Genomic DNA, 449596 nt, shown 5'->3' on the forward strand with positions numbered 1-449596 from the left:
GCCAGCGCCCCGCCGGCGGGCACCTGGTTGGCGTCGGCCGAGCGCATGATCAGGGAGCCCAGCCGCCGCATCTCGGCGTGCAGCAGCCCGACCGCGTTGTTGGCGGCATCGTCGGAGCGGAAGGAGTTCGAGCAGACCAGTTCGGCGCAGCCTTCGGTCCGATGCGCCTCGGTCATCCGGTGCGGGCGCATTTCGTGCAGCACGGCGCGGACGCCGGCATTGGCGACCTGCCAGGCGGCTTCCGAGCCGGCGAGCCCCGCGCCCACGATGTGCACGGGTTGGGAAGGGGATTGATGCGGTGTCATCGCGCAGCGTTAGCGCGTTTTGATCTCATATGCATCTGAAACCGCACCACAAACGACAACGCCCGCTGTGGAGGCGGGCGTTATCCGTTTAGCAGATGGCTTGCGGCCGATTAGCCGTTGTAGGTGCCGGCGGCAACGCGCGGAATGTCCGAGCGGTCGAGGCCGATATCGGCGAGTTCGCGATCGCTGAGCTGGGACAGTTCGCTGACATTGCGCTGATAATCCCGGAAAGCCTGGATCATGCGGATGAGCGAGAGCAACATGGTAGTCTCCTAGTAATTCAGATTCAGCTTTTCAAAAGCCTCATCGTTGAAGTGAATATAGATGATATAGTGCAGTGCGGTAGTTCCGATGTTGCGATGCAGCTAAGCTCAAAACGCATAGCGGCGGTAAGTTCCGGTTAACCGTTTGGCGCATCGAGCCAGGTCCAGTGGACCAAAGTTCCGCAGAGCCGGGCGACGGCGTCAAAATCTTCTTGAGATCAGTGAGTTAGAAGAATGGTAGTGACTTGAACTACGCCGATCATATGGTAATTACAGACCGTTCGGTCAAGGGATGGCGCGCGTCTGACGCCAGATCACGGCGGCGTGTTCCATGCGTGATTCGCATGCGAAATATTGCCGTATGAATGATTTAATATTCATAGCATGATGGGGTTGGCACCTAGGCGGACGCAGCGTCAATCAGTCGCATTGACCTCGGAGGTAGTTCGGCCCCTCCCGCCCGCTCAGATTTTCGCCTGCCGCGCGAACGCGCTGCTGATTATCGGAAGTGCAGCTCGATTGAAGTGAACACGTCGAGCAAAGCTATTGCGGCGCCGCTTCCTTACCGACATGTAATCAAAACACTATGCAACGCATGCGCGATGCGCGCGCAGCGCTCATCACGTTTGTATCGCGCGAAGTTCATTCTGAACGGTGTCGGGAACAGCGAATAATCGTTCCGCAGATTCCGCAATCACGCTGGGATCTGTCCAAGAACAACAGATGGATCATCCCATGATTAAGACATTGATCGCAGCAGCCACCGTGGCTGCCGTTGCCTACGCTGTCGCTCCCGCTCAGGCCGCGCATCGTCATCACGCGGGCCTCGGCTGCAGCGGTGCCAATCTCGGCAAGACCGAAGCTGCAGTCGAAGCTATGGCTGACAATGAGGTCAAATTCGCGGCGGAGAAGGAAGTCTCGCTCGCTCAGGACGCGATGCTGAACAACCAGTGGGGTGCTTGCGGCGCGCATCTCAGCAAGGCTGCCGAAGCCAGCATGGCGAAGTAGGTTTTGATCATGGCGATAGGGGCCGATTGCCTGGGGCAGTCGGCCCTTTTTGATTCATCCGTAGCTGGACCGGCTTTGATCTAGTCAGAGCAGAAGGGTGGCCTCGTCCTTGGCTCGCTGCGCCACGCAAGCTGGTGTGAAAGCGCTACGGAGCCTTGGCGAGCTGGGTGGCGAAGTAGCCGATCGTCTTGGCGTAGACCTCGCTCTTGTTCCACTGCTGGATCACCGCAAAATTCTCGCTGCCGGGCTCCCAGCCCTTGCCCTTCTTCCAGCCATAGCTCTTCAGGTAGTTCGCCGTCGACGCCAGCACGTCGGGCACGTTGTGCAGGAGGTCGCGCTTGCCGTTGCCGTCAAAGTCGACCGCGAACTTGATGTAGGACGACGGCATGAATTGAGTCTGGCCGATCTCGCCGGCCCAGGCGCCGCGCATCTCCTGCGGCGGCAGATCGCCGCGCTCGACGATGCGCAAGGCATCCATCAACTCGGCCTTGAACATGTCGGAGCGGCGGCAATCATAGGCGAGCGTCGCCAGTGAACGTATGGTCGGAAACTTTCCGGTGTTGACGCCGAAATCGGTCTCCAGTCCCCAGATCGCGACCAGGATTTCGCCCGGTACGCCGTAGGCCTCCTCGATTCGCGACAGCACCGAGCCGTAGCGCTTCATCATGTCGGAGCCGCGATTGAGCCGCGGCGGCACCATGCGGCTCGAGAATTGCTCGAAGGTCTGGCTGAACACCTGCTGCGAATGGTCGCGGGCGAGGATCGCCTTGTCCTGCGTGACGCCAGCCAGCCCGGCCTGGATCGCGTTCTGCGAAATGCCCTTCGTCGCAGCCTCTTTCTTGAAATCGTCGAGCCAGGATTCGAACGTGCCCGTGCCGCATTGAGCGGCCAGCGCCGATGCCGTCGAGGTCAGGAGCCACGCGCCGATGGCGAGCGTGCGAAAGCAAGAGCGAGAGGTCATAAGCAATTCACTCCGGAGTCTGCGATGTCATCGATTGGTCGCGCAAGGCGGCGGGTATGTTCGCGGCAACAGCGGCCAAAACAAGGCTCGTGACCGAGCCGCTTTTTCTCAGGCCGCGCTGCAAATGCCACGCCAGTTTCACACCCATTTGACGATCCTGAACGACAAACCGCCGGCCGAACATATCGGCCGGCGGTTGCTTTGACGTTTACGAATCCGGGTTAGCGGCGCTTAGCCGCGATCGCTGCGCCGCCACGGAAACAGATTGGCCGGGAAGTCCGCGGCAGGCTTGCGCTCGCGCGGTTCGGGGATCACCGGCCGCGCATTCGGATCCTTGACGATGACCTCGCGATAGAGATGCCAGGTGGCGTGACCGAGCAGCGGGATCACCACGGCAAGCCCGAGGAAGAACGGGATCGTGCCCAGCACCAGCAGCACCGCGACGATCAGGCCCCAGGCCGCCATCGGCACCGGGTTCTGTGCGACGGCGCGCATCGACGTCACCATGGCTTCGCCGGCGGTCGCCTGGCGGTCGAGCATCATGGGGAAGGCGATCACGCTGATGCAAAGCGCGACGAGCGCGAACAGGAAGCCGACGCCGCAGCCGACCACGATGAGCCACCAGCCTTGCTGGGTGGTCAGCACGCGCGCGGCAAAATCGGGAATGTTGGCCGCGGTCTCATAGCCGAACACCGCCGTGTAGATGGCCTGGGCGGTGGCGATCCAGGTCACGAACAGTGCGAAAAGCAGCGTTCCGACCCCAAGCATCGCGCCGAATGACGGTGAGCGGAATACCTCCATGGCATCCCAGGCAGATGCTTCCCCGCCGTCCTCGCGGCGGCGGCTCATTTCGTAGAGGCCGATGGCGGCAAACGGGCCGAGCAGGGCAAAGCCCGCGGCCAGCGGAAACAGCAGGGGCAGCACGGAATAGCCGTGCACGGTGCGCGCAAGCACGAGGCCGAGCACCGGATAGATCAGGCAGAGGACGATGGCGTGACTTGGCACCGCCTTGAAGTCTTCCCAGCCGAGACGCAGCGCATGATGCAAATCGGACAGGCCGATGGTGCGGATGACCGGCGCAGACGCGGCGCCTTGTCCGCTCTGCGTCATCGAACTGACATTGCCTTGGTATGACGTGGCCATGGTCGTTGTCTCCCTCTGGGCGGTCGCATCTGGCGCCCGGCACGCGGGCACAAACCTGCCGCCTCTCGAAGCGATCACGATCAAGCCAGACGCGAAAGACAGAGCAGGGAACTGGCCGTGTCGCGAACTGTTCGGCAAGGCTACTCCCAAACCGTGGCAAAAGCACTCACGCTTAAGTGAATGTCGCATTGGCAAGCTATGGAGGGGGCTATAGACTTCAACTGCGACCGCGGTCAGGCGTCCCAGCGCCGTCTGGCTTTCACATCTCAACAGTCTTGGGAGCGAACGATGAGCATTTTCGGAAAAATCATGGGCGCGATCTTCGGTAGCAGCGCCAGCGCCGCGCCCGCAGGCGGATCGGCCACAAGCGCAGCTCCCGCCGGTGGATCCGGCAGTGCATCGTCGTCTCCTGCAGCGGTGCCGGCCGGCGCAGCGCCCGCGCAGTCCGTTGACGTCGCCCCCATTCTCGACAAGGCGGTGGCCGCGAAGGGCGAGAAGCTCGAATGGCGCACCTCGATCGTCGACCTGATGAAGGCGCTCGACATCGACTCCAGCCTGTCGGCGCGCAAGGAGCTCGCCAAGGAGCTCGGCTACTCCGGCGACACCAGCGATTCCGCCAGCATGAACATCTGGCTGCACAAGCAGGTGATGACGAAGCTCGCGGCCAATGGCGGCAAGCTGCCCCCGGACATCAAGCACTGAGCGGATCATCATCCCGCACACGGCCAGGGCCCGCGCCAGCGCGGGCCTTTTTTATGGATCGGCGAGCATCTATAGATCGGCGAACAAGAAGGAGAACGCTCATGACTGATCTCGATCGCCGGACGATGCTTGCGACCGGCGCCCTCGCACTGGCCGGCGCCGCCGCGCAATCCGCGCCGGCCCATGCCGAGACCGCGTCGAAGGCGATGTTTCCGGTACCGGCGGTGACGATCCCGATCGTTGGCGCCAGCGAAGTGTTCCAGGTCCGCCGCATCTACTGCATCGGCCGCAACTACGCGGCGCATGCGATCGAGCGCGGCTCCGATCCGACCCGCGAGCCGCCGTTCTTCTTCCAGAAACCGACCGACGCGATCCAGAATGTCGCGATCGGCACGGTCGCCGATCATCCCTATCCGTCGCTGACCAAGAACTATCACCACGAGGTCGAGCTGGTCGCCGCGCTGAAATCCGGCGGCACCAATATTCCGGCCGACAAGGCGCTCGATCACGTCTATGGCTACGCGCTCGGCCTCGACATGACGCGGCGCGATTTGCAGAACGGCATGGCGGCGGAAAAGAAGCCGTGGGAGATCGGCAAGAGCTTTGATCATGCCGCAGTGCTGGGGCCGATCCATCCGGCTGATAAGACCGGCCACTTCACGCAAGGTGCGATATCGCTCGCGGTCAACGGCACGGTGCGGCAGAGCTCGGATCTGAAGAACATGATCTGGAGCGTCGCCGAGCAGATCGCGAAGCTTTCCGAGGCCTTCGAGCTGAAGGCCGGCGACATCATCTATTCCGGTACGCCGGAGAACGTCGGCCCGGTCGTCAAGGGCGACGTGTTGCTGTGCAAGCTCGAGGGCCTGCCCGACATGTCGATCAAGATCGTCTGAGGGGCAGGGCTCTAACCTGCAAGATCCGCGTATTCCGGATGCTTGTTGAGGTAATCCACCACGAAACCGCAGCTGGCGATCACCTTGTGGCCGTCGGCGCGGATCAGATCCAGCGCACCCTTGACCAGCTCCGATGCGATGCCGCGGCCGCGCAGGGCGCGCGGTGTCTCGGTATGGGTGATGATAACGGCCGCGGGCGTCCGCCGGTAATTCGCGAAAGCGAGGCCGCCCTCGGTGTCGAGTTCGAAGCGGTTTTGGTCCCTGTTGTCGCGGACGGCGGCCATCGCAAAATCCCGGTTGATTCGCAGGCCCTGATGTAAGCGTGTGAACCCGCCGATGCAAAGCCGCGACCAACCCGCAAATTGGCATTTGTGGATTGACGATATGCGCATTTTGGCCTGCCTGACCGCCGTGTTGCTCGGCGCCGCGTTGACGCTTCCAGACCCGCCGCAAGCCGCCGCCGGCGACGATCCGAGCTGGCAGACCTGCGTCGGCCTGACGACGGCGCCCGGCGACCGCGTGGCCGCCTGCACCACGGTGATCGACGGCAAGACCGAGACCGGCAAGCGGCTGGCCGGGGCCTATTGCAATCGCGGCCATGGGCTGACCGAGAAGCGCGAGCTCGATGCAGCGCTCGCCGACCTCAACGAGGCCATCAAGCTCGATCCCGCCTACGCCTGCGCCTATACCAATCGCGGCCGCGTCTACGCCTTCAAGCGCGATCTCGATCATGCGATTGCCGATTACGAAGAGGCGATCCGCATCGATCCGGCATTTGCGCTGGCCTACAACAATCGCGGCGATGCCTGGCTCAACAAGGGCGATCTCGACCGCGCGCTGGCCGATCTCAGCCTCGCCATCAAATACAATCCGCAGCTCGCCACCGCCTATGGCAATCGCGGGTTCGTCTACTACCGCAAGCGCGACGCGGCGCATGCGATCGCCGACTTCACCACCGAGATCAAGCTCGAGCCCAACGTGCTCGCCTACATCAACCGCGGCAATGTCTATCGCGATACCGAGCAGCTCGATCGCGCCGCCGCCGACTATGGCGAGGCTGCGAGGATCGCGCCGACCGATGCGCGCGGCTGGCGCAACCGCGGCATGATCCGTCTCTTTCAAGGGGACAACAAGGGCGGGCTCGCCGATTACGACAAGGCGCTGCAATACGATCCGAACGACGTCTATTCCTGGAATAATCGCGGCCAGGCCAAGCTGCGGCTCGGCGACAAGAAGGGCGCGGCGGCCGATTTCCGCAAGGCGCTCGAGCTGCAGCCCGATTTGCAGAGCGCCAAGGGAGCGCTGGCGCGGCTCGGCGGAGCGCGGTGACATCTTGCCGGCAACGATCGCTCCTGCCGTGTCGCACATACGCGGGACGGGCCTTGCGGATGGATGCAGTTCGATTACGTTTGATGACAGACATACGCCCCTGATGCGGCTGGATGGTCGTCTGGTACGGAGTGGCGGAGCCGGCCGCCGACGTATGCCTCTTGTCGGAGGAGGTTCGTCATGTCGGACAATCGTTTCTTCAACACACACCGTCCCTGGGAGGACTGGCTCGGCATGCTGCTCGGCGTGCTGATCATGGTCTCGCCCTGGTTTCCGATGCAGGTGAGCGGCGCTGTCGATATCGAGCGCAGCCACCTCGTCCTCAACAGCTTCATCGTCGGCATGCTGGTGCTCGGCATCGCCCAGCTCGAATATGTCGCGCTGCACCGCTGGGAGGAGGTGGCCAGCATCCTGCTCGGTCTCTGGCTGATGGCATCGCCCATGGTCTTTGGTTACGCCGAGGACCACGCGCTGCAGTTCTGGCACATCCTGCTCGGCGCGCTGGTCGCCTTTATAGGCGCGTTGCAGCTGTGGCAGGACTGGAACCTGAGCGAGCAGGAACTCGCCAAGCACCCGCAGTAGCGGGCTGGGCAGAAAACAACGGGTTGACCGCCGCCGGCGCGCGGTATCATCGGGCCGCGCCCGTCGGGCCTTGCCGAAGGCGGCGGCTTGGCGATAAACCGGGCGGTACCAATCCCTTGCGGCGCTTGAAGACGCCCGGTTCTGACCGAGGAAACACCCGATGATCGTCCTGACCTTGCCCTGTCTGTTGTGCGTATCGGCGGGGCGGCAATGAGCGGGACGGCTGCTGCCGCGCCGCGCGGCGGGATCGCGCGGGTATCGCGCCGGGTCATGAACCTCGCCTACATCCTGACCCAGAACGCCCGCCGCCACGGCGATCGCCCCGGCTTCATCTGGAACGAGAAGGCCTGGTCCTGGCGCCATATCGACCAGAACGTCTCGGCGCTGGCGGCGGCATTGGCCGCGCGCGGCATCGTCAAGGGCGACCACATCCTGGTGCATTCCAAGAACTGCGACGAGATGTTCTGGTCGATGTTCGCCGCCTTCCGGCTCGGCGCGGTCTGGGTGCCGACCAATTTCCGCCTGATGCCGGACGAGGTCGCCTATCTCGCGGCGGCCTCCGGCGCCAAGGCGTTTCTGTGCCACGCCGACTTCCCCGAACATGCCAAGGCGGCCGCCAATCCCGCGCTCGAATTCGTCTGGCAGATCGGGGAGGAGGGCACGTTCGGCGAGGCGACGCTCGGCGATGTCATCGCCAAGCACGCCGGCGCTGTGGTCGAGAACGTTGCCGTCGACTATGACGATCCCTGCTGGTTCTTCTTCACCTCCGGCACCACCGGCCGCTCCAAGGCCGCGGTCTTGACCCATGGCCAGATGGCCTTCGTCATCACCAACCATCTCGCTGACCTGATGCCCGGCACCACGGAAGAGGACGCCTCGCTGGTGGTGGCGCCGCTATCGCATGGCGCCGGCGTACATCAATTGGTGCAGACCGCGCGCGGCGTGCCGACCATCCTGCTGCCGTCGGAGAAGTTCGACATCGCCGAAGCCTTCCGGCTGATCGCCAAGCATCGCGTCAGCAACATGTTCACGGTGCCGACCATCCTGAAGATGATGGTCGAGCATCCCGCCGCCGACCAGCACGACCATTCCTCGCTGCGCTACATCATCTACGCCGGCGCGCCGATGTATCGCGAGGACCAGAAGGCGGCGCTGAACAAGCTCGGCGGCGTGCTGGTGCAGTATTTCGGCCTCGGCGAGGTCACCGGCAACATCACGGTGCTGCCGCCCGGACTTCACGATCCCGAGGACGGGCCGCATGCGCGGATCGGCACCTGCGGCTTCGAGCGCACCGGGATGCAGGTCTCGATCCAGGGCGACGATGGCAGCGAGCTGAAGGCGCACGAGACCGGCGAGATCTGCGTGATCGGTCCCGGCGTGTTCGCGGGCTACTACGACAACCCCGAGGCCAATGCGAAGGCGTTTCGCGACGGCTGGTTCCGCACCGGCGACCTCGGCCACATGGACGAGGAGGGCTTCGTCTACATCACCGGCCGTGCCTCCGACATGTACATCTCGGGCGGCTCCAACATCTATCCGCGCGAGATCGAGGAGAAGCTCTTGACCCATCCCGCGGTCGGCGAGGTCGCGGTGCTCGGCGTGCCCGATCCCTTCTGGGGCGAGGTCGGCGTCGCCGTCTGCGTCGCGCGCGAGGGCACCGAGGCGGTCGCGGAGGCGGAGCTTGCCGCCCATCTCGCGCCAAAAGTGCCGCGCTACAAGATGCCGAAACGCTTCTTCTTCTGGGAGGCGCTGCCGAAGTCCGGCTACGGCAAGGTGCCGAAGCGGCTGATCCGCGACGAGCTCGAGGCGCGCGGGCTGCTCGAAGTGATCGCCAAATCGACGGGCGCGTGAGGCGATGCGCAGCATCGCCCAGCCTGGCGCTCCGCATCCAGAGCGCATCCAATGGGTCAGGGCGCGCGGCCGCGCCTTTTCATTCGTGCTCGAGGCCGGCATTCCCTTGCTCGAAGCCGTGCGCCGCGGCTTTGCGGCGGAGGGCTTTTGCAGCGGCGTCCTGAGCGCGAAAAGCGGCGCGCTCGGGCCGTTCGCCTATGTGATGCCGGCGCTGTCGAAGGATGGCGTCAACGCTGCGTTCTACAGCGACACGTTCCGTCCCGACGGCGTGACCCGGCTCAAGCTGGCGGCGTTGACCTTCGGCGAACGCGACGGCGCGCCGTTCTTTCATTGCCACGGCCTGTGGACTGAGGCCGACGGCCGTTTCAATGGCGGCCACATGCTGCCGGAAGAAACCATTGTCGCCGAGCCGTTCGAGGTGAACGCGTTCGGGATTGACGGCGCGACGTTCCTGGCCGAGGCGGACAGCGAAACCAATTTCAAGCTGTTCGGTCCGGTCGCAGCCGAGCCGCGTGGGGCCAGGACCACGAGCCATGCCTTCGCGCTGCGGCTGCGGCCGAACCAGGATTTTGCCTGCGCGCTGGAAGCCTTCTGCCGCCAGCACGGCATCCTGCGCGCGCGGCTGCATGGCGGCGTCGGCTCGACCATCGGCGCCGTCTTCACCGACGGCCACAGCGTGGTGCCGTTCGCGACCGAGCTCGCGGTGACCGCGGGCGAGATCGCACCGGACGCGGATGGCCGGCTGCATGCCGAGCTCGACATCGCGCTGGTCGACTATCTCGGCGGCATCGCCGAGGGACGCCTGGTGCGCGGCGACAATCCGGTGCTGATGACGATGGAGCTGGCGCTGGAGGTGCTGGCGGAGGCGGAGCAGCCGTAGGGGCGGGCGCTTTCTCCCGGCGGTCGTCCTGGCGTTCGCCGGAGCCGATATCGCGCCGCGGCCTCCGCTGTCCCATAACCACAGACATTCGTTGTCGAAGCGAGCTGTGGCTCAAGCGTTATGCAACAATGACCTTCGGTGGTTATGGGTCCCGGGTCGCGCTTCGCTTGCCCGGGACGACACCTAATTTGTTGCGCGATCTGCGAGTCACATATCCGCATTCTCGCGACATGAATTGTCCGAGGCTTGCCGCCTTCGCCGCCCTCTCTTGACCAGGGGGCGCAGGGGCCGCTCACCTCCGCTTGCGGACATGGATGTTGATGTCGAGGTCGATCTCGCTGACGCAGGTCTGCTCGGTGCGATGCGATCCGCCCTCGTGCCAAGGGCCGTTGCGCAGGCTGATGTCGCTGACGTGAGCGAGCCGCAGGCAGCGCCATTGCGGCAGTTGGCCCGAGCTCGAGCCGCCGAACTGCCAGGCCAGCACGACCTCTTCACCGCTCTTGTTGTGGCCGATGATGTGCGGGCAGAGTTCGCGCGGCCGGCCGTCATAGATGCAGACCGCTTGCTGTTCGTTGAGGATCGCCTTGCGGAAGAGTGCGTAAGACTTGCTGGGCATGGGGCATCCGGCCATCTAGGATTGTTGCGGGCTCTTATCATAAACTGGGCCGCCCGCCATTGTTTCCCCGGATCCGCGCACATGGCCAGACGAAACCGCCCGATCAACATGCCTGCGCCGTATCTGAAGCGGGTCTGGCTCGATCCTGCGCGAATTCCGAACCGCGATGCCTATCCGTTCGTACTGCCGCTGCTGCGCGACGATTTCGAGCTGAGCTTCGACAAGGCGATCACGATCATCGTCGGCGAGAACGGCACCGGCAAATCGACGCTGCTCGAAGGCATCGCCGTGATGGCCGGCTATGACGACGCCGGCGGCGGCAAGGGCTATCGCGCGGTCGACCATGGCAATGCCGTTGAGAAGATGGGCGGCTCGCTTGCGTCGGCGCTGCGTGCCAGCTGGCTACCTAAGATCACGAATGGCTGGTTCTTCCGCGCCGAGAGTTTTTTCTCGGTGGCGCGCTACGTCGACGAGGCCGCGCTGGATGTCGGAGACGTGCCGCCGAACTTCCTGTCCTATTCCCACGGCGAGGGCTTCCTGCGCTTCTTCAACGAGCGTTGCCAGCGGCAGGGCATCTTCATCTTCGACGAGCCGGAATCCGCGCTGTCGCCGTCGCGGCAGATCGAATTCCTCAAATTGTTGCACCGGATGAACGGCACCGGCCACTGCCAGGTGATCATGGCGACGCATTCGCCGGTGCTGATGGCCTATCCGAATGCGACGCTGCTGCGGCTGAGCAAATACGCGCTGGAGCCGGTGGGCCTGAGGGACACCGATCACTACCGGCTGATGCGCGAGTTCTGCGACGACCCCAAGGGGTTCGTCGAGGCGGCGATCGAGGACTGACGCCGCTGCCCGGCAGGCTTGCCTCCCGGGGAAGCCGGCGGGTGCGAGTTCGCTCTGGTGCAAGAAGCAGGTTGCCGGTCTAGTCTAGAACCTCCAATCATAAACTGCGGCATGCGCCAGGCGGCGCAGGGCCGACAGACATCGGGAGAGGACCAAGGATGAGGCGGACGATCGCACGGACTTTCGTGGTGGTGGCGGCATTGGCCGTGTTGGGGGCCGTTTGGGCTCATGGGCCGACCCGCCAGAAGGTGCGGGAATCCATCGAGATCGATGCGCCGCAGGCCAAGGTGTGGGCGGTGATCGGCAATTTCCAGGACATGAGCTGGCTTGCCGGTGTCGCCAAGACCGAGGGCGAGAAGGGCAACGAGATCGGCGCCACACGGCGGCTGACACTGGCGCCCGGCATTACCATCGACGAGGAGCTCTACAAATACGAACCAGAGATGATGAGCTATTCGTACCGGATCACGGCGGTCGACGTGAAGGTGCTGCCGGTCACCAACTATTCCTCGACGCTGACGGTGTCGCCGGCGCCGGACGGCAAGTCGAAGCTGGAATGGGCCGGCGCGTTCTATCGCGGCTTTCCCAACAACGACCCGCCGCCGGAGCTGAGCGACGAGGCCGCGGTGAAGGCGGTGAGCGGGCTCTACAAGACCGGGCTCGAAGCGCTGAAGAAGAAGATCGAGAGCGGGACCTGAGCATGATCCGGAAAAGTGCGAAGCGGTTTTCCGACAAGATCATGCTCAAGACGAGGAGCTAAAGCGCGATGATGGTTTGTCCCAATCTCGTCGGGCTTTAGCCGTGCGCGCGATTGCGCTCGTCGCGCTGCTTGCCAGCCTCGGCGCCGCGCGCGCCGAGGAGGCGTTCGTCACCAACCAGCTCAGCGACGATCTCACGGTGGTCGATCTCGCGACCTCGAAGCCGGTCGCGACCATCGCGATCGGCGGCAAGCCGGCGGGCGTTGCCGTCAGCAATGACGGCCGCTTCGCCTATGTGACCAGCCCGGATGCCAAGGCGGTCACGGTGGTCGACGCGCCGGCGCGAAAGGTCGTGGGGCGGGTCGATGTCGGCGGCGGGCCGCTCGGCATCGCGGTCGCGCCCGATGGCGCGATGGTCTATGTCGCCGACTGGTACGCCGCCGCGGTGCGGGTGATCGATGCCAGAGAGCAGCGTGTCGTCGCAAGTATCGCGGTCGGTGCATCGCCGTCCGGGCTGGCGGTGACACCGGATGGGCTGCTGCTGCTGTCGGCGGATCGCGACGATGACAGCGTCTCCATCATCGATACCGCCTCGCGCGAGCTGAGGGGGATCGTGAAGGTCGGGAGTCGGCCGTTTGGTGTCACCATCGATGCCGATGGCAAGCGTGCCTACACCGCCAATGTCGGCACCAACGACGTCTCGGTGATCGACGTCGCGACCGCGCGCGAGATCGGCCGCGTGCATGTCGGCCTGCGCCCCTACGCGGTGGCGCTGGCGCAGGGCCGCGGCTTCGTCACCGACCAGTATGACGGCAAGGTCAGCGTGTTCGACCTCGCGACGTTGCAGCCCGTGAAGCGGATCACGGTCGGCGATTACCCCGAAGGCATCGAGGCGACCGCCGACGGCAAGCGCATCCTGGTCGCGAACTGGGAAAGCAACACGCTGAGCATGATCGACGCCGCCGAGCTGAAGGTGATTGGCGAGGTCAAGGTCGGCGACGGCCCGCGCGCGTTCGGGGCGTTCCTCAGACGGACGGAGTAGGGGGAAGGTGCGTGGGGTGTCCCAAAATATCGAAAACAACCCCATGCAAAGGAGCAGGCTGCCGTCGAGACTCGGAAAAGCGACTTGACGCGTCGGGCAAATCAGCGGTACGTTTTTATTATTCCGAAATTGTGCAAGCGTCCGCCGCCGCAGGATAGAGCCAACCGGCCCCTGCGGCCGGTCGCCGAGCCGCGCCCCATTGGCTCACCAGCGCGGCAGGCATATATTATCGGGCAAATAAGCGGAACACAGGGAGGATGCCATGCATCATACCTTGGTGCCCAGTGACCGGGTCGAGCATGTCTGCGTCTTCGGGCGCGATGGCGCCAAGCTCGGGTCGATCGAGCGGCTGATGCTCGACAAGGTGAGCGGAACGGTGGCCTATGCCATCATCAAGACCGGAGGCGTGCTGAGTACCCACCACCACTATCCCGTCAGATGGACCGCGCTGCGATTCGATCCTGTGCGGCAGGCCTTCGAGGCCGAGGTGACGCTGGATGATCTGCGGTCAGGACCCTCCGAATTCGACGGCGACGAATTCGACTGGGGCGACCGCTCGCGATCGTACACGCACCCGAACTATTGGGCGGTGTAGCAGAGCGGTTGAGAGACCGTAGCCCGCATGAGCGAAGCGACATGCGGGAGCGGTCAACTTGTTCGGCTGATAGACCCCGCATATCGCTCCGGTCATGCGGGCTACTAAGTCAGGCACATGCCCCAATTCAAGCCCGCCGGCTGGCCTTCCGTCATACCGCGAATTGTCACCCGCGACCTCACTGGCTTGGCCAGATTTCTTCGAGACGTTTTCGATGCGCAGGGCAAAGTGCGCTCCGGCGCGCCAACGGAAATCCGGATCGGAGACTCGATCATCCTGATCAGCGACGGCGGAGGCGTCCGCGAGGCGATGTCGGCCTTTCTCTACGTCTATGTTCGAGACGCGGACGAGACCTATCGGCGGGCGATCGCGGCAGGCGCTGAATCGATCGAGCCGCCTGCGGATACGCCCTATGGCGACAGACGCGCGATGGTGCGGGATGCCTGGGCCAACGTCTGGCAGATCGCCACCTGCCGTGGGAGCTAAGTGTGTAGCCCGCATGAGCGAAGCGATATGCGGGACCGGTCATTGTTGGCCGCGAGAGGCCCCGGATATCGCTTCGCTCATCCAGGCTACTTGCTACGGGCCTGGTCTGCTCGAAGCAGCCACATGACCTGGTCGCGATATCTGAGGGGAAATGCAACCGAAAGCGGATGGTCTTTCGATCCTGACATTTTGCGAGCAGCGTCATTCAGTATCGCAACGTAGGTCATCGCGTTCGGCAGGTCGCCAACCAGCCGCACATCAGCATGCATTACAAGCACGGGACCGTGCGGCAACCACGAGAGATCGCGGATTCATTCCTCGAACCCATCCCAATTGCTCCCAAAGTAACCGGGAAATTCGAGCTGTGCAGCGAGCGTGGCCAAGAGCGCCGCTTTGCTCGTCACATTCTCAAGGATGCTGGCGCGCACCGCTGCAGGGGACGACGCGCCCTCATCTTCGAACGAGATGAATGTTTGCGGCTCGCTCACCCGGCCTGTGTCACTCCGCCGCCTCGCTCGCTGAGCTCTTCCTCGGCTTGCTGTTCGCCTTCTTCAGCACCGGAGCCAGGAACTTGCCGGTGTAGCTGCGCGGGGCCTTGACGATGTCCTCGGGCGGGCCCCAGGCGACGATCTCGCCGCCGCCGTCGCCGCCTTCGGGGCCGAGGTCGATGACCCAGTCGGCGGTCTTGATGACCTCGAGATTGTGCTCGATCACCACCACCGTGTTGCCCTGGGCGACCAACTCGTGCAGCACCTCGAGCAGCTTGGCGACGTCGTGGAAGTGCAGGCCGGTGGTCGGCTCGTCCAGGATGTAGAGCGTGCGCCCGGTGGCGCGCTTTGACAGCTCCTTCGCCAGCTTGACGCGCTGGGCTTCGCCGCCCGACAGCGTCGTCGCCTGCTGGCCGACATGGATGTAGTCGAGGCCGACGCGGTGCAGGGTCTGGAAGGTCTCGCGCACGCGCGGCACCGCCTTGAAGAATTCGGCGGCTTCCTCGACCGTCATGTCGAGCACGTCGGCGATGCTCTTGCCCTTGAACAGCACCTCCAGCGTCTCGCGGTTGTAGCGCTTGCCCTTGCAGGTGTCGCAGGTGACGTAGACGTCGGGCAGGAAGTGCATCTCGATCTTGATGACGCCGTCGCCCTGGCAGGCCTCGCAGCGGCCGCCCTTGACGTTGAAGGAGAAGCGCCCGGGCTCGTAGCCGCGCGCCTTCGCCTCCGGCAGGCCGGCGAACCATTCGCGGATCGGCGTGAAGGCACCGGTATAGGTCGCGGGGTTGGAACGCGGCGTGCGGCCGATCGGCGACTGGTCGATGTCGATGATCTTGTCGATGTGCTCGAGGCCCTCGATGCGGTCGTGCGGCGCCGCGCCCTCGCTGGCGTTGTTCAGCTTGCGGGCGATGGCGCGGTACAGCGTGTCGATCAACAGCGTCGACTTGCCGCCGCCGGAGACGCCGGTCACGCAGGTGAACAGGCCGAGCGGGATTTCGGCCGAGACGTTCTTGAGGTTGTTGCCGCGGGCGTTGACGACCTTGATGGTGCGCCGGTGGTTCGGCGGCCGCCGGTCGGGCACAGGCACCGACAACTCGCCGGTGAGATACTTGCCGGTCAGCGATTTCGGATTGCGCATGATCTGGTCGGGCGTGCCTTCGGCGACGATGTGGCCGCCATGCATGCCGGCGCCGGGCCCGATATCGAGCACATAATCGGCGAGGCGGATGGCGTCCTCGTCATGCTCGACCACGACCACGGTGTTACCGAGGTCGCGCAGCCGCTTCAGGGTGTCGAGCAGGCGGGCATTGTCGCGCTGGTGCAGGCCGATCGACGGCTCGTCCAGCACGTAGAGCACGCCGGTGAGGCCCGAGCCGATCTGCGAGGCGAGGCGGATGCGCTGGCTCTCGCCGCCGGACAGCGTGCCGGAGGAGCGCGACAGCGTCAGGTAGTTCAGGCCGACGTCGAGCAGGAAGGTCAGGCGCTCGCGGATCTCTTTCAGGATGCGCGTTGCGATCTCGTTCTGCTGCGCGTTCAGCGCCTCCGGCACCGTCTCGAACCATTCGCCGGCGCGCTTGACCGAGAGCTCGGAGATCTCGCCGATGTGCTTGCCGCCGATCTTGACGCACAGCGCCTCCGGCTTCAGGCGGTGGCCGTTGCAGCCTTCGCAGGGCACGTCGGAGAAATACTTGCCGAGTTCCTCGCGCGCCCACTCGCTCTCGGTCTCGCGGTAGCGGCGGTTGATGTTGGTGATGACGCCCTCGAACGGCTTCTTGGTGTCGTAGGAGCGGACGCCGTCCTCATAGGAGAACTTGATCTCGTCGTCGCCGGAGCCGTGCAGCAGCGCGTTCTGGACCTTCTTGGTGAGGTCCTTCCACTTGGTGTCGAGCGTGAACTTGTAGTGCTTGCCGAGCGCGGTCAGGGTCTGGATGTAGTAGGGCGAGGATGATTTCGCCCAGGGCGCGATCGCGCCCTTGCGCAAGGTCAGCTCCTTGTCGGGGATGACCAGGTCCGCGTCGATATGCTGCTCGACGCCGAGGCCGCCGCAGGCCGGACAGGCGCCATAGGGGTTGTTGAACGAGAACAGGCGCGGCTCGATCTCGGGGATCGTGAACCCGGAGACCGGGCAGGCGAACTTCTCCGAGAACAGGATGCGCTCGGGCCCGCTCTTGTCGTGGATTTTGGCGGTTTTCTTCTTGTCCTCTTTCTTGTCGTCCTGGGCGGCCGCCGCCGGCGCGTCGGCATATTCAATCACGGCGAGGCCCTCGGCGAGCTTCAGCGCGGTCTCAAAGCTTTCCGCGAGGCGCTGGGCGAGGTCGGGACGCACCACGATGCGGTCGACCACGACGTCGATGTCGTGCGGGAATTTCTTGTCGAGCGCCGGCGCCTCGGACAGTTCGTAAAAGGTGCCGTCGATCTTGACGCGCTGAAAGCCCTTCTTGAGGTACTCGGCGAGCTCCTTCTTGTACTCGCCCTTGCGACCGCGCACGACCGGCGCCAGCAGATAGAGGCGGGTGCCTTCCGGCAGCGCTAGCACGCGATCGACCATCTGCGAGACGATCTGGCTCTCGATCGGCAGGCCGGTGGCCGGCGAATAGGGCACGCCGACGCGCGCCCAGAGCAGGCGCATGTAGTCGTAGATCTCGGTGACGGTGCCGACGGTGGAGCGCGGGTTCTTCGACGTGGTCTTCTGCTCGATCGAGATCGCCGGCGACAGGCCGTCGATCTGGTCGACATCCGGCTTCTGCATCATCTCGAGGAACTGGCGCGCATAGGCCGACAGCGATTCGACGTAGCGGCGCTGGCCCTCGGCATAGATGGTGTCGAACGCGAGCGACGATTTGCCGGAGCCGGACAGGCCGGTGAACACCACGAGCTTGTCGCGGGGAATCTCGACGTCGATGTTCTTCAGATTGTGTTCGCGCGCGCCACGGATCGTGATGGCGCGCGATGAGGAGCCGGCGTTCTGTTGGCGCTTCGCCTTGAGCACTTCATCCATAGCGACAGTTCCGGGCGCATGCTTGGCGCCTTTTGGGCGCGCATCGCCGGTGATGCCGGGACCTTGCGCCGATGGGGTGTGAAGACTGGAACGTAGGAAGAACGGTCGACAATTTCCAGTGCTGAGTCGCGTCCATCAACGGATAGTTTGCCTGATGGCAGCAGCCGTCAGCAGCGCCGGTTCCGCTAGAGCCTTTTCCCGCTTCGATGGGATCGGAACGGGAGCTCTGGATTCCTGCTGTGACGCGTTTTCTTGACGCGAACCGCAATTCACTTCGCTCGAAAACGCGCTTACGCAAAAAGGCCGGCGCTAGGCCGGCCAGTGCGATCTGACCGCCGATGGCGGTCAGGCAATTCGCTCAGGCTTAGTACTTGGCGACGATCGGGCCGCCGAAGTGATAGTTGACGCCGAACTGGGCGCTGTGCAGCTCGAGCGTACCGGACGGCACGCCGAAATAGTTCTCGCTGTCGAGGCTGCGATACAGGTATTCGCCCTTGATCGACCACTGCGGCGCGATGAACGCCTCGACGCCGGCGCCGACGGTCCAGCCGGAGTGAAAGTTGCTCTGCGAGGCGGTCACGCCGAGCGCGGTGACGCTGACCTCGTTGTTGGCCCAGGCGTAACCGCCGGTGCCATAGAACAGCACCTTGTCGACGGCGAAGCCGAGGCGGCCGCGCACGGTGCCGAGCGAGTCGATCTTGCTGCGGGCGGTGACGCCGAGCGCGGAGACCGATGCGTCGATGTCAGCGCCTGCGGCGTCGACCTCGAGGCCGTACACGATGTTGCCGGCTTGCCAGTTGTAGCCGATGGTGCCGCCGCCGAAGCCGCCTTCCATGCTCGGGGTGCCGGAGTTCTCGCTGGCGTAGCCGCCGAAGCCACCGACGTAGAAGCCGGTCCAGTTGTAGATCGCGGCTGGCGGCGGAGCCTTCACGTAAGGCGCGCGTGCCGCCATGTCGGCGGCCATTGCCGGTGCAAAAGCGCTCAGTGCAAACATGCCGGCCGAGGCCAGCAAAACAGTCCTCATTTTCAAAGTCCCAGTCCCATTTTCTTGTTGTCCCTTCAGATATCTTGAAGAGAGCGTCACAGCAGTGTCGCGTGACGTGCTGGTGCTTCTACAGAGAAATGCCGGAACGTGTGTATCCGCGAAACCACAACGCACCGAAAACGGCCCCGGTGAGGTGCGCGTGCACACGCAACGAAAAAGCCGGCGCACAAACAGGCGCAAACAAAAAGGCCGGCGCGAGGCCGGCCTTTCGTCTGGATCAATCGGCCTGGCGCGATCAATAGCGCGCGACGACCGGACCACCCCACTTGTAGTTCACGCGGACGGTAACGAGGTCGACGTCCTGGCGATCGCGGATGGTGCTGTTCAGCGTGCCGTTGGGGGCGATCAGGTTATAGGTCTTGTCCTGCATGAACAGGTGGTCGTATTCGATGCCCGCGGTCCAGTTCGGCGCGAAGCCGACTTCGATGCCGGCGCCGACGGTGCCGCCCCAGCGGGTGTCGCTGGCGCTGCCGACCAGCACGCCGGTTGGGGTGAAGTAGGTGTTGAAGCGGTTGTCGGTCAGCGCCGCGCCGCCCTTGGCGTAGAGCAGCACGTTGTTGACGGCGTAACCGATCTGGCCGGTGAACAGGCCGAACGCGTCGATCTTGGACTGGTTGGTGAACAGGCCCGGGAAGATCGCGCTGTTGTTGCTGCCCTTCAGGTCAGCCCAGTCGCCCTGCGCTTCGAGGCCGAACACCCAGGCGCCAGCCTGCCAGCGATAACCGATCTGGCCACCGGCGACGCCGCCGGTTGCATCATGGCAACCATCTGATGCGAGGAAGATGCCGGCCGGGAGCTGGTCCCAGCAATTGTGGCTCGAGCCCCAGCCGCCGTTGGCGCCGATGTAGAAGCCGGTCCAGTCATAGATCGGGGCAACCACGGGCGGCGGCGCCTTGGTGTACGGGCGCGCAGCGAGATCGGCAGCCGCGGCAGGCGCAGCAAACGCAATCAGAGCAACCGTACCGAGCAAAAACTTCTTCATTATCAATCCCCCAGCACCCCGATCGGCTTCCAAACGGTCCCGAAGCACGATCCCAGACGCGAGCGCCCGCGCCATGGTTGGAGCTATACGCTGATTCAACCGAAAACGCAGTCTCCCAAATGCAACACTCGCGGGAGAAGTATCGATAAGGCAAGCTGCTGATTTGTTTGTTGTTTTTCTAAATCTTGCTGCCGAGCGTCGGCCTGCACCGAGATCGACTGCCGCTCTGACGGCACTCGCCGCTTCTACGGATGGTTGTGGCGAACAAAACTGGAACGATGCCGGATCCGGTGCTATATCCCGATATCCGTGGATAACCGCGAGACGGCAAAGGCGACGAGCCGGCACCGGCGTATAGGGTCATCCACGACGCCTGCGGCGTAAGTGGCGAAGGTTGAGAGTGGCGGCCGAATGTCCGGACGCCCGGTTTTTGAGTGGAGATGATGCGATGGCAGGAAGCGTGAACAAGGTGATCCTGGTGGGAAACCTCGGCAAGGATCCGGAAATCCGGCGGACGCAGGACGGCCGTCCGATCGCAAACCTTTCCATCGCCACCTCGGAAACCTGGCGCGACAAGGGCACCGGCGAGCGCAAGGAAAAGACCGAGTGGCACCGCGTCGTGATCTTCAACGAGGGCCTCTGCAAGGTCGCCGAGCAGTATCTGAAGAAGGGCGCCAAGGTGTACATCGAGGGGCAGTTGCAGACCCGCAAATGGACCGACCAGAGCGGCGTCGAGAAGTACTCGACCGAAGTCGTGCTGCAGGGCTTCAACTCCAACCTCACCATGCTCGACGGGCGTGGCGGTGGGGGCAGCAGCTTCTCCGATGATGGCGGCAGCGATTTCGGTTCGGCCGGACCAGTCAGCTCGGCGCCGCGCCGCGCCGTCGCCGCGGGTGGTGGCAGCAGCCGCAACAGCGACATGGACGACGACATCCCGTTCTGAGCAGCGGTCGCGCTTCCGTCGATTCCGTCAGGCGCCGTTCCGTGAAGATCATTTCCCGGAACGGTCGTTGCGATCGGCACCAGCAATTTCCTCGTGTGGAATATGAGGATAACCCGGTAACTCTCTGTCAGAACGTCGGTGGTTCGACGTAAGGGGATGCGGGTTCCCTGGACTTTGACACAGCCTGATGTAAATGATATTTACATTGGCCTGCGGCATTTGATGCCTGGCCGCGAGCTTCACCCGAGGGCCGGCCATCATGAGCCTCGCGCCATTGCTCGACGCCGCGCCTGCGATCCCGCTCCACGCCTTTGCCGCGATGGCCGCCTTCGTGCTCGGCTCCATCCAGCTCGCCGCCCCCAAGGGCACGCTGCCGCACCGGACCCTGGGCTGGATCTGGGTGATCCTGATGCTGGTGGTCGCCGGAAGCTCGTTCTGGATCCATCAGATCCAGCTGGTCGGTCCCTGGAGCCCGATCCACCTGCTGTCGATCTTCTCGCTCGCCATGCTGGCGCTCGGCGTCACGGCCGCACGGAGCCACAATGTCCGCCGCCACAGGTTCACGATGATCGGCATCTTCTTCGGCGCGCTGCTCATCGCCGGACTGTTCACCTTGATGCCCGGGCGGATCATGCACGCAGTGGTTTTCGGCCACTGACTGGCGAGGCGAACTGCCACTGGCGAGTGGCGAATAGGGATTTTTCCATCCGCTATTCGCCATTCGCCACGCGCTTCCCGACCAGGCAGCCGGAACCTCGGTGCTCCACCCGTAAGTGCATGAAAAAACGAACGGAAAAACGGCTTGCCGGAGCCGCGCAAGGGTGGTTATCAGGCCCCTGATGGGCTATATGATTCCCCAGCAGAACCGACCGGATTTCCCCTTTGTCCGATAACGACGACCACAAGCCCGGCGAGCCGCCGGGACCCTCAGATATTCGTCCCGTTTCCATCCTCGACGAGATGAAGAAGTCCTATCTCGATTACGCGATGAGCGTGATCGTGTCGCGTGCGCTGCCCGATGCGCGCGACGGGCTCAAGCCGGTGCACCGGCGCATCCTCTATTCGATGCATGAGCAGGGACATACGCCGGACAAGAAATACGTCAAATCCGCCCGCGTCGTCGGCGACGTGATCGGTAAATATCACCCGCATGGCGACCAGTCGATTTACGACGCGATGGTCCGCATGGCGCAGGATTTCTCACTGCGCGTGCCGCTGATCGACGGCCAGGGCAATTTCGGTTCGGTCGACGGCGATCCGCCGGCCGCCTATCGATATACCGAAGCGCGGCTGACCCGGGCGGCGCTCGCCGTGCTGGCCGACATCGACATGGAAACGGTCGATTTCCAGCCGAACTACGACAACTCCGAGCAAGAGCCGTCGGTTCTGCCGGCCCGGTTCCCGAACCTTCTGGTCAATGGCGCGGGCGGCATCGCCGTCGGCATGGCGACCAATATCCCGCCGCACAATCTCGGTGAGGTCGTCGATGCCTGCGTGGCGCTGATCGACAATCCGGCGCTCACGATCGACGAACTGATCGACATCATTCCCGGACCGGACTTCCCGACCGGCGGCGTCATCCTCGGCCGTCAGGGCATTCGCAGCGCCTACCACCTCGGCCGCGGCTCGATCGTGATGCGCGGCAAGGTGACGATCGACACCATCCGCAAGGATCGCGAAGCGATCATCATCACCGAGATTCCCTATCAGGTGAACAAGGCGACGATGGTCGAGCGTATCGCCGATCTCGTCAAAGAGAAGAAGATCGAGGGCATCGGGGACCTGCGCGACGAGTCCGATCGTGACGGCTATCGCGTCGTCATCGAGCTGAAGCGCGAAGCGGTGCCCGACGTGGTGCTGAACCAGCTCTACCGATTCACACCGCTGCAGACCAATTTCCCGGCCAACATGCTGGCGCTGGATTCCGGCCGTCCGCAGACGATGAATCTGAAGGACCTGCTCACCATCTTCGTCGCGTTCCGCGAGCAGGTGGTGACCCGGCGGACCAAGTTCCTGCTCGGCAAGGCGCGCGACCGCGCCCACATCCTGGTCGGCCTCGCGATCGCGGTCGCCAACATCGATGAGATCATCCGCGTCATCCGGACCTCGCCCGATCCGAACACCGCGCGCGAGGCCCTGATGTCACGCGACTGGCCGGCACGCGACGTCGAGGCGATGATCACGCTGATCGACGATCCCCGGCATCGCATCAACGAGGACGGCACGCTGCGGCTGTCGATGGAGCAGGCCAGGGCCATCCTCGACCTTCGCCTGCAGCGCTTGACCGCGCTGGGCCGCGACGAGATTTCCGAAGAGCTCGACAAGCTCGCGGCCGAGATCGCCGACTATCTCGACATCCTGCGCTCGCGCGCCCGCGTGCAGGGCATCGTCAAGACCGAACTGGCCGAGGTGAAGCAGCAGTTCGCCACCCCGCGCAAGACCGTGATCATCGAGCAGGAAGGCGAGGTCGAGGACGAGGACCTGATCCAGCGCGAGGACATGGTCGTCACCGTGTCGCATGCGGGTTACGTCAAGCGCGTGCCGCTGTCGACCTACCGGGCGCAGCGCCGCGGCGGCAAGGGCCGCGCCGGGATGCAGACCCGCGACGAGGATTTCGTCTCGCGCCTGTTCGTGGCGTCCACGCACACGCCGGTGCTGTTCTTCTCGTCGCGCGGCCAGGTCTACAAGGAGAAGGTCTGGCGGCTGCCGATGGCCGCGCCGAACGCGCGCGGCAAGGCGCTGATCAACATCCTGCCGCTGGAGCAGGGCGAACGCATCACGACGATCATGCCGCTGCCGGAGGATGAATCCTCCTGGGCCAATCTCGACGTGATGTTCGCGACGACCGGCGGCACCGTTCGCCGCAACAAGCTGTCCGACTTCGTCGACGTGCGCCGTTCCGGCATCATCGCCATGAAGCTCGGGGAAGGCGAGGCGATCGTCGACGTCCAGATCTGCACCGAGCATGACGACGTGCTGCTGACCGCCGCCGGCGGCCAGTGCATCCGTTTCCCGGTCACCGATGTGCGCGTCTTCACCGGCCGCACCTCGATGGGCGTGCGCGGCATTGCGCTGCCCGAGGCCGACAAGCTGATCTCGCTGGCGATCCTGCGCCATGTCGAGACCACGTCGGACGAGCGCTCGGCCTATTTGAAGATGCGCCGCGCCGTGGCCGGCGAGGCCGCGACCGAGGAGCCGGTCGAGGCCGAGGGCGAGGAGACAGCGAATGCGATCCAGCTGTCGCAGGAGCGCTATGCCGAACTGTCGGCGGCCGAGCAGGTGGTGCTGACCGTCTCCGTCAACGGCTATGGCAAGCGGACCTCGTCCTACGAGTACCGCACCACCGGCCGCGGCGGCAAAGGCATCGTCGCGATGAGCGTCAACAACCGGAACGGCAACCTGGTGGCGTCGTTCCCGGTCGAGGACGCCGACCAGATCATGCTGGTCACCGACAAGGGTCAGCTGATCCGCTGCCCGGTGGCCGATATCCGCGTCGCCGGCCGCTCGACCCAGGGCGTGATCGTGTTCGACACCGCCGAGGACGAGCACGTGGTCTCGGTCGAGCACATTCCTGAAGAGGAAAACGGCGAGAACGGCAACGGCGGCTAGCGCCGCCGTTTCGGAGAACCCCCAGCCCGAATGCAGCCAACGGGGCGCGCACAACATGCGCGCCCCGTTGACAGGCTCCGCGAAATCCGGCGGCCTGCCTTACGCCCCTAGCCCAAGGGCAACGCCCTATGCTTTGATGGGGTCCGGCGGATCTACCGATTTCGGGAGGCCGTTGTGACCGATCATCGCGTTGAGCGGCGGCTTGCAGCTATCCTGGCGGCTGATGTGGCCGGATATAGTCGGTTGACCGGCCTGGACGAGGAAGGGACACACGTCCGGCTGAGGGAGTGTCTGCGTGGACTCGCTGATCCCAAGATCAGCGAACACCGTGGCAAGGTCGTCAAGCACACGGGCGACGGCATGCTCGCCGAGTTCGGCAGTGTCGTGGATGCGGTGCGTTGCGCCATTGAGGTCCAGCGCGGAATGGCCGAGCGAAATGCCACGGTGCCGCAACTCAAGCGGATCGAATTCCGCATTGGCATCCACGTCGGCGACATCATCGTCGATGAAAACGATATCTTTGGAGACGGCGTCAATATCGCCGCCCGCCTTGAAGGGATCGCGGAGCCCGGCGGGATCTGCATCTCGGACGATGCGCAACGTCAAATCCGCGGCAAGGTCGATGCCGTGTTCGAGGACATGGGCTCGCAGAACCTGAAGAACATTGCTGAGCCGATGCGCGCGTGGCGATTGAGGATAAACGCGGGCCATCCCGCTAGCGCCCCGACCGAGCCGCCGGTCGACAGCGCGCAAGCTCTGGCGCTCCCTGACAAGCCGTCGATCGCCGTGCTGCCGTTCGAGAATATGAGCGGCGACCCCGAGCAGGAATACTTCGCGGACGGAATGGTCGAGGAAATCATCACGGCGCTGTCGCGCTTCAAATGGCTGTTCGTGATCGCCCGAAATTCGAGTTTTACCTTCAAGGGCCGGGCGGTCGATATCAAGGAGGTCGGCCGCAGGCTCGGCGTCCGCTATGTCCTTGAGGGGTCTGTGCGCAAGGCCGCGGGGAAGGTTCGCATCACCGGGCAGTTGATCGATGCGGTTACCGGAACGCACATCTGGGCAGACAGGTTCGAGCGTGACCTGACGGACATATTCGCTCTCCAGGACGAGGTGACCGTCGCCGTCGTCTCGGCCATTCAACCAAAATTGCTGCAGATCGAAATCGGCCTGTCGGCACGGCGACCAGAGAACCTCACCGCCTATGATTTCTATCTCCGCGCCATGCAGCAGCATTACCTGATGACCCGCCGACGGGTTGGCCGAGGCGATCAGGCTGGCGCATCGTGCTTTGGAGCTTGATCCCCGGTTCGGCTTTGTCGCCGCTCTGGCAGGTCTCGCTCACATGCAGAACATCCTTTGGGGGCATGCCGTCGATCCTCAATTTGACCGCAAGGAAGCGGTCCGGCTGCTTCGCCTGGCATTGAGCATCGACGATGGTGATGCGGAAACATTAGCCTGGGTTTCCCTCACCTCGGCGTACATGGTCGGCGATTGTGAGAGTGAGATCGAATTGGCCGACCGGGCGGTCGCTCTCAATCCGAATTCATATCGCGCATGGACCGCCAGAGGCAGCGTCTACAGAGTTGCCGGGCTTCCCGATGAAGCGGTCCGGAGTTTTGAACGCGCCATCCGCCTGAGCCCGTTAGACCCGCGGCTACCCATCACGTTTGTTGGGATGGGGATGGCCTTCATCGAGCTTCGCCGCTTTGACGAGGCCATTGCCGCAGCGAATAAATGCCGGCGCCAGAATGCCTCCTATTCGCTGGCCTACCGTTGTCTCGCGTCCGCGTTCGCTCATCTCGGACGCGACGCGGAGGCGCGCGAGGCGGCGGCGCTCCTGCTTCAGCTCGATCCCGCCTTTACAATTTCCGCAATGATCGCCAGGGGCGGGTACCCAAACGCGCAGCTGTTGATCGAGGGGCTTCGGAGGGCGGGATTGCCCGAATGAATTATGCCCGCGGGCGCCGACGAGGCGGCCATCGGGAGCCCGCGCGAACTGCGCGGACATGTAGGCGCGGTTGGTCGGGTACGACGTCCAGACGCCGTGCGGGCCGATATAGCCGAAGCTGTCGAGCGTGATGCCATTGATACGGCGGAGTGCCCTGCCCATGGCGGCGTAGATCGAAAACAGCTCCTGATCCGTCGGCGCCGCCTCGCGGTTGCCGAGCACGACGCCGTCGAGCTTGCTCATCAGCACAAAATTGAAGTCGATCAGCGCGCGGCTGTCGTCGGCTATGAGGATGCGGGGAATGGCAATGCCGGCGTCGCGCAGAAGACCGAGGACATAGACCTCCTTCGCCATCTTCCATTGCAGCTGGGCGGGGTAGACCTTGAGGATGCAGCTTGGCGCGTCAGCCCGCGTGATCTGGAGGATCGTGCTGATCTCGCCGCCGCGTAGCTCGGTGATGCCTGCCACGCGCGCGCCTGGCGCAATCCGATCGATGATCGCCTGAGCCTGATCGATCGGAATCGCCAGCCGCGGCTTCAGCTGAAGAGGCGGATCGTCTGACATGTCCGCATCCGGGCTGTGGGACTAGATCTCGATCTCCGTCCCGAATTCCACGACCTGTCCGGTCGGCACGCCGAAGAACGCCGCCGACCGTTCGGCGTTGCGCTGCAGGAACGCGAACAGCGATTCCCGCCACACCCACATGCCCGGAATGTCTTCCCGCGGGATGATGGTCTCGCGGCCGATGTAGTAGGTCACATCGGTCAGACGGAGACCGGGCAGTTTGCCCTGACGACAGGCGAGCTTTAGCCCTTCGTAAACGGTCGGATATTGCATGAAGCCGTAACGCAGGATGACGCGGATGATGCCCGGGGTGACGTCGTGAACCACAACGCGATCCTCGTCCGGGATGCGGGGGGATTCCTCGATCTGTACGGTGACCAGCAGCACGCGCTGGTGCAGCACGTGGTTGTGCTTAACGAACTGGGTCAAGGCAAGCGGCACGCCGTTAGGGGCGGAGGCGAGGAATATGGCGGTGCCCGGCAGCCGGCTGTGGCACTTGTTGACCGCGGTCTCGATCAGATCTTCTTCCGGCTGACGCAGCTTGCTGCGCGCCGTCTCGACCAGTTTCACGCCACCGCGCCAGGTCAGCATCAGGAAGGCCACCGCAGCGGCGAGCAGCAGCGGGAACCAGCCGCCTTCGAACAGCTTGGTCGAGTTCGCCGCAAAGAAGATCGCGTCGATGATGAAGAAAAAGCCGTTCACGGCGATCACGATGATGGGCGAATAGCCCCACTGGATCGCGACCAGCGCTGCAAGCAGCGTGGTGATCGCCATCAACAGCGACACTGCGATGCCGTAGGCGCCGGCGAGCGCGTCCGAGGTGCCGAAGGCGAGCACCGCGCCGAGTGTCCCCGCGGCGAGCAGCCAGTTCACCAGCGGCACGTAGATCTGCCCGATGGCATCGCTCGTGGTGTGCTCGATGTGCATGCGCGGCAGGAAGCCGAGCTGGATCGATTGCTGGGTCAGCGAGAACACACCCGAGATGATGGCCTGCGAGGCGATCACGGTGGCAATGGTCGCGAGCAGGACGAGCGGGTAATGCGACCAGTCCGGCGACAGCTGGAAGAACGGGTTTTCGATCGCGGTCGGGTCGGTGATCAACAGCGCGGCCTGGCCGAAATAGTTCAGCACCAGAGCGGGCAGGCAGACGGCGAACCAGGCGAGCCGGATCGGAAAGCGGCCGAAATGCCCCATGTCGGCATACATCGCCTCACCGCCGGTCACCGCGAGGAAGGCGGCGCCGAGGATGGCGAAGCTGACGTGAAAATCCTGATGGATCAGAAAATCGAATGCATAGAGTGGGCTCAGCGCAACCAGCACGCCGGGCGCCTTGACGATGCCGTGAATGCCGAGCGCTGCCAGCACGGCGAACCAGAACAGCATCACCGGGCCGAAGATCCTCCCGATGAAGCCGGTGCCCTGCTTCTGCATCATGAACAGGCCGATCAGGATCACGACGGTGATTGGCACCACCGCAGGGGTCAGCGAGGGCGCGTCGACCTTGAGGCCCTCGATCGCCGACAGCACCGAGATGGCCGGCGTGATCGCGCCGTCGCCATAGAGCAGGGCGGCGCCGATCAGGCCGACCACCAGAAGATGGGCGCGCCAGGTGCCGGGCGCCGCGTTGCGCGCCGAGAGTAGCGCCAAGAGCGCGACGATGCCGCCTTCGCCGCGGTTGTCGGCGCGCAGGATCAGCATCGCGTATTTGATCGAGATGATCAGGATCAGCGCCCACAGGATCAGCGAGACCACGCCGAGCACCGCGCTCTCGGTGAGCGGACCGCCATGGGTGGCGGCCTTGGCGGCTTCCTTCAGGGCATAGAGGGGGCTGGTGCCGATGTCGCCATAGACGACGCCCAGGGCACCGAGCGTGACGGCAACCGGGATCGGACTGGACGGGGGGTGGCCAGAAGAAACGATGGCGGGCGTACTCGTCACGGCAATCCCCCGGTGTCTTGCGCGCGCCGGGTCATCCGGCCGGGCGCCTTAGACGATAGTCTGCGACGGGACGTCGCAAATTACCATTGGGTTTTGTGTGACGGCCTGACCTTACGCCGGGCTGACGAGGGACGTCGCTCGACTACGGGCTACGGGGTACGGTCGGCGGTGACCAGGCGAGCTTCGCGAACCACTGTCTTGTTGCCGGCGCTGCGCAGGCACGCGGCCTCGAAATTCGGCCAGGCCTGCTGCGAGCAGTCCTTGCCGACCGGGTGGACGTCGAGACGGTCGCTCTTGGCCAGCGGCTGCGGGGTGGAGGCTTCGACCTGCGGCGCAAAGCCCGGCAGCACGGTGAGCGCGGCGGCAATGAACGCGGCAACAGCGATGGCGGAAAGTGCCTTGATCATGACGGTCCCCAGTTGATCGGGCCGCCCGGGCCCGTCGTTTCGTTGTCCAATGTCTACCGGCCGCAAGTTTCCTGGTGTCTTCGCCACCGCGGGAAATGGTTTCGTCGCGGGCCGGTTTTGTTTCGTCCGCCAACGGCCGACGAAACATTCACCCCGTAGACGCTGGCATCCCAGGACTCGTTCACTGGACGACTGGAAATTTGTTCCGAGCGAGCAATGGAACCCGGGCGGCTTGCCGGGGAGAGCCGGGCGGGTTAGGAGGGACCATGTCCCGTATCGCGATCTATCCCGGCTCCTTCGATCCCGTCACCAACGGCCATCTGGACGTGGTGAAACAGGCCGTCTTCCTTTGCGACCGCCTGATCGTCGCCATTGGCGTCCATCCCGGCAAGAAGCCGCTGTTTTCCACCGAGGAACGGCTGGCCATGGTCCATGAGGTGTTCGGCCCCATCGCCCAGCAGGCAGGCTGCGCCTTCGAGAGCGCGACCTATGACAATCTCACGGTCGCAGCGGCGCGCGCGGCCAAGGCCACGCTGATGATTCGCGGCCTGCGCGACGGCACCGATCTCGATTACGAGATGCAGCTTGCCGGCATGAACGAGGCCATGGCGCCCGAGGTGCATACCGTGTTCGTTCCGGCGTCGGTTGCGGTCCGCCCGATCACCGCCACACTGGTGCGCCAAATCGCCCAGATGGGCGGCGACTTCTCTTCATTCGTGCCGTCATCAGTCGCAGCTAGCCTGAAGGCCAAGTTCGCCGGCTGATCCCGGCGGCCTGCCACACCCCAACGTTAAAGCTCCGGAGTTGCCATGATCCGCATTCTTGCATTCGTTGCTGCGCTGCTCTGCGTCGTGCCCGCGGTCGCACAGCCGCTGCCGGCCAATCTCGACAAGGCCGATGCGATCGTGATCGACACCACCAAGGGCCGCATCGTCATCAAGCTGCGCACCGATATCGCGCCCAAGCATGCCGAGCGCATCAAGCAGCTGGCGCGCGAGGGCTTCTACAACAACGTGCCGTTCCATCGCGTAATGGACGGCTTCATGGCGCAGACCGGCGACGGCCAGAACTTCAACGGCACCGGCGGCTCGAAATATCCGAACCTGAAGCAGGAATTCTCCCAGGTCCCGTTCAAGCGCGGCATCGTCGGCATGGCCCGGCGCGGCGACAGCGTCGACAGCGCCAATTCGCAGTTCTTCATCATGTTCGCCGACGGGCCGAGCCTGAATGGCCAGTACACCGTGATCGGCGAGGTGGTGCAGGGCATGGACGTGGTCGACAAGCTGAAGAAGGCGTCTGCGGGCTCTCCTGGTGGAGCCGTCACCGATCCCGACAAGATGGTGAAGGTGCAGGTCGCATCCGACATCAAGTGATCCGCATGGCGGCGCGCTGCAAACCACTCGCCTGGTTCGCCGCGCCGCTGGTTTGCCTGACGCTGACCGCACCGGTGCAGGCCGAGCCGGAGCAACTCAATACGATCAAGGACGTTGTTCTTGCCATCCACCGCTGCTGGCGGCCGCCGCCGGCAGACAAGGCCGGCCCAATCGACATCACCGTCATTGTCAGCTTCAACCGCGAGGGCGCGATCCTCGGGCATCCCAGGATCAGCTATGAATCGCAGGAGGCGACCGACAACGACCGGATTGCATACCGGATCGCGGTGATGGAGACGTTGCAACGCTGCACGCCGTTGCCATTTACCGAGAGCCTGGGCGGCGCAGTCGCCGGCCGCCCATTCGCGATCCCGTTCAGGAATAAGAAGTATCCACCCCGAAGCCAGGAGAAGCGAGCATGGCTGCTACCGAAAATACTCTGATCCTCGAAACCACCCAGGGCCCGGTCACGATCGAGATGCGCCCGGATCTCGCGCCCGGCCACGTCGCGCGGATCAAGGAGCTGGTGCGCGAGGGCTTCTACGACGGCATCGTATTCCACCGCGTGATCGACGGCTTCATGGCGCAGACCGGCTGCCCGCAGGGCACCGGCATGGGCGGCTCCGGCAAGAAGCTGAAGGCCGAATTCAACAAGGAGCCGCATGTCCGCGGCACCGCCTCGATGGCCCGCGCCGCCAATCCGGATTCCGGCGACAGCCAGTTCTTCATCTGCTTCGACGACGCCTCGTTCCTCAACGGCCAGTACACCGTCTGGGGCAAGGTCACCGAGGGCATGGAGAACGTCGACAAGATCAAGCGCGGCGAGCCGGTGAAGGATCCGGACAAGATCGTCAAGGCGCGCATGGCCGCCGACGCGGCGTAAGTCAAACACTCCGTCATTCCGGGGCGATGCGCAGCATCGAACCCGGAATCTCGAGATTCCGGGTTCACGCTTCGCGTGCCCCGGAATGACGGCGCTGAAGTATTAGTCACCGCCATGCGCACCGACCTCTTCGACTTCGAACTGCCCCCGGAAAGCATCGCGCTTCGCCCCGCGAGCCCGCGCGATGCCGCGCGGATGCTGGTGGTGCATCCGGGCGGCGTGCTGCGCGACGCCGCGATCGCCGACCTGCCGCGGTGGCTGGAGCCGGGTGATCAGATCGTCGTCAACGACACCAAGGTGATCGCGGCGCAACTCAAGGGCCGCCGCATCGGGCGCGACACCGAACCGAAGATCGAGGCGACCTTGATCAAGCGGCTCGACGGCTCACGCTGGCAGGCGCTGGTGAAGCCGGCGAAGAAGCTCAGCCCCGGCGACACCATCCGCTTCGGCAATGAGGGCAGGGTGTGCCTGCTCGGCAATCTCGATGCAGAGGTCGAGGCCAAGGGGCAGGAGGGCGAGGTGACGCTGTCATTCTCGTTCCATGGTCCGATGCTCGACCAGGCGATCGCCGATGTCGGCGCCACGCCGCTGCCACCCTACATCGCTTCCAAGCGCAAGCCTGACGAGAAGGACGTCAGCGACTACCAGACCATGTTCGCCGCCAATGAGGGCGCGGTCGCAGCGCCCACGGCGGGGCTGCATTTCACGCCGGCCTTGGAGGCCGCGCTGAAGAGCCGCGGTGTCGAGCTGCACCGCCTGACGCTGCATGTCGGGGCAGGGACCTTCCTGCCGGTGAAGACCGAGGAGACCTCGGAGCACAAGATGCATGCCGAGTGGGGCTGCATCACCGCCGAGACCGCTTCCGCCTTGAATGCCGCGCGCGCAAAAGGCGGCCGGATCGTCGCGATCGGCACCACGTCGCTGCGCCTGCTGGAAAGTGCCGCCAGTGCCGACGGCACTATCGAGCCGTTTGCGGCGGAAACCTCGATCTTCATCACGCCGGGCTACCGCTTCCGCGCGGTCGATATTTTGCTGACCAACTTCCATCTGCCGCGCTCGACGCTGTTCATGCTGGTCTCGGCCTTCTCCGGCCTCGAGACGATGCAGGGCGCCTACGCGCATGCGATCAGGGACGGCTACCGGTTCTATTCGTATGGCGATGCGTGTTTGCTGTTTCGCGCGCGAGGCTAGCTCCGCAAGCACGGTTGCTTCACCGTCACCCTGAGGCGGCCGCTTCTTCAGCGGCCCTCGAAGGGCGACGGCCCGACTGGGGCCGATGCATCCTTCGAGACGCCCGCCGCGCGGGCTCCTCCAGCGACAATGGCTGCGCCATTGCGCGGGGATGACGGTTCTTGCATTCACGCCATCGCGCGTTCGGGCAGCAGCTCGGCGATCTGCACCGCGTTGAGGGCGGCGCCCTTGAGCAGCTGATCGGCCGCGACGAACATCGAGATCGAGTGACCGCTGGGGTCGCTGAGATCCTTGCGGATGCGGCCGACCAGCACGTCGTCCTGGCCGGAGGCATCGATCGGCATCGGGAAGTAGTTCTTGGCGCGATCGTCGACGACCTTGACGCCCGGCGCCTGCGCCATCATCGCGCGCACCTGGTCCTCGGTGATCGGCTTCTCGCATTCGAAGGTGATCGACTCGCAATGCGCGCGCAGCACAGGCACCCGCACGCAGGTAACGCCGACCGCGATCTTCTCGTCCTCGAAGATCTTGTGGGTCTCCTTGATGACCTTGGTCTCCTCGTCGTTGTAGCCGGTCTCCGGATCGATCGCCGTGTTGTGGTTGAACAGGTTGAAGGCGTAGGGGTGCGGCATCACCTTCGGGGTGTAGACCTGTCCGTTGAGATTGGCGCGGGTGGACTCGACGAGCTCCTCCATCGCAGCTGCGCCGGCGCCGCTCGCGGCCTGGTAGGTCGAGATGATCACGCGCTTGATGCGGTTCTTCTGGTGGATCGGCCACAGCGGCACCAGCGCGGTGATGGCGGCGCAGTTCGGGTTGGCGATAATGCCCTTGTGGTCGCGGATGCGGTTGGCGTTGATCTCGGGGATCACCAGCGGCACGTTCGGATCCATCCGGAACGCCGAGGAATTGTCGACCACGACGGCGCCGGACTTCACCGCAAGCGGCGCGAACTTCCTGGAGATGCCGCTGCCGGCCGAGAACAGCGCGATGTCGACGCCCTCGAAGGCGCGCTCGGTCAGTTCCTCGATCACGATCGGCTTGCCGCGGAAGCTGATGGTCTTGCCGGCCGAGCGGGCGCTCGCCAGCGCCTTCAGCTTGCCGACGCGGAAGCCGCGCTTGTCCATGGTGGCGATGAATTCGGCGCCGACGGCACCGGTGACGCCGACAATCGCGACGACGGGATCGTTACTCACATTGTCCTCCATTCGAGTTGTATTTCAGGCAACAAAAAAGCCCCGGACCTTCATCAGGCGGGGCTTCGGGTAGAGATGATGCGGTTCGACCGACTACGCGCGCACGCCTCCCGAGGCCCCGGAGGGCTTGGTGGTTTTGCTGGTGCGTTTGGTCGCGGTGATCATGGAGCGGACTTATGCGGGACAGATCGGCGTCCGTCAACGGCTTTTGGGCGAAAACTTGGCGAGAGAAAACTTGGCGAGTGCCGCGCCGGCCTCAGCGCCTGCGCGCGCCGGGCGGTTCGAGGATCACCTCTTTCAGGTCGCTGCCGGCGAGCACGACGATAACGAAATTGAGCTTGCCGCGTTCGCGCATCAGGCCACCGCTGATCGCCTTTCCGGAGGTCGTGCGCTCGGCCACCCGCACGGCGTCGGCGAGGCGATGCCGGAGCGCCCTCAGCACGGCGAGGTTGTCACGGTCTTCGGTGCCGAGCGACTTCAGCGGCGCGGCGGCCTCGCCACCCACCACTTCGCCGGTCGCCGCGTCAATGGCGTGCCGCCAGATGCGGTCCTGCTGCATGGTCTTGACCCGGTAGACCGCAGGCTCCGACGCGCCGTCGAAGCTGATGTCGGCGGTTATCGAACCGGAATGCAGCGCCTCCGCAATCGCCATCGCCTTGCGCAGCGAGATCTGGGCCGCCTGGAAGCTGTCGAGCTCGCGGCGAACCGTGTGCGCATCGAGCGCGGTGTCGTTATCCTGCGGGGTAAGTGCTGCAGCCGTTGAGCTCGTGATCGCGTGCGCCGGCGTCGCGAAGGGCAGGGCAATGAGCGCGGTTGCCAGCAGCCGCGTGCCGAATACCCAATGCCGCAGTGCGTGTAATCGTCCCGTCGTCATGGTCGCATCCGTCGCGTCGAACCGCCGCCCGGGCAGAGAAAGTGCGGCCGACCTTTGTTAGTCAGAGGTCGGCCGCCGAACGTTCAGACGGAGCGATGGCGGCAGCTCCGTCCTGACGATCGAAGTGACAAGGCGACACGAAACCGTTGGGGGGCTGAACTTGGGTTTCGCGTCTCATTGCAACTAAACAATACGGTTTCGTTCTGTTTCCTTCAAGGCTCATCACGACAACGTGTGAGGCGATGCAACGATCCTAAAACTGTCAGCGGGCCGGGCGGCGGCGCGCCTTCGTCGCTTCCTTGATCGCCTCTTTGGCCGCATCGCGAAGCCGGTCCTGCGGCCCGACGGCGCCGGCGAGAAACAGCCGGATCGAGACTTCCATCCGGGTCTCGGCGGTCTTCATGTCGATCGGAATTCCGAATGTTGCCATCCGGTGGGTGTGGCCGACCACCATGTTGAGAAATGTCTCGGCGGCGATTGTGGTGTCCTCGAGATCGAGAACGCCTTTATCGACCAGATGGTCGAAGAAATCCGCCGTGGTGGACACCGCTTTCGACCAGCCCTCGTCGACGGCAAGCTTGGCGACCTCGGGGAAATTAATTGCCTGCGCGGTCAGGATCCGGCTGAAAGCGATGGAGTCGGCGCTGCAATTCAGCACCAATAGCTGGCGTCCGAGCTCGGTCAGCCGTTCCTCGACCGAACCGTCGCAGTTGCCGCCGGCCTGCGCTTCGGCTGCCGCGGCGGCGAGCGGGGCAAGCCAGCGGGCGATCTCGCGGCGGAGCACCGCGGCGAACAGGCCGCGCTTGTCGCCATACTGACCGTAGACGGTGGGCTTGCTGACGCGGGCGGCCTCGGCCACCGCGTCGATCGACGTCGCATCGAAGCCGCGCTCGAGGAACAGGCGGGTGGCGACCTCGATCAGCCGCTGGTCGCGCTCGATCGCAGCGTCCCGCGTCGGCCGGCCGCCGCGTGACTTGATCACGCCGCGCTTGGCCACCTTGGCCTTGGTTGCCGTCAATCCCATTTGCCCATTCATCTCGTTGTGCATCGGACGGGTCTGTCCGGTCTATAACCCGCGCCGTGCGGATTCGTCCATTCGCGCGGTACCGGGAGCAGGCCGCTTAAGGGGGCGTTGCAGTCCAGGCCTGCCCGGCGGCGGCCTTGTCGTATCCGTACTGGTACAGCGCGCGCATATAGGCGGTGTCGAAGCCCTGCGTTTCCGGCGCCGGATAGCCGCGCTCGATGTAGGACAGATGGAAACCCAGCCGGTTGCGCCGGGCGAAGTCATAGGTCGAGAGGATCACGGAGCGTGTCTGCGCCTGCGTGATCGCGGAAATGCTGCGGGAGGCGACCTCGATCGTCGAGTTCGAGACCAGCTCGAAGTTGCCCTCGAGCTTCTTGTTGACGAGGATGTAGATGTTCATGCGGCTGTTGGGGGCCAGCCGCGCTCGCGGAACAGCAGCGCATCCGGCAATGTCAGCACCGGCGCGGTCACGCCGCCGTCGACATGCATCTCCTGGAACCGGCGGCCCTGGCCTTCGGCGTCGATCATGATCGGCGGAAACACCAGCGGGATGCTGGCGGAGGCGGCCATCACGTCGCGAAACAGCTGCAGCGCCTCGGGCGTTCCGACAGCGGCGATTCGCCCCATGTCCCAGATCACCGTGCGCTGGGTGTCGAGATCGGTGGTGACGATCAGGAGCTTTCGGCCCTTGGCGTTTTCGCGCGCCACCTCGCTCAGGATGTCCTGACCGACGTAACGCGCCACCAGTTCGCGCAGCCGCTTGTTGCCGAACAGCCCGGAGCCGAACAGCACCCGCATCAGGCTCGGATCCTGCAGCAGGCTTTCCGCGATGCCCGAGGTGTAGACCTCCTTCAGCGTGTCGTCGTAGCGCGGGCCAAGGAAGGCAAAGGGCGCAATCAGTCCGCCGGTGCTGACGCCGGAGACAACCGAAAAGGCCGGGCGGTTGCCGGCCGCGGTCCAGCCGTTGAGGACGCCCACGCCATAAGCCCCGTCGGCGCCGCCGCCGGAGAGGGCGAGGTAGGTCTTGATCGGGGCGAGGTCGCTCTTCTCGAGCTTGAATTTTGACGCCGGCTCGTCGGCATAGCGGCGCAGCCCGTCGAGGTCGAGCACCCGCGAATTGGCGGCGTCGGCGGCCGTGTAGGGCATCCGCGGCAGCGAGCTGCAGGCCGAAAGCGCCAAGGCGAGGCCGCACAGCAGGATCGCTTGCCGGATCGCGCGGGCGGCCGTTATCCAAAGGCCGGCGCCGGCGGGCCGGGCGCTAGGGGGTAAGACCATGTCTGCCAGTCACGTTCGCGGATCGACGTCGCTGCGGGAAGCCGGTTGCTCTATTGTCGTCATAAAACGACACTGTTTCGTTTTGTTTAACGGGGCTGATGATGCAAGGCCGGCATCCGGCCGGTCGTCCGTGTTCACGAAGTCGCGCGAGGGCCGCAATCCGACGGGTTGATCGGGCACCGGCGACACGCAATAAGCAGCCGCATGACTCTTCCCAATCATTTCGAACTGCTGGCGACCGACGGCGCCGCCCGCACCGGGCGCCTGACCACGCCACACGGCCTCGTGCGGACGCCCGCCTTCATGCCGGTCGGCACCGCGGGCGCGATGAAGGGCATGCATTGGCGCGAGGTGCGCGATGCGGGCGCCGATATCGTGCTCGGCAACACCTATCACCTGATGCTGCGCCCGGGCGCCGAGCGCATTGCCGGGCTTGGCGGCCTGCAGCGCTTCACCGGCTGGGGCGGCCCGATGTTGACGGATTCCGGCGGCTTCCAGGTGATGTCGCTTTCGGAGCTGCGCAAGGTGACCGAGAAGGCCGTGACCTTCCGCTCGCATATCGACGGCACTAAGGTCGAGCTGTCGCCGGAGCGCTCGATCGAGGTGCAGCGGCTGCTCGGCTCTGACATCGCCATGCAGATGGACGAATGCGTCCGGTTGCCGGCGGAGCGCGCCGACATCGAGCGCGCGATGCAGCTGTCGCTGCGCTGGGCAGAGCGCTCCAAGCGCGCCTTCGAGGCGGCGCCGGACGGCTACATGCTGTTCGCCATCGTACAGGGCGGCGACGTCCCGGATTTGCGGCACGCCAGCGCACGCGGGCTGACCGACATCGGCTTTCACGGTTACGCGATCGGAGGGCTCGCGGTCGGCGAGCCGCAGGCGGTGATGCTGGCGATGATCGAGGAGACCGCGCCGGCGCTCCCGGTCGATCGGCCGCGTTATCTGATGGGCGTCGGCACGCCGGAGGACATCCTCGAGGCGGTAGCGCGCGGCGTCGACATGTTCGACTGTGTGATGCCGACACGGAACGGACGCCACGGCATGGCGTTCACCCGCTTCGGGCAGATCAATTTGCGCAACGCCCGGCACGTCGACGATCCGCGCCCGCTCGATGAAGAGAGCCCGTGGCCGGCGGCGAGCGGCTATTCGCGTGCCTATCTGCATCACCTGGTTCGATCAGGCGAAACACTTGGGGCAATGCTGCTGTCCGAAATCAACGTCGCCTACTACCAGCAGCTGATGCAGGGCATCCGCGATGCGGTGGCGAACGGCACGTTCGAGGACTTCAGAACGAAAACGCGCGCCGGTTGGGCGCGCGGTGACATCGCTCCAAGATGAGCTGTGTGATCAGTTGCACACGATCGGTTTCACCGCGTGTTTGGTAACGAACCCGTAACCGCAGTTGTCGCAGGTCCAGAGATAGCTGATCAAATTGTCGAACAGGTACGCGGAGGCTTCCGCCGCCACCATGGAGTCCGCACACACCGGACAGGTCGGCAAATCGCAGCCGCGCGGATCGGGCCTGGACGCTGTGGTCGACAGAACTTCAGCGAGAGCTGGCATGTGACCTCCTTTGCGTTCTGAGCTGCACCTGACGAAAGTATATAAACCCATTTGTTTGACCTTGTCGCAACACAAATGCGTAGGTTTTACGTTATTTGCGTAGGTTCTATTTTGCGATGCAACGAATTCGCGTTGCGGCGGTTTCTCACTTGCGTGCCATGGTGCGCTGCTTCTAATGAGACAAGACCGCATATTCCCAGCACATCCGCTACAGGAGCCGCTTGATGGACGCGCCGTCGACAACGAGTGCAGTGCAACCCGGACGCGGCCGCGTCTTTGACTCCATCGTCGATGCGATCGGCTCTACGCCGATCGTGCGGCTGCGCAGATTGCCGCAGGCGGCTGGCGTCAACGCGACGATCCTCGCCAAGCTGGAATACTTCAATCCGGCAGCCAGCGTGAAAGACCGCATCGGCGCGGCGATGATCGTGGCGATGGAGAAGGCCGGCATCATCAACGCCGACACCGTGCTGATCGAGCCGACCTCGGGCAACACCGGGATTGCGCTTGCCTATGTCGCGGCCTCGCGCGGCTATCGGCTCAAGCTCGTCATGCCGGAATCGATGTCGATCGAGCGGCGGCGGATGCTGGCCTTTCTCGGCGCGGAGATTGTGCTGACCCCGGCCGCGCAGGGCATGAAGGGCTCGATCGCGACCGCGGAGGAATTGGTGCGCACGACGCCCAACGCTGTCATGCCGCAGCAATTCAAGAACCTCGCCAATCCCGAGATCCATCGCCGCACCACCGCCGAGGAGATCTGGAACGACACCGGCGGCAACATCGATTACTTCGTTGCCGGCGTTGGCACCGGCGGCACCATCACGGGCGTTGGCCAGGTGCTGAAGCCGCGCAAGCCATCATTGCGTGTCGTCGCGGTGGAGCCGGAAGAGAGCCCGGTGCTGTCGGGTGGCCAGCATACGCCGCACAAGATCCAGGGCATCGGCGCGGGCTTCATCCCTGACATCCTCGACCGCTCGGTGATCGACGAGATCGTCAAGATCAACAGTGCGACCGCGATCGAGACCGCGCGCGAGCTGGCGCGCAACGAAGGCATCCCCGGCGGTATCTCGTCGGGTGCCGCGATCGCTGCCGCCTTGCAGATCGGCAAGCGGCCGGAAGCCGCCGGCAAAACCATTCTGGCGATTGTGCCGTCATTCTCGGAGCGCTATCTCTCTACGGTACTGTTTGAAGGAATCTGAGACACAGGAATCCAGCATATGGCTGACCAGCCGAGGCGACCGCGAACCCTGAACGATGCGCGCAGCGAAGCCGAGGCGGCGTTCAAGCGCGCCACCACCAAGGTCGCGGACGCGGTGCCAAAGACCGTCGCTGTCCCCGGCGTCCGTGAGCAGGTCACGCTGCGGATCGATCAGGACGTGCTGGAGTATTTCCAGGAGGGCGGCCCCGGCTGGCAGGATCGCATCAACGCGGCGCTGCGCAAGGCCGCCGGAAAGTAACACGCTTTCGAAACCAGGAGGCCTGGGACGATCCCCGGGCTTTGGCTGGCGGGGCGCGGCGACGCTGCGCGCGCATGGCGCGAGCGTCACCTCGCGCGCGCCGGCTTCCTTGCGGTCGGTTTCAGGTTCATGAGGTTGCCGGCCAGGATCATGGCCGCGCCGAGCACCGTGTAGACATCGAGCCTTTCGGCATAGATCAGCCAGCCGGCGATCGCCGTCAGCGGCACGCGGACGAAATCCATCGGGATCACGACAGTGGCGTCGGCGTGGAGCAGGGCGCGTGCCATGCAATAGTGCGAGAACGTGCCGCAGAACGCGATCACGGCGAGCCAGCCCCAGGTCGAGAGCGGCGGCCAGGTCCAGACATAGACCGCAGGCCCGATGCTCGCGAGCGATTGCACCACCAGCATCCAGAACATGATCGTCAGCGTCTGCTCGGTCCGCGTCAGCGACTTGACCACGGCGACCGAGATGCCGAAGCCGACCGCCGCGGCGAGCGCGATCAGCTGGCCCGGATTGATCGCGCCGGCCGCCGGCCGCACGATCACGAACACGCCGACCAGCCCAAGCACCATCGCGACGATCTTCCACAGCGTCATCCGCTCGCCGAGAAAGCTCGCCGCAAGGATCGCGGTCCAGATCGGCATCGTGAACTCGATCGCGACCACCTGGCCGATCGGGATCAATGTCAGCGCAAAGAACCAGCCGAGCTGCGCGCAGAAATGGATCAGGTTGCGCACGATATGGACGTGCACCCGTGCCGTCTTCACGATCGCAAACCCGCCATTCATGTGGATCAGCGGATAGAGCATCGCGAAGCCGAGCACGCCGCGCACGGCCATCAGCTGGAAGACGTTGACCTCGCGCGTCGCCTCGCGGCCGGCCACCGCCACGATCAGCATCAGCGCGAGCCAGCCGGACATCCACAATGCTGCGCGGGTCTTTGAGGGCGTGCGATCCATGACGGGGAACGGCGGAGGAGGGGTGCCCGGTATCGGCGAGCTGCCATGAATTTGCAACGCGCAATTCCGTCTGCGCGGTGATGCGTCACCCACGCGATCTCTGCTAAGCAGCATCGACTACGCTGTCATCCCGGGGCGCACGTGAAACGGGCGAACCCGGGATCTCGAGATTCCGGGTCTGGCTCTGCGAGCCATCCCGGAATGACGAACGCCAAAAAGGAGGATCTGCTCATGCGCGTCTTGCAACCGGCCGAATGGTCGAAACCCCGCGGCTTCTCGCACGGTGTCGCGTTCGACGCGCCCGGCAAGTGGATCGTGCTGGCGGGGCAGACCGGCGGCGACGAGAAGGGCGACTACGCCCCCGAGATGGCCGCCCAGGTCGGCACCGCGTTGAAGCGCATCATCAAGCTGTTGAATGAGGCCGGTGCTGGCCCCGAGCACATCGTCCGCCTGACCTGGTACCTGACCAGCCGCAGCGAATATGAGGCCGCGGGCGCCGGTATCGGCGCGGCGTGGAAGGAGACGCTCGGGCGCAATTTCCCGCCGTCCACCTTGCTCTATATCGACGGGCTGGTCGATCAGCGCGCCAAGGTCGAGATCGAGGTCACCGCATTCGTGCCTGCGGCATAGCACCGCTGGGGCGTAAACAAAAAGCCCTCGGGGATGACTCGAGGGCTTTCCAGGTTGGAGTTCGGATCGATTACTTCGACAGCGTGATGCTGGCGCCGCGGAACTGGCTGTCAGCCCTGATGGTAACGGCCTGCTTGTTGCCGGTGGTGCGCATCGAGATATCGGCGTTGAAGCCGGGAGCGCTGGCAACGACCTGGAAGTTGCCGCCGCCGCCGCGACCCTGCAACGAGCCGCTGACATTGCGGCTGGACTCGCTCCAATTGCCGCTGACCACGCTGCCTTCGGCCTGCACATCGGCCGCTAGGTTGAACTTGTAAGCGTCGCTGGCGCAGGTGAGGCTCATGGTCATCCGGGGCCCGCCGACGTGATACGTCGCCCGGCAGCGGATGCGCTCGCTGGAGCCGTCGTCCAGCGTGACCGAGCCGGCGCCCGACCAGGTGCCCGCCATGCCGGCGAACGGGCCGGACTGGGCATGGCCCGTGGTACTTGCGAGTGCGGTCACGAAAAACGCGGCGGCTGCAAATGCTGGCCGCCGCGCGATGGCAAAGAAACTTGATAGGCTGGTGATCTTACTGACGGGATGCTTCCCATCGGCCGCTGCATGGTACGCCAGCTGATGCCCCATTCCACTTCCCCGATCCGGAGTTGCCACTGAGTTGTCCGTTCGCATATGCACCATTGATCGAGACTCGCACAAGTCCCCCGCTGCCGACGGTGCCGGAGATCGCCGCGCCCTGTGCCGAGATCTTTCCTTCAGCGACGGTCACGGTCGAGCTCTGCGACGGTTCGCAGCTGCCGGTCTTGGTGACGACGGTGACGTTCCAAAGCCCGTCATAAGGCTGCTGAGCGGACACGGGAGCAGCGGTGAGGGCAGCAGCCGAAGCGACCGAAGTGACCAAAATCAGGTCGCGAATGCGGATCGAACGCATGAATCAAATCCCTGTAATTTCGTGTGATGACGCGGCTTATCCTGTCACAATGTGTTCAAAATTTGCTGCGTCGCGGGAGTCCCCAAATGTTCCTGTGAACTCAAACACATCATGGTGAATTCGGTTCCGGATCAGGAACGGAAAATCCGAGCATGGCTTTTCCGAACGAGGTATTGTTGTACTCTGGCTCGGTTAGTGTTTGCCAGGGCTCAGATTCGGCGCCTTGGTCGCGAACTGCTCATCCTGGACCTTGGCCGGCAGCGAGCCGTTGACCTTGCCATAGTCGATGACCTGGGCGAGCAGACGCAAACCGAGCGGCGCCAGCGCGCGCTCCCAGAGCTCGCGGGCGGTCTCGCCTTTCTTGACGAACACCCAGTCCTGCGCGGCGATCGCGCCGGCGTCCATGCGGTCGGCGAGGTGATAGATGCTGCCGCCGGCGATCGGATCGCCTTCCTTGATGGTCCACTCCACCGCGGCGATGCCACGGTGGCGCGGCAGCAGCGACGGGTGGTATCCGATGCCGCCGAGCCGGGACGCGGCAAGCGCCTCCCTGCTGACCCGGGCATGGCTGTGGGCGGTCACGATCAGGTCGGTGTCCGGCGCGATCTCGGCGGCCGTCACCAGCTTGGGATCAGCCTGGACAACGACTTCGATGCCGGCCGCCCTGGCCGCTGCCGCCAGCCGGTCCTCGCCGTCATGGACGACCACCCTGACCAGCGTGACGTGGTGTTCGCGCAGCATGTTCAGGGTCGTCACGCCGAAATGGCGGGAACCGACAAGGGTAATGCGCATCGGGATCTATTCCGTGGGGTTTACTCGGGGATTGCTCGGGCCGCCGCTATGCCGATAGCATACCGCGGCGGCCTGTTTCGCTGTCTTGCCCCTTATCAACAGGACGGCCGGGTGGCAAATGTCAGGCCGCCGGCTGCTTGCTGGCCAAAACCTTGTCGATGCGCCGGCCGTCGAGGTCGACGATCTCGAATTCCCAGCCCTGCGCGGCGGTTTTCGCGCCGACATCGGGGATCGCGCCGAATTCATGCAGCAGGAAGCCGGCCGCGGTCTGGTAGGGCCGCGGCGATGGCAGCGTGATGCCGAGCAGCTCGCTGAATTCCAGCGCCGGCATCCAACCGGAGATCAGGTAGGAGCCGTCGGCGCGCCGGACATAGGCCGGCTCGGCCGGTCCTTCCTCGGTGTGGAAGGCACCGACGATGGCCTCGAGGATGTCGGCGCTGGTGACGACGCCCTGGAAGGTGCCGTACTCGTCGTGGACGAGGCCGATATGCACTCTGGAGTCGCGCAGGATCGCGACCACGTCGCGGGCGTCGACGGTCTCCGGAATGATCGGCGCATCGCGCGTCAGCGCGCGGATGTCGGGCGTCTGGCCCGCGAGGTAGACGTCGAGCACGTCCTTGGCCTGCACGATGCCGAGCGCATGGTCGCGGTTGCCGTCGAACACCACGCAGCGCGAGTGACTGCTCTTTTGCAGCGTCGCCAGGATCTCGGCCGCGGGAGCGGCGAGGTCGATCAGGCTGACCTCGTGGCGCGGCGTCATCACGGCGCCGACCGGCAGATCGCCGAGCCGCATCACGCCGGCGATCATCTCCTTTTCGCCGGGCTCGAGCACACCGGCGTTCTCGGCCTCCACCACCAGCGTCTTGATCTCGTCCTCGCTGACGCGGTCCTGTGCATCCTCGCGATGGCCGAGCACCCACAGCAGCAACTTGCCGGAACGGTCGAGCAGCCACACCAGCGGCAGCGACAGCCGCGCCATCATGGTCATGGCCGGAGCGACCTTGACCGCGATCGACTCGGGATCGCGCAATGCGATCTGCTTCGGCACCAGCTCGCCGACGATCAGCGAGGCATAGGTGATCACGCCGACGACGAGGCCGACGCCGACCGCGTCGGCGACACTTGGGGACACGCCGAGCTCAAACAGCCATTGCGTCAAACGCTGGCCGAGCGTTGCGCCCGAGAAGGCGCCCGACAGCACGCCGATCAGCGTGATGCCGATCTGCACCGTAGAGAGGAACTTGCCGGGATCGGAGGCCAGTGCAAGGGCGCGGCGCGAACCGCTGACGCCTCGTTCGACCAGCGCCGCGAGACGCCCCGGACGCGAGGAAACGATCGCGAGCTCCGACATCGACAACAGACCGTTGACGACGATCAAGACCGCCACGATCGCAAGTTCCAGATATAGCACGGGAGTACCTAAACATTGGCGGCGTTGGCCGCTACACGACCCAATATAGGCATACCGGAGCGGTTTTGCTGTGCCTTGTCGGACGTCCCTGCACAAGCAGAGGGTGCGTATGGCCAGCATGCAGCAGGAGATCGCGGCATTTTGGCGCGCTGGCATCATGCCTAGGCGAGGATCCGCAGCGGCGGCTTGGCGAACCTCCTGCCCGATGAGGCGGGCTGCATCAGCATTCGTTTGGAGGCGGCTTGCAGTTGCACGCGCAAATCGGCGTTGCATTGCTTCATCTGGTTGCGCAATTCGCGGCGGGAGAAGGCGGTGAGCGAGGGGTCCGCGAGTTGCTGCCAGGCCTTGCGCAGCCATTCCTGCAGTTCGCGAATGTTCTGATCCAGAACCTTCTGATCAAACACGTCGGGCTGGGTCATGCCGCCAAATCCCACGAAGCGATCAGTTGCAAAGTAACGCTGATTCGCGTCGCTTCACCTAGCGCTATGTTGCGCGGGCGCGTTTGCGGCAGGGCAGATCGGAGGCGGCAGGCTTGTTCGTGCCCGCGTCAGCGAGCGTCGCCGGGCCCGGTGCGCAGCAAATCCAGCGCGACCGGCAGCGCGAGGGACAGCGCCGCGAGCATCGAGAGATGGCGCGTCTGCGCGGCGGTCAGGCCGAGATCGTATTGGGCGAGATAAGCCAGCATGATCGCGATGTAGGCGGCGACGCAGATTGCGACGGCGATGCTTCCGAAATCGGTCTTGCTGTCGGTCTTATCGTCCACGGCGGCACCACGTCGTTGCGGGAGCGGTGTAGTATGAGCTGGATCACGAGCGGAGGAGCCGCTCCGGCCAAATGGCTTCGTGCGTCACGACGGGCCAACTGGCGGAGGCAAACGTCGCGATCAGCATTCCGCAGCAACGTGGCCGCGGCGACTCCAGATCGGCCTTGGCGACCACCTGCCGCCAGCAAGCGGCCTAGCGGGGGCTGCGTTTCGGCTGGCCTTCGCGCGGAAGCTCGACCGGGATGTGGGGCGCGGTGCTCACCACGCGGGGGCTTCCGTCGGAATGGGTCTGGCCGTTGAGCAATGTCTCGAGCACCAAAAAGAATTTTTCAGCAAGCATGGGCGTAGCCCTCGTCGTCTAATGTCCTTGTGTCGCGGCGCGCCGCGGAAAATTCGATCAACAAAATGCGAGTCGCACCGGCATGGCGATGCTGCGGCGCAATGTCTCTCGCACGCAATCCGGGAGATTACGGCGCCCACGCCGTCAACCGAGGCTTGCGCGAAATAGTTGCCAGCTTCCTAACGATTGCCGGCGCGGCACGTGATGGCGCTCACCGTTCCTTCAAGGATGCACGTTATTGATAGGGGTATGGATCGTGACCAGGACATCGACGAGGGATTTGGATCGGCGCTGCGCCGCAGCTACGGGCGGCTGGCCTGGTGGATCGTCCGATTTAACCGCGTGCTCGAACCGTCGCGCGCGGCCGAACCGCCGCGCACCCTATCGCCGCCGCGGCCCGCTGTTCCGCCACGGCGGCCTGTCCCGCCGCGCCCCGAATAGACCTCACCGGAATACCAGCCTCCGCTGTATCGGCCGTGCGGCCGGACTGCTATTCATGCGCCATCCGCGGACCCCTCCGGTCCGCCGTTTTTGACGATGCGGCCGCGCGGCCACGCAAGCGACGAGGGACGAACGCAATGATTGAGACGGTTGGCATTATCGGCGCCGGGACCATGGGCAACGGCATCGCGCAGATCTGCGCGGCGGCAGGCCTCGGCGTGACCATGGTGGATATCTCCGACGCGGCGGTCCAGCGCGGCCTGAAGACGGTCGGGAGCAGTCTCGATCGGCTGGTCGCCAAGGAGAAGATGACCGCGGCCGATCGCGACGCGACGCTCGGGCGCATCAATGCGACCACCGACAAGGCCAAGCTCGCCGCCTGCGATCTGGTGATCGAAGCCGCGACTGAGAACGAGGAGCTGAAGGTCAAGATCCTGAAGGATCTCTGTGCGGGGCTGAAGCCGAGCGCACTGGTCGCAACCAACACCTCGTCGATCTCGATCACCCGCCTTGCAGCCTCGACCGATCGTCCCGACCGCTTCATCGGGATGCATTTCTTCAATCCGGTGCCGGTGATGGCGCTGCTCGAATTGATCCGGGGCCTGCAGACCTCGGACGACACCGTCGCCAAGGCCGAAGCGTTCGCCAAGCGAGTCGGCAAGGTGGCGATCACGGCGAAGAACAGCCCCGGCTTTGCGGTGAACCGCATCCTGTGCCCGATGATCAACGAGGCGATCTTCGCGCTGCAGGAAGGCATTGCCACCGCCGAGGAGATCGATGCCGGCATGAAGCTCGGCTGCAACCATCCGATCGGCCCGCTCGCGCTCGCCGATCTGATCGGGCTCGACACGATGCTGTCGGTGATGGAGGTGTTCTACACCGGCTTCAACGACCCCAAGTACCGGCCGGCGCCGCTGCTGAGGGAGATGGTCGACGCCGGCCATCTCGGCCGCAAGACCGGGCAGGGGTTCTACAGCTACAGCAAGTGAGGCCGGCGCGCGCCCGACCCCGTAATCATCCGGGATGGATCGCGCGGACAAGGTCGCGTAACGACAAGACCTGATCCGCCACGAGGCGGGGGACATCAGAAACGAGGCCCGGTCTCCTAGGCACACCGGGCCTCGTTTTTTTGTGGGATACCGGGCTCAGTTGGCCGATGCGACCGGCGTGACGCCGGTTTCATCGGGATCGGCGCCGAACAGGCCGACGAGGAACTTGTAGTAGTCCGGCATCTTCTCCTTCAGCGTGGCGCGCGTATAGGGTTCGTGCTCGGAATCCTTGCCGGCCAGGAAGATGCTCGCCGTCACCGCGAAGAACTCCTGCTGGTTCTTCAGCGCATAGGCCTCCTTGGCGAACAGCTCCTTCGATTTGGCCTGGCTGAGGAAGCCCTTGATGCCCTTGTTCTCAAAGCCGTTCGGCATCAGCCGCGCGTGATAGGCGTGAAGGAATTCGTGCAGCAGCACCGGGTCCTTCGCGTAACGCATCATGTTCGGACGCATCCTGATGATGCCGATGCCGGAATCGAGCGCAAGCGCGAGCGGATCCGAATTGGTCCATTGCTGCTTGTCGTGATCCCAGATGGTGACGTCGCGGGTCGTGCCGCGGTCCCATTCCGGCGGCGTCAAGCCATAGCAGGCCGCTGCCGCGCCTTCGTCGAGACACGCCATCTCGCTCGCAACGATCGGCACGCGATGGAAGAACTGCAACACCTTCGGGCTGAAGCCCGCGGTTTCCACGACGTCGAGCTGGCGGCGGACCATGTCGGCGATGCTGGTGACGTCCTTGCGGTCGGCGTTCTCGGAGAGATCGAAGACGTAGCCGCGATATTTCTCGACGCTGCTTGGTGCCGCCTCGGACGCCCCCGACATTCGTGGTCCGGCAACGGCCGCTCCGGCCGCAAGTGACAGGATCATTGAAGCAATGAGCGTGCTGCGCATGATTATCCCCCGTGCGACGAGCCCTCTCCGGGTGTCGTCGTCCATTGAGCCGCGCGGGAGACTAGGGCAGCCGCCTTGCGGCGCGCTTAAGTCGTACATTTCAACCGGGCATCTGCGATTAGGCGCCGGTTAACTACATGCGCTGGGATGGCCCGGCGGGCAGCGGGTCTGGAGGCCGCGGGGGCCGATGACCGGTCAGCCGGTCCTCACCGTGGCGCGACCGGGCTTTGAGCCATCGTCACAGCTTCTTGAGGCGGTGCCCGGAAACCTCGCAGATCCTGCCGCCGTACCTAGATCAGCGGCTGGGAGCCGGATTGAGCAAGGAAACACGATCATGCGCAGGACGAATTGGGCAATTCTGGCGTTCGCGGCGCTCGGAACGAGCTGGATTGTCGGTTCCGCGTCGCCTGCGGCGGCCGATCCCTACGAGTATCCCTGGTGCATCCAGGGCCGGCAGGAGGGATATCCCGGCTATTGCGGCTACCAGACCTATCAGCAGTGCCAGGCATCCGCGTCGGGCCGCGACGCCTATTGCGGCATCAATCCGCGCGTTGCCTTCAGCCAGCAGCGGTTGGCGCCGCGGGCGTTCCGCTGAGCGGTGCAAGGAGGTCGGGCCAAGCGACCGTCGGGCACGATGGTTGCATAGCTGACGGTCGGATCATTTTTTCTGCCTTGGAGCGAATATGGGCGAGATCATCAGGTTCATCTCGAAGTCCGAACGCGAGCGTGCGCGTCTGATCCGCGAGGCGCGTGCGAATTATGAGCGCATCTTTCCATCGGCCGACCCGGCTGATGCGCAGGGCGCCGCAGACGAGGGCAGCGGCAGCGAGGCGTCGTCGAAGCCGTAGCGCGCCGGTATTGCGCGCAAGGGGAGGCGGAGCGGCGATGTGGCAGCGTTTGTGGCAAACTTGGACGATCGACAAGCCGGCCGCGCTTGGCGATTGGCTGTGGCAGATCCTGGTCGTTGAGCTCGCCGCCTTGCTCGATCGGCTGACGTTGCGGAAGCTGATCGCGCTGATCCCGGTTGCGATCGTGATCGGCGCCTATTGGCACCGGATTCCGCTTCCTCCCGAGCTGATGCTGGTCGGCGATGTGCTGGCCTATATCGACATTTTCTCGATGATCTTCCTGATCGGCTTCTTTACCCGGGTTGCGACGGTTGTGGCGGTCGTCAGACAGGCTATCGGTCTCGTCCGCGGCGTGATGCAGCATGTGCCGATGGCGCTGCACAGGTTTGGCGTTCGTCACCGTCGCGCCAAGGACAGCACGCGCCGCAGGCGGCTCACGCATGCGAAGACAGATGACGATGGCGCCGCCGGCATGGCAGGCCTGGCTTGGGCCTAGTCCGACGCGATGTGGCGGTGACGAACGCGATCGTGGCGTCTATCGCGGCTGCCCGGCCTGATCGCCATCATCCGCCTTCGGCCGGGCCGGGCTGTGCGCGGACGCGCCGTCCTGGCTCCGCCGGTGCGAACTGGAGAGGTCGGTCGCGCCGTGCTGGGATCGATGATACGCGATACCCATCTGGAAACTCCAGACGCCGAACAGCAGCGCGCCTGCCACACAGGCCGCCACGAAAGCCCAATCGCGTTTCCTCATCGGTCCAACAAAGCCAATTCGATACCGCACCAACCGCGTGTGTTCCGAGGCTCGCCAAGCGAGCCCGCCGCATTGTGAGACGATTGCACGCGCTTGTCGATCCGCGCGGCTCACCCTCGCATCGGTCACGGAGCGGTGGTCATCAAATCATGCGTCCAGAAACACTCCGACCAGATTGCGCGTCCCCCGCAACAAACTTGCCAAACTTTCACTAGGGCGCTGGCGCACTGAGTTCGAAAATGTAAGGACCCGATCGGACGATTCGCGAATGACCGAACTTGAGGAGCTCAGATATTTCGAGCATCAGTGCCTGGAGATGGCGGAGCAATCCACGCTGCCGGATGCCCGCCGCGCGCTCCAGATCCTGGCGCGCAACTACGCCGCCGCGGCCGAAATCGTCGAACGGCGCGCGCAATCCGCCAACACCGCGCTCGCGCAGCTGTTTCGATGCTTGAGGCTGTGACCGGTTGAGGGCGTGACGAGGGCGCCGGTCACGACGACCGATCCCGATGGCGCGGATGCGGTCTGCGCCTAAAGCCGCCGGCTTCAGGACCTTTCGGTCCACCGTCGTCGGCATCGAGATGCTTGAACACATCGGGCGACGCTGCCATCAGATTGCGCGATCTCGGCGGCGTGGCGCCGTCGGCAGTCGGAAGGCGAGGTGCTGCGATGTTCTCGCTGACTTTTCTGGGAACGTCGGCAAGCGTGCCGTCTCCCGAGCGCAATCACCCGGGCATTCTCGTCGAGGCAGCCGGCAGTCGTATTCTGGTCGATTGCGGCGAGGGAACGCAGCGCCAGCTGCTGCGGAGCGGCGCCGGCTTTCGACGGCTTGATCACCTGCTGCTGACCCACGGGCATTTCGATCATGTGCTCGGCATCCCCGGGCTGTTTTCGACCCTCCGGTTGCGGCAAAGTTCGGATGCGATGACGATTCATGCCGGGCCAGGCACGCTCGATGTCGTCGTCCGGATGCTGGCAGGCCTGTGGGGCGAGGGCAGAGCGCCGATCCCGCTTGATCTGGTGCCGTTAAGCGAGGGGCGAGTCCTCGACGCCGGCGAATTCACCGTCGATTGCTTTCCCGTCCGCCACCGGGATACGGACAGCTTCGCCTTCACCTTTCAGAGCGCGATACGCCGGCATCTCCTCCCGGACCGGCTTCTGGCGCTGCGCGTGCCTGATGGGCCGGTTCGCCGGGAGCTGGCGGAGGGGCGGCAGGCGAAGCTGGACGATGGTCGCACCATCGATCCGGAGCAGGTGCTTGGCCCGGCCCAGGGGCGAAAGAAGCTCGTCATTGTCGGTGATGCTGAAACAACCGAGGGGCTGGCTGAACACGTCAGGGACGCCGACGTGCTGGTGATCGAAGCGACGTTTCTCGAGCGCGACGCGGCCATCGCGCGCGACTACGGGCATTTGACGGCCAGCGAAGCCGCCGCGCTCGCAGCGCGGAGCGGGGTCAAGCAGCTCGTCCTCACGCACATCTCCGGCCGCTATCCGGACGAGGACATTCTGGCGGAGGCGACGAGGACTTTCCCGAACAGCAGGATAGCCATCGACTTCGACCGCATCGCTATCTGAGTGCGCGCCGCACGAACAACGTTTCATTAACCCGACTCACGCAACGTCGTTTCAGGCCATCTGGATGGGCCGCTAGCAGAAGGCCGCCACGAGTGACTACGTGGCGGCCTTTTGCGTCCCACAGTGTCAAGGGAGACGACCGATGGACTACGGCGCCTTCACCGACGCCAGCCTGAAGATGATGTACGAAGCCGTCCGCGGTGCGCTCAGAGCCGACGACGAATTCGAGGCAGCCGGCGAAGAGCCAAAATTCCGCGTCCGCGCGACGCCCGAGTGGAAACGGCATGCCGGCAGCCTCGAGGCCGAGATGCTGAAGCGAGGGATGCAGCTCGATATCATCGACTGGACAGGCGGTCAGGGCGAACTGCCGTTATCTTGACGGCCGAACTCCAGCAGCGTTCCGAATGTTCGCTCCGAATTGTGCGCTGAACGGCGCGCTTGCGCCGTCATGCGTCGCGCTCCCCCTCGGCGCGGGGGTAAACTTTGTGAGGGGGGCGGTTTTCGTTGTGCCTTGAGCTGTTCCCCGATCGTTCCCTTCCAACGGCGACGTGGCCCGCTCAGAACGTCCCGTGGCCAAAGCTGAATTTCGCAAGGGCCTAATTGCTCCACCGATGCGCCGCCATTTCGCCGCGCCTCGTTCGCTTTGCCCAACTCTGTTCATATACCTTACGAGGTAACACAGATGTCATCTGTTCGCGGTTTGTGTCGCCACCGATCGGGGTATTCGATCCAGCTCTGCCTACGGCTCGGGCTCAAGGGCGTCCGTCAAGGCCTGCTTTATGTGTTCGGCCTGTTCCTTCGTCAGCTTCTCGGCGAAGTGGCCGTCTTTCTTCAACTGCGCTGGTCCCTTGAGCTCTCGATCATAAACCATCCAGTCGGTGCTTCCTCTCCGAACGACAAACCTTGACTGTAGGGGCGCTGCGTATCTCAACGATACCTCCCAATGAATCCAGCTGCTCGTCTCCAAAAGACACATCCGGCGACAGCTTGTTCCTGAACCGGGACACTGAAATTTCCTGCGCCACCTAAAGAGCAAGGCTCATGCCGGAATACACGCGCCTCCGACCGGTCCGGAGAACCGCAGGCAGGCTCGACGCAAGCGACGCCGAACGTGATGACTGCGACAGGGAGAGCAACGAGCCGTTGGCGTCCGAATGCGTCTGGTCCGAGCATTGGGATTGCAGTTCTGACCGTCCCGAAAAATTACGCCGCCGGGCCCGAAATGAGTTGTCCCGGCGGCGCCCTGTTCTTCCAGCCTCTGGGCCCTGAAATCCCCAGCGCCGAAAACCTACTAAAGATCACGCCGAACAACTGTGGCTTGGTTCACACAAAATTAAGAACAAGAGCCGGCGCCAGGGCCCGGGCCGGCTTCCAAACACCACGAGAGCGATGTCACTGCCACACGGAAATTTCGCGAATGTTTGGGAGGGGGACTACTTGGCTCAAATGGTTTCAGCGGCCCGAGACATCGGTGACATCTCGTACCGGACACATGGGTACACTTTCCGCTGTTGTTCTGCGGGAGGTGTGGATGCCGTGGAAAGCGAGTTCGGTGATGGAAGAGCGCCGTCGCTTTGTCGCCTGTCTTCTGGACGAGGAGGCCATGGCGGACGTCTGCCGGGAGTGATGCCGTGTTCCGCGTGTCCTACGATATTCCAGCAGGTGGCCCGTAGGCATCGTGATCAGCGATTACGCTGCAACTTCCGTCCTCTCGAAAAAACAGGCCATTGCCTGCGACTTCCTTCCACCAACCCCGGCCAATCCGCGATCGACGCATACTCACCACGCCAAAGCGCCACGCGCTCATATCACCTTGGAATGGCTGCTCGGAGAACAAATCTTGATATCCCGGCACAGGCCAGGTGTGATCCAGCACATCCCACTCCGTGAGATTGCCTTCAAGCCAAGCATCGAAATGATCCCTGATTTTCGTTCCCGGAGGATTCGGAAACAGAGCATTGATGTAGGCTGTTCCGTCCGCATCCAACCTCGTGGGAAGAGCCTCGACGACCCTCCGCAGAAGCTCTGAGCGGCCCGAGACATAGGTGACATTTCGTACCGGACACATGGGTTACACTTTCCGCTTTTGTTCTGCGGGAGGTGTGGATGCCGTGGAAAGCGAGTTCGGTGATGGAAGAGCGCCTTCGCTTTGTCGCCCGTCTGCTGGACGGGGAGGCCATGACGGACGTCTGCCGGGAGTTCGGCGTGTCCCGCAAGACCGGCTACAAGATTTTCGATCGCTACAGGGAACAGGGCGCGGCGGCGCTATGCGATCGGTCGCGGCGACCGGTGCGCTATGCCAATCAGCTCCCCGAGCCAATCGAGGGCCTGATTGTTCGTCTCAAAGCCGAGAAACCGCACTGGGGCGCGCGCAAGATCCGTGAGCTCTTGGTCCGGCGGCTCGACGGCGATATCCGGGTTCCGGCCAAGAGCACCATCCATGCGGTTCTCGATCGCCATGGCCTGGTCAAGCGCGCAGGCGTGCCGCGCCACCGCGCGCGCGGCACGCCTCTGTCCGCGGGGGCCGGACCCAATGATCTGTGGTGCGCCGACTTCAAGGGCGAGTTCAAGCTCGGCAATGGCCGTTATTGCTACCCGCTGACCGTCACCGACCATGCCTCGCGCTTCCTGCTGTTGTGCGAAGCGCTCGATTCCACCCGCGAGGAGCCGGCCATTGCGGCCTTCGAGCGGTTGTTCCGTGAGCGCGGCATGCCGCGCGCCATTCGCTCCGACAATGGCGTGCCGTTTGCCAGTCCCAACGCCTTGTTCAATCTCTCAAAGCTCTCGGTGTGGTGGCTGCGGCTTGGCATTGCCATCGAACGCATCAAGCCCGGCCATCCGCAGCAGAACGGCCGTCACGAGCGCATGCACCTCACGCTCAAGCAGGAGACCACTCCACGATCGCGAGGTGCTCGTCACCGCCTGTGGACGGCTCTGCCTGCATCGCAAGCGCATCAACCTCTCCACCGTGCTGGCTGGACTAAAACTCGGCATCAAGGAGGTCGACGACGGCATTTGGCTCGTCAGCTTCATGCACTATGATTTGGGATACTTCGACCTGGAGCAGAAAACCCTGCAACCCCGCGACAACCCGTTCGGCACGAGGCTGTCACCCATGTCTTAGGTACGACCTGTTACCCATGTCTCCGGGCTGGACAGAATTTGTTTGGTGAGCGCGGAGGGACTCGAACCCTCGACCCCATGATTAAAAGTCACGTGCTCTACCGCCTGAGCTACGCGCTCACTCACCTGAACATTAGATCCGGACGCCAGCGGTGAACCGCTCCGGATCGTGCTCCAGCCCGCGCTGTGTAGGGGGCAGGGCCCATCGGGTCAATAGCCGACGGGCGCTCAATTGTGCACCGACGCGCCGGATTTGCTGTTCCGGCGCCTGTGCTTAGGGCCGCTTCTTGAAGTTGGCTCAGTTGTCGCGGCGGATTTCCGAGCCGACCGGCTGCGACGGGGCGGCGACCGAGGGCAGGCTGACCGGGCGCAACCCGATCAGTTCCGCGGTGCGGATCGCGCTGTTGCGCCAGAATGCGAACTCGTTGATCCGCGAATTCTCCAGGATTGCGATGGAGACCGCCGCCAGGAATGGCAGGCTCTGCAACACCAGGACGCCGGCGAAGATGTAGATCTCGCGCACCTGCTTGTAGCCGTTGGTGACGACAAGCACGACGGCGCCGATCAGCAGCAACACGCCGATCACGGCTTCCCAGAACGCCTGGAACTCGATCGACATCCGCGACAGGCCGCCCTTGGAGGTGCGGGCGAACGCAAGATGCTCGGTGATCAGGCCCTGCGCCACCGCGCGCGACACCGTCCACTGCACGCTCATCGCCGCGATCATGGCCCCTAACATCTGACCGGCCTTGATGTTCACGCGCAGCCGGTAGAGCGCGACGAAATGCACCAGCGAGACGATGAAGGAGGCGATGATCGGCAGCGTCAGAATCTTGTCGGGGATCGCGATGTCGGCGAAGGCAACGATCGGCACCCAGATCAGATTGAGGATCGCAACCACGACGCCGAGGCTTTCGGCGCCGAGCCAGTTCAGCCAGCCCAGCGAGAACTCGCGGCGCTGATCCGGCGTCAGCCGGCTGGCGCCGGGCAGGAAGCGCCGCCAGTGCTTCTTGACGATCTGGAAGCCGCCATAGGCCCAGCGATGGCGCTGCTTCTTGAAGGCCTCGTAGGTGTCGGGCAGCAGGCCTTCGCCGTAACGCACATTGGTGTAGTGCGTGAGCCAGCCCTGCTGCTGGATCGAGAGGCCGAGATCGGTGTCCTCGCAGATCGTGTCAGAGGACCAGCCGCCGGCCTTGTCCATCGCGGCGCGGCGGATCAGGCACATCGTGCCGTGCACGATGATGGCGTTGAACTCGTTGCGCTGGACCATGCCGATGTCGAAGAACCCGGCATATTCGCCGTTCATGATGTAGTGCATCAGCGAGCGATCGCCGTCGCGATGCTCCTGCGGCGCCTGCACGAGGCCGACGCGCGGATCGGCGAATGCCGGCACGAGATCCTTCAGCCAGTCCGGATGCACGACGTAGTCGGCATCGATGATGCCGATGATCTCGGCATCCGCCGCGGTGCGGTCCATCGCGATGCGCAGCGCACCGGCCTTGAAGCCCTGCACCTTCTCGGCATTGATGAACTTGAAGCGCTCGCCGAGCAGCCGGCAGTGATCCTGGATCGGCCGCCAGAAGTCGGGATCGGGCGTGTTGTTGATGATGCAGACGCACTCGAAGTTCGGATAGTCGAGCCGCGACACCGCATCGAGCGTCTGCTTCAGCATCTCGACCGGCTCGAAATAGGCCGGGATGTGGATCGAGACCTTCGGAAACTTGACGTTCTCGCCGATCGTGGCGGGCGCGAGCGGCGCGCTCTTGCCGATCAGCCGGCGCGGGCCGCGGCCGAACGCCACCGCCGCGATCTCCTCGATCCGCGCCATCGCGATCAGCACCAGCGGAACCAGCAGCACCAGGCCGAGGCTGAGCGCGAAGGCCGAGCCCCAGACGAAGTAGTGCGTCGTCCAGTACGAGAACACGGTCGCGACCCAGGCGCCGACGCCGTTGGCGGCCGCCGACAAGAGCAGCGCCTGCATCACGGTCGGCTGGTCCAGCCGCAGGATCGGTAGCGACATGAACAGGCCGACCAGGACGGCGACCAGCGCGATCTTCCAGTAGTTCGGATCGGTGACCGGACCGGTCCAGGCGAACTTTGGCTCGCGGTCGGCATTGAGGATGCCCCAGTAGGGTCCGACGCCGCCTTCGAAGAACTTCCAGGGCTGATCGATCGCCTCGACGATGTTGTAGTCCATGCCGATGGCTTCGGCGCGGGTGACGAAGTTGCGCAGCACGGTGGCCTGCTGGAACGGGCCGGGAACGGCGCTGCGCAGATTGTAGCCCTGGCTCGGCCAGCCGAATTCGGCAATCAGGATGCGTTTGCCGGGGAAGGAGTCGCGCGACAAATTGTAGCGGTCGACCGCCTGGTCCACCGCCTGCTTGTCGGTGAAGTTTTCCCAGTAGGGCAGCACGTGCGCGGCGACGAAGTCGGACGAGTTGGCGAGCTGCGGATGGTCGCGCCAGATGTTCCAGATTTCACCGGTCGTGACGGGGACGTTGACCGACTTCTTGACCCGCTGGATCACCTTGATCAGCCGGTGCACGTTGTTTTCGGCGACTGCCCACTTGATCGCTTCAGCGCGCTTGCTCAAGCCGCTGCTGCCGTTTTCATCCGGCTGCATTTCCGCGTCGTGAAGACGCTGCGCTTCCTCGCGAAGAATCCTCTCGGACTCCTCGGGCGGCACGCCGATCTCCGGAACCGAGCCGAGGTTTTCCAGCGGCACCTGCTCGCCGCGGAACACGGTTTCGTTGCCGACTACAATGCCGATGACGTTGCTGTTGCGCTTGGCCAGGTTGATCGCGGCTTCGATCTCACGGTTGTTGCGGTTGGCGTCCTTGTCGATCCACGCGCCAACCGTGACCTTCATGCCGAACTCGGCGGCGACCGGCGGCACCAGCTCGTTGCCTTCCGTCGACGAATAGAGGCGGACCGCTTTGGTGAGCGTGGACAGTTTTCGCAGGTCGGTGCGCACCTTCTCGGTGTCGGCGGCAACGTCTGCGACGGTGTGGCCTGACTCGAACGGAGCGTAGGACAGACTCGGCAGCGTGCCACGGAAATCGGGCGCCGACTGCTTCTCCTGGAAGAGACCCCACAGGGCGGCGTGGGCGGCGGTGACAAGCAACAGGACGGCGACGACGGCGCGCATCGCGGTTAAACCATACGGGGCCTGAGATTGAGGACTAAGCGAACCCGTCCCCTGGGTTCGACCAACACGACAGCGGAGGGAAAGATATCTCCGCCATCCGATTTAACAACTGGTGTGCCGCGATGGCGTTTTAAGGGCGCAAGCCGTTCCAGCCGCGAAAAAATCGCGGCCGGACCCCGGTCGCGGGATATGGCTATTTCGACGCCGGCGCAGGTGACGCCGACGGGGTCGGTGCAGGCGAGGGCGAGGCTGCCGGTGCCGGTGCGGCGGTGCCGGCCGTCGCCGGCGCCGGGGTGGGAGCAGCGGCGGCGGCCGCGGCCTGGGGCTGCGCGCCCGGATTGATCCAGCAGGCGTGGATGCGGCCGTCGAGGCTGCCGCGGACCTTGTCGTCGATCTGGGCGCCGAACCGGGTCAGGCAGCGGAACGCCGCCTGGACGTGGCCGCCGGGGCAGCCGAACCGGTCGTAGAGGTCGAGATGGCGGAACGCGGTATCGAGGTCGTCGTTCCACATCAAGCGGACGACGCGGCGGCCGAGCCAGACGCATTCCGGGTTGCCGGCCGGGCCGTTGATGGCCTGCTGGGCCTCGACGAACTCCTCGACCTTGCGCTGGTTGGCTTCCCGTGCGGCATTTGCGTTGGCGTCGGGCTGTCCAGGCTGCTGTTTCGCCTGATCCGGCGGATTCGGCGTGCCGCTCTGGGCGAACGCGCCGCCGGCCCCAATGAGGAGCGCAAGGCCCGTGACAAGGCCCGTTACGGCAAGATGGCGCAAAGTAGTGTTCTTCAACTCAAGCAGCCGTCGACGCATGTATTCCCCGATAATGTTCCTGCCCCCGCGGGATCATCCTAACGGCTCGCGTGATGCCGTCCAAATAGGTCTCCAGTGCGGCGGAGACTCTGGCGAAATCTGATGACTGGAATTTGGTATTTTGTCCAGCAAACTCACAACTTTATCGACCCAGCGCAAAACTGTCGCAGGACAACCATGGTATTGACCTAATCCCGCTCTTGGCAGATGGGCTGTGACCGGCTAATTCGACGGTCCCCCGGAGGATGGAACCGATTTCGCTTCGTACGCCGCTGGCGCTTCTCCTGATCTCGCTCGCCGTGATTGCATCCGTGTGGTGGTGGCTCGCCACGCCGATTACGCTCGTGCGCGCGCCGATCGATCCCGCTGCAAAGCTGCAATGCGTGTCCTATACGCCGTTCCGCGGCGCGCAGACGCCGCTTGATCCCACCACGCAGATTCCAGTCGAGCAGATCGAGCAGGATCTGACCGATCTCGCCAAGGTCACCGACTGCGTGCGCACCTATTCGATCGAGAACGGCCTCGACCAGGTCCCCGGCGTTGCGGCCAAGGTCGGGCTGAAGGTGATGCAAGGCATCTGGCTCAGCAGCAACCGCTTCAAGAATTTGCAGCAGATCGCGATCGCGGTGCGGCTCGCCAAGGAGTATCCCGGCGTCGTCACCTCGCTGATCGTCGGCAACGAGGTGCTGCTGCGCGGCGAGATGACCGCCACCGATCTTGCCGGCAACATCCGCGCAGTGAAGGCGGCGGCGGGCAATCTTCCCGTCACCTATGCCGACGTCTGGGAATACTGGGTGAAGAACCGCGAGATTTATGACGCGGTCGATTTCGTCACCATTCACATCCTGCCGTATTGGGAGGACATCCCGGTCAAGGCGAAGTACGCCGCGGCGCATGTCGACGATATCCGCAAGCGGATCGCGGTGACATTCCCGGGCAAGGAGATCCTGATCGGCGAGACCGGCTGGCCGAGCCAGGGGCGGATGCGGGAGGGCGCATTGCCGTCGCGCACCAACCAGGCGCGGGTGGTGTCCGAGATCCTCGACCTCGCCAAGCGCGAGGGCTTTCGGGTCAACCTGATCGAGGCCTACGACCAGCCCTGGAAGCGCAAGCTCGAGGGCACCGTCGGCGGCAATTGGGGCCTGTTCGATTCGGTCAAGCGGCAGGTGAAATATCCGCCCGGCGTTGCTATCACGAACTATCCGGACTGGAAGCTGCAGATGGCGGGCGGCATGGCGCTGTCCGTCGCCACATTCCTCGCGGCCTGGCTGACGCTGCGCCGCCGGCCCTGGACGCCGCGGCCGTCGGCCTGGATCGCGGTCGCCATTTCGGCCACGACGGCGGGGGCGCTGCTCGGGATTGCCGGCGACAAGATGTATTACGAGAGCTACGGCGTCGGCGGCTGGCTGCATTGGGGCGTGCTGCTCGCAGCGGGCATTGCCGCGCCGCTGCTGACGGCTCACGCGCTGATCGCCGGGCGGTCGCTGCCGACCTTCCTGGAGCTGGTCGGGCCGCGCGACTATCGCGGCAAGGGCGTGATCGGCGCGGCGCTGGCAATTGTGCTGATCATCACCACGGTGATTGCTGCCGAAACCGCGCTCGGCTTTACCTTCGATCCGCGCTACCGCGATTTCCCGTATGCCTCGCTGACCATGGCGGTGGTGCCATTCGCGCTCCTGACCATGCTCAACCGTCCGAAGGAAGGCATCCGGCCGCTCGCGGAATCCGTATTCGCCGGCCTGCTGGTGATCGCCGCCGGCTACACGATCTACAACGAGGGCACGATCAACTGGCAGTCGGACTGGACCTGCGTGATGTACCTCTTGCTCGCCGCTACGCTGTGGCGGGCGCGGGCCGCGCAAAACCCAGGATGAACAGCCCGATCGCGAGCCCCGACAGCACGACATTGTAGAGCACGATCCCGAGCCCCGCAGCGATCAAGCCGACGGTGAGCAGCACGATCGACGGCCGCGTCAGGTTGAGCACCGCGATTACCAGCGCGGTGATCCCGAACACCGAGTTCTTGAACAGTACGGTCGACAGCGCGCGAGCCTTGCAGAGCATGGTCTGCGCGCCGGCGTCGCAGGCCAGCGCAACGGGAGAGAACTCGATTGCCAGATAGCGCACGTAGAGCGCGTAGCCGACGGTGACGAAGCCCACGACCATCAGGAACTGGACCTGATAGGGGGAGAGGCGGAACGGAGGTTTTGTCATCGCGGCACTATGGTCGGGATCGGGTTGCGGGACAAGTTCGGTCGGAGCATCGAAATCGGTTGAAAATCCGGCCACAATCCCTTGGCTCACATGATTATTGGCTGTTCCGCCGGAATATCGAGGAGATCGTGGTCGGCTCCGGCTTCTTGTCCTCGGCGACCGGCTGCTGCTGCTGCTGCGGCGGCGGCGCGACGGCGCGCTTCGGCACGGCCCGGCGATGCGACGGCGCCGGCTTGGCTCCGGCGGCCGGCTCGTTGAGGGCCAGTCGCTGGCCGTCATAGATCGCCGTCTCGCAGGTCCGCTGCACCAGGCTGAGGCCCGCGCAGATCCTGGCTGCGGTGCCGGCGTCGTTCAGCGGTCCGGCCACCAGGCGCAACTGTATGCCGAGCCCGTTGCTGCTCTCCTTGATCACGATGATCGGCCGCAGCGCCGCCAGCGGCGCGTTGGCCTTCGACTTCAACAGGCCGCGCCACAGCGCGCGCAGTCCATTGACCGAGTTGGCCGTGCCGAGATCGACGCCGAACTCGGTGCGGTGGATCTGTGCCTGCGGCGCATCGTCCTCGGCGTCCGGATCCGCTGTGATCACCAGCGGAGGGATCGGTGCGACGGTGACATCGTTGGCGGTCGGCGGCTTGACGGTTTCGGTTGCCTTGTTCGCCGCAGGATCGAGCGATGCCAGGACCGGCTTGTCGACAAGCGGCTTGTCCGCGACCGGCACCGGCGCAGCGGGTGCATCCTCGGCGCCGGCCGCGGCGGCGCTCATTGGACTTGCGATCGATGCGGCCGTGGCGGAATTCGGCGGCGAATTGTCGGAGGCTGGCGGCTTCTCCGCGGCGGCCTGCGGCTTGGCGGGCGCGGACGCGGGTTTCTTGTCGGCCGTTGCCGGCTTTTCGGCCGCCGCAACCGGCTTCTCGATCGGCCCAGTCGCCTTGCTGTCGCCGGCTGTGGGCAGCTTGTCGATCGCCGCCGGCTTGTCCAATGCGACCGTCGGCATCGTTGCGACGGCGGCAACGGTTGGCGCGGAGGCGGCGGGCGACGAACTGGCGGTTGCGGGCGAGGTACCGGGCGCTGCCAAGGGCGATGGTGCCGGCGGCTGCCTGGCGATCGCGCCGGTCACGGAGTCGAGGCCCTGCTCCAGCGTGGTGACGCGCGAATACAGCCGGTCGCGGTCGCCGTTGAGCGTATCGATCGCAGACGCCAGCCGGCGCGTCTCGTTGTGGCTCTCCTTCGCCAGCGTCTGCAACTGCTGGGCCTGTCGCGCGAGGTCCGCTGCGGCAACTTGGTCGCGCCGCAGCGTCAACGCCGACTGGTTGGCCATCACCGCGACGGTGACGGCGCCGACCGCGGCAACGCCCCACGAGCCGAGCCGCCACAGCATGCGGCGATCCAGAGCATCCTCCTCGGCCAAAAAGCCGGTGGTGCTCTCGGTGTCGAATTCCGCCGCCAGATTGTCGCGATCTTTGGCCAAAGCCCGCTTGGCCCTCCTCAAGGCCCGCCGAATCACGAGGCAAAGATTAACAGGAAATGGACCGGGAACTTGAATCCGGAGCGCCACGGAGGCGAATCGGTTTCTTCTGCCGGGGAAAACAATTAAAGACGGCCTCGAAGACAGCTTTGCGCAGCGAACTGCGCGCGACATCGAGGATTGCGAATGACTGCGCGAACGAGCCTGACAGTGGTTCTTGCGGCCGGTGAGGGCACGCGGATGCGCTCGTCGCTGCCGAAGGTGCTGCACCCCGTGGCCGGGCAGCCGCTGCTGGCGCACGTGCTCAACGCCGCGGCCTCCGGCGAGGGGTCGCAGCTGGCGGTCGTGATCGGCCCGGACCACGAGGCGGTCGCCAACGAGGTGCGTCGGGTGCGGCCCGACGCACAGACCTTCGTGCAGCGCGAGCGGCTCGGCACCGCGCATGCGGTGCTGGCGGCGCGCGAGGCGATCGCCCGCAGCGCCGACGACCTCTTGATCGCATTCGGCGACACGCCGCTGATCTCGGCCGAGACCTTCGCCCGCATGCGCGCGCCGCTGCGCGACGGCGCGGCGCTTGCGGTGCTCGGCTTCCATGCCGCAGACCCGACCGGCTACGGCCGCCTGGTGGTCGAGAACGGCAAGCTGGTTGCGATCCGCGAGCAGGCCGATGCCAGTGCCGAAGAGCGCAAGATCACGCTGTGCAATGCCGGCGTGATGGCGTTCGACGGCAGGAAGGCGCTCGCGATCATCGAGAAGATCGGCAATGCCAATGCCAAGGGCGAATATTATCTGACCGATGCCGTCGGCATTGTCAGGGAACTCGGACTGGAGGCCGTCGTGATCGAGACCAGCGAAGACGAAGTGCGCGGCATCAACACCAAGGCGCAGCTCGCCGAGGCCGAGGCCGTGATGCAGGCGCGGCTGCGCAACCAGGCGCTCGAGGCCGGCGTGACCCTGATCGCGCCGGAGACGGTCTATCTCGCCGCTGACACCAAATTCGGCAAGGACGTCACGATCGAGCCGTTCGTGGTGATCGGACCCGGCGTTTCGATCGACGACGGCGCCGTGATCCATTCCTTCTCGCACATCACCCAAGCCACGATCGGCAAGAAGGTGGAGCTCGGACCCTACGCGCGGCTGCGGCCCGGCACCTCGCTCGGCGACGGCGTGAAGATCGGCAATTTCGTCGAGACCAAGGGTTCGAGGCTGGAGGCCGGCGTCAAGGTCAACCATCTCTCCTACGTCGGCGACGCCCATGTCGGTGCCAATTCCAACCTCGGTGCCGGCACCATCACCTGCAACTATGACGGCTTCCTCAAGCACAAGACGCTGATCGGCGAGGGCGCCTTCATCGGCACCAATACGTCGCTGGTCGCGCCGGTCACGATCGGCAAGGGCGCCTATATCGGCTCGGGCTCCGTGATCACCAGGGATGTTCCCGACGATGCGATGGCGCTCGAGCGCAGCGAGCAGTCCATCCGCGAAGGCGGCGCCGCGCGCTACCGAACGGCGAAGCTGAAGGAGAAGGCGGCGAAGGGGAAGTGATCTTCTCGCGACATATTTGCGAGCCTGTCTCGACCATAAAATGTCATCCCGGCGAAAGCCGGGATCCATATTCCGCGGCGGAAGTTGGGGACAGGACTCGTCGTTCCAGCATCGTGAAGCAATGACCGTCGGTGGTTATGGGTCCCGGCTTTCGCCGGGACGACACTGTATGTGTTGCGCGATCTGTGAGTCACATATGCGCATCGGGTGACGGGGTTCGCAACGGGCTGATCGCAACGTCGATCGGTTGACCCGGTTCATGCCGCATTCTTCGCCTGGCGCGGCTCGTCGGTGTTCGGCTCTACCGGTCCGAGCAGGATGCGCCGCTGCATCTCGTCGAAGGCGAGGTTTGCGTTCTTCTCCCGTGTCACCAGCGACAGCAGGATCGCGACCGCAAAGGATAGCGGCATGCTGATGATCGCGGGATTGCGCAGCGACACGAACCACCATTGATGCTCGACCGCGGCGAGCGGCTTGCCGAGAATGTCGACCTGGATGGTCGGGGACAGATAGATCAGCACCAGCGAGCTCAGTGTGCCGACGAGGATGCTCGCCACGGCAGCAGGCGTCGTGAAGCGGCGCCAGGTGATGGCGAGCACGAGCGAAGGGAAGTTGGCGGCGCAGGCGATCGAGAACGCAAGTCCCGCCATGAACGCGACGTTCTGGCCTTCGAACGCGATGCCCAGGCCGATGGCGAGGATGGAAATCAGAACCGTCGCGACCCGCGCGACCTTGAGCTGCTCGGCTTCCGAAGCGGTGCCGCTCCTGATCACATTGGTCCAGACGTCGTGGCAGAGCGTGGCGACGCCCGACAGCGTCAGCCCCGCGACGACGGCAAGCATGGTCGCGAACGCGACCGCGCAGATGAAGCCGAAGAACGCGTTGCCGCCGACGGTGAGTGCGAGCAGGGGCGCTGCCATGTTGCCGCCGCCGCCGGCCTTGGCCACCGCCTCGGCGCCGACCAGCACCATGGCGCCGAAGCCGATGATGAAGACCATGAGATGAAAGACGCCGATCAGGCCGGTGGCATAGAGGATCGACAGCCGTGCGGCTTTGGAATCCTTCACCGTGTAGGCCCGCATCAGCACATGCGGCATCGCGGCGGTTCCGAACATCAGGCCGAGCCCGAGCGAGATGGCATCCCATTGACCCGAGACCACCTTCGATCCCGGCTGCAGCACCTTGGTGCCGTATTTCTCGGATGCCGCGGCGAACAGCTTCAGCGGGTTCATGTCGAAATGGGTCAACACGAGGAGGGCGAGCAGGATGCCGCCGCCCATCAGCAGCACAGCCTTGACCACCTGCACCCAGGTCGTCGCCAACATGCCGCCGAACAGCACATAGACCAGCATGACGCTGCCGACGACGACGACCGACCAGGTGTAGGGCAGGCCGAACAGCAGCTTGATCAGCGATCCCGTCGCGACCATCTGGGCGATCAGGTAGAACAGGATCACGGCAAGTGTACCGATGGCGCCGGCGAGGCGCACCGGGCGCTGGCGCAGGCGATAGGCCACGACGTCGGCGAAGGTGAAACGGCCGACATTGCGCAATGGCTCGACGATCAGGAACAGAATGATCGGCCAGCCGACCAGCCACCCGATCGAATAGATCATGCCGTCGAAGCCGTTCGAGGTGACGATGCCGGCAATTCCGAGCAGGGCCGCGGCGCTCAGGAAGTCTCCCGCGAGTGCCCAGCCGTTCTGCCACGGCGTGACCTGGCCGCCGGCGGCAAAGAAGTGCTCGGTGGTGCGCGTGCGCCGCGCAGCCCAATAGGTGATCGCCAGCGTCAACGCCATGAAGGCGAAGAAGAACCCGATCGAAAGCGTGCTGCTGCCCATTTGCCTGTCCCCTTAGCGAAGCTCGCGAACGCCTGCGTCGAACACCCGGTTCGCCCACAGCACGTAGACCAGGCAGAGCACGAAGGAAGAGATGATGACGAGCGGGCCGAGCACAATGCAAAGCGACAGGCCGGGCATCAGAATGGTGCCGAGCAGCGGCTTGTCGAACGCGAAAAGCCCCATGAAGCCGAAATAGATCACGATCATCGCAACGCTCAGAACGAGCGCGACTGTCAGCCGCTTCTTGGCCAGTTTCTCGGCCTGCTTCTTGGCCAATGCGCCGCCGTTCGGCGCCGGATCGGCATTGCCGGGAATAACCACGTTCATATCGGCTCCCTCAAAAACTCAGCGCGCTCTGCTTGCGCCAATCGAACGAGCTTCAGCCGGGGGCTGACGGAAGGGAATTATGGATTTTTGCAATCTGCTGTGCGCGGCTGCGGCACGACATCGGCCAGCGTGACCTGCATGTCGGGATCCTGCTTCAGGGTATTTTTCAGGAAGGCGCGGACGGCGCGGATGCGCGGGGCGAATTGCAGGTCGCTGTGGACGTTGAGCCAGACCTCGCGAACGGTGCCGGCGAGAGCGGGCAGCACCGGTATCAGGTCGGGCCGGTCCCTTGTGGCAAAGCTCGGCAGCATCACGATGCCGAGGCCGCCCGCCGCGGCGTTCATCTGCGCGATCATGCTGTTGGAGTGGAAGGCGATTTTCGGCTCTTCGATGACATCGGCGAGCCAGCGCACCGAGTCGACCTGGATCAGGTCCTCGATATAGGACACGAACCAATGATCCTGCAGGTCGCGCAGGCTTGCGGGCATCCCGTGGTGGTCGAGATAGTCCTGGCTCGCGAATAGCCCGAGCCGAAACTTGCCGATGCGCTCCGAGATCAGGCCCGGACCGGGCGGCCGGAAGAAGGACACGAACAGATCGGCCTCGCGCTTATGAACGTAGACCGTCTGGGCGGACGTGACGAGTTCGACGGTGAGCTGTGGCGCGGTGCGTCGCAGCTTGGCAAAGCGTTGCGCCAGATAGAGCGAGGCGATCCCCTCCATGGTGGCGAGCCGCACGGTCCCGACGAGCTCCTGGGTGTCGCTGGCGCTGGCCTCCTCGCGGATCGCGATCACCGCGCTCTCGACCCGCTCGGCATGGCGCAACAGCCGCTCGCCGACTTCGTTCAGCTTGAGCCCGGTGCGGTGGCGTTCGAACACCGCAACCCCGAGCGAAGCTTCCATCTGGGCGATGCGCCGGCTGACGGTGGAATGGTCGAGCCGCAGCCGCTTTGCCGTTTGGCTCAAATTCCCGGCGCGGGCGGCGCAGAGAAACACCCGCAGATCGTCCCAGTTGATCGTGTCGAACATCACCTGCCTCCCGGTTGCGGCCGTTGAAATTGCGGCCCTTGTCAGCAAAGCAATTCCCGTTCCAGCGCGTGGCGGTTCCGATCCTTCGCAACCGACCTTGCGACAATTCCCATGCACGCCGGCAAGCCAGGGATGATACCGCTTCGCTCCCCTAGTCCTAGCCGGGATTTTCGACATGCTTCCTCGTTTCAAGGCTGCTGCCGTCCACGCCGCGCCCGTCTTCCTCGACAGCTGGGCGACCACCGAAAAGGCGATCGCCATCATTCGCGAGGCGGCCAGGGCCGGCGCCGCGCTGATCGCGTTTCCCGAAACCTATATTCCCGCCTTTCCGGTCTGGGCTGCGCTGTGGCCTCCAATCGACAACCACGATCTGTTCGTGCGCATGGCGGAGCAATCCGTGCTGGCGGACGGACCGGAAGTGGCGCGGCTTTGCGCCGAGGCGCGCGCCCTCGGCGTCACGGTCTCGATCGGCATCAGCGAGCGCTCGGCCGTCAGCGTCGGGGGGCTGTGGAACTCGAACCTGCTGATCGGCGAGACCGGAGAAATTCTCATCCATCACCGCAAGCTGGTTCCGACCTTCTATGAGAAGCTAGTGTGGTCGTCAGGGGATGGTGCGGGCCTCAAGGTCGCGGAGACGCGGCAGGGCCGGATCGGCGGGTTGATTTGCGGCGAGAATACCAACCCATTGGCCCGCTTCGCGCTGATGGCGCAGGGCGAGCAGGTGCACATTTCGAGCTGGCCGCCGATGTGGCCCACCCGGCGCCCGGCAGGCGGCGGCAATTTCGACAACGTGGCCGCCAACCGCATCCGGGCCAGCGCCCATTGCTTCGAAGCCAAGGTATTCGGGATCGTCACCGCCGGCTACATGGACCAGGCACTGCGCGCCTTCCTCATTGAACGCGATCGAACGATCGCCGACGTGATCGACCAGACACCACGTGCGGCGAGCTTCTTCGTCGATCCGACCGGCAGCGTCTTCGGCGATGGATTGCAGGACGAGGAGGGGATCGCCTACGCGGAGATCGATCTCAATCGCTGCGTCGAGCCGAAACAGTTTCACGACGTGGTCGGTTACTACAACCGCTTCGACATCTTCGGCGTGACGGTCGACCGCAGCCGGTTGACCCCGGCTCGATTCCGCGATCCAGAGCAGCCGATAGCGGACGTGCAAGACGCGGCAATTCTGTCGGTCGATGCCGACGCTGCATCGAATGGGCAGGGCCGCGACCTCCGGAGCTGACGAAGCCTTGGTGCTGCCTCACACGATCCTTCGTCCGCGTGCGGGACCCGACGCGGACATCGCGGTCCGGCATTCTCGATAGTCCGCAAACCTGCAACGTGTCCGTAGCGGGTGAAGATGTCGTGTTTTTGTAGCTCGTGATCTGTCGCCTTCGTGTCTGATTTGCAGGGGAGCCGGAAGGCGGGGACGGCTTTCCCTGATTGATCATGCCACGGCTGTTGTGGCGGTTTTAGCCCTGTGGGTGAGTTTCTTTGTTCGACTTGAAGCCCGTTTCTCCGCCCCGACCCGCACTTTCTCGACGGCGGCGCGCGCAGGAGCGGTCAAGGACGCGCGCTTGCGCGCCCGCCAGGGCTTGTCCTTGACGGCTCCGAGCACGCCGCCAGGCTGAAGCGCGTCGGGGCTGATCTGCTGTCCGTCAGGCGCAAACCTCGCCAATCGATGCGGTCCAAGGAACACGCTGACGGTGCCATCGGGATACTCATGGAGCCGCACCAAGGCCTTGACGAAGTGAGGTCTGAGCCGGCTCTGCGGCAACTGCAGCCGCCGACCGTTCCATGCAACGGTATTGTCGTTGGCGACGGTTCGCTCCTCGATCACGCACAGCGCCTCGCGCCAGGCCTCATGCCGGTCGGCCACGAATGCCGTGCCTTCCTGTTCGGGCTTGATCGCAAACGCGGCGTTGTGCCCGGGGATGTAATGCGCCTTCAGCCACGCGTTGGCAGCCTCAACCGTCGTGATCCCGGCAAGCCGCAGCTCCTTCGGCAGCCGGTCCTGCAAGGTGCCGAACACCCGCTCGGAGCGCCCGCGCGCCTGCGGCGAATAGGCTGCGATATGCTCGATCCCAAGATGCGACAAAGCCCGTCCCACCTGGGTTTGTTGCGTCTTCGAGACCTTCTCGCCAGCTTTTGGGGTCAGGAAATAATGGCTGCCGCGGTCGGTGTAGAGCGCGCAGAACAGGCCATGCTCGCCAATCACTTCGCGCAAGGCCTGGAAGGTCGAGGCCGTTCCTTCTTCCTCGACCAGCACCATCGAGTAGATCTCGCTGGTCGCATCGTCCATCGTGACGATCAGGTCCCTCGCGGGCAGGCCTTCGATCCAAACGTGGCGCGATCCGTCCTGGTGCAGCAGCATGCCCCGAAGCGGCCGCCGCGGCCGCTTCTTGCGGTGCGCCGAACGCTTCGGAGCCTTCCGCACCAGCCCCGCCGCGTGCAGCGCCAGCTTCGTCACCGTATAGCCCAGCACATAGTCGTGCCGCTTTTGCATCTGCTCGTGGAAGTGCTTCACCGTGAAGTCCGCGTACTTGTCCCGGTACAGCGCAAGCATCCGTTCCAGCTCCTCCTCCGGCGCCCGCCGTGGCGAACGACGCCCCAGCCGGCGGTCGACAAGCCCGTCGTCGCCCTCCGCCTCATAGCGCTCCGCCCAGCGTTGAAACGTCCGAACACTGATCCCAAGAACCTCCGAAGCTGCCTCCTGCGTCAGTTCCTTCGCCTCCGTCCGATCCAGCAAATCTGAAAACCGCATCCGTCGTACACCCTCGTGAATGGATGCCGTGCCCATCGCGCCCCCCTTGTTCCGGAGCACCGAAAACACGACACTTCACGAGCTACAAACAGGCGACAGATCACGAGCTACTGACACCGCAAACCTGCAACGTTGCCAACGCGGGAATGTATGGCTACGCTTTACCCTGGGTAGGCTGCCAAACGACCTTCGATCGGCCGGACGCTCATGCCAAAATTCCTTCGCATCGGAGTCCATCAGTCGAACGTTTCCGGATACACGTCGAAGGCATGGTGCATTCGACGGGCCGGCTCGACGGTTTTCCTGAAATGGGGCGCCGTGCAGGTTGATGGCGCGGGCGACAGGCGAAAGGTCCACTGGACGTTTCCACCGCAGGAAAAAACCATTCGCTGCCGCACGGTGCAGCGCGCCCAGGACTACACCAAGGCCGCCATCGCGCGGCGACGCAGCCATCGCTATGAACCGCTGGCTGGGAATATCGCTAACCGGCGGCGAACCACCGACCGGGACTCGCAGCTCAAGCAGGCGCTCGCCACGATCCTCTATGTCGATATCGTCCGATCCACCGAAAAGGCCGCGCGGCTCGGCGACACGCGCTGGGCGACGGTGATGAACCACTACTATGTCGCTGTGCGCAGGGAGCTGAAGGCCTTGCGGGGGAAGGAAGTCGTGACCACGGGCGACGGGTTGCTGGCGACGTTCCGCGCGCCGGCAGCCGGGATCCGTTGCGCGACCGCGATCCGCGAGTCCGTGCGCACGCTGGGGCTGGAGATCAGGGTCGGACTGCACGCGGGCGAATACAAGGTGAGTGGCGCGGAGGTGATCGGGCTTGCGTTTCACATCGGCGCGCGCGTCGCGGCGAAAGCGCGGGCCGGCGAAGTGCTGGTCTCGAGCGCGGTCAAGGACCTGATGTCAAAGTCCGAAATCCGCTTCAAGGACCGCGGCGCGCACCAGCTCAAAGGCGTGCCGGAGCGATGGCGGCTCTACCGGGTGGAGCATTAGGGCGTCCCGGGAGCGTCGACTACCGCCAGCGTCGGCTGGCCTCGCCGAAAGGCGTTAATGACATATTGATGCGGTTAACGACGTTTGCCGTCTGCGGTTTCATCGCTCTTAGGAGGCGACAAGGCAAAACACGGCATGCGCAAACATGCCGCGACCGTTCTGATTGGCGTCTTTTGCAGCCTGGTGACGTACTTCAGCGCCGCACGACTCTACCAATGGGCCGAGACCGGACAGTTGGCGGTGCTGTCCCGGAAGACACACGACCAACCTGAGTTCGTTTCCTGGGGCGACGATCGGCCCAGCTTCGTGCTGCTGTTCGCGCTCTATCTGTTTTTCCTCAAGAACGGACTGCTCGGCATGCTGGTTACGTGCCGCGAGGTCTGGCTGCGTGGCCGGGGATGGGAACCGTGAGCGCGCGGCTGATCGCTGGATTGATCAAGGTGCTGCTCGGAGGTCTTCTCACGGCCGGTCCGCCGCTCGTGTCGGTCGCGCGCGGCGACGAAACTGCGAGCATCAATGCACGACGCGAGGCGCTTCGCGAATGGAGCAGCCTTGCCAATGGACGCACGGACTTTGAAATTTCCGATCCGGCCTTGGTGCCAAGGATGCTCGCGCTTGCGGCCGAGCAATCCGGCTGCAAATACAGTGATGACATCGAAAAGTTGCCGGTTCGCTTCATGAAAGTGGCCGGGCACCGTCTCGCGCTGATGTTCTGTCGGCTTTCCGTGACCGGATCGCATCGCGCGTTCGATCTTTCCGACGTCAGCAGACCAAAGCCGATGGAATTTCCGTACGTCGCGCTGAACGGCTTCGGTACGACGGACACTCCGGGTTTCATCACATGGAGGGAGGAGGCCGGCTTGTTTCAGGCCGAAACCGGATCGGACCTGTGTCCCAGCCCACACCTGCGGCATGTCTATCGGCTAGACGTGACCAATCGCGAAAGCTTTGTCGTGGTTCGCGTCGAGGTCAGCGCGCCTGCGTGCGGCGCGGGTCAGGAATGGACCACGATCTGGGAGGCGAAACCGTGGCCCGCGCCGGCGGATCCGCGCTGACGCGCTCTTGCCAAAATGGTTAGCCCCGATTAACCAGCCTTTCGCATCAACCTTGCCGTTTAAGACTGTCGCAATCGGCAATAATTATTGAGTATCTTGCGGCCGGCGATTCCCGTTAAGGGACCGTGTCGCCGCTTTGGCAAATTTTCGGCGATTTTTGGGGACATTGAACCGCATGTGCGGCATCGTCGGCATTCTTGGACGCGCTCCGGTCGCGGAGCAATTGGTGGATTCGCTCAAGCGGCTCGAATATCGCGGCTATGATTCCGCGGGTGTCGCCACGCTGGAGAATGGCGGCCTGGCGCGGCGCCGCGCCGAAGGCAAGCTGAAGAATCTCGAGGCCCGGCTCGAGGCCAAGCCGCTCGGCGGCCATACCGGCATCGGCCACACCCGCTGGGCCACGCACGGGCGGCCGACCGAGAACAACGCGCACCCGCACGCCACCGAGCGCGTCGCCGTGGTGCATAACGGCATCATAGAGAATTTCCGCGAGCTGCGCGAGGAACTCGAGGCCAAGGGCGCGGCGTTCTCGACCGAGACCGACACCGAGGTCGTGGTGCATCTGGTCGACAATCTGCTGAAGGGCGGCGTCAAGCCGATCGATGCGGTGAGGGCGGTGCTGTCGCAGCTGCGCGGCGCGTTCGCGCTCGGCTTCATCTTCGCCGGCGAGGATGACCTGATGATCGGCGCCCGCAACGGCCCGCCGCTCGCGGTCGGCCATGGCGAAGGCGAGATGTTTCTCGGGTCCGACGCGATCGCGCTCGGGCCGTTCACCGATACGATCAGCTATCTCGAGGACGGCGATTGGGTGGTGCTGAATCGCAAGGGCGCCACGATCTTCGACAAGGACAACGCCATCGTCCACCGCGAGGCGATCAAGCACACGACGGCAACGGCGCTGGTCGACAAGGCGAACTACCGTCACTTCATGGCGAAGGAGATCCACGAGCAGCCCGAAGTGGTCGGGCACACGCTGGCGCGCTATGTCGACATGGCGACCGAGCGCGTCACCATGCCGGTGAAGCTGCCGTTCGACTTCAAGGATATCCAGCGCGTCTCGGTCACCGCCTGCGGCACCGCGAGCTATGCCGGCTTCGTCGCGAAATACTGGCTGGAGCGGCTGGCGCGGCTACCGGTCGAGCTCGATGTCGCCTCCGAATTCCGCTACCGCGAGGCACCGCTGCGCAAGGGCGATCTTGCGATCTTCATCTCGCAATCGGGCGAGACCGCCGACACGCTGGCGGCGCTGCGCTACGCCAAGGCGCAGGGTGCGCACACGCTCTCGGTCGTCAACGTGCCGACCTCGACGATCGCGCGCGAGAGCGAGACCGTGCTGCAGACGCTCGCCGGTCCCGAGATCGGGGTCGCTTCGACCAAGGCGTTCACCTGCCAGCTGATGGTGCTGGCCTCGCTCGCGGTCGCCGCCGGCAAGGCGCGCGGCGAGCTGTCCGATGCCGACGAGGCCAAGCTGGTGCATGGCCTTGTCGAGATTCCGCGCCTGATGTCGGAAGCGCTGACCACTGAAGTGCAGATCGAGAAGCTGGCGCGCGAGATCTCGAAGTCTCGCGACGTGCTCTATCTCGGCCGCGGCACCAGCTATCCGCTGGCGCTGGAGGGCGCACTGAAGCTGAAGGAAATCTCCTACATCCATGCCGAGGGCTACGCCGCCGGCGAGCTCAAGCACGGGCCGATCGCGCTGATCGACGAGCACATGCCGGTCGTGGTGATCGCGCCCTACGACAAGGTGTTCGAGAAGACCGTCTCCAACATGCAGGAGGTCGCCGCCCGCGGCGGCAAGATCATCCTGATGACCGACGCCAAGGGCGCGGCGGAGGCGACCATCCAGTCGCTGGTGACGATCGTGATGCCGGACATGGGGGCGACCTTCGCGCCGATGGTCTACGCCGTTCCGGTGCAGCTGCTCGCCTATCATACCGCTGTCGTGATGGGCACCGATGTCGACCAGCCGCGGAATCTGGCCAAATCGGTCACGGTCGAATAGTCGCAAGCCGCGGCTTCACGCGGCCCTTCAAAAATGCGACAGAATGGCTTAGCTGGGTGGTGGACTACGGCCGCTTCGACGACCCTGGAACCGCAATGACCTCCAACCAAGTGCCTCCCGCCTCGACCGGTGAATTGCCCCCGGATGCCCCGCGCGGGCTGATGGCGCGGTTTCGCAACTATTTCCTGACCGGCCTCGTGGTGGCCGGACCGGTTGCGATCACCCTGTATCTGACCTGGTGGTTCGTGAACTGGGTCGACAATCTGGTCCGGCCGTTCGTGCCCACGGCCTACCGGCCGGAAACCTATCTGCCATTCGGGCTGCCGGGTTCCGGCCTGATCGTCGCGGTCATCGCGCTTACGCTGCTCGGCTTCCTCACCGCCAATCTGATCGGGCGAACCCTGGTCGATCTCGGCGAACGGCTGCTTGGCCGCATCCCTGCGGTGCGCGCGATCTATCGTGGCCTCAAGCAGGTGTTCGAAACGCTGTTCTCCGGCAACGGCTCGAGCTTTCGCCGCGTCGGCCTCGTCGAGTTTCCCTCGCCCGGCATGTGGTCGATCGTGCTGATCTCGCAGGCGCCGAGCGCCGAACTTGCCGCTAGCCTGCCCGGAGCGGAAGAGCACATCTCGGTGTTCCTGCCGTGCGCGCCGAACCCGACCACCGGCTTCTTCTTTTACGTGCCGAAGAGCAAGATCATCGAGATCGAAATGAGCACCGAGGATGCCGCGACGCTGATCATGTCCGCCGGCGTGGTGCAGCCCGGCGGCACCGCCGATCAGAAGCGCGCCGCGGCGCTCGCCGGCATGGCCAATGCTGCGCGCATTGCGAGCCAGGCTTCGACCAACCAGGCCTCGCTGCAGCCGGCAACTCAGCCCGCGCCGGCCAAGGTCGAATAAGAGGCCCAACTCCATCCTCGTCATTGCGAGGAGCGAAGCGACGAAGCAATCCATGATTCCACATATGCGGACCGATGGATTGCTTCGCTACGCTCGCAATGACGGCGGGAAGGGGCGATGAGCACACCTAGATCAGCGTCTCGTAGAGGTCGTTCCAATCTGGATTCAGCGCCTCGATCAGCGCAATCTTCTTCGCGCGGCTGCCGGCCTTGATCTGCTTCTCACGAGTGATCGCGTTGTACATGGTTTTGTGCAATTCGTACCAGACCAGAATCTTGCAGCCATATTTGGCCGAGAAGCCCTTCACCAATCCCTCGCGATGCTCAAACGCACGCTTGGGCGTTGCGGTAACGCCCATGTAAACGGTGCCGTGACGCTTGTTGGCGAAGATGTAGACGCATGGTTGTTTCATGATGTCCCCCAGCCGCAAGTATATACCGTCATTGCGAGGAGCGGAGCGACGAAGCAATCCACGCTTCCGCATATGCGGAACGATGGATTGCTTCGCTGCGCTCGCAATGACGCTGGGTAGAGCGCTCGCAATGACGGGGCTGGCCGCTACCCCGCGCCGATCAGCGGCACGGCTTCGTCGCGTTCGTAGAGGTAGAGCAGGACGCGCAGCGCTTCGCCGCGTTCGCCCTTCAGCTTCGGGTTGTCCTTCATGATCCGCAGCGCCTCGTCGCGGGCCTGGGTGATGAGCTGGCCGTGCACTTCGGAGCGCGCGATGCGGTAGCCGGGCAGGCCGCTCTGGCGGATGCCGAGCACATCGCCTTCGCCGCGCAGCTTCAGATCCTCCTCGGCGATCCGGAATCCATCCGTCGTCTCGCGGATCACTTTCAACCGCGCCTTCGACATCTCGCCGAGCGGCTCCTTGTAGAGCAGCAGGCAGGTCGAGGCCTCCGAGCCGCGGCCAATGCGCCCGCGCAATTGATGCAGCTGCGCAAGCCCGAAACGTTCGGCGTTCTCGATCACCATGATGGTCGCCGCGGGCACGTCGACGCCGACCTCGACCACCGTGGTCGCGACCAGGAGGCCGATCTCGTGCGCGGCGAATTGCGTCATCACGCGGTCCTTCTCGGTGCCCTTCATCTGGCCGTGCACGAGACCGACGCGATCGCCGAACCGCTTCTGCAGGCTCTCGAAACGTTCGGTCGCGTTGGTGAGATGCTCGGTGCCCTCGGCCTCGGATTCATCGACCAGCGGGCAGATCCAGTAGACCAGCTTGCCGGCGCCGAGCGCGCGGCCGACGCCGTCCATGACGTCCTCGATCCGGCTCATCGGCACCGCGCGGGTGTCGATCGGCTGGCGGCCGGCGGGCTTTTCGCGCAGCTCCGAGACGTCCATGTCGCCAAAGTATGTGAGCACCAGCGTGCGCGGGATCGGGGTGGCGCTCAGCACCAGCACGTCGACGGCCTCGCCCTTGGAGGTCAGCGCGAGCCGTTCGCGGACGCCGAAGCGATGCTGCTCGTCGACCACGGCAAGCGCCAGCGCCTTGTAGATCACGTCGTCCTGGATCAGTGCGTGGGTGCCGACCAACAGATCGATCTCGCCGGCCTCGAGCTGTGCCAGCAGCTCGCGGCGCTCTTTGCCTTTCTCGCGGCCGGTGAGGATCGCAACCCGTAGGCCAGCGCTCTCGGCGAGCGGTGCGATGGTCTTGATGTGCTGGCGCGCCAGGATTTCGGTCGGCGCCATCAGCGCGGCCTGCTTGCCGGCTTCCGCAACCGCGGCGGCAGCCAGCAGCGCCACCACGGTTTTGCCGGAACCGACATCGCCCTGCACGAGGCGCAGCATCCGCACCGGCTGCTGCAGGTCCGCGATGATTGCCGCGACCGCCTCTTGCTGCGACCTGGTCAGCGCATAGGGCAGGGCATCGATGATCTTCCGGCGCAGATGACCATCGCCGGCGTTGCGCACACCGCTGGGGCGTCGCAGCGTGGCGCGGATCAGGGCGAGCGCGAGCTGGCCGGCCAGCAGCTCGTCGAATGCGAGACGTGACCAGAACGGACCGTCGGGCAGGATATCGGTCAGCTCGACCGGCACATGCACGCGGGTCAGCGCCTCCCTGATCGGCGGGAAGTTGCAGCGGCGCAGCACCTCGGGGCTGATCCACTCCGGCAGCTCGGGCAGCCTGGTCAGCGCCTGCGCGATGGCGCGGCGGAGCGAGCCGATCGCAAGCCCCTCGGTCAGCGGATAGACCGGATCGATGCCGGACAGTTTTGCAAAGCCCGCTTCATCGACGACGCGATCGGGATGCACGATCTGCGGGATGCCGTCATACATCGCCAGCGTGCCGGAGACGTAGCGCTTCTCGCCGACCGGCAGCAGCTTCTCGACATAGCCGGGCTGGGCACGGAAGAAGGTCAGCACGACGTCGCCGGTGTCGTCGCTGGCATAGACAAGGTAGGGCGCGCGCGAATTGCGCGGCGGCGGCGGGCGATGGCGGTCGACGGTGACCTCGAGCGTCACCATGGTTCCGACCGCGGCGTCGCGGATCTTCGGCCGGGCGCGGCGGTCGATCACGCTCGCCGGCAGATGCAGCAGCAGGTCAACCAGCCGCGGCGTCTCGCTGCGGTCGAGCAGATAGCGCAGCAGCTTGTCCTGCTTCGGGCCGACCCCTTGCAGGGTCGTGACCTGGGCAAACAGCGGATTGAGCAGGGCTGGGCGCATCGACGAATCCAAGACCGTTTCACACCGTCATGCCCGGCCTTGTGCCGGGCATCCACGTCTTTTTTTGGAGCTGATGTCGGCCGGTCCCGTCTACGCCAAGACTTCGACGGGCGCGCAAGCCCGGCAATGACGGCATGCGCCCAGGGAAACCCCAAAACGCGGCGAATGAGGGCTGACATCGGCCATCGCCATGGCTATATCAAGCCCGCCCGGCACGTCCGGGCTTTTGGCGTTGGATGGATTTTGGGACATGACGGGATCGACACGATCGAGCAGCGGGCTCGATGACCGCCGCAAGCGGCTTTTGTTTCGCTGCTGGCACCGCGGCACCCGGGAGATGGACCTGATCCTCGGCCGCTTCGCCGACGCGACCATTGGCGAGCTGTCCGATCACGAGCTCAGCGAGCTCGAGCATTTGATCGAGGTCCCGGATCCCGACCTCTATGCGGCGCTGACCGGCGACAAGGTGCTGCCGTCCGAATATGCCACCGCGCTGTTTGCCCGCATCAAGTCGTTCCGGGTCGCGGATCCCAGCGCATGAAACAGCCGATGAAATCACCGGCCGCGATGCTCGCGCCCGGCCGGGTGCTGACCATCGCCAACGTCGCCGAGGGCGCCGAAGGGCTCGTCATCTCCGACCTGGCGCGCGCGATCGCGGCGCAGCCGAAGCGGCCGGCGGTCAGCCTTGCCGTGGTGTGCCGTGACGGCACGCGGATGCAGCAGCTCGCCCGCGCGCTGGAGTTCTTTGCGCCCGATATCGCCGTGATGCAGGTTCCGGCCTGGGACTGCCAGCCCTACGACCGCGTCTCGCCGCATTCCGGCATTTTGGCGCAACGGCTCACCGCTTTGGCCAAGTTGTCGCGGCTGGTCGGCAGCGACAAGCCGCTGATTGTGCTCACCACGGTGAATGCGGCCGTGCAGCGGGTCCCGGCGCGCGATCAGGTCGCAGCGCAAGCGCTGTCGGTTGCGCCCGGCAATGTGGTGCCGATGGATTCGGTCGTGGCCTGGCTCGAGCACAATGGCTACACCCGCTCGTCCACGGTGCGCGAGCCCGGCGAATATGCCGTGCGCGGCGGCATCCTCGATCTGTTTCCGGCCGGCCTCGACCAGCCGGTGCGCTTCGACTTCTTCGGCGACAGCCTGGAATCGATCCGCACCTTCGATGCCGAGACCCAGCGCACGCTACTCGACATGCGCGGGCTCGATCTCGTGCCGGTGTCGGAATTCCAGCTCACCACCGAAACCATCCGGCGTTTCCGCATGGGCTATGTCGCCGCGTTCGGCGCGCCGGGGCGCGACGATCAGCTCTATGAAGCCGTCTCCGAGGGACGGCGTCACCCCGGCATGGAGCATTGGCTGCCGCTGTTCCAGGAGCGGATGGACACGCTGTTCGATTATCTCGACGGGGCGACGGTTGCGATCGAGCCGCAGGGCGAGGACGCAGCGCGCGAACGCTTCTCGCAGATCGTTGATTACTATGACGCACGGCGCGAGGCGCTGGAGCATCCGGGCAGCGGCGCGGTCTACAAGCCGCTGCCGCCGGACCAGCTCTATCTGACCGAGGCCGAATGGACCAAGCTGCTCGGCGATGCGCCGCTGGCGCGGCTGACGCCGTTCGCGGTGCCCGAAGGCACGCCCGACGTGTTCGACGCCGGCGCGCGGCAGGGCCGCAACTTCGCCCCCGAACGCGCCGACAGCAATGTCAACGTGTTCGAGGCCGTGGTCGGCCATGTCGGCGCGCTGCAGTCACAGCGCAAGAAGGTGGTGATCGCGTTGTGGAGCGAGGGCTCGCGCGACCGCATGGGCGCGATGCTGCGCGACCACAAGCTCCTGAACACGACCAGCGTCAACACCTGGCGGATCGTGCAGGCGACGCCGCGCAACGAAACCATGCTGGCGGTGCTCGGCATGGAATCCGGCTTCGAGACCGACGAGTTCGCCGTCATCAGCGAGCAGGACATTCTCGGCGACCGCCTGGTGCGGCCGCGCAAGGCGAGCCGCAAGCTCGACAATTTCATCTCGGAGGTGACGAGCCTTGCAACCGGCGATCTCGTGGTCCATGTCGAGCACGGCATCGGCCGCTTCGTCGGGCTGCAGACGCTGGAAGTCTCCGGCGCGCCGCATGACTGTCTCGAGTTGCATTATGCCGCCGAAACAAAACTGTTCCTGCCGGTCGAGAACATCGAGCTGTTGTCGCGCTATGGCTCCGACAGCGCCAATGTCGAGCTCGACCGTCTCGGCGGCGGCGGCTGGCAGGCACGCAAGGCCAAGCTGAAGAACCGGATCCGCGAGATCGCGGGCGAATTGATCAAGATCGCGGCCGAGCGGCAGCTGCACGAGGCGCCGAAATTCCCGCTGCAGCCGCATGTCTATGACGAGTTCTGTGCGCGCTTCCCCTATGAGGAGACCGAGGATCAGCTCGGGGCCATCACCTCGACCTTGAAGGACCTCGAGATCGGCCGCCCGATGGACCGGCTGATCTGCGGCGATGTCGGCTTCGGCAAGACCGAGGTGGCTCTGCGCGCGGCGTTCGCCGTGGCGCTGGAGGGCAGGCAGGTCGCGGTGGTGGTGCCGACCACGCTGCTGGCGCGTCAGCACTCGCGTACTTTCACCGAGCGCTTCCGCGGCTTCCCGGTCAATGTCGCGCAGGCCTCGCGGCTGGTGTCGACCAAGGAGCTCAACCAGGTCAAGAAGGGGCTCACCGACGGCAACGTCGACATCGTCGTTGGCACCCATGCGCTGCTCGGCAAGACCATCAAGTTCAAGGACCTCGGCCTGTTGATCGTGGACGAGGAGCAGCATTTCGGCGTCAGCCACAAGGAGCGGCTGAAGCAGTTGCGCGCCCAGGTCCATGTGCTGACGCTGTCGGCGACCCCGATCCCGCGCACGCTTCAGCTTGCATTGACCGGCGTCCGCGAGCTCTCGATCATTGCTTCGCCGCCGGTCGATCGCCTTGCGGTGCGCACCTTCGTCGCGCCCCACGATCCCCTGATGATCCGCGAGGCGCTGCTGCGCGAACGCTACCGCGGCGGGCAGGCGTTCTATGTCGTGCCGCGGATCGAAGACCTCGCCGGCGTCAAGGATTTCCTCGACAAGAACGTGCCGGAGATGAAGGTCGCGGTCGCCCACGGCCAGATGCCGCCGACCGTGATCGAGGACATCATGTCCGCGTTCTACGACGGCAAGTACGACATCCTGCTCTCGACCACGATCGTCGAGTCCGGTCTCGACATCCCGAACGCCAATACGTTGATCGTGCACCGCGCCGACATGTTCGGCCTCGCCCAGCTCTACCAGCTGCGTGGCCGCGTCGGCCGCTCCAAGCTGCGCGCCTATGCGCTGTTCACGCTGCCGGCACAGCAGAAGATCACGGCGCAGGCGGAGCGGCGGCTCAAGGTGCTGCAGTCGCTGGAGACGCTGGGCGCCGGCTTCCAGCTCGCCTCGCACGACCTCGACATCCGCGGCGCCGGCAATCTGCTCGGCGAAGAGCAATCCGGCCACATCAAGGAAGTCGGCTTCGAGCTGTACCAGTCGATGTTGGAGGAGGCGATCGTCAACCTCAAGGCCGGCGTCGCCGAGCCGGCCGCCGACCGCTGGTCGCCGCAGATCACGATCGGCATGCCGGTCCTGATCCCCGATGACTATGTCAACGACCTCAGCGTGCGGCTGTCGCTGTATCGCCGGCTCGCCGATCTCGACACCGACGAGGACATCGACGCCTTCGCCGCCGAAATGCGCGACCGCTTCGGCGTGCTGCCGGACGAGGTGCGCTATCTGTTCAAGGTCGCGGCGATCAAGGCCTATTGCCGAAGGGCCAATGTCGGGAAGGTCGACGCCGGCCCGAAGGGCGCCGTGATCGCATTCCGCGACAACAGCTTTGCCCATCCGGAGCGGCTGGTGAGCTTCATCCGCCAGCACGGCCAGGCCGCCAAGGTGCGGCCCGACATGAAGGTGGTGTTCTTCCAGGAATGGGATACTCCGGAAGAGCGGCTCGCCGGCACCACCGAGATCCTGCGCCAGCTCGCCAACCTCGCCGAGAGCAAGAAGGCGGCTTAACACGCGGTCCGACGCAGGCCTCGGCTCAGGATCGGATCAAATAGGGCGCAACGTGGTCGTCGAGCAGTTTCAGGAACTGCTCGGCGAGAACGCTGAGTTCGCCGATCGTCGGCTTCAGGACTCCGACCTCGTAGTGGATCGCCGGCGCGAAGGGGCGGACGACAAGCTTGCTCGCTCCGCTGGTTCGCCTGAGCGTTTCGGACGCGCTGAGCGCGTCGACGAGGCAGACACCCGCGCCATCGATGACGAGGTTGAGCGCGACGGCAAAGAATTCACACTCGATCGCCGGATGAAACGGCGTACCGCTGGCTTCGAAGGCGCGAGATACCGCGGCATAGGTCGATCGGCTCTGCGAGGTAATGATCAGATCATGTCGCTCGAGAAGATCGGGAGTGACGACTTTCCGGTCAGCCAGTGCATGCGTTGCAGGCATCACGCAGTCCAGGGACATTCGGTAGCGCCGCAATACGACATTGGTGCGGTCGAACGGCGGCTCGGCGACTCCGAAGTCGAATGCACGTGCCGACACCAGGCTCCGGACATTCTCGGAGCTTCGGGTCAGGAGCCTGATCGTTGTTGACGGGCGCTCGCGCTGGAAGCGGCTGACGACGCCTGGAAGCCAGACTATCCCAGGTCCCGGACTCGCGATCGTCAGAACGCCGCGCTTGCCTGCGGAGATTCCGGCAGCGGCGTCCTCCAGTTCGGCAAACCCGGCGAGCGCCCGGATCGCTTCATTGTGCAACAGATGCGCCTCCGGCGTAGGCACGATATGGCGGCTCTCCCGGCGAAACAGCGCAAACCCGACATCTGCCTCCAGCCGTTTCAAGGCCGCACTCACAGCCGGCTGCGATACCCCGAGTGCACGCGCGGCCTCGGTTGCCGATCGATGCTGCATAACAGCATGAAAAATCTCAACAAGACGCCGATCCATAACCAATATCTATATATCGTTTCGATGTCGCTCGTGGTATGAGCATGAAGGGAAACGCCAATAATACAAGGAATTTTCGCACACCACGCCGGCGAAATTCCAGATAATGTTACCGCAATCTGAGCGTGACGAGCATTGGCATTATATTTGCTTATGTTTCGAGATGAAGTCGTCTGGAGGGTCTGCGGGGATGAACACAAGCCACGCATCGTGCGCCGCGTCGGTCCTGGCCGCCGAAGCGGTGGTCAAACGCTTCGGCGCCCACACCGTTCTGAACGGCGTGGATCTTGCGCTGGGCACCGGGCAGTCGACCTGCATCATCGGTCCAAGCGGCTCAGGCAAGACGACCCTTCTGCGATGCATGGCGCTGCTGGAGGCTCCTTCCGACGGGCGCGTCGTGATGGAGGGGGCGACGGTCTCGCAGGCCCGGCCATCGTCCGATGTGCGGCTCGCTGCCCGCAAGGTGCGGCCGGAAATCGGAATGGTGTTCCAGCAGTTCAATCTGTGGCCGCACATGACGGTGCTGGGAAACATCATCGAGGCCCCGATGCGCGTGCGCGGGGTCAGCCGGGATGAGGCGGTCGTCACGGCCGAACGGCTGCTTCAGAAGGTCGGCATGGAGGCGAAGCGCGATGCCTATCCGGCCAGGCTGTCCGGAGGCCAGCAACAACGCGTCGCGATCGCCCGGGCGCTTGCCATGCAGCCGAAGATACTCCTGTTCGACGAGCCGACGTCGGCTCTCGATCCCGAACTTCGCCGCGAGGTGCTGCAGGTCATGCGCACGCTCGCGCTCGAAGGCATGACGATGCTCGTGGTGACGCACGAGATGGGCTTCGCCCGCCGCGTGGCGAGCCATGTCGTGTTCATGGACGAGGGGATGATCGTTGAGCACGGCACGCCGGCCGCCTTTTTCGAACGGCCGACAACCGAGCGCGCCAAGCGCTTTCTCAATCAGTTTGACGAGTGATCACTGCACGACAGGAGATTGAAGCTCATGCCAAATCTGCGCCGACTTGCCTTCGTTTGCGCGCTCTTTCTCTCGATGACGCCGGCGGCTGCCCAGCAGACGCAGTCGCGCCTCTACGAGATCACCAAGAGCGGGGTACTCAGGGTCTGCATCTGGCCGATGTACTATTCAATTTCGTTCCGCAATCCAGATAGCGGACAGCTCGAGGGGATCGACATCGATCTCTCCAAGGAACTCGCCAAGGACATGGGCGTGAAGCTGGACTATGTGGAGACCAGCTTTGGCAGTTTCATCGCCGACCTGCAGGCCAACAAATGCGATCTCGGCATGTTCGGCGTCGGGGCGACGATGAAGCGTGCGCAGGCCGTCGCGTTCTCGGACCCGTATCTGACGAGCGGCGTCTATGCCGTTGTGCGCAAAGGCGGCCCGATCACATCCTGGGCGGATATCGACAAGCCGGGCGTCAACGCCGGCGTCTCGCTCGGCAGCTATGTCGAGAACTTCATGCGGTCCTACTTCAAGAACGCCAAGACCGTCGCGGTCGCACCTCCCGCCACGACCCAGGCTGAGCTGATGGCGCAACGCGTCGACGTCGTCATGACCGATTATCCGGCCTCGATCAAAATGAATGCCCAGTTCGACTGGACTACGACGGTGGCGCCGCCGGAAAACCTGTCCGTGACGCCTTACGCGTACGTCATGAACCAGGGTGACCAGATCTGGCTGAACTACGTGAACCTGTTCGTACGCACCATCAAGCTCGACGGCCGGCTCAAGGCCGCCGCCGAGAAGAACAAGCTCGGACCGATCGTCGCGCCCTGAGACATCAGATGCAAAGCTACAGCTTTCGCTGGGACGTCATCCCGAACAATCTGGGCTTTCTTGCCTCCGGCATGGAAATGACCCTTTTCATTTCAATTGTCACGCTCGTGGTGGCGACCCTGTTGGGGCTCGTCATCGCGATCATGCAGATGTCCCGCTTCTGCATCGCGCGCATCATCGCGCTTTCGGTCGGCGAAATCGTCCGCAATACGCCAATCCTCGTGCAGCTGCTATGGGTCTATTACGTGCTGCCGATCGTCTTCAATGTGAGGATCGATGCGCTGGCCGCGTCGATCCTCGGTCTCTCGCTCTATTCGGCGGTGTTCATCTCCGAGGTCTTCAGGGCGGGCATCCAGACCGTTCCGGTCGGGCACCGCGAGGCGGCGCAGGTGCTCGGCCTGACGCCCGCGCAGAGCTTTGTGCGGATCGTTGGCCCGCAGGCGATTCGCAGCGTGCTGCCGCCGCTGGCCGCCAATTTCGTCCAGCTCATCAAATATTCCTCGCTTGCGTCCGTGGTGTCGGTCGGCGAGGTCACGCGGCGCGGCATGGAGTTGTCGTCGTCAACGTTCAGGCCGCTGGAAATATTCACCTTCATCGCGGTGGTGTATTTCGCGATCTGCTGGCCGCTCACCCACTCAATCCGCATATGGGAAGCGCGCCTTGCACAACGTTGATCGAGTTCGCCGCGCGGTTTCGAGCGATCGGACCAGCCAGGTCGTCGAGCTGGCGATGCGGCTGATCGGAGTGGCGTCGCCAAATCCGGACGGCGACACACGCGCCGTCGCGGCGCTGGCGGCCGATCTCCTCAGGGCGCATGTGCCGGGCGTTGCGGTTGAGCTGCATCCGGGGACAGCCGAGATCGTCAACGTCGTCGCGCGGATCAAAGGCCATGCCCCCGGCCGCCGCATCGTGTTCAACGGCCATCTCGACACCTATCCGTTGGGGGAGCGGATGAGTTGGTCGGTCAATCCCGACGGAGAGGTCGTGGGCGGCCGCCTTTACGGCCGCGGCGCGGCTGACATGAAGGGCGGCATTGCGGCATCAATGGCCGCGATGGCCGCACTGGCCGAGCAGCGCGAGGCATGGGCGGGAGAGGTGGTGCTGACGCTCGCCGGCGACGAGGAAAGCATGGGTCCGTATGGCACCAAATACCTGCTCGACCAGGTCTCCCATGCCAGCGGAGACGCCGTGATCATTGGCGACGCCGGTTCGCCGATGGTGCTGCGCTTCGGCGAGAAGGGATTCCTCTGGATCGAGATCGAGGCGGAGGGCTACGCGGCGCACGGCGCGCATGTCCATCTCGGCATCAATGCGATCGATCGCTTGCGCGAAGCGCTGGACAGAGTGAGTAAGCTGCGCAGCCTGGCGGTTGTGATGCCGGTCAATGTGGCGGATGCCATCCGCCGCGCAAGGCCTGTCTCCGAACCGTTGTGCGGCGCCGGCGAAGCCGACGTCCTGTCGAGCGTCACAGTCAACATCGGAACGGTGAGTGGCGGTTCGTCACCGAACCTGGTGCCGAGCCAGGCGCGAGCGGCCATCGACCTGCGTCTGCCGGTCGGCGTCACGTCGGAAGCTGTTTTAGCGCTGTTGCGAGAGGTGCTCGATCTGCCCGGGATCACATGGCGCGTGTTGCGCTGTTTCGAACCCAATCACACCGGCCCCGGTGACGAGATCGTCACGCGCTGCGCAACTGCGGCGACGGACATCATCGGCAGGGCGCCGGCGATCAACATGCGCGTCGGCGGCTCCGATGCGCGCTGGTTTCGCATGTCCGGAATCCCGACGGTCGTCTATGGACCGACACCTCACAACATGGGCGCGCCGGACGAGTACGCTGACATCGCCGAACTGGCGACGGTGTCGCGCGTGCACGCGCTGACCGCCTTCGACATGCTAACAAGAGAGAACAGAGAATGAGCGACGTGGCGGGTTTCGTGGGTCCGGAAACATTCATGGGATTGCCGGCGGGGTTACCGCGGCCGGGCAGCCGCGCTGCCGTGCTCGGCGTGCCGTTCGATTGCGGCACGCATCCGTTCCGCGTCGGCGCCCGGCAAGGTCCCCTGGAGGTCCGGCGGGAGTCGCGGCTCATTCGCCGCTATCATCCGTCGCTCGCCGACGTCGATGTGCTGTCATTGCTGGGTGCAGTCGATGCCGGCGATGTTGCCTTGGTGCCGGGACGCATCGAAGACGCCTTTGTCAAGATCGAGGCTGCCGCTGGCCGGATTCTCGAGCTTGGCGCGGTGCCGGTCGGGATCGGCGGCGACGGTTCGGTCTCGCTTCCGCTGATGCGCGCCGCCGCCCGGTATCACAAGGATCTCGTCGCACTGCATATCGACAGCCATACCGATGCATATCCGTATACGCCGGACGATCGGTACAATGCGGCCACGCAGTTCACCAACGCGGCGCAGGAAGGCGTGGTGAACGCCGGCCGATCCTGGCACATCGGCGTGCGCGGTTTCACCTATTGCCCGGGTGTGCTCGAACATACGCGGTCGCTCGGATTTCGCGTCGTCACGATCGAGGAGCTGATGCGGCGCGGTTTCGCGCAGACCGTCGCGGAATTCAGCCAGGTCGTCGGCGCGCGGCCGGTCTATCTGTGCTGGGACATGGATGTGTTCGATCCATCGGTTGCTCCCGGCGTCTGCACGCCCGCCTGGGGAGGCCTGTCGGCCCGCGAGGGGATCGAATTGCTGCGCAGCCTTTCAGGCTTGAATATCGTCGCGATGGATTTCAACACGGTCAGCCCGCCACAGGACGTTCAGGGGATGGCCGCCCAGCTCTGCGCCCATATGATCATGGAGGCTCTCGTGCTGCTTGCCGCGGGCATGGGGCTGTTGCCGGACTGAAATCGCAGCGGCTTGATCGGTCATGCTACGCCGGCGATGACCGTGCCCTAAAATCCGCGGGCCTTACGACGCCGCGCGCTCCGGCGCTCCGAACAGCCGCCCCAGCAGCGAGAGTGCGGAATCGCCCGGCATCAGCGTTGCGACGCTGACGGCGGGCTCGGCGCGGGCGTCGCGGCGGCCGTTCTGGGTGTGGCGCATGACGCTCGCCAATCGCCGCGTGATCGCCTGCGCGTTGCGCAGGTCGGTGCCAGCGAATGCCACGACCAGCGAGCGCTCGTCATGCACGGCACCGAAATCGGCTCGGCGCATCAGCCGGCTGATGATCCGCGCGCCGTCGAACTGCGCGCGCGGCTGCGTGTTGTCGAAGGTGAAGCGTGCCACCGAGAGCGCGCCGCCGCGCTCGGCGGTCTGGTAGACCGCGGTCGCGAAGTCGCGCTCGAACGCGGCCTTGGTGAGCAGGCCGGTGCGGGCATCGATCAGGCCCTTGGCGTCGATCGCCTTCAGCATGCGGCCGAGCCGCGCCTCGAAGGCGTGCTGGCGGATCATCGGCAGCGCCATGTCGGCGATGCGGGTCGGCCCGGCCGTGACGATCTCGAGATTGGGCAGCTCGTATCGCGGCGTCAGCTCGCCCGAGGCGACGATCACCGGCAACGGGCGGAAGCGGACATCCTCGGTCAGCACGGTCAGGAACGCATCCATCACCCGCGGCGTGAAGCCTTCCGCCAGCACGATGCCGTCGATGTCGCGGCTCGAGAGATGCTTGGCGGCGGCCTCGATGCTCAGTGCGCCGACCACACCGGCGCGTTCGCCGAGCGCGACCGACAGCGTCGGGTAGGCGCCGCCGCGGCCGATCAACAGCGCGGTGGCCTCTCCGATCGGATCGATGTCAGACAGGGCGATCGGTGCCGGCGGCACCAGGCGGCGCATCACGGTAGAATGCAGCGCGCGAACGCGTAAGGACGCGTTGAGCCGGGCGACCAGCCGATCCGGCAGACCCTTGCTCTGGAAGAATGCGATCACGGTGTCGGGCAGGGTGGTCGCGGGATCGACCGCGATCAGCGGCAGATACGGCGCACGGGCGGCGGCGCGCTTGGCGAGGCCCGACAGGGTGACGAAGTCGACCCCCTCGGCGGCCGCGATGATCGCGGCCGGCTTGACCTGCTCGATGGCCCGTCCGACCTCGTTCCAGTCGGTGACCACGACCGGGAAGAGTTTCGTCTCATCGAGGGCTGCGGCAAACGACGGCTTTGTCGACGCCGATACGATGAGGACCGGACCTTGCTGGGACATTCGAACGCTCGAAAACCAATGCTTAAGATCAGCAACGGCTGCGATGCTAGTTCGCATGGCTTAATGCGGCGTCAACACAATGATAAGACTAACACAATGATAAGATTTTAACTCAACCCGGCGCCGCCACGGTCGCGAAATGCTTCGACCATCAAAGGGTTAAGCCCAAGTTCTGTGAGAGCGTCGCGGGCGCGCGCATTGTCCTGTGCCCGTCCGGCCAGCCGGTGGCCGCTGAGACGGTCCGGCAATGCGGTGAGCAGCGCGCCCTGGCCGAGGCGGCGCGACCATTCCTGCAGCTCCTGGGCGAGGAAGCGGTAGCCGCCGACCGTCATCACCCCCGACGGCGGCGCGGTGATGTTGACGGCCCCGGTTGCGCGATCGACCCGCGCGGCATATTCGGTGTCGACGAAATCGCGCGGCGGCGGCGCGATCAGGCTGTCGCCGGGCGGAGGCGGCGGCGCATAGGCGGCGACCGGCACCATCGGGCCGCGCAGGCCGAGCGTGCCCTTCGGCGTCAGCAGGATCTCGCCGGCGACCGATGCGCCGGGCGCTTCGCGCGGCGCACTGTGCGGCCCCGGCTTGATCACGGCCGGCGATCCGTCCTCGGCGGTGCGGCGGGCGCCGAACAGCCCGGCCTCGCCGAACAGATAGACGTCGGTCATGGTCACCCGCCGCGAGCTCCAGTGCGCGCTGGAGGCAACCTGCTCGGGCGTACGCCAGAGGCCAATCACGGTGCGCAGGCTGGGCAGGCGCTCCGACAGGCCGCGCTCGTCGAGCCGCAGTACGAGCTGCGCCGGCGCGATCAGCGTGTTGCAGGTGTGATCGTTGAACTGGGTCTCGAACGCTTCCTCGTCGAACGGGTGGTGCAGCACCAGCGTTCCGCCCGACAGCAGCCAGGTCACCAGCGACGCGCAGATGCCGGCGAACGACATCGGCGCGAATGCCGACATGATGGTGGCGCCTTGCGGCAGATCGCTCTCCAGCGACATCGCGAGCCCGCCGGCTATCAGGCCGAAATGCGCCCGCGGCACCGGACGAAGACCTTCGCTGGTGACGTCGAAGGAGATCAGCGCCGGCTTGCGGCCGTCCTGGATCATCGGGCGCGAGGCCCGGGAGTCCTCCAGGATCGCCTGGTCGAGCGACGCCATGCCTTCGGGCAGATCGGTCCCGAAGCCGCAGACATGGCGGATCGAGAACGCTTCGGCCGCGGCGTTCATGGCGATGTCGGCATAGGAGACGCCGTCGATCCGGCCGCAGCTGACGATCGCCCGCGCCGCGGTGCGGTTGAGCACGGACGTCAGCTCGGCCTGCCGCCACAGCAGCGGCAGCGGCACCACCACCAGGCCGACCCGATGCGCGGCAAGGACGGTCAAGGCGAATTCGACCGTGCCGGGCAGCTGCACGGCGATCACCGTGTTGGCCGGCAATCCGCTCTGCACGAAGTGGGCGGCGATCGCCGAGATCGCGCGGTCGGCCTGGGCATAGGTCAGGCGCTTGCGGGTCTGTCCGGTGATGCGCTGCTTGTTGAGCGGGTCGACCAGCGCCAGCGCCTCGGGTTGCCGCGCCAAAATGCGCTTGAACAAGGTATCGAGCGTTGGCGAGGTGATCGACTGGTTCACAGGTTCAACGTCGGTTGCATCGCTTCGATCGGACCAGGTCATGCCGCATCGGGTCGCAAATCACTTGGAAATCACTTGGACTGCGCGGCGGGCTTCTGCCACCAGGTTTCCGGCAGGTAGCCCGTCAACGCCGTGGTCGAAGGCCGTTCTATCCGATTCCAGCGCGCGATCCATTGCTCTCCCAAGTTAAATAGGGGGATAGCGTAGAAGCCCGACATCAGGGCCCGGTCCAGCGCCCGCACCGCCGAGACGAAGGCCGGCCGCTCGCGCGCCGCGAGCAGCGCCGCGATCATGGCGTCGATGGCGGGATCCTTGGCGCCCATGTAATTCCTTGTGCCCGGCACATCGGCGGCCTGGCTGCTCCAGTAGAACCACTGCTCGTTGCCCGGCGACAGCGACTGGTCCCAGCGGATGGGGATCATGTCGAAGTCATAGCCGACCCGGCGCTGCTCGAACTGCACCGCGTCGACCACCCGCACCGCGGCTTCGATGCCGGCCCGCTTCAGGTCGCGCTGATAGGCGAGGGCGATCCGCTCATGCTCGCGCGTCGTCACCAGGATCTCGATGCGCAGCGGCGTCCCTGTCGAGCGCTGCTTCAAGACCGTGCCGTCGAGCGCGTAGCCCGCCTCGGCGAGCAGCGCGAGCGCAGTGCGCAGGAGGCCGCGGTCGCGCCCCGACCCGTCGGTGACCGGCAGACGATAGCGGCCGTCGAGGATATCGGGCTGGATGTGCGACAGATATGGCTTGAGCAGCTCGAGCTCGCGATCGTCGGCGGGGCGGCCATAGGCGGACAGATCCGATCCGGCGAAAAAACCGCCGGCGCGTGAGAACAGTCCGAAATAATAGTTGCGGTTGACCCATTCGAAATCGAACAGCATCGCCAGTGCCTGACGCACCCGCAGGTCGGCGAATTTCGGCCGCCGGCTGTTGAAAACCAGGAATTCGGACGGCCGCGGCGTGCCGATCTTGATGGTGTCGCGGATCACCTCGCCGTTGCGCGCCGCCGGGAAGTCATAGCCGTCGTGCCAGCGCAACGGCTCGGTCTCGGTCCGGAAATCATACAGGCCGCGCTTGAAGGCCTCGAACATGCCGTTGGCCTCGCGGTAGTAATCGAGCCTGATCTCGTCGAAGTTCCAGAGGCCGCGGTTGATGGGCAGGTCGCGGCCCCAATAATTGGGGTCGCGCGTGAAGGTGACGCTGGCGCCGGGCTTGACCGCCGTCACGCGGTAGGGGCCGGACCCGATCGGTGGGGCCAAGGTGGTTTCCTCGAATTTTTCGGGGTCGATGGCGTGCCGCGGCAGGATCGGCATCAGGCCGAGGATCAGCGGCAATTCGTGGTCCGCCACGCCGCCGAAATCGAACCGGACCGTGAGCGAGTCGAGCGCCTCGGCCTTTGCGACTTTCGAATAATACTGGCGGTGCATCGGACGGCCATGGTCGCGCAGCAGCGCCAGCGAGAACAGCACGTCGTCGGCCAGTACCGGCCGGCCATCCGAGAAGCGGGCGCGTGGATCGATGTGGAATGTCACATAGCTTCTGGCGTCGTCGGTCTCGACGCTGCGCGCGAGCAGGCCGTACAGCGTGAACGGCTCGTTATTGCCCCGCGCCATCAGGCTTTCGTAGACATAACCGCGCTCATAGCCGTAGCCCCTGACCTGCTGCACGGCGATGCCCCTGATGATCAGGGGATTGAGGCTGTCGAAGGTGCCGATCACGCCCTGGACCAGGCGGCCGCCCTTGGGAGCGTCGGGATTGGCATAGGGCAGGTGGGTAAAGTCGGGTGGCAGCGCGGGGGCACCATGCATCGCGATGGCGTGGCTCTCGGCGGCGGCCGCAGGGACCAGCCCGCTCGTCAGGACTCCCAAGCCCAGGAATCCCAACACCAGCCAGATGGCGGCCCATGCGGCGCGCCAAGTGTGCCCGGGAACACGTGCGTGAGGCGCCGGATTTGATTCGCGAAACGTCACGTCCGGAGGTTTATCACAGGCCGCTGAAACTCGCCGCGAGATGGGCGCAAATCCGCTTGTCGGCATTGATCTTTCCGCGCGCCGCTGTATTGAAGGCGTGCAATTCGAAGGCGGGAACGCCTGTCACGTATCCGCCTCAATTGACTAGGAGACAGCCGCCCAAACGGCTATGTGTCGGCGCCTGCAGCGGTTTCGGGCTTCCGTTCAGAAAGGGTTTTCCGCAATGAATTTCCGTATCTTGGCCGCCCCGGTCCGGCCGCATGGGCGAATTGTTGCCCTGATGGCGGCGACGGCATTCTCTGCAGCGCTCCTGGTTCCTGCCGCTCGGGCCCAGCAGCCGGCAGCGCCGGCGCCTGCGGCACCGAAGGCTGCGCCCAAGGCGGCACCCAAGGCAGCTCCGAAGGCTCCGGCAGCCCAGGCGCCCGCCCAAGCACCGGCCGCCGGCCAGCCGCCCAATGCGGCCGCCCAGCCGCCGGCGCAGGATCAGCAGATCCAGCTGATCTACGCCCCCTGGACCAAGTTCTGCCTGAAGGGCCAGGAAGCCAACGCCAAGCAGGTCTGCTTCACCGGCAAGGACGGCCGCATCGAGTCCGGCCAGCCGGTGATCGCCGCCGTGATCATCGAGCCGGAAGGCGAGCCGAAGAAGATCCTGCGCGTCACGCTGCCGCTCGGCATGCAGCTCGTGCACGGCACCCGCATCATCGTCGACGGCAACCCGCCGCAGCAGGCGCCCTATGTGATCTGCTTCCAGAACGGCTGCATGTCCGACTATGAAGCAACGCCCGAGCTGATCGCCAACATGAAGAAGGGCCAGAACCTCGTGGTCCAGGCGATCAATTCCAACGGCGCGCCGCTGACGCTGCCGCTGCCGCTCAACACCGAATTCGCCAAGGCCTATGACGGCCCGCCGACCGATCCGAAGGTGTTCGAGGAAAACTCGAAGAAGCTGCAGGAAGAGTTGCAGAAGCGCGCCGAAGAGCAGCGCAAGAAGCTGGAAGGCGCCGGCGGTGGCTCTGCGCAGGCTCCGGCGCCGGCCAACCCGGCGGCCAAGTAAGCACTTCAATCACGCGTTCGAGAAAACGCGAGATCATCGCGATTAAAAGGCGCCCGGAAGGGCGCCTTTTTTGTCATGCGAAACAGACTGGCTGCTGGCAGCCTGCTGCGCTGGTGATTGCGCAGATCGTGTGCGATGGTCGTCGAAGGGTGCTTCGATTGCGTCGCGCGATGAGCGCGCATCGTTGGTGCCTTGTCCGGACCAATCCGGCGTCGAAGCACAATCATAAATCCGATACGGGAGGCCAGACGAAAGCGCGAACGGCGCCTTCGATGCGCGAATGCGCGCGTGGTTCTTCCGCGAATCCTGGCCGCCGCTCGCAGTCATGGAAGTCGCGCAATGTCCCAGCAAGCCGGCACGCAGCGGCGGGAACTGCGCTCCCGGCCTCGGGAGCAGCCGGCCGGCGGTGCTTCGGTCGATGCTGGCGTTCGCGTCAGCCAGGACAACGTCCCCGGAACGTTTCATCCCGGCATCGTCCATCTCGCGCTGGCGATGGGCGGCTTCGCAATCGGCATCGCCGAATTCGCGACCATGAGCCTGTTGCCGTTCTTCGCCCACGACCTGCACGTCAGCGAGCCCCAGGCCGGCCACGCGATCAGCGCCTACGCGCTCGGCGTCGTCGTCGGTGCGCCGGTCATCGCGGTGTTGTCGGCGCGCATGACGCGGCGGACGCTGCTGATCGCGCTGATGGGTTTCTTCGCGCTGATGAACGGCCTTTCGGGGCTCGCACCCGATTATCACGCCATGCTGGCGCTGCGCTTCCTGGCGGGGCTGCCGCACGGCGCCTATTTCGGCATCGCCATGCTGGTCGCGGCCTCGCTGGTCCCGACAGACAAGCGCACGGCGGCTGTCGGCCGCGTGCTGCTGGGGCTCACCATCGCGACCACGATCGGCGTTCCGCTCGCCAACGGGGTCGGGCAGGCGATCGGCTGGCGCTGGGCCTTCGCGATCGTCGCCGGCCTCGCGCTCTTGACCGCGGTCCTGGTCCTGATCTTCGCCCCGCGTGATGCCGCCAACAGCAAGGCGAGCCCACTGCGCGAACTGTCGGCACTCGGGCGCAAGCATGTCTGGCTGACGCTGGCGATCGGCGCCATCGGTTTCGGCGGGCTGTTCTCGGTCTACACCTACCTGGCCTCGACCATGCTGGCGGTGACCCACACCTCGCCCGCGCTGGTGCCGGTCACGCTATGCGTGTTCGGCGCCGGCCTCACCGCCGGCAACATCATCGTGCCGCGCTTCGCCGACCGCGCGCTGATGGCAACCGCGGGCGGGCTCCTGCTGTGGTCGGCGGCGACGCTCGCGCTCTATCCGTTGGCGGCCGGAAATTTCTGGACGCTGACCGCCGACGTGTTCCTGATCGGGCTGGGCGGGGCGCTCGCCACCGTGTTGCAGACCCGCCTGATGGACGTCGCGGGCGAGGCACAGAGCCTCGCCGCGGCGCTCAACCACTCCGCCTTCAACGTCGCCAATGCGCTGGGTCCGTGGCTCGGCGGAATGGCGGTCGCAGCCGGCTATGGCTGGACGTCGACCGGCCTCGTCGGCGCGGGGCTGGCGCTGGCGGGATTTGTTGTCTGGGCGATCGCGGTTGTCTTGGCCAGGCGCGAGGGGGTGTGAGCGTGGCAGCGCGAACGCCGTGGCATTCGCCGGAGCGCCGCCGGACCTCAGTTCAGCGAGGGATTGCGCGGACGGTAGCCGCCCGATTTATCCTTGATGAAGATCTCCGCCACCTGCGAATGCCGGATCGGCTCGCCGGACTCGTCGGGCAAGAGGTTCTGCTCCGAGACATAGGCGACGTACTCGGTCTCCGAGTTTTCCGCGAGCAAATGGTAGAACGGCTGGTCCTTGTGGGGCCGCATGTCCTCGGGGATCGACAGCCACCATTCCTCGGTGTTGTTGAACTCCGGGTCGATATCAAAAATCACGCCCCGGAAGGAGAACACCCGGTGACGGACGATCTGCCCGATCTGAAACTTGGCGGTGCGCGCTTTGATCATGGCTCGTCGATAGACCAACATTGTGGCCGATGCTAGGGGCTAAGGTCCGAATTAACCCGCGCTTTACCGATTCCAGCCCTGCAAAAACGACCCGAAATCCGGCCGAGAAACTACTTTCAGAATGATCGATATCCTCAATCTGGCGTTGCCGTATTTCGGCTTGATCTTCATCGGTTATGCGTGCGGCAAGGCCAAGGATTTGCCAGAGAGCGGGCTCGCCTGGATGAATTTCTTCCTGCTTTACGTTTCGTTGCCGGCGCTGCTGTTCGGGATCATGTCCAAGACGCCGTTTGCGCAGCTGAACAACCCGCCATTTCTGATCGCCACCACGCTCGGAACCGTGCTCGCATTCTTCCTGGCGATGGTCGCGGGCAAGCTGATCGGCGGGCTCACGCTGCGCGAGGCGACGCTGGCCGGCCTGTCGGGCGCCTACGGCAATATCGGCTATATGGGGCCTGGCCTCGCGCTCGCCGTGCTCGGTGCCAAGGCGGCGGCGCCGACGGCGCTGATCTTCTGCTGCGACAGCATCTTCCTGTTCTCGATCGTGCCGCTGCTGATCGAGCTCACCGACCGCGACCATCCCTCGCTGCTGCACGCACTCGGCGTGGTGCTGCGACAGATCGTGCAGAACCCGCTGATCATGTCGGCGGTGTTCGGGGCGCTGGTCGCCGCGTTTCACATCCCGATCCCGGTCGCGCTCGATCGCACCATCCAGTTCCTGGAAAACGCCGCCGCGCCGACAGCGCTGTTCGTGCTCGGCATCACGGTGGCGCTGCGGCCGTTCGAGCGGGTGCCGTGGGAGGTCCCGGGCGTGGTCGCGATCAAGCTTTTGATCCATCCGCTGCTGGCGTTCGGCCTGATGCTGCTGTTCGGCCCGTTCGCGCAGCCTTGGGCCGCGACAGCGGTGCTGATGGCTTCGCTGCCGCCGGCGCTCAATGTGTTCGTGATCGCGCGGCAGAACGACACCTGGATCGAGCCGGCGTCGGTCGCGGTGCTGATCGGCACCTTCGCCTCGGTGGTCACGCTGACCAGCGTGATGTGGTTCATCCAGAGCGGACGGCTGGTGTTTCCCTGATCGGCGCGCTTCTTATTTGACGCATTTTCTTAACGCGAACCGGTACCCACTTCGCTCGAAAACGCTTTGCTCACCGCCGCCACGACGGCGCGAGGCCTTCGCGCATCGCCAGGCGCCGCAACGGGCCGAATGCGCCGAGCAGATGCAGGCCGGCAGCACGCGCCGTCTGCATGCCGAGGAAATCGCTCAGCAGCGACCGGTTGGCGATGTCGATCGCCCAGGTCCGGCTGGCGACATCGGGGCGCCGCGCCGCCTGGTAGCGCGACAGCACATTGGGCGCGCCGGGATCTTCGCCACGACCGATCGCCTGGCCGGTGATCTCGGCGATATCGGCGGCATCGCGCAGTCCCATATTGAGGCCCTGCGCGCCGATCGGCGGCAGCACATGGGCGGATTCCCCGACCAGCGCGATCCGGTCCTTGGCGAATTGCCGCGGCCGCTCGATCGCGAGCGGAAACACGTGACGGCCGCCCTGGACCTCGATGCGGCCGAGGATCGAATGCGATTGCCGCTCGGCGGCGAGCGACAATTCGTCGTCGCCGAGTGCCATCAGCCGCTCGGCCTCCTTGGGCGCCGAGACCCAGACCACGCTGCTTCTGACGCCGCTGAGCGGCACGAACACGCAGGGGCCGTGCTCGGTGTGGAACTCGGTCGAGATGTTGTGGTGCGGCCGGGTGTGGGTGACGTTGAAGGTGAGGGCGGACTGCCCGAGCTCGCGGCTTGTCACCTCGATGCCGGCGGCCTCGCGGGACAATGAATTGCGCCCGTCGGCACCGACCACGAGCCGGGCCTGAAGCGACTGGCCCTGCCGCGTCACCACGGTAACCGCGGCATCGTCCGGCCGCACCGAGGCGGCTTCATCGTCGAACCGCGTCAGCGCGGACATTTCGCCGGCGCGGTCCTCGAGCGCCGCGACCAGCGAGCGGTTGTCGATGTTGAAGCCGAATTGCTCGCGGCCGATCTCATCGGACGAAAAGCGCACCTCGGGCGCACGGATCAGGCGGCCGGTGTCGTCGACGAGGCGCATGGTCTTGAGCGCCGCCGCTCGGTCGCTGCAGCGCCGCCAGACGTCGAGCCGATCCAGGATATCGGTCGAGGCACCGAGCAGCGCGGTGGTCCGGTTGTCGGCATAGGGCGCGCGGCGCGCCAGCAGCGCAGTCCGCGCACCTGCGTCGGCAAGGGCAATCGCAGCCGTTAATCCGGCCGGACCGCCGCCTATTACGATAACGTCATAATCCAGCGAGCTGTCGGTCATATCAGGACATTTGACATGCTTGGCCCGATTTTCAAGCCATCGGTAACCACCAAGAGTCTCCAACGCTTTGCGCGGCGGAACGCCGCAAGACCGCATATGCAAACCGGTCCGATTCCTGATAGCACTCGGCCGATGGAGCATTCGAGCCAGCCCGATGCGTTGCCAGAACGGATGCGGACCGCCGCATTCACCGTTCATATTTTCACGGCGCTCGGCGCCGGGGTCGCGCTGCTGGCGATGCTGGAGGCGGTGCGCGAGCACTGGGCCAACATGTTCGCCTGGCTCGGGGTCGCGCTCATCATCGACGGGATCGACGGCCCGCTGGCGCGCCGGCTCGACGTGGTGCGGCTGCAGCCGAACTGGTCGGGCGAGGTGCTCGACCTGGTGGTTGATTTCGTCACCTATGTGTTCGTGCCGGCCTATGCGATCACCGCGAGCGGCATGCTGCTGCCGCTGGCGGCGCCGATCCTCGGCATCGGCATCGTGGTCTCCAGCGCGCTGTATTTCGCCGACCGCCGCATGAAGGCCGATGACAACCATTTCCGCGGCTTCCCGGCGCTGTGGAATGCGGCGGCGTTCTACCTGTTCCTGCTGCATCTGCCGCCCGTGCTGTCGACGATCGTGGTCGCGCTCCTGATCGTGCTGACCTTCGCGCCGTTCCACGTGCTGCATCCGCTGCGTGTGGTGCGGCTGCGCTGGCTGACGCTGTGGCTGCTCGGCGCATGGGCGCTGCTCGGCATGTACACGCTCGCCAACGATTTCGTGGTCGGAGCCCCGATCACCTTCGGTCTCTGCGCCATCGCCGTCTACATCATCGGCAGCGATACCGTGATCCGCCGGATGAAAGCCTTCAGAGCATGATGCAACTGATCACCAGCCCGGAAGCCTGGGCGGCGCTGTTGACCCTGACTGCGCTCGAGATCGTGCTCGGCATCGACAACGTGATTTTCCTGTCGGTGATCGTGTCGCGGATCCCGCCGGCGCAGGCCAAGCGCGCGCGGCAGATCGGCCTGCTGCTGGCGCTGGTGTTCCGCATTCTGCTGCTCTCGATCCTGGTCTGGCTGATCGGGCTGACCCAACCGGTGATATCAGTCAGCGACGTCGCGCTGTCGTGGCGCGACATCATCCTGATCGGCGGCGGCCTGTTCCTGATCGCGAAAGCGACCCATGAGATCCACGGCGAGGTCGAGGCGCGCGAGGCGGAAGCCGGCGACAGGCCGAGCGCCAGCGCGTTCTTCTGGGTGATCGTGCAGATCATCATTATCGACCTGGTGTTCTCGCTGGATTCGATCATCACCGCGATCGGCATGGCGCAGGACATCGAGATCATGATCGCGGCGGTCGTGATCGCCTGCGTCATCATGTACATCTCGTCGGGACCGGTGGCGCGGTTTGTCGCGGAGCATCCGACCACCAAGATGCTGGCGCTGGCCTTCCTGGTGCTGATCGGCGTGGCGCTGGTGGCCGACGGCTTCAAATTCCACATTCCGCGCGGCTACATCTATTTCGCGATTGCCTTCTCGGCCGCGGTCGAGGCGTTCAACGTCATGGCCAAGCGCAACCGCAGGAAGCCGGCGCGCTGATGGGCATGATCTCCGCGCAAACGCAGCGCGTTTGTCGCGAGGGAAAGCCGCTTCCCACTTTTCCGGAACGTGGCGTAGCCGGTTCCGGCCCGCTTGGTTGACAAGCCGGCCGCGATGGCATTCGCTCGCTTGACGCTGATATTGAGGGGAGCGACGACATGACCAAGGCTGTGCGCGTGCACCAGGTGGGAGGCCCGGAAGTCCTGACCTACGAGGACGTCGAGGTGGGCGCGCCGGGGACGGGCGAGGTCCGGATCCGCCAGCATGCGGTCGGTCTGAACTTCATCGACGTCTATTTCCGCACCGGCCTCTACAAGGCGCCCGGCCTGCCGTTCATTGCCGGCAATGAGGCTGCAGGCGAGGTGTTGGCCGTGGGTCCGGGCGTGACCAATTTCCACCCCGGCGATCGCGTCGCCTACTACTACAATCTCGGCGGCTACGCGTCCGAGCGCGTCATCCCGGCCGACAAGCTCGTCAAGCTGCCCGACCATATCACCTACGAGCAGGGCGCCGTGCTGATGCTGAAGGGCCTCACGGTCTGGTATCTCCTGCACAAGACCTTCAAGGTCGAGCACGGCCATCGCGTGCTGATCCACGCCGCGGCGGGCGGCATCGGGCTGCTGGCCTGCCAATGGGCGCGGGCGCTCGGCGCGCATGTCATCGGTACCGTCGGCTCGAAGGCGAAGGCCGATCTCGCGCTCGCCAATGGCTGCGATCACGTCATCCTCTATAACGAGGAGAACTTCGTCGAACGCGTCAAGCAGATCAGCCGCGGCGAGCTCTGCGACGTCGTCTATGACGGCGTCGGCAAGACCACGTTCCCGGGATCGCTGTCCTGCCTCAGGCCACGCGGTCTGTTCGTCTCCTTCGGCAACGCGTCGGGCCCGGTACCGCCGTTCCCGCTCGCCGAGCTCAACAACCACGGCTCGCTGTTCGCGACGCGGCCCAAGCTCAACGACTATGTCGGCACCCGCAAGGAATTGCTCGAAGGCGCCGACACGCTGTTCGCCGCCGTGATCAACGGCAAGCTGCATGTGCCGATCAACCACGCCTATGCGCTGAAGGATGCGGCCAAGGCGCATATCGACCTGGAGAGCCGGGCGACGACGGGCGCAGCGATCCTGCGGCCGTAATTCTCGCCGTCATTGCGAGCCACACGGTCGGCGCAAAGCGCCGCCGGATGACAGGCTCCGCGAAGCAATCCACCTCTCCACCCGGGAAGGTGGATTGCTTCGTCGCTTCGCTTCTCGCAATGACGAGCGGGGAGGATCCTACGCCACCCGCCGCGCCGCGCCGACCTTGGTCAGCACCGTATCCAGGCAGTCGATGACAAGGGAAATCTCCTCCCGCGTCACGTTCAGCGCCGGCATGAAGCGCAGCGTGTCCGGCTGCGGCGAGTTGATCAGCACGCCGGCCGCGAACGCCTCGGCAACCACGGCGGCACCGATCGGCATCTTGAGGTCGAGCGCCAGCAGGAGGCCGCGGCCCCTGATCTCGCCGAGACCGTGCCGCGACGACAGCCGCTGCAATTCGCGCTCGAGCAAAAGGCCGGCATCGACGACCGATTTCAGGAAATCGGGCTTTCCGATCTGATCGAGCACGACAAGCCCCGCGGCGCACATCAGCGGATTGCCGTTGAAGGTGCCGCCCTGATCGCCGTGATCGAAGCACGAGGCATGCTCGGTCGCGAGCAGGGCCGCGAGCGGCACGCCGCCGCCGATGCCCTTGCCGAGCGTCATGATGTCGGGCTCGATCCCGGCGTGCTGATAGCCGAACAGCTTTCCGGTCCGGCCGATGCCGGTCTGGATCTCGTCGACAATGAGCAGCAGGCCGCGCTGCTGGGTCAGCGCCCGCAACTCCTGCAAGAACTCATCCGTCGCGGGCCAGACGCCGGCCTCGCCCTGGATCGGCTCCAGCATGACCGCGACCGTCGACGACGTGATCAGCTTTCGCACCGACTCGATGTCGTTCAGTCTGGCTTTGCGGAAGCCCGAGACCTTCGGCTCGAACAGGGGCTCGAACGCCTTCTTGCCCGAGGCCGACATGGTCGCGAGCGTGCGGCCGTGGAAGCCGCCTTCGAAGGTGATGATCTCATGCGCGCCGTTCTTGTACTTCGTGCCATATTTGCGCGCGAGCTTGATCGCACCCTCATTGGCCTCCGCGCCTGAGTTCGCAAAGAACACCTGGTCGAAGCAGCTGTTGTCGACCAGCAGCTTTGCCAGTTTCAGGCTCTGCTCGTTGTAGAACGCCGGGCTCGGCGTCAGCAGCCGTCTCGCCTGCGCCGCCAGCGCGTCGGCCACGATGACCGGGGAGTGGCCGAGGGGATTGACGGCCCAGCCCTGCACGAAATCGAGATAGCGGTTGCGGTTGCTGTCCCACAAATACGAGCCGGCGCCGCGTACGAACACGACCTCGGGGCGAGCGGTGATGTCCATCAGCGCATCGAACGGATGGGTAGCGTTGGTCATGTCGATCTCCTCTGGGGTCGGTGTTGGGAAAGGTCAGGCCGAAAAGCGAGAAGGCCGCGCTTGGGGGCGCGGCCTTCTCGAAAACCTCGGCTGATTTATAGGATCAGCGATGGCGTCGGACACGGCGCAGCCCAGCATCGTCGCGGGTGCGACGACGGCAGATGGCGCGGCGGTGGGTCCGGTTCAGCTTCATGGCGCAGGCCCATACAGCGAGAGGGGCGGTGGTGTCAAGCGCGGACAGCGCCTCATTCGACGGGCATAGCGCGGAAGCAGACCGCGCGCGGTCGCAAGCAGGACCGTGCGCGCGTCGCCGGCGGGCAGGATTACGAGGTGAGCTATGAGGCGAGGAAAACCCGGAAGTCGGCAGCATCGGTGAAGAAGGCCGTCAAGAAGGTCGGCAATAGCCGCAAGCGAGTTGAGCGCCGGCTCGGGTCGGCGATAAGGAAGACGTTAGGAACGGTACCTTCGACGCGTCGTTAGCAATGCGCCGCTCCTCGGCAGAGCGGCATTAGACGAATGAACGTGCCCCGGGTCTTGCCCCCGAAGACCCGGGGCACATTCGCGACCATCTCTATTGGGACCGTCGCTTGGGACAGGAAAAAGCGGCAATTTGTCTCGCCGAGATTCACACGAGTTATTTCCGGAACTGGATGTCGTTGGGATGATCCGGGCAAGAGGGCGCGTGATTTTCATTTCGTGTTTTTTCTGCCCTAGGACGACGACCGTTGCTTCTCGGTGAACAGCGGTGCGGCGATCCAGCTTGGCCCCTGCATGATCCGGATGCAGGGGCCTTTTTTATGAGTAGGAACGAAGCGCTTGCGGCCGCATTGTTCGCCCTGTTCGGTGCCGCACCGCTACCGGCACTGAGACGCCCAGCTGAACACTGGCCTCAGCTTTCGCAGCTGGGGCCCTTTCTACTGCGCGAATAGGGGTAATACGTCAGCCTCGCTGCAGACCGGCCAACTGAGAGGCCCTATTACATAAGAATGCTCGTCATCGGTGCAGCGAGCATCGTGGCGCTAAAGACCGCAACTCCTAGACAGACGCGCGCAGCCGTCGAATAGGAATCGAATTGGGGCTGGTTGATCATGGCGCGGCCTAGATCGGCGCTCGTGAACCTGGGGTCGTCAGCCACTCCGTCAGATTGGCTGGGGTCTCGCCTTGCCGGGCTCTCCTGAGCAGGGCTTCTTTTTTGCAGACGGAGAGAGTGCCTTGGCCTGCGAGCGCACGGCCTCGTCGGCTAGGCGTTCTTGCAGTGATTGGGTTTGCTTGAAACGACGCCGCTTGCTGGTCATGGCGTTGCTCCCTGCTGGTGTTGGGCCGGAGCGCTAAACCGGGCGATCTCATCACCGATAGTTGCCACTAGCCGTGCGGTGATGTTCCGTTAACGAACGGAAAGAAGCGGCGTTCCTACGGAGCGGAAACCCCGCGCAGTTGCTACCGGCCCGCGTGCTGTTCTAGCCTTGTTCGCAGAAGCTCGAAGGTTTCGACCTGAATGTCTCAAAATGCGCAAGCCCGTCCTCGGGTGCCCGACGAGTTGGCCGGTGTCCTTCGGCAACTCATGAAGCGCACGGCAATCATCAATGCATTGCTTGCCTTCGTGGGTATAAGCGTGACCTTGTACATCTACCTCAAGTTTCCAATTCCCTCGGAAATCATCCGTCATGGGCTCGATAGGTTCGGTAAGCCGCTTGAGCCTGAGAACGCTATATCCTACCTCTTCGTTTGCCCGATTTTCCTAGTTTGGCTTGTCTTGATGCCATTGTGGGGAGCCAGGCAGGCAATGAGCATGACTGATGAAGCTGTCGCTAGGGGGCGAGAGACCTTTGCTTGGGTGCGTTGGGCAAAGCCGATCGAACCGTCCGTTCCATTTTATCAGTTGCTTTGCATTCTCGTCGTGATCTTCCAGATCCTCGTACTCAGCACAACTATCTTCCGTGATGTTTCAGCCGCGCTCGGCAGCTTCTGACGCGATTGTCGCGATAGCAGTCTCCTGCGCGGCCTCGCGCCGATAATCATCGGCGGCCTTCTTTAGCGCGCTCTTGATTTCCTCATCGGTGGCTTGGTCAGCGTGGCGCTCCGCGTTCTCGGCCTGCCTCAAAAGATCTGCTCGGCTCATCGTATTCCTCCTGGACCAACAATTTGTCGGCGACGCTTGAGTTCCGTCTAGCAACGGACGCCGTTTGGTATCCGGGGTGGTCTCGAAGGAGCGGACTGGAGCTAGAATCCGGCGACGCTGCCGTGCAGGTCGTACTGGTCGGAGCGCTCGATCTTGGCGGTCACGATCTCGCCGACCTTCAGCGGGCGGCGGCTGGTGAGGTAGACGGCGCCGTCGATCTCGGGCGCATCGGCCTTTGACCGGCCCTTCGCCACCGTGGGGCCAACCTCGTCGATGATGACCTGCTGGCGGGTGCCGACCTTGCGCTTGAGGCGCCTCGCGGAGATCTTCTGCTGCCGCGCCATCAGCGCATTCCAGCGCTCCTGCTTGATCTCGTCGGGTACGGCATTGCCAATCGCGTTCGACGCGGCACCGGCAACCGGCTCGTATTTGAAGCAGCCGAGGCGATCGATTTCCGCTTCATCGAGCCAGTCGAGCAGATAGGCGAAATCGGAATCGGTCTCGCCGGGGAAACCGACGATGAAGGTCGAGCGCAGCGTCAGCTCGGGGCTCTGCTCGCGCCACTTCTGGATCCGCGCCAACGTCTTCTCCTGCGCAGCCGGGCGCTTCATCGCGCGCAGCACGTCAGGGCTCGCATGCTGGAACGGGATGTCGAGATAGGGCAGCACCTTGCCCTCGGTCATCAGGCCGATGACCTCGTCGACATGCGGGTAGGGGTAGACATATTGCAGCCGCACCCAGGCGCCGAGCTCACCGAGCTCCTTGGCGAGATCGAAGAATTTTGCGCGGACGCTGCGGTCCTGCCACGGGCTCTCGGCGTATTTCAGGTCGACGCCATAAGCCGAGGTGTCCTGCGAGATGACGAGCAATTCCTTGACGCCGGCCTTCACCAGCTTCTCGGCCTCGCGCAGCACGTCATTGGCCGGCCGCGACACCAGATCGCCGCGCAGCTTCGGGATGATGCAGAAGCTGCAGCGGTTGTTGCAGCCTTCGGATATCTTCAAATACGCGTAGTGCCGCGGCGTCAGCTTGACGCCCTGAGGCGGCACCAGGTCGATATGCGGGTTGTGCGCCGGCGGCAGCGCCCGATGCACGGCGTCCAGCACGCTCTCATATTGCTGCGGCCCCGTGATCGAGAGCACGCCGGGATAGGCGCTCTCGATCTGCTCCGGTTCGGCACCCATGCAGCCGGTGACGATGACCTTGCCGTTCTCGGCCATGGCCTCGCCGATCGCGGCGAGCGATTCCTGCTTGGCGCTGTCGAGGAAGCCGCAGGTGTTGACGATGACGATGTCGGCGCCGTCATGCTTGCGCGCCAGCTCATAGCCTTCCGCGCGCAGCCGGGTGATGATGCGCTCGGAATCGACCAGCGCCTTGGGGCACCCCAAGGACACAAAGCTCACTTTCGGCGCGGCGGCCTCTTGCATATCTCTGATCTGCCTGATGAATGGGCAGGAGCTAGTCCCAATTGCCGAGAATTACAACCCTTTCCCGGCGCTTCCGGCATGATATGGATGCATCTGCCGGGCCTTAAGAGTTGTCGATGAGCGCTGAATCGTCTCCCAAGATCGTCATAGTCGACGAGAGCCCGATCCGAGCGGCCATCCTGGAAGAGGGACTGCGGGAGGCCGGGTATACGGATGTCGTGCATATCAGCGAGATGCAGAGCCTGCTCTCGCGAATCTATGCGCTCGACCCCGAGATCATCGTCATCGACCTCGAGAACCCCAGTCGCGACGTGCTGGAACAAATGTTCCAGGTCAGCCGCGCCGTCCGCCGGCCGATCGCGATGTTCGTCGACCAGAGCGACGCCGCCTCGATCCAGGCCTCGGTCGAGGCGGGCGTCTCCGCCTACATCGTCGACGGTCTCAAGAAGGAGCGGATGAAGCCGATCCTCGATCTGTGCGTCTCCCGCTTCAATGCCTTCGCCAAATTGCAGGACGAGCTCGACCGCACCAAGCACGCGCTGGAGGAGCGCAAGGTGATCGATCGCGCCAAGGGCATCCTGATGAAGGTGAAGGGACTGACCGAGGAGGAGGCCTACGTGCTGATGCGCTCGACCGCGATGCGCGAGAAAAAGAAAATCGGAGAGATCGCGCAATCGATCCTGACGGCGTCGGAGCTGTTGAAATGACCACACCATTGCGCATCGGGTTCATTCCGCTGGTCGACGCTGCCGCGCTGATCGTTGCGGTCGACAAGGGATTCGCGGCGGCCGAAGGCCTCGACGTCACGCTGGTGCGGGAAGTGTCGTGGTCGAACGTCCGCGACAAGCTCAATATCGGCCTGTTCGATGCCGCTCATCTGTTGGCGCCGGTGGCGATCGCTTCGAGCCTCGGGCTCGGTCACGTCAAGGTGCCGATCGCGGCGCCCTTCAACCTCGGGCTCAACGGCAATGCCATCACCGTATCGCCGGCGCTGCACGCCGCGCTGATGGAAGAGATCGACGGCGACCGCTTCGATCCGATGGCAACCGCACAGGCGCTCGCCCGCGTGGTGGCCAAGCGGCGGAAGAGCGGGGCGGAGCCGCTGACCTTCGGCATGACCTTCCCGTTCTCGACCCACAATTACCAGTTGCGGTTCTGGATGGCCGCCGGCGGCGTCGATCCCGACGAGGATGTCCAGCTCGTGGTGCTGCCGCCGCCTTACATGGTCGACAGTCTCGCCAACGGTCATGTCGACGCGTTCTGCGTCGGCGCACCCTGGAATTCGATCGCGGTCGATCTCGGCATCGGCCACATCCTGCACTTCGTCTCCGACATCCTGCTCAGCGCGGTGGAAAAGGTGCTGGCGGTGCGGCAGAGCTGGTCGGAGAAGCATCCCGACATCGTGGCGGCGCTGGTGCGTGCACATCTGCGCGCCGTGGAGTTCATCGAGCGGCCCGAGAACCGGTCCGAGGTCGCGCGCATCCTGGCGCAGCCCGAGCGGATCGGCGTCGATGCCAGCGTCATCCAGCGCACGCTCGATGGCCACCTGAAGATTTCGCCCGACGGCACCATGCGCGAGAGCAATCGCTATTTGCTGGTCGGGCGCGAGGCGGCGGCGCGGCCTGATCCGGGGCAGGCGGCCTGGCTCTATGCGCAGATGGTTCGCTGGGGCCAGGCGCCATACCGGCCGGAAGCGCTGAAGACCGCCATGGCCGTGTTCAGGCCCGATCTCTACGACGCGGCATCGGGTCGCCCGGCCGGCGCCTCCAGCGCCATCGGGGCGTTCGCCGGCCCGCCTTTCGACCCGAGCGACGTTCCGGGCCATCTGGCGGCGTTCAAGATCGGGCGCTGGAAGGCCTGAGCGCGCCGCAGCGGCCGCTTCCGGCGGCACGTGCACGACCGGTGCGTCGTGTTGCTGGGACAGACAGGGATGGGCAACAGGCGCGGCGGCGGCAGCGCCTCGGCTATCGACCTCCGGCTACTTTGCATGGGGTTGTTTTCGAGATTTTCGGTTATCGCGGGACTGGCGCGGGTTCCCGACGCCTCGAATTGCGGCGAATAGGATTCTCGGCCGAGCGCGCGGGAAGGAATATTCCTCTCGGAACCGAGTTCCCGAAGGCGGCGGCGTCGCTATTTTTGCCGCCCGCTTGAATCCGGGCGCGAACGATATTCCATATGTCCGACAATGGGGCGTTGGAGATCGACCATGCGCGAGCTATCGGCGGAGGCCCGCCTGCACCTTTACGCGCGTAACATTTCACGGAAGTCCGGGACCGGAATTCACACGGCGGCGCTGTACAGCGCCTTTGCGGTGATCGCGGCCATCGTGTTCGGCACGCTGTCCGTCCACCCGTTCTGAGTCCTTCGGAAAATTCAAAAGCCGCCGTCTGATGTCCTCAGGCGGCGGCTTTGTGTTGGCTGGATGCTGACAGCTCAGTAGCCGTAACCGCGACCATATCCGTAGCCGTAGCCGCCACCGCAGGTGCTGCAGGTCTGCTGAACCGGCGCGTAGTAGGAATAGCCCGGCGAGACCATCTGCACGCGCTCCTGGGTGGCGTATTGCGGCGGAATGCGCTCATAGGCGACGCCTTCGGGCGCGACCATCACCGTCCTCGGCACCATCACGGTGCGATACTGTGCCGGCGTGCGATGCGCGACGACGCGGCCCGGCGCCACCATGACGGTCTCCTGCACCGTGCGATACTGCGGCGGCACGCTCTGCACCTGATAGCAGGTCGTGCACGGCTGCGGCGGCGGCGTATAGCAGCTGTAGCAGCCGGCGGATGCCGCGCTGGTGAAGGCGGCGGTGGCAACCGCGGCAATGGTGAGGGAGAGGCTGGTGCGGAACATGCTTTCGTACCCAATTTCCTAAGAGGACAATCAAAGGCTCGGAAGCTGCACCTAACAATCAAACGGCAAGTTTGGGTTTAAGAAGACTCTTAACGGAATCGAAAGGGCCGGCACGGCGGCCGGCCCTTTTTTGATCGATGTTCGCGGCTTAGTGCGCGGTCTTGAACGGCGCAACGGTGATGCCCGCCTGCTTCAGCGCCTCGCGCAGGCCGCGCGCAATCTCGACGGCGCCACGCGTGTCGCCATGGATGCAGACGGTATCGGTCTGCATCTTGATCACCTTGCCGGTGACCGAGACGACCGCGCCGTCCTGCACCATCCGCACCACACGATCGGCAATCGCCTTGGGATCGTGCAGCACCGCGCCGGGCTTCTTGCGCGACACCAGGTTGCCGTCGTCCTCATAGGCGCGGTCGGCGAACACCTCATGCGCCATCCGCAGATTCGCCGCTTCACCTGCGCGCACCAGCTTCGAGTTGGCGAGCACCACGAAGATGAGATTGGGATCGACTGCCTTGATCGCATTGGCGATCGCTCGTGCCGTCATGTCGTCCTCGCAAGCGACGTTGGAAATCGCGCCATGCGCCTTCACGTGGGTGACCTTGTGGCCGGCCGCGGTCGCGATCGCCTGCAGGGCGCCGATCTGATAGGCGATCAGGTTCTCGATCTCCGAGGACGTCAGTCCCGGCATCGGGCGGCGGCCGAAGCCGTGCAGGTCGCGATAGCCGGGATGGGCGCCGACGCTGACGCCGCGCGCTTTCGCCAGCTCGACCGTCTTGCGCATGATGTCGGCGTCGCCGGCATGAAAGCCGCAGGCGACGTTGACCGAGGTCGCAAGCTCGATCATCGCGGCATCATTGCCCATTTCCCAGGGGCCAAAGCTTTCGCCGAGATCGCAATTGAGGTCGATAGTTGAAGTCATGACGATCGATCCGTCTGTTGTTGTACAGATTCAGGGTAGCGCAACTTGCCAGGTCGACACATCGACGGCGTTGACGGCCTGACCCGCGACATTCGCATCCCGCAGCGCTTCGATGTTGAGACCAAAATCCTCAATGCCGCGGAGGCGGTCGGGCAGGGAACGCAGCAGCTCGTGGAACTTGATCGCCTCGGCCTGCGCTTCAGCCATCGTCACCGCCTTGAAGCGGAACGGCCGGCCGGCCGAGATCTGCGCGAAGCGGCCGAAATCGGCCGTGATCACGGTTGCGATCTTCGGATAGCCGCCGCTGGTGCCGCGGTCCGGCATCAGCACGATCGGCTGCCCGTTGCCGGGCACCTGGATGCTGCCGTTCACGGTGCCGTCGGAGACGATGTTGTGGCCGTCGAGATGCTTGATGGCGGGACCTTCGAGGCGATAGCCCATGCGGTCGCTGGTCGCCGAGATCTTCCACTCGCTGTCGACCAACAGCTCCTTGTGGTCCTCGGCGAACTCGTCGTCCTGCGGGCCGAACAGGATGCGGATCGGCGCATCGGTCGCGGCCGGCAATTCGATGCGGCGCTCGGGCGCGCCGCTTGCAGCCTGCGTCGTCAACTCGTCGCCGCTTTGCAGCGGCCGCGGGTAGGGGCTGCCGAGCCCGGCGCGGGCGTTGACGGCGAGGCTGCCGAACATCGGCTCGCCTTCGATGCCGTGCTCGATCGCGAGATAGCTGAACGAGCCGCCGCGCGCGAAGCCGAGAGTGAGCGTCTCACCTTCGGCAAGCGTCGCCGAGCTGTCGAACGCGACCGGCCGGCCGCCGATATCCGCATTGCGCGACGCGCCGGCGAGGGCGACGCGCACCGCGCCCCCGCGCGCGGTGAAGCTGGCGCCGAACGGGCCGATCTCGACCGCGGCGGCGAACAGGTCGTTGCCGACCAGCGTGTTGGCGGCCGCCAGCGAAAGCCGGTCCATCGCGCCGCTCGGCACGAGACCGTAGCGCTGCGAGCCCGGACGACCAGCGTCCTGCACCGAGCTCGCCGGGCCGATCGAGCTGACGACGAGCTTGCTCATGGCGTCACCAGTTCGGCGACGAACTCGCCGGCCTCGGCGGCGCGGTCCTGTTCGGCAAAGGTCTTGGCGTCCACCGCCGTGAAGGTGATGGCGTCGCCCGGCTCCAGCAGGAAGGTCGGATCGCGATGCAACTGGTAGGTTCGCACCGGGGTGCGGCCGAGCAGGTGCCAGCCGCTCGGGCCGGCCAGGCACTGCACGCCGGTCTGGATGCCGCCGATCGAAATGGTGCCGGCCGGGGTCAGGAGCCGCGGATCTTTGCGCCGGGGCATGTGCAGGAACTTCTCCAGTCCGCTGAGATAGGACCAGCCCGGCGTGAAGCCGATCATGGCGACGCGATAGTCGCCGGCGACATGGCGCGCCACGATCTGGTCGGGCGTGGTTTTGAGCGCCTTCGCGACGTCCTCGAGATCGATGCCGTGCTCGCCGCCATAGGTCACCGGGATGCGCCAGCGCCGCGTTCCGGTCTCGGTCGGCGGCGCCTTGGCGGCGCGTGCCAGCAGCTGCTCGCCCAGCGCATCGAAAGTAATCTGCACGGGGTCGTAATGCACCAGCAGCGACCGGTAGGTCGGCACGGTCTCGGTGATGCCGGCAATCGGCTCGGCAGCGATGACGCGGTCGAGCGCCAGCACCCGCCGGTTGGCGGCGTCGTCGATGGTGCGGCTGAATTCCACCGTGATGGCGCTGTCGCCACTCGGCAAAAGGCGGGGAGGACTTAAGGGGTCGGCCATTGGGTGAAGCGCTGTTCGTCAACCATCAAGCTAGCGTGTTTCGAGATAAAACGGAATTCGCTTCGTGCAAAATGATGCAGCAACTTCAATAAATTAATCGGCATGCCAGTGATAAATCTGGATGATCGCAGCTTTTTCGCGCAGCCCTTGACGCAAGGCCTTTGCCCGGCAACATGCGCCGGTCTTTTCCTCCCATCGGAGCAAGCTTTCCAGATGTCACTGTCCGCCGAAGCGATCGCGACGCTGTCGCACGTGTCCACCGCCACCATCACCACCGTCCTGCTCAAGAAGGGCCTGCGCAACATCTGGATGCGCGGCACCAAGCCGCTGAAGCCAGGGCAGAAGCGGCTGGTCGGACCGGCCTTCACGCTGCGTTTCGTGCCGGCCCGTGAGGATCTGGCGACGCCGGAATCCTGGTCGTCGCCGATCTCGACCCGCACCGCGATCGAGGCGATGCCGGCGGGCTGCATTGCCGTGGTCGATGCCATGGGCATCACCGATGCCGGCATTTTCGGCGACATCCTCTGCGCCCGCATGGCCAAGCGCGGGGTGACGGCGCTGATCACCGATGGCGTGGTGCGCGACGTCGAGGGCGTGCTCGGCACCGGCCTGCCGGTGTGGTGCGACGGCTACGCGGCTCCGCCGTCGGTTGCAGGTCTGACCTTCGTCGGCTGGGGCGAACCGATCGGCTGTGGCGGCGTTGCCGTATTCCCGAACGACGTGGTGGTGGCCGACCAGGATGGCGCGGTGCTGATCCCGCAGGCGTTCCTCGATCACGTGCTGGCCGAGGGGCCGGAGCAGGAACGGATGGAAGCGTGGATCGTCAACGAGGTGAACAATGGCGCCCAGCTGCCCGGCCTGTATCCGATGAATGCCGAGACCAAGGCGCGCTACGCCGCGACCAAGAAATAACGTCAAGAAAGGGAGGTAACCCCATGGACATCCACGTTTCCGGCTCGCGGCCGACCCGCCGCGCGCCGAAGGAGAATTTTACCGGCACGGTGTTACAGGACCCGATCAACATGGCGCCCGCGCCGGCGCGGCTGAACGCCTCGCGCGTGTCGTTCGAGCCCGGCGCACGCACCGCCTGGCACACCCATCCGCTCGGACAGACGCTGTATGTGATCTCCGGCATCGGGCGCGTGCAGGCCAAGGGCGGCCCGATCAGGGAGATCCGCCCTGGCGACGTCGTCTGGATTCCGCCGAACGAGAAGCACTGGCACGGGGCCTCGCCGGACAACAGCATGACCCACATCGCCATGCAGGAGGCGCTCGATGGCGTCTATTCGACTTGGATGGAGCACGTCACCGACGAGGAATACAGCGGCAAGGTCGGCTGAAGCGTCGTAGCAGTTCGCAAGATGAAAGCCCCGCTATCAGGTGGGGCTTTTGATTTTATGAGACCGTAGATGGGGTGACGGGCCGGCCGCCCGCTCGCTACGGCGCAATTTGGAAGCGCGCTCGCGAGCGGCCTGTTGGTTGGAAGGCGGTCGTCCCTCAAACTGATGGTGTTCAACGGAGTCGGGCAAGCCCGCTCCAAGCATCATTAAGGGACGACCATGTACCACTATGCAGGAATGACGTGTCTTTGGAATGCTCGAGCGTTTGCCTTGTCGATGGGACAGGCAAGATTTTGCGCGAGACGAAGGTTGCGAGCGAGCCGGCGGCGCTGATCGCCTGGTTCCGGTCGCTGGGTCTGGTACTGGAACGGATCGGGCTGGAGGCAGGCCCCTTGTCGCAATGGCTGTATGCGGGTCTGCGAGACGCAGGGCTTGCGGTCGAGCTGCTGGAAACGCGGCACGTTCGCGAAGCCTTCAAGTCGATGCCGGTGAAGACGGACCGCAACGATGCCCGCCGGATCGCGCAGTTGATGCGGCTCGGCTGGTTCCGGCCGGTGCACTGCAAGTCGGTCGCGGCGCAGGAGACCCGCGCCATCCTGACGGCGCGCAAGCTGCTGCAATCCAAGCTTCGCGATGTCGAGAACAGCCTGCGCGGCATACTTCGCGGTTTTGGCCTGAAGGTCGGTGCGACCACCGAGCGCACGTTCGCCGGACGCATCCGCGAGCTCGTGACCGGCCATCCCGGACTGGAGTTGGTCGCGGCGGCGCTGCTCCAAGCCCATGCGGTGCTGCTGCGGGAGTTCAAGAGCCTGGACAAGCACACCCAGAAGCTCGCCAGGACGCATCCATCCGCCAAGCTCCTGATGACAACGCCGTCCGTTGGTCCGATCGTGGCGCTCACCTATGCCGCGGCGATCGACGACCCGAAGCGCTTCCGCTCCTCGAAGGCCACGGGAGCCCACTTTGGGCTCACCCCGAAGAAGTACCAGTCCGGTGAGACCGACTACACCGGCCGCATCAGCAAGATCGGGGATGCCTCCGTGCGCGAGGCACTCTACCAGGCAGCTCACGTCATGCTGACCAAGCCGGTCAAGAATTGCTCGGCATTGAAGAGCTGGGCGATGCGGATCGCCCGGCGCGCAGGCATGCGCAAGGCCAAGGTAGCGCTGGCTCGCAAGCTCGCCGTGATCCTGCATCGCATGCTCGCCGACACCAAACCGTTCAACCCGATGACCAAGGCCATCTAGCCAGGAGCAGCAATCGGTTCCGGGCGGGCCACGACACCAGGCTCTCCCCGAGCGAAGTCCCTCCGCTGGGACGATGGATCCGGTCAGGCCGCCATCCGGGAAGTGGCTCACGACCACGCAATCCGTAGATTGGCCGGCCGGCTCCTCAATGCACCCCATCAGGCGACGGCCTTCGCGCCGATCCCGTACAGAAGCAAGTGCCCGGCGAGTGGATGACGCGAAAAGGGATTGACTAACCAAGGCCCGTTACAGAAGCCCGGATGGAGCGAAGCGCAATCCGGGGCAGTCTCTCCCATGGTGAAAATCCCGGATTAAGCTTCGCTCCATCCGGGCTACGATTTGCAGGCAATCAATTCACCCGCGTCCAGGTCTGGCCGCCGCAGAACATGCCGCCGAACGCACAGCCCTGGACGCGTAGCGTGTCCGGGCTCCTCATCGCGATGGTGGAATCGTAGGTGCTGCCGCTGTTCGGATCGAAGATGCGGCCGCTCCACTTGTCCTTGCCCGCCTTCATGTTGACCAGCACCTGTTCGCCGTTGGCGTTCGATTTCTTGTCGACGGCGTACCCGCAGAGATTGCCACCGCATTGCTCGATGCGGATTTTGCCTTCCTTCTCTTCGGTGAGCCAGACGCCGAGCGGCGAGTTCGCTGCTTGCACGGGATTGGCGAGCGGCTTGGGCACCGGAGCGCTCGGCGAGGCGGCGCCGACCGTTGGAGCGGTGGTGGGCTTTGCAGCCGGCGCAGTTTGCTGGACGGCTGGCGCCGCGGGCGGCGGCGGTGTGGTCGCGGCTGTAGCTGAAGGCGGCGTGGGCGCAACGCCCGTGCTGGGCGGCTCTGCCGTTGCGGCAGGCGCCGGCGGGACGGCGGCCTGATCGACGGCAGGCGGAGCAGTCGCTGCTGGCGCGCTGGGCGGCGCGGCCTGGGAATTCGTCTTAGCGTCCGTCTTAGTGTCCGACTTGGCGTCCGTGTTGGCTTCCTTCGGAACCTTGCGCTTCTGCTCGGTGTCCTCGCTTTTGGCGCGTTTGGTGCGGCGGGGAGTATTGTCGTAGACGCCGGGGATCGAAACCGTGCCGCGATCGGGATCGATTCGAATCGTGCGGCCGCCGTAATCGAATGTGTACTGCGCCTGCGCTGCGGCCGTGCTCGCCAGTACGAACGTGGCGATCGCCAGTAGTTTTCTCATCCCGACCTCCGGTGCAGGGAACCTGTTCGCAAGGCTATCCGGTGACCACCTCGCTGAACGTGTCCTAGATCACGGTCAGAACATGAGTCGTATCCTCGCGGCCTAGGTTCAAATCGCTGGATTGCGGTCTGGTTTCAGGCCGTGCGCTTCAAATTTTGAGCGTGGCGCGGGCTATTCGAACCATGCAGCGTAGATCTTCGCGTAGCTACCATCTTCGCGCGCGATGTGAAGCCATTGGTCGACGAACGCTTTCAAGGCGACGTCGCGCTGCATCCAATAGGCCTTTTCCGCGAAGTCGAACGGCTTGTCGGGATGCACGGCGCACAGCACGCCGGGATGCAGTTTCTGTTGATAGCGCGTCTCGGACGCATCGGTCATCATCAGGTCGGCGTCGCCCTTGGCGATCTCGTCGAAGATTTTGGTGTTGTCGTTGAAGACGCGGATCTCGGCGGCTTTCACGTGGGCGCGCGCGAAGCGCTCGTTGGTGCCGCCGGGATTGACGATGACTCGGGTGCCGGGTTTGTCGATCTCGGCGATCGTCTCAAACTTGCCCTTGTCGGCGCAGCGCGCGATCGGCGTCTTGCCTTCGCGCATGATCGGCGTCGAGAACAGACCCTTCTTCTGCCGATCGAAGGTGATGGAGACGCCGCCCATCGCGATGTCGAAATCGTCGGCCTCGAAATCCCTGGTCATCTGCGGCCACGATGTCGGCACGAACTCGACCTTGACGCCGAGCGCCTTGCCGAGTGACTGCGCCATGTCGACATCGAAGCCGCGGAAGGCCTTGGTCTCCTTGTCGAGATAGGTGAAGGGCAAATAGTCGCCGGTCATGCCGACGCGCAGGATGCCGCGCTTGACGATCTCATCGAGCCGGGACGGCGCCTGCTGCGCGTGCGCGGCGGACAGGAGCAAAGCGAGAGCGAGGCCGGCCAGCGCGCGAAACATCGAGGTCTTCTCCATCCGCATTTGATTGCGATGCCCGAAGGGCACGTATCGCGTCTCAGGCCTCGTTGCTGTCCTTGCTCGCCTGAACGACGCTTGCAGTGCGGCTGAGCATCTCGTGCTTGAAATGCTCGAAGCGCCGCCGCGCTTGGGCCTCGCGATCGTCGACGAATTTGATCGCGGCGTCCCGCTCCATCGGGCCGTTGACGAGCGGGGTCGATGCCTCGCCGACGGTCTCGTCGACATAATATTGGGCGCCGTCCTGGCGCACCGTCCAGCGGAAGCGCAGCGCGGCCATTGGTCCTGGGCCGGACTTGGAATAGCCATTGGCCTCGATCGGTTGGGGCGGCGGCTGGATCGACTCCGGCTCCGCTTCCGGCTGGCTCGGCTCCGGTTCGGTTGGCTCCGGTTCACTTGCTTCAGCTTTACTTGCCTCGGGCTGTTCGACCGGTTCGGACGCCTCGACCGGCGGCGGCTCGCCCGCCGACGACTCGGCGGGCGCGGCCTCGACGGACACGGTCGTGATGGACACGGTCTCGACTGATACGACTTCGACTGACGACGGAAGGGGCGGCGGCATCGCGATGGAGACCGGAGGCTCCTTGGCGGGCTCGGCTTCCTTATCCGCCGTCTTGTCGGACGATTTGGCCTTCTCGGGAGGTGTCGTCGTCTGATCGAGGATGCTCGCGATTGCGGCGAGCGCATTGTCGGTCGGGTCACTCACGGTTCGGTCTCCCAGGCTCGGCGTTGGCGGAATCGCGCCGACGCCATTCCTATCTACCTGATCTGACTGGCCTTTGTCAGCCCGGGCGCTTCGGTGGGGCCTACGCGCAAACCGGCGGACGCCGGTCCTTCCAGGGGCGGACCTGTTCGAGCTGGCCGGCCAGGCGGAACAGCAGTCCTTCCTCGCCGAGCTTGGCCGCGAACATCATGCCGAGTGGCAGACCGGCCTTGTTCCAAGCCAGCGGCACCGACATCGCCGGCTGTCCGGACATGTTGAACATCGAGGTGCCCGGCATGTAGCGGCGCAGCACCGGCGCGATGTGGCCGAGGTCCTCGGACATCGTGTTCAGCTCGCCGAGGCGGAGCGGCGGCGCGCACAGCGTCGGGCTGAGGAAGATGTCGCAACCTTCGAAGAAGGTCGCAAGCGCGCGCGAGATCTGGAACGCCGCAAGCTGCGCGGCCACGTAGTCGGCCGGGTTCATCTTGGTCGCATTCTGGGCGCTGGCGAGCGTGAGCCGCTCGACATCGTCCGACGTCAGGGTGCGCCCGACGCGCTGCTCGAGCAGACGGATCGTCAGCGCCGTGTTGCCGCCGACGATGGTCGTCATGACTGCGGCGGGATCGGCCGCAAGCGGCGGCGCACGTTCCTCGACGTGATGGCCGAGGCCCGCCAGCAGCTTGGCTATGTCGCGCACCGCCGCAGCGATCTCGGGATCGATCGCATCGCCGTAGGGCGACTTGTCGGTGAAGCTGATGCGCAAATGGCCGAGATCGCGGCCGACTTCCTGCGAGAACGGTCGCTCCGGCGGCGGCGCCACGTAGAGGCTCGACGGCTCCGGACCGTGGATCGCATCCATCATCACCGCGCTGTCGCGGACGCTGATGCTCAGCACATGGCCGACGGAGAAGCCGCCCCAGCCTTCGCCGCGATCGGGACCCACCGGATTGCGGGCGCGCGTCGGCTTCATGCCGAACACCCCGGAAGCGGAGGCGGGGATCCGGATCGACCCGCCGCCGTCGCTGGCATGCGCGACGGGCAGGATGCGGGCCGCGACCGCAGCCCCAGCGCCGCCGGACGAGCCGCCGGAGGAATGGTCGAGATTCCAGGGATTGCGGGTCGGGCCGAACAGGCGGGATTCCGTCGTCGGCATCAGCCCGAATTCCGGGCTCGAGCTCTTGCCGAAGATCGCAAGCCCGGCATCGAGGAAACGCTGGGCCAGGGTGCCGTTGTGATCGGCGACGAAGTCCTTCAGCAGGCTGGCGCCCGACGTGGTGCGGGTGCCTTCGAGCAGATCGAGGTCCTTCAGCAGGAACGGCACGCCGGTGAAGGGACCGTCAGCCAGCCCTCTGGCGATCTGGCGCTCGGCATAGTCGTAATGCTTGACGACGACCGCGTTGATCTTCGGATCGACGGCGGCGGTGCGCGCGATCGCCTCGTCGAGCAGCTCCTTCGGCGTCACGTCCTTGTTGCGGACGAGTTCGGCGAGACCGACCGCATCGTAGTTGCCGAATTCCTTGAAGGCCATGTGGGTACTCCGCATCGCCGGGCCGATCGTTTCGGATCGGCCGCGGCGCAAACGAGGAAGGCTGAAAGCTCAGCCGAGGACGTCCTGGTTGATCACATTCTGGCGCAGCGGATTGCCATCCAGCACGCTCAGGATATTGCGTGCGGTCTGCTCGCTCATGCGATCGACGGCCTCGACCGTGACGCCCGCGACGTGCGGCGCCATGATCACGTTGGGCAAAGCGTGCAGGGGCTGGCCGACCGGCGGCGGCTCGACCTCGAACACGTCGAGGCCGGCACCGGCGAGCTTGCCTGACACCAGCGCGTCGTGCAGCGCCGTCTCGTCGACGATGCCGCCGCGGGCGGTGTTGATGAGATAGGCGGTCGGCTTCATCAACCTGATCCGCGCGGCGTTAAACAGCCCGACGGTTTCGGGATTCTTCGGGCAATGGATCGTGACGAAGTCCGCCCGCGGCAGCGCCGCTTCGAGGTTCGACACGGCCTCGCAGCCGGCAGCCGTGATCTCGCTGGCGGGCTTGTAGGGATCGTAGACCAGCACGTTCATTTCCATGGCGAGGCAGCGCTTGGCGGTGCGGGTGCCGATGCGGCCGAAGCCAACGATCAGGACGGTCTTGCCGTAGAGATCGAACGGCAGCACGCCGAGCCGGCTCGCCCAGGTGCCGTCCTTGACCATCGTGTGCATTTCCTGCGCGCGCTTGGCCAGCGTCAGCATCATGAACACAGCTTGTTCGGCGACCGACGGCGAGTTCGCCGTGCCTGCGACCATCAGCGGCACCTTGCGGCGCGACAGCGCCGGAACGTCGACGGCGTCATAGCCGACACCGATCCGGGTCACCACCATCATGCCCTTGGACGCCTCCAGCTCCGCCTCGCCGAAGCGGGTTGCGCCCAGCGCCACGCCATGGACCGGCGCATGCTGCTCGAGCATGGTCTGAAAGTCCTTGGCGGAGATCAGGTTGGGAAATTCGATGAGTTCTACGTCGTCCCGCTCGTTGAGGAGCACCCGTGCCCCCGGTGACAAAGTCTGGGTGACGAAAATCTTCTTCTTGTTGGTGGCCATTTCCTGCCCTTGAGGTTTCTTGTGCGCCGTCAAAGGACGACGCCGGTCACCTCGTTTAGCAAATGCATATTGTTGAGGTCCACAGCCAATCGGAGCGGGCTGCCATCCTGCGCACCGGCATTGGGATTGACCCGGCCGCAGACCTGGGTGCCCTCCAGCGTGAAATAGACCAGGGTCTCCATCCCCATCGGCTCGGTGACGTCGAGCGTCGCGTCGAACGGCTCGATGCCCGGTTCGGCATGCGGCCGCGCCTCCATGACGTGCTCGGGCCGGATGCCCAGCAACAGCTTGTCGGTGCGGGAGAGAGCCTGGTAGCGGGCGGCGCGTGCCGGCGGCAGCGTGAAAGCGAGGCGATCGGTCAGCCGCACGTTGAGCTTGCCGCCGGTGTCCTCGAGCCGACAGGGCACGAAATTCATCGCGGGCGAGCCGATGAAGCTTGCGACGAACCGGGTCGCCGGCTTGTGGTAGAGCTCGTTGGGCGTGCCGATCTGCTCGATCCTGCCGTGATTCATCACCACGACGCGGTCGGCAAGCGTCATCGCCTCGACCTGGTCGTGGGTGACGTAGACCGTCGTGGTGCGGACCTTCTGATGCACCTTCTTGATCTCGATCCGCATCTGCACGCGCAGCTTGGCGTCGAGGTTGGACAGCGGCTCGTCAAACAGGAACACCTTCGGATTGCGCACGATCGCCCGCCCCATCGCGACGCGCTGGCGCTGGCCGCCGGAGAGCTGCTTCGGCTTGCGGTCGATCAGGTCGGTGATGTCGAGCATGCGGGCTGCCTCGGTGACCCGGCTCTTGATCTCGGCCTTGGGATAGTGCTTCAGCCGCAGGCCGAACGACATGTTCTCGGCAACGGTCATATGCGGATAGAGCGCATAGTTCTGGAACACCATCGCGATGTCGCGGTCCTTCGGCGGCACGTCGTTGACGACGTCGCCGCCGATCATGATGTCGCCGTCGGAAATGTCCTCGAGGCCGGCGATCATCCGCAGCGTCGTCGACTTGCCGCAGCCGCTTGGCCCGACCAGCACCACGAACTCATGGTCGGCGATATCAAGGTCGATGCCGCGCACCGCCTCGACCTCATCGTAACGCTTCACAACCTTCCGCAAACTGACATCAGCCATAAGTTCAACCCTTTGTCGCACCGGCGGTCAGGCCAGCAATGTAGTAGTCCATCAGGAAGGCATAGATGATCAGCGGCGGCGCGGCGCCGAGCAGGGCGCCGGTCATGATCTGTCCCCAGTTGAAGACGTCACCCTTGATCAGGGTCGTGATGATGCCGACCGGCAGCACCAGCTGATCGGTCGATGTCGTGAACACCAGCGGATAGAGGAACTGAGCCCAGGAGACGGTGAAGGCGAAGATCGTGGCCGCGATCAGGCCGGGCAGCGCGACCGGGATGAAGATCCGGGTCAGCGTCTGGAACCAGCTCGCGCCGTCGATAATCGCCGCCTCGTCGAGCTCCTTCGGGATCGAGGCGAAATAGCCGATCATGATCCAGGTGCAGAACGGCACCGTCAGCGTCGGGTAGATGAACAGCAGCACGTACCAGCGATTGACCAGCTGGATGCCGGTCCAGTCGCCGAACACGGCGAACATCTTGAACAGCGGAATGAACAGCAGGCTGTCCGGAATGAGATAGGTGAGGAACACGCCGGTCGCGAGCGTCGCCGAACCCCAGAATTTCATCCGCGCCAGCGCAAAGGCCGCCGGCACGCTGATCAGCATCGTGATGGTGACCACGATGATCGAGACCCAGGCCGAGTTCCAGAAGAAGCGCAGGAACTGGTTCGAGGTCAGCAGCTCGATGTAGTTGCTGAGTGTCGGATGATAGACCCACCACGGATTGGTCGCGGCCGAGATCTCGGCGCTGCTCTTCAGCGAGGTGATCAGCATGTAGATCGGCGGCGTCAGCGAGAAGATCGCAAACAGCACCAGGAAGAAATAGGACCAGCGTAGCGCCCAGGCGCGGTCGCGGCTCATGCTGCCGTACTTGACCTTGCGGGTCGGTCCGGACTTGTCGATCGTCAGCGAGCTCATCAGGCTTCGTTCCCGCGTTTGGTGATGTCGCGCAGGATGAAGATCGCCGCGACCGCGAGGATCGGCACCATGAACAGCGAAACGCTGGCGCCGAGCGGCACATCACTGCCCTCGATGCCGACGCGGAACGCCCAGGTGGCGAAGATATGGGTGTGGTCGAGCGGCCCGCCCGCGGTCAGGATGCGCACGATGTCGAAATTGGCGAAGGTCACGATCAGCGAGAACAGCGTCGTGATCGCGATGATGTTGCGCATCATCGGCAGCGTAACGTACCAGATGCGCTGCCACCAATTGGCGCCGTCGATAGCGGCCGCCTCATAAAGCTGGTCGGGTACCGATTTCAACGCCGCCAGATACATGATCATGAAGAATGGCGCGCCGTACCAGACGTTGACGAGGATCACCGAGAAGCGCGCCCACATCGCATCGCCGGTCCACGGGATCGGCCCGATGCCGAAGAAGGAAAGCGTGTAGTTGAAGGCGCTGTAGGAGGGGTCGAACAGCCAGAGCCACGCCAGCGTGCTCATCGCCGGCGGGATCACCCATGGCACCAGCAGCATGCCGCGCCACTTGCGCTGCTTGTTGGCGGGTACGTTGTGCACGAAATGCGCGACGATGAAGCCGATCAGGGCTTTGAAGATCACCGCCGAGATCGCGAAAATGCAGGATTGCTTGACCACCAGCCAGAAGGTGTCGCGCTTGAACAGGAACTCGAAATTGCCGAACCCGACGAACTTCGTCATCGCCTTGTTCAGCGTCGCGAGGTGCAAGGAGTAGAGGGCCGGGTAGAGCACCAGGATCGCGATCAGGAGGATCAGCGGCAATGTCATCAGGAACGCGGCCATCGACTTGCGCCGCAGCGCGTTGCGCAGGCCGGCGCGCCTTCGTCCCGTCTGGGCAGCGGCTGCGCGGTTGGATTGGAATGCGACGTCAACCATAACGCAGGTCCCTCGCGCGGGTTGGTTGCACAGCTCGCCAGTCCGGCGGCTGGGATGTGAAGACGGGACCTCGCGCGGCCAACATTACGGGTGGTCGCGCGAGACCTCGCTTGTCGTCAGCTTCGCATGAAGCCTTCGCACTCGCCCTCGGCCCAGGCGAGTGTCTTTTCCATGCTTTCACCCTGGTAGTACCGCAGGCACATCTTGGTCAGCGTGGCCTGGAAGTAGATCTGCTGCGCGATCTTGGGCGGCGCGGGCGAGGCCGCAATCGACAGCGTCTGGTGCTTATAGGGGTTCGGATAGTGGTAGAGCGTCCCCTTTGGCGGCGCTTGCTCCGCCCAGACCTTCAAGGTCGTGAGCTTTTCGTAGGCCGGCAGGTCATAGCCACCGCTGGCGACCACCATTTTCTCGATCGATGCAGGTTGCGACAGGTGCGTCAGCAGGCTCTTGGCCGCCTCCTTGTTCTTCGAGAACGACCAGATCGACCAGAAGAACGGCAGATAGGGCGCGAAGCGTCCCTTCGGCCCGGCCGGGAACCCGTGCGTCCAGCACTGCTCGGCGACTTGCGGAGCATCGCGCTTGGCGACCGCCCACGCGCTCGGCGGATTCAGGATCATCGCGCCCTTGCCGGCGACCAGCCACTTGTTGTTGGACGCGTCGTCCCATGCCGCCACATCGGGCGGCAGGAAGGCGAGCAGCTTCTTGTAGTAGTCGAGGGCCTGGCGCACCGCGTCGGTCTTGACGGTGAGATTGCCCTTGGCATCGACCAGCTGCGCGCCGAACGACTGGAAGATCGCGCCGGCGGTGTCGACGCTGTCGCTGGTTTCGCCAAGGCCGATACCGAACGGGAATCCGGCCTTGTGGCAGGCTTCAGCCGCCTTGAGGAACGTATCGAGGGTCCAGTTATCGGCTTTCGGCTCGCTTCCGACCGGATACATCTCCTGCACGTCGATGTTGGCGTGTTTCTTCATCAGGTCGATGCGCGAGCAAGGACCCTTGATCTGGCTGCCGACGCTGGCGGGAACGCCGAGCCATTTGCCGCCGGCCTGGCCGAGATATTTCACCGTGCCGTTGACATCGCCGTTCAGCTTGAGGAGCGGATCCATGATGTCGTTGACCGGCTCGAGCAACTCGGCGTTGGCCTGCGGCCACCATGTCGGCATCTGGAAAATATCGTGACCGGATTTCGCCTGCGCCTCGGCGGCGATGGTGACGATGTTCTTGTTGCCCTGGCTGGTGATGTAGTCGATCTGAACCTCGACCTTCTCCTTGGCAGCCCATTCATTGACCAGCTCGGTGGACGCACTGTTCGCGCCGGGCACCCAGTGATCCCAGAAGCCCATCGAGAGCTTTCCGGCTGCGTAGGCGCCACGCACGTAGGGGGCTGTAATCAGCGCGGCCGATGACAGCGCTGTCGCTGCGACGAATTCTCGGCGCGAGAGCTTCTTCCGTGACATGGCATTCCCTCCCTGGTAGCCGACGGACAAAAGACTTTTTGAATCCCGTTGTTCTTTTTTGTGCGTCGCGTTTGCGCGACGTCGCGGGATTGCGTTGAAACCGATCAGAACAGAATTGCCGGCATCTGTCGAGAAACGAGATGCTGATGCCAACTAGAACTAACGTTGTGGTCAAATAGCAGGCAGTGCCGTTCGCATCACTGCAGTTGCCGGCGGTTTGCCGTGCGTCTTGCGATCATGCTGCGACGCACGCGGGCGGCGACGCAGACAAGGTCGCAGACGGTGCGCGGTTGAGCCGCAGCTTTCCGGTCAAGCCTCAGCGAACTCTGTTCCGCCATGTTGATGCCCGGCGCGGCCGATAGACTTGCTGAAGCCGGAAACGCTAAAGTCCGGATTTGTCGAACCTACTCCCGCATCAATTCCGCAATCCACCACCGATCACGGAGACCCGATCATGCTCATCCCGGTAGCGAAGCTGCGCGCACAATGGAGATTGTGCGCCGCGGTTGGGGCCGCCACCGTCACGTTGCTCGCAGTGCCTCATATGGTCGATGCGCAGATCGTGCAGGGCGTCGAAAAGGGGGCGCGCGAGGGCAACAAGGCTGCCGGGCCGGTCGGCGGCGTTCTCGGCGGAGCCATCGGCGGCGTTGTCGGGGTGGTGACCGGCGTGACCGGGGTGTTGACCGGCAACAATGGCAACAACCCCAATGCCGGCAGCGGCAAGAACGCACAGGGCGCGGCGGCCGGCGCCAAGGCCCCCAAGTCGGCCAAGGCCGCCGCAAAGGACAAGGGCGCGAAGCAAGCGCCGACCGTGCTGACCCAGGCCGGCGCGCCGCAGCTGACGGCCGAACAGATCGTCGCCAACAGCGACGCCAACATCGAACGGATCAAGAAGGAGCTCAACCTGACGCCGGAGCAGGAGAAGAATTGGGCCGGCTTCAACAGTGCGATGCACTATCTCGGCCACAACGGCGCCGACCGACTCAACCTGCGCATCGCGCGGGCGCAGCGCGATCCGCCGGATGACATCATCGAGCAGATGCGCAACGAGGCCCAGTTCCTCAATGACCGGGCGGTCGATCAGCGCGGCGTCGCCGACGCCGCCGAGCCGCTGTTTGCCAGCCTCGACGACAAGCAGAAACAAATCTTCATCAACGAAATGGTCCGCCTGAGCCACGAACGCGGGCTCGACTGAGGAAATCTCGCCGGCCAAGTGGGGACGAATAGCCGGGCCACCAAGCCCTGGGGTAGGTTAAAGGCGCAGCACCCGGCTATTCTGCCGCAGCGGCGCGGCCCGGTTAATTCGTCATTCAATGTTGAAGAAAAACGGACCGGATCACGCCCGAGTGATGGCCGAGTCAGGGCCTTGTCGGGAACCATCCACAGCGCCCGAGGCCAGCGCGGATTGAGCCGTCAATGACCGGGACATCGGCGCGGCAAAGCGACGATGTCCTTCGGACGGCTCTGCCCGGCAATCAGCGATCCGCAAAACGCTGGCGCTTAGCTCTTCGGGAAGTTCAGCTCCACACCGACGCCGTCCGGATCGTAGAGGAAGATCTGGGTGTCGCCGGTGCGCGGCACGATCTGCTCACGGAAGGTGACGTTCTTCGACTGCAGGCGCTTGCGCACGGCTTCGACGTCGCTGGCGGCAAAGGCGATATGGTCGAGGCGGCCGGTGTCCTCATATTTCTTCTCGGTGCCGCGCACCACGATGCCGTCGCGGGGCTTGCGGGTGCCCATCAGATGGACGGTGGCCTGACCGCCGGAATAGAGCCAGTAGCCGGGGAAATCGAGCGGCGGCCGTTCGCCGTTCTCAAGCCCGAGCACATCGCAATAGAACGCCTTGGTCTTCTCCAGATCCTGCGGCTCGATGGTGTAATGCTGTAGTCCACCCAATGGCATGGTTCTTCTCCTTGAGAAATCGGGTTAAACGAAGCTGAGGTCGGCATCGACGCCCAGCATCCAGGCGCCGACCGTCTCGAAATGACTGAAGCGGCCCTGCAATTGCTGCGTCACGGTGTGGATGTCGCGGAAGCGCCGCTCCAGCGGATGGCCGTCGAAGATCGCGGTGGCGCCGGCGGTGTTGTAGGCGAAATCGACGGCCTCCCGCGCCTTGTGGATGGCATGGGTGGCCGCCATCCGGATCGTCATGCGCTGTGCCACCGTGATGCTGTGGCCGGCAACCAGATCCTTCCAGATGTCGGCCATCGACTGCAGCAGGAAGGCGCGGGCGGCGCGCAGATTGACCTCGGCTTGGGCGAGGCCGGACTGCACCACCGCATTGTCCCGCAGTGTCTTCTTCATGCCGCGCGGCACCTTGTTGCGGGCGACGTCGACGAAATTGTCGAGCGCACTGCGGGCAATGCCGCAGGCGACTCCGGCAAAGCCGATCTGGTAGCAAGTATGGTTGCTCATCCGGTACAGCGGGCCATCCTCGCGACACTCGCGGTCGAATTCGCGGGTGATCGAATGGTCCGCGCGGACGAAGAAATCGTCGAGCGCGAACTGGTCGCTGGCGGTACCGCGCAATCCGACCGTGTTCCAGATGTCGGTCCATGCGACGTCTTCGGTCCGCACCAGCATGGTGCGCTCGACCTGCTCGCCATTGGCATCCCGGCGCGGCGAGCCGTCCGCGGCATAGACCGGGCAGTGCGAACCGAGCCAGGTGGCGTGCCGCCCGCCCGAGGCAAACGACCAGACCCCGGTGACGCGGTAGCCGCCCTCGCACTCGATGGCCTTGACCCTCGGGCCGGGGCCCCAGGCCAGCACGGCACGCGGGTCGGCAAACACTTCCTGCGCGACCGGCAGGTCGAGATAGGCCGCCGACATCGCGCAGCCGCCGGCCTGGCTCAGGCACCACGCCGTCGAGGCATCCGCCTTGGCGATGGTCTCGATGGCATGGAAGAAGGTGACCGGGTCGGTTTCGATCCCGTTGGTTGAACGCGGCAGCAGCAGGCGGAACAGCCGCGCCTCATGCAGCCGGTCGAGCAAGTCGGGCGGCAGGCGGCGCGTCGTTTCGATATCGTTGGAGGCGGCCGCCACCGTGTCCCTGATCGCCTCGGCGCGGGCAATCACGTCGCGATCACCGATAAGGTCCGCAGCAGTCACATTCATGTTCGGCCTCCCTCAGGCGCGCCGGATCGTTGCGGAGGCCGCGACGTCGGCCGTCGCATTGAGCTCCTTGTCGATCTGCTCGATCGACTTGCCCCGGGTCTCGAGCCCGAAGAACAAATAGACGGCCCCCGCCATCAGGAACCAGCAGCCGAGATAGACAAAGGCGGTCGGGATCTGGGTCAGTGGCACGTCGGGCTTGAGGTAGTTGTTCGAACCGACGATCAGCGCAAGCCCGACCGGCCCGATGATCTTGCCGATGCCGCCGAAGCCATAGGCCGACCCCATCCCCGTGGTACGCAGATGCGACGGCCAGACTTCCGCCGCGTAGGGACCGACGATCGCAAAGCCGCCGTCGGAGAAGAAGAAGGCGGCGGCCAGCAGCAGCCAGAACGCCGACATGCCGAACAAAGTCGCATCGTAGTGGTAGCCGGCAATGATCGTCAGCGCGCCGGCGCCGAAGCCGAGCAGGCCGCCGGCAACACGCCGTCCGAGCAGCTCCGAGAACCAGGAGAACGAGATGCGGCCGAGGAAGCCGGTGATGCTGAGCAGGATCATCATCTTGGCGGCTTCCTGCGGCGTCACCTTCAGCAGCAGCACGAACAGTGCGGGCGCCCATAGCGTGATGCCGTAGACGCCGGTTTGCGCGCCGGCATTGCCGAGCCAGGAGACGATCAGGCTGCGCGGATATTTGAACAGATCGAACCAGCTCGTCGTGACGATCGGACCGGCGTCGGCCGCGCTCGGCAGCGGCAGCTCCGACGGCGGCACCTGCAGCGCCCAGGCGAGCGACTTGCGGGCTTCGTCATAGCGTCCTTGCCGGCACAGCCAGCGCGGCGACTCCGGAACCCAGATCCGAACCAGCAGCACCAGGACCGACGGCAGCACGCCGATCGCAAACAACAGCCGCCACTGATCGGTTCCCATGACGGCTCCGAGCACCGCGCCGAGGCCGACGCCGAGCGGGATCACGCAGGTGACGAGGCCGCCGACCCAGCCGCGCTTGTGCGAGGGCATGAACTCCTGCACCAGCGGCAGGTCGACACAATAAAGACCGCCGACGCCGGTGCCGACGAAGAAGCGCAGGATCGCCAGATAGACCCAGCCATTATCCGGTGTGAAATAGAGCAGGCCGGTCGCAATCGAGAAGTTCAGCACCGTGCCGATGAAGACGATACGCCGCCCGACCCGGTCGGCGAGCCAGCCCCAGAGGTAGGCGCCGAGGATGGCGCCGATGCCGGAACTCATCAGCACGGTGGCCGACTGGCCGAAGGTGAGCTTCCACGGTCCGATCAGGAACGCGAGCACGAAGCCGATCAGGAAGTAGTCGAAGAATTCCAGCGCATCGCCGATGATGGCCGCCGCAAGGATCTTGATCTGGTTGCCGGTCAGAGTCGTCCGGCGATCGAGAATCTCGAACATGGCGCGTCTCCCCATGGCGCCTGTTCATTGTTCCCCGGAGCGTGCGTCGCGCCAGCGCATCGCCCATAGGATGAGGCTATCCTCGTGCCAGCGCGAACGACAAGCCCGCGCCGACGCGGGGCTCATCTGCATTCGCGCGATAAGCGGTTCGGCGTATAGCTGCGCACAAATGGTGGTGCGAAAGCCCGATGTGAGCCGCCGGAGCCGTTGACTTCTGCAATGCCGATCGCCCACGTTTGCGTGGAGGAAGCGGGGAGCAGCCGGGTGGACGAAAAGCGCAAGCATCCGCGAACCGAGGTCAATGAACCCGGCTATGTCTCGTCGGGCGGTTCGGTCATGCATTGCACGATCGTGAACATCTCGCCGGAGGGGGCGGCCATCGAGGTCGAGAATACGGCCTTCGTCCCGCACCGATTCCGCCTGGTGATGGCCCGCGACGCCTCGGTCGTCTACGAGTGCCAGGTGATCTGGAGTAAGAAGTCGCGAATTGGAGTGAGTTTCGTGGCAACCGCCTGAGCGCGGCTATCTCGATTGGGGACGCCCATGAACCTGCGTGCCAAGGCGGTCGGGTTTCGTTGCTGGAACAGCAGGTGATCCGCCGATGACTCCGGAACCTGCAACGATCTGCCTTGGCTGCTGGCAGAACCTGCATATGCCGATCCCGTTGCGCGGTCCATTGGCGGCGCCGTTGCGTCTGTTCGGCGCCCGGCCGAGCCGCATGAACCCGAACACATGCACGCTCTGCGAGATGGCCTTCTCGAAGATCATGAAGGCGCGCGCCGTGACCATCGACGCCACCATCCTGTTCGCCGATCTGCGCGGCTACACCACACTGACGCAGACCATCGCGCAGGACGGGCTGACCTCGCTGCTCGACGCGTTCTACGACGACTGCGCCGCCGCGATCTGGCGCTATGACGGCATCCTCAACAAGACCATCGGCGATGCCGTGTTCGCGATCTTCAATTTCCCGGTGCGGCGCGACGATCTCCGTGCAGGCCTTGCTCGCGGCGCGCCAGATCCAGCGCAGTTTTCGCGACAGGCACGATGCGCTGGTGCGGGCGATCGGCGCCGGCGACATCGAGATCGGCATCGGAATCGGAATCGGATTGGATAGCGGTGACACCAATTTCGGTGAGTTCGGCCAGGCCCACCGCGACCTGACGGCAGTCGGCACGGTGGTCAATCGCGCGGCACGCGCGCAGGCGGCCGCCAGGTCAGGCGAGATCCTTGTGACGACGGCCGTGCGGGATCGAACCCGCGACATGATCACGGCAGCCGGTGCCGATTACACCCTGAAGGGCTTCGACCAGCCCGTCACATTATTTCCTGCGTGAATTGGCTTTCGCGTGAATTGACGCGGCGCAAAAAAGACGGCTCCAGCGTGCAACTGCGCGCCGAAGCCGTCGGGGATGGTCGTTTGCCGATTACGAACGCCGCCTCAACGCAAGGTCGGCGGCTTGGTTCCAGCCCGTATGAAAATCTTCGAACCGGCGTCAGCGCCACATGCCGCGCATCCGGGCGCCGATGTCGATCGGCGGCGCGCGGTTGGCCGCGGAGGCCTGCGCGGCCGCGGCGCGCGGCCAGGTGGTCCGCTCGAACATCGGCAGCAGTCGTTCCGGGATGAAGCGGGTGCGCGAGGCATACATGTGGCGGTCGCCCTTGGCGGCCTGGCCGTGAACGAAGAAGCGCTGCGGCACCAGCAGATGCAGATCGTCCTTGGCGCGGGTCATCGCGACGTAGAGCAGGCGGCGCTCCTCCTCGAGTTCGGCCGACGTGCCGGCGCCGAGGTCGGAGGGCATGCAGCCGTCGACGACATTGAGCACATAGACGGATTTCCATTCCTGGCCCTTGGCGGAATGGACCGTCGACAGGATCAGATAATCCTCATCGAGCAACGGCACGCCAGCCTGGTCGCTGGTCGCATCGGGTGGATCGAGCGTAAGCTCGGTGAGAAAACGTTCGCGTGACGGGTAGCCGGCGGCGATCTGCTCGAGCTGAATGAGATCGGCGCGGCGTACCTCGCTGTCCTCGTGGATGCGATCGAGATGCGGTTCGTACCAGAGGCGGGCGCGTTCGATATCGACGGGCCATTCCGAGTAGCGAAGGTTCTCGATGGCCTCCACGAACAGCCGCCAGTCCGCACCGGCGCGGGGCGGAGCGGGCAGCGCGACGAGCGCAGCAATCGGATCGGCGGCCTCGGTCATGCGGTCGAGCACCCGCTGCGCCGAGGCCGGTCCGACGCCGGGCAACAGATGCAGGATGCGAAAACCTGCAACCCGGTCGCGCGGATTGGCGGCGAAGCGCAGCAGCGCCAGCATGTCCTTGACATGCGCGGCGTCGAGGAATTTGAGGCCGCCGAATTTCGCGAACGGAATGTTGCGGCGGGCCAGTTCGACCTCCAGTGGTCCGCTGTGCGAGGAGGTGCGGAACAGCACCGCCTGGTGCTTCAACAGGGTGCCTTCCTCGCGATTGGCCAGCACCTGCTCGACGATGTAACGGGCCTGATCGGCCTCGTCGCGGATCGTGACGAGCAGCGGCTTGCGGGTCGAGGTCCGGTCGGTCCACAGGTTCTTGGTGAAGCGTTCCTTGGCGAGCGAGATCACGCCATTGGCGGCCGACAGGATCGGTTGCGTCGAGCGATAGTTGCGATCGAGCGTGACGATCTCGGCGGCCGGGCTGAACTGGGCCGGGAAGTCAAGGATGTTGCGCACGGTGGCGGCGCGGAACGAATAGATCGACTGCGCGTCGTCGCCGACCACGGTGAGCCCGCGGCCCGCGGGCTTGAGCGCGAGCAGGATGGAGGACTGCAGGCGGTTGGTGTCCTGATATTCGTCGACCATCACATGGTCGAAACGGCCGCCGATCTCCTCGGCCAGCGCGCTGTCCGTCACCATCTGCGCCCAGTAGAGCAGGAGGTCGTCGTAATCGAGCACGTTCTGCCGCTGCTTGGCTTCGACATAGGCCCCGAACAGCTGTTTCAATTCACTGGCCCAACCGGAGCACCACGGGAAGAACTGGCCGAGCACGGCCTCGATCGGCATCTCCGCGTTCACGCAGCGCGAATAGATCGCAACGCAGGTGCCCTTGGTGGGGAACCGGCTTTCGGTGCGGGAGAACCCGAGATCGTGGCGGACCAGATTGATCAGGTCGGCGGAATCCTCGCGGTCATGGATCGTGAAGGCCGGGTCGAGGCCGATACGCTCGGCGAATTCGCGCAGCAGCCGCGCGCCGATGCCGTGGAACGTGCCGGCCCAACTCAGCGCGTCGGTCATGACCGAGGCGCGATCGCCGAGCACGCGGCGCGCAATGCGCTCGACGCGGCCGGCCATCTCGGCGGCGGCGCGCCGCGAAAAGGTCATCAACAGGATGCGGCGCGGATCGGCGCCAGCGACGATCAGATGCGCGACGCGATGGGCGAGGGTGTTGGTCTTGCCGGACCCCGCGCCCGCGATCACCAACAGCGGCGCGCCGACGATGCAATCCTTGCCGACCCCGTGCTCGACAGCGCGGCGCTGCTCGGCATTGAGCGCATCGAGATAGGCTGTGTTGGCAAGATCAGTCACGAATCACCCCCACGAAACGCTAACAGACATTGCGATTCATTGGGGCCGGCGCGCCGAGGCGGACGGAGAGAAATTAGATTGACATTAACGCGGCGCGGCGCACAACCCCGCCATGGGTGACGTATCCAAATCCGACACGCCGCTGAAGGCGACGTTCAAGGTGCGGCTGAACGGCGAGACGGTGACGCTCGCGACCGTCGGCCAGGCCTATAGCTTCATCAGCAATCTCAGCGCCGTCGAATGGATGGAGTTCCGCTCGCTGCATGACGAGGCATTGGTTGCGCTCGAGAGAGCGGCCGGTAACGCCATGCTGACGGTGCAAGCGACCAACGCGTTGCGGATGCTGTTCGTCCGCGCGAAACTGCTTTGAAAAGAAAATGAGCCTCCTTGGTGTTCCATTGGCCCTCCAAGGCGGCCCGAGAGTGCGGCTGAAGCGCATTGCGCACCCGGCCGTCGCGTGTACCGCCGTTACCTTGTTTGCGGCCATAACGAACAGCGCCTTACGCAACCACCGCCGATTCGGCTGTAGCCGCGGCACCACAATCACGGGCCAACGTCATCGACCAGGCGGTCATACACGAGCGCGGACCGGAGGTTCATGGTTGCGATCTTCAGATAGCTCGGCTCGCGCATGGCGTTGTTGAACATCATGATCGCCGTCTTCCAGTAGCCGCGCTCGCGCTGATCCAGGTTTAGCGCGGACAGGTAGTCCGCGGCGTCGCCGACCGTCGCCAGCGTTCGCCCGTCCTTCAGCGTAATCGGGAACGCAAGCGGCGACCGCTTCTCCAACTCCAGCACGTCAGGCTCCCCCAGGACCAAGCAGCAATAAGACAAAGCAGCAATAACAGGAACAGACCTAGCTGCGCCGCTATATCAAAGCCTTAAGGGGACGTCCGGCCTGGCTGGCGCGGACGGTCAGAACGAATCCGCCAGCGCGATCTCCGCCTTCAGCGCGTCGATCCGCCGTTCGGCTTCCTCGGACGTCAGGTCGCGTGCGTACTGGTTCGGCTGATAGGCCTCCTCGGCAAGGCTCCTCAACCGCAGCGCCTGGGCACGGGTCATCAGCCCACCAAGCCGCTCCGCGACCCCACCATATCTTACCGCTGCCACGCTCATTGCTTGCCTCGCTTGCTGGATCGTGACTTGACAATATGTTCTATTTTTGTTCTAACAAGACATGGACAATAAGATCAATGAAATTCGGCGCAAGATCAGCACGTTGCGAGCTGAGATGAGCCTGATCGAGGCGTCGATCCGGGATCAGGTCAACCGCGACCTCGATTGCAGTGAAGCATCGTACCGGCTGATGGCGATGCGAGCCGAAGTGGCCCAACTGGTCGGCCGGTGGAAAGCCGCCGGCGGCGGCGAGCGTCTCCCTACGGTCCGGGAGCGGCTGAGCCGGAGCTTCGAGGACCGCGCCGGCACGAAGGTCAAGGTGGACAAGGACAAGGCGAAGCCTGCGCCCGGTCACAGCAACGCCCGGGTGTGATCCGGGGGTTTGTCCAAAGTAGGGAGCCTCGAACACCGGCTCAGGCCCAAATCAGGTTTCAAGGAAGGAACTGGGACCGCAGGATCTGCATTTTCTTGTGGTGAGAGCCAATACCATAGCATCGCCCAGCGCCATGATCGCCGATCCGACCGCGCCACCGCGGGCATCGATGAATGACGATCGCAGTCCACTGCTGACGCTGATCTCCTGCATCAGCTGCATCAGGACGATGCGGCTCGAGAGCAGCCATCCGGGCAGCGAGGGCAGGGATATTCTTCAGTACCGCTGCGAGCAATGCAGCCGCATCGAGCGGGTGCAATTGGTGCGGCGAAGCTGGCCGGCGGAACGCTAGCCTTTCGATTTTGAACTAGTGTCCCGAATCCGAAGTTCGCATCATTTGCCGCATCTTCGGAGCGAACTTCGGATTCGATAAGGACACTGGCAAACTTATGATTCTAGTGTGCTTTATGAATGCGAAGTTCGTGAAAGTGGCTGCCGCGAAATCGCACGAACTTCGCATTCAGCACACTAGGAGCGGGCTTTCGCCTTTGGTCTTGCCACGACGTCATGCGCGGTGGCATCGAACTCGCTCGAAGCGTTGCCGGATGGCCCGCTCGTCGCGCTGCCGACGCCGTGCCCCGTCAACTTTGCGAGTTCGCGGCTGAGGTCGTGGATGTGGTACGGCTTGCGTAACACCGGAAAGTCGGACCTCACGTCGCGTGCGCTCGCGCTGTAGCCTGTCGTCAGCAGGATCGGCAGCTCGGGCTTTCTGTCCCGGATCGTGCGCGCCAGCTTCAGTCCATCGATCCTGCCGGGCATGACGATGTCGCTGAACACCACATCGATCCCGTTGGCGTCGATTTCCGACAAGGCGGCCTCCGCGTTCGAGGCCCAGCGCACGGTGTAGCCGAGCTGTTCGAGCAGGCCCGTGCTCGCATCGGCGACGGCAGGATTGTCCTCGATCAGCAGGATCGTGGCCAAGCCGGGCGTGCTGTGCCCCGTAGCCGTGCGCTTTGCGGCCGCAGTCCCGCGCGGGAGATAGATGCTGACCGTCGTGCCCTTGCCGAGCGCGCTTGTAATCTCGACCCGGCCATCCGCCTGGTGCGCGAAACCGTGAACCTGGGACAGCCCCAGGCCGGTCCCTTTGCCGACCGGCTTGGTGGTGAAGAAGGGATCAAAGACCTTGTTCATGACATCGTCTGGAATGCCTTCGCCGGTGTCGGTAATGCTGACGACCACCTGGGCGGCTTCCGGGACATTGCGCGCCGCGACGGTCAGCGTGCCGCCGCCGGTCATCGCATCCCGGGCATTGACCACGAGGTTGATCAGCGCGGTCTCAAATTCCGTCGGATCGACGAAGATCGGCCAGAGATCCGGTCCGATCTCCATGTTCAGCTTGATCGCGCCGCCGAGCGCGCTGGTCAAAACCTCTCGCACCGCGGTGATCCTGTCAGCGACGTTGATGGTCTGCGGATTGACACTCTGCCGACGCGCGAAGGTGAGGAGCTGCCTGGTCAGGGACGCGGCACGCTCGGATGCGGTTTCGATCGCGCCGAGTGCAAGCGTCCCCCGTTCGCTCATCACCTCGCGCTTGATCCGGTGCAGATTGCCGGAGATGATCATCAGCAGGTTGTTGAAGTCGTGCGCGACGCCGCCGGTCAGTTGGCCGAGCGCATCCATCTTTTGCGATTCCGCAAGCTGGCGCTGCACCTGTTCGAGCTTCTGATGCGCGTCGCGCCGCTCGGAAATATCCCGGGTGATCTTGGCGAAGCCGACCAGGCTGCCGTCGGTATCGCGGATCGGATCGATCACGACGCTCGCCCGGAAGAACGAACCGTCCTTGCGGACCCGCCAGCCTTCCTCCACGTAATGCCCGGTCTCTTCCGCGATCTTGAGCGCATGGGCGGGCTTGCCGGCAGCCTGGTCGGCCGGCGTATAGAACCGCGAGAAGTGCTGGCCGATGATTTCGCCGGGCGAATAGCCCTTGATGCGCTCGCCGCCGGCGTTCCAATTGGCGACGATGCCGGCCGGCGTCAGCATATAGAGCGCATAGTCGGTGACATTGCTCACCAGCAGGCGGAACTGGCTTTCGCTGGCCTCGAGATCCGCGCGCGCCTGATGCCGCTCGGTGATGTCGCGGGTGACCATTGTGTAGCCGACGAGCTTGCGCTTCTCGTAGATCGGATCGATGACCACAGCGGCGTAGAATTGCGACCCGTCCTTGCGGACGGACCAGCCTTCGGCCGCTGAGTGCTTCTCCTTCCGCGCCATCTGCAGCGCTCTCGCCGGAACGCCGGATGCGCGGTCTTCGGCAGGATAGAAGACCGAGAAGTGCTTGCCGAGGATCGCCTTGGCCGGATAGCCCGTGATGCGCTCGGCGCCCTTGTTCCAGTTGATGACCCGGCCATCGGGGCCGAGCGTGCAAATGGCGTAGTCGACCACGCCGCCAGCCACCGGCCGACGATCGTGCCGGCTCTCGACGATGCCCCGTTTGAGTTGTTCTGATTTCTTAACCATCACCGATCCTGCCCCCGCCCGAAACGCGCAGGGATGGTCAATGTTCCATGCGAGCACGAGGACCGGGCGATCAGGGCCGGCTCCGTCGTTCTTCGGAAAAGTTCGGCCAACGGTCGGAACTTTTGGTTCCAATCGCGATTAAGGTACTCGGTTTGCGTCACAAATTGCGGTTTTGGCGTTTTCCCGCTTGAATAGATCAAGGGCAGTCATTCTGATGGTCACACTGGCTTTTCCGAGTCTCTGGATTCGCAGCCAGCGCGTAGGGGAAATTACATGACCGATCTCGGTTCGTCGCCTCGTCCCCGTGCTGATACGCGCCGCAGCCAGCAATCAAACGGAAGCCTCGATTCTTCGCATGACCTGCTGCAGTCGCTGCAGGCGATGCGCGCCGGCGATTTCTCGGTCCGGATGCGTGGCGACTATCTCGGCATCGACGGCAAGATCGCGGACGCCTTCAACGAAATCGCAGCCGCCAACGAGCGCATGGCGCAGCAATTGGCGCGCGTCGGCCAGGTCGTCGGCCGCGAGGGACAGACCCGCCAGCGCGTCAATTTCGGCCTCGCCAGCGGCGCCTGGGCCGATATGGAGAGTTCGGTCAACACGCTGATCGATGATCTGCTGTGGCCGACGCGCGAGGTCACCCGCGCGGTCGCTGCGGTGGCGCAAGGCGACCTGCTGCAGACCGTGCAGCTCGACGTCGAGGGCCGGCCGTTGCGCGGCGAATTCCTGCAGTCGGCGAACATCGTCAACACGATGATCAAGCAGCTCTCGGTGTTCACCTCGGAGGTCACGCGCGTGGCGCGCGAAGTCGGCACCGAGGGCAAGCTCGGCGGCCAGGCCCAGGTGCCGGAAGTGACCGGCGTCTGGAAGGACCTGACCGAGAGCGTCAACTCGATGGCCAACAACCTGACCGGCCAGGTTCGCAACATCGCCGAGGTGACGATCGCGGTCGCCAACGGCGACTTGTCCAAGAAGATCACGGTCGACGTTCGCGGCGAGATCCTGCAACTGAAGGAAGCCATCAACACGATGGTCGATCAGCTGCGTTCGTTCGCTTCCGAAGTGACGCGCGTGGCGCGCGAGGTCGGCACCGACGGCAAGCTCGGCGGCCAGGCGATCGTGCCCGGCGTCGCCGGTACCTGGAAGGACCTCACCGACTCGGTGAACGCGATGTGCGGCAACCTGACCGCCCAGGTACGCAACATCGCCAACGTCACCACGGCCGTGGCGCGCGGCGACCTGTCGCGCAAGATCACGGTCGACGTCAGCGGCGAGATTTTGGAGCTGAAGGACACCATCAACACGATGGTGGACCAGCTCAACTCGTTCGCGTCGGAAGTGACGCGTGTGGCGCGCGAGGTCGGCACCGAGGGCAAGCTCGGCGGCCAGGCCCAGGTGCCCGGCGTCGCCGGCACCTGGAAGGACCTGACCGACAACGTCAACTTCATGGCATCGAACCTGACCGCGCAGGTCCGCAACATCGCCGACGTCGCCACCGCGATCGCCGGCGGCGACCTCTCGAAGAAGATCACGGTCAACGTGTCGGGCGAGATCCTTCAGCTGAAGGAAACGCTGAACACGATGGTGGACCAGCTCAACGCGTTCGCGTCGGAAGTGACGCGCGTGGCGCGCGAGGTCGGCACCGAAGGCAAGCTCGGCGGCCAGGCCAACGTGCTCGGCGTCGCCGGCACCTGGAAGGATCTGACCGACAACGTCAACTTCATGGCGTCGAACCTGACCGCGCAGGTGCGCAACATCGCCGCCGTGACGACCGCGGTCGCTGGCGGCGACCTCTCGAAGAAAATCACGGTGGACGTGCGCGGCGAAATCCTCGAGCTGAAGGACACCATCAACACGATGGTCGATCAGCTCAACGCCTTCGCCGGCGAAGTGACGCGCGTGGCGCGCGAGGTCGGCACCGAAGGCAAGCTCGGTGGCCAGGCCGAGGTGCGCGGCGTCGCCGGCACCTGGAAGGATCTCACCGACAGCGTCAACTCGATGGCCTCGAACCTGACCGCGCAGGTCCGCAACATCGCTGAGGTCGCGACCGCGGTGGCGAAGGGCGACCTGTCGAAGAAGATCACGGTGAACGTGTCGGGCGAAATCCTTCAGCTGAAGGAAACGCTGAACACGATGGTGGACCAGCTCAACGCCTTCGCCGGCGAGGTGACTCGCGTGGCGCGCGAGGTCGGTACCGACGGCAAGCTCGGCGGCCAGGCCGAGGTGCCCGGCGTCGCCGGCACCTGGAAGGACCTGACGGACAGCGTCAACTCGATGGCCGGCAATCTCACGGCGCAGGTGCGTAACATCGCCGAGGTCGCGACCGCGATCGCCGGCGGCGACCTGTCGCGCAAGATCACCGTCGACGTGCGCGGCGAGATCCTTCAGCTGAAGCAAACGCTGAACACGATGGTCGACCAGCTCAACCGCTTCGCGGGCGAGGTGACGCGCGTGGCGCGCGAGGTCGGCACCGACGGCAGCCTCGGCGGCCAGGCCAACGTGCCCGGCGTCGCCGGCACCTGGAAAGACTTGACCGACAACGTCAACTCGATGGCCGGCAACCTGACCGCGCAGGTCCGCAACATCGCGGAGGTGACCACCGCCGTGGCGCGCGGCGACTTATCGCGCAAGATCACCGTCGACGTGAAGGGCGAAATCCTCGAGCTCAAGAACACCATCAACACGATGGTGGACCAGCTCAATGCGTTTGCGGGCGAGGTGACGCGCGTGGCGCGCGAGGTCGGCACCGAGGGCAAGCTCGGCGGCCAGGCCGAAGTGCCCGGCGTCGCCGGCACCTGGAAGGATTTGACCGACAACGTCAACTTCATGGCGTCGAACCTGACCGCGCAGGTCCGCAACATCGCCGAGGTCGCGAGCGCGATCGCCGGCGGCGACCTGTCGAAGAAGATCACCGTGGACGTGCGCGGCGAGATCCTGCTGCTCAAGGACACCCTGAACACGATGGTCGAGCAGCTGCGCTCGTTCGCCGCCGAAGTGACGCGCGTGGCGCGCGAGGTCGGCACCGAGGGACGGCTCGGTGGCCAGGCCGTGGTGCCCGGCGTCGGCGGCACCTGGAAGGACCTCACCGACAACGTCAACCTGCTGGCGGCGAACCTGACCACCCAGGTGCGCAACATCGCCGAAGTCACCACCGCGGTGGCGCGCGGCGACCTGTCGCGCAAGATCACGGTCGACGTGAAGGGCGAAATCCTCGAGCTCAAGAACACCATCAACACCATGGTCGACCAGCTCAACGCCTTCGCCGGCGAGGTGACGCGCGTGGCGCGCGAGGTCGGCACCGAGGGTAAGCTCGGCGGCCAGGCCGAGGTGCGCGGCGTTGCCGGCACCTGGAAGGACCTCACCGACACCGTCAACGTCATGGCGGTCAACCTGACCGAGCAGGTGCGCGGCATCGTCAAGGTGGTGACCGCGGTCGCCAACGGCGACCTGAAGCAGAACCTGACGGTGAAGTCGAAGGGCGAGGTGGCCGCGCTCGCCGACACCATCAACAACATGACCGAGACGCTTGCGACCTTCGCCGAACAGGTCACCAGCGTGGCGCGCGAGGTCGGCGTCGAGGGACGGCTCGGCGGTCAGGCCAACGTGCCCGGCGCGGCCGGCACTTGGAAGGATCTCACCGGCAACGTCAACCTGCTCGCGGCTAACCTGACCTCGCAGGTGCGCGCGATCGCGGAAGTGGCGACCGCCGTGACCAAGGGCGACCTGACGCGCTCGATCCAGGTCGACGTCCGCGGCGAGGTCGCCGAGCTCAAGGACAACATCAACACGATGATCGGGAACCTCCGTCTCACCACGGAGCGCAACACCGAACAGGACTGGCTGAAGACCAATCTGGCGCGCTTCACCAACATGCTGCAGGGCCAGCGCGATCTTGCGACCGTCGGCCGGCTGCTGCTGACCGAGCTTGCGCCGCTGATCAATGCGCATATGGGCGTGATCTACCAGGTCGACAATCCCGAGAATGCGCAGTTGCGCCTGTTGTCGGCCTATGCCAGCGACAGCAGCAATCCGCATCCGCAGATCGTCCAGTTCGGCGAGGGATTGATCGGCCAATGCGCGCTCGACAAGCGTCAGCGCCTCGTCTCCGAGATTCCCGGCGATGCGGTGCCGATCAATTCGGCCTTGATGCGGATCATGCCGAAGAACCTCGTCGTGTTTCCGGTGCAGTTCGAGAACCAGGTCAAGGCGGTGATCGAGCTGTCCTCGATCTCCTCGTTCACGACCTCGCAGATCACCTTCCTCGAACAGTTGACCGACAGCATCGGCATCGTGCTCAACAGCATCGAGGCGACGATGCAGACCGAGGCGCTGCTCAAGCAGTCGCAACAGCTCGCCGGTGAGTTGCAGACCCAGCAGAAGGAATTGCAGCAGACCAACGATCAGCTAGAGCAGAAGGCCCAGCAGCTGGCCGAACGCAATGTCGACGTCGAGCGCAAGAACCAGGAAATCGAGCAGGCGCGGCGCGCGCTGGAAGAGAAGGCGACCGAGCTGTCGCTGACTTCGAAGTACAAATCCGAATTCCTCGCCAACATGTCGCACGAGTTGCGGACGCCGCTGAACTCGATCCTGATCCTGGGCCAGCAGCTCACCGAAAATCCCGACGGCAATCTGACCGGCAAGCAGGTCGAGTTTGCCCGCACCATTCACGGCGCCGGCACCGACCTGTTGAACCTGATCAGCGACATCCTCGATCTCTCCAAGATCGAGTCGGGCACGGTGACGGTCGACGCCGAGGAAATTCTGACATCGAGCCTGCTCGAGACCGTCGGACGGCCGTTCCGGCACGAGGCGGAGAACCGGCATCTCTCGTTCAGCATCGATGTCGACGCCAATCTTGCGCGCAGCATGGTCACCGACTCCAAGCGGCTGCAGCAGGTGCTCAAGAACCTGTTGTCGAATGCGTTCAAGTTCACCGCGGAAGGCGGCGTCAGCCTGACCGTGTCGGCCGCGCTCGGCGGCTGGAGTGTGGAGCATCCGATCCTCAATGCGGCGCCTGCGGTCGTTGCGTTCGAGGTGTCGGATACCGGCATCGGCATTCCACAAGACAAGCAGAAGCTGATCTTCGAGGCGTTCCAGCAAGCCGACGCCGGCACCAGCCGCAAATATGGCGGCACCGGTCTTGGACTGGCGATCAGCCGTGAGCTCGCGGGTCTGCTCGGCGGCGAGATCCATCTGCGCAGTGCGACGGGCAAGGGCTCGACCTTCACGCTCTATCTGCCGCTGAAATATGCCGGCCCCTCGGTGGCACTGCGCCCGCAGGCTCAGCCGATCGCGATGCCGCACCCGCCGGCGCCGGCGCTGCAGGCGTCGGGCGCGCAGGAGCGTGTGATCGAGCAGCTTCCGGACGACCGGCTCAATCTCGAGCCCGGCGACACCATCCTGCTGATCGTCGAGGACGATCCGCATTATGCGCGGGTGCTGATCGATCTAGCGCGCGACAAGGGCTTCAAGGTGCTGGTCGCAAGCCGCGGTGCCGAAGCTCTGGATCTGGCCAAGCAGTTCCAGCCGAGCGCGGTGTCGCTCGACGTCTTCCTGCCCGACATGCTGGGTTGGACCGTGCTGAGCCAGCTCAAGCACAATCCGCTGACCCGTCACATTCCGGTTCAGATCATCACGCTCGACGAGGACCGGCAGCACGCGCTGGCGCGCGGCGCGTTCTCCTTCGTCAACAAGCCGACGACGACGGAAGGCGTCAGCGCTGCGCTGTCGCAGATCAAAGAATACGCCAGACCACGCCGCAAGCGCCTGCTGATCGTGGAGGACAATGCGGCGGAGCAGCTCAGCATCACCGAACTGCTCGGGCACGAGGATATCGAGATCGTGACCACCGGCACCGGGGCAGGGGCGCTCTCGACGATGCGCGAAAATCCGTGCGACTGCGTCGTGCTCGACCTGCGCCTGCCCGACATGAGCGGTTTCGAAGTGCTGGATCAGATCCGCAAGGACGAGACGCTGTCCAATATACCCGTCGTCGTGTTTACGGGCCGGGAACTTTCAGCGGAAGAAGACGCGGAACTGCATACGATGGCGCGCAGCATCGTCGTCAAGGGCGTGGAATCGCCGGAGCGTCTGCTCGACGAAACGTCACTGTTCCTGCACCGTGTGATCACGGAATTGCCCGTCGAAAAACAGAGGATGCTGGAGAAGCTCAATAGTTCCGATGAGGATCTTATTGGCAAGACCGCACTGCTGGTCGACGACGATGCCCGCAACATCTTCGCGCTCTCGAGCGTGTTGGAGCGGCGAGGTATGAAGGTGTTGACTGCGACAACCGGTCACGAGGCCATCTCGCTGGTCGAATCCAATCCCAAGATTGCGATCGTGCTGATGGACATCATGATGCCGCAGATGGACGGTTACCAGACCATCGGCGCCATCCGGCAAAACTCCGCCTTCGCGCGGCTGCCGATCATCGCGCTGACCGCGAAGGCGATGAAAGGCGATCGAGAGAAATGCCTGGAGGCAGGCGCGTCCGACTATCTGGCGAAACCCGTGAACACCGAGCAACTGCTGCTGGCGATCCGCATGTGGCTGCACCGCTGATCGGCGATCGAACATGATGGACCACGAAAAGGTAAACATCCTTCTGGTCGATGACCAGCCGGCGAAGCTGCTGGCCTATGAGGTCATCCTGAAGGAGCTTGGCGAGACGCTGGTCGCCGCGTCGTCGGGCCGCGAGGCGCTGGAGTTCCTGCTCAAGAACGAAGTCGCGGTCATCCTGGTCGACGTCTGCATGCCAGAGCTCGACGGCTTCGAGCTCGCGGCGATGATCCGCGAACATCCGCGCTTCCAGAAGACCGCGATGATCTTCATCTCGGCAATCCAGGTCAGCGATATCGACCGGCTCCGCGGCTACGAGATGGGCGCGGTCGATTACGTGCCGGTGCCCGTCGTGCCCGAGGTGCTGCGGGCAAAGATCCGCGTGTTCGCCGAGCTCTACCGCAAGACACGACAGCTCGAACGCCTCAACGCGGAGCTCGAGGACCGCGTGCGCGCACGCACCGCCGAGCTCGAGCAGTCGACCACGCGACTGGTCGAAAGCGAGGCGCGCCGCAGCATGGCGATTGCGGCCGGCAAGATGGGCTCGTGGGACTGGGATTGGGTCAACGGCGACTGGATGTGGGACGAGGGGCAATACAAGATCTTCGGCGTCGACCCGAAATCCTTCAAGCTCACCTCCGACAATATACAGGCGCTGTTTCATCCCGACGATGTCGAGCACCTCCGGCAAGCCTGGACCGGCTTCGGCGAGGGCCAGACGTCCTATGAAACCGAATTCCGCGTCATGCGGCCGGACGGTGAAGTGCGCTGGTGCGTCGGCACAGCCGCGGCCACCAGCGACCGCAACGGCAAGGTGGTACGGGTGAGCGGCGTCACCGTCGACATCACCGATCGCAAGAAGGCCGAGGAGCGGCAGAGCCTGCTGACCCGCGAGGTCGACCATCGCGCCAAGAACGCGCTCGCGCTGGCGCAATCGATCGTGCGGCTGACGCGCGCGCAGAACGTGACCGCCTATGTGCGGGCGGTCGAGGGCCGCATCACAGCGCTGGCACGCGTTCACACCGTGCTGTCGCTGTCGAGCTGGCAGGGCGCCGAAATCCGGCGGCTGGTCGCCGAGGAGATCGCGCCGTATTCGGAAGCCGGACAGATCCAGATCGATGGCGAAGAGGTGCAGTTGCAGCCCGCGACCGCGCAGACCTTGGCGCTGGCGCTGCATGAGCTCGTCACCAACTCCGCCAAATACGGTAGCCTGTCGGTGCTGTCGGGCCGGCTTGCGATCACCTGGGAACTGCACGACGAAACGCTGATCCTGGCCTGGGTGGAATCCGGCGGACCTCCCGTGACCAAGCCGAAGCAGAGAGGTTTCGGCACGAGAAGCGTCATCGCCAGCATCGAGACCCAGCTCGGCGGCCGCGCCGACTTCGATTGGCGCACCGAGGGCCTGGTGTGCCGGCTCACGGTTCCGCTCAAGGCGCTGGCCGGAGAGCCCGCGGCCTACCGCGATTTGTCGACGGCCGAGCAGCGCCAGCCCATGGTCAGTTCCAGGGCCGTGTAGCGCCTCCCATCGAACAGGAACCAAGCGCCGGACGCTGCGGTTAACGGGGCTTGATCGCTCCATTCGTGGCTTGAGGTGCTGCCTTGGATGCCCAAACCCGAGAGCGCGGGCCGTCCGGGGAGAAGCCGCGGCAGCCCGAGCGCAACCCCGAGCAAGGATCGCGACCCGACCGCGGATCCGCGCCACAGCAGGAAACCGAGCGCAAGCCATCGATGCGCGACCGGCTGCGCGAGCACTGGCTGCTTGCCACAGTCGGCGCCTGTCTGCTCCTGCTCGCGATCATCGGTGGCGTGAGCTATTGGCTCAACGTGCGTCACTATGAATCGACCGATGACGCGTTCGTGGCCGCACGCAGCTTTGCGGTGGCGGCGAAGGTCGGCGGCTATGTCGTCGAGGTCCCCGTCACCGACAACCAGCACGTCAATGCCGGCGATCTCCTCGCGAGGATCGACGAGCGCGACTACAAGATATCAGTCGATCAGGCCAGCGCACAGGTCGCGGTCGCAGAGGCCAATATCGCCAATGTCGAGGCCCAGATCGACAGCCAGCAGGAGCAGATCAAGGAAGCCAAGGCGCAGCAGCAACAGGCCGAGGCGCAATTGAAGTTCGCGCGGGAGGAGGCGGAGCGCGCCCAGAACCTCGTCGAAAAGGGCGCGGGCACGGTGCAGCGGCAGCAGCAGACCCGCTCGGATCTCGACGCCCAGCAGGCCAATGCCAGCCGCGCCAGAACGGCAGTGACTGCCGCAGAGCTCGGCGTCAAGACGCTCGAGGCTCAGCTCAAGAGCAGCAAGGCATCGCTGGAGCAGGCGCAGGCCCAGCTCGATCAGGCCAAATTGAACCTGCAATATACCCGCATCGTCGCAGCGCAATCCGGACGCGTCGTCAAGCTGAGCGGCGCGGTCGGCACTTATGTGGCGCCGGCCCAGAGCGTCATGATGTTCGTTCCTGACGAGGTCTGGATCACCGCCAACTACAAGGAAACGCAGCTGACGGACATGCGCCCGGGCCAGCCGGTCGAGATCAGGATCGATGCGTATCCGGGGCGCAAGCTCACTGGCCGCGTGGCTTCGGTTCAGCCGGGCTCGGGCACCGCGTTCAGCCTGCTGCCGGCGGAGAACGCGACCGGCAATTTCGTCAAGGTCGTGCAGCGCGTTCCCGTGAAGATCGTGATCGACAATTGGCCGAATGACGTTCCGATCGGGCCGGGCATGTCGGTCGTGCCCTGGACCAGGGTGCGATGAGCGACGTTGCGGCAGGCGGCGGCGCGGCCTGGTCGCCGGAGCGTTCGGCTGCCGGCGGACATAATCCTTATCTGATTGCCTTCGTCGTCTCGATCGCGACCTTCATGGAGGTGCTGGACACCACGATCGCGAACGTGGCCTTGCGCCATATCGCGGGCGGCCTGGCCGTCGGCATCGACGAGAGCACCTATGTGATCACCAGCTATCTGGTCGCCAACGCGATCGTGCTGTCGATCTCGGGCTGGCTCTCGACCGTGATCGGCCGCAAGCGCTTCTACATGATCTGCGTCGGCACCTTCGCGTTCGCGTCCCTGCTGTGCGGGGTTGCCTGGAGCCTGGAGGCGCTGGTTCTGTTCCGGATCATCCAGGGCCTTGGCGGCGGCGGGATGGCGACGAGCGAGCAGGCGATCCTCGCCGACTCCTTTCCGCCGGCCAAGCGTGGCCAGGCGTTCGCGATCTACGGCGTCGCGGTGGTGGTTGCTCCCGTGGTCGGGCCAACGCTCGGCGGCTGGATCACCGATACCTATAGCTGGCACTGGATCTTTCTGATCAACGTGCCGATGGGCTTGCTCTCGCTGTTCCTGGTCGGGACGCTGGTCAAGGAACCGTTCGGCGCCGAGCAGGAGCGCAAGGAGCTCCTCAAGGACGGCCTGCGCGTCGACTACATCGGCTTCGTACTGGTCGCGATCGGGCTCGGTTCGCTCGAATTCGTGCTCGACGAAGGCCAGCGCAAGGACTGGTTCGGGTCCAACATGATCGTCGGCTTCGCGCTGGCCTCGGCGATTTGCCTGATCGCGCTGATCCCCTGGGAGCTGACGCGCAAGGACCCGATCGTCGATCTCCGCCTGCTGGGACGTCGCCAGTTCGGATCGTGCTTCCTGGTGATGCTGTGCACCGGCGCGGTGCTGATCTCGTCGACGCAGCTCCTGCCGCAGCTGTTGCAGACCGAGCTGAACTATACTGCGCTGCTTGCCGGGCTCGCACTGTCGCCCGGCGGCGTCGTCACGCTGATCTTGATGCCGGTGGTCGGCCATCTCGTCAGTCGCGTTCAGCCGAAATATCTGATCGCGATCGGCGGCTGCATCGTCGCATTCTCGATGTGGCATCTGACGGGACTGAACGGCGACATCACCTATGGCTATGCCGCGCTCGCACGCATCTTTCTCTCCGCCGGCCTTCCGTTCCTGTTCTTGCCGGTCACGACAGCGTCATATGACGGCGTGCCGCCGGACAAGACCAACCAGGCCTCGGCGCTGATCAACGTCGCGCGCAATATCGGCGGGTCGATGGGCGTCGCACTCGCCCAGACCGCGCTGGCGCAACGCCAGCAATTCCACCAGAGCCGGCTGGTCGAACATGCCGCGCCGTCCGACATCGGGTATCAGCAGACCATCGACACGATGACGCGCTTCTTTGAGGCACAGGGGTCGAACGCATCGGACGCCGCGTCCCAGGCGGTCGCCTCGGTCGGCCAGACCTTGCAGCGGCAGGTCGACCTGCTCGCCTATATCGACGTGTTCTGGATGCTCTCGATCATCGGCCTCGTGATGATCCCGCTGGCGCTGATCATCAAACCGGTCGATCTGACGGCGCCGCCCCAGGGACATTAATGCAGACGACATTGTGAACGCGGGAGCGGCCGAAACCGCGCTATGAACGGCGTGGCCGAAGGAAATCGCGCGAGGAGCTTATGCCCAGGACGAATCTTGCCGGTGCGGGTCTGTCGGCCGTCTTCCTTGCGGCGATCAGCATCACGCGGTCGGGCGCCGAGCCCGTGCTGAAAGGCGCGGAAGCTTTCGGCGACTGGCAACGCGACAAGCCGGGCACGGTGCGCCTGATCACGCCGCAGGACTTACCCAAGCCCGGGGCAACGGCGTCGAGCAGCAAGTTTCCGCGCGTCATGCCGAGACCTGCATCGGCCACGCCGCAGGTGCCGGCAGGGTTCAAGGTCGAACTGTTTGCGAGCGGGCTCAGCGGTCCGCGGATCATCCGGACCGCGCCCAATGGCGATATCTTCGTGGTGGAAACGGGCTCCGGCCGCATTCGTATCCTGCGCAGCGCCGACGGCGCCACCAGGCCTGCGACCAATGAAGTCTACGCAACCGGCCTGAACCAGCCGTTCGGCATCGCCTTCTTTCCGAGCGGTGACAATCCGCAATGGCTCTATGTCGCCAACACCGACAGCGTCGTGCGCTTTGCCTACCGTAACGGCGATCTCAAGGCGTCGGGAAAACCCGAGACGATCGTCGCCCGGCTGCCGCCCGGCTACGGCCATTCCACGCGTGATATCGTGTTCACGCCGGACGACAAGCGGATGCTGGTGTCGGTCGGCTCCGCCGGCAACGCAGGCGAGGGGCTGGGCCGCCCGCCGAAGGGCATCGAGGCCTGGAGCCGCGACCATGCGCTCGGCGCTGCATGGGGCGACGAGACCGATCGCGCCGCCGTGCTCGCCTTCGATCCTGATGGCAAGAACCAGAAGCTGTTTGCCACGGGGATCCGCAACTGCGTCGGACTTGCGATCCAGCCCGGAAGCGGCACGCCGTGGTGCTCGACCAACGAGCGCGACGGCCGCGGCGACAATCTTGTGCCCGACTATGTGACACGGGTCCGCGAAGGCGCGTTCTACGGCTGGCCCTGGTACTACATCGGCGGCAACGAAGACCCCGCGCATGCCGGCGCGCGGCCCGACCTGAAGGACAAGGTGACGGTCCCTGACGTGCTATTGCAGGCCCACTCGGCGTCGCTTGGCCTGACCTTCTACACCGGCAGCAGTTTTCCGCCGGAATATCGCGGCGATGCGTTTGCCGCCGAACACGGCTCGTGGAATCGGTCGAAGCGCACCGGATACAAGGTCATTCGCATCAGGCTGAAGGACGGCGTGCCGACCGGCGAGTACGAGGATTTCGTCACCGGCTTCGTCATCGGCGACAATGAGGTCTGGGGCCGTCCGGTCGGTGTGACGGTCGCGCGCGACGGCGCACTGCTGGTCTCCGAAGACGGCAACGGCACGATCTGGCGCGTCAGCCGCGACTAGCGCTGCAGGCGGCGCGCGCTAGCCGAGCCCGTCCTTGAGGCCATACTCCTCGTAGATGGTCAGGGGATCGGTGTCGGGAAACAACCGGCACTTGGCCTGCGCAAGATGCAGCGTGACGGCGCCGGCCTCACATCTGGCGGTCAGGATTTTTCGGACATCCTCCATATGCGCGCGCGGCTGATGCTTTGACGGCAATTGTTCGAGCGCCACCAGCGCTGTGGCCAGGGCCTCCGTGACCACCCATTCGTCGTGTCCGGTAATTCCCTTTCGCGGCATCGCCACACCCTCCGTAGCACCGGCTGCGACATTGTAGCGCGAGATGGGTGGGAGCTGTCATCAGCCAACATGGCCAGGGCAGCGGGGAACCGGTTCGCGTGGCCCTGCCACGATGCGCCGCAGGGAACCGGCGTGGCAGCGCGCGGAAGCAATGATTAGAACCACGAGGCTCGCTTCTTCGTCTCGGGTCAGTCCACCCAAATGTTCGCTCCCTATCTCTTGGCCTGGAGTCTTGTCCCCGACGGCGCCCCGATCGTGACGCATGCCGCACGGTTGCTGCCGGTGCGCCGGCATGGGGAGCCGGCCATGCTCAAGCTCTCGCACGAGCCGGACGAGCGCCTCGGTGCCATCGTGATGGAGTGGTGGGACGGCGAAGGTGCGGCGCGGGTTCTTGCCCGTGACGGCGACGCCCTTCTGCTCGAGAGGGCGACGGGATCGGCTTCGCTCAGCGAAATGGCGCGAACCGGCCGGGACGACGAGGCCTGCAGGATTCTCTGCGCAACGGCTGATCGGCTTCACGCCGAGCGAGCGAAGCCGCGGCCGGATCTGACGCCGCTGACGCATTGGTTTCGTGAGTTGTGGCCCGCGGCGAGGGCGCATGGCGGCATTCTGAACCGATCGGCGGAAGTTGCCGAAGCTCTGCTGGGCAGTCAGCGCGAGATCGTGGTCCTGCATGGCGACCTGCACCATGACAACGTGCTCGACTTCGGCGCGCGCGGCTGGCTTGCGATCGATCCGAAGCATCTCGTCGGCGAGCGCGGCTTCGACTTCGCCAACATCTTCACCAATCCGGATCTTGCGGATCCGACACGGCCGGTCGCGACCGAACCCGGACGCTTTGCGCGGCGGCTCGACATCGTCGTTGAAGCCGCGCGGCTCGATCGCCGGCGCCTGCTGTCATGGATCGTAGCCTGGACCGGCTTGTCGGCCGCATGGTTTCTGGGGGATGACGATCCGCTCGCCGAAATCGACCTTACGATTGCACAGCTCGCCGCCGCCGAACTCGACCGGATGGCGTAGGGCGCGCAGCGACTACGCCGCCGCGGCGCTGGCTCCACTCAGCGACACGCTCAAAATCCGCCACTTCGAGATATCGAAGAAATAGGCGGCCTTGATGCGCGCGGAAGCGGGGTCCGGCGCCTGAATCGCGGTGTGGAATTGCCGCGTCCCATCGCTCAGCGAAATCCGGAATGTCTGCATTGGTCGAACCTCCACGCGCGGATGCTGCGGCACGGAGAGTTAACATCCGGTTGCCGTTGACGGCGCGCGCGACACGCTTGCTTCACTCACTCAGGTGAAGCCGGCGGCAGCCGCACCATCGTGTCCTCCGCGCCAACGACGCGTCCATCTTGCGCGCGCAATTCGAGCCGTCGCACCGGCAGCCCGTTCTTGCGGTCGACCAGCAGCACATGCGCCTCATCGGGCTCAAAGAAGAAATCCTCACCCCACTGCCGGAGCGCCACGAGGAGCGGGAAGAGGCCGCGTCCCTTTTCGGTCAGCACATATTCCTGGTAGGGGCTGCCGTCGCTTGCGGGCACCGTCTCCATGATGCCGTGCGCCAGAAGATTGCGGAGCCGCGCCGAGAGGATGTTCTTGGCAAGCCCGAGGCTCTTCTGAAATTCGCCGAAGCGGCGCAGCCCGTCGAACGCATCGCGGACAATCAGCAGCGACCACCAGTCGCCGATCGCATCCAGCGGCCGGGCAACGCCGCACATCGAGTCCCTGTGGCTCACTCGCTTGGCCATCGTGATCCTCAACACTCATTCCCTGGGGGATGATCGGCGCTCAGAGCCGCGGCCGGAAAACCACCCGATCGTGGGTTCGATATATTGGTTGCAAAATAAAACCTCAAGCGATACACGATGGTTGCAAATTAAAACCTCCTGAGGTGCGCCATGATCCAAGCCGACGCCGCGTTCGACGGCACTTTTCCTTTCGCACCGCATTTCAGCGCGGCGCCGGGCTTTCAGATGCATTATGTCGACGAAGGTCCGCGGGACGGCGAGGTGCTGCTTTGCCTGCACGGCGAACCAAGCTGGGGCTATCTGTTCCGCCACCTCGTGCCGAGCCTCAGTGCGACGCACCGGGTGGTCGTTCCGGATCACATGGGTTTTGGCAAGAGCGCGACGCCGGCGCATCGCAGCTATTGGCTTCAGGACCATGTCGACAATCTCGAAGCGCTGGTCCGCGCGCTCGATCTCACCGACATCACGCTGGTCATGCATGATTTCGGCGGCCCGGTCGGCATGGGGCTGGCGGCCCGGCATCCGGGCCGGATTCGCCGCATCGTCTCCGCCAACGGGCCAACGCCGTTCGGGCAGAGCGATCTGTTCGATCGCGTCGCCGCCAACGCGCAGGTCTCGCCGTGGTTTCAATGGATCGCAAAGGCCGAGGCGAGCGGCGACCTTGAGCCGGTTCTCGGACAGCTCGGCTTCAACATTTTGAGCACGCTGAAGCTCAACGGATTCGAGAACAACGCCGTCATCACGGACGCCTGGCTCGCCGCCTACGGCGCGCACTTCGCCCGTCCGGCGGACTGCCTCGGTGCGATCGGCTGGGCCAAGGGCTTTGCGACCGGCGCGCATCAATTCCAGACGCCCGATCCCGCCGCCCACCGCTTGATCCGCAGCAAGCCTGCGCTCGCGATCTGGGGCGAGGCGGACCGCACGCTGCGCGCGGAGCATTTCCTGCCGCTGTTTTCCGCAATCTTCCCGACGGCGCCGGTCAGACGCCTTGCCGGCGTCGGGCATTACTGCTTCGAGGATGCGCCTGGGGAAATCGCCGGCCTGATTGCGGAGTTCATGCGGCAGACGTGACTACGCGTCACATCGTGCATTCCGCCGAGATCGCAGCCTCAAGTGCCGGCACCCAGGCCTTGTAGGCGGCCGCGGTGAAGTGAATGCCGTCGGCCATCTTCGCGCCCGGCGGCAGATGCGGGTCGATAAACCGAACACCACGCGCAACTGCGGCGGCTTCGATCGCCCGGTTGGTCGATTCGTCAGCTGCGACGGCGATGGTCACCAATGGCCGCGTCGAGAGCGACTTGACGGTCTCGATGAGGTTGGCGAAGTCGCGTTGCGCCGTTGGCGATCCGGCGTCGTTGGCGCCGACCGCGAGCACGAGCAAGAATGCGCCCTGGTCCTGCAGCACGCGCCCGGCGAGCTGCTTTGCCTCCGCGATGGTCTGACCGCCAACACCGGCATTGATGACCGGACGTCCGCAGAGCTGCCGGGGCAGCGGAGCCATTTCGGTGATGCTGTCGCCAAGCACGACGATCGGCGCCGGCGCGTCGGCGAGCGCAGCGCGTATCATGAATTCGCGCACCGCGGCATGATCGTGAAAGGCGTGCTGAGACACTTCGCCGAAACGGTTGCGCATCCTCTGCAGCTCCGCAAAGGAAGCGACAAAACCAATCAGAAAAGTAACGGCCAAAACCCAAGGTAGTGCGCGACGCATTGCTCCTCAGAGCTATCATCACGGCTCCAGCCCGAGCAATATTCGGAAACAACCGCACAACGCCGAAGCGATCACTTTCTGCGGATCACGTCCTGCGGGAGGTGGCTGGATACGGCGACGCGCAACCCGTTACCTCCGTTGCGGCCATTTGGTGGTTGGCTATCGCTGCCGCTTTGGTCTCAGCTCTGAGCCCGGCTGGACAGCGCCCAATTGAAAGCGGTGGCGGAAGGGGTGGGATTCGAACCCACGGTACCCTTGCGGGCACGCCGGTTTTCAAGACCGGTGCCTTAAACCACTCGGCCACCCTTCCGGATCAAGGATCAGGCCCTTAGCGTAGGGCGGCGCCGAACGCAACGCGAACTTGGCAGCGAAACCCGGGTGGGCCCGTCATTCGCCGGTCCGTGAACTCAAAGGGCCCACGCTTGCAACGCCGTTGACCGCGAGGGCCCACCTTGGCCATGATGAGGCCCATGAAGCGTGTCCTCTTTCTCTGCACCGGCAACTACTATCGCAGTCGATACGCAGAGGAACTGTTCAATCATCTTGCAAGAGCCGAACAACTGGCGTGGCGCGCATCCTCCAGAGGCGCGGCCGAGCGGGGATCGCCCGACAATGTCGGGCCGATGTCAGTCTTCACCGACGATCGTCTCCGCGCGAGCGGCATCGTTCCGGAAGGCGCAACGCGGTTTCCGCAGCCCTGTTCATTGGCCGACTTCGACGACGCCGACCTCGTGATCGCGCTCAAGGAGGCCGAGCACCGTCCGCTGATCGAGCGCCGGTTCCCGGAGGTCGCCGACAGGGTGACTTACTGGCACGTTGACGATATCGACTTTGCTCATCCGTCAGTCGCGTTGGCCATGATCGACGATCACATCCGCGCACTGGTTTCGGCGCTTAAGTCATCGGTTTGCGCTTCAGAAAGATCTCCAGCGCAAACGTAGCCGGGCGCGCGAGCATGTCGCTGATGCGTTCGAGATCGTCGATGGCGACGATCTCGATGCGGCCTTCGGTCACCGTCAATTGGTCGATGGGCACATCGCGCGCAAGGAACACCTCGCCGCGAAGCGTGCCGTTTGGCGTTGCATGATCGGGACCGGAATAGCGGCCGATCAACTCGAAACGCTCGGGCGGCAGGTAGTAGCCGATCTCCTCGTGGATCTCGCGAACGACGCATTCGAGGAAGGTCTCGGCGCCCTCCCGCCGTCCGCCAAACAGGCTGATCTTTCCGCGATCGGTAACATGCGGGAGGTCGTCGCGCAGTTGCATCAGCAGCCGGCCATCTGTGCTGACGAGAAGGGCGGACGTTCCCTCCCTGACACTGCCGGTCATCCGTACATCCTCTTCGGGAAACGGCGAGGATGCGTCACGAGTGGGGCGGGGAGAAGACAGCGCGTCTGCCGCAACCCGTTTGGCGGGGAATGAGTAGGGGTAACCGATGCCCGTCGAACGGGCGCCGGTAGAATCTCAAAAACGTTCAGCCGAAAGCGAACGCCAGCAGGCTCGAGCACAGCAGCACGAGGCTTGCTGCGGTCAGGGTCAGAAACCCGTCGGAGACCAAATCGTGATTACGCATGATACACCTGCCTTCAATCGATGCTCATCCGAATTGATTAAAGCTTTCCGAACACATTCACTCCTGGAAAGAGGTGACGCGTCTTTCCGCCTTCAACGGACTGTCAGGCCCGGTACCGATAGCCTTCCACGGCGTGCGCCAAGAAGATCGCCGCACTCACCAAGCCCATCACCGCTGTAACCGTCTCGATCATCGCAAACTTCCTTTGCGCCCCACACGGAGGAGAGAACGATTGCAGGCTTGCACAGTCAAAAAGATTCAATTGTTGGAATCCAAGATGCGCCCGGACTGATGATTTGCTGCAACAGTGTGTCTGATCGCGGGACAGGCGAGGGCGTTTGGCAGGGGCGAAGGTCAGTAGAACGACGGAGGCGGCGCAACAGACCATTCACCAAGACGCCACCGCCCGCCGGCTCTCCCCATTTCCGCCGTGTTCCGGTTGCGATATCGTCACGCTCTGGTGCGGAGGTGGGCCGCACAGCGACGGCAAACGACTTCGACGCCTCGGAGTAGGCGCACGTCCGGCAGAATGGTACTTGGGGCAGATGGGGATTAGACGGCCAGATTCGATGATCCGGACGGCGCGCGGCGCCGTTGCGGTGGCGACGTGCCTCGTCCTCGCCAATTGTGCCTCCTCGAACAAGTTCGCCAACCGGGTCGACCCCAAATACGGGGTGTCGTCGAGCCCGCGCATGGTGGCGCTGGGTGATCCCGTGCCGAAAGGCGGCGGCACCTATCGCATCGGCAAGCCGTATGTTGTCGCCGGCCGCACCTATGTGCCGGAGGAGAACGAGAACTACCGCGCCGAGGGCATGGCGTCCTGGTACGGCGACGATTTCCATGGCCGCCTGACCGCCAATGGCGAGGTGTTCGACATGGGCTCGCTCACCGCCGCCCATCCGACGTTGCCGATGCCGAGCTACGCCCGCGTCACCAATCTGAGTAATGGCCGATCGCTCGTCGTCCGGGTCAATGACCGCGGCCCGTACCACGGCAATCGCCTCATAGACGTCTCGAACAAAGCCGCAGAACTGCTTGAATTCAAAGGCAATGGCGTGGCGCGCGTTCGCGTCGAATATGTCGGCCGGGCGCCGCTCGAGGGGTCCGACGACCGCCAGCTGATGGCGACCCTGCGCACCGGTACTCCAGCGCCGTCCCCGTCGATGGTCCGCGTCGCCTCCGCACGGCCGTTCGTGCCGGAGATGTCGTCCTCCTCGGGCCGGGTCCGTGGCGACGTTCCGTTGCCTGAGGGGCGGCCCTACAGCCTCGGCAACACCCAGGCCGACTACGCCTCGGTGAGCGCCACCTCGGAAATGTCGGCCTCGAGCCGGTCACACCGCCGCGCCCTGAACAATCCGCGCGAAGTCTCCTATGAGGGCGACGCGCGCTACGCCGCAAGCCCGAGCCCGGCGGCCGCCTATGTCCCGATCGACGCGCGCGGACCGGCCGAAGTCCTGAGCGGGCGCGGGCTCTACTGAGCCATGCGTTTACAGATCAGGCTGTTGGCCTGATCACTTCAGAAACGCGATCAGCGCCGCGTTGACCTCGTCGGGACGCTCCTGCTGGATCCAGTGGCCGGCGCCCTCGATGATCAGCTTCTGCTTGAGGTTCGGCAGCACGCGCTCCATGTCCGCGACCCGCTTGGCGCCGATCAGCCCGGTGATCACCGAATCATTCGAGCCGGCGATGAACAGCGACGGCTGATGGATCTGCGCGTCCTGCCAGGGCGCGGTCAGCTCCCAGTTGCGGTCGAGATTGCGGTACCAGTTGAGGCCGCCGCGGAAGCCGGAGTGCCGATAGCCTTCGGCGAATTCGGCAATGTCGGCCTCGGTCAGCCAGGCCGGCAATGGCATTCCGGCCGGCAGCTTGCCGAGGAAGCCCTTGGCCTCGTCGACGAACATCGAGCTTGGATCGGAGACGCCACGCCCGAGCACCAGGCGCATGGTGTGGGCGATGTCGCGCTCGAACTCGGCCTCGGCCACGCCGGGCGGCTGGAAGTACTGCCAATAGAAATTGGTGATGCCGCTGTCGCGCAGGGTCTCGAGCGGGCGACCGCGGCCGCGGAACGGCGGCGGCACGCTGAGGCCGGCGACTTTCGTGAAGATGTCGGGACGGAACAGGGCCGCGTGCCAGGCCACCGGCGCGCCCCAGTCATGGCCGACGATCATCGCGCGTGTCTCGCCGAGCGCGGCAACCAGCGCCACCATGTCTCCGACCGTATCGAAGATCGTGTAGGCGCCGACCTCGGCCGGCGCGCCGGTGCGGCCGAAGCCGCGCATGTCAGGCGCGACGACCCGAAAGCCTGCCGCGGCCAGCGCCGCGAGCTGGTGCCGCCATGAATAGGACAGTTCCGGCCAGCCATGGCAGAGCACGACCAGCGGGCCTTGCCCGGCCTCGCGCACGAACATGTCGATGCCGTTGGCGGAGATGGTGCGGGAGGATGACATTCGCGTTTCCGCCTTGTTTGCCGGTTCTGCTGACGTTAGCTGGTTCCAAGGATAGGGACGTTCAACGCAACCGGCAATCCGGCCGGCCGTGCACAAGCGCAGAAACCTCAGTTGTTTGCGATACTTCCAGCTGTTAGAACGCAGTCTCTCAGGACATCGCCGATGGCAGCCCAGACCGCAGTTCCCCGCACGTTGTCAGCTCGCGCCGGGCGTTGCTGGCGCGGCCTGGCCGCAGTCGCGCTGGCGATCGGTTTCGGCGGAATGGTCTATGCCGCCAACAACAGCGTCCAGGGCGCCAAGAAGGAAGAGGGCGGGTTCGACGGCGATGCGCCGACCGCGATCCTGGTGGAGGCCTCAAGCGGCAGCGTGCTGTTCGAGAAGAACGCCGACGAGCTCCGCGCGCCCTCCAGCATGATGAAGCTGATGACGGCCGAGGTGGTGTTCAACGCCATCAAGAAGGGCGACATCAAGCTCACGGACGAGTACCGGATCAGCGAGAACGCCTGGCGGCGGGGCGGGGCGCCGTCCGGCACCTCGACGATGTTCGCGGCAATCAACAGCAAGGTCTCGGTCGACGATCTCCTGCATGGCGCGATCATCCCGAGCGGCAATGATGCCTGCATCGCGCTCGCCGAAGGCATTGCCGGCAACGAGCATAGCTTTGCGACCGAATTCATGACCAAGCGCGCCCGCGAGCTCGGCATGACCAAGTCGACCTTCGGCAATTCCAACGGGCTGCCCGACCCGGCCAACAAGATGACGGTGCGGGAGCTCGCAACGCTGGCGCGCCACATCATCCTGACCTACCCGGACCGGTACAAGCTGTTCGGCGAGAAGGAATTCACCTGGAACAAGATCCGCCAGCAGAACCGCAATCCGCTGCTGAACGCGTTGCCCGGTGCCGACGGCCTGAAGACCGGCTACACCAAGGAAGGCGGCTACGGCATGGTCGGCTCGGCGGTGCAGAACGACACGCGGCTGATCGTCGTGGTCAATGGCCTCGAGGATTCCGAGGACCGCGCGACCGAAGCCAAGAAGATGCTGGAATGGGGGTTCCGCAGCTTCGAGACCCGGACCCTGATCGCGGCCAACCAGCCGGTCGGCTACGCACGGGTGTTCGGCGGCGAGAGCCGCTCGGTCAAGCTCGTCAGCCCCGATCCGATCAAGGTGATGGTGTCGAAGAACGGCAACGACAAGCTGCTCGCGCGCATCATCTATAGCGGCCCGGTCAAGGCGCCGATCACCGCCGGCCAGAAGATCGGGGTGGTGCGGGTGTGGCGCGGCGCCAATGTCGCAATGGAAGCTCCGGTCTTCGCAGCGGACGCGGTCGGCACCGGATCAACGATGCGTCGCGCGCTCGACGGCGCTCAGGAGTTGGTCATCGGCATGTTCCGCGCAGGGGTCGAGAAGCTCTGACATGGCGGAAGCAGCAGTCCAACGGCCGAGCTTGCGCGGTCGCTTCATCACCTTTGAGGGCGGCGAGGGGTCGGGCAAATCGACCCAGATCCGCAAGCTTGCCGAACGGCTCGATGCCGCCAAGCTGCGCGCGATCGTGACCCGCGAGCCCGGCGGCTCGCCGGGGGCGGAGATCATCCGTCACCTCGTGCTGTCGGGGATGGGCAAGCTGCTCGGGCCGGAGGCCGAGACGCTGCTGTTCGCCGCCGCGCGCGACGACCATGTCCGCACCGTGATCCTGCCGGCGCTCAACCAGGGCATCTGGGTGCTGTGCGATCGCTTCTTCGATTCCACGCGTGCCTATCAGGGCCAGCTCGGGCAGGTGTCGCCCGAACTGGTCAACGCCATGCAGCGCGTGACCATCGGTGATCTCAAGCCCGATCTGACCTTCATCCTCGATGTGCCGGTCGAGGTCGGACTGCAACGCGCCGCTGCGCGCCGCGGCGACGCCACCGCCGATCGCTTCGAAGCCGAAGGCATCAAGTTCCATCAGGATTTGCGTGACGCGTACCGCCGGATCGCGGCCGAAGATCCGGAGCGCTGCGTCCTGATCGACGCTACGGCCGATCCGGACACGGTCACGGCCAGGATATGGGCCGCGCTGCGCGAACATCTGCGCGCAACGCTTGTGGCGAACAGCATCGCATGAGCGCGCGCAAGGTCGAACAGGAGAGCGCCGCCCGCCATCCGCGCGAAACGCCGGATTTGTTTGGGCATCGCGAGGCGGAGACCGCGCTGCTCGATGCCTATCGCAGCGGGCGAATTCCGCACGCCTGGCTGATCGGCGGGGCGCAGGGCATCGGCAAGGCGACGCTGGCCTACCGCATGGCGCGGTTCGTGCTGGCGTTTCGCAATCCGAAATCGTCCCAGGTGCAGCAGGCGCCGACGCTGCGGGTCGATCCGGCCGACCCCGTGGCGCGGCAGGTCGCGGCAGGCGCTCATGGCGGGCTCCTTGTGCTCGAGCGCGGCCTCAACGATCGCGGCGTGATGCGCACCGTCATCACGGTCGACGAGACGCGCGAGACCATCTCGTTCTTCGGCTCGACCGCTGCGGTCGACGGCTGGCGCGTCTGCATCGTCGACACCGTCGACGAGCTCAATCCCAACGCCGCGAACGCGCTGCTGAAGATTCTCGAGGAGCCGCCCCAGCAATCGCTGTTCCTCCTGGTCAGCCACGCACCGTCACGGGTGCTGCCGACCATTCTGTCCCGCTGCCGCAAGTTGCTGCTGCGGCCGCTGGAGACGGACGATGTGGTGCGCGCGGCCGCGGCTGCAACCGATATCGAAGCCGACGATCCCGCGCTGGCGGAAGCCGCCGCAGCATCCGAAGGCAGCGTCGGGCGGGCGCTGTCGCTGCTCGGCGGCGATGCGCTGAAACTGCAGCAACGCACGGCCGCGCTGCTCGCGACGCTTCCGAGTGTCGATCCGCGTGAGCTGCATGCGCTGGGCGAAGCGCTCGGCACCAGCGACCGCGTCGCGCTCGCCGCCTTCATCGACGGCATCGATCGCTGGATGAGCGAGCGCATGCGCACGGGCGATGCCAATGCCAATCTGCCGCGCCTTGCACGGCTGGCGGAGGTATGGGAAAAGATCGTCCGCGCCGCGCGCGATACCGAAGCCTACAATCTGGAGCGCAAGCCGCTGGTTTTCTCGGTGTTTTCGATGCTCGCGGATGCGACCCGATAGACACCGCGTCTTAAACGCATCTGCTGAAAACACATCCGTCTGACAACACTCCCGACAATCTCGTTTCGATCTGCAAAGGATTCCGTGGTGGCGACCGCTAAGAAGAAATCGTCGAAAAAAGCCAAGAAGACGAAGAAGGCATCGCCCGCTCGCGCGACCAGCAAAGCAACGGCGAAGGCGCGCGCAGCCAAGAAGGCCGGGCGCGTCGCCAAGAAAGCGAAGAAGGCCGCCAAGTCCAAATCCAAGACCGGAGCCAAGGGCGCCAGGAAATCGGCGGCAAAGAAGGTCGTCAAAAAGGCCGTCAAGAAGGCTGCGAAGCAGACGGCCAAGAGCACGGCCAAGAAGGCTGCTGCGAAGGCCACCAAGGCTGCGCCGAAGAAAGCAGCCGCAGCCGCAGCCGCACCGGCGGCAAAGAAGCCCGCTCTGCCGATGGCTCCCGTTACCGAGAAGGCGCAGAGACCGGCAAAGGTTCGCGCGCCGAAGCAGCCCAAACCCGCGGCGGTGGCTCCTGCGGCCGCTTCCGTTCCGGTGCCCGCCGCGGACCGCGGCAACGTCTTCTACATCACGACCGCGATCGCCTATCCGAACGGGCAGCCGCATATCGGCCACGCCTATGAGGCGATCGCGACCGACGCATTGGCGCGCTTCCAGCGGCTCGACGGCAAGGACGTATTCTTCCTGACCGGCACCGACGAGCACGGACAGAAGATGATCCAGACCGCGGCCGGCGAGGGCATGACGCCGTTCGATCTCGCGACCCGCAACGCCGCGCGGTTCAAAGAGATGGACGAGCGGCTCAACGTCTCGTTCGACCGCTTCATCCGCACCTCGGAGCCTGCTCACCACAAGTCGGTGCAAGAGATCTGGCGCCGCATGCAGGACAATGGCGACATCTATATCGACACCTATGCCGGCTGGTACTCGGTGCGCGACGAGGCCTATTACGCCGAGGAAGAGACCGTCGTCGGCGAGGACAATGTCCGCCGTGGCCCGCAGGGCACGCCGGTCGAATGGGTCGAGGAGAAGAGCTATTTCTTCAAGCTGTCGGCCTACCAGGACAAGCTGCTGCACCTTTATGAGAGTCAGCCCGATTTCATCGGCCCGGATTCGCGCCGCAACGAGGTGATGAGTTTCGTGCGCGGCGGGCTCAAGGACCTCTCGATCTCGCGCACCACGTTCGACTGGGGCGTCAAGGTCCCGGACGATCCCGAGCACGTGATGTATGTCTGGGTCGACGCGCTGACCAACTACATCACCGGCGTCGGCTATCCCGATGAGAACGACAAGCATTGGCGCTACTGGCCGGCCGACGTGCACATCATCGGCAAGGACATCATCCGCTTCCACGCCGTGTACTGGCCGGCCTTCCTGATGTCGGCAGGCATTCCCGTGCAGAAGCGGGTCTATGCACACGGCTTCCTGTTCAACAGGGGCGAGAAGATGTCGAAGTCGGTCGGCAACGTGGTCGACCCCTTCAATCTCGCCGAGCAGTACGGCGTCGACCAGATGCGCTACTTCTTTCTGCGCGAAGTGCCGTTCGGCCAGGACGGCAACTACAACCACGAGGCCATCGTCGCGCGTATCAACGCCGACCTCGCCAATGATTTCGGCAATCTGGCGCAGCGCTCGCTGTCGATGATCGCCAAACAACTCGGCGGCGTGCTGCCGGAGCCCGGCGAATTCAGCGACAACGACAAGGCGATTCTGGCGCAGGCCGACGCCATGCTGGAGACGTCGCGGACCGCGATGGCGACGCAGCAGATCCATCAATGGCTCAACACGGTCTGGGCCGTGGTCGCCGAGGCCAACCGCTATTTTGCCGGCGAGGCGCCGTGGGCGCTGGCGAAGACTGATCCCGCGCGCCAGAAGACGGTGCTGTATGTCACCGCCGAAGTCGTGCGCCAGATCGCGATCATGGCGCAGGCCGTGATGCCGGAGTCCTGCGGCAAGATGCTCGACAGCCTCGGTATCGCTGCTGACGCGCGCAGCTTTGCCGCGGTCGCCGAACGGATCAAGCCGGGTACGGTTTTGCCGGCGCCTGTCGGCGTCTTCCCGCGCTATGTGGAACCGAAGACCGAGTGAGCGGTTCGAAATTCATGCTGGTCGACAGTCATTGCCATCTCGATTTCCCTGATTTCGCCGACGATCTCGACGGGATCGTCGGGCGCGCCGAGGCGGCCGGCATTGGCCGCATGGTCACGATCTCGACCCGGGTGAAACGGCTCGGCGGTCTGCTCGCGATCACGGAGCGCTTTCCCGACGTCTACTGCTCGGTCGGCACCCATCCGCATCATGCCGATGAAGAGGACGGCATCCCGGCCAGCGAACTGATCGAGCTGACGAAGCATCCGAAGGTCGTGGCGCTCGGCGAGGCGGGGCTCGACTATTTCTACGAGCACGGGTCGCGCGAGGCGCAGGAGCGCGGCTTTCGCGCGCACATCGCCGCGGCGCGCGAGACCGGCCTGCCGCTCGTCATCCATACCAGGGAGGCCGATGAGGATTGCGGCCGCATCCTGGAGGACGAGGTCGCGAAGGGCCCGTTCAAGGCGGTTCTGCATTGCTACACCGGCGGGCGCGAACTCGCGATGAAGGCGATCGCGCTTGGGCTGTCGATCTCGTTCACGGGCATCCTGACCTTCAAGAAGTCCGACGCGCTGCGGGCCCTGGCAGCCGAGCTGCCGGCCGACCGCATCATGGTCGAGACCGACGCGCCATATCTTGCGCCCGGCAAATTCCGCGGCAAGCGCAACGAGCCTTCCTATGTCGTCGAGGTCGCCAGGGTGCTCGCGGAAACCCGCGGCGTCTCCCTGGAGGAGATCTCGCGGCAGACCACCGAAAACTTTTTCCGGCTGTTCTCCAAGGTGCCGGCGCCGAAGGTTGCTGCATGACGCTGACACTGACCATTCTGGGCTGCGGCTCGTCCGCCGGCGTGCCGCGCCCGGCACTCGGCTGGGGCGCCTGCGACCCCAGCAATCCCAAGAACCGCCGCCGCCGCTGCTCGATCATGGCCGAGCGCACCATGGAGCACGGCACCACGCGGGTCGTGATCGACACTTCGCCCGATCTGCGCGAGCAGCTGATCGACAGCAATGTCGAGCACATCGACGCGGTGTTCCTGACGCATGAGCATGCCGACCAGACCCACGGCATCGACGATTTGCGCTCGGTCGTGCTGCATCAGCGCCGCCGCATCCCGGTCTACTTCAACCAGTCGACCGCCAAGGACATGATGGCGCGGTTCTCCTATTGCTTCATCTCGCCGGAAGGCAGCGACTATCCGCCGATCCTGACGCGGCATTCGATCGAGGCCGGCGAGAGCCATACGGTCCAGGGGAAGGGCGGTCCGCTGAAGCTCGCGGCCTTCCTGGTGCATCATGGCAAGATCCCGGCGCTCGGCTACCGCATCGGCGGCGCCGCCTACACGCCCGATCTGCACGACATCCCCCAGGAAAGCTGGCCGGCGCTCGAAGGTCTCGATCTCTGGATCGTCGACGGCTTGCGCTATGCGCAGCATCCCAGCCATTTCAGCGTTGCGGACGCGCTGTCGTGGATCGAGCGCTTCAAGCCGAAGCGCGCGGTCATCACCAACATGCATTCCGACCTCGACTACGAGGTGCTGCGGCAGAGTTTGCCGGCCGACGTCATCCCGGCCCATGACGGCATGCGGCTGACGCTCGACCGGGCAGGCTGAAGACTCAGGCCGAGATCGCCTTGGCCGATCCGACCTGGTTGCGCAGCAGGAATTTCTGGATCTTGCCGGTCGAGGTCTTCGGGATCACGCCGAACACCACGGATTTCGGCGTCTTGAAACCCGACATGTGCTCGCGGCAATAGGCGATGATCTCGGCCTCGGTCGCCTTGGCGCCGTCCTTCAGCTCGATGAAGGCGCAGGGCACTTCACCCCATTTCGGGTCGGGCTTGGCCACGACTGCCGCAAACAGCACGGCCGGGTGCTTGTAGAGGATGTCCTCGACCTCGACGGAGGAGACGTTCTCGCCGCCGGAGATGATGATGTCCTTGGAGCGGTCCTTGATGATGACGTAGCCGTGCTCGTCGAGCACGCCGAGATCGCCGGTGTGAAACCAGCCGCCGGCAAAGGCTTCCTGCGTCGCCGTCGCGTTCTTCAGGTAGCCTTTCATCACGATGTTGCCGCGGAACATGACCTCGCCGATGGTCTCGCCGTCGCGCGGCACCTCGCGCATGGTCTCGGGATCGAGCACCGTGACGCCTTCCTGCAGCGGATAGGACACGCCCTGGCGCCGCTTCAGCTGCGCGCGCGCATCAGCCGACAGCTCGTCCCAGCCCGGCTGCTCGGCGCACACGGAGGCGGGGCCATAGACCTCGGTCAGCCCGTAGACGTGGGTCAGCTTGATGCCGATGCGCTCGCCACCCTCGAGCACGGCAACCGGCGGCGCCGCGCCGGCGATCAGGCCGACAACGGGCTTTGCCTTACCGGCCTTCGGCGCATCGGGCGCGTTGATCAGCGTGTTGTACACGATCGGCGCGCCGCACATGTGGGTGACGCCGTGCCTCGGGATCAGTTCGAAGATCTTGGCCGGGTCGACCTTGCGCAGGCAGACATTGACGCCGGCGGCTGCCGCGATCGTCCAGGGGAAGCACCAGCCGTTGCAATGAAACATCGGCAGCGTCCAGAGATAGACCGGATGCTGGCCGAGATTGCCGGCGAGGATGTTGCTGACCGCGTTGAGATAGGCGCCGCGGTGATGCGTCACGACGCCCTTGGGATTGCCCGTCGTGCCCGACGTATAGCTCAGCGCGATCGCGTCCCATTCGTCGGCCGGCGGCCGTTCCACGAAGCCGGGATCGCCCGCCGCGACGGCTGCCTCATACTCGATCTCGCCGATCCGCTTGCCGCCGAGAAAGGCCGCGTCATCGACGTCGATCACGAACGGCTTAGCGCCCTTCATCAGGGTCAGGGCCTCCGCGATCACGCCGGAGAATTCGGGATCGACCAGAATGATCTTTGCGCCGCCATGCTCGAGCTGGAACGCGATCGATGCCGCGTCGAGGCGGATGTTGAGCGCGTTGAGCACCGCGCCGGTCATCGGCACCGCGAAGTGCAATTCGTTCATCGCCGGGATGTTCGGCAGCATCGCCGCGACCGTGTCGCCATGGCCGATGCCACGGCCCGCGAGATAGGACGCAAAGCGCCTGCAGCGCTCGTAGGTCTCTTTCCAGGTGAAGCTGCGGCCCTCATAGACCGCGCTGAGATGGTCGGGATAGACGGCGGCCGACCGCGCCAGGAAGCTCAGCGGCGAGAGCGGCACGTAGTTGGCCGGCGTCTTGTCCAACCCGATCGAGTACTGGTTCTGAGCTGCACTCATGGCTCTATCCCATCCGCAAGGTGCTTTACAGGAAACCGATCGATATCCAGGGGAAGATGGCGACGATGATCAGGCCGATCAACAGCGCCAGCATGTAACCCCAGATCGGCCGGATACCCTCGGCCGGATCGACGCGCCCGATGGCGCAGGCGGCATAATAGCCGACCCCGAACGGCGGCGCGAACAGCCCGATGCCCATCGCCAGGATGATGATCATGGCGTAGTGCACCTCGTGGACGCCGACCTGGTGCGCAATCGGAAACAGCAGCGGCCCGAACAGCACGATCGCCGGGATGCCCTCGAGCACGCTGCCGAGGATCACGAAGGCCAGGATCGAGACCGCAATGAAGGTCGCTGAACCGCCCGGCAGCCCGGTCATCGCCGCCGCCAGCGCCCGCGAGAAGCCGGACTGGGTCAGGCCCCAGGCCATGCCGGTCGCGGTACCGATGATGAACAGGATCGCCCCCGACAGGCATGCCGTGTCGATCAGCATCGGCAACAGACGTCGCCAGTTGAACTGGCGGTAGATCAAGAGGCCGATGACGAAGGCGTAGACGATGCCGATGGTCGACACTTCGGTGGCGGTGGCGATGCCTTCGACCACGGCGTAGCGGATCACGAAGGGCAGGGCCAATGCGGGCAGGGCGAACACGAACGCCTTGCCGATCTCGCTGCCGGTGGCGCGCTGGACGTGGCTGCGGTCTTCGCCGCGGTAGCGCCACCACACCAGCCCCGACAGCGTGATCGCCAGCACCACGCCGGGCAGCAGGCCGCCGGTGAACAGCGCCGAGATCGAGACGCCGGTCACCGAGCCGATCGTGATCAGCACGAGGCTCGGCGGAATGGTTTCGGTCTGCGCGCCGGTGGCGGCGAGCAGGGCGACCAGATCACCCGGCTTGGCGCCGCGCTGCTTCATTTCCGGGAACAGCACGGGCGCGACCGCGGCCATGTCGGCCGCCTTCGATCCGGAGATGCCGGAGACCAGATACATGGCGCCGACCAGCACGTAATGCAGGCCGCCGCGGACATGGCCGAGCAGGCTCGCCAGGAACGCCACCATGGCCCGCGCCATGCCGGTCATCTCGATCAGGAGACCGAGGAAGACGAACAGCGGCACCGACAGCAGGATCAAATGGCTCATGCCCTCATCCATCCGGCCGACCAGCACCATCAGCGGCGTTCGGGTCGTCAGCGCCAGATAGCCGAAGATCGCCATGCCGAAGGCAAAGCCGATCGGCACGCCGGCGAACACGCAGAAGCCGACCACGCCGACGAAGAAGATGATCAGGTTGAGATTGCCGAGCGGCCGCAGCATCGGCTGTGCCAGCCAGAACAGCCCGATCAGCGCAGCTACGGTCAGCGCGGCCAGCAGGAAGGTCCTGAAATCGCCGACCCGCGCCAGCCGCAGCAGCGCGAACAGCGCCATCAGGCAGGTGCCGACCGGCAGCGCCGCCGCGCGCCAGGTGTTGGATATCTGCAGCGCCGGCGTGGTGATGAAGCTTTCCTCGTAGGCATATTCATAGGCCGGCCGCACGATCAGGATCAGGAACGCCAGCGCGGCGCAGGTCGCGATCACATCGAGATAGGCCCAGAGCCGCGGTCCCGCGCTTGCGACCAGCGCCGTCATCCGCATGTGCTCGCCGCGGCGGAACGCAACCGCCGATCCCAGCATCGCGAGCCACAGGAACAGGATCGACGCCAGTTCGTCGGACCAGATCAGCGGCGCATGGAGCACGTAGCGCGACACCACGCCGGCGAACAGGATCACGACCTCGGCGACGACAAGGATCGCCGCCGGGATTTCCACCAGCATTCCGAGCGCCGCGTCGATGGAACCGAGAACGGAGCGGCGGCGAGGGGGCTGCGACGCCGCCTCGCCGGCCACGGCCGGCGTCATCTCGACATGAGCCATGGCAAACCTCCCGCTTGATTTGATCGATCAGGACAGTTTGCCGACGGACTTCTCGAGCAGATCCCAGGCCTTCTCGCCGTACTTGCCCTTCCACTCGGCGTAGAAGCCGGCGGCGCGGAGCTTGTCGCGGAACGGCCCGACCTCGGGCTGGTTGAACACGAGCCCCTTGCCCGTGAGCTCCTGCTTCACGGTGGCGTTCAGCTTCTCGGTGTCCTCACGCTCCTTGACGGCCGCCGCGTTGACGTTCTTGGCGACGATGGTCTTGATATCGTCCGGCAGCGCCGCCCAGGCCCGGCGGTTCATCAGGAACCAGAAGCCGTCCCACATGTGGTTGGTCATCGAGCAGTATTTCTGCACCTCGTAGAGCTTCGCCGCCGAGATCAACGCCAGCGGGTTTTCCTGGCCTTCGACGATCTTGGTCTGCAGCGCCGAATAGACCTCGCTGAAATTGATCGAGGCGGGCGATGCATCGAACGCCTTGAACATCGAGGTCCATAGCGGCGACACCGGCACGCGGATCTTGAAGCCCTTGAGGTCGTCGGGACCGGTGATCGGCTTGGTCGACGACGTGGTTTGCCGGAAGCCGTTGTCCCAGATCTTCTCCATGACCTCGAGGCCGGCCTTGTTGATCTCGCCGCGCACATAGGCGCCGAGCTCGCCGTCCATGGCCTTCCAGACCGTGGGATAGTCCGGGAATGCGAAGCCGATGCCGTTGATCGAGGCGGCCGGCACCAGGGTTGCCAGGATCAGGCCGGACAGCGTGAAGAACTCGACGCCGCCGGAGCGCACCTGGCTCAGCATGTCGGTATCGGAACCGAGCTGGCTGTTCGGGAACACCTGCAGGTCGAAACGGCCGTTGGTCTCGGTCTTGATCGCCGCGGCCATCTCCCGGGCGCGCGCCACGAACGGATGCGACTCCGGCAGGTTGTTGGCGAACTTGTAAGAGAACTCGGCCGACTGGGCGCGCGCGACATAGGGCGCGCCGATCCCGCCGAGGACGGCGGAAGCGGCGGAAACCTTCAGCAGCGTGCGTCGTGAAAAACTCATTGGTTGCTCCCTCAAGAGGCTTGTTGTTGTTCTGAGATGCCATCCTATACGGACCTGATGCCGCGGGGTCACCAGCGATCTCTGCACAGCTGGGGCTTATTGCAGCGTCCGTACGCGGCGGCAATATCGGCTTTCAGACGAGATGCGCGCGCGTGCATCGCTGCGGCACCAGCACCGGCTAGGCGACAGTTCGGGACACACCGCCACGCGCGCCAACTTGCGGACCAGTGCGAAGATTTCCCACTAAATATCTGATCTAATTGTAGATATAAATGTTCCATAATATACCTTATGCGAATTATGGATATGGGCGTGGCTACGATCACCGGCAGCTATCCCATAGCTCCGCTCACCTTCGCCGTGACGCCGAGAATCAGGAACCTTGGCTCCGTCTGACAGATCGACGGCCCAGTCCTACCTTCCAGCGGTTGAGCGATGAGCCGTATCAGCCAGGCACGCCTGCCTCGCAGCTACGCATCGCCAGCGTCAGCTCAGCCCCAGGAAGCAGGTATTGCCACCCCTGCTCCGATTGCCCTGATACCGGTACCTCGTTTCGGCCCGCTGTCGCTTCAGTCGTCGAGGGTCCACATCCGGAGGATATCGGCCGTGGATGCCACCTCGATCTGGATGCTGAAGCGTTCGGCATAGAGCTGCAGCAGCGCGTCATGGCTTTGATCGGAAGAGCTGCACAAGGCGTCCTCGGCCATGATCACCCGGTAGCCGATATCGATCGCGGCCAGCACGGTGGCGAGCACGCACACGTCGGTCTCGCCGCCCGACACGATCACCGTATCGATCCCATGCGCATCCAGATGAGCTTGCAGGCGTCCGTTGCCGAACGCGTTGTAGATCGGCCGGTCGACGATGGCGGCCGGCGGCACACAGGCGGCGAGCGCCGGCACGAGCTCGATCAACTCCGGATCGAGCCGCTCGCGGGTCACGCATTCCCATTTCTCATAATAAGCCCGCCAAATCCCTCGCGCGTCGTGCTTCGAGCGCGGCGGAATGAAGCGGGTGAACACGGTACGTTCAGGCGCATGCCGTGCCAGCTCGATGATGCGCGGCAGCACGCGGTCCATCCAGGGCGTCGCCCAGGGCGCTCCGGGCTCGAACAGCCGCTGCATATCGATGCAAAGGTGCGGCCGCGCGCGGACCTGGCGGGCTCAGAAGCTGTCCCATCGCTCACTCCTGCGCGCGCCGACCGGATGCCGTCACACGCAAGCTCAGCCGCCCAGGCCGCGAAAGGCCCCGCCGAAGCGGGGCCCGGAACGCGGTCCCGTTCACCATTTCTGGCGGCCGTACCAGTCGTTCACTTCCTTGGCGGCTTGATCCTTGGCATAGCCGTAGCGCTGCTGCAGACGGCCCTCGAGCTGGTCCTGCTTGCCGTCGATCACATCGAGATCGTCATCGGTGAGCTTGCCCCACTGCTCCTTGACCTTGCCCTTGACCTGCTTCCAGTTGCCTTCGACACGATTCCAATCCATTGCGGTTCTCCCTTGAACGATGAGACCGACCAACGGGCCGGCCGAGGCTTCGTTCCGAAGGCACGTTGCGGCAAGACTTCGCAATCCAGACTTCGCAATCCGACCAAGCTCCATCGTGACCCGCTCGAATGTGCGACGGCCGACGAGGCGCTTTGCCACGCATCGATCAAGGATAGGAACTTGCTTTCCGCACTCGTGTTGGCACTCCGGACTATTCACCCAACACACGGAGCGACCAATGCCGGACAAGGATCTCAGCGCCCTCTTCCTCGATACCCTCAAGGACATTTATTACGCGGAAAAGCAGATACTGAAGGCGTTGCCGCGGATGGCCAAGGCCGCCGAGTCCGACGATCTGCGTGCGGCGTTCGAGAAGCATCATGACGAGACCGAAGGACAGATCGAGCGGCTCGAGCAGATCTTCGACCTGATGGGCAAGCCGGCGCGCGGCAAGAAGTGCGACGCCATCGAGGGGATCATCGACGAGGGTAAGGAGATCATGGAGGAGTATGCCGACACGCCGGCGCTCGACGCGGGCCTGCTCTCGGCAGCCCAGGCGGTCGAACATTACGAGATCGCCCGCTACGGCACCTTGAAGGCTTGGGCCAACCGGCTCAGCATGAAGGATGCGGTCAAGCTCATCGACCAGACCCTGGCCGAGGAAAAGAAGACGGATGAAGCGCTCACCAAGCTTGCCGTCAGCGGCATCAACGCCGAAGCCGCCTGACCAGACGCGCGATGAAGCGACGTCCGCTTTGTACACATGCTCGCATTTGCTGGTAGATTGGACGCCGATTCAGCATCTGGGAGCCCGATGGCCCGACGCACCGGCAGCGCCGATCTTCCGCTCCATGGCGGCCGCGTGCCGCCATGGCTGGCGGCGCGCATGGCGACGCTGGGTGGCATCATCACGCAGGCCGTCGTCCACCATTACGGCCGCGATGCCTTTTTGCAGCGACTGTCGCATCCGTTCTGGTTCCAGTCGTTCGGCGCCGTGATGGGCATGGACTGGCACTCGTCCGGCATCACCACCAGCGTCATCGGTGCGCTGAAGCGAGGTCTGGCGCCGCTGCAGGGCGAGCTCGGAATCCACGTCTGCGGCGGGCGCGGCAAGCACTCGCGCCGCACGCCCGATGAACTGTCCGCCCTCGGCGACCGCGTCGGATTCGACGGTGCCGCCCTAACCCGCGCGAGCCGGCTGGTGGCCAAGGTCGACAGCGCCGCGGTGCAGGACGGATTCGAGCTCTACCTGCATGGTTTCTTCGTCACCGACGACGGCAAATGGACCGTCGTCCAGCAAGGCATGAACGGCGACAAGCGGCAGGCCCGCCGCTATCACTGGCACTCCGAAGGCCTGCGTAGCTTCGTCGACGAGCCGCACAGCGCGATCGACGGCCCGACGCAGGGCGAGATCGTCAATCTCACCGATCACCGCGCCGAAGGCTCGCGCCAGGCGCAGCTCGATCTGCTCGCTGCGCTGGGGCCGGACGGCATCACGCGCGAATATGCCGAGCTGACGGAGAGCGCGACCGCGCAACCGGATCTCCTCCACCTGATCATGCCCGCGCATCACGACGTGCGCTCGAGCGACGTGTTCGTCCGCCGCCTGCACGGCACCCTGGCCGCGGCTGCCGATCGCGGGCCGCTGGATTTTCCCGAGCTGCTGCTGACGCCCGGCGTCGGCGCCCGCACGGTGCAGTCGCTCGCGATGGTCGCCGAGGTCGTTCACGGGACGCCCTATCGCTTCCGCGACCCGGCGCGCTTCTCGCTCGCCCATGGCGGCAAGGACCGTCATCCCTTCCCGGTGCCGATCAAGGTCTATGACGAGACCATCCGCGTGCTGAAGTCGGCCGTGCAGCAGGCAAAGCTCGGCCGCGATGAGGAGATGCAGGCGCTGAAGCGGCTCGACGATCAGGCCCGCAGATTGGAACGAACCGCCACCGGCCCCTCCTTTGAGGCGTTTGTCGCGAACGAGCGGGCCCGTTCTCCTTCGCTCGACGGCCGCTCGGTGTTCGGTTGGGAAGCCGACCTTGCCGAGCGCGACGGGATCACCAAGCCTTAAAGCGAAGGCTTGATCCACCGCTTGGACCATCGCATGGCGCGCGTATTGATTGGCACCTCCGGCTGGCACTATTCGTCCTGGCGCGGTCCGTTCTTTCCCAAGGGCTTGCCGCTCAAGCGGCAACTCGACTACTACGCGACGCAGTTTCCGACGACTGAGCTGAACGGCGTCTTCTACCGCACGCCGACCGAACAGGCGGTGACAGGCTGGCGCGATGCGACCGATGCGGATTTCGTCTTCGCCTGGAAGGCGTCGAAATTCATCACGCACTGGAAGCGCCTCTCCGCGAACTCGGTCAACAGTCTCCAATTGCTGGAAGAGCGTCTGTCGTTGCTGCGCAACAAGGCCGGCCCGGTCCTGTTTCAGCTGCCGCCGAACTTCACGATCGATGCCGATCGGCTAGCCTCGTTCCTGAAGCTGTTGAAGCGGCGGCGGCGCTATGCGTTCGAATTCCGCCACCCCAGCTGGTACGCGCCGCATACCCTGAAACTGCTGGCGGATCGCAATATCGCGCTCTGCATTTCCGATCACCACGACGCGCCGGCGCCGTGGAAACGGACCGCGGATTTCGTCTACGTCCGCGGCCACGGCCCGGGCGGCCGATATCGCGGGCACTACAAGCCGGCCGAGCTTTCCGACTGGGCCAAACGCATCCGCGGCTGGAAGCGGCAGGGATGCGACATCTATGTCTATTTCGACAACGACCAGAAGAGCGCAGCGCCGGCGGATGCCAAACGGCTTTGCGCGCTACTCGGCGCCACCGTTCCTCGGCGGCGTTCGCAATAGGAACGAACGGTTCCAGCCTGCATTGGCTGCCAAAGAGACGAGCCGACGCGATGCCATCCGATCGTTGAAAGCCATTGCGCTGAACTACACGCTGAAGCGGGGCAAGGATCCCTCCCCGACCCACTACAAGGACCTCAAAAAGCCCTACGACAAGACTGTGCAGACCACCACCATGCTTGCGGCCAACGCGGCACATCCTGCACGCCAGCTGAAGTCGGCGACCTATCCCGGCGTAGCCTAGGCACGGAGCGGGACATGCCGCTTCATCCGACCTGGACCAACATTGCCATCCGCCTCGCCTTGTTAGGAACGCCGTTCCGGGCGGCATCGTTAGGCCGTTGACGCAACCAGCCAAATGGAGAGGCTATCATGAAGGTTTGCGACGCGATGACACCTGACGTCCAGCTGTGCACCCCCGACGATACGCTCCGCGATGCCGCAGAAGCGATGGCAGCGCTTGGCGTCGGCCTGCTGCCGGTTACCGATAGCGAGCGCCTGGTCGGCATGATCACGGACCGCGACATCGCGCTTCGCGGCATCGGAATGGGTCGCGGCCCCGACTCGCGGGTCGGCGACGTCATGACGGCCGAGGTGAAGTATTGTTTCGAGGATCAGGAGCTCGACGACATCGCGCAGAACATGGGTGCGATCCAGGTTCGGCGCCTGCCGGTGCTGAGCCGGGACAAGCGCCTGGTCGGAATCATCGCACTCGGGGATATCGCCCTGATCCAGGCCAGCGATGGTACGGGCATGGCGCTCAGCCAGATCTCACGCCCGACCACCCAACACGCGCAACTCTAGACTTACACGGCTCCGCTTCGCGGCCCTGGCTCGCAAAGGCCCGGCTCGCGAAGCGGAGCGTCAGGTGCGCCAATGGCCGACTATGTACCGTGGATCGTGATTGCCGCCGGGGTCATCGCCCTGATCGTCACGGCGCTGCTCTGGCGCGCCCATTACGTCAGCTCCGATTGACCGAACGGGGAGCTCGCGCCGTCAGGCCGCCATCTTGCGGCAGGATTCCGCGCACGCACGGCACATCGCCACGCATTCGTCCATGCCGCCGACGCGCTCGCAATCCTCGGCGCATTCACCACAGATCTCCGCGCATTCCCGGCAGGTGTGCTTGTGGTGCGGGGTGTTGATCAGCATGAAATGGGCCGCCGTCCGGCACATTTCCGCACAAGCCATCATCAATCGGAAATGCGCCGGCTCGACATGCTTGCCGCCGGTGACGAGACAATGGTTCATGGCCGTGCCGAGGCAGGTCCTATAGCAGGACAGGCAGGTCTCGACGCATCGGTTCATTTCCTCAGAGAATGCCATGTCGATACCTCACGCCTGCGCCAGCAGCTGGCGCAGGTAGCAAAGTCCATCAAGGGTCAGCTTCGACTCGCGGACTTCGCCCTGCGCGATCTCGGCTTCGAGGAAGGTCTCGAGTTCGGGAAGCGCGCGGTCGAACCTGTCCGCGATGCCCATCAGCTCGCAGGTTTGCTTGATCCGCTCGATCGGTTTTTCCAGCACGTTGATCTCAACCATTTTGGCATAAGCGCGGGTCATGCCGTTGGTTCCTATGCTCATTGCCGGGTGCGCTGCTGCGGGGTCTGCGCCGGCTAAGACGCCCTGCCGACCGTGTCAGCCATGGTTGCGCCACGCGCTCCGAGCGGCTTGCGGCGGCCCTCGGTCGAATCGAGCATGGTCTGATGCTCGATCTCTGAATTCAGCTCTGCCCCGCACAGCACGATGATGGCGGACATCCACATCCACGTCATCAGACCGATGGCCGCCCCCAGCGAGCCATAGGTCGCGTTGTAATCGCCGAAGTTCGCCAGATACCAGGAGAGCAGCACCGAACCGGCCAGCCACAGCACGGCCGCCGCGACGGCGCCGACGCTGAGCCACTGCCAGCGCGGCCTGGTTCGGCTCGGACCATAGCGGTACAGCACCGCGAGCGCGGTGAGGAGCAGGAGCACCAGGATCGGCCACCGTCCGAACCGGATGACGAGCTCGGCGGTCGTGCCCAGTCCGACCTGCTGTAGCAGAAGCGGGACGACGACCACCGCTCCGACCATCAGCATGATGGAAATCAGCCCGGCGATCGTGAACGAGAGGGACATCAGATTCAGTTTGACGAAGCTGCGCTTTTCCTTCTCGTCATAGACGACGTTGAGCGCATCGAAGATCGCCTTCATGCCGGCATTGGCGCTCCAGATCGCGATCAGCAGGCCGGCGGCAAAGGTCAGGCCGAGCGTCGAGGTCCCCTTCGCGAGCACGCGCGCGATCTGGTCCTGGACGATCGCAAACGAGCCTTCCGGCAGCATCAGCGCCAGGCTCTGCAGGTTCGATGAGATCGTGGACGGATCGGCGAACAGGCCGTAGCTCGAGACCAGCGCGGTGATCGCCGGGAAGATCGCGAGCAGGCCATAGAACACGACGCCGGCCGCGGTTGCCAGCAGACGGTCCTCGTCGATCTGCTGATAGGTGCGCAGCAGAATGTCCTTCCAGCCGGCAGTCGGAATCTCGAGCGGCGTGTCGGCGAGCCGTCCACGATCTTGCGTTTCGGCCAGCGCGGGTTCGACGCCCTGCTCCCGAGCGGACGGCCGCTCAGATCGGGACAGCTGGCGAGCGATCGCCAACGTCGCCAGAGCCGTTGCACCGGCGAGCATCAGGTCGTTCGGCCAATTGCGCAGCGTACCCATCGCTAGTCCTGGATCGCATCGCGCTGACGCCGGGCGCGCGATGCAGCAAACCAGCCGACAAGCATGATTGCAGCTCCGGCGGCCAGTGCGCGGGTGGTGGGATCTACGCTCGCCCCCTGCTCCCGTCCGCGTGGTGGCGATCAGCCGCGCGGCGACGGGCACTGCGATCGCGCGCTTGAGCATGTCGGCCTGTCGGCCCGGGCGCGGCACGGCCGGCGCAGGACGCGCGAGCAGCACGCGGCCCATGACGAGCCCCAGGATCCCGAGGAGGACAAAGGCGCCGCCGATCGCGGCATATGCGATCCAGATGCCGTAATGCATTTCAAGGGCGTGGAAAGCCGCGCCAACCCCGATCCCGGTCGCGATCAGAAGCGAGACCGCACCCGCCAGCATGAAGCTGCACGCAAATGCGTAGCCGGTCACGAGGCGCGTCATCCATTGTCGCAAGTCCGCAAGGTAGGAGCGGAAGATCAGGCTCAGCGAAGACGACGTGTTGACGCGCATGACGAGGTCCATTGCAAGTCGGCATCCGACAACCCGGCGGGAAGATCGACGTTCCTCCCCGGCAACGCGCAACAGTTTGCGCCATGCGGGACAGCGCGAACCGAGCGCTAACTGACCGGAGGGAGATTTGCGCGTGGCGGCATGGAGCTCGGGAATGGCTTCGCGACCATGAGCGTCCCGCGCTCGTCGGTTTCGAGCGCGATCTTCTGGGCAAGCATCACGTCGCCCGCCGCCAGCGCGCCGACGGGCCGGAAGCACCAGCCCAGCACCACACGATCGCCGCCGTCCATCTCATAGACGTTGGTCGAGGTGCCGTAGCAAATCCGGTATCGCTTGCCGGAGTCCGAGCCGATGACGTCGAAGCGCTTATACTTTTCGAACTGCGCCCGCTGCTCGGGTGACAGCCACGCGGACAGCAGCGCAAGTCCGCGCGCCTCAATTCGCTCATAGGCCTGCCAGCGATCCCAGATCGCGGCCAGCGTCGCACCCAGCGTGCCGGCGGCGCGCCGGAGCACGGACCGCAGGGACATCTCGCGCAGACGGGCGAGCATTGGCGTCAGCCGCCGACCAGCCTCGGATAGAACAGGGTTTCCTCGGCGGTCGGATCGAGCGCGCGGACCAACTTCGCCTCTCCGGTCGCTTGCCGGATTGCGGCGGTGTAGCCGTCCGACGTGAGCTGGGTGAAGCGAGCATTCGCCCAGGCCAGCTGCTCACTGTTGTCGGGGTCGAACTGCTGTCTCGTGTCGCCGGAGTGGTCCATCACCAAGATCGTTGCCATCATCGTCTCCCTTGAAGGACATTCACAACTGCATCAGACAATCGGCACGGCCGTCGTCGGCCTGCCGCCCATCCACTCCGGCAGCGCGGCGCCGTCGCGGTGACGGCCACCCGCGCCGGCCGCGGCCCACGCGGCGACCGCACCGAACAGCAACGCCGCCGCAACCGAGAAAGCCAAGATCACTGCGCTGCGTCGCGACCGCTGGATGGCGGTCCTGGCATCGCCCATCACGCTGTCGACGCGTTTCTCCGCCTCCGCAGCAGGCAGACCGGTCGCGGCCGCCACCTGCTGGATCAGATAGCTGCGATCGTCGGAGCTGACGCCACTGCGGCTGGAGCTCGTCAGCAGGATGCGACCGGCCTCTGCCCGCTCATAGCCGATATCGAGATTGGCCGGACGCCGCACTGACCGGTACAGGCGGTCGAGCTCGGCGCTCAGCAGCGGCTCCGCGGCCGTCGCAGATGGCCGGTTCTGAACCACCGGACGCGCGGTTGACAGGCCAACCAGCGCGACGATCGTAGCACCGAGGATGACGGCGAGCGCCCAGGCGGTCAGGCCGTGAAGCCCGTCGCGGCTGTCGATCTCGTCGGATGGCGTCGCGCCGATCACGCGCTGGGCCCGGCCGGCGATGTAGCCGCCGACGCCGAAGCTCACCAATGCCTGCAGGATCAGATACAGCCCCGACAGCAACGCGAGCGCGGCTGATGCGTCGCGCCATGACGGCGAGCTTGAACTGACACCCAACCCGACCGCCGCGCCGAAGCCGATCAGGATCACCGACAGCGCCGCCGCAGCCAGCGCGCCGGCGATGACCGGACTCCATTGCAGCCGAAGCCCGGTCCTGTTGGCGGCGGACACGGCAAGCCCTCGCTCGTTATCCATGACGCGCCTACCGCAGCCCGAAGAACGACAATATCGCCAAAATGACCACGATCAGTCCGACCAGATAAATCAACTGGTTCATGAAAACCTCCTCCGTCCTTCCCGTCCTGACAATCTGGTGGAGAAGCCAAGGTTCCTACGCGGACGAACCGGCGCGATGCGGCAGGCCAATAAAAAGGGCCCCGCCGAAGCGAGGCCCTCATTGGTCGTCGCGATCTGCTGATCGCGACGTGCGACCAACACCGTTAGTCGTCGTCCCAGTCATGACCACGGATCACGAAGCCGCGGTCGCGGTAGTAGTCGCGATGATGGTTGTACCAGCCGTGGTGCCAGCCCCGGTCATGCCGGTATACGTCGACGCGCGGACCACCATAATATCGATCGCTGTAGTAGCCGTGGTCCCCGCCGACATAGATGCCCACACCCTGCGCGCTCGCAACGGTCGGTGCCGCTATCGAGAGTGCCGCAACCGCTGCAAGAGCGTAAGTAAGCTTCGTCATGGCATCCTCCTTTCTAGTACGCCGTGATAACGACTGGCGTCCGCGCATGTTGCAGGAACAGGATCGGAACTTTCCTGAACGTTCCTTCACCATCATGGCGGCTGGACGTGACCGGAGGACGAGATCGAGGAGCCCACGACGCTCTACTCGATCGCTGTGGCTCCACTCCCTGTTCGACACAAGTGACCCCAGCTCAGGGATGGAGAGCTGGGGTCGTAGCGGGGTTCTCCTGGTTGCGCTGACGGCCGGTCGGCGCGTCAGCTCGCGAGAGCATGCGCGTCGAAGTCAGTTCCGGCACTAACGTCTGCAAATGTGCGACGCACAATCGTGCCGCTGCGATTGCCCGATCAGACCGCCTAGCGCCACATGCTCGGGGCGGTGCGCAACGCGGCCTGGCCTGCGATGCGCAGCTCATCGATTGACGAGCGTCCCTCGCGAATGGCCTGCAGCAATCCAGAGGCGACGTTGGTCCGCTTCGTCGTATCCGAGCGCGGCACGCCTCCGCAGACCTCGTCGAGCACCGCGCGAAGCACTGCGGCCGTCTCTCCATCGAGCATGATTGCCTCCCTGCCCTCGTGGATCGAACTGCATCGTAGCGCGACACCGCGCGAGAGGAGTTCAAGTATGTTAACAGCCGTATCCAAATCTTGCGCGGCCGACCGTCGCGCTGTCTTCGTCGCGACAAATCACTGTCATGTTCAGATCGTCAGTGCGCTCTGCAAAATGACGCGCCTCCGCGTCAGTCCCGCTGCGACATTTCAAGGATCGCATCAGCGAACGCCTGCGGCGCCTCGCGCGCCCGCCGCACCGGCATCCGTCGCGATTTCAGGGGGAGCAGCATAGAGCCGCCTTGCCGCGTCTCAGCCGCGCCGCTTGGTGTGCAGATAGTCGGCCGAAAACAACGCCGTGTCCTTGAGCAGCTTCAGGTCGTTGATCGTCAGCATGCGGTCGCGCAGCACGATCAGGCCGGAGCCGCGCAGCTCCTGCAGCGTCCTGTTGACGTGGACCACCGACAGGCCGGTGGCATCGGCGAGATCCATCTGCGTGACCGGGAACAGGCAGGAATCGCCGTCGATCATTCCAACCGGCAGCAGGCGCTCATGGAGTTCGCACAACAGATGCGCGACCCGCTCCAGCGCCACGCGCCGTCCGATATTGACCGTCCATTCCCGCTGGATCGCGCTGTTCACCATGGTTTCGCACCACAGCGCCTCCTCCAGCGAACGGTCGCTCGCCAGCAGTTGCTCGAACGCCGGCCGCTTGATGTCGGCATAGGTGACCGGGGTCAGCGCGCCGATCGAATGATCCATCACCGACAGCAGATAAACGCAGGCGTCGCAGCTGTCGCCCGGCAGGATGAAATTGACGATCTGGCGGCGGCCGTCCGGCAGCGTCTTGTAGCGGCAGAGCCAGCCCGACAGGATGATCCTGACGCTCTCGACCGGATCGCCCTCGGTGGCGAGGTCTTCGCCCGGGCGGGCCCGATGCAGCCCTTCCTGGATCGCCTGTTGCAGCAACGCGATCCCGCGTTCGGACAATTGCCGCAGGGCATTGAGCCGCCGGATCACCGGCTGCGCCAGATTTCCCTCGAGGATCGGGGGATGCATCTAGCTCCCCATGCTCGGCGTATGGATGGCTTGCGGGTTCATCGGTATGGCGATCGTGCAGTGCAGTCCCGACGGATTGAACTCGAGCGTGCTCTTGCCCTTGAACTCGAACGCCAGCGTCCGCTCCAGGAGATCGGATCCAAATCCCCTGCGGCGCGGCGGCGCCACCGCGGGCCCGTTGCGCTCGCGCCAGTCGAACAGCAGTTGCCGCGGATCGGCCGCATCATCGATGCGCCATGAGACGTCGATGCGCCCGGCCGTATCGCTCAGCGCGCCATACTTCAAGGCATTGGTTGCGAGCTCGTGGAGTGCCAGCGCGAAGGTCTCCGCGGCCTTGGGCTGGAGCCGGATCCTGGGACCTGCGACCTTCAGTTGCTCGCCTTCCTTCGCGTTGTACGCAAGCAATTCCTCGACCACGAGATATTCGAGGTCGACGCCGCCTTCCGGATCGCGGGTCACCAGCGACTGGGTCCGCGCGAAGGCGTTGAGCCGGCCGTCGAGATGCGATGCGTAGTCCTCGACGTTCGCGCTGGTCTCGGCCGAGCGGCGCGCGATCGAGCGGACCACGCCGAGCGTGTTGCGCACGCGATGCTGCAGCTCGGCAAGTAGCAGCCGCTGCCGCTCCTCGGCCCGCGTGATCGCGGTGACGTCGATGAAGGTGATCACGACGCCGGCGATGAAATTGTCGATGCTGCGGTACGGCAGGATGCGCACGATATAGCGCGTGCCGCTGTCGGGCGCGGTCAGCTCGCGCTCGGCGCTGGCCAGCGTCCGCAGCACGCGCCGCACATCGTCGTAGAGCTCCTCGATCGGGATGCGCGCCTTGATATGCGCGATCGGGCGGCCGACATCGGTCTCGACCAGATGCAGCAAATGCGTGATCGCCGGCGTGAAGTTCATCACCTTCAGATCGTTGTCCAGGAACACGGTCGCGATCTGCGTGCTCTCGAGGAAATTCTTCAGGTCGCTGGTGGCGCGGGTCAATTCCTGCACGCGATGCGCCAGCTCGCCGTTGACGGTCGTCAGCTCCTCGTTGACCGACTGCAATTCCTCGCGCGAGGTCTCCAGTTCCTCGTTGGCGGATTGCAGCTCCTCATTGAGCGATTGATACTCCTCGTTGGAGGATTTCAGTTCCTCATTGGTGCTTTCGAGCTCCTCGATCGTGGCCTGCAACCGCTCGCGGGTGGCGCGCAGCTCGCTTTCCAGCCGCTCGACATGCTCGGTCCTGACCAGAACGTTGGGATTGGTTTCGGCGCGATCCACAGGGCGGATCGGCCCATCCTTGAACAGCACGACGAAATTGCGGTGACCCGCAGGGCCGTCGAGAATTGGTTCGGCCGTGATGTCGACCAGCACGCGATGCCCGTTGACGCCGAGTTGCACCTGCTCGGCATGCGCGGCCTCGTTGGTTTCCGCGGCACGGCTGAGCGCCGTGCGCAGCTCAAGTCTGAGGTCGCGGTGCACGAGTTGCAGCAGGTCGAGGGTCGCCGTGCCTGCGGTCGGCTCGATATAGCGGCCGGTGCGGCCGGAGAAATGCAGGATGTGAAAGTGGTCGTCGGTGATCACATAGGCCGGCGCATAGCGCTCGGCGATGCGCTGGGCGCGGCGCTCGAGGCCGACATCGGGGCCGATGGAGCGGACCGGTGGTATGTCGATCGCGGCTCGCCCGGCCGCCGTCGTGATCGGGAATTCCGGCGGCAGTCGCGTCCCGGTCTCGAGCTTCTTGAAGATGCGTGCGCGCCGGTCGACCGGCGCGAACAGCTTCGGATGCCGGGTGACGTTCTCGGAATTGCCGAGAAACAGGTACCGGTCCGGCAGCAGCGCAAAATGGAACAGCGGGATGACGCGGTTCTGCAGCTCGGCATTGAGATAGATCAGCAGGTTGCGGCACGAGATCAAATCGAGCTTGGAGAACGGCGCGTCCTTGATGACGTTGTGCTGCGAGAAAATGCACATCTCGCGCAGCTCCTTGACGACGCAGTAGGTGTCGCCTTCGCGTACGAACCAGCGCGCCAGCCGTTCCGGCGTCATATCGTTCTCGATGCTGGTGCGATAGCGCCCGACGCGCGCGGCGGCGAGCGCGCGCCCGTCGATGTCAGTCGCGAAGATCTGCACCTGCGGCACCGAGTCGAGACCGGCCATATGCTCGCGCAGCAGAATGCCGATCGAATAGGCCTCTTCGCCGGTCGCGCAGCCAAGCACCCAGACACGCACCTGCTGGCCGACGCCCTTCCCTTCGAATATCTTCGGAATGATCTGGGTTTCCAGGACATCGAACTCCTTCTTGTCGCGGAAGAATTCCGTGACGCCGATCAGGAGGTCGTTGAACAGATGTTGCGCCTCGTCCTTGTCGTTTCTCAGGAAATCGACATAGGCAGAGATATCGTCGATCTGCACCACCTGCATGCGGCGCTGGACGCGGCGCAGGAAGGTGTTCTGCTTGTAGCCGTGGAAATCGTTGCCGGTCTTGTTGCGAAGGATATCCGCAATGCGCGCAAGCGAGGTTGCCGCCGCGGCCAGCACCTCGTCGAACCCCTGCTTCTCCTCGAGCCGGCGCAGGTGGCGGGCATAGACGTCGATATGCTCGGGAATGGCCTCGGGCGGCAGCACAAAATCCGCGATCGCGACGGCCGAATTGCCTTCGGCGTGCGGATCGGGTTCGCCATCCCCGATGCGCTCGGCGATCGCCAGGCCGCCATGATCCTTCAGGGTCGCGACCCCGAGCGTGCCGTCGCCACCGGTGCCGGCCAGCACCACGCCGATCGATTCCTCGGCGCGCTCCTCCGCCAGCGACACCAGGAAACTGTCGATGGTGGCCCGCTCGGCGCGCGCCTGCTCGGCGCGCCGGACCGCGAAACGGTCGCCATGAACGGTGGTGATCATGTCGGACGGACACAGATGGATCGTGCCACCCTCGACGAGCTGTCCGTCGCTGATCTCGGACAGCCGGGCGCCTTCCGATCGCTGCAACGCTTCGCGCAACCGGGTGTCCTCGATGGCATCCCGGTACTGCAACACGAGCACGACGGCCTGGTCCGGATTGAGCCTTAGCTTCGAGAAGAACCGCTCGATGCTGTCGAGGGTGCCGGCGGACGCGCCCACACCTATGATCAGCGGCGCCTTGGACTGGCGCTCTTCGTCTCCGCTCTGGGATTGGCCAACATCATCCATGATTGCAGCGGCTCTCATTCTCCTGCTGGCGTCTCGCCCGCGTCTTTTGATAGCAGAGTTTAGTCCTATCCCAACGGGATAGGTAGGAATTCTCCAACCTCCCGGGAACCTCGACTCCGGGATCGATTGCCCTCCAAAACCGGAAGGGTCATAGTTAGGTGATGGAAGGCGACCCGACGATAGATGGATCCGGAGAGCTCACAGCCCTGATCAGGCGTGCGGAACGGGCGACTGCAGAAGCCCATCGCCTCATCGACGAGAACCTCTGGCGCCAGCGCGTCCTGCAGCAGTTTGACCACATGTTCGAACTTGGAGCGGAGTTCAGGGCACTGAGGCGCATCCCCGATCCTCCTCCCAGGCGCTAGGTGGTGTGGACTCTAAGGATTCCCTTTTAGGCGCAAATCAGATTCAAGGCTGCTTTTGGGGAGGCCGCCTTGGGTGTGATGGACCGCTTGGTATTGAGCGACGCGACATGGGAGCGGATGGCGCCGTTGATCATCGGCCGGCCTGACCAGAAGGGTTCGACCGGACGGGACAACCGGATGTTTGTGGAGGGCGTACTTTGGATCGTGCGCACTGGCTCTCCCTGGCGTGATCTTCCGGAGGTGTTTGGAGACTGGAACAGCGTGTTTCGGCGCTTCAGTCGATGGAGCATCAAGGGGGTCTGGTGGCGCATATTCGAAGCGATGTCCGGTGATCCGGACTTCGAGTATCTGATCGTCGACTCCACCATCGTCCGGGCGCACCAGCACGCCGCTGGGGCGAAAAAAGGGGGTCTGAAGATCAGGCGATCGGTCGCTCGCGCGGTGGCCTGAGCACCAAGATACATATGGCCGTTCGCGGCCTGGGATGTCCCGTACGGTTCAAGCTCACCGCAGGTCAGAAGAGCGACGTACCGCAAGCCGCCGAATTGATCGAGGGATTACCTGCCCAGGTCGTCATGGCGGATACGGCTTATGACGCCGATCACTTGCGCCAGGCGATCGCTGCCAAAGGCGCGCTCGCCGTCATCCCCAACAACCCGTCACGTGCGCTCAAATATCCGCTGGACAAGCATCTCTATGCCCAGCGTCATCTCGTCGAATGCTGCTTCTCAAAACTCAAGCAGTTCCGCCGCGTCGCAACCCGCTTCGAAAAGACCGCCCGAAATTACCTGGCCGTCGTTACTCTCGCAGCCATCGTCTTATGGATGCGATAAATGTCCACACCACCTAGTGCGATGTCACCCGCTCCTCGAGATATGCGACCCGCTGCACGATCAGGGTTCGATGCCGCTCCCACTCGATCAAGGTCTGCTTGAGCAAGCCGACCAGCCGCTCGGCTTGCACAGTGTCGTGACCGGCCCGTTGCAGCCAATCCAGCAGATCCTGCTGGCTGCGCAGCCGCCTCCAGCCCTCCTCGATATCGACGTCCGCCTTGACCAGCAGCGCACGTTCGGACCGCAGCTGTTCGGCCCAGTTCGCATGCTCAGCGCTGGCCATCACGGTTCCTTCCGCGCCGGTCGCTTCGGATCGAGCGATTGTAGCATGACTCGCCGGATCATATCGGCGTATTCGCGATATTCAGCGGCGCGCGCGTCATACATTTGCGCGACCGCCGGGCGACCGCTCTGGCGGCCGTCCTCGGCCATCCGGTGCACCAGTTCGGCGCGCTCCTCGATGATGCGGAGTGCGACCCGGAGCGCCTCGTCAACCCGGCCCTCCTGCTCCTTGGCAAGCGCGTCGGCCGTATAGGCGTGACCGACCTGACAGCGAAATCGCAGCGGGTGCCCGACCTTGAGCTCGGAAAGGACGCCACCGCATCCCGGACAAGTCAGCGGTGCCGGATCGGCAATCTCGACCAGCGTATCGCTGCCGACGCGCTCGCCCGCCGCAATTTTCACCTCCAGCACGATCTCCGGCGGAATCGGCAGGATCGCGCCGGGCCGCTCCCGAACCAGATCGGACAGCACATCGCCAAGCCGTGCGCCCGGGATACAGAGATCGACGGTGGTCGCTTCCAATGCCCTGAGCGGCATTTCATCGGACATCGCGTCCTGGGGCTCCTGAACCAGCGCGACCCCACCGCACCGCTTGATCGCGTTCAGGCCTGCCGCGCCGTCGGACAGCAGGCCGCTGAGCACAACGCCAATCACGCGCGGTCCATAGTGCAGTGCGGCCGAGCGAAACAGCGCGTCGATCGCCGGCCGCACCAGATTTTCGCGTGGCCCGCGGCCGAGCATCAGGTGGCCATCCTGGATCAGCAGATGGTGGTCCGGCGCCGCCAGATAGACGTGCCCATTTTCGATGACCATGCCGCTTTCCGCCTGCCGGACCGGCAGCTTGCCGGCGGCGCTCGCGACCGTGGAGAGAATGCCGATGCCGTGAGACGGTATGTGCAATACGATGAAGACCGCGGCCGGCAGATCCACCGGCAGCCGGCCCAGAATCTCCTTCAACGGTGCAGTCGCCCCAGCCGAACCGCCGATGACGATGATGTCCCGATTGGACATGGAACCTGCCTTTTCCGATATTGTTTACAACAAGGCGAGCATTCGGCTTATGTTCCAATTTTGCGACGACATCACACCGGGTACGGCCCGAATCGACATGTCTGAATTTGCACCTTTGCGCGAACGCCCTCTCCTGACCGGACGGCGCGTCCTGATTGTCGAAGACGAATATTTCCTTGCCGACGACATGCGCAGCGCGCTGCGTGCGCTCGGTGCCGATATCGCCGGGCCGGCCGGTGACATCGACGATGCGCTTCGTATCCTTCAAGACGGCGGCGTGATCGATGGAGCGGTGCTCGATGTAAACATCCGCAAGCAGATGATCTATCCGGTCGCGCGCGAGCTGCAGGCGCGCGGCGTGCCGATGGTGTTCACCTCGGGATACGACAAGATCGTGCTGAGCAGCGAATTCGCGGACGTTCCGTTGTGGGAGAAGCCGTTCGATCATCGCGCCATGGCGCACGGGCTCGCCGGCATGATCCTGCGCGGCAATGACGCTGCCGGACACGAATAATCCGCTCGAGCATTTGCAAATGTTAGTGCGGAGGTTTGCAGACGGCCTCACGATACTCCGGTCACGATATCGGACCGGGGGTGTGTAATGACCGAGATCGAAAGACGTATCGAGCTGCTGGAGCAGACGGCCGCAGAACGCGCGCTGGTCGCCGACCTCTCAACCGTCACGGAAACCCGCATCCGTAACGCCCAATTGGCAAACGAGTTGCGCCTCGTCGTCGCGCAGCTCAGGAGCTTGAGGCCGGGTGACGCTCATACTGTCTGATTGTCTCGGTCCACGATCTCGGGTGAACCGGCGGCGCGATACATCCTCCCATCGTTTTCAGGAAGGACAACGACACTGCACGATTCAACGGATCGGATCGCGGAATGCCGGCAACTGGCCGACGAGGCCGACCGTCTGGCCGCGACGTCCGGCGTCGAAAGGACGCGCAAGGATTACGAGTTGCTGGCCAGGTCCTGGCGACAATTGGCGCTGAGCTACGAATTCTCCATGCATCTCGAACGCTTCATCAACGCCCGCTAGTAGCTCGTCACAGTGATTTTGACTCTTTGGGTATGCCTGGATAGGCGCGCCCCAGTTTGGTGCGAGCTTTGTCCGTTGTGAACATCCAGTTGATACGGGCGCGAGTTTTGTTTCGCTGCCGCTCCCATGCTGCGATCTCGTTTCTAAGGCGTTTTGGATCGTCGATCCGGCGGCCGAGACACTGCCCTTGGAGCACGCCGATCTCGATCTCGACCATATTGAGCCAACTGGCGTGTTTCGGGGTGTAGTGGAACTCGAGGCGGCGCAGGATGCGGCGGGCCTCGGCGGGGGCAAAGGCCTGGTAGAGGGCGCCGGGGGCATGGATCGACAGATTGTCCTGCACGACACGGATGCAGGCGGCCTTGGGGTAATGGACATCGACGAGTTCGCGCATGCAGTGAGCATAATCCACGGCGGTGCGCCGTTCGGTGACTTTGACGTTACGCCAGGCCCGATGCGGATCGAGGGCGACAAAGAGATTGACGGTGCCGTTGCGGCGGTACTCGTAATCGTAACGCTCGCGCTTTCCCGGCTCGGGTGGGATCGGCTGGCGCACTTCGCCGATGAGCTGGACGGGGGTTTCGTCGAAGCAGACCAGCGGCCGCTCGGGATCAGGCGCTTCAGCGTAGAGATCGAGCACATCTTCCATGCGGGCGACGTATTCGCCATCGACATGGGGAATGCACCACATGTCCCTGCGCCACGGCTTGAGGTCATTATCGGCCAGCCGGCGGCGCACGGTCTCGCCCGACAGGCTGTCATGATCGGTGAGCTTGACCATCACGTCGGCCAGCAGCGCCAGCGTCCAGCGCCTCCGGCCAGCGGGCGGCTTGGCGCATGCGGTCGCCACCAGCAGGGCTTCCTCCTTGCCGGTCAGCTTGCGCTCCGCACCGGGACGCGGCTCCTCACTCAAGGCCCGATCGAGATTGCCTTCCACCAAGCGGCGTTTGGTCCGATAGACGGTGGAGGCGCTTACTCTGACGGTCCGGACAATCTCCTCGTCGCGGCTGCCGATGTCGGCCGCCAGCAAAATCTGGGCCCGCTTGAGTTTGCGAGCGGCATGCTTGCCGCCGCTCAGCATCGCCGTCAGTTCCTCTCGCTCGGCTTGGCTCAATTCAACCCGGTACCGTACATTCATCGTTCGCCTCCCTGTCGGAGGCTCCGGACGAATCGATCCATGAGTCAAAAATCAGGCGCACGCTTTACCGAGAAGCAGGGCCATTATCTGGCTTTCATCTATACCTACTCGCACATGTTCGGACGGCCCCCCGCCGAAGCCGACATGCAGCGTCACTTCGGTGTTAGCCCGCCCTCAGTCCATCAGATGATCGTCACGCTCGAACGTAACGGCCTCATTCGCCGTCGAGCCGATATCCCCAGAAGCATCGAAATCCTCGTGCCGCCAGAGAACTTGCCGATCCTAAGCTGGCTCGGTATCAAACCGTCAAAATCACTGTGACGAGCCACTAGTCGGCCTGCCGACCGATAGGGATATTGCCCGCCCCCACCAGCGAAAGCCTTACGTACTGTTGTCGCGGTGGGCTTTGATCTCCATGCGCGTGCTCGCGGAATTACGCACCGATTGCCGCAACTCGGCGAGCTGATCGTCTCGCTGATCCGCGAGCGATCGCTTCTGTGCGCGCAAAGTGAGACTTTCTTCGATGGCAAGCTGAGCGCGGGCGAACAGGGGATCGATCATCGACGAAACATGTCACCCGATCGCTGCCGCCGCCCTGTCATGTGATAAGTCCGCAGCGGGTTTGCTCCGAGGCAGCGCGACAAACGTATCTCATGAGACATCGAAGATTGTTCGAACGCGGTCGTCGCCAGCGTCGGTGCGCCGCTTCATGGCCTGCTCCCTGGCGGGGGTGACACAGCAATCACCCCAACCAGCATGGTTCCGCCTCCGCAGGGTGCGAAAGCTCAACACAGGTCAGGATTCAGGATTCCATATTGGCTTTCCGCCTGCGGGAAGGGTTCCTGCGTCTTGCGGCCCAGAAACGTGCTGGCGCGGCTTTCGGCGAGGAGCTTGCGCGCGTGCTCGACGACCCGGATCATCCGCTCGGTATCGTTGAGATCACGGTAATTGGAAAGACGATAGATTTGCCGCTCGATGGGCATGGTGTACTCCCTGTTATGCAGGCGGGAGCACAATCGGTCTCTCAGCCACCGACGCCTACGGCAGAGCCTTGGCCGGTGATGAGGAGACAACAAACCTCGACCAGGAAAGTTGCCAACAAAGTGCTGTGTTGGGAATCACAGCGCAATACATACGGTGTCGTCCCTGCTTTCGCATGCTTTCGCAGGGACGACGTGTGGAAAGAGCAGCGAACGCTCATTCTCTTTGGTGTCATTGGCACGGGGGCCGGACCCATATCCACCGCTGCGCATCCCGGCGCGCGCACCGATCTGCGTTCAGTTCGCCGGCTATTCGGCGACGCTCATCTGCTTGCACAAGATCCCGAGAGCCTCCGCACACCCGCGCGGCTTGGTCACCACGGGGAGATGCGCATACTTCTCGGGCAGCGCGCTGGGGTCGTAGCCGGTATACAGGGTGACCGGTGTTCCCATCGCAAGCAGGGTATCGATCAACTTGTAGGACGAGGTTCCATTGACGTTGATGTCGATCAGCGCGCCGGACGCTCCGGACGCGTGTGGGCGGGCTTCGTCGATCGAAGCGAACGGGCCGACGACGTGATAGCCGGCCTGTCGTGCCAGCGTGGCACAGTCATCGGCAATGAAATACTCGTCCTCCACGATCAAGATCGTACGCATAGCAGTACCTCTGCCAGTTGATCTTCGCGGATGATCGAGGTGTTAACGTTCTCCCGCCGGTTGGGTTTCCCAGGCGCGTCGTTCCGCGCACCGTTAGGACAGCGGTCATGGCCCATTCAAAGAGCGGGAATTCAAGACGGAGGGTGGTCCCGATTTTCCAGGCGCGCGCCGTCAGCTACCGGCCACCAGCAACCCGAGGTACAGCCAGAGTACAATTGTCACAGTGATCGTTGCGGCGAAAAAGTAGCGGTCGATGAGATTCATCAACTGCACCCTTCGGATGACTATGGCGGATATCGAATCGCGGTCGAAACATCAGTCGCTGCCGCTTGTCATCTCTCTGCCTGGTTCCGGCATTTACATATGAGAGATCGGTGGTCCCGCCCGGAGATGCCTTGTTTGCCGATGTCGAAGAACAAACCAGTCGCCGTCACCGCTAGGGTGTGCGGGTGCGCGGCTCCAAGGCGGCAAACTAAGGAACTAGGGTCGGCGCCTGCGGTTGGAGCCAGCGAACGCAATGCATCAGCCAAGAACCGCAGCCAAGAACCGCCGCCGCTATCGCTGCCCGACGTCCCGCCCGGCCCCGCCATCAGTCGAGCGCGATCATCACCGGCCGGATCAACCTGTAGCTGTTGTGATAGTTTTGGGGAGGAGTTGGCTCCATGAAAGCAACCATCGAACAAAGAACGACCGCCGGCAATCTCGACCTGCTCGACCGCTACTGGCGCGCCGCCAATTACCTTTCGGTCGGCCAGATCTATCTTCTCGACAATCCGCTGCTTAGCGAGCCGCTGCGCAAGGAACACATCAAGCCCCGCCTGCTCGGTCATTGGGGCACCACACCGGGCCTGAATTTCGTCTATGCCCATCTCAACCGTGTCATTCGCGCGCTCGATCTCAACGTCATCTACATTTGCGGTCCCGGACATGGCGGTCCGGGCATGGTGGCGAACACATATCTCGAAGGCTCCTACAGCGAGATATATCCCGACATCGGCCGAGACGCGGATGGTCTGCGAAAGTTGTTCCGGCAGTTTTCCTTCCCCGGCGGTATTCCAAGCCACGCGGCACCGGAAACGCCCGGCTCCATTCATGAGGGTGGCGAGCTCGGCTATTCGCTGGTCCACGCCTATGGCGCGGCGTTCGACAATCCCGATCTGATCGTGGCCTGCGTCGTCGGCGATGGCGAGGCGGAAACCGGTCCGCTGGCTGCATCGTGGCACTCGAACAAGTTCTTAAATCCCGCGCGTGACGGCGCGGTGCTGCCGATCCTGCATCTCAACGGCTACAAGATCGCCAATCCGACGGTGCTCGGGCGGATGGGCGACGAGGAAATCCGCAACCTGTTTCGCGGCTACGGACATGAGCCGCTTTTCGTCGAGGGCGACAATCCGATGCCGATGCATCGCGCCATGGCCGCTGCCCTGGATGAGGCGCTTGCAGCCATTCACAAGATCCAAACGGAGGCGCGCGGCGGCAAACGATCGGAGCGGCCGCGCTGGCCGATGATCGTGCTGCGCAGTCCGAAGGGCTGGACCGGTCCGAAGGAGGTCGACGGGCTGAAAGTCGAGGGCTTTTGGCGCGCGCACCAGGTGCCGATCGCGCAAGTCCGCGACAACCCCGCGCATCTCAGGCTGCTTGAAGACTGGATGCGAAGCTATCATCCAGAGCAACTGTTCGACAAGGATGGTGCGCTGATCCCGGAGCTCCAGGCCCTCGCCCCGACCGCGAACCGCCGGATGGGCGCCAATCCGCACGCCAATGGCGGCCTTCTGAAACGCGAGCTCCGGTTGCCGGATTACCGCGCATTTGCCGTCGACGTGAAGCATCCGGGTCAGACGGTCGCCGCAGCGACCCACGAGCTCGGAAAATACCTGCGCGATGTCCTCAAGCTGAATGCCAATGCCGGCAATTTCCGCATCATGGGGCCTGACGAAACCGCCTCGAACCGGCTGGATGCCGTATTCGAAGCCACAGACCGGGTCTGGATGGAGCCGACCGAGCCGTACGATGTCCATCTCGCTCAAGACGGCCGCGTCATGGAAGTCCTCAGCGAACACCTCTGCCAGGGCTGGCTGGAGGGCTATCTATTGACCGGACGCCACGGCTTCTTCTCCTGCTATGAAGCATTCATCCACATCGTGGATTCGATGTTCAACCAGCACGCCAAATGGCTGAAGGTCTCGCGCCAATTGGCGTGGCGGCGTCCGATCGCCTCGCTCAATTATCTGCTGACGTCGCATGTCTGGCGACAGGATCACAACGGTTTCAGCCACCAGGATCCCGGCTTTGTCGATCTGGTCACCAACAAGAAGGCCGACATCGTCCGTGTCTATTTCCCGCCCGACGCCAACACGCTGCTATGGATCGCCGATCACTGCCTGCAGACCTACGATCGGATCAATGTCATCGTCGCCGGCAAACAACCGTCCGCGCAATGGCTTTCGATGCAGGACGCCGCCACCCATTGCGATGCCGGCATTGGCATCTGGACGTGGGCCGGAACCGGAGATGCCACAAGCGAGCCCGATGTCGTGATGGCTTGCGCGGGTGACGTTCCGACGCTGGAGACGCTCGCCGCCGTTGATCTGCTGCACAAGGCCCTCCCCGACCTCAAGATCCGCGTGGTCAACGTCGTCGACCTGATGACGCTGCAGTCGAGGCAACAGCACCCTCATGGCCTCAGCGATCGCGACTTCGACAGCCTGTTCACGCGCGATCGCCCCGTCATCTTTGCCTACCACGGCTACCCTTATCTCATCCACCGACTCACCTATGGCCGGGCCAATCACGACAACATGCATGTGCGCGGCTTTGTGGAGGAAGGCACGACGACCACACCTTTCGACATGGTCGTTCTCAATGGATTAGACCGCTATCATCTCGCGATCGAGGTGATCGAGCGCGTGCCGGGGCTCGCCACCAAGGCCGCACAGATCAAGCAAGAATACCGGAACGCCTTGATCGCGCATGCGCGATATGTGCGCGAACATGGCGAGGACATGCCGGAGGTTCGAGACTGGGTCTGGCCAAACGGCACTGGCGGCGCCACACCTGCGGGCGGTTGAGCCATGCCGACGTCCGATGCGGTTCTGGTCGTCAACTCCGGCTCGTCGAGCATCAAGTTCGGCGTTTTCGATGCTTCGCATACCGATCCCGCGCTGCTCTGCAAGGCACAGGTCGACGAGCACGAGGGCGCGTCGCGATTGGTCTTCACCGACCCGGCCGGCCGCGCGTCGTTCGCGTTGGAGCAAGCCGAACCAGATGCGTCGCCCGATCGGCTGTTCGCCGACGTCCTGGCACGGATCGAACATCATCTTGGCCAGCGGCTGCGTGCCGTCGGGCATCGCGTCGTACATGGCGGCCGCGAATTTTCGCGACCGGTCGAAGTCAATCGGACGGTGCTTGCCGTCCTCGACGCCCTCACCCCGCTGGCGCCGTTGCATCAGCCTCGCTGCCTGACGCCAATCCGGGCAATCAGCGCGATCCGGCCGGAACTGATGCAGGTCGCATGCTTCGACACGTCGTTCCATCATGGCCTCGCGCCGCCCGTCAATCGGTTTGCGATCCCGAGACATCTCGAACGCGCCGGCATTCGGCGCTACGGCTTTCATGGGCTCTCCTTTGAATATGTCGCAGGCCGCCTTGCCGACATCTCGCCGGAGTTTTCCGCAAAGCGCACCGTGGTGGCGCATCTCGGCAATGGCGCGAGCCTCTGCGCCATGCGCAACGGCCGGAGCATCGACACCACGATGGGTCTGACGCCGCTCGACGGCCTGGTCATGGGGACCCGTTGCGGCACGATCGATCCGGGCGTTCTGCTTTACCTCCAGCAGCAGAACGGCATGTCGGTCGACGACCTTGAGCAGCTGCTTTATCACCAATCGGGGCTGCTCGGCGTTTCGGGCATCTCCTCCGACATGCGTGTCTTGCTCGCCAGCCAGGAGCCAGCCGCGAAGGAAGCGGTTGATCTCTTCACGTTCCGCATCGCGCAGCAGGTCGTCGCGATGGCTGGCACGCTGGGCGGACTGGAATGCCTGGTGTTCACCGGCGGTATCGGCGAGCACGCGGGCGAGGTTCGCAGCGAGGTCTGCGAACGCCTGCGATGGCTGGGTGTTGAGCTCGATCCATGCGCCAACGCCGCGGCAGAGCTGCACATTGCTGGCACGGACAGTTCGGTGGACGTGCTCGTCATGGCGACAAACGAGGAAGCAACGATTGCTCGCCACTGCGCAGCCTTGATCTCGGGAACCTAGGATCGCCGAGAGGCGCTCCTGCGGCAGTGGGCTAAATCGATGCTTGAAGGACCGTTTCCTTGAGCCGGACGTTGACGTCCCGGAAACCGAAATCGGCAACGGGAGAACGATAATGCCGGAACGAAAGACGATGCAAAAGGCCAGACAGGACCGGCGCGCGGGAAAGTCGACGACCACCCAGGCGGGCGAGTTCGTGCACGAGGAAATTCGCAAGGTTCGCCGTGGCAAGCACGGCGCGCGATCTTCCAAACAGGCCATTGCAATCGGCCTGTCGAAGGCGAGGCGCGCGGGCGTTCCGCTCCGTCCCCCCAAGAAAGGCGCAGCCAAGGCGACCACCCGCAAGAGCGCGGAGTACGCCTATGAGGCGGGCCAGGGCAAGCGAAAGACCAGACGCAGGCCGCGCGTCTCGCGAGCGGTGTCCAACGTCCTGAAACGGGAACCGCGCAGCGCGGCGTCGCACACGGCGCTGTCGAAACAAACGCGGCGCGCGGCCTCGCGGCGTTCTGCATCGGCCCGCTCGGCCGCGGCACGCAAGGCGGCAAAAACCAAGGGATCGGCCGTTCGTTCGGCCGCAGCAAAGAAAGCAGCCCGCACCAGAGCGCGGCGGCGAAAGTAAGCTCGAGGACGGGGATGGCGATTCACATAGGCAAATGCGGACGCTGTGATGGGCGCATCATACCCGTTACCTGCTTAGTCTCGACAACGGTGCAGGCGGATGACCCCAGCGTCGGCCCCAGGGCCCGCAAAGGTGCTGGGGTCGTCTCCGCACCGCAAAGGCCCTGACGCACCGGCCCGGGCGTCAGGGCCTTCGCCATTCCGAAGCCTGGAAAGGCTCTTGAACGACAAGCATCAGCGCCCCTTAAAGCCCGGCTTCCGCCGTCCGAGGAAGGCCGCGACGCCTTCCTTGTGATCCTCGGTCAGGCTCGCCAGCGCGAACTGGTCGAGGTCCATGTGGCTGGCGAGATCGTCGAGCGCATGTGCGAGCCGGTTGACCGTCAGCTTGGTCATCGCGACCGAGATCGGCGGCTGGGCAGCGACCTTGGCCGCGAGCGCCATCGCGATGTCATATGACTTTCCAGGATCGGTCACCTGCTCCACCAGGCCCCACTCGTAGGCCTCCTCGGCCGAGATCCGGTCGTCGGCCAGGATCACCGCCTGCTTGGTGCGCGCCGGTCCCATCAGATGCAGCATGCGCGGCACGCTCTGCCAGCTCATGTTCATGCCGAGCGCGATTTCCGGCACCCGCATATGCGCGTCGCGCGCCATGACGCGGAAATCCAGCGCGACCGCGAGTGCCACGCCGCCGCCGACGCAAAAGCCCTCGATCGCGCCGATCGTGACCTGCTCCATGTCCTGCCAGGCGCGCGTCAGCCGCGGCCCGAGCTTCAGGTGCCGGCGCAGCGTGCCCATGTCCATGGTCTGGCGAGAACGCCCCTCGGCGTCCTTGAGGTCGAAGCCGGCGCTGAACGATTTGGCGCCGCCGGTCAGCACCACCACCGAGGTCTCGCTATCGTCCTCGAAACTGCGCGCCGCGTCGGTCAGCTGCCGCAGCGCCTCCGGCGACAGCGCGTTGATACCGTCGCCGCGGTCGAACCGCACCACGGCGATGCGGCCCTCCGGCCCGAGGCCTTTCTCGATCGTCACATAGTCAACCACGCATACCTCCCCGCTCGCATTCTTGTGTACTGCCTGCCTCGACATAGCACGACGGTTTCGCCTATTCTGTGGGCATGAGCGAACATGATCATCACCACCACGATCACGACCATTCCGAACTGTCGGAGACCGAACTGCGCGTCCGTGCGCTGGAATCGATCCTGACCGAGAAGGGCTATGTCGAGGCTGCCGCGCTCGACGCCATCGTGCAGGCCTATGAGACCAAGATCGGCCCGCATAACGGCGCCCGGGTCGTCGCCAAGGCCTGGACCGATCCCGCCTTCAAGAAGGCGCTGCTCGAGGACGCCAGCAAGGCGGTCGGCACCCTCGGCCATGTCAGCCGGGTCGGCGACCATCTGGTCGCGATCGAGAATACACCCGGCCGCCACAACATGGTCGTCTGCACATTGTGCTCCTGTTATCCCTGGGAAATGCTCGGGCTGCCGCCGGTCTGGTACAAGGCCTCGCCGTATCGCTCGCGCGCGGTCAAGGATCCGCGCGGCGTGCTCGCCGATTTCGGCGTCAGCCTGCCGAAGGAGACGGAAATCCGGGTCTGGGATTCGACCGCGGAGACGCGCTTTCTGGTGCTGCCGATGCGGCCCGAAGGCACCGAGGGCTGGAGCGAAGACCAGCTCGCCGAGCTGGTGACGCGCGATTCCATGATCGGCACCGGCTTTCCCAAGAAACCGGGGGCGCCGTCATGAACGGCGTCCACGACATGGGCGGCATGGACGGGTTCGGCAAGGTCGAGCCCGAGCCGAACGAACCGATGTTCCATGAGGAATGGGAATCCCGGGTGCTCGCCATGGTCCGTGCGATGGGCGCAGCCGGCGCCTTCAACATCGACGCCTCGCGCTTCTATCGCGAGACCCTGCCCCCGCAGGTCTATCTGTCGAGCTCCTACTACAGGAAATGGCTGCTTGGGCTGGAAGCCCTGCTGCTCGACAAGGGCTATATCTCCAAGGACGACGTCGCCGCCGGGCATTCCGTCGCGCCGGCGAAATCGCTCAAGCACGGCAAGTTCTCCGTCGCCGACATCGAGCGCATCATGGTGCGCGGCAAGTTCGGCCGCGCCGCGCCGGGGCCTGCGAAATTCAAGGCCGGCGATCGGGTGCGGGCGAAGAACATCCATCCCGCGACGCACACACGGCTGCCACGCTACGTGCGCGGTCACGTCGGGGTGGTCGAGCGCGATCATGGCTGTCACGTATTTCCCGATACCGTGGCCAACGACGCCGGCGAACATCCGCAGTGGCTGTACACCGTCGTGTTCGACGGACGCGAGCTGTGGGGCCCGGACTCCGATCCGACCATCAAGGTCTCGATCGACGCGTTCGAGCCGTATCTGGAGGCCGTGTGATGGATGCAGGTGCCGCCGCGCGCGCCACCAGCGCAGTGTCCAGCATTCCCCGCGACCAGGACGGCCCGGTGTTCCGTGCACCGTGGGAGGCGCAGGCGTTCGCCATGGCCTTGACGCTGCATGACCGCGGCGTGTTCACCTGGCCCGAATGGGCTGCGGCGCTTGCCGACCAGATCAAGCGCGCGCAGGCCGCCGGCGATCCCGACACCGGCGAGACCTATTACCAGCACTGGCTCGCGACGCTCGAACATCTCGTCGCCGCCAAGGGCGTCACGACGCATGAGACACTGCACCGCTACCGCGACGCCTGGGACCACGCCGCCGACCGCACCCCGCACGGCCAGCCGATCGTGCTGACGGCCGCGGATTTCGAGTAGCCTCGAATGCCATGATTACCTACATGCGCATGCGCGGGTGATGTCATCGCGTGGTGGGTCGCCTTGAATCGCGAACTCATCCTCATCGTCGTCCCGGCGAAGGCCGGGACCCATAACCCCAAATGCAAATTGTTACGCGATGCTGGAACGACGAGTCCCACCCACAACGCCTGCCGCGGCGTATGGGTCCCGGCCTTCGCCGGGACGACGACGGGGAGAGACCGCGCGCACGGATTCCAGAGACGGGAGTGCTGGAGCCGAGAAGCCGCAGCATACCGGATCGCCCGGTCGAGCCGGGCCTGGGACGATTTCTGGATAATAGAAGAATACCGCTGAGTTGCCCGACGTGTCAAGTTGCCGTGTCGAACGCCGGCAGCCGCCGACTCCTTTGCATGGGGTTGTTTTCGATATTTTGGCCGTGCGCCCTGCGGGGCCATCAGTCCACGGTTACGGGCCACCCTGCGCGACGTACTCCCGCCAGCCCTTGGCCCGCAGGCTGCAGGCCGGGCATTCGCCGCAGCCATAGCCCCAATCGTGCTGCGCGCCGCGTTCGCCGAGATAGCAGGTGTGCGAGTGCTCGCGGATCAGGTCGACCAGCCCTGCTCCGCCGAGCTCGTGCGCGAGCCGCCAGGTCGCGGCCTTGTCGAGCCACATCAGCGGCGTGTGCAGCTCGAAATCCCTGGCCATGCCGAGATTGAGCGCGGATTGCAATGCCTTAATGGTCTCGTCGCGGCAATCCGGGTAGCCGGAATAGTCGGTCTCGCACATGCCGCCGATGATGTGGCGGATCCCCCGCCGATAGGCCAGCGCCCCAGCGAAGGTGAGGAACACGAGGTTGCGGCCGGGCACGAAGGTGTTCGGCAAGCCGTCCGCGCCCATTTCGATCGCGACGTCGCGGGTCAGCGCGGTGTCGGAAATCTCGGACAGCGTCGGGATATCAAGCGTGTGGCTGTCGCCGAGTTTCGCAGACCATTCCGGCCGGACCCGCCTGATCCCGGCCAGCAGCTGGTCCCGGCAATCGAGCTCGATCGCGTGGCGCTGGCCGTAGGTGAAGCCGAGCATCTCGACGCGGGCAAAGCGCGACAAGGCCCAGGCAAGGCACGTGGTGGAATCCTGGCCGCCGGAAAACAGCACCAGCGCGGTGTCGGAAGCATTCTGATCGGTCATGGAACGCGATTTAGCACCTGACGGCGCCGTGGCCAATCCGTGGACAGCGTCGCGATTCCGGCGTGTTTTACTGGGATCGGGAGGGGTGTTTTGGCATAAAGCCAATACCTCTTTGATGCCGGTGCCCCATGACCCCATCCCGCGACATTTCCCGCCTGATCGAGATCATGGCTGCGCTGCGCACGCCGGTGACCGGCTGCCCATGGGACCTCGTGCAGAATTTCGAGACCATCGCGCCCTACACGATCGAGGAGGCCTATGAGGTTGCGGATGCGATCACGCGCGGCGATCTCGACGATTTGCGCGAGGAGCTCGGCGACCTGCTGTTGCAGGTGGTCTATCACGCCAGGATGGCCGAGGAGCAGAACGCGTTCGCGTTCGGCGATGTGGTCGAGGCGATCACCAGGAAGATGATCCGCCGTCATCCGCACGTCTTCGCCGACAAGGACGGCAATATCCAGCCGGCCGGCGTCAAGAGCGCCTGGGAACGGATCAAGGCCGAGGAGAAGGCCGAGCGCGCCGCGCGGCGGCCGCCCGAAGAGACTGCGCACAAATCGCTGCTGGCTAGCGTGAAGGCGGGCCTGCCTGCCCTGACGCGCGCGATGGAGCTGCAGCGCAAGGCGTCCACCGTCGGCTTCGACTGGAACGACCCGCGCGCGGTGCTCGCCAAGATCCGCGAGGAGGCCGACGAGATCGAGGCCGCGCTCGACCGCAACGACAAGGCGGAGATCGCGGAGGAAACCGGCGACCTGATGTTCGCGCTGGTCAACCTCGCCCGCCACGTCGACGCCGATCCGGAAGCGGCGCTGCGTGCGACCAACGCCAAGTTCGAGCGGCGCTTTGCCTATATCGAGAAGGCGCTGGCGGCGCAGGGGCGTTCGCTGGAGGGGGCATCGCTGGAGGAGATGGACGCGTTGTGGAATGAAGCCAAAACCGCCGTCGTCCCGGCGAACGCCCATAGGCGCTAAGATAGTTTGATCATAGTCTGATAGTGGCGCTTATGTCTGGGTGGCTCGCGTAGATGTCGCCGGAGAGCGTGACTGGCTCTGCAGAGTAGAGCGATTGCGGGCTGTGGAATGATCGCTTGCCGTAGCGAAGCGACGAGCTGGCGCAGCAGACGCCACGTCACTGGGTGGGTCAGGCGGCGTCGGCCAAGCGGGGAGAGTCTTCGAGTTCGTCGACGAGCGGCTCGAGCAATAGAATGATCAGCAGATGAGCGAGGATATGGGGTCTGGCGGACCGCTCGTCGGTTCCGGGAGGTCCCTTCAGGCCAATCAGGCTTTTCAGCCGCTTGAAGCCGAGCTCAATGCGCCATCGCAGCCGATAGAGGGCGAGGATATCTGCAGTCGTGAAGTCCTCTGGCCTGAGTGAGGTCACCAGGATCACCCAATCTGCGGCGTCAAGTGTTTGCCTGGAGAGCTGATGACCTCCCTTTTGTGCAGTCCGGCGCGCCTTGCGTCGCGCAGCCGCAGCAGCTTGCGCCGGCTTCTTCGCGGCAACCAGACGCACTGCGAGCGGCGGCGCACCTGACTTGCGCTTTATCCAAATCGGCCGATCGATCAGGCCACGCGCCGAGGCGTTGCGCAGTTCGGCAGTGAGGTCAACAAGATTACCTTCGGCATCGAGCCAGCGCGCGCTCTTCCAGCCGGCCCGGATCACGAAGTCTGCATCGGCATCGACGAGATGCGCCATGCGCTCCGGTTGCAGATAGGCGCGATCGGCAAGACGGATCTCACCGGCAACCGCCGGTATCCGATCCAGCGTCTCGCCCGCTCGCTGATCGGTCAGTTCGAAGTGACCAAAGCGCTCCTGCGGAAGATCGAACGCGCTATGGATACGCCACACTGCGTTCTTGTTCCTGCCGCTCGTCCCAGCCTTGGGGACCGTCGTGGCGTCAACAATACGGATCAGACGACCGCGGCTCGCCTTCGGCGCCGCGTCGGCAAGCGCCTGCTCGACCAAGATTGCCAGCCAATCTCCGCACTGACGTAAGCGATACAACAGAGCCACGTTGGAGATATCGACAAGCTCAACCGACGTGGCCCATGCCGCCGTCAACCGCAGCCCTTTCTCACCAAGGCAATAAGCCAAGATCAGGCGCAGCAAGTCGACCGCATTGCTGATCTCCCGCGGACGGACAAACGCCTTCGTCTTGCGCGCGCTAATGTTCAGAGCCTCGGCTCCGCCAAGTCGGGCGACAACGCGCGCCCAATCTTTGTTCACAAGCGATTCGTGTGCCATTCCATCTTGGAATCACAAACGAATCCAAGGCGCAAATCCTATTTTAGCGCCTATGGGCGAACGCCGGGACCCATACCGCGTGATCTAACGGATAGTCGACGGTATCAATCCCACGCATCGCCAGAGATTCAGCGAGGCGAGCAAGATGCAGAACTTCCGCTGCACTCAACAACGATGGCCGGTGGTCATGGGTCCCTGCTTTCGCATTGCTTTCGCAGGGACGACACCGAGGTTGAGGGCGCAGGCTCAGCCTACAACAGCGTCCCGCGCAGGATCACCGCGGCGACGCCGAAATAGATCACGAGGCCGGTGACGTCGACCAGTGTCGCGACGAATGGCGCGGAGGCGCTGGCCGGGTCGAAGCCGATGCGTTTGAGGATGAAGGGCAGCATCGAGCCGCACAGCGATCCGAAGGTGACGATGCCGATCAGTGCGGTGCCGACGGTCGCTGCGACGAGCACCCAATGCGGGCCGTAGTCGAACAGGCCGAGCGTCTGCCAGAGCGTGATCCTGACGACGCCGATCAGGCCGAGAATGGCGCCGAGCACGATGCCTGTCGGCAATTCCCGCACGGCGACACGCCACCAGTCGCGCAGCCGCACCTCGTGCAGCGCCAGCGAGCGGATCAACAGCGAGGTTGCCTGGGAGCCGGAATTGCCGCCCGAGCTCATGATCAACGGGATGAAGAGCGTCAGGACGATCGCCTTCTCGAGCTCGCTCTGGTACGACTGCATTGCGGTCGCGGTCAGCATTTCCGACAGGAACAGCGCGCACAGCCAGCCGGCGCGCTTCTTGATCATCTCGCCGAAACCGATCCGCAAATACGGCTCGTCGATCGCTTCCATGCCGCCGAACTTCTGGGCGTCCTCGGTCGATTCCTCGACGATGGCGTCGATGACGTCGTCGACCGTGACGATGCCGAGGATATGGCCGGGGCCGTCGACGACGGCGACGGCGAGCAGGTCGTAGCGCGAGATCAGCCGCGCCGCCTCCATGCGGTCGGCCTCCGGCGAGATCATCAACGGCTTCCGCGCCGGCGCCGCGGTCAGCACATTGGCGTGCGGATCGCCCGAGATCAGGCGGCGCAGCGGCACGGCCTGGATCAGCGTCTTCTTGACCGGGTCGATCACGAAGATCGAGTAGACGGTCTCACGGGTGCGCTCGACCATCCGGATGTGATGCAGGACCTCGGCGATGGTCCAGCTCGAGGGCACGCTGACGAACTCGGTCGTCATGATGCTGCCGGCGCTGCGCTCGGGATAGGCCAACAGGCCCGAGATGACGTTGCGGGTCTCCGGATTGAGCCCGTTCAGCAGCGTGGCGCGCAGCGGCTCGACCAGCTCCTTGAAGATATCGGCGGCACGGTCGTCGGAGACGCCCGACAGCAGCGAGACCGCGGTATCCTTCGGCAGCTCGGCGAGGATCTCGCAGGTGTTGTCGAGTCCGGGCAGGTCAAGCACCTCGATCGCCTTCTCGGCCGGCAGCGATCGCAGCAGCTTCGCGGCATCCGCGGGCTCCCGGGCGTTGAGCGCATCGACGATCTCGGGAGCCCGGACATGGGCAAGGTCACCGCTCTGGCCGGCGAGCGCCTCTTTCGTGATGGTTTCGCTGGTGTCCTGCATCGATCCGCCTCGGCTTTGCGTTCTGCAGCGCAATGAACCAAGGCGGCGCGGATTTCAAACAGAAAGTGCGACGCCGCGTCGCAGGCGCATCGGCGCCCTGCAACGTCACGGCATCGTCATATTTCGGAAGATTGCAAGGCCCGTATTCGAGGGCTTACGCCTCGTAGGGGACGGCGGCGAACCGGCTCATCACGATGTCGCGCTTGGTCTCGTCGACGCGCACCGTCATGTCGAAGCGCTCGCCATGCAGCACCTTGTTCAGGACCTCGGCATTGCGGTGCAGCCAGCTGATGCCGGCGCCATCGGAGGCGTCGATCGAAAGATTGAGCGTCGAGCGCTTGGCCGCGAGGCGATCCTCGATCGCGGCGAGCAGCGCATCGATCCCCTCGCCTGTTGCGGCCGAAACCAGGAAGCATGGCCGCTCCGGCGGACGGCGCGCGGCGATATTGCGCAAATTGTCCCGCTCCTCGGGATCGAAGCGGTCGATCTTGTTCCAGACCTCGATGATGCGCTGGCCACCGTCGGCATCGGGATCGATGCCGAGCTGGCGCAACACCGCCTCGACGTCGCGCTCCTGCGCCTCCGCGTCCTCATGGGAGATGTCGCGGACATGCAGGATGATGTCGGCTTCCAGCACCTCTTCCAGCGTGGCGCGGAACGCGGCCACCAGCTGGGTCGGCAAATTGGAGATGAAGCCGACCGTGTCCGACAGCATCGCCTTGCCGCCATGCGGCAGGTTGAGCGCGCGCAGGGTCGGGTCGAGCGTCGCAAACAGCATGTCCGCGGCCTGCACGTCGGCGCGGGTCAGGCGGTTGAACAGCGTCGATTTGCCGGCATTGGTGTAGCCGACCAGCGCCACCACGCGATACGGCACGCGCTGGCGGCCGGCCCGATGCAGCCGCCGCGTCGCCTGCACCTTCTTCAACTCGCCTTCGAGCTTGGTGATGCGCTCGCTGATCAGGCGGCGGTCGGCCTCGATCTGGGTTTCGCCGGGGCCGCCCATGAAGCCGAAGCCGCCACGCTGGCGCTCGAGATGGGTCCAGGACCGCACCAGACGGCTGCGCTGATAGTTGAGATGGGCGAGCTCGACCTGCAGCGCGCCTTCCTTGGTCTTGGCGCGGCGGCCGAAGATTTCCAGGATCAAGCCGGTGCGGTCGAGCACCTTGGTGCTCCAGGCCTTCTCGAGATTGCGCTGCTGGATCGGCGACAGCGCGCAATCCGTCACCACGAGCTCGACCTGGTTGCTGGCGACGAGGCCGTTGATCTCCTCGACCTTGCCCTTGCCGAGGTAGGTTGCGGGCCGGATCTGGCTGATCGGCGCGATCACGGAGTCCACCACCGTGAGGTCGATCGCACCAGCGAGGCCGGCGGCTTCCTCGATCCGCGCTTCATAGTCGCGGACAGACGAATTTGTTTGCGCATCGCCGTCGCCACGGCGCGTGCGCAGGTACGGGCCGATGACGATCACCCGCCCGGTGCTGCCGTCCCCCGCCGACCGTGCGCGGTCGGCGCCCCCTTCACGATTGAAGGGTTCCAATCAGTTCACTCTCAAGCCGGTGCGTCCTCACCACCTTCGAACAACTGAATCGGAGCTCCGGGCATGATGGTCGAGATCGCGTGCTTGTAGACCAGCTGCGAGTGACCATCGCGCCGCAGCAGCAAGCAGAAATTGTCGAACCATGTGACAATGCCCTGCAGCTTTACTCCGTTGACCAGAAATATCGTCAGTGGCGTCTTGGTTTTACGAACGTGATTAAGGAAGGTGTCTTGTAGATTTTGTGCGCGGTCTGCCGCCATTGTTTTTGTCCCGCAAGCTTGTGCTTCTTTTTATTGAACCGGTTGTTGCTCTCTGACGGAGCCTCCTCCGGCTGCCCACCTGCCACGAGATCCCCCTCCGGCAGGCATAGCGGTAGGATTAGAGGCTACGCGCGGTTTTTAGGCAAGCCAGTTCGCGGTGCAGTCGGTAGGAACACGGTGGCAATTCTAAGAAAGTGCGGGGAAAGAGACGAATATTCTCGTGGAGCGTGGATAAATCCCCGGTTGTACCGGCCCCGCCCTCGCCCCGCCGATCGATCCAAACCGCCCCGAGAGCCGCCTGTCGGCTCCCCGGCGGGTGACCGCCGGGGCTTCGCTTCGAGCCGCCAGCGGACTGCCGGCCTGCCGCGCCGGGGTCAGCCGACCCCGAGCGCCTTCAGCTTGCGATGCAGCGCTGAGCGCTCCATGCCGACGAACTCCGCGGTGCGCGAGATATTGCCGGAGAAGCGGCTGATCTGGGCGATCAGATAGTCGCGCTCGAACACCTCGCGCGCCTCGCGCAACGGCAGGCCCATGATGTGCTCGCCATTGTTGGAGGTCGGCATCGCCGGCACCATCGAGCCGACGTCCTGCGGCAGCATGTCGGCGGTGATGATCGCCTCCGGACCGCCGCCGGCCAGGATCATCACGCGCTCGACATTGTTGCGGAGCTGGCGGACGTTGCCCGGCCAGACGTGCGACTGCAGGACCGCCATAGCGTCCTGCCCGATCTGCCGCTTCGGCAGGCCGGTGGCGGCCGAGATCTGGTCCATGAAATAGTCGATCAGCTCGGGGATGTCCTCGCGTCGCTCCGACAGCGGCGGCACCCGGATCGGCACCACCGAGAGGCGATGATAGAGGTCCTCGCGGAAGCGGCCTGCGGCGATCTCCTCCTCGAGATTGCGCGCGGTCGAGGAGATGATGCGGACGTCGACATGGACTTTGCCGGTGCCGCCCTGGCGCTGGAAGGTCTGATCGACCAGCACGCGCAGAATCTTGTTCTGGGTCTCGCGCGGCATGTCCGCGATCTCGTCGATGAACAGCGTGCCGCCATGCGCCTCCTCGAGCGCGCCGGCCTTGCGCTGCTGCTCGCCGTTCGATCCCTCGATGCCGAACAGCTCGATCTCCATGCGCTCCGGCGTGATCGCGGCCGCATTGATCACCACGAACGGCCCCTCGGCGCGCCCGGAGGCATGGTGCAGCGTGCGCGCGGCAAGCTCCTTGCCGGCGCCGGAGGGACCGACGATCAGGATGCGGCTGTTGGCCTTGGCGGCGCGGTCGATGGTCTGGCGCAGCTGGTTCATGCAGGCCGAGCGGCCGGTCAGGACGCTCGCCGCCGGAGCCAGCTGCTTGAGCTCCTTCACCTCGCGCTTGAGCCGCGAGGTTTCCAGCGCCCGGGTCGCGACCAGGATCAGCCGGTCCGACTTGAACGGCTTCTCGATGAAGTCGTAGGCACCGCGCTTGATCGCGGCGACCGCGGTCTCGATGTTGCCGTGGCCCGAGATCATCACGACGGGCAGATCGGCATTGTCCTTCTTGATCTGCTCGAGCAGCTGCAGGCCGTCGAGCTTGGAGCCCTGCAGCCAGATGTCGAGGAAGACCAGATTGGGCCGGCGATTGGCGATCTCGGCGAGCGCCGAGTCGCTGTCGCGCGCGGTGCGCGTGGAAAAGCCCTCATCGTCCAGAATACCCGCAACGAGGTCGCGAATGTCAGCTTCGTCGTCGACAATCAGAATGTCACTTGCCATGGGTTACACCTGCCTTGTCAGTCGCTCGTCGCGGCTTTGAATTTTGGCTTTTGCGCATTTGGCTCTTGATTGTTTGGCCCCTGATCAGCGGGATCTCGGATAGGTTCTTGGATTGGTTCTTGGGTCGGTTCTTGGATTTTTGGTTCATTGTTGGTCGCTTGTGCCGGGCCGTTGGTCGGCTCCTCCGGCGGATTTTTTTCACTTTCCGGTTCGGCCTTGTCCGGTTTGACGTCCGGTTTTTGGTCCTTGCTTTCGGGCTTGTTCTCCGGCTTGGCCGCGTGTCCCGTGACGGCAAAGCGCAGCCGCATCCAGGCACCGCGCTGGCCGTCGCGGAAATCGGAGGCATCCTTGAGCTCGATGCGGCCGCCATGGTCCTCCAGAACGCGGCCGACGATCGCCAGGCCGAGGCCGGTGCCCTTCGCCCGGGTCGTGACATAGGGCTCGAGCAGGCGCGCGCGGGCGACCTTGGGCAGGCCGATGCCGTTGTCGACCACGTCGATCAGGATGTCGTCGTTCTCGCGCTGCGCCACGACGTCGATGCGGCCCTTGCCGAGTTCCTCGCGCGGCACCTGCTCGATCGCCTCGGTGGCGTTCTTGATGATGTTGGTCAGCGCCTGCGAGATCAGCCGGCGGTCGAACTGCGCGGGCAGCGGCGACTGCTTGATGTCGGCCTCGATGTCGAGATCGGGATGCGCGACCTTCATCAGGAACACCGCCTGGCGCACCACGTCGGCGACGTCCTCCCCTTCCATCACCGGCTTCGGCATCCGCGCAAAGCGCGAGAACTCGTCGACCATCCGCCTGATGTCGTCGACCTGGCGCACGATGGTATCGGTGCACTGCTCGAAGATCGACTTGTCCTTCTCCTCGGTGATGGTCTTGCCGAACTTGCGGCGGATGCGCTCGGCGGAGAGCTGGATCGGGGTCAGCGGGTTCTTGATCTCGTGGGCGATGCGGCGGGCGACGTCGCCCCAGGCCGAGGTGCGCTGCGCCGACACCAGCTCGGTGATGTCGTCGAGTGTGATGATGTAGCTGTCGCGCGACTGGCTGGTCTGCTCGGCCGAGACGCGGACCGACAGATTGCGCTCATGGCCGTCGCGCAGGATCGTGACCTGCCCCTGCACCAGGCGCTGCGTTCCCTCGCGCGCGGTTTTCATCATCTCGTCGAGCTCGGGCAGCACGTCCGAGAGCGGATGGCCGAGCGTCTCCGATTCGGCGTGCCCGATCAGCTTCTCCGCCGAGCGGTTGAGGACGCCGATGGTGCCTGAGGCGTCGACCCCGATGATGCCGGCAGAGGCCGACGACAGCACCGCTTCGATGAAACGGCGGCGGCTGTCGATGGTCTCGCTGGCGTCGACCAGCTCGTTGCGCTGGGTGCGCAGCTCCTGGGTCATCTTGTTGAAGATTTCGCCGAGCAGCGCGAGGTCGCTTTCCGACTTGTTGACCGGCACCTGGACATTGAGATTGCCGGTCGAGACCTCGCTCGCCGCACCCATCAGCTGGCGGATCGGCGACACCAGCCCGTTGGCGAAGTTCAGCCCGATCAGCACCGAGGCCATCAGGATGGTCAGCGCGATCACCGCGAACATCAGCGCGAACGCGACCTGGATGCCGAGCCTGCGGGTCTCGAGCTGGGCATATTCGGCCGCGCTGGTCTGGGTCTGCTTGAGCTGGGCAACCACCGCCGGATCGAGCAGCCGCGCCACATACAGGAACATGTCGTCATAGGCCCGCAGGCGGACCACGGAGGCGACGTAGTTTTCCGGAAAGACCGAGATCTTCGGCTCGGTCTCGTTGATGTCCTTCAGGATGTCGGGCGGCGGCGCCTCGTAGTTCAGGCGAACGCCGGTCTCGGCGCTGGCGACGATCTTGCCGTCCTTGTCCATCAGCACCGCGACCGGAAGATTGCGCGACTCGGCGCCGGCCGTCATCAGCTGCAGGAACGTCATGCGATCCTGGTCGTAGAGCGGCCGGGCATGGGCGAGGTCATTGGCCATCGCCAGCGTGTCGCCGTTGATGAGCTGGGCGTGCTCCTGCATGTAGGCACTGGCGATGGTCAGCGAATTCTGGATCACCTGCTTGGTGGGACCCGAGAACAGCCGGTCGAGGCCGCGCTCGATGGTGACGTTGGCGACGATCGACACCAGCACGGCGGGCAGCACCGCGATCACCGAGAACAGGCCGACAATCTGCACATGCAGCCGCGCCGCGGCCCGGCCGCGCCGCCTCGCCTGCACCATCTGCCAGACTTCCCGGACGATGATGCCGACCAGCAGCAGGATGGTGCCGGCATTGATCATCAGGAAGGAGCGGACCACCTCGGACGTGGGCTCGATCGGGGTCAGCCCGGTCAGCACCACGAAGGTCAGGAAGGCGGACAGCAGCGCGATGGCCACGGCAAACGGCGCCAGCCAGCGCCGCAGCGGGAAGCCCCGCGCCTCTGCATTGGGCTCGGCCGACGGGGCGCGTAATGTTGAAGCGGTGGTCTCTGCGCTGGTCATACCGGCAATTGAGCTGAGAGCGATCGCCCGCGGGAATTGCGAACTGATGCAATCATATCACAATGTTGCCGAATTGCGACATTTCCGCGGCGCAAACCCCTGGTGCGGCGCCGTGTCCCCAAAACCATTTGTGACTACTCAATACGGTAGCGAGCTTGAAGCGAGGCTTGCGCCCCGCCCTGGCAGCCCTAGCCGCCGCTCCGGTAGACTTGGATGTCGAGGTCGCGGATCTTCTTGCGTAGCGTATTGCGGTTCAACCCGAGCAGGTCGGCGGCCCGGATCTGGTTGCCGCGGGTCGCCGCCAGCGCGGCGGTCAGCAGCGGGATCTCGATCTCCTTGAGGATACGGTGGTAGAGGCCCGGCGGCGGCACGCCGTTCGGGAAGCCGGAGAAGTGCGAGGACAGATAGGCCTCGACCGCGCCGCCGAGATTGTCGACGCCGACGGTCGCCGTGCTGCCCGAGGTGACCGCGGGCGGCGCCAGCTCGCCGTCGATGACGGAAGACGTGATGACGTCCTGCGGATAGAGGGCGGCGAGCCGCCGCGCGAGGTTTTCCAGCTCGCGGACGTTGCCCGGCCAGCGGTGCTGCTTGAGCCGCTCGAGTGCCTGGGCGTCGAGCTTCTTCGGCGGCAGGCCGTCCTTCTCGGCGAGCGAGAAGAAGTGTCTGATCAGGTCGGGCAGATCCTCGATGCGCTCGCGCAGCGGCGGCAGCCGCAGCGGCACCACGTTGAGGCGGAAGAACAGGTCCTCGCGGAACAGGCCCTGCTGGATCAGGATGCGCAGGTCCTTGTTGGAGGCGGCGACGATGCGGACGTCGGTCTTGATCGGGGTACGGCCGCCGACCGTGGTGTACTCGCCCTGCTGCAGCACGCGGAGCAGCCGGGTCTGCGCCTCCATCGGCATGTCGCCGATCTCGTCGAGGAACAGCGTGCCGCCCTCGGCCTGCTCGAAGCGGCCGGAGGCGCGGGTGTTGGCGCCGGTGAAGGCGCCGCGCTCATGGCCGAACAGCTCCGATTCGATCAGGTCGCGCGGGATCGCCGCCATGTTGACCGCGACGAACGGGCCGTTGCGGCGCCGTCCGTAGTCGTGCAGCGCGCGCGCGACCAGCTCCTTGCCGGTGCCCGATTCGCCCGAGATCATCACGGTGAGGTCGGTCTGCATCAGCCGCGCCAGCACGCGGTAGATTTCCTGCATCGCCGGCGAACGGCCGACCAGCGGGATCGAGTCGAACTCGCCGTCATCGGCGGGACTGGAGACCCGCTCCTTCGGCTCGGCCAGCGCGCGGCCGACGATGGTGATCAGCTCCTTCAGGTCGAATGGCTTCGGCAGATATTCGTAGGCGCCGCGCTCGGAGGCGCGGATCGCGGTCATGAAGGTGTTCTGCGCGCTCATCACGATGACAGGCAAATTCGGCCGCATCTTCTTGATCCGCGGCAAGAGATCGAATGCGTTCTCGTCGGGCATCACCACGTCGGTGATGACGAGATCGCCCTCGCCCTGGCTGACCCAGCGCCACAGCGTGGCGGCGTTGCCGGTGAGGCGAACCTCATAGCCGGCGCGCGACAGCGCCTGGTTCAGGACGGTCCGGATGGCGGTGTCGTCGTCAGCGACAAGTATGCTACCTGCAGGCATTGGTGTTCCTCATCGTGCATCCTGAGAGGCAGGCGAGGACGTACCCGGAACGTCATCGCGGTTGCTTTGGTCGAGTTGCTTGGCGGCGCTGTACATCGGCATCAGCACGCGGAAAGTGGTTTTGCGCGGCTGCGACTCGCATTCGATGATGCCGCCGTGATCGCCGACGATCTTGGCGACCAGCGCGAGGCCGAGCCCGCTGCCGGTCTGCTTGGTGGTGACGAAGGGATCGAACAGGTTCGGCAGCAGGTCTTCCGGCACGCCAGAGCCGTTGTCCTTGACGCAGAATTCCAGCGGCAGCGAGACCCGCGATTTCTTGCCGGGCACCGACAGCCGCACGCCTGGCCGGAACGCAGTGGTGAGCTGGATCTCAGCATCGGTGCCGAGATCGGCCACCGCTTCGGCCGCGTTCTTCACGAGGTTGAGGAACACCTGGATCAGCTGGTCCTGGTTGGCCAGCACCGGCGGCAACGACGGATCGTAGTCCTCGATGAAGCGGACATTGCGGGCAAAGCCGGACTGCGCCAGGCGCTTCACATGATCGAGCACGGAATGGATGTTGACCGGACCGCGCGCCACCGGGCGGTCGTCGCCGAACACCTCCATGCGGTCGACCAGCGTCACGATGCGGTCCGCCTCGTCGCAGATCAGTCGTGTCAGCAGCCGGTCCTCGGAGGACGCCTGCTGCTCCAAAAGCTGCGCCGCGCCGCGGATGCCCGACAGCGGGTTCTTGATCTCGTGGGCGAGCATCGCCGCCAGCGCGATCACCGAGCGCGCCGCGCTGCGGTGGGTGAGCTGCCGATCCATCTTGTCGGCGATGGTGCGCTCCTGCAGCATCACCACGATATGCCCGGGCCGCTCGGTCAGCGGCGCGACGTGCAGATCGACCTGGCGATCGCCGCCGATCCGCGGCGTGCCGAGATCGACCTTGTATTCGTTGACCGGCGAGCCGCTCGTCCGCACCTGCTCGATCAGCGCCAGCAGCGGGCTGCCGAACGGCACCAGTTCCTTCAGCGATTGCCGGCGCAGGAACTGGGTCGATATCTCGAAGAATGATTCGGCTGCGATATTGGCGTCGACGATCCGCCCGTCGGGTGCGACCAGCAGCACCGGATTGGGCAGCGCATTGAGGATGGCCTCCCCGTCAGTCGGCACCGGCCGGCGGAATTCCATGGCTGACGTCATGCGGCAGCACTCCAGGCAAAATCGTCGTAGGCGTCGGCGAGCGAGCGATGCACGCTGGACGGCTCTTCCGCGGTCAGGATCGCCTGCCGCCAGGTCTTCAAGGTCGCGGCCGGCGCGCAGCTATAGGCCGCAGCAGCCTCCAGCGCCCAGCCCAGATGCTTGCGTGCATGCTTGAGCCCGATGCGCAGGCCATAGTGGCTGCAAACCTCGTCATAGAGCGCGCGAACGTGCTTGAGCTGCTCGGCGAGCGACGGCGCGGCCTCGGCGATCCCGGTCTCGAGGCGACGGCCGATCTGTCCCGGCAGCCAGGGCTGCCCCTGCGCGCCGCGGCCGATCATGACGGCGTCGGCGCCCGACATCTCGAGCGCACTGACAGCCTTGTCGAACGAGGTGATATCGCCGTTGACCACGACCGGGACGGTGACGGCGTCCTTGACCGCGCGCACCGCGTTCCAGTTCGCCTCGCCCTTGTAGAACTGGCAGCGGGTCCGGCCATGCACGGTGATCATCTGCACGCCGGCGGCCTCGGCGCGGCGCGCCAGTTCCGGTGCATTGAGCGAGCGATCATCCCAGCCGAGCCGCATCTTCAGCGTGACCGGCACCCTGACCGCCGACAGCGTCGCCTCGATCAGCGTGACCGCGTGGTCGAGGTCGCGCATCAGGGCCGAGCCGGACTGGCCCCCGGTCACGTGGCGGGCCGGACAGCCCATGTTGATGTCGATGACGTCGGCGCCGGCGCCTTCGGCGATCCGTGCGCCCTCCGCCATCCAGTGGGTCTCGCAGCCCGCCAGCTGGACCACATGCGGCCCGACCCCGGCTGCCTCGCAACGCAGCTTCGACATCGGCTTGCCGTTCACCAGATCGTTGCTGGCGGTCATCTCGGAGACCACCAGGCCGGCGCCCAAAGTGGCAGCGAGTCGCCGGAAGGGCGCATCGGTGATGCCGGACATGGGCGCGAGGAGAACCCGGTTGGCGACAGCAATATCGCCGATCTTCAATGGGTTACGAGGAGTACTTTGCACGCCGGTCACAGCCGTCTCGTCGTTCTGTCAGCCACGCCATTGCAGCTGACGTCGCCTATTCTGCGCACAATTCTTGTGCAGTCAAGGCTCATGCCTACGGTTTAGACATTCCTATCATCAGTGCAGGTGCACTGCAACAAAATCTGCTTTTCCCACAGTCATCGGCAAACGCTCTGTTTTTGCGCAGCGGTCATGCTAAGGGCTGTGCGCGGCGATCCTCGCCGTCCCCCTCATCCCCGATTCGTCTGTCACTGGTTCAAAATGCCGAAGCCTGAGCGTACCGCAGCCATCCTTGTCGCAGCCGGCCGTGGACTGCGCGCCGGCGCAGGCGGGCCGAAGCAATACCGGACGATCGGCGGACAGACGGTGATCTACCGCGCCATGGAGGCGTTCTCCGGACATCCGGACGTGTTTGCGGTGCAGCCTGTGGTCAATCCTGACGACACCGCGCTGTTCGATGAAGCCGTCGCAGGCCTCCGCCATCGGCCGCCGACGCCGGGCGGCGCGACCCGGCAGGCCTCGGTCCATGCCGGGCTCGAGGCGCTCGCAAGCGAAAAGCCGGACATCGTGCTGATCCACGATGCCGCGCGCCCCTTCGTCACATCAGCCGTGATCTCGCGCGCGATCGCCGCGGCCGGCCGGACCGGCGCTGCGATCCCCGTGATTCCCGTCACCGACACCATCAAGCTCACCGGCGATGCCGGCGACGTCGAGGCGACGCCGGAGCGCGCGCGCCTGCGGATCGCGCAGACGCCACAGGCTTTTCGTTTCGACGTAATATTGGAGGCGCATCGTCGCGCAGCGCGCGATGGCCGCTCCGATTTCACCGACGATGCGGCGCTTGCCGAGTGGGCGGGATTGACGGTTGCGACGTTTGAAGGTGATGCTGCCAACATGAAACTCACCACACCCGAGGACTTCGTGCGCGAGGAAGCGCGGCTCGCAAGCCAGCTCGGCGACATCAGAACCGGCACCGGCTACGACGTGCATGCCTTTGGCGACGGTGACCATGTCATGATCTGCGGCGTGCGCGTGCCGCACACGAAGGGATTCCTGGCCCATTCCGACGGCGATGTCGGGCTGCATGCGCTGGTCGACGCGATCCTCGGCGCGCTGGCCGACGGCGATATCGGCTCGCATTTCCCGCCGAGCGACGCCAAGTGGAAGGGCGCCTCCTCCGACCAGTTCCTGAAATACGCGGTCGAGCGCGTCACCGCGCGTGGCGGACGGATCGCCAATCTCGAGGTGACGCTGATCTGCGAGCGGCCGAAGATCGGGCCGTTGCGCGACACCATGCGGGCGAAGATCGCGGAGATCTCCGGCGTCCACGTCTCGCGCGTGGCGGTCAAGGCCACCACCAGCGAGCGGCTCGGCTTCACCGGCCGCGAGGAAGGCATCGCGGCAACCGCGAGCGCCACGGTCCGTCTCCCGTGGGATGATAAAGGCTGGGACGATAAAGGTTGGGACGATAAAGGCCGGAGTGCCTGACATGGGCGGCAGCGACGCTCGTGCCCTCTCCCGCTCGCTGCTCGACCTGTGCCGGATGCGCAAGCTGACCATCGCGACCGCCGAATCCTGCACCGGCGGCCTGGTCGCGGGTGCGCTCACCGACATCCCCGGCTCTTCCGACGTGATCGACCGCGGCTTCGTGACCTATTCGAACGAGGCCAAGCGGGTCATGCTCGGCGTCAAGGCGGCCACGCTCGAAACGTTCGGCGCGGTGAGCAAGGAAACCGCGACTGCGATGGCGATCGGCGCGCTGGAAAAGGCCGGCGTCGACCTTGCGGTCTCGATCACCGGCATCGCGGGCCCGGGCGGTGCGACACCGGGCAAGCCGGTCGGCCTGGTGCATTTCGCCGTCGCCGCGCGCGACGGCCGCATCATTCATCGTGAGCAGCGATTTGGCGCGATCGGCCGCAGCACGGTGCGGCAGCGCTCCGTGGTCGAAGCATTGCGCATGCTGATGGAGCTTGCGCGCCCGCCGCAGGCCGCCAAGCCGCGTCGCGAGGCGGCCAGCCGGTTGCGGCCAAGGGTGGCCCGGTCGCCGCGGAGCCACGCTGCGAAACGCCGCCGGCCGCCGCGCGGATAGGCCCAACAAGTCGCGCCACGGCCCGCCTTACACGGGCTTGTGTCAACTGCGGCCCGGTGACGCTTAGCTGAAATGGAACTTTGACGCGGCTTCGCCGCTTTATGTTGTTCCAACTCTGCTGTTTCGATTGTTCGTCCAACAGCAAAATCCCACAACAAGGAGAAAATGATGAAGTTGGGAACTTTGGTCGTGGCCGCCATCAGCGCTGGCGCCATGACGCTGTCGACTGTTGTGCCTTCGTCCGCCGCACCACTCGCTCCCGCGCGATTGCAGGATCAGCCTACCTCCGTCGAGCATGTGCAGTATCGTCACTGGCACGGTGGTCCGCGTTACGGCTATCGCGGCGGATACGGCTACCGCGGTGGTTACTATCGCGATCGCGGCAGTAACGGCGCGGCGATCATCGGCGGGCTGGCGGCCGGCGCGATCATCGGCGGCGCGATTGCGGCGAGCCAGGCCAAGGCCAACAACGACGCTTATTGCTCCCAGCGTTTCCGTACCTACGACCCCGCTTCGGGCACCTACATCGCATCCGGCGGCGTGCGGCGATCCTGCCCGTAAGTCGGCGAACGCTCTCCCGCACCATCCGTCGTGCCCGGCCTCGTGCCGGGCATTTGCGTTCCAGAGATGTAGACGAGACGGCTTCGCTACGTCGACAGCTGCGGCTTGCCGTAGACCTGATCCGCGCGCTTCTCGAACGCCGCGGCAAAGCGCGAGAATGCGGCGTCGAACATCGAGCCCATCAGCATCGCCAGCATCCGGCTCTTGAATTCGTAGTTCAGGAAGAAGCCGACATCGCATTCGGTTTCTGACTTCGGCTCAAAACTCCAGCGATTCTCCAGATTGCTGAACGGGCCGCGCAGATATTCGACTAGGATATTCAGATTGGCCCGGTCGAGCGTCACCTTGCTGGTGAAGGTTTCCCGCACCAGTTTGAAGGACACCGTCATGTCCGCCACCACGACCTCGGTGCCGTCGTCCTTGGGCGTGCGCTGGCGGATCTTGAGCGACTGGCATAGCGGCACGAATTCGGGATAGCGCTCGACGTCGGCAACCAGATCGAACATTTGGGGTGCGGTGTGCCGGACCCGCCGCTTGCTTGAGAATCGTGGCATCAGTGGATACTCGCACGGTTTTGCCCGAGTGCGAGGCGCTTCAGATAATCATCCGCCTGCGCCCGATCGGTGAAACAGACCAGCGATTGATCGGGCCGCAAGCCGGCAAAATACTCGATCAGCTTCGGCCGCTGCTGCCGGCGATAGGTCCAGACGTAGCGGAAGAATTCGAGATCGATCTTCTCAGGGCAGCCTTCCGCCATCTCCGGGCGGACCTCGCCATAGCTCCCGGCGATCCGCCTGAAGATACCGAGCATACAGGTCGACCGCGGCAGGTCGAACCAGATGATCGTGTCGGAGAGCTCCCGGCGCAATTCCCCTGCACCATGCCTCATGTAGTTCCCATCCATGATCCAGCGCGGCTCCTGGGCTGCTTCGGTCACGCGGCGCTCGAATTCGTCCCTGCCCGACTCGACCCAGCCCGGTTTCCAGAACAGCGCATCGATCGACACGGTCGGAATCCCTGTCATCGCGGACAGCCGCCGCGCAAAGGTCGACTTGCCGGATCCCGACGATCCCATCACCAGAACGCGCTGCATTGGTCCAGTCCAAGATTCGGTCAAGGTTCGGTCAAGGCCCGATCAAGCAACGGCGCGTGGACGGCGCCGGCCTACCGCCGTTTGCAAAAATCTAGCGGCCGCGGGCCGTGCGCGCCGCCTGCAGTTTGGCGAAATCCTCGCCGGCGTGATGCGACGAGCGCGTCAACGGGCTCGCCGACACCATCAAAAAGCCCTTGGTATAGGCGACGCGCTCGTAGCCTGCGAACTCGTCCGGCGTCACGTAGCGCATCACGGCGTGATGCTTGCGGGTCGGCTGCAAATACTGGCCGATGGTCAGGAAATCGACGTCGGCCGAGCGCAGATCGTCCATCACCTGCAGCACCTCGTGCCGCTCCTCGCCGAGTCCGACCATGATGCCTGATTTGGTAAAGATGGTCGGATCCATCTCCTTGACCCGCTGCAGCAGCCGGATGGAATGGAAATAGCGGGCGCCGGGACGGACCGTCAGATAGCGCGACGGCACGGTTTCCAGATTGTGGTTGAAGACGTCGGGCTTGGCCACGACCACGCGCTCCAGCGCGCCGTCCTTGCGCAGGAAGTCCGGTGTCAGGATCTCGATCGTGGTGCTCGGGCAGCGCGCGCGGATGGCGCGGATGGTCTCGGCAAAATGCTCGGCGCCGCCGTCGGCGAGATCGTCGCGGTCGACCGAAGTGACCACGACATGACTGAGCCCGAGCTTGGCGGTGGCCTCCGCGACGTATTCCGGCTCGCTCGCCTCGAGCGCGCCGGGCATGCCGGTCTTGACGTTGCAGAACGCGCAGGCGCGCGTGCAGGTGTCGCCCATGATCATGAAGGTGGCGTGCTTCTTGTCCCAGCACTCACCGATATTGGGGCAGCCCGCCTCCTCGCACACCGTGACGAGGCCGTTCTCCTTCACGATCCGGCGCGTATCTGCATAGCCGCGCGTGTTCGGCGCACGAACCCGGATCCAGTCCGGCTTCGGCGGCGACACGGCATCCGGCCGGTTGACCTTTTCGGGGTGCCGCGGGCGGAGCTGAGTGGTGGAGATGGTATCGACGATGGTGACCATGGATGCCTGCAAGTCGCGGGAGCATGATCCAGGCAGATCAATGCTCCGAACCAAGGGCTTAGCTAATCGGTGTTGACGCGGCTCGCAACCCGCCCCGCGACCCTAGCAGACCTGCCCATATATTGGCAGTCTTGCGGCCCGTTCCATGCCGATTCCCACCTCAAAATGGCTCAAAAACCCCTACCCATCAGCGCGACCGCGCCGCGCCTCGGCAAGGCGCTGAAACGCTCCTTCTTCGATCGCAGCGTCCACGAGGTCGCCCCCGACCTGATCGGCGCGACCTTCCTGGTCGGCGGCGCCGGCGGCATCATCACCGAGGTCGAGGCCTATCATCACACCGACCCGGCGGCGCATTCCTACCGCGGGCCGACCCCGCGCAACCAGGTGATGTTCGGCCCGCCGGGCTTCTCCTACGTCTACCGCTCCTACGGCATCCATTGGTGCGTCAACTTCGTCTGCGAGGAAGCGGGCTCGGCCAGCGCCGTGCTGATCCGCGCGATCGAGCCGACCCATGGGCTCGCGGCGATGCGCCGGCGGCGCGGGCTGGAAGACGAGCGCGCGCTGTGCTCGGGGCCCGGCAAGCTCTGCGAGGCGCTCGGCATCACCATCGCGCACAGCGAATTGCCACTCGACCGCGCCCCGATCGCGCTCCATGCGCGGACCGAAGCCCCCGAAATCATCACCGGGGTGCGGATCGGCATCACCAAGGCCGTCGACCTGCCCTGGCGCTACGGGCTGAAGGGATCAAAATTCCTCAGCAAGCGGTTTTGAGCACCACGGCGTTATCAGCTATGACGCCTTCTTCAACCGCTCGATCGCCTCGAGAATCTTGGCGCGGCGCTCCGCTGCTGCCGCGCGCTTTTCCTTCTCTTCCTCGACGAGCTCGTCCGGCGCGTTGGCGACGAACTTGTCGTTGGCGAGCTTGGCATCGACCCGCTTGATGTCGGCGTCGGCCTTGCCGAGCTCCTTCTCCAGCCGCGTGCGTTCGGCCGCGAGATCGATCACGCCCTTCAGCGGCAGCGCGACCGCCTCGCCGCGGACAAGGAGCTGCACCGCGCCTTCCGGCGGGTGATCGGCGAACGAGATATCCGACAATCGCGCGAGCCGCTTGATGGTGTCGTTCCAGCGCCGCGCGCGGTCCCGCGTCTCGTCGGAGGCGCCCGCGATCACCAGCGGCGTCAGTGTCGACGGCGGGATGTTCATTTCCGCCTTCACCGACCGCATCGCAGTGACGAGATCGACCACCCAGCCGATCTCGGCCTCGGCCGCGGGATCGCTGAACTCGTCGGCGTCGAGCGCGGCAATCACCGGCGGAATGATCGGATCGACCACCGGACCGGCGGTCGCGATCGCGGCCAGCTGCTCGCCGGTCACGCCCGACTTGCGCGGCCAGGACGCCAAGACCAACAGGCCGTCGCGCTTTGCGGTCACCGCCCACAGCTCCTCGGTGATGAAGGGCATGAACGGATGCAGCAGCTTGAGGATCTCGTCGCGGGTCCAGGCGATCATGGCGCGGGTCTCGGCCTTGGCCGCGCCCTCCTCGCCCATCAGCACGGGTTTCGCGAGCTCAAGATACCAGTCGCAGAACACGTTCCAGACGAAGCGGTAGATCGCGCCCGCGGCATCGTTGAAGCGATGATCCTCGATCGTCTCGGTCACCTCGCGGGTGACGCGCGAGGTTTCGTGCGCGATCCAGCGGTTCAACGTCTCCTTTGCGCCCTTCGGATCGAAACCGTCCGGCTTGACGCACTCGTTCATCTCGGCGAACCGACAGGCGTTCCAGAACTTGGTCGCGAAATTGCGGTTGGTCTCGACCAGATGCGGCGACAGGCGGATGTCATGGCCTTGGGCCGCCTCGCGGGTCAGCGCGAAGCGCAGCGCGTCGGCGCCGTATTCGTCGATCACGCCGAGCGGGTCGATGACGTTGCCCTTCGACTTCGACATCTTGGCGCCCTTCTCGTCGCGGACGAGGCGGTGGATGTAGACGGTCGAGAACGGCGCCTCCTTCATGAAATGGAGGCCCATCATCATCATGCGGGCGACCCAGAAGAAGATGATGTCGAAGCCGGTAACCAGCGTATTGGTCGGGTAGTAGCGCGCGACCTCCGGCGTGTCGTCCGGCCAGCCCAGCGTCGAGAACGGCCACAGGGCCGACGAGAACCAGGTGTCGAGCACGTCCTCGTCACGCGTGATGAAGCCCTCGCGCTTGGCGGGGTCGACCGCCATGTCGTGGCCCTGCTCCGGCGTGATGACTTCCTGCTCGACGTAATAGCCGAGCGCGTGGCCGACCGCCTCTTCCTCGGTCTCGGCGACGAACACCTTGCCGTCGGGTCCGTACCACGCCGGGATCTGATGGCCCCACCAGAGCTGGCGCGAGATGCACCAGGGCTGGATGTTCTCCATCCACTCGAAATAGGTCTTTTCCCAGTTCTTCGGCACGAACGTGGTTTCGCCGGAGCGCACCGCCGCGATCGCCGGCTGCGCCAGCGTCTTGGCGTCGACATACCACTGGTCGGTCAGATACGGCTCGATCACGACACCGGAGCGGTCGCCATGCGGCACCATGTGGGTGTTGGGCTCGATCCGCTCGAGGAAGCCGAACTCCTCCAGCCTTGCGACGATCTTCTTGCGCGCCGCGAAGCGCTCGATCTTGTCAAACTCGGCGGCGAACTCGTCGGCGCCGACAGGCAGGCCGCGCAGATAGTCCTCGTTGCCCACCAGGCTGAGGCTGCCTTCCTGGTCGAGCACGCTGATCTGCGGCAGGCCGTGACGCTTGCCGATCTCGAAGTCGTTGAAGTCGTGCGCAGGCGTCACCTTGACCGCGCCCGAGCCCTTCTCCGGATCGGAATAGTCGTCGGCGACGATCGGAATCCTGCGGCCGACCAGCGGCAGGATGACGTGCTGGCCGACCAGATCGGCGTAGCGCTCGTCGTCCGGATGCACCGCGACCGCGGTGTCGCCGAGCATCGTCTCGGGGCGCGTCGTCGCGACCACGATGAACGATTTCGGATCCTCGGGGCTGAAGCTGCGGCCCTCGATCGGGTAGCGCAGGTACCAGAGATGGCCCCTGACCTCGACCTGCTGCACTTCGAGATCGGAGATCGCGGTGAGCAGCTTCGGGTCCCAATTGACCAGGCGCTTGTCCTTGTAGATCAGGCCATCGCGGTGCAGCTCGACGAACACCTTGACGACGGCGCGCGACAGGCCCTCGTCCATGGTGAAGCGCTCGCGCGACCAGTCGCAGGAGGCGCCGAGACGCTTGAGCTGGTTGACGATGGTGCCGCCGCTCTCGGCCTTCCACTGCCAGACTCGCTCGAGGAACTTGGCGCGGCCCATGTCGCGCCGGCCCGGCTCCTGCCGTTCCATCAGCTGACGCTCGACCACCATCTGGGTGGCGATGCCGGCGTGATCAGTGCCGGGCTGCCACAGCACGTCGCGGCCGCGCATCCGCTCGAAGCGGCACAGGATGTCCTGCAGCGTATTGTTGAGCGCGTGGCCCATGTGCAGCGAGCCGGTCACGTTCGGCGGCGGGATCACAATGGTAAAAGGCGCGGCGTCCTTGCGTTCAGGCCGGCCGGCCTTGAACGCACCGCTCTCCTCCCAGATCCGGGCCATCCGGTGCTCGATATCGGCGGGCTGGTAGTTTTTCTCGATCATGACAATGCGCTGTGGACCATGGAAAGCGTTAGAAAGCCGCCGGAGCGCACCAAGTCAACCGGACCGGTACGTCAAATCGACGTTTAGGGCATTTGGGGAGCTGATTGAGGGCCGCCAGGCCCAACGGCGGGAGCCAGCCTCGCGCCGGCTGCGCTGCTAACGCCGCGCGCAGCTAGCGCCCGCGGGATACCCGCTCGATCTCGGCCTTGACGATCCGCTCGACCAGCCCGGGCAGATTGTCGTCCAGCCAGGACTTCAGCATCGGCCGCAGCATCTCCTTGACCAGATCCTCGAGCGTCCGCGCATTGTTGCTCAGCACGGTGTTGGCCAAAGAGTTGAAGGCCGACTCGACGGCCCGCATCGTGGTTCCCGAGATGATCTGCTGCATGGGCGCGGTCTCGATCGCCGGCGGCTCCCGGGCCGGTTCCGGCGCCCGGCTCCGCGCTTCCGTGAACTCGAGGTCGTCCTGCGGCTCGACCTTGCGGAACGACGGCGCGGCGGCCGGGTCCGGCAGCGCCATCTCGTCGGTGAGTTCGAACACGTCGGCTTCGGGCTGGGCCGCGGGCTGCGGCGACGGCCTGATCTCGGCTGCGGGCGTCGCCTCATCGAGGCTGGCGAGCAGCGAGTCGATATCGTCCTGACTGTTGCTGGCCGCCGGTGCCGGCGCAGGCGGCGGTGATTTCGGCGCCGGCGCGGCGGCCTTCGCGGCCGGTGGCGCTGCGGACGGCGGGCTCTTCATCGCGGGCTTGGCTGCTGGTGCTGGCTCGACCTTCGGCGCCGGGGCTGCAGCGGCGGCCGCAGGCTTCTCGGCCGCGGCCGGCTTCGCCTCGTCGTCGGCAATGATGCGACGGATCGACGCCAGGATCTCCTCCATCGAGGGCTCTTGGACCTTCGCAGGTTGCGTCATCTCCGACTCCACATCGAAACGAATTTACATCAAGCCCGAGAGGATTCGCCGGTTCCGATGATGCGGGCAGAGATTTTCATTGCTCCCGCCCGACTTGTCCCCAGATCAAGCCCGCCCGAGGCTTTGTGCAAGCTTCGTGTCGCCCAATGCAGCGTGATCACAGGGGGCGTCGCACCTGTCATCACGCTACGCCGGCGCGCCGCGAATCGCCTTGCTGCCCGACAAAACGGTATGTCAGGCCAATTATCGAATGCAAGCAAACGCGCCTGTTTGTGGTCCTGATTAACTCAGAACCACAAACGTGACGCGACAAGCGATGACGATGCGAAGGTGTTTAGCGGCCGTCGGGCGTGCGTACGCCGGCCCAGTTGTCACGAACCTGCTGGTAATGCACGCTCGGATCGTAGACGTTGGTCGAAAGCCCGAGCACCTGCGGCGACAAGCGGCCAACCGCGCTCAGCACGTTATAGGACGCGACGACGCGGTCGTGCTGCGCGGTGACCAGCGCGTTGCGCGCGTTGACGAGCGCCTGCTGCGCGTTGAGCACGTCGAGCGTGGTGCGCTGACCGGCCTTGGCCTCTTCGCGCACGCCGTTCAAGGCGATCTCCGACGCGGTCACCTGCGCCTGTGCCGACGCCACCTGCGACTTGCCGGCGACCAGCTGGCCCCACGCGGTGACGACGTTGGCGCGCGCCTGATCGCGGGTCTGCTCGAGCACGAGGCGCTGCTGCGCCAGCGATTCCTTGGACTGGCGGATCAGCGAGTATTCCGCACCACCCTGGTAGAGCGGCACCGACAGCTGGACCGCCGTTCCCGCGCTGAATGTGCGCTGGCTGATCAGGGTCTGCTCGTATTGCTGCTGCACCGACGTTTGCAGGTTGACCGACGGGAACAGCGCACCCTCGCTGACCTTGACCTGCAGGAAGTTGACGTCGACGCCGTACATCGCCGAGGTGACGTTCGGATTCTGGGTCAGGCTGAGATCGACGGCGGCCGCAAGCGTCGTCGGCAGGAAGCGGTCGACCGGCGAGCCCGGCGCGAGATTCTGCGGCTCGTTGCCGATGATGCGGCGGAAATTCGATCGCGTCGTCGTCAGGTTCGATTCGGCGGTGAGCTGCTGGGTTTTACCTGCCGCGAGCTGCGCTTCGGATTGCGCGACGTCGGTCCGCGTCACTTCGCCGACATTGAAGCGGTCCTGGGTCTGCTTCAGCGTCTGTTCCAGCACGCGCGTGTTGCTGCGCTGAACTTCGACGATGGCGGAGTCGCGGAGATAGTCCATGTAGATCGTGGCCGCGCTCAGGATCACGGTTTGCTCGAGCACACGCAGGCCCTCGCGCGCCGCCGAGACCTGGCTTTCGGCCGCGCGCACCCTGGGCGCGGTCTGCGCGTTGAACAGCGATTGGTTGACCGTGAGGCCTGCGCTGCGCGGCGCGTTGGCGCCATGGATTTGGGTGCGGACAAGATTGTTCGCGTCGCCGCCCTGTGTCGTCAGCGTATCGGTGTATTGATACCCCGCGCTTGCCGTCAGTGCGACTTTCGGGCGGTAGCCCGACAGTGCCTGCGGAACGTTCTCGTCAGTTGACCGCACCTGCGCGCGTTGCGCGTTCAGCTGGGGATTGTTTTGGTAGGACCGCACCAGCGCGGCCTCGATTGTATCGGCGAGTGCGGGCACAGGGCCCATCTCCGCCAACAGAAGGACGGCAGTCGCAGCCGCGGTGACAACCTTCACCCCACGCATCCCCGGAAATCCAATCATTGTAGTCGCCGTCTCCCACACGCAAATCAGTCCGGCGGTCGCTTCAGTCGAAGTGAGTCCCGCCTCACCTTAGTCCGCAGCTAGGCCCAACGGAACTACCCCGCAACGGAACACGGTCGAAACTCTTCACATGGGGCAAACGGGCCACACTTCTGATTCGGAACGGGATTTTATCAGCCGGTGCGCCGCCATCGCGGTCAGAAGACGAAGGCGGGAACTCGCTCGAATCCGGGTAAAACGGGAGCCGAGGCGTCGAACAGCTCGCGATGGCCGAAATCCCCGTGGGAGTGCGTCACCAGGGTGGCGCGCGGCGGCGGCAACAGGCCGAACACCCCGACCAGCCGGCCCCCCTCCTTGAGTTGGCCGAACAGCCCGGTCGGGACGATTTCCGTCGCACCATTGAGGATAATGACGTCAAACGGGGCGCCCGCGGCATCGCCATCGGCGGCCGCGGCCGCTTTGACCGTGATATTCTGGATCCCGAGCTCGGCGAACGCCGTGGTCGCCTTTGCGGCAAGGGCCGGATCGCTTTCGGTCGCGCTGACCTCTGCGGCAAAGCGCGCCACGACGGCGGCGGCGTAGCCGGTCGCGCAGCCGACCACGAGGACGCGGTCGGTGGCCTTGATCTCGGCGGCCTGGAGCATCCGGGCGAGCAGCGCCGGCGTGATCAGGCAGCGCCTCGTCGCACCGCCCTCGGCGACATCGAGGTCGAGGTCGAGATAGGCCAGCGCCTGCTTGCTGGCCGGCACGAAGACCTCGCGCGGCACGGTCAGCATGGCATCGAGAATGCGATCATCGGTCACGTCGCTCGGACGCACCTGACCATCGACCATATACTGGCGCGCGGTCGAAAAACCGGTCATTGGCGGAGACCCTGCAAGTCGCGGCATTGCCGCTGGAGAAGCTAGAACAGGGCCATCTTTTGGAACAAGCTCCGCCAAAACGCAACACGCCGCTGGCGTGCAAAACGCGCTCCCAAAACGCGCTCCAAGGCGCAGTCTATTCGATCGTGACGGCGAGCCGGCCGATCAGGCGGGCCACTTCATCGAGATGCTCGGAATCATGCTCCTCGACGGCCCTCGCGAGCCGGCGGACGCACTCGTCGTCACTGATGTCGGGGGCATCGCTCGGAACGAGCGTCGGCTGCGGCATCGACAGGTCGATCAGGTTAATGGCCATCAAAATCACCTCTCAAGACCCGGCGGGAGCAAGTGTCGACGGCTATTGAGTCGATTTGACGACGTTTTCGGCCTGTCCGCTGCGGACCACGGGCTTGTGATGGCGATTTGGGGGATCGATGGGGCCAGACCAAACTGGCTCCCCGGGCTGGATTCGAACCAGCGACCATTCGATTAACAGTCGAATGCTCTACCGCTGAGCTACCGAGGAATAGGCGAACATCTGTTCGCGAGCGGGCAGCGTATAACAAAGCCTTTCGGCCTTGCAAAGAACCAAATGGCCCCTCCGGCGAAACTTTAGCGCGCACGGTAAGCCTCTGCGATACAAGGGCTTACCTATCGCCCGGCGTGCAACATGCCCAGCCCGCCGGCCCGGCCGCGCTCCCGCGGGCGCCTGGAAACACCGCCAGCGCGGCGGTCGCACCGCGCCCGCGATTCTGTAAGGGGCGCCACGGCCCAGTTCCTCTCGCAAACGGGGTTGGCTACCGCCCGGCGATGGCAACGATGAACAGCGCGGTCGCGGCCAGCGATGCAATGGTCCGCACGTGGTTCCAGAAGGTCCAGTCGGTCAGATAGCGCGCCCAAACCGACGCCGCCGACGTGCCCGCCGGGTCAGAGGCCGCAAGCTGATCATTCAGCGGCACATTGAAGACGACGGTGACGACGAACATGCCGACCACGTAGAGGCCGCCGCCGCAAATCATCGCAACCGCGCCCGGCTCCTGCCATCTGAGCCCGCCGAGCACGGCCAGCACGGCGCAGGACAGCGTGGTGCCGAGGAACACCGGCATGAACGGCGAGCGGACGATATCGACATTGATCGCGTTCATCGCCGAGATGCCGGCGGCCTGATCGATGCGGCCGAGCGCGGTCATGACGAAAGCCGAGAACGCGAAATAGAGCCCAGCGAGCAGGCCGCAGCCGAGCGCGGAAAACCAAAGCAAGCCCGAGGTCAGGATCTGGCGCATCGTTCCGCCTCCAAATGCGAGATATACTCGTATTTGTGAAATGCGATAAACTCTCGTATTAGAGCCGTCAACCCCGATCGCAGGGAAGCGAAAGATGTCGAGACGAAAGGCCGCATCCGTGGAAGTCGCCCTGCCCGGGCTGGCGCGGCTTGCCCCGACCCAGCAGCGCAGCCGCGAGCGCTTCGAGCGCATCCTCGCCTGTGCGACCGAGATCATGGCGGAAAAGGGCAGCGAGGCTTTCCGCATGAGCGACGTCGTCGCGCGCAGCGGCGTCGCATTCGGCTCGCTCTATCAATATTTCCCGGACAAGGCCGCGATCATCGGCACCCTGGCCGAACGCCATAACGCGGTCGGGCGCGATTGCGTCAGGCGCGATCTGGCCGCGGTGACGACCGCGCGCGACCTGCACCCGGCGCTGTGCAGGATCGTCGACAGCTACTACGAGATGTTCATGCGCGAGCCTGTCATGCGCGACATCTGGCAGGCGACGCAAGCCGACCGCGCCCTGCAGAAGCTCGATGCGGACGACATGGCCGTGCTCTCCGGCCTGTTGTCCGACGCGATCAGGCGGATTGCGCCCGACATGCCGACTGCCGCTCTCGCCACCTTTTCCGCCCTGACCATGACACTGATCGCAGCCGCCGTGCGTCACACGATCACGCTGCCACCGAGGAAGGCGCGGCAGGCGCTGACGCAGTTCAAGACCATGCTGCCGCACGACCTCGCCAGTCTGGCATGACGGCTCCGGCACGAGCGTTGGGAATATTCCCTGTACAGAAACGATAGATACGGGCGCATACGGCTTACGCCGTTCGCGTCAGCAGGAGCCGAGGATCGTGCGGCATGCGACTGGTCCCCACCGTGCGATACTTGCCTCCATTGTCACGTCTCCCTAAAATTCCTGCGATATTTGACGGCTATGAATACCGCCGGGAATCCCGGCAAGAGTTTTTAGAAAGTTGTGATTTGTTTCACACGAGGTGCGGCCATGCCGACCTAGGTTCCCGAAGGGATCACCAACGATTCATTAACCAAAGCGGGCGCCATCGTTCTTTTCATAAAATTCGAACGAATCGCTCAATCCGGACCGAAGACTGTTTTGCGACCATGGCGCTCTCGAACCTCGGAGAGCGTGATGAGCGAAGTCGAATTTGATCTGCTGCTGGACGCCGTGCGAACGGCGATCGCGCCCATTGCTCAGGAGGATTTCGTGGCTCAGCCCTCGCCCCGCATTCAGCCGCCACCGCGCGCGGCCAATGACAACCAGGCGCCGTGGCCGCTGATTCCGTTTCCTGAAGGTTGGTACGCCGCGAGCTAATGCGGCTTCTCATTGACTGGCTGCAAGCCATTGATGAGATGAGTGGAGGCCACGACCAGAATTGAACTGGTGTACACGGTTTTGCAGACCGTTGCGTAACCACTCCGCCACGTGGCCCCTTGCGGCGCACTTCATATACGCCCTCTCCGAGATAGGCAACCAAGCCGGACGGCTAACGCCGGCGTCTGCGAAAGTCCCGCTTCTTCGGTTTTGGCGCCAATTCCGGCATTTTGGCCTGCACTTCGCGGAATCTCGCCAGCATCCGCTCGAAACTATTAGTTAACGTTGCGGCAATATCCGGCCGCTTCTCCAGCCCCGCCAGCAGGATCGCGGCCGCCTCAATGGTGGACAGGCCGTCGCGGCGCGGTTCCCGCCGCAGTCTGCCGTAGAGCGAGGGCCGTTTCGGCCCGAGAATCACCCGCTGACACTTCAGCATCCAGGCATTGCGCCACCACAGCGCCTTGGCCTGGCTCCAGGTGCCGTCGAGCAGCACGATGCCCTCGATGTCGGAGAGGATGGCGCGCTGATGCGGCTCGAGCTCGCCCTTGCGGTTGATCGCAACGATCTCGGCATCGGTATCGAGGTCTTCGACCTTGGCGGAGCCGAGATAGAGCGCCGCCCAGCGTGACGGATCGGGTACCGGCCGGCCGAGCGCCTTGGCCAGGCTCGGCCAGGACAGCCCGATCCGCACCACGGCGTTTTCGAAATGCTGTTCCAACAGTCGCGCGGTGCCGAGCGCCCTGTCCTGCTCCTGCGGATGGATCAGGATCAGGAGCTGGATGCGGCTCTCGATCGGCGTGACGCTGTCGCAGATGCACAGCGGCAACGGCTTGCCGCAATGCGCGCACTCCTCGATCTCGGCGACAATATCGGTTTTTGCTTCGGTCGGTTCGGACATCGCTCCGCTATACGCTTGCAATCGTGCAATTCAAACTATTCCGCGGGTGCGTGCACGCCTGACGGCTCGCGGCGCTGGCGCAGCCGGTCGATCAAGAGATAGATCACCGGTGTCGTGTAGAGCGTCAGGATCTGCGACACGAACAGGCCGCCGATGATGGTGATGCCGAGCGGCCGGCGCAGCTCGGTGCCCGGGCCGGTCGCAATGACCAGCGGAATGCCGGCGAACAGCGCGGCCATCGTCGTCATCAGGATGGGACGGAAGCGCGCGCGGCAGGCCTCGAAGATCGCGTCCCGCGACGACAGGCCCTGATGCCGCTCGGCCTCGAGCGCGAAATCGACCATCATGATGCCGTTCTTCTTGACGATGCCGATCAAGAGGATGATGCCGACGAAGGCGATCACGGTCAGCGGCGTGTTCGTCACCTGCAGTGCGAGCAACGCGCCGAGGCCGGCCGAAGGCAGGGTCGAGATGATCGTGATCGGATGCGCCAGGCTCTCATAGAGCACGCCGAGCACGATATACATCGCGACCAGCGCGCCGAGGATCAGGAGCGGCTGCCGCCCGCTGGTCTTGTTGAAGTCGCCGGCATTGCCGTCGAAGCTGCCGCGAATGCCCTCGGGCATGTGCAGCTCGTCGACCGCCTGCTGGATGTTCGTCGTCGCGACCTCCAGCGGCACGTCCGGCAGCAGGTTGAACGACACCGTGGTCGAGGGGAAGCCGCCGGAGTGATAGACCGCGAGCGCCGACAATCCACGCTGGTAGTGCACCAGCGCCGACAGCGGCACCTGCACGTCGTTGGCGCCGGCAACGTAGATGCGCTCGAGGTTCGACGGATCGCTCTGGAATTTCGGATCGATCTCGAGCACTACCATGTACTGGTTGCGCTGGGTGTAGATGTACGAGATCTGCCGCTGCGAGAAGGCGTTGTTGAGCGCATTGTCGATGTCCTGCACGCGGACGCCGAGGCTGGAGGCGGTCTTGCGGTTGATCACGAGGTTGAGCTGTAGCCCGCCGGGATCGCGGTCGGAGGAGACGTCCGTGATGCCATCCACCGTCTCCATGCGCTTGGCCACGATCGGCGCCCATTTCTGCAACAGCTCGAGATCGGTCGAGGCGAGCGTGTATTGGTAGTCGGAATCGCTCTGCCGGCCGCCGGTTCGGATATCCTGGGCGGCGAACATGAACAGGCGGATGCCCGGCACCATGTACAGGTTGCGGCGCAGCCGGTCGATCACCTGGGCGGTCGACAGGCCGCCCCGCTCCTCCGGCGGCTTCAGACTGATGTACATGATGCCGCGGTTGGAGGTGGCGCCGCCCGGGCCGCCGCCGGAACCGACTGACGAGCCGATGCCGGCGACAGCGGGGTCGGCCATCACGATGTCGGCGAGCCGCTGCTGCAGCTGAAGCATCGCCTGGAACGAGATATCCGCCGACGCCCGCGTCGAGCCGATCACGAAGCCGCTGTCGTCGGTCGGAAAATAGCCCTTCGGCGTCTTGATGTAGAGCGTCACCGTCAGCGCGACGGTGGCGAAGAACACCACCAGGGTCAGGAAGGGATAGCCGAGCACGATTCGCAGCGTCGCTGCGTAGAACGCCACGACACGGGACAGCGTGCCCTCGATGACGCGATCGTACCAGGTGGCATGATCGGAGGTCGCCTCCCTGATGTAATGCGCGCAGATCATCGGTGTGATGGTCAGCGACACCACGGTCGAAACCGCGATCGCGAACACCAGCGTCAGCGAGAATTCGCGCAGCAGGCGCCCGACGATGCCATCCATGAAGATCAGCGGCGTGAAGGCCGCGATCAGCGACAGCGAGATCGACAGCACCGTGAAGCCGATCTGCTTGGCGCCTTCGACCGCGGCCGGATACGGCGCCATGCCCTGCTCGAGATTGCGGTACATGTTCTCGATCATCACGATGGCGTCGTCGACCACGAAGCCGACGGAGATCGCCAGCGCCATCAGCGACAGATTGTCGATCGAGAAGCCGGCGAGCCACATCCCGGCGCAGGTGCCCGCCAGCGCCAGCGGCACCGACACGCCGGCGGCGATCGTCGGCACCACCCGGCGCAGGAACACGAACACCACGATCATCACAAGCACTGCGGTCGCCAGCAGCGTGAACTGCATGTCCTCGACGCTGGCGCGGATCGTTCCGGTGCGATCGACCAGGGTGGAGATCTCGACGCCCGCCGGAATCCATTTCTTCAGTTCCGGCAGCATCCTGCGAACGCCGTCGACGGTGTCGATGACGTTGGCGTCGCCCTGCTTGGTGATCTGGATCAGCACCGCCGGCTGCTTGTTGAACCAGGCGATCGAGCGCGAGTTGCGCACGGAATCCTCGACCTCGGCGACGTCGGCGACGCGGACGTAATTGCCGTTCGAGCTTTTGATGACAATGTCGCGGAATTCGGCGGCGGTGCGCATCTGCTTGTTGATCGAGAGCGTCTCGCTCAGCCGGCCGCCATTGAAGATGCCGACCGGCCCCAGCGGGTTGGCATTGATGATCGCGAGCCGGACTTCGTCGGTCGCGATCCCGGCGTTCGCCAGGGACACCGGGTTGAGCGCGATGCGCACCGCTGGCTGGTCGGCCCCGCTGACGGTCACCTCGCCCACTCCCGGCACCTGCGAGATGCGCTGCGCCAGCACCGTGTCGGCGACGTCGTACATCGCGCTAGTCGAGATCGTCTTCGAGGTCAGCGCCAGCACGAATACCGGCGACGCGGCCGGGTTGGCCTTGCGGAACCTGGGCAGCGACGGCAGGTCGCTCGGCAGATCGGCGAGCGAGGCGTTGATCGCGGCCTGCACGTCGCGCGCGGCGCGGTCGATATTGCGGCCGATCGAGAACTGCACCTGGATGCTGGTGGTGCCGAGTGAGCTCGTCGAGGTGATCTGGTCGACGCCCGAAATGGTGCCGAGCTTGCGCTCCAACGGTGCGGCGACGGTCGCGGCCATTACGGAGGGATCGGCCCCTGGCCTGGACGCCGACACCCGAATGGTCGGGAAATCGACATTCGGAACCGACGACACCGGCAGGAACTGGTAGGCGACGATCCCGACCAGGAACAGCCCGATCGCAAGCAGTGTGGTGCCCACCGGCCTGCGGATGAAGGGCTCGGAGATCGAGATCACTGCATGCCCTCGGTGGCGCCCGCGATCGGCGGGCCGCTGGGACCCGGCTCCGGCACGGCCCGCTCGATCCGGCGGTTGAGGCGGTCGAGCGCCAGATAGATCACCGGCGTGGTGTAGAGCGTCAGCAGCTGGCTCAGCAGCAGGCCGCCGATGATCGAGATGCCGAGCGGGAAGCGCAGTTCCGCGCCGGTGCCGCTTTCGATCGCGAGCGGCAGCGCGCCGAACAACGCCGCCAGCGTCGTCATCATGATCGGGCGGAAGCGCAGCAGGCAGGCCTGCACGATGGCGTCATAGGACGACATGCCCTGGCGACGCTCGGCCTCCAGCGCGAAGTCGATCATCATGATCGCGTTCTTCTTGACGATACCCATCAACAGGATGATGCCGATCAGGCCGATCACCGAGAGGTCCTGCCCGCACAGCATCAAGGCGAGGATGGCGCCGACGCCGGCCGAGGGCAGCGTCGAGAGGATGGTGATCGGATGGATATAGCTCTCATAGAGCACGCCGAGCACGATATAGATCGTGATGATCGCCGCCAGGATCAGCCAGGGCTGGCCGGCGAGCGAGCGCGAGAATTCGGCGGCGTCGCCGGAATAGATCCCGACGATGCTGCCGGGCATTCCGATCCTGCTCTCGATCGCCTTCACGGCCGCGACCGCGTCGCCCAGCGCCTCGCCCGGCGCCAGGTTGAAGCTGAGCGAGACTGACGGGAATTGCGCCTGGTGCGAGATCGCGAGCGGCGCCGTTGTCCGGACCAGCGTCGCCACCGCCGACAGCGGCACCTGCGCGCCGTTGGCTCCGGGCAGATAGAGCTTGTCGAGGATCGACGGGTCGCGCTGATACATCGGCAGCGCTTCGAGCACGACGCGGTACTGGTTGGCCTGGCCGTAGATCGTCGAGATCTGCCGCTGTGCGAAGGCATCGTTCAGCGTATCGGTGACGCCCTGCAGACTGACACCGAGCTGGCCGGCACGCTGGCGGTTGACGTCGAGCGCCGCGCGCAGGCCCCCCTCCTGCGCCTCAGAGGAGACATCGCGGAAGATCGGGTCGCGCCGCATCTCGGCGACGAGCTTTTGCGCCCATTGCGAGACCTCGGCGGCGTCGGTCGCGGTCAGCGTGTACTGGTATTGCGAGCGGCTCGACTGGGTCGAGATCTGCACGTCCTGCACCGGCTGGAAGTACACCGTCATGCCGGGCACCGTCGCGATCTTCTCCTTCAGCCGCTCGATCACCTTGACGACGCCCTCGCGCCGCTGGTCGAGCGGCTTCAGCGTCATCACCAGCCGGCCGACATTGGTGGTCGGATTGACCGAACCCGAACCGATCACCGAGACAACGCCGACCACATCAGGATCGGCCTTGATGATGTTTGAGACCGCGCTCTGCCGCCGCTGCATCTCGGCGAACGAGACGTCGGGCCCGGCCTCGGTCACCGCCGTGATCGATGAGGTGTCCTGCAGCGGCAGAAAACCCTTCGGCGCCAGCACGTACATGATCAGCGTCAGCGCGATGGTCGCGAACGTCACCAGCAGCGTCGCGCGCTGGCGCCGCAGCACCCAGAGCAGCGTCCGATGGTAGAACTCCACCATGCGGTCGATGAAACGGCTGACCGCGGCGAGGCCCGGGACCGCCATCTCCTCATGGATGTTCTTGAGCAGCCGCGAGCACATCATCGGCGTCAATGTCAGCGAGACGATCGCCGAGGTTACGACCGCGATCGTCAAGGTGAGCGCGAATTCGCGGAACATGCGGCCAACCAGGCCGGACATGAACAGCAGCGGGATGAACACCGCGATCAGCGACACCGTCAGCGAGATCACGGTGAAGCCGATCTCGCTGGCCCCCTTCAGCGAGGCCTCCATCACCGTTTCGCCGTCTTCCATGTGGCGGACGATGTTCTCGATCATGACGATGGCGTCGTCGACCACAAACCCGGTTCCGATGGTCAGCGCCATCAGCGACAGATTGTCGAGGCTGAAGCCCGCGAAATACATGATGCCGAAGCTCGTGATCAGCGACAGCGGCAGCGCAACGCCGGCGATCAGGGTCGCGCGCAGCGACCGCAGGAACAGGAGCACCACCAGCGTCACAAGCACGACGCTCAGGATCAGCGTGAACTGCACGTCGCGCACCGAGGCGCGGATCGTCACGGTACGGTCGGAGACGATGGTCAGCTTGACGCCGGCCGGGACCGCCCGCTGCAGCCGCGGGATTTCGGCGCGGATCTGCTTGACGACGTCGATGACATTGGCGCCCGGCTGGCGCTGGATATCGATGATGACGGCCGGCGTGCCCTGGTACCAGCCGCCGGTGCGGTCGTTCTCCAGCCCATCGACGATCTGGGCGACGTCGCCGATCGTGACCGGCGAGCCGTTGCGATAGGCGATGATGATCGGCCGGTAGGCGTCGGCGGCGGCGATCTGATCGTTGGCGGCGATGGTGTAGGATTGCTGGGCACCGTCGAGCGATCCCTTCGGCCCCGACACGTTGGCACCGGCGATCGCGTTGCGGAGATCCTCCATCGCGATGCCGTAGGCCGCGAGCCGGGCCAGATCGGCCTGCACGCGCACCGCCGGCTTCAATCCACCGAGGATCGAGACCCGGCCGACGCCGGAAATCTGACTCAGCCGTTGGCCCAGGATGGTGTCGGCGAGATCGCTCATCGCCCGCAGCGAGATCGTGTCCGAGGTCAGCGCCAGCGTCATCACCGGCGCGTCCGCGGGGTTCACCTTGGCGTAGACAGGCGGATACGGCAGCGTCTTCGGCAAGATGCCGGCGGCCGCATTGATCGCGGCCTGCACATCCTGCGTGGCGCCGTCGATGTCGCGGTTGAGGTCGAACTGCAACGAGATCTGGCTGACGCCGAACGAGCTCGTCGAGTTCATCGACGACAGCGACGGGATCTGCCCGAGCTGCCGCTCCAGCGGCGCCGTGATCAGCGAAGCCACCACGTCGGGGCTGGCGCCGGGCAGTTGCGTCGTCACCTGTACGGTCGGGAAGTCGACCTGCGGCAGCGCCGAGACCGGCAGCGCCCAATAGCCGAGCGCACCGCCGATCATCAGGGCGATGCCGAGCAGCGAGGTGGCGATCGGCCGGCGGATGAACGGTTCGGAGACGCTCATGGCTGCGTGCTCGCTGTAAGATCGGCCATTACGAAGTCAGGATGCCGGTCATGGCTGCGCCTTCGGCGCGCCGCCCGACTGTTCGCCCCCTGCTGCCGGCGCGGGCGCCGGTCCGGTCTGCCCCTTCTGATCGCCTTCGCTATGCTCGTGCCGGCCGCGATGCTCGCCGTCCTTGCCCTGCCAGTCTTTCTTGCCGTCCTTGCCCTGCCCTTCGCCTTGGCCAGCGCCGCGCTTGCCGTCGGGATTGCGGCTGCGCTTGCGCGGCGCGAGATCGGCGGCCGGCGGCCCGTCGTCCTTGCCGACCACGACCTTCGCGCCATCGGCGAGATTGGCAAAGCCGGTCGTCACGACGCGGTCCGACGTGGTCAGGCCGCTGGCGATGACGGCCTCATGCTCGTTCTGCTGCGTGACCGTGACCGGCTTGGCGGTGACGATATCGCCCTCACCGATCACGTAGCTGAAGGTGCCGGCCGGACCGCGCTGCACCGCGGAGGTCGGCACCACGATCGCCTGCGGCAGCGTCTCGACCTTAAGCCGCACATTGACGAACTGGCCGGGCCAGAGCTGGTAGCTGGCATTGGGGAATTCCGCCTTCAGCTTCAGCGTGCCGGTGGTCGGATCGACCTGGTTGTCGATGCCGGTCAGCTTGCCGGTATCGATCACGGTGACGCCGTCATTGCCGAACACGTCGACCGCGAGTTGGCCCTTCGCGGCCGCGGCGTTGACCCGCATGATCTGCTGCTGCGGCAGGCTGAACCATACTGCGATCGGCTGCAGCTGGGTCAGGATGACGAGCCCCGTGGTATCGGCGGCGTGGATGATGTTGCCCTGGTCGACCTGGCGAAGGCCGGCGCGCCCCGCGATCGGCGCGACGATCTTGGTATAGCCGAGCGTGGCGCGCGCATTGTCGATCTGGGCCTGGTCGGCCTTGATGATGGCCTGCTGCTGCGCGACCAGCGCTCGCTGCGTATCGGCCTGCTGCTTCGAGCCCGCGTTGGTGGCAGCGAGCTGCTCATAGCGGGCAAGATCGATCTTCTGATTGGCGAGCAGCGCTTCGTCCTTGGCCTTCGTGGCCACCGCCTGGTCGTATTGCGCCTGATAGATCGCCGGATCGATCTCGCCCAGAACATCGTCCTTCTTGACGTCCTGGCCCTCGACGAAATTCACCTTGAGCAGCTTGCCGTCGACCTGCGAGCGCACGGTCACGGTATTCAGCGCCCTCACCGAACCGACGCCGTCGAGATAGACCGGCACGTCATGCACCTGCGGCGTGGCCGCCAGCACCGGCACCGGCGGGTCAGGCCGCCCGCCCGCGCCGCGCCCGCCGCCCCCATTTTGCTTGGGCTGGAAGGCGAGCCAGCCGAGATAGCCGAGCCCGCCGAGGATCACGAGCGTGATGAGCAAGGACACCATGCGCCCCAGCACGCGCGAGAGAAGGCTCCGCTTGCGCGGCGCCGTGCGTTTCTCGTCGTCCGTCGAGTCGGGCTTAAAGAGCATCGACCGGTCTTTCCATCTTCGGTTCCCAGCCGCCCCCTAATGCTTGATATAGGCTCACGATCGCCAATAGCCGGGCCAGTTGGGCCTGCGAATAGGCATCTTCCGCCTGGAACAGGGTCAGCTGCGTGTTTAGCACAGTTACGATATCGGCGGTGCCGGCCTTGAGCTGCTGCTCGGCGAGGTCGAAGGCGCGCCGCGACGACGACAGCACGTCGCGCTGCAGCTGCAGCCGGCGCGTGGTCTCGCGGATCGCGACCAGCGCATTGTCGACGTCGGTGAACGACTGCACCACCGTCTTGCGGTAGGTCTGCAGCAACTCGTCCTGCTTGGCCTTGGTGTACTCGAAATTGCCGAGGATCCGGCCGCCGTCGAAGATCGGCTGGGTCATGCTGCCGACCAGGTTGAAGAAGGCGGCATGCGGCTGGAATAGCGAGACCAGCGCCTGGCTCTGGTAGCCGCCCGTTCCGGTCAGCTGGATGCTCGGGAAGAACTGCGCCCGCGCGCTGCCGACATTGGCGGTGGCGGATGCAAGCTGCGCCTCCTGCCGGCGGATGTCGGGACGCTGGGTCAGCAATTCAGACGGCAGGCCCGGCGTAACGCGCGGGATCGCAACGGCGTTGAGCGAGCCGCCGGAGACGCGCACGCTTTCCGGCGGTCGCGACACCAGCACCGCGAGCGCATTGATGCTCTGGTCGAGCGTCTGCCGCAGCGGCGGCACCAGCGCGCGCTGGTTGGCGAGCACGGTCTCCTGCTGCGCGACGTCGAGATCGGAGCCGGTGCCGGCCTTGAAGCGCTCCTTGATCGCATTGAGGATGCGCTCGGCGCTGGCGATGTTGCGCTGCGCGGTGCGCAGCCGGTCCTGCGTCGCGAGCACGCTGAAATAAGCATTGGCGACGCTCGCCAGCGTGGTCAGCGCCACCACCTCGCGGTCGAACCGGTTGGCAACGGCGGTCTCCTCCGCCGCCTGCGCGGCGTCGCGGTTCTGGCCCCAGAAGTCGAGCTGATAGCTGGCGCTCAGCGAGGCGTTGTAGTTCACCACCTCGCGCCCGCCATTGGTGAGGCCGCTGGCGCTGGAGCCGGAGGTGCGCGAGTAGGTTTCCGATCCGTTGAGATTGAGGGTCGGCAGCAGCGCCGCGCCGGCCTGCCGCGCCAGCGCGTCGGCCTGGCGGAAGCGCGCAACCGCAGCGGCGATGTCGAGGTTGACGGTCTGCGCCTCCTCCATCAGCTGCGTCAGCTCCCTGGAGCGGAAGCCCCGCCACCAATCGAGCGTCGGAAGCGCGTCGCCCGGCCGGCCGAGACGCACGGCCTTGTAGCCCTGCGGCACGTCGAGCGCTGGGTCAGGGATGTCCTGGGTCAGAATGCAGCCGGCAGAACCAACGACCAGGCCGAGCGCAACGAGCGAACGCGCCGCGAGCCGGCGCGCGCGGGCGGCGAGGCCGAACCGGCCTCCAGGCACCATCACGGACACCGGCTGGGTCACACCCGTTCTCCGCCGAAGCCAGACTTCGCCCGTGGCGCACGAATGACGCGTTCAGCGATGGTCTGGGTGACGTTCACGGGGGTATGCTTCCAATGGAACCTGCCTGTCCCATCCTACCCTTGGGACAATGGGGCGGACAGCCCCGTCACGATTGCGTGGCGTCGCATCGCAAGCGATTCGTAGCTACCTTGAATGCCGACTTTTCCCTATTTTTTACGGCATTTCCGCGCATTTCGGACCGGTGCCGGAAGTCACGATTCTTACAAAGATTTCATGGGGATTTCTCGGCTGCTGTTGCATTGAATCCGCAAGATGTGCCGGCACGGCGCCAGACTCGCGCCACCGCGCACCGCGCCGTCAGGTCTTGATTGGCCGAGAGCGCGCAACTCACGCGAAACCGCGGACCACAGGATGATTGTGCTGGCCGACCCGACCGCCACAAAACGGAGTTCTCCCCAAGCCCGTGACCTCCGCGCTTGCGAGGTCAAGCGTGTTGAACCCGTGTTTTGCCGCAGTGCAAAAGCCCTTCCCTTTTTCGATCAGCACACTAGGTTCGCCAAGCAAGACCCAGACCGGCAAAGAAATTCCCCGACATGATATTCAACAAAGACGTCATCGAAGCGATCGGCAACACCCCCCTCATCAAGCTGAAACGCGCGTCCGAACTGACCGGCTGCACCATTCTCGGCAAGGCCGAATTCATGAACCCGGGCCAGTCGGTGAAGGATCGTGCCGGCAAATGGATGATCCTGGAGGCCGAGAGGCGCGGCACGCTGAAGCCCGGCGGCCTCGTGGTCGAGTCGACCGCGGGCAATACCGGGATCGGGCTTGCTGTCGTGGCGAGTGCGCGCGGCTACCGCACCCTGATCGTCATTCCGGAGACGCAGAGCCAGGAAAAGAAGGACATGCTGCGGCTGTGCGGTGCCGAACTGGTCGAGGCGCCGGCGCTGCCCTTCGCCAATCCGAACAACTATCAGCATCTCGGCAGGCGTCTCGCGGAGCAGCTGCGCAAGACCGAACCGAACGGCGTGCTGTTTGCCGACCAGTGGAACAACCTCGACAATCCCAAGGCGCATTACGACTCGACCGGACCGGAAATCTGGCAGCAGACCGACGGCAAGGTCGACGGCTTCATCTGCTCGGTCGGCACCGGCGGCACGCTCGCCGGCATCAGCCGCTACCTGAAGGAAAAGAACCCGGCCATCGTCACCGCCTGCGCCGATCCGCACGGCTTCGGGATGTACGAACTGTTCAAGAATGGGCAGGTCAAATCGACGCCGGGCGATTCGATCACAGAAGGCATCGGGCTCGGACGCGTCACGCCTGTGGTCGAGACGGCGAAGGTCGACACTGCGTTCCTGATCTCCGACGAGGAAGCGGTGACCATCATCTATGAGCTTTTGGAGCACGAAGGCCTGTGCCTCGGCGGCTCGACCGGCGTCAACATCGCGGGCGCGATCCAGCTCGCCAAGCAGCTCGGCCCCGGCAAGACCATCGTCACCATCCTCTGCGACTCCGGCAACCGCTATCAGTCCAAGCTGTTCAACCCGGCCTTCATGCGCTCGAAGAACCTGCCGGTCCCGGAATGGCTGGAAAAGCGCAGCAAGATCGAGCTGCCGCTGGTCTAGGGAGCGAATGCGTCCCCGCAGACGTCATTGCGAGGAGCTATTGCGACGAAGCAATCCATGCTTCCGATGCGGAGGATTGGATTGCTTCGCGGAGCCTGTCATCCGGCGGCGCTTTGCGCCGACCGGGTGGCTCGCAATGACGGCAGAAATCACCGCAGAATCTGGCTCAGGAACAGCTTCGACCGCGCATGCTGCGGGTTGGCGAAGAATTCCTGCGGCGTGTTCGATTCGATGATCTGGCCCGCGTCCATGAAGACGACGCGGTTGGCGACCTCGCGGGCAAAGCCCATTTCGTGGGTCACGACCAGCATGGTCATGCCCTCCTTGGCAAGATCGACCATGGTGTCGAGCACTTCCTTGACCATCTCCGGGTCGAGCGCCGAGGTCGGCTCGTCGAACAGCATCACCTTCGGGTTCATGGTCAGCGCGCGGGCGATCGCAACGCGCTGCTGCTGACCGCCCGACATCTGGCCGGGAAACTTGTTGGCCTGATGCGGGATCTTGACCCGCTCGAGGAACTTCATCGCGGTGGCCTCGGCATCCTTCTTCGGGATGTTGCGCACCCAGATCGGCGCCAGCGTGCAATTGTCGAGCACGGTGAGATGCGGGAACAGGTTGAAGCTCTGGAAAACCATGCCGACCTCGCGGCGGACTTCGTCGACACGGCGAAGGTTCGGGCCGAGGTCGATGCCGTCGACCACGATCTCACCCTCCTGGAATTCCTCCAGCGCGTTGATGCAGCGGATCAGGGTCGACTTGCCCGAACCGGATGGGCCGCAGATCACGATGCGCTCGCCCTTGCCGACCTCCAGGTTGATGTCGCGCAGCACGTGGAAGTCGCCGTACCATTTGTTGAGAGCGGAAATGTTGACGATCGGGGTTGTGGACATGGTGACCTTGTTCAGTGGCGGCGGTGAGCGTTGAGCCGGTTTTCGACGAACAGCGAGTAGCGCGACATTCCAAAGCAGAACACGAAGTAGATCATTCCAGCGAAGGCGAAGCCGGTAAAGGCCGTGGTCGGCGTCGACCAGGTCGGATCGGAGAACGTCGCGTGCAACGATCCCAAGAGGTCGAACAGTGCGACGATCGAAACCAGCGAGGTGTCCTTGAACAGGGCGATGAAGCTGTTGACGAGACCCGGAATGACGTGGCGCAGCGCCTGCGGCATCACGATCAGCGACGTGGTCTTCCACCAGGACAGGCCGAGCGCGCTCGCCGCCTCGCCCTGCCCGCGCGGGATTGCGGCAAGGCCGCCGCGCACCACCTCGGCCTGATAGGCGCCGGCAAACAGCGCAATGCCGATCAGCGCGCGGACCAGCCCGTCGACGTTGAAGTTGCCCGGCAGGAACAGCGGCAGCATGTAGGTTGCGAAGAACAGCACCGTGATCAGCGGCACGCCGCGCCAGAACTCGATGAAGGCGATCGAGAATATCCGGATCAGCGGAATGGTCGAGCGGCGGCCCAGCGCCAGCGCGATCCCGATCGGCATCGAGGTGACGATGCCGGTGACCGACACCACCAGCGTCACCAGGAGGCCGCCCCACAGCCTGGTGTCGACGATAGGCAGTCCGCCGCGGTCGAGCCCCATCAGCTTGATCACGATCGCGATGCCGGCGAAGCTCGCCAGGCTCCCGAGCAGCGCCCGTTGTCCGGTTCGCATGCCGCCGCCGAGGAAAAACAGGATCAGCGAGACGATCGCCGTGGTCAGCAGGAAGTCGAACCACAGCGGCTGGATCGACATCTGGAGCTGCTCGCGCAGCCAGGTCAGCGGAAAGATCAGCCAGCCGATCAGGCTGCCGACGAGCACGATGATATTGCCGACGGCCCACAGCAGCGGCCCGATCGCCGAACTCCGGCTGAGATTGACCAGCGCCCGACCGGCATTGACGATGCTGTCGTCGAACAGCTGCAACAGGCTCGCGACCCAACTGACGCCGAAGCCGGCTAGTCCGCCGCCGCGCAGAAGGAAGAAGGCGACCGCCGGGAACGCGAAGAAGAACAGACTCGCATTCAGGCCCTTCGCCGGCAGGCGCGGAATAAGGAGTGGCAGCAACAGGACGGCCGCGAGGACGAAGGTCAGGTTGACGCGCCAGCGTTCGGCTTCCGGATAGAAGCCATAGATCAGCTGGGTGAGCTTGGCCTGGATGTAGGGCCAGCAGGCGCCGACCTGACGGCCGGCGGTTTCGGCGAGACACGCATTGCGGTCCTTGCCGCTCCAGACCGCATCGACCAGCAGGAATTTGAACGCGGGAACGATCGTGTACCAGAGCAGCCCCAGCGCCAGGATCGTCAGCAGGATGTTGGTCGGCGAATTCAACAGCCGCGTGCGGATGAAACCGACGAGGCCGGTGGTCTTCACCGGCGCCCGGCGTTCAGGCACCAGATCCTGCCGGACGAAGGATGACGCGGTGGCGTCGGTCATGCCCCAAGGCTCCGGTTGATGCGCCAGCCATAGACGCTCATGATCGCGCTGGTGACCAGCGAGATCAGCAGGTACACGCCCATGGTGATGGCGATGATCTCGATCGCCTGGCCGGTCTGGCTCAGCGTCGTTCCGGCAAATACCGAGACCAGGTCGGGATAGCCGATCGCGACCGCCAGCGACGAATTCTTGGTCAGGTTGAGGTACTGGTTGGTCAGCGGCGGAACGATGACGCGCATCGCCTGCGGCACGACGATCAGCCGCAAGGTGGTGCCGCGCGACAGGCCGAGCGACGAGCCGGCTTCCATCTGTCCCTTATGGACCGACAGAATGCCGGCGCGGACGATCTCGGCGATGAAGGCCGCCGTATAGGTCGACAGCGCGACCACCAGCGCAACCAGCTCCGGAATCACCCGCGCGCCGCCGGCGAAGTTGAAGCCCTTGAGTTGCGGCAGCTCGAAGGTCACCGGCAGCCCGAACACCAGCATCGTCACCAGCGGCAATCCGGCCAACAGGCCGAGCACATAGGGCCAGATCCGGATCGCCTGCCCGCGTTGAAACAGCGCCCGCCTTGCGTAGCCGCGCAGCGCCAGCGCGCCTGCGACGCCAATCGCGAGCGCGATCAGAAACGGATCGAGCCCGGGCTCGCCGATCGGCCGCGGGATCACCAGCCCGCGATTGGAGAGGAAGAAGGCGTTGAACAGCGAGATGCTCTGGCGCGGCCCCGGCAGCGCCGCCAGCACCGCGAGGTACCAGAATAACAGCTGGAACAGCAGCGGCAGATTGCGGACGATCTCGACATAGATCTCGCCGAGCCGCGCCAACAGCCAGTTCGGCGACAGCCGGCACAGCGCAATGATGAAGCCGATGATGGTGGCGAAGACGATGCCAATGCCCGCAACCAGCAGCGTGTTGAGCAGGCCGACGAAGAACACCCGCGTATAGGTGTCCGACCCCGAATACGGGATCAGGTTCAGGCTGACATCAAAGCCCGCATTGTTTTTGAGAAACCCGAACCCGGAGGCAATGCGCTGCGTCTCCAGGTTGGCGCGGGCATTGGCCACGATCTCATAGGCGACCCAGGCCAACACCGCCGCGAACACGATCTGCACGGCAAGGCCAGTCCAGCCGGACTGGCCGCCGAGCACGCGCTTCAGGCGGAAGATGAACTGAGGCGGTGGTTTTCGGGGCTCGGTCGTCATCGCCGCAGCCGCCTCGTCGCCGATCAGCGGATCGGAGGCGCGTACTGGATGCCGCCCTTGTTCCAGAGATTGTTGAGCCCGCGTGCGATCTGCAGCTTCGATCCGACGCCGACGTTGCGATCGTACATCTCGCCGTAATTGCCGACGGCCTTGATGATGCGGGAGAACCAGTCCTTGGTCAGGCCGAGCTGCTCACCGAGATTGCCGTCGGTGCCGAAGGCGCGCTTGAGGTCGGGCTTGTCCGACTTGGCCATCTCGTCGACGTTCTTCTGGGTGACACCGAGTTCCTCGGCATTGATCTGGGCGAACAGCGCCCACTTCACGATGTCGAACCACTGGTCGTCGCCATGGCGAACCATCGGGCCGAGCGGCTCCTTGGAGATGATCTCGGGAAGCACGACGTGGTCGGACGGGTTGGCGAGCTTCAGTCGCTGCGCATAGAGCTGGGACACGTCGGAGGTGAACACGTCGCAGCGGCCGGTCTCGTAGGCCTTCACGGTCTCGTCGGCACCGGCGAACGCGATCACCTCATACTTCATGTTGTTACCCTTGAAGTAGTCGGCGAGGTTCTGCTCGGTCGTGGTGCCGGTCTGCACGCAGACCGACGCGCTGTTCAGCTCCAGCGCCGAGTTTACCTTCAGCGACTTCTTCACCAGAAAGCCCTGCCCGTCATAATAGGTCACGCCGGTGAAGTTGGCGCCGAGCGAAGTATCGCGCGACAGCGTCCAGGTGGTGTTGCGCGACAGCACATCGATCTCGCCCGACTGCAGCGCGGTGAAGCGGTCCTTGGCCGACAGCGGCACGAACTTGACCTTGGACGGATCGTCGAAGATCGCCGCCGCGATGCCACGGCAGATGTCGACGTCGATGCCGGTCCAGTTCCCCTTGTCGTCCGGCGACGAGAAGCCCGGCAGGCCGCCGCTGACGCCGCAGGACAGCTGGCCTCGGTCCTTGACCGTCTTGAGGGTTTGCGCCGAGGCGGCCTGGACCGACAGGGCGGCGGCAGCGGCGAGGGTGACAGCCAGGGATACGCGTTTCATGGGCGGGGCCTTTCAGGGTCGTCCGGTGGACGTTTGCATTGTGATCGCCTCGCGTTCACGGGCCATCCCAATGATCCCTTGCAGCAAAAATGCCGATTTGACCGGCAGTTTGACCTGCAAACCGGTCAGGCAACGGATCGTAGGTCGCGGCAGGCCCCTCAACGTGCGGCGACTGGTAGTTGCGCCGCATCACATAGCGACTGACGAGCCGGGTCAAGGGGTTGACGCATGTCTTCTACCTCTTGTTAGTAACACCTCCCGGCCCGGCCCCGTCTTCCCGACGCGGTACGGCTGCGGCAAAAAGTCTAAAGTCTAACGGCAGCGCTCCATGACCTCCTCCGACGGCTCCACGCCCTCCCACCCGCAACAGGCCGCCACCCGCCTGGTCACGGCCGGCCGCGACACCAAGGCCCAGAAGGGCTTTGTCAATCCGCCGGTGTTTCACGGCTCGACCGTGCTCTATCCGACCGCGGAGGACCTGCACGCCCATCGCGCCGAATTTATCTATGGCCGCCACGGCAGCCCGACCACGCGGGCGCTGCAGGACGTGCTGATGGCGCTGGAAGGCCCGCAATGCGCTGGCGTCGGCCTTGCCCCGTCGGGACTGGCGGCGATCAGCACCACGCTGCTCGCCGTACTCAAGACCGGCGATCACCTCCTGGTGTGCGACAATGCCTATCGGCCGACCCGCAATTTCTGCGACAACATGCTCAAGCGCTACGGCATCGAGACCAGCTATTTCGATCCGCTGATCGGCGCCGGCATCGAGACGCTGTTCAAGCCGAACACCCGCGCGGTGCTGATCGAAGCGCCCGGCTCGCAGACGTTCGAGATGCCGGACGTGCGGGCGATATCGGCCGTGGCGCACGCCCGCGGCGCGCTCATGATCGACGACAACACCTGGGCGACGCCGCTCTATCACCGCTCGCTCGAACAGGGCGTCGACATCAGCATGCAGGCCGGCACCAAATATATCGGCGGCCACTCCGACATCATGTTCGGCACCATCGCAGCCAATGCGAAAGCCTGGCCGCTGATCCAGGAGGCGATCCGCCTGCTCGGCGTCTGCGCCGGCCCCGACGACGTCTATCTCGCGCTGCGCGGGGTTCGCACGCTATCGGTGCGGCTTGCGCAGCACCACCGATCCGGACTCGAGATCGCGCGCTGGCTCGGCGCGCGGCCCGAGGTCGATCGCGTGCTGCACCCTGCCCTCGACACCGATCCCGGGCACGCGATCTGGAAACGCGACTTCACCGGCGCCTCCGGGCTGTTCAGCATCGTGTTGAAGCCGGTGCCACAGACCGCGGTCGATGCAATGCTGAACGCGCTCACTTTGTTCGGCATGGGCTTTTCCTGGGGCGGCTTCGAAAGCCTCGCCATCCCGTTCGACTGCAGCGACTATCGCACCGCGACCAAATGGTCGCCGGGCGGGCCGACGCTGCGGCTGCATATCGGGCTCGAGAATCTCGACGACCTCAAGGCCGATCTCGACCGTGGATTTGCGGCGTTGAAGGCCGCGCTCTGATCCTCGCGCCCTGCCACGTTAGACGACATTAACCACGCTCCACCGGCGCTGACGCCGCGTTGCGACCAACGTCGTACGCCTTAAGCACGCGCGATCTCCGGGATTCTGCGGAGATGCAACGGCGCCGATAACTCGCCGTTCACCATCCCCACCAATCCCTTAATTGTCCGGACCTTCCATCAAGTTCCCTTATACTTTTGCGGCCGTAGTGATGCCTCGGGAAGGGCTGTCAGTGCCGCAAGGACGCGATTGCCCTGTGTGAAGGGCATTCAGACAATCGCATGAAAACGGCACGCATCGTGGTCCTCGGCATCGCCGGCGTCGCAGGCCTCGCGGCCATGTATCTCGCGAGCGTTGGCGATCGCAAACCGGCGCCGGTCGCGCCGCCCGTCGCGCAACTGCCGACCGTCGAAGTGCTGGTCGCAAAGTCCGACATCGGGCTCGGTCAATCGGTCAAGGCCGAAGACATCCAGTGGCAGCGCTGGCCGGCTGAAACTGCAAGCAGCGCGTTCATCCGTCACGACGCCAACGCCAATGCCATGAACGACATCATCGGTTCGATCGCACGCGCGCCCTTCATCGTCGGCGAACCGATCCGCGAGCAAAAGCTGGTCAAGGCCAACGGAAGCGGCTTCATGGCCGCGATCCTGCCCTCCGGCATGCGCGCGATCTCCACCGAAATCTCGCCGGAGACGGGCGCCGGCGGCTTCATTCTGCCGAACGACCGCGTCGATGTGATCCTGTCGCGTCGCGACAAGAATCCCGATCAGCAAGGCGGCCGCGATATCGTCACCACTGAAATCCTGCTGTCCAACGTCCGCGTGCTGGCGATCGACCAGGCGCCGAAGGAGAAGGACGGCAACAACTCCCTCGTCGGCAAGACCGTGACCCTCGAGCTCAAGCCCGAACAGGCCGAGACGCTGGCGCGCGCCCGGCAGAGCGGAACGCTGGCGCTGGCGCTGCGCAGCATCGCCGACGTCAGCGAGCAGACCGACGAGACCAGAGACCATGCCCCGAAGCGGGGCGAGAGCATCAAGGTGGTGCGCTTCGGCATCCCGAGCTCTCTGACGACACAGAAGTGATGGGGGCTTCGATATGACGACGGGTGCGAAACAAATGGCGACGTCGACCACGCTGGTCCGCGCGCTGTCATTGTCGGCGATCACCGCGCTGATGCTGATCCCTGCCCTTGCCAGCGCGACCGATCCCGACAAGAACGCGGATGTCGCGGTGACGAGCAGCATCGCCGCCAAGACGCGCTCCGTCTCGCTCGGCGTCGGCAAGTCGGTCGTGGTCGACCTGCCGCGCGAGGCCAAGGACGTTCTGGTCGCCGATCCCAAGATCGCCAACGCCGTGATCCGCTCGGCGCAGCGCGCCTATATCATCGGCGCGGCAGTCGGCCAGACCAACGTGGTGTTCTTCGACGCCGACGGCAACCAGGTCGCCTCCTACGACATCGCGATCAAGCGCGACCTTAACGGAATGCGCGCCGCGCTGAAGCAGATGCTGCCCGGCGTCCAGATCGAGGGCGTCGGCGACAGCGTCGTCCTGACCGGCACGGTGGCAAGCCCGGTCGAGGCCCAGCAGGCCGGCGACATCGCCGCCAAACTGGTCGGCAGCGCCGACAAGGTCGTCAATTCCATCGTGGTCCGCGGCCGCGACCAGGTGATGCTGAAAGTCACCGTCGCCGAAGTCCGCCGGGACGTCGTCAAGCAGCTCGGCGTCGACCTCAGCGCCAACATGAACTACGGCACCGCCGCGGTGGTCTTCAACAACGCCAACGCCTTCACCGCCAATAACGGTGCGCTCGCCCCCAACAACGGGCTGACGGGCGCAGCCCTGAACAAGCTCGGCGTGCCGACCGTCACCGCGACGCTGCGCGCGATGGAGAGCGCGGGCGTGGTCAAGACGCTGGCCGAGCCCAACCTCACCGCGATCTCCGGCGAGTCGGCGACCTTCATTTCGGGCGGCGAGTTTCCGATTCCGACCGGCGTCACCTGCCAGACGACGACGTCGGGCACGATCGGCAATTGCGTGCAGACCGTCAGCTTCAAGAAGTTCGGCATCTCGCTCAACTTCACGCCGGTGGTGCTGACCGAGGGACGGATCAGCCTGAAGGTGATGACCGAGGTCTCCGAAGTCTCGATGGAGAACGCCCTGACCGGCGGCCAGAACGGCACGACCATTCCCTCGATCAAGACCCGCCGCGCCGACACCACGCTGGAGGTGCCCTCCGGCGGCTCGATCGCGATGGCCGGTTTGATCCAGGAGCAGACCAAGCAGGCCATCAACGGCATGCCCGGCGTCGACCAGATCCCGATCCTCGGCCAGCTCTTCAGGAGCCAGGACTTCGTCAACAACGAGACCGAGCTCATGGTCATCGTGACGCCCTACGTGGTGCGCGCCGTTGCGCAGAAGGAGCTGTCCCGTCCCGACGACGGATTTGCCCCGGCTTCCGACGCGCAGTCGGCACTGCTGGCGCGCGTCAATCGCATCTACGGCGTCGCCGCCCGCAGCGAGCCGATCGGCGCCACGCCGGTCAATTTCGGCTTCATCATCGACTGAGGCGCGGACCTGAAGGGGTTGGGGGATCCTATGATGACACGCAACACACAAGCCGGTCGTGCCAGGACGCTGTCGCTGTTGGGCGCCCTCGTCGTCAGCGCGATCGCGCTCGGCGGCTGCAATCTGACGGGCGACAATCTTGCCACCGGCACCGTGGGCGACGACTACCGGCAGCGGCATCCGATCGCGGTGACCGAGGGCGAGCAATCAATCGTCGTCTTCGTCGGCCGCGCCCGCGGCAACCTCACCGAAGCGCAGCGCGACGACGTCATGGGGCTGGCGCGCACCTGGCGCCGCGAAGGCACCGGCGCGATTGCGATCGACGTGCCGGCCGACAGCTCGAACTCGCGCTCGGCACAGGCGGTGTATCAGGAGATCCGCGGCCTGCTGGCGTCGATGGGCGTACCCGCCCATGCCATCACCAAGCGCTCCTACCATCTCGATGATCCGCGCGCGCTTCCGACCGTTCGGCTGAGCTATCCGAAGATGGCCGCCGTCGCCGGTCCCTGCGGAGTGTGGCCGAGCGACCTCGGTGCCTCGATCTACAATCCGAACTACAACCAGAACAAGCAGTACGACAATTTCGGCTGCGCCACGCAGCGTAACCTTGCCGCGATGGTCGCCAATCCGTCCGACCTCGAACAGCCGCGAACCGAGACCGCAGCCTATACGCCGCGCCGTACGATCGCGTTCGATAAATACCGCAAGGGTGAGTCGACCGCGACCGCCTACCCCGAAGCCGAGAAAGCCAAGCTGAGCGACGCCGCGAAATGACCGAACAACAAGACGAGCCGCAGCACGCCAACGATTACATCGCGCCGGCGCCGCGGATTTCCGTGCAGGCGTTCTGCGCAAGCGTCGCGACCGCCGCGAACGCACGCGCGGCTGCCGACGACCGCCGGCTCGCCAAGGCTCATCTCTCGGTCCATATGGGCGGCATCGCCGCGGCGATCGACGCCTACCACAAGGCGCCGACGCCCAACGTCATCATGCTCGAGACCGAGCCGGATCATGATTTCCTCGCCGGTCTCGACGAGCTCGCCACGGTCTGCGATCCCGGCACCCGCGTCGTGGTGCTCGGCACGGCCGGCGAGACTGCGCCGTATCGCGAATTGGTCCGGCGCGGCGTCAACGACTACGTCATCGGGCCGGTCAAGGTGCTCGACATCGTGCGCTCGATCTGCAGCCTGTTCTCGGCCTCCGAAGCGGTCTCGGTCGGCCGCCTGATCGCGGTCGCGGGCGCCAAGGGCGGCGTCGGCGCCTCGACCATTGCCCACAATGTCGCCTGGACCATCGCACGCGACCTCGGGCTGGATTCGGTCGTCGTCGATCTCGACCTCGCCTTCGGTACGGCCGGCCTGGACTACAATCAGGACCCGGTGCAGGGCATCGCCAACGCCGTGTTCTCGCCCGAGCGTCCGGACTCTGCCTTCATGGAACGCCTGCTCGCAAAGTGCGGCGATCATCTCAGCCTGCTGGCGGCGCCGGCCACCCTCGACCAGGTCTACGATTTCGGCGCCGAGGCGTTCGATGCCATCTTCGATACGATGCGCATGACGACGTCCTGCATCGTGCTCGACGTGCCGCATCAATGGACCGCCTGGACCAAACGCGTGCTGGTCGGTGCCGACGATATCCTGATCGTGGCCGAGCCCGACCTCGCCAACATGCGCAACACCAAGAACATGATGAACCTGTTGAGGACCGCGCGTCCGAACGACCGTCCGCCGCTCTACTGCCTGAACCAGGTCGGCATGTCGAAGCGCCCCGAGATCGAGGTCAAGGATTTCGCCAAGACCATCGAGAGCCAGCCGATCGCGGCGATCCCGTTCGACTGCAGGCTGTTCGGTGAAGCCGCCAACAACGGCCAGATGATCGCGGAAGTCTCCGCGCGTCACCGCACCACAAGGACTTTCCTGCAGATCGCGCAGCGCCTCACCGGCCGTCCCGATCTCGCCGAAGCCCGCGAGTCGTTCCTGTCGCCCATCCTCAGGAAGCTGCAGTCGCGCCGAAATGACGGGCGCCGGGCCGCCGGCTAGCGTCCCGCTAGCGCTCTAGTCGCGGCGACTGGCTGCGACCGGGATCTTCTCGGCGTCGGTGCGGCTCGCATCCCTGCGCGCCAACAGTCGCTTCAGCGCGGCGACGTTGGCTGAGCCCTGCTCCGCCGGCAAATCGGCCTTCATGATGGTTTCCGCCTCGGACTGGCGGCCCTGCAAGCCAACCACGACGGCGAGATTGGTTCGCACCCGCATGTCGCCGGGGGCGCGCTCCCGCGCGCGGCGCAGCGTCTCCTCGGCCTTCGGCAGGTCCTTTGACAGCAGATAGGACAGCCCGATATTGGAGAGCACTGACGGATCGTCAGGCACGATCTTCAGCGCACTCGCATAATACTGCCGCGCCTCGTCGTGGCGATCGAGTTGGTCGAGCACGGCGCCCTGCGCCGACAGGATGCGCCAGTCCGGATCTTCCGGGGTATGCGCGCGCCCGAGCACGTCGAATGCCTGCTGGAAATTGCCGTTGTCGGCGAGCGCCCGTCCGTAACCCGCGAGCAGCGCCTTGTTGCTGGGCTGCACCAGCACCGCCTGCTCCATGACGGCGACCGCCTGGGCCCGCTGGCCGGTGGCGCGCAGCGCCCGGGCGTATTTCAGCGCGGCGTCGGTGTCTTTCGGGTTGGCGCGGACGCGCTCGTGGTAGGTCGCGATGTCGCGCCGCGGATCGGCCGGGGCCGGCGTGGCCTCCGCCGTGTCGCCCAATGAGCCGGTGATGTCAGACGGGCCGGAGGTTTGACAGGCAGACAACCCGATCAGCAGGATCGCAGCAGATACCGTGCCCGCGAGACGGCGCACGCGGCCTGAGGGTCGGGGGAATTTCTCAAACATAAAGCGAGACTCGGAACGGCGAAGGTTCCGGGATGCTCACAGCTTAACCCTAAGGTCCGGTTAAGGATGCCATCATGTCGCCGTCATCCGGCCCAGATGCGGTGCCGGACGCCTGGCGAGACAGCAGCCAAATGGCAGATTCAATCGACGAACTGAGCGCCGAACTCGTGCCCGATTTGCCAGGCCAGCCGGCACTGACGCGGACTGCCGCTCGACAGGATGATGGTGAATTCCGGCGGGATCTCCAGATATTCGGCGATCACCTTGACGCCGCCGGCCGAAATATCCGTGATCATGCAGTCGCGTGGCAGCGACCCTGTGCCCAGCTGAATTTTGGCGACGCTCCGGCACGGGCGGCGTTCGCTCTTGCGGCGATTCATAAACATTCTGATCCCCAAGCCTTTCTGGGCAACTTCCTGGCCTATCGTCATAGCGGGGAAAGATTGGAAACTGCCTAGCGGAACCCATCGCAATTGAGCGGTCGCGTTCGAGATTCGTTTACCGGGGGGCGCCCTCGCCGGGAGACACGAGCTTTGATCAATCAAAGATTGAATAGTTGAATGATATGTGCTGCAGGTCGAATGACGTCTCCCCGATAGGCCGCCTCACTCGATAGCCTGCGTCGCTCCCGCCGTGGTCGCATGAGAACAAAAAGGGGTTGATCGCCAGTCGATAGACGATACCTATGTTCATTCGACTCGAATTCGCCGGGATGCCAGGAAGCATGGGAAGCATTGTTCTGCTCGATCTGATGGGGGGCGTGGCGCTCCTGCTGTGGGGCCTGCACATGGTCCATAGCGGGATTCTGCGCGCCTTCGGACCGGATTTGCGGCTGCTGCTCGCCCGGGCGCTGCGCAATCGCTTTACCGCCCTTGGCGCCGGCCTCGGCCTGACCGCCCTGCTCCAGAGTTCGACCGCGACTGCCCTGATCACCAGTTCCTTCGCCGCCGAAGAGATCGTCAGCCTGGTGCCGGCGCTCGCGATCATGCTCGGCGCCAATATCGGCACCACGCTGATCGTGCAGGTGCTGTCGTTCAACGTCGCCGCCATCGCGCCGGTCCTGTTCATTGTCGGCCTCGTCGCGTTCCGCAGCGGGCCGCGCTCCCGGATCAAGGATCTCGGCCGCGTCTCGATCGGCCTCGGCCTGATGCTTCTGGCGCTGCACATCCTGCTCGATACGATGGCGCCCGCCGAGAATGCTCCGGGCGTGCGCGTGTTCCTGGGCGCGATCACCGGCGATCCCGTGCTCTGCATTCTGATCGGCGCCGTCGTCACCTGGCTGGTCCATTCCAGTGTCGCCAGCGTGCTGCTGGTGATGTCGCTGGCCTTTTCCCAGTTCATCTCGCCCTATGCCGCATTTGCGCTGGTGCTCGGCGCCAACCTCGGCAGTGCCATCAATCCGTTGCTGGAGGGCGCGCGGCGCGACAATCCGGCGAGCTACCGGCTGCCGGTCGGCAATCTCGTCAACCGCGTCGTCGGCATCCTGCTGGTGGCGCCGTTCCTGCGCCCGATCACCGAGATCATCTACGCCTGGCAGCCCGATCTCGCCAAGGCGACTGCGCTGTTCCACATCGCCTTCAACGTTGCGACCGCGCTGCTGTTCATCGGCGTGCTCGACCACATGGCGCGGCTGCTTGAGCGTTTGCTGCCGAAGCGAGCGCAGGAGACCGATCCATCACGGCCGCGCTATCTCGACGAGAGCGCGCTGGAGACGCCTTCACTGGCGCTGGCCGATGCGGCGCGCGAGGTGCTACATATGGGCGATCACACCGAGGCCATGCTGCGCAAGGTGATGGCGGCGATGCTGACCAACGATCGCGCCCTGGTCGACCAGGTGTCGAAGATGGACAACACCGTCGACCGGCTGAACGAGGCAATCAAGCTTTACGTCACGAAACTCACCCGCGGCAGCCTGGACGAGCGCGAGGGCCAGCGCGCGATGGAGATCGTCGCGTTCGCGATCAATCTCGAACATATCGGCGACATCGTCGACAAGAACCTGAGCGAGCTCGCGACCAAGAAGATCAAGCATCGCCTGCAGTTCTCCACCGAAGGCGCCGAGGAATTGTCGGCGTTCCACAAGCGCACGATCGACTCGCTGCGAATCGCGTTCGGCGTGTTCATGTCGGGCGACGCCAACGAGGCGCGCAAGCTGCTCACCGAGAAGGCGGCGCTGCGCGCGGCCGAATTGGCCGCCGTCGAGCGTCATCTGGAGCGCCTGCGCGAAGGCCGGCCCGAAACCATCGAGACCACTTCGCTGCATCTCGACGTGCTGCGCGACCTTCGCCGCATCCATTCGCACATCTGCTCGGTCGCCTATCCCGTGCTCGATGCCGCCGGCGAGACCGCCGCCGATCGCGAGAGCATCACCATGGAAGCGACCGAGGTTGCGGCGCCCGCAGCTTCGAGCTCTCCGGGCTCCTGACCCAGCAAGGCCCGCCGCGGCGGCATGGCGTGGTGCGATCTGCGCTCGCTATGTCGGCGGCCGATGTTCGGAGCCGGAACGCCGCTGCGGTAGCGCGGAGACCGCAGCGAGTTGGTCGATGCTGTCACGCTGGCGATCGAAGGCCCCGAGCAGGTCGCCTTGCAGCAGCCGGCCGCCCGACAGCTTCATCCGAAGCGGATCGACGTTGCGGCCGTTGATCCGCACCTCGTAATAGAGGTGCGGTCCGGTCGAGAGCCCGGTCGATCCGACAAAGGCGATCGTCTCGCCCTGACGAACGCGGTCTCCAATCTTCAGCCCGGGCGGGAAGCTCGCGACGTGGGCATAGGTCGTCTCATAACCGCGGTCGTGCCGCACGCGGATATATTTCCCGTACCCACGTTCGTACCCTTCGGTCTCGACGACGCCGGCGCCCGCGGCCGCGATGGGCGACCCATAGGGCGCCGCATAATCGACGCCCTCATGGAAACGGCGGTCGCCAAGGATCGGATGAATCCGCCAACCAAAGCCGTCGCCGAGCCGCCCGCTCACGACCGGCTTGCGCAACAGGAATCTGGTGATGGACTGGCCGGTCTCATCATAGAAATCGGAGCTGCCATCGTCCGGCGCCGTGAAGCGATAGTACCGGCGGGTCTGCCCGCCCGCGGTCAAATCGATGAAGACCAACTCCGGCTGACCGATGTCGTTCGGCGCGTAGATGATCTCGGCCACATCGGCGTCGCCGAGCGGCTCGCCGAGGTCGAAATCGCGGCCACAGAGCCGCATCAGTTCAGCAACGATCCCCTGGTCGACGTGGTTGGAGCGCGCAAGCGCGTCAAGGCCGTCGCGCAGCGTTTCGCCCGGAACGGAATGCGTATCGATCGACTCACGCAGCGGGCTCTCGCTCCGCGCGGCGATGTCGGGCTGTTCGGGCACGATCGGCTGGTATTGGCCGCCATCGGTGCGACCGACGGCGGACACATCGGAGCCGGCGCGTTCGATCGACACCTTCGCGACATGGCCGCGCGGCGAACCGGCGTCTTCGCCCTGTTCGACGACCGTGATTTTCTCGCCACCGGACAGCGTCTCCAGAGCGCCAGGCGACGGGAAAGCCGCCAGGATCGCCGGCGCGTCCTCCGCGGCCGCCGCCAGCGCCCGCAGAATGGCGGACAGCGTGTCGCCGCTCCTCGCGATAATGACATGTCGACGGTGACGCGACGACGTAGGCGACTTCGGAAGGTTGGTGACGTTGACAGCCTCGCCGATCGGAGCCGGCGGATGCGGCACGTCTTCACCGTCAGCATAGGCGCTGGTGCCGCCCGGCAGCGGGCGCCGCGCTGGACCTGTCCGTATGATGGCCGGCAGCTCCGACAGCAGGTCGCGTTGCGAGCCCGCTCGCGCGTCGTCCTTTTCGTCTCCCCGCGCTTCCTGGTGTGGCGCGAGATCGATCTCCGCGAGCCGCGCCGACACGCGGGTAAATCGACGGACCGCGCCGGCATCGCTCAGCTGCTCAATCTTGAGCGCAGCGGAATTGCCCTGCGGGCCGAGCCTCCGGTCGAGACGATCGCCGCGTCGCGCCTCGTCAACCACCTGTCCTGCGAAGCGCGGAAGTGACGCGACCGGCGCGGCTGCGAATCGCGCGTGATCGCCAAATGCCCCGCGAAGCGCGCCAGCCAGAAGAGCGACGGCGGCGGATCCGATCAGAATCGTCCCCGCCATCCAGCGGAGGCTGACGGCGCGCCGGTCAGGCAATTTGCGCTCGCCGGTCAGCGGTGGCTCGTCAAGCGACGGAATATCGCGGACGCTCGATCGATAACCGCCCGCTTTCGTCGCTTCGTCACGGCTGGTCATCAACGCCCCTCATCCCCTGGGGCACGGTCTCGAGATGCCGCCACGCCCACGGCAAGCCGTAGATGCCATGCCGCTTGGGGCGAATGTTTGACCTTGGTTCAGATTCGGTCGCAATTGATCCCGGGCTGAGCCCGATGCTGGAATCTATCGAGATTCCCGAACAAGGCCCGGCATACCGCTCGCCGCTCCGGCGATGACGGCAATCAGCTATCGAGTGTCTTCGACCCGCGGCCGCGGTTCTTCACGATCAGCATGATGTTGCGGATGTAGATCAGCGTGGCGAGACCCTGCCCGATGATGATGACGGGCTCGCGCTTGGCAAGCCCGTAGATCAGCGTCATCAGGCCGCCACCCATCGAAAAGAACCAGAACGCCATCGGCACCACGCTCTGGCCGGCGCGTTCGCTGGAGATCCACTGCACGAGGAAGCGCGCGGTGAAGAACAATTGCGCGATCAGGCCGAACGCCAGCCAGAAGTCGAACTTGGCGATGAACACGTCGTAGAGATAGGCGCTCAGCGCCTGACCGTACTGAATCAGCATCACTTCACCTCGGTCACGCCCGGCACACCAGTGACACCGGGCACTTCAGCGACCACTTCAGTGACGACCGGCGTCGGCTTCTTGCGGCGGATCAGCCACCACACGCCGGCGAGATCCATGATCCCGATCCAGAGCCGGTCGAAAAATCCATAGTTCGACACGCCGGAATGGCGCGGCCGGTCGACGACGTCGACATAGGCAATCGCCAGTCCCTCGCGGCGGACCAGTGCCGGAAGAAAACGATGCAGCCCGTCGAAGTAAGGCATCGCCAGAAACACCTCGCGCGGAAACGCCTTCAGGCCGCATCCGGTGTCGCGGGTGCCGTCGCGCAGGATGATGCCGCGCACCGTGTTGGCGATGCGCGATTGCAGCTTCTTGAAGCCGGTGTCCTTGCGCCCGACGCGCTGGCCCGCGGCGAGGCCGACGCGGCCGTTGCCGCTTTCGACCGCCGCGATCAGGTCCGGCAGGAAGGCGGGATTGTTCTGCCCGTCACCGTCGAGCGTCGCCACGATCGCGCCGCGCGCGGCGCGCACGCCGCTGCGCACGGCCGCCGACTGGCCCGACGAGACCGCGTGGCGGAGCTGCCGGAGATTGGGCCGCCCGGCCATGACCGCGCTCAGCCGCTCGCCGGTGGCATCCGTCGAGCCGTCATTGACGTAGACGACCTCGTAGGCCCAGCGTCCGTCGAGCGCGGCCGCGATCTCGGCGATCAACGGCGCGATGTTGTCCGCCTCGTTGCGCACGGGCACGACGATGGAAACGGCGACCGGCGTCTGGTCGGGAGCAGGCAAATCGGCACTCGTGGTTGGTGTTGTCGGCGATGGAACCAGCCCGATCCGGCCGTCGGGCGACCGCTTTTATGGGGCGAAGGCGCTCCTCGCAACCCTTTTGAGACGCCCGTCCGACGGTCCTGACAGCGCCACCACAGTGCCGTCGCGATGAATGGCAAAACCAAGGCGGCGGGCGGCGAACCAGTAGCGCACGACCATTGCGCCGATCACCCCGACCAGCGCGCCGGCCACCACGTCGCTCGGATGATGCGCCAGCAGCACGAGCCGGGTCGCGGCGATGACCAGCGCATAGACCAGCATCACGAACCGCGCGCCCGGCCACACCGCGGATATGGCAAAGGCCAGCGCGAACGCCGTGATCGAATGTCCCGACGGAAAGCTCGAATAGGCCTCAGTGCCGGCGAAATGCTGGAAGTTGAAGGCATTGGCCTTGCCGCCGACAAAGGGCCGCCCGCGGCCGACGATCCACTTGATCAATTCGCCGACAGCGACCGAGAGCACGACCGACAGAAACAGGTATTGCAGCCTTGTCCCGAAGCCAAGCAAGGTGGCGCGCGGCACGCCGCGCAGCGCAGGCGCCGCCAGCGCGACCACGATCAGCAGCAGGCCAAGCGCGCACAGCACATACTCGTCCTTGCCGAAATCGGTGAGCGTCTTCACCCACCAGAGACCCGGCGTGCCGCGTGGCGGCATCAGACTGATCTCGGTGACATCGAACGCATACATCAGCGTGATGATCACGGCGCCGACGATGACGACGAGCAAAAGTCCGTGGCGCGCGGAGCGGCGCGCCGCCTCGGCGCGGCGCGAATGCGACGGCGCCCGCACGAGCTGGGCAAGGGACAGCCAAACCAGCGTCAGCAATCGTCCGAAATAATTGGCAGAATCCGGGATGGCTGGCGGCGCCGGCATGTCATTCCGTCCCTTCGGAACGGAAGATCGCGATCGAGACCGCCTTGCCCTGCGAGATGTTGTAGCCCTCGACGCGCACCGGCGCGTTGTAGCGCAGGCCGATCGCCTCGGCGCGCTGCACGAAGGCGCGCTCCGAGCGCTGTTCGACCAGCGCGAAGCGGCAGGAGCCCTGCCCGAGGAAATCCGCGGCGCCCGATCCGTCGGTGAGCAGCGTTGAGGTGTCGGTCATGAACACGAGGCTCGGCTCGTGGAAGCCGGCGGCTGCCGCCTTCGGGCCGACGCAGGTCACGTTGCGCAAGGCGCGTGCGACCTCCTGGCTCGGAAATACGGTGGTAAGCCGCGGCAGCACCACACCATAGGTGCCGGCTGCCATCAGCGCCGCGGCAATCACCGCATTGAGCAGCGAGCGCTCGGCGCGGCTGTCCTCGAACAACCACCACGCGATCAGGCCGAACACCATCGCAACGGCGAACAACGGCCAGGCCGGAAACACCGGCTGATGGATCGCCTTGATGGCGCCGACGATCACCAGCACCGCACCGAAGGCGGGGATCGCGAACCACCAGGCGGCGCCCCGCAACAGCCACGGCGAGCGCGACAGCACGCGCCGCTCCAGCGCGCCGACGGTCAGGATCGCGATCGCCGGATAAAGCGGCAGCACGTAATGCGGCAGCTTGGTCAGCACGGCCTCGAACACGATCCAGGACGGGATCAGCCAGGCCAGCAGGAACTGCGCACCGGGCTCGCGCCGCGCCCGCCAGACCGCAGGCGCCGCCATGCCGGCCAGCGGCGCACCGGGCCAGAACGTGATCCAGAACAGCAGCAGATAGAGTCCAGGCGGCGCGCCATGGGATTCCTGCGCACCGAGCTTGCTCAGCATGTCGCCGCCGACCGAGTCGGCAAAGAAGGTCTCGCCGGCGCGCAGGAAGATCAGCACGAACCACGGCAGCACCAGCACGAGGGTCCACATCAGCCCCCAGACCGGGCGCATGCGCCAGAACCAGGCCGCCGATCGATCGAGAATCGCAAGCCCCGCCATCGCAAGGCCGACGAACATCAGGATCAGCGGCCCCTTGAGCAGGATGCCGACCGCCAGCGCTGTCCAGAACACCGCGGGCGGGCCCCATGACGGGTGTGCGGGATCCTCGCCGCGCTGCCACGCCAGATAGACCCGCGCCATCGCACCCATCGCCGCAGTGACTGTCAGCAGCAGCATCGCGTCGGTCTTGGCGAGCCGCGCTTCGACCCCGAGCAACACGCAGCTTGCCATCATCAGGGCGGCCAGCACCGCCCCCTGCCGTGTCACGAAGGCAAGCGCCGTCCAATAGGTCAGCAAAGCGGCGCCGATGGCGCCGATCAGGGACGGCAGGCGGTACACCCAGATGCGGACCTGGGCGCGCGGCACCCCGAGCGCGGAGACCGTCTTCAGCGCCGCCGCCTGCATCCAGTAGATGCCAACCGGTTTCTTGTAACGGACGTCGTCCTGGAAGCGGATGTCGACGAAATCGCCGCTCTCGACCATCTGCTTGGTCGCCTGGGCAAAGCGGACCTCGTCACGGTCGATCGGCGGGATGGTGAAGAAGCCCGGCAGGAACAGCACCAGGCAGGTCAGCGTCAGGAACAGGATCGAACGCCATTGGCTGGCCGTTGCGAACTCGAACGCCATGAACAGCCTGCGGCTCGAATGCGCAGGTTTTACAGACTGTTGCCCTGCTCCGAAGCGCCGGGGTTGGAGGCCATCCACCATGGGTTTCGCATACGATGAAACCGCAGCGCAAACAACTGTGCTGTTCCGCTTTCCGGCCGTGCCGCTCCGCTTTCCCGTGCGATCATTGCACGCGGATCACAACGGTATCCGCGGCCCCCGTGGCGTCGATCACGGTGAGCCGCGCAAAGCCCGGCCCGGGCGGCTCGATCAGGCGCTGGCGCCGGCTGTCGATGTCCCCGGCTGAGACACCATTCACGAGGACCGTCAGCGGCAGCACCCCGCCGGCAACCTTGACCGGCAGCGCGGCATTGCGGCCGCCCTCGGATTGATCGACATCGATGCGCGAGCCGTTCAGCGGAAACTGGATGTGCGGAGCCTGGTCGTTGCCGCTACGGACCAGTTCGCCGAGCGGCCGGAAGCGGCGCAGCGGCGGCGGCAGTTTCGCGTTGGAGGCGACCAGAACGCCGCGTGGCGGCTTCGGCAATGCCGCCGGGATTTTGCCGGTGCGCGCAAAGGCGTCGAACAGGATCGGTGCCGCGGCCGTACGGCCGACTAAACCCGGCACCGGCGCGCCGTCGGGACGGCCGACCCAGACGCCGATCGTGACGCGGCCGTCGAAGCCGACCGACCAGGCATCGCGATAGCCGTAGCTGGTACCGGTCTTGAACGCGATCCGGTTGTGCACGCCGTTCTCCGGCGGCGGCGTGCCGAGCAGGACGTTGCCGACCTGCCAGGCCGCAGCCTGATCCATCAGCCGCATCGTGTCGCGGCCGTCATTGGCCTGGATGATCTCGCGCAGCGGCTTGGTGGCGCCGAGCCGTGCCAGGCCGGAATAGAGCTGAGCGAGATCCTGCAACGTGATGCCGACACCGCCGAGACCCATCGCAAGGCCCGGCGCCTCGTCCTTCGGCAGCACGAGACTGGTGCCGGCCTGCTTCAGCCGCGACGACAGCCGGCTGGCACCGACCCGGTCGAGCAGCGCGATCGCCGGCACGTTCAGCGACAATTGCAGCGCCTTGCGGATCGGCACCGTGCCCTGGAACGTCATGTCGAAATTTTCCGGCGCGTAGGTGCCGAAGCGGATCGGCCGGTCCTCGATCAGGCTGTCGGGATGGACAAAGCCATCTTCGAAGGCAAGGCCATAGATGAACGGCTTCAAGGTCGAGCCCGGCGAGCGCACCGCGCGCGTCATGTCGACCTGCCCGGCCCGCCGCTCATCGAAATAATCCGCCGAGCCGACGCGCGCGAGCACGTCGCCCGTCTCATTGTCGACCACGACGATCGCAACCGAGACGTCAGGCCCCTGCGCGATGGCGCGGTCGCGCGCCAGCGCCTCCAGGTTCCGTTGTAGCGCGGCGTCGAGCGTCAGCTTGATGACGGGCGCATCCTTCATCGTCGCGATCGCCTGATCGGACGAATGCGGCGCCAGGATCGGAATCTGCTTGCGCATCTTCGGCACCGCCGTCGCCGTGGCCTGCGCGGCATCGTCCTTCGACACCACGCCATCCTCGACCATGCGCTCGAGCACGCGGTCGCGGGCGGCGTGGGCGGCGTCCGGGTAACGATCGAGCCGCCGCCGCTCCGGCGATTGCGGCAGCGCCACCAGCAGCGCGGCTTCGGCGAGCGACAGCCGCTTCGGCTCCTTGCCGAAATAGGCGATCGAGGCGGCACGGATGCCCTCGAGATTGCCGCCGAACGGCGCCAGCGCAAGATAGAGATCGAGGATCTGGTCCTTCGAGAGCTGCCGCTCCAGTTCGACCGCCCGCACCATCTGCCGCAGCTTTGCGTAGACCGAGCGCTGGTGGCGCGGCTCGATCAGCCGCGCCAGCTGCATCGTGATCGTCGAACCGCCCGAGACGATATGACCGCTGGTGAGAAGCTGGAATGCGGCGCGCGACAGCGCCAGCGGATCGATGCCGTGATGCTCATAGAAGCGCTTGTCCTCATAGGCGAACAAGAGCTTCAGATAGGTGGGATCGACTGACGTCTTCGCATCGACCGGCAGCCGCCAGCGCCCGTCCGTCATCGCATAGGCGCGGAGCAACTTGCCGTTGCGATCGATCACCGTGGTCGAGACCTGCTGCGCCTTGTCGAGCGGCAACGGCCCGAGCGAAACGATCCAGGCGGCGAAGGCGCCGGTGATCGCAATAAGGACGACGGCCATTGCGGCCGCGACGCGGAGCGCCAGCCGCCCGCTGCGCTTGTCATGCCCGGGCTTGACCCGGGCATCCACATCCTTCGTTCGCATGGACGCGCCTATGAATGGCCGGGTCAAGCCCGGCCATGACGAGAAGAGTTTGCGCCGCGCGTCCTTGTTCATTTCGCCGGCTTCACCTCAACCGCACCGGTTCCGCTGCGGCCATAGCGCGAGGGATTGTACATGTCCTCGACATAGGCCTGCGGCAGCACATATTTGCCCGGCGACACCGCGCGCACGACATAGGCGACCGTAAACACCGCTTTGTCGTTGGCGCCCCGATCGATCGCCGCCGTGAAGCGGTCATCGCGGAACTCGGTGTTCTTCGGCTCGACGCCGTCCTCGATCCACGCGAGCGTGCCGGAATCCCCCGATGACACCAAGTTCGGGTTGTCGATCTCGAGCCCGGCCGGCAGATAGTCGGCCACCATGATGTGTCCGAACTCCGGTTTGGCTTCCGTCACCTTCAGGACAACCGCGAAGCGGTCATTCTGTTTCGCCTTGGTGACATCGGCCGGCTTGCCGTCGAGCGTGAAATAGCTGCGCTCGATCTTGAAGCCGTTGGAGGCCGCCGGCTCCGGCGTGACCGGCGAGCCCGACACCGAGATCACCGCCTGCACCGGCGCATCGCCGGTATTGGTGATCCTGAGCGGCTGGCCGGTCATCTCCTCGGCCTTGTAGCTGCGATAGACCGCGGTCTTGACCGTCTGGCCGTTGATGTCGAGCGCCAGCGTCTCCTTGGCGAGCGCCCGCGCCGCCAGCACCATCCACGCATTTTCCTGCGTCGAGGTGTAGGGCGACAGTCCCCGCGCCGCCTCGACCCGCAGCACGGCTTGGGTCAGCGTGGTGCGCGGTGCATTGCCTTCGCCAGCGAGCGAGACCAGCGCAGCAGCATCGCGCAGCGCCGAGCCGTAGTCGACCCGGCCGAACTCGATCACGGGTTTCGGGTTCAGCGCATCGAGCGCGGCACCATAGACCCGCTCGGCCCTCGCCTTGTCGCCGACCAGCGCCAGCGCCGCCGCAAGCTGGGCCTTGGAGATCGGGGTCGCCAGATTGTTCAGCTTGGTGTCGGCGAGATAGCGCAGATCACCGATCGGCGCCGCGCCGTTGCGCGCGAGAACATAGAGGCCGTAGGCCAGATCGCGGCCGCCGTCCTTCTCCGGCTCGTTGGCATTGACCACCGAGTTCCTGACGCGGTCGAGCGCGTTCTTGAACAGCACGTCCGGCACCGCAAAGCCCTTTTCGCGGGCCCGGGTCAGGAAGTCTGTGACGTAGGCATCGAGCCAGGCGTCGTCGCCGCCCGCCGACCACAGGCCAAACGAGCCGTTGGACCCCTGTCGAGCGAGGAGCCGCTCGATCGCGTCGCGGATGCGCTGGTCGACCGTGGAGTCCATCGCAAGATGGGCACCGGCGGCGAGATCATTGACATAGAGCAACGGCAACGCGCGGCTCGTGATCTGCTCGGAGCAGCCATACGGGTAGCGGTCGAGCGCCTTCAGAATGCTCGCGGCATCGAGCGCGGTCGACAGGCTCGCCGAGACCGAAACGCTGCCGGTACCCGGCACAAGATCGGAGAACATGTCCGAGGTCAGCGTCAGGCTTTCGCCCTTCGCCAGCGTGCGGATCGAACGGCGCGCCAGAACCTGGGTCGCCGGCTTGACGTCGAGCGCATAATGCCGCGCCAGCGTCAGCCCGTTCGGCCCGGAGATGTCGACGTCGAACTCGGCACGTCCGGCGCCGCCGGCCTCGAGGCCCAGCGACAGCGAGGAGCGCTGCTTGGCGGCAAGCTTCACCGTCGTGGTCGAATTGCCGGAAGCGTTGATCGGGCCGCTCGCCTTGACGCTGATGGCATAGTTGCCGGCCGCACCTTCGACATTGTCGATATCCATGCTGATGGTGCCCTTGTCACCGGTCAGCAGGAAGCGCGGCAAGGTCGCGGTCACCACCACGGGATCGCGCACGATCACGTCGACATTGGCGCGGCCGACCTTGGTTGCGCTCCACGCCACCGCCATCACCCGCGCGGTGCCGGCAAATTCCGGGATATCAAAGCTCACCTCGGCCGTCCCGTCAGGCCCGACCGTGAGGATGCCGGAATAGAGCGCGAGCGGCTTCTGCGTTGGCGGCGAGCCCTGCAGCTCGGCGCCGGCAGAGTCGCCGCCGCTGCGGATCTGGCCGCGGGTACCTTGCATGCCGTCGATCAGCTGGCCGTAGAGGTCGCGGATCTCGGCGGTCAGACGGCGCTGGCCAAGGTAGTAGTCGTCCGGCGCCGGCGGCTTGTAATTGGTCAAATTGAGAATGCCGACATCGACCGCGGCGAGCACCACCTTGGCATCCTCGCCGGGATTGAGCCCGCCGAGCCTGACCGGGATCTTCAGTGTCGAGCCCGGCCGCACCAACGCGGGCGGCGACAGTTCGACGGCAAGCGTGCGCGCTTTCTTGTCGATGCCGAACCATTTCAGTCCGATCGCGCGGCCGGGCATGCGCCCGGCGGCGGCATCGAGCGGACGGCGCAACGTCGTCATGACATACGCGCCGGTGCCCCAGTCCTTGCCGACGGGGAGCTTGACCTGCCGGGTGCCCTCCGTGACGTCGACGCTTTGGGTGGTCAGCAGGCGGTCGCCAAGCACATAGACCGTCAGCTTGCCTGACGTGCGCGCATTGACCGACACGGTCATCGTGTCGCCCGAGGCATATTCCGGCTTGTCGATCGAGGTTTCCAATAGATCGGGCGTGTCGGCGCTGCCGTCGGAATACCAGCCGACGTCGAACTGCACCGAGGTGACGGGGCCGTCGGCGTCGGTCGATTTCACGTCGAGCCGGTAGCGGCCGGGCTGCGGCTGGAAGGCCAGGCGCATCGGCTTGTCGGCCGCGAGGTTGACGTCGCCATCGGCGACGCGGCGGGTCGACTTGACCGGCTCATACTGCCAGGACGAATTCTGCCGGTACCACTGGTAACGCGACTCCAGCTTCAACAGCTCGTAGCGCAGCCCGTTGCGCGGCAGCTGCTTGCCGTCGGGCGCGACGAACACGACGTCGAACTCGGCCTTGTCGCCCTCGGCCACGCTCTTGTCGCCGAACAGCGGCTTGACGCCGATCAGCGAGGCGCCAGGGGCCACCGGCAGCACGATCTTGCGTTCCACCGAGCGGCCGCCGGTCTCCGCCATGCGGATGTAGATCTGGGCCTCCTGTGGCCGCGTCGAGGTCGGCACCTTCTCGAGCTTCACCGGAAAGGTCGCCGCGCCGTTGGCATCGGCCTCCGGCAGGTCCTCGATCGGGGTCCGCTCGTTGCTCGCGGTCTGCTCGTCGTCGACGCCGAACTGATAGCCGGCATAACCGGGCCGGCCGTTCGCCGCGGGCGCTACCAGCATGTCGCCCTCGAGCTGCAGGCCCGAGGCCGGCGCGCCGTAGAGGAAATGGCCGGAGACCTGAAGCTCCACTGGAACTTCAGCTTTGATCACCTTCTCCTTGCTGGTCAGATCGAATTCGACCCGTTCGGGAATGTAATCCTCGACCATGAAGGTGGTCTCGCCGACCGACGAGCCTTTCGGATCGGTAAAGACGCGGGCGCGCCAGGTGCCGGTCGGCACCGCAGAGTTCAACGCCACCGCCAGCAGCCGGCCGCCGGCGCCCTGGTCGGGCAGCACGGCGCGGCGGAATTCGACGCCGTCGGGGCGCTCGATCACCATGGTCAGCGGCGTCCCGGTCAGGGCATTGCCCTGCCCGTCGCGCAACAGCGCGGTCAGATAGACGGTCTCGCTGGAGCGGTAGACGCCACGCTCGGCGTAGACGAAGGCGTCCGCGCCGGCCGGGATCGCCCGGCCCGCGACGCCGCGGTCGGTGAGGTCGAACGCATTGGTCTTCAGGCTCAAGAAGGCATAGTCGGCCTTCTCGCCCATGACAGTCAGCAGTGCCGGCGACAACCCGCCCTCGCCCCGGGCCAGGCCTTGCTCGAACAGCACATGGCCGGCGGCATCGGTCTTGCGCGTGGCCAGGATCTCATTGTTGCGGGCGACCAGCTTCACGTCGGCGTTGGCGACCGGTTCGGTCGAAGCCAGCGAGTTGACGAAGACGTGGATACCGTCATTGCCGGAAAAGGCCGACAGGCCCATGTCCGAGACGATGAACCATTGCGTCGCCAGCGTGCCGTCGTCGTCGGTGCCCGGCCCCTTGGCCGCGGCGGTCATGACATAGACACCGGGTTGCAGGTCGCCGAGCGCCTGGTCGACCGGAAACGCCGTGACGACGTCCTGGTTCAGCGTGGTCGCAGTCGCAAGCTCGCCGGACCACACCTTGACGCCGCGCTGGTCGCCGAGATCGGAGAGCTGGTAGCGGCTCAGCGTGCTCTGGAAGTCGCTGTCGATCACCGTGTTGATCAGGTTGCGGTCGCCGATCCGGAAGACGTCGACCTTGACCGCCGGCGTGTTGACGCTGACCACCGGGATACCGCGCTGTCCGGTCCGCGGCAGCACATAGGCCCGCCCGGTGAACCGCACGAACGGCTTGCGGTCGCGGACATAGATGTTGAACTCGGCCGATTTCGGCAGGGTCTCCTTGACGGTCGACGGCAGGCCGGCGCGCAGATTGATGTTGTAGCGCTCGCCGTGCTTCAGCCCGTCGACGCAGAGCTGCTGGCCTTCCGCCGACAAGGCCGGCTTGTCGGTGCCGGCGAGCGCGAGATACGGCGCGAAGTCGACGCGCTTGGCGAGTTCCTCCGAGAACTGGAAGCAGGCCCGCGGCGAGGCCGCGTCGGAATCGACGGTATAATCGAGCAGCCGGAAACCGTGCTCGTCGCGCATCTTCTCATACTGGCCGCGGACATCGGCGACCTCGCGCATGTCGAGCGACAGCCGCAAGCTGTCCAGCGCCGGGCGCCACAGCTTGCGCTCGGCAAGCGCTTTGCCGAGCACGGCCAGCGCGTCCGCCTCCTCGCCCGCATTGCCGGCGCGCTGATAGGCGATGTAGGCGGCAGTGGAGGCGCGCTCCGTCAGGAACGTCTGTTCGCTGGAGCTCGCCGAGCGGATCTGGAAGATCGTCCTGGCGAGCCGCAGCCAGTTAGCGCCGTCCTCGGGCGTGGTCGCCGCGATCTGGCCGAGGATTTGCAGCCCGCCGCGGAAATCATTGCGCTTGAAGGCGGCGTCGGCGTCAGTGCGCAGGGTCGCGGCCGATTTGTTGACCGCGCCGGCCTCGCTCTTGATCTGGGCTTCCAGCTTGATCGCGGAATCGGCGAGATCGTCGCGCTTGAAGGCCTTGTCCGCGGCCTGGGCGCCCACCAGGGCGAGCAGCAGCGTGGCGCATATCGTGGCGGCACGAACCAATCCGATCATGATGGAGCTCCTGAACGCCCCGCGGTCGAACGCCGCGTTGGGGCCAAAAGTGCGCGAAAAGGTGACGGAGTGAAGGCGCGGACATGAACGGACGAAAACGTCGCAGATCGCATTGCCGACATTCCTTTGACCGGCCCCCGGCTGCAGCGTCGTGCGGCTCGGCAGGCTGGACAGGCCAACGCAGGGCGGGCGCCCTGCTCGCCTTTGTCGTTCGACCACAAAAATCGGTTCGGACGGACTTGGCGGAAAGGCGGATTTTTCATATTGGCGGTGCTACAAGGCCGCCACGGTCCCGTAGCTCAACTGGATAGAGTAGCGGATTTCTACTCCGCGGGTTGCAGGTTCGAATCCTGCCGGGATCGCCACCCTCCCTCCTCGATGAAACCATTTTCCAGAAGCCACGAAGCCGGCCGGAAACAAACCCGGCGTAGTGTGCAGGGGGTTGGACCAAGGGGCTTCGGTCATGTGGGATTTCATCAACGAATTGTATCGGGATTTTTGCCTGGCTCGCCTGCAGGAGATGCGCAAGCTCGAGCATCATATCTGACCGGGCGGAGCATCGGTGGCGATCAGCCGTTCTCGCGCCGCGGCTTGGATCACCCCAGACAATCGGACCTTCGCCAGCGCACAAGCAGCCAACACCAATCCATCGCGGGCCCCCCAGTCCCCGTATGATTACGGGGGCGCTCGAACCTTGGCGCCGGTTTTGCAGACACAAACATGACTGGGATTGCGGGCCCAGATTGGAACAGGCGCCGCCGGGACAATGCATTTCGAGCCCGGCGGCGTAATTTTTCGGGACGGGCTCACCGCCATGATCCGAACGGTCCGGCGTCAGTGCCGGGACCATTCCCTTGCTTCGCCCGCGGCCTCTCCTGCCTGGAAATCAAGCACGCTCGTTCGACGTCGATAGCTCCACCATCGAGGTGTCAGCCGGCACGGCGATGAAAAGGATCGCCGCTGGTTGATCGTCGTCCTCCTGGCCGGTCGCTCGCGAACGTCGACCGTCGGCAGCAATCAAACCAATCTCTAAGGCTCTCTTAACCACAAGCGAAGGCCGCACGCGGGGTCATGGGCCGATTGCGCGCCGATCCGCGTTATCCAGCACCATGCGTGTGACAAGCCGTCCGATCGCCTCTGCTCTGTGTGGTGCGGCGGTTCTCGCTGCGCCGCTCGCAGCCGCCAATGCGCAGCAGGTGCAGGCCGGAACGCTTGAGTGTCGTGGCGGACCCGATACCGGGTTCGTGGTGGGTCCGGTGACCAACCTCAATTGCGTGCTGCACGTCGATAGCACGCCGGACAGTCGTTATGTCGCGGCCATCCGCAACCTCGGCGTTTTGATCGGAGATCAAGAAGTCGCCATGACCTGGAAGGTGATGGCGCCCGTGCCGTGGCTTGGAAGCGACGATCTCGCCGGCGGCTACGCCCATGCCGACGGCGCCGGCGTCAACGTTCTCGCCGGCGGCACGAATACGCCGATCACGCTGCATCCGTTGAACGAGCGGAACGTCCCCTCAACGCCGCCCCTGAAAATCGAGAACCTCGAGATTCGGCCGGTGGACCGCTGACCCTGAGCGCAGCCAGGCGATGGCCGGCGCGGCCGCCGGAATGCACAACGCCGTCCGCTTGAAATAGATGCGGACGGCGCTGGCCCTAGCCCCAGGAAGGTGATGCAAAATCCTGACAGCTCCAAGTCTGCACACTTTGTGCCAGCGGCGCATGTCCCAAATTGGCTATCACGCGGCATGGCCCAAATGGGCCATTTGGAAACACAGAAACAAAGATAGGTTAGGCATCGAGGCGCCGGCGACGGTGCCTCACGACCAAAGTGTTTACTTGGCCTCAGCGTGGCCCACGCGCTGAGGCCTTTCTTTTTTGATGTTCGCCGTGTGCCGTGAAATCACTCGCCGTTTTTATCATTCAGCGCACGAAACGATTCCGTAGTTCTCCGTGCGTGAACAAAGTTCCGGCGGCGATTGAGGGACTGATCGCTTTCCGTTCGTGCGATTGCAGGTTCCACTTGCCGTGAGCGCCGGCAGCGCGCTTCGCAATTTCTTAATCCAAGAATGTTTTGCTAGAGGATTGTGAGTGCGCGCATCGGTCGTCGATATTTTTCAGGACCGCGATGGACGATTCCCAGATCGTCCTTTTTGTTCGATGAGGATTCGCACGACCAAAACATCACGCGAGCGATGCGAACGCACCGCGCGCAGCGGTCACGCCGCGAGAGTCTCACTTTGGTTTGCTCGGCCGATGCGCCATTCCCATATACACCCCACCGGCCTTCAATTCCGCCAGCATCTGGTCGATCCGCTTGCGCTGTGTTGCAGTTCGCACGCTGCGGCCGATCCAGTGCAGATAGTCGTTGCGCTGATACGGCGGGCGCGTCTTGAACGCCTGCATCAGTCCGGCAGCATCGAGCTCGCGGCGAATGCTCGCCGGCATCGCCGCGCGCGGTCGCTTCAACGTCACGCCGCCCTCCGATCGCCGGATCAGGACCGCCGCTTGGCTTCGACGTAACGCTTGAAGTTATCCAGGATCGCCTGCCAACCGCCGCGCTGCTGCTCGACCGAATGAGTATCCTCGCTGTCGAAGCTGATCTGCACCTTGACGCCGCCGCTCTCCGGCGTGAATGCGACCTGCGCGCTGCGATCGCCGAACGAATATTCGAGCAGACGGGGCTCCTCGACCCTGGTGTAGGTGCCGGCGAAATCGAACCCCATGCTGCCGTCCTTGGCTTCCATTCGCGACGAGAAGGCGCCGCCGGTGCGCAGGTCGACGGTCGCGGCGGTCGTGTGCCAATCGTCGGAAGCCGCGTTCCACTGCTTGATGTCGTCAGGCGTCGTATAGGCGCGCCAGACATCCGCGATCGGCGCGGCAACGGTCGTTTCGACGGCAATCCTCATATCAATTCCCTCGTTGCGATGGGGTGAAGCTGACGCGCCTCCCGGGCGGCGCCGGACCGCAGCCATTCTATTAGGGCCATTGATGCCTTCGTCAAATGGCAATGCCCGGGCCACCGGGAACATGAGGAGATCCGAGATGCCATTCGACCAACCAGATGGTGCGTGGTCGCCACAAGAATTTCGTCAGGAATGACCGTGTATGGAAGACGGGTCCAATGCCCGGAGAGCGCGTCATGCGGAACCTGAACACCGTCCTGAGCAAGCTGAACGACCGCCTGCTGCGGCTGGAGGGCGAACTGTTCGTGCTGCGATCGATCGCGCGCGCCGCCCTCACCGCGGGCGACGAGTCCGCCGTCCGCACCCGCAAGCTGCTCGAAGGCGCAAGGCTCGCGCTGTCAGACGAAGCCGAACGGCCGCTGGACGCCGCGACCGGGAAATACGTCGCGGCCGCGATCGCCATGGTCGAAGAGCTGCTTGAGAATCCCCGCGAGGCGGCCCCGCTGTTCAGGGTGATCGACGGCGGCAGGCGGGACGATTAGCGCGCTTGCGCCGAGCCTAGTGGCTCGTCACAGTGATTTTGACGGTTTGATACCGAGCCAGCTTAGGATCGGCAAGTTCTCTGGCGGCACGAGGATTTCGATGCTTCTGGGGATATCGGCTCGACGGCGAATGAGGCCGTTACGTTCGAGCGTGACGATCATCTGATGGACTGAGGGCGGGCTAACACCGAAGTGACGCTGCATGTCGGCTTCGGCGGGGGGCCGTCCGAACATGTGCGAGTAGGTATAGATGAAAGCCAGATAATGGCCCTGCTTCTCGGTAAAGCGTGCGCCTGATTTTTGACTCATGGATCGATTCGTCCGGAGCCTCCGACAGGGAGGCGAACGATGAATGTACGGTACCGGGTTGAATTGAGCCAAGCCGAGCGAGAGGAACTGACGGCGATGCTGAGCGGCGGCAAGCATGCCGCTCGCAAACTCAAGCGGGCCCAGATTTTGCTGGCGGCCGACATCGGCAGCCGCGACGAGGAGATTGTCCGGACCGTCAGAGTAAGCGCCTCCACCGTCTATCGGACCAAACGCCGCTTGGTGGAAGGCAATCTCGATCGGGCCTTGAGTGAGGAGCCGCGTCCCGGTGCGGAGCGCAAGCTGACCGGCAAGGAGGAAGCCCTGCTGGTGGCGACCGCATGCGCCAAGCCGCCCGCTGGCCGGAGGCGCTGGACGCTGGCGCTGCTGGCCGACGTGATGGTCAAGCTCACCGATCATGACAGCCTGTCGGGCGAGACCGTGCGCCGCCGGCTGGCCGATAATGACCTCAAGCCGTGGCGCAGGGACATGTGGTGCATTCCCCATGTCGATGGCGAATACGTCGCCCGCATGGAAGATGTGCTCGATCTCTACGCTGAAGCGCCTGATCCCGAGCGGCCGCTGGTCTGCTTCGACGAAACCCCCGTCCAGCTCATCGGCGAAGTGCGCCAGCCGATCCCACCCGAGCCGGGAAAGCGCGAGCGTTACGATTACGAGTACCGCCGCAACGGCACCGTCAATCTCTTTGTCGCCCTCGATCCGCATCGGGCCTGGCGTAACGTCAAAGTCACCGAACGGCGCACCGCCGTGGATTATGCTCACTGCATGCGCGAACTCGTCGATGTCCATTACCCCAAGGCCGCCTGCATCCGTGTCGTGCAGGACAATCTGTCGATCCATGCCCCCGGCGCCCTCTACCAGGCCTTTGCCCCCGCCGAGGCCCGCCGCATCCTGCGCCGCCTCGAGTTCCACTACACCCCGAAACACGCCAGTTGGCTCAATATGGTCGAGATCGAGATCGGCGTGCTCCAAGGGCAGTGTCTCGGCCGCCGGATCGACGATCCAAAACGCCTTAGAAACGAGATCGCAGCATGGGAGCGGCAGCGAAACAAAACTCGCGCCCGTATCAACTGGATGTTCACAACGGACAAAGCTCGCACCAAACTGGGGCGCGCCTATCCAGGCATACCCAAAGAGTCAAAATCACTGTGACGAGCTACTAGCCGGTACCCTGCACGGCCTTGTCATAGGCCTCGATCGTCAGCCTTGCCCTGACCGCAATATCCGCGCCCGTCATGCCCGGCTTGTAAAGGCTGCTGCCGAGACCGAAGGCGCGAATGCCTGCCTTCACATACTCGGCGAAATTCTGGTCCGAGACGCCGCCGACCGCGGCGATCATCACGTCCGGCGGCAGCACGGCGCGGATCGCGGTGATGCCGGCGGCGCCGAGCACGCTGGCCGGAAAGAATTTCAGGCTCGATGCCCCCGCGCGCGCGGCGAGCAGCGCTTCCGTCGGCGAGAACACGCCGGGCATCGTGATCATCGCGTGGTCTCTTGCACGCGCCAGCACCTCGACATCGACATTCGGCGACACCATGAGGCGGCCGCCGACGTCGTGCAGGCGATCGACGTCGGCTGCAGTCAGCACCGTGCCGGCGCCGATCAGAACATCGGCCGGCGCGCGCTTCGCCGTGATCTCGATCGAGCGGAACGGCTCGGGCGAGTTCAGCGGAATCTCGATCGCGGTCATGCCGGCGTCGAGCAGCGCGCTGACGATGCCCAGCACCTCGTCCGGCTTGACGCCGCGCAGGATCGCGACCAGCGGCCGCTTCATCGGCGGAAACGGAATACTCATGCGTTGATCCCTCACTTCTTCCAGATCGCCGCCGCTGCGCCGGCGAGGCCACGGCGAACCGCCTCCTCCGCATCCATGACATTGAGCGGAATCGAAAGGGCTTCGAGCGCCATCTGATAGAGCCGCTGCAACCGGCCCGAGGCAATCAGCGTAACCGGCGCTCCCTGCTCCCGCTCCGCAAGGCCCGCTGCGAGTTCGACGCCGATCAACGTGCCCGAGATCGTCTCGCGCGCGGCCTGTGCGTTGCCGCCGAACAGCAGCTGCCGCGATCGCACGCGAAACAGCAGATTGGCCGCTAGCGCCGGCGCCGCGAATGCCGCCGCGACCGCCGCGCGGAACGCATCGCCGTCAACCGCTTCCTCGGCGCCGGCGACGGCGTGCGACAGGATGGTGTCGCGCGCGACCGCGCTGAACAGCTCTCCGGTCATGAAGGTCGCAAAGCGTTCGACCGTTCCGCCGCGGCCCCTCACCCATTTGGAATGCGTTCCCGGCATGCAGACGAGCGCCTCGCCCGGCGCATTCAAGCCGAGCGCCCCCAGCAGCTGGGTCTCCTCGCCGCGCATGACGTCCGGCGCGGCGGCATCACGCTGCGCGATCCCGGGCAGGATACGGATCTCGCGCGTCTGCCCGCTGACCACGACAGCGCCCTTGAGGATGTCCGACAGATGCGCCGGCGTATCGATATAGCCGGCCTCGACCCAGCCCTGCCGCGCGCCCGCCATGCCGCAGATCACGACCGGCAGGTCGGCCGGCACACCCAGCGCATCGAGATGCGATTGCAGCACGGCCGCAAAGCCGGTCCTGGCTGCCGCGGTCATGCCTTCATCGCTGCGGCGCTCACCGAGCACCTTGCCACCGGCGCCCGTCAGCCAGAGCCGGAAGCTGCTGGTGCCCCAGTCGACCGCGACATAGGAAAGCCCGCTCATCGCGCCCTGTTCCACGCTCTCAGTGTCCCGCGCCCCGACGGCGCCGCTGCCAGACGCGATAAAGGCGATCATCGCGCCACGCAAGGCGGCTCGGTGGCGTGACGCCACGAGGCCCGCTGGCATCGGACGCGCGGATCGATTACCGCGCGCCCTTCAGCGTGCAGGAGGTCGTGCAGGTCGTCACGTTGCCGCGGTCACATTTGATGCAGGCGTTGACGCACTGATCCATGACCTTGGGATTGTACTGACTGTAAAGATTGGCCGCACAGCTGTTGGTCGATCCCGTAACCTCCGGGTCGGACCAGCAACCGGACAGTAAAAATGCTGCGGCACTCAAAATGGCGACCTTGCGCATAAGGCCTCCTGCCACGCCGTATCCGAGTAATGTTGCAAGTAACCTTGATGGGTTAGGTTAAATTCCGGTTTCAATTGCGGCCTTATTCGGAAGCAGTATTGCTTATCCACCGGACATTTCCCCAAGGTCCGGGCCCACACCGGCAAGGCCGTCAGGCGACCCCGCCTGGCGGCTTTGTTGCCCAGCAATGCACAAGGAAACCAACAAGATGGCCCGAAAGCCGCGGTGGTCGTTCAAGGAGGACCGACGACTGATGGAACTGGCACGCTCCTCGAAGTCGCTGGAGGAGGTCGTGAAGGCGACCGGCCGCTCGCCGGAGCGGATCAAGAAGATGGCGATGCGCCTCGGCCTGTCGATCAAGCCGCGCAGTACCACCAAGAAATGACTTGAAATACGGCCGCTAGAGTTCTGGCGGACAATCGTCCTTCGCCCGCACCGGGATCGCCTTGACCTCGCCTTCCGGCTTGGCCTCAGCCTCGCGTTCCGCCTCGGTCCCCCTGGTGCAGGTGGTCAGCACGAAAGCAACCCGGCTGCATTGCCATTCCGGCCCGAGCGCCGCATTGGTCACCGGCTCGGGCGACGCCAGTGTCAGGGATAGATACGCCACCAAAACGGCACCCGCCGCGCCTGCGGCAGCCAGCGCCGCGCCCTTTCCGGACCACAGCTTGGACATCATGGCCTTGGTTCCCGCCGATCTCCAGGAGACGAGGCAGCCCGCCTGTCCGCGTGTGATCGGAATCACAACCGGGATCAAACAGTTCAGCCCGAGTCTTTGGGTTTGATGTGGGATCGATATTGCACTGCCGCAAGACGGGGTTAGCGCGCCGGCTCGATCACATTACAGTTGGTCCGGCCCGACATCAGGCAGTCCTGCATCTTGCTCGCCGCCGTCAGGTCATGCGCGAGCCAGAGGCCGACCGCGAGCATGACCGCTGCGACCAGCAGTCCGATCAGCGCGCCCCTTCTGCTGCCTCCGTCGTCGGATTCGCTCATGCCCGCTTCGGTTCCCGGTTGCCACGATCCGCATCATGACCGTTTGCACGGTTGCGTGCGATCAATTCTGCAACAGTCGCACAACGAAATGCACGGCCGCGGCCGTTGGCACCGCAATTCCGTTGCGCGCCAGGGGCGACTCGCGAAAGACTACTCGCTGAAGTGGAGCGCGTGTGCGGGGCGTGCCGATGAGCGAACAAGAAGCAACGACGTACGACTATCAGCGTTACAGGCAGTTGCTCTCGGAGGCTGTCGATGAGAGCAGCAGGCAGCGGCTGATCAGCCTCCTGATCGTCGAAAGGGCGCGCGACAGGCTGGAAGCCCAGCGCGCCTCGGACCGGAGCGCGATGACCGCCGAGACGGTCGCCAAAGTCCTGGGTAACGGACGACGCGAGCACCTCCAGCGCGGCTGAACTTTTCAACAGCCCTTGTTCAACAGCCCTTGGTGACCAGCCACTCACCGCGCGCCCGCGGGGCGAACGATGGCTGCTTGACGCTGGCTCATATCTCCCTTGCTCCACAGCCCTCCGTTCACCACTGGCAATTTCGTCGCCATTCACTTATTGAAACGCCGAACCAACCCCATCCATCACCCGAACAGAAAGCAGCAAGGCTTCCTCTATGAGTGGCTTCAAGGAACCGGGTTTTGCCGACCGCCAGAAAGCGGCCCTGCAGGCGCGGCAAAACCTCCTCAACAAGTTTCGCGCCCAGCCGGGAGCTGACGATCCCGCTGTGAAGGCACGTGCCGAGGAGCGCGCGGCGATCGCCGAACGCCGCACCAAGGCCAAGGAAGCCCGCGAGGCCGAAAAGGCCGAGCAGAAGCGCCGCGAGGAAGAGGCCGCCGCCGCCGAGGCCGCCCGCATTGCGCGCGAGAAGGAAGAGGAAGCCGCCCGCGAGGAGGCGCTGCTCGCTGAGCAGAAGGCCAAGCGCGATGCCCGCTACGCGGCACGCAAGGAGCGCGGCAAGAAGAAGCGCTAAGGCGCAACCAGGCCCGCCAGCGGCGGGCCTGCGGACAGCGGGCGATGACGGCAGTCAGTTCTTCTTCATGCCGTCGTCTTTCTTCATCATCGCGCCGCCGTCCTTCTTCATGGCGTCGTCCTTCTTCATCATGCCACCGTCCTTCTTCATGGCATCCTTGGACATCGAGTCTTCCTTTTTCATCGCGTCATCCTTGCCCATCTTGTCCTGAGCGAAGGCGGCGGGCGCCAGCGCCAGGCTGAACGAGAGCAGCGCGGCGGAAAGGCCGAGGCGGGTCTTGGTGGTCATGGTGATGATCCCTTGTGTGGTCGAATGTGAGCGCGACGACTTGCCGCTCTCTACTCGACGCACTTGCGCCGGCCGTCGTTACCTCCAATAACGAATTCTTGAAGCAGCACGGCTGCGGTCGCCCGGCGGCTGGTCGCGCGACGGTTGCGTGACGACGCGGCGTCACCGCGCATCAGTGTGCATCGCAACAACGGCAAGGCTTGAACGTCAGGACTTGAATGTCAGGACTTGAACGTCAGGACTTGCAGCCCCGTATCGGCTCGCACTATCAGGGCGCCTCGAACTATCAGACTAGAGAATATTCACGCGAAGACCGGCTAAGCTAAAGCTCCGCGCCGGCCTAACAGCCACTCAAGAAGCTCTCAGGGGAGAACAATGCTTACACGCCGCCACGTCCTCGCTTCCGCCCTCGCCGCACCCGCCGTCCTGCGGATGGGGTTCGGAACCGCGCATGCCGCGACCACGCTGAAGATCTCGCACCAGTTCCCCGGCGGCACCATCGACAAGGGCGACTTCCGCGACCGGCTGTGCAGGATGTTCGCGGCCGAGGTCGCCAAGCGCTCGGGCGGTGAGCTGACCGCCGAGGTCTATCCGAACTCGTCGCTGATCAAGACCAACGCGCAGTTCTCGGCGATGCGCAAGGGCGCGCTCGACCTCAGCCTGTATCCGATGCCCTATGCCGGCGGCGAATTGCCGGAGACCAATATCGGCCTGATGCCGGGCCTCGTCACCACCTACGACCAGGGCCTGCGCTGGAAGAAGGAGCCGGTCGGCAAGGCCTTGAGCGACTTCCTCGCCGACAAGGGCATTCTACTGATCTCCTGGGTCTGGCAGGCCGGCGGCGTCGCCAGCCGCTCCAGGGCGATCGTGGCGCCTGAAGATGCCAAGGGCCTCAAGGTGCGCGGCGGCTCGCGCGAGATGGACATGGTGCTGCAGACCGCCGGCGCCGCCGTGCTGTCGGTGCCGTCCAACGAGCTCTACGCCGCGATGCAGACCGGCGCCTGCGACGCCGGCATCACCTCCTCCACCAGCCTGATCTCGTTCCGCCTCGAGGAGGTCGCGAAGTCGCTGACCTCGGGCGCCGGCGCCTCCTACTGGTTCATGCTGGAGCCGTTGATGATGTCGAAGGCGATCTTCGACAAGCTGCCGAAAAACCAGCAGGACATCATCCTTGCCGTCGGCACCGAGCTCGAGGCGTTTGGCCGCAAGGGGGCGCAGGACGACGATACCGAAGTCGCCAAGGTCTATGAGAAGGCCGGCGCCAAGGTCAGCGCGCTCGATGCAACCATTGTCGGCAAGTGGCGCGACATCGCGCGCGATACCGCGTGGAAGGACTATGGCGCCAAGACCGCCACCGCCGCCAACCTGCTGAAGCTCGCTAGCGACGTCGCCGCATGATCCATGGTCCGGTCGCGGATCAGGCCGAAACCGCAAGCATCGCCGCGGGCAACACGCCCGTGGCCGTGCTTGGGCGCGCGCTGTCCATCTGCAACAACATCATCGTGGTGTTCGCCGCGCTCGCCCTGGTCGCGGCCTGCGTGATCCTGAGCTACAGCGTGCTCGGCCGCGCCCTGTTCCACAGCCCGAACTACTGGCAGGACGAGGCGGCCGTCTTCCTCCTGGTCGGCGCCACCTTCATGACCTCGGCCTATGTGCAGAGCCAGCGCGGCCATGTCAGCATCGAGGCGTTCGTCGGGCTGCTCTCGGCGCGCGCCAACGCCATCCGGCTGTGGCTGGTCGACGTCGCGAGCTTCGCGTTCTGCGCCTTCTTCGCCTGGAAATCCTGGACCCTGGCGCATGAAGCCTATGTCGACGGCCAGGTGTCCAACTCGATGTGGTCGCCGCCGCTCGCCATCCCCTACGTGCTGATGGCGCTGGGCATGACGCTGCTCTGCGTGCAGATCCTCCTGCAAATCATCATTCCGCTGACGGGTGGCGCGCGCCGATGACCGTGTTTGGTATTGGTATCTCCTACGGACTTGCCACCCTGTTTGCGATGTTCTCCGGCATGCCGATCGCGTTCGCGCTCGGTGCGGTCGCGGTCGTGTTCATGGCGATCTTCATGCCGGCGGCCTCGCTCGATACGGTGACGCAGAACGTCTACGAGGAGATGGCCTCGATCACGCTGCTGTCGATCCCGCTGTTCATCCTGAAGGGCGCGGCGATCGGCAAATCGCGAGCCGGCCAGGACCTCTATTCGGCGCTGCACGCCTGGCTGCACCGCGTGCCCGGCGGCCTCGGCGTCGCCAACGTATTCGCCTGCGCCCTGTTCGCGGCGATGGCCGGCTCCTCGCCGGCGACCTGCTCGGCGATCGGTTCGGCCGGCATCCCGGAGATGCGCAAGCGCGGCTATTCCGGCGGCTTTGCCGCGGGCATCATCGCCGCCGGCGGCACGCTCGGCATCCTGCTGCCGCCCTCGATCACGATGATCCTGTTCGCCGTCGCAGCCGAGAAATCGCTGGGACGGCTGTTTCTCGCCGGCATCGGCCCCGGCCTGCTGCTGGTGACGCTGTTCGGTTTCTACGCGGTGTTCCGCTTCCGCAAGGAATACGCCATGGCCCGCGCCGTCTATGACGCGACCGGCAAGGACGCGGCGATCCTGCAGCATGACGAATTCACCATGGCCGAGCGCTTCAGCGCGCTGCCGCGCGTGATCCCGTTCGTGCTGCTGCTGACCGGCGTGATGATTGCGCTCTATGGCGGCTACGCCACGCCATCGGAAACCGCCGGCCTCGGCGGCCTCCTGGCGCTCGGGCTGATCGCCGTGATCTACAGCGTGTGGACACCCAACGACCTGTCGCCGATCCTGAAATCGACCATCCGCGAGTCCACCATGCTGATGCTGATCATCGGCATGTCACTGCTCTATTCCTATGTGATGAGCTACCTGCACATCTCGCAGTCGGCGGCGGAGGCGATCGTCGCCATGCACCTGCCGCGCTGGGAGCTCTTGTTTGCGATCCTCGTGATGGTGATCGTGCTCGGCTTCTTCCTGCCGCCGGTCTCGATCATCCTGATGACCGCGCCGATCATCCTGCCGCCGCTGCGCGCGGCCGAGTTCGACATCATCTGGTTCGGCGTCGTCATGACCATCGTGATGGAGATGGGCCTGATCCATCCGCCGGTCGGCCTCAACATCTTCGTGATCCGCAACGTCGCGCCCGACATCCCCTTGAGCGAGGTGATCTGGGGCACGTTGCCATTCGTGCTGCTGATGATGTTCGCAGTGCTGTTGCTCTGCTTCTTTCCGGAGATCTCGACCTGGCTGCCGAATCTGATCATGGGGCCGGACGGCGGGCGCTAGACCGTTGTCGCGCAGAGGAACGCGGCAGACCGTAGTTTCAGGCGGCCTCCTGCTCGCGTTCCGCGAGCGCCTTCTCGATCCGGCGGACCAGCAACGCCGTCGGACGTCCCTCGCGCTGCAGCCGGCGGAGCTCGTTCCACAGCCTGATGATTTCGCGGTCTCGCTCGGCGTCCATGGCAGCACTCCCCCGGAGCGCGCCAATATGAACGAAACAAGAACGAAACTCAAGGCCGCGAGATGGCTTCAAGCCGCCGTGGCCGGTGCAGGAACCAGAGCGACGCGACGCGATTGGTTCCTTCATGAAAATGGCCAAGGCAACTCGCAGGCAGGCGCAGACCGCGGAGCGGGTTGCATTGACGACGGCCGACGCACTTGTCGCCAACCAGATGCGCTCCCTCGCCCGTGCTTTCAGGAGCCAGGCCGATATCCTGAAGAAGAAAGAGAAGAAAAAGAAGAGGTGAGACTTGCCTGCGGCCAGGGCTCACGGATAGCCATCACCCGGCGTGTCGACCTCGACCACATCGATCCGCGACGCGGACCTGCCCTTGCGTAGCTCCTCGTAGGACGTCTCCGCGCTCAGGCAGAACAGCGTCCTGCGGTCCGCGCCTCCGAGCGCGCAGGCAAGTGCGCGGCGGCCGGACACCGTGATGCGCTTACGCTCCACACCGGTGCGATCGATCCGGACAAAAGCATCTTCCGTGAAGGACGCGACCCAGGTCGCCCCGTCGGCATCGAGGCAGATGCCGTCGGGATCGTTGATGCTGCCGAACCGCCCGCGCAGGCTCAGGCCGCCGTCCGGCGCGATGTCGTATTCGGCGAGACCGGCGCCATCCATTTCGGCAACGACGAGTCGGCGATGGTCGGAGGAGACGGCAATGCCGTTGGGAAACCGCAAGCTTTCAGCAACGACGCGCGCACTGCCATCGGCCGTCACGAGGATGATCCGGCCGACCGCACCGCGGCGCTCCGGCGGCGGCAGGTTGAAGCCGAGATCGCCGACATAGGCGCGTCCCTGCCCGTCGATGATCATGTCGTCGATCGTGCCGGTCGCGACCTCGGAGAGATCGGCATAGAGCGACAGCGCTCCATCGGAAAACCGCAGCAGCCGCTTCCTGAACATCGTCAGCACGACGATGTCGCCATCAGGCAGGACGCCGAGACCACACGGCGTGTCGTCGGTCAGCGCAGCATGCTCCTGCAACTCGCCCGACGAGCTGATGCTCAGAAGCGCCCGCGCCATGCAATCGACGAACCAGAGCCGCCCGCGATGCCAGCGCGGGCCTTCGAAATAGCGGCCGCCGTCGAGGATCGTTCTGAGGCGAGCCGTCATGACGCACCGGCTCGAGAAAAGTGATGTGGCAGTGACATCGGCAGCCCCCACGTGCGCTCGCTACGACGATACAACTCACGCGGAACCGGTCAAAGCACGGTGCGGCCGTCCGTTTCCGCCGTAAAAACCCCGGTTCCCGCGGGTTCCACACGCCATATTCCATATTTCGCCGCGTTTTCCCTGTTGAATTGCAGCTGCATATTAAGACTCGAGAATCGAGGGTAGTGATAATCTGCGGCGGTTGTGCCGCCGTATGACGCGTTCTGTTGTGCCTCATGGTTTCTCAGGGGGGACCAGGGAATGAACCGTTGCCTACGTCCGCTGGCGTGCTTCGCCACCGCCGCCGCGCTCGCGCTGCTTCCGGTCCAGGCGACCGCCAAGCCGCATCACCAGCACCAGGCCAAAAGCGGCCACGGGGACAAGAAGGCGCATGGCGGCAAGGCCGCGCGCGAGAGTGCCTCCGGCAAGCGGCGGCACGCCAGACACGGCGCCGACAAACGTAAATCCGCGAAGGCCAAATCCGATCCTTCCAAATCCGCTGAGAAGGCGCCCGAGCCGGAGAAACCCGCCGAGCCGCAATTGTTGGGCGATCTCGCCACGATCAGGGACGCGATCCTCGCCGCGCGCAGAGGCAAGACCAGCGACGCGACCGATATCCAGGCCAGGATCACCGACCCGGTCGGGCGAAAACTCGTCGAGTGGTATCTGCTGCGCCACTCGGAATCGAGCGCGCCGTTCAGCCGTTATGCGGCATTCGTGACGGCCAATCCGGATTGGCCTAGCGTCACGCTGTTGCGCAAGCGCGCCGAAGCGCGGATCTGGCAGGAGCGCAGCGATCCGGCCACGGTGCACGGCTTCACCCTCGATCAGCCGATCAGCGCCAAGGGCAAGTTCGCGCTCGCCCGCACGCTGCTGGCCGAAGGCGACCGCGACGGCGCCACCCGGCTGGTGCGCGAAGCCTGGCGCTCGGAGGAGCTGTCCGATCGCTCCGAGAGCGACGCCTATGATGCGTTCAAGGACCTGCTGACGCGCGACGACCATCGCGCGCGCATGGACAAGCGGATCGGCGCCAAGGATCTCGCCGGCGCGAGGCGCGCGGCGCAGCGGCTCGGCAGCGACGATCTGGCGATCGTGAAAGCCTGCAGCGCGGTCCGCGGACAATCCAGCAAGGCAGAGGACACGCTCAACGATGTGCCGGCCGATGCCCGCCGCGATCTCGGTTACACGCTGTGCCGAATTCAGTGGCTGCTTGCGAAGAACAAGGTCGACGAAGCCGCGCGCGTGACGATCGCGGCTGAGCCCGAGACGATGGCGCAGCAGGACACCGACCAGTGGTGGCGCGAGCGCCGCATCCTCTCCCGCAAGCTGCTCGACCAGGGCGAGTACCAGGCGGCCTATGACGTGATCCGGCCCGCGGCGGCGCCGGACAATCCTTATTACCGCTCCGACATGCACTTCATGCGCGGCTGGATCGCGCTGCGTTATCTCAACGACGCCAAGACCGCCGCGGCGCACTTCGCGCATATCGACGAGGGCCAGACCAACCCGACCGTGCTGGCGCGCGCCGCCTATTGGCGCGGCCGCGCCGCAGAGGCACTCGGAAATTCCGCGGCGATGCGGGCCGACTACCAGGCCGCCGCGCGCTACCCGACGGCCTATTACGGTCAGCTCGCGCTGGCCAAGCTCGGCCGTGATGGTGGCGTCGAGCTGCGCGCGCCCTCGCCGGCCGCCAGCGCCGGCAGCATGGCTGCCGACGAGCGGGTCCGCGCCGCCGATATGCTCTATGCGATCGGCGAGCCCGACATCGTGCTCTATTTCGCCGCCGACCTCGCCGAGGAAAGCACCGATGTCGGGATGCTCGAGGCGCTCGGCGAGCTCACTGGCCGCCGCAACGATGCCCGGGCCATGCTGCAGATCGGCAAGATCGCGCTCGCGCGCGGCTTTGCCTTCGACCACTACGCCTTCCCGGTGATCGGTATTCCCAAGCACACGCCGATCGCGCCCGATATCGGGCGCAGCATGACCTACTCGATCGCGCGTACCGAAAGCGCGTTCGACCAGCGCGACAAGTCGGCGGCCAACGCCGTCGGCCTGATGCAGGTGACGCCGGAAGCCGGCCGTGACACCGCCAAGCGCTTCGGCGTCAGCTATGACTGGAGCCGGATGGTGTCCGATCCCGTCTACAACACCCAGATGGGCGCAGCCGAGCTCAGCGCGTTGCTGTCGGAATATCGCAACTGCCACATCATGACCTTTGCCGGCTACAACGCCGGTCGCGGCCGCGTCCGCGACTGGGTCAAGGCCTACGGCGACCCGCGCGATCCCAAGGTCGATCCGGTCGACTGGGTGGAGCGGATCCCGATCTCCGAGACGCGCAACTACGTGCAGCGCGTGATGGAGAATTTCGCGGTCTACCAGGCGCGGTTCGAGGATGCCGGCACGGCGGTGGCCAAGAACGGCGAGCGCGTCGTGACACAGGAGAGCAACGCGGCGCCGGCTGAGGCAATGCCGTCGCAATAACGTCGTCCCGGCCTAGCGCGCAATTGCGCGCGGCCGGGATGACAAGTTTCAATCCACCTTCACGTTGGCGGCCTTGATCATCGGCCACCATTTGGCGATTTCCGCCTTCTGCCAGGCACCGAGCGCATCCGGCGTGAGCTGATCCTTCGGCGGCATCTGCAAGCCCAAATTCTCGAGCTGCTTCTGCACGGCCGGATCGGCCATCGCCTCGACCGCAGCGGCGTTGAGCTTGGCCACGATCTCCTTCGGGGTACCCTTCGGCACCCAGAGGCCGGACCACAGCGTCATGTGGAAGCCCGGCAGGCCGGCCTCGTCGACCGTCGGAACGTCAGGCGCATTCGCGACCCGCTTGGAATCGGTGACCGCATAGGCGCGGATATTGCCGGCACGGACCTGGTTGATCGAGTTCGAGGTCTGGTCGACGATGATGTCGATCTGGCCGGCGACGAGGTCGTTCAGCGCTGGGCCGGTGCCGCGATACGGTACATATTGCAGCTTGATGCCGGAGACGTTCTCGAAATAGAGCCCGGCGATATGGCTGCCGCTGCCGGCGCCGGCGGTGCCCGCGGTCGGCGGCGCCGGCCGCGACTTCAGCCACTCCAGCAACTCCTTCAGCGATTTCGCCGGCACGGCGTTCTTGCTGACGATGATCATCGGGTTGCTCGGCAGCAGCGCCACCGGCTCGAGATCGGTGACGAGGTCGTAGCCGAGCTTGTAGATCGCGCCGTTGGCGACATGGGTGCCGAGATGGCCGAACGAGATGGTGTAGCCGTCGGGCGCCGAGCGCACCGCGCGGCCAACGCCGATCGAGCCGCCCGCTCCAGTCACGTTCTCGATCAGCAGCACCTCACCGAGCGACTGCTTCATTCGTTCGCCGAGGATGCGCGCCATCGCATCCGAGGGGCCGCCGGCAGCAAACGGCACCACGATGGTGATCGGGTGCGCGGGATAGGTTTCCGCGGAAACGGTCCCCGTCAACGCGAACATCGCCAATACGGCCAGAACCAGCTTCCGCATCACGCTCTCCCTCAATTTTCTTGTTTCCAATTATTTTTGAAGGGCCACCTTTCGACAAGATGGCCCTTCGGATGAGGCGTCAGAACTGCGAGAAGTCGATCGGCTTGTGCCGGTCGAGCGTGCGGGTGATCGGCGGCAGCGGGTATTTCAGGCCACTGGCGCAGTTGAACAGCATCACGCGGTCGGTCTTGCTGACACGGCCGTCGGCGAGGCTCTCCTTGTAGGCGGCATAGGTCGCGGCGCCCTCGGGGCACAGCAGCAGCCCCTCCTCGCGCGCGACCTCATTGAGGGCGGCGCTGATCTTGTCGTCATCGACGGCGATCGCAAAGCCCTTGCTCTCGCGCACCGCGCGCAAAATGAGGAAGTCGCCGATCGCCTGGGGCACGCGGATGCCCGAGGCGATGGTGTGGGCGTCCTCCCAGCGCGCGGCGTGCTCGGTGCCGGCCTCATAGGCCCGCACCATCGGCGCGCAGCCGGAGGCCTGCACCGCGACCATGCGCGGGCGCTTGCTTCCGATGAAGCCGATCTTCTCGAGCTCGTCGAACGCCTTCCACATGCCGATCAGGCCGGTGCCGCCGCCGGTCGGGTAGAAGATCACGTCGGGCACGTCCCAGCCGAGCTGCTCGGCAAGTTCAAGCCCCATCGTCTTCTTGCCCTCGATCCGGTACGGCTCCTTCAGGGTCGAGGTATCGAACCAGCCGACCTTCGCCTTGCCCTCGCCGACGATCTTGCCGCAGTCATCGATATAGCCGTTGACGCGATAGACGGTGGCGCCCTGCAGCTCGATCTCGCTGACATTCACTTCCGGCGTATCGGCCGGGCAGAAGATCGTGGTCTTGATGCCGCAGGAGGTCGCATAGGCCGCCAGCGCCGCGCCGGCATTGCCGTTGGTCGGCATCGCCATGTGCTTGATGCCGAGCGCCTTGCCCATCGACACCGCCATCACCAGGCCGCGTGCCTTGAACGAGCCGGTCGGCAGCCGGCCTTCATCTTTCACAATGATCTCGCCGCCGCCAAGCCTGGCGCCGAGCCGCGGCAGCCGGATCAGCGGCGTCGTGACCTCGCCGAGGCTGACGATATCCTTGCATTTGCGCACCGGCAGCAGCTCGCGGTAGCGCCACAAATCGGCGGGACGCTGCGCCAGGGCGTCCTTCGTCAGCGCCTTCTTCACCCCGGCAAGGTCATAGCGCACCAGCAGCGGCTTGCCGGCCTTGGAGAGGTTGTGCACCTGGTCGGCGGGATAATGATCGCCCTCCATCGCGCATTCGAGATGGGTGACGAAAGTCGGGCGTTCGATGGTGAGGTTGTCGTTGTCTTTCACTGGCTCTGTTCTTTCTCCGGCTTCTTGCGTCAACGGCTCTTTCCGCTTGTCATCGCCGGGCTTGACCCGGCGATCCATCTTGCAAAAAAGCCTTCGCTTGATGGATGCGCGGGTCAAGCCCGCGCATGACGAGCTGAATTCGGCCACTCAAATATTCAGCACGCGCCCATAGGCGTCGAGCACCGCTTCCTTCATCATCTCCGACAAGGTGGGATGCGGGAACACGGTGTGCATCAGTTCCTCTTCCGTGGTCTCCAGATTCATCGCCACGACGTAGCCCTGGATCAGCTCGGTGACCTCGGCGCCGATCATGTGGGCGCCGAGCAGCTGGCCGGTCTTCTTGTCGAAGATCACCTTGACGAGGCCCTGGTCCTCGCCGAGCGCGATCGCCTTGCCGTTGCCGACGAACGGGAAGCGGCCGACCCGGATCTCGCGGCCGTCTTCCTTGGCCTTGGCCTCGGTGAGGCCGACGGAGGCGACCTGCGGGTTGCAGTAGGTGCAGCCCGGGATCATCAGCTTGTCCATCGGATGCGGATGCAGGCCCTTGATCGCCTCGATGCAGATCACGCCCTCATGCTCGGCCTTGTGCGCGAGCATCGGCGGTCCCGCGACGTCGCCGATCGCATAGATGCCGGGAACGTTGGTCTTGCCGAGGCCGTCGATCACGATGCAGCCGCGATCGGTTTTGACGCCAAGCTTCTCCAGCCCGAGATTCTCGATATTGCCGACCACGCCGACCGCCGAAATCACGCGCTCGAACTCCACCGCTTGCGGCTTCTCCTTGCCGTCGTCGATGGTCGCAACCACGCTGTCGGCCTTCTTCTCGAGCTTTGTCACCTTGGTCGAGGTGAGTATCTTGATCCCCATCTTCTCAAACCGCTTGCGGGCGAGCCCTGCGATTTCCGCATCCTCGACCGGGAGAATCTGCGGCAGCACCTCGACCACGGTGACGTCGGCGCCCATGGTGTGGAAGAACGAGGCGAACTCGATGCCGATCGCGCCCGAGCCGACCACCAGCAGCGACTTCGGCATCCGCTCCGGCACCATCGCCTCGAAATAGGTCCAGATCAGCTTCTTGTCGGGCTCGAGCCCGGGCAGCACGCGCGGCCGCGCGCCGGTCGCCACGATGATGTGCTTGGCCTGATAGCTGCCCTCGCCGCTGGCGCCCTTCGGCGCCTCGACCGCCGACTTCTTCACCGTGATCTTGCCGGGCGCGTCGATCGTGGCCTCGCCCCAGATCACCGTGACCTTGTTCTTCTTCATCAGGAAGCCGACGCCGTCATTGAGGCGCTTCGAGACGCCGCGCGAGCGCTGCACCACCGCCTTCGGATCGAACGAGACATTGTCGGCCGACAACCCGTAATCCTTGGCGTGCTGCATGTAGTGATAGATCTCGGCGGAGCGCAGCAGCGCTTTGGTCGGAATGCAGCCCCAGTTCAGGCAGATGCCGCCGAGATAGGATTTCTCGACGATCGCGGTCTTGAAACCGAGCTGCGCGGCACGGATCGCGGTCACGTAGCCGCCGGGGCCGGAGCCGATGATGATGACGTCAAAGGATGTGTCGGCCATGGCGGCTCCCGTTCAACTCAACGTGTGACGCCGCGGGCGCGGCTTCTTGCGATCAATGACCTGACCAGCCATTCGAGTCCGATCACCAGGGCCATGATGGCCAGGGCCGTCAGCACGATCGGCTGGGCGATGTTCCGCGCCAGCTGCTCGCCGGCGAAGAACGCGGAGTGTAGAAAATCCAATCCGACCGGATTGAGCACCAGTGCGGCCGACAGCAACAGCGAGATCCAGGGCCAGCGCGTGCGAGCCATGCTGGCCATTCATCCGTACTCCCGCCATACCGCACCGAGGAACACGGACCACGCCAGCGCCAGCACCGCGGCGCCGATCATCATGATCCTGAACTGGATCGTCGATATCAGGTCGCGGTTGACCGCGACGAGCAACGCGACGGCGATAGCGGCGAGCAGGACGTACGGACCGACGATCGCGTACATGGCGGATGCCCGTCACACCATCATCATCACAGGGTTTTCGATCAGCTGCTTGAAGGCACCGATCAGCTCGGCGCCGAGCGCGCCGTCGATCGCACGGTGATCGCACGACAACGTCACGCTCATCATGTGCGCGATCTCGATCTTGCCGCCGCGCACCACCGGACGTTCCTCCGAGGTGCCAACCGCGAGGATCGAGGCATGCGGCGGGTTGATCACGGCGGTGAAGTGGTTGATGCCGTACATGCCGAGGTTGGAGACCGCGGTGGTGCCGCCCTGATATTCCTCCGGCTTCAGCTTGCGGGCGCGGGCGCGGGCGGCGAAATCCTTCATCTCGTTGGAGATGGTCGAGAGCGTCTTGGTCTCGGCCTTGCGGATGATCGGCGTGATCAGGCCGCCCGGCATCGCCACCGCGACGCCGACGTCGGAATGCTTGTGCTTGAGCATGCCGCCTTCGGTCCAGCTGACGTTGCAGTTCGGAATCTTCTGCAGCGCCACCGCCATCGCCTTGATGACGAAGTCGTTGACCGAGATCTTGTAGAGCGGCTTCTTCTCCTTGTCCTTCGGCGCTGCGGCGTTGATCTCCTCGCGCGCGGCGAGCAGCTTGCCGATGTCGCAGTCGATGGTGAGGTAGAAGTGCGGGACGTTCTGCACCGAGGCGGTGAGACGCTGCGCGATGGTGCGGCGCATGCCGTCATGCGGCACCACCTCGTAGGAGCCCGGCTCGAACAGCGCGAGGATCTGCTTGTCCGACATTGACGGCGCGATGCTCGGTCCCGCGGCGGGCGCTGCCGGCGCCTTCAGGCCCTTGCCGGACTTGGCCTCGTCGACGTCGCGCGCGATGACCCGGCCATGCGGGCCGGTGCCGGTGATGCGGGCGAGATCGATGCCGGCTTCCTTTGCCAGCCGGCGCGCCAGCGGCGACGAGAACACGCGGGCGTGGCCGTTGGCCTGCGCGGCGGCGTGAGGCGCCGCGGCGGGCGCTGCGGCCGGCTTCGGCGCAGGCGCCGCCGCCGGTGCGGGAGCCGCCGCCGGCGCGGCCTGCGCGGCGGGCTTCGGCGCCTCGGCGGGTTTCGCGACAGGTGCGGCGCCCGCTCCGGCGCTGGCCGCCGCCTTCACATCCTCGCCGTCGCCGGCCATGACCGCGATGACGTCGTTGACCGGCACGTCCTGGGTGCCCTCGGGCACCAGGATCCTGGCGATCGTGCCTTCGTCGACCGCCTCGACTTCCATCGTCGCCTTGTCGGTCTCGATCTCCGCGATCACGTCGCCGGACTTGACCTTGTCGCCCTCTTTCTTGAGCCACTTGGCGAGGTTGCCCTTTTCCATCGTCGGCGACAGCGCGGGCATGAGAATATTGATCGGCATTGTCAGTGACCTTGTTGCGACCGCGGTTTGGTTTGGCCCATGTCGGTCGGCCGGGCGATTTCGGCTTCGAACATCTCGACGATGCGCGCGAGCGCCTCGTCCTCGGTGTATTCGCTCTCGCGCGCATAGGCGCGCGCCGCGTGGCGGGCGATGTCGACCAGCATGAGCCCCCACATGTCCGGCTCCTCGAAAGCGCGCTGGAACGCGATCGACAGGCCGCCGTCGACGACGAAGGCGCGCAGCACCTCGATGGCGTCGTCGCGGCCCATCACGTCAGGCGGCAGCGGCTGCTCCTTGGGACCGGCCATCGGCGTTACCGGTAGGATACGGCCTTGGCGGCGGCGACCACCTCGGCGACGGAGGGCAGAGCGAGCTTTTCGAGGTTGGCGGCATAGGGCATCGGCACGTCCTTGCCGGAGACGCGCGCCACCGGCGCGTCGAGATAGTCGAAGGCGTGCTCCATGATGCGCGCGGCGACCTCGGAGCCGACGCCGCTCTGCTGCCAGCCCTCCTCGACCGTCACCGCGCGGCCGGTCTTCTTCACCGAGTTGATGATGGTCTCGGTGTCCATCGGACGGATGGTGCGGAGATCGACGACCTCGGCCTCGATACCTTCCTTGGCGAGCTCGTCGGCGGCCTTCAGCGCATAGGACATGCCCATCGCCCAGGAGACGATGGTGACGTCCTTGCCGGCGCGGGCAATCCGCGCCTTGCCGATCGGCACCACGAAATCAGCCAGCTTCGGCACCTCACCGGTGTGGCCGTACAGCACCTCGTTCTCGAGGAAGATCACCGGATTGGGATCGCGGATCGCGGCCTTGAGCAGGCCCTTGTAATCGGCGGCCGAATACGGCGCGATCACCTTGAGGCCCGGGATCTGCGAGTACCACGCCGCGTAGTCCTGGCTGTGCTGCGCGGCGACACGCGCGGCGGCGCCGTTCGGGCCGCGGAACACGATCGAGCAACCCATCTGGCCGCCGGACATATAGAGCGTCTTGGCGGCGGAGTTGATGATCTGGTCGATCGCCTGCATGGCGAAGTTGAAGGTCATGAACTCGACGATCGGCTTCAGGCCCGCCATCGCCGCGCCGACGCCGACGCCGGCAAAGCCGTGCTCGGTGATCGGCGTGTCGATCACGCGGCGGGCGCCGAATTCCTGCAACAGGCCCTGCGTCACCTTGTAGGCGCCCTGATATTCCGCGACCTCCTCGCCCATGATGAAGACATCGCCGTCGCGGCGCATCTCCTCGGCCATCGCATCGCGCAGCGCCTCGCGAATGGTCTGCGTGACCATCTCGGTCCCCGCAGGGATTTCCGGATCAGGCAGTGACTCGGTCGCGGGCGCGGCCGGTGCCTTCGCCGCGGGCTGCGGCGTTTCCGCCTTGGCTTCGGCAGGCGCGGCTTCGGCGGCCTTCGGCTGCGGCGCTGGAGCCGCCGGCGCCTTGGCGAGGTCGGCGGCGCTCTCGCCGTCGACGAGAATGGTGGCGATCGGTGTGTTCACCGCAACGTCCGCGGTGCCTTCCGGAATCAGGATCTTGCCGAGCGTGCCCTCGTCGGTTGCCTCGACCTCCATCGTCGCCTTGTCGGTCTCGATCTCGGCGATGACGTCACCGGACTTGATGGTCTCGCCTTCCTTTTTCAGCCATTTGGCGAGGTTGCCCTTCTCCATGGTGGGCGACAGCGCAGGCATCAGCACTTGAATGGGCATATCGGCTCCCGAAATCGGTCTTGAAATTCGTCTGCGCGGGTGGGGTCAGCGGTAGATGTCGGTGTAGAGCTCGGCCGGATCCGGCTCCGGATCGTGCTGCGCGAAGTCTGCGGCCTCGTTGACGATCTCGCGCACCTGGGCGTCGATCGCCTTCAGGTCCTGCTCGCTGGCGCCCGAGGCCAGCAAGCGGTTGCGCACCTGCTCGATCGGGTCCTGGTCGTGACGCACCTTCTCGACCTCCTCGCGCGTGCGGTACTTCGCCGGATCGGACATCGAGTGGCCGCGGTAGCGGTAGGTCTGCATCTCCAGAATCATCGGACCGTTGCCGCCGCGGCACCAGGCCACGGCCTCATCGGCGGCGGCCTTGACGGCGCGCACGTCCATGCCGTCGACCTGCCTGCCCGGAATGTTGAAGGAGGCGCCGCGCTTGGAGAAGTCCTGCTGGGCCGATGCGCGCGACACCGAGGTGCCCATCGCATAGCGATTGTTTTCGATCACGTAGATCACCGGCAGCTTCCACAGCTCCGCCATGTTGAAGCTCTCGTAGACCTGGCCCTGGTTGGCCGCGCCGTCGCCGAAATAGGTCACGCTGACGTTATCGTTGCCGCGATAGCGGTTGGCGAACGCAAGGCCGGTGCCGAGCGAGACCTGCGCGCCCACGATTCCGTGACCGCCATAAAAGTGCTTCTCCTTGCTGAACATGTGCATGGAGCCGCCCTTGCCGCGGGAATAGCCGCCGCGGCGTCCGGTCAATTCGGCCATCACGCCTCTGGCTTCCATGTCGCAGGCCAGCATGTGGCCGTGGTCCCGGTAGCCGGTTATGACCTCGTCGCCCGGCTTCAGCGCCATCTGCATGCCGACCACGACCGCTTCCTGGCCGATATAGAGATGGCAGAAACCGCCGATCGCACCCATGCCGTAGAGTTGACCGGCCTTCTCCTCGAAGCGCCGGATCAGGAGCATGTCCCGCAGTGCCTTGAGCTCCTGCTCCTTAGTGAATTCGGGGGGAGAGCCAGCCTTCTCCTGCCCTGATTCTTTTGCGACGCTTTTCTTGGGTGCGGCCATGGCAATTCCGGGTGAGAGAAGTCGGAGAACCCTCTCTAACCCAACTCAAATCGCCTTGGAAGGATTGCGTTCGCCCGATGGAATTTTGCTATGCCGCACTGCAGCGCAGCGCGACATTTTTGTGATAGCGCGCGAATGATTTTGAAATTTGAGAACGCGTCGTCAGTTACTTGTTGATCCGAACGAGGTCACGCGGATTGGCGTAGTCGAGCTGGAAGCGCGCACGCTCGTCCAGCATGTCGGGATCGACCCGGTCCGACCGCAGCAGCGACACCCGCTGCTCGCCCTCGGCCCGCTCCTTCTTCAGCCGCGCCAGCTCGGAGGTCAGCGCGATGATCTCCTGATCGAGCTCCTGCCGCGCGTTCAAGCCGTATTTGCCGGTGTAGGCGTTGACGCCGAAATAGCCGACCATCAGCGCCGCCAGCGTATAGAGGGCGAGCCCGGTCAGAATCGATTTGAGGCGTGTGCGGGAAACCATGGCCGCGAGCATGCGGCCATGGGGTTAACGAACGCTGAACCAGAGCGTTTTCGAGCGAAGTGGATGCCGGTTCGCGTGAAGACAACGCGTCAAAGCAAGTTCAGAGCCCGTTCCGATTCGATCGGAACGGGACTCTTGCTCAGCGGTTCTGCTTTTCGATAAAGGCCGCGAAGGCGTCGAGATACTGCTGCAGCACACCCTTGAGCGACTCCTTGGTCAGTTCGCCGTTGTCGTCGAAGGCATCGCCGACGCCGTTGAGATAGGCTTCCGGCTGACCGAGGATCGGGCCGGAAATGCCGGGCAGGATGTTCTGCAGGTGCTTCACCGCGCTGACGCCGCCGAGCGGTCCGGGCGAATTGCCGACGATGCCGATCGGCTTGCCGATGAACGAGCTCTTGCCGTAGGGCCGCGAGGCGACGTCGATGGCGTTCTTCAGCACGCCCGGGATCGAGCGGTTGTATTCTGGGGTCACGAACAGCACGCCGTTCGACTTCTGCAGCTTCTCGCGGAAGGCGAGCCAGTCCGCCGGCGGCGCAGCCTCGAGGTCCTGGTTGAAGAAGGAAATTTCCTGAAGCGTCGTCACATCGAGCTTCAGCGACGCCGGTGCAAGCTTGGCCAGCGCATTGGCGATCTTGAGCGAGAAGCTCTGTTTGCGGATGCTGCCGACGATGGTGACGATGTTATAGGCCATAGCAAATTCCCCTCGGATTGCGCGTGAAACTGGTGCCCCTCACCTACCGGCGCACCAAGAAAGATGCAAGTGCATGGATCGTCCAATTCCGGAAACGCAGCGTTTCGCGGAATTGGTCTATGCAAAGCAAAAAGGCCGCCCCCATCGGAACGGCCCCTGCGTTTCGATCCTCAGCCCTTGTTCGGGTTGATCAGGAATTTCTCGCCGGTCGAGCGCTTGTTGTAGACGGCGATGTTGTCGAGCTGCAGAGTCTCCTGCAACGAGACCACCTTGGTGTAGTGACTGGCGAAAGTCGTCTTCAGTTCGGCCACCACGCGCTGGCGCAGCTTGTTGCCGGCCTCCGGACCGATCTTCATCAGGAACGGGAACAGCAGCCAGCCGCCGACGCCCCAGGCCATGCCGAAGCCGCGCGGCAATTCGATCGAGCGGGTGTCGAGGCTGCCATAGACATAGACCTGCTTGTGCACATTCGAGCCGTAGCGGCTGTAGGCCTTGGCGGTCTTGTTGATCGCGGTCTCCATCGCGACCAGGATCTGGCCCGCGAGCTTGCCGCCGCCGATCGCATCGAAGGCGATGGTGGCGCCGGTCTCGACCAGCGCGCCGGTGAGCTTGTCCATGAAATCGGGCGCGGAGGAATCGACGACGTGTTTGGCGCCGATCTTGTGCAGGATGTCCGCCTGCTCCTTGTTGCGCACGATGTTGACGAGGCCGATGCCGTCCTTGAGACAGATCTTGTTGAGCATCTGGCCGAGATTGGACGCTGCCGCGGTGTGCACAAGCGCCTTGTGCCCCTCGCGCCGCATCGTCTCGGTCATGCCGAGCGCGGTCAGCGGATTGACGAAGCAGGACGCGCCTTCCGCCGGCGTGGTGCCGTCGGGCAGCGGCAGGCATTCGTTGACGCGCAACGTCCGGTATTGCGCATACATCGCGCCACCGATCATCGCGACCGTCCGGCCCATCAGCGCTTTCGCCGCATCCGATGAACCGGTCCTGATCACGACGCCGGCGCCTTCATTGCCGACCGGCATGGACTCGTCGAGTCGTGCCGCGAGGCCCGGCAACGCAGCTTCCGGCACGCGCGCGGTCACCACTGGCAATTCCTTGCTGCCGGAGACCTTGGCGGCCGACATGTCGGCCGGGCCGATCAACAGACCGAGATCGGACGGATTGATCGGGGTCGCCTCGACCCGGACCACGACCTCGTCGGGGCCGGGCTCGGGGGTCGGGACATTGACCAGCGATATCTCGAGCTCGCCATTCTTCTTGAGCAGCGAACGCAGCTGCAGACCGCTCTTGCCGTCGCTCATCCCGACCTCCCTTTTGAGTTTTGTTGGATCCCGTTCAAGCTGGGGCGCTACGCCAAGGCCTTCAAGGCCGCCCTGCCCGCGTATTTCGCCTGGGTGCCGAGCTGCTGCTCGATGCGGAGCAGCTGATTGTATTTGGCGGTGCGGTCGGAGCGCGCCAGCGAGCCGGTCTTGATCTGCCCGCAATTGGTGGCGACCGCGAGATCGGCGATCGTGGAGTCCTCGGTCTCGCCGGAGCGGTGCGACATCACGGCGGTGTAGCCGGCCTTGTAGGCCATCTCGATCGCCGCAAGCGTCTCGGTCAGCGTGCCGATCTGGTTGACCTTGACCAGGATCGAATTGGCGCGGCCGTTCTTGATGCCGTCGGCAAGCCGGGTGACGTTGGTGACGAACAGATCGTCGCCGACCAGCTGGCACTTCTTGCCGATCGCATCCGTCAGTTCCTTCCAGCCGTCCATGTCGTCCTCCGACATACCGTCCTCGATGGTGACGATCGGATAGCGGCTGACGAGATCGGCGAGATACTTCACCTGCTCGGAGCGCGAGCGGGTCTTGTTCTCGCCGCCATAGACGTAGGAGCCTTCCTTGAAGAATTCGGTCGAGGCGCAGTCGAGGCCGAGCACGACGTCGTCGCCCGCCTTGTAGCCGGCCTTGCCGATCGCATTCATCACGAACTCGAGCGCGGCGTCGGCCGACGGCAGGTTCGGCGCGAAGCCGCCCTCGTCGCCGACATTGGTGTTGTGGCCGGCCTTCTTCAGTTCGCCGCGCAGCGTGTGGAAAATTTCCGAACCGCAACGTAGCGCCTCGGCGAACGACGTGGCGCCGACCGGCAGGATCATGAACTCCTGGAAGTCGATCGGGTTGTCGGCATGCACGCCGCCATTGATGATGTTCATCATCGGCACCGGCAGCGTCCGCGCCGAGGTGCCGCCGACATAACGATACAGCGGCATGTCGAAGGATTCGGCGGCGGCCTTGGCGCAGGCCAGCGAGACGCCGAGGATGGCGTTGGCCCCGAGCCGGCTCTTGTTCGGCGTGCCGTCGAGCTCGATCATGATCTGGTCGATCGCGACCTGCTCCTCGACCGCCTGGTCGCTGAGCGCCTCGAAGATCTCACCGTTGATGGCGGCGACCGCCTTCTCGACGCCCTTGCCGAGATAGCGCGCCTTGTTGCCGTCGCGCAGTTCCACCGCCTCATGCGCGCCGGTGGAGGCGCCCGACGGCACGGCCGCGCGACCGATTGACCCATCCTCCAGCACCACATCGACCTCGACCGTGGGGTTGCCGCGGCTATCAAGGATTTCGCGGCCGATGATGTCGACGATGTCAGTCATGACGTGCTCTTTCTCGATATGGGGTTGGCTGATGCGCCGCGTCATACACGGCGCGCAAGCAAATGTGAACGGCCCGCCCGCCCGGCCCGTCTGACGGTGCAATGTGGTGGGTTTATGCTGTCGGGGATTACCTTCGCGTGCTGGCCCATTGTTTCACGAAGCCGGGATAACGCAATGAACCGTCGCCAGTTTCTCGCCTCCACCACTGCCGCGATTTTGACCACGAGAGCGCAGGCGCAGGATGCCCAGACGCCGTTCCGGGTGAAATATTTCAACGTCGACGCCGGGACCGGCCTGCACGATGTCACGCCGGCGCCCGATGGCACCGTCTGGTTCACGGGCCAGCGCAGCGGTGCGCTGGGCCGGCTCAATCCGCGCGACAGTGCGTTCAAGCTGGTCAGCCTCGGCAAAGGTGCGGCCCCGCACGGCGTCACGATCGGCCCCGACGGCGCGCCATGGGTAACCGAGGGCGGGCAGAATGCGATCGCCCGCGTCGACCCCGGCGACCACAAGGTGACGCTGTTCCGCCTGCCTGAGAAAGCCGCTGACGCCAATCTCAATACCGGCGTGTTCGACAAGCGCGGCGTCTACTGGTTCACCGGCCAGTCCGGCTTCTACGGCCGGCTCGATCCGAAATCCGGTGAGATGAAGGTGTTCGAGGCACCGCGCGGCGTCGGCCCCTACGGCATCACCGTGACCCCAAACGGCGACATCTGGTACGCCTCGCTTGCCGGCAGCTATATCGCACGGATTGACCCTGCGACCGGCAACGCCAGCGTGGTCCAGCCGCCGACGCCGAAACAGGGCGCGCGACGGGTGTGGTCGGATTCGCGGGGGCGGATCTGGGTCAGCGAATGGAACAGCGGCAACGTGTCGGTGCACGATCCCGCCGACGGGACGTGGAGGGCCTGGAAGCTGCCCGGCAGCCATCCACGGACCTATGCCGTCTATGTCGACGACAAGGACAAGGTCTGGCTCACCGATTTCTCGGCCAACGCGATCATGCGCTTCGATCCGGTGGGCGCGACCTTCAACGCCTTTCCGAGCGACCGCGCCGGCGCGAATGTCCGGCAACTCGATGGCCGACCCGGCGAGGTCTGGGGCTGTGAATCCGGCCAAGACCGCTTGGTCCTGATCCAGACTGCCGCGCCCGCGTAGCACCCTGCCCCCGCACGCGGACGGTTGACGAACCGCCCGCTTCCGTTCATTTCGGCCGCTCCCACGAGGATGAGGCCCATGGCGAAGAAAACCCTGCAACTCGGCCGTGCCGTCGCTTGGCCCGATAGCCCGGACAAGGCGGTGCTCGACCGCGTCCCCAATCCGCAGGCCGGCACGGATTATCTGGTGCGCTTCGCTATCCCGGAATTCACCTCGGTTTGCCCGATCACCGGCCAGCCGGACTTCGCCCATCTGGTGCTCGACTATGTGCCGGGCCGATGGCTCCTGGAATCTAAGTCGCTGAAACTCTATGCGGCGAGCTTCCGCAATCACGGCGCCTTCCACGAGGATTGCACCGTCATGATCGGGAAGCGTATCGTCGGGGAAATCAAGCCGAAATGGCTGCGGATCGGCGGTTACTGGTATCCGCGCGGCGGCATCCCGATCGACGTGTTCTTCCAGACCGGCCGGCTGCCGAAGGGCGTCTGGGTTCCCGATCAGGGCGTCGCGCCCTATCGCGGGCGCGGGTGATCCGGCGTCTCAATAGGCGCTCAGCAGATCGACCTTGGCATTGGCGAGGATCAGGCGGCGCGCCAGCAGTGCGGAAAGATTGCGCATGATCTTCATCGAAATCTGCGGGTGGAGCTGACGATAGTCGGCAAAGCTGTCGATCGGTAGCTCGAGGCATTTGACCGGGGTGTCCGCCCAGACGTCGGCGCTGCGGTGGCTCTCGATGATCGCCATCTCGCCGAACTCCATGCCCGGCCCGAGCGAGGCAAGCCGCACGCCGCTCGGCAGCTTCACGCTCACCATCCCGCTTTGCAGGAAGAACAACGAATTGGCCGGCTCGCCGGCCACGACGATGCGCTGGCCGGCGTCGTAGCGGCGCGGCGTCGAGAGTTCGGCGAGCGCAGCGATCTCCTCGGGCGCGAGATCGGCCAACAGCGCCTGCTCGCTGAGATGGGCGGTCTCCTTGGTCTCGGTGAAGCCGCCATAGCGGTAGATCAGTTGATCCTCGGCCCATTCAACGGCGTCGTCGAGCAGCGGAAAATGCCGCAACCGCTTCGGCTCTTCGATCTGCGCGCGGATCGTGGCCCAGACCGGCGACGTCGTCTCGACACCGGAGATGATCGTGGTGACACCGGAATTTCCGAGCGTGGCGATTTTCTCAGCCAGCAGCTGGGCGCCGGCTGCCGTGATGTCGGGCACGCGGTGGAAATCTAGGATCAGCAGCGGCGCGCCGGGCGGCTCGCTGGACAGCCGGCGAGTGACGTAGTCGATCGACGCGAAGTTGAGCGCCCCCACCAGCTCGATGACGCGGGTGTCGCTGTGGCGGTCATCGAGGATCTGCTGTTCGTGCGGCTGGCGGCTGCGGCGGGAGGTGATGCCGAAGATGTCGTAGTCGGCGATGATGCAGGTGCGGACGTCGCCGCTGCGGTTGAGCATATGCAGATCAAATCGCGCCGACAGCGCCTCGCAAACCTTCAGGCCTCTCACGCTGTTGAAGTGCCCATCGAGCAGCGGCGAAAAGGTGCCGAGCCCCAATTGCGACGGGAGCGCTGCGACGATGCCGCCGCCGACCCCACTCTTGGCGGGCATTCCGACGCGATAGATCCACTCGCCGGCATAGTCGTACATGCCCGAGCTCGTCATCACCGACAGCGTGCGCGCGACGACATGCGGCGTCACCACCTGGACGCCGGTGACCGGATTGACGCCGCGATTGGCGAGCGTTGCGGCCATCACCGCGAGGTCGCGCGCGGTGACGAGAATTGCGCATTGCCGGAAATAGATATCGAGCACGGCATCGACGCCGTCCTGTAGCACGAGGTAGTTGCGCAGCAGCCAGGCGATCGCGCGATTGCGGTTGCCGGTCGCCGTCTCCGACGCATGGACCGCGTCGTCGACGTCGAGTTCGCGGCCGGCAAACTGGCCGAGCTTGTCCCGGATGCGCTCGAATGCGGCGCGGCCATCGACCTCGTGGATCAGCCCGGAGCAGGCAATCGCGCCGGCGTTGACCATCGGATTGAACGGCTTGTTGTCGTTGGTCAGCCGGATCGAGTTGAATGCCTCACCGCTCGGCTCGACGCCGATCGCCGACGCGACGCGCGCTTCGCCGACGAGATCGAGGGCCAGCGCAAACACGAACGCCTTCGAAACGGACTGGATGGTGAAAGGAGCGGCGCTGTCGCCGACTTCGTAGACATGGCCATCGATGGTGACGAGGCTGATGCCGAAATGCGCCGGGTTGGCCCGTTTCAGCTCCGGAATGTAGTCGGCGAGCTCGCCGGAATTGTCCGATTTGAATTCTTGGTGGCAGGAGGCCAGAAAACGCTGAAGTGGAGGCTCGGTGCCATATCCCGTTGTCCTGACGTCCGCATTCCCTCGAATAGGCCAGCCAGTCTGGACGTCCACGCTCTCACCTCAAATGGCGAGAAATAAGCAATCCTCATGCCATGCGCGGTCGTCCGAACGCTGCTGCGAATGCGTCATCCTGACGCTGCACCCCGCTTCCCTGCATGTTGTGTCTGCCACCGCCGGTGGGCCCGTGGACGCCTAGGTTGTCTGCGCATCGGCGGGCCTGGTCTGCCGCAGAAACCGCGCGCAGATAAAGCCGAGCACGACCATCACGGCGGCAGCTGACACCAACGTCGCGGTCTTGCCGACGTGTTGCAGGCCGAAGCCATAGGCGATCGGGCCGACGGTCTGGCCCATGAAAAAGAAGAACGAGTGCAGCGACAGCGCGGTGGCGCGCGCCTCGACCGACAGCTCGCTGGCGAACACCTGCAGGCAGCCGTGGATCATGTAGAAGCCGAGGCCCATCACCAGGAGGCCCGCCATCTGCAGCTTCCAGTGCGGCCCGAACGCGACGCCGACCAGTTGAATCGCAACCAGTGTCGCGCCAACGATCATCATCCCCCTCACCCCGATCCACGGCAGCAGGCGCGATACCGTCAGCGTGTAGAGCAATCCGCCGATCGCAAATCCCGCGATCACGATGCCGGCGATCGACAGCGAGGTCTCGCCGAGCTCGAACAGGAACGAGGCGATGAAGGGAAACAGCCCGAGCACGCAGCAGCCTTCGATGAAGACCGCCGAGTAGCAGATGCGGGCGTTCGGATTGGTGAAGATGGTGCGGTAGCCGTGGCGAAGCGCCTTCAGGCTGGTGCGCGGCGGACGGTTCAGCGCGGCGCCGCGGAAGCCGGCCGCCACCGCCAGCGCGACGATGATCACGAGGCCCCCGAGCACCGCGAGCACGCCGCGCCAGCCGAGGAAGTCGCCGATCAGGCCGGATGCCGTCGCACCGAGCAGATTGCCGGTCATCGAGCCCGCGAGGGTTCGCCCGATCGCGAGCTGCCGCTTGTCCGGGCCAACCAGATCGCTGGTCAGCGACAGCGCCACCGGAAACACGCCGCCCGAGCCGATGCCGGCGAGGATGCGGGTCACGAACAGCATCGGAAACGAGGTCGAGAGCGCGCCGAGGATGTTGGCAACGCCGAGCAGTCCGAGGCAGATCGTCATCAGCCGCGCCTTGCCGAACAGATCGGCAGCGGCGCCGATCGCCGGCTGCACCGCGGCAAAGGTGAAGGCGAACACCGCGGCGAAGCTCGCGGCGGTCGCTATGCTGACGCTGAAGTCATCAGCGACATGCGGCAGCACCGGATCAAGCGCACGCACCGACAGGCTCGCCGCGAAGGTCGCCAGCGTGATCACGTTGAGGGCCGGCGGCATGCCGCTGGTTGCGGTCATGTCGTTGTCCGCCGGTCAGGCCGCCGTCTTCGCGAGCGCGTCGAACTGCATCAGCCGCTTGACGAGGGCCTCGAAGTCGCGGAGCGGCACCATGTTGGGGCCGTCCGACGGCGCATGATCCGGATCGGGATGGGTCTCGATGAACACGCCGGCGACGCCGACCGCGACCGCGGCGCGCGCCAGCACCGGCACGAATTCACGCTCACCGCCCGACGAGGTGCCCTTGCCGCCCGGCTGCTGCACCGAATGGGTGGCGTCGAAGATCACAGGCGCGCCGGTGGTGCGCGACAAGATCGGCAGCGCGCGCATGTCCGAGACCAGCGTGTTGTAGCCGAACGACGCGCCGCGCTCGGTGACCAGCACATTGGCGTTGCCGGCGCCGGTGATCTTGCTGACCACATTGGCCATGTCCCACGGCGCCAGGAACTGGCCCTTCTTGACATTGACGACCCTGCCGGTCGCGGCCGCAGCCAGCAAGAGATCGGTCTGCCGGCACAGGAAGGCCGGGATCTGCAGCACGTCGACCGCCTGCGCCACGTCGGCGCATTGGGTCGCCTCATGCACGTCGGTCAGCACCGGCAGCCCGAGCGAAGACCGGATCTCGGCGAAGATCGGCAGCGCCTGCGCCAATCCGATGCCGCGCGCCGCGGTCGCGCTGGTGCGGTTCGCCTTGTCGAACGAGGTCTTGTACACCAGACCGACCTTCAGCCGCGCCGCGATCTCCTTCAGCGCGGACGCCACTTCAAGCGCGTGCGCGCGGCTTTCGAGCTGGCAGGGACCGGCGATGATCGAAATCGGCAAGGCATTGCCGAATTTGGCCGATCCGACGGCAACGATCGGCGCGGCGGCTGGCGCGGAAACCTGATTGGTCAAAATGCTGCATCCTTTTGCCGGCGACCATGCAGTCCCGCGCGGGACGGATCAAGCCATCCCGCACGATGAGGGGGTTGCGCTGACGCCGTGGGTGCGCCGTGCTAACACAATCCCGCCCAAACAGCGCCTATAAACTGGCGCGGAACAGATTCCCATGAGGAAGCCATGCGCATCCCGCTGATGATCGGAGCCGTCGCCGCCCTGTCGGCGATGTCGGGCCTCGCCTATGGCCAGACCAGCACCCAGCCCGGGGTCGTCACCAGCGGAGCCACCGGCGTCACCGTCAATGGCAAGCCGGCGGCGCGCAACGGCGATACCACCAGCAATGGCGGCCCGCTCGTCGAGGGCGTGCCCAACGTCCTGATCAACGGCAAGCCGGCGGTGGTCATGGGCGATCGCACGCATTGCGGCGGCAAGACGACCTCCGGCAGCCACGGCGTCTTCATCAACGGCAAGCCGATGGTGACCCAGGGCGATCAGACCTCGGGCTGCCCGCAATAGCGTCGCTACAACTTTCCCTCCCCAAGGGACCGAGAAAAGATGCCTTCCCGTCATTGCGAGGAGCTCGCGACAAAATTGCGAAGCAATCCATCGCTCCGCATATGCAGTACGAATGGATTGCTTCGCTTCGCTCGCAATGACGGGAACATGGCCGCAGCGGGCGTCATTTGACCGACGAAAACGCCGTCGGCACCAGAAGCTGGTTGACGATGTTGAGGACGATCTGGCCGTCCTCCTCGGTCTTGGCGCGCGCGGTGATCCACTCCGGATCGGTCTGGAACGCGGTCCACTTCTTCTCGCGCTCGGCGAGCGATTCCCAGGCCAGCAGATAGGTCAGCTCCTGGTTGGATTCCCCGACCAGCGTCGTGAAGAAGCCGGCCTGCCTGATGCCATGCTTGTCCCAGAGCTTCAGCGTGATGGTCTCGAAGCGCTTGAGCAGCGCCGGCAGCCGTCCCGGCAGGCAGCGATAGACGCGGGTCTCGTAGATCATTGGCAGTCCTCCCAGATTGGTGTGCGGGCGGTTATAGCCAGCGCCTTCCGGACTGTCTTGAGGGGGTGACAACATGGCACCCCTGCTCGCGACGGGCGGCCATTTCCGCAATGTTGTTGCAATGTTACTTGCCCTAAAACCTGCCTTCAGGAGTTGGACCACAAGGACATGCGGATACTGCTGGTTGAGGACGAGGCCGAAATGGCGGCGGCGCTGTCGCAGGCGCTGAAGGGCTACGACATGGTGGTCGACCACGTGCCGAACCTTGCCGAGGCCGAGGAAGCGATCTGTGCCGACGTGCATGGCGCGGTCCTGCTCGACCGCCAGCTTCCGGACGGCGACGGCCTCACGCTGATCCCGAAGCTGCGCGCCAAGGCCGACGGCGTGCCGATCATCGTGCTGACCGCGCGCGGCGATCTCACCGACCGCATCACTGGCCTCGACAGCGGCGCCGACGACTATCTGGCCAAGCCGTTCGCGGTCGAGGAGCTGATGGCGCGGCTGCGCGCCGTGCTGCGCCGCCCCGCCGGCCTGCAGCTCGAGATCATCAGGGCCGGCCGCGTGGCGTTCGATTGCGGCCATCGCGAGGCCAGTGTCGACGGCCGTCCGCTCGAGCTGCCGCGGCGCGAGCTGCTGGTGCTGGAGACGCTGCTGCGCCGCATGGGCCGCACCGTGCTGCGCGCGACGCTGGAGGAAGCCGTCTACAATTTCGAGGACGAGATCCAGTCCAACGCACTCGATGCGCACGTCTCGCGTCTCAGGCGCAAGCTTGCCGACGCCAACGCCGGTGTCGAGATCCACAGCATCCGCGGCGTCGGCTATCTCTTGAAGCAAACGTCATGAGCGAACAGGCCGAGCACTATTGCCTGCGCTCGCAACTGAGCTGGCGGCTGGTGACGCTCCAGGCGCTGCTGCTTGCCATGCTGATCGTTTGCCTGATCAGCGCGTTGTGTGCCACCGGCTTCCTGATCGTTCCGCGCGATGAGGATCATGTGATTTCCATCGTGCAGGGCGCGGTCGCACGCGACGGCAAGGGCGAGTTGATTTTGCGCCCGACGGCCGAACTGCAAAAGCTTCGTGACGACACGCCGGACCTCTGGTTCCTGGTGCGCGACCGGCAAGGCCGTTCGCTGACGGAAGGCGCGGTGCCGCCGGAATTCGCCAGGATCGGCGACGCGCTCGACCAGATCAGCCAGGCGCGGCTCGGCTGGCAGATGTTCGAGGATGATCCGCGCAAGCCGCCGGCGCGGCTGAAGCGCGTCAATTCCGACGCCGGCCCCGTGCAGGTGCTCACAGCGACGCAAGGGCCAATGTCGAGCGTCAAGACCGCGCTCGCCACGACGCTGGCATTCCTCGCCATTGCCCTGCCCGGCCTTTTCCTGATGGCATGCGCCACCTTCATCGCGACGCCGATGGTGGTGAAGCGCGCCTTCGCCGGTCTCGATACCACCGCCGACGAAGCGCGCCGGATCGATTTCCGCCAGCGCGGCAGCCGACTGTCGGCGGACCATCTGCCGCTCGAGGTAGCGCCGCTGGTGACCGCCATCAACGATGCGCTGAAACGGCTCGACGATGGCTATTCCCGGCACCAGCGATTCGTCGCCGACGCGGCGCATGAATTGCGCACGCCGATCGCGATCCTCAACACGCGGCTGGAGTCGCTGCCGCCAGGTCCGGAGAAAACCCGCCTGCTCGAGGATTCGGCGCGGCTTGCGACATTGGCCGAGCAACTGCTCGACATCCAGCGCTTCGACCAGTGCCGCAATCCGTTCGTCCGCGTTGATCTCGTCGCGGTCGCCCGCAATGTCGCGGCCGACCTCGCGCCGCTCGCGATCGCGGCCGGCTACGAGCTGTCGCTCGATACCGCAACCGATCGCGTCGAGATCTTGGGCGATCGCGCCGCGCTGGAGCGCGCGCTCACCAATCTGGTGCAGAACGCCATCCAGCATGGCGGCCGCCGCGGCACCATCACCATCCATGTCGGCAGTGCCGCGACCATCGACGTATCGGATGAAGGCGACGGCATTCCCCAGGACCAGCGCACCCGGATCTTCGATCCGTTCTATCGGCTCGCGCCGCTCGACCGCGGCGCCGGACTCGGCCTCAACATGGTGCGCGAGATCGCAAGGCTGCACGGCGGTCACGTCTCCGTGCTCGACGGTCCGAAGGGCGGCGCGTGCTTCCGCCTCACGTTACCGCCGGCGCCGTTCGCGTCGTGATGCCAAAGCGTTTTCGAGCGAAGCCTGTCCCGCACTCGATGCGGGATGGGCACCGGTTCGCGTGAAGGAAACGCGTCAAAACTAGGGTCGAGAGCCCCGTTCCGATTCAATCGGAACGGCGCTCTCGCGCAATGTTCTCGCAATGCAGCTCCCGCAAACAAGGCGTCACGCTTCGCATCTGAGTCGAAGCGCCGCGACACTTTGCTGGGAATCCCAATGTCACATGATCTGCTGTCTTTCTTCACGGCGTGGATGGCGGCCCCCGGCCGCGTCGGCGCCATCGCGCCGTCGGGCGCCGCGCTCGCCGAACTGATCACGCGCGACATCAGCGCCGACACCGGCCCGGTGCTCGAGCTCGGTCCGGGCACGGGCGCGTTCACCTATCAGCTGTTGAAGCGCGGCGTGCGCCAGCAGGATCTTACGCTGATCGAATACGGCTCGGATTTCATGCGGCTGTTGCAGCTGCGTTTTCCCGGCGCGCGCGTGCTGTGGATGGACGCGGCGCGCCTCGCCTCGGAGCGGCTCTACGATGGCGCGCCGGTCGGCGCCGTCGTCAGCGGACTGCCGCTGCTCAACATGTCGCCGCGCAAGGTCATCTCGATCGTCGGCGGCGCGTTCAGCTATCTACGTCCCGGCGGCGCGTTCTATCAATTCACCTACGGCATGCGCTGTCCGGTGCCGCGGCCGATCCTCGACCGGCTCGGCCTGCGCGCCACGCTGGTCGATCGCGCCATCCTCAACGTGCCGCCGGCCGCGGTCTACCGGCTGACGCGACGCCCGCAATACAAGCTGATGACGCGCGACGGCACGCCGGCGGCTGGTGCAAACGTTTCACCGATCAAGAAAGAACGCCGGACCAGCGAGGACTGCGCCGTGTAGCGGCGCAGCTGACGGCCGCTCAGTTAAACCAGCCGGCTCTGCTTGGCTGCCGCCTCGATGAACGACGCGAAGAGGGGATGCGGTTCAAAGGGCCGCGATTTCAGCTCGGGATGGAACTGGACGCCGATGAACCAGGGATGGTCCTCGTACTCCACGATCTCCGGCAGCACGCCATCGGGCGACATGCCGGAGAAGCGCAGGCCGTGCTGCTCGAGGCGGTCCTTGTAGGCGGTGTTGACCTCGTAGCGATGGCGGTGCCGCTCGGAGATCTCGGTCGCGCCGCCATAGACCTGCGAGACGCGGCTGCCGCGGTTGAGCGCCGCGGGATAGGCCCCGAGCCGCATCGTGCCGCCGAGATCGCCGCTCTGCGAGCGCTTCTCGAGCTCGTTGCCGCGCAGCCATTCCGTCATCAGGCCGACCAGCGGCTCCTTGGTCGGGCCGAACTCGGTCGAGTTGGCGTCCTCGATGCCGACCAGATTGCGCGCCGCCTCGATCACCGCCATCTGCATGCCGAAGCAGATGCCGAAATACGGCACGTCACGCTCGCGCGCGAACTGCGCCGCGCGGATCTTGCCCTCGGCGCCGCGCTGGCCGAAGCCGCCGGGCACCAGGATGCCGTTGACGTGCTCGAGGAACGGCGCCGGGTCCTCGTTCTCGAACACCTCGCTCTCGATCCAATCGAGATTGACCTTCACCTTGTTGGCGATGCCACCGTGCGACAGCGCCTCGATCAGCGATTTGTAGGCGTCCTTCATGCCGGTGTATTTGCCGACGATGGCGATCGTCACCGCACCTTCCGGATTGCGGACGCGCTCGTTGATGACGTGCCAGCTCTGCAGCGCCGGCGGAATCTTCGCGGTGATGCCGAACGCGGCCAGCACCTCATCGTCGAGGCCGGCGGCGTGATAGGCCTCCGGCACGGCGTAAATGTTGTCGACGTCGCGCGCCTCGATCACGGCGCTCTCGCGCACGTTGCAGAACAGGCCGAGCTTGCGCCGCTCTTCCTTGGGAATTTCGCGATCGGTGCGGCACAGCAGGATGTCCGGCTGGATGCCGATCGAGCGCAGCTCCTTCACCGAGTGCTGCGTCGGCTTTGTCTTGAGTTCGCCGGCACTTGGAATGTACGGCAGAAGCGTCAGGTGAATGTAGACCGCGTGATCGCGCGGCAGCTCGTTCTTGAGCTGGCGGATCGCCTCGAAGAACGGCAGGCCCTCGATGTCGCCGACGGTACCGCCGATCTCGACCAGCACGAAATCGAACTCGTCGTTACCCGACAGCACGAATTCCTTGATCGCGTTGGTGACGTGCGGAACCACCTGGATGGTGGCGCCGAGATAATCGCCGCGGCGCTCCTTGGTGATGATGTCCTGGTAGATTCGCCCGGTCGTGATGTTGTCGGCCTTGGTGGCCGGACGACCGGTGAAGCGCTCGTAATGGCCGAGATCGAGATCGGTCTCGGCGCCGTCGTCGGTCACGAACACTTCGCCGTGCTGATACGGCGACATCGTTCCGGGATCGAGGTTGAGATAGGGATCGAGCTTGCGAAGGCGGACTTTGTAGCCCCTGGCCTGCAGCAGAGCGCCGAGCGCCGCTGAAGCCAGACCCTTGCCGAGCGAGGAGACCACGCCGCCGGTGATGAATATGTACCGCGCCATGGGACTTTACCTTTAATCCGACTCCGGCGATTCGCAAAACGAATCGGCTGTTCCCGGCAAACAATTCGCCGGGCTGTGGGTTGCATCAAACTGGAAGCGATTTCAGAGCATTGATGGGGGTTTCTGATGCAGGATGCCAGCGGGGCATCCTGCATGGCCACCCCGCTTTATTGCGACCGTGGCGCCTGCGGGCCGCTCGGGGCCTGCTGCCCCTGCTGCTCGTCGGCCTTCTTCAGCGAATCGAGGATGCCGCCCGAGGTCGGCGCGTTCATCGGCGTGCCGCCGGCCGGCTGCGTCTGCGCCGGCGCGCCGGTGCCGACGATCGAGCTCGGCTTGCGGTCGTAGCCTGCGTACCAGGACAGGAACAGGCTGGTGATGAAGAAGCCCACCGCGAGGATCGCCGTAGTCCGCGTCAGCAAATTGGCGGTGCCGCGGCTCGACATGAAGCCGGCGCCGCCACCCATGCCAAGGCCACCGCCTTCGGATTTCTGCAACAGCACGGCGCCGATCATGACGGCGACAATCATGAGGTGGACAATGATAACGACAGTCTGCATCGCAAGCCTTCGTCACAAGCCGCCAAGCGGCCAGACAAACGGCGCTATCGGCTCTACGGTTTTCGTGAAGTCGCGCCCTGTTACACGATTGCACCGGGCATTGTCACCCCCGAGATAGTCGCACTGTCGATGATCACAAGCGGCGCCGATGGCGGCCCGGCCGGGCCTTGCCGGGAACCGGCAATTTCTACTATAGTAGACAAATGGATACTTTAGTAGAAGATCTGAGCCAGCGCCTGGCGCAGCGGATCAGGCTCGAGCGCGATGGCCGGGGCTGGTCGCTGGCCGACCTCGCCGAACGCGCTGGCGTCTCGAAGGCCACGATCAGCAAGATCGAGCGCGCCGAGGTCAGCCCGACCGCGGTCGTGCTGGTGCGCCTCGCCTCGGCTTTCGATCTCACCCTGGCCGGCCTGATGTTGCGCGCCGAAGGCCAGGGCGAACGGCTGTCGCGCGCCGCCGCGCAACCGGTCTGGCGCGATCCGGAAACCGGCTATCTACGCCGCCAGGTGTTCAGCCGTCCCGACCATCCGGTCGAACTGGTGCGGGTCGAGCTGCCGCCGAAGCAGACCGTGACCCTGCCCGCCTCCTCCTACGCGCATATCCGCCAACTGGTCTGGGTGCTCAGCGGCAGCCTCGTCATCACCGAAGGCGGCGCACGCCATTTGCTCGGCGCCGGTGATTGCCTCGGATTCGGCCCGCCGGCAGAGACGACCTTCGCCAACGAGACCAACGCCTCCTGCACCTATGTGGTCGCCCTGGCCCGGAGCTGATGCATGCCGCAGTTTTCGATCAAGCCACTCGCCGATGAGCCCGGGATTCGCAGCGCGCTCAGCGAATTGTTGATCGAGACCGTCGCCAGCGGCGGCTCGGTGAGCTTCATGCATCCGCTGTCGCCGGACGACGCCGATGCATTCTGGCAGGACTCGCTCGGCGCCGCCGCGCGCGGCGAGCGCATCGTGCTCGGCGCATTCACCGACAATGATCTGATCGGCACCGTGACGCTTCTGCTCAAGCTGCCGCCCAACCAGCCGCATCGGGCGGAAATTGCAAAGATGATGACACGCGTCGCCCATCGCCATCGCGGCGTCGCGACGGAATTGATGCGCACGGCCGAGCAGCTTGCGATCGCGCACGGCCGCACGCTGCTGGTGCTCGACACCGCCGCAGAGGATGGCGCTGCGCCACTCTATGAAAGACTGGGATTTCAGCTCACCGGCATCATCCCGGACTACGCGCTGAAGCCGCATGGCGGCCTCACCGGCACGATGATCTACTGGAAGCGGATCGGCGCGGCGGCGGCCTGAATCCGTAGCCAAGCAGAGATGCCGATGGCAACTGTCTGCGCAACACTGCCAATCCCGTCACCCTGAGGAGCGCCAACGGGTCCGCGCAAAGCGCGGCCCGATGACAGGCTCCGCGCGTCTCGAAGGGTCGACGGCCACCAGCTGGGCCGTCGATCCTTCGAGACGGCCGCGTTGCGGCCTCCTCAGGATGACGGTGTGAGAGCTCGGTGCGAAAGGGGCAGCCCTAACACCCCGCAGCGATCGCCAAAAAGTCCGACGCCTTGAGGCTGGCGCCGCCGACCAGTGCGCCGTTGACATTGGCGACCGCCATCAGCTCGGCCGCGTTCGACGGCTTGACCGAGCCGCCATAGAGGATCCTGATCCTGTTTCCCTCGCCCTTGAAGCGATCGGTGAGCTGACCTCGGATAAACCTGTGAACTTCCTCGACATCCTTGGCGGTCGGGGTCAGGCCGGTGCCGATCGCCCAGACCGGCTCATAGGCCACCACCAGATTGGCCGCGGTAGAGCCGTCGGGCAGCGAGCCCGCAAGCTGGGTGCCGCAGACATCGAGCGTCTTGCCGGCGTCGCGCTGCTCGCGTGTCTCGCCGATGCAGACGATCGCGGTCAGCCCGGCGCGCCACACGGCCTCCGCCTTCTGCCGAATCAAGGCATCGGTCTCGCCGTGGTCGGCGCGCCGCTCGGAATGGCCGACGATGATCGCAACCGCGCCGAGATCCTTGAACATCTCCGCCGAGAGATCGCCGGTGTGTGCGCCCGATGCCTTGGGATGGCAATCCTGGGCGCCGACCGCGACCTTCGAGCCGCGCGCCTTGTCGGCGAACGCCCCGACCAATGTCGCGGGCGGACAGACCAGGAGATCAGCCTTCCCGACGACATCGCCGGCGCCCGCCAGCATCGCGTCGAACTCGACAAAAGAGGATTTCAGGCCGTTCATTTTCCAGTTGCCGGCGATCAGCGGCCGGATGGCGTCGGTCATGTCGGATTTCCCATCATTCAAGCGTGTCCCTGCGCTACCAGAGCCGGGCGGCGACTTCCAGAGCTCGGCTTCGCGCACACCGTGCGACGCTTCCGCCCGCGCGGCCAAGGTTGCGGGGGCGCTTCGGCCACTTTATGATGGGTTTTCAACCCGGTGACGCCCTGCTGCGGGACAAAAGCCTCGACTTTCGGCTCCCCATTGGGCACGACCCGGTTCCCCTCCTGTAAAACAAGTTGGACCCATGCTTCGAGGAATGCGGAAAGCCTCATCAAACTGGCTCGGCAAGACGATTATGGCCGTGGTGATGGGCGTTTTGATCGTCAGTTTCGGAATTTGGGGCATTGCCGACATTTTCAAGGGGTTTGGCCAGTCGACCTTCGCCAAGGTGGGCGGGACCGAGATTTCGGCCGAGCAGTTCCGCCAGATCTATACCGACCGCCTGCAGCAGCTAGGCCGCCAGTTCGGCCGCCCGCTGACGCCGGACCAGGCGCGCGCCTTCGGCATTGACCGCCAGGTGCTGCAGCAGACGCTTGCGGAAGCCGCGATGGACGAGGAAGCACGCCGCATGGGCCTCAATGTGTCCGACGCCGAGGTGCTGCGCGCGATCTACAACGATCCGAACTTCAAGGGCCTCAACAACCAGTTCGACCCGCAGCGTTTCCAGGCCGTGATCCGCAACTATGGCTATACCGAAGGTCGCTACATCGCCGAGCAGCGCCGCGTTGGCCTCAGGCGCCAGATCGCCGGCACTATCTCGTCCGGGATCGAGCCGCCGAAATCTCTGGTCGAGGCGCTGACCCGGTTCCAGAACGAGCAGCGTTCGATCGACTACATCACGCTCGGCGCCGCGCAGGCCGGAACCATCGATCCGCCCTCGCCCGAGGCGCTCGCCGCCTATTTCGAGGGCCACAAGGCCCAGTTCCGCGCGCCCGAATACCGCAAGATCTCCTTCGTCGCCATCACGCCGGAGGAAATCGGCAAGTGGGAAACGGTGTCGGACGAGGACGCCAGGAAGATCTTCGAGGAGCGCAAGGACCGGCTCAGCACGCCGGAGAAGCGCGAGGTCTCGCAGATCGTGTTTCCGGACGCCGGCGAGGCGCAGGCCGCGCGCGGGCGGATCGCGTCGGGCGCGTCGTTCGACGACATCGCCAAGGAGCGCAACCTCAATCTGGCCGACGTCAATCTCGGCCTGGTCGCGAAGTCGGCGATCCTCGACCCTGCCGTCGCCGATGCCGCCTTCTCCCTGCCCGCAGGCGAAGTCAGCCAGCCGGTGCAGGGCCGCTTCGGTGTCGCGCTGGTCAAGGTCGGCAAGGTCGAGCCCGGCGCGACCCCGAGCTATGAGAGCCTCGCCCAGCAGGTGAAGAACGAGATCGCCTCCGAGCGCGCCCGCACCAAGGTCGCCGACCTGCGCGACAAGATGGAAGACGAGCGCGGCGGCGGCGCCAGCGTCGTCGAAGCCGCACAGAAACTGAAGCTGACGCCGATCACCATCGACGCGGTCGATCGCTCCGGACGGCTGCCGAACGGCCAGGTCGCGACCAACATCCCGCGCGGCCTCGACGTGGTGTCGCAGGCCTTCAACAGCGACGTTGGCGTCGACAACGACCCGATCCAGTTCAACGGCGGCTATGTCTGGTACGACGTGCTCGGCATCACGCCGTCGCGCGAGCGCAGCCTCGACGAGGTTCGCGATCAGGTCGAGGCCAAGTGGCGCGAAGACCAGATCTCCACCAAGCTGCGTGCCAAGGCGACCGAGATCGTCCAGAAGCTCGACAGCGGCGCCAAGCTCGCCGACGAAGCCGCCGCTGCCGGCGTCAAGGTCGAAACCGCGGCGAATTTCAACCGCGAGGCCTCGCTGCCTGCCGTGCCGGCCGGCGTGATTGCGGCGGCATTCCGGACCGCCAAGGACGGCGATGGACAGACCTCCGTCGCCGGCGGCAGCCAGTGGGTGGTCTTCCGCGTCACCAACGTGACGGTGCCGCCGGTCGACTTCGCGTCGGACGCGGCCAAGCAGCTCACCGAGGCGCTGCGGCGGTCGCTGAGCGACGAGCAGGTCGCGCAATATGTCACGAAGATCGAGTCCGATATCGGTGTGACCATCAACCAGGCAGCCTTCGCACAGGTGACAGGCGCAAATAATTGAGCATGATCGGGACAGCGCGACGACGCGCTGCGCGGCGATCAAGCTCCAACAACAGACCCTGAGCCAGCGAATGGACGACCTGAAATCGATCATCGGAAAAGTCGCCACCGGCGCCACGCTGACGCGTGAAGAGGCGGCGTCCGCCTTCGACAGCATGATGTCGGGCGAAGCCACGCCCTCGCAGATGGGCGGGCTATTGATGGCACTGCGGGTGCGCGGCGAGACCGTCGAGGAGATCACCGGCGCCGTCACCGCGATGCGCGGCAAGATGCTGCCGGTCACGGCGCCGGCGGAGGCCGTCGACATCGTCGGCACCGGCGGCGACGGCTCCGGCTCGGTCAACGTCTCGACCTGCGCGGCCTTCATCGTGGCCGGCGCTGGCGTGCCCGTGGCGAAGCACGGCAACCGCGCATTGTCGTCGCGCTCGGGCGCCGCCGACGTGCTGGCCTCGCTCGGCGTCAAGCTCGATTTGACGCCCGCACAAGTCGGGCGCTGCGTCAAGGAAGCCGGCATCGGCTTCATGTTCGCGCCCGCGCATCATCCGGCGATGAAGAATGTCGGTCCGACCCGGGTCGAGCTCGCTACCCGCACCATTTTCAACCTGCTCGGGCCGCTATCGAACCCGGCCGGCGTCAAGCGGCAGATGGTCGGCGTGTTCTCGCGGCAATGGGTGCAGCCGCTGGCGCAGGTGCTGAAGAACCTCGGTTCGGACAAGGTATGGGTCGTGCATGGCTCCGATGGCCTCGACGAGATCACCCTCACCGGCCCGACCTTCGTTGCGACGCTCGAGAACGGCGAGATCAGGACATCAGAGGTCACGCCCGAGGATGCCGGCCTTGGCCGCGTCGGCGGCGAGGCGCTGAAGGGCGGTGACGCCGATGCAAATGCGATCGCGCTCTCCAGCGTGCTGCAGGGCAAGCCGAGCGCCTATCGCGACGTCGCCCTGCTCAACGCCGCCGCCGCGCTGATCGTGGCCGGCCGCGCCAAGGACCTCAAGGAAGGCGTCGCGATCGGTGCCCAGTCGCTCGACAGCGGCGCTGCCGCCGCGCGGCTGAAGCATCTGGTCGCGGTTTCGAACGGTTAAGCAAGGCGCTAAGCGATGTCGGACATCCTGACCAAGATCGAGGCCTACAAGCGCGAGGAGATCGCCGCCGCGAAGCGCGCCCATCCGCTCGCCGAGATCGAGGCGGAGGCCAGATCGGCCTCGGCTCCTCGCGGCTTCGTCCGCGCCCTCAAGGACAAGCATACGCGCGGCGACTACGCGCTAATCGCGGAAGTGAAGAAGGCCTCGCCCTCGAAAGGATTGATCCGGGCCGACTTCGATCCGCCCGTGCTCGCAAAGGCCTACGAGGCCGGCGGCGCGGCGTGCCTGTCGGTGCTAACCGACGCGCCCTCGTTCCAGGGCCATCTCGACTTCATGGTTGCGGCCCGCGCGGCGACCAGCCTGCCGGTGCTGCGCAAGGATTTCATGTTCGACACCTACCAGGTGGCGGAGGCGCGCGCCCATGGCGCCGACTGCATCCTGATCATCATGGCCGCGCTCGACGACGCGGCGGCCAGGGAGATCGAGGACGCCGCGCTCGGCTACGGCATGGACGTACTGGTCGAGATTCACGACCGCGCCGAGCTTGACCGTGCCTTGAAACTTCGCTCGCCGATGATCGGCGTCAACAACCGCAATCTGCGCACCTTCGAGACCACGCTCGCGACCAGCGAGGCGCTGGCACCGCTGATCCCGCCCGACCGCCTGATGGTCGGCGAGAGCGGCATCTTCACGCCTGGCGATCTCGCCCGGCTCGAACGGGTCGGGATGTCGACTTTCCTGGTCGGTGAAAGCCTGATGCGCCAGCAGGACGTCACCGCGGCGACCCGCGCCTTGCTGACGCGGCAGGCCGCCCCGCGCGCCACCGCAACGCGCTGACGCAATGGCGCGGAACAGCAAGGGCAAGACCAAGGCCGAGCCTTCCGGCTCCGGCACCGCCCTCACCCATATCGACGCCAAGGGCGAGGCTCGGATGGTCGACGTCTCGGCCAAGCCCGCGACCGAGCGGACCGCGGTCGCCGAAGGCCGCGTCGTGATGAGCAAGGCGACGCTGGCGCTGATCGAAACCGGCCAGGCCAAGAAGGGCGACGTGCTGGCGACGGCGCGGATCGCCGGCATCATGGCGGCGAAGCGGACCTCGGAATTGATCCCGCTCTGCCATCCGCTGGCGCTGACCAAGGTCACGATCGACATCACACCCGACCGCAAGCTGCCCGGCTGCATCGTCCGCGCCAGCGTCAAGGTGACGGGGCCGACCGGCGTCGAGATGGAGGCGCTGACCGCAGTCTCGGTCGCATGCCTGACGATCTACGACATGGTCAAGGCGGTCGACCGCGGCATCCGCATCGAGGGCATCCACCTCGTCGAGAAGATCGGCGGCAAATCGGGGCACTATCGCGCCGGCGCGTGATCGCCGGTACGCACTGTCGCCAATGCCCGCAAGGTTTCATTAACCAATCTCGCTAACCCGCGCTCCATTTCGATTGGATACGACTTTCGCGGGCCGGGGGTGCACGAGACCTACTTCCGGGTGAAACACCTGGAAGCGATTGCGGCAAATGACTCCAAACGGCAGCGCCACGTTCAACATCAAATCGGTGATCGGCAGCGGTCCGATCCGCTGGCTGATCCTCGGCGGCGCCGTGCTGATGGCCGCGATCGCGATCGGCGCTACGCTGATGGCGGAGAATTTCCGCGATCGCGCCCTGCACAACAGCGAGCGTGAGCTCGAGAACACCGTACTGCTGCTGGCGCGGCATTTCGACCAGCAGCTCGACGATCTCGAAGTCGTCCAGCGCGACCTGATCACGTTCATGCGCGACAATGCAATCGCGACGCCGGAGAACTACAGGCGCCGGATGTCGGCCGCCGACATCCATGCGATGCTCAAATCCAAGATGGACGCGCTGTCCAATGTCGGCAGCCTCAACGTGTTCGACGCCGACGGCGTTCTGATCAACAGCTCGGGCGCCTGGCCGCTGCCGCAGGCAAGCATTGCCGACCGCCCCTACTTCCAGATCTTCAAGTCGAGCCCCTATTCGCCCGACATGCAGGTCGCGCCGGTGGTGAGCCGCATCACCGGAAACTGGACCACCGTTATCGTCCGCAAGGTCACCGGTCCGCACGGGGAATTCCTCGGCGTGGTCGGCCGCGGCATCGAGCCGGCGGCCTTCGAGAAGTTCTTCTCCACCGTGGCGCTCGGCGACGGCGCCGCGATCTCGATGCATCATCGCGACGGCACGCTGCTGGCACGCTATCCCCATGTCGAAGAGCTGATCGGGAGGAATTTCCGCAACGGTCCAGTCAATCAGCAGCAGGTTTTCGAGCTGCCGCAGAGCACGACGCGGCTCGCCAGCCCGGTCGACGGCAAGGACCGCCTGGTGTCGTCGCGGGCACTGACCAAATTCCCGATCGTCGTCGTCGCGACGAGCACCACCGAGGCGGCGCTCGCCAACTGGCGCGAGCAGATCGGCATCCTGATCGCGGTGACCAGCATCTCGGTGCTGGCGATCGCGATCCTGCTGACGCTGGTGGTGCGCAAGCTGGTGCAGCAGCATCGCGCCCAGCAGCAGCGCCTGACGCTGGAGAAGCTGCGGCTCGACACCGCCGTCAACAACATGACGCAGGGCCTGTTGCTGTTCGACGCCGCGCAGTGCCTGGTGATCTGCAACAGGCGCTATATCGAGATGTACGGGTTGTCGGCCGACATCATCAAGCCCGGCTGCAGCTTCCGCGACGTCATCGTGCATCGTCACCGGACCGGCTCGTTCCAGGGCGACGTCGAGCGCTACGTCAATCTCGTGCTGCGCGACGTCGACATCCGCAACACCATGGTGATCACGACGCCCGACGGGCGCTCGATCCAGGTCGTCAACGAGCCGCTGGCCGACGGCGGCTGGCTTGCGACCCATGAGGACGTCACCGAGCGCCGCCGCGCCGAAGAGCGCATCACGCATCTCGCCCACTACGATGCGCTCACCGACCTGCCGAACCGCGCGCTGTTCCACGAGGAGATCAGGCGCGAGCTGCCGCATGTCACGCCCGACAGCCAGCTTGCGGTGCTCTATATCGACATCGACGAATTCAAGGGCGTCAACGACTCGCTCGGCCACATGGTCGGCGACGAGCTTCTCAAGTCCGTGGCGCGGACGCTGAGCGGCGTGATCGGCGACGGCGATTTCGTCGCTCGCCTCGGCGGCGACGAGTTCGCGATCGTGCAGACCGGGGTGAAGAGCGAGGCCGAGGTCGCCGACCTCGTCGCGCGCATCTACGAGGTGATCCGCGCGCCCTATCAATGCCTCGGCCACCAGGTCACGACCGACGCCAGCATCGGCATCGCACTGGCGCCGAAGGACGGCACCGATCTCGACCAGATCATGAAGAACGCCGATCTTGCGATGTATGCGGCGAAGTCGGCCGGCCGGCGCGTCTTCCGCTTCTTCGAGCCGGCGATGGATGCCGACGCCCGCGCCCGCCGCGAGCTCGAGATGGAGTTGCGGCAGACGATCGCCGCCGGCAGCGGGCTCGAAGTGCATTACCAGCCCTGCGTCGACCTGCGCAGCAACGAGATCACCGGCTGCGAGGCGCTGGTGCGCTGGCGTCATCCACAGCGCGGCATGATCTCGCCGGCCGAATTCGTGCCGATTGCGGAAGAGACCGGCCTGATCAACCAGCTCGGCGAGTGGGTACTGATGACGGCCTGCAAGGAAGCCGTGAACTGGCCCGACCACGTCAGGCTCGCCGTCAACGTCTCGCCGGTGCAGTTCCGCAGCGGCACGCTGGCGCTCAAGGTGATCGCGGCGCTTGCATCGTCGGGGCTGTCAGCGAGCCGGCTCGAGCTCGAGATCACCGAGGCGGTGCTGATCCGCGACGACGAGAGCGCGTTGGCCGCGCTGCACCAGCTGCGCGCCATCGGGATCAGGATCGCGCTCGACGATTTCGGCACCGGCTATTCGTCGCTGAGCTACCTGAAGCGATTCCCGTTCGACAAGATCAAGATCGACCGCTGCTTCGTCACCGACATCGCCGATCCGCAAGGCTCGGCCGGCATCGTCGAGGCCGTCGTCAACATCGCCGCCGAGCGCAGCATGACGACGACGGCGGAAGGCGTCGAGACCGCGCAGCAACAGCAATTGCTGCGCGAGCTCGGCTGCTCGGAGATGCAGGGCTATCTGTTCAGCCCGCCAAAGCCCGCTGCCCAGATCCGCGAGCTGCTGGCCGGGCATCGCCGCGGCCCCGCTGCGGGCGCGAGCACGGCGCGGCGACGCAAGCCGGTCGCCGGCGCGGCGTAAGGCTGCTCGGAAGTCGGAGCCCGAGGGACGCGCCCGCACGATTTCGGAATTTTGGAAATTTACCCTGTAATTGCCCGACGTGTCAAATTGCCTGGTCGAGCGCCAGCCCCCACCGGCTCCTTTGCATGGGGTTGTTTTCGATATTTTGGCAGCTGCGTAGCCCGGATGGAGCTATCCGGGCTACAGGTTCTAGTTCGGCACCGGCCGCTTCTGCGCGGCCTTGGTGTCGGCGTTCTTGGCATCGGCGTTGACGGTGACGCCGCGCAGCTGGTTGAACGCCGCGGCCAGCGCCTTGTCGTTCTTCTCGTCCGGCGGGACGTAGGATTGCGAGCCGGTCTGCTCGGCGCCCTCGGCGGAGAGATGGCCGCGCATCGAGGCCTCGCCCTTGATCTCCGAGCGGGTCTTGAATTCGTCCGGCACGTCCTGCAGCACCTCGATGTCGGGCTTGATGCCGAGTGCCTGGATCGAATGGCCCGACGGCGTGAAATAGCGCGCCGTGGTCAGCGCCAGCGCGCCATTGCCGGTGCCGAGCGGAATGATGGTCTGCACCGAGCCCTTGCCGAACGAGCGGGTGCCGATCAGGGTCGCGCGCTTGTGGTCATGCAGCGCGCCGGCGACGATCTCGGAGGCCGAGGCCGAACCGCCGTTGATCAAGACGACGAGCGGCTTGCCCTTGGTCATGTCGCCGCCATGCGCGGTGAAGCGCTGGGTTTCCTCGGGATTGCGGCCGCGGGTCGAGACCACCTCGCCGCGCTGCATCAAGGTCGAGGTCACCGAGACCGCCTGGTCGAGCAGGCCGCCGGGATTGTTGCGGAGGTCGACGACGTAGCCTGTGAGCTTGTCCTGCGGGATCTGCTTCTGGATATCGCCGATCGCCTTGCGCAGACCCTCGGTGGTCTGCTCGTTGAACGAGGTGATCCTGATATAGCCGATGTCGCCGCCCTCGACGTGATACTTCACCGGGCGGACGCGGATGATCTCGCGCATAATCGAGACCTCGATCGGCTTGTCGGCGTCCTTGCGGATGATCTTCAGCCGGATCGAGCTGTTGGGGGCGCCCTTCATCTTGTTGACGGCCTGGTCGAGCGTCATGCCCTGGATCTGGTCGTCGTCGATCGACGTGATCACGTCGCCCGACATGATGCCGGCGCGCGAGGCCGGCGTGTCGTCGATCGGCGCCACCACCTTGACGAAGCCGTCCTCCATGGTGACCTCGATGCCGAGCCCGCCGAACTCGCCATGCGTGGTCTCCTGCATCTCCGCCCAGCCCTTCTCGTTCATGTAGCGGGAGTGCGGATCGAGCGAGGAGATCATGCCGTTGATCGCGCCCTCGACGAGCTTGGCGTCCTCGGGCTTCTCGACGTAGTCGGTCTTGACCTTCTCGAACACCTCGCCGAACAGATTGAGCTGCGAATAGGTGTTGCTGTTGTCGGAATGCGCGGCGGCGTTGGCGACGGCGAACAGATGCGCGCCCTGCGGCGAGGCCACGAGCAAGGTGAGACACGCGCCCGCCACCGTCCCGAGCAAGAAGCCAACATGTTTGCGCATTATCCGTGATCCCTTCGCTAACGGCCGGCAACGTTTCGCAACATTCGGCCCCACCCCGACGCGGGGCACCACACAACGGCTTTTTGGTCGGATCAAGGCCGCCTTGTCACCGGACCATTACGGTCCTGTCACGGTGCCCGGATCGGCCTCTTGTCAGCCCCCTGCCAGCCTTTCGTCGGCCTTTGGCCCAGTCTCCCGCAACCCGTTCTGCCAGGTCGACGGCTGGGTGCCGAATCCGCGCTTGGCCCGCGTGCCCAGCCAGTAGCCGAACTGCGGAGGAACATTGCGGAACGGCCCCTCGACGCCGAGCTTGAGCGCGGCGTCCATCGGCCAGTTCGGGTTATTGAGGATTTCCCGGCCGACCGCGATCAAATCTGCTTGTTTATCACGCAGGATTTGTTCGGCCTGGTCTCCATGGATGATCAGGCCGACCGCCATGGTCATGATATCGGCATGGGCGCGGACATATTCCGCGAGCGGCACCTGATAATTGTATTTGATCTCCTTGCCCAGGATCGGCGCCATCTCGCTGATTCCGCCCGATGAGCAATCGATCACGTCGACCCCCTTCGCTTTCAGGATCCTGGCGAGCCGCGCGCTCTGCTCCGGGCCCCAGCCGGCGTTGTCCTCGACCGACAGCCGCACGAACAGCGGCTTGTGATCCGGCCAGTGCGCCCGCACCGCCTCGGTGACCTCGATCAGGAAGCGCATCCGGTTGGCTTCCGAGCCGCCATATTCGTCGCTGCGCTGGTTGGAGCGCCCGGAGAGGAATTCGTGCACGAGATAGCCATGGGCGCCGTGCAGTTCCAGCACCTCGAACCCTGCCGCATGGGCGCGTCGTGCCGCCTGCCCCCAGGCTGCGACGAGGTCCTTCACCTCGTGCGTATCCAGCGCGCGCGGCACCGGCCAGCGCTCGCTATGGGCGATCGCGCTCGGCGCCACCGGCGTCCAGGCATCCCAGTCCTCGATCTCGGCGGTGCGTTCGAGCGGACGATCCCCCTCCCAGGGCCGGCTTGCGCGCGCCTTGCGGCCGGAATGACCGAGCTGGATGCCGGCGACCGCGTTCTGCTGCTTGATGAAGCCGACGAGGCGACTGAGCGGCGCGATGAACTTGTCGTCCCAGATGCCGAGATCGCCGATCGTGCCGCAGCCGCGCCGCTCGACCTTGGTCGATTCGACGATCACGAGACCGGCGCCGCCGGCGGCGAACTTGCCGGCATTCATCAGATGCCAGTCGGTCGGAAAGCCCTTCTCGGCGGAATATTGGTGCATCGGCGGCACCACGATGCGGTTCTTCAGCGTGACGCCGCGGATGGTCATTGGCGAAAACAGCAGCATGTCGGACATCGCTTCCTCATTATGCGTCGTTACCCGGCGTGCCGGGACCGATCTTGTGTTTGGCGCGGACGATATACGCGCCGCACGATGGCCGATAGAGGCGCGGTGCGACCACTCAAACGGATCGCTGTAGCCGGCCGCGGCACGTTCGCGATGCTTGTTCCCTCGCGGCGATTTTTCGCGCGCATAGGAAATGATGATCGCGATACGTGTTGTCCCCGGCAACCCAGAGGAGGGACACTCATGAGAACCCGCACAATCGCACTGCTCATCGCCGGTGCCATGGCAACCAGCCCGATACTGGCGCAACACGCGGTTGCCCAGAACCTGCAAAACGAGGCCGACAAGGGTGCCAAGACCCGCAACTCCGGTGAATCCGGCTATGTCGGCGATCAGGACAGGCCCGGCGCGGCCGCAACGCCTCCGGGGCGCCCCGACACGGCCGCCGGTTCCCCAAACGCCACGACGTCCCCGAGCGCTCAAAGTTCCGGAACCGGAATCGCCGGCGCGCCGGGCAACAAGAGCGGGCCGCCCGCCAAGCAAGGCACGGTCGGCTCGAACTCGCAGAACCTGCATGTCCAGGAACAGGATTCGTCGAACATCAAGGGACAACCAGGCAACAAGAGCGGCCCACCCGCAAAGCGCTAGGCTACGCGCCATGCTGACCAGGCGGCCGTGAACCGGGATCGAGTCGCTCAGATATTATTGGGCGGCCTTCCGGCTCGCAGAGAGGTCGGTTGGGCAATTTGCGCCGCATTCAATCGACTTCTTCTGGTCGGCAACGCGCCATACCAGCAACGCGACCAGGACAATGATGGTGACGGTGAGCTTGGCCAATGCATCGTGGTTCAATGTCGGCTCCGCAGAACAATCGGCATAACGGAAAAAATTAGCTGCAAACGGAATGTGACCCCGGCACCCTTTGGGGCCGAAGGCCGACGCTGGAGACGTCCACCAGGCCCGCATTCGATTCGGGCCGGCCGACGTCATGATGGTACGGTCCTGGCGCGGTCTGCAAGCTTCTCAGTCTGCATGGCAGCATGGCACGGCCGGCCGCAGCCTGTTGGAACATTGTCATCGATGTGCGGTTCAGTGGTTGTCCTCTGATTCATTGCCCCAGAGGCACACACCACCTCCTGCGGCCCCAGCCGTCACGCTGGGGCCATAAATCATTGGAGGTGCACCCGGACTGCCGCTCGGCGCGGGGGTGAGCGCAGCGGCTTCCGAGAACCACAATCGATTTGCGCTGGCACACCCGCAAGTGACGCTACTTGCCGACCTCGTACACGTCGGGATCGAAGCTCGAACTCGGATGGGCGAACGCGTGGCGCAGCGCCGGCGACATCGGGACGTTGTAATTGATACCTTTCGGCGGGGTCGGCGCTTCCAGCCACTTCCTGTACATGACCTCGATCTCGGGGCTCTTGTAGAGTTCCGCCGTGGCGCGGTCGGCGAGCACCTTGAACGGGGTGTCCTCCCTGCGCAGCATGATGCCGAACGGCTCTGCCTTCGAGAACGCCTCCTCGCTGATCATGTAGAGCGAAGGCTGCTTCGACCGCGCGATCGCAACCGCAAGCTGGACATCGTCGAGCGCGTAGGCCTGGGCGCGATCGGTCTCCAGCATCAAAAACGCCTCGGCCTGGTCCTTGGCCGGGAGAACGTTGATGCCGAGCTTGCGTTCGGTGTTGACCTTGATGAGCTGCGTGAGGTTCACCGAGCCCGCAACGGCGGTGACGGACTTGCCCTTGAGGTCGTCGATCGTGTTGATGCCAGCGGATTTCTTGGCGGCAAACCGTGTCGCGCTGAGAAAGTGCGTGTTGGTGAAGGTCACCTGCTTCTGGCGGTCCGCGCTGTTGGTGGTCGCCGAGCAATGCAGATCGATCGTGCCGTTGACCATCAGCGGAATGCGGTTCGACGAGGTCACCGGGAGGTAGTCGACGGCGATGTCAGTTACGCCGAGCTCCTTCTTCACGGCATCGACGATCTTCAGGCAGATGTCGAGCGCAAAGCCGATCGGCCGCTGATTGTCGTCGAGATAGCTGAAGGGAACGGAAGCCTCCTGAAAGCCGAGCGTGACCTTCTTCGTCTCCTTGATCTTCTGCAGCGTGCCCGACAGCTCCTCGGCCGCCGCGGGGCTTGCGGCGAGCGTGAGGGCGAAGAAGATGGCGGGCAAACGCATCGGCGGCTCCTGTGCGGTGATCAGGCGGCGGTGATAGCGCACGCATGAGCCCGGAGCCAGATGACGGTGTGTCTAGCAGCTATCGCACTTTGCTATGGTCCGCCTGCCAGAGTTGCAGCCGCAGCCGCGAAGCATCCCTAGCGCTGCGCCCCACCTTCGAGCAGGCGATCGCCGACCAGGCGGACCGCGCCACGGGTCCAGGAATAATCGGCGCCCATCCGCAGGCCGCTGTCGCCGCGTGAGACGACCGCGCCGCTGCGGGCGTCGCGCAGCTGGAAGCCGATCGTGTATTCGGTCCGGCTGACCCGCCTGATCACGCCGATCAGCGATTGATCTGCGCCGAGCTGTTGCGCGATCGCGGCCTCGCAGCCGTCGCAGTCGCGCAGCGCACGCGCCTTGACGGGCTCGGCGGTCGCGCCGCCGGTATCGACCAGGCGGTAGCGGCCCGACTGCGCAAGCCGGTCACGCACGCCCTTGGTCACATCGGCGAGGTAGGCCGCATCGGCGTCGGCAAGGCCGGATGCCGGCGCCGCGGAGGTGTCCTCAAGCTCGAACTCGAACACCGCAAGCCCGATCGGCGCAGCCGTGGCGGTCTGTGCCGGCGGCAACACGGCCGCGAGCACGCCGAGCACCTCGCGCGACACGAACATCCGCGCATGGTCCCATGCGTCGTCATTGTCGCCGCGAAACGTGTAGAGCTTTTCGTACAGCACGCGGCTCCCTTCGACATCGACGACCGCCACCTTGGCCCACTGCACCAGCGTGCTCATCTTCTGCACGCCGCCGACCACCTTGATCCGGGCCTCGCCTGCGGACGCCGCTGCTGGCACCAGGCGATAGCGCGGCTCCGCGGCGACGTCGGCGCGCAGCGCGCGCATGAACGCGTCGAGCCGCTTCTGGTGCACGGCGGTCTGGTCGATCACCTCGCCCGAGGTGTCGACGTAGCTGAAATCATCGATGCTGACGCCAAGGTGAGATGCCGGCACCGTGCCGGTCTCGGCGCGCGGCGGACAAGGTCTGGCCAGAAGGCCGGTCAACGCGAGGGCGAGCAAGACGAGGCGCGACTGGTGCATGATTGGGCCTTTCAGCTGCTGGCGCGGGCGGGTCGGTCGCATCCTGGGCCAACTGGCCTCCGCGCCGCAGCGGAGTGCCTCCCGCCCGGTGCCGGGAAAATTTCACGACGATGGTCCGCGCCCGAAGAACGGCTATGGCAGCGCTTCTCGGCGCCTCCGTTCTGCCGTTTAATGTGCGTGACGACCCTGCCCGCGATCGCGCGCCGAAGTCCGCCTTCGATCTTGAGGATACGCCAATGTGGAATTGGTCCGGAAGCGATCTGAAACTGCGGTTGACGTTGCGCGTGGCGATCGTCTCGACGCTCTGCTTTGCCGTCATCTCCGGCTATTTCCTGATCGAGGCCGACCGCTCGGTGCGCGGGCGGATCGCGGCCGTTGCCGATGTCGCCGCCAAGACGCTGGAGCTGCAGCAGAGCAAGATCCAGTGGCTGAACAATGCGCGCTCCGAATTTCCCGATCTCGACAGCGTTGCCGCCTCGGTCATGACGCCGGGACTGTGCCTCGCCTTTCGCAGCAATAGCGGCGAGATCAGCCAGCGCTTCTGCGGCGGCTCGCAGACTGACACGGCCGCGCCGCCGCTGGCCTTCGCGGCGCTCTATCGCCGCCTGTTCGATCCCTGCCGCGAGGTGGTGCGGCAGGTGGTTTCGCGCGGCAATGCCATCGGCGAGGCCGTGGCCTGGATCGATCCGGCGGTGCCGACCGCCGAGGCCTGGCACGATGCCGGCCGGCTGATGGCGGTGTTCATGATCGCGCTGCCGCTGCTCTGCGCCCTGGTCTATGCGGCGCTGGCGCGCGCGCTGCGTCCGACGCGGCAGATCCGCGACGGGCTCGAGCGGATCGCCGCAGGCGACCTCGCCGCGCGCCTGCCGCCGTTCGATCTCGCCGAACTGTCGGCGATCGGCGATGTCTTCAACCAGCTCGCCGAGCGCCTCGCCGCCGCGCTCTCCGACCGCAACGCGCTGACGCAGAAACTGATCCTGGTGCAGGACGAGGAGCGCCGGCACCTCGCGCGTGAGCTGCATGACGAGTTCGGGCAGTCGCTGGCCGCAATCCGTGCGCTCGCCGCCTCGGCGCGCCAAACCGCGGCCGCGGATTGCCCGCCTTTGCTCGCCGAATGCGACGGCATCGCGCGGACCGCGACCGACATGATGGAGACGTTGCGCGGCGCCCTCTTCCGGCTCCGCCCGCCCGATGTCGACGAACTCGGACTTGCGGCCAGCCTCGAGGGCCTGGTCGCCGGCTGGAACGGCCGCAGCCGCGGACAGCCACGGTTCGAGATCACCATATCGGGATCGTTCGAGCGCCTTGTCGCCTCCGTCAGCGCCAATCTCTACCGCATCGTGCAGGAGGCGCTCACCAACGCCGCCAAGCATGCCGGCGCCACGCGCGTCATGCTGCGGCTTGAGATGCGCGAGGCGCCGCCTGGCGGCGGCGACAGCGCGATCGTGCTCGCGATCGACGATGACGGCCAGCCCGGCGATCCGCAAGGCGATCCCCAGCTCAGGTCCGGCCTCGGCCTGCTCGGCATGCGCGAACGGGTCGCCGCGCTGGGCGGGCGGCTCAGCTTCGAGACCGGACAGCCCAGCGGCTCCTCGCTCCGCGTCATCGTTCCCGTCGCAGCCAGCCGAGAGGCCGCACCGGTGGAGCGCGCGGCATGAGCCACGCGGCGCGCACCATCATGCTGGTCGACGACCACGCCGTCGTCCGGGAGGGCTACCGGGCGATGCTGCAGAAGCAGCCGGGCCTCTGCGTCGTCGCCGAAGCCTCCGACGGTGTCGAGGCCTACCGCCTCTACAAGGAGACCGGGCCCGACCTCGTCATCATGGACCTGTCGATGCCCGGCATCGGCGGCATCGAGGCCATTCGCCGCCTCCGGCAGTGGGACAGGCGCGCAAAAATCCTGGTGTTCACCATGCACCAGAACGCGGCCTTTGCCGTGCAGGCGATCCGCACCGGCGCGAGCGGCTATGTCACCAAGACCAGCCCGCCGGAGACGCTGGTGCACGCCGTGATGGATGCGCTGTCGGGCAAGATCGCGATCAGCCCGGATATCGACCACGAGCTCGCGCTCAGCCACCTTGCCGGCGAGACCAAGGCGGCCGACCTCCTGACCGCGCGGGAATTCGAGGTGCTGCGGATGCTGCTCGCGGAAAACACCACCGAGGAGATCGCCGAGGCACTGCACCTCAGCCCCAAGACGGTCGCGAACCTGCATTCCCTAATCAAGGACAAGCTCGGCGTCGGCACCGATATCGAGTTGGTCCGCCTCGCGCTGCGGCAAGGCATCCTCACGCAGATCGATCTCGGCGAACGCTGAGCCCACGGTGGCACCAGCCAGGCCGCGTACTGGCAAATCGAGCCGCATCTGCCTCCGGGCAAACCGAACATCGAGCCGGCATCGTCGAATGGCCGAGTCTCGAGAAAATCGCGTAACAGACCTCCAGGACAGCCTCGATGCTGGCTCGTCTGGGACATAGTTCAGAACCTGGACTACCTTGGTGGCCCTCGTGATGCTAAAGTTCTCGTCATGAAAGGCTATGGATCATTTTGCCCCGTAGCCAAAGCTGCGGAAATTCTCACGGAGCGGTGGACCCCGCTCCTGCTCCGCGAACTGTTGCTGGGGTCCCACCACTTCAACCAGCTTCGCCGCGGCATCCCGCAGATGTCGCCGACCCTCCTCTCCAAGCGCCTGCAAACGCTAGAAGAAGCCGGGCTAATCTCACGCAGATCAGGCGATAACGGGCATTGGGAGTACCATCCAACCCAGGCAGCCAGGGAAGCCAGGCCAATTATCGATGCAATGGGCTATTGGGGCCACAAATGGGCTCGCAGCCAGCTCACACCCAACGAACTTCACGCGGGCCGGCTCATGTGGAATATGCGCCGTTCGTTCGATCTAAGGCACATTCCATGCGACTTCGTTCTGTACATCGAGATTGCGGACGCTCGGCCAAAGCGCTGGTGGTTTGTTGTGAAGAAGGAGGAAGCCGATCTTTGCTGGGATGACCCCGGCTTCAAGGTCGATATCAGCCTCTATGCGAGTCTGCTGACGCTCGTGCAGATTTTCGTAGACGAGATGCCGCTGCTACGGGCGTGTGAGCTCGGCAAAATCGAGATCGACGGTCCCAGGCATCTTGTGAACAGCATGCGGACTTGGTTCCCACGCAGCAAATATGCCGATGAGGCGCCGGCGGCCGCAGATCGAGTCTCAGCCAGTTGAGGATATCCAGTCCACTTTCTGGACTAGTGGTTCTGCTTGCCTCGGCTATAGCGTTTGCGAATGCGCTCCCGCGCTAAGCATCTCAGCTAAAGGAGGCAAAGATGAGCCGCCCTTCTCTTCTTTCATGCACCCTGTTGTTGATCTTTACTTGTACTTGCGTCAGTCCCGCAGGGGCAGCCCCACCTGCCGACGAACTTTCCTCGGCGGCTGCCAAATGGGATGCCGCCATCAACAACGCAGACTTCGATGCCCTGTTACCGTTGTATGCCGCTGACGCCAGATTGATGCCGCCTGGTGCGCAGCCAGTCACCGGCCCTTTGGCAATCCGTAATTTCTTTGCCGGGCGGGGAAGAAGCGTCAGAGATCACAAGGTTGAGCTGCTCGATGTGTTGCCCATGGGAAAATACGCCTACACCACCTCGCATTTCACGGCCACGCTAGTAATAAATGAGAAGGCGGCGCCAATTTCTGGCAGCACCGTGAGACTGCTTGAACGCCAACCCGACGGGCAGTGGAAGATAAAGTCTCATATCTTCGTCAAGGAATAGATTCGCGGGTGCCACAGCCACACGGTCAGCCACCCCGCAAGCCTGACGGCCCGCAAGTGACGGATGGTCATGCACCTTATTGGCCCTCAGCCGAAGACGGCATTGATCATCGGGACATCGGTTCATTGGGTAAGCCGGACGTCCCTCGGTTTGGTCGCCATTGCCGTGGCTGTCGCCAGATGTTCGATCTCGCCCAACGCTGGGCCCGCGGCGGCGCCAGCAACCAACCCTTGCGAGCCCGCCGGGGATTGGATAGCCTTCTGCTCGCGATGAGCCTCGCAGGCTCATTCGTCCCTCGCGCGACTGGCGAGCTTACGTGGAATTGACCACGGTGAAGCGCGAAGGGTTTCAACGCCGTTCGCCTGGGCAACCCGTTCAGCTGATGATCCAGCGTCTTAGGGAGCCCGGACCATGCCGTCATTCCGCAATGAACTCCATCTCAACGATTCGGAAGTTGCCCTTGCGCTCGAGGGCGAAGAGCGCCGCCAGCAAGACGGCGTCGAGCTGATTCCGTCGGAGAACTACACCTATCCCGAGGTGCTCGAGCTGCTCGGATCGGTGTTCACCAACAAGTATTCCGAGGGCTATCCGGGACGTCGCTATTACGGCGGCCAGGAATTCACCGACCAGATAGAGAACCTTGCCCGCCAGCGCGCTTGCGCGCTGTTCCGCGCCGAACATGCCAACGTTCAGCCTCTGTCCGGGTCGCCAATGAACCAGGCCGTGTATCTCGGCCTGCTGCAGCCCGGCGATACGATCTTGGCGATGGACCTTTCACACGGCGGCCATCTCACTCATGGCGCGCCGGTGTCGCACATGGGGCGGCTCTTCAACTTCGCCCGCTACAAGACGCAGCCGTCAAACGGCGGCGCCATCGATTTCGATGAGCTCCGCGCCATGGCCCGGCACGTCCGCCCGAAGCTGGTGCTGTGCGGCTACAGCTCTTATCCGCGCGATCTGGATTATGCGTCCTTCAAGAGCATCGCCGATGAAGTGGGTGCACTGACCATGGCCGACGTCAGCCATTACGGCGGCCTGATCGCCGGCAACGCCTTGCGCAATCCGCTCGATGCGGGTTTCGACGTGATGACGACGACATCGCACAAGACGCTTCGCGGGCCGCGTGGCGGCATCGTTCTTTGTCGCCGGGAGTTCGCCGGCAAGATAGACGCGTCGGTGTTCCCGGGATTGCAGGGAGGTCCGCACATGAACGTTGTGGCCGGAACCGCGGTCACGCTGAAGAAGGCTTCGACGTCCGATTTTCATGCCTATGCAAGGCTGGTCATGCGCAACGCGAAGGTCCTGGCCGAAGCGTTGATGGAACGCGGCATGACGTTGATCACCGGCGGAACCGACAATCACATGATGGTCGTGGATACCGTGGCCAGCGTCGGCGTGGACGGCAGCGCGGCCGAGAACATCCTCGACGCCGTTGGGATCACCGCAAACAAGCAGATCATTCCCGACGATCCGCATCCGCCGCTCAAGCCGAGCGGCATTCGCCTCGGGACGCCGGCGGCGACCACGCGCGGCATGGGCGAGCCCGAAATGCGCCTGATCGCCGAACTCATTGCGGAGTCCCTCCGGTCGAAGGGAGATGCAGCGGTCGTCAAGCGACTGAGGTCGATCAGCGTCGAGATGTGCCGCGCTTTCCCCGTTCCGGGGATCGCGCCGCCCTCGTAGGCGGCCGACCTGCGTTCCTGTTCCGCGCCCGTCGCGTCACTCGGCAGGTCGTGAAGGTTCCCGGGGGAAGGACCGGAACGGAAATCGTTGCTGTTCGTTGGACCGCATGATCTCGAAGCGGAGCGTCCAACGCCGTGACCCGGAAAACCTTGCAAGCACGCTCGGAACAGGCGCTCGTCGTCATCATTCTCAGCACCGGTGCGCTGATCGGTTACCTCGGCTTGGCGCTGTCCAGGCTGTGAGAGCGACGCCGGCGGGCACCAAGCCGCCGGCAGGTATCAAGTCGCTTGGTACCCTGAAAGCGCGCGCGCGTGCCACTGAGTTGCCCGACGCGGCAAGCCAAGCCCCGTAGCAAAAATATAGGGTGAAACGAAGAGCAAGGCTCGGACAGATCATGTCGCGAGAATGCGGATGTTTGACGCACAAGCGACGACACCCGCCGTCGTCCCGGCGAAGGCCGGGACCCCTTACCCCAAATCTCAATTGTTGCGCGACGCTGGGGCCACGATCCCGTTCCTGATCAAATGCGGTGGTTATGGGTCCCGGCCTTCGCCGGGACGACGGTGGTGTGCGCGGGAACAGTCTCGCGATGGATGCAACGCCACGTACAATCCACACACCGGTCACTGAAATCGAGGACATTGCCGCCTGCCCGCAATTCTCGTACACGGTTTCATGCAATGACCTCGCAATTCACTCCCAACTCCGTCGACGTGCTGCTGTTCGATATCGGCCGCGTCGTGCTCGACATCAACTTTGACAAGGTGATGGCGCACTGGGCGCAGCATGCCGGGTGTGCGCCCGCCGAGCTCGCCACGCGCTTTGTCGTCGACGACAGTTTCAAGCATCATGAGATCGGCCGGATCGACGACGCGGCATTCTTCGAGAATCTGCGCCGGACGCTCGGCATCAACATCACGGACGCCCAGTTCCTCGAAGGCTGGAATGCGATCTTCACCGGCGAGATGCCGGGCATCGCCCCGCTGCTCGCGGCGGCCGCCAAGCGGATGCCGCTCTACGCCTTCTCCAACACCAATCCGGCCCATGTCGCGCATTTCTCGGTCACCCATGCCGAGCTGCTCAGCCATTTCCGCAACGTCTTCCTGTCCTCGAGCATCGGCTTCCGCAAACCCGACGCCGAGGCCTATGATCATGTGGTAAAAGCCATCGGCGTGCCGGCGTCGCGGATCCTGTTTTTCGACGACCTGGCCGCCAATATCGAAGGTGCGCGGGCCCGCGGCCTTTATGCTATCCACGTGACATCGACGGATGACGTGGCAAGGGCTTTGACCGCACTTGGAATTTGAAGATTAGGAATTGAGGAACTCTGAGCGTGGCCCTGATGCCGGTTGCCGATGCCCTGTCCGCCGTCCTCGCCGGCGCCGAACCGCTGCCGGAGGAGATGGTCGCGCTCGATGCCGCCTACCACCGCACGCTTGCGCACGACCTCGCGGCGCTCCGCACCCAGCCGCCGCAGCCGATGTCGGCGATGGACGGCTATGCGGTGCGCGCCGCCGATGCGGCTGATCTAAAGGCCCGGCTCAAGGTGATCGGCGAAGTCGCCGCCGGCCGGCCGTTCGACCGGACGGTCGGCGCCGGCGAGGCGGTGCGGATCTTCACCGGCGGCGTGATCCCCAATGGCGCCGACGCGGTGATCATCCAGGAGGACACCGCCGTCGACGGCGACCACATCACGATCACGGAGGCCGCCAGCGTCGGGCGGCACATCCGCCCGGCTGGGGTCGACTTCCGTGAGGGCGAGGTGCTGCTCGCCGGCGGCAGCCGCCTGTCCGACCGCGCGCTGTCGCTGGCGGCCGCCATGAACTATCCGGGACTTGCGGTGCGCCGCCGCCCGAAGGTCGCGGTGCTGGCGACCGGCGACGAGCTGGTGATGCCGGGCTCGCAGCCCGGCCCCGGCCAGATCGTCTATTCCAACGGCTACGCGCTGCGGGCGCTGGCGCGCGCCGAGGGCGCCGAGACCGTCGACCTCGGCGTTGCCGCCGACACGGTGGAGGCGACCACGGCGGGCATCCGCCGGGCGCGCGAGGCCGGTGCCGATGTCCTGATCACGACAGGCGGCGCCTCGGTCGGCGACCACGATCTCGTCAAGCGGTCGCTGGAAGCCGAGGGCGTCGACATGACGTTCTGGCGGATTGCGATGCGGCCCGGCAAGCCGATGATGCATGGCCGGCTCGGCGCGATGAGGGTGATCGGCCTGCCCGGCAATCCGGTGTCGTCCTATGTCTGCGCCTTCCTGTTCCTGGTGCCGTTGATTCGGGCGCTGAGCGGCCGGAAAGTGATTCATCATCGCCGCACGAGCGCCCTGCTCGGCCGCGACCTCGCCGCCAACGACCAGCGCGAGGACTATCTGCGTGCACGGCTCGAAGCGCGCGAGGACGGCACGTTGATCGCAACGCCGGTGACGCAGCAGGACTCGTCGTTGCTCGGGAATCTCGCTGCGGCACGGGCACTTCTCGTGCGCCCGCCGTTCGCGGCGGCGGCCGTCGAAGGCAGCGAATGCGAGATCCTGACACTGCCCGAATAGGGTTTTCGCGCCCCGCCGATTGTGCGTTGCCCGACACGTTCACCGGAAATTAAGTGGTTGCGGAACACATATCGAACATATAGTGTCCGTTCATGATTTGTTTCGAGTGCTGGTGTCTACATTCGGGAAGCTGCATGGAAGCAGGTGCATCGAGCACATGCTCCTGAGGTCAGGCCCGGCCTGCAGGCCCCACCAGAAGAGTCTCGGAATCGAACGACGCTATCAACCGGGGGAATACTCGAGATGCTCACGCGCAAACAGTACGAACTACTGCGTTTCATCAATGAACGTCTGAAAGAGGCCGGCGTACCGCCCTCCTTCGACGAGATGAAGGATGCGCTCGACCTGCGCTCGAAGTCCGGTATCCACCGCCTGATCACTGCGCTGGAGGAGCGCGGCTTCATCCGCCGTCTGCCGAACCGCGCCCGCGCCATCGAGGTCATCAAGCTGCCCGAACTCTCGGCCGGCGGCGGCAACGGTCGCCGCGGCTTCACGCCCAGCGTCATCGAAGGCACCCTCGGCCGGCGCGCCAGCACGCCGCCGATTGCCGAGGACGACGGCAACCGTCCGGTCGCGGTCCCCGTGATGGGCCGGATCGCCGCCGGTACGCCGATCGAGGCGCTGCAGACCCGCAGCCACACCATCAGCGTGCCGCCCGACATGCTCGGCGCCGGCGAGCACTACGCGCTCGAGGTACGCGGCGACTCGATGGTCGATGCCGGCATCCTCGACGGCGACATGGCGCTGATCCAGCGCAACGACGTCGCCAATACCGGCGACATCGTGGTGGCGCTGATCGACGAGGAGGAAGCGACCCTGAAGCGCTTCCGCCGCCGCGGCGCATCGATCGCGCTCGAGCCGGCCAACACCGCCTATGAAGTGCGCATCCTGCCGCCGAACCGGGTCCGCATCCAGGGCAAGCTGATCGGCCTTTATCGCAAATACTGAATTGCAAATACTTGCGGCGGCCGGGAACGAGCAACACGTCGGATCGTTCCTTGCATGATAGTGTAGCGTACGGCCTGCCCGATGCGCTCCGATACCTCTCGCGCAGCGTCGCGTGTTTGTGATCGGAGCGATCTCGGACCAGTCGTACAATCGCCCAGAAACGAGCAGACGCTCGTTCGCTATCGTCCACTCTGGTAGAGGCCCTAATGCCTCAAGGAGAGGCAGGGGTCGCTACCTCGAAATGAGGAGCCATCCGATGTGTGACTATAGTCTGCACGCCGTGGCATCGCGCCCCGCCATTGTCGGAGAGACGCTGATCACGACGACGTTCCGCGGCACGTCGACCCGCGGCTTTGCTTCGGAGAATGACCCCACTGTCGCGGTCTGCATGCTGCCGGGCACCGAGCTCGCTTTCGCCGAGAACGTTCGCTACGACAGCCGCTGGATCTGGACCAAGACGCTGAACTATCGCGTCGGCGTATTCAACGAAGTCGAGCCCGACGTGCCCGATCGGCATCATGATGCGGTCGAATTCCCCGACGGCAGCCATGTGCTGGTGACCCAGCTGGTCGAGGGACAGCGCGTCAGCGTGCTGCAATTGCCGGCGCTGCATCCGCCGGTCGAGCAGAAGCCGAAGGTTGTGGAGCGGCGGCCTTCCGCATTCGCAACGCTGTTTTTGGGTTGAGCGCATCGTCGCCGTGGAATGAGCTGTTCGGCGGCGGATGACCTAAGCAATTTCGGGCGACCCCGGACTCCCGCTTCCGGGGCGCAGAAGGAGATTTGCGTCGGCCGGCACCTTGGCGCATCATCGGGTACGGAGGACGTGCGCGGTGGTCGATAAGGTCACATGGCAAAAGGCTGGACGCGTCACGGAACCGGGCCGCTACATGTTCCGGTTCGGTTGGCTGACGGTAACGGCCGACGACCTGAAAGTCTGGGAGCAATTTCCCGAGGCTTCCTTCACTCTCGTCAAGAAGCCCGACGCCGGCCCCGACTCCGACGAATACCATCTCGGCCTGTTCGAGCTGCCGAGCGCGCCCTTGCCGGACCACGGCTAATCATCGCCCTGCAGATCGGTCTCGGCCGGCGTCGCATCCACCGCAGGCCGCGGCGCGGGGGCGCGTAGCGTCGTCTCGCTCTCGCCGTCGCCGGGAACCGCCGGCGACCACGGCCGGTCGATCCCGCCGGGCTTGACCGCATCGACGACGTAGCCGTCCCTGCTCCGTCGCAGCACCAGCGCGCCGTGGCGGCGCAGCCGCTCGGCATCGATCACCGATGCCGCGCAGCCCTGCGGCGCCGGCCGCGCCGTCACGATCAGGCCTGCGCGCTCGCAGTCGTCCACTAGGGCCTCCGGCCGGGTCGCCGGCGCGACGAAGGCGCCGCCGGGTCCCTAGGTCACGCAGCCGCTGGCATCGCAGGAGACGCCCTCGCCGAGCGACGCATCGGTGGCGGTGCGCGCGTCGGCGTCCGCCGCCAGCCACTCCTTGACCAAAAATGCATCCTTGGCGCTGTGCATTAGATGCAGCCGTCCATCACCGCCACGCACCGCGACATTGCGGCCGTCGCCCGAGATCAGCACGTCCGGCTGCGGCACCCTGAGCGCCCAGACCGAGGCCACCAGCAGCAGCACCGCACCTGACCAGCGCAGCGGCGTGCGCAGCAGCCCGAGCAGGATGATGCCGGCGCTCGCTGCGATCAGCGGCCCGATGCCGAACGCCGCCATGCGGCCGACCGCGCCCGGGAGTGCGGCGCCCCATTGCGTCACCAGGATCATCCAGTCGATGCCAAGACCCATGATCGCCCAGAACACGCCGTCGAAGCCGAACGGCATGGCGACGAGCCCCAGCAGGCCGGCCGGCATCACGACCGCCGAGACCACCGGCATCGCCGCGAGGTTGGCGAGCAGCCCGTAGGGCGTCACGCGGTGGAAATGGAATGCGGCATAGGGCGTCGTCGCCAGCCCCGCCACCAGCGAGGCCAGCATCAGCATCGTGAGCTCGCGCCCGCCCCACAGCGCGACGCGCGCGGTCGCCGAATGGTCGGGCGACGCCAGCAGGTTCGGCAGCCCGATCTGCACCAGCGCCACCAGCCCGAGCGTCGCGGCGAACGACATCTGGAAACTGGAATGCACCAGCGCCTCCGGCGCGATCGCGAGCACGATCAGCGCTGCCACCGCCAGCGTGCGAAAGGTGATGGCCCGGCGGTCGACGATCACGGCGAGCAGCACCACGGCGGTCATGAAGAATGACCGCTGGGTCGCGACCTCCGCGCCCGACAGCAGAAGATAGAATGCGGCGGCGACCAGCGCGGCCGCCGCCGCCCATTTCTTGATCGGATGCGCCGCCGTCAGCGCCGGAAACAGCGCGAGCAGCGCGCGCACCGCGAAAAACACGACGCCGGCGACCACGGCCATGTGGTAGCCGGAGATCGACAGCACGTGGCCGAGTCCCGAGATGAACATCGCATCGTTGACCGGCGACGAGATCGCATCGCGCCGGCCGGTGAGCAAGGCGGTCGCGATCGCGCGCTGGTCGCCGTCGAGCGTGGTGCGAATCCGCGCGTCGATGGTGTCGCGCAGGCCCTGCATGAAGGCGGCGTAGCGCAGCGCAAAGCCGCCGGTCGCAGGCGGCTCCCTGGTCTTGACGGCGCCCATCACGAAGCCGGAGGCGCCGATGCCCTGGAAATACAGGTCGCGGCCGAAATCATAGGAGCCCGGGCGCTGTGGCCCGAGCGGCGGCATCAGCCGTGCCTTCAATTCAACGAAGCTGCCGACATCGGGCGCGGTGCCCTTCTTCACCGAGAGCCGGACCCGATCGAGCTTCGTCATGTCGCGCGGGCTCTCCATCGAAACCACACGCAGCACGAAACGATCGGTCTTCTCGCGGATGTCGCGCGTCTCGACGAAGCCGGTCAGCGCCACCGAGAACATCGGCCGCGCCAGCACCGTGTGAGCGACGCGCGCCGTCTTCCAGGTCGCCGTCGCAAAGCCCGCGGCGACCGCGGCCAGCATCACGATGACGGGAAACACGCTGCGCCGCCGCAGCAGCAGCGCCAGCAGGCAGAGCAGGATTGCGGCGGTGGCCGCGACCGACAGCACCGGCTCGTGCTCGGCCGCGAAATAGAACGCGATGCCGGTGCCGAACGCCACCGGCACCCAGGGCAACAGGCGGCCCGCCCCCGCCTCCGCGCGCGCCCATTGCCGCAATGTCTCGACGAGAGGCTTCCAGATCCCGGCGCGCGCCCGGGAGAAAGCCTCCGATCGGCGCAGCCGTGCGCGGCGGCCACGTCCCCGCGTAGCCGCGTTTGCCGCCCGGCGTCGTGCCCTGCTCCGCCATTCCGCCTGCGATCCCTGCCGGGCGGCAGGCTAGCGGATGGCCCCGTCGCCCAGCGGAACGGATGCAGAATACGGACCGGGAACGCCCGGGGTACCTGGATCGTCCTGCGCCTTGCCTAGCTCGCGCCGGGCCACAGCTGCCGCCTGCGTCAAATCGATCGAGCCGAAAGTCTCACTAAGATACCGATCACATTAGGAATAGACTGTCCTGATGCCTCCACTCCCAAATAGACAGGGATGAGGCAGTGACGGCTCGCGGCACTTGAAGGCCGCTGGAGCTCCTCTCAGGTGGCCACAACTCCCCTGAGATCAGGCGTTGCGGACGAACGCGCAAATCTCGCCTGTAACGCCGTGCACCACGCGCACTCCGCGAGCGGATAGATCGCTGAAAAACGCGAGGAGTAGCGTTTGCTTTTGAGAGGAGCAGCACATGGCAATTCAAGTACCAAGCGATTTTCGCCGCGTGATTGTCGCTGCGTCAGTGGGAAACATCATTGAATGGTACGACTTTTATATTTTTGGCAGCCTGGCCGCCGTTCTGTCGGTCAAGTTCTTTGAGCAATCCCACCCCGTCGCAGCCCTGCTGAGCACGATCGCGCTGTTCACTGCGGGATTCCTGATCCGCCCGCTGGGGGCCTTCCTGTTCGGATGGATGGGCGATCGGGTCGGCCGCAAATATACATTCCTCATTACGCTGAGCGGAATGGGCCTGGGAACGGGAGCGATCGGACTGATCCCAACTTATCAGTCGATCGGCCTGACGGCCGCATTCGTTCTGTTCGGCTTGCGGATGATCCAGGGTCTCTGCCTGGGCGGCGAATATGGCGGCGCCATCACCTACGTCGCCGAGCATGTTCCGGACGACAGCCGCGGCTACTACACGGGCTGGCTACAAACCTCGCCGACGCTCGGGATCGTGGTGTCGCTGGCGGTGATCGTTCTGACCCGAACCTGGGCCGGCAATCAGGCCTTTGACGAATGGGCGTGGCGCGTACCGTTCCTGGTCTCGTTCGTGCTGGTGGCCATCGCCATCTACATCCGCCTGCAACTCCAGGAGACGCCGATTTTCCAGGAGATCAAGGCACAGGGACAGATGACCAGGAATCCCTGGCGGGAAGCCTTCCTCAGCGCCAACATCAAGTACATCCTGATCGCTATCGTCGTCCTGATTGGACAGGGCGTGGTCTGGTACAGTGGTCAATTCTGGGCACTGTACTTCCTGCAGCAGGTCTCCAAGGTCGATGCGGTTACCTCGGCCTACATCGTGGGAGCCGCATTGTTGATCGCAACGCCGAGCCTGATCTTCTTTGGTTGGCTGTCGGATCAGATCGGCCGCAAGTCCGTGATCCTCGGAGGAATGCTGCTTGCCGCGATCACCTACTATCCGCTGTATCTGTGGCTCGGCATGGTCACGCAACCGGGACACATCAACTATCCGGTCGCCGTCTTCATCATCTTCATCCTCGTCTGCTACGTCGGGATGGTGTACGGGCCGGTCGGCGCGTTCCTGGCGGAGTTTTTCCCGGCCAGGATCAGGTACACCTCGGTCTCGGTGCCGTATCATATCGGCAATGGTTGGGGCGGCGGATTGGTGCCGTTCATCACATCAGCCGCCTTCGCGGCGACCGGCAGCATCGGCTATGCGCTGATCTACCCGATTGTCGTTCCCGCGGTGTGCTTCGTGATCGCCGTTTTCATCATGCCCGAAACACGCAAGACCAGAATTTGGGAGCAGATCGAGGCGAAAGCCGCATCGTGACGGAGTCGCCTTGCTGACGGGCGACTACAGCTCCGTTCCGACGGGATCGGAACGGGACTCTCGAAGCTTGTCTCGACGCGTTTTCCTTACGCGAGCCGCTATCCACGTCGCTCGAAAGCGCTCTCACCCTGCAGCAGGCGCCATGGCCGCCGTCCAGCGAGTGCGGGACGACGCTTCTGAATCGTCCCACACCCGCCGTCTCTGGCGAGATGTCTCTGCAGAACCTGCATCCGCGTTACGTCGGAGCGGCATGGAGGGGATCCCGCGCCACGCAAATCCCCGCTCCGGCCGCCTTTGGTTGGCGGTCAGGCCAGCGTCTCAGTCAGCTTCCTCTCAGCCAGCTCGGTGATGCCAGCGATCGTGCCACCAGGTGGCGAAATCACGATCCATCGTCAGCTCCCAGCACGCGAGCACGATCACCACGACCCCGGCGAGCACGCTGCTCGTCGTGACCGATCCCTGCTGGTAGCCGAACGTCCAGGGTGCCACCACCAGAGCCAACCCCATCAGCATCTCGCCCCATTCCTCCAGATAGGACGGAATGATGAATGCCTCCAGGGCGAACAGCACGACGCCCAATCCGAGCGCGATGGATATCCAGAGAGCTGCCCCGGAAAAGCCCAGTGCAAACGGCGATGCGACCAGCCAGGCGCCTACCAACAGGCTGGCAGCATCCTGCCAGTGTTGAATGCGCATGATCCTCACCTCCTTCTTCCGAAGACATGGTGCGGCGCGGACAAAAAAGCATCCGTCCGACCTGCGATGTGTTGCCGCTGCTGATCCGCGAGCCGACGACCTTGCTGCCGTCCGGGCGCCCGGAAGCCGCGTTCCGCAGCCTACGACCTTGGTCCCTCCTCGCAATGCAGCGCGATCCGGATAGCCTGCGAGTTGGGTGCAGCCGCGAGGCGCCCGGCCCCGCGCACTCTCCCTGACTACGAGGGCCCGCCGGCCCTCGACTTTTTCGTCAGCTCCAGCGCTGAGCCTAGATCAGCGGCGTCTGCGACGAGACGTGGTGGCAGACGATCTTCCAGTCGCCGTCCTCGCGCGCGATCACCCAGGTGATCTTGACGGCGAGCGAGGGCGCATCGCCGTCGAGGACGAATGACGCGATGCCCGCCATGTTGACGAGATCGGCGTTGACCCGTTCTGCCCTGACATCGCTGAACTGAACGCGCGGCGCGTGCCAGCGCGGCAGACCGTCAAAGTAGGCTTTGACGCCGTCGCGGCCGCGATACAGCGTCGGGTTCGAGCCGAAGAAGAACGCGCTCTTCGAATAGAGCGCGCTTAACGCATTCGCATCGAGCCTGCTGAAACCCGCCGACCATCTGGCGATGATGGCGGAGGCAATCTCGTCGGATTCATCAGGCATCGATCCCCCCGTCCGCTTGTCCGCTCGGGACGCGCTTCCTCTCGGCTAGCCCTTGCCGCCGACTTCCTTGGCGAAGGTGTCGCGCAGGCCGATGGTGCGGTTGAACACCAGCCGGTCCGGCGTCGAATCCGCGTCGCGCACGAAATAGCCCTGCCGCTCGAACTGCACCGGATCGGGCGAATTGCTCTCGGCGATCGCCGGCTCGACGCGCGCATCCTTCAGCACTTCGAGCGACTGCGGATTGAGGTCGGCGGCGAAATCGGCCGCGTTCGGGCTCGGATTGGCGAACAGCTGGTTGTAGATACGGATCTCCGCAGGCTTCGACTGCGCCGCCGGCAACCAGTGCATCGTCGCCTTGACCTTGCGGCCGTCGGGCGCATTGCCGCCCTTGGTTAGGGGATCGTAGGTCGCGCGGAGTTCGACGATCTCGCCGGCGTCGTTCTTCACCACGCCGGTGCACTTGATGAAGTAGGCATAGCGCAGCCGCACCTCGTTGCCGGGCGAGAGGCGGTAGAACTTCTTCGGCGGATTCTCCATGAAGTCGTCGCGCTCGATATAGAGCTCGCGGCCGAACGCGATCTTGCGGGTGCCGGCTTCCGGATTGTCGGGATGGTTGATCGCCTCGATCTCCTCGACCTGCCCTTCCGGATAATTCTCGATCACCACCTTGAGCGGCCGCAGCACCGCCATCCGGCGCAGCGCCGTGCGGTTCAGCTCCTCGCGGATGCAGAATTCGAGCATCCCGACATCGACCACGCTGTTGGCCTTGGCGACGCCGATGCGCTTGATGAATTCGCGCACCGCGGCCGGCGGCACGCCGCGCCGCTTCAAGCCGGCAATGGTCGGCATGCGCGGATCGTCCCAGCCCGAGACGTGGCCGTCACGGACGAGCTGGGTCAGCACGCGCTTGGACAGCAGCGTATAGGTCAGGTTGAGCCGTGCCATTTCGTACTGGCGCGGCTTCGAAGGCACCGGCAGCTTGTCGAGCAGCCACTCATAGAGCGGGCGGTGATCCTCGAACTCCAGCGTACAGATCGAATGGGTGATGCCCTCGATCGCGTCCGACTGGCCGTGCGCGTAGTCGTAGCTCGGATAGATCGACCATTTGTCGCCGGTACGCGGATGATGGGCGTGCAGAATGCGGTAGAGCACCGGATCGCGCAGGTTGATGTTGCCGGCGGCCATGTCGATCTTGGCGCGCAGCACGCGGGCGCCGTTCGAGAACTCACCGGCCTTCATGCGGCGGAACAGATCGAGGTTCTCCTCGACCGAGCGGTCGCGGAACGGCGAGTTCTTGCCGGGCTCGGTCAGCGTGCCGCGAGACAGCCGGATTTCCTCCTGGGACTGATCGTCGACATAGGCATAGCCGGCCTTGATCAGACCCTCGGCCCAATCGTACAGGCGCTCGAAATAGTCCGACGCATAGAACAGGTTGGCTCCCCAGTCATAGCCGAGCCAATGGACGTCGGCCTGGATGGAGTCGATGTACTCCTGCTCCTCCTTGGTCGGATTGGTGTCGTCGAAGCGCAAATTGCACTGGCCGCCGAACTCCTGCGCGATGCCGAAATTCAGGGCGATCGACTTGGCGTGGCCGATATGCAGGTAGCCGTTCGGCTCCGGCGGGAAACGGGTCACGATCCGGTTGTGCTTGTGGGAGGAGAGATCGGCCTGGACGATGTCGCGGATGAAGTCGCGCCCTGCCTCTGCCGTCGTGTCAGTCGTCATCAAAGGGTTCCCTGGAGGAGTCAGCTCAACCTTCTGCCAAATTCGTGCCGTCCGGCCAAGTCTGGTTTCAAGTCTGGTTTCAAGCCTGGTTTCAAGTCTGGTTTGAGGCCTGGTTTGGTGGGCAAAAGGTCAGCCGGGGGTTTAGTTATGTCCGGTTCCTGATATACACCACCGCCGTCTCAGCATACGTCTCGCTCGATCATGACCAAACCCGTCGTTACCCGCTTCGCCCCCTCACCGACCGGCTTCCTCCATATCGGAGGTGCCCGCACCGCGCTGTTCAACTGGCTCTATGCCAGGAAGCTCGGCGGCAAGATGCTGCTCCGGATCGAGGACACCGACCGTGAGCGCTCGACCAAGGAGGCGATCGACGCCATCCTGGACGGCCTGAAGTGGCTCGAGCTCGATTGGGACGGCGAGGTCATCTACCAGTTCAGCCGCGCTGCCCGCCATCGCGAGGTCGCCGAGAGCCTGCTCGCCGCCGGGCGCGCCTATTACTGCTATGCCTCGCCGGAAGAGCTCACCGCGATGCGCGAGAAGGCGCGCGCCGAGGGCCGCACCCGCCTCTATGACGGCATGTGGCGCGACCGCGATCCGGCCACGGCGCCCGACGGCATCAAGCCGACCATCCGCCTCAAGGCGCCGCAGACCGGCGAAACCGTGATCGAGGACCAGGTGCAGGGCCGCGTGGTCTGGCAGAACGAGAACCTCGACGACCTCGTCCTGCTGCGCGGCGACGGCACCCCGACCTACATGCTCGCGGTCGTGGTCGACGACCACGATATGGGCGTCACTCACATCATCCGTGGCGACGACCACCTGATCAACGCCGCGCGTCAGAAGCAGATCTACGACGCGCTGGAGTGGGAACTGCCGAGCATGTCCCACATTCCGCTGATCCACGGTCCCGACGGCTCGAAACTGTCGAAGCGCCATGGCGCGCTCGGCGTCGACGCCTACCGCGCGCTCGGCTACCTGCCGGCCGCCTTGCGCAACTACCTCGTCCGGCTCGGCTGGAGCCATGGCGATCAGGAGATCTTCTCGACCCAGGAGATGATCGACGCGTTCGACCTCTCGGGCATCGGCCGTTCTGCGGCACGGTTCGATTTCGCCAAGCTGGAGAACCTCAACGGTCACTATATCCGACAGAGCGACGATCAATCCCTCGTGACCCAGTTCGAGAGCGTGCTGGATTATGTTCCCGAGGGCGCCGCGCTGAAGGCCAAGCTCAACGACACCACCCGCGCGCAATTGCTGCGGGCGATGCCGAGCCTGAAGGAGCGCGCCAAGACGCTGATCGAGCTGATCTCGGGCGCCTATTTCATCTTCGCCGATCGTCCGCTCGCGCTCGATCCGAAAGCTGTGGCGCTGCTGACGCCGGAAACGCGCGCGTTGATCGGCCGCCTGCGCACCGCGCTGGAAGCCGTCAACGACTGGACGGCGGAAACCACCGAGACCGCGATGCGGAATTTCGCCGAGCAGAACAACCTGAAACTCGGCGCCGTCGCCCAGCCGCTTCGGGTGGCACTGACGGGACGCACGACGTCGCCGGGCATATTCGACGTGCTGGCCGTGCTGGGACGCCAGGAGTGCCTTGCCCGCCTCGCCGATCAGGCGGCGTGATCCTGCATGGACCCCCTCCAGGGTCCATCTTGCAGCGCACATGGCAATGAGCTACCCAATCCCGGACGCTTTCTCCACAAGCCGTTCCGCCCCGCCATGGGCCGCAATTTAGCGACTGGGCAAGGTCGGTTTTCGCAACGAATTCATCGGGGATATCACGATGGACGCAAAATCCAGCAAGACAGCCACACTCACCATCGGCAACAAGAACTACGATTTCCCGATCCTGAGCGGCACGGTTGGGCCTGATGTCATCGACATCGCCAAGCTCTACGGCCAGGCCGGGGTGTTCACCTACGACCCCGGCTTCACCTCGACCGGCAGCTGCCAGTCGAAGATCACCTACATCGACGGCGACGCCGGCGTGCTCGAGTACCGTGGCTATCCGATCGAGCAGCTCGCCGAGCACGGCGACTTCCTCGAGACCTGCTACCTGCTGCTGTACGGGGATCTTCCGACCCCGGCGCAGAAGAAGGACTTCGACCATCGCGTGATCCATCACACGATGGTGCATGAGCAGATGGCGCGGTTCTTCCAGGGCTTCCGCCGCGACGCTCATCCGATGGCGATCATGGTCGCCGCCGTCGGCGCGCTCGCCGCGTTCTATCACGACTCCACCGACATCAACGATCCGCGTCAGCGCATGATCGCCTCGATGCGGATGATCGCGAAGGTGCCGACGCTGGCGGCGATGGCCTACAAGTACACGGTCGGCCAGCCCTTCGTGTATCCGAAGAACTCGCTCTCGTTTGCCGAGAACTTCCTCAACATGTGCTTCGCGGTCCCCTGCGAGGACTACAAGATCAACCCGGTGCTCGCCGACGCGCTCGACAAGATCTTCATCCTGCACGCCGACCACGAGCAGAACGCCTCGACCTCGACGGTACGCATCGCCGGCTCGTCGGGCGCCAACCCGTTCGCCTGCATCGCGGCAGGCATCGCCTGCCTGTGGGGCCCGGCGCATGGCGGCGCCAACGAGGCCGCGCTCAACATGCTCTACGGCATCGGCAAGGTCGAAAACATTCCGGACTTCATCGCCAAGGTGAAGGACAAGAACAGCGAAGTTCGCCTGATGGGCTTCGGCCACCGCGTCTACAAGAACTACGATCCGCGCGCCAAGATCATGCAGAAGATGTGTCACGCGGTGCTGAAGGAGACCGGCCACGGCGACGATCCGATGCTCAAGGTCGCGATGGAGCTCGAGAAGATCGCGCTCAGCGATCCCTACTTCATCGATCGCAAGCTCTACCCGAACGTCGACTTCTATTCGGGCATCACGCTGAAGGCGATGGGCTTCCCGGTCTCGATGTTCACCGTGTTGTTCGCGGTCGCCCGCACCGTCGGCTGGATCAGCCAGTGGAGCGAGATGATCGAGGACCCGCAGCAGAAGATCGGCCGTCCGCGCCAGCTCTACACCGGCGTCGCACGCCGCGACTATGTGCAGATCGACAAGCGCAAGTAAGCTGCATCGCTGAAGAGAATCCGGGACGGCGCCATCATTCCTGATGGCGCCGTTTTCGTTTGCCCCGCGCAACTTCGGTCGCGATCGCGTCAAGGCGCGGCAGCCAGAACGCCCTGAACCGGTCGAGCCAGTCGTCGACCTCGCGCAGCCGCGCCGGCTCGACCGCATAGATGCGGCGCGTGCCCTCGGCACGCACCGACGCGAAACCGGCGTCCCGCAAGATCCGCAGCTGCTGCGACACCGCCGACTGGGTGATGCCGAACTCGCGCTGCACGACCGCAACGACGTCGCCCGAACTGTGCTCGCCGGTCGCAAGCAGTTCCAGGATGCGCCGGCGGACGGGATCGCCGAGGATGTCGAAGGCGTGCAAGGTCGCTAAAGCGCGATGAGACTGCATCGTCATCCCGCTTTAGCTCTTCGTTTGAGCATGATCTCCGCGCAAACGCTTCGCGTTTGTCGCGAGGGAAAACCGCTTCACACTTTTCCGGATCATGCTCTAGCCTCCGCTCCCCGGCTCCGGCTCGCCGCAATAGGCCGCCGTGGTGTTTGCGGCCGATCTGCGCGCCGCAGCCTCCTCGGTGCCCGCCGCGATCGAGGCCCTGCACCAGTCCTCGCTGGCGCGGCGGATGAATTCCTTGCCGTCGCCGGTGGCTGGCCAGGCGGACGCGGCGGCGCGGTCGAATTCCTCGCCGGGCGGCATGGCCAGATAGAGCGCGAGCCCTAGCAGCGCGAGATCCCAGCCGACGCCGACCGCACCGGCCCCGTAGCGGTCCCAGAAGTCGCCCTCGATCACCGAGAGGTGTTCCAATTCCAGGCGCGTGGCGTCCGGGCCATTCTCGGCCAGCGTGACGCTAACCCAGCTGACCGTGCCCATGGACTCCCACGTGACGGCAAGCCGGCGCGGTGGCTCACACGTCGTGATCTCGCCGCCCGCATGGCCCTGGAACTGATAGCGGCCGCCAAGCCTCAGGTCGCCCGAGATCGGCAGGAACCAGCGCGGAATGCGTTCGGGGTTGGTCAGCACATCCCAGAGATCGGCAATGTCGGTGTCGTAGCTGCGGGTCGCGATCACCGCCCGGGCCGGCTTGCCGTCGCGTTCCCGGAAGGCGACTTCGCGAATGACGGCTCCGAGATAGGCGACCGGGTCGATCTTCATGGCATGCTCCGTCCTAATATTAGCTATTGCTAATATTAGGACGGTCTAAATATTCAGCGCAAGCGAGATCGTTGCGGCGGGATGTCGCCACTGAACTGAACGAGGGCACGATCGATTGGCTAGGCCGAACGGCGGCCCATTTCCGCCAGCACGATGTCGGCGGCGCGGACGCTCGGCGGCTGGTCGCCGGTCGACATCTTCCCGTCCATCGTCGCGAACCCCACGAGCTGCCGCAGACGATCGGGCGAATCCGCAAGCACGTCGCCCAGCGCCGCCGCGAGCTCGTCCGGCGTGCAGTCCTCCTGCAGGAACTCGGGAATGATATCGCTGCCGATCACGAGATTGGCGAGGATCACCGAGGACACCCGGATCGCGCGGCGCAGGATGAACGCCTCGGCGGCGCCGACGCGATAGGCCGTCACCATGGGAATCCCTGACAGCGCGAGCTCCAGCGTCACCGTGCCCGACTTCGCGAGCGCAGCGCGGGCGACACGGAACGCGGCGCGCTTCTCGGTCTCGCCGATCGCGAGCCGCGGCACCACCGGCCACGACGCGACGCCCTCGCGCACCATCGCCTCGAGATGCGGCATGGTGGGAAGCACGAGCTCGAACGGCGTTTGCTTGTTGAGCTGGCCGAGCGCGGTGCCGAACAGCGCCAGATGATGCCTGATCTCGCTGCGCCGGCTTCCGGGCAATACCAGCAGCACCGGAGGCTGCGCATCGCGCCGCTTCTGCTCGTCCTCGTTCGGGCGCAGCGTGGCGAGCTGCTCGGTCAGGGGGTGGCCGACATAGCTGCACGGCGGTCCCTGCAGCTTGCGATATTCCTCCGGCTCGAACGGCAGCAGCGCGAGCACGTGGTCGACATAGCCCCGCATCGCGCGCGCCCTGCCCGGCCGCCAGGCCCAGACCGACGGGGATACGTAATCGACGATCGGAATGTTCGGGTTGCGGGCGCGGACGCGACGGGCGACGCGGTGGGTGAAATCGGGGCTGTCGATGATGACGAGCATGTCAGGCGCGTCGGCGAGCACGGCATCGGCGGTGCGCCGGATCAATCGCAGGATTTTCGGCAACTGCTTCACGACGGCGGCAAAGCCCATGATCGAGAGCTCTTCGATCGGAAACAGCGGGGCGATTCCCTGAGCAGTCATCGCCCGACCGCCGACGCCGGAAAACTGCACGGCATCGCCGACCCGCTGGCGCAGCACCTGCATCAGCGCCGCGCCGAGGCGGTCGCCGGATTCCTCGGTCGCGATGAGGAAGATCTTGCGAGCGGTGCTGGGGCTGCGCAGCTGCATCAGCCCGCCAGCCCGATGACAAACAGCCCCCTGGCGTCGGCGGCCTCGACCAGGGCCTGCGGCTCGGCGGCCAGCGTATTGCCGGCGATCACGGCGATGCCGGCGATACCGGCTGCTGCCGCGCCCTCGACCGTCCGCGGGCCGATGGTCGGCAGATCGAAGCGCAGATCCTGCCGGCTCTTCGGCGCCTTCACCAGCACGCCGCGGCCGGCCTTGGCGCGAACGCGACCCTCGGCGCGCAGCCGCGCGACGCGCGCGAGCAGCCCGTCGGTACCCTCGATATCCTCGACCGCTACCACATGACCGTCGATCACCACGGCCGCCTGACCGATGTCGAACGGGCCGAGCGCGTCAAGCACGCCGCGTCCGCGCGCGATGTCGGCGAGCGCCGTGCTGTCGGGCGCCGCGCGCGTCACGGCGCCCTCCGGCATCAACAGATCGGGCGCGACATCCTTGATCCCGACCATGCGGAAGCCCTGCTGCTCGAGGATGCGGCCAACGCTCGACAGCAAATGATCGTCTCCGCCGCGAAATGCGCGCACGACGTGGCCGAGCAGGCGCAGCGTGCCCCAGTCGAGCCGAATTTCCGACAGCGCGGGCCGCACCAAGGTGCCGATGAAGATCAGATCGCGGCAGCCTTCGTCGCGGAACAGCCGGGTCGCCCGCCCGAGCTGGCCGACCGAGATCCAGCGGTGACGAAACCGCTGCGCGCGCGCCGGATCGCAGGCGCCGCGCAGCGCGAACAGCACCGGCGTGATGCCGCGCGCAACCAGGGAGTCGGCGACCGCGAACGGCATGGCGCCGCCGCCGGCGATGACGCCGACCGGCGAGGAAAGCGAGGGAGCCGCTGACGTCATGCTGGCGGCCATCCCCTGCTCAATTGGTATCGGCGGGAAGGCAGAGCGGGCGCAGCTTGCCGCCCTCGATGAAGGCCAGGATTTCCGCAATCGCCGGATCCTCGCCCGCCAGCGGCTGCACCGAGGCGAGCCGCTCGGCGAAGATGCCGGGGCCGTGGAACAGCTTTTGATAGAACGCGCGCACCGTCGCCAGCCGCGCCTTGGTGAACTGGCGGCGCCGCATGCCGATGATGTTGAGTCCTTCGAGAACCGCGTACTGACCGTTGGCGAGGCCGAACGGGATGATGTCGCCGCGCACGCCGCAGACGCCGCCGATCATCACCTGCGAGCCGACGCGGGTGAACTGGTGCACAGCCGACAGGCCGCCGATATAGACGAAGTCGCCGATCTCGCAGTGGCCGCCGAGCGTCGCCGACGTCGCGAAGATCACGCCATTGCCGACCATGCAGTCATGGCCGACATGGCTGTTGTTCATGAAGAAGCCGCGATCGCCGACGCGCGTGAGCCCGCCGCCCTTGACCGTGCCGACATTCATCGTCACGCCCTCGCGGATCGTGCAGGCTTCGCCGACTTCGAGGCGGGTCGGCTCGCCGCGATAGCTGAGATCCTGCGGCGGCCCGCCGAGCGCGGCGAACGGCGAGATGATGCAGCCGGCGCCGATCCTGGTATGCCCGCTGATCGTGACATGCGCGATCAGCTTGCAGTTCTCACCGAGCACGACGTTGGGGCCGACGATGCAGTACGGACCGATCTCGGTGCCGGCCCCGATCACAGCGCCATCGGCAATCCGCGCAGTCGGGTCGATCATGCTCATGAAATTTCGGTCCGGAATTCGTTAATGGCGCCAAGATGCTATCGAGGCGCCAGCCTATCGATTTGGGCGGTCGTTAGCGCGACTTTGCCCGCCCTGTCCAGTGACGTATCATGACCGCCTGTTGCAAGAGAAGGTCGCAACCGATCCATGGTCCGGGCCGCCGCGCTGATCCTCAGCCTGCTCTCTGCGCCAATCGGCCCGGAGACGGTCGATCTCGGCAACAGCACGGCGGTCGACCTCTCGAGCTTCGAATGCCGCGACATCAACCGCAGCACGATCGTCCAGCGGGTCTGCTACAGCACGGATCAACGCGCGCTGCTGGTCGCGGTCAGAGGCAGCTACCAGCATTATTGCGGCGTCCCTGCCGAAACCTACGACGCGCTGATGAACGCGCCATCGATGGGCATCTTCCTCAATCGCGTCCTGCGGATCGCGGGCGCGGACGGCCGCTACACCTGCACCACGTCGTGAGACCGGCGCGGCCTAATCCGTCAGCATCGCACCGACATCGGCTTCGGCGACGACCTGACCGTTGACCTTGGCATCGCCGTGAAACCACCACATCGTCTTGCGCCGGCCGAGCGAGCGCATGTGATACTCGATGGTGTCGCCGGGCATCACCGGCTTCCTGAACTTGCACTTGTCGATGGTGAGGAAATACACCGCGCGCGGCTTCTCGGTGCCCTCGACCGACTTGATGCCGATGACGCCGGCGGTCTGGGCCATCGCCTCGATCATCATCACGCCGGGGTAGACCGGGCGGTCCGGGAAGTGGCCCTGGAACGGCGGCTCGTTGAAGGTGACGTTCTTGATGCCGATGCCGCTGTAGTCGGTGCGGATCTTGATCACCCGGTCGATCAGCAACATCGGAAAGCGATGCGGAAGAGTCTTCAGGATATCGTTGATATCCACCAGCTCGAATTTGACCGGTGCCTCCTCCATCACTCCTGCCCCTCACCTTTGGCTTCGTTGTCGCGCACCAGACGCTCCACTGCGATAATTTCCCTGAACCACTGCTTGGTCGGCTTGGCGAAATGCCCGCCCCACCGACCGTTGGCCGGGATGTCGTCCTTGACCGCGCTCATCGCCGTCACCTGGGCGCCGTCGCCGATCTTGAGGTGGTTGTTGATGCCCACCTTGGCGCCGAGCGCGACATTGTCGCCGATGGTCAGGCTGCCGGCGAGCCCGATCTGGGCCGCCAGCAGGCAGTGCCGGCCGATCGTCACATTGTGGCCGATCTGGACCTGATTGTCGATTTTGGTGCCCTCGCCGATCACGGTGTCGCGCAGGGAACCGCGGTCGATGGTCGAGGCGGCGCCGACCTCGACATTGTTCTGGATCACCACGCGGCCGGTCTGCGGCACCTTCACATGGCCGGCCGGCCCGAAGAAGATGAAGCCGTAGCCGTCCTGGCCGATATTGCAGCCGGGATGGATCAGGACGTTGTTGCCGATCAGCGCGAACTGAATGGTGGTCTTGGCGCCGACATTGCAGTCGCGGCCGATCTTGACATCGGCCCCGATCACCGCGCCGGCGCCGATGATGGTGCCCGAGCCGATCTCGACCCGCGGGCCGATCACGACCAGCGGATCGACGATGACGCCGTCCTCGAGGCGCGCGGTGGGATCGATGATCGCCGACGGCGCGATCCCCTCGGTGTCGAACCAGGATTGCGGCCGCAGGGCATCGGCGTGCCATTGCCGGGCGAGCTCGACGAACGCCTGGAACGGCTTCGCCGCCCGCAGCACGGCCGTGCCCTTCGGCACCTGCGCCTCGAAGCGCGGGCTGACCAGACACGCCCCGGCCTTGGTCGCGGCAAGCTGGTCGGCGTATTTCAGATTGTCGAAAAAGGCGAGATGCATCGGACCGGCCTCGTCGAGCGAGGCCAGCCCCCTGATCTGAAGCGCGCCCCTTTCGGGGTCGACCAGTTGCGCCTTCGTCAGCGCGGCTATTTCAGCCAGCGATGACGAAGGAGGACTCTTGTAGAAGATCGGCTGCGCCATTCCATCCGTCGCAGTCCGGTTGGCAATCGGTCTTAGAACGTCGTACCGCCGCCAAACCGGAATTCTTGCGTGCGGTCAAACGCACCCTTGGTCAGCGGCACCGCGTAGTCGAAGCGCAGCGGGCCGAACGGTGACTGCCAGATCAGGCCGACACCGACCGAGGTGCGGACAACCTTGCTGTCGTCGTAGCTCAGGCCAAGGCACGTACCCGGAGACGGCGGATTGTTCGTCGGCCTGACACAGCCAGGCACGTTGACTTCGCCGGTCGCCGCCCACGAGGTCGGGCCCTGGTAGTCGTACAGCCCGCCGGCGTCGGCATAGACCGCGCCCTTGAGCCCGACTTCCTTCGGCAGGAACCAGAACGGCATCTGCAGTTCCGCCGACACGCCCCAGTACTTGGTGCCGCCGATGGCGTCCATGGTGCCGTACGGGTTGATGTCACGCGGACCGATACCGTTCGGCGCGAAGCCGCGGACCAGGTTCGGGCCCATCTGGAAGTGATCGAGCATGCGCAGATCCGAAGTCCCGAGCTTGTTCAGGATGCCGCCCTGGGCGTGGATCACGCCGACGATGTCGGAGACCAGCGGGGTGTAGTACTTCGCGTCGATCGCGGTCTTGATGTAGCTGACGTCACCGCCAACACCGGCGAAGTCCTGCTTGAAGTCGACGATCAGACCGTCGGTCGGGTTCTTGTTGTTGTCGAGCGTGTTGTAGTTGAGCGTGTAACCCAGCGCCGACGTAAGGGTCTTGCCGCCCGCCAGCTCCTTGCGGACCGGCAGCGAGGCTTCGCCGTCAAAGAAGCAGCCGAGACCATTGGTCGACACCAGGCTGATCCCGTTCAGGTTCGCATAGGCCGGGCTCGGATTGAACGCGGGGTTGGGCGTTCCATCCGGCAGGGTCGGCACGTTGTTGCAGTTGTTCAGCGTCGACGGCAGGGTGATTTCCTGCTGGTAGATCGAGTAGCGCAGCTGCAGCGAGAGATCTTCCCGCAGGCTGAAGCCGAGCCGCGGGCTGAACCCCAGCGTCTTGGTGCCGTAGGCGATGTAGCTGTTGGACAGCTGCTGGCGCTGATAGAGGTCGAGGCCGAGCGCGACGCGGTAGTCGAGCAGATAGGGCTCGACGAACGACAGCGAGTAGCCGCGGGCATACTGGCCGTAGGTCACCGACGCCTTCGCGTACAGGCCGCGGCCGAGCAGGTTGCGCTCGGAGACGCTGACTTCGGCCAGCGCGCCGTCGGTGGTCGAATAACCGCCCGACACCGAGAAGTCACCGGTCGACTTCTCCTCGAGATCGACGATCAGGATGACGCGATCGCTGGATGAGCCCGGCTCGGTGGTGATCTTCACCGTCTTGAAGAAGTCGAGGTTCTTCAGCCGGCGCTCGGCGCGGTCGACCAGCGCACGGTTGTAGGCGTCGCCTTCCGAGATATCGAACTCGCGGCGGATCACGTAGTCGCGGGTACGGCTGTTGCCGCGGATGTTGATGCGCTCGATATAGGTGCGCGGACCTTCGTCGATCGCGAAGGTGATCGACACCGTGTGATTGTCGAAGTTGCGATCACCGCGCGGCCGGACCACCGCGAAGGCGTAGCCGCGGCGCGATGCCTCGATCTGCATCTCCTCGACCGACTTCTCCAGCGCCTCGGCGTTGTAGAGCGAGCCGACATTGACGCGCGAGTAGGTGCGCAGCGCGTTCGGGTCGAGCGTTGCGATCGACGACGTATAGTTGACCGACGCGACACGGTACTGCTGGCCTTCCTCGATCTTGAAGGTAACCAGGAAGCCCTTCTTCTCGGGATCGTATTCGGTCAGCGCGGCCACGACCTGGACGTCGGCATAGCCGTTCTTGAGATAGAAGCGACGCAGCAGGTCGCGATCGGCCTCGACCCGGTCGGGATCGTAGACGTCGTTGCCGCCGAGGAAGCTCAGGATGTTCGATTCGCGGGTCTTGATGACGTCGCGCAGACGGGACGCCGAATAGGCGCTGTTGCCGATGAACTCGATCGACCGGACGCCGGTCTTCACGCCTTCATTGACCTCGAAGATCAGGTCGACGCGGTTGTTCGGCTGCTCGATGATCTGCGGATTGACCCGCACGTCATAGCGGCCGGACCGACGGTAGATTTCGGCGATGCGCAGGGCGTCCGACTGGACCATCGGGCGCGAGAACGTGCCGCGCGGCTTGGACTGAACTTCAGCGGTGAGCTGCTCGTCCTTGATCTTCTTGTTGCCCTCGAAGGCAACGCGGCCGATCACCGGGTTCTCGACCACGACCACGACGAGGCGCCCGCCCCGCTGGTCGATATGGACGTCCTGAAACAGGCCGGTCTCGATCAGCGCCTTCAGACCGTCGTCGATCTGGGCCTGGGCCAGCCGACCGCCCGGTCCGGGATGGAAGTAGGAGCGGATGGTTTCAAGCTCGACACGGCGGTTCCCCTCCACCGTGATCGAATCGACGGTCTGCGCCGACGCAGGCACAGACACAGCTACGGTCGCCAAGGTGGCAACCACCGGCGCGGCGAACATGACCAAGGCGGCGAACAGCCCCCCCCTCACTCGCATTCCAAACATCATGCGCAATGCGCCCTTATCTTAACGATGTCAGATCGTTCCCCAACGACCCGACAGATTCCCAACCTGCCGCTCAGCTTGTAACCAAATTTGCCAAGGGGGCAAACTTACTAGAGCCGAACATTTCCATTTTCGTTCCAAGACGTTGCCCATTGGCAACGCCACAAAAAAGCCCGTTTCAGGACCCGGCGATCCTGAGGATGTCGTTATACGTCGCAAACACCATCAGCATCAGGACCAGACCCAGCCCGATTCGGAAACCCACCTCCTGCGTCCGCTCCGACAGCGGGCGTCCCCGCAGCGCCTCCGCGCTGTAGAAAAGCAGGTGTCCGCCATCCAAAAGCGGGATCGGAAACAGGTTCAGCAGGCCGATCGAGACCGACAGGATGGCGCAAAGGTTGATCACGAACTGGAACCCGGCGCTCGCGGCCTGCCCCGACAGCTTCGCGATTCCAATGACGCCGCTCACCTCGGCCGGATTGCCGGTTCCAACGAACAGCGACCCCAGGAACTTGAACGTGCTGGAAATGATGTACCAAACCTGCTCGACGCCGATCTTGAGGGCCTCCAGCACGCCGACCGAGGCGCTGGTCGCTTCGCCGACCTGAGCCTTGTGCTCGATTCCGAGCACGCCGATTCGGTGGGCATTGCCGAAGGGGTCCTTGACCTCCCGGAGCGCCGGCGTCGCCTTGAGCGCGACAATCGCACCATCGCGCTTCACCTTGAATCCAAGCTCTGAACCAGCATTCGAAGCTACAATCCGCTGCATGTCGGCGAAGCTCTGGATCGCGCTGCCGTCGATATCCACGACGACATCGCCGACCTTGAAGCCGGCGTTCGCGGCGACGCTTTCGGCCACTAAGCCGTCGACCCGGGCAATCGTGCTCGGCTTGCCGTAGTAGAGCGCCATGCCCGCGAAAATCAGGGCGCCGAGAATGAAGTTCGCCACCGGGCCGGCCGCAACGATGGCGGTGCGCTTTCCGACCGATTTGTGATGGAAGCTGCCTTCACGCTCTTCCGCCGTCATGGCGGCGAGCGTCTCGGTGGACGGCGTCGAAGCCTCGCTGTCGTCGCCGAAGAATTTGACGTAGCCGCCGAGCGGAATCGCCGAGATCTTCCAGCGCGTGCCATGCCGGTCGTTGAAGCCGGCGAGCTCCGGGCCGAAGCCCAGCGAGAACGTCAACACCTTCACGCCGGCCCAGCGCGCGACCAGGAAGTGGCCGAGCTCATGGAAGAAGACGACGATGGTCAGGACGAAGAGGAAGGGAACGATGGTACCGAGAAGCCCATGACTCAACGCATTGATACTATGAATAAAATACTCGGGCATTCGATTTTCCCTCGACAAGAGCCAAAGGCTCCGTCCCCAACCCTCTAGGTTGCCTTTAAGGCAATTTGAGGCAATAGGGCGGCAGCTTTATTTCGCGCGATATGGTCAACGGAAATCGCATCATCCGCCGAGTGCAGTGGTGGCTGATTCCCTGACTTGATCCAATCGTTCATCGTCGCCTCGACCAGCCGGGCGATCGCGCCGAACTTGATCTTGCCGGCGATAAACGCGGCGACCGCGATCTCGTTCGCAGCGTTGTAGACCGTCGTCGCGCCGTGCCCCATCCGCAACGCCTCGTAGGCCAGCCGCAGCCCCGGGAAGCGCTCAAAATCCGGCGCCTCAAAGGTGAGCTGTCCGATCTTGGCGAGGTCGAGCTTGGCGGACGGGCCGACGACGCGGTCGGGCCAGCCGAGGCAATGCGCGATCGGGATCCGCATATCGGGCGTGCCGAGTTGGGCGACCACCGAGCGATCGGAGAACTCGACCATGCCGTGGATGATCGACTGCGGGTGCACCAGCACGTCGATTTCGTCGGGCGTCAAAGCGAACAGATAGGACGCCTCGATCACCTCGAGACCCTTGTTCATCATCGAGGCGGAATCGATCGTGATCTTCTGCCCCATGCTCCAATTCGGATGCTTCAGCGCCTGTTCCAGCGTCGCCTGCTCGATGTCGGCGGGCGCCCAGGTACGGAACGGGCCGCCGGACGCGGTGATGATCACCCGCGTCAGTTCCTCGCGGTTGCCGGAAGCCAGCGCCTGGAATAGCGCATTGTGCTCGGAGTCCGCCGGCAGGATGCAGGCGCCGGCCTTCCTCGCCCGCTCCATGAAGATATCGCCGGCGCAGACCAAACATTCCTTGTTGGCCAGCGCGACGGTGGCGCCACGATCGACTGCGGCAAGTGCGGGCTTCAGCCCGGCCGCGCCGCTGACCGCCGCCATCACCCAATCGGCCGGCCGCGCGGCCGCGTCGATGATCGCGCTCTCCCCGGCCCCGCATTCGGTCCGGGTTCCGGTCAGCGCGTCCTTCAGCTCCGAAAGCTTCGCCGGATCGGCAATGGCGGCGAACCGCGCGCCGAATTCCTTGGCCAGCTTGGCGAGGCCCTCGACATTGCTGTTCGCGGTCAGCGCCTCGACCCGGTAGCGGTCGCGCGCGCCGCGCAGCAAATCCATGGTGCTGTCGCCGATCGAGCCGGTGGCACCGAGGACGGTTACAGTGCGCGCGGCGGATGCCGCCGCGGCCTTGTTGTTACGCAACGGAACTGCGCTCATCTCATCACCAAACCATAAGACCGCGCCCGACGCCATCGGCGCCACCACGGAGAAAGCCGAAAATCGCCGCCACAATGACGGCCGCGACAAATCCGTCCAGGCGGTCCAGGAGGCCGCCGTGACCGGGAATGATGTGACTCGAATCCTTTACGCCGAACCGCCGCTTCACCGCGGATTCGAAGAGATCGCCAAGTTGCGAGACCACCGACAACACGGCGCCGAGCATCAAGAGCGGACCGGTCGAGCCGATCTCAAAGGCGGCAAAGCCGGCAGCGACCAGCAGGCTCGCCCCGAAGCCGCCAACCGCGCCCGCCCATGTCTTCTTCGGGCTGACCCGCACCCAGAGCTTCGGCCCGCCGATACTGCGGCCCGCGAAGTAGCCGCCGATATCGGTGACCCACACGATCAGCAACACGAACATCAGCGCGGCAAAGCCCTTCGCCGTGTCGAGGCGCAGCAGGACCGATGCGATCTCGGCCCCTGCCGCATAGAGCAGTCCCGCAATGGCCCAGTTGCGCCGCGCGCCGGACGTCAGTGCCACAACAACCGCACCGGCGGCGAGCACGATCAGGGCCGCATCGATACGGCCGGCCATCAGGCATAGTCCGGCGAGCAGCAACGCGACCACGCCGGGCACCACGACACGGAGCTCGCGTCCGAGTCCGGTGACAACAAGCCATTCCGCGAACAATCCGGCCGCCGCCAATGTCACGAGGAGCGACCAGGCGACGCCGCCCATATAGGCCAGCGCGATCGCAACCGGCGCCAGCACCAGCGCCGCAATCACGCGCATCGCGAGATTGCGCGACCCCTGCTCGTTTGCTGCCGCCGGCGCGGCCTCGCCCTCGGTCACGATCCGGTTTTCGCAGCGAGCCCGCCGAACCGGCGCTCGCGCTTGCCGTATTCCGCAATCGCGCCTTCGAGCGCCGCCTTGTCGAAATCCGGCCAGTGAATCGGCACGAACACGAGTTCGCTATAGGCGGCCTGCCACATCAGGAAGTTGGACAGACGCTGCTCGCCGCTGGTGCGGATAATCAGATCCGGATCCGGAATGTCGGGCGCATCGAGATATTGCCCGAGCGTGTCGGCATCGATGGAGTTGGCGTCGCGCTTGCCTTCGGCGACCTCGCGCGCAAGGCGCCGCGCCGCGGCGGCGATCTCCGCCCGCGAACCATAGTTGAAGGCGACCACAAGGCTGAGCTTGACGTTGTTCTTCGTCAGCTCCTCTGCCTCGTTGAGCAGCGCGCAGATGTCGGCGTCAAGCCCGTCACGCTCGCCGATCACGCGCACCCGCACCCCGTCACGATGCAGCGTCGCCAGATCGTTGCGGATGAAGCGGCGCAACAGGCCGAACAGATCGCCGATCTCGCTCGCGGGCCGCGACCAGTTTTCCGAGCTGAAAGAAAAAATGGTGAGATAGACGATGCCGAGTTCATGGGCCGCACGCACCACGCGGCGCAGCGCTTCGACGCCGCGGCGATGGCCCTCGACGCGCGGCAAGCCGCGCGAAGCGGCCCAGCGCCCGTTGCCGTCCATGATGATGGCCACATGCAACGGACTGCCGGAGCGATCCGGTCCGTCAGCTGCTGGGGCGGCGGCGTTCGACATCGGCTCGTTCCCGTAGCGCCTTCAGACCGTCAGGATTTCCTTTTCCTTGGCGGCAAGCAGCTGATCGACTTCGGCGATCACGCCGTCGGTCGCCTTCTGCACCTCGTTCGACAGGCGCTCCTGATCGTCCTCGGAGATCTCGTGATTCTTCTCGAGCTTCTTGATCACGTCGAGGCCGTCGCGGCGCACGTGGCGTACCGCGACCTTGGCCGCTTCCGCGTATTTGTGCGCGACCTTGACGAGCTCCTTGCGGCGCTCCTCGTTGAGTTCGGGAATCCGCAAGCGCAGCACCTGTCCTTCGGTCGCCGGCGACAGGCCGAGGTTGGAGTCGACGATTGCCTTCTCCACGGCCTTGACCATCGTCTTGTCCCAGACCTGCACCGAGAGCAGGCGCGGCTCGGGCACGCTAATGGTGGCAACCTGGTTGAGCGGCATATGCGAGCCGTAAGCCTCGACCTGGACCGGCTCCAACATAGAGGCCGCGGCACGGCCGGTGCGCAGGCCGCCGAGCTCGTGCTTGAGCGATTGCGTGGCGCCCTGCATGCGGCGCTTGACGTCGTTGATGTCAAAACCAGCTGCGGCCATGACGTTTCTCCCTTTCACTAGAAACCGGCTGTCGACGCCCTCGGGCCCAAAATCTGGACCCGGAGGCGCGGCAATCAGCCGGCGACGACGGTGCCGTGTCCGGTACCGCGCAGAATCGCACCGATCGAACCGGGCTCCGCGATAGAGAACACGATGATAGGCAGCGACGTCTCGCGGGCAAGTGCGAAAGCGGTCGCGTCCATGACCTTGTAGCCGCCCTCGATCGCCTGCGAATGGGTTAGGCGGTCGAAGCGCTTGGCTTTGGGGTCCTTCTTCGGATCGGCGCTGTAGACGCCGTCGACATTGGTGGCCTTCAGCACCGCCTGCGCACCGATTTCGGCCGCGCGGAGCACGGCGGTGGTGTCGGTCGTGAAGAACGGGTTGCCGGTTCCACCGCCGAGCAGGACGATGCGTCCCTCGGCGAGATATTTGTGCGTTGCACTACGGGTGAACAGCTCGGAAATCTCCGGCATCACGAATGCCGACAAGGTCCGCGCCGGGGTTCCCTTGCGCTCGATCGCCGCCTCCAGCGCGAGGCAGTTCATCATGGTGGCAAGCATACCCATGGTGTCGCCGGTCGGCCGGGAGACGCCGCGCGAGGACACCTCGACGCCACGGACGATGTTGCCGCCGCCGATCACGACGGCGACCTCGATACCGAGGTTGCGGGCTGCGATCAGGTCGTCGGCGATGCGATCGACCGTCGGTTGATCGATACCGAACCCGTGGGAGCCGGCCAGATATTCGCCGGACAGCTTGATCACCACGCGACGATAGATCGGCTCAGCCATGATGCGATCGCTTTCTTATCCCGCGCAGGCAGGCCTCCGGCGCGGAGCGCCGGACGCCTTGGTGTCAGCGGTTACTTCTTGCCGCTGGCGGCCGCGACTTCGGCGGCGAAGTCACTTTCCTGCTTCTCGATTCCCTCACCGAGAGCATAGTTCACAAAGCCAGCGATTTTGATCGGCCCGCCGACCTTACCCTCAGCTTCCTTCACCGCCTGGGCAACCGACTTGCCGCTATCGTGGATGAAGGCCTGATCGAGCAGGCAGACCTCCTTGTAGTAGGTCTTCAGGCCGGAATCGACGATCTTCTCGATGACGTTCTCCGGCTTGCCCTGCTGGCGGTACTTGTCGGCCAGCACGTCCTTCTCGCGCTTGACGGTCTCCGGATCGAGCCCGGCCGGGTCGAGCGCCAGCGGCTTCGCCGCCGCGACGTGCATGGCGAGCTGGCGGCCGAGCACCGCGAGCTCGTCGGTCTTGCCGGCGGACTCCAGCGCCACGATCACGCCGATCTTGCCGGCGCCCTCGACGACCGCGTTGTGGACATAGCTCGACACCACGCCCTTGCTCACCTCGAGCGAGGCGGCGCGGCGCAGCGTCATGTTCTCGCCGATGGTCGCGATCGCGTCGGAGATCGCGGTCTCGACGGTGACGTCGCCGACCTTGGCCGCCTTGATCTTCTCGACGTCAGCGCCGTTGTGCAGCGCGACCTGGGCGATCATCTTGACCAGGCCCTGGAACTGCTCATTGCGCGCAACGAAATCGGTCTCCGAGTTGACCTCGACCAGCACGCCCTTGGTGCCGGAAGTCAGCGCGCCGATCAGGCCCTCGGCCGCGACGCGGCCGGCCTTCTTGGCGGCCTTGGAGAGGCCCTTCTTGCGCAGCCAATCCTGCGCTTCCTGCATGTCGCCGTTGTTCTCGGTCAGCGCCGCCTTGCAATCCATCATGCCCGCGCCAGTCGACTCGCGGAGCTCCTTGACCATCGCTGCTGTGATCGTTGCCATCGTTCAATGTCCTTCTTGCCTGTACAGAAACCGCGGCGCCCGATGGCGCCGCTATCTGCGACAGGGAGATCGTTGTTCGTGGAATAGAAGCGGCGGCCGGGCGAGACCCGGCCACGCCGCGTAGCCTTTATTCCGCTTCGGCGAGCGTCTTGGCCTGGGCGACCCAGGCGTCGGCACGGCTCGGCAGACCGACTTCTTCGCCAATCTTGTGCGCGGTGTCGTGGTCGAGCTCGGCGAGCTGCCAGTAGTGGAAGATGCCGAGGTCGTTGAGCTTCTTCTCGATCGCACCGGACACGCCGGTGAGCTTCTTGAGGTTGTCGGCGGTGCCGCGCGGGCCGGCGAGGCCCTGGAAGCCGGACGGCGCGGCCGCCGGAAGGTCTTCCTGCACGGGCGTCGCCGACGCGCCGATGTCGATTCCGGAATCGCCCTGAGCGCGCGAGATGCCGTCGATGGCGGCGCGCGCCACGAGATCGCAATACAGCGAGATCGCGCGGCCGGCGTCGTCATTGCCCGGCACCACATAGGTGATGCCCTTCGGGTCCGAATTGGTGTCGACGATCGCCGCGACCGGGATGTTGAGCCGCTGGGCTTCCTGGATCGCGATGTCTTCCTTGTTGGTGTCGATCACGAAGATCATGTCGGGAAGGCCGCCCATGTCCTTGATGCCGCCGAGCGAACGGTCGAGCTTGTCGCGCTCGCGCTGCAGCGTCAGCCGCTCCTTCTTGGTGTAGGAGTTGGCTTCGCCCGACGACAGCACGTCGTCGAGATGACGCAGGCGCTTGATCGAGGCCGAGATCGTCTTCCAGTTGGTCAGCGTGCCGCCGAGCCAGCGCGAGTTGACGAAGTACTGCGCCGAACGCTTGGCAGCGTCGGCAACACCGTCCTGGGCCGAGCGTTTGGTGCCGACGAACAGGATGCGGCCGCCCTTGGCGACGGTATCGCTGACCGCCTGCAGGGCACGGTGCAGCATCGGCACGGTCTGCGCGAGGTCGATGATGTGGATGTTGTTGCGGGCGCCGAAGATGTAATCCTGCATCTTCGGATTCCAGCGGTGGGCCTGGTGGCCAAAGTGAACGCCAGCTTCAAGCAACTGACGCATAGAAAAATCGGGTAGCGACATAGTGATAATTCTCCGGTTGGTTCCTCCGGAAACGTGTGAGCAAACGCGCCTGAATGGCCCGGTTACCACCGGACGGCCTTGAGAGCCATGTTTCCGTGTGAGATGGCGCGCTATATAGCGCGATTTGCGCCAGAAGCAAGGAAATACGGCCGGTTACACCGGCCGGCCGGGCACAAATCGTGCCGAAACGGCCCTGTTTGGCGCCCGGAGTCCCCAGTTTACAGGGTCTGCACGTCGACCACGCCGGCAACCGCCTTGATCGCGCCGGCGATCTGCGGCGAGACCTTGTAGCGGCCGGGCAGCTTCATCTCCACCTCGGTTTCGAGGTCCAGCATCATCACCAGCGAGACGTCGCCATCGGCCCCCGCCGCCGGTGGCGGCGCGGCGGCCGGCTTCACGGCCGGTGCCTTTGCGGCGCCGCCCGGGGCAGGCGCGGCTTCCGGCATGTTGAGCCGGCGGGCGATCGACTCCAGCGGCTTGGTGTCGCGCACGAAGATCCGCAGGCCCTTCTGCGTCTTGGCCGCGGCGTGATCCAGCGGCTCGGCGTGCAGCACCCTCGCCCGCACGTCCTCGCCCTGCAGCTCGGCGCCGAGCTGCAACAGCACGGCCGCTCCCGGTTCGAGCACGTCGCGGTATTGCGCAAGGCCTTCCGAGAAGAGCACCGCTTCGAAATGGCCGGTCGGGTCCGACAGGCCCATGATGCCCATCTTGTTGCCGGTCTTGGTGCGGCGCTCCATGCGGGACACGACGGTTGCCGCGACCTTGCCGGCGGTGGCGCCGGTCTTCACCGCGCGCGAGAACTCCGCCCAGGACTGCACGCGCAGCCGCTTCAGCGCGGTGGCGTAGTCGTCGAGCGGATGGCCCGACAGGAAAAAGCCGATGGCGTCGTATTCGCGCCGCAGCCGGTCGGCGGGCAGCCACGGCTCGATCTGCGGCAGCATGATGCTCGGCGCATCCGCCGCGCCGCCGAACATGTCGTTCTGGCCCGAGGTCGCCGCCTCATGGCTGCGCTGGCAGGCGGCGAGGATCGCATCGGCGCCGGCGAAGACGCGCGCGCGGTTCGGCTCCAGCGTGTCGAAGGCGCCGGCCGCCGCAAGGCTCTCGATGATCCGCTTGTTGACGGCGCGCGGGCTCACCCGCGCGGCGAAATCGGCGAGCGAGGTGAAGGCGCCCTTCTTGTTGCGCTCCTCGATGATCTGCTCGACCGCCTGGATGCCGACGCCCTTCAGCGCCGCCAGCGCGTAGTAGATCGTGTTGTCGCTGACCTCGAAGGTCGCGCCGGAGCGATTGATGTTGGGCGCCTCGACCTTGATGCCGAGCCGCTGCGCCTCGGAGCGGAATTCGGACAGCTTGTCGGTGTTGTTGAGTTCGAGCGTCATCGACGCCGCCAAAAACTCGACCGGGTAGTGCGCCTTCATATAGGCGGTGTGGTACGACACCAGCGCATAGGCCGCCGCGTGGCTCTTGTTGAAGCCGTAGTCGGCGAACTTGGCGAGCAGCTCGAAGATCGTCTCGGCCTGGCCCTTCGCCACGCCGTTCTTCATCGCACCGTCGACGAAGATGTCGCGCTGCTTGTCCATCTCGGCGCGGATCTTCTTGCCCATCGCGCGGCGCAGCAGGTCGGCCTGGCCGAGCGAGTAGCCCGCCATCTGCTGCGCGATCTGCATCACCTGTTCCTGATAGATGATGACGCCGAAGGTCTCCTTCAGGATCGGCTCCAGGATCGGATGCAGATATTCCGATTCCTCGTCGCCGTGCTTGCGCGCGCAATAGGTCGGGATGTTCGCCATCGGGCCCGGGCGATACAGCGCCACCAGCGCGATGATGTCCTCGAAGCGGTCCGGCCGCATGTCGATCAGCGCGCGCCGCATGCCCTGGCTTTCCACCTGGAACACGCCGACGACATCGCCCCGCGCCAGCATCTGATAGCTCGGCGCATCGTCGATCGGCAGCGTCGCGAGATCGACATGGACGTTGCGCTGCTTGAGCAGCTTCACCGCGACGTCCAGCACGGTCAGCGTCTTCAGGCCGAGGAAGTCGAATTTCACGAGGCCCGCCGGCTCGACCCATTTCATGTTGAATTGGGTGACCGGCATGTCGGATTTCGGATCGCGGTAGAGCGGCACCAGCTCGCTCAGCGGCCGGTCGCCGATCACGATACCGGCGGCATGCGTCGAGGCATGGCGCGTCAGGCCTTCGAGACGCTGCGCGATATCGAACGCACGCGCCACCACCGGATCCTCGTCGCGGAACGCCTGCAGCTTGGGCTCGCCCTCGATCGCCTGCGCCAGCGTCACCGGCGCTGCGGGATTCTGCGGCACCAGCTTGGTCAGCTTGTCCACCTGCCCATAGGGCATCTGCAGCACGCGCCCGACGTCGCGCAGCACGCCGCGCGCCTGCAGCGTACCGAAGGTGATGATCTGCGCCACCTGGTCGCGGCCGTAGCGCTCCTGCACGTACTGAATCACCTCGCCGCGGCGGTCCTGGCAGAAGTCGATGTCGAAGTCCGGCATCGAGACGCGTTCGGGATTGAGGAAGCGCTCGAACAGCAGCGCAAACCGCATCGGATCGAGGTCGGTGATGGTCAGCACCCAGGCGACCAGCGAGCCGGCGCCGGAGCCGCGGCCCGGCCCGACCGGAATGCCCTGCGCCTTCGCCCATTTGATGAAGTCGGAGACGATCAGGAAGTAGCCCGCGTATTTCATGCGGGTGATGACGTCGAGCTCGAAGGCAAGCCGCTTGCTGTAGTCCTCTTCGGTCATTCCCGGCGAGAGACCGTGCACCCGCAGGCGATTCGCGAGCCCCTCCTCGGCCTGGCGCTTCAGCTCGGCGGCCTCGTCGGCGGCGGCATCGGCGCTGGCGGCGGCACCCACCGTGAAGAACGGCAGGATCGGCTTGCGGGTCTTCGGCCGGAACGAGCAGCGCTCGGCGATCTCCACCGTCGAGGCCAGCGCCTCCGGGATGTCGGCGAACAGCACCGCCATTTCCGCGCGGGTCTTGAAGCGGTGATCCGGGGTCAGTTGCTCGCGGTTGGTCTCGGCAATCAGATGGCCGCCGGCGATGCAGAGCAGCGCGTCATGCGATTCGTAGTCGTCATTGCTGGCAAAATACGGCTCGTTGGTCGCCACCAGCGGCAGGCCCTTGCTGTAGGCGAGATCGATCAGGCCGCCTTCGGTGCGGCGTTCCTTGTCGGCGCCGTGGCGCTGCAATTCGATGTAGAGGCGATCGCCGAACAGGCCGGCCAGGCGTTCGCAGCGGGTGATCGCCAGCGCCGCCTGCTCGGCCCGGAGCGCCAGCGCGATCGGGCCGTCGGGGCCGCCGGTCAGCGCGATCAGGTCCTCGGCGTCGTCGATGAGCCAATCGAACTTGATGTGCGGGGTCTGGTTGACCGGCGTCTCCAGGAACGCCCGCGAGTTCAGCCGCATCAGGCTGCGGTAGCCGCGCTCGCGCGCCGCCAGCAGCACGATTCGCGCCGGGCCCGTCGTCGCAAGGATGCTCCGCGTATTCGGATCGACGTCGCCGAAATCCACCGCCAGCTCGCAGCCGACGATCGGCTGGATGCCGTAGCCGGCCATCTTGTCCGAGAATTCCAGTGCGCCGAACATGTTGTCGGTATCGGTCAGCGCCAGCGCCGGCTGGCGGTCGGCCTTCGCGAGCTCGCCCAGCTTGGCGATCTTGATCGAGCCCTTCAGCAGCGAATAAGCGGAATGAACGTGAAGGTGAACGAATCCGGCATTCGGCATGACTGCTTACGGAATCTCTTGAGTCAGGGATGGAGCGAGCGCCAGGGCCGGAACTCGAAAGTGTCAGACCCGACTCGCAATCCCATGGTGGGGCCTGACCCCTGCCAAGTCCACGCCGAACGCGGCGTGGCGGCAAGTCCTCCTGCTTTTCCCCAGGGGCAGACCATGCCGCCGGCGATGCCCCTGTCCCCGCGGGCGCATTTTCAGAATTGGGTGATCAGCTGGGCCCACACCGCGATCATCCCGACGAACAGCGTGATCGATGCCAGCGCTGCAGCTTCTTGCACGAAAATCTTCAACATGGCCGCTCTCCCTGAACCGGAACGTATGCAGAACATTGTTCCTTTTTTGTTCTAGGTGTCAAGCAATGCCGGCGACCCAGTTCGAGAAGTGACCCCTGTGGTTAATTCCTGAGCGGCCGACGTCTCGCCGCCGACAGTGATCCGGATGGCGAACTCGTCTTGAGCCTCCGGGGAGCTAGTTACCGCAGCAATTCCCAGCCTGCCTGGGAGGGCAAAGGACCGTTCCGTATGAGCAAAACACGCAGCAATCTCCTGCTTTCGGTTTCAGGCGAGTGCCGCAGCCCTTGCAATCATAGAAGAACTGGCAGGCGTCGGTCGGCATCGTCTCGATGGAGACATGGCCGCAGGACGGGCACGTCAGTTGGGAAGTCAGCTGCAGGTCCGTCATGCCGCGAATATGCGGCGTTGACCGTTCGGTCGGAAGGCCTCGTCCAATCAAATCCGACCCGAATCCCGAAGCGGACGGGCAAAGCCCGTCCCCTGCTCCTGGCCGACGGGCCGGCGCCGCCAGGCCAACAAAAAACCCCGGGCCGAAGAAGCCCGGGGTTTTCGATGCCGCTTGAATTAAGCGAGCGATCAGTACTTCGCGATGACCGGGCCACCGAACTTGTAGTTCAGACGGCCCAGGACCATGTCGGTGTCGCCACCGGTGTGGAAGCCGGTCACGGCAACACCAGCCGGGGTCACGAAGGTCGCGCCATGGGTGTCTTCGAAGATGTGGTTGTACTCGACGCCGAGCGACCAGCCCTGCGAGAAGGCGAATTCGAGGCCAACACCGACCGTCGGGCTCCAACGGGTGTCGAAGCCGGTCTCGGACGCCAGATTGCCGGCCGCGTTGAGGAACTGGAAGTTGCGATCGGTGACCGCAGCACCGCCCTTGGCGTACAGCAGGACGTTGTTCCAGGCGTAGCCGATCTGACCGGTGAACAGGCCGAACGCATCAGTCTTCGAGCGAACGATGCCGCCCGGGACGACCAGATTGCCGGTGCTGCCGGAGAAGTCAGCCCAGTTGCCCTGAGCTTCCAGACCGAACACCCAGCCGCCGGCCTGCCAGCGGTAGCCGATCTGGCCACCGACGGTGCCGCCGTTGGCGTCGTAGCTTCCGACGCCGCCGAAGCCGTCGACCGAACGGTTGTCGTGGCTCTGGCCCCAACCACCGTTGATACCGATGTAGAAGCCAGTCCAATCATAAACAGCGGCAACCATGGGCGGCGGAGCCTTGGTGTAAGGGCGAGCCGCGAGGTCAGCCGCGGAGGCAGCAGTCGCGCTGAGCGCGAGCATGCTGGCGGTGACAAGCAAAATCTTTTTCATTTTCCCGTTCCAACTTTTTCTACAGGCCCCCAAGGCCGCGAGACACCGTCATAGCAGCCCCCGGCGGAATTGCTGTAACTTCGCGGCAACAGGCAGGGCCAAACGACTTCGCTCAAATTTGAAGTTAATACTGTATTACGGGCACTTCCTGGAGTTTTTGCCACATAGTTGCCGCACAATCTTCACAATTCGGATCTGCGTGCGCAGCTGGGCGCAAGATCGTTGACCGGAACCGGCTTGTCCGATTTGGATCGTCGCCAGGGTCGAATCTTCGCAGCAAAAGGAATGCAGATGCGGACGATGATTCTTGCTGCTGCGGCATCGGTGGCTGCACTTGCAACGCTGGGGACTGCGCCCGCGCATGCCGTCGGCGTGCGTTACCCGTTCTGCATTCAAGGCGACCGCTATCCCGGCCTGAGCAACTGCTCCTATCCATCGTATGAGGCGTGCTTGGCCACCGCTTCGGGCATCGGGCAGAACTGCATCGCCAACCCCTATTATGCCGGCGACAACGACCCGCGCTCGTATCTTCACGTGTCCCCGCGGGACCGCCGTGAGGGCAATTTCTTCGACCTGTTCATCCACTGATACGCTCGGTCCGGCAACCCCGGCGCGGGAATGTGAGTTGATCCGGCGCTGCGCACAGGTGCCTATTCGCGTGCGCTCGGCATCAGCATTGCCGGCGCCGACGAGGAGATTTCTGATGCGCAGTCTGATTCTGGCACTCTTGCCGACACTCCTGGCCTTGGCAGCCGCGCCGGCCAGCGCCCAGAAATACGATTCGACCTCGCCGGTCTGCAAAACCAACTACCGATGGGGCGGTGAGGATACCGACTGCGGCTACACTTCGATCGCGCAGTGCCAGGCTTCGGCGTCCGGCCTCGCGGCGATCTGCATCAACAACCCCTATTATGCCGGGCCGCCGATCGACAGGCAGCCGAGAGCATCCGGCAGACGGCCTCGCCCCGCTTATTGAGCCAGAAGCATTTCGTTCCGATCGAAGCGACACGGAAAAAGGCTCCGGATTCTCTCGTCTTAGCGCGGCTTCTTCACGCGCACCGCTAGCCAGTTCACGCGACGGCGCACTATTCGAGCTCGACAACCTGTCCGTTCGACAGCGACACCCGGCGATCCATTCGCGCGGCGAGATCCAGATTGTGAGTCGCGATCAGCATCGCGACCCGGGTCGCCTTCACGAGTTGCATCAGCGCGTTGAAGACGTGGTCGGCCGTGCCGGGATCGAGATTGCCGGTCGGCTCGTCCGCGAACAGTACCCGGGGCGCGTTGGCAACCGCGCGCGCGATCGCGACACGCTGCTGCTCGCCGCCCGAGAGCTCGGCTGGGCGATGGGTGATGCGATCGCCGAGCCCGAGATAGGAGAGAATCTCGGTCGACCGTTTCACGGTTTCGGAGCGTTTGAGGCCGCGAATCATCTGCGGCAGCATGACGTTCTCGAGCGCCGAGAACTCCGGCAGCAACCGGTGCGATTGATAGACGAAGCCGATATCGGAACGGCGAATCTGGGTGCGGTCGACGTCGGACATCTGCGAGGTCGGCGTGCCCGCGACATAGACTTCGCCGTCATCGGGGGTCTCCAGCAGGCCCGCGATGTGCAGCAATGTCGACTTGCCGGATCCCGACGGCGCCACCAGCGCCACCGATTGACCGGGCCACAGCGCGAGATTGGCGCCGTTCAGGACGGTCAGCGTCGCTTCGCCCTGCCGGTATTCCCGCTTGATGTCATGAAGATAGACGACCGGTGTGTCTTCCGCCCCCTCCGCCATGTGCGCTCCTTATTCGTACCGGAGCGCGTCGACCGGATCGAGGCGCGCGGCGCGCCACGACGGGTAGAGCGTCGCAAGGAAGGACAGCGTCAGCGCCATGATCACGACGGCGAGCGTCTCGCCAAAATCGATTTCAGCAGGCAGCTTCGACAGGAAATACAGCGTCGGATCGAACAATTCCGTGTTGGTGAGCCACGACAGGAATTGCCTGATGGTTTCGATGTTGAAGCAGATCAGCAAGCCGACCAGCAGACCGACCAGCGTGCCGACGACGCCGATCGATGCGCCGGTGATCAGGAATATCCGCATGATCGAGCCCTGCGAGGCGCCCATGGTCCGCAGAATCGCGATGTCCTGGCCCTTGTCCTTCACCAGCATGATCAGTCCCGAGACGATGTTGAGCGCCGCGACCAGCACGATCATGGTCAGGATCAGGAACATCACGTTGCGTTCGACCTGAAGCGCGTTGAAGAAGGTCGAATTGCGCTGCCGCCAGTCGACCAGGAAGACCGGCCGGCCGGCCGCCTCGGTCACCAGCTTGCGATAGGTCTCGATCTTGTCCGGATTGGTGGTGAACACCTCGATCGAGGACACGTCGTTGTTGCGGTTGAAATAGGCCTGCGCCTCGGTCAGCGGCATGAACACGAAGGTCGAATCATATTCCGACATGCCGATCTCGAACACCGCAGTAATCTTGTAGGGTTTGATGCGCGGCGTGGTGCCCATCGGCGTCACCGCGCCCTTCGGCGAAACCAGCGTGATCATGTCGCCGGCATGCAGCGAAAGCTGGTCGGCGAGGCGGCGACCGATCGCGACGCCCTGCCCCTCATCGAAACCCTCGAGCGAGCCTTGTTTGATGTTCTTGGCGATCGAGGTGAGGTTGTTGAGATCGTCGGCGCGAATGCCGCGGATGAAGACGCCGGCGGCGTTGAACGGCGATGAACCGAGCCCCTGCCCGTCCACCACCGGCGCGGCGAGGCGAATGCCCTGCACCTGGCTGATGCGGTCGGCGACATCCTTCCAGTCGGTCAGCGGCGATTCCAGCGGCTGCACCAGAATATGTCCGTTGAGGCCGAGGATCTTGTCCAGCAACTCCTTGCGGAAGCCGTTCATGACCGCCATCACCACGATCAGCGTGGCGACGCCGAGCATGATGCCGAGGAACGAAAAGCCGGCGATGACCGAAATGAACCCTTCCTTGCGGCGCGCGCGCAGATAGCGTCCGGACAGCAGCCATTCGAATGGCGCAAAGGGCGGGGTACGGACTGGCTCGCTCATGGTCTCATCCATCTGTCGATAATCCCATGATTCGGGCCAAATGTGGCCGGATTACCCCGCCGATCAGCGCGGCGTGAATAAACTTTAACCCGCGAGCTTCGCGACCACGTCGGCGGGGCTCATATTGTCGCGTGAGCCGTCGCTGCGACGCTTCACTTCGACCTTGCCGTCCGCAAGCCCCTTGGGTCCGACCAGAATCTGCCACGGGATGCCGATCAGATCGGCCGCGGCGAACTTGGCGCCGGCACGCTGGTCGGTGTCGTCGTAGAGCACGTCGACGCCCTTCGCCGAGAGCTCGCGATAAAGCTGCTCGCAGGCGCCATCGACCGCGGCATCGCCCTGCTTGAGATTGAGGATCGCGGCGCGGAACGGCGCGACGGCCTCGGGCCATTTGATGCCGGCGTCATCGTGACACGCTTCGATGATCGCGCCGACCAGACGCGACACGCCGACGCCGTAGGAGCCGCCATGGATCGGCACGTCGACGCCGTCGGGACCGGCCACCATCGCCTTCATGGTCTCGGAATATTTGGTGCCGAAATAGAAGATCTGGCCGACCTCGATGCCGCGCGTGTTCAGCCGCTTTGCCTCAGGCACTTCCTGTTCGAAGCGCGCAGCCTCGTGGACGTCCTCGGTCGCGGCGTAGACCGAAGTCCACTGCTTGATGATCGGCGTCAGATCACCGTCATAATCGACGTCCGCGCCCGGCACCGGCAGGTCCAGCACATCGCGGTTGATGTAGACGCCGGACTCGCCGGTCTCCGCGAGCACGATGAATTCGTGGCTGAGGTCGCCGCCGATCGGGCCGGTCTCGGCCCGCATCGGGATCGCCTTGAGGCCCATCCGCGCAAAGGTGCGCAAATAGGCCACGAACATCTTGTTGTAGGAGCGCCGCGCGCCGGCCTCGTCGAGGTCGAACGAATAGGCGTCCTTCATCAGGAACTCGCGGCCGCGCATCACGCCGAAGCGCGGACGCTGCTCATCGCGGAATTTCCACTGGATGTGGTAGAGGTTGAGCGGCAGGTTCTTGTAGGACTTGATGTAGGAGCGGAAAATCTCCGTGATCATTTCCTCGTTGGTCGGCCCGTACAACAGCTCGCGCTTGTGACGATCGAGGATGCGCAGCATCTCCGGGCCGTAGGCGTCGTAGCGGCCGCTTTCGCGCCAGAGATCGGCGAGCTGCAGCGTCGGCATCAAGAGCTCGAGCGCGCCGGCGCGGTCCTGTTCCTCGCGAACGATCTGCTCGATCTTCTTCAGCACCCGGAAGCCGAGCGGCAGCCAGGCATAAATGCCGGCAGCCTCCTGCCGCATCATGCCCGCGCGCAGCATCAGCCGATGCGAGACGATCTCCGCCTCTTTCGGGTTTTCTTTCAGGATGGGCAGGAAAAACCGCGACAATCGCATGGCGTTACTCGGGAATCAGGAAAGCGTGGGAAGAGCTGCAGTGAAACCGGATCGGCTGTGAAAACACAAGGCCGCCAAATAAGAAAAACCTTTCAAATCAGGCGATTTTCGGCCATTTGAACGAATTGCGTACCATCGAAGTGCCCAGCGCGCCGACCGCGGCTTTACCTGACCTCGAAATCGTCTTCCAGCGTCACTTTCTTGAAATCGGTCACCAAGGCGTCGATCTGCATGTGCCAGCGGCCCGGCACCGGCAACGGCACCTTGCGCACGTGCCAATAGCCATCGGCACCGCGCGCGGCGGCGCGTTCCATCGGTTCGATGCCGCGCTCGGGCAAGCTCAGCGTCAGCGTCGCCTCCTTGGCCGTCAACGGGCTGGCATCGCCGTTCATCAGCTGCAGCACGAAGTCATTTTGCCCGACCTTGCCCGGCGCGATCAGCACCTGGAACATCGCGGCATCGGTGTGAATGTGGACCGCGAGCGGAACATCGGCCGACATCGCCAGCACGCGCGGCGGCGGCGTGAAGCGCCAGAGTGCAACGAGGCCGAGAATGGCGATCATCAGCACGAATTCCAGCGCGATCGAGCGCTGCAGCGGCCGTGTCCGATGAAACTCGCGCGCGATGGCCGGCGTGAACACCAACCGGTTCAGCGCAGCGAGCCCGAGCAACAACACCACCAGCACCAGCTTCGCAACCAGGATGTTGCCGTACCCGGTGTCGATCAGCGCGTGAAAACTGTCGAGCTGGACGATCGCGAGCGCCAGGCCCGACAAGGCGATCAACGCGACGACCGGCACCGCGATCGTCGAAAAATGCCGCAGCACCCGCAGCAGCGAATCCTTGCGCTGCCAGGCAAGCACCGCCAGCGGCGCGAGCGCGCCCATCCAGAACGCCACGCCCACGCCATGGATGAATAGCGCGGCTCGCGTCAGCCATTGCGGCGAAGCGGTGGCGGCGTGGCCGCTGACCGCAAACGACAGCCCGACACAGATCATTGCGGTCGCGGTGCGGGTGAAAGCTGCACCGAACGACGGGCTGCGCCAGGCGATCGCCGCGATTAGCATCGCGGCGATCGCGAGCAGCAGCGCGGGAAACAGGCTGGTAGCGCGCGGCGCTGGCCCATGCCGCCCACGTCACGATGCCCGAGAGCGGCAGGTTCAAGAGGTCGACACCCTGCAAGCCAAGCGACGCGATCGCGCCGACAAGGCCGATCTTCAGCGACCACATGATCAGCCGTTCGCCGGCCGGGCCCTGCCCGATCCAGGCCGCAAAGAACACGCCGCCGACGCCGGCAAACAGGCCCAGATAGAGCCCGAGCCGCGCCAGCCAGATCAACACATCGAGCACGCCGTCGCTTGACGGCGCCGCCGAGCCGGTGACGACGCCGATCGAAAACAGCAGCGAGCCCGCGACCGGATGGCCATCCTGCGACACCACGCGATAGCTGACCACCTGCGTGCCCTGCGGCAGGCCCGCCGGCAGCGTCACCATCACCGACTGGTCGACGGCGCGGATCGCGACGTCGCGCGGCTTGCCCGCGGCGTCGAGCAGGCTGACCGCCGTCGGCGCCACCGCTTCGTTGAAGCGGAGCACCACCGTCCTGGGTGCTTCAGCCACCACGCTGCCGTCGGCCGGTTCGGCGCCGATCAGGACGGCATGCGCATGGGCTGAGGTCGCAAGACACAGCGCCACGAGCAGCGCTGCGAGGTTTGCGACCAGCCGCATCACTTACGACTTCGGCAGCAGCTTGACGCCGGGCGCCGGTGTCTTGCTGCCATGGTCGTGCCCGCCGCCCTGCCCGTCGGCCGGGATATCGATCCAGCGGCTGACGCCCTGCTCGCACTCCTGCACGACCGGAAAGTACAACGTGGTGTTGGGCTTCAAGGTGTCGGTGAGAAACGTCTGCATCACGAACTCGTCGTAGTTCTGGTCCGCAAGCTTGCCACCGCTCCAGGCGACTTCCTTGACGCCCTCGGAAAGCTTGGCGCCGTGATAGTCGTATTGCGCGGCGTATTTGCCGCTGACCGTATCGAGAGTCCAGCCCGCCTTCGGCATCGGCTTAACTCCGATCACGCCCTCCGGAATCTGCACCCGGATCTTGATTGTCGCCGAGCCCGCGCAGCCATGCGGCACGGCGAACACCGCCTTGTAATACGATCCGACCGCCGCCTGCTTTCCTTCGAGTGTGATATGCGCGATCGCCGGCTGCGCTGCGAGCAGCGCCGCCGTGGCAATGAGGAGCGTCTGTGATCGCATGGCTGCCTCACATCTTCTTCATGTCCATGTGACCGGAATGGTCGCCATGACCGGAATGACCGCCGCCCGGCCCCTGCGCGCCGACGGCCTGCACGTCCAGCGAGACCGAGACCTTGCCGGCCTTTTCGAACTCGAGCGTGACCGGCACCTTGTCGCCCTGCTTCAGCGGATTCTTCAGGTCGAACATCATCAGGTGATAGCCGCCCGGCGCGAGCTTCACGGTCTTGCCGGGCTCGATGGTGAGGCCCTTGTCGAGCGCACGCATCTTCATCACGCCATTGTCCATCGACATCTCGTGGACTTCGATCTTGCCGGCAACATCGCCGGTGCCTGACACCAGCCGGTCGGGCGTCGTCCCCTTGTTCTCGATCGTCAGGTAGCCGCCGCCGATCTTGGCGCCGTTCGGCGTTGCGCGCGTCCAGGCCTGCGTGATCACGAGGTCGCCGGCCTTGACGTCCTCGGCGCGCGCGGACGTCGAGACGAGTGCAGCGGTCAGCCCTGCGAGGGCAAGGATGCGGGGGAGCGTCTTCATGGCGACGGATTTCCTTTCAAGTTGTAATTCAAGTGTCATCGGGTTGCTGCCGACTGGGCGCTGGACCATTTGTTCAGATCGGCGATTTCGGCCGACCCTTCGATCGTCGTGATCGTTCCATCCCTGGCAATCAGCATGGTTCGCGGGATATCGCCTTGCCAGGCCGGATCGATCTCAAATCTCAACCGCTCGGCAAAGCCGTCGTCGAAAATCCAGTTTTCGGCCGCGCCGAGGCCGGCGCGATCCAGCATCGATCGCGTCGCCTCCGGAAGGTTGGGAACCAGATCCGCGCTGATCGTGACGACATCGATTCCGGGATGATCCTTCATGAACTGGCCAAGCTGCGGCAGCTCGACCTTGCATGGTCCGCAGGTCACTCCCCAGAAGTGCACCAGGGTCGGATGACCGGCATGCTCATGCAGCAGCTTTTGCCAGCTGCCGCGTTCAAACGGCCTTGGCGCGCCCTCTCCCGCCGCCAGTGCAGTCGGCAGCGTCGCGAGCAGGATCAGCGCAGCCAGCAGATGACGCTTCATGGTTCGCCCTCGATCGCTTGAAAATGGTAGCCGTCGGCCTTCGTCATCCACGACAGATAGGTCTGCCGGCTGTCCGAGACGAGCAGCGGATGGTCGGAACTGTCGGCGGTATCCGCGATCACCGTTGGCTTCGACCATGTCGCTCCATCGTCGTGCGATGTCATGAGATCGATTGTCGTCTTCTGCCCGTCGAATTCCTTCCAGGCCATGACAAGCCCCTGCGGCCCCGCGATAATCTGCGGCCGTGACGGGCTGCGGTTCGGCTGACCGACCGGAAGCGGATCGGAGAAGGTTTTGCCGCCGTCGCGCGAGCGCGCATAGAACAATCCCTTGCGCGCCTTGCCGTTGGTGTACCACGTCACATGGTAGGTTCCTTCGCGCGATATGGTCAGGCTCGGACCGTGATGCGGACAGGCCGCGATCTGCCAGTCGTCGCGGCTCACCCGATGTATCTCGCCGGGCGTAGCCAGGTCGGAGAATGTCACGATCGCATGGTCGCGCACGCCACCCTCAAAGATGTTCCGGAACACGACCACCGGACGGCCCGCACCATCGAATGCCAGCGCAAGGCGGCAGCACTCGCAGGTGTTGTCGGCGACGAGCCGCGCGTCGGAATAGGTTGCTCCGCCATCTCCCGATGACGCGAAAAACAATCCGGCACCATCATATTTCTGGCCGCGCTGCTGCGCCGGCACGCGGTTGCGCTTGTCGAGCCACGCGGCAAACACCGCCCCCGCAGGATCGAAGCCGATCGCCTCGAACCGTTGGCTCTCATTGTTCGTGGTGATCGGCTTCGGCGCATCGAAACTGCGTCCGCCATCGGTCGATCGCGTGGTCAGCACCTGACCGTTGAAATTCTGATCGCGGAAGATCGAGAAGGCCACAGCGATGTTGCCCTTGGCATCGATCGCAAGCTTCGGCCGCGCATCCGGTCCCCAATCGAGACTGAGCCGCTCCCGGCTGACCTGCACCGGTGTGGAAAAGCTCTTGCCCTGGTCTTTTGAGCTCGCGACGGAGATCTGACCTCCGGCCATCCACGCCAGCCATAATGTCCCATCCCGGCCAAAGGCGGGCGTGACCTTGGTCGCGCAGCGCAGGTCCGTCTCTTCGCAGGCCGCTTCGGAGGCGTGCTGATGGCTCATCTGTGCGACGGCAAGGTTCGGCAAGGCCGCGAGCATGAGCGATGCAAGCAGCGTCAGGGCGACCGGTTTGCGATAGGTCATCGATGCGCTCCTCATTTGAACGCAATCTTCATGCCCGCCACGAAGGCGCGCGGCGATCCGGCATAGATCGAGTTGGTTGAGTTCGCCAGTACGCTCGCGGGATTTTGAATGCCTGCCGCGGTCACCGAATTTGCGATGTTGTTCGCCGACGCCACGTAGGTCCGGTCGAAGACGTTCCTCACCTCGATGTAGAGGTTCAGCGCCTTGAAGTAATCGGAGACGAGATCGGTCTTGTAGTGCAGGTTGAGGTTGACCAGCTCATAGCCCGGCGCCTTCAAGAGGTTGGCGTTGTCCATGTAGAAGCTGTCCTTCCACTGCACTTCGACGAACCCGCCAAATCCCTGAAACTGACCCGACAGCTGGTCGTAGCCTAACCGCGCCGTGAGCTCGTTCGGTGAAATGCCGGGAATCTTGTTGCCGGCGCGATTGAAGCTGAACACCGCGCCGTTCGTGATGTTCTCGACGTATTCCGTGTAGACCTCGTCGAGATAAGTGTAGGCCGCCGAGAACCGCCAGCCCGGCAGGAATTTCCAGTCGGCGGCCAGCTCGACGCCGCGATGCTCCGATCGCGGCGCGTTGAACGTGTAGGAGATGCCCGCAAGCGGCGTGGCCTGAGAAACGAGCTCGTCCTTGAAGAACTCGTAGAAGCCCGTGACGCTGAGCTTGAGCGCGTTGTTCGGTGTCCAGTCGGCACCGACATCGTAACCGAGATTCTTTTGCGTCCGCAGCTGGGTGTTGTTGCCCGAGGCGCCACTCGGCAGGACGAACAAATTGCTGACCTGCGGCGTGCCGTATCCGGTTGCCACTCGTCCACGGACTTGCCACTCGCTGCTCAGCCGGTACAGCAATGCGAGCTCGGGCGCGGTATTCTGGAATTGCCGGTCCGCGGTCGTGATCGCCGTGGTCGTGGTTCCGGCCGCGCCGGCGTAGCTGTAGGCGGTGTTCCGGCCCGTCAGACTGGTGGCCTCCCAGCCAATGCCGGCAACGGCCGTCAGCGCAGACGTGAGCTTCAATTCCTCGCGTGCGCGAACACCGTAATTTGTCGTCGTGCTGAACAAATTGCTCGACAGGCTTCCGAGCGTCGCATTTCCGCCCGGCATTACATTGCGCGTGTCGCTCGACGCGGTGAGCGTATTGTAGAAGCCGCCGAAATAGGTCGTCGAATCCAGCCCAAAAATATCGCCGCGTCTGACGACGTCGCTCATGTAGTTGTAGGACGGGAAGTCGCCGATCGCGCTCGTCGATCCCGTCGGTTGATTGATATTGCGGTCGTCGAAGACGAACTGGTTGCGCCAGGTGGTCTGGTTGTCGAAGTCGTGCTCCCAGCGGCCGCCGACGATGGTACGGCGGTCGTCGCGCCCGAGACCGGCCTGAACCGCGGTCTCCCTGTCGGTCCCGGCCGCCGCGTTGAATCCGTTGTTGAACAACGTCACGGTGGCGCATCCCGGCGCGGCCGTCGCGCCGGTCGTGCAGCCCTGCTGGAACGGGTTCTGGTAGAACTGGTTGAGCGAGGAGCGGATCGGCAGGCGCGTCGTCAGGTCGTTGTTGATCAGCTTCACCGTGAAGCGGTCGTCCGGCGTGACCTGCAGCGTGCCGAGGAAATTAACGGTCTGTGTGTTGAACCAGCTGTTGCCGATGTAGCCGTCGCCGCGCGCGTCGCTCGCGAACAGCGAGGCCTCGAAATTGCCGACCTTCTTGCCCGCCGCGAGATAGTTGTTGAGGTAACCGAAGCTGCCGCCGTCGACGCCATACTCGACGCCGTCGATCTTGCCGCCCGGCCGGGTCCTGAAATTCAGCGCGCCGCCGGTCGCATAATTGCCGTAGAGCGCCGATGACGGCCCGCGGACCACGTCGATGGCGCCATAGGCATGCGGATCGATCAGGTCGCTGCGCGACAGGCCGTCCGGCTGGGTCACCGGGAAACCGTCGTCGAAGATGACGAGGTTGCGGATGCCGAAGCCGTTCCGCGCATTCGACCCGCGGATCGAGATGCCGAAATCACGCGGGCCGTTGCCCTGCTTGATCGAGATGCCCGGACTGTCGCGCAGCACATCGGCGACGGAGAACGCCGGTCGGTTGTCGAACTGGCTGCGGTCGATGGTCGTCTGCGTTTGGCCTGTCGGCGCCCGGTTCAAACCGTCGCGGGTCGCGGCAAGCGTCTCCCCCGGCCTCGCGCCGTCCGCTGGGGCCGCCGTCACGGCTGGCGCTGTCGCCGGCTTCGGCGGCCGCCGCACGGACGCGGCACGAACGCGCGGCTTCTGCGCCGCCGGCTTGGCGCGCACCGCCGTCCGGGGCGCCTCGACGGTGACGGAGGGTAGCTCTGTGCTGGGCGCCTGGGCTTCGGCAGCGGACGGCAATGCGCAAAGCGTCGCGCCCAGCGCGAGCACGCTTGCCGCCTCCAGCGGATGATAGCGAAACATGGATGAATCCTGACACCGGCGCTCCGGCCGGCTTGCTCAAGGGCACTTGCTGGCGCGGGACGCACCGGCAGCGACAAGGTCGTCAGGAAAACAGCGGCGGCGCGCGGGCTTGCGCCGAGAGGCCGGCGCGCGAACGATCGAGCTCGGAGGCGAAATCAAGCCAGGCGATCGGGTTCGGCAGGCGTTCGACGGCCTGGGCCACAACTCGCGGGCTATCAACCGGCGCACCGGTCTGCAGCACGCTGCAGGCCGAGCAGCAGCCGTCATGGGCGTCGTGACTGGTCTGGTCACCCTGCCCCGCTCCGGAGCCGGCATCGCCGTGGCAGATGGTGGCGGCCGCGAGCGGATCGGACGCGGCAAGGCTCGCCGCCCAGCAGGCCCCGATCGGTGCAAGAATCTGCACCAGCAGGGCAACCAAGACGATGGGCAGAAAATTCTTCAGCCGCCGGCGCATCGCAAATCCATCCGCCACGGAACTAACCACCATGGGCGCCGGAAGTCGAGATCGCCGATGCGTCCGGTTTCTTCCAGCCGACGGAAATAACCGAGCGTGGCACTTGCGTCACGGCAACTCCGAAATCAGTCGTATCCCCTTACCCTGCCACGTGTTTTATATCGCCCGTCACAACCGCCGGTGGCGCCATCCCAATCATTTCGCAAATTGCTCGAAAATTGAACAATCGTTGCCGAAAATGATGACAAGCCTGGAAAGATAGTCTACCAATTCGGGCTCAGGCCAGCCGCGAGGTGTGTCCTGGTGGTCCAAGTCTCGGGAGGAGCCCGACGCGCACAAGCAGCGTCACCCCATCAATCAAGATCAAATCGAATTTTTGGGGCAAATAGGGTCGACACAATTTTTGGAGCAGGGCTTTGAGCCCTGCTCTTTTTTTATGTGATGATCGCAATCCGCTATGACTCCATCATCGAATCCGATCGAACGCAGCTTTGAACTCGCAGCCGCGGCTTGCGATGATCTGACACCGTCAGTCTATCGCCGCCTGTTTCGCGAACATCCCGAGACGCAGGCGATGTTTCGCACCGAAGGCAGCGAGCCGGTGAAAGGCTCGATGCTGGCGCTGACGATCGAAGCCATCCTCGATTTCGCGGGGGAGCGCTGCGGACATTTTCGCCTGATCGAATCGGAAGTGTTCTCACACGACGCCTACGGAACGCCGCGCGAACTGTTCGTCGCGTTCTTCGCCGTGATTGCCGACAGCTTGCGTGAAATTCTCGGCGAGCAGTGGACTGCGGAGATCGATGCTGCGTGGCACAAGCTGCTCGGCGACATCGAAGCCATCGTGCTGCAGCAGAAACATCTCGTGGACGAGAGGCCGTAGCATCACCGTTCCGATTGTGACACACTCGCTTTATCCGCGGCGCGTGCAATTGACGCCGACGGTCAGAAAAACGAAGAGGGAGCAAGCAATGCCAGGGACCGACAAGGGGATGGACAAGGCGTCGACGACGCGGCGCGACCTTCTGCAGATGGCGGCGGCAGGTGGAGCTGCGGCCGGCCTGCTCGGCGGAATGGGCATGACGACGTCCGCGCTCGCCGCCGAAATGGGACGCTCGGAAAAGCCGTTGAAGGCGGCATTCTCCAACGCCGGACTGCAGGCGACATGGTGTGCGCAAGGCAAGCAGGCCGCCGAGTTCTGGGGCAAGCTGTTCAACGTCGAAGTGACCTGGTTCGACGGCCAGCTCGATGCCGTCAAGCAGCGCGCCGCGATCGACAACATGGCGTCGCAGAAATGGGATTTCGTCGCGATCCAGGCGTTCGGCATCGGCACGCTGACCCAGCCGGTGCAGAAGATGATCGACGCCGGGACCCCCGTGATCGACATGGACACGCTTATTGCTCCTCTCGATCAAATTAACGTCCACTCGTTCCTCGCACCTGACAACGAGTTCATGGGCGCCTCCGTAACGCAGGCGCTGTGCAACGCGATCGGCGGCAAGGGCAAGGTCATCATGACCCAGGGCGCGCTCGGCCATACCGGCGCGCAGGGCCGCGCCAAGGGCTTCAACTCGGTCATCAAGCAGTTCCCGAACATCGAGGTGCTGGATACCCAGCCCGCCGACTGGGACGTCTCGAAGACCGCCCGGCTCTGGGAAACCTATCTGACCAAATACTCGCAGATCGACGCCGCCTTCTTCCACAATGACGACATGGCGCTCGCCGCCTACAACATCATGAAGGCGCGCAACCGCACCAACATCCTGATCGGCGGTGTCGACGCCATGCCGCCGGCGATTCAGGCGGTCAGCGAAGGCCGCATGTTCGCGACCGTCCGCAATCCGTCCTGCCGCATCCATGGCGGCGCGATCGTCGCGGGCGTCGCCGCCGTGGTCGGCGGCGAAAAGAGCGGCCAGGGCATTCCGAAGAATGTCGTGACCGACGGTCCAGTCGTGACCAAGGCCAACGCCGCCGGCATGCAATGGATGGAGGATCATTTCCTGATCTGAGCGGGCCTCATGACGCAGGGACGCTCGGCGATCCTCGAATTGCACCAGATCACGAAGGCCTTCGGCGGCGTCGAAGCCCTTCGTGGGATCGACTTCGCGCTGCACGCCGGCGAGATCCATGGTCTCGTCGGCGAGAACGGCGCCGGAAAAAGTACGCTGATGAAGATCATCGCCGGCGTGCATCCGGAGTTCTCCGGCCGCTTCATGCTGGACGGCAAGGAGACCCGCTTCCGCTCCACCCGTGACGCGCACGCCGCCGGCATCGGCATGGTGCATCAGGAGCTCAGCGTCGCGCCTGACCTCACGGTCGCTGAGAATGTGTTCCTCGGCAACCAGCCGACCAACCGCCTCGGCTTCGTGCAATGGCGGCGGATGGCGCGCGAGGCCGGCGAGCAGCTGGCCCGGTTTGGCATCGACGTCAACCCGATGACGCGGCTCGGCGATTTGCCGATCGGCCTGCAGCAGCTGATCGAGATCGCTCGCGTGCTGTTTTCCGGCGCACGCATCATCATCCTGGACGAGCCGACCTCCGCCCTCTCTCCGCCCGAGGTCGAACGCCTCTTTGCGACGCTGCACAGGCTGCGCGACGAAGGCACCAGCATCGTCTTCATCTCGCACTTCATCGAGGACATTTTGCGGGTCTCCGACGTGGTGACGGTGTTCCGCAACGGGCGGAAGATCGCGGAGACCGCGTCCGCGGACACCACCAAGGGCGCCCTGATCGAGGCCATGATCGGCCGCGGCGGCGAGGCGCTGGAACACAGCTACACCGATGACCTGATGCTCCCGCAATCGAGCGGAGGCGCGGCGGTGCTGAAGGTCGATCAGCTCTCGCTGCGCCGCAGCCTGCAGGACGTCTCGTTCGAGGCCCGCTCCGGCGAAGTGCTCGGTATCTACGGCTTCATGGGCTGCGGGCAGCTGGAGCTGTCGCGCATCCTGTTCGGCAAGCTGCGACCCGACGGCGGAACGCTTGCGGTCGACGGCGCCACGAAGACGTTTCGCAGCACCGCGGCGGCGCGACGGGCCGGCGTCGCCCTGGTGCCGGAAAGCCGGCGCGCCATGCTGTTCCACCAGGAACCGGTCTACAAGAACATCTCGATCAGCATCCTCGAACGGATCTCGGCGCTGCTGCTCAAGCCGGTGCGCGAGCGTGCGATCGCCCAGCGCCAGGTCGAGCAACTGCAGATCCGGCCGCCGGTGGTCGGCCTCGATCTCGGCATGCTGTCCGGCGGCAATCAGCAGAAGGTGGCGCTGGCGAAATGGCTAGCCTATCCGCCGCGCGTCCTGGTGCTGTGCGAGCCGACCCGCGGCATGGATGTCGGCGCCAAGAACGACGTGATCAACATCGTGCGCGATCTCCGCGCCAAGGGGCTGGCGATCATCGTGCTGTCGACCGAGCCGGAGACGGTGCTGTCGCTGGCCGACCGGATCCTGGTGCTGAAGCGCGGCGCGGTGGTGCGCGAATTCGCGGGCGAAGCGGTCAGCAAGGACCGGCTGCTGGAGGCGGCCTAGAGCATGATCCGGAAAAGTGCGAAGCGGTTTTCCGATGCTCAAACAAACAGAGAAAGCGCGATGACCACCTCATCGCGCTTGATGGAGAGACATGATGGCAAGCAGTGACGGCGCCACGGCGCGAGCGGATCACCAGCGGTCGCGCGGGCTGGCGCCCTTCCTGCGCTCGCAGATGCGCAACATTGCGCCGTTCCTGACGCTGATCTTCCTCAGCGCCTTCTTCGCGATCGCGAGCCCGTCGTTTGCCACCATCGACAATGTCGGCAACATCCTCACGCAAGTGTCGGTCACCGGCATCATCGCCGTCGGCCTCACCTTCGTGATCCTGTGCGCCGAGATCGACCTGTCGATCGCCAGCATCGCCAACGTCACCGGCATTGCGGTGGCGTACTTCACGCTGCAGGAATCCTACGTCAACATCGCCAATGTCCCGATGCCGGGCATCGTCGCGATCCTGCTGGCGCTGGCGCTGTGCGCGCTGCTCGGCCTCGTCAACGCGCTGGGGCTGACCATGATCGGCATCCCCTCCTTCATCATGACGCTCGCCATGATGCAGATTGCGGCCGGCGTCTCGGCGCTGCTGGTGCGCGGCCAGATCGCCTACAAGGTGCCGGACCTGATCACGACGCTCGGCTCCGGCTCGATCGGCGGCATCCCCTGGATTGTGATCGTCGCCGCGGTGATGCTGCTCGGCGGCCACCTGGTGCTGACCTACACACGGTTCGGCCGCTACGTCTACATGGTCGGCGGCAACCGCGAGGCCGCGGAATTTGCCGGCCTCAACGTCAAGCTCATCCTCGGCAGTGTGATGGTGATCTCGGCGGTGTGCTCGGGGATCGGCGGCATGCTCGGCGTCGCCCATTTCGGCAGCGCCCAGCAGAACGAGTTCGATACCTATCTGCTGGATTCGATCGCGGCCGTGGTGGTCGGCGGCACCAGCCTGTTCGGCGGCCGCGGCGGCATCGGCAACACCATCGTCGGCCTGTTCGTGCTCGGCGTTCTCAACAACGGCCTCGACCACGTCAATATCGACAGCTTCCTGAAGATCCTGATCCGCGGGTTGATCCTGCTCGCGGCGCTGATCATCAACGTGTACGCGCAGCGGCTGCGGGAACAGGCGGCGGATTAAGGATGAAGGAGCTGAGCACACAGCTCTCTCCATTCGTCGTCCCTGCGAAAGCACGGACCCATACGCCGCGGCGGGTATTGTTGAAGGAACTCGTCATTCCAGCGTCGCTCAACAATGATCGTTGGTGGTTATGGGTCCCGGCCTTCGCCGGGACGACGCCGAGTGTGTATCGCTTGTGAGTCAAACATCCGCATTCTCGCGACATGATTTGTCCGAGCTTGCTGTTCGTTCCGCCCTCGCGTTGAAGAGGGCGCAGGGAAAGCCGCGCTGCGTAGGACGAGTAGAGCGAAGCGAAACCCATCAACTCTTATCGCGCTGTCAGAATGATGGGTACCGCTTCGCTCCACCCATCCTACGCTTCCCGGCTACCTCGCAAAATCCGGCTGCCAGTTGCGCAGCTCGCGGGCGGCGTAGGTGACCGCGCCGATCGTCGTGTAGGACGGCGCCTCCAGCATCATATTGCGGGCGAGCTTGAGGGCCCGCGCCTCGCAGATCGCGCGCTGCTTCTCGTCGGCGATCCACTCGAAGTCGATGTTGTGCGCGAGACCAAGGATGCGCCGGATGGTCTTGGCCGCGGCGAAGCCGACGGTGTCCTCGAACAGCCGCGCCATGTACGCCTGCCGTTCTGCCTCCAACCGCGCGGCACCTGCCTCGCCGGTAAACAGCGACACCGGATAGCCGTCGCCGTTCGCCTCGCTGCGCCACAGCGCCAGGAACTTTCGGGAAAACTCGCTCCAGACGCCCTCCATGGTCGCGAGTAGCCAGGCCTCGAACGAGGCGCGCTCGCCCGGCGTGCGCTCGTGGCCGGCGGAGGCCAGATAGGCCATCAGGAGGTTGCCGATGACGGCGCCGATGTCGAAGCCCATCGGGCCGTAGAAGGCGAACTCGGGATCGATTACCCTGGTCTCGCTGTCTGTAACCATGATCGAGCCGGTATGCAGATCGCCGTGCAGCAGCGCCTGCGGGCTCGCCATGAATTTCAGCTTCAGCCTGGAGATCGCGACATGCAGGTCGAGGTCCTCGCGGAACGCCGCGGCGGTTGCGTCGAGATACGGCGCGGTCCAGCGGTTCTGCTCGGCGATGCGGTAGGGATCGGTGAAGATCAGGTCTTCTGTGATCTTGCAGAGCGCGTGGTTGCCGGCGAAATCGGCGATGCCCTCCTTCTTCTCCGCGGCCGACAACGCAAGGTCGGACGTGAAGAACAGCGTTTGCGCCAGGAAGGTTGAGATATCCTCGACAAAGCGCGGGTACCACGTGGCCTCGATCAGGCCCTTGCGCATGATGATGTGCGGCTCGAGTAGCTCCATCGCGGTGAGCGCGAGCGGCGCATCATGATGCAGCACCGCCGGCACGAGCATCGGCGCCAGCCGCGCCTGATGCACCAGCGCCATGTGCTCGTAATGCGCCCGCGACAGCGGCAGCGGCCAGCTCTCGCCGACGAGGCGCACATACGGCAGCGCCTGCTTGACCGCGAGGCCGCCGCTTCCGCCCTTGACGATGAAGACGAGATTGAGATTGCCGTCGCCGACCTCGCTGATCGACCAGTCCGCCGGCGCGCCGCCGAGCTGCGCGACGATGGCGGGCAGCCCCGCGAGATAATCCCGCAGATCGGCTTCCCGCAGGATTCGATATGCGCTCGGCCCGGAGCCCGGCTGGGACTGCAGGTTCATCGTGGTCGCCTCCTCCGCATTGCCAGGGCGAGGTTGATCCCCACTCCATTGGCATCAGTTTCTAAAACAGCATCCCCATCGGTTCGTAGCCCGGGTGAGCCAACGGGTCGCGCGAACGCGCGCCCGATGACAGGCTCCGCGATACCCGGGAAAGTGATCCCGCATGTCGCTTCGCTCATGCGGGCTACTTCTGCGTATCAGAACGGCATTCCCATCAGCTTCGACAGCCGCTCGATCGAGAGATAGCCGGAATGATAGGCCCACATCGCGATCGCGAAGATCACGGCGGAAATCAGCGTGGTCCACAGCAGCTTGCGGCCCATCCGCGCCAGGATCGGCGCGCCGGGGTCGGTGCCGGGCGCGCCGACATTGTCCTCGTGCTGGCTGCGCACGCCGAACGGCAGCGTCAGGAACAGCACGAGCCACCAAAGCACGAAGTAGATCGCAAGTCCGGTGGAGATCTGGTAAGCCATGCGGCCTCAGTCCTGTTCGATCTCGACCAGGGCGCCGGAAAAGTCCTTCGGGTGGAAGAACAGCACCGGCTTGCCATGCGCGCCGATCTTCGGCTGGCCGTCGCCCAGCACCCGCGCACCCTCGGCGATCATGCGGTCACGGGCCGCGATGATGTCGGGCACGTCGTAGCAGACATGGTGGATGCCGCCGTCGGCATTGCGCTCGACGAATTTCGCGATCGGCGAGGTCTCGCCCAGCGGCTCGATGAACTCGATCTTGGTGTTCGGCAGCGTCACGAACACGGTAATCACGCCGTGTTCCGGCAGCGGCACCGCATCGGAAATCTCGGCATTGAAGGCAGTGCCGTAGATCTTCGCGGCCTGCTTGGCGTCCTTGACCGCGATCGCGACGTGATTGAGCCGGCCCAGCATCTCTCTCTCCCTTTAGTTGAGCATGATCTTTTCGGAAAATCGCTTCGCACTCTTCCGGATCATGCTTAGGCTCAAACCGTCAGAACGTGCACGACGCAGATCGGCTTCTTGCCCCATTGCTCGTTCAGCGCCGCCCGCACCGCGCGCCGCACCGATTCCCCCAGCGCGTCCGGATCGCGCCGCCGCGGCTTCGGCAGGCCCTCGATCGTCGATACCACCACATCGAACACGATGTCGTCGAGCAGTTCGCCCGCCGCATTGTTCTCCGGCATGCCGACCAGATCAACCTCGGGATCGTCGACGAGCTCGCCCTGCTCGGTCATGGCGATGGCGACGAAGGCGCAGCCGGCAAAGCCCATCCGCCGCCGCTCCACCACAGCGCGCGACTTGGCGTCCTCCAGGATGGTTCCGTCCTTGTAGAGCCGCCCCGCCGGCACCTCGCCGATGATGCCGGGCTCGCCGGGCCCGAGCTTGACGAGGTCGCCGTTGCGGCAGGTCAGGACCTTGGGCACGCCGGCGGCGCGCGCCAGCTTGGCGTGTTCGGCGAGATGCAGCGCCTCGCCATGGACGGGGATCAGCAGTTGCGGCCGCACCCAGGAGATCATGTCGCGCAGCTCGTCGCGGCGCGGGTGGCCGGAGACGTGCACCAGATGCTCGCGGTCGGTGATGATCTCGACGCCCTGCATGACGAGGTTGTTGATGATCGAGCCGACCGCCTTCTCGTTGCCGGGAATGGTGCGGGAGGAGAAGATCACGGTGTCGCCCTTGTTCAGGGTGACCTGCGGATGGTCGTCATTGGCGATCCGCGCCAGCGCCGCACGCGGCTCGCCCTGGCTGCCGGTGCACAGCGCCAGCACCTTGTCGGCCGGGAAATGGCCGTAATAGTCGGCGCTGCGGAATTTATGCGAGCCATCGAGATAGCCGCATTCGCGCGCCACCTGCACCACGCGCTCCATGGCACGGCCGACCACGACGACCTCGCGGTCGGCGGCGTTGGCGGCGTCCGCCACCGCCCGCACCCGGGCGACATTGGAGGCGAAGGTCGTGACCGCGACCCGGCCCTTGGCCGCCTTGACCAGCTTCTTGATTGTGGCGGCGACCTCGGTCTCCGACGGCGAGCGCCCGTCGCGCACCGCATTGGTGGAATCGCCGACCAGCGCCAGCACGCCTTCATCGCCGAGCTCGCGCAGCCGCCGCTCGTCGGTCGGCTGGCCGATGATCGGGGTCGGATCGATCTTCCAGTCGCCGGTATGCAGCACGGTGCCGAGATCGGTCTTGATCGCCAGCGCGTGCGATTCCGGAATCGAATGCGCGACCGGGATGAACTCGACATTGAACGGACCGATATCGACTCGCCCGCCCGACGGGATCACCGTGACCGGGATTTTTGGCGGGTTGCGCTCGGCGGCGCATTTGGCCTCGAACAGCGCCGCGCTGAATTGCGTCGCGTAGATCTTGCAGCCGAGCTTCGGCCAAAGATCGATAATGGCACCGAAATGATCCTCATGGGCGTGCGTCAGCACGAGGCCCACCAGATTGTTGCGCTCCTTCTCGAGGAAGCGGACGTCGGGCATGATCAGGTCGATGCCCGGCAGATGCTCCTCGTCGCCGAAGGAGACGCCGAGATCGACCGCGAGGAAGGACCGCTGGTGGCGGTTGCCGAGGCCGTAGATCGACAGGTTCATGCCGATCTCGCCGACGCCGCCGAGCGGCGCAAAGGTGAGCTCGTCCGGACGCGCCATCAGTTCGCCCTCACCGAGGCTGCGGTGCCGAAATAGACCTCGCCGGCGGTCACGGGCAGGCGCTCGCCATCAGCAGTGCGGACGATCAGGCAGCCGGTATCATCGATGGTGTCGAACGTGCCCTCAAGGGTCGCCGAGCCGGTCTGGACCGCGACCTTCTCGCCGAGCCCGGCCGCGCGCTCCAGCCACAGCCTGCGGATCTCGGGGAAGCCGCGGCCGTCGTCCCAGATGCCGCGAAACTCGACCCAGGCGTCCGACAGCGCGGCAAACAGCTCCTCCGCCCCGATCTGGATGCCGAGCGCCGCGAGCGATACGGCCGGCGTCGGCGTCCCCTCTGGTGCTGCGACGACATTGGTGCCGATGCCGACGACGACCGCCAGCCGGCTCCCGATGGCTTCGGCCTCAAGCAGGATGCCCGAGAGCTTCCTGCCGTTGGCCAGCACGTCGTTCGGCCATTTCAGGGTGAACTTCGGGCTGTCCGGCCCGAGCCGCAGCGCCGCCTCGATGCTGACCTTCCGCAGCGCAGCTTCGAGCGACAGCCCGGCGGCGAAGCCGAGGGTAGCGGCGACTGCCGGCTGGACGTCCGTCACCTCGAGGATCGTGCTGGCGAGATTGCCGCGCGGCGCGACCCAGACCCGCTGCCGCCGCCCGCGGCCCGCGGTCTGTTCGGGCGTCACGAACCACATCGGCCCCCGCTCGCCGCCGCGGGCGCGCAGCATCGCCTCGGCATTGGTCGAGCCGATCTGATCGAAGGCGGCGAGCCGATAGCCCGCCGCTATGGCCCGGGGCCCGAGCGTGAAGGTCATGTCAGCGTTATGCGCATGATTGGTTCCGAAAGCCAGCATCCCGATTTCGGAACCGCACGCGTCAAAATAGCGATTTTGCCGCCGCCGTGGCCACACTCACCAGCGGGCCCGGATAGGCGAAGTAGAAGATATTGAAGATGCCGGCGACCGCCAGCACGGTGCGCAGCTCGACGCGGACCGGGTCGAGCTTGCCGAGCGGCTGGTCGAAATACATCACCTTGACGATCGACAGATAGTAGAACGCACCCACCACGCTGGTCAGCACGCCGATCACGGCGAGCGTGAACAGATTGGCCTTGATCGCGGCGACGAACACGTACCATTTGCCGAAGAACCCGGCGAGCGGCGGCACGCCGGCCAGCGAGAACAGCAGCATCGCGAAGATGAAGGCGAGCAGCGGGTTGGTGCGGGAGAGGCCGGCGAAATCGCTGATCTGCTCCAGCGCCTGGCCATTGCGCTTCATCGCCAGGATGATGCTGAAGGAACCGAGCGTCATCGCGACGTAGATCGTGATGTAGATCAGGACGCCCTGGGCGCCCTCGACCGTGCCGGAAGCGAGGCCGACCAGCGCAAAGCCCATATGGCCGATCGAGGAATAGGCCATCAGCCGCTTGATGTTGGTCTGGCCGATCGCGGCAAACGAGCCCAGCGCCATTGAGGCGATCGCCACGAACACCAGGATCTGCTGCCACTGGGTGACGATGCCCGGGAACGCGGTCAGCGTCGCGCGGGTGAACACCGCGAGCGCCGCGACCTTCGGGGCGGACGCGAAGAACGCCGTCACCGGCGTCGGCGCGCCCTCATAGACGTCGGGCGTCCACATGTGGAACGGGACCGCCGACACCTTGAAGCAGAGGCCGGCGAGCAGGAACACCAGGCCGAACACGATGCCGATGCTGCCGGTCGTCGCGGCGGCCGCGATGCCGGCGAAGCTGACGGTGCCGGTGAAGCCGTAGATCAGCGAGGCGCCGTAGAGCAGCATGCCCGACGACAGCGCCCCGAGCACGAAATACTTCAGGCCCGCCTCGCTCGACTTGGCGTTGTCGCGCTGGCTGGCGGCGACGACGTAGAGCGCAAGGCTCATCAGCTCGAGGCCGAGATAGAGCGAGATCAGGTCGCCGGCCGAGATCAGCACCATCATGCCGAGCGTCGACAGCAGCACCAGGATCGAGAACTCGAAGTTGCGGCTCGACGGCTGTGACAGGTACTCCGTCGACAGGATCAGGGTTGCCGCCGAGGCGATCAGCGCGAGGACCTTCAGGAAGCGCGCGAAATCATCGACGATGAAGCTGCCGCCGAAGGTCACGAGCTTGCCGGCCGGCAACCAAAGCTCCAGCACGCCGGTCAGCACCAGGAGACAGATCGCCAGCGCCGTGACGAGCCGCGTCGTCCCCTGCCCGCGATAGGCTCCGATCATCAACAGCACCATGGCGCCGACCGCGAGCACCAGCTCCGGCAGCACCGGCTGCAACTGATAACCTGCACTGGAAAAGCTCATGACGAGGGCCTTACTGGACGGTCAGCGCGGCTGCCTTCACGGCAGTCACGGCGGTTTGGTAATTGTTGACGAGCTGCTGCACCGAGGCCGCCGACATGTCGAGCACCGGCTTCGGATAGACGCCGAACAGGATGGTCAGTGCGATCAGCGGGAACAGCGTCACGCATTCGCGGAAGGTGAGATCCTTGATCGACATCAGCGACGGCTTGACCAGCGCCCCGAACACCACCTTGCGGTAGAGCCAGAGCGCGTAGCAGGCCGACAGGATCACGCCGGTGGTGGCGAAGAACGCCGTCGGCAGCGAGATCTTGAAGGTGCCGAGCAGCGTCATGAACTCGCCGACGAATCCGCTGGTGCCCGGCAGACCGACATTGGCCATGGTGAAGACCATGAAGGTCAGCGCGTAGAGCGGCATCCGGTTGACGAGACCGCCATAGGCCGCGATCTCGCGGGTGTGCATGCGGTCGTAGACGACGCCGACGCAAAGGAACAGCGCGCCGGAGACGATGCCGTGCGAGACCATCTGGAACATGCCGCCGGCGACGCCCTGCGTGGTCACCGCGAAGATGCCCATGGTGACGAAGCCCATATGCGCGACGGACGAATACGCGATCAGCTTCTTCATGTCCTCCTGCATCATCGCCACCAGCGAGGTGTAGATGATGGCAATGACGGACAGCACGAACACGAACGGCGCGAAGTCGTGCGAGGCCAGCGGAAACATCGGCAGCGAGAAGCGCAGGAAGCCGTAGCCGCCCATCTTCAGCAGGATCGCGGCCAGGATCACCGAGCCCGCCGTCGGCGCCTCGACGTGCGCGTCGGGCAGCCAGGTGTGCACCGGCCACATCGGCATCTTCACCGCGAACGAGGCGAAGAAGGCCAGCCATGCCCAGGTCTGCATCGACCGCGGCACCGCGGTGTGCATCAGGGTCGGGATGTCGGTCGTGCCGGCGTTCCAGTACAGCGCCATGATGGCGAGCAGCATCAGGACCGAGCCGAGGAAGGTGTAGAGGAAGAACTTGAACGACGCATAGACCCGGCGCGGGCCGCCCCAGACGCCGATGATCAGGAACATCGGGATCAGGCCGCCCTCGAAGAACAAATAGAACAGCACGAGGTCGAGCGCCGAGAAGGTGCCGACCATCAGCGTTTCCAGGATCAGGAACGCCATCATGTATTCGCCGACGCGCTGCGTCACCGACTTCCAGCTCGCGATGATGCAGAGCGGCATGATCGCGGTGGTCAGGATGATCAGCGGCAGCGAGATGCCGTCGACGCCCATGTGATAGGTGATGCCGGTGGCGAGCCAGGACGCCTTCTCGACAAACTGGAAGTCGGTCGAGGCCGGATCGAAGCGCGCCACCAGGATCAGCGAGATCGCGAAGGTGATCAGCGTGGTCCACAGCGCGATCCAGCGCGCCGTGCGGCTCGCGGTCTCGTCACCGCCCCGCGCCAGCAGATAGACCAGGATCGCACCGACCGCCGGCAGGAAGGTCGTGACCGAAAGGATGGGCCAGGTTGTCATCTACTGGCCTCCCAAGCCGAACATGAACCAGGTGATCAATCCGGCGGCCCCGATCAGCATCGCGAATGCGTAGTGATAGAGGTAGCCGGTCTGCAATTTCACGACGTTGCGGGTGACGTCGAGCACGCGGGCGGAGACGCCATCGGGACCGAAGCCGTCGATGATGAAGCCGTCGCCCTTCTTCCACAGCGTGTAGCCGAGCCACTTCGCCGGGCGCACGAAGATCCAGTCGTACAGCTCGTCGAAGTACCATTTGTTGAGCAGGAACTGGTACAGCATCGGCTGCTGCTGCGCGAGCTCGACCGGTAGGTACGGCCTGCGGATGTAGAACAGATACGAGATGAACAGGCCGAGCGCCATCATCACGGTGGGCAGCGGCGCAAGCCAGCCCGGCATGTGCTCCATGTCCTCGAGGATGTGCGGGTTCATCTTCACGGACTCGCGGAAGAACTCTTCCACGCCGTGCGGGTTGACGAACAGCTCCTTGAACGGCAGGCCCGCCAGGATCGAGCCGGCGGCGAGCACGCCGATCGGCACCAGCATCCACACCGGGCTCTCATGCGCCGCGTCGTAGTGCTTCTGGTCGTGCGGCTCGCCGAAGAACGTCTTGAAGATCAGGCGCCAGGAGTAGAACGAGGTCAGGCCGGCGGCCACGATGGTCAAGAGATAGGCGTAGGTCGCGAACGGATTATGCGCCGCATAGGCCGCCTCGATGATCGCGTCCTTGGAGAAGTAGCCGGCGAACAGCGGGAAGCCGGTCAGCGCCAGGGTGCCAATGCACATCACCGCGAAGGTGTACGGGATCTTGCGCCACAGGCCGCCCATGTTGCGGATGTCCTGCTCGTGATGCATCGCGTAGATCACCGAGCCTGACCCTAAGAACAGCAGCGCCTTGAAGAAGGCGTGCGTGAACAAATGGAACATGCCGACCGAATAGGCCCCCGCTCCCATCGCCACGAACATGTAGCCGAGCTGCGAACAGGTCGAATACGCGACGATGCGCTTGATGTCGTTCTGCACGAGGCCGATCGTGGCGGCGAAGAACGCCGTGGTCGCGCCGAAGAACATCACCACCGCCTGCGCGGTCGGCGACAGCTCGAACAGCGGCGACAGCCGCGCCACCATGAACACGCCGGCGGTGACCATGGTCGCGGCATGGATCAGTGCCGACACCGGGGTCGGACCTTCCATCGCGTCCGGCAACCAGGTGTGCAGCAGGAACTGGGCCGACTTGCCCATCGCGCCCATGAACAGCAACAGGCAGGTCAAGGTCAGCGCGTCGGCCTGCCAGCCGAAGAAGTTGATGGTCTTGCCGGTCAGACCGGGCGCGGCATGGAAGATGGTCTCGAAATCGGTCGAGCCGACCAGCGCGTAGATCGCGAAGATGCCGAGCGCGAAGCCGAAGTCGCCGACGCGGTTGACCACGAAGGCCTTGATCGCCGCGGCATTGGCCGACGGCTTCTGGTACCAGAACCCGATCAGCAAGTAGCTCGCGAGGCCGACGCCCTCCCAGCCGAAGAACAGCTGAACGAGGTTGTCCGACGTCACCAGCATCAACATCGCGAAGGTGAACAGCGAGAGATAGCCGAAGAAGCGCGGCCGGTTCGGATCCTCGTCCATGTAGCCGATGGAATAGAGGTGGACGAGCGCGGACACCGTGTTGACCACGACCAGCATCACCGCGGTCAGGGTGTCGACCCGCAGCGTCCAGGCCACCTGCAGGTCGCCCGAGTTGATCCAGGGCAGCAGCACGACGCGCGCGTCATGGTGCATGAAGCCGACATCGACCAGCGTGAACCACGACAGCGCCGCCGACACGAACAAGAGGCCCGTGGTGATCAGCTCGGCAAGGCGCGAGCCGGCGGCCGCCGGCTCGGAGACATGGTGATCGTCATGGCCATGGTCATCATGGCCGTGATCGTCATGGGCCGCGGAGGCATGGGCGTCGCCATGCGCATCGTCGTGATGGTCGACGGTATCGCCGCTCGGGCAGCGCGCATGGGCACCGACCAGCGAGATAATGCCTGCGAGGATGGCGCCCAGCAGAGGCAGGAATACGATTGCCTGAACCATAACTGCGCCTAGCCCTTCATCAGATTGACGTCTTCAACCGCGATCGAACCGCGGTTGCGGAAATACACCACCAGCACGGCGAGACCGATCGCAGCCTCGGCGGCGGCCACCGTCAGCACCAAGAGCGCGAACACCTGGCCGACGATGTCGCCGAGGAAGGTCGAGAACGCCACCAGGTTGATGTTGACCGACAGCAGGATCAGCTCGATCGACATCAGGATGACGATGATGTTCTTGCGGTTGAGGAAGATGCCGAGGATCCCGAGCGTGAACAGGATCGCGGCGACCGCGAGATAGTGTCCGAGCCCGATCGTCATTTCACCCACTCCGCCGCGTCGGCATCCTGCAGGCCCTGCCCCGACGCCACCTTGCGCATCGCCATCGCCATCTCGGGCGTGCGCGCGTTCTGCACGTTGATGTTCTGCCGCTTGACCTTGGCCTTGTGGCGCAGCGTCAGCACGATGGCGCCGATCATCGCGACCAGCAGCACCATGCCGGCGAGCTGGAAGTAATGGATGTACTTCGTATAGAGCACGAGGCCGAGCGCCTCGGTGTTGCTGACATTGGTCGGGATCGCCGCGGTGATCGTCTTGGTCACGGCCGGGTTGATCACCCAGGCGCCGACGACGAGCAGCAGCTCGAACATGAAGATGCCGCCGATCACGATGCCAATCGGCAGATACTGGATGAAGCCCTCGCGTAGCTCGACGAAGTCGACGTCGAGCATCATGATCACGAACAGGAACAGCACCGCGACCGCGCCGACATAGACCACGATCAGCATCATCCCGAGGAACTCGGCGCCCATCAGGATGAACAGACCGGCCGCGTTGACGAAGGCCAGGATCAGGAACAGCACGGAGTGCACGGGATTGCGCGAGACAATCACCATGACCGCCGAGGCCACGCAGGCCGCAGCAAACAGGTAGAAGAACAGCGCCGGAAGGATCATGCCCTCACCTCACCGGTACGGCGCGTCGAGCGCGATCGACTTCGCGATCTCGCGCTCCCAGCGGTCGCCATTGGCGAGCAGCTTGGCCTTGTCATAGTACAGTTCCTCGCGGGTCTCGGTCGCGAATTCGAAATTCGGTCCCTCGACGATGGCGTCCACCGGGCATGCCTCCTGGCACAGGCCGCAATAGATGCACTTCACCATGTCGATGTCGTACCGCACCGTGCGGCGGGTGCCGTCGTTGCGGCGCGGGCCGGCCTCGATCGTGATCGCCTGCGCCGGGCAGATCGCCTCGCACAGCTTGCAGGCGATGCAGCGTTCCTCGCCGTTCGGATAGCGGCGCAGCGCGTGCTCGCCGCGGAAGCGCGGCGAGATCGGGCCCTTCTCGAAGGGATAGTTCAGCGTCGGCTTCGGCTGGAAGAAATAGCGCATCGCGAGGAAGAACGCCGAGACGAATTCCGACAGCAGAAGCGAGCGGGCTGTTGCGTTGACATTGACACTCATGACGGCCTCACTTCGGCGCGATGCCGGCGAACTGCAGCACGCCGGCCACGATCACCACCATCGCCAGCGACAGCGGCAGGAACACCTTCCAGCCGAGCCGCATCAGTTGATCGTAGCGGTAGCGCGGCACGATCGCCTTCGCCATCGCGAACATGAAGAACATGAAGAACACCTTCAGGGCGAACCAGACGATGCCCGGAATCCAGGTGAACGGCGGCAGATTGACCGGCGGCAGCCAGCCGCCCAGGAACAGGATCGACGCCAGCGCGCACATCGTGGTGATCGCGACATACTCGCCGAGCATGAACAAAAGATACGGGGTCGAGCCGTATTCGGTCATGAAGCCGGCGACCAACTCGGATTCGGCCTCGACCAGATCGAACGGCGGACGATTGGTTTCGGCCAGCGCCGAGACGTAGAACACGACGAACATCGGGAACAGCGGCCACACATACCAGTTCAGGATGGTGAGCTGCGGCAGGCCGATCAGGTGCGCAAGCCCGCGGGTGTTCTGCGCCTCGACCACAGCCGACAGGTTCAGCGAGCCGACGCAGAGCAGCACGGTGATGATGACGAAGCCGATCGAGACCTCGTAGGACACCATCTGCGCCGCCGAGCGCAGCGCGGCCAGGAACGGATATTTCGAGTTCGACGACCAGCCGGCCATGATGATGCCGTAGATCGACAGCGACGAGATCGCGAAGATGTAGAGAACGCCGACATTGATGTCGGAGATCACCCAGCCGAGATCGAACGGGATCACCGCCCAGGCGGCCAGCGCCAGGATGCACGACACCAGCGGCGCGAGCAGGAACACGCCCTTGTTGGAGCCGGACGGAATCACCGGCTCCTTCAGCACGAATTTCAGGAGGTCGGCGAAGGATTGCAGCAATCCGAACGGCCCGACCACGTTGGGGCCGCGGCGGATCTGCACCGCCGCCCAGATCTTGCGGTCGGCGAGCAGGATGTAGGCGATCGCGATCAGGAGCACGACCAGCAGCAACAGGCTCTCCGCGACCATGATGATCAGCGGCCAGAGGAAGCCGGTCCAGAACGAGCTTGCGAAGAATTCAGCCATCAGGTCACGCTCACTCCGCTGCCGTCAGCATTCGGCCCGACGCCAGCCGCGAGCACTCCGCCATCACGGCAGAGGCCCGCGCGATCGGGTTGGTCAGATAGAAGTCCTCGACGGTCGGCTTGAATGCCGCCTTGTCGACGCTGCCGCCCTTGCCTGCCAGCGCCTTGACGTCGTCGGGCTTGCCGGCCTCGATCTGGTCGAGCCGCATCAGATGCGGGTAGGCCTTGAACATAGCCTGACGCAGCGCCTGCAGCGAGTCGAACGGCAGCTTCTTGCCGAGCACGTCGGACAGCGCGCGGATGATCGCCCAGTCCTCGCGGGCCTCGCCCGGCGGGAATGCGGCGCGGTTGGCGATCTGCGCCCGGCCTTCGGTGTTGACGTAGATGCCGGACTTCTCGGTATAGGCCGCGCCCGGCAGGATGACGTCGGCGCGATGCGCGCCCTGGTCGCCATGGGTGCCGATATAGACCACGAAGGTACCGTCCGGCACCTTGATCTCGTCGGCGCCAAGCAGGAACAGCACGTCGAGCGTGCCGAAGGTCGTCATCTGCGCTGAGGTCAGGCCACCAGCCGCCGGCGAGAAGCCGATATCGAGCGCGCCGGCGCGCGAGGCGGTATCCTGCAACACTGCAAAGCCGTTCCAGCCGTCCTTCAGCGCGCCGACGTCGACTGCGAGCTTGGCGGCCTGCGCCAGCACGGCCGCCCCGTCATGCCTGGTGTAGGCGCCGGCGCCGACCAGGATGATTGGGTGCTGCGCCTTCTTCAAGACGTCGGCAAAGGAGTGCTTGCCCGCCGCGAGATCGGCCAGCGTATCGGTGCCCGCGCCGAGATAGTCGTGGTCATAGGTGAAATCGGCCTTGGCGCCGATCATGCCGACCTTGAGGCCGCCGGTGCGCCAGCGCTTGCGGATCCGCGCGTTCAGCACGGCGGCTTCCTTGCGCGGATGCGAGCCGATGATCAGGATCGCGTCGGCCTGGTCGATGCCGGCAATGGTCGGATTGAAGATGTAGGAGCCGCGGCCGGCCTTGGCGTCGAACGCATCGCCGCCCTGCACGGCGAGATTGACCGAGCCGAACTTCGCGAGCATTTCCTTCAGCGCATACATTTCGTCGACCGCGGCCAGATCGCCGGCGATCGCGCCGATCCGCTTGCCGTCGCTGCGGCTGGCCTTGGCAGCGATGGCGGCGAAGGCTTCCTGCCAGGTCGCCGGCCGGAGCTGGCCGTTCTCGCGCACATAGGGACGGTCGAGGCGCTGCGTGCGCAGGCCGTCGACGATGTGGCGGGTCTTGTCGGAGATCCACTCCTCGTTCACCGCCTCGTTGATGCGCGGCAGGATGCGCATCACCTCGCGGCCGCGGGTGTCGACGCGGATCGCAGATCCCACGCCGTCCATGACGTCGACCGACTGGGTCTTGCCGAGCTCCCAGGGCCGCGCCGCGAAGGCGTAAGGCTTCGAGGTCAGCGCGCCGACCGGGCAGATATCGACGAGGTTGCCCTGCAGCTCCGAGCTCAGCGCCTGCTCGAGATAGGTGGTGATCTCCATGTCCTCGCCGCGGCCGGTCGCGCCCATTTCCGGCGCGCCGCAGACTTCGGCGGAGAAGCGGACGCAGCGCGTGCACTGGATGCAGCGGTTCATCGAGGTCTTGACCAGCGCGCCGAGATACTTGTCCTCGACCGCGCGCTTGTTCTCGGCGAAACGGCTGGTGTCGACGCCGTAGCCCATCGCCTGGTCCTGCAGATCGCACTCGCCGCCCTGGTCGCAGATCGGGCAGTCCAGCGGATGGTTGATCAGCAGGAACTCCATCACGCCTTCGCGCGCCTTCTTCACCATCGGCGAACGGGTCGAGATCTCCGGCGGCTCGCCCTTCGGGCCCGGACGGCAGTCGCGCACGGCCCAGGCGCAGCTCGCGACCGGCTTCGGGCCGCCCTTCACCTCGACCAGGCACATCCGGCAATTGCCGGCGATCGACAGCCGCTCGTGATAGCAGAAGCGCGGAATCTCGGCGCCGGCCGCCTCGCATGCCTGCAGCAGCGTGTACTCCGGCGGCACATCGATCTCTTTGCCATCGACGATGATCTTGCTCATGTCTGTCTCAAGTCTTTCCGAGCTTGCAGTCGGGCGGTGCGACGCTCGCGGTTTTCAATGAGGTCTTCACCCATTGCTGGGTGTCGGCGCCGTAGGTCGCGAGATAGGCAGGCTGCGCCTGGTTCTTCTCGCAGAGAAACGGCAGATGCGGTTTAAGGTCGTAGTCACACGATGCCTGCCATTCGCGCTTATCCGCGAAGGCGGCAAAGGTCTCCTCGCAGGCATAGAGGAAGTACGAGACAAAACTCTCATATTGCGATCGCTCCTCGCGACTGGCGGCCTTGATGGCCTCGTAGTCGGGCTGAGCGAATTTCGGATTCTGGAATGCGAGATCGGTGTAGCCGAGAAACGCCGAACGCGCGCTGGAGGCGCGGTTCGAGGTGCGGATTTCGTTGATCTGCAGCAGGATTGCAACAAAGCCGAGCAGCGCCACGGTCGCCTGCGCCATCTGCGCAAGCGTCCCGTGTTTCTGCCACCATGCGGCCTGTTGCGTCATCGCCAGCATTACTCCGCGGCTACCATGTGCATGGGATCGCGAACGCCCTGATCGTCGAGATCGGCCTTGTGCGAATACTGGTCGATGCGCTCTTCGATCTCGTGACGGAAATGCGCGATCAGGCCCTGGATCGGCCATGCCGCGGCGTCGCCGAGCGCGCAGATGGTGTGACCCTCGACCTGCTTGGTAACCTCGAGCAGCATGTCGATCTCGCGCTTGTGGGCACGGCCGTCGGCCATCCGGGTCAGGACGCGCCACATCCACCCCGTGCCCTCGCGGCACGGCGTGCACTGGCCGCAGCTCTCATGCTTGTAGAAATAGGAGATGCGCGCGATCGCCCGGATCAGGTCGGTCGACTTGTCCATCACGATCACCGCCGCGGTGCCGAGGCCCGAGCGCAGCTTGCTCAGGCTGTCGAAATCCATCGGCGTGTCGATGATCTGCTCGGCCGGCACCATGCGCACCGACGAACCGCCGGGGATCACGGCCTTCAGATTGCCCCAGCCGCCGCGGATGCCGCCGCAATGCTTCTCGATCAGCTCGCGGAACGGAATCCCCATCGCCTCTTCGACGTTGCAGGGCCGCTCGACGTGGCCGGAGATGCAGAACAGCTTGGTGCCGACATTGTTCGGCCGGCCGATGCCGGCGAACCAGGCGGCGCCGCGGCGCAGGATGTCCGGTGCGACCGCGATCGACTCGACGTTGTTGACGGTGGTCGGGCAGCCATAGAGGCCGACATTGGCCGGGAACGGCGGCTTCAGCCGCGGCTGCCCCTTCTTGCCCTCAAGGCTCTCGAGCAGCGCGGTCTCCTCGCCGCAGATATAGGCGCCGGCGCCGTGCGCGACATAGATGTCGAACGGCCAGCCGTTGATATTGTCCTTGCCGACCAGCCTGGCCTCATAGGCCTGGTCGATCGCCGCCTGCAGCCGCTCGCGTTCGCGGATGAACTCGCCGCGGATATAGACGTAGCAGGCATGCGCGCCCATCGCGAAGCTCGCGAGCAGGCAGCCCTCGACCAAAAGATGCGGATCGTGCCGCATGATCTCGCGGTCCTTGCAGGTGCCGGGCTCCGACTCGTCGGCGTTGACGACGAGATAGCTCGGACGGCCGTCCTTGGATTCCTTCGGCATGAAGGACCACTTCATGCCGGTCGGGAAGCCGGCGCCGCCGCGGCCACGCAGGCCCGACGCCTTCATCTCGTTGATGATCCAGTCGCGCCCCTTGTCGATGATCCCTTTGGTGCCATCCCAGGCGCCTCTGCGGCGCGCGCCCTCGAGGCTCCAATCATGCAGGCCGTAGAGGTTCTTGAAGATGCGGTCCTTGTCGTCGAGCATGCTCAAAACTTTCCGAACATCACCGATTGGCTTGCGAATAAGCGAGCCCGGCAGCGCAGCCGCCGAACACGATGGCCCACAACAGGCTGGATTCCAGCGTGGCGCTCAGGCCGTAGCGTTGCAGCAGGAACATGAAGCCCGCCGCGACAACGGTATGCAGGGCGATCGTGCGCCAAGCCTTCATCGCAGCGCCCCTTCCCGTCTCATCTGCTAGCACCTGAAAGCTCCGCATCAGGTGGTTTCCTTCAGCGTCGTCGGCCCGCCCGCGGGCGCCGAGAACTGACGGTCGACCTGCGGGCCCGGCTTCGGCGGATTGCCGGCGGCAAAGCCGTCGAGGACCTTGCCGAAGCTTTCCTTGGTCAGGTCCTCATAGGTGTCCTTCCAGATCAGCACCATCGGCGCGTTCACGCAGGCCCCTAAGCACTCGACTTCTTCCCAGGAGAAGTTGCCGTCCTTCGACAGCTGGAAGGGATCGTGATGGATGCGGTGCTGGCAGACCTCGATCAGGTCGGCGGCGCCGCGCAGCCGGCACGGCGTGGTGCCGCACACCTGCACATGCGCCTTCTTGCCGACCGGCGAGAGCTGGAACATGGTGTAGAACGTCGCGATCTCGAGCATGCGGATATGCGGCATCTCGAGCAGGTCGGCGACAGCGCGGATCGCGGCTTCCGAGACCCAGCCGTCATGCTGCTCCTGCACGCGCCACAGGATCGCGATCGCGGCCGAAGCCTGCCGTCCCGGCGGATATTTCTCGATCTGCTTCTTGGCCCAGGCAAGATTCTCGTCCGTGAACGTGAAGCTCGCGGGCTGCAATTCCTTCGGGGCAAGGCGGCGGACGGACATCGATCAAACTCTCATTGCGCGCGGTTCGGATGCGGACATCGTCACCGGTCGACTTCGCCGAACACGATGTCCAGCGAGCCCAGGATGGCGGAAACGTCGGCCAGCAGATGGCCCCTGCAGATGTGATCCATCGCCTGCAGATGGGCGAAGCCCGGCGCGCGGATCTTGCACTTGTAGGGCTTGTTGGAGCCGTCGGCGACGAGGTAGACGCCGAACTCGCCCTTCGGCGCCTCGACCGCGGCATAGATTTCGCCGGCCGGCACGTGCACGCCTTCGGTGTAGAGCTTGAAGTGATGGATCAGCGCTTCCATCGAGCGCTTCATCTCACCGCGGCGCGGCGGCGCGATCTTGTTGTCCTCGACCACGACCGGGCCCTGCCCGTCGGGTGCCTTGAGCTTCTGGATGCACTGCTTCATGATGCGCACCGACTGGCGCATCTCTTCCATGCGGATCAGATAGCGGTCGTAGCAGTCGCCGTTCTTTCCGATCGGAATGTCGAAATCCATCTCGGCGTAGCACTCGTAGGGCTGCGACTTGCGCAGGTCCCAGGCCGCGCCCGAGCCGCGCACCATCACGCCGGAGAAGCCCCACTCCCAGGCTTCCTTGAGCGGCACCACGCCGATATCGACGTTGCGCTGCTTGAAGATGCGGTTGCCGGTGAGCAGCCGATCGAGGTCGTCGACGACCTTGAGGAACGGATCGCACCACGCCTCGATGTCGTCGATCAGCTTCGGCGGCAGGTCCTGATGCACGCCGCCGACGCGGAAGAACGCCGCGTGCATGCGCGAGCCCGAGGCGCGCTCATAGAACACCATCAGCTTCTCGCGCTCTTCGAAGCCCCACAGCGGCGGGGTCAGCGCGCCGACGTCCATCGCCTGGGTGGTGACGTTGAGCAGATGCGACAGGATGCGGCCGATCTCGCAATAGAGCACGCGGATCAACTGGCCGCGGCGCGGCACCGTAATGCCGAGCAGCTTTTCCGCCGCGAGGCAGAACGCATGCTCCTGGTTCATCGGCGCGACATAGTCGAGCCGGTCGAAATAGGGAATCGCCTGCAGATAGGTCTTGTGCTCGATCAGCTTCTCGGTGCCGCGGTGAAGCAGGCCGATATGCGGATCGACGCGTTCGACGACTTCGCCGTCAAGCTCCAACACAAGACGAAGCACGCCGTGCGCCGCCGGATGCTGCGGCCCAAAGTTGATGGTGAAGTTACGAAGGTTTTGCGGTTGTTCATTCATGGCTTCGGCTCCGCCTTGGCCTTCTCATCGCCGGGCAGCGGATAGTCCGCGCCTTCCCAGGGCGAAAGGAAATCGAACTTGCGGAACTCCTGGTTGAGCCGGACCGGCTCGTACAGCACCCGCTTCTCCTGGTCGTCGTAGCGGACCTCGACGAAGCCGGTGAGCGGGAAATCCTTGCGCAGCGGATGGCCGTCGAAGCCGTAGTCCGTCAGCAGGCGGCGCATGTCGGGATGGCCGGTGAAGATCACGCCATAGAGGTCGTAGGTCTCGCGCTCGAACCAGTCGGCGCCCGGGAAGACGCCGATGATCGACGGCACCTGCGTGGTCTCGTCGGCCTGCCCGCGCAAACGGACGCGCGCGTTCAGCGTCGGCGACAGCAGATGGTAGACGACGTCGAAGCGCTTCTCGCGGCTCGGATAGTCGACCGCGGTCACGTCGGTGACGTTGACGAAACGGCAGCCGGGATCGTCACGCAGAAACCTGGCGACCTCCACGATTCTGCCAATCTCGACGTCGATAGTGAGCTGATTGAACGCGACCGAGTGCGCCGTGGCCGCGCCCGGAAGCGCGCTCACGATCGTCTGCCCAAGGGCGTCGAGCTTGCCGTCGTCCATACCTGAAACCTTAGCGTTCAATAGTGCCGATACGGCGGATCTTCTTCTGCAGCAGCAGCACACCGTAGAGCAGCGCTTCCGCCGTGGGCGGGCAGCCGGGCACGTAGATGTCGATCGGCACGATGCGATCGCAGCCACGCACCACCGAATAGGAGTAGTGATAGTAGCCGCCGCCATTGGCGCAGGAGCCCATCGAGATGACGTAGCGCGGCTCCGGCATCTGGTCGTAGACCTTGCGCAGCGCGGGCGCCATCTTGTTGGTCAGGGTGCCCGCAACGATCATCACGTCGGACTGCCGCGGCGAGGCGCGCGGTGCGAAGCCGAAGCGTTCGACGTCATAGCGCGGCATCGAGACCTGCATCATCTCGACCGCACAGCAGGCGAGACCGAAGGTCATCCACATCAGGGAGCCGGTGCGCGCCCAGGTGATGAGGTCATCGGCTGCAGCGACGAAGAAGCCCTTGTCGGACAGCTCGTGATTGACCTCGAGGAAAAACGGATCATTGGCGCCGACCGGCTTACCGGTCGACGGATCAAGGATACCCCTCGGAGCCATGGCGATCTCAGATTTGGCAATCGCCGGCTGGGAGGTTGCGGCGGTGGGGCTCAATCCCATTCGAGCGCGCCTTTCTTCCATTCATACGCAAATCCGACCGTCAGCACGGCCAGGAACACCATCATCGACCAGAACCCGGTGGCGCCGAGCTTTCCGAACGCCACGGCCCAGGGGAACAGGAACGCCACTTCGAGGTCGAAGATGATGAAGAGGATCGCCACCAGATAGAACCGGACGTCGAACTTCATGCGGGCGTCGTCAAAAGCGTTGAATCCGCATTCATAGGCGGACAGCTTTTCCGGGTCCGGCGATTGGAACGCGAGCAGGAACGGCGCGATCAGGAGTGCCAGACCGATCAGGCTCGCGACTCCGATAAAGACCACAAGTGGGAGATAATTCTGCAGGATGCCGGTCATCGGCGAGGCCTTCTTGCTGCGGTTTCGGACATGCCGCAGATTCGTTGATTGGAATTGTTCTTGAGGCTTTAGCGCAGCGCAACAGGGGGCGCAAGACAAGCTATTTTGACGCTTTTACCGTCCTTCCCGCGGGCTCTTGGCCTCATCAGGCGGATGCGCTTGCCTCCATGGGCAACGCCGCGGCGGCCATCCGGTGCCCTGCGCTCTCCCCATATCAGCCCAGCCCCCGCTCGGCAGCGAGCATCTCGGCGGCGGTCAGGGTGAGCCGATCGATGTGTCCGAGCAGCAGCTCAAGATCCCCCGGCGCAAGCTGTTCCAGCAGGTGCCGGTTTCGCTCCTGCGCGCCGGCCACGATGGCATCATGGGCTGCCAGGCCGGCCTTGGTGAGAGAGACCAGGGTCTCCCGGTTGTCGCGCGGATTGGCCGCCTTCGCCACCAGCTTGCGCGCCACGAGCTCGGCGAGCGCCCGGCTGATCTGCCCCTTGTCCATGCCGACGGCCTCGGCGAGCCGCACCACACTCATCGGCGGCCGCCGGCCGAGCGAGGCGACCAGACCGAACTCGACCGAGGACAGGCCGGTCAGGCGCTTGTAGCGCAGCATCGCGCCGCGCCTGAGCAGGTTCGCCAGCACCATCAGCCGCGACGACATCATCGCAGTGATCGGCGCCAGTTCGGAATCGACAACGGCCTCCGGCGGCAAGGCCCTCTCAGTCCTGAGCTTCTCGGTCATCACCAACCTCTGCCAACAAAGCCGCGCGCTGCCAAGCTCAACGATATCGTTGACATTGTCATCTATCTATCGTTGACTTGGTCAACGATAGATCAGCCGCCGGCGCCCGACCAGCGGCGGGGAGGACAACATGACGATCACCCAGCGGGACCGCGATCTCGGCACGGCCTATGCGATGAAGCCGTCGAGCACCCGGACCGAGCTCACCTCGGTCGGCCGCGGCACGCCGATGGGCGAGCTGTTGCGCCGGTATTGGCACCCGGTCGGCCTCACCGGTGACGCCTCCGATATCCCCAGAAAAGTCCGCGCACTTGGCGAAGACCTGATCCTGTTCCGCGACCGGCATGGCCGGGCCGGCCTGCTACATGCGCGCTGCAGCCACCGCGGCACCACGCTCTATTACGGCAAGGTCGAGGAAGACGGTATCCGCTGCTGCTATCACGGCTGGAAATTCGACACCGAGGGCCGCTGCCTCGAACAACCCTGCGAGCCCGACGGCGGCCTGTTCAAGGACAAGGTGCGCCAGCCCTGGTATCCGGTGCAGGAACGCTACGGCCTGATCTTCGCCTATATGGGGCCGGCCGAGAAAAGGCCGGTGCTGCCGCGCTACGAGTGCCTGGAAAACATGGAAGACGGCGAGTTCGTCGAGGCCGACGATTCCTCGATCGGCGGCGGCGGCCCTGCCGTGATCCCCTGCAACTGGCTGCAGCATTTCGAGAACGTCGCCGACCCCTACCATGTGCCGGTGCTGCACGGCTCGTTCTCAGGGCCGCAGTTCACCAACATGATGGCCTCGATGCCCGAAGTGAAGTTCGAGATGTCGCCGCGCGGCGTCGCGGTGCGCTCGATCCGCAGGCAGGACGACGGCAAGGTGTTCTATCGCGTCACCGAGGCCGCCCTCCCCACACTCCGCGTCGTGCCCAATCCGCGCGTCGCGCAGTTCGCGCGCGTCGAATCGATCGGCTGGACCTTGCCGATCGACGACACCTCGTTCCGCATCTACGTCGCCGGCCGGGTCAAGAACGCGGGCGATATCGGGCGGATGCGCTCGAAGTTCAACGGCAAGTTCTGGTGGGACATGACCAAGGCCGAGCACCAGCAATTTCCCGGCGACTACGAGGCCCAGGTCGGCCAGGGAGCGGTGACGATCCATTCCGAAGAGCATTTTGGCCAGAGCGACCGCGGCATCCTGATGATCCGCCGGATGCTCACTGACCAGCTCGAGGCCATGGCCACCGGCCGCGACCCGATCGGGGTGTCGTTCGACGCCGACACGAGGCCGGTCGAATTCGAGGCAGGGAATTACATCCGCGAGGCGTAAGGCCCGCGCGCAAGCAACAACAACAAAGAAGATCGGGGGAGGAAGTGATGGTCGATGTCGCACCGCAGGCGGCCGCGCTAACGCAAGCTGCGGCCGCGCCCTCGGCGCGCCGCTACTACGTCCTCGCCTTGCTCACGATCATCTACGCCCTCAACTTCCTCGACCGCACCATCTTCAACGTGCTGATCGAACCGATCAAGAAGGAGTTCACGCTCAGCGACACCACGATGGGCCTGCTCGCCGGGTTCGGTTTCGTGCTGTTCTATTCGCTGCTCGGCATTCCGATCGCGCGGATGGCCGATCGCCTCAACCGCCGCAACATCGTCGCGTTCTGGAGCGCGATGACCTATCTCTGCGGCCTCGCCTCCAGCGTCACGACGCCGGCATTGGCCCGGGTCGGCGTCGGCATCGGGGAGTCGGCGGGCACGCCGGCCTCGCAATCGATGATCGCCGATCTCTTCGACAAGAACGAACGACCGCGCGCGCTCGGCATCTACGCGATCGGCACCTATCTCGGCGTCTTCCTCGGCTATTTCATCGGCGGCTATGTCAACCAGCACTATGGCTGACGGATGGCGTTCTTCACCGCCGGCCTGCCCGGCATCGCGCTCGCCGCCGTCTTGTGGCTGACGATCGCCGAGCCGAAGCGCGGCGCGATGGCCGAGACCTTCAAGGCCGAGCCGCTGGGGCCGACGCTGCGTTTCCTGGTATCGCAGCCGAGCTTCGTCATCGTGCTGATCGGCTCTTGTCTGACGACCTACACCAACTACGCCACCGCGGTGTGGATCCCGCCGTTCCTGGCCCGCATCCACCACCTCACCAGCGCCGAGATCGGCACCTATGCCGGCACCTTCAAGGGTCTCGCCGGCATGGCGGGCACGCTGGTCGGTGGCCTCGTGGTGGCTCAGATCGGCCGTCGCGACGACCGCTGGAAGCTGTGGGCGCCCGCGATCATGTCGGGCCTCGCCGGCCCGGTGTTCGCGCTGTGCATGCTAACGCAAAGCTTCATGCTGATGGTCGCGACCCTGGCGCTGACCTCGTTCATGGTCGGCTTCCATCTCGGCCCGATCTTCGCGATCGCGCAGACGGTGGCAAAACCCAGCATGCGCGCGCTGGCCTCGGCGATCGTACTGCTGACCGCGACCTGCTTCGGCCAGGGCGTCGGCCCCCTCGCCGTCGGCATGATCAACGATGCGCTGAAAGGCACCTACGGCGTCGATGCGGTTCGCTACTCGCTGCTGTCGGCCGCGCTCACGTCGACGCTCGGTGCCCTGCTCTTCGTCTGGGCGGCACGCGCGATCCGCGCCGACATCGCGCGCGCCAGCTAGCACCGTCTCAGCCGAGCCGGCGCGTGATGTCAGGCTGCGCTCACGTCAGCTTTCCCGTATATTTCTCCAACGCCGCCCAGGCGTCCGCGCCGTAGGTCTTCTGCCACTGCGTGTAGAAGCCGGCCTTCACCAACGCGGCCCTGAACTGCACCGGATCGGGCTTGTTGAACGTCATGCCCTTCTCGGTCAGCTCGGCCTGCAGCGAGCGATCCATCTCGACCAGATCGGTGCGCTCCTTCACCGCCGCGGCGTCGAACGCGGCATTGATAAGCTCGAGCAGATCGGGCGGCAGGCCGGCCATCGCGCGGCGGTTGCCGAGAATCCAGTAACCGCTCCAGCAATGGTTCGAGAGCGCGCAGAATTTCTGCACCTCGTAGAGTTTTCCGGTCGAGACCTGCGCCAGCGGATTCTCCTGCCCCTCGACAATGTGGGTCTGCAGCGCCGAATAGAGTTCGCTGTAGGAGATGCTCGACGGCAGCGCGCCAAGCCCTGAGAACAGCGACGTCAGCAATGCCGTCACCGGCACGCGGATCTTGAAACCCTTGAGATCGTCGACGCTGTTGAGCTGCCGGCTCGATGACGAGGTGATCTGACGGAAGCCGTTGTCCCAGACCTTCTTCAGCGGCACGACGCCGGTCTTCGTGATCGCCTCGCGCACGAGGTCGCCGACGCCGCCGTCCATCGCCGCCCAGACCTGGTCGTAGGACTGAAAGGCGAAACCGATGCTGGGCAGCCCCGATAGCGGCACCAGCGTCGACAGCGTCATGCTGGGCGCGGCCAGCAGCTCGATCCCGCCGGCGCGGACCTGCGACAGCATCTCCGGATCGCCTCCGAGCTGGCTGTTGGCGAACACCGTGATGTTGACCCGGCCGGACGACTGCGCGCCGACCGCCTTGGCGGCCTCAGTCAGGCGGATTGTTAGCGGATGGGTTTCCGGAGTGTTGACGCCGAGCTTGAAGTCGAACTCGGCCGCCGCAACGGCGCGCTTACCAAACATCGTGGCGGCGAGTGCCGCGGAGCCGGTTCCAAGGACCCGGCGCCGGGTTAGTCTCATTGTTTTCATTATTGTTTTTCTCCCAAGCGCATTTCCGCGCCTGGGGCAGTTTTAGCCGGCCGGCAGTGTGACGCAAGGCACGGTGAAACCAATCCGCCCCTGGCACGAAACCATTTCCCGGAACTCACGAAACGATCCGGAAACAGATGGGCCTTACCAGTACCTGCCATAGACGGCGCACAGACGCCCGGAGGCGACCATGAACCACTCGATCCATTCAGCTGACCGCGCGACCCATCTCAAGATTGTGGTGGTTGCCCTTATTGCGGGGATCGGGATCGCGGCGCTCGGCATTTCGGCCCGGAACAACGCGGATTTCACCCAGACTGCCCAGTCCACGCAGGTCATCAAGGCTGGCAAGCCGGTGGCGATCACCTCGTCGGGCACCTCCACGGTCCGCTAAGACGCTTTCAAGCCTCGGCAGACACAACGGCCGCCCCTGGGCGGCCTTTCTTGTTGGTCCTGATCGTCTCAAGCTCGGACCAGGACGGTGTGGCCTTTGCGAGCAGGTTCGGCTACGGCGATTGTGGACCACCGAGACCGGAGTGCGCGCGATCGACGTGTGCAAGGTCGCAACCCGGCTGAGCGCCGCGAATGACTGAACCTCGCCTCGTCGGCGACAACATTGCGAAGCCGCAGCATGCTTCCCGCACCGACGGGTCGCCCCCTTTGCTCGGCCTCCCGGCATCGCTGCCGCTGGTGCTCGACCTCGACGGCACGCTGATCACGGGCGACCTGCTCTATCTGAGCTTCGTCTCGATCCTGCGCCGCAATCCGCTGATCGTCGTGTCATGCGCCGCCTGGCTGACGCGCGGCCGCGCGGCGCTGAAGCGCCGGCTCGCACAGCGCCAGCGCATCGACTGGAGCCGGATCGAACTGCACCAGGACGTCGTCGCATTGGCCGAGCGCGAGAACGCGGCCGGCCGCCGCATCGTGCTGGCAACCGCGGCCGACGCGCTGCTCGCTCAGAAGCTGGCGTCGCGTCTGCCTTGGATCGACCAGGTGCTTGCCTCCGACGGCGAACATAATCTCAAGGGCGCCAACAAGGCCGACCTGTTGCAAAGGACATTTCCCGGGGGCTTCATCTACGCCGGCGACAGCGCCTCCGACCTCGCGGTCTGGGCCCACGCCGCCGGCATCATCACCGTCAATGCCCGCGATGCCGTGCGCGCCGCCGCGGCCGGGCTCGGCAGGCCGACGCTGCATTTGCAGGGCCGCGCGGCCGCAGCGAAATCTTAACCGCGCCCTAACGCGGTTGTTCGATTGCAATCCGCTCCGCGACCCCAGTCTTAAAAGTTGTTCGGCTAAGGTCGGCGTCAACAAAGGCGCAGGCCACAATGAATTTGCAGCAGCAAGTAATTTCAACCGGCTTCAAGATCATCTGCACGGATTGCGGCAGCCTGGCGATCAAGGTCGCCGATCCGGCGCATGCATCCGGCGACACCATCATCGAATGCCGCCGCTGCAACGCGGTGCGCGGCACGGTGGCGGACCTGCACAATTTGGCGCGGCGCGGCCGCGACCTGTTCGAATTCTAACCGCGGCCCCGCCAATGCTGTCAGACCCGAAGGCGACCACGCAGAGCGACGTTCCCTTGGACACGGTCTGGTCGATCCTCGAGGCCGCCAACGAATTGGGCGACACCCACACGGTTGACGCCTGCCGCCGCATCATCGACGCCAATTTGCGCGGCGATGCACCGGGACAATCCGACCTCAACGCGGTCGCCGCATTCTTTGCCTGATCAAGGCAGGGCGTTGCCGTTGTGTGAATTCGTAGGGCATCGCGGAGACGAATGGCCAGGCAGAAACATAACAACACAGACCGAGATATTGCTTAACTTGCTTCGTCCAGGGCCGACCGGCTAGCTGCCTGGCAGCTTTCGGATGCGGACGGACCGATGACATTGACGCGCGGTGACCTGGTTGTCGGGGTCACGATCCCCGGGTTCTTCGTCCTCAGCGTCGCCTCGATGATCGCCTGTGGGCACGCATTCCCGGCGATGCATGTCTGGCGATCCGGCATCACCGCGCAGGCCGTCCTCGGCATCACCATCATGGTCGCGTTCGTCCCGGCGTTCGTCGCGGCACGATTCAGCTTCGGTTATCTGGTCGGCTTCTCGCTGCTGTCAGCCGTGTTCGGCTTCGTCTGGCTCAGCTTCTTCAGCGCCTTCGACTATCCGCACGCCATCGCCCGCTGGGCCATGATCGCCGCGCTGGCCGCCGCGATGATCCCTCTGATGTTGCAGAATATCCCGGTTTGGCGGCCCGATTTGTCCGAGGCGGCCGTCAAGCGCATCGCGATTCTGCTGCTGGCGTCGTGCTTCGCCGTGCTGGTGGCCGACATCTCCTACGGGGCCAATCTTGGCAATCCCTATGGCGCAGCCCGCACCGCCGTCGTGCGCCCGGCGCTGTTGAACTATCTCACCGGAATCATGACCGGCGCGGTCCTGCCCTATTTGTTCGCGCATTTCGCATCGCGCAGCCGATGGATGCCGGCAGCCGGGGTGCTGCTGCTTGCGCTTTGCTTCTATCCCGTCGTCAACAACAAGACCGTCCTGTTGCTGCCGATCTGGCTGCCGTTTCTGTTCTGGCTGTACGGCCGGTTCGACCCGCGGCTGGCCACGGTGCTCGCATTTCTGATCCCGATGATCGTCGGCCTTTCGGCTTTCGTCATTCTCGCCGTCGACAAGACCTACGTCGTGTTCAGCACCATCAATCTGCGATTCGTCGCGATCCCGTCACTCGCGCTCGATCAATACGCCGACTTCTTTGCGCACCGCGAACTCACCCGGTTCTGCCAGATCACCGTCCTGCGATACATGGCCGCCTGCCCGTACGGCGAGCTCGGCCCGACCCTCGGAGCGATTTATCAGGACGGCAATTTCAACGCGTCCTTCCTCGCCACCGAGGGCATCGCATCGGTCGGTCTTGCGCTCGCTCCGGTGTCGGCTTTCGTCTGCGGCCTGATCCTGTCGGTGGGATCGATGGTCTCAAAGCACCTGTCGCCGCGCTTCATCGCGGTTTCGTCCGGCATCGCAGTTCAGGCGATCATGAACGTGCCGCTCACGACAGGCCTGCTGTCGAACGGGATAGCACTGCTGTTCCTGCTGTGGTGGCTGACGCCCGAACAGCGCGTGGCATTATCGGTCAGGCTCGAGCAGGCCGCTCAACCCGTCAGCGTTGTCGGCCTCGCGGCGTCCTGAGCTGTCGCGGCAGTTCGCCAGGTGCAGTGAACAGGAGGGCAGGCAACTCGTTATGGCACCGGTCCAGAGGGACCAATGGTTTCGGGCCAAACACGCTGCTAAGTCATTGAAATAAATGGCGCGAGAGACGGGACTCGAACCCGCGGCCTCCGCCGTGACAGGGCGGCGCTCTAACCAACTGAGCTACTCCCGCGGATGCCGATCGTCGGATTGATCCGCGCAGGACCGAGGGCATAAAGGCCCGCATCCGGTTAGTCAAGGACGTTGCGGATCCCTGCACAGCATCGGCATTTTCGCGGCACGTACGCGGGTTGTCGCCTGCTTTCAGGGGAAACGGCGTAGTCAGCGAAGCCCCGAATCAAATAAGGCCTGATACGTCTGGGTTTCCTGTGGCCGGCCCGGCGCTGCCCGTTCCCGGAACCGGCGGTTTTCAGGACTTGTCCGGACGCATTTTCCCGACGCGAACGGCGCGCCATTCGCGTGAAAAGCAGCAATCCAGCCATTCAGCAACGAGGAGGGCCAGACATGGCGAAGAAAGCAGCGACACCGGCGACGATCACGCTGAAGCATTTGGCGGCGGCCATCGCCGAAGAGCAGGAGCTGTCCAAGAAGCAGGCCGAGGCGATCCTGACCGATATGGTCACCAGGATCACCAAGCACCTCAAGAAGGGCGAGCGCATCAGGATCGTCGGCCTCGGCATCCTCCAGGTCCGCAAGCGCGCCGCCCGCATGGGCCGCAACCCGGCGACCGGCGAACAGATCCACATCAAGGCCAGCAAGAAGGTCGCCTTCCGCGCCGCCAAGGAGCTGAAGGAAGCCGTCTAGCGCCTACTCTCTCCGTTAAGGCAAAGCGCCATTCCGGCTCGTGACGCGGCCCCGGGGTGGCGCTTTTCTGTTATAGGATTGTCCTTCGAAACTCGCCTTGACGCGGTTTGCTCGCGCGAACCAACTTCGCTAAAGCGCATTGTTCCTTTCTCCAGTTTTTTGCGCGGTTTTCATGCTGGCACCGGCTCTCGACTTCAAGCACACCGTCACCGAGCGCTTCCTGCGCTATGTCGTGATCGACACCCAGTCCGATCCGGATTCACCCACCACGCCTTCCACCGAGAAGCAGAAGAATCTCGGGCGCCTGCTGGTCGCCGAGCTGCAGGCGATGGGGATATCCGACGCGCATCTTGATCCGCACGGATACGTCTACGCGACAATCCCGGCCAACACCGACAAGACAGTGCCGGTGATCTGCTTCTGCTCGCACATGGACACCTCCCCCGATTGCACCGGCAAGAACGTCAGGCCGCAGGTCGTGAAGAACTACCGCGGCGGCGACATCGTGCTGCCCGCCGATGCCTCGCAGGTGATCCGCGCCGCCGAGCACCAAGCGCTGGCCGACCAGATCGGCAACGACATCATCACCACCGACGGCACCACCCTGCTCGGCGCCGACAACAAGGCGGGCCTTGCCGAGATCATGGATGCCGCGCATTTCCTGATCACCAATCCGCAGGTGAAGCACGGCACCATCAAGATCCTGTTCACGCCGGACGAGGAGATCGGCCGCGGCGTCGACAAGGTCGACATCAAGAAGCTTGGCGCCGATTTCGGCTACACCATGGATGGCGAGACCGCCGGCCATATCGAGGACGAGACCTTCTCGGCCGACGGCGCCAGCATCATCATCGAAGGCGTCGCGACCCATCCGGGATTCGCCAAGGGCAAGATGGAGCACGCGATCAAGATCGCCGCCGCGATCGTCGATCGCCTGCCGAAGGACACCTGCTCGCCCGAGACCACCGAGGGCAAGGAAGGCTTCCTGCATCCGGTCGCGATCTCCGGCGCGCTGGAGAACGCGCGGATCGACTTCATCGTGCGCGATTTCACCGAGGCCGGCCTGAAGCAGAAGGAAGCGCTGCTGGAGGACATCGTGAACGATGTCATGAAGGGCTATCCGCGCTCGACCTACCGCATGGAGGTCAAGCAGCAGTACCGCAACATGAAAGACGTGATCGATCGCCACCCCCAGATCGTGGCCTATGCGATCGAGGCGATCGAGCGCGCCGGCCTCACGCCGGTGAAGACCTCGATCCGCGGCGGCACTGACGGCTCGCGGCTGTCCTTCATGGGACTGCCCTGCCCGAACATCTTCGCCGGCGAGCACGCGTTCCATTCGCGGCTCGAATGGGTCAGCCGGCAGGACATGGAGAAAGCCGTGCAGACCATCGTGCACCTGGCGATGATCTGGGAAGAGCGGGCGTAGGAGTCGCGGCTCCTTTTTCTTCCGTCATTGCGAGGAGCTCGGCGACAAAATTGCGAAGCAATTTTGCGCTGAAGCGACGAAGCAATCCATGCTGGCACATATGCGGCGCGATGGATTGCTTGCTCGCGCGCACAATGACGGAGTGCTTGGTCCCGAGAGTTCTATGCCCGCGCGGTCACGATCCAGATCGCGCCGGGCAGCAGCACGGCATCGCCCTTCACGAAAGGCGCCAGCGCCTCGCGCATCGAGGCGATCGCAGCAGCGCGCACCTCATCCGCGTGCCCTTCCAGCGCGCGGCTGGCCGGCCCGATCTCGAGCGCGCCCTGGATCGCGGCATCGATGCCGCGCCCGGTCGCGACATCGAGTTCGACCCGGCACGGCTCCATGGCAATGCCGGAGAAGCCGGCTTCGCCCAGGATCCGCTTCACCCGGGCCTCGGAGGCGAACGCGAACGGGCCGGGGTCCTCGGGCCCTAGCGGCGGCAGTTTCGGCACGTGCTTGTAGACGGCAGCAAGCGGCGTCATGAAGAACGGATTTTCGCGCGGCTCCTGCCAGCAGGCGAAGGCGAGACGGCCGGTCGGCTTCATCGCCTTGCGCAGATTGGCGAACGACGTCACGGGATCGGCAAAGAACATCACGCCAAAGCGCGAGGCTAACAGATCGAAGCTCTCGCTGACAAACGGATAGATGGTCGCGTCGGCCAGCGCGAACTCGACCGGCAAACCCTGCGGCGCGCTCTGCCGCGCCCGCGTCAGCATCGGCTCCGAGACATCGACGCCGAGCACGTGACCTGTGGGCGCGACCTTGGCCGCCAGCGCGAAGCTCGAGGCGCCGCTGCCACAGCCGACATCGACGACGCGTTCGCCGGCTTTCGGCGCGGCACGATCGATCAGGAGGTCGAGCACCGGCTGCAGCACGATATCCTGCGCGGCCTGCCGTGTGGCCCAGCGCTGACCGCCCGGCCCGTTCCAATAAGCAATCTGGTCGGCGTTCTGCGGATGGCCAGCGTTCATGCGATCCAAACCTCGTTAGGAAGCTTCTGTCGTCTCATGCTTGGGCATGATCCTTTTCGGAATACCGCTTCGCACTTTTCCGGATCATGCCCTAGCAAGTCTCGCGCGTCGCGGCGCGCAGCATCGGCATCAGCTCATAAGTGAATCCGGCATCGGCCTTGGTGACGGGATCGTTGGCGACGATCTCCTGCGGATCGGCATCGTCAGGCAATTGCAGCACGCCGAGTCCCCAGACCCCGGCGGGATCGGCGACCGGTCCGAACACCAGCGCCTTGCCAGCCTGCAGCAGTTCGCCGCAATAGGCGACGTGCGCCTGCATGATGGAGGCTTCCTGCGGCGTCATATCCTGAGGAAAGGTCGGGCGCGGTCCGGTCAATTTGCAGACGTAGTATTTCATCGACCTGATCCGCGCTCGGAGCTCTATTTGGCGGCTGCGCTCGTGGGCTTGGCCGGTTTCGGCTTCGCGGCATTCGCCTTGGGCGCGCCCTGCCCGTCGCTGCGCGCGATGCCCCAGGGATCGGTCGGCTTCTGATCCGGCACACCACTGAGCGCACGCTGATAGGCGCGCTGCTGGCGCGCCTCGTTGGCCGCATCGGCCGGCGACTTCTCGACCTCTTCGCGATAGCGCTGAACGTGATCCGACTGTGCGAATGCGGGTCCGGCAATCATGGTGAGAAGAAAAATCGCGGCGAGTTTGCGCATGCATCAAGTTCCCGGTTAGGCGGACAGAATAGCATCGCTGCAGCGTCGGCATCAAATCTGAGCGCGTGACTTTCGGCACCTTTCGCACCATCGGGGATCGAATGACATTCGGCACGCCAGCGCGGAGCAAGCGCGGTCCCGGCCACCCCATGAGACTAACTACCCCACGGCCGGGATCGCGCCCTCTCCGCGCGTTCACCGAGAGCCGTGCAATGGCCTTACTCCGTAGGGCTCATCAACCAGAGGCCGCTTTGCAGCTCGTGAAACACCGCGCCACCGTCATCCTGCGCGAGCATGTGCAAGCGGAGGCCGAGCTGGTCGGACGAGCCGCGGTTCTCACCGATGGAACCGCAGGGACCGTCGAGGGCGTGTTTCTGGACGAATCTCACGGGTTGCGCATCTCGATCACGGGCCACATCGGGAAGTGGCCGATCGCGACCATTAGGATGCTTCAGCCATAGGGCTGGATCCAAAACGGGGAAGCACGCCCGCACATTCAGGCAGCCGGTCCGCCTGCGCTCTTCGAGCTTCGGTGCGACAGCCTTCGCCCTGCGAACCGAACAAGCGGATGAATTCGTGCTCAAAGGCTGGCTTGCCCAGCCGTAGCCCGTGAGGTGCGAAGGCTGGTAGGCGGCGAGAGATTCGAACTCCCGACCCTCTCGGTGTAAACGAGATGCTCTAACCAGCTGAGCTAGCCGCCCTTACCTGCGCGCCTCTTTAGCCTCGCCTGCCCCCGAGGCGCAAGGCCGCAACACCTCAATCCGTCAGCTCCAGTCCTTGGGGTGCGCTGGCAATTCCTTGAGATCATTGATCCATGGCGCAGCGGAGCGGCACCAGACCTGGCGTCGCGGGGTCAATTGGCCGCGCTGGCGAATGCTGCCCCAGCGGATGCCCCAGTCGTCGGGCCCGCCGTCCTCGCCGCTCGTAAACAGCGGCGAACCGCAATCGCCGCAAAAGTGCTGGAAGCGGATTCGGCCGTTATCGCCCCGCTTGCCGTAGACCTTCGGCGCACCTCCGGTCAGCCGCACCTGTTCGGCGTCGCAGATCACCGTGACGCGGTAGGGCGAGCCGGTCAGCGCCTGGCAGTCCGTGCAATGGCAGATCGAGACCCGTTCCGGGTCGATCTCGGCCTGATAGGTGATAGCCCCGCAATGGCATTGCCCGTCGATACGCATGTAGCGCTCTCCAATTCCGCCAAACAAAGCAACCGCCGTGGGCGCGGTTCCATCGTCCAGGGCCTGGCTCTCGGCCCACCTCCCTTAACGGAGCAACGTGGTATCCCATAGGCGCCTTGTTTGGGATACCAAATCGGGATACGAAAGCCGCCTGATGTAGATTCCGCGCCCGCCAACGAGCGGCCAAAGGACGGCGCCATGTCGCAGATGCTTCAGATTCATGACCAGCTCCGGGAGATGATCCTGTCGCTCGACCTGGGGCCCGGCGAGCGACTGACCGAGCGCTGGCTGGAGAGCCGGTTTGAGGGGTCGCGCACGCCGATCCGTGCCGCGCTGGTCCGGCTCGAAGGCGAAGAGCTGGTGCGCCGCGACGGCCGCAACTGGATCGTCGCACCGATCGACCTCGGTGAGCTGGAGGCGCTGGCCGAGTTCCGGATTCCGCTGGAGACGACGGCGGTGCGCCTCGCCTGCGCGCGGGCGAGCGCAGCCGATATCGCCGGCGTCGAGGAGATGCTGGATGCCTGCCAGTCCGGCGCACCGCGCGAGGAATGGCATCGGGTCGGCACCGATTTCCATGTCGAGATCGCGCGGCTCTCCGGCAATCCCTTCATCGTCAAGGCGATCGCCGGCGCCATGACGAGGCTGTCGCGGGCGCGCTGGCTGGAAGTGTGGACCGAGCCCTCGCGTGAGCAGGCCTGGCGCGAGCACCGGCGCATCCTCGGCTTCATCAAGGCCAACGATCCGGAGGCCGCCGCGCGCGAGGCCGCCGACCACATCACCGATACCCGTGATCGCCTGCTGCGTTCGCTGAACGAGGATCGCCGCGGCCTGCGAGCGCGCGGCTTCGCCGTGATCGGGCTGCGCTGACATGAACATCGAAGTCGATCGCGAAGCCCTGCTCGACGCGGGCCCCTGGAAACGCAATTTGATCGTCTGCGTGTTCGGCTCCTTCACGACAATCGTGGGGATGACACTGCTGCTGCCGTTCCTGCCGCTCTATGTCGAGCAGCTCGGAGTGACCGATCATGCCGCGATCGTGCAATGGTCGGGCGTCGCCTATGGCGCAACCTTCTTCAGCGCGGCGCTGACGGCGCCGCTGTGGGGACGGCTCGCCGATCGCTACGGCCGCAAGCTGATGCTGATCCGCGCCAGCCTCGGCATGGCGATCGCGATGTCGCTGATCGGCATGGCGCACAACGTCTATGAGCTGGTCGGCCTGCGGCTGCTGACCGGCCTGCTCGGCGGCTACGCGTCGGGTTCGACCGTGCTGGTCGCGGCGCAGACGCCGAAAGCGCGGTCCGGCTGGGCGATCGGCGTGCTGTCGGCCGGCATCATGGCCGGCAGCCTGGTCGGTCCCTTGATCGGCGGCGTGCTGCCGGGCCTGATCGGCATCCGCGCGACATTCTTCCTGATCGGCGGCGTCATCTTCTTCACCTTCCTCGGCACGACGTTCCTGATCCGCGAGGAAGCACGCCCGAAGACCGCGAAAGGCGGCAAGGCGCGTGGCGGCTGGTCGCTGGTCCCGGACAAGCGCCCTGTCGTCGCGATGTGGGGAACCGGCCTGCTGCTGATGGTCGCCAACATGTCGATCGAGCCGATCATCACGGTCTATGTCGCGCAATTGGTCGAAGCACCGCAGGTGACGTTCGTCGCCGGCCTCGTGATGTCGGCGGCGGCGTTCGGCAGCCTGCTGTCGTCCTCGCATCTCGGCAAGCTGGCCGATCGGGTCGGCCACTGGCGGATCATCACCATCTGCCTTGCTGTCTCCGCGCTGCTGTTGATCCCGCAGGCCTTCGTGGTCAGCGGCTGGCAGTTGATCCTGCTGCGCTTCCTGATGGGGCTCGCGCTCGGCGGCCTCCTGCCCTGCATCGCGAGCGTGATCCGGCACAACGTGCCCGATGCGGTCACCGGCAGCATGCTCGGCTATTCGATCTCGGCGCAATATGCCGGCCAGGTTATCGGCCCGCTCGGCGGCGGCTTCATCGGCGGCCATATCGGCATGCCCGGAGTGTTCCTCGGCACCAGCGTGCTGATGGCACTCGGCGCGATCGGCAATTTCGTCGTCGAGAGGAAAGACTAGTTCCGGCGCCCGGCGTACCCACGTCGGCAACTCGATCGTTCCGTACCGCAACGACGAAAAAGCCCGTCGGGATGTCGGAACGCGCGCCATTCGTTCGTCCTTTTGCCTGTGAAGCCAGCAAATGGAGATACCCAATGGCCGACCTGACCCTGACCACCTTCGATTGGGTTCCGGAGATGCCGCGGGGATTTGTGCGCGACCTCCGGGTGCGCTGGGCACTGGAAGAGGCGCGCTTGCCGTATCGCGTTGCGAGCGTGCCATTTCGCGATCGGAGCGCCGAGCACTTCGCGCACCAGCCGTTCGGCCAGGTGCCGTGGCTGACCGACGGCGACATCTCGATCTTCGAGAGCGGCGCGATCCTGCTGCATCTCGGCGAGCGCAGCGACGCGCTGCTGCCGACCGATCCGCACCAACGCAACGAGGCTTTGAAATGGCTGTTCGCAGCGCTCAACTCGGTCGAGATGGCGAGCCTGCCCTGGTCGCTCCTGGTATTCTCGGGCGAGAGCGGTGGCACGTCGGCATGGACACGCTTCGACGGCTTCCTGCAATCCCGGCTCAGGCACATGGAGCCGGTGCTCGCGGGCCGCAAATGGCTGGCCGGGCCATTCTCCGTCGCCGACGTTCTCATGGCGGATGTGCTGCGCCTGGTCGACCGCTTCGACGGACTGGCGGAATATCCCGCGTGTCGCGACTACGTCGCGCGCGCCACGGCCCGGCCGGCTTTCGCAAAAGCGCATGCCGATCAGATGGCGCACTTTGCCGCCGCGGACAGAGCCGCAGCCTTCCCGACCTGATCGCGAACAGCGAAAACAAAAACGGCGCCCGAAGGCGCCGTTTTCTTATGTCGATCTGAGCTCGCTCAGTGCGCCGTCAGGCCGCCGGACGCTTCATCGGAAGCATCGGGCTTGACGTCGACCTTGCTGGTCTCCTCTTCCCAGACGATCGGCGCGGGCACGCGGACCAGCGCCTTGGCGACGACCTCATCCAGCCGCGAGACCGGAATGATGTCCATGCCGCCCTTGATCGCATCGGAAATCTCCGTGAGATCCTTGGCGTTGTCCTCCGGGATCAGCACCGTCTTGATGCCGCCGCGGGCGGCGGCCAGGAGCTTCTCCTTCAGACCGCCGATCGGCAGCACGCGACCACGCAGCGTGATCTCGCCGGTCATCGCGACATCGTGGCGGACCGGAATGCCGGTCATGACCGAGATGATCGCGGTGGCCATCGCAACGCCGGCAGACGGACCGTCCTTCGGCGTCGCGCCCTCCGGCACGTGAACGTGGATGTCGCGGCGGTCGAACATCGGCGGTTCGATGCCGTAGACGATCGCACGCGAGCGGACGTAGGACGCCGCCGCCGAGATCGACTCCTTCATCACATCGCGCAGATTGCCCGTGACGGTCATCTTGCCCTTGCCGGGCATCATGACGCCTTCAATGGTGAGCAACTCGCCGCCGACATCGGTCCAGGCCAGACCGGTGACGATACCGACCTGATCCTCGTCGTCGATCTCGCCGAAGCGATACTTCGGAACGCCGAGGAACTCTTCGATGTTCGCCTCGGTGACCTTCACCGACTTCTTCTTGGAGATCATCAGCTCCTTCACCGCCTTGCGGGCGAGTGTGGAGAGCTCACGCTCCAGGTTACGCACGCCCGCTTCGCGGGTGTAGCGGCGGATCATCAAGAGCAAGGCCGCGTCGTCGATCGACCATTCCTTGGAGTCCAGACCGTGCTTGGAGAGCGCGCTCGGGATCAGATGCTTGCGCGCGATCTCGACCTTCTCGTTCTCCGTGTAGCCGGCGATCCGGATGATCTCCATGCGGTCCATCAGCGGGCCGGGAATATTCAGCGTATTCGCGGTCGTGATGAACATCACGTTGGACAGGTCGTAGTCGACCTCCAGGTAGTGGTCGTTGAAGGTCGAGTTCTGCTCGGGGTCCAAGACCTCAAGCAGCGCCGACGACGGATCGCCGCGGAAATCGGCGCCCATCTTGTCGATCTCGTCCAGCAGGAACAGCGGGTTCGAGGTCTTCGCCTTGCGCATCGACTGGATGATCTTGCCGGGCATGGAGCCGATATAGGTGCGGCGGTGACCGCGGATCTCGGCCTCGTCACGCACGCCGCCGAGCGACACGCGCACGAATTCGCGCCCCGTGGCCTTCGCGATCGACTTGCCGAGCGAGGTCTTGCCGACGCCGGGAGGCCCGACCAGGCACAGGATCGGTCCGGTCAGCTTGTTGGCGCGCGACTGCACCGCGAGATACTCGACGATACGGTCCTTGACCTTCTCGAGTCCGTAGTGATCGGAGTCCAGCACCGCCTGCGCGGCCTCGAGGTCCTTCTTGACCTTGGACTTCTTGCCCCACGGGATCGACAGCAGCCAATCCAGATAGTTGCGCACGACGGTCGCTTCCGCGGACATCGGCGACATCTGGCGCAGCTTCTTCAACTCGTGCTGGGCCTTCTCGCGCGCTTCCTTGGACAGCTTGGTCTTGGAGATCTTCTCCTCCAGATCGGCCAGCTCGTCGCGACCTTCGTCGTCGCCGAGCTCCTTCTGGATCGCCTTCATCTGCTCGTTCAGGTAATACTCGCGCTGGGTCTTCTCCATCTGGCGCTTGACGCGCGAGCGGATGCGCTTCTCGACCTGCAACACCGAGATCTCGCTCTCCATCAGGCCCAGCACCTTCTCCAGGCGCTGCGTGACGGACAACGTCTCCAGGATCGCTTGCCGATCGGCAATCTTGACCGCGAGATGCGAGGCAACGGTATCGCCGAGCTTGGCGAAATCGGTGATCGCCTGAACCACGCCGACGACTTCGGCGGAGATCTTCTTGTTCAGCTTCACATAGCTTTCGAAGTCGGACACGACCGACCGCGCCAGCGCCTCGGCTTCGACCGAGTTGGCGTCAGTGTCGGCGAGCGCGACCGCGGTCGCCTCATAATATTCGCTGCGGTCGGAATACTTCTCGACGCGCGCGCGCTCGAGGCCCTCGACCAGCACCTTGACGGTACCGTCGGGCAGTTTCAGGAGCTGCAGGACGCTGGCGAGCGTACCGGTCTCGTAAATTGAATCGGGTGCCGGATCGTCATCGGACGCGTTCTTCTGCGTCGCGAGCATGATCAGCGCGTCGTTCTTCATCACCTCTTCGAGCGCGCGGATCGATTTCTCGCGGCCGACGAAGAGCGGCACGATCATGTGCGGGAAGACGACGATGTCGCGGAGCGGCAGCACCGGATAGGAGTGGCTTTCGCCGTGGACGATCGTTGGCCGGGGTTTTGAGGTCGTCATGGCCTAATCCTTTTGTTGTGCCCCCTTGCACGCAGTCCGCCTGCTTGCGCAACCGCCACAAGGTGCCTTGGTGATGCGGAATGAGAATGCCGTCGGCAGCCGCTTATTCCGCATCGTGAAGCGACGAATCTCAACGGATGAGATCCCTCACCGATAGCATTAGGTGGCTATCAGGCGGGGGGGTGTCAAGTCTCAGAAGTGTCGGGAAATATAGGCTAAACAAGCATTTGCTGCCACGCCGTAAGGGCGCCGCTGCTGCGCCACGGCGGCCGCCGGAGCGTCCGGCAGCCGTGCATTTTTTGGCGGGTCGAGACGAGCGCCGTTTAGGCGCTCGCGCTGCTCTCGACGGCGCGGTCGGAACGATCCGCGTAGATGTAGAGTGGACGCGCCGTTCCCTCGACGACCTCGCGCGAGATCACGACTTCCTCGACGCCTTCCAGGCCCGGGAGATCGAACATGGTTTCGAGCAGGATGCTCTCCAGGATCGACCGCAGGCCGCGCGCGCCGGTCTTCCGCTCGATCGCCTTGCGGGCGACCGCGCCAAGCGCCTCGTCGGCGAAGGTCAGCTCGATGTTCTCCATCTCGAACAGCCGCTGGTACTGCTTCACCAGCGCGTTCTTCGGATCGGTCAGGATCTTCTTCAGCGAGGTCTCGTCGAGGTCCTCCAGCGTCGCAACGACGGGCAGACGGCCGACGAATTCCGGGATCAGGCCGTACTTCAGCAGATCTTCCGGCTCGACGTGACGGAAGATCTCGCCGGTGCGGCGGTCCTCCGGCGCGAGCACCTGCGCCGCGAAGCCGATCGAGGTCGAGCGGCCGCGCGCGGAGATGATCTTCTCGAGGCCCGAGAACGCACCGCCGCAGATGAACAGGATATTGGTGGTATCTACCTGCAGGAACTCCTGCTGCGGATGCTTGCGGCCGCCCTGCGGCGGGACCGAGGCCACAGTGCCTTCCATGATCTTCAGCAGCGCCTGCTGGACGCCCTCGCCCGACACATCGCGGGTGATCGAGGGGTTGTCCGATTTGCGGCTGATCTTGTCGATTTCGTCGATATAGACGATGCCGCGCTGCGCACGCTCGACGTTGTAGTCGGCGGCCTGCAGCAGCTTCAGGATGATGTTCTCGACGTCCTCGCCGACATAGCCGGCTTCAGTCAGCGTCGTCGCGTCAGCCATGGTGAAGGGCACGTCGAGGATGCGGGCCAGCGTCTGCGCGAGCAGCGTCTTGCCCGAACCGGTCGGACCGATCAGCAAAATGTTCGACTTCGCCAGTTCGACGTCGTTGTGCTTGGTCTGATGGTTGAGCCGCTTGTAGTGGTTGTGGACGGCGACCGACAGCACCTTCTTGGCATGGCTCTGGCCGATCACGTAGTCGTCCAGGACCTTGCAGATTTCCTTCGGCGTCGGGATGCCGTCGCGCGACTTCACCAGCGAGGACTTGTTCTCCTCGCGAATGATGTCCATGCACAGTTCGACACACTCGTCGCAAATGAAGACAGTCGGTCCGGCAATCAGCTTGCGAACTTCATGCTGGCTCTTGCCGCAGAACGAGCAATATAGCGTGTTCTTGGCGTCGCTCGTGCCGACCTTACTCATTCATTATCTCCGTCCGCCGTTCGATCTTGTTTGCCAGATCGACCCAATCCGGCACACAACCGGGCTGTTGGGTAGATAGAGCAAATTCCGTACCAAAAAAGACCCTTACGCAATACTGACCGTGGGATCACGGTTTATTCGAATCTCCGCGATCATAGCCGATGCATCACAGCCAACCATGCTGGCACCCGACTATCAAGAATTCGCTAATCGGATGGCCGGCTCAAGACCGTGACAATACCGTGATTTTCAACGATCGCACGTGGAATACGCGTCGAAATCCACGGAACGTTGCGGGATTACCACGTCGGTATATGAGCACGAAAGCGGAACTTTCCGCTGTGCGCATGCACCCGCCGGCGGGTCCAGCACCCTGCTTTTGCCGGTTATGTGAGGCGTCAATGTGGAGATCACACCGACGCCTCGAGATGCCTGCCCAGATCAGGCCGCCTTCGCGGCGGCCGGATCGTCCGGACGCTTGTCGATGACCTTGTCGACGAGGCCGAACGCCTTGGCGTCCTCGGCGGTGAGGAACTTGTCGCGCTCCAGCGCGTCCTCGATCGCCTTGTAGGTCTGACCGGTATGCTTCACGTAGATTTCGTTGAGGCGCTTCTTGAGATTCAGGATCTCCTGCGCGTGCAGCATGATGTCGGTGGCCTGACCCTGGAAGCCGCCGGAGGGTTGGTGCACCATGATGCGGGAATTCGGCAGCGTGAAGCGCATGTCCTTCTCGCCCGCAGCCAGCAGCAGCGAGCCCATCGAGGCCGCCTGCCCGGTGCACAGCGTCGATACCGGCGGACGGATGAACTGCATCGTGTCGTAGATCGCAAGACCCGACGTCACCACGCCACCCGGCGAGTTGATGTACATCGAGATTTCCTTCTTCGGATTCTCGGCCTCGAGGAACAGCAACTGCGCGACGATCAGCGTCGACATGCCGTCTTCCACCGGACCTGTGACGAAGATGATGCGCTCTTTCAGAAGGCGCGAGAAAATGTCGTAGGCGCGTTCGCCGCGATTGGTCTGCTCGACGACCATCGGCACGAGGTTCATGTAGGTTTCAACGGGATCGCGCATGAAAGAACCCAAGGGTTAGGGGTGATGCAGAACTTTGCTCAAGACTACTTGGCTCAAGACTACTGCCTCAAGGCTTAACCCAGATATGGGCCAATTTCCGGCCGACAAGGCCGTCAACTCGCCGCACTAGCCACCTGGGCAGGTCGCAGACCTTCAAGCTGATTCGCGTCTTCGCGCCTAGCGACGGGACCCGTCGCGAGGCGCGCTTTCGCGGTTCATCATTAACGCGAGGTGCCGAAATTAAGCGGCAGTTTTCTCGGCGTCTTCATCCTTGAACAGCTCCTCCTTGGTGACCTTCTTCTCGGTCACATTGGCGAGCTCCAGGACGAAGTCGACAACCTTGTCCTCGTAAATCGGGGCGCGGAGCTGGGCCAACGCCTGGGCGTTGCTGCGGTAGTAGTCCCAAACTTCCTTTTCGCGGCCGGGCATCTGGCGCGCGCGCTCGATCACGGCGCGCGACACCTCGTCGTCGGTCACGGTGATCTTGTTCTTCTCGCCGATCTCCGACAGCACGAGGCCGAGGCGGACGCGGCGGTCGGCGATCTTGTGGTACTCCTCCTTTGCCGCTTCCTCAGTGGTGTTCTCGTCGGCGAAGGTCTTGCCGGACGAGTCCATCTCCGCCTTGATCGAGTTCCACATCAGATTGAACTCTTCGGCGACAAGCGACGGCGGCGCCTCGAATTTGTGGCTGTCGTCGAGCCGGTCGAGCAGCGCGCGCTTGACCTTCTGGCGGGTGGCGCCGGCGAACTCGGCCGTCAGGCGCTCGCGGGCGGCCTCCTTCAGCTTGTCGAGCGACTCCAGGCCCAGCGTCTTGGCGAACTCGTCGTCGATCGTGGTCTCACCGGGCGCCTCGATCAGCGTCGCGGTGGTCTCGAACTCGGCCGGCTGGCCGGCGAGCTTCTCGTTCAGATAGTTCTTCGGGAACGAGACCTTCAGCGTGCGGGTCTCATTGGTGCCGATGCCGATCAGCTGCTCCTCGAAGCCCGGGATGAACTGGCCGGCGCCGATCACGACCTGGATGCCCTCGCCGGTGCCGCCGTCGAAGGCTTCACCGTTGATGGTGCCCTTGAAGCTGATGGTGACGCGGTCGCCCTTCTCCGCCACGCCCTCGGTCTTGGCATTGTACGGGCGGCTGCCTTCCGCGATCCGCTTGATGGCATCGTCGACATCGGCGTCGGAGACTTCGACGACCGGCTTCTCGACCGAGAACGACTTGAAATCGGCGAGCTGGATCGGCGGCACGACCTCGATCGCGACGGTGTAGGTCAGGTCGGTCTTGCCCGACAGCAATTCCTCGACCTGGTCCTTCTCGGTCGGCATCGTGATCTTCGGCTCGCCGGCGAGGCGGAAGCCGCGATCCTCGAAGATCTGCCGGTTGGTATCGCTGATGGTCTGGTCGATGGTCTCGGCCATCACCGAGCGGCCGTAGATCTTCTTCAGATGTGCCACCGGCACCTTGCCGGGACGGAAGCCGTTGAGACGGACCTTGTCCTTGAGGTCGACCAGCTTGGCGTCCGCCTTGGCATCGAGATCGGATGCCGGGACGCTGATCTTGAATTCGTGCTTCAATCCCTCGTTGAGGGTCTCGGTGACCTGCATGGTATTAATCTTCTTCCGCTTTTGCCGCGGCCCGAGCGGCCGTGGCAGTGTTCAATCTGTTCGACGATGGGCCTTGCGGCCTAACGTCTGTGGGTTCGGCGAACCCTCACCCCATCGGGGCCAAAGGTTCTCCAAGAATTCGTCATGCAAACGCTGTAAGCGCTTGGTGCGGGCGGAGGGACTCGAACCCCCACAACTTTCGTCACTGGAACCTAAATCCAGCGCGTCTACCAGTTCCGCCACGCCCGCGCGAAAAGCATCCCAGTCCGGCCGCGATGCCGCGGGCGGCCGGGCTTATAACATGCGCCCACCGGTTCGCAGCAAAAAAATGGCCGCTGTTGAGCCCGCCCTGCGACCGATCGCGACTGGACAGGTACTCTTGAAAATGGTCCGCATCGGCCGGATGGCAAGTCCTCCCGCAAGTCCCGAATTTTCCCTCACCCGGCGCGATCTGATCGCCGCCCTCGGCGCCGCGGCGCTTTGCCCCGCTCTGCCGGCCACCGTCGCGGCGCAGGGCCGGATCGCGGTCGCGCTCCAGGCCAAACCTGACCGCATCTCGCTTCGTCCGGACGGACCGGGTCCTGGCGGACCGGAGATACCGGTCTGGTCGCTCGGCAGCGGCGACCTCCGCTTCAAGCGCGGCGAGGTCCTCGACGTGACCTTTGGCAATGAACTGCCGGTCGCGGCCGCGCTGGATTGCCGCGGGCTCGACGGCGTCGCGGCGGCGGAGCCACTGGCCTCCCGGGCGCGGCTTGCCGCCGGGGCAAAGGATAGCTTCCAGCTGCCGCTTCGGCATGCCGGCACCTTCCTGTGCGAGCCGCTGATCGGCGATGGCAGCACGGCGCCGGCACGGCCGCGGCCGCTGATCGTGACCGGCACCTCGCCGGTTGCGGTCGATCGCGACGAGGTCTTGCTGATCGAGGAGTGGCGCCTGCGACCGGACGGAAGCGCAATCCCGGCCGGCAATGATCCAAAAGATTCGACGCAAATTCATACGATTAACGGCAAAACCTCATACGACATCTCGGCACCGGCCAATGCCCGCCTCAGACTCCGCTTCATCAATGGCAGCCAACGCAGCGTGCTGGCGATCAAGCTGGAGAACCTCGATGTCCGTGTGATGGCCATCGACGGCCAGCCGGCCGAACCGTTTCCGGCCCGCAACGGTGCGCTGGTACTGGCTCCCGGCGGCCGCACCGATGTGTTCGTCGACGCGGCCGGACCGGCCGGAACCAGCTTTCCGATCCTGCTGCACGACGGCACGCAGGCCCGCCCGGTCGGCAAGCTGGCCATCTCGAACGACCCGCCGCTCCGGCCGGCGCCGTTCCCGCCGGCTCCGCCGCTGCCCGGCAACGACATGCCCGCCCAGCTCGATCTCAAGAGCGCCGCAAGGTTCGAGCTAACCCTCGGCACGCCGACCGAATGGTTCCGCACGGCGGACTTCAAGCCATCGGCCGCGCCGGCCTTTCAGGCCAAAGCCGGCCGGCCGGTGGTGCTGGCGCTGACCAACCGCGGCCCGATCGCCAGCGTCTTTCATCTGCACGGCCATCACTTCCGTCTGCTCGACCGGCTCGACGACGGCTGGAAGCCGTTCTGGCTCGACACGCTCGCGATCGAGCCAGGCCAGACCCAGCGCATCGCCTTCCTCGCCGAATATCCGGGCCGCTATCTGATCGAGCAGGTCGCGACCGACTGGGCCGCGCCGCGGCTCGTCCGATGGTACAGTGTCCAATAACAAGAAGAGGAAACGTCCATGAGCCAGACAGTTGCAGCGATCCGCGCAGTTAAGGCGCGAAGCGTCGTGGTGCCGCTCAAGCGCCCTGTGAAGAACGCCTTCGGCGTGATCGATTCCGGCCCGCTGGTTCTGATCGATGTCGAGACTGACCAAGGCGTTACCGGCCGCACCTACATCTTCGCCTACAGCGAGCTCACGCTTAAACCTCTTGCCTATCTGATCGAGGAGATCGGCCGCGAGCTCATCGGCAAGCCGGTCGCGCCGTTCGACCTGATCAAGGCAATGGACGCCAAGTTTCGGCTGCTCGGCTGGCAGGGCCTGGTCGGCATGGCGGTATCCGGACTCGACATGGCCTATTGGGATGTGCTCGGCCAGCTCGCCGGCCGGCCGCTGGTCGAACTGCTTGGCGGCTCGGCGAAGCCGATCAAGGCCTATGACAGCTACGGCGTGGTCGATCCCGTCGCCGATGAGCGCGCGCTGCGCTGCTCGCTCGACCAGGGTTTTCGCGGTATAAAAATCAAAGGCGGCGACGGTGATGCCGCCAATGACGAGCGCGTCGTGAAGGGCGTGCGCGCCCTGCTCGGCCCCGACATCGCGTTGATGATCGACTTCAACCAGTCGCTCGATCCGGCGGAGGCGACCCGCCGCATCGCCCGCCTTGCGCCCTACGATTTGCACTGGATCGAGGAGCCGGTGCCGCAGGAGAGCCTGTCCGGCCACGCAAAAGTCCGCGAGACCTCGCCGACGCCGATCCAGGCCGGCGAGAACTGGTGGTTTCCGCGCGGCTTTGCCGAAGCGATCGCGGCCGGCGCATCCGACTTCATCATGCCCGACGTGATGAAGGTCGGCGGCGTCACCGGCTGGATGCAAGTCGCGGGACAAGCCGACGCCGCCTCGATCCCGATGTCGAGCCATTTGTTCGCGGAAGTCAGCGCGCATCTGCTCGCGGTGACGCCGACCGCGCACTGGCTCGAGTTCCTCGACTTCGCCGGCGCGATCCTCACAAGGCCCGCCGAAATCGTCGACGGCGCGGTGACTGCCAAGGGTCCCGGGCTCGGCATCGAATGGAACGAGCCGGCGGTCGCGAAGTATCTCGTCAGCTAGCGGCGATCCTGGCCGGTGAGCGCACGCTTCACCTTTGCGACGCATTCATGTAGGTCGATCCGAAATCGGAGCGCCCAATGTCGACCAATAGCAAGCTGACGCTCAAATTCCGTTGCCCGACGGAGCTTGACGGACTGATACCGGCCCCCATACCGGCGGCGCAGGGCGTTCCCGACTGGCTCAGGGCGATGCCGGCAACGGCCTTCTCCTCGATCAACCTGCACGACGAGGACACCATCAAGCGCTGCCCGCCGTTCGTGGATGCGATGACCTGCGGGTTCTTGCTGCCGCTGGTTTGCGATCTCAAGGTCGAGGACGGCGAAATCACCTGGGACCAGGACCTGCCGCCGGGAGGCACGCCGGAATTCCCACGCTCACCGATCGGCTTCCACGACCCGGGTCAGGTCACCGGCACTCCGCTGTTTGAAGAGGGCCGCTTCTTTCTCAAATTCCACAATTTGTGGACCGTCGAAGCCCCGGAAGGCTACGCGATCTACTTCACCCATCCCGTCAACCGCTTCGATCTGCCATTCACCACACTCAGCGGCCTGGTCAATTCCGACCTCTATGCCGACAATTGGGTGCACTTTCCGGCGTACTGGCACGACAGGAATTTCAGAGGCGTCCTCCCCAAGGGGACTCCGATCGCGCAATGTATTCCCGTCAAGCGAGACGACTGGACCGCGCAGGCATCGCCGTTCACCGCGGAAGACGCCAAGCGGGTCGGCGAACTCCGCACCGAGCTCAGACGGCAGCCGAACCTCTACCGGAGAAACTTCAGGGCGTAAGGCATGGCGGAATGCCGTCCGCCGCGGGCAATCTCAGTCCCCGCCGAGGAACTTCGCAGCGGCGCTCTGGGAGAAGAAGAAGCGGCCATGAGATCCCGAGGCCATGACGAATGCCGCGCGTCCAAACAGCTGGGGCTGACCGCGCATCACCGAGCGCAGCGCTGCCTCGGCAGCATCGCGCTCCCCCTGCTCGAAAAGGCAGGTGGCGAGGTGGGCGCGGGTTGAGCGATCATCCGGGTATTGCGCGAGCACGCCGCGGAACGCATCCGCGGCTGCGGCGTAGTCGCCACGGAGGATCAGGACCCGCCCGAGCTGGTTGAGAATGTCGGGGCGTCCCGGCGCAGCATCACGTGCCGCCGTCAGGACGCTTGCAGCCCGCGCGACGTCATTGGTCTCCTGCAACAGGCGCCCGAGAGCGAGCTTCAGGTCGACGCTCTCAGGGGCCAGCGCGAGACCGGCCTCGATCGTGCTGATCGCTTCGTCGTGTTGACCGGCCTTGGCAAGCTGCCCGGCGAGTTCCTGAAAGGACGGAAAATATGGCGGGCGGCGTGCCGCCGTGCGCCGAAGCTGTGCGATGCCGCCGGCGACGCGGCCCGCGCCGCACATCAGCGCGCCGAGCAAAGTCTCGACCTCTCCATCGTCGGTGCGACGCGCAACCCGCTCGAGCGTTGCGATCGCCTCGCCGCCCCGGTTCTGCCCCATCAGGGCATGCGCCAGAAGAAGCGCGGCGTGTCTGTCCGTGCGGTTTGATTTCAGGAGGTTCGTCGCAATCTGCTCGGCCTGAGCAAACTGCTGCGCCCGCAACGCCAAGGCGCCTTGTTGCAGCGCCTGAGCGAGGAAATTGTTCTGCCTGCCACTCACGAGAGGTTTCTGGAGGATCCGAGAGAATGTTGAGGGCCCTAGCCCCGCCATCGCGGGGCGTCCAGCAACAGTCTCGTTAAAACGCGACATGAGGTCAACAGCAGCGCCCCGCCCACCTTCTGGCCTACCCAACGGCCTGATGTCGTCGAGCCCATGGCGATCACATCAATTCGCATCGAAATCGCGAAACGGAACCCGTCAATTCGGGACAAGCGTCGGATAAATCCTGTAGTGTCGGAGTTGATCGGCGTGCCGCCGAGCGAATCTGGCACCATGTGGCTCAGATCGGAGAACAGGGATGGCACAGTGTATCGTCGTCGTTCAATTCGACCTTCCGAAACGAACTGAAGAACAGGCCATCAGGGGTGGCATGGGCACCGCCCCCATTTACCGAAAGCTCGCAACAAAGGGGCTGATCCGCAAAGACTATCTCAATGGAGAGGCCGGTACCGGCGGCGTCTATCTCTGGGAGAGCCGAGAGGCGGCCGAGGCATGGTTTACCGAGGCCAAGATCGTCGAGCTCACCGGACGGTTCGGAGTCCGGCCGCGGCTGACCTGGTACGACACACACGTCACCGTCGACAATCTCAAGGGCGAGACGCGGGTGAGCCAAACCGCGCTGATTTCCGCAGCGGAATGAAATCGACCTGAGGTCAGCGTCGAGCGCCCGCATCTGAGCACAGTGCGGGCGCTGTAACGCGGCCGTTTTCGACCGGGGCCTTTGGCCCGACGCCTACTCCCCGCCTCCGGCAATCCCGCCGGTGCTCGGTTGCAGCTTGCCGCGCGCCTGCGCCGATGACGCTTCGCTGTCCATCGCCTCCGGCCGCAATGCCTCCAGCGGACGCTTGCGGGTCTCGATGCCGAGCACCGCAACCGCGATCGCCTGCACCACCAGGAGCCCGGCCACCACAGAGACGACGCCGGTGACGCCGAACCTGGTGAACAGCTCGACCACGATGAACGGCGTCACGATCGACATCAGGCGACCGGCGGTGTTGCAGATGCCGGATCCGCGCATCCTGAGCTCGGTCGGGAACAGTTCGGGGATGTAAAGCCCCCAGGCCAGCGCCAGCATCACCGCCACCGTGAACACGAGCAGGAAGCCGATCACGACGAAGGCGACCGGGTTGATGAACATCGGATAGATCAGCCCGAGCCCGGCCGCGGCGAGCGACAGCACGATCAGCGACGGCTTGCGGTCGATCTTCTCGCCGATCCACATGCCCGACAGCGTGCCGAGCGGGCTGCCGAGCGTCATCAGCATGGTGTAGCCGAGCGATGACGACAGGTTGATGCCCTGCTTGACGAAGAAGGTCGGGATCCAGGCGATGAAGCCGTAGACCGCGGTGTTGAGCCCGATCAGGATCAGGCAGCCGACGATGGTCCGCGCGATCAGTGCGCGCGAGAACAGGCGCGTAAAGCGAACGTCCGGCTGTACCGGCGCCGGCTGATAGGCCGGGGTCGGCAGGGTCCTGCCCTTGCCGACCTCCTGCTCGATCGCCGCCAGCACCGCCTCCGCCTCGGCGCTCTTGCCCTGCGTCTCGAGCCAACGTGGCGATTCCGGCAGCGAGCGCCGCAGGAACCAGACGATCATCGCGCCAATGCCGCACAGCGCAAACATCCAGCGCCAGCCGAGGTGCGGAATGACGACCCAGCCGACCAGCGTCGCGACGAACAGCGCACCATTGGTGCAGGTCGCGAGCGCCGCGCCCCAGCGGCCGCGCTGCTGCGGCGGGATGAATTCGCTGAGCACGACATAGCCGACGACGATCTCGGCGCCGAGCCCGAGGCCCATCACGAAGCGGGCCCCGATCAGCCAGCCCATCGACGGCGCGAGCGTTGCCGCCAGCGCGCTGAGGCCGAAGATCAGGAGGTTGGCCTGATAGGCGAACTTGCGGCCGAAGCGGTCGCCGGCGACGCCCGCCAGCCAGGCACCGATCAGCATCCCTACAAAGGTCGCCGAGATGAAGCGCGCATTCTGCGCGAGGTCCGAATAGCCGGACTGAACCAGTGCGCCGAGAATGCTGCCGGCGAGGAAGATCTCGAAGCCGTCGACGAACAGCCCGGCTCCGATCAGCGCGAAGATCCGGTAGTGAAACCTTGAGATCGGCAATCTGTCGAGCCGGCCCCCCGCGTTAACGCCCTTGGTCACTTCAGCCTCCCTGATTTTGATTTTGTTTTGATCGTTGTCCGCGCCGATTTTTGTGCCCGCGCTATCTGGTCGAGACGCGCGCCTCCTCGTCTGCGCTCGCATGCATGGCTTGCGGCCGCGGCAGGCCGAGGTTCTCGCGCAACGTGTCGCCCTGATACTCGCGCTGGAACAGGCCGCGCCGTTGCAGCTCGGGCACGACGAGGCGCACGAAGTCCTGGTAGGTTCCGGGCACATGGGTGGCGGCGACGACAAAGCCGTCGCAGCCGCCTTCGCAGAACCAGCGCTCCATCTGATCGGCGACCGCCTTGGGCGAGCCGACGAAGGTCGGTAGTTCAGCGAGCGTCCCGCGCCCGCTGAACTGCACGAAGTCCCGCGGTGTCGGATTGGGCTTGCCGCTGAGATTCATCACGCGGTCGCGGATTGCTTGCAGCCCGCTTATCGAGGCCAGCTCATCCGACGTGAACGGCTCGTCCATCGGCTTGGCCGCGAAATCGTAGTTCAACACCTCCGACAACAGCGTCAGCGCATCGATCGGCTTGGCGAGCCGGCTGATCGCCGCGAACTTGTCCTCGGCCTCGGCCTGGGTCTCGGCGACAACAGGATAGACCGCCGGCGCGATGCTGATGTCCCTGCCCGTCTTGGCCAGCGTTCCCTTGAGGTCCGCATACTGCTTCTTCGCAATGTCGAGATTGGGATAGATCACGAAGATCAATTCGCCCCAGCGCGCCGCAAAGGTCTTGCCGCGGCCGCTCTGGCCGGCCTGAATGATCACCGGATGGCCCTGCGGCGAGCGCGGCACCGTGAACGGGCCGCGCGAGCGGAAGAACTGCCCGTGATGGCCGAGCCGGTGCACCTTGGCCGGGTCGGCGAACAGCCCGCTCTCGCGGTCGAAGCTGACCGCGCCGTCCTCCCAGCTGTTCCAGTGGCCGAGCACGACCTCCATGAACTCGTCCGCGCGGTCGTAGCGCAAATCGTGGCTGAGATGCTGCGAGGCGCCGAAATTCGCCGCCTCGGAGTCGTTCAGCGAGGTCACCACGTTCCAGGCGGCGCGGCCGTTCAGCAGCAGGTCCATCGTCGCGAACACCCGCGCGACGTGGAACGGCTCGTAATAGGTGGTCGAATAGGTCACGCCGATGCCAAGCCGCTCGGTCGCCAATCCCATCGTGAGCGCAACCGAGATCGGATCGAGCTTCGCCGCGCGCACGCCGTGGCGGATGGTCTCGCGGAAATCGTCGCCGAAGCGATCGGGGATCGCGAGCCGGTCGTCGAAGAAGGCGAGATGGAACTTGCCGTGCTCCAGCGTGCGCCCGATCTCCTGGTAATAGTCGCGCGAGAACCAGTTCGGCTTCGAGTCGGGATGGCGCCAGGAGGCGGGATAGTTCGAGCAATTCTGGGCCTGCAGGAAGCCGATCAATTTCATCTGCCTGGTCATGGCGTGGTTCCTTCGTGGCCGCGGGAGAATTGGGGCATGTCAGATCACCCCGTCGCTGCGCAGCGCGGCGAGCGCCGCCGCGGTTGCGCCGGCAAGTGAGGTCAGGACTTCGTCGGTGTGCGCGCCGAGCGCGACGCCGGCATGCTTGAACTGCGGCGGCGTGCGCGACATTTTTGGGATCGCGCTCGGCACCGCAATCGGCCCGGCGCGCGAGGGCACCTCGGCGATGTTGCCGCGGGCGCGGTACTGCGGGTCGGCGAAGATGTCACTGATGCTGTAGATCGGCCCGCAGGGCACGTCGTAGCGCTCGCACTCGGCAAGCGCCGTCTCCAGCGGCTTGGAGCCGATCCAGTCGGCGACCATCCCGTTAACCTCCTCGCGCCGCGCCAGGCGGCCGGCCATGGCCGCATAGCGCGGGTCGGTCGCGAGTTCGGGGCGCTGCATCGCCTGCGCCAGGCGCTCGAACATCTTGTCGCTCGAACAGGCCAGCGCCACCCATTTGCCGTCGGCGGTCTGGTAATGGCTGTGCGGCACGACATTGACGGTGTCGGCACCGAGGCGTTCGCGGACGAAACCGGTCTTGGCGAACACAGTCGCCATCTCGTCGAGCAGCCGAAACACCGATTCATAGAGCCCGATATCGACCACCTGCCCGTGTCCGGTGGCTTCGGCATGGCGCAGCGCCAGCAGCACGCCGAGGGCGCCCCATAGCCCGGAAATGTAATCGGCGAGCGAGGTCGATCCCGGCATCACCGGCGCCCGTCCCGCCTCGCCGGCAAGATAAGCGAGCCCGCTGAAGCCGTGCGCGATCCGGGCAAAGCCCGGCTTGTCACGCAAGGGGCCGTCCTGCCCATAGGCGCTGATGCGCAGCATCACGAGTTTTGGGTTGATCTCGCGTAGCGCCTCGAAGCCGAGCCCCCATTTCTCCAGCGTGCCAGGCCGGAAGTTCTCCAGCACCACGTCGGATTGGCGGACCAGCTCGCGAAACAGCGCGGCGCCACGCTCGCTGCGCAGATCGAGCGTCACCGACTTCTTGTTGCGGGCCTCGCTGAGCCAGACATAGGTGTCGCCGCATTCGCTCGGCGTGCCGAACCGGCGCAAGGGATCGCCTGTGCCCGGCTGCTCGATCTTGATCACCTCGGCGCCGAAGTCGGACAGCACTGTCCCGCAGAACGGCGCCGCCACGAAGGTCGCGATGTCGAGCACGCGAATTCCGGCCAGCGGTGGCTCATGCGACATCGCGCGCTCCCTGCCTGCCCGCCGCCAGAATTGCGTCATGGCGGTCGATGATCGCCTGCGCGCGCTTGAGCACCGCAAGATCGATCAGCACGCCGTCCTGCCCGAAAGCGCCGTCGCCGCCGGCGCTGGCGGACTGGATCTTGGCCGTGATCTCGCGCGCCCAGCCGATCTCACGTGCGGTCGGCGAGAACACCTCGTTGGCGGTCTCGAGCTGCGAGGGATGGATCGCCCATTTGCCCTCGAAGCCGAGCGCGGCCGCTCGCGCCGCGCTGGCGCGAAAACCTGCGGCATCGCCGAAATTGGCAAAGGGGCCGTCGATCGCACGCAGGCCGTGGGCGCGGCAGGCATTGGCGATGCGGGCGAGCGCGAAGTGCCACTGGTCGTTCCAGTGCATCCGGCGCGCGCCGCCCTCGTCCGCATCGGTGAGCACGGCATAGCGCGGATCGGAGGCGCCGATGATCTCGCCGCAGGTACGCAGGTCGATCGAGTAATCGCCGATGCCGAGGATAACCGCTTCCAACCGCTCCGACGCCTGCACGATGTCCTCGACATTGGCGAGCCCGAGCGTGGTCTCGATCAGGATCTCGATGCCCAGCGGCCTTGCGCGCGGGAACTCGCGCTCGAGCCCCGTCAGCAGCGCCTCGACGAAACGGACGTCGAATGCGGTGCCGACCTTCGGCACCATGACGAGGTCGAGGCGCGGCGCGCGGCTGACGATCTCGATGATGTCGCGATGCGCCCATTCGGTGTCGAGGCCATTGATGCGCACCGCCAGCGTCTTGTTGCCCCAGTCGATCCGGTTCAGCGCCTCGATCGCGATCTCGCGCGCCTCGGGCTTTCGCGGCGGCGCAACCGCGTCCTCCAGATCCAGGAAGATGAAATCGGCCGCGCTACTCGCTGCGCGTTCGAAGAAATGGGTCGAGGTCGCGGGAACCGCGAGTTCGGAACGCTGGACGCGGCGCGTGCGCGGCTTGGTGACGGTGAAGGACATCGGAGCGTCTTTTCTGGAGCATCTTTTCTGCATCGCGCCGCAGGATCGTCTCCCGGGGCCAATGCAATCATGCTAGATGTCCGACACTGATCTTTCTAACGAGATTATCTTAAGAACTGTTCAGTTCTCCGGAACAATCGTCTGCAGGGCAAAACGATGTCGCAGATCAATTTCAAGCTGCTGCACATGTTCATCGCGGTCGCCGAGAACAAGAGCTTTCGCCAGGCCTCCGAGCAGCTCAACCGCTCGCAATCCGCGGTCAGCATGCAGATCAAGCTGCTGGAGGACCAGGTCGGCGCCGCGCTGTTTCATCGCACGACGCGGCGCGTCGAGCTGACCGCGGAGGGACTGCAACTGCTGACGCATGCGCGGCGCGCGCTCGGCGAATGGGAGAACGGCCTGCGCGAGATCCGTGAGGTCATCGACATCCAGCGCGGCACGCTGTCGCTGGCCTGCGTCCCGACCATTGCCGCGACCATTCTGCCGCAGGCGCTGCATGCCTTCCAGGCGAGCTATCCCGGCATCAACATCAATCTGCGCGAGCTTGCGGCCGAGGACATGCTGGACTGCCTGCGCCGGCGCGAGGCGGATTTCGGCATCGGACCGGAGACGGAGGGCTCGACCGAGTTTCAGTTCGCGCCGCTGTTCAACGACCCGATCTATGCGCTGGCGACAAGAGCGTTTCCGTTTCGCAAGCGCAGCGCTGTCGACCTCACCGAACTGTCCGCCTATCCGATCCTGCTCAACTCAAAATCGGCGGCGCTGCGCTCGATGCTGGAGCGCGCGCTCGCCACGCGCAATCTGCAGATGAAGATCAAGTTCGAGGTCGAGCACAGCTACACGCTGGCCGCGCTGGCCGGCGCCGGTCTCGGCGTCGGCATCCTGCCGAAGGTCGCCTTGCCGCGGCCGGTCAGGAAGACGATGCAGGCGCTACCGATCGTCAATCCGACGCTGGAGCGCACCGTCTGCATCGTCTCGTTGCGCGGACAATCGTTCTCGCCGGCTGCCGGCGCGCTGACATCGGTGATTCACAAATTCCTCAAGCCGCGCCCTTAGGTCCGCCGGGCCAACCCGCAGAACGCGCCACCAAAATAGATCAGCGGCGTCTCCCCCTCACGCAGATGCATCGCGCGGACCGCGCCGACGAAGATCGAATGCGTGTCGTGCGCATGCTCGTCGATCAGCTCGCAGTCGAGCCCGATCAGCGCATCCTTAAGGATCGGCGCGCCCGTGGCCAGCGACAGCCAGCCGTCGGCGCCGGAAAAGCGATCGTCCCGCTCGATGCCGCGGCGGCCGGCGAACACATTGGCCAGCTCGGCCTGGTCGGCGTGCAGCATGTTGACGCCGAACGCAGCGGTGCGCCGGATCAGGCCATGCGCGCTCGCCGAGCGGTTGACGCAGGCGATCAGCCGCGGCGGCGCGTCCGACAGCGAACAGACCGACGTCGCCGTCATCCCCGTCCTGTCGCCCGGCCCGCCCGCCGACAGGATCGTCACCGCGCCGGCGTGGTGGCGCATCGCCGCGCGATAGGACGCGGGGTCGACGCTCCCGTGAGCCGGAGCGGCGGCGGTCCGTGAAGCGGTCGAAAGCAGGCTGGTCGGTGCGTTCATCTGACTGTTCCGGGCGAGAGGCGACGGTTTCGAATCGTATAGGCCAGCTCGACCGATCGCAGAAACGCAAATATCTAACCAGTTGTTCAGATCATCCGATCAATGCCGTCGGGCGTGTGCAGGCCGGCGAGCCACGGCAGCGCCTGATCGAATGCCGCGCGATGCGCGCGCGCGGCGACATCCATGTCGGCCAGCACCAGCCGCCTAATACTCAATCCCGAACTCGTCATAAAGGCGGCGGAACACGGCGGGCAGCACTTCGGTGAGATCTTCGGCGATCAGGCCGGGGCCCGCCTCGCTCGCGCTCTCGCCGTGCATCCAGACGCCGATGCTGGCGGCCTCGAAGGCCGCGGCGCCCTGCGCCAGGAAACCCGCGATGATGCCCGACAGCACGTCGCCGGCGCCGGCGGTGGCGAGCCAGGGCGGCGCATTGGCGGCGACGGTGGCGCGGCCGTCGGGAGACGCGATCACCGTGTCGGCGCCTTTCAGCAGCACCACCGCGCCGGACCGCTCGGCCGCCGCGCGCACGCGCTCGAGCTTGGAGCGGCCGGGATGCTTGTTGGAAATATCGCTGAACAGCCGCGGAAACTCGCCCTCATGCGGCGTCAGCACCACCTGCTGACCGTCGCTAGCCTTGATCGCCTCGAACAGCCGGTCCGGCGCGCCGGCAAAGCTGGTCAGCGCGTCGGCGTCGAGCACCAGATGCCGCTGCGCCGACAGCGCGGTGTGGACGAAGTCACGGGTCCGCGCGCTGACCCCGGCGCCCGGACCGATCACGCAGGCATTGAGGCGCTTGTCGCCAAGCAGCTCGGCGAACTGGATCGGGTTGTCGACCGCGCGCACCATCACCGCGGTCAGCGCCGCAGCGTTGACGGCAAGCGCGTCACGCGGCGAGGCCAGCGTCACGAGGCCGGCGCCGGCGCGCAGCGCCGCGCGCGCGGCGAGCCGTGCCGCCCCGGTCGAGGCGAGATCGCCCGACACCACGACGGCGTGCCCCCGCGCGTATTTGTGGCCGTCGATCCGCGGTACCGGAAACGACCATCGCCAGGCCTCCGGCGCATTCTCCGCGGTCAGCGGCTTGATCTCGTCGAGCACCTGCGCGGCGATACCGATGTCGGCGACGCGCACCCGGCCGCAATACATCCGGCCCGGCAGCAACAGATGCGCGGGCTTCTTGCGGAAGAAGGTGACGGTCTCGGTGGCCTGCACGGCCGCGCCCATCACCGCGCCCGATGTGCCGTTGATGCCGCTCGGCAGGTCGACCGCCAGCACCGGCGTACCGTTGGCATTGATCGCGGCGATCATCTCCAGCGGATCGCCCTTTACCGGCCGGTTGAGGCCGGCACCGAACAGCGCGTCGACGATCAGCGCCGGCTTGCCGAGCGCCTGCGGGTTAAACGGCAGCACCGGATATTTCCAGCCCTTCGCCGCCAGCGCCGCGTCGCCTTGCAGGCTGTCGCGCTCGCAGAGCAGGATCACCGAGACCTCGCGGCCGCGCGCGGCAAGCTCGGCGGCAGCGACAAAGCCGTCGCCGCCATTGTTGCCGCGGCCGGCGACCACCACGATCGGCCCCTCCTCGACCAGGTCCATCGCGGCTTCCGCGACGGCCTGGCCCGCGCTCATCATCAGCGCGAAGCCCGGCGTTCCGGCTGCGATGGTCAGCCGGTCAGCGCGCTCCATCTCGGTCGTGGTCAGAACGTCCATGCCGAATCCTCAATCGCTTCGCCTTTTCGAGAGGCAATTCCTGTGACGTTCGCGGGGTTTCTACTGGCCGACTGCATACGGATTGATCTATTTGCCTATTTGTTAGGCTTGGATATCATAGCCCATGTGGTTCGATATCAGCCGATTGCCTGTTAAAAGGCTGATAACATTCTGAAATCGGGGACCTTAACAACTTGGCATAGACCCTGCTTTTGAGGAAGCCGCGCGCAAGGCCGCTTCATGCGACCATTGCGCGTGTTTCCGGCCACCGGCCGGAAGCCTTAAGACCAACCAGACTGCGCCCCACGCGCATCGAACTCGACCCTGCAATCTGCAATGCCCGGGAGGCGCTCAGTGAAGAAGATTGAAGCCATCATCAAGCCCTTCAAGCTCGACGAGGTGAAAGAAGCGCTCCAGGAAGTCGGACTGCAAGGCATCACCGTCACCGAGGCCAAGGGATTTGGCCGCCAGAAGGGCCATGCCGAACTCTATCGCGGTGCGGAATACATCGTCGACTTCCTGCCCAAGGTGAAGATCGAGATCGTGATCGGCGACGACCTGGTCGAGAAGGCGATCGACGCGATCCGCCGCGCGGCGCAGACCGGCCGGATCGGTGACGGCAAGATCTTCGTCTCCAACATCGAGGAAGCCATCCGCATCCGGACCGGAGAATCCGGGCTGGACGCTATTTAAGGGCGGTGCTATCCGGATTTTCCGACGACCAAAGAGAAAAAAGGCTGCTTCGGCAGCCTGATTTCGTTTGTGTAGTCACACGAACTCGCCAAAAGCGGGAATAACGTCGCTCTCCGCTGGAAACCGACCCGCACATCCATAAGGGGTATTCATGAAGACCGCCAAAGACGTCCTGAAATCGATCAAGGACAACGACGTCAAATACGTCGACCTGCGCTTCACCGATCCGCGCGGCAAGTGGCAGCACGTCACCTTCGACGTCAGCATGATCGACGATGACATCTTCGCCGAGGGAACGATGTTCGACGGCTCGTCGATCGCCGGCTGGAAGGCGATCAATGAATCCGACATGTGCCTGATGCCCGACCCGGTCACCGCGACGATCGACCCGTTCTTCGCCGAGACCACCATGGTCATCACGTGCGACGTGCTCGAGCCGACCACCGGCGAGCCCTACAACCGCGACCCCCGCGGCATCGCCAAGAAGGCCGAGGCGATGGTGAAGTCGATGGGCGTGGGCGACACCGTGTTCGTCGGCCCCGAGGCCGAGTTCTTCGTGTTCGACGACGTGCGCTATTCGGCCGAACCCTACAACACCGGCTTCCGCCTCGACTCCTCCGAGCTGCCGATCAACTCGGCGACCGAATATGAGGGCGGCAACCTCGGCCACCGCATCCGCACCAAGGCCGGCTACTTCCCGGTGCCGCCGCAGGACTCGGTGCAGGACATGCGCTCCGAGATGCTCGGCGCGATGGCCAAGATGGGCGTCAAGGTCGAAAAGCATCACCACGAGGTGGCCTCGGCCCAGCACGAGCTCGGCATGAAGTTCGACACGCTGACGCTGATGGCCGACCATATGCAGATCTACAAGTACTGCATCCACCAGGTCGCCCACATCTACGGCAAGACCGCCACCTTCATGCCAAAGCCGGTCTACGGCGACAACGGCTCGGGCATGCACGTGCATCAGTCCATCTGGAAGGACGGCAAGCCGACCTTCGCCGGCAACAAATACGCCGACCTGTCGGAGACCTGCCTGCACTACATCGGCGGCGTCATCAAGCACGCCAAGGCGATCAATGCGTTCACCAACCCGTCGACCAACTCCTACAAGCGTCTGGTGCCGGGCTATGAAGCCCCCGTGCTGCTCGCCTATTCCGCGCGCAACCGCTCGGCGGCCTGCCGCATCCCCTACACCGCGAACCCGAAGGCCAAGCGCGTCGAGGTGCGTTTCCCCGACCCGATGGCCAACCCCTATCTCGGCTTCGCCGCGATGCTGATGGCCGGTCTTGACGGCATCAAGAACAAGATCGATCCGGGTCCGGCGATGGACAAGGACCTCTACGATCTGCCGAAGGAAGAGCTGAAGCAGATCCCGACCGTCTGCGGCTCGCTCCGCGAGGCGCTCGAGAGCCTCGACAAGGACCGCGCGTTCCTCAAGAACGGCGGCGTGTTCGACGACGACTTCATCGACGCCTATATCGAGCTGAAGATGACCGAGGTCGCGCGTTTCGAAATGACCCCGCACCCGGTGGAATTCGAGATGTACTACTCGCTGTAAATCTTACGGCACCGACGACAAGCGAAAGGCGCTTCCACCGGAAGCGCCTTTTGTTTTTGGGTGAGAACGGTGCGTAGGATGGGTAGAGCGAAGCGAAACCCATCGCACCGGTGCAAGCCTTGCGATGATGGGTTTCGCTTCGCTCTACCCATCCTACGCAGGGCAGTTACACCTTCGCCTTGGCGAGCCGCCGTCCGCCGGCGTCGAGCGCGCCGAAGGTGCCGGCGATCATGTCCGGCGTCGGAATCATGCCGCCGAGCGACCAGCTCGCCGGCTCGCCCTCCTCGATCTTGGCCCAGACGTTGCGGCGGAAGTCCGGGTTACCCTGCGCCTCGATCTCGACCATGAGGTCGGTGACGCGCTCCAGCAGCGCCTGCTTCTGCGCGACATCGAAGATGCCGCGGACGGTGGAAATGGTGACGTAAGGCATGGTCTCTCTCCATTGCTGAGGGTGTGACAACGCAGCGAAGATGGACCGGCGCGGCCAAATCAGGCAGTGGCCGATCGGACAGAGATCGGGCAATATCTGCCACCGCCCGATTGCGCTGATCGGCTAGCATGACGGCAAATTCCGGAGGTCCCATGAAGCTTGCGATCCTCGCGCTGGAAGGCTGCATGCAATCGGCGGTCGCCGGCATCGCCGACATCCTCACCCTCGCCAACCACGTGATGCAGCTGCGCGGCGGCAAGGCGCGCTTCAGCTGGCAGACGCTCTCGCTCGACGGCAAGGCGGTGCGCGCCGGCGGCGGCAAGTTGCTCGCCGTCGATGGTGCGGTGGGCAGGCGGACGGCGTGCGACGCGATCATCGTGCCGGGCAGCCTGGTCGATCATCTCACCGCCGAGCGCCTGCAACCGCAATATGACCGTGCCGGCGCCTGGCTGCGCCAGCAGCATGCCAGCGGCCGGCTGATCGGCGCATTCTGCAGCGGCGTGCTGCTGCTCGCCAATGCCGGCCTGCTCGACGGTCGCCGCGCCACCATCACGTGGTGGCTGCAGAGCGAGCTGCGTCGCCGCCATCCCAAGGTTGATCTCGCCGGTGATGCCGTGATCACGCAGGCCGATCGCCTGGTCTGCGCCGCTGGCCCGATGTCGTGGGTCGATCTGTTGCTGCGGCTGATCGAGCTCGTCGAAGGCGCGGAGGTCGCAAAGGTTTGCGCCGACTATGCGGTGATCGACACCGCGCAGCGCACCCAGGCGATCTTCATGCCGCTCGGCTACATGCTCGGCCAGGACCCGCTGCTGATCAAGGCGGACATGCTGGTGCGCCGCACCGGCAAGACCCCGATCACGGTGCGCGGCCTCGCGCATGCGCTCGGCCTCAGCGAACGCACACTGAACCGCCGCTTCCGCGAACTGACCCACGAGCCGCCGCAGGCCTTCATCATGCGCCGCCGCGTCGAGCACGCCCGCACGCTATTGGAAACAACGGCGCAGCCGATCAAGGCGATCGCCCGCGCCACCGGCTATGAGGACGAGAGCAGCTTTCGAAAGGCCTTCCGCAAGCTCACGCTGACATCGCCGCAGGCCTATCGCGCGCAACGATCGATGCGCGCGGCCTGATCGCGGGAAGCCCCGGAAGACTACGGTCAGCAACGCTGACGAACCTGATGACGTGATGCGAACCGCACACAAGGTTGTGTTTCCGGGATCGACAACGCCTGGGCTCGGGTGTTCACTGCCGGCAAGGACCCGAAAGCGGCTTCCGATAAAACACACATTCATTTTTCTGCATGGGGAGAAACGAGATGTCTTTCGTCGCTCGACGAATGGCGGCGCTTTCGACCGCCATCACCATTCTCGCTGTCTGTGCTGGCAGCGCATTCGCCCAGAAGAAATACGACACCGGCGTAACCGATACCGAAATCAAGATCGGCAACATCATGCCCTATAGCGGGCCGGCATCCGCCTACGGCACCAGCGGCCGGGCCCAGGCGGCCTATTTCCGCAAGATCAACGCCGAGGGCGGCATCAATGGCCGCAAGATCAACTTCATCTCCTATGACGACAGCTACAGTCCGCCGAAGACGGTCGAGCAGGCGCGCAAGCTGGTCGAAGGCGACGAGGTCTTGCTGATCTTCGCCTCTCTCGGCACGGCATCCAACGGCGCGATTCAGAAATACATGAACGTGAAGAAGGTGCCGCAGCTGTTCATTCAGACCGGTGCCACCAAGTGGAACGATCCGCAAAGCTTCCCATGGACCATGGGCTGGCAGCCCAGTTATCAGAGCGAGGGACGGATCTACGCCAAGCACATCCTGAAGGAAAAGCCGGGCGGCAGGATCGCGGTCCTCTACCAGAACGACGATTACGGAAAGGACTATCTCAAGGGCCTGAAGGACGGCCTCGGCGACAAGGCGGCGTCGATGATCGTGATCGAGGATGCGTATGAGGTGGCCGAGCCGACGATCGACACGCACATCGTCAAGATGAAATCGATGAATGCCGACGTATTCGTCGACATCGCCACACCGAAATTCGCGGCGCAGGCCATCAAGAAGGCGGCCGAGATCGGTTGGAAACCGCTGCACATCCTCAACTCGGTAGGTTCCTCGCTCGGCGCCGTGATCCAGCCTGCCGGCTTCGAGAACGCACAAGGCATCATCTCGGTGGCCTACCTGATGGATCCGCTCGATCCGCAATGGAAGGACGATCCCGGCATGAAGGCGTTCGACGAATATCTCTCCAAATATTTCCCCGAAGGCAATCGGGCCGACAGCCTGATTGTGACAGGGTACAATGCGGCTCAGACGCTGGTTCAGGTGCTTAAGCAGTGCGGCGACGATCTCACGCGCGCCAACGTCATGAAGCAGGCCGCCAACCTGAAGGCCTTCCGCACCACCAACCTGCTGCCCGGCATCACAATGAACACCAGCCCGATCGATTTCGCGCCGATCAAGCAGATGCAGCTCAGACGACTCAAGGGCGAGCGATGGGAGCTGTTCGGGCCGATGCTCAGCGCGGAAGTGGGAGGTTAGCCGACCGCAGCCCCTCACTGCGCCGCCCGGCGGTCCGAGCGTTATCCGCGTCATTGCGAGGAGTTCGCGACAAAATTGCAAAGCAATTTTGCGCTGAATCGGCGAAGCAATCCACCTCTCCGCGTATCCGGAAAGATGGATTGCTTCGCTTCGCTCGCAATGACGCTAGTAGCCTTGGATCTGTAGGATGGGTAGAGCGCAGCGAAACCCATCATCTCGCCCCCTGAACAAGCGATGGGTTTCGCTTCGCTCTACCCATCCTACGGAGCTTGACCTACACCCGGAACAGCTTCGCGTACCTCGCCTTGATCTCCTCCGACTGCACCTGCACCTGGGCCGGATCGGCCTTGAGCATTTTCAGTTTGTCGAGTGGCACGTGCCCGGCCTTCTCCTTCACCTTGGCGTGGAACGAGCGGTGCGCGAATTCGTCGGCCAGCATCTGCTGCGTCTCGGCGCTGAAGAAGTAGCTCTGGAACAGCCGCGCCGCATTCGGGTTCGGCGCGTTCTTGAAGATGCCGCTCGGGACGATGATCAGCGGCGCGCCCTCGGCGGGATAGACCACCTCGACCGGCTTGCCCTGATCCTTGGCCAGCACGAGGTTGTAGTCGTTGCCATCGGCCATCACCGCGCGCTCGCCGAGCAGAATCTTCTTCGGCGGATCGGCCGCCGACTGCACCTGCATCACGCGCTGCTGCGACAGCTTCTCCAGATACGGCCAGCCGAGGTCGCGCGCCAGCACGAAGGTCGCGGTCATGATCGCGCCGGAATAGCTCGGGTGGCCCTTGACGATTTTGCCGCGCCACTTGGGATCGATCAGGTCGGCGTAGCTCTTCGGCGCCTCCTCGCGCTTCACCTGCTCGGTGTTGTAGCCGATTACCTCGAACCAGGCGCAGGATGTCGCCGAGGTGCCGTCGGGATCGATCTGGTCGGCCGGAAAATGCCTGGCGACGTCCTCCGGCACATAGGCCGCGAGCCAGTCGTTCTTCTTCCAGTCGAGGTAATGCGCGGGATCGGTGGAATTGGCGACGTCGACGGCGTTGATGCCGCTGCCCTGCTCCTGTGCGATGCGCTGGAAGATACGCTCCGCGCCCGAGCGCTCGACGCGGACGCTGATCCCGGGATATTTCTGCTCGAAGTCACGCGCGAGACGCTCGGCCGTGTTCAGCTCCAGCGCGCTGTAGAACGAGATCTTGCCTTCCTTCTTGGCGGCTGCGATCAGCTCCGGCGTCACGGCTTCCGCCGGCGGCGCCGCCGCGCGCAGCGGCTCCGCGAATACCATGCCGGCGGCGGTGGCCGCCGTCACCTTGAGCCAGTCGCGCCTCGACCATTTGCGGTCCTGCATTCCATACTCCCTGAAATCGGGCCGTTGACCGGCTGTGCCTTCGTCGCGGGAGCTTAGCGCGTAGGATGGGTAGAGCGAAGCGAAACCCATCAAATAGCGGCCGCATCAGGGATGATGGGTTTCGCGCAGTTTATCATCGGGCCGCGCGTTGCGGACCCGTTGGCATCCAGGTCACGCCACGGTCTACGTTTTCGCGGGCGGATTCTCGCGCAGGAAGCGTTCGAGATCGGGCTGCACGGAATAAGGCTGCGGAACCGGATCGCCCTGAAAGTCGACCTGAAGATCAAGGCAGCGCCGCAGCATCCGCGCCAGTTCGCCGCGCCGATAGGGTTTGGTCAGCAGCGGAATGCCGTGGCCGCCACGCCCCTGCTGTGCGGGCAGCACGCCGTCGCTGTAGCCCGAGGTGAACAGCACCCGCAATGCCGGGCGCCCGGCCATCAGAGTCTCCGCCAATTGCCGGCCGTTCATGCTGCCGGGCATCACGATATCGGTGAACAGAAGGTCGAACGCGGTGCCGCGTTTGACGATTTCGAGCGCAGCGTCCGCGTTCGCCGCGACCAGCACGTTGTAGCCGAGGCTTTCGAGCTGGCCCGTGACATAGTCCCGGATCGTAGGGTCGTCCTCCACGCACAGGACCGTCTCGTGGCCGCCCCTGACGGGCAGATCGTCCTCCTCCACCGCGCGCTGCGCGGTACCGTCGGCCTTCGGCAGATAGATCCTGAAGATGGTGCCGCGCCCCTGCTCGCTCTTGACCTCGATGCCGCCGCCGCTTTGCTTGACGAAGCCGAACACCATGCTGAGCCCGAGCCCGGCGCCCTGCCCGACCTCCTTGGTGGAAAAGAACGGATCGAAGATCTTCTCCAGATGCGTCGGCGAAATGCCGGTGCCGGTATCGGTCACCTCGATCACGAGATGATCGCCGGCGCGCTCGACGCCGCACGCCACGGCGTCGGGAATCCCGAGCTGGATGTTGCGGGTCGCAAAGCTCAGCGTGCCGCCGTCAGGCATGGCATCGCGCGCATTGATGGCGAGATTGACCAGCGCAGCACCAAGCTGGCTGCGGTCGACGAAGGCGAGCCAGGCGTTGCGGCCGAGCTCCGTCCTGATCTCGGTCTGCGAACCGAGCGTCTGCGACAGCAGCCGGACCACCTCGCCGACCAGGTCGTTGACGTCGGTCTCGCCGGGCTGCAGCGGTTGCTTGCGCGCGAATGCCAGGAGGCTCGAGGTGAGCTGCGCGCCGCGATCGGCGGCATCGCTGATCAGCTTGGCGATTGCGGCGAGTTGCGGGTTGTCCTTGACGCCGTCGGCGAGGATCTCGATCGTGCCGGTGATCACGGTCAGCATGTTGTTGAAGTCGTGCGCGATGCCGCCGGTCAGCCGCCCCAGCGATTCCGACTTCTGCGCCTGGATCAACTGCTCCTCGGCGATCCGGCGCTGGCTGACGTCCCTGACAAAGGAATTGATGATCCAGCCGTCACCGCGGCGCAGCGCGTTGAGGGACACCTCGACATAGAACCGGTGACCGTCGCGGTGCAGGCACGCCGTTTCATAGCGCATGCCCATGCCGCCGGCCGCGGTCTCCTGCAGGAAGCGGGTGATCCGCTGCCGGTGCGCGAGGCGCAGCTCCTCCGGAAACACCAGTTCGACCACCCGATAACCGACCGCCTCGGAGCGCGTCCAGCCGGTCAGCACCTCGGCCTGCGGGCTCCAGTCGAGAATGACGCCGTCCTGGTCGGTCTGGACGAAGGCGTCGAGCGCGGTCCTGACGATGGCTTGCGCCATCTGCTCGCTCTCGACCAGCGCCTGGTGTGCCCGACGCTGCGCGGTGACGTCGTGCAGTACGGCGACCGCGCCCCGCAGATTGCCGGTATCGTCGCGCAGCGGCCGCGCGTTGACGACAAGGAAGACGGCCGGTTGCGGCGGTTGCGGTTTGACGATCAGCTCGAAATCGTCGACGTCATCGCCGCGCAGCGCACGCGCCATCGGCGTGTCCGGGATCGGCATCACGGTGGTGCCGTCGGCATAATAGTTCTGGAAGGTGCGAACGCCGGTCAGGGTATCAAAACCGGGTTCGACACTATACAGCCGTCGCGCCGCGGCGTTGACGATCACGATCATCCCGTGCTCGTCGGCGACCACCACCGGATCGCGGATGCTCTCGACGGTCTTCTCCAGCAGGTGCTGCCTGCTGCCCAGCTGCGCCGACAATTCGGCAAGCGTCGCCGCGAGCTGAGCGGTCTCGCGGTCATCGCTTGAGCCGAGCGAGACCTGCTGGCCGCGCGACAACGCCTCCGCCGCCCGCACCAGCTGAGCGGGCGTCCTGGACAGCGATCTCGCAATCACCTCAGCCGTCATCAATACCACCGCAACCGCGCCACCCGCGAGCAGAACGCCCGGCCAGGTTACGCCATGGATGAAGCCCAGCGCGAGCAGGAGCGCGGCGACGGGAAACAACATCCCCATCGCCAGACGGCCCGACAAATTCATCCCGACCAACCCCTCGTGTCGGCTGCACCCGAAAATGGAAAAGGAAAAGCAGTATTCGGAAAGGGTCGTCGGCGCCGGAGCAAATATCCCTGTTGCTTAGCCGAGTCCGGCGCCGCAATCCGCCACTTTCGTATCCGTATTAGTACGGAGGAAGGCCGATTCCGGCGCACGCGCAATACCGGAAGTATAGCTGCGACCTGTCGACCAGCGGTACATCTCGCCGGCAGCACAACTCAACATACCGAGAATTTGCAGGAGGGCCCCGGAGTACATGTTTGGCGCCGTGGTCAGCCGTCGGCCGAACGCGCCAGGCGGGATGCCGACATGGTCGCTCGCCAACATGGACCACTCCCGCGTTTCTGGGTCCAGCCCAGCCCTCGCCGGCGCTTGGCGACGCTCTCAACGCCGACTTACGACACCTCGAAGTAACGTGCCTCGGCTGCGAGACGCATCGTGAGGCGGCCGAACAGGACCTCGATCCACGAGCTCGAGCGCCCCGTGGCAAGCGGTGTTCCCGATTGCGGACGAACAATATCTCGGCCAAAATCGTCGGGACAGTTCAGGAAGGATGAGCTTACAAAAAGAGAGACGATGTGACGTGCAGGCCGCATCCTCATCCCTCGTAGGCTTAAGCTGCAAATACCGATCTGGGTCCCGTTGAATGTTAGCGCGCCGAAGAGCGGATCTGCTCTCAAGGCGGGTGACCTTGCATTTGCTACGGAGCACAAAATGGATTCCATGCTGAATGACAGGGTCGCGGAAGGGCGGCTCGTGAGCTTGGAAGAGCAGCTTTCGAACCTCGCGCGCGAAGCAGGAGTCAGCCCTTCCGGCCCGCCGACCGGCAAGAAAGCGCTTCACGCGCCGCTAGCAGGCTGTTGAAAAAAGGCGGTCGCCGCCGACCGAGGATCATGATTCATTGGCTCCGACGAGATTCGGAGATGGTGCGTGCGCGGCGGCGACAATCGAACGGGCGAGCTGTTCAGCTACGTCGACCTGGAAGCAAGGGTGCGGCGTGATCATCCGCTGCGAGGGATCCGGACGATCGTGAACGAGGCGCTGGCGGCGCTGGAGCACGAGTTCGCCGCCCTTTATTCGCCGATTGGACGGCCGTCGATCCCGCCGGAGAAGCTGCTGCGGGCGATGCTGTTGCAGGCGTTTTATTCGATCCGCTCGGAGCGACTTCTGATGGAGCGGTTGGAATATGATTTGCTGTTCCGCTGGTTCGTCGGAATCGGCGTCGACGATGCAGCCTGGGACCATTCGGTATTCTCGAAGAACCGCGACCGGCTTCTGGAAGGCGACATCGCGGCGAAGTTCCTTGCGGCGGTGCTGGCGCAGCCCAGGGTGAAGAAGCTTCTGTCGAGCGATCACTTCTCGGTCGACGGCACGCTGATCGAGGCCTGGGCCTCGATGAAGAGCGTCAAACCGAAGGATAGCTCCGGCGAGCCGCCGGCCCAAGGCGGCGGGCGCAATGCTGAAGCGAACTTCCATGGCCAGAAGCGCTCCAACGACACCCATGCTTCGACCACCGATCCGGAGGCCAGGCTCTACCGCAAGGGGAAAGGCAAGGAGACGAAGCTGTGCTTCATCGGGCACGGGCTGATGGAGAACCGCCACGGCTTGCTGGTCGACGCCTGCCTGACGCAGGCCGGTGGGCATGCCGAACGGGTGGCCGCGCTGCACATGATCGAGCCTCGTGCCGATCGACCGACAGCGATCACGCTTGGTGCCGACAAAGCCTACGATGCAGAAGACTTCGTCAACGAGCTGCGCTCGATGAACGTGACGCCGCATGTTGCGCAGAATACCGGCGGCCGTAGCTCTGCGATCGACGGGCGTACGACCCGGCACGGCGGTTATGCTGTCAGCCAGCGCATCCGCAAGCGGATTGAGGAGGCATTCGGCTGGATCAAGACGGTCGCCGGGCAAGAGAAGACCAGATTCCGTGGCCGTGATCGGGTCGGATGGGCCTTTACCTTCGCTGCGGCCGCCTACAATCTGGTGCGGCTGCCCAAGTTGATCGCGGAGACCGGTTGATGGCCAAGGTGCCCGGCTTTGCCAAGGCCTTTGCCGGCCGCTGGCGCATCGTCGAAATGGACAACTGGGACAGCGACTTCCTCGATCTTGTCGGAGAGGCGCATCTCACCTTCCGTGGCAAGTCCGATGGCGAAATAGCGTTTGGGGCTCTCAAGGGCTTCCTGGATGCTCGCTACGGCACCCGCGACGGATCGGCCTGCGCCGAGTTCTCATGGGAGGGGCACGACGAGAATGATCCGTCCTGTGGTCGCGGATGGGCCATGATCGGCACTGCGGGCAGGCTCGTTGGCCACTTCTACATCCACAATGGCGACGATTCAGCCTTCGTTTGCGAACGCGGCTGAGTTCTTCAACGGCCTGCTAGAAGCGGTTCATCGATTGGCGGATTGGCGCCACCTGGCCATTGTCGGTTCCGTGCTGGCAGCATGCATTGGTGGCGCTGCTTGGTGGTGGTCGTCACCCAGCGATACGGCGATGGTGGCCTCCCCTGGCCACTCCTCACCTCCTGCGCAAACCCCGTCGAAGGACGCCGCGCCGAAAGACGTTGCGCCGACTGCCGCCGCACTTTCTTCCGACTTGGCGCAGCAGCTTCAACCGATGGCGCGCGATCTCGCTGCCTTGAGGCAAGCGGTCGAACAGCTTGAGGCGAGGCAAGAACAATTGGTCCGCGACCATAAAAATGTCGCAAGCCAACTCGAGGCGAGCCAAGCAGAAATGGCACGCAGCAAAGATATCATCGACCAGATCAAGGCGACCCAGGATCAGTTGGCTCGCGAAAGCGAGACGGTCACCGAGCGGCTCAACGCAAGCCAGGACCAGCTGGCCGGTGTCATTGCCAACGCCGCAGAGCCGAAGGTGAGCCCCGAACAGCCAAAGGTAAGCCCCGAACAGCCAAAGGTAAGCCCCGAACAGCCAACGGTAGCCCCGGAAATACCACTGCCGCGTCCGCGGCCGTCGACCGATGTTGCCCAGGCGCGCAAACCGGCGCCAACCCCGACGCGGCCGCACGCCACCAGCAAACCGCAACCGCCGGCATGGCCATGGTCAGTGCGCTAATGCCGTGACGTGCTGCTTCCTGCGTGCCGTCGACGAACTCAGGACGTCACGAACGCAAAGTGTGTTGTCCCCGCAACGTCTCAAGAGTTCCGTTGAGCATCGCACCTGTTGGGACTTCACTGTGTGGCAAATTCCCCGTTTAATAAAGGCGGACCTGAGGCAAAGATTTTACCACCAAGACGTTCATTTAAGATCAGGTTCAAGAGGCCGCTGACCAGCGCCAGCGGCCTCTTCGTGTTGCTTCATTGATCGCAAAGTGCAGGTATCGGCCGTTGCCGCTAGGAACGATCTACTCGCCTGCCGCTCGGCTCCCATCGATTGGCCAAGGAAAGCCCCGCGTCTTTCATGGCTTCCCGAACCGAGGTTCGACAAACCGACCCGACGGACAGGCGACGCCACACCTTTGGTGTCGTCCCTGCGAAGGCAGGGATCCATAACCACCGACGGTCCTTGTTGAGCAGTGCCGCAACGACGAGTCCCCCTCCACAACAACCGCCGCGGAGCATGGGTCCCTGCCTTCGTAGGGACGACAGCGCGTTTTTCGGAGACGACGTCGTGATTAACGCGCAGGGACGGTGGGGGTGAAACCGTCCTACGCCGCCCGCCGCCGTTCGCGCAGCGCGTCGCCGAAGGCTTCGAACAGGGCGCGGTTGATCGGATTGCGCTGCGGATCGTATTCGGCGTGCCACTGCACACCCAGCGCAAAACCCGGCGCATCGGCGATGCGGATCGCCTCGATGGTGCCGTCCTCGGCGATGCCCTCGATCACGACGCGCTTGCCGGGCTCGAGGATGCCCTGGCCGTGCAGCGAATTGACTCGAATGGTCTCCCGGCCGAGGATTTTTGCGAACGCGCCGCCCGGCGTCAGCGCGACGTCATGACGGTCGGCGAACACAACGGTCGGGTCAGGATGGATCTCGCCGTTCTCCAGCCGCGGCATCCGGTGGTTCATGCGGCCCGGAATCTCGCGGATCTCCGGATGCAGCGAGCCGCCGAAGGCGACGTTCATCTCCTGCAGGCCGCGGCAGATACCGAAGATCGGCACACCGCGCGCGACGCAGGCTTCCGACAGCGCCAGCGCAACGTCGTCGCGGTGGATGTCGTAGGGCTCGTGGGCGGCGCAAGGTTCGGAATTGAAGCGGGTCGGATGAACATTGGCGCGGGCCCCGGTCAGCACCACGCCGTCGACCACGTCGAGCAAGGCACTGACCTCGGTGATTTCGGGGCTGCCGGCGAACATCAGCGGCACCGCGCCCGACACCTCGGCAACCGCGCGAAGGTTGCGCTCCCCGACCATCTGGACTGTGAAACGATTTTCGATGCGATGGGCGTTTCCGATCACGCCGACCACGGGCCGTCTCATTATTGAAGTCTCGCGCAATGATTCTTCTAAGTTTGCGACGTTGCGGAGACGATCATGCCTTCGAGTTCCCGCCGGATCAACTGTCTATATCTGCACAGGGGGGCTTGCAGTCCTGCACAGATTCGCGCCCCTCGGGACCCAAAGCCGGCCAGATGCCCACCGATCGCGCCCGGCCCCGCACCCCGTCAGCGGCGAACCGGCACGGCCCCGCCAGCTTGATCCCGGCGGGGTTTTCGCCAAAGACTGCTCGAAACACCGTCGCGAAGGGGGAATCACCCGTGACAGACTCGGCTGACAATCGCCTGAAGGCCCGCAACGACTTGGCATGGGCGATCGCCGTCGGCGGCATCGGCGTGGTGCTGTTCGCTGCCCTGCTGACCTTCGCCTGGCATTTTGCCGCGACCTTGTTCCTGCTGTTCGCTGGCATGCTGCTCGGGGTCGCCCTCAATGCCATGACCACCCTGCTCGGCCGGCTGACCAAGCTGCCCCACGCGTTGCGGCTTGCGATCGTCTGCCTGGCGATGGCCGGGCTGCTGTCCGGCATCGTGTTCCTCGGCGGCACCACGATCGCGCAGCAGGCCACGGTGCTGAGCAACACGATCAAATCGCAGCTCGGCAGCGTCAAGGACTTCCTCGAACAGCACGGGGTCGACACCAGCTATCTCGATTTCACCAATGCCGCGGGCGAGGCAAAGGGCGAAGGCACCGCCGTGACGACGACGACAACGACGCCCCCATCGTCGCAGTCCCATGGCATCCCCGGCGCCGGCGCGCTGGCCTCAAGCGGCGGCGCCATCATCAGCCAGACGCTGAAGGTGCTACTCGGCACCGTCAGCGTCGTCGGCAACTTCTTCATCGTGCTGTTTCTCGGGCTCGCCTTCGCGGCCCAGCCCAGCATCTACCGCGCCGGGCTGTTGTTCATCGCGCCGGTCAAGTACCGCGCGCAGGCGACCATCATCGTCGACCGCATCGGCGAGACACTGGAGCGCTGGCTGATCGCGCAGATCATCACGATGACGGCGGTATTCCTCGTCACCTGGATCGGGCTTGCCATCATCGGCATTCCGAGCTCGTTCATCCTCGGCATCCAGGCCGGCCTGCTCGCCTTCATTCCGACGGTCGGCGCGATCCTCGGCGGGCTGATCGTGGTGCTCGCGAGCCTTGCGACCGGATGGATCGCGGCGCTGTCGGCCTTCATCCTGTTCCTCGGCGTCCACGCGCTGGAAAGCTACGTGCTGACGCCGATCATCCAG

The 449596-nt window shown here is 64.8% G+C and carries 426 protein-coding genes, 8 tRNA genes, 8 pseudogenes and 1 riboswitch (2 of these 443 cut by a window edge); of the genes and pseudogenes, 188 read left to right on the forward strand and 254 right to left on the reverse strand.

Features of this window, described 5'->3' with window-relative positions:
* Both trmFO and ACVMDN_RS16290 read right to left on the reverse strand, forming a co-directional pair.
* A protein-coding gene (gene trmFO / locus ACVMDN_RS16285) for a methylenetetrahydrofolate--tRNA-(uracil(54)-C(5))-methyltransferase (FADH(2)-oxidizing) TrmFO (protein ID WP_141340427.1) crosses the window boundary here: on the reverse strand, nt 1–305 show its beginning. 1129 nt of this gene lie to the left of the window's left edge; the window shows 305 of its 1434 coding nt (coding positions 1–305); the start codon lies at nt 303–305; the stop codon falls past the left edge of the window.
* 110 nt (nt 306–415) lie between these two features.
* On the reverse strand, nt 416–568 hold the full coding sequence (locus ACVMDN_RS16290; protein ID WP_016846063.1) for a DUF1127 domain-containing protein: 153 nt from the start codon (nt 566–568) through the stop codon (nt 416–418).
* 723 nt (nt 569–1291) lie between these two features.
* Here ACVMDN_RS16290 and ACVMDN_RS16295 point away from each other — a divergent pair.
* A complete protein-coding gene (locus tag ACVMDN_RS16295) occupies nt 1292–1576 on the forward strand; it encodes a hypothetical protein (RefSeq protein ID WP_057018525.1) in 285 nt (94 codons plus the stop codon).
* Between the two features lie 145 nt (nt 1577–1721).
* Here ACVMDN_RS16295 and ACVMDN_RS16300 read toward each other — a convergent pair whose 3' ends face one another.
* From ACVMDN_RS16300 to ACVMDN_RS16310, 3 genes are all read right to left on the reverse strand, one after another.
* Nucleotides 1722–2537 (reverse strand): lytic murein transglycosylase, encoded by an 816-nt coding sequence (locus ACVMDN_RS16300; protein WP_057018524.1) that lies wholly within the window; start codon nt 2535–2537, stop codon nt 1722–1724.
* 7 nt (nt 2538–2544) lie between these two features.
* Nucleotides 2545–2685, reverse strand: coding sequence for a hypothetical protein (locus tag ACVMDN_RS16305; protein ID WP_156436338.1), 141 nt, complete (start codon nt 2683–2685; stop codon nt 2545–2547).
* 83 nt (nt 2686–2768) lie between these two features.
* Nucleotides 2769–3680, reverse strand: coding sequence for a DUF2189 domain-containing protein (locus ACVMDN_RS16310; RefSeq protein WP_076828616.1), 912 nt, complete (start codon nt 3678–3680; stop codon nt 2769–2771).
* Nucleotides 3681–3968: 288 nt separating this feature from the next.
* Between ACVMDN_RS16310 and ACVMDN_RS16315 the strand changes: the two genes are divergently transcribed.
* The gene (locus tag ACVMDN_RS16315) at nt 3969–4382 is read left to right on the forward strand and encodes a DUF3597 domain-containing protein (RefSeq protein WP_057018523.1); all 414 of its coding nucleotides are present in this window, start codon (nt 3969–3971) and stop codon (nt 4380–4382) included.
* A 101-nt stretch (nt 4383–4483) separates the two neighbouring features.
* Nucleotides 4484–5275 carry a fumarylacetoacetate hydrolase family protein gene (locus ACVMDN_RS16320; protein WP_141340426.1) on the forward strand — a complete coding sequence of 264 codons (792 nt, stop codon included), beginning with the start codon at nt 4484–4486 and terminating at the stop codon, nt 5273–5275.
* Nucleotides 5276–5286: 11 nt separating this feature from the next.
* On the opposite strand, the gene ACVMDN_RS16325 is transcribed toward ACVMDN_RS16320, so the two are convergent.
* Complete coding sequence (locus ACVMDN_RS16325) at nt 5287–5559, reverse strand: GNAT family N-acetyltransferase (protein WP_141340425.1); 273 nt, start codon at nt 5557–5559, stop codon at nt 5287–5289.
* 100 nt (nt 5560–5659) lie between these two features.
* Between ACVMDN_RS16325 and ACVMDN_RS16330 the strand changes: the two genes are divergently transcribed.
* The 4 genes from ACVMDN_RS16330 to ACVMDN_RS16345 all read left to right on the forward strand — a co-directional run bounded on the left by ACVMDN_RS16330 (nt 5660) and on the right by ACVMDN_RS16345 (nt 9917).
* Entirely contained in the window at nt 5660–6604 is a 945-nt protein-coding gene (locus tag ACVMDN_RS16330; RefSeq protein WP_057018521.1) for a tetratricopeptide repeat protein, read from the forward strand.
* Between the two features lie 180 nt (nt 6605–6784).
* Entirely contained in the window at nt 6785–7186 is a 402-nt protein-coding gene (locus tag ACVMDN_RS16335; RefSeq protein WP_057018520.1) for an SPW repeat protein, read from the forward strand.
* Between the two features lie 210 nt (nt 7187–7396).
* Complete coding sequence (locus tag ACVMDN_RS16340; protein WP_141340424.1) at nt 7397–9037, forward strand: acyl-CoA synthetase; 1641 nt, start codon at nt 7397–7399, stop codon at nt 9035–9037.
* Between the two features lie 4 nt (nt 9038–9041).
* Entirely contained in the window at nt 9042–9917 is an 876-nt protein-coding gene (locus ACVMDN_RS16345) for a PCC domain-containing protein (RefSeq protein WP_229189818.1), read from the forward strand.
* Between the two features lie 292 nt (nt 9918–10209).
* Here the strand turns inward: ACVMDN_RS16345 and ACVMDN_RS16350 are convergent, their stop codons facing one another.
* Nucleotides 10210–10533 carry a hypothetical protein gene (locus tag ACVMDN_RS16350; protein WP_141340422.1) on the reverse strand — a complete coding sequence of 108 codons (324 nt, stop codon included), beginning with the start codon at nt 10531–10533 and terminating at the stop codon, nt 10210–10212.
* An 81-nt stretch (nt 10534–10614) separates the two neighbouring features.
* On the opposite strand from ACVMDN_RS16350, the gene ACVMDN_RS16355 reads away from it, so the two are divergent.
* The 5 genes from ACVMDN_RS16355 (at nt 10615) to ACVMDN_RS16375 (ending at nt 14200) form a co-directional block, all read left to right on the forward strand.
* A complete protein-coding gene (locus tag ACVMDN_RS16355; protein WP_141340421.1) occupies nt 10615–11379 on the forward strand; it encodes an AAA family ATPase in 765 nt (254 codons plus the stop codon).
* 158 nt (nt 11380–11537) lie between these two features.
* On the forward strand, nt 11538–12077 hold the full coding sequence (locus tag ACVMDN_RS16360; protein ID WP_141340420.1) for an SRPBCC family protein: 540 nt from the start codon (nt 11538–11540) through the stop codon (nt 12075–12077).
* 103 nt (nt 12078–12180) lie between these two features.
* Complete coding sequence (locus ACVMDN_RS16365) at nt 12181–13119, forward strand: YVTN family beta-propeller repeat protein (RefSeq protein WP_141340419.1); 939 nt, start codon at nt 12181–12183, stop codon at nt 13117–13119.
* A 262-nt stretch (nt 13120–13381) separates the two neighbouring features.
* Nucleotides 13382–13714, forward strand: a complete 333-nt coding sequence (locus ACVMDN_RS16370; protein ID WP_141340418.1) for a PRC-barrel domain-containing protein — start codon at nt 13382–13384, stop codon at nt 13712–13714.
* Between the two features lie 186 nt (nt 13715–13900).
* Nucleotides 13901–14200, forward strand: coding sequence for a VOC family protein (locus ACVMDN_RS16375; RefSeq protein WP_200844442.1), 300 nt, complete (start codon nt 13901–13903; stop codon nt 14198–14200).
* Nucleotides 14201–14511: 311 nt separating this feature from the next.
* On the opposite strand, the gene ACVMDN_RS16380 is transcribed toward ACVMDN_RS16375, so the two are convergent.
* The 4 genes from ACVMDN_RS16380 to ACVMDN_RS16395 all read right to left on the reverse strand — a co-directional run bounded on the left by ACVMDN_RS16380 (nt 14512) and on the right by ACVMDN_RS16395 (nt 19713).
* Nucleotides 14512–14688, reverse strand: a complete 177-nt coding sequence (locus ACVMDN_RS16380; protein ID WP_141340416.1) for a barstar family protein — start codon at nt 14686–14688, stop codon at nt 14512–14514.
* Between the two features lie 10 nt (nt 14689–14698).
* On the reverse strand, nt 14699–17686 hold the full coding sequence (gene uvrA, locus ACVMDN_RS16385) for an excinuclease ABC subunit UvrA (RefSeq protein WP_141340415.1): 2988 nt from the start codon (nt 17684–17686) through the stop codon (nt 14699–14701).
* A 364-nt stretch (nt 17687–18050) separates the two neighbouring features.
* Entirely contained in the window at nt 18051–18710 is a 660-nt protein-coding gene (locus ACVMDN_RS16390) for an outer membrane protein (RefSeq protein ID WP_076828598.1), read from the reverse strand.
* Between the two features lie 256 nt (nt 18711–18966).
* Nucleotides 18967–19713, reverse strand: a complete 747-nt coding sequence (locus ACVMDN_RS16395) for an outer membrane protein (RefSeq protein WP_076828596.1) — start codon at nt 19711–19713, stop codon at nt 18967–18969.
* Between the two features lie 448 nt (nt 19714–20161).
* Between ACVMDN_RS16395 and ACVMDN_RS16400 the strand changes: the two genes are divergently transcribed.
* From ACVMDN_RS16400 to ACVMDN_RS16420, 5 genes are all read left to right on the forward strand, one after another.
* Nucleotides 20162–20656 (forward strand): single-stranded DNA-binding protein, encoded by a 495-nt coding sequence (locus tag ACVMDN_RS16400; RefSeq protein ID WP_057018508.1) that lies wholly within the window; start codon nt 20162–20164, stop codon nt 20654–20656.
* 259 nt (nt 20657–20915) lie between these two features.
* Nucleotides 20916–21314 (forward strand): DUF2306 domain-containing protein, encoded by a 399-nt coding sequence (locus ACVMDN_RS16405; protein ID WP_141340414.1) that lies wholly within the window; start codon nt 20916–20918, stop codon nt 21312–21314.
* 224 nt (nt 21315–21538) lie between these two features.
* Entirely contained in the window at nt 21539–24265 is a 2727-nt protein-coding gene (gene gyrA, locus ACVMDN_RS16410; RefSeq protein ID WP_141340413.1) for a DNA gyrase subunit A, read from the forward strand.
* A gap of 174 nt (nt 24266–24439) precedes the next feature.
* On the forward strand, nt 24440–25567 hold the full coding sequence (locus tag ACVMDN_RS16415) for an adenylate/guanylate cyclase domain-containing protein (protein WP_456843645.1): 1128 nt from the start codon (nt 24440–24442) through the stop codon (nt 25565–25567).
* Between the two features lie 181 nt (nt 25568–25748).
* Nucleotides 25749–26216: a tetratricopeptide repeat protein gene (locus ACVMDN_RS16420; protein WP_456843691.1), complete on the forward strand. Its 468-nt coding sequence runs from the start codon at nt 25749–25751 to the stop codon at nt 26214–26216.
* Nucleotides 26217–26282: 66 nt separating this feature from the next.
* On the opposite strand, the pseudogene ACVMDN_RS16425 reads toward ACVMDN_RS16420, so the two are convergent.
* The 3 genes and pseudogenes from ACVMDN_RS16425 to ACVMDN_RS16435 all read right to left on the reverse strand — a co-directional run.
* Nucleotides 26283–26780, reverse strand: a pseudogene (locus tag ACVMDN_RS16425) (phosphotransferase family protein); the annotation flags it as partial.
* A 21-nt stretch (nt 26781–26801) separates the two neighbouring features.
* Complete coding sequence (locus ACVMDN_RS16430) at nt 26802–28700, reverse strand: potassium transporter Kup (protein ID WP_057018606.1); 1899 nt, start codon at nt 28698–28700, stop codon at nt 26802–26804.
* A gap of 167 nt (nt 28701–28867) precedes the next feature.
* Nucleotides 28868–29125, reverse strand: a complete 258-nt coding sequence (locus ACVMDN_RS16435; protein WP_057018505.1) for a hypothetical protein — start codon at nt 29123–29125, stop codon at nt 28868–28870.
* 266 nt (nt 29126–29391) lie between these two features.
* Between ACVMDN_RS16435 and coaD the strand changes: the two genes are divergently transcribed.
* From coaD to queA, 5 genes are all read left to right on the forward strand, one after another.
* Nucleotides 29392–29889: a pantetheine-phosphate adenylyltransferase gene (coaD, locus tag ACVMDN_RS16440; protein WP_057018504.1), complete on the forward strand. Its 498-nt coding sequence runs from the start codon at nt 29392–29394 to the stop codon at nt 29887–29889.
* Between the two features lie 45 nt (nt 29890–29934).
* Complete coding sequence (locus ACVMDN_RS16445; protein WP_028332096.1) at nt 29935–30498, forward strand: peptidylprolyl isomerase; 564 nt, start codon at nt 29935–29937, stop codon at nt 30496–30498.
* A 5-nt stretch (nt 30499–30503) separates the two neighbouring features.
* Complete coding sequence (locus ACVMDN_RS16450; RefSeq protein WP_057018502.1) at nt 30504–30941, forward strand: hypothetical protein; 438 nt, start codon at nt 30504–30506, stop codon at nt 30939–30941.
* The gene (locus ACVMDN_RS16455; protein WP_016846097.1) at nt 30917–31381 is read left to right on the forward strand and encodes a peptidylprolyl isomerase; all 465 of its coding nucleotides are present in this window, start codon (nt 30917–30919) and stop codon (nt 31379–31381) included. Before ACVMDN_RS16450 ends, ACVMDN_RS16455 begins: the two co-directional genes overlap by 25 nt.
* Nucleotides 31382–31495: 114 nt before the next feature.
* Nucleotides 31496–32572, forward strand: a complete 1077-nt coding sequence (gene queA / locus ACVMDN_RS16460) for a tRNA preQ1(34) S-adenosylmethionine ribosyltransferase-isomerase QueA (RefSeq protein WP_141340410.1) — start codon at nt 31496–31498, stop codon at nt 32570–32572.
* A 167-nt stretch (nt 32573–32739) separates the two neighbouring features.
* Here the strand turns inward: queA and ACVMDN_RS16465 are convergent, their stop codons facing one another.
* From ACVMDN_RS16465 to ACVMDN_RS16480, 4 genes and pseudogenes are all read right to left on the reverse strand, one after another.
* Nucleotides 32740–33777 carry an aspartate-semialdehyde dehydrogenase gene (locus ACVMDN_RS16465; RefSeq protein ID WP_141340409.1) on the reverse strand — a complete coding sequence of 346 codons (1038 nt, stop codon included), beginning with the start codon at nt 33775–33777 and terminating at the stop codon, nt 32740–32742.
* A gap of 244 nt (nt 33778–34021) precedes the next feature.
* Nucleotides 34022–34639, reverse strand: coding sequence for a PepSY domain-containing protein (locus ACVMDN_RS16470; RefSeq protein ID WP_076828582.1), 618 nt, complete (start codon nt 34637–34639; stop codon nt 34022–34024).
* 262 nt (nt 34640–34901) lie between these two features.
* On the reverse strand, nt 34902–35663 hold the full coding sequence (locus ACVMDN_RS16475; RefSeq protein WP_141340408.1) for a TetR/AcrR family transcriptional regulator: 762 nt from the start codon (nt 35661–35663) through the stop codon (nt 34902–34904).
* Between the two features lie 97 nt (nt 35664–35760).
* Nucleotides 35761–36809 (reverse strand): annotated as a pseudogene (locus tag ACVMDN_RS16480) (patatin-like phospholipase family protein).
* Nucleotides 36810–37142: 333 nt separating this feature from the next.
* Here ACVMDN_RS16480 and tgt point away from each other — a divergent pair.
* Complete coding sequence (gene tgt / locus ACVMDN_RS16485; RefSeq protein ID WP_057018496.1) at nt 37143–38276, forward strand: tRNA guanosine(34) transglycosylase Tgt; 1134 nt, start codon at nt 37143–37145, stop codon at nt 38274–38276.
* A 9-nt stretch (nt 38277–38285) separates the two neighbouring features.
* Here the strand turns inward: tgt and ACVMDN_RS16490 are convergent, their stop codons facing one another.
* Complete coding sequence (locus ACVMDN_RS16490; protein ID WP_028332087.1) at nt 38286–38501, reverse strand: hypothetical protein; 216 nt, start codon at nt 38499–38501, stop codon at nt 38286–38288.
* 224 nt (nt 38502–38725) lie between these two features.
* On the opposite strand from ACVMDN_RS16490, the gene cysK reads away from it, so the two are divergent.
* On the forward strand, nt 38726–39700 hold the full coding sequence (gene cysK / locus ACVMDN_RS16495) for a cysteine synthase A (protein ID WP_456814403.1): 975 nt from the start codon (nt 38726–38728) through the stop codon (nt 39698–39700).
* 18 nt (nt 39701–39718) lie between these two features.
* Nucleotides 39719–39958 carry a BrnA antitoxin family protein gene (locus ACVMDN_RS16500; RefSeq protein WP_050400483.1) on the forward strand — a complete coding sequence of 80 codons (240 nt, stop codon included), beginning with the start codon at nt 39719–39721 and terminating at the stop codon, nt 39956–39958.
* A gap of 86 nt (nt 39959–40044) precedes the next feature.
* On the opposite strand, the gene ACVMDN_RS16505 is transcribed toward ACVMDN_RS16500, so the two are convergent.
* The gene (locus tag ACVMDN_RS16505; protein ID WP_141340406.1) at nt 40045–40920 is read right to left on the reverse strand and encodes a DMT family transporter; all 876 of its coding nucleotides are present in this window, start codon (nt 40918–40920) and stop codon (nt 40045–40047) included.
* Nucleotides 40921–41151: 231 nt separating this feature from the next.
* Between ACVMDN_RS16505 and ACVMDN_RS16510 the strand changes: the two genes are divergently transcribed.
* Complete coding sequence (locus tag ACVMDN_RS16510) at nt 41152–41550, forward strand: RidA family protein (RefSeq protein WP_057018605.1); 399 nt, start codon at nt 41152–41154, stop codon at nt 41548–41550.
* 70 nt (nt 41551–41620) lie between these two features.
* On the opposite strand, the gene ACVMDN_RS16515 is transcribed toward ACVMDN_RS16510, so the two are convergent.
* The 7 genes from ACVMDN_RS16515 to ACVMDN_RS16545 all read right to left on the reverse strand — a co-directional run bounded on the left by ACVMDN_RS16515 (nt 41621) and on the right by ACVMDN_RS16545 (nt 45785).
* Entirely contained in the window at nt 41621–42175 is a 555-nt protein-coding gene (locus ACVMDN_RS16515) for a hypothetical protein (protein ID WP_076828573.1), read from the reverse strand.
* Nucleotides 42120–42479, reverse strand: a complete 360-nt coding sequence (locus tag ACVMDN_RS16520) for a hypothetical protein (protein ID WP_076828571.1) — start codon at nt 42477–42479, stop codon at nt 42120–42122. Before ACVMDN_RS16520 ends, ACVMDN_RS16515 begins: the two co-directional genes overlap by 56 nt.
* Nucleotides 42480–42671: 192 nt before the next feature.
* Nucleotides 42672–43271, reverse strand: a complete 600-nt coding sequence (locus ACVMDN_RS16525) for a formyltransferase family protein (protein ID WP_018271570.1) — start codon at nt 43269–43271, stop codon at nt 42672–42674.
* A gap of 121 nt (nt 43272–43392) precedes the next feature.
* Entirely contained in the window at nt 43393–44682 is a 1290-nt protein-coding gene (locus ACVMDN_RS16530; RefSeq protein ID WP_141340405.1) for a hemolysin family protein, read from the reverse strand.
* 161 nt (nt 44683–44843) lie between these two features.
* The gene (locus ACVMDN_RS16535) at nt 44844–45101 is read right to left on the reverse strand and encodes a hypothetical protein (RefSeq protein WP_141340404.1); all 258 of its coding nucleotides are present in this window, start codon (nt 45099–45101) and stop codon (nt 44844–44846) included.
* Between the two features lie 128 nt (nt 45102–45229).
* Nucleotides 45230–45445, reverse strand: coding sequence for a hypothetical protein (locus ACVMDN_RS16540; RefSeq protein WP_141340403.1), 216 nt, complete (start codon nt 45443–45445; stop codon nt 45230–45232).
* A gap of 193 nt (nt 45446–45638) precedes the next feature.
* The gene (locus tag ACVMDN_RS16545) at nt 45639–45785 is read right to left on the reverse strand and encodes a hypothetical protein (protein WP_176936926.1); all 147 of its coding nucleotides are present in this window, start codon (nt 45783–45785) and stop codon (nt 45639–45641) included.
* A gap of 578 nt (nt 45786–46363) precedes the next feature.
* Here ACVMDN_RS16545 and ACVMDN_RS16550 point away from each other — a divergent pair.
* Entirely contained in the window at nt 46364–47215 is an 852-nt protein-coding gene (locus ACVMDN_RS16550; RefSeq protein WP_141340401.1) for a 3-hydroxybutyryl-CoA dehydrogenase, read from the forward strand.
* A 156-nt stretch (nt 47216–47371) separates the two neighbouring features.
* Here the strand turns inward: ACVMDN_RS16550 and ACVMDN_RS16555 are convergent, their stop codons facing one another.
* A complete protein-coding gene (locus ACVMDN_RS16555; protein ID WP_200844441.1) occupies nt 47372–48163 on the reverse strand; it encodes a hypothetical protein in 792 nt (263 codons plus the stop codon).
* Between the two features lie 334 nt (nt 48164–48497).
* Here ACVMDN_RS16555 and ACVMDN_RS16560 point away from each other — a divergent pair, with 334 nt between their 5' ends.
* The 6 genes from ACVMDN_RS16560 (at nt 48498) to ACVMDN_RS16585 (ending at nt 51716) form a co-directional block, all read left to right on the forward strand.
* Complete coding sequence (locus ACVMDN_RS16560; RefSeq protein ID WP_057018487.1) at nt 48498–48758, forward strand: DUF3551 domain-containing protein; 261 nt, start codon at nt 48498–48500, stop codon at nt 48756–48758.
* Nucleotides 48759–48846: 88 nt separating this feature from the next.
* A complete protein-coding gene (locus ACVMDN_RS16565; RefSeq protein ID WP_016846117.1) occupies nt 48847–49011 on the forward strand; it encodes a hypothetical protein in 165 nt (54 codons plus the stop codon).
* Nucleotides 49012–49048: 37 nt separating this feature from the next.
* Nucleotides 49049–49507 (forward strand): hypothetical protein, encoded by a 459-nt coding sequence (locus tag ACVMDN_RS16570; protein ID WP_092083366.1) that lies wholly within the window; start codon nt 49049–49051, stop codon nt 49505–49507.
* Nucleotides 49508–50030: 523 nt separating this feature from the next.
* Complete coding sequence (locus ACVMDN_RS16575; protein ID WP_016846119.1) at nt 50031–50225, forward strand: hypothetical protein; 195 nt, start codon at nt 50031–50033, stop codon at nt 50223–50225.
* A gap of 206 nt (nt 50226–50431) precedes the next feature.
* Nucleotides 50432–51337, forward strand: a complete 906-nt coding sequence (locus tag ACVMDN_RS16580; protein ID WP_057018604.1) for a ribonuclease Z — start codon at nt 50432–50434, stop codon at nt 51335–51337.
* Between the two features lie 142 nt (nt 51338–51479).
* Entirely contained in the window at nt 51480–51716 is a 237-nt protein-coding gene (locus ACVMDN_RS16585; protein WP_057018484.1) for a hypothetical protein, read from the forward strand.
* Between the two features lie 360 nt (nt 51717–52076).
* On the opposite strand, the gene ACVMDN_RS16590 is transcribed toward ACVMDN_RS16585, so the two are convergent.
* Nucleotides 52077–52208: a hypothetical protein gene (locus tag ACVMDN_RS16590; protein ID WP_256527598.1), complete on the reverse strand. Its 132-nt coding sequence runs from the start codon at nt 52206–52208 to the stop codon at nt 52077–52079.
* A 1235-nt stretch (nt 52209–53443) separates the two neighbouring features.
* On the opposite strand from ACVMDN_RS16590, the pseudogene ACVMDN_RS16595 reads away from it, so the two are divergent.
* Nucleotides 53444–54461, forward strand: a pseudogene (locus tag ACVMDN_RS16595) (DDE-type integrase/transposase/recombinase).
* Nucleotides 54462–54504: 43 nt separating this feature from the next.
* On the opposite strand, the gene ACVMDN_RS16600 reads toward ACVMDN_RS16595, so the two are convergent.
* The 3 genes from ACVMDN_RS16600 to ACVMDN_RS16610 all read right to left on the reverse strand — a co-directional run bounded on the left by ACVMDN_RS16600 (nt 54505) and on the right by ACVMDN_RS16610 (nt 58413).
* Nucleotides 54505–54580 (reverse strand) — tRNA-Lys (locus tag ACVMDN_RS16600).
* A 178-nt stretch (nt 54581–54758) separates the two neighbouring features.
* Nucleotides 54759–57608, reverse strand: a complete 2850-nt coding sequence (locus ACVMDN_RS16605; protein WP_456835107.1) for a glycosyltransferase — start codon at nt 57606–57608, stop codon at nt 54759–54761.
* Nucleotides 57609–57801: 193 nt separating this feature from the next.
* Nucleotides 57802–58413 carry a hypothetical protein gene (locus ACVMDN_RS16610; RefSeq protein WP_057018479.1) on the reverse strand — a complete coding sequence of 204 codons (612 nt, stop codon included), beginning with the start codon at nt 58411–58413 and terminating at the stop codon, nt 57802–57804.
* Nucleotides 58414–58658: 245 nt separating this feature from the next.
* Here ACVMDN_RS16610 and ACVMDN_RS16615 point away from each other — a divergent pair, with 245 nt between their 5' ends.
* The gene (locus ACVMDN_RS16615; RefSeq protein ID WP_141341339.1) at nt 58659–60287 is read left to right on the forward strand and encodes a glycoside hydrolase family 17 protein; all 1629 of its coding nucleotides are present in this window, start codon (nt 58659–58661) and stop codon (nt 60285–60287) included.
* Here the strand turns inward: ACVMDN_RS16615 and ACVMDN_RS16620 are convergent.
* Both ACVMDN_RS16620 and ACVMDN_RS16625 read right to left on the reverse strand, forming a co-directional pair.
* Nucleotides 60247–60627 (reverse strand): hypothetical protein, encoded by a 381-nt coding sequence (locus ACVMDN_RS16620; protein ID WP_016844836.1) that lies wholly within the window; start codon nt 60625–60627, stop codon nt 60247–60249. The two genes, ACVMDN_RS16615 and ACVMDN_RS16620, sit on opposite strands and share 41 nt — an antisense overlap.
* Before the next feature lie 94 nt (nt 60628–60721).
* Nucleotides 60722–62095, reverse strand: a complete 1374-nt coding sequence (locus ACVMDN_RS16625; RefSeq protein ID WP_456814404.1) for a hypothetical protein — start codon at nt 62093–62095, stop codon at nt 60722–60724.
* A 183-nt stretch (nt 62096–62278) separates the two neighbouring features.
* On the opposite strand from ACVMDN_RS16625, the gene glmU reads away from it, so the two are divergent.
* Nucleotides 62279–63637 carry a bifunctional UDP-N-acetylglucosamine diphosphorylase/glucosamine-1-phosphate N-acetyltransferase GlmU gene (gene glmU / locus ACVMDN_RS16630; protein ID WP_076828914.1) on the forward strand — a complete coding sequence of 453 codons (1359 nt, stop codon included), beginning with the start codon at nt 62279–62281 and terminating at the stop codon, nt 63635–63637.
* Nucleotides 63638–63894: 257 nt separating this feature from the next.
* Here the strand turns inward: glmU and ACVMDN_RS16635 are convergent, their stop codons facing one another.
* The 3 genes from ACVMDN_RS16635 to ACVMDN_RS16645 all read right to left on the reverse strand — a co-directional run bounded on the left by ACVMDN_RS16635 (nt 63895) and on the right by ACVMDN_RS16645 (nt 66833).
* Nucleotides 63895–65478: a solute symporter family protein gene (locus ACVMDN_RS16635; RefSeq protein WP_229190581.1), complete on the reverse strand. Its 1584-nt coding sequence runs from the start codon at nt 65476–65478 to the stop codon at nt 63895–63897.
* 12 nt (nt 65479–65490) lie between these two features.
* Nucleotides 65491–65805: a DUF485 domain-containing protein gene (locus tag ACVMDN_RS16640; RefSeq protein ID WP_141341333.1), complete on the reverse strand. Its 315-nt coding sequence runs from the start codon at nt 65803–65805 to the stop codon at nt 65491–65493.
* A gap of 77 nt (nt 65806–65882) precedes the next feature.
* Nucleotides 65883–66833 (reverse strand): LysR family transcriptional regulator, encoded by a 951-nt coding sequence (locus tag ACVMDN_RS16645; protein WP_076828910.1) that lies wholly within the window; start codon nt 66831–66833, stop codon nt 65883–65885.
* Nucleotides 66834–67008: 175 nt separating this feature from the next.
* Here ACVMDN_RS16645 and ACVMDN_RS16650 point away from each other — a divergent pair, with 175 nt between their 5' ends.
* Nucleotides 67009–68073 (forward strand): carbon-nitrogen hydrolase family protein, encoded by a 1065-nt coding sequence (locus ACVMDN_RS16650; protein ID WP_141341331.1) that lies wholly within the window; start codon nt 67009–67011, stop codon nt 68071–68073.
* A 204-nt stretch (nt 68074–68277) separates the two neighbouring features.
* On the opposite strand, the gene ACVMDN_RS16655 is transcribed toward ACVMDN_RS16650, so the two are convergent.
* A complete protein-coding gene (locus ACVMDN_RS16655) occupies nt 68278–69594 on the reverse strand; it encodes an ISNCY family transposase (protein WP_253623899.1) in 1317 nt (438 codons plus the stop codon).
* Nucleotides 69595–69801: 207 nt separating this feature from the next.
* Between ACVMDN_RS16655 and ACVMDN_RS16660 the strand changes: the two genes are divergently transcribed.
* From ACVMDN_RS16660 to ACVMDN_RS16680, 5 genes are all read left to right on the forward strand, one after another.
* The gene (locus ACVMDN_RS16660; RefSeq protein ID WP_057018716.1) at nt 69802–70596 is read left to right on the forward strand and encodes an adenylate/guanylate cyclase domain-containing protein; all 795 of its coding nucleotides are present in this window, start codon (nt 69802–69804) and stop codon (nt 70594–70596) included.
* A gap of 135 nt (nt 70597–70731) precedes the next feature.
* The gene (locus ACVMDN_RS16665) at nt 70732–71007 is read left to right on the forward strand and encodes a hypothetical protein (protein WP_057018715.1); all 276 of its coding nucleotides are present in this window, start codon (nt 70732–70734) and stop codon (nt 71005–71007) included.
* Nucleotides 71004–71651: a hypothetical protein gene (locus ACVMDN_RS16670; protein WP_057018714.1), complete on the forward strand. Its 648-nt coding sequence runs from the start codon at nt 71004–71006 to the stop codon at nt 71649–71651. Before ACVMDN_RS16665 ends, ACVMDN_RS16670 begins: the two co-directional genes overlap by 4 nt.
* A 175-nt stretch (nt 71652–71826) precedes the next feature.
* Nucleotides 71827–73653: a glutamine--fructose-6-phosphate transaminase (isomerizing) gene (glmS, locus tag ACVMDN_RS16675; RefSeq protein WP_141341328.1), complete on the forward strand. Its 1827-nt coding sequence runs from the start codon at nt 71827–71829 to the stop codon at nt 73651–73653.
* Between the two features lie 95 nt (nt 73654–73748).
* Entirely contained in the window at nt 73749–74549 is an 801-nt protein-coding gene (locus ACVMDN_RS16680; RefSeq protein WP_057018726.1) for a DUF502 domain-containing protein, read from the forward strand.
* A gap of 127 nt (nt 74550–74676) precedes the next feature.
* Here the strand turns inward: ACVMDN_RS16680 and ACVMDN_RS16685 are convergent, their stop codons facing one another.
* Nucleotides 74677–74961 (reverse strand): GIY-YIG nuclease family protein, encoded by a 285-nt coding sequence (locus tag ACVMDN_RS16685; protein WP_141341326.1) that lies wholly within the window; start codon nt 74959–74961, stop codon nt 74677–74679.
* Between the two features lie 146 nt (nt 74962–75107).
* Nucleotides 75108–77216: an ATP-dependent DNA helicase RecG gene (recG, locus tag ACVMDN_RS16690; protein ID WP_141341324.1), complete on the reverse strand. Its 2109-nt coding sequence runs from the start codon at nt 77214–77216 to the stop codon at nt 75108–75110.
* A gap of 250 nt (nt 77217–77466) precedes the next feature.
* On the opposite strand from recG, the gene ACVMDN_RS16695 reads away from it, so the two are divergent.
* Together ACVMDN_RS16695 and mfd are read left to right on the forward strand one after the other, a co-directional pair.
* Complete coding sequence (locus tag ACVMDN_RS16695) at nt 77467–77757, forward strand: FAD assembly factor SdhE (RefSeq protein ID WP_141341314.1); 291 nt, start codon at nt 77467–77469, stop codon at nt 77755–77757.
* A complete protein-coding gene (mfd, locus tag ACVMDN_RS16700; protein WP_141341312.1) occupies nt 77754–81272 on the forward strand; it encodes a transcription-repair coupling factor in 3519 nt (1172 codons plus the stop codon). The genes ACVMDN_RS16695 and mfd overlap by 4 nt, the downstream gene beginning before the upstream one ends.
* Nucleotides 81273–81297: 25 nt before the next feature.
* On the opposite strand, the gene ACVMDN_RS16705 is transcribed toward mfd, so the two are convergent.
* On the reverse strand, nt 81298–82203 hold the full coding sequence (locus tag ACVMDN_RS16705; protein ID WP_076828905.1) for a LysR family transcriptional regulator: 906 nt from the start codon (nt 82201–82203) through the stop codon (nt 81298–81300).
* A 190-nt stretch (nt 82204–82393) separates the two neighbouring features.
* Here ACVMDN_RS16705 and ACVMDN_RS16710 point away from each other — a divergent pair, with 190 nt between their 5' ends.
* Genes ACVMDN_RS16710 through ACVMDN_RS16730 form a run of 5 tightly spaced genes read left to right on the forward strand, consistent with a single transcriptional unit; the run spans nt 82394 to nt 86841 of the window.
* A complete protein-coding gene (locus ACVMDN_RS16710; RefSeq protein WP_038386315.1) occupies nt 82394–83170 on the forward strand; it encodes an amino acid ABC transporter ATP-binding protein in 777 nt (258 codons plus the stop codon).
* Between the two features lie 27 nt (nt 83171–83197).
* A complete protein-coding gene (locus tag ACVMDN_RS16715; RefSeq protein ID WP_141341311.1) occupies nt 83198–83992 on the forward strand; it encodes an ABC transporter substrate-binding protein in 795 nt (264 codons plus the stop codon).
* A gap of 8 nt (nt 83993–84000) precedes the next feature.
* The gene (locus ACVMDN_RS16720) at nt 84001–84666 is read left to right on the forward strand and encodes an amino acid ABC transporter permease (protein ID WP_141341309.1); all 666 of its coding nucleotides are present in this window, start codon (nt 84001–84003) and stop codon (nt 84664–84666) included.
* A complete protein-coding gene (locus tag ACVMDN_RS16725) occupies nt 84653–85909 on the forward strand; it encodes a M20/M25/M40 family metallo-hydrolase (protein WP_057018706.1) in 1257 nt (418 codons plus the stop codon). The genes ACVMDN_RS16720 and ACVMDN_RS16725 overlap by 14 nt, the downstream gene beginning before the upstream one ends.
* Nucleotides 85906–86841, forward strand: a complete 936-nt coding sequence (locus ACVMDN_RS16730; RefSeq protein WP_018271602.1) for an arginase family protein — start codon at nt 85906–85908, stop codon at nt 86839–86841. The genes ACVMDN_RS16725 and ACVMDN_RS16730 overlap by 4 nt, the downstream gene beginning before the upstream one ends.
* Before the next feature lie 63 nt (nt 86842–86904).
* On the opposite strand, the gene ACVMDN_RS16735 is transcribed toward ACVMDN_RS16730, so the two are convergent.
* From ACVMDN_RS16735 to ACVMDN_RS16745, 3 genes are all read right to left on the reverse strand, one after another.
* On the reverse strand, nt 86905–88131 hold the full coding sequence (locus ACVMDN_RS16735) for a hypothetical protein (protein ID WP_057018705.1): 1227 nt from the start codon (nt 88129–88131) through the stop codon (nt 86905–86907).
* Between the two features lie 107 nt (nt 88132–88238).
* Nucleotides 88239–89792: an AMP-binding protein gene (locus ACVMDN_RS16740; protein WP_141341308.1), complete on the reverse strand. Its 1554-nt coding sequence runs from the start codon at nt 89790–89792 to the stop codon at nt 88239–88241.
* A gap of 29 nt (nt 89793–89821) precedes the next feature.
* Entirely contained in the window at nt 89822–91555 is a 1734-nt protein-coding gene (locus ACVMDN_RS16745; protein WP_246786658.1) for an extracellular solute-binding protein, read from the reverse strand.
* Between the two features lie 385 nt (nt 91556–91940).
* On the opposite strand from ACVMDN_RS16745, the gene ACVMDN_RS16750 reads away from it, so the two are divergent.
* Nucleotides 91941–92771, forward strand: coding sequence for an invasion associated locus B family protein (locus ACVMDN_RS16750; RefSeq protein ID WP_141341306.1), 831 nt, complete (start codon nt 91941–91943; stop codon nt 92769–92771).
* Nucleotides 92772–93110: 339 nt separating this feature from the next.
* On the forward strand, nt 93111–94385 hold the full coding sequence (locus ACVMDN_RS16755) for an MFS transporter (RefSeq protein WP_200844480.1): 1275 nt from the start codon (nt 93111–93113) through the stop codon (nt 94383–94385).
* 47 nt (nt 94386–94432) lie between these two features.
* Here the strand turns inward: ACVMDN_RS16755 and hspQ are convergent, their stop codons facing one another.
* On the reverse strand, nt 94433–94765 hold the full coding sequence (gene hspQ / locus ACVMDN_RS16760; protein WP_021081543.1) for a heat shock protein HspQ: 333 nt from the start codon (nt 94763–94765) through the stop codon (nt 94433–94435).
* 121 nt (nt 94766–94886) lie between these two features.
* Between hspQ and ACVMDN_RS16765 the strand changes: the two genes are divergently transcribed.
* Nucleotides 94887–95840: an AEC family transporter gene (locus tag ACVMDN_RS16765; protein ID WP_057018703.1), complete on the forward strand. Its 954-nt coding sequence runs from the start codon at nt 94887–94889 to the stop codon at nt 95838–95840.
* A 70-nt stretch (nt 95841–95910) separates the two neighbouring features.
* Here the strand turns inward: ACVMDN_RS16765 and ACVMDN_RS16770 are convergent, their stop codons facing one another.
* Nucleotides 95911–97095: a UbiH/UbiF family hydroxylase gene (locus tag ACVMDN_RS16770; protein WP_141341304.1), complete on the reverse strand. Its 1185-nt coding sequence runs from the start codon at nt 97093–97095 to the stop codon at nt 95911–95913.
* Nucleotides 97096–97227: 132 nt separating this feature from the next.
* On the opposite strand from ACVMDN_RS16770, the gene pcsA reads away from it, so the two are divergent.
* The 3 genes from pcsA to ACVMDN_RS16785 all read left to right on the forward strand — a co-directional run bounded on the left by pcsA (nt 97228) and on the right by ACVMDN_RS16785 (nt 99811).
* The gene (gene pcsA, locus ACVMDN_RS16775) at nt 97228–97956 is read left to right on the forward strand and encodes a phosphatidylcholine synthase (protein ID WP_057018701.1); all 729 of its coding nucleotides are present in this window, start codon (nt 97228–97230) and stop codon (nt 97954–97956) included.
* Nucleotides 97953–98678, forward strand: a complete 726-nt coding sequence (locus tag ACVMDN_RS16780) for a TerC family protein (RefSeq protein ID WP_141341302.1) — start codon at nt 97953–97955, stop codon at nt 98676–98678. The genes pcsA and ACVMDN_RS16780 overlap by 4 nt, the downstream gene beginning before the upstream one ends.
* Nucleotides 98679–98836: 158 nt before the next feature.
* Nucleotides 98837–99811: a quinone oxidoreductase family protein gene (locus ACVMDN_RS16785; protein WP_050384723.1), complete on the forward strand. Its 975-nt coding sequence runs from the start codon at nt 98837–98839 to the stop codon at nt 99809–99811.
* Nucleotides 99812–99949: 138 nt separating this feature from the next.
* Here the strand turns inward: ACVMDN_RS16785 and ACVMDN_RS16790 are convergent, their stop codons facing one another.
* Complete coding sequence (locus tag ACVMDN_RS16790) at nt 99950–101146, reverse strand: acetylornithine transaminase (RefSeq protein ID WP_141341298.1); 1197 nt, start codon at nt 101144–101146, stop codon at nt 99950–99952.
* A gap of 258 nt (nt 101147–101404) precedes the next feature.
* Here ACVMDN_RS16790 and ACVMDN_RS16795 point away from each other — a divergent pair, with 258 nt between their 5' ends.
* Nucleotides 101405–101626: a DUF3606 domain-containing protein gene (locus ACVMDN_RS16795; protein ID WP_076828958.1), complete on the forward strand. Its 222-nt coding sequence runs from the start codon at nt 101405–101407 to the stop codon at nt 101624–101626.
* Between the two features lie 1081 nt (nt 101627–102707).
* Nucleotides 102708–103115 (forward strand): hypothetical protein, encoded by a 408-nt coding sequence (locus ACVMDN_RS16800; protein WP_456843646.1) that lies wholly within the window; start codon nt 102708–102710, stop codon nt 103113–103115.
* Here ACVMDN_RS16800 and ACVMDN_RS16805 read toward each other — a convergent pair.
* Together ACVMDN_RS16805 and rimO are read right to left on the reverse strand one after the other, a co-directional pair.
* Nucleotides 103092–103265 (reverse strand): hypothetical protein, encoded by a 174-nt coding sequence (locus ACVMDN_RS16805; protein WP_159109454.1) that lies wholly within the window; start codon nt 103263–103265, stop codon nt 103092–103094. The genes ACVMDN_RS16800 and ACVMDN_RS16805 overlap by 24 nt on opposite strands.
* Nucleotides 103266–103366: 101 nt before the next feature.
* Nucleotides 103367–104692 (reverse strand): 30S ribosomal protein S12 methylthiotransferase RimO, encoded by a 1326-nt coding sequence (rimO, locus tag ACVMDN_RS16810; protein WP_057018697.1) that lies wholly within the window; start codon nt 104690–104692, stop codon nt 103367–103369.
* A gap of 116 nt (nt 104693–104808) precedes the next feature.
* On the opposite strand from rimO, the gene ACVMDN_RS16815 reads away from it, so the two are divergent.
* The 3 genes from ACVMDN_RS16815 (at nt 104809) to ACVMDN_RS16825 (ending at nt 107051) form a co-directional block, all read left to right on the forward strand.
* Nucleotides 104809–105399 (forward strand): ANTAR domain-containing response regulator, encoded by a 591-nt coding sequence (locus ACVMDN_RS16815; RefSeq protein ID WP_028332037.1) that lies wholly within the window; start codon nt 104809–104811, stop codon nt 105397–105399.
* Entirely contained in the window at nt 105396–106553 is a 1158-nt protein-coding gene (locus ACVMDN_RS16820) for a CmpA/NrtA family ABC transporter substrate-binding protein (RefSeq protein ID WP_057018695.1), read from the forward strand. Before ACVMDN_RS16815 ends, ACVMDN_RS16820 begins: the two co-directional genes overlap by 4 nt.
* Before the next feature lie 345 nt (nt 106554–106898).
* A complete protein-coding gene (locus ACVMDN_RS16825; protein WP_016844408.1) occupies nt 106899–107051 on the forward strand; it encodes a hypothetical protein in 153 nt (50 codons plus the stop codon).
* Nucleotides 107052–107125: 74 nt separating this feature from the next.
* On the opposite strand, the gene ACVMDN_RS16830 is transcribed toward ACVMDN_RS16825, so the two are convergent.
* The 4 genes from ACVMDN_RS16830 to pxpB all read right to left on the reverse strand — a co-directional run bounded on the left by ACVMDN_RS16830 (nt 107126) and on the right by pxpB (nt 110257).
* Complete coding sequence (locus tag ACVMDN_RS16830; protein ID WP_057018694.1) at nt 107126–107542, reverse strand: hypothetical protein; 417 nt, start codon at nt 107540–107542, stop codon at nt 107126–107128.
* A 148-nt stretch (nt 107543–107690) separates the two neighbouring features.
* A complete protein-coding gene (locus ACVMDN_RS16835; protein ID WP_057018693.1) occupies nt 107691–108464 on the reverse strand; it encodes a LamB/YcsF family protein in 774 nt (257 codons plus the stop codon).
* Between the two features lie 30 nt (nt 108465–108494).
* Nucleotides 108495–109529 (reverse strand): 5-oxoprolinase subunit C family protein, encoded by a 1035-nt coding sequence (locus tag ACVMDN_RS16840; protein WP_141341295.1) that lies wholly within the window; start codon nt 109527–109529, stop codon nt 108495–108497.
* Nucleotides 109526–110257 carry a 5-oxoprolinase subunit PxpB gene (gene pxpB / locus ACVMDN_RS16845; RefSeq protein WP_057018691.1) on the reverse strand — a complete coding sequence of 244 codons (732 nt, stop codon included), beginning with the start codon at nt 110255–110257 and terminating at the stop codon, nt 109526–109528. The genes ACVMDN_RS16840 and pxpB overlap by 4 nt, the downstream gene beginning before the upstream one ends.
* Before the next feature lie 213 nt (nt 110258–110470).
* Here pxpB and ACVMDN_RS16850 point away from each other — a divergent pair, with 213 nt between their 5' ends.
* From ACVMDN_RS16850 to ACVMDN_RS16860, 3 genes and pseudogenes are all read left to right on the forward strand, one after another.
* The gene (locus ACVMDN_RS16850) at nt 110471–111169 is read left to right on the forward strand and encodes a ribonuclease activity regulator RraA (RefSeq protein ID WP_076828879.1); all 699 of its coding nucleotides are present in this window, start codon (nt 110471–110473) and stop codon (nt 111167–111169) included.
* 23 nt (nt 111170–111192) lie between these two features.
* The gene (locus ACVMDN_RS16855) at nt 111193–111597 is read left to right on the forward strand and encodes a (R)-mandelonitrile lyase (RefSeq protein ID WP_076828878.1); all 405 of its coding nucleotides are present in this window, start codon (nt 111193–111195) and stop codon (nt 111595–111597) included.
* 219 nt (nt 111598–111816) lie between these two features.
* Nucleotides 111817–112844 (forward strand): annotated as a pseudogene (locus ACVMDN_RS16860) (IS110 family RNA-guided transposase).
* Nucleotides 112845–113193: 349 nt separating this feature from the next.
* Here ACVMDN_RS16860 and ACVMDN_RS16865 read toward each other — a convergent pair.
* The 9 genes from ACVMDN_RS16865 to ACVMDN_RS16905 form a co-directional block, all read right to left on the reverse strand.
* Nucleotides 113194–114027, reverse strand: a complete 834-nt coding sequence (locus ACVMDN_RS16865; RefSeq protein ID WP_253623895.1) for a DUF2147 domain-containing protein — start codon at nt 114025–114027, stop codon at nt 113194–113196.
* Nucleotides 114028–114198: 171 nt separating this feature from the next.
* Nucleotides 114199–114972, reverse strand: coding sequence for a transporter substrate-binding domain-containing protein (locus ACVMDN_RS16870; RefSeq protein ID WP_375166484.1), 774 nt, complete (start codon nt 114970–114972; stop codon nt 114199–114201).
* Between the two features lie 55 nt (nt 114973–115027).
* On the reverse strand, nt 115028–115693 hold the full coding sequence (locus tag ACVMDN_RS16875; protein WP_057018687.1) for a hypothetical protein: 666 nt from the start codon (nt 115691–115693) through the stop codon (nt 115028–115030).
* 100 nt (nt 115694–115793) lie between these two features.
* Nucleotides 115794–117218 (reverse strand): amidase, encoded by a 1425-nt coding sequence (locus ACVMDN_RS16880; RefSeq protein ID WP_141342399.1) that lies wholly within the window; start codon nt 117216–117218, stop codon nt 115794–115796.
* Nucleotides 117219–117287: 69 nt separating this feature from the next.
* Complete coding sequence (locus ACVMDN_RS16885) at nt 117288–118277, reverse strand: hydroxyacid dehydrogenase (protein WP_057018686.1); 990 nt, start codon at nt 118275–118277, stop codon at nt 117288–117290.
* A gap of 29 nt (nt 118278–118306) precedes the next feature.
* A complete protein-coding gene (locus ACVMDN_RS16890) occupies nt 118307–119407 on the reverse strand; it encodes an ABC transporter ATP-binding protein (protein WP_057018685.1) in 1101 nt (366 codons plus the stop codon).
* Nucleotides 119408–119411: 4 nt separating this feature from the next.
* Nucleotides 119412–120323, reverse strand: coding sequence for a carbohydrate ABC transporter permease (locus tag ACVMDN_RS16895; protein WP_016847559.1), 912 nt, complete (start codon nt 120321–120323; stop codon nt 119412–119414).
* Nucleotides 120323–121261, reverse strand: coding sequence for a carbohydrate ABC transporter permease (locus tag ACVMDN_RS16900; protein WP_016847560.1), 939 nt, complete (start codon nt 121259–121261; stop codon nt 120323–120325). Before ACVMDN_RS16900 ends, ACVMDN_RS16895 begins: the two co-directional genes overlap by 1 nt.
* 116 nt (nt 121262–121377) lie before the next feature.
* Nucleotides 121378–122718, reverse strand: coding sequence for an ABC transporter substrate-binding protein (locus ACVMDN_RS16905; protein ID WP_076828868.1), 1341 nt, complete (start codon nt 122716–122718; stop codon nt 121378–121380).
* 454 nt (nt 122719–123172) lie between these two features.
* On the opposite strand from ACVMDN_RS16905, the gene ACVMDN_RS16910 reads away from it, so the two are divergent.
* Nucleotides 123173–123913 carry a Spy/CpxP family protein refolding chaperone gene (locus ACVMDN_RS16910; RefSeq protein WP_076828866.1) on the forward strand — a complete coding sequence of 247 codons (741 nt, stop codon included), beginning with the start codon at nt 123173–123175 and terminating at the stop codon, nt 123911–123913.
* A gap of 305 nt (nt 123914–124218) precedes the next feature.
* Here the strand turns inward: ACVMDN_RS16910 and ACVMDN_RS16915 are convergent, their stop codons facing one another.
* The 3 genes from ACVMDN_RS16915 to ACVMDN_RS16925 are packed head-to-tail and all read right to left on the reverse strand — an operon-like array spanning nt 124219 to nt 127251.
* Nucleotides 124219–124620 carry a VOC family protein gene (locus tag ACVMDN_RS16915; RefSeq protein WP_141342398.1) on the reverse strand — a complete coding sequence of 134 codons (402 nt, stop codon included), beginning with the start codon at nt 124618–124620 and terminating at the stop codon, nt 124219–124221.
* A 24-nt stretch (nt 124621–124644) separates the two neighbouring features.
* Nucleotides 124645–125832, reverse strand: a complete 1188-nt coding sequence (locus ACVMDN_RS16920) for an acyl-CoA dehydrogenase family protein (protein WP_253623894.1) — start codon at nt 125830–125832, stop codon at nt 124645–124647.
* A gap of 12 nt (nt 125833–125844) precedes the next feature.
* Nucleotides 125845–127251 (reverse strand): MFS transporter, encoded by a 1407-nt coding sequence (locus ACVMDN_RS16925; RefSeq protein WP_253623893.1) that lies wholly within the window; start codon nt 127249–127251, stop codon nt 125845–125847.
* 264 nt (nt 127252–127515) lie between these two features.
* On the opposite strand from ACVMDN_RS16925, the gene ACVMDN_RS16930 reads away from it, so the two are divergent.
* The 3 genes from ACVMDN_RS16930 (at nt 127516) to ACVMDN_RS16940 (ending at nt 128588) form a co-directional block, all read left to right on the forward strand.
* Nucleotides 127516–127767 carry a PilZ domain-containing protein gene (locus ACVMDN_RS16930; RefSeq protein WP_253623892.1) on the forward strand — a complete coding sequence of 84 codons (252 nt, stop codon included), beginning with the start codon at nt 127516–127518 and terminating at the stop codon, nt 127765–127767.
* An 85-nt stretch (nt 127768–127852) separates the two neighbouring features.
* Nucleotides 127853–128368 carry an adenylate/guanylate cyclase domain-containing protein gene (locus ACVMDN_RS16935; RefSeq protein WP_253623891.1) on the forward strand — a complete coding sequence of 172 codons (516 nt, stop codon included), beginning with the start codon at nt 127853–127855 and terminating at the stop codon, nt 128366–128368.
* Complete coding sequence (locus ACVMDN_RS16940) at nt 128307–128588, forward strand: adenylate/guanylate cyclase domain-containing protein (protein ID WP_253623890.1); 282 nt, start codon at nt 128307–128309, stop codon at nt 128586–128588. Before ACVMDN_RS16935 ends, ACVMDN_RS16940 begins: the two co-directional genes overlap by 62 nt.
* A 159-nt stretch (nt 128589–128747) precedes the next feature.
* Here the strand turns inward: ACVMDN_RS16940 and ACVMDN_RS16945 are convergent, their stop codons facing one another.
* Entirely contained in the window at nt 128748–130817 is a 2070-nt protein-coding gene (locus ACVMDN_RS16945; protein ID WP_253623889.1) for an ATP-dependent helicase, read from the reverse strand.
* 112 nt (nt 130818–130929) lie between these two features.
* On the opposite strand from ACVMDN_RS16945, the gene ACVMDN_RS16950 reads away from it, so the two are divergent.
* Nucleotides 130930–131187, forward strand: coding sequence for a hypothetical protein (locus tag ACVMDN_RS16950; protein WP_057018676.1), 258 nt, complete (start codon nt 130930–130932; stop codon nt 131185–131187).
* Between the two features lie 173 nt (nt 131188–131360).
* Here the strand turns inward: ACVMDN_RS16950 and ACVMDN_RS16955 are convergent, their stop codons facing one another.
* Together ACVMDN_RS16955 and ACVMDN_RS16960 are read right to left on the reverse strand one after the other, a co-directional pair.
* Nucleotides 131361–131615, reverse strand: a complete 255-nt coding sequence (locus ACVMDN_RS16955) for a hypothetical protein (protein WP_028332017.1) — start codon at nt 131613–131615, stop codon at nt 131361–131363.
* A gap of 117 nt (nt 131616–131732) precedes the next feature.
* Nucleotides 131733–131933: a DUF3072 domain-containing protein gene (locus tag ACVMDN_RS16960; protein WP_026192767.1), complete on the reverse strand. Its 201-nt coding sequence runs from the start codon at nt 131931–131933 to the stop codon at nt 131733–131735.
* 61 nt (nt 131934–131994) lie between these two features.
* Here ACVMDN_RS16960 and ACVMDN_RS16965 point away from each other — a divergent pair, with 61 nt between their 5' ends.
* Together ACVMDN_RS16965 and ACVMDN_RS16970 are read left to right on the forward strand one after the other, a co-directional pair.
* Nucleotides 131995–132306, forward strand: a complete 312-nt coding sequence (locus ACVMDN_RS16965) for a hypothetical protein (protein WP_038377154.1) — start codon at nt 131995–131997, stop codon at nt 132304–132306.
* 169 nt (nt 132307–132475) lie between these two features.
* Nucleotides 132476–132658 carry a hypothetical protein gene (locus ACVMDN_RS16970; RefSeq protein ID WP_225646739.1) on the forward strand — a complete coding sequence of 61 codons (183 nt, stop codon included), beginning with the start codon at nt 132476–132478 and terminating at the stop codon, nt 132656–132658.
* Between the two features lie 176 nt (nt 132659–132834).
* Here the strand turns inward: ACVMDN_RS16970 and ACVMDN_RS16975 are convergent, their stop codons facing one another.
* On the reverse strand, nt 132835–134823 hold the full coding sequence (locus ACVMDN_RS16975; RefSeq protein ID WP_057018675.1) for a hybrid sensor histidine kinase/response regulator: 1989 nt from the start codon (nt 134821–134823) through the stop codon (nt 132835–132837).
* Nucleotides 134824–135096: 273 nt separating this feature from the next.
* On the opposite strand from ACVMDN_RS16975, the gene ACVMDN_RS16980 reads away from it, so the two are divergent.
* From ACVMDN_RS16980 to ACVMDN_RS17000, 5 genes are all read left to right on the forward strand, one after another.
* Nucleotides 135097–141387 (forward strand): HAMP domain-containing protein, encoded by a 6291-nt coding sequence (locus tag ACVMDN_RS16980; protein WP_168856378.1) that lies wholly within the window; start codon nt 135097–135099, stop codon nt 141385–141387.
* Nucleotides 141388–141403: 16 nt separating this feature from the next.
* On the forward strand, nt 141404–142900 hold the full coding sequence (locus ACVMDN_RS16985) for a sensor histidine kinase (protein ID WP_456815248.1): 1497 nt from the start codon (nt 141404–141406) through the stop codon (nt 142898–142900).
* An 83-nt stretch (nt 142901–142983) separates the two neighbouring features.
* Nucleotides 142984–144141 (forward strand): HlyD family secretion protein, encoded by a 1158-nt coding sequence (locus ACVMDN_RS16990; protein WP_253623888.1) that lies wholly within the window; start codon nt 142984–142986, stop codon nt 144139–144141.
* Nucleotides 144138–145751, forward strand: coding sequence for a DHA2 family efflux MFS transporter permease subunit (locus ACVMDN_RS16995; protein ID WP_456814408.1), 1614 nt, complete (start codon nt 144138–144140; stop codon nt 145749–145751). The genes ACVMDN_RS16990 and ACVMDN_RS16995 overlap by 4 nt, the downstream gene beginning before the upstream one ends.
* An 80-nt stretch (nt 145752–145831) precedes the next feature.
* A complete protein-coding gene (locus tag ACVMDN_RS17000; RefSeq protein WP_456814409.1) occupies nt 145832–147175 on the forward strand; it encodes a PQQ-dependent sugar dehydrogenase in 1344 nt (447 codons plus the stop codon).
* 18 nt (nt 147176–147193) lie between these two features.
* Here the strand turns inward: ACVMDN_RS17000 and ACVMDN_RS17005 are convergent, their stop codons facing one another.
* Nucleotides 147194–147451, reverse strand: coding sequence for a hypothetical protein (locus ACVMDN_RS17005; RefSeq protein ID WP_028340659.1), 258 nt, complete (start codon nt 147449–147451; stop codon nt 147194–147196).
* 201 nt (nt 147452–147652) lie between these two features.
* On the opposite strand from ACVMDN_RS17005, the gene ACVMDN_RS17010 reads away from it, so the two are divergent.
* Nucleotides 147653–148471, forward strand: coding sequence for an aminoglycoside phosphotransferase family protein (locus ACVMDN_RS17010; RefSeq protein WP_076828849.1), 819 nt, complete (start codon nt 147653–147655; stop codon nt 148469–148471).
* 12 nt (nt 148472–148483) lie between these two features.
* Here the strand turns inward: ACVMDN_RS17010 and ACVMDN_RS17015 are convergent, their stop codons facing one another.
* Both ACVMDN_RS17015 and ACVMDN_RS17020 read right to left on the reverse strand, forming a co-directional pair.
* Nucleotides 148484–148651 (reverse strand): hypothetical protein, encoded by a 168-nt coding sequence (locus tag ACVMDN_RS17015; protein ID WP_016847764.1) that lies wholly within the window; start codon nt 148649–148651, stop codon nt 148484–148486.
* An 86-nt stretch (nt 148652–148737) separates the two neighbouring features.
* Nucleotides 148738–149196 carry a winged helix-turn-helix transcriptional regulator gene (locus ACVMDN_RS17020; RefSeq protein WP_028340657.1) on the reverse strand — a complete coding sequence of 153 codons (459 nt, stop codon included), beginning with the start codon at nt 149194–149196 and terminating at the stop codon, nt 148738–148740.
* 150 nt (nt 149197–149346) lie between these two features.
* Here ACVMDN_RS17020 and ACVMDN_RS17025 point away from each other — a divergent pair, with 150 nt between their 5' ends.
* Entirely contained in the window at nt 149347–150267 is a 921-nt protein-coding gene (locus ACVMDN_RS17025; RefSeq protein ID WP_168856382.1) for an alpha/beta fold hydrolase, read from the forward strand.
* Between the two features lie 7 nt (nt 150268–150274).
* Here the strand turns inward: ACVMDN_RS17025 and ACVMDN_RS17030 are convergent, their stop codons facing one another.
* Both ACVMDN_RS17030 and ACVMDN_RS17035 read right to left on the reverse strand, forming a co-directional pair.
* Nucleotides 150275–150829 carry an SGNH/GDSL hydrolase family protein gene (locus tag ACVMDN_RS17030; protein WP_253623885.1) on the reverse strand — a complete coding sequence of 185 codons (555 nt, stop codon included), beginning with the start codon at nt 150827–150829 and terminating at the stop codon, nt 150275–150277.
* Nucleotides 150830–151127: 298 nt separating this feature from the next.
* Nucleotides 151128–151217 (reverse strand) — tRNA-Ser (locus ACVMDN_RS17035).
* Nucleotides 151218–151365: 148 nt separating this feature from the next.
* On the opposite strand from ACVMDN_RS17035, the gene ACVMDN_RS17040 reads away from it, so the two are divergent.
* Nucleotides 151366–151848 carry an arsenate-mycothiol transferase ArsC gene (locus tag ACVMDN_RS17040; RefSeq protein WP_253625995.1) on the forward strand — a complete coding sequence of 161 codons (483 nt, stop codon included), beginning with the start codon at nt 151366–151368 and terminating at the stop codon, nt 151846–151848.
* Here the strand turns inward: ACVMDN_RS17040 and ACVMDN_RS17045 are convergent.
* Entirely contained in the window at nt 151802–152236 is a 435-nt protein-coding gene (locus ACVMDN_RS17045; RefSeq protein ID WP_253623884.1) for an NUDIX domain-containing protein, read from the reverse strand. The two genes, ACVMDN_RS17040 and ACVMDN_RS17045, sit on opposite strands and share 47 nt — an antisense overlap.
* 789 nt (nt 152237–153025) lie before the next feature.
* Between ACVMDN_RS17045 and ACVMDN_RS17050 the strand changes: the two genes are divergently transcribed.
* Entirely contained in the window at nt 153026–153958 is a 933-nt protein-coding gene (locus tag ACVMDN_RS17050) for a septal ring lytic transglycosylase RlpA family protein (RefSeq protein WP_456814410.1), read from the forward strand.
* Nucleotides 153959–153991: 33 nt separating this feature from the next.
* On the opposite strand, the gene ACVMDN_RS17055 is transcribed toward ACVMDN_RS17050, so the two are convergent.
* Nucleotides 153992–154927: an alpha/beta fold hydrolase gene (locus tag ACVMDN_RS17055; protein ID WP_310884698.1), complete on the reverse strand. Its 936-nt coding sequence runs from the start codon at nt 154925–154927 to the stop codon at nt 153992–153994.
* A 162-nt stretch (nt 154928–155089) separates the two neighbouring features.
* Here ACVMDN_RS17055 and ACVMDN_RS17060 point away from each other — a divergent pair, with 162 nt between their 5' ends.
* The 6 genes from ACVMDN_RS17060 (at nt 155090) to ACVMDN_RS17085 (ending at nt 161759) form a co-directional block, all read left to right on the forward strand.
* Nucleotides 155090–156343: a D-alanyl-D-alanine carboxypeptidase family protein gene (locus ACVMDN_RS17060; RefSeq protein ID WP_253623881.1), complete on the forward strand. Its 1254-nt coding sequence runs from the start codon at nt 155090–155092 to the stop codon at nt 156341–156343.
* Between the two features lies 1 nt (nt 156344).
* Nucleotides 156345–157031 (forward strand): dTMP kinase, encoded by a 687-nt coding sequence (gene tmk, locus ACVMDN_RS17065; protein WP_253623880.1) that lies wholly within the window; start codon nt 156345–156347, stop codon nt 157029–157031.
* Nucleotides 157028–158068, forward strand: coding sequence for a DNA polymerase III subunit delta' (locus ACVMDN_RS17070; RefSeq protein WP_057018662.1), 1041 nt, complete (start codon nt 157028–157030; stop codon nt 158066–158068). Before tmk ends, ACVMDN_RS17070 begins: the two co-directional genes overlap by 4 nt.
* A gap of 87 nt (nt 158069–158155) precedes the next feature.
* A complete protein-coding gene (gene metG / locus ACVMDN_RS17075; protein WP_141341996.1) occupies nt 158156–160150 on the forward strand; it encodes a methionine--tRNA ligase in 1995 nt (664 codons plus the stop codon).
* Between the two features lie 14 nt (nt 160151–160164).
* Nucleotides 160165–160956 (forward strand): TatD family hydrolase, encoded by a 792-nt coding sequence (locus ACVMDN_RS17080; protein ID WP_141342014.1) that lies wholly within the window; start codon nt 160165–160167, stop codon nt 160954–160956.
* A complete protein-coding gene (locus ACVMDN_RS17085) occupies nt 160953–161759 on the forward strand; it encodes an MBL fold metallo-hydrolase (RefSeq protein WP_057018661.1) in 807 nt (268 codons plus the stop codon). The genes ACVMDN_RS17080 and ACVMDN_RS17085 overlap by 4 nt, the downstream gene beginning before the upstream one ends.
* A gap of 4 nt (nt 161760–161763) precedes the next feature.
* On the opposite strand, the gene ACVMDN_RS17090 is transcribed toward ACVMDN_RS17085, so the two are convergent.
* The 5 genes and pseudogenes from ACVMDN_RS17090 to ACVMDN_RS17110 all read right to left on the reverse strand — a co-directional run bounded on the left by ACVMDN_RS17090 (nt 161764) and on the right by ACVMDN_RS17110 (nt 167856).
* A complete protein-coding gene (locus ACVMDN_RS17090) occupies nt 161764–163413 on the reverse strand; it encodes an acyl-CoA synthetase (RefSeq protein ID WP_456814411.1) in 1650 nt (549 codons plus the stop codon).
* Nucleotides 163414–163438: 25 nt separating this feature from the next.
* Entirely contained in the window at nt 163439–165325 is a 1887-nt protein-coding gene (locus ACVMDN_RS17095) for a TRAP transporter large permease (protein WP_253623877.1), read from the reverse strand.
* Nucleotides 165326–165352: 27 nt separating this feature from the next.
* Nucleotides 165353–166372, reverse strand: coding sequence for a TRAP transporter substrate-binding protein (locus ACVMDN_RS17100; protein ID WP_018271684.1), 1020 nt, complete (start codon nt 166370–166372; stop codon nt 165353–165355).
* Between the two features lie 569 nt (nt 166373–166941).
* Nucleotides 166942–167551 (reverse strand): annotated as a pseudogene (locus ACVMDN_RS17105) (cysteine hydrolase family protein).
* Between the two features lie 101 nt (nt 167552–167652).
* The gene (locus ACVMDN_RS17110) at nt 167653–167856 is read right to left on the reverse strand and encodes a CsbD family protein (RefSeq protein WP_028331989.1); all 204 of its coding nucleotides are present in this window, start codon (nt 167854–167856) and stop codon (nt 167653–167655) included.
* Between the two features lie 238 nt (nt 167857–168094).
* Between ACVMDN_RS17110 and ACVMDN_RS17115 the strand changes: the two genes are divergently transcribed.
* From ACVMDN_RS17115 to ACVMDN_RS17135, 5 genes are all read left to right on the forward strand, one after another.
* On the forward strand, nt 168095–168583 hold the full coding sequence (locus ACVMDN_RS17115; protein WP_028344048.1) for a YciE/YciF ferroxidase family protein: 489 nt from the start codon (nt 168095–168097) through the stop codon (nt 168581–168583).
* Between the two features lie 87 nt (nt 168584–168670).
* A complete protein-coding gene (locus ACVMDN_RS17120; RefSeq protein WP_168856393.1) occupies nt 168671–169918 on the forward strand; it encodes a DUF763 domain-containing protein in 1248 nt (415 codons plus the stop codon).
* A gap of 33 nt (nt 169919–169951) precedes the next feature.
* Nucleotides 169952–170704 (forward strand): DUF72 domain-containing protein, encoded by a 753-nt coding sequence (locus tag ACVMDN_RS17125; protein ID WP_168856394.1) that lies wholly within the window; start codon nt 169952–169954, stop codon nt 170702–170704.
* Nucleotides 170705–170768: 64 nt separating this feature from the next.
* Nucleotides 170769–170945, forward strand: coding sequence for a hypothetical protein (locus ACVMDN_RS17130; RefSeq protein WP_456835105.1), 177 nt, complete (start codon nt 170769–170771; stop codon nt 170943–170945).
* A 128-nt stretch (nt 170946–171073) separates the two neighbouring features.
* Nucleotides 171074–171505 (forward strand): CBS domain-containing protein, encoded by a 432-nt coding sequence (locus ACVMDN_RS17135; protein ID WP_057018654.1) that lies wholly within the window; start codon nt 171074–171076, stop codon nt 171503–171505.
* A gap of 192 nt (nt 171506–171697) precedes the next feature.
* Here ACVMDN_RS17135 and ACVMDN_RS17140 read toward each other — a convergent pair whose 3' ends face one another.
* The 10 genes from ACVMDN_RS17140 to ACVMDN_RS17185 all read right to left on the reverse strand — a co-directional run bounded on the left by ACVMDN_RS17140 (nt 171698) and on the right by ACVMDN_RS17185 (nt 180842).
* Nucleotides 171698–172027, reverse strand: coding sequence for a four-helix bundle copper-binding protein (locus ACVMDN_RS17140; protein ID WP_028331985.1), 330 nt, complete (start codon nt 172025–172027; stop codon nt 171698–171700).
* A gap of 9 nt (nt 172028–172036) precedes the next feature.
* Nucleotides 172037–172261 carry a hypothetical protein gene (locus ACVMDN_RS17145; protein WP_028331984.1) on the reverse strand — a complete coding sequence of 75 codons (225 nt, stop codon included), beginning with the start codon at nt 172259–172261 and terminating at the stop codon, nt 172037–172039.
* Nucleotides 172262–172314: 53 nt separating this feature from the next.
* Nucleotides 172315–173400 carry a YihY/virulence factor BrkB family protein gene (locus ACVMDN_RS17150; protein ID WP_168856395.1) on the reverse strand — a complete coding sequence of 362 codons (1086 nt, stop codon included), beginning with the start codon at nt 173398–173400 and terminating at the stop codon, nt 172315–172317.
* A 611-nt stretch (nt 173401–174011) separates the two neighbouring features.
* The gene (locus tag ACVMDN_RS17155; RefSeq protein WP_456835104.1) at nt 174012–174455 is read right to left on the reverse strand and encodes a hypothetical protein; all 444 of its coding nucleotides are present in this window, start codon (nt 174453–174455) and stop codon (nt 174012–174014) included.
* 5 nt (nt 174456–174460) lie between these two features.
* Complete coding sequence (locus ACVMDN_RS17160) at nt 174461–174682, reverse strand: hypothetical protein (RefSeq protein ID WP_050385371.1); 222 nt, start codon at nt 174680–174682, stop codon at nt 174461–174463.
* Nucleotides 174683–174715: 33 nt separating this feature from the next.
* Complete coding sequence (locus tag ACVMDN_RS17165) at nt 174716–175564, reverse strand: hypothetical protein (protein WP_168856398.1); 849 nt, start codon at nt 175562–175564, stop codon at nt 174716–174718.
* Nucleotides 175565–175809: 245 nt separating this feature from the next.
* The gene (locus ACVMDN_RS17170; protein WP_168856399.1) at nt 175810–176064 is read right to left on the reverse strand and encodes a hypothetical protein; all 255 of its coding nucleotides are present in this window, start codon (nt 176062–176064) and stop codon (nt 175810–175812) included.
* Between the two features lie 356 nt (nt 176065–176420).
* Nucleotides 176421–176621 carry a hypothetical protein gene (locus ACVMDN_RS17175; protein ID WP_028331978.1) on the reverse strand — a complete coding sequence of 67 codons (201 nt, stop codon included), beginning with the start codon at nt 176619–176621 and terminating at the stop codon, nt 176421–176423.
* A 303-nt stretch (nt 176622–176924) separates the two neighbouring features.
* Nucleotides 176925–177671 carry a Crp/Fnr family transcriptional regulator gene (locus ACVMDN_RS17180; RefSeq protein ID WP_076828811.1) on the reverse strand — a complete coding sequence of 249 codons (747 nt, stop codon included), beginning with the start codon at nt 177669–177671 and terminating at the stop codon, nt 176925–176927.
* The gene (locus ACVMDN_RS17185) at nt 177672–180842 is read right to left on the reverse strand and encodes a CheR family methyltransferase (RefSeq protein WP_076828809.1); all 3171 of its coding nucleotides are present in this window, start codon (nt 180840–180842) and stop codon (nt 177672–177674) included.
* A 434-nt stretch (nt 180843–181276) separates the two neighbouring features.
* Between ACVMDN_RS17185 and ACVMDN_RS17190 the strand changes: the two genes are divergently transcribed.
* Nucleotides 181277–182040 (forward strand): IS5 family transposase gene (locus tag ACVMDN_RS17190; protein ID WP_139481326.1). Its coding sequence is split into 2 segments (ribosomal slippage): nt 181277–181612 and nt 181615–182040, totalling 762 coding nucleotides; the frame shifts between segments, so codons are not numbered across the junction.
* A 13-nt stretch (nt 182041–182053) separates the two neighbouring features.
* Here the strand turns inward: ACVMDN_RS17190 and ACVMDN_RS17195 are convergent.
* Nucleotides 182054–182323: a hypothetical protein gene (locus ACVMDN_RS17195; RefSeq protein ID WP_076828806.1), complete on the reverse strand. Its 270-nt coding sequence runs from the start codon at nt 182321–182323 to the stop codon at nt 182054–182056.
* Nucleotides 182323–183333 carry a chemotaxis protein CheB gene (locus tag ACVMDN_RS17200; protein WP_168856401.1) on the reverse strand — a complete coding sequence of 337 codons (1011 nt, stop codon included), beginning with the start codon at nt 183331–183333 and terminating at the stop codon, nt 182323–182325. Before ACVMDN_RS17200 ends, ACVMDN_RS17195 begins: the two co-directional genes overlap by 1 nt.
* On the opposite strand from ACVMDN_RS17200, the gene ACVMDN_RS17205 reads away from it, so the two are divergent.
* Together ACVMDN_RS17205 and ACVMDN_RS17210 are read left to right on the forward strand one after the other, a co-directional pair.
* On the forward strand, nt 183227–183847 hold the full coding sequence (locus tag ACVMDN_RS17205; protein WP_316394384.1) for a response regulator: 621 nt from the start codon (nt 183227–183229) through the stop codon (nt 183845–183847). The genes ACVMDN_RS17200 and ACVMDN_RS17205 overlap by 107 nt on opposite strands.
* A gap of 87 nt (nt 183848–183934) precedes the next feature.
* Nucleotides 183935–184114: a hypothetical protein gene (locus ACVMDN_RS17210; RefSeq protein WP_233475470.1), complete on the forward strand. Its 180-nt coding sequence runs from the start codon at nt 183935–183937 to the stop codon at nt 184112–184114.
* A 268-nt stretch (nt 184115–184382) separates the two neighbouring features.
* Here the strand turns inward: ACVMDN_RS17210 and ACVMDN_RS17215 are convergent, their stop codons facing one another.
* Nucleotides 184383–185513 carry an IS630 family transposase gene (locus tag ACVMDN_RS17215; RefSeq protein WP_076829362.1) on the reverse strand — a complete coding sequence of 377 codons (1131 nt, stop codon included), beginning with the start codon at nt 185511–185513 and terminating at the stop codon, nt 184383–184385.
* A gap of 39 nt (nt 185514–185552) precedes the next feature.
* Between ACVMDN_RS17215 and ACVMDN_RS17220 the strand changes: the two genes are divergently transcribed.
* Nucleotides 185553–185834 carry a LexA family protein gene (locus ACVMDN_RS17220; protein ID WP_076829365.1) on the forward strand — a complete coding sequence of 94 codons (282 nt, stop codon included), beginning with the start codon at nt 185553–185555 and terminating at the stop codon, nt 185832–185834.
* A gap of 60 nt (nt 185835–185894) precedes the next feature.
* Here ACVMDN_RS17220 and ACVMDN_RS17225 read toward each other — a convergent pair whose 3' ends face one another.
* The 3 genes from ACVMDN_RS17225 to ACVMDN_RS17235 all read right to left on the reverse strand — a co-directional run bounded on the left by ACVMDN_RS17225 (nt 185895) and on the right by ACVMDN_RS17235 (nt 187150).
* On the reverse strand, nt 185895–186074 hold the full coding sequence (locus ACVMDN_RS17225; protein WP_076828803.1) for a hypothetical protein: 180 nt from the start codon (nt 186072–186074) through the stop codon (nt 185895–185897).
* A 224-nt stretch (nt 186075–186298) separates the two neighbouring features.
* Entirely contained in the window at nt 186299–186496 is a 198-nt protein-coding gene (locus tag ACVMDN_RS17230; RefSeq protein WP_076828802.1) for a hypothetical protein, read from the reverse strand.
* A 306-nt stretch (nt 186497–186802) separates the two neighbouring features.
* Nucleotides 186803–187150 (reverse strand): response regulator, encoded by a 348-nt coding sequence (locus tag ACVMDN_RS17235; RefSeq protein ID WP_076828800.1) that lies wholly within the window; start codon nt 187148–187150, stop codon nt 186803–186805.
* Nucleotides 187151–187812: 662 nt separating this feature from the next.
* On the opposite strand from ACVMDN_RS17235, the gene ACVMDN_RS17240 reads away from it, so the two are divergent.
* From ACVMDN_RS17240 to ACVMDN_RS17250, 3 genes are all read left to right on the forward strand, one after another.
* The gene (locus tag ACVMDN_RS17240; RefSeq protein WP_456835103.1) at nt 187813–190218 is read left to right on the forward strand and encodes a phosphoketolase family protein; all 2406 of its coding nucleotides are present in this window, start codon (nt 187813–187815) and stop codon (nt 190216–190218) included.
* 3 nt (nt 190219–190221) lie between these two features.
* Nucleotides 190222–191406, forward strand: a complete 1185-nt coding sequence (locus tag ACVMDN_RS17245) for an acetate/propionate family kinase (protein WP_456835102.1) — start codon at nt 190222–190224, stop codon at nt 191404–191406.
* Between the two features lie 112 nt (nt 191407–191518).
* A complete protein-coding gene (locus ACVMDN_RS17250) occupies nt 191519–192022 on the forward strand; it encodes a DUF6496 domain-containing protein (RefSeq protein ID WP_076828795.1) in 504 nt (167 codons plus the stop codon).
* A gap of 233 nt (nt 192023–192255) precedes the next feature.
* On the opposite strand, the gene ACVMDN_RS17255 is transcribed toward ACVMDN_RS17250, so the two are convergent.
* Nucleotides 192256–193062: an enoyl-CoA hydratase/isomerase family protein gene (locus ACVMDN_RS17255; protein ID WP_076828793.1), complete on the reverse strand. Its 807-nt coding sequence runs from the start codon at nt 193060–193062 to the stop codon at nt 192256–192258.
* Between the two features lie 74 nt (nt 193063–193136).
* Here ACVMDN_RS17255 and nthA point away from each other — a divergent pair, with 74 nt between their 5' ends.
* The 3 genes from nthA to ACVMDN_RS17270 are packed head-to-tail and all read left to right on the forward strand — an operon-like array spanning nt 193137 to nt 194799.
* Nucleotides 193137–193766 (forward strand): nitrile hydratase subunit alpha, encoded by a 630-nt coding sequence (nthA, locus tag ACVMDN_RS17260; RefSeq protein ID WP_028344028.1) that lies wholly within the window; start codon nt 193137–193139, stop codon nt 193764–193766.
* Nucleotides 193763–194422 carry a nitrile hydratase subunit beta gene (nthB, locus tag ACVMDN_RS17265; RefSeq protein WP_076828791.1) on the forward strand — a complete coding sequence of 220 codons (660 nt, stop codon included), beginning with the start codon at nt 193763–193765 and terminating at the stop codon, nt 194420–194422. Before nthA ends, nthB begins: the two co-directional genes overlap by 4 nt.
* A complete protein-coding gene (locus ACVMDN_RS17270) occupies nt 194422–194799 on the forward strand; it encodes a nitrile hydratase accessory protein (protein ID WP_050419707.1) in 378 nt (125 codons plus the stop codon). Before nthB ends, ACVMDN_RS17270 begins: the two co-directional genes overlap by 1 nt.
* A 447-nt stretch (nt 194800–195246) precedes the next feature.
* On the opposite strand, the gene queC is transcribed toward ACVMDN_RS17270, so the two are convergent.
* Nucleotides 195247–195966 (reverse strand): 7-cyano-7-deazaguanine synthase QueC, encoded by a 720-nt coding sequence (queC, locus tag ACVMDN_RS17275; RefSeq protein ID WP_168856406.1) that lies wholly within the window; start codon nt 195964–195966, stop codon nt 195247–195249.
* 128 nt (nt 195967–196094) lie between these two features.
* Between queC and mazG the strand changes: the two genes are divergently transcribed.
* Nucleotides 196095–196934 carry a nucleoside triphosphate pyrophosphohydrolase gene (gene mazG / locus ACVMDN_RS17280; RefSeq protein WP_456835101.1) on the forward strand — a complete coding sequence of 280 codons (840 nt, stop codon included), beginning with the start codon at nt 196095–196097 and terminating at the stop codon, nt 196932–196934.
* Nucleotides 196935–197103: 169 nt separating this feature from the next.
* Here the strand turns inward: mazG and ACVMDN_RS17285 are convergent, their stop codons facing one another.
* From ACVMDN_RS17285 to dusB, 9 genes are all read right to left on the reverse strand, one after another.
* Entirely contained in the window at nt 197104–198189 is a 1086-nt protein-coding gene (locus tag ACVMDN_RS17285) for an IS4 family transposase (RefSeq protein WP_456835100.1), read from the reverse strand.
* 269 nt (nt 198190–198458) lie between these two features.
* Nucleotides 198459–199829, reverse strand: coding sequence for a magnesium transporter (mgtE, locus tag ACVMDN_RS17290; RefSeq protein ID WP_076828786.1), 1371 nt, complete (start codon nt 199827–199829; stop codon nt 198459–198461).
* A gap of 154 nt (nt 199830–199983) precedes the next feature.
* Nucleotides 199984–201366: a GTPase HflX gene (gene hflX, locus ACVMDN_RS17295; protein WP_456843647.1), complete on the reverse strand. Its 1383-nt coding sequence runs from the start codon at nt 201364–201366 to the stop codon at nt 199984–199986.
* A gap of 11 nt (nt 201367–201377) precedes the next feature.
* Nucleotides 201378–201626 (reverse strand): RNA chaperone Hfq, encoded by a 249-nt coding sequence (gene hfq, locus ACVMDN_RS17300; protein WP_006020546.1) that lies wholly within the window; start codon nt 201624–201626, stop codon nt 201378–201380.
* A gap of 374 nt (nt 201627–202000) precedes the next feature.
* Entirely contained in the window at nt 202001–203371 is a 1371-nt protein-coding gene (gene ntrX, locus ACVMDN_RS17305) for a nitrogen assimilation response regulator NtrX (RefSeq protein ID WP_028331957.1), read from the reverse strand.
* A gap of 17 nt (nt 203372–203388) precedes the next feature.
* The gene (locus ACVMDN_RS17310) at nt 203389–205872 is read right to left on the reverse strand and encodes a sensor histidine kinase NtrY-like (protein WP_229191860.1); all 2484 of its coding nucleotides are present in this window, start codon (nt 205870–205872) and stop codon (nt 203389–203391) included.
* 188 nt (nt 205873–206060) lie between these two features.
* On the reverse strand, nt 206061–207503 hold the full coding sequence (gene ntrC / locus ACVMDN_RS17315; RefSeq protein WP_050419700.1) for a nitrogen regulation protein NR(I): 1443 nt from the start codon (nt 207501–207503) through the stop codon (nt 206061–206063).
* Between the two features lie 9 nt (nt 207504–207512).
* Nucleotides 207513–208688 (reverse strand): two-component system sensor histidine kinase NtrB, encoded by a 1176-nt coding sequence (locus ACVMDN_RS17320; protein ID WP_026192783.1) that lies wholly within the window; start codon nt 208686–208688, stop codon nt 207513–207515.
* Nucleotides 208685–209638, reverse strand: a complete 954-nt coding sequence (gene dusB / locus ACVMDN_RS17325) for a tRNA dihydrouridine synthase DusB (RefSeq protein ID WP_233475472.1) — start codon at nt 209636–209638, stop codon at nt 208685–208687. The genes ACVMDN_RS17320 and dusB overlap by 4 nt, the downstream gene beginning before the upstream one ends.
* Before the next feature lie 333 nt (nt 209639–209971).
* On the opposite strand from dusB, the gene ACVMDN_RS17330 reads away from it, so the two are divergent.
* The 3 genes from ACVMDN_RS17330 to ACVMDN_RS17340 all read left to right on the forward strand — a co-directional run bounded on the left by ACVMDN_RS17330 (nt 209972) and on the right by ACVMDN_RS17340 (nt 212360).
* The gene (locus ACVMDN_RS17330; RefSeq protein ID WP_076828778.1) at nt 209972–211198 is read left to right on the forward strand and encodes a bifunctional 2-C-methyl-D-erythritol 4-phosphate cytidylyltransferase/2-C-methyl-D-erythritol 2,4-cyclodiphosphate synthase; all 1227 of its coding nucleotides are present in this window, start codon (nt 209972–209974) and stop codon (nt 211196–211198) included.
* A gap of 1 nt (nt 211199) precedes the next feature.
* Nucleotides 211200–211799: a CinA family protein gene (locus ACVMDN_RS17335; protein ID WP_038386736.1), complete on the forward strand. Its 600-nt coding sequence runs from the start codon at nt 211200–211202 to the stop codon at nt 211797–211799.
* A 165-nt stretch (nt 211800–211964) separates the two neighbouring features.
* Nucleotides 211965–212360 (forward strand): BA14K family protein, encoded by a 396-nt coding sequence (locus ACVMDN_RS17340; RefSeq protein WP_168856409.1) that lies wholly within the window; start codon nt 211965–211967, stop codon nt 212358–212360.
* An 86-nt stretch (nt 212361–212446) separates the two neighbouring features.
* On the opposite strand, the gene ACVMDN_RS17345 is transcribed toward ACVMDN_RS17340, so the two are convergent.
* The 3 genes from ACVMDN_RS17345 to lipA form a co-directional block, all read right to left on the reverse strand.
* Nucleotides 212447–212914 (reverse strand): type II toxin-antitoxin system RatA family toxin, encoded by a 468-nt coding sequence (locus ACVMDN_RS17345; protein ID WP_076828775.1) that lies wholly within the window; start codon nt 212912–212914, stop codon nt 212447–212449.
* Nucleotides 212914–213453: a P-loop NTPase family protein gene (locus ACVMDN_RS17350; RefSeq protein ID WP_253623861.1), complete on the reverse strand. Its 540-nt coding sequence runs from the start codon at nt 213451–213453 to the stop codon at nt 212914–212916. Before ACVMDN_RS17350 ends, ACVMDN_RS17345 begins: the two co-directional genes overlap by 1 nt.
* Before the next feature lie 91 nt (nt 213454–213544).
* A complete protein-coding gene (lipA, locus tag ACVMDN_RS17355; protein ID WP_076828772.1) occupies nt 213545–214504 on the reverse strand; it encodes a lipoyl synthase in 960 nt (319 codons plus the stop codon).
* 165 nt (nt 214505–214669) lie between these two features.
* Here lipA and ACVMDN_RS17360 point away from each other — a divergent pair, with 165 nt between their 5' ends.
* On the forward strand, nt 214670–215275 hold the full coding sequence (locus ACVMDN_RS17360) for a DNA-3-methyladenine glycosylase (protein WP_456835099.1): 606 nt from the start codon (nt 214670–214672) through the stop codon (nt 215273–215275).
* A gap of 18 nt (nt 215276–215293) precedes the next feature.
* Here ACVMDN_RS17360 and ACVMDN_RS17365 read toward each other — a convergent pair whose 3' ends face one another.
* From ACVMDN_RS17365 to ACVMDN_RS17395, 7 genes are all read right to left on the reverse strand, one after another.
* The gene (locus ACVMDN_RS17365; RefSeq protein ID WP_168856412.1) at nt 215294–218161 is read right to left on the reverse strand and encodes a valine--tRNA ligase; all 2868 of its coding nucleotides are present in this window, start codon (nt 218159–218161) and stop codon (nt 215294–215296) included.
* A 172-nt stretch (nt 218162–218333) separates the two neighbouring features.
* Entirely contained in the window at nt 218334–219068 is a 735-nt protein-coding gene (locus tag ACVMDN_RS17370) for a PopZ family protein (protein ID WP_057016568.1), read from the reverse strand.
* Nucleotides 219069–219402: 334 nt separating this feature from the next.
* Nucleotides 219403–220806, reverse strand: coding sequence for a TolC family outer membrane protein (locus ACVMDN_RS17375; protein ID WP_057016567.1), 1404 nt, complete (start codon nt 220804–220806; stop codon nt 219403–219405).
* 215 nt (nt 220807–221021) lie between these two features.
* Complete coding sequence (locus tag ACVMDN_RS17380; protein ID WP_076828767.1) at nt 221022–221687, reverse strand: protein-L-isoaspartate O-methyltransferase family protein; 666 nt, start codon at nt 221685–221687, stop codon at nt 221022–221024.
* A gap of 136 nt (nt 221688–221823) precedes the next feature.
* On the reverse strand, nt 221824–222003 hold the full coding sequence (locus tag ACVMDN_RS17385) for a hypothetical protein (protein WP_050404540.1): 180 nt from the start codon (nt 222001–222003) through the stop codon (nt 221824–221826).
* Between the two features lie 135 nt (nt 222004–222138).
* Nucleotides 222139–222213, reverse strand: a tRNA-Asn gene (locus tag ACVMDN_RS17390).
* 271 nt (nt 222214–222484) lie between these two features.
* Nucleotides 222485–222970, reverse strand: a complete 486-nt coding sequence (locus tag ACVMDN_RS17395; protein ID WP_456835098.1) for an anthrone oxygenase family protein — start codon at nt 222968–222970, stop codon at nt 222485–222487.
* A gap of 94 nt (nt 222971–223064) precedes the next feature.
* Here ACVMDN_RS17395 and ACVMDN_RS17400 point away from each other — a divergent pair, with 94 nt between their 5' ends.
* Nucleotides 223065–223709 carry a TetR family transcriptional regulator gene (locus ACVMDN_RS17400; RefSeq protein ID WP_168856415.1) on the forward strand — a complete coding sequence of 215 codons (645 nt, stop codon included), beginning with the start codon at nt 223065–223067 and terminating at the stop codon, nt 223707–223709.
* Nucleotides 223710–224105: 396 nt separating this feature from the next.
* A complete protein-coding gene (locus ACVMDN_RS17405; RefSeq protein ID WP_024584196.1) occupies nt 224106–224288 on the forward strand; it encodes a hypothetical protein in 183 nt (60 codons plus the stop codon).
* A gap of 43 nt (nt 224289–224331) precedes the next feature.
* Here the strand turns inward: ACVMDN_RS17405 and ACVMDN_RS17410 are convergent.
* The 6 genes from ACVMDN_RS17410 to ACVMDN_RS17435 all read right to left on the reverse strand — a co-directional run bounded on the left by ACVMDN_RS17410 (nt 224332) and on the right by ACVMDN_RS17435 (nt 234407).
* Nucleotides 224332–224405: transfer RNA gene (locus tag ACVMDN_RS17410), tRNA-Cys, on the reverse strand.
* Between the two features lie 55 nt (nt 224406–224460).
* Nucleotides 224461–225186 (reverse strand): tRNA-uridine aminocarboxypropyltransferase, encoded by a 726-nt coding sequence (locus ACVMDN_RS17415; protein WP_168856416.1) that lies wholly within the window; start codon nt 225184–225186, stop codon nt 224461–224463.
* A 35-nt stretch (nt 225187–225221) separates the two neighbouring features.
* Nucleotides 225222–228326, reverse strand: coding sequence for an efflux RND transporter permease subunit (locus ACVMDN_RS17420; protein ID WP_456835097.1), 3105 nt, complete (start codon nt 228324–228326; stop codon nt 225222–225224).
* The gene (locus tag ACVMDN_RS17425) at nt 228323–231451 is read right to left on the reverse strand and encodes an efflux RND transporter permease subunit (protein WP_456835096.1); all 3129 of its coding nucleotides are present in this window, start codon (nt 231449–231451) and stop codon (nt 228323–228325) included. Before ACVMDN_RS17425 ends, ACVMDN_RS17420 begins: the two co-directional genes overlap by 4 nt.
* Before the next feature lie 48 nt (nt 231452–231499).
* On the reverse strand, nt 231500–232948 hold the full coding sequence (locus ACVMDN_RS17430; protein WP_456835095.1) for an efflux RND transporter periplasmic adaptor subunit: 1449 nt from the start codon (nt 232946–232948) through the stop codon (nt 231500–231502).
* The gene (locus ACVMDN_RS17435) at nt 232938–234407 is read right to left on the reverse strand and encodes an efflux transporter outer membrane subunit (RefSeq protein ID WP_316394383.1); all 1470 of its coding nucleotides are present in this window, start codon (nt 234405–234407) and stop codon (nt 232938–232940) included. The genes ACVMDN_RS17430 and ACVMDN_RS17435 overlap by 11 nt, the downstream gene beginning before the upstream one ends.
* Before the next feature lie 614 nt (nt 234408–235021).
* Between ACVMDN_RS17435 and ACVMDN_RS17440 the strand changes: the two genes are divergently transcribed.
* A complete protein-coding gene (locus tag ACVMDN_RS17440) occupies nt 235022–236056 on the forward strand; it encodes a cysteine synthase A (protein WP_076828754.1) in 1035 nt (344 codons plus the stop codon).
* 149 nt (nt 236057–236205) lie between these two features.
* On the opposite strand, the gene ACVMDN_RS17445 is transcribed toward ACVMDN_RS17440, so the two are convergent.
* The 4 genes from ACVMDN_RS17445 to ACVMDN_RS17460 are packed head-to-tail and all read right to left on the reverse strand — an operon-like array spanning nt 236206 to nt 240720.
* Complete coding sequence (locus tag ACVMDN_RS17445) at nt 236206–236946, reverse strand: amino acid ABC transporter ATP-binding protein (protein ID WP_028331915.1); 741 nt, start codon at nt 236944–236946, stop codon at nt 236206–236208.
* 11 nt (nt 236947–236957) lie between these two features.
* Nucleotides 236958–238478, reverse strand: coding sequence for an amino acid ABC transporter permease (locus tag ACVMDN_RS17450; protein WP_456835094.1), 1521 nt, complete (start codon nt 238476–238478; stop codon nt 236958–236960).
* On the reverse strand, nt 238475–239680 hold the full coding sequence (locus tag ACVMDN_RS17455) for an amino acid ABC transporter permease (RefSeq protein WP_456835093.1): 1206 nt from the start codon (nt 239678–239680) through the stop codon (nt 238475–238477). The genes ACVMDN_RS17450 and ACVMDN_RS17455 overlap by 4 nt, the downstream gene beginning before the upstream one ends.
* Nucleotides 239681–239703: 23 nt before the next feature.
* Nucleotides 239704–240720, reverse strand: coding sequence for an amino acid ABC transporter substrate-binding protein (locus ACVMDN_RS17460; protein ID WP_310884671.1), 1017 nt, complete (start codon nt 240718–240720; stop codon nt 239704–239706).
* Between the two features lie 328 nt (nt 240721–241048).
* Here ACVMDN_RS17460 and metC point away from each other — a divergent pair, with 328 nt between their 5' ends.
* The 5 genes from metC (at nt 241049) to ACVMDN_RS17485 (ending at nt 246849) form a co-directional block, all read left to right on the forward strand.
* A complete protein-coding gene (metC, locus tag ACVMDN_RS17465; RefSeq protein WP_456835092.1) occupies nt 241049–242245 on the forward strand; it encodes a cystathionine beta-lyase in 1197 nt (398 codons plus the stop codon).
* A 281-nt stretch (nt 242246–242526) separates the two neighbouring features.
* Entirely contained in the window at nt 242527–243327 is an 801-nt protein-coding gene (gene cpaB / locus ACVMDN_RS17470; RefSeq protein WP_456835091.1) for a Flp pilus assembly protein CpaB, read from the forward strand.
* A 34-nt stretch (nt 243328–243361) separates the two neighbouring features.
* The gene (locus tag ACVMDN_RS17475; protein ID WP_038377148.1) at nt 243362–244810 is read left to right on the forward strand and encodes a type II and III secretion system protein family protein; all 1449 of its coding nucleotides are present in this window, start codon (nt 243362–243364) and stop codon (nt 244808–244810) included.
* Nucleotides 244811–244843: 33 nt separating this feature from the next.
* Complete coding sequence (locus tag ACVMDN_RS17480) at nt 244844–245584, forward strand: CpaD family pilus assembly protein (RefSeq protein WP_310885946.1); 741 nt, start codon at nt 244844–244846, stop codon at nt 245582–245584.
* The gene (locus tag ACVMDN_RS17485) at nt 245581–246849 is read left to right on the forward strand and encodes an AAA family ATPase (protein ID WP_057016553.1); all 1269 of its coding nucleotides are present in this window, start codon (nt 245581–245583) and stop codon (nt 246847–246849) included. The genes ACVMDN_RS17480 and ACVMDN_RS17485 overlap by 4 nt, the downstream gene beginning before the upstream one ends.
* Before the next feature lie 15 nt (nt 246850–246864).
* On the opposite strand, the gene ACVMDN_RS17490 is transcribed toward ACVMDN_RS17485, so the two are convergent.
* On the reverse strand, nt 246865–247689 hold the full coding sequence (locus ACVMDN_RS17490; protein WP_310884668.1) for a tetratricopeptide repeat protein: 825 nt from the start codon (nt 247687–247689) through the stop codon (nt 246865–246867).
* A gap of 140 nt (nt 247690–247829) precedes the next feature.
* The gene (locus ACVMDN_RS17495; RefSeq protein ID WP_076828746.1) at nt 247830–248075 is read right to left on the reverse strand and encodes a PilZ domain-containing protein; all 246 of its coding nucleotides are present in this window, start codon (nt 248073–248075) and stop codon (nt 247830–247832) included.
* A 338-nt stretch (nt 248076–248413) separates the two neighbouring features.
* Here ACVMDN_RS17495 and ACVMDN_RS17500 point away from each other — a divergent pair, with 338 nt between their 5' ends.
* On the forward strand, nt 248414–250114 hold the full coding sequence (locus ACVMDN_RS17500; protein WP_456835090.1) for a Na/Pi cotransporter family protein: 1701 nt from the start codon (nt 248414–248416) through the stop codon (nt 250112–250114).
* Between the two features lie 48 nt (nt 250115–250162).
* Here the strand turns inward: ACVMDN_RS17500 and ACVMDN_RS17505 are convergent, their stop codons facing one another.
* The 7 genes from ACVMDN_RS17505 to ACVMDN_RS17535 all read right to left on the reverse strand — a co-directional run bounded on the left by ACVMDN_RS17505 (nt 250163) and on the right by ACVMDN_RS17535 (nt 263439).
* Complete coding sequence (locus ACVMDN_RS17505) at nt 250163–251962, reverse strand: M23 family metallopeptidase (protein WP_456843648.1); 1800 nt, start codon at nt 251960–251962, stop codon at nt 250163–250165.
* A 203-nt stretch (nt 251963–252165) separates the two neighbouring features.
* Nucleotides 252166–252504, reverse strand: a complete 339-nt coding sequence (locus ACVMDN_RS17510) for a lipid-A-disaccharide synthase N-terminal domain-containing protein (protein WP_016845896.1) — start codon at nt 252502–252504, stop codon at nt 252166–252168.
* Nucleotides 252504–253295 (reverse strand): glycosyltransferase family 2 protein, encoded by a 792-nt coding sequence (locus ACVMDN_RS17515; protein WP_310884665.1) that lies wholly within the window; start codon nt 253293–253295, stop codon nt 252504–252506. Before ACVMDN_RS17515 ends, ACVMDN_RS17510 begins: the two co-directional genes overlap by 1 nt.
* 66 nt (nt 253296–253361) lie before the next feature.
* Complete coding sequence (locus ACVMDN_RS17520) at nt 253362–254207, reverse strand: phosphatase PAP2 family protein (protein ID WP_456835087.1); 846 nt, start codon at nt 254205–254207, stop codon at nt 253362–253364.
* Between the two features lies 1 nt (nt 254208).
* Nucleotides 254209–255954, reverse strand: a complete 1746-nt coding sequence (locus ACVMDN_RS17525; protein ID WP_375166968.1) for an ArnT family glycosyltransferase — start codon at nt 255952–255954, stop codon at nt 254209–254211.
* Between the two features lie 82 nt (nt 255955–256036).
* Nucleotides 256037–258163: a penicillin-binding protein 1C gene (pbpC, locus tag ACVMDN_RS17530; RefSeq protein ID WP_310884662.1), complete on the reverse strand. Its 2127-nt coding sequence runs from the start codon at nt 258161–258163 to the stop codon at nt 256037–256039.
* A 68-nt stretch (nt 258164–258231) separates the two neighbouring features.
* Nucleotides 258232–263439: an alpha-2-macroglobulin family protein gene (locus ACVMDN_RS17535; protein WP_310884661.1), complete on the reverse strand. Its 5208-nt coding sequence runs from the start codon at nt 263437–263439 to the stop codon at nt 258232–258234.
* A 288-nt stretch (nt 263440–263727) separates the two neighbouring features.
* Here ACVMDN_RS17535 and ACVMDN_RS17540 point away from each other — a divergent pair.
* Nucleotides 263728–263804: transfer RNA gene (locus tag ACVMDN_RS17540), tRNA-Arg, on the forward strand.
* A 744-nt stretch (nt 263805–264548) separates the two neighbouring features.
* Complete coding sequence (locus ACVMDN_RS17545; RefSeq protein ID WP_076825495.1) at nt 264549–265007, forward strand: DUF992 domain-containing protein; 459 nt, start codon at nt 264549–264551, stop codon at nt 265005–265007.
* Nucleotides 265008–265671: 664 nt separating this feature from the next.
* Here the strand turns inward: ACVMDN_RS17545 and ACVMDN_RS17550 are convergent.
* On the reverse strand, nt 265672–265911 hold the full coding sequence (locus ACVMDN_RS17550; RefSeq protein ID WP_253623849.1) for a YdeI/OmpD-associated family protein: 240 nt from the start codon (nt 265909–265911) through the stop codon (nt 265672–265674).
* A gap of 20 nt (nt 265912–265931) precedes the next feature.
* The gene (locus ACVMDN_RS17555) at nt 265932–266345 is read right to left on the reverse strand and encodes an SRPBCC family protein (RefSeq protein ID WP_456835086.1); all 414 of its coding nucleotides are present in this window, start codon (nt 266343–266345) and stop codon (nt 265932–265934) included.
* A gap of 233 nt (nt 266346–266578) precedes the next feature.
* Between ACVMDN_RS17555 and ACVMDN_RS17560 the strand changes: the two genes are divergently transcribed.
* Nucleotides 266579–266884 carry a hypothetical protein gene (locus ACVMDN_RS17560; protein WP_057016599.1) on the forward strand — a complete coding sequence of 102 codons (306 nt, stop codon included), beginning with the start codon at nt 266579–266581 and terminating at the stop codon, nt 266882–266884.
* Between the two features lie 27 nt (nt 266885–266911).
* Here ACVMDN_RS17560 and ACVMDN_RS17565 read toward each other — a convergent pair whose 3' ends face one another.
* Nucleotides 266912–267193 (reverse strand): LexA family protein, encoded by a 282-nt coding sequence (locus ACVMDN_RS17565; protein ID WP_076829365.1) that lies wholly within the window; start codon nt 267191–267193, stop codon nt 266912–266914.
* A gap of 39 nt (nt 267194–267232) precedes the next feature.
* Between ACVMDN_RS17565 and ACVMDN_RS17570 the strand changes: the two genes are divergently transcribed.
* Nucleotides 267233–268363, forward strand: a complete 1131-nt coding sequence (locus tag ACVMDN_RS17570; RefSeq protein WP_076829362.1) for an IS630 family transposase — start codon at nt 267233–267235, stop codon at nt 268361–268363.
* 7 nt (nt 268364–268370) lie between these two features.
* On the opposite strand, the gene ACVMDN_RS17575 is transcribed toward ACVMDN_RS17570, so the two are convergent.
* From ACVMDN_RS17575 to ACVMDN_RS17585, 3 genes are all read right to left on the reverse strand, one after another.
* Entirely contained in the window at nt 268371–269006 is a 636-nt protein-coding gene (locus ACVMDN_RS17575) for a 2-dehydro-3-deoxy-6-phosphogalactonate aldolase (protein WP_456835085.1), read from the reverse strand.
* A gap of 11 nt (nt 269007–269017) precedes the next feature.
* Nucleotides 269018–269932 (reverse strand): 2-dehydro-3-deoxygalactonokinase, encoded by a 915-nt coding sequence (locus ACVMDN_RS17580; protein ID WP_253641040.1) that lies wholly within the window; start codon nt 269930–269932, stop codon nt 269018–269020.
* A 139-nt stretch (nt 269933–270071) separates the two neighbouring features.
* Nucleotides 270072–270287 carry a hypothetical protein gene (locus ACVMDN_RS17585; protein WP_026192800.1) on the reverse strand — a complete coding sequence of 72 codons (216 nt, stop codon included), beginning with the start codon at nt 270285–270287 and terminating at the stop codon, nt 270072–270074.
* 208 nt (nt 270288–270495) lie between these two features.
* On the opposite strand from ACVMDN_RS17585, the gene ACVMDN_RS17590 reads away from it, so the two are divergent.
* On the forward strand, nt 270496–270672 hold the full coding sequence (locus ACVMDN_RS17590) for a hypothetical protein (protein WP_166205288.1): 177 nt from the start codon (nt 270496–270498) through the stop codon (nt 270670–270672).
* A gap of 15 nt (nt 270673–270687) precedes the next feature.
* On the opposite strand, the gene ACVMDN_RS17595 is transcribed toward ACVMDN_RS17590, so the two are convergent.
* Complete coding sequence (locus ACVMDN_RS17595) at nt 270688–270963, reverse strand: hypothetical protein (protein WP_310884660.1); 276 nt, start codon at nt 270961–270963, stop codon at nt 270688–270690.
* Nucleotides 270964–271103: 140 nt separating this feature from the next.
* Complete coding sequence (locus ACVMDN_RS17600; RefSeq protein ID WP_162832424.1) at nt 271104–271280, reverse strand: hypothetical protein; 177 nt, start codon at nt 271278–271280, stop codon at nt 271104–271106.
* 188 nt (nt 271281–271468) lie between these two features.
* Here ACVMDN_RS17600 and ACVMDN_RS17605 point away from each other — a divergent pair, with 188 nt between their 5' ends.
* Both ACVMDN_RS17605 and ACVMDN_RS17610 read left to right on the forward strand, forming a co-directional pair.
* A complete protein-coding gene (locus ACVMDN_RS17605; RefSeq protein ID WP_057016542.1) occupies nt 271469–271693 on the forward strand; it encodes a hypothetical protein in 225 nt (74 codons plus the stop codon).
* Nucleotides 271694–271901: 208 nt separating this feature from the next.
* Entirely contained in the window at nt 271902–272258 is a 357-nt protein-coding gene (locus tag ACVMDN_RS17610) for a DUF6481 family protein (RefSeq protein WP_057016541.1), read from the forward strand.
* A 54-nt stretch (nt 272259–272312) separates the two neighbouring features.
* Here the strand turns inward: ACVMDN_RS17610 and ACVMDN_RS17615 are convergent, their stop codons facing one another.
* Nucleotides 272313–272546: a pentapeptide MXKDX repeat protein gene (locus ACVMDN_RS17615; protein WP_092083897.1), complete on the reverse strand. Its 234-nt coding sequence runs from the start codon at nt 272544–272546 to the stop codon at nt 272313–272315.
* Between the two features lie 375 nt (nt 272547–272921).
* Between ACVMDN_RS17615 and dctP the strand changes: the two genes are divergently transcribed.
* From dctP to ACVMDN_RS17630, 3 genes are read left to right on the forward strand one after another with little or no spacing between them, the layout of a single operon-like run.
* Nucleotides 272922–273944 carry a TRAP transporter substrate-binding protein DctP gene (gene dctP, locus ACVMDN_RS17620; RefSeq protein ID WP_310884659.1) on the forward strand — a complete coding sequence of 341 codons (1023 nt, stop codon included), beginning with the start codon at nt 272922–272924 and terminating at the stop codon, nt 273942–273944.
* Nucleotides 273941–274495, forward strand: a complete 555-nt coding sequence (locus ACVMDN_RS17625) for a TRAP transporter small permease (RefSeq protein ID WP_194295317.1) — start codon at nt 273941–273943, stop codon at nt 274493–274495. Before dctP ends, ACVMDN_RS17625 begins: the two co-directional genes overlap by 4 nt.
* Nucleotides 274492–275850, forward strand: a complete 1359-nt coding sequence (locus ACVMDN_RS17630; protein WP_168858563.1) for a TRAP transporter large permease — start codon at nt 274492–274494, stop codon at nt 275848–275850. Before ACVMDN_RS17625 ends, ACVMDN_RS17630 begins: the two co-directional genes overlap by 4 nt.
* A 37-nt stretch (nt 275851–275887) precedes the next feature.
* On the opposite strand, the gene ACVMDN_RS17635 is transcribed toward ACVMDN_RS17630, so the two are convergent.
* Entirely contained in the window at nt 275888–276025 is a 138-nt protein-coding gene (locus ACVMDN_RS17635) for a hypothetical protein (protein ID WP_155258394.1), read from the reverse strand.
* 124 nt (nt 276026–276149) lie between these two features.
* Between ACVMDN_RS17635 and ACVMDN_RS17640 the strand changes: the two genes are divergently transcribed.
* Nucleotides 276150–276311: a hypothetical protein gene (locus tag ACVMDN_RS17640; RefSeq protein WP_310884658.1), complete on the forward strand. Its 162-nt coding sequence runs from the start codon at nt 276150–276152 to the stop codon at nt 276309–276311.
* A gap of 20 nt (nt 276312–276331) precedes the next feature.
* Here the strand turns inward: ACVMDN_RS17640 and ACVMDN_RS17645 are convergent, their stop codons facing one another.
* Entirely contained in the window at nt 276332–277180 is an 849-nt protein-coding gene (locus ACVMDN_RS17645; protein WP_310884657.1) for an SMP-30/gluconolactonase/LRE family protein, read from the reverse strand.
* Between the two features lie 300 nt (nt 277181–277480).
* On the opposite strand from ACVMDN_RS17645, the gene ACVMDN_RS17650 reads away from it, so the two are divergent.
* Nucleotides 277481–279700: a lytic transglycosylase domain-containing protein gene (locus ACVMDN_RS17650; protein WP_310884656.1), complete on the forward strand. Its 2220-nt coding sequence runs from the start codon at nt 277481–277483 to the stop codon at nt 279698–279700.
* A 48-nt stretch (nt 279701–279748) separates the two neighbouring features.
* Here the strand turns inward: ACVMDN_RS17650 and ACVMDN_RS17655 are convergent, their stop codons facing one another.
* The 13 genes from ACVMDN_RS17655 to eno form a co-directional block, all read right to left on the reverse strand.
* Nucleotides 279749–280717, reverse strand: a complete 969-nt coding sequence (locus ACVMDN_RS17655) for a tripartite tricarboxylate transporter substrate binding protein BugD (protein WP_076825479.1) — start codon at nt 280715–280717, stop codon at nt 279749–279751.
* A 79-nt stretch (nt 280718–280796) separates the two neighbouring features.
* Nucleotides 280797–282038: a threonine synthase gene (locus ACVMDN_RS17660; RefSeq protein WP_028339715.1), complete on the reverse strand. Its 1242-nt coding sequence runs from the start codon at nt 282036–282038 to the stop codon at nt 280797–280799.
* A 147-nt stretch (nt 282039–282185) separates the two neighbouring features.
* Nucleotides 282186–283607, reverse strand: coding sequence for a dihydrolipoyl dehydrogenase (lpdA, locus tag ACVMDN_RS17665; protein ID WP_076825475.1), 1422 nt, complete (start codon nt 283605–283607; stop codon nt 282186–282188).
* A 17-nt stretch (nt 283608–283624) separates the two neighbouring features.
* Nucleotides 283625–283867, reverse strand: coding sequence for a hypothetical protein (locus ACVMDN_RS17670; protein WP_057016535.1), 243 nt, complete (start codon nt 283865–283867; stop codon nt 283625–283627).
* Entirely contained in the window at nt 283868–284044 is a 177-nt protein-coding gene (locus tag ACVMDN_RS17675; protein WP_168858567.1) for a hypothetical protein, read from the reverse strand.
* Nucleotides 284045–284056: 12 nt separating this feature from the next.
* Nucleotides 284057–285409 carry a pyruvate dehydrogenase complex dihydrolipoamide acetyltransferase gene (locus ACVMDN_RS17680; protein ID WP_168858568.1) on the reverse strand — a complete coding sequence of 451 codons (1353 nt, stop codon included), beginning with the start codon at nt 285407–285409 and terminating at the stop codon, nt 284057–284059.
* A gap of 2 nt (nt 285410–285411) precedes the next feature.
* On the reverse strand, nt 285412–285717 hold the full coding sequence (locus ACVMDN_RS17685; protein ID WP_018271806.1) for a DUF5076 domain-containing protein: 306 nt from the start codon (nt 285715–285717) through the stop codon (nt 285412–285414).
* Between the two features lie 5 nt (nt 285718–285722).
* Entirely contained in the window at nt 285723–287117 is a 1395-nt protein-coding gene (locus ACVMDN_RS17690) for a pyruvate dehydrogenase complex E1 component subunit beta (RefSeq protein ID WP_076825471.1), read from the reverse strand.
* Nucleotides 287118–287162: 45 nt separating this feature from the next.
* Nucleotides 287163–288182, reverse strand: a complete 1020-nt coding sequence (pdhA, locus tag ACVMDN_RS17695; protein WP_310884655.1) for a pyruvate dehydrogenase (acetyl-transferring) E1 component subunit alpha — start codon at nt 288180–288182, stop codon at nt 287163–287165.
* A 166-nt stretch (nt 288183–288348) separates the two neighbouring features.
* A complete protein-coding gene (locus ACVMDN_RS17700; RefSeq protein ID WP_028334062.1) occupies nt 288349–288660 on the reverse strand; it encodes an FtsB family cell division protein in 312 nt (103 codons plus the stop codon).
* 139 nt (nt 288661–288799) lie between these two features.
* Complete coding sequence (locus ACVMDN_RS17705; RefSeq protein ID WP_168858571.1) at nt 288800–289351, reverse strand: NADPH-dependent FMN reductase; 552 nt, start codon at nt 289349–289351, stop codon at nt 288800–288802.
* Between the two features lie 170 nt (nt 289352–289521).
* On the reverse strand, nt 289522–290658 hold the full coding sequence (locus ACVMDN_RS17710) for a zinc-binding dehydrogenase (RefSeq protein WP_310884654.1): 1137 nt from the start codon (nt 290656–290658) through the stop codon (nt 289522–289524).
* Nucleotides 290659–290705: 47 nt separating this feature from the next.
* Entirely contained in the window at nt 290706–291989 is a 1284-nt protein-coding gene (gene eno / locus ACVMDN_RS17715; RefSeq protein ID WP_076825508.1) for a phosphopyruvate hydratase, read from the reverse strand.
* A 174-nt stretch (nt 291990–292163) separates the two neighbouring features.
* Here eno and ACVMDN_RS17720 point away from each other — a divergent pair, with 174 nt between their 5' ends.
* The gene (locus ACVMDN_RS17720) at nt 292164–293147 is read left to right on the forward strand and encodes a Vgb family protein (RefSeq protein ID WP_310884653.1); all 984 of its coding nucleotides are present in this window, start codon (nt 292164–292166) and stop codon (nt 293145–293147) included.
* A gap of 69 nt (nt 293148–293216) precedes the next feature.
* Entirely contained in the window at nt 293217–293678 is a 462-nt protein-coding gene (queF, locus tag ACVMDN_RS17725) for a preQ(1) synthase (RefSeq protein ID WP_155258392.1), read from the forward strand.
* 9 nt (nt 293679–293687) lie between these two features.
* Here queF and glsA read toward each other — a convergent pair whose 3' ends face one another.
* From glsA to kdsA, 3 genes are all read right to left on the reverse strand, one after another.
* A complete protein-coding gene (glsA, locus tag ACVMDN_RS17730; RefSeq protein ID WP_456835869.1) occupies nt 293688–295538 on the reverse strand; it encodes a glutaminase A in 1851 nt (616 codons plus the stop codon).
* Nucleotides 295539–295703: 165 nt separating this feature from the next.
* Nucleotides 295704–296897 (reverse strand): MFS transporter, encoded by a 1194-nt coding sequence (locus ACVMDN_RS17735; protein WP_310884652.1) that lies wholly within the window; start codon nt 296895–296897, stop codon nt 295704–295706.
* 15 nt (nt 296898–296912) lie between these two features.
* Nucleotides 296913–297770: a 3-deoxy-8-phosphooctulonate synthase gene (kdsA, locus tag ACVMDN_RS17740; protein ID WP_310884651.1), complete on the reverse strand. Its 858-nt coding sequence runs from the start codon at nt 297768–297770 to the stop codon at nt 296913–296915.
* Between the two features lie 165 nt (nt 297771–297935).
* Between kdsA and ACVMDN_RS17745 the strand changes: the two genes are divergently transcribed.
* Nucleotides 297936–298271, forward strand: coding sequence for a PAAR domain-containing protein (locus ACVMDN_RS17745; protein ID WP_168855865.1), 336 nt, complete (start codon nt 297936–297938; stop codon nt 298269–298271).
* A gap of 163 nt (nt 298272–298434) precedes the next feature.
* Here the strand turns inward: ACVMDN_RS17745 and ACVMDN_RS17750 are convergent, their stop codons facing one another.
* A complete protein-coding gene (locus ACVMDN_RS17750) occupies nt 298435–298761 on the reverse strand; it encodes an NIPSNAP family protein (RefSeq protein ID WP_018271819.1) in 327 nt (108 codons plus the stop codon).
* Nucleotides 298762–298929: 168 nt separating this feature from the next.
* On the opposite strand from ACVMDN_RS17750, the gene ACVMDN_RS17755 reads away from it, so the two are divergent.
* The 3 genes from ACVMDN_RS17755 (at nt 298930) to ACVMDN_RS17765 (ending at nt 301859) form a co-directional block, all read left to right on the forward strand.
* On the forward strand, nt 298930–299604 hold the full coding sequence (locus ACVMDN_RS17755) for a response regulator (protein ID WP_141342680.1): 675 nt from the start codon (nt 298930–298932) through the stop codon (nt 299602–299604).
* Nucleotides 299601–300980 (forward strand): sensor histidine kinase, encoded by a 1380-nt coding sequence (locus tag ACVMDN_RS17760; RefSeq protein ID WP_141342679.1) that lies wholly within the window; start codon nt 299601–299603, stop codon nt 300978–300980. The genes ACVMDN_RS17755 and ACVMDN_RS17760 overlap by 4 nt, the downstream gene beginning before the upstream one ends.
* Nucleotides 300981–301196: 216 nt before the next feature.
* On the forward strand, nt 301197–301859 hold the full coding sequence (locus tag ACVMDN_RS17765; RefSeq protein ID WP_057016525.1) for a class I SAM-dependent methyltransferase: 663 nt from the start codon (nt 301197–301199) through the stop codon (nt 301857–301859).
* Nucleotides 301860–301882: 23 nt separating this feature from the next.
* Here the strand turns inward: ACVMDN_RS17765 and ACVMDN_RS17770 are convergent, their stop codons facing one another.
* Together ACVMDN_RS17770 and secG are read right to left on the reverse strand one after the other, a co-directional pair.
* Nucleotides 301883–303514, reverse strand: a complete 1632-nt coding sequence (locus ACVMDN_RS17770) for a CTP synthase (protein ID WP_057016524.1) — start codon at nt 303512–303514, stop codon at nt 301883–301885.
* Nucleotides 303515–303681: 167 nt separating this feature from the next.
* Nucleotides 303682–304071, reverse strand: a complete 390-nt coding sequence (gene secG / locus ACVMDN_RS17775) for a preprotein translocase subunit SecG (RefSeq protein ID WP_028334048.1) — start codon at nt 304069–304071, stop codon at nt 303682–303684.
* A 203-nt stretch (nt 304072–304274) separates the two neighbouring features.
* Between secG and ACVMDN_RS17780 the strand changes: the two genes are divergently transcribed.
* Together ACVMDN_RS17780 and ACVMDN_RS17785 are read left to right on the forward strand one after the other, a co-directional pair.
* Nucleotides 304275–304841, forward strand: a complete 567-nt coding sequence (locus tag ACVMDN_RS17780) for a helix-turn-helix domain-containing protein (RefSeq protein WP_076825450.1) — start codon at nt 304275–304277, stop codon at nt 304839–304841.
* Nucleotides 304842–304844: 3 nt separating this feature from the next.
* Nucleotides 304845–305375 carry a GNAT family N-acetyltransferase gene (locus ACVMDN_RS17785; RefSeq protein WP_456835084.1) on the forward strand — a complete coding sequence of 177 codons (531 nt, stop codon included), beginning with the start codon at nt 304845–304847 and terminating at the stop codon, nt 305373–305375.
* A gap of 223 nt (nt 305376–305598) precedes the next feature.
* Here ACVMDN_RS17785 and tpiA read toward each other — a convergent pair whose 3' ends face one another.
* On the reverse strand, nt 305599–306351 hold the full coding sequence (gene tpiA, locus ACVMDN_RS17790; RefSeq protein ID WP_310884646.1) for a triose-phosphate isomerase: 753 nt from the start codon (nt 306349–306351) through the stop codon (nt 305599–305601).
* Between the two features lie 241 nt (nt 306352–306592).
* Here tpiA and ACVMDN_RS17795 point away from each other — a divergent pair, with 241 nt between their 5' ends.
* The 5 genes from ACVMDN_RS17795 to ACVMDN_RS17815 all read left to right on the forward strand — a co-directional run bounded on the left by ACVMDN_RS17795 (nt 306593) and on the right by ACVMDN_RS17815 (nt 313828).
* Nucleotides 306593–308494: a peptidylprolyl isomerase gene (locus tag ACVMDN_RS17795; protein WP_310884645.1), complete on the forward strand. Its 1902-nt coding sequence runs from the start codon at nt 306593–306595 to the stop codon at nt 308492–308494.
* 70 nt (nt 308495–308564) lie between these two features.
* Nucleotides 308565–309578 carry an anthranilate phosphoribosyltransferase gene (trpD, locus tag ACVMDN_RS17800; protein WP_076825443.1) on the forward strand — a complete coding sequence of 338 codons (1014 nt, stop codon included), beginning with the start codon at nt 308565–308567 and terminating at the stop codon, nt 309576–309578.
* Nucleotides 309579–309593: 15 nt separating this feature from the next.
* Nucleotides 309594–310415 (forward strand): indole-3-glycerol phosphate synthase TrpC, encoded by an 822-nt coding sequence (gene trpC, locus ACVMDN_RS17805; protein ID WP_076825441.1) that lies wholly within the window; start codon nt 309594–309596, stop codon nt 310413–310415.
* Nucleotides 310416–310419: 4 nt separating this feature from the next.
* Nucleotides 310420–310947, forward strand: a complete 528-nt coding sequence (moaC, locus tag ACVMDN_RS17810) for a cyclic pyranopterin monophosphate synthase MoaC (RefSeq protein ID WP_050384518.1) — start codon at nt 310420–310422, stop codon at nt 310945–310947.
* 148 nt (nt 310948–311095) lie between these two features.
* A complete protein-coding gene (locus ACVMDN_RS17815) occupies nt 311096–313828 on the forward strand; it encodes a bifunctional diguanylate cyclase/phosphodiesterase (protein ID WP_076825439.1) in 2733 nt (910 codons plus the stop codon).
* A 189-nt stretch (nt 313829–314017) separates the two neighbouring features.
* Here ACVMDN_RS17815 and ACVMDN_RS17820 read toward each other — a convergent pair whose 3' ends face one another.
* Together ACVMDN_RS17820 and ACVMDN_RS17825 are read right to left on the reverse strand one after the other, a co-directional pair.
* A complete protein-coding gene (locus tag ACVMDN_RS17820; protein WP_076825437.1) occupies nt 314018–315376 on the reverse strand; it encodes a S41 family peptidase in 1359 nt (452 codons plus the stop codon).
* A 153-nt stretch (nt 315377–315529) separates the two neighbouring features.
* Nucleotides 315530–316723 (reverse strand): NADH:flavin oxidoreductase/NADH oxidase, encoded by a 1194-nt coding sequence (locus ACVMDN_RS17825; RefSeq protein ID WP_253639771.1) that lies wholly within the window; start codon nt 316721–316723, stop codon nt 315530–315532.
* Nucleotides 316724–316957: 234 nt separating this feature from the next.
* On the opposite strand from ACVMDN_RS17825, the gene ACVMDN_RS17830 reads away from it, so the two are divergent.
* A complete protein-coding gene (locus tag ACVMDN_RS17830) occupies nt 316958–317362 on the forward strand; it encodes a hypothetical protein (RefSeq protein WP_076825434.1) in 405 nt (134 codons plus the stop codon).
* A 54-nt stretch (nt 317363–317416) separates the two neighbouring features.
* On the opposite strand, the gene ACVMDN_RS17835 is transcribed toward ACVMDN_RS17830, so the two are convergent.
* The 3 genes from ACVMDN_RS17835 to ACVMDN_RS17845 form a co-directional block, all read right to left on the reverse strand.
* Entirely contained in the window at nt 317417–317704 is a 288-nt protein-coding gene (locus ACVMDN_RS17835; protein WP_143270718.1) for a hypothetical protein, read from the reverse strand.
* A 277-nt stretch (nt 317705–317981) separates the two neighbouring features.
* Nucleotides 317982–318893 carry an amino acid ABC transporter substrate-binding protein gene (locus ACVMDN_RS17840; RefSeq protein ID WP_310884644.1) on the reverse strand — a complete coding sequence of 304 codons (912 nt, stop codon included), beginning with the start codon at nt 318891–318893 and terminating at the stop codon, nt 317982–317984.
* A gap of 137 nt (nt 318894–319030) precedes the next feature.
* A complete protein-coding gene (locus ACVMDN_RS17845) occupies nt 319031–319966 on the reverse strand; it encodes a DUF3280 domain-containing protein (RefSeq protein ID WP_310884643.1) in 936 nt (311 codons plus the stop codon).
* 236 nt (nt 319967–320202) lie between these two features.
* Between ACVMDN_RS17845 and ACVMDN_RS17850 the strand changes: the two genes are divergently transcribed.
* The 10 genes from ACVMDN_RS17850 to ACVMDN_RS17895 all read left to right on the forward strand — a co-directional run bounded on the left by ACVMDN_RS17850 (nt 320203) and on the right by ACVMDN_RS17895 (nt 329968).
* On the forward strand, nt 320203–321624 hold the full coding sequence (locus tag ACVMDN_RS17850; protein ID WP_076825503.1) for a sensor histidine kinase: 1422 nt from the start codon (nt 320203–320205) through the stop codon (nt 321622–321624).
* On the forward strand, nt 321621–322283 hold the full coding sequence (locus ACVMDN_RS17855) for a response regulator (protein WP_456835083.1): 663 nt from the start codon (nt 321621–321623) through the stop codon (nt 322281–322283). The genes ACVMDN_RS17850 and ACVMDN_RS17855 overlap by 4 nt, the downstream gene beginning before the upstream one ends.
* A gap of 210 nt (nt 322284–322493) precedes the next feature.
* The gene (locus tag ACVMDN_RS17860) at nt 322494–323186 is read left to right on the forward strand and encodes a winged helix-turn-helix transcriptional regulator (RefSeq protein WP_076825429.1); all 693 of its coding nucleotides are present in this window, start codon (nt 322494–322496) and stop codon (nt 323184–323186) included.
* Nucleotides 323187–323287: 101 nt separating this feature from the next.
* Complete coding sequence (locus tag ACVMDN_RS17865) at nt 323288–323734, forward strand: YybH family protein (protein ID WP_076825427.1); 447 nt, start codon at nt 323288–323290, stop codon at nt 323732–323734.
* Nucleotides 323735–324023: 289 nt separating this feature from the next.
* Nucleotides 324024–324109: riboswitch (ZMP/ZTP riboswitch) on the forward strand.
* A 36-nt stretch (nt 324110–324145) separates the two neighbouring features.
* A complete protein-coding gene (locus tag ACVMDN_RS17870) occupies nt 324146–325417 on the forward strand; it encodes a serine hydroxymethyltransferase (protein ID WP_253639768.1) in 1272 nt (423 codons plus the stop codon).
* Between the two features lie 680 nt (nt 325418–326097).
* The gene (locus ACVMDN_RS17875) at nt 326098–326724 is read left to right on the forward strand and encodes an HAD family hydrolase (RefSeq protein ID WP_076825423.1); all 627 of its coding nucleotides are present in this window, start codon (nt 326098–326100) and stop codon (nt 326722–326724) included.
* Nucleotides 326725–326750: 26 nt separating this feature from the next.
* Nucleotides 326751–327962, forward strand: coding sequence for a molybdopterin molybdotransferase MoeA (locus tag ACVMDN_RS17880; RefSeq protein WP_076825422.1), 1212 nt, complete (start codon nt 326751–326753; stop codon nt 327960–327962).
* A gap of 243 nt (nt 327963–328205) precedes the next feature.
* Entirely contained in the window at nt 328206–328910 is a 705-nt protein-coding gene (lexA, locus tag ACVMDN_RS17885) for a transcriptional repressor LexA (protein WP_016841600.1), read from the forward strand.
* Between the two features lie 256 nt (nt 328911–329166).
* Complete coding sequence (locus tag ACVMDN_RS17890; RefSeq protein WP_026192810.1) at nt 329167–329595, forward strand: hypothetical protein; 429 nt, start codon at nt 329167–329169, stop codon at nt 329593–329595.
* Nucleotides 329596–329740: 145 nt separating this feature from the next.
* Complete coding sequence (locus ACVMDN_RS17895) at nt 329741–329968, forward strand: hypothetical protein (RefSeq protein ID WP_076825420.1); 228 nt, start codon at nt 329741–329743, stop codon at nt 329966–329968.
* On the opposite strand, the pseudogene ACVMDN_RS17900 reads toward ACVMDN_RS17895, so the two are convergent.
* Nucleotides 329965–332245, reverse strand: a pseudogene (locus tag ACVMDN_RS17900) (ComEC/Rec2 family competence protein). The gene ACVMDN_RS17895 and the pseudogene ACVMDN_RS17900 sit on opposite strands and share 4 nt — an antisense overlap.
* Nucleotides 332246–332674: 429 nt before the next feature.
* Here ACVMDN_RS17900 and ACVMDN_RS17905 point away from each other — a divergent pair.
* Entirely contained in the window at nt 332675–334003 is a 1329-nt protein-coding gene (locus ACVMDN_RS17905) for an MFS transporter (RefSeq protein ID WP_057016507.1), read from the forward strand.
* Nucleotides 334004–334336: 333 nt separating this feature from the next.
* On the opposite strand, the gene ACVMDN_RS17910 is transcribed toward ACVMDN_RS17905, so the two are convergent.
* From ACVMDN_RS17910 to ACVMDN_RS17920, 3 genes are all read right to left on the reverse strand, one after another.
* Nucleotides 334337–334699, reverse strand: a complete 363-nt coding sequence (locus ACVMDN_RS17910) for an SPW repeat domain-containing protein (RefSeq protein WP_076825399.1) — start codon at nt 334697–334699, stop codon at nt 334337–334339.
* A 286-nt stretch (nt 334700–334985) separates the two neighbouring features.
* The gene (locus tag ACVMDN_RS17915) at nt 334986–335372 is read right to left on the reverse strand and encodes a YybH family protein (RefSeq protein WP_076825397.1); all 387 of its coding nucleotides are present in this window, start codon (nt 335370–335372) and stop codon (nt 334986–334988) included.
* Between the two features lie 45 nt (nt 335373–335417).
* Nucleotides 335418–337097: a glutamine--tRNA ligase/YqeY domain fusion protein gene (locus tag ACVMDN_RS17920; protein WP_076825395.1), complete on the reverse strand. Its 1680-nt coding sequence runs from the start codon at nt 337095–337097 to the stop codon at nt 335418–335420.
* A 201-nt stretch (nt 337098–337298) separates the two neighbouring features.
* Here ACVMDN_RS17920 and gltX point away from each other — a divergent pair, with 201 nt between their 5' ends.
* Together gltX and gltA are read left to right on the forward strand one after the other, a co-directional pair.
* Nucleotides 337299–338720 (forward strand): glutamate--tRNA ligase, encoded by a 1422-nt coding sequence (gltX, locus tag ACVMDN_RS17925; protein ID WP_057016504.1) that lies wholly within the window; start codon nt 337299–337301, stop codon nt 338718–338720.
* A gap of 160 nt (nt 338721–338880) precedes the next feature.
* Nucleotides 338881–340182 carry a citrate synthase gene (gene gltA, locus ACVMDN_RS17930; RefSeq protein ID WP_028339667.1) on the forward strand — a complete coding sequence of 434 codons (1302 nt, stop codon included), beginning with the start codon at nt 338881–338883 and terminating at the stop codon, nt 340180–340182.
* 34 nt (nt 340183–340216) lie between these two features.
* Here gltA and ACVMDN_RS17935 read toward each other — a convergent pair whose 3' ends face one another.
* The 5 genes from ACVMDN_RS17935 to lpxA form a co-directional block, all read right to left on the reverse strand.
* Complete coding sequence (locus tag ACVMDN_RS17935; protein ID WP_246786912.1) at nt 340217–340585, reverse strand: ArsR/SmtB family transcription factor; 369 nt, start codon at nt 340583–340585, stop codon at nt 340217–340219.
* 93 nt (nt 340586–340678) lie between these two features.
* The gene (locus ACVMDN_RS17940) at nt 340679–341338 is read right to left on the reverse strand and encodes an SRPBCC family protein (protein ID WP_076825392.1); all 660 of its coding nucleotides are present in this window, start codon (nt 341336–341338) and stop codon (nt 340679–340681) included.
* A 119-nt stretch (nt 341339–341457) separates the two neighbouring features.
* On the reverse strand, nt 341458–342636 hold the full coding sequence (lpxB, locus tag ACVMDN_RS17945) for a lipid-A-disaccharide synthase (RefSeq protein ID WP_456835082.1): 1179 nt from the start codon (nt 342634–342636) through the stop codon (nt 341458–341460).
* Nucleotides 342636–343493 carry an LpxI family protein gene (locus tag ACVMDN_RS17950; RefSeq protein WP_076825416.1) on the reverse strand — a complete coding sequence of 286 codons (858 nt, stop codon included), beginning with the start codon at nt 343491–343493 and terminating at the stop codon, nt 342636–342638. Before ACVMDN_RS17950 ends, lpxB begins: the two co-directional genes overlap by 1 nt.
* Nucleotides 343494–343512: 19 nt before the next feature.
* Complete coding sequence (gene lpxA, locus ACVMDN_RS17955; RefSeq protein ID WP_028334015.1) at nt 343513–344307, reverse strand: acyl-ACP--UDP-N-acetylglucosamine O-acyltransferase; 795 nt, start codon at nt 344305–344307, stop codon at nt 343513–343515.
* Between the two features lie 147 nt (nt 344308–344454).
* Between lpxA and ACVMDN_RS17960 the strand changes: the two genes are divergently transcribed.
* A complete protein-coding gene (locus ACVMDN_RS17960; RefSeq protein WP_076825388.1) occupies nt 344455–344778 on the forward strand; it encodes a KTSC domain-containing protein in 324 nt (107 codons plus the stop codon).
* 12 nt (nt 344779–344790) lie between these two features.
* On the opposite strand, the gene fabZ is transcribed toward ACVMDN_RS17960, so the two are convergent.
* The 14 genes from fabZ to ACVMDN_RS18030 all read right to left on the reverse strand — a co-directional run bounded on the left by fabZ (nt 344791) and on the right by ACVMDN_RS18030 (nt 361936).
* Complete coding sequence (fabZ, locus tag ACVMDN_RS17965; protein ID WP_016841580.1) at nt 344791–345249, reverse strand: 3-hydroxyacyl-ACP dehydratase FabZ; 459 nt, start codon at nt 345247–345249, stop codon at nt 344791–344793.
* Entirely contained in the window at nt 345249–346310 is a 1062-nt protein-coding gene (gene lpxD, locus ACVMDN_RS17970; protein ID WP_253608478.1) for a UDP-3-O-(3-hydroxymyristoyl)glucosamine N-acyltransferase, read from the reverse strand. Before lpxD ends, fabZ begins: the two co-directional genes overlap by 1 nt.
* Nucleotides 346311–346342: 32 nt before the next feature.
* Nucleotides 346343–348883, reverse strand: a complete 2541-nt coding sequence (bamA, locus tag ACVMDN_RS17975; RefSeq protein WP_057016498.1) for an outer membrane protein assembly factor BamA — start codon at nt 348881–348883, stop codon at nt 346343–346345.
* Between the two features lie 175 nt (nt 348884–349058).
* Nucleotides 349059–350210, reverse strand: coding sequence for an RIP metalloprotease RseP (gene rseP, locus ACVMDN_RS17980; protein ID WP_028339659.1), 1152 nt, complete (start codon nt 350208–350210; stop codon nt 349059–349061).
* 44 nt (nt 350211–350254) lie between these two features.
* The gene (dxr, locus tag ACVMDN_RS17985) at nt 350255–351481 is read right to left on the reverse strand and encodes a 1-deoxy-D-xylulose-5-phosphate reductoisomerase (protein WP_310884641.1); all 1227 of its coding nucleotides are present in this window, start codon (nt 351479–351481) and stop codon (nt 350255–350257) included.
* Nucleotides 351482–351485: 4 nt separating this feature from the next.
* Nucleotides 351486–352334, reverse strand: coding sequence for a phosphatidate cytidylyltransferase (locus ACVMDN_RS17990; RefSeq protein WP_168855889.1), 849 nt, complete (start codon nt 352332–352334; stop codon nt 351486–351488).
* Complete coding sequence (locus ACVMDN_RS17995; protein WP_057016496.1) at nt 352331–353089, reverse strand: isoprenyl transferase; 759 nt, start codon at nt 353087–353089, stop codon at nt 352331–352333. Before ACVMDN_RS17995 ends, ACVMDN_RS17990 begins: the two co-directional genes overlap by 4 nt.
* Before the next feature lie 21 nt (nt 353090–353110).
* Nucleotides 353111–353674: a ribosome recycling factor gene (gene frr, locus ACVMDN_RS18000; RefSeq protein WP_028334007.1), complete on the reverse strand. Its 564-nt coding sequence runs from the start codon at nt 353672–353674 to the stop codon at nt 353111–353113.
* A gap of 74 nt (nt 353675–353748) precedes the next feature.
* Nucleotides 353749–354465: a UMP kinase gene (gene pyrH / locus ACVMDN_RS18005; protein WP_310884640.1), complete on the reverse strand. Its 717-nt coding sequence runs from the start codon at nt 354463–354465 to the stop codon at nt 353749–353751.
* A gap of 71 nt (nt 354466–354536) precedes the next feature.
* Nucleotides 354537–355460: a translation elongation factor Ts gene (gene tsf, locus ACVMDN_RS18010; protein WP_057016494.1), complete on the reverse strand. Its 924-nt coding sequence runs from the start codon at nt 355458–355460 to the stop codon at nt 354537–354539.
* A gap of 127 nt (nt 355461–355587) precedes the next feature.
* The gene (locus ACVMDN_RS18015; protein ID WP_057016493.1) at nt 355588–356580 is read right to left on the reverse strand and encodes a 30S ribosomal protein S2; all 993 of its coding nucleotides are present in this window, start codon (nt 356578–356580) and stop codon (nt 355588–355590) included.
* 218 nt (nt 356581–356798) lie between these two features.
* Nucleotides 356799–360323 (reverse strand): DNA polymerase III subunit alpha, encoded by a 3525-nt coding sequence (gene dnaE / locus ACVMDN_RS18020; protein ID WP_253639765.1) that lies wholly within the window; start codon nt 360321–360323, stop codon nt 356799–356801.
* Between the two features lie 477 nt (nt 360324–360800).
* Entirely contained in the window at nt 360801–361004 is a 204-nt protein-coding gene (locus tag ACVMDN_RS18025) for a GDCCVxC domain-containing (seleno)protein (protein WP_082653734.1), read from the reverse strand.
* Between the two features lie 197 nt (nt 361005–361201).
* Nucleotides 361202–361936, reverse strand: a complete 735-nt coding sequence (locus ACVMDN_RS18030) for an outer membrane protein (protein WP_057016491.1) — start codon at nt 361934–361936, stop codon at nt 361202–361204.
* A 222-nt stretch (nt 361937–362158) separates the two neighbouring features.
* Here ACVMDN_RS18030 and ACVMDN_RS18035 point away from each other — a divergent pair, with 222 nt between their 5' ends.
* Together ACVMDN_RS18035 and ACVMDN_RS18040 are read left to right on the forward strand one after the other, a co-directional pair.
* Nucleotides 362159–362524, forward strand: coding sequence for a DUF3551 domain-containing protein (locus ACVMDN_RS18035; protein ID WP_229162689.1), 366 nt, complete (start codon nt 362159–362161; stop codon nt 362522–362524).
* A 115-nt stretch (nt 362525–362639) separates the two neighbouring features.
* Nucleotides 362640–362912, forward strand: coding sequence for a DUF3551 domain-containing protein (locus ACVMDN_RS18040; protein WP_057016489.1), 273 nt, complete (start codon nt 362640–362642; stop codon nt 362910–362912).
* A 109-nt stretch (nt 362913–363021) separates the two neighbouring features.
* Here ACVMDN_RS18040 and ACVMDN_RS18045 read toward each other — a convergent pair whose 3' ends face one another.
* The 4 genes from ACVMDN_RS18045 to ACVMDN_RS18060 all read right to left on the reverse strand — a co-directional run bounded on the left by ACVMDN_RS18045 (nt 363022) and on the right by ACVMDN_RS18060 (nt 367301).
* Nucleotides 363022–363720: an ABC transporter ATP-binding protein gene (locus ACVMDN_RS18045; RefSeq protein WP_016840545.1), complete on the reverse strand. Its 699-nt coding sequence runs from the start codon at nt 363718–363720 to the stop codon at nt 363022–363024.
* A 9-nt stretch (nt 363721–363729) separates the two neighbouring features.
* Nucleotides 363730–365010, reverse strand: a complete 1281-nt coding sequence (locus ACVMDN_RS18050; RefSeq protein ID WP_028339647.1) for a lipoprotein-releasing ABC transporter permease subunit — start codon at nt 365008–365010, stop codon at nt 363730–363732.
* A 72-nt stretch (nt 365011–365082) separates the two neighbouring features.
* Entirely contained in the window at nt 365083–366402 is a 1320-nt protein-coding gene (gene proS / locus ACVMDN_RS18055) for a proline--tRNA ligase (protein WP_038380332.1), read from the reverse strand.
* A gap of 164 nt (nt 366403–366566) precedes the next feature.
* Nucleotides 366567–367301 (reverse strand): copper resistance D family protein, encoded by a 735-nt coding sequence (locus ACVMDN_RS18060; protein WP_456843649.1) that lies wholly within the window; start codon nt 367299–367301, stop codon nt 366567–366569.
* A gap of 13 nt (nt 367302–367314) precedes the next feature.
* On the opposite strand from ACVMDN_RS18060, the gene ACVMDN_RS18065 reads away from it, so the two are divergent.
* Entirely contained in the window at nt 367315–367764 is a 450-nt protein-coding gene (locus ACVMDN_RS18065) for a hypothetical protein (RefSeq protein ID WP_456843650.1), read from the forward strand.
* Between the two features lie 87 nt (nt 367765–367851).
* Here ACVMDN_RS18065 and ACVMDN_RS18070 read toward each other — a convergent pair.
* From ACVMDN_RS18070 to ACVMDN_RS18100, 7 genes and pseudogenes are all read right to left on the reverse strand, one after another.
* Nucleotides 367852–368130, reverse strand: a pseudogene (locus ACVMDN_RS18070) (copper resistance CopC family protein); the annotation flags it as partial.
* Nucleotides 368131–368133: 3 nt separating this feature from the next.
* Nucleotides 368134–368661: a YcnI family protein gene (locus ACVMDN_RS18075; RefSeq protein ID WP_310884638.1), complete on the reverse strand. Its 528-nt coding sequence runs from the start codon at nt 368659–368661 to the stop codon at nt 368134–368136.
* Nucleotides 368662–368668: 7 nt separating this feature from the next.
* Nucleotides 368669–369193: a copper chaperone PCu(A)C gene (locus ACVMDN_RS18080; protein ID WP_168855893.1), complete on the reverse strand. Its 525-nt coding sequence runs from the start codon at nt 369191–369193 to the stop codon at nt 368669–368671.
* A 35-nt stretch (nt 369194–369228) separates the two neighbouring features.
* Nucleotides 369229–369726, reverse strand: a complete 498-nt coding sequence (locus tag ACVMDN_RS18085) for a TlpA family protein disulfide reductase (protein WP_310884637.1) — start codon at nt 369724–369726, stop codon at nt 369229–369231.
* On the reverse strand, nt 369723–370949 hold the full coding sequence (locus tag ACVMDN_RS18090) for a sialidase family protein (protein ID WP_310884636.1): 1227 nt from the start codon (nt 370947–370949) through the stop codon (nt 369723–369725). Before ACVMDN_RS18090 ends, ACVMDN_RS18085 begins: the two co-directional genes overlap by 4 nt.
* 11 nt (nt 370950–370960) lie before the next feature.
* Nucleotides 370961–373369, reverse strand: a complete 2409-nt coding sequence (locus tag ACVMDN_RS18095) for a TonB-dependent receptor family protein (protein ID WP_310884635.1) — start codon at nt 373367–373369, stop codon at nt 370961–370963.
* An 82-nt stretch (nt 373370–373451) separates the two neighbouring features.
* Entirely contained in the window at nt 373452–373823 is a 372-nt protein-coding gene (locus ACVMDN_RS18100; protein WP_310884634.1) for a DUF2946 domain-containing protein, read from the reverse strand.
* 457 nt (nt 373824–374280) lie between these two features.
* Here ACVMDN_RS18100 and ACVMDN_RS18105 point away from each other — a divergent pair, with 457 nt between their 5' ends.
* The 4 genes from ACVMDN_RS18105 to ACVMDN_RS18120 all read left to right on the forward strand — a co-directional run bounded on the left by ACVMDN_RS18105 (nt 374281) and on the right by ACVMDN_RS18120 (nt 378473).
* A complete protein-coding gene (locus ACVMDN_RS18105; RefSeq protein ID WP_253590133.1) occupies nt 374281–374706 on the forward strand; it encodes a globin in 426 nt (141 codons plus the stop codon).
* An 88-nt stretch (nt 374707–374794) separates the two neighbouring features.
* Nucleotides 374795–375832, forward strand: coding sequence for a sugar ABC transporter substrate-binding protein (locus tag ACVMDN_RS18110; RefSeq protein WP_253590132.1), 1038 nt, complete (start codon nt 374795–374797; stop codon nt 375830–375832).
* 9 nt (nt 375833–375841) lie between these two features.
* Complete coding sequence (locus tag ACVMDN_RS18115; RefSeq protein ID WP_253639759.1) at nt 375842–377344, forward strand: sugar ABC transporter ATP-binding protein; 1503 nt, start codon at nt 375842–375844, stop codon at nt 377342–377344.
* Between the two features lie 94 nt (nt 377345–377438).
* Nucleotides 377439–378473, forward strand: a complete 1035-nt coding sequence (locus ACVMDN_RS18120) for an ABC transporter permease (RefSeq protein WP_038385101.1) — start codon at nt 377439–377441, stop codon at nt 378471–378473.
* Nucleotides 378474–378838: 365 nt separating this feature from the next.
* On the opposite strand, the gene mtnK is transcribed toward ACVMDN_RS18120, so the two are convergent.
* The 22 genes from mtnK to ACVMDN_RS18230 all read right to left on the reverse strand — a co-directional run bounded on the left by mtnK (nt 378839) and on the right by ACVMDN_RS18230 (nt 399518).
* Entirely contained in the window at nt 378839–380143 is a 1305-nt protein-coding gene (gene mtnK, locus ACVMDN_RS18125; RefSeq protein ID WP_456835080.1) for an S-methyl-5-thioribose kinase, read from the reverse strand.
* Between the two features lie 197 nt (nt 380144–380340).
* Complete coding sequence (locus tag ACVMDN_RS18130) at nt 380341–380616, reverse strand: DUF1467 family protein (protein ID WP_057016477.1); 276 nt, start codon at nt 380614–380616, stop codon at nt 380341–380343.
* A 6-nt stretch (nt 380617–380622) separates the two neighbouring features.
* Nucleotides 380623–381027: a methylmalonyl-CoA epimerase gene (mce, locus tag ACVMDN_RS18135; RefSeq protein ID WP_253639757.1), complete on the reverse strand. Its 405-nt coding sequence runs from the start codon at nt 381025–381027 to the stop codon at nt 380623–380625.
* Nucleotides 381028–381098: 71 nt separating this feature from the next.
* Nucleotides 381099–382769: a ribonuclease J gene (locus ACVMDN_RS18140; protein ID WP_141340991.1), complete on the reverse strand. Its 1671-nt coding sequence runs from the start codon at nt 382767–382769 to the stop codon at nt 381099–381101.
* The gene (locus ACVMDN_RS18145; protein ID WP_076825413.1) at nt 382769–383575 is read right to left on the reverse strand and encodes a biotin--[acetyl-CoA-carboxylase] ligase; all 807 of its coding nucleotides are present in this window, start codon (nt 383573–383575) and stop codon (nt 382769–382771) included. The genes ACVMDN_RS18140 and ACVMDN_RS18145 overlap by 1 nt, the downstream gene beginning before the upstream one ends.
* Before the next feature lie 61 nt (nt 383576–383636).
* On the reverse strand, nt 383637–385073 hold the full coding sequence (nuoN, locus tag ACVMDN_RS18150; RefSeq protein ID WP_057016475.1) for an NADH-quinone oxidoreductase subunit NuoN: 1437 nt from the start codon (nt 385071–385073) through the stop codon (nt 383637–383639).
* A 10-nt stretch (nt 385074–385083) separates the two neighbouring features.
* Nucleotides 385084–386598, reverse strand: coding sequence for an NADH-quinone oxidoreductase subunit M (locus ACVMDN_RS18155; RefSeq protein ID WP_016841819.1), 1515 nt, complete (start codon nt 386596–386598; stop codon nt 385084–385086).
* On the reverse strand, nt 386599–388671 hold the full coding sequence (gene nuoL / locus ACVMDN_RS18160; RefSeq protein ID WP_076825360.1) for an NADH-quinone oxidoreductase subunit L: 2073 nt from the start codon (nt 388669–388671) through the stop codon (nt 386599–386601).
* An 8-nt stretch (nt 388672–388679) separates the two neighbouring features.
* Nucleotides 388680–388988, reverse strand: a complete 309-nt coding sequence (gene nuoK / locus ACVMDN_RS18165; protein WP_016841823.1) for an NADH-quinone oxidoreductase subunit NuoK — start codon at nt 388986–388988, stop codon at nt 388680–388682.
* Nucleotides 388985–389623, reverse strand: a complete 639-nt coding sequence (locus ACVMDN_RS18170) for an NADH-quinone oxidoreductase subunit J (RefSeq protein ID WP_028333975.1) — start codon at nt 389621–389623, stop codon at nt 388985–388987. Before ACVMDN_RS18170 ends, nuoK begins: the two co-directional genes overlap by 4 nt.
* 9 nt (nt 389624–389632) lie before the next feature.
* Complete coding sequence (gene nuoI, locus ACVMDN_RS18175) at nt 389633–390127, reverse strand: NADH-quinone oxidoreductase subunit NuoI (RefSeq protein WP_018271854.1); 495 nt, start codon at nt 390125–390127, stop codon at nt 389633–389635.
* A 7-nt stretch (nt 390128–390134) separates the two neighbouring features.
* Entirely contained in the window at nt 390135–391205 is a 1071-nt protein-coding gene (gene nuoH, locus ACVMDN_RS18180) for an NADH-quinone oxidoreductase subunit NuoH (protein WP_018271855.1), read from the reverse strand.
* 10 nt (nt 391206–391215) lie between these two features.
* Complete coding sequence (nuoG, locus tag ACVMDN_RS18185; protein ID WP_253639754.1) at nt 391216–393291, reverse strand: NADH-quinone oxidoreductase subunit NuoG; 2076 nt, start codon at nt 393289–393291, stop codon at nt 391216–391218.
* 7 nt (nt 393292–393298) lie between these two features.
* A complete protein-coding gene (locus tag ACVMDN_RS18190) occupies nt 393299–393787 on the reverse strand; it encodes a hypothetical protein (protein ID WP_141340995.1) in 489 nt (162 codons plus the stop codon).
* 8 nt (nt 393788–393795) lie between these two features.
* Nucleotides 393796–395121, reverse strand: coding sequence for an NADH-quinone oxidoreductase subunit NuoF (gene nuoF / locus ACVMDN_RS18195; protein ID WP_310885917.1), 1326 nt, complete (start codon nt 395119–395121; stop codon nt 393796–393798).
* Nucleotides 395122–395140: 19 nt separating this feature from the next.
* On the reverse strand, nt 395141–395353 hold the full coding sequence (locus ACVMDN_RS18200; RefSeq protein WP_035631350.1) for a hypothetical protein: 213 nt from the start codon (nt 395351–395353) through the stop codon (nt 395141–395143).
* Nucleotides 395353–395964 (reverse strand): NADH-quinone oxidoreductase subunit NuoE, encoded by a 612-nt coding sequence (gene nuoE / locus ACVMDN_RS18205; protein WP_029080758.1) that lies wholly within the window; start codon nt 395962–395964, stop codon nt 395353–395355. The genes ACVMDN_RS18200 and nuoE overlap by 1 nt, the downstream gene beginning before the upstream one ends.
* Nucleotides 395965–396005: 41 nt before the next feature.
* Nucleotides 396006–397202, reverse strand: a complete 1197-nt coding sequence (locus ACVMDN_RS18210) for an NADH-quinone oxidoreductase subunit D (RefSeq protein ID WP_076825356.1) — start codon at nt 397200–397202, stop codon at nt 396006–396008.
* Nucleotides 397199–397816 (reverse strand): NADH-quinone oxidoreductase subunit C, encoded by a 618-nt coding sequence (locus ACVMDN_RS18215; protein ID WP_076825355.1) that lies wholly within the window; start codon nt 397814–397816, stop codon nt 397199–397201. The genes ACVMDN_RS18210 and ACVMDN_RS18215 overlap by 4 nt, the downstream gene beginning before the upstream one ends.
* Before the next feature lie 10 nt (nt 397817–397826).
* Complete coding sequence (locus ACVMDN_RS18220) at nt 397827–398372, reverse strand: NuoB/complex I 20 kDa subunit family protein (RefSeq protein WP_176936700.1); 546 nt, start codon at nt 398370–398372, stop codon at nt 397827–397829.
* A 50-nt stretch (nt 398373–398422) separates the two neighbouring features.
* On the reverse strand, nt 398423–398788 hold the full coding sequence (locus ACVMDN_RS18225) for an NADH-quinone oxidoreductase subunit A (RefSeq protein ID WP_310885915.1): 366 nt from the start codon (nt 398786–398788) through the stop codon (nt 398423–398425).
* 214 nt (nt 398789–399002) lie between these two features.
* Entirely contained in the window at nt 399003–399518 is a 516-nt protein-coding gene (locus tag ACVMDN_RS18230) for a MarR family winged helix-turn-helix transcriptional regulator (protein WP_057016467.1), read from the reverse strand.
* A 130-nt stretch (nt 399519–399648) separates the two neighbouring features.
* Here ACVMDN_RS18230 and ACVMDN_RS18235 point away from each other — a divergent pair, with 130 nt between their 5' ends.
* Both ACVMDN_RS18235 and ACVMDN_RS18240 read left to right on the forward strand, forming a co-directional pair.
* Entirely contained in the window at nt 399649–400839 is a 1191-nt protein-coding gene (locus tag ACVMDN_RS18235; protein WP_310885914.1) for an aromatic ring-hydroxylating dioxygenase subunit alpha, read from the forward strand.
* 47 nt (nt 400840–400886) lie between these two features.
* Nucleotides 400887–402167: pseudogene (locus tag ACVMDN_RS18240) on the forward strand (spinster family MFS transporter).
* A 40-nt stretch (nt 402168–402207) separates the two neighbouring features.
* Here ACVMDN_RS18240 and ACVMDN_RS18245 read toward each other — a convergent pair.
* On the reverse strand, nt 402208–403221 hold the full coding sequence (locus ACVMDN_RS18245; protein WP_283071425.1) for a TRAP transporter substrate-binding protein: 1014 nt from the start codon (nt 403219–403221) through the stop codon (nt 402208–402210).
* A 199-nt stretch (nt 403222–403420) separates the two neighbouring features.
* Between ACVMDN_RS18245 and ACVMDN_RS18250 the strand changes: the two genes are divergently transcribed.
* The 5 genes from ACVMDN_RS18250 to ACVMDN_RS18270 all read left to right on the forward strand — a co-directional run bounded on the left by ACVMDN_RS18250 (nt 403421) and on the right by ACVMDN_RS18270 (nt 406426).
* Nucleotides 403421–403624, forward strand: coding sequence for a hypothetical protein (locus ACVMDN_RS18250; protein ID WP_057016463.1), 204 nt, complete (start codon nt 403421–403423; stop codon nt 403622–403624).
* Nucleotides 403625–403815: 191 nt separating this feature from the next.
* Nucleotides 403816–404460 carry a haloacid dehalogenase-like hydrolase gene (locus tag ACVMDN_RS18255; protein ID WP_456835079.1) on the forward strand — a complete coding sequence of 215 codons (645 nt, stop codon included), beginning with the start codon at nt 403816–403818 and terminating at the stop codon, nt 404458–404460.
* A 98-nt stretch (nt 404461–404558) separates the two neighbouring features.
* Nucleotides 404559–404759, forward strand: a complete 201-nt coding sequence (locus ACVMDN_RS18260) for a hypothetical protein (protein WP_028333962.1) — start codon at nt 404559–404561, stop codon at nt 404757–404759.
* A gap of 14 nt (nt 404760–404773) precedes the next feature.
* On the forward strand, nt 404774–404965 hold the full coding sequence (locus tag ACVMDN_RS18265; protein ID WP_076825345.1) for a hypothetical protein: 192 nt from the start codon (nt 404774–404776) through the stop codon (nt 404963–404965).
* 156 nt (nt 404966–405121) lie between these two features.
* Complete coding sequence (locus tag ACVMDN_RS18270) at nt 405122–406426, forward strand: hypothetical protein (protein ID WP_229191151.1); 1305 nt, start codon at nt 405122–405124, stop codon at nt 406424–406426.
* Nucleotides 406427–406542: 116 nt separating this feature from the next.
* Here the strand turns inward: ACVMDN_RS18270 and ACVMDN_RS18275 are convergent.
* Nucleotides 406543–406619 (reverse strand) — tRNA-Asp (locus ACVMDN_RS18275).
* Nucleotides 406620–406927: 308 nt separating this feature from the next.
* Here ACVMDN_RS18275 and ACVMDN_RS18280 point away from each other — a divergent pair.
* Both ACVMDN_RS18280 and pepT read left to right on the forward strand, forming a co-directional pair.
* Nucleotides 406928–407251 (forward strand): HU family DNA-binding protein, encoded by a 324-nt coding sequence (locus tag ACVMDN_RS18280; RefSeq protein ID WP_259171327.1) that lies wholly within the window; start codon nt 406928–406930, stop codon nt 407249–407251.
* A 172-nt stretch (nt 407252–407423) separates the two neighbouring features.
* On the forward strand, nt 407424–408680 hold the full coding sequence (gene pepT, locus ACVMDN_RS18285; protein WP_076825341.1) for a peptidase T: 1257 nt from the start codon (nt 407424–407426) through the stop codon (nt 408678–408680).
* A gap of 161 nt (nt 408681–408841) precedes the next feature.
* On the opposite strand, the gene ACVMDN_RS18290 is transcribed toward pepT, so the two are convergent.
* From ACVMDN_RS18290 to ACVMDN_RS18300, 3 genes are all read right to left on the reverse strand, one after another.
* Nucleotides 408842–409693 (reverse strand): class I SAM-dependent methyltransferase, encoded by an 852-nt coding sequence (locus ACVMDN_RS18290; protein WP_076825339.1) that lies wholly within the window; start codon nt 409691–409693, stop codon nt 408842–408844.
* 91 nt (nt 409694–409784) lie between these two features.
* Nucleotides 409785–410090 carry a YciI family protein gene (locus ACVMDN_RS18295; protein ID WP_310885913.1) on the reverse strand — a complete coding sequence of 102 codons (306 nt, stop codon included), beginning with the start codon at nt 410088–410090 and terminating at the stop codon, nt 409785–409787.
* Nucleotides 410091–410113: 23 nt separating this feature from the next.
* Complete coding sequence (locus ACVMDN_RS18300; RefSeq protein WP_038385060.1) at nt 410114–410395, reverse strand: hypothetical protein; 282 nt, start codon at nt 410393–410395, stop codon at nt 410114–410116.
* Nucleotides 410396–410646: 251 nt separating this feature from the next.
* Here ACVMDN_RS18300 and ACVMDN_RS18305 point away from each other — a divergent pair, with 251 nt between their 5' ends.
* The gene (locus ACVMDN_RS18305) at nt 410647–410856 is read left to right on the forward strand and encodes a PRC-barrel domain containing protein (protein WP_310885912.1); all 210 of its coding nucleotides are present in this window, start codon (nt 410647–410649) and stop codon (nt 410854–410856) included.
* Nucleotides 410857–411019: 163 nt separating this feature from the next.
* Here the strand turns inward: ACVMDN_RS18305 and ACVMDN_RS18310 are convergent.
* Nucleotides 411020–411096, reverse strand: a tRNA-Val gene (locus ACVMDN_RS18310).
* Nucleotides 411097–411159: 63 nt separating this feature from the next.
* Nucleotides 411160–411570, reverse strand: a complete 411-nt coding sequence (locus tag ACVMDN_RS18315; protein ID WP_076825336.1) for a GFA family protein — start codon at nt 411568–411570, stop codon at nt 411160–411162.
* 198 nt (nt 411571–411768) lie between these two features.
* On the opposite strand from ACVMDN_RS18315, the gene ACVMDN_RS18320 reads away from it, so the two are divergent.
* From ACVMDN_RS18320 to ACVMDN_RS18330, 3 genes are all read left to right on the forward strand, one after another.
* The gene (locus ACVMDN_RS18320) at nt 411769–412437 is read left to right on the forward strand and encodes a GntR family transcriptional regulator (protein ID WP_028340149.1); all 669 of its coding nucleotides are present in this window, start codon (nt 411769–411771) and stop codon (nt 412435–412437) included.
* Between the two features lies 1 nt (nt 412438).
* Nucleotides 412439–413650, forward strand: a complete 1212-nt coding sequence (locus ACVMDN_RS18325) for an MFS transporter (protein ID WP_310885910.1) — start codon at nt 412439–412441, stop codon at nt 413648–413650.
* A 134-nt stretch (nt 413651–413784) separates the two neighbouring features.
* Nucleotides 413785–414444, forward strand: a complete 660-nt coding sequence (locus tag ACVMDN_RS18330) for a glutathione S-transferase family protein (protein WP_253608446.1) — start codon at nt 413785–413787, stop codon at nt 414442–414444.
* A 65-nt stretch (nt 414445–414509) separates the two neighbouring features.
* Here the strand turns inward: ACVMDN_RS18330 and lon are convergent, their stop codons facing one another.
* The 5 genes from lon to ACVMDN_RS18355 form a co-directional block, all read right to left on the reverse strand.
* Nucleotides 414510–416939, reverse strand: a complete 2430-nt coding sequence (gene lon, locus ACVMDN_RS18335; RefSeq protein WP_028333951.1) for an endopeptidase La — start codon at nt 416937–416939, stop codon at nt 414510–414512.
* A 323-nt stretch (nt 416940–417262) separates the two neighbouring features.
* Nucleotides 417263–418537: an ATP-dependent Clp protease ATP-binding subunit ClpX gene (gene clpX, locus ACVMDN_RS18340; protein WP_018271869.1), complete on the reverse strand. Its 1275-nt coding sequence runs from the start codon at nt 418535–418537 to the stop codon at nt 417263–417265.
* A 441-nt stretch (nt 418538–418978) separates the two neighbouring features.
* Nucleotides 418979–419614, reverse strand: coding sequence for an ATP-dependent Clp protease proteolytic subunit (locus ACVMDN_RS18345; protein WP_016847729.1), 636 nt, complete (start codon nt 419612–419614; stop codon nt 418979–418981).
* Between the two features lie 240 nt (nt 419615–419854).
* Nucleotides 419855–421213: a trigger factor gene (tig, locus tag ACVMDN_RS18350; RefSeq protein WP_057016451.1), complete on the reverse strand. Its 1359-nt coding sequence runs from the start codon at nt 421211–421213 to the stop codon at nt 419855–419857.
* 164 nt (nt 421214–421377) lie between these two features.
* Nucleotides 421378–421462: transfer RNA gene (locus tag ACVMDN_RS18355), tRNA-Leu, on the reverse strand.
* Nucleotides 421463–421598: 136 nt separating this feature from the next.
* Here ACVMDN_RS18355 and ACVMDN_RS18360 point away from each other — a divergent pair.
* From ACVMDN_RS18360 to ACVMDN_RS18370, 3 genes are all read left to right on the forward strand, one after another.
* On the forward strand, nt 421599–422948 hold the full coding sequence (locus tag ACVMDN_RS18360) for a multicopper oxidase domain-containing protein (RefSeq protein WP_076825331.1): 1350 nt from the start codon (nt 421599–421601) through the stop codon (nt 422946–422948).
* Nucleotides 422949–422966: 18 nt separating this feature from the next.
* Entirely contained in the window at nt 422967–424052 is a 1086-nt protein-coding gene (locus tag ACVMDN_RS18365) for an enolase C-terminal domain-like protein (protein ID WP_076825330.1), read from the forward strand.
* Between the two features lie 77 nt (nt 424053–424129).
* Nucleotides 424130–424840: a hypothetical protein gene (locus ACVMDN_RS18370; protein WP_057016449.1), complete on the forward strand. Its 711-nt coding sequence runs from the start codon at nt 424130–424132 to the stop codon at nt 424838–424840.
* Between the two features lie 33 nt (nt 424841–424873).
* On the opposite strand, the gene ACVMDN_RS18375 is transcribed toward ACVMDN_RS18370, so the two are convergent.
* On the reverse strand, nt 424874–425650 hold the full coding sequence (locus ACVMDN_RS18375; RefSeq protein ID WP_076825409.1) for a tetratricopeptide repeat protein: 777 nt from the start codon (nt 425648–425650) through the stop codon (nt 424874–424876).
* Nucleotides 425651–425999: 349 nt separating this feature from the next.
* On the opposite strand from ACVMDN_RS18375, the gene ACVMDN_RS18380 reads away from it, so the two are divergent.
* The gene (locus ACVMDN_RS18380; protein WP_063790074.1) at nt 426000–426341 is read left to right on the forward strand and encodes a hypothetical protein; all 342 of its coding nucleotides are present in this window, start codon (nt 426000–426002) and stop codon (nt 426339–426341) included.
* A 93-nt stretch (nt 426342–426434) separates the two neighbouring features.
* Here the strand turns inward: ACVMDN_RS18380 and ACVMDN_RS18385 are convergent, their stop codons facing one another.
* From ACVMDN_RS18385 to ACVMDN_RS18400, 4 genes are all read right to left on the reverse strand, one after another.
* The gene (locus ACVMDN_RS18385; RefSeq protein WP_310885909.1) at nt 426435–427853 is read right to left on the reverse strand and encodes an MFS transporter; all 1419 of its coding nucleotides are present in this window, start codon (nt 427851–427853) and stop codon (nt 426435–426437) included.
* 61 nt (nt 427854–427914) lie between these two features.
* Nucleotides 427915–429285 carry an LLM class flavin-dependent oxidoreductase gene (locus tag ACVMDN_RS18390; protein WP_310885908.1) on the reverse strand — a complete coding sequence of 457 codons (1371 nt, stop codon included), beginning with the start codon at nt 429283–429285 and terminating at the stop codon, nt 427915–427917.
* A gap of 39 nt (nt 429286–429324) precedes the next feature.
* The gene (locus tag ACVMDN_RS18395; RefSeq protein WP_076825327.1) at nt 429325–430524 is read right to left on the reverse strand and encodes a CaiB/BaiF CoA transferase family protein; all 1200 of its coding nucleotides are present in this window, start codon (nt 430522–430524) and stop codon (nt 429325–429327) included.
* Complete coding sequence (locus ACVMDN_RS18400; protein WP_456835077.1) at nt 430514–431515, reverse strand: HpcH/HpaI aldolase/citrate lyase family protein; 1002 nt, start codon at nt 431513–431515, stop codon at nt 430514–430516. Before ACVMDN_RS18400 ends, ACVMDN_RS18395 begins: the two co-directional genes overlap by 11 nt.
* A 156-nt stretch (nt 431516–431671) precedes the next feature.
* On the opposite strand from ACVMDN_RS18400, the gene ACVMDN_RS18405 reads away from it, so the two are divergent.
* Entirely contained in the window at nt 431672–432571 is a 900-nt protein-coding gene (locus ACVMDN_RS18405; RefSeq protein WP_076825324.1) for a LysR family transcriptional regulator, read from the forward strand.
* On the opposite strand, the gene ACVMDN_RS18410 is transcribed toward ACVMDN_RS18405, so the two are convergent.
* The 3 genes from ACVMDN_RS18410 to ACVMDN_RS18420 form a co-directional block, all read right to left on the reverse strand.
* Complete coding sequence (locus tag ACVMDN_RS18410) at nt 432568–433125, reverse strand: flavin reductase family protein (protein WP_076825322.1); 558 nt, start codon at nt 433123–433125, stop codon at nt 432568–432570. The two genes, ACVMDN_RS18405 and ACVMDN_RS18410, sit on opposite strands and share 4 nt — an antisense overlap.
* An 86-nt stretch (nt 433126–433211) precedes the next feature.
* Nucleotides 433212–433340: a hypothetical protein gene (locus ACVMDN_RS18415; protein ID WP_256520413.1), complete on the reverse strand. Its 129-nt coding sequence runs from the start codon at nt 433338–433340 to the stop codon at nt 433212–433214.
* Nucleotides 433330–434829, reverse strand: coding sequence for an NAD(P)H-hydrate dehydratase (locus tag ACVMDN_RS18420; RefSeq protein ID WP_253590109.1), 1500 nt, complete (start codon nt 434827–434829; stop codon nt 433330–433332). The genes ACVMDN_RS18415 and ACVMDN_RS18420 overlap by 11 nt, the downstream gene beginning before the upstream one ends.
* A 354-nt stretch (nt 434830–435183) precedes the next feature.
* Here ACVMDN_RS18420 and ACVMDN_RS18425 point away from each other — a divergent pair, with 354 nt between their 5' ends.
* Both ACVMDN_RS18425 and glnA read left to right on the forward strand, forming a co-directional pair.
* Nucleotides 435184–435522 carry a P-II family nitrogen regulator gene (locus ACVMDN_RS18425; RefSeq protein WP_011441447.1) on the forward strand — a complete coding sequence of 113 codons (339 nt, stop codon included), beginning with the start codon at nt 435184–435186 and terminating at the stop codon, nt 435520–435522.
* A gap of 151 nt (nt 435523–435673) precedes the next feature.
* Nucleotides 435674–437083: a type I glutamate--ammonia ligase gene (glnA, locus tag ACVMDN_RS18430; protein WP_028333940.1), complete on the forward strand. Its 1410-nt coding sequence runs from the start codon at nt 435674–435676 to the stop codon at nt 437081–437083.
* Between the two features lie 166 nt (nt 437084–437249).
* Here glnA and ACVMDN_RS18435 read toward each other — a convergent pair whose 3' ends face one another.
* Nucleotides 437250–437513, reverse strand: coding sequence for a tautomerase family protein (locus ACVMDN_RS18435; RefSeq protein ID WP_456835076.1), 264 nt, complete (start codon nt 437511–437513; stop codon nt 437250–437252).
* A 152-nt stretch (nt 437514–437665) separates the two neighbouring features.
* Between ACVMDN_RS18435 and ACVMDN_RS18440 the strand changes: the two genes are divergently transcribed.
* Both ACVMDN_RS18440 and ACVMDN_RS18445 read left to right on the forward strand, forming a co-directional pair.
* Complete coding sequence (locus tag ACVMDN_RS18440; RefSeq protein WP_076825317.1) at nt 437666–438643, forward strand: GlxA family transcriptional regulator; 978 nt, start codon at nt 437666–437668, stop codon at nt 438641–438643.
* A gap of 185 nt (nt 438644–438828) precedes the next feature.
* Nucleotides 438829–440058 (forward strand): ABC transporter substrate-binding protein, encoded by a 1230-nt coding sequence (locus ACVMDN_RS18445; protein ID WP_076825315.1) that lies wholly within the window; start codon nt 438829–438831, stop codon nt 440056–440058.
* A gap of 274 nt (nt 440059–440332) precedes the next feature.
* Here ACVMDN_RS18445 and ACVMDN_RS18450 read toward each other — a convergent pair whose 3' ends face one another.
* The 3 genes from ACVMDN_RS18450 to ACVMDN_RS18460 all read right to left on the reverse strand — a co-directional run bounded on the left by ACVMDN_RS18450 (nt 440333) and on the right by ACVMDN_RS18460 (nt 444229).
* Nucleotides 440333–441400 carry an ABC transporter substrate-binding protein gene (locus ACVMDN_RS18450; protein ID WP_456835075.1) on the reverse strand — a complete coding sequence of 356 codons (1068 nt, stop codon included), beginning with the start codon at nt 441398–441400 and terminating at the stop codon, nt 440333–440335.
* A gap of 183 nt (nt 441401–441583) precedes the next feature.
* Nucleotides 441584–443857, reverse strand: coding sequence for a PAS domain S-box protein (locus ACVMDN_RS18455; RefSeq protein ID WP_456835074.1), 2274 nt, complete (start codon nt 443855–443857; stop codon nt 441584–441586).
* A gap of 126 nt (nt 443858–443983) precedes the next feature.
* On the reverse strand, nt 443984–444229 hold the full coding sequence (locus ACVMDN_RS18460) for a hypothetical protein (protein ID WP_456835073.1): 246 nt from the start codon (nt 444227–444229) through the stop codon (nt 443984–443986).
* Nucleotides 444230–444616: 387 nt separating this feature from the next.
* Between ACVMDN_RS18460 and ACVMDN_RS18465 the strand changes: the two genes are divergently transcribed.
* From ACVMDN_RS18465 to ACVMDN_RS18480, 4 genes are all read left to right on the forward strand, one after another.
* The gene (locus ACVMDN_RS18465; protein WP_456835072.1) at nt 444617–444766 is read left to right on the forward strand and encodes a hypothetical protein; all 150 of its coding nucleotides are present in this window, start codon (nt 444617–444619) and stop codon (nt 444764–444766) included.
* Nucleotides 444767–444832: 66 nt separating this feature from the next.
* Nucleotides 444833–445924: an IS5 family transposase gene (locus tag ACVMDN_RS18470; RefSeq protein ID WP_069276043.1), complete on the forward strand. Its 1092-nt coding sequence runs from the start codon at nt 444833–444835 to the stop codon at nt 445922–445924.
* Nucleotides 445924–446268, forward strand: coding sequence for a hypothetical protein (locus ACVMDN_RS18475; RefSeq protein WP_057019377.1), 345 nt, complete (start codon nt 445924–445926; stop codon nt 446266–446268). The genes ACVMDN_RS18470 and ACVMDN_RS18475 overlap by 1 nt, the downstream gene beginning before the upstream one ends.
* Nucleotides 446231–446980 (forward strand): hypothetical protein, encoded by a 750-nt coding sequence (locus ACVMDN_RS18480; RefSeq protein WP_456835071.1) that lies wholly within the window; start codon nt 446231–446233, stop codon nt 446978–446980. The genes ACVMDN_RS18475 and ACVMDN_RS18480 overlap by 38 nt, the downstream gene beginning before the upstream one ends.
* A gap of 592 nt (nt 446981–447572) precedes the next feature.
* Here ACVMDN_RS18480 and ACVMDN_RS18485 read toward each other — a convergent pair.
* Nucleotides 447573–448343: a gamma-glutamyl-gamma-aminobutyrate hydrolase family protein gene (locus tag ACVMDN_RS18485; RefSeq protein ID WP_316397360.1), complete on the reverse strand. Its 771-nt coding sequence runs from the start codon at nt 448341–448343 to the stop codon at nt 447573–447575.
* Nucleotides 448344–448621: 278 nt separating this feature from the next.
* Here ACVMDN_RS18485 and ACVMDN_RS18490 point away from each other — a divergent pair, with 278 nt between their 5' ends.
* On the forward strand, nt 448622–449596 hold the 5' portion of the coding sequence (locus tag ACVMDN_RS18490) for an AI-2E family transporter (protein ID WP_316397359.1). Its footprint extends 162 nt past the window's final position; the window shows 975 of its 1137 coding nt (coding positions 1–975); it begins with the start codon at nt 448622–448624; the stop codon falls past the right edge of the window.

Source organism: Bradyrhizobium sp. USDA 4510 (genome assembly GCF_054059095.1).

What these genes read in the sequence shown, in the direction of transcription:
- ACVMDN_RS16290 (WP_016846063.1), bottom strand. Translation starts at nt 568, where the DNA reads ATGTTGCTCTCGCTCATCCGCATGATCCAGGCTTTCCGGGATTATCAG.
- ACVMDN_RS16295 (WP_057018525.1), top strand. Translation starts at nt 1,292, where the DNA reads ATGGATCATCCCATGATTAAGACATTGATCGCAGCAGCCACCGTGGCT.
- ACVMDN_RS16300 (WP_057018524.1), bottom strand. Translation starts at nt 2,537, where the DNA reads ATGACCTCTCGCTCTTGCTTTCGCACGCTCGCCATCGGCGCGTGGCTC.
- ACVMDN_RS16305 (WP_156436338.1), bottom strand. Translation starts at nt 2,685, where the DNA reads ATGGGTGTGAAACTGGCGTGGCATTTGCAGCGCGGCCTGAGAAAAAGC.
- ACVMDN_RS16310 (WP_076828616.1), bottom strand. Translation starts at nt 3,680, where the DNA reads ATGGCCACGTCATACCAAGGCAATGTCAGTTCGATGACGCAGAGCGGA.
- ACVMDN_RS16315 (WP_057018523.1), top strand. Translation starts at nt 3,969, where the DNA reads ATGAGCATTTTCGGAAAAATCATGGGCGCGATCTTCGGTAGCAGCGCC.
- ACVMDN_RS16320 (WP_141340426.1), top strand. Translation starts at nt 4,484, where the DNA reads ATGACTGATCTCGATCGCCGGACGATGCTTGCGACCGGCGCCCTCGCA.
- ACVMDN_RS16325 (WP_141340425.1), bottom strand. Translation starts at nt 5,559, where the DNA reads ATGGCCGCCGTCCGCGACAACAGGGACCAAAACCGCTTCGAACTCGAC.
- ACVMDN_RS16330 (WP_057018521.1), top strand. Translation starts at nt 5,660, where the DNA reads ATGCGCATTTTGGCCTGCCTGACCGCCGTGTTGCTCGGCGCCGCGTTG.
- ACVMDN_RS16335 (WP_057018520.1), top strand. Translation starts at nt 6,785, where the DNA reads ATGTCGGACAATCGTTTCTTCAACACACACCGTCCCTGGGAGGACTGG.
- ACVMDN_RS16340 (WP_141340424.1), top strand. Translation starts at nt 7,397, where the DNA reads ATGAGCGGGACGGCTGCTGCCGCGCCGCGCGGCGGGATCGCGCGGGTA.
- ACVMDN_RS16345 (WP_229189818.1), top strand. Translation starts at nt 9,042, where the DNA reads ATGCGCAGCATCGCCCAGCCTGGCGCTCCGCATCCAGAGCGCATCCAA.
- ACVMDN_RS16350 (WP_141340422.1), bottom strand. Translation starts at nt 10,533, where the DNA reads ATGCCCAGCAAGTCTTACGCACTCTTCCGCAAGGCGATCCTCAACGAA.
- ACVMDN_RS16355 (WP_141340421.1), top strand. Translation starts at nt 10,615, where the DNA reads ATGGCCAGACGAAACCGCCCGATCAACATGCCTGCGCCGTATCTGAAG.
- ACVMDN_RS16360 (WP_141340420.1), top strand. Translation starts at nt 11,538, where the DNA reads ATGAGGCGGACGATCGCACGGACTTTCGTGGTGGTGGCGGCATTGGCC.
- ACVMDN_RS16370 (WP_141340418.1), top strand. Translation starts at nt 13,382, where the DNA reads ATGCATCATACCTTGGTGCCCAGTGACCGGGTCGAGCATGTCTGCGTC.
- uvrA (WP_141340415.1), bottom strand. Translation starts at nt 17,686, where the DNA reads ATGGATGAAGTGCTCAAGGCGAAGCGCCAACAGAACGCCGGCTCCTCA.
- ACVMDN_RS16390 (WP_076828598.1), bottom strand. Translation starts at nt 18,710, where the DNA reads ATGAGGACTGTTTTGCTGGCCTCGGCCGGCATGTTTGCACTGAGCGCT.
- ACVMDN_RS16395 (WP_076828596.1), bottom strand. Translation starts at nt 19,713, where the DNA reads ATGAAGAAGTTTTTGCTCGGTACGGTTGCTCTGATTGCGTTTGCTGCG.
- ACVMDN_RS16400 (WP_057018508.1), top strand. Translation starts at nt 20,162, where the DNA reads ATGGCAGGAAGCGTGAACAAGGTGATCCTGGTGGGAAACCTCGGCAAG.
- ACVMDN_RS16405 (WP_141340414.1), top strand. Translation starts at nt 20,916, where the DNA reads ATGAGCCTCGCGCCATTGCTCGACGCCGCGCCTGCGATCCCGCTCCAC.
- ACVMDN_RS16420 (WP_456843691.1), top strand. Translation starts at nt 25,749, where the DNA reads ATGGTCGGCGATTGTGAGAGTGAGATCGAATTGGCCGACCGGGCGGTC.
- ACVMDN_RS16435 (WP_057018505.1), bottom strand. Translation starts at nt 29,125, where the DNA reads ATGATCAAGGCACTTTCCGCCATCGCTGTTGCCGCGTTCATTGCCGCC.
- coaD (WP_057018504.1), top strand. Translation starts at nt 29,392, where the DNA reads ATGTCCCGTATCGCGATCTATCCCGGCTCCTTCGATCCCGTCACCAAC.
- ACVMDN_RS16445 (WP_028332096.1), top strand. Translation starts at nt 29,935, where the DNA reads ATGATCCGCATTCTTGCATTCGTTGCTGCGCTGCTCTGCGTCGTGCCC.
- ACVMDN_RS16450 (WP_057018502.1), top strand. Translation starts at nt 30,504, where the DNA reads ATGGCGGCGCGCTGCAAACCACTCGCCTGGTTCGCCGCGCCGCTGGTT.
- ACVMDN_RS16455 (WP_016846097.1), top strand. Translation starts at nt 30,917, where the DNA reads ATGGCTGCTACCGAAAATACTCTGATCCTCGAAACCACCCAGGGCCCG.
- queA (WP_141340410.1), top strand. Translation starts at nt 31,496, where the DNA reads ATGCGCACCGACCTCTTCGACTTCGAACTGCCCCCGGAAAGCATCGCG.
- ACVMDN_RS16465 (WP_141340409.1), bottom strand. Translation starts at nt 33,777, where the DNA reads ATGGAGGACAATGTGAGTAACGATCCCGTCGTCGCGATTGTCGGCGTC.
- ACVMDN_RS16470 (WP_076828582.1), bottom strand. Translation starts at nt 34,639, where the DNA reads ATGACGACGGGACGATTACACGCACTGCGGCATTGGGTATTCGGCACG.
- ACVMDN_RS16475 (WP_141340408.1), bottom strand. Translation starts at nt 35,663, where the DNA reads ATGGGATTGACGGCAACCAAGGCCAAGGTGGCCAAGCGCGGCGTGATC.
- tgt (WP_057018496.1), top strand. Translation starts at nt 37,143, where the DNA reads ATGACTCTTCCCAATCATTTCGAACTGCTGGCGACCGACGGCGCCGCC.
- ACVMDN_RS16490 (WP_028332087.1), bottom strand. Translation starts at nt 38,501, where the DNA reads ATGCCAGCTCTCGCTGAAGTTCTGTCGACCACAGCGTCCAGGCCCGAT.
- cysK (WP_456814403.1), top strand. Translation starts at nt 38,726, where the DNA reads ATGGACGCGCCGTCGACAACGAGTGCAGTGCAACCCGGACGCGGCCGC.
- ACVMDN_RS16500 (WP_050400483.1), top strand. Translation starts at nt 39,719, where the DNA reads ATGGCTGACCAGCCGAGGCGACCGCGAACCCTGAACGATGCGCGCAGC.
- ACVMDN_RS16505 (WP_141340406.1), bottom strand. Translation starts at nt 40,920, where the DNA reads ATGGATCGCACGCCCTCAAAGACCCGCGCAGCATTGTGGATGTCCGGC.
- ACVMDN_RS16510 (WP_057018605.1), top strand. Translation starts at nt 41,152, where the DNA reads ATGCGCGTCTTGCAACCGGCCGAATGGTCGAAACCCCGCGGCTTCTCG.
- ACVMDN_RS16515 (WP_076828573.1), bottom strand. Translation starts at nt 42,175, where the DNA reads ATGGGGCATCAGCTGGCGTACCATGCAGCGGCCGATGGGAAGCATCCC.
- ACVMDN_RS16520 (WP_076828571.1), bottom strand. Translation starts at nt 42,479, where the DNA reads ATGCGTTCGATCCGCATTCGCGACCTGATTTTGGTCACTTCGGTCGCT.
- ACVMDN_RS16525 (WP_018271570.1), bottom strand. Translation starts at nt 43,271, where the DNA reads ATGCGCATTACCCTTGTCGGTTCCCGCCATTTCGGCGTGACGACCCTG.
- ACVMDN_RS16535 (WP_141340404.1), bottom strand. Translation starts at nt 45,101, where the DNA reads ATGACCCAGCCCGACGTGTTTGATCAGAAGGTTCTGGATCAGAACATT.
- ACVMDN_RS16545 (WP_176936926.1), bottom strand. Translation starts at nt 45,785, where the DNA reads ATGCTTGCTGAAAAATTCTTTTTGGTGCTCGAGACATTGCTCAACGGC.
- ACVMDN_RS16550 (WP_141340401.1), top strand. Translation starts at nt 46,364, where the DNA reads ATGATTGAGACGGTTGGCATTATCGGCGCCGGGACCATGGGCAACGGC.
- ACVMDN_RS16555 (WP_200844441.1), bottom strand. Translation starts at nt 48,163, where the DNA reads ATGCGCAGCACGCTCATTGCTTCAATGATCCTGTCACTTGCGGCCGGA.
- ACVMDN_RS16560 (WP_057018487.1), top strand. Translation starts at nt 48,498, where the DNA reads ATGCGCAGGACGAATTGGGCAATTCTGGCGTTCGCGGCGCTCGGAACG.
- ACVMDN_RS16565 (WP_016846117.1), top strand. Translation starts at nt 48,847, where the DNA reads ATGGGCGAGATCATCAGGTTCATCTCGAAGTCCGAACGCGAGCGTGCG.
- ACVMDN_RS16570 (WP_092083366.1), top strand. Translation starts at nt 49,049, where the DNA reads ATGTGGCAGCGTTTGTGGCAAACTTGGACGATCGACAAGCCGGCCGCG.
- ACVMDN_RS16575 (WP_016846119.1), top strand. Translation starts at nt 50,031, where the DNA reads ATGACCGAACTTGAGGAGCTCAGATATTTCGAGCATCAGTGCCTGGAG.
- ACVMDN_RS16580 (WP_057018604.1), top strand. Translation starts at nt 50,432, where the DNA reads ATGTTCTCGCTGACTTTTCTGGGAACGTCGGCAAGCGTGCCGTCTCCC.
- ACVMDN_RS16585 (WP_057018484.1), top strand. Translation starts at nt 51,480, where the DNA reads ATGGACTACGGCGCCTTCACCGACGCCAGCCTGAAGATGATGTACGAA.
- ACVMDN_RS16590 (WP_256527598.1), bottom strand. Translation starts at nt 52,208, where the DNA reads ATGGTTTATGATCGAGAGCTCAAGGGACCAGCGCAGTTGAAGAAAGAC.
- ACVMDN_RS16605 (WP_456835107.1), bottom strand. Translation starts at nt 57,608, where the DNA reads ATGCGCGCCGTCGTCGCCGTCCTGTTGCTTGTCACCGCCGCCCACGCC.
- ACVMDN_RS16610 (WP_057018479.1), bottom strand. Translation starts at nt 58,413, where the DNA reads ATGCGTCGACGGCTGCTTGAGTTGAAGAACACTACTTTGCGCCATCTT.
- ACVMDN_RS16615 (WP_141341339.1), top strand. Translation starts at nt 58,659, where the DNA reads ATGGAACCGATTTCGCTTCGTACGCCGCTGGCGCTTCTCCTGATCTCG.
- ACVMDN_RS16620 (WP_016844836.1), bottom strand. Translation starts at nt 60,627, where the DNA reads ATGACAAAACCTCCGTTCCGCCTCTCCCCCTATCAGGTCCAGTTCCTG.
- glmU (WP_076828914.1), top strand. Translation starts at nt 62,279, where the DNA reads ATGACTGCGCGAACGAGCCTGACAGTGGTTCTTGCGGCCGGTGAGGGC.
- ACVMDN_RS16635 (WP_229190581.1), bottom strand. Translation starts at nt 65,478, where the DNA reads ATGGGCAGCAGCACGCTTTCGATCGGGTTCTTCTTCGCCTTCATGGCG.
- ACVMDN_RS16640 (WP_141341333.1), bottom strand. Translation starts at nt 65,805, where the DNA reads ATGAACGTGGTTATTCCCGGCAATGCCGATCCGGCGCCGAACGGCGGC.
- ACVMDN_RS16645 (WP_076828910.1), bottom strand. Translation starts at nt 66,833, where the DNA reads ATGTTCGACACGATCAACTGGGACGATCTGCGGGTGTTTCTCTGCGCC.
- ACVMDN_RS16650 (WP_141341331.1), top strand. Translation starts at nt 67,009, where the DNA reads ATGCTTCCTCGTTTCAAGGCTGCTGCCGTCCACGCCGCGCCCGTCTTC.
- ACVMDN_RS16655 (WP_253623899.1), bottom strand. Translation starts at nt 69,594, where the DNA reads ATGCGGTTTTCAGATTTGCTGGATCGGACGGAGGCGAAGGAACTGACG.
- ACVMDN_RS16660 (WP_057018716.1), top strand. Translation starts at nt 69,802, where the DNA reads ATGCCAAAATTCCTTCGCATCGGAGTCCATCAGTCGAACGTTTCCGGA.
- ACVMDN_RS16665 (WP_057018715.1), top strand. Translation starts at nt 70,732, where the DNA reads ATGCGCAAACATGCCGCGACCGTTCTGATTGGCGTCTTTTGCAGCCTG.
- glmS (WP_141341328.1), top strand. Translation starts at nt 71,827, where the DNA reads ATGTGCGGCATCGTCGGCATTCTTGGACGCGCTCCGGTCGCGGAGCAA.
- ACVMDN_RS16680 (WP_057018726.1), top strand. Translation starts at nt 73,749, where the DNA reads ATGACCTCCAACCAAGTGCCTCCCGCCTCGACCGGTGAATTGCCCCCG.
- ACVMDN_RS16685 (WP_141341326.1), bottom strand. Translation starts at nt 74,961, where the DNA reads ATGAAACAACCATGCGTCTACATCTTCGCCAACAAGCGTCACGGCACC.
- recG (WP_141341324.1), bottom strand. Translation starts at nt 77,216, where the DNA reads ATGCGCCCAGCCCTGCTCAATCCGCTGTTTGCCCAGGTCACGACCCTG.
- ACVMDN_RS16695 (WP_141341314.1), top strand. Translation starts at nt 77,467, where the DNA reads ATGACGGGATCGACACGATCGAGCAGCGGGCTCGATGACCGCCGCAAG.
- mfd (WP_141341312.1), top strand. Translation starts at nt 77,754, where the DNA reads ATGAAACAGCCGATGAAATCACCGGCCGCGATGCTCGCGCCCGGCCGG.
- ACVMDN_RS16705 (WP_076828905.1), bottom strand. Translation starts at nt 82,203, where the DNA reads ATGGATCGGCGTCTTGTTGAGATTTTTCATGCTGTTATGCAGCATCGA.
- ACVMDN_RS16710 (WP_038386315.1), top strand. Translation starts at nt 82,394, where the DNA reads ATGAACACAAGCCACGCATCGTGCGCCGCGTCGGTCCTGGCCGCCGAA.
- ACVMDN_RS16715 (WP_141341311.1), top strand. Translation starts at nt 83,198, where the DNA reads ATGCCAAATCTGCGCCGACTTGCCTTCGTTTGCGCGCTCTTTCTCTCG.
- ACVMDN_RS16720 (WP_141341309.1), top strand. Translation starts at nt 84,001, where the DNA reads ATGCAAAGCTACAGCTTTCGCTGGGACGTCATCCCGAACAATCTGGGC.
- ACVMDN_RS16730 (WP_018271602.1), top strand. Translation starts at nt 85,906, where the DNA reads ATGAGCGACGTGGCGGGTTTCGTGGGTCCGGAAACATTCATGGGATTG.
- ACVMDN_RS16735 (WP_057018705.1), bottom strand. Translation starts at nt 88,131, where the DNA reads ATGTCCCAGCAAGGTCCGGTCCTCATCGTATCGGCGTCGACAAAGCCG.
- ACVMDN_RS16740 (WP_141341308.1), bottom strand. Translation starts at nt 89,792, where the DNA reads ATGACCTGGTCCGATCGAAGCGATGCAACCGACGTTGAACCTGTGAAC.
- ACVMDN_RS16745 (WP_246786658.1), bottom strand. Translation starts at nt 91,555, where the DNA reads ATGCATGGTGCCCCCGCGCTGCCACCCGACTTTACCCACCTGCCCTAT.
- ACVMDN_RS16750 (WP_141341306.1), top strand. Translation starts at nt 91,941, where the DNA reads ATGAATTTCCGTATCTTGGCCGCCCCGGTCCGGCCGCATGGGCGAATT.
- ACVMDN_RS16755 (WP_200844480.1), top strand. Translation starts at nt 93,111, where the DNA reads ATGTCCCAGCAAGCCGGCACGCAGCGGCGGGAACTGCGCTCCCGGCCT.
- hspQ (WP_021081543.1), bottom strand. Translation starts at nt 94,765, where the DNA reads ATGATCAAAGCGCGCACCGCCAAGTTTCAGATCGGGCAGATCGTCCGT.
- ACVMDN_RS16765 (WP_057018703.1), top strand. Translation starts at nt 94,887, where the DNA reads ATGATCGATATCCTCAATCTGGCGTTGCCGTATTTCGGCTTGATCTTC.
- ACVMDN_RS16770 (WP_141341304.1), bottom strand. Translation starts at nt 97,095, where the DNA reads ATGACCGACAGCTCGCTGGATTATGACGTTATCGTAATAGGCGGCGGT.
- pcsA (WP_057018701.1), top strand. Translation starts at nt 97,228, where the DNA reads ATGGAGCATTCGAGCCAGCCCGATGCGTTGCCAGAACGGATGCGGACC.
- ACVMDN_RS16780 (WP_141341302.1), top strand. Translation starts at nt 97,953, where the DNA reads ATGATGCAACTGATCACCAGCCCGGAAGCCTGGGCGGCGCTGTTGACC.
- ACVMDN_RS16785 (WP_050384723.1), top strand. Translation starts at nt 98,837, where the DNA reads ATGACCAAGGCTGTGCGCGTGCACCAGGTGGGAGGCCCGGAAGTCCTG.
- ACVMDN_RS16790 (WP_141341298.1), bottom strand. Translation starts at nt 101,146, where the DNA reads ATGACCAACGCTACCCATCCGTTCGATGCGCTGATGGACATCACCGCT.
- ACVMDN_RS16800 (WP_456843646.1), top strand. Translation starts at nt 102,708, where the DNA reads ATGAAGCGCACGGCAATCATCAATGCATTGCTTGCCTTCGTGGGTATA.
- ACVMDN_RS16805 (WP_159109454.1), bottom strand. Translation starts at nt 103,265, where the DNA reads ATGAGCCGAGCAGATCTTTTGAGGCAGGCCGAGAACGCGGAGCGCCAC.
- rimO (WP_057018697.1), bottom strand. Translation starts at nt 104,692, where the DNA reads ATGCAAGAGGCCGCCGCGCCGAAAGTGAGCTTTGTGTCCTTGGGGTGC.
- ACVMDN_RS16815 (WP_028332037.1), top strand. Translation starts at nt 104,809, where the DNA reads ATGAGCGCTGAATCGTCTCCCAAGATCGTCATAGTCGACGAGAGCCCG.
- ACVMDN_RS16820 (WP_057018695.1), top strand. Translation starts at nt 105,396, where the DNA reads ATGACCACACCATTGCGCATCGGGTTCATTCCGCTGGTCGACGCTGCC.
- ACVMDN_RS16825 (WP_016844408.1), top strand. Translation starts at nt 106,899, where the DNA reads ATGCGCGAGCTATCGGCGGAGGCCCGCCTGCACCTTTACGCGCGTAAC.
- ACVMDN_RS16830 (WP_057018694.1), bottom strand. Translation starts at nt 107,542, where the DNA reads ATGTTCCGCACCAGCCTCTCCCTCACCATTGCCGCGGTTGCCACCGCC.
- ACVMDN_RS16835 (WP_057018693.1), bottom strand. Translation starts at nt 108,464, where the DNA reads ATGACTTCAACTATCGACCTCAATTGCGATCTCGGCGAAAGCTTTGGC.
- ACVMDN_RS16840 (WP_141341295.1), bottom strand. Translation starts at nt 109,529, where the DNA reads ATGAGCAAGCTCGTCGTCAGCTCGATCGGCCCGGCGAGCTCGGTGCAG.
- pxpB (WP_057018691.1), bottom strand. Translation starts at nt 110,257, where the DNA reads ATGGCCGACCCCTTAAGTCCTCCCCGCCTTTTGCCGAGTGGCGACAGC.
- ACVMDN_RS16850 (WP_076828879.1), top strand. Translation starts at nt 110,471, where the DNA reads ATGTCACTGTCCGCCGAAGCGATCGCGACGCTGTCGCACGTGTCCACC.
- ACVMDN_RS16855 (WP_076828878.1), top strand. Translation starts at nt 111,193, where the DNA reads ATGGACATCCACGTTTCCGGCTCGCGGCCGACCCGCCGCGCGCCGAAG.
- ACVMDN_RS16865 (WP_253623895.1), bottom strand. Translation starts at nt 114,027, where the DNA reads ATGAGAAAACTACTGGCGATCGCCACGTTCGTACTGGCGAGCACGGCC.
- ACVMDN_RS16870 (WP_375166484.1), bottom strand. Translation starts at nt 114,972, where the DNA reads ATGTTTCGCGCGCTGGCCGGCCTCGCTCTCGCTTTGCTCCTGTCCGCC.
- ACVMDN_RS16880 (WP_141342399.1), bottom strand. Translation starts at nt 117,218, where the DNA reads ATGGCCTTCAAGGAATTCGGCAACTACGATGCGGTCGGTCTCGCCGAA.
- ACVMDN_RS16885 (WP_057018686.1), bottom strand. Translation starts at nt 118,277, where the DNA reads ATGGCCACCAACAAGAAGAAGATTTTCGTCACCCAGACTTTGTCACCG.
- ACVMDN_RS16890 (WP_057018685.1), bottom strand. Translation starts at nt 119,407, where the DNA reads ATGGCTGATGTCAGTTTGCGGAAGGTTGTGAAGCGTTACGATGAGGTC.
- ACVMDN_RS16895 (WP_016847559.1), bottom strand. Translation starts at nt 120,323, where the DNA reads ATGAGCTCGCTGACGATCGACAAGTCCGGACCGACCCGCAAGGTCAAG.
- ACVMDN_RS16900 (WP_016847560.1), bottom strand. Translation starts at nt 121,261, where the DNA reads ATGGTTGACGTCGCATTCCAATCCAACCGCGCAGCCGCTGCCCAGACG.
- ACVMDN_RS16905 (WP_076828868.1), bottom strand. Translation starts at nt 122,718, where the DNA reads ATGTCACGGAAGAAGCTCTCGCGCCGAGAATTCGTCGCAGCGACAGCG.
- ACVMDN_RS16910 (WP_076828866.1), top strand. Translation starts at nt 123,173, where the DNA reads ATGCTCATCCCGGTAGCGAAGCTGCGCGCACAATGGAGATTGTGCGCC.
- ACVMDN_RS16915 (WP_141342398.1), bottom strand. Translation starts at nt 124,620, where the DNA reads ATGCCATTGGGTGGACTACAGCATTACACCATCGAGCCGCAGGATCTG.
- ACVMDN_RS16920 (WP_253623894.1), bottom strand. Translation starts at nt 125,832, where the DNA reads ATGAATGTGACTGCTGCGGACCTTATCGGTGATCGCGACGTGATTGCC.
- ACVMDN_RS16925 (WP_253623893.1), bottom strand. Translation starts at nt 127,251, where the DNA reads ATGTTCGAGATTCTCGATCGCCGGACGACTCTGACCGGCAACCAGATC.
- ACVMDN_RS16935 (WP_253623891.1), top strand. Translation starts at nt 127,853, where the DNA reads ATGACTCCGGAACCTGCAACGATCTGCCTTGGCTGCTGGCAGAACCTG.
- ACVMDN_RS16950 (WP_057018676.1), top strand. Translation starts at nt 130,930, where the DNA reads ATGGGTGACGTATCCAAATCCGACACGCCGCTGAAGGCGACGTTCAAG.
- ACVMDN_RS16960 (WP_026192767.1), bottom strand. Translation starts at nt 131,933, where the DNA reads ATGAGCGTGGCAGCGGTAAGATATGGTGGGGTCGCGGAGCGGCTTGGT.
- ACVMDN_RS16965 (WP_038377154.1), top strand. Translation starts at nt 131,995, where the DNA reads ATGGACAATAAGATCAATGAAATTCGGCGCAAGATCAGCACGTTGCGA.
- ACVMDN_RS16970 (WP_225646739.1), top strand. Translation starts at nt 132,476, where the DNA reads ATGAATGACGATCGCAGTCCACTGCTGACGCTGATCTCCTGCATCAGC.
- ACVMDN_RS16975 (WP_057018675.1), bottom strand. Translation starts at nt 134,823, where the DNA reads ATGGTTAAGAAATCAGAACAACTCAAACGGGGCATCGTCGAGAGCCGG.
- ACVMDN_RS16980 (WP_168856378.1), top strand. Translation starts at nt 135,097, where the DNA reads ATGACCGATCTCGGTTCGTCGCCTCGTCCCCGTGCTGATACGCGCCGC.
- ACVMDN_RS16985 (WP_456815248.1), top strand. Translation starts at nt 141,404, where the DNA reads ATGGACCACGAAAAGGTAAACATCCTTCTGGTCGATGACCAGCCGGCG.
- ACVMDN_RS16995 (WP_456814408.1), top strand. Translation starts at nt 144,138, where the DNA reads ATGAGCGACGTTGCGGCAGGCGGCGGCGCGGCCTGGTCGCCGGAGCGT.
- ACVMDN_RS17000 (WP_456814409.1), top strand. Translation starts at nt 145,832, where the DNA reads ATGCCCAGGACGAATCTTGCCGGTGCGGGTCTGTCGGCCGTCTTCCTT.
- ACVMDN_RS17005 (WP_028340659.1), bottom strand. Translation starts at nt 147,451, where the DNA reads ATGCCGCGAAAGGGAATTACCGGACACGACGAATGGGTGGTCACGGAG.
- ACVMDN_RS17010 (WP_076828849.1), top strand. Translation starts at nt 147,653, where the DNA reads ATGTTCGCTCCCTATCTCTTGGCCTGGAGTCTTGTCCCCGACGGCGCC.
- ACVMDN_RS17015 (WP_016847764.1), bottom strand. Translation starts at nt 148,651, where the DNA reads ATGCAGACATTCCGGATTTCGCTGAGCGATGGGACGCGGCAATTCCAC.
- ACVMDN_RS17020 (WP_028340657.1), bottom strand. Translation starts at nt 149,196, where the DNA reads ATGGCCAAGCGAGTGAGCCACAGGGACTCGATGTGCGGCGTTGCCCGG.
- ACVMDN_RS17025 (WP_168856382.1), top strand. Translation starts at nt 149,347, where the DNA reads ATGATCCAAGCCGACGCCGCGTTCGACGGCACTTTTCCTTTCGCACCG.
- ACVMDN_RS17030 (WP_253623885.1), bottom strand. Translation starts at nt 150,829, where the DNA reads ATGCGCAACCGTTTCGGCGAAGTGTCTCAGCACGCCTTTCACGATCAT.
- ACVMDN_RS17040 (WP_253625995.1), top strand. Translation starts at nt 151,366, where the DNA reads ATGATGAGGCCCATGAAGCGTGTCCTCTTTCTCTGCACCGGCAACTAC.
- ACVMDN_RS17045 (WP_253623884.1), bottom strand. Translation starts at nt 152,236, where the DNA reads ATGACCGGCAGTGTCAGGGAGGGAACGTCCGCCCTTCTCGTCAGCACA.
- ACVMDN_RS17050 (WP_456814410.1), top strand. Translation starts at nt 153,026, where the DNA reads ATGGGGATTAGACGGCCAGATTCGATGATCCGGACGGCGCGCGGCGCC.
- ACVMDN_RS17055 (WP_310884698.1), bottom strand. Translation starts at nt 154,927, where the DNA reads ATGTCATCCTCCCGCACCATCTCCGCCAACGGCATCGACATGTTCGTG.
- ACVMDN_RS17060 (WP_253623881.1), top strand. Translation starts at nt 155,090, where the DNA reads ATGGCAGCCCAGACCGCAGTTCCCCGCACGTTGTCAGCTCGCGCCGGG.
- tmk (WP_253623880.1), top strand. Translation starts at nt 156,345, where the DNA reads ATGGCGGAAGCAGCAGTCCAACGGCCGAGCTTGCGCGGTCGCTTCATC.
- ACVMDN_RS17070 (WP_057018662.1), top strand. Translation starts at nt 157,028, where the DNA reads ATGAGCGCGCGCAAGGTCGAACAGGAGAGCGCCGCCCGCCATCCGCGC.
- ACVMDN_RS17080 (WP_141342014.1), top strand. Translation starts at nt 160,165, where the DNA reads ATGCTGGTCGACAGTCATTGCCATCTCGATTTCCCTGATTTCGCCGAC.
- ACVMDN_RS17085 (WP_057018661.1), top strand. Translation starts at nt 160,953, where the DNA reads ATGACGCTGACACTGACCATTCTGGGCTGCGGCTCGTCCGCCGGCGTG.
- ACVMDN_RS17090 (WP_456814411.1), bottom strand. Translation starts at nt 163,413, where the DNA reads ATGAGTGCAGCTCAGAACCAGTACTCGATCGGGTTGGACAAGACGCCG.
- ACVMDN_RS17095 (WP_253623877.1), bottom strand. Translation starts at nt 165,325, where the DNA reads ATGGCTCATGTCGAGATGACGCCGGCCGTGGCCGGCGAGGCGGCGTCG.
- ACVMDN_RS17100 (WP_018271684.1), bottom strand. Translation starts at nt 166,372, where the DNA reads ATGAGTTTTTCACGACGCACGCTGCTGAAGGTTTCCGCCGCTTCCGCC.
- ACVMDN_RS17110 (WP_028331989.1), bottom strand. Translation starts at nt 167,856, where the DNA reads ATGGATTGGAATCGTGTCGAAGGCAACTGGAAGCAGGTCAAGGGCAAG.
- ACVMDN_RS17115 (WP_028344048.1), top strand. Translation starts at nt 168,095, where the DNA reads ATGCCGGACAAGGATCTCAGCGCCCTCTTCCTCGATACCCTCAAGGAC.
- ACVMDN_RS17120 (WP_168856393.1), top strand. Translation starts at nt 168,671, where the DNA reads ATGGCCCGACGCACCGGCAGCGCCGATCTTCCGCTCCATGGCGGCCGC.
- ACVMDN_RS17125 (WP_168856394.1), top strand. Translation starts at nt 169,952, where the DNA reads ATGGCGCGCGTATTGATTGGCACCTCCGGCTGGCACTATTCGTCCTGG.
- ACVMDN_RS17135 (WP_057018654.1), top strand. Translation starts at nt 171,074, where the DNA reads ATGAAGGTTTGCGACGCGATGACACCTGACGTCCAGCTGTGCACCCCC.
- ACVMDN_RS17140 (WP_028331985.1), bottom strand. Translation starts at nt 172,027, where the DNA reads ATGGCATTCTCTGAGGAAATGAACCGATGCGTCGAGACCTGCCTGTCC.
- ACVMDN_RS17145 (WP_028331984.1), bottom strand. Translation starts at nt 172,261, where the DNA reads ATGACCCGCGCTTATGCCAAAATGGTTGAGATCAACGTGCTGGAAAAA.
- ACVMDN_RS17150 (WP_168856395.1), bottom strand. Translation starts at nt 173,400, where the DNA reads ATGGGTACGCTGCGCAATTGGCCGAACGACCTGATGCTCGCCGGTGCA.
- ACVMDN_RS17155 (WP_456835104.1), bottom strand. Translation starts at nt 174,455, where the DNA reads ATGCTCGCCCGTCTGCGCGAGATGTCCCTGCGGTCCGTGCTCCGGCGC.
- ACVMDN_RS17160 (WP_050385371.1), bottom strand. Translation starts at nt 174,682, where the DNA reads ATGGCAACGATCTTGGTGATGGACCACTCCGGCGACACGAGACAGCAG.
- ACVMDN_RS17165 (WP_168856398.1), bottom strand. Translation starts at nt 175,564, where the DNA reads ATGGATAACGAGCGAGGGCTTGCCGTGTCCGCCGCCAACAGGACCGGG.
- ACVMDN_RS17170 (WP_168856399.1), bottom strand. Translation starts at nt 176,064, where the DNA reads ATGACGAAGCTTACTTACGCTCTTGCAGCGGTTGCGGCACTCTCGATA.
- ACVMDN_RS17175 (WP_028331978.1), bottom strand. Translation starts at nt 176,621, where the DNA reads ATGCTCGATGGAGAGACGGCCGCAGTGCTTCGCGCGGTGCTCGACGAG.
- ACVMDN_RS17180 (WP_076828811.1), bottom strand. Translation starts at nt 177,671, where the DNA reads ATGCATCCCCCGATCCTCGAGGGAAATCTGGCGCAGCCGGTGATCCGG.
- ACVMDN_RS17185 (WP_076828809.1), bottom strand. Translation starts at nt 180,842, where the DNA reads ATGGATGATGTTGGCCAATCCCAGAGCGGAGACGAAGAGCGCCAGTCC.
- ACVMDN_RS17195 (WP_076828806.1), bottom strand. Translation starts at nt 182,323, where the DNA reads ATGGCCAGCGCTGAGCATGCGAACTGGGCCGAACAGCTGCGGTCCGAA.
- ACVMDN_RS17205 (WP_316394384.1), top strand. Translation starts at nt 183,227, where the DNA reads ATGAAGACCGCGGCCGGCAGATCCACCGGCAGCCGGCCCAGAATCTCC.
- ACVMDN_RS17200 (WP_168856401.1), bottom strand. Translation starts at nt 183,333, where the DNA reads ATGTCCAATCGGGACATCATCGTCATCGGCGGTTCGGCTGGGGCGACT.
- ACVMDN_RS17210 (WP_233475470.1), top strand. Translation starts at nt 183,935, where the DNA reads ATGACCGAGATCGAAAGACGTATCGAGCTGCTGGAGCAGACGGCCGCA.
- ACVMDN_RS17215 (WP_076829362.1), bottom strand. Translation starts at nt 185,513, where the DNA reads ATGAATGTACGGTACCGGGTTGAATTGAGCCAAGCCGAGCGAGAGGAA.
- ACVMDN_RS17220 (WP_076829365.1), top strand. Translation starts at nt 185,553, where the DNA reads ATGAGTCAAAAATCAGGCGCACGCTTTACCGAGAAGCAGGGCCATTAT.
- ACVMDN_RS17225 (WP_076828803.1), bottom strand. Translation starts at nt 186,074, where the DNA reads ATGATCGATCCCCTGTTCGCCCGCGCTCAGCTTGCCATCGAAGAAAGT.
- ACVMDN_RS17230 (WP_076828802.1), bottom strand. Translation starts at nt 186,496, where the DNA reads ATGCCCATCGAGCGGCAAATCTATCGTCTTTCCAATTACCGTGATCTC.
- ACVMDN_RS17235 (WP_076828800.1), bottom strand. Translation starts at nt 187,150, where the DNA reads ATGCGTACGATCTTGATCGTGGAGGACGAGTATTTCATTGCCGATGAC.
- ACVMDN_RS17240 (WP_456835103.1), top strand. Translation starts at nt 187,813, where the DNA reads ATGAAAGCAACCATCGAACAAAGAACGACCGCCGGCAATCTCGACCTG.
- ACVMDN_RS17245 (WP_456835102.1), top strand. Translation starts at nt 190,222, where the DNA reads ATGCCGACGTCCGATGCGGTTCTGGTCGTCAACTCCGGCTCGTCGAGC.
- ACVMDN_RS17250 (WP_076828795.1), top strand. Translation starts at nt 191,519, where the DNA reads ATGCCGGAACGAAAGACGATGCAAAAGGCCAGACAGGACCGGCGCGCG.
- nthA (WP_028344028.1), top strand. Translation starts at nt 193,137, where the DNA reads ATGAGCGAACATGATCATCACCACCACGATCACGACCATTCCGAACTG.
- nthB (WP_076828791.1), top strand. Translation starts at nt 193,763, where the DNA reads ATGAACGGCGTCCACGACATGGGCGGCATGGACGGGTTCGGCAAGGTC.
- ACVMDN_RS17270 (WP_050419707.1), top strand. Translation starts at nt 194,422, where the DNA reads ATGGATGCAGGTGCCGCCGCGCGCGCCACCAGCGCAGTGTCCAGCATT.
- queC (WP_168856406.1), bottom strand. Translation starts at nt 195,966, where the DNA reads ATGACCGATCAGAATGCTTCCGACACCGCGCTGGTGCTGTTTTCCGGC.
- mazG (WP_456835101.1), top strand. Translation starts at nt 196,095, where the DNA reads ATGACCCCATCCCGCGACATTTCCCGCCTGATCGAGATCATGGCTGCG.
- mgtE (WP_076828786.1), bottom strand. Translation starts at nt 199,829, where the DNA reads ATGCAGGACACCAGCGAAACCATCACGAAAGAGGCGCTCGCCGGCCAG.
- hfq (WP_006020546.1), bottom strand. Translation starts at nt 201,626, where the DNA reads ATGGCGGCAGACCGCGCACAAAATCTACAAGACACCTTCCTTAATCAC.
- ntrX (WP_028331957.1), bottom strand. Translation starts at nt 203,371, where the DNA reads ATGGCAAGTGACATTCTGATTGTCGACGACGAAGCTGACATTCGCGAC.
- ACVMDN_RS17310 (WP_229191860.1), bottom strand. Translation starts at nt 205,872, where the DNA reads ATGACCAGCGCAGAGACCACCGCTTCAACATTACGCGCCCCGTCGGCC.
- ntrC (WP_050419700.1), bottom strand. Translation starts at nt 207,503, where the DNA reads ATGCCTGCAGGTAGCATACTTGTCGCTGACGACGACACCGCCATCCGG.
- ACVMDN_RS17320 (WP_026192783.1), bottom strand. Translation starts at nt 208,688, where the DNA reads ATGACGTCAGCCATGGAATTCCGCCGGCCGGTGCCGACTGACGGGGAG.
- dusB (WP_233475472.1), bottom strand. Translation starts at nt 209,638, where the DNA reads ATGTCCGGCATCACCGATGCGCCCTTCCGGCGACTCGCTGCCACTTTG.
- ACVMDN_RS17330 (WP_076828778.1), top strand. Translation starts at nt 209,972, where the DNA reads ATGCCGAAGCCTGAGCGTACCGCAGCCATCCTTGTCGCAGCCGGCCGT.
- ACVMDN_RS17335 (WP_038386736.1), top strand. Translation starts at nt 211,200, where the DNA reads ATGGGCGGCAGCGACGCTCGTGCCCTCTCCCGCTCGCTGCTCGACCTG.
- ACVMDN_RS17340 (WP_168856409.1), top strand. Translation starts at nt 211,965, where the DNA reads ATGATGAAGTTGGGAACTTTGGTCGTGGCCGCCATCAGCGCTGGCGCC.
- ACVMDN_RS17345 (WP_076828775.1), bottom strand. Translation starts at nt 212,914, where the DNA reads ATGCCACGATTCTCAAGCAAGCGGCGGGTCCGGCACACCGCACCCCAA.
- ACVMDN_RS17350 (WP_253623861.1), bottom strand. Translation starts at nt 213,453, where the DNA reads ATGCAGCGCGTTCTGGTGATGGGATCGTCGGGATCCGGCAAGTCGACC.
- lipA (WP_076828772.1), bottom strand. Translation starts at nt 214,504, where the DNA reads ATGGTCACCATCGTCGATACCATCTCCACCACTCAGCTCCGCCCGCGG.
- ACVMDN_RS17360 (WP_456835099.1), top strand. Translation starts at nt 214,670, where the DNA reads ATGGCTCAAAAACCCCTACCCATCAGCGCGACCGCGCCGCGCCTCGGC.
- ACVMDN_RS17365 (WP_168856412.1), bottom strand. Translation starts at nt 218,161, where the DNA reads ATGATCGAGAAAAACTACCAGCCCGCCGATATCGAGCACCGGATGGCC.
- ACVMDN_RS17370 (WP_057016568.1), bottom strand. Translation starts at nt 219,068, where the DNA reads ATGACGCAACCTGCGAAGGTCCAAGAGCCCTCGATGGAGGAGATCCTG.
- ACVMDN_RS17375 (WP_057016567.1), bottom strand. Translation starts at nt 220,806, where the DNA reads ATGCGTGGGGTGAAGGTTGTCACCGCGGCTGCGACTGCCGTCCTTCTG.
- ACVMDN_RS17380 (WP_076828767.1), bottom strand. Translation starts at nt 221,687, where the DNA reads ATGACCGGTTTTTCGACCGCGCGCCAGTATATGGTCGATGGTCAGGTG.
- ACVMDN_RS17385 (WP_050404540.1), bottom strand. Translation starts at nt 222,003, where the DNA reads ATGGCCATTAACCTGATCGACCTGTCGATGCCGCAGCCGACGCTCGTT.
- ACVMDN_RS17395 (WP_456835098.1), bottom strand. Translation starts at nt 222,970, where the DNA reads ATGCGCCAGATCCTGACCTCGGGCTTGCTTTGGTTTTCCGCGCTCGGC.
- ACVMDN_RS17400 (WP_168856415.1), top strand. Translation starts at nt 223,065, where the DNA reads ATGTCGAGACGAAAGGCCGCATCCGTGGAAGTCGCCCTGCCCGGGCTG.
- ACVMDN_RS17405 (WP_024584196.1), top strand. Translation starts at nt 224,106, where the DNA reads ATGAGCGAAGTCGAATTTGATCTGCTGCTGGACGCCGTGCGAACGGCG.
- ACVMDN_RS17415 (WP_168856416.1), bottom strand. Translation starts at nt 225,186, where the DNA reads ATGTCCGAACCGACCGAAGCAAAAACCGATATTGTCGCCGAGATCGAG.
- ACVMDN_RS17425 (WP_456835096.1), bottom strand. Translation starts at nt 231,451, where the DNA reads ATGAGCGTCTCCGAACCGTTCATCCGCCGGCCGATCGCCACCTCGCTG.
- ACVMDN_RS17430 (WP_456835095.1), bottom strand. Translation starts at nt 232,948, where the DNA reads ATGCTCTTTAAGCCCGACTCGACGGACGACGAGAAACGCACGGCGCCG.
- ACVMDN_RS17435 (WP_316394383.1), bottom strand. Translation starts at nt 234,407, where the DNA reads ATGGTGCCTGGAGGCCGGTTCGGCCTCGCCGCCCGCGCGCGCCGGCTC.
- ACVMDN_RS17440 (WP_076828754.1), top strand. Translation starts at nt 235,022, where the DNA reads ATGATATTCAACAAAGACGTCATCGAAGCGATCGGCAACACCCCCCTC.
- ACVMDN_RS17445 (WP_028331915.1), bottom strand. Translation starts at nt 236,946, where the DNA reads ATGTCCACAACCCCGATCGTCAACATTTCCGCTCTCAACAAATGGTAC.
- ACVMDN_RS17450 (WP_456835094.1), bottom strand. Translation starts at nt 238,478, where the DNA reads ATGACCGACGCCACCGCGTCATCCTTCGTCCGGCAGGATCTGGTGCCT.
- ACVMDN_RS17455 (WP_456835093.1), bottom strand. Translation starts at nt 239,680, where the DNA reads ATGACGACCGAGCCCCGAAAACCACCGCCTCAGTTCATCTTCCGCCTG.
- ACVMDN_RS17460 (WP_310884671.1), bottom strand. Translation starts at nt 240,720, where the DNA reads ATGAAACGCGTATCCCTGGCTGTCACCCTCGCCGCTGCCGCCGCCCTG.
- metC (WP_456835092.1), top strand. Translation starts at nt 241,049, where the DNA reads ATGACCTCCTCCGACGGCTCCACGCCCTCCCACCCGCAACAGGCCGCC.
- cpaB (WP_456835091.1), top strand. Translation starts at nt 242,527, where the DNA reads ATGAAAACGGCACGCATCGTGGTCCTCGGCATCGCCGGCGTCGCAGGC.
- ACVMDN_RS17475 (WP_038377148.1), top strand. Translation starts at nt 243,362, where the DNA reads ATGGCGACGTCGACCACGCTGGTCCGCGCGCTGTCATTGTCGGCGATC.
- ACVMDN_RS17480 (WP_310885946.1), top strand. Translation starts at nt 244,844, where the DNA reads ATGACACGCAACACACAAGCCGGTCGTGCCAGGACGCTGTCGCTGTTG.
- ACVMDN_RS17485 (WP_057016553.1), top strand. Translation starts at nt 245,581, where the DNA reads ATGACCGAACAACAAGACGAGCCGCAGCACGCCAACGATTACATCGCG.
- ACVMDN_RS17490 (WP_310884668.1), bottom strand. Translation starts at nt 247,689, where the DNA reads ATGTTTGAGAAATTCCCCCGACCCTCAGGCCGCGTGCGCCGTCTCGCG.
- ACVMDN_RS17495 (WP_076828746.1), bottom strand. Translation starts at nt 248,075, where the DNA reads ATGTTTATGAATCGCCGCAAGAGCGAACGCCGCCCGTGCCGGAGCGTC.
- ACVMDN_RS17500 (WP_456835090.1), top strand. Translation starts at nt 248,414, where the DNA reads ATGGGAAGCATTGTTCTGCTCGATCTGATGGGGGGCGTGGCGCTCCTG.
- ACVMDN_RS17505 (WP_456843648.1), bottom strand. Translation starts at nt 251,962, where the DNA reads ATGACCAGCCGTGACGAAGCGACGAAAGCGGGCGGTTATCGATCGAGC.
- ACVMDN_RS17510 (WP_016845896.1), bottom strand. Translation starts at nt 252,504, where the DNA reads ATGCTGATTCAGTACGGTCAGGCGCTGAGCGCCTATCTCTACGACGTG.
- ACVMDN_RS17520 (WP_456835087.1), bottom strand. Translation starts at nt 254,207, where the DNA reads ATGCCGGCGCCGCCAGCCATCCCGGATTCTGCCAATTATTTCGGACGA.
- ACVMDN_RS17525 (WP_375166968.1), bottom strand. Translation starts at nt 255,954, where the DNA reads ATGGTGGATGGCCTCCAACCCCGGCGCTTCGGAGCAGGGCAACAGTCT.
- pbpC (WP_310884662.1), bottom strand. Translation starts at nt 258,163, where the DNA reads ATGCGAACGAAGGATGTGGATGCCCGGGTCAAGCCCGGGCATGACAAG.
- ACVMDN_RS17535 (WP_310884661.1), bottom strand. Translation starts at nt 263,439, where the DNA reads ATGATCGGATTGGTTCGTGCCGCCACGATATGCGCCACGCTGCTGCTC.
- ACVMDN_RS17545 (WP_076825495.1), top strand. Translation starts at nt 264,549, where the DNA reads ATGCGTGTGACAAGCCGTCCGATCGCCTCTGCTCTGTGTGGTGCGGCG.
- ACVMDN_RS17555 (WP_456835086.1), bottom strand. Translation starts at nt 266,345, where the DNA reads ATGAGGATTGCCGTCGAAACGACCGTTGCCGCGCCGATCGCGGATGTC.
- ACVMDN_RS17560 (WP_057016599.1), top strand. Translation starts at nt 266,579, where the DNA reads ATGCGGAACCTGAACACCGTCCTGAGCAAGCTGAACGACCGCCTGCTG.
- ACVMDN_RS17565 (WP_076829365.1), bottom strand. Translation starts at nt 267,193, where the DNA reads ATGAGTCAAAAATCAGGCGCACGCTTTACCGAGAAGCAGGGCCATTAT.
- ACVMDN_RS17570 (WP_076829362.1), top strand. Translation starts at nt 267,233, where the DNA reads ATGAATGTACGGTACCGGGTTGAATTGAGCCAAGCCGAGCGAGAGGAA.
- ACVMDN_RS17575 (WP_456835085.1), bottom strand. Translation starts at nt 269,006, where the DNA reads ATGAGTATTCCGTTTCCGCCGATGAAGCGGCCGCTGGTCGCGATCCTG.
- ACVMDN_RS17580 (WP_253641040.1), bottom strand. Translation starts at nt 269,932, where the DNA reads ATGAGCGGGCTTTCCTATGTCGCGGTCGACTGGGGCACCAGCAGCTTC.
- ACVMDN_RS17585 (WP_026192800.1), bottom strand. Translation starts at nt 270,287, where the DNA reads ATGCGCAAGGTCGCCATTTTGAGTGCCGCAGCATTTTTACTGTCCGGT.
- ACVMDN_RS17590 (WP_166205288.1), top strand. Translation starts at nt 270,496, where the DNA reads ATGGCCCGAAAGCCGCGGTGGTCGTTCAAGGAGGACCGACGACTGATG.
- ACVMDN_RS17595 (WP_310884660.1), bottom strand. Translation starts at nt 270,963, where the DNA reads ATGATGTCCAAGCTGTGGTCCGGAAAGGGCGCGGCGCTGGCTGCCGCA.
- ACVMDN_RS17600 (WP_162832424.1), bottom strand. Translation starts at nt 271,280, where the DNA reads ATGAGCGAATCCGACGACGGAGGCAGCAGAAGGGGCGCGCTGATCGGA.
- ACVMDN_RS17605 (WP_057016542.1), top strand. Translation starts at nt 271,469, where the DNA reads ATGAGCGAACAAGAAGCAACGACGTACGACTATCAGCGTTACAGGCAG.
- ACVMDN_RS17610 (WP_057016541.1), top strand. Translation starts at nt 271,902, where the DNA reads ATGAGTGGCTTCAAGGAACCGGGTTTTGCCGACCGCCAGAAAGCGGCC.
- ACVMDN_RS17615 (WP_092083897.1), bottom strand. Translation starts at nt 272,546, where the DNA reads ATGACCACCAAGACCCGCCTCGGCCTTTCCGCCGCGCTGCTCTCGTTC.
- dctP (WP_310884659.1), top strand. Translation starts at nt 272,922, where the DNA reads ATGCTTACACGCCGCCACGTCCTCGCTTCCGCCCTCGCCGCACCCGCC.
- ACVMDN_RS17625 (WP_194295317.1), top strand. Translation starts at nt 273,941, where the DNA reads ATGATCCATGGTCCGGTCGCGGATCAGGCCGAAACCGCAAGCATCGCC.
- ACVMDN_RS17630 (WP_168858563.1), top strand. Translation starts at nt 274,492, where the DNA reads ATGACCGTGTTTGGTATTGGTATCTCCTACGGACTTGCCACCCTGTTT.
- ACVMDN_RS17635 (WP_155258394.1), bottom strand. Translation starts at nt 276,025, where the DNA reads ATGGACGCCGAGCGAGACCGCGAAATCATCAGGCTGTGGAACGAGCTC.
- ACVMDN_RS17640 (WP_310884658.1), top strand. Translation starts at nt 276,150, where the DNA reads ATGAAAATGGCCAAGGCAACTCGCAGGCAGGCGCAGACCGCGGAGCGG.
- ACVMDN_RS17645 (WP_310884657.1), bottom strand. Translation starts at nt 277,180, where the DNA reads ATGACGGCTCGCCTCAGAACGATCCTCGACGGCGGCCGCTATTTCGAA.
- ACVMDN_RS17650 (WP_310884656.1), top strand. Translation starts at nt 277,481, where the DNA reads ATGAACCGTTGCCTACGTCCGCTGGCGTGCTTCGCCACCGCCGCCGCG.
- ACVMDN_RS17655 (WP_076825479.1), bottom strand. Translation starts at nt 280,717, where the DNA reads ATGCGGAAGCTGGTTCTGGCCGTATTGGCGATGTTCGCGTTGACGGGG.
- lpdA (WP_076825475.1), bottom strand. Translation starts at nt 283,607, where the DNA reads ATGGCCGACACATCCTTTGACGTCATCATCATCGGCTCCGGCCCCGGC.
- ACVMDN_RS17670 (WP_057016535.1), bottom strand. Translation starts at nt 283,867, where the DNA reads ATGGCCAGCATGGCTCGCACGCGCTGGCCCTGGATCTCGCTGTTGCTG.
- ACVMDN_RS17675 (WP_168858567.1), bottom strand. Translation starts at nt 284,044, where the DNA reads ATGTACGCGATCGTCGGTCCGTACGTCCTGCTCGCCGCTATCGCCGTC.
- ACVMDN_RS17680 (WP_168858568.1), bottom strand. Translation starts at nt 285,409, where the DNA reads ATGCCGATCAATATTCTCATGCCCGCGCTGTCGCCGACGATGGAAAAG.
- ACVMDN_RS17685 (WP_018271806.1), bottom strand. Translation starts at nt 285,717, where the DNA reads ATGGCCGGTCCCAAGGAGCAGCCGCTGCCGCCTGACGTGATGGGCCGC.
- ACVMDN_RS17690 (WP_076825471.1), bottom strand. Translation starts at nt 287,117, where the DNA reads ATGCCCATTCAAGTGCTGATGCCTGCGCTGTCGCCCACCATGGAGAAG.
- pdhA (WP_310884655.1), bottom strand. Translation starts at nt 288,182, where the DNA reads ATGGCCGCACCCAAGAAAAGCGTCGCAAAAGAATCAGGGCAGGAGAAG.
- ACVMDN_RS17700 (WP_028334062.1), bottom strand. Translation starts at nt 288,660, where the DNA reads ATGGTTTCCCGCACACGCCTCAAATCGATTCTGACCGGGCTCGCCCTC.
- ACVMDN_RS17705 (WP_168858571.1), bottom strand. Translation starts at nt 289,351, where the DNA reads ATGGCCTATAACATCGTCACCATCGTCGGCAGCATCCGCAAACAGAGC.
- ACVMDN_RS17710 (WP_310884654.1), bottom strand. Translation starts at nt 290,658, where the DNA reads ATGAGCGACGGCAAGAGCGGTCTGCAGCTGCGTTCGCTGCTCAAGAAG.
- eno (WP_076825508.1), bottom strand. Translation starts at nt 291,989, where the DNA reads ATGACTGACATCGTCGACATCATCGGCCGCGAAATCCTTGATAGCCGC.
- ACVMDN_RS17720 (WP_310884653.1), top strand. Translation starts at nt 292,164, where the DNA reads ATGAACCGTCGCCAGTTTCTCGCCTCCACCACTGCCGCGATTTTGACC.
- queF (WP_155258392.1), top strand. Translation starts at nt 293,217, where the DNA reads ATGAGGCCCATGGCGAAGAAAACCCTGCAACTCGGCCGTGCCGTCGCT.
- ACVMDN_RS17735 (WP_310884652.1), bottom strand. Translation starts at nt 296,897, where the DNA reads ATGACCGCAACCAGCGGCATGCCGCCGGCCCTCAACGTGATCACGCTG.
- ACVMDN_RS17745 (WP_168855865.1), top strand. Translation starts at nt 297,936, where the DNA reads ATGCGCATCCCGCTGATGATCGGAGCCGTCGCCGCCCTGTCGGCGATG.
- ACVMDN_RS17750 (WP_018271819.1), bottom strand. Translation starts at nt 298,761, where the DNA reads ATGATCTACGAGACCCGCGTCTATCGCTGCCTGCCGGGACGGCTGCCG.
- ACVMDN_RS17755 (WP_141342680.1), top strand. Translation starts at nt 298,930, where the DNA reads ATGCGGATACTGCTGGTTGAGGACGAGGCCGAAATGGCGGCGGCGCTG.
- ACVMDN_RS17760 (WP_141342679.1), top strand. Translation starts at nt 299,601, where the DNA reads ATGAGCGAACAGGCCGAGCACTATTGCCTGCGCTCGCAACTGAGCTGG.
- ACVMDN_RS17765 (WP_057016525.1), top strand. Translation starts at nt 301,197, where the DNA reads ATGTCACATGATCTGCTGTCTTTCTTCACGGCGTGGATGGCGGCCCCC.
- ACVMDN_RS17770 (WP_057016524.1), bottom strand. Translation starts at nt 303,514, where the DNA reads ATGGCGCGGTACATATTCATCACCGGCGGCGTGGTCTCCTCGCTCGGC.
- secG (WP_028334048.1), bottom strand. Translation starts at nt 304,071, where the DNA reads ATGCAGACTGTCGTTATCATTGTCCACCTCATGATTGTCGCCGTCATG.
- ACVMDN_RS17780 (WP_076825450.1), top strand. Translation starts at nt 304,275, where the DNA reads ATGGATACTTTAGTAGAAGATCTGAGCCAGCGCCTGGCGCAGCGGATC.
- ACVMDN_RS17785 (WP_456835084.1), top strand. Translation starts at nt 304,845, where the DNA reads ATGCCGCAGTTTTCGATCAAGCCACTCGCCGATGAGCCCGGGATTCGC.
- tpiA (WP_310884646.1), bottom strand. Translation starts at nt 306,351, where the DNA reads ATGACCGACGCCATCCGGCCGCTGATCGCCGGCAACTGGAAAATGAAC.
- ACVMDN_RS17795 (WP_310884645.1), top strand. Translation starts at nt 306,593, where the DNA reads ATGCTTCGAGGAATGCGGAAAGCCTCATCAAACTGGCTCGGCAAGACG.
- trpD (WP_076825443.1), top strand. Translation starts at nt 308,565, where the DNA reads ATGGACGACCTGAAATCGATCATCGGAAAAGTCGCCACCGGCGCCACG.
- trpC (WP_076825441.1), top strand. Translation starts at nt 309,594, where the DNA reads ATGTCGGACATCCTGACCAAGATCGAGGCCTACAAGCGCGAGGAGATC.
- moaC (WP_050384518.1), top strand. Translation starts at nt 310,420, where the DNA reads ATGGCGCGGAACAGCAAGGGCAAGACCAAGGCCGAGCCTTCCGGCTCC.
- ACVMDN_RS17815 (WP_076825439.1), top strand. Translation starts at nt 311,096, where the DNA reads ATGACTCCAAACGGCAGCGCCACGTTCAACATCAAATCGGTGATCGGC.
- ACVMDN_RS17820 (WP_076825437.1), bottom strand. Translation starts at nt 315,376, where the DNA reads ATGCGCAAACATGTTGGCTTCTTGCTCGGGACGGTGGCGGGCGCGTGT.
- ACVMDN_RS17825 (WP_253639771.1), bottom strand. Translation starts at nt 316,723, where the DNA reads ATGTCCGACATGCTGCTGTTTTCGCCAATGACCATCCGCGGCGTCACG.
- ACVMDN_RS17830 (WP_076825434.1), top strand. Translation starts at nt 316,958, where the DNA reads ATGAGAACCCGCACAATCGCACTGCTCATCGCCGGTGCCATGGCAACC.
- ACVMDN_RS17835 (WP_143270718.1), bottom strand. Translation starts at nt 317,704, where the DNA reads ATGACGTCGGCCGGCCCGAATCGAATGCGGGCCTGGTGGACGTCTCCA.
- ACVMDN_RS17840 (WP_310884644.1), bottom strand. Translation starts at nt 318,893, where the DNA reads ATGCGTTTGCCCGCCATCTTCTTCGCCCTCACGCTCGCCGCAAGCCCC.
- ACVMDN_RS17845 (WP_310884643.1), bottom strand. Translation starts at nt 319,966, where the DNA reads ATGCACCAGTCGCGCCTCGTCTTGCTCGCCCTCGCGTTGACCGGCCTT.
- ACVMDN_RS17850 (WP_076825503.1), top strand. Translation starts at nt 320,203, where the DNA reads ATGTGGAATTGGTCCGGAAGCGATCTGAAACTGCGGTTGACGTTGCGC.
- ACVMDN_RS17855 (WP_456835083.1), top strand. Translation starts at nt 321,621, where the DNA reads ATGAGCCACGCGGCGCGCACCATCATGCTGGTCGACGACCACGCCGTC.
- ACVMDN_RS17860 (WP_076825429.1), top strand. Translation starts at nt 322,494, where the DNA reads ATGAAAGGCTATGGATCATTTTGCCCCGTAGCCAAAGCTGCGGAAATT.
- ACVMDN_RS17865 (WP_076825427.1), top strand. Translation starts at nt 323,288, where the DNA reads ATGAGCCGCCCTTCTCTTCTTTCATGCACCCTGTTGTTGATCTTTACT.
- ACVMDN_RS17870 (WP_253639768.1), top strand. Translation starts at nt 324,146, where the DNA reads ATGCCGTCATTCCGCAATGAACTCCATCTCAACGATTCGGAAGTTGCC.
- ACVMDN_RS17875 (WP_076825423.1), top strand. Translation starts at nt 326,098, where the DNA reads ATGACCTCGCAATTCACTCCCAACTCCGTCGACGTGCTGCTGTTCGAT.
- lexA (WP_016841600.1), top strand. Translation starts at nt 328,206, where the DNA reads ATGCTCACGCGCAAACAGTACGAACTACTGCGTTTCATCAATGAACGT.
- ACVMDN_RS17890 (WP_026192810.1), top strand. Translation starts at nt 329,167, where the DNA reads ATGTGTGACTATAGTCTGCACGCCGTGGCATCGCGCCCCGCCATTGTC.
- ACVMDN_RS17905 (WP_057016507.1), top strand. Translation starts at nt 332,675, where the DNA reads ATGGCAATTCAAGTACCAAGCGATTTTCGCCGCGTGATTGTCGCTGCG.
- ACVMDN_RS17910 (WP_076825399.1), bottom strand. Translation starts at nt 334,699, where the DNA reads ATGCGCATTCAACACTGGCAGGATGCTGCCAGCCTGTTGGTAGGCGCC.
- ACVMDN_RS17915 (WP_076825397.1), bottom strand. Translation starts at nt 335,372, where the DNA reads ATGCCTGATGAATCCGACGAGATTGCCTCCGCCATCATCGCCAGATGG.
- ACVMDN_RS17920 (WP_076825395.1), bottom strand. Translation starts at nt 337,097, where the DNA reads ATGACGACTGACACGACGGCAGAGGCAGGGCGCGACTTCATCCGCGAC.
- gltX (WP_057016504.1), top strand. Translation starts at nt 337,299, where the DNA reads ATGACCAAACCCGTCGTTACCCGCTTCGCCCCCTCACCGACCGGCTTC.
- gltA (WP_028339667.1), top strand. Translation starts at nt 338,881, where the DNA reads ATGGACGCAAAATCCAGCAAGACAGCCACACTCACCATCGGCAACAAG.
- ACVMDN_RS17935 (WP_246786912.1), bottom strand. Translation starts at nt 340,585, where the DNA reads ATGACGATGCAGTCTCATCGCGCTTTAGCGACCTTGCACGCCTTCGAC.
- ACVMDN_RS17940 (WP_076825392.1), bottom strand. Translation starts at nt 341,338, where the DNA reads ATGAAGATCGACCCGGTCGCCTATCTCGGAGCCGTCATTCGCGAAGTC.
- lpxB (WP_456835082.1), bottom strand. Translation starts at nt 342,636, where the DNA reads ATGCAGCTGCGCAGCCCCAGCACCGCTCGCAAGATCTTCCTCATCGCG.
- ACVMDN_RS17950 (WP_076825416.1), bottom strand. Translation starts at nt 343,493, where the DNA reads ATGACGTCAGCGGCTCCCTCGCTTTCCTCGCCGGTCGGCGTCATCGCC.
- lpxA (WP_028334015.1), bottom strand. Translation starts at nt 344,307, where the DNA reads ATGAGCATGATCGACCCGACTGCGCGGATTGCCGATGGCGCTGTGATC.
- ACVMDN_RS17960 (WP_076825388.1), top strand. Translation starts at nt 344,455, where the DNA reads ATGGTCCGGGCCGCCGCGCTGATCCTCAGCCTGCTCTCTGCGCCAATC.
- fabZ (WP_016841580.1), bottom strand. Translation starts at nt 345,249, where the DNA reads ATGGAGGAGGCACCGGTCAAATTCGAGCTGGTGGATATCAACGATATC.
- lpxD (WP_253608478.1), bottom strand. Translation starts at nt 346,310, where the DNA reads ATGGCGCAGCCGATCTTCTACAAGAGTCCTCCTTCGTCATCGCTGGCT.
- bamA (WP_057016498.1), bottom strand. Translation starts at nt 348,883, where the DNA reads ATGATGTTTGGAATGCGAGTGAGGGGGGGGCTGTTCGCCGCCTTGGTC.
- rseP (WP_028339659.1), bottom strand. Translation starts at nt 350,210, where the DNA reads ATGCCCGAGTATTTTATTCATAGTATCAATGCGTTGAGTCATGGGCTT.
- dxr (WP_310884641.1), bottom strand. Translation starts at nt 351,481, where the DNA reads ATGAGCGCAGTTCCGTTGCGTAACAACAAGGCCGCGGCGGCATCCGCC.
- ACVMDN_RS17995 (WP_057016496.1), bottom strand. Translation starts at nt 353,089, where the DNA reads ATGTCGAACGCCGCCGCCCCAGCAGCTGACGGACCGGATCGCTCCGGC.
- frr (WP_028334007.1), bottom strand. Translation starts at nt 353,674, where the DNA reads ATGGCCGCAGCTGGTTTTGACATCAACGACGTCAAGCGCCGCATGCAG.
- pyrH (WP_310884640.1), bottom strand. Translation starts at nt 354,465, where the DNA reads ATGGCTGAGCCGATCTATCGTCGCGTGGTGATCAAGCTGTCCGGCGAA.
- tsf (WP_057016494.1), bottom strand. Translation starts at nt 355,460, where the DNA reads ATGGCAACGATCACAGCAGCGATGGTCAAGGAGCTCCGCGAGTCGACT.
- ACVMDN_RS18015 (WP_057016493.1), bottom strand. Translation starts at nt 356,580, where the DNA reads ATGTCGCTACCCGATTTTTCTATGCGTCAGTTGCTTGAAGCTGGCGTT.
- dnaE (WP_253639765.1), bottom strand. Translation starts at nt 360,323, where the DNA reads ATGCCGAATGCCGGATTCGTTCACCTTCACGTTCATTCCGCTTATTCG.
- ACVMDN_RS18030 (WP_057016491.1), bottom strand. Translation starts at nt 361,936, where the DNA reads ATGAAAAAGATTTTGCTTGTCACCGCCAGCATGCTCGCGCTCAGCGCG.
- ACVMDN_RS18040 (WP_057016489.1), top strand. Translation starts at nt 362,640, where the DNA reads ATGCGCAGTCTGATTCTGGCACTCTTGCCGACACTCCTGGCCTTGGCA.
- ACVMDN_RS18045 (WP_016840545.1), bottom strand. Translation starts at nt 363,720, where the DNA reads ATGGCGGAGGGGGCGGAAGACACACCGGTCGTCTATCTTCATGACATC.
- ACVMDN_RS18050 (WP_028339647.1), bottom strand. Translation starts at nt 365,010, where the DNA reads ATGGATGAGACCATGAGCGAGCCAGTCCGTACCCCGCCCTTTGCGCCA.
- proS (WP_038380332.1), bottom strand. Translation starts at nt 366,402, where the DNA reads ATGCGATTGTCGCGGTTTTTCCTGCCCATCCTGAAAGAAAACCCGAAA.
- ACVMDN_RS18065 (WP_456843650.1), top strand. Translation starts at nt 367,315, where the DNA reads ATGAATAGCGCGGCTCGCGTCAGCCATTGCGGCGAAGCGGTGGCGGCG.
- ACVMDN_RS18075 (WP_310884638.1), bottom strand. Translation starts at nt 368,661, where the DNA reads ATGCGATCACAGACGCTCCTCATTGCCACGGCGGCGCTGCTCGCAGCG.
- ACVMDN_RS18080 (WP_168855893.1), bottom strand. Translation starts at nt 369,193, where the DNA reads ATGAAGACGCTCCCCCGCATCCTTGCCCTCGCAGGGCTGACCGCTGCA.
- ACVMDN_RS18085 (WP_310884637.1), bottom strand. Translation starts at nt 369,726, where the DNA reads ATGAAGCGTCATCTGCTGGCTGCGCTGATCCTGCTCGCGACGCTGCCG.
- ACVMDN_RS18090 (WP_310884636.1), bottom strand. Translation starts at nt 370,949, where the DNA reads ATGACCTATCGCAAACCGGTCGCCCTGACGCTGCTTGCATCGCTCATG.
- ACVMDN_RS18095 (WP_310884635.1), bottom strand. Translation starts at nt 373,369, where the DNA reads ATGTTTCGCTATCATCCGCTGGAGGCGGCAAGCGTGCTCGCGCTGGGC.
- ACVMDN_RS18100 (WP_310884634.1), bottom strand. Translation starts at nt 373,823, where the DNA reads ATGCGCCGGCGGCTGAAGAATTTTCTGCCCATCGTCTTGGTTGCCCTG.
- ACVMDN_RS18105 (WP_253590133.1), top strand. Translation starts at nt 374,281, where the DNA reads ATGACTCCATCATCGAATCCGATCGAACGCAGCTTTGAACTCGCAGCC.
- ACVMDN_RS18110 (WP_253590132.1), top strand. Translation starts at nt 374,795, where the DNA reads ATGCCAGGGACCGACAAGGGGATGGACAAGGCGTCGACGACGCGGCGC.
- ACVMDN_RS18115 (WP_253639759.1), top strand. Translation starts at nt 375,842, where the DNA reads ATGACGCAGGGACGCTCGGCGATCCTCGAATTGCACCAGATCACGAAG.
- ACVMDN_RS18120 (WP_038385101.1), top strand. Translation starts at nt 377,439, where the DNA reads ATGGCAAGCAGTGACGGCGCCACGGCGCGAGCGGATCACCAGCGGTCG.
- mtnK (WP_456835080.1), bottom strand. Translation starts at nt 380,143, where the DNA reads ATGAACCTGCAGTCCCAGCCGGGCTCCGGGCCGAGCGCATATCGAATC.
- ACVMDN_RS18130 (WP_057016477.1), bottom strand. Translation starts at nt 380,616, where the DNA reads ATGGCTTACCAGATCTCCACCGGACTTGCGATCTACTTCGTGCTTTGG.
- mce (WP_253639757.1), bottom strand. Translation starts at nt 381,027, where the DNA reads ATGCTGGGCCGGCTCAATCACGTCGCGATCGCGGTCAAGGACGCCAAG.
- ACVMDN_RS18140 (WP_141340991.1), bottom strand. Translation starts at nt 382,769, where the DNA reads ATGGCGCGTCCGGACGAGCTCACCTTTGCGCCGCTCGGCGGCGTCGGC.
- ACVMDN_RS18145 (WP_076825413.1), bottom strand. Translation starts at nt 383,575, where the DNA reads ATGACCTTCACGCTCGGGCCCCGGGCCATAGCGGCGGGCTATCGGCTC.
- nuoN (WP_057016475.1), bottom strand. Translation starts at nt 385,073, where the DNA reads ATGAGCTTTTCCAGTGCAGGTTATCAGTTGCAGCCGGTGCTGCCGGAG.
- ACVMDN_RS18155 (WP_016841819.1), bottom strand. Translation starts at nt 386,598, where the DNA reads ATGACAACCTGGCCCATCCTTTCGGTCACGACCTTCCTGCCGGCGGTC.
- nuoL (WP_076825360.1), bottom strand. Translation starts at nt 388,671, where the DNA reads ATGGTTCAGGCAATCGTATTCCTGCCTCTGCTGGGCGCCATCCTCGCA.
- nuoK (WP_016841823.1), bottom strand. Translation starts at nt 388,988, where the DNA reads ATGACGATCGGGCTCGGACACTATCTCGCGGTCGCCGCGATCCTGTTC.
- ACVMDN_RS18170 (WP_028333975.1), bottom strand. Translation starts at nt 389,623, where the DNA reads ATGATCCTTCCGGCGCTGTTCTTCTACCTGTTTGCTGCGGCCTGCGTG.
- nuoI (WP_018271854.1), bottom strand. Translation starts at nt 390,127, where the DNA reads ATGAGTGTCAATGTCAACGCAACAGCCCGCTCGCTTCTGCTGTCGGAA.
- nuoH (WP_018271855.1), bottom strand. Translation starts at nt 391,205, where the DNA reads ATGGCTGAATTCTTCGCAAGCTCGTTCTGGACCGGCTTCCTCTGGCCG.
- nuoG (WP_253639754.1), bottom strand. Translation starts at nt 393,291, where the DNA reads ATGAGCAAGATCATCGTCGATGGCAAAGAGATCGATGTGCCGCCGGAG.
- ACVMDN_RS18190 (WP_141340995.1), bottom strand. Translation starts at nt 393,787, where the DNA reads ATGACGCAACAGGCCGCATGGTGGCAGAAACACGGGACGCTTGCGCAG.
- nuoF (WP_310885917.1), bottom strand. Translation starts at nt 395,121, where the DNA reads ATGCTCGACGACAAGGACCGCATCTTCAAGAACCTCTACGGCCTGCAT.
- ACVMDN_RS18200 (WP_035631350.1), bottom strand. Translation starts at nt 395,353, where the DNA reads ATGCGGAGCTTTCAGGTGCTAGCAGATGAGACGGGAAGGGGCGCTGCG.
- nuoE (WP_029080758.1), bottom strand. Translation starts at nt 395,964, where the DNA reads ATGTCCGTCCGCCGCCTTGCCCCGAAGGAATTGCAGCCCGCGAGCTTC.
- ACVMDN_RS18210 (WP_076825356.1), bottom strand. Translation starts at nt 397,202, where the DNA reads ATGAATGAACAACCGCAAAACCTTCGTAACTTCACCATCAACTTTGGG.
- ACVMDN_RS18215 (WP_076825355.1), bottom strand. Translation starts at nt 397,816, where the DNA reads ATGGACGACGGCAAGCTCGACGCCCTTGGGCAGACGATCGTGAGCGCG.
- ACVMDN_RS18220 (WP_176936700.1), bottom strand. Translation starts at nt 398,372, where the DNA reads ATGGCTCCGAGGGGTATCCTTGATCCGTCGACCGGTAAGCCGGTCGGC.
- ACVMDN_RS18225 (WP_310885915.1), bottom strand. Translation starts at nt 398,788, where the DNA reads ATGACCGGCATCCTGCAGAATTATCTCCCACTTGTGGTCTTTATCGGA.
- ACVMDN_RS18230 (WP_057016467.1), bottom strand. Translation starts at nt 399,518, where the DNA reads ATGACCGAGAAGCTCAGGACTGAGAGGGCCTTGCCGCCGGAGGCCGTT.
- ACVMDN_RS18235 (WP_310885914.1), top strand. Translation starts at nt 399,649, where the DNA reads ATGACGATCACCCAGCGGGACCGCGATCTCGGCACGGCCTATGCGATG.
- ACVMDN_RS18245 (WP_283071425.1), bottom strand. Translation starts at nt 403,221, where the DNA reads ATGAGACTAACCCGGCGCCGGGTCCTTGGAACCGGCTCCGCGGCACTC.
- ACVMDN_RS18250 (WP_057016463.1), top strand. Translation starts at nt 403,421, where the DNA reads ATGAACCACTCGATCCATTCAGCTGACCGCGCGACCCATCTCAAGATT.
- ACVMDN_RS18255 (WP_456835079.1), top strand. Translation starts at nt 403,816, where the DNA reads ATGACTGAACCTCGCCTCGTCGGCGACAACATTGCGAAGCCGCAGCAT.
- ACVMDN_RS18260 (WP_028333962.1), top strand. Translation starts at nt 404,559, where the DNA reads ATGAATTTGCAGCAGCAAGTAATTTCAACCGGCTTCAAGATCATCTGC.
- ACVMDN_RS18265 (WP_076825345.1), top strand. Translation starts at nt 404,774, where the DNA reads ATGCTGTCAGACCCGAAGGCGACCACGCAGAGCGACGTTCCCTTGGAC.
- ACVMDN_RS18270 (WP_229191151.1), top strand. Translation starts at nt 405,122, where the DNA reads ATGACATTGACGCGCGGTGACCTGGTTGTCGGGGTCACGATCCCCGGG.
- pepT (WP_076825341.1), top strand. Translation starts at nt 407,424, where the DNA reads ATGCTGGCACCGGCTCTCGACTTCAAGCACACCGTCACCGAGCGCTTC.
- ACVMDN_RS18290 (WP_076825339.1), bottom strand. Translation starts at nt 409,693, where the DNA reads ATGAACGCTGGCCATCCGCAGAACGCCGACCAGATTGCTTATTGGAAC.
- ACVMDN_RS18295 (WP_310885913.1), bottom strand. Translation starts at nt 410,090, where the DNA reads ATGAAATACTACGTCTGCAAATTGACCGGACCGCGCCCGACCTTTCCT.
- ACVMDN_RS18300 (WP_038385060.1), bottom strand. Translation starts at nt 410,395, where the DNA reads ATGCGCAAACTCGCCGCGATTTTTCTTCTCACCATGATTGCCGGACCC.
- ACVMDN_RS18315 (WP_076825336.1), bottom strand. Translation starts at nt 411,570, where the DNA reads ATGCGTATCGACGGGCAATGCCATTGCGGGGCTATCACCTATCAGGCC.
- ACVMDN_RS18320 (WP_028340149.1), top strand. Translation starts at nt 411,769, where the DNA reads ATGTCGCAGATGCTTCAGATTCATGACCAGCTCCGGGAGATGATCCTG.
- ACVMDN_RS18325 (WP_310885910.1), top strand. Translation starts at nt 412,439, where the DNA reads ATGAACATCGAAGTCGATCGCGAAGCCCTGCTCGACGCGGGCCCCTGG.
- ACVMDN_RS18330 (WP_253608446.1), top strand. Translation starts at nt 413,785, where the DNA reads ATGGCCGACCTGACCCTGACCACCTTCGATTGGGTTCCGGAGATGCCG.
- lon (WP_028333951.1), bottom strand. Translation starts at nt 416,939, where the DNA reads ATGACGACCTCAAAACCCCGGCCAACGATCGTCCACGGCGAAAGCCAC.
- clpX (WP_018271869.1), bottom strand. Translation starts at nt 418,537, where the DNA reads ATGAGTAAGGTCGGCACGAGCGACGCCAAGAACACGCTATATTGCTCG.
- ACVMDN_RS18345 (WP_016847729.1), bottom strand. Translation starts at nt 419,614, where the DNA reads ATGCGCGATCCCGTTGAAACCTACATGAACCTCGTGCCGATGGTCGTC.
- tig (WP_057016451.1), bottom strand. Translation starts at nt 421,213, where the DNA reads ATGCAGGTCACCGAGACCCTCAACGAGGGATTGAAGCACGAATTCAAG.
- ACVMDN_RS18360 (WP_076825331.1), top strand. Translation starts at nt 421,599, where the DNA reads ATGGTCCGCATCGGCCGGATGGCAAGTCCTCCCGCAAGTCCCGAATTT.
- ACVMDN_RS18365 (WP_076825330.1), top strand. Translation starts at nt 422,967, where the DNA reads ATGAGCCAGACAGTTGCAGCGATCCGCGCAGTTAAGGCGCGAAGCGTC.
- ACVMDN_RS18370 (WP_057016449.1), top strand. Translation starts at nt 424,130, where the DNA reads ATGTCGACCAATAGCAAGCTGACGCTCAAATTCCGTTGCCCGACGGAG.
- ACVMDN_RS18380 (WP_063790074.1), top strand. Translation starts at nt 426,000, where the DNA reads ATGGCACAGTGTATCGTCGTCGTTCAATTCGACCTTCCGAAACGAACT.
- ACVMDN_RS18390 (WP_310885908.1), bottom strand. Translation starts at nt 429,285, where the DNA reads ATGACCAGGCAGATGAAATTGATCGGCTTCCTGCAGGCCCAGAATTGC.
- ACVMDN_RS18395 (WP_076825327.1), bottom strand. Translation starts at nt 430,524, where the DNA reads ATGTCGCATGAGCCACCGCTGGCCGGAATTCGCGTGCTCGACATCGCG.
- ACVMDN_RS18400 (WP_456835077.1), bottom strand. Translation starts at nt 431,515, where the DNA reads ATGTCCTTCACCGTCACCAAGCCGCGCACGCGCCGCGTCCAGCGTTCC.
- ACVMDN_RS18405 (WP_076825324.1), top strand. Translation starts at nt 431,672, where the DNA reads ATGTCGCAGATCAATTTCAAGCTGCTGCACATGTTCATCGCGGTCGCC.
- ACVMDN_RS18410 (WP_076825322.1), bottom strand. Translation starts at nt 433,125, where the DNA reads ATGAACGCACCGACCAGCCTGCTTTCGACCGCTTCACGGACCGCCGCC.
- ACVMDN_RS18420 (WP_253590109.1), bottom strand. Translation starts at nt 434,829, where the DNA reads ATGGACGTTCTGACCACGACCGAGATGGAGCGCGCTGACCGGCTGACC.
- glnA (WP_028333940.1), top strand. Translation starts at nt 435,674, where the DNA reads ATGAAGACCGCCAAAGACGTCCTGAAATCGATCAAGGACAACGACGTC.
- ACVMDN_RS18435 (WP_456835076.1), bottom strand. Translation starts at nt 437,513, where the DNA reads ATGCCTTACGTCACCATTTCCACCGTCCGCGGCATCTTCGATGTCGCG.
- ACVMDN_RS18440 (WP_076825317.1), top strand. Translation starts at nt 437,666, where the DNA reads ATGAAGCTTGCGATCCTCGCGCTGGAAGGCTGCATGCAATCGGCGGTC.
- ACVMDN_RS18445 (WP_076825315.1), top strand. Translation starts at nt 438,829, where the DNA reads ATGTCTTTCGTCGCTCGACGAATGGCGGCGCTTTCGACCGCCATCACC.
- ACVMDN_RS18450 (WP_456835075.1), bottom strand. Translation starts at nt 441,400, where the DNA reads ATGCAGGACCGCAAATGGTCGAGGCGCGACTGGCTCAAGGTGACGGCG.
- ACVMDN_RS18455 (WP_456835074.1), bottom strand. Translation starts at nt 443,857, where the DNA reads ATGTTGTTTCCCGTCGCCGCGCTCCTGCTCGCGCTGGGCTTCATCCAT.
- ACVMDN_RS18460 (WP_456835073.1), bottom strand. Translation starts at nt 444,229, where the DNA reads ATGTTGGCGAGCGACCATGTCGGCATCCCGCCTGGCGCGTTCGGCCGA.
- ACVMDN_RS18465 (WP_456835072.1), top strand. Translation starts at nt 444,617, where the DNA reads ATGGATTCCATGCTGAATGACAGGGTCGCGGAAGGGCGGCTCGTGAGC.
- ACVMDN_RS18475 (WP_057019377.1), top strand. Translation starts at nt 445,924, where the DNA reads ATGGCCAAGGTGCCCGGCTTTGCCAAGGCCTTTGCCGGCCGCTGGCGC.
- ACVMDN_RS18480 (WP_456835071.1), top strand. Translation starts at nt 446,231, where the DNA reads ATGGCGACGATTCAGCCTTCGTTTGCGAACGCGGCTGAGTTCTTCAAC.
- ACVMDN_RS18485 (WP_316397360.1), bottom strand. Translation starts at nt 448,343, where the DNA reads ATGAGACGGCCCGTGGTCGGCGTGATCGGAAACGCCCATCGCATCGAA.